Consider the following 362,404-nt stretch of genomic DNA (forward strand, 5'->3'; position numbering starts at 1 on the left):
GGGCCGATGATTCCGCCAGCTCAGCCGCCCGGCAAACCCCGCGGCTCAGCAGGCAACCCGGCGCCTCGAAACCTCACCAGCTCCGCGACCAGGCCCAACACACCCAGCCCACTCCGAGCCCCCGACCCCGCCTACCCCTTCACCCGCTCAGCCGCCAGGTCCAGCGCGCCCGCCAGGTCGTTCACCCACCCCACGTCCCGCCCGGCCAGGCTTTCCCACCCCGGCCCCGCCGGCACCACGTCGAACCCCCGCCGCCGCATGCGGCGGGCCAGTCCGTCGTCCGCCGTGGCTGCCGACATCGACCACAGGAACGTCGCCACAGGCTCGAGCTTTGCCGCGATCGCCGCCGTCGTCTCCGCCGGGACCAGCTGGCCCAGGTACACCGCCGGGATGCCGACCTCCACCATCGCCGCCCGCAGGACCTCCATCGGCAGGCTGTGCCGCTCGTCCGGGCAGCACGCCAGCAGTACCGCTCGACCCGGTGGGATGTTCGCGAACCGGGCGCTGTAGCGCTGGAGCGCCAGCGAAATCTCGCCCGTCAACGCCCACTCGGACTCGAAACACACGTCGCCGCGCAGCCAGCGGCCGCCGAGGTCGTCCAGTACCGGAACCAGGACGTCGGTCCAGGCGCGGGCCGGGCCCAGTGCGTCGAGCAGCTCGTCCAGCAACGCCGCCAAGGCCGCGAAGTCCAGGGCCTCCGCCGCCTGCTCCAGCTCTTCGATTCGGCGGGCGGGCGGGACCTCGGGGACGATGTCGTCCAGGCCCGAGAAGACCGCCGCGGCGGCTTCGCGGGCGCGCAAGCCCCGGCCGATCAGGCGCTGCATGTGCTGGAGGCGGCGGACGTCGGCGTCGGAATAGCGCCGGTGGCGGCCGTCGTCGCGCAGGGAGGGGCCGACGTCGTAGCGGGCCGCCCAGGTGCGCAGCGTCACCGGGGAGACGCCGAGCAGCTCGGCGACCTTGCCGGGCGTCCACGAGCCCCGGCCACCCACCGCGTCGACGTCCATCAACACCAACGTTCCTACACGCAGAGCCCTCGTCCGCTCTTACGGATACGGCATCGGGCGGCCGTCCGGCACCGCTTGTCCTAAACAATCCCGCCTACAGAGGCCGATTGTGACCCAGCTCACGGTTTATCCGGCACACATCCGGCGACGCCCGGTGTGGAGTCCGGGCGCCGCCGGATGCCGGACCCCCGCCGAGGGGTGACGGCGGGTCCGGCGGGGCGGTGCGTGGCATCACCGCCCCGTTCACAGGAAAGCCGCTTCGATGCAACACCGATCGATCCGGGCCGCCGCCACGTCTTCGCTCGTTCAAGTGGACAAGCTACACCCTGTATGAAACGGTTGCGAATCGAATAGCCTGAATGTGGGAGGGCGGCGGATGACCGCGACGACGACGCCGGAGGCGGCGCCGGCCGATCGGCTGGACGCGCTCGGCCGGCGGTTCCTGGCCGAAGCGCACGGTTTCGTCAGGGACCGGGCGGCCGAGCACTTCGCCGGACGCAGCGAAGGCGCGCTCGCGGAAACCGCGGTACCCGAGTTCGTCGCGGGCGGGAAGTGCCTCCGGCCCCTGTTCGCCTACGTCGGCTGGCGGTGCGGGCAGCCGGACTCCGACGCCGCGGTCCGGGCGGCCGCCGCGCTGGAGCTGCTGCACTGCTTCGCCCTGGTCCAAGACGACGTGATGGACGGCTCAGAGCTGCGGCGGGGCCGGCCCGCGCTGCACGTCCGGTTCGCCCGGTGGCACGAGGAGCAGGGCTGGGCCGGCTCGGCCACCCGGTTCGGCGAGTCCGCCGCGACGCTGTTCGGCGACCTGTTCCTGGTGTGGTCGGAGCAGCTGCTGCGCGAGAGCGGGCTGGCGCCGGCGCAGCTGGCCCGGGCCTGGCCGCACTACGACTCGATGCGGGCCGAACTCGCCGTCGGCCAGCTCGCCGACCTGGTGAACGACGCGCGGGCGCTGCCCAGCTGGGACACGCTGCTCGACGTCCTGCGCCGCAAGTCCGGCAACTACACCGTGCGGCGGCCGCTGGAGTTCGGCGCGGCGCTGGCCGGCTGCGGCCCGGAGCTGACCGCCGGGCTCTCGGAGTTCGGCGGCCTGGTGGGCGAGGCGTTCCAGCTCCGCGACGACCTGCTGGGCGTGTTCGGCGATCCGGCCGTCACCGGCAAGCCCGCCGGGCAGGACCTGCGCGACCGCAAGGCCTCCAGCGTCGTCGTGCTAGCCGCGGCGATGGCCGACCGGCGGCGGCAGGCCGACCTCGCCGAGCTGCTCGACCTCCCGGCCGTCGACGACGAAGCCGTCGAGCGCTGGCGGGAGCTGATCGTGGCCACCGGCGCGCGGGAACGCCTGGGCGAGCTGATCCGGGAACGCGCCGACAAGGCGCTCGCGGCGATCGACCCCGCGGTGGTCCCCCGGCCGGCCGCCGACCTGCTCGCCACGCTCGCGGCCCGCTGCACGGACCGCGACCGATGAGGACCGTGCCCGGCCCGGCCGACCGCGTCGTCGTCGTGGGCGCCGGCCTGGCCGGCCTCGCCGCGGCCCTGCACCTGGCCGGCCGCGGCCGGGAGGTCACCGTCCTCGAGCGCGACGCCGGCCCGGGCGGCCGCGCGGGCCGCGTCGAGCGCGACGGCTACCTCCTGGACACCGGCCCGACCGTGCTGACCATGCCCTCGATCCTGCGGGACACCTTCGCCGCGGTCGGCGCCCAGCTGACCGAGGAACTGCCGCTGACCCGGCTCGACCCGGCGTACGTCGCCCGGTTCGCCGACGGCAGCACCCTGCCGGTGCACTCCGACGCGGCCGCCATGACCGAGGCCGTCCGCGAGTTCGCCGGCCCGGCCGAAGCCGCGGGCTACACCCGCCTGCGCGCCTGGCTGACGGAGCTGTACCGCGCCGAGTTCGGCCGGTTCGTCGACGCGAACATCGACTCCCCGCTCGGCATGCTGCGGCCGGAGCTGGCCCGGCTGGTGGCCCTGGGCGGCTTCCGGCGGCTCGACGGCCAGGTCGGCCGGTTCCTCGCCGACGAGCGGCTCAAGCGGGTGTTCACCTTCCAGGCCCTCTACGCGGGCGAGTCCCCGATGCGGGCGCTCGCGCTGTACGCGGTGATCTCGTACATGGACACCGTCGGCGGGGTGTACTTCCCCACCGGCGGGATCGCCGCCCTGCCGCGCGCGCTGGCCCGCGTCGCGGCCGACGCCGGGGTCAAGTTCGAGTACGGCGACGCCGTGCACACCCTCGAGCGGCGCGGAAGCCGGGTCACCGCCGTCCGGACCGCCTCCGGGAGCCGGTACCCGTGCGACGCCGTCGTCCTCACCACCGAACTGCCCGAGAGCTACCGCCTGCTCGGCCGGCCGCCGCGCCGGCCGGTCCCGCTCCGGGCCGCGCCCTCGGCCCTGGTCGTGCACGCCGGCGGCCCCGCCGGGCCGCCGGACGTCGCCCACCACACGATCTCCTTCGGGCACGGCTGGCGCTCGACGTTCGACGAGCTCATCACGCAGGGACGGCGGATGAGCGACCCGTCGCTGCTGATCACCCGGCCGACCGCGTCCGATCCCGGGCTCGCCCCGCCCGGCCGCCAGCTCTACTCCGTGCTCGCCCCGGTACCCAACCTCGACCGCGGCCCCGCGGACTGGGCCACCGGATCGGAGGCCTACGCCGAGGAAATCCTCGACCTCGCCCGGGAGCGGCTGCTGCCGGGCTTCGAACCGGAGTTCACGCACGTGCTCGGCCCGGCCGAGTGGGCGGAGCGCGGCCTGGTCGCCGGGACGCCGTTCAGCTACGCGCACTCCTTCGCCCAGACCGGCCCGTTCCGGCCGCGGAACCTCCCGCGCGGGACGGACAACGCCGTGCTGGCCGGCGGCGCCACCGTGCCCGGTGTGGGCGTGCCGACCGTGCTGATCTCCGGCAGACTGGCCGCCGACCGGATCACCGGAGGGAACCGATGACCCGACGCGAACTCGACGCCGCCGGCATCCGCGCACCCGGGCTGCGCTCGGCCTACACGTGGTGCCGCGAACTCAACGCCCGGCACGGCCGCACGTACTTCCTCGCCACGCGGCTGCTGACCCCGGCCCAGCGGCCGGCGATCCACGCGCTCTACGGCTTCGCGCGGTGGCTCGACGACATCGTCGACGAACCGGCCGTGGACGCGACCCCGGAGTCCCTCGACGAGCGCCTGCTGGAAGTGGAGAACCGCTTCCTCGCCGACCTGAAGGCCGGCGTCAGCGACGATCCGCTGCTCACCGCCGTGATCGACACCGCGGCCCGGTACGCGCTGGCCGACGCGTACTTCCGGGCTTTCTTCACGTCGATGCGGATGGACCTGACCGTCGGCGGCTACGCCACCCGCGCCGAGCTCGACACCTACGTGCACGGCTCGGCCGAGGTGATCGGCCTGCAGGTGCTGCCGGTGCTCGGCACCGTCGCCCCGCGCGAGGAGGCCGAGCCGCGGGCCGCCGCGCTGGGCAAGGCCTTCCAGCTCACCAACTTCCTGCGTGACGTCGCCGAGGACCTGGCCCGCGGGCGGGTCTACCTGCCGGCCGACGAACTGGCCGCGCACGGCGTCGACCGCGACCGGCTGGCGTGGTGCGCCCGGCACGGCCGGGCCGACGACCGCGTCCGGGCCGCGATCCGCGCGCAGATCGCCGTCACCCGCGAGGTGTACGCCGAGGCCCGGCCGGGGATCGCCATGCTGCACCCGGTTTCCCGCCCTTGCGTGGCCACCGCGGCCACCCTGTACGGACGGATCCTCGATCGCCTCGAGGACGCCGGCCACGACGTCTTCGCCGGGCGCGCAGCGGTTTCCCGCGGGCGGCGGCTGCTGGTGGCCTGCGGCGCGGTCGCCCGCACGCAGTGGGCGCGGGCCCGCCACCCCGCGCCGGCCCTCCCGGTGGCGGTGAACTGACGTGGGCCAGCTCGAATACCTCATCGTGCTGGCGGCCTGCGTGCTGGTCACGCTGCCGCTGGAACTCGCGGGTGCGCGCGTGTACCGGCAGCCGCGGCGGCTGGCCCGCACGGTGCTGCCGGTGGCGCTGGTGTTCCTCGTGTGGGACGCGCTGGCGATCGCGGGCCGGGTGTGGGACTACGCGCCGGGCCGCGTGACCGGGATCCGCGCGCCGTTCGCCGTCCCGCTGGAGGAGGTCCTGTTCTTCGTGGTGATCCCGATCTGCGGGCTGCTGACCTACGAGGCCGTCCAGCTCACCGCCGCGGCGCTCCGGCGGCTCACCCGGAAGGAGGCGCGCCGGTGATCCCCTGGGGCTACACCGTGCCCGCGGTCGCCGCGGTGGCCGGCGTCGTGCTGGCCGAACTCCGCCTGCTGCGGACAGGCCTGTTCCGGCGCCCGGCCTACTGGTTCACGATGGCCATCGTCACCGCGTTCCAGATCCCGGTGGACGGCTGGCTGACGAAGCTGTCCGATCCGATCGTCCGCTACGCCCCCGGGCACATCACCGGCTGGCGCTTCCCGTGGGACATCCCGGTCGAGGACTTCCTCTTCGGGTTCGCGCTGGTGACGGCGGTACTGCTGGTGTGGGAACGAACCGGGCCCCGGGAGGAGCGCGCGTGAACGCGATGGCGAAGGACGGCCTGCCCCGCGGCGCGGTGCCGTCCGCGTTCGACACCGAAGCGCGGTGGTACGACCGGCTGGTCGGCGCGAACCCCGGTTACCACCACCACCTGCGGCTCTCCGCGGGCCGGCTGGCGCTGCCCGCCGGCGGGGCGGGCCTGCGGCTGCTGGACGCCGGCTGCGGCACCGGCGCGTCGACGGCCGCGCTGCTGTCGGCCGCGCCCCGCGCGGAGATCACCGCGTTCGACGCCTCCGGGGAGATGCTCGCGCGGGCCCGCGCCAAGGACTGGCCCCCGCACGTCACCTTCGTGCACACCCCGGTCGAGGAGCTCGCCGGGATCTCCGGCCCGTACGACGGGATCCTGGCGGCGTACCTGCTGCGCAACCTCACCGATCCCACCGGGCAGCTGCGGCGGCTGCGCGGGTTGCTGCGGCCCGGCGGCCGCATCGCGATCCACGAGTACTCCGTCCGGGACTCGCGCCGCGCCCGGTGGGTGTGGAACGCGGTCTGCGCGGGCGTGATCATCCCGCTCGGGAAGGCGACCACCGGCGACGCGACCCTCTACCGCCACCTGCGCCGCAGCGTCCTCGAGTTCGACGGGATCGGCGCGCTGGCCCGCCGGCTGACCGACGCCGGGTTCACCGACGTCCGGACCGCGTCGATGCCCGGCTGGCAGCGCGGCATCGTCCACACCGTCCTCGGCACCCACCCGCTGGAGCACCCGTGACGCGTCCCCTCGGCACCGACCGGCGGCTCGAGACCCGGCCGGCCCCGCCCGGCCTGCCCGACGCCGGACGGCTCGGGCGGCGGCCGGCGGCGGCCGTCATCGGGGGCGGCATCGCGGGTCTCACCGCGGCCACCGGGCTGGCCGAGCGCGGCGTCACGGTGACGCTGTTCGAGCGGGAGGAGCACCTCGGCGGCCGGGTCGGCGGCTGGGCCGACCGGCTGCCGGACGGGACGCCGGTGACGATGAGCCGGGGCTTCCACGCGTTCTTCCGCCAGTACTACAACCTGCGGTCGCTGCTGATGCGCACCGATCCCGGGCTGGACCGGCTCACCCCGCTGGCCGACTACCCGCTGCTGGACGCGCAGGGCCGCACGGACACCTTCGCCGGCCTCCCCCGGACGCCGCCGTGGAACGCGCTCGCGTTCGCCTGGCGCAGCCCGACGTTCACCGCCCGGGACCTGCTGCGCCTCAACGGACCCGGCGCCCTGCCGCTGGCGACGGTGTCGGTCCCGGACGTCTACCACCGGCTCGACGGCACCGACGCCGCGAGCTTCCTGGAGGCGATCAACTTCCCGGAAGCGGCCCGGCACCTGGCGTTCGAGGTGTTCTCCCGCAGCTTCTTCGCCGATCCCCGCGAGCTCTCCGCGGCGGAGCTGGCGACCATGTTCCACCTGTACTTCCTGGGCTCCAGCGAAGGGCTGGTGTTCGACGTGCCGGCCGAGCCGTTCCCGCAGGCGCTGTGGGATCCGCTGGCCGGTTACCTGGCCGACCGCCGGGTGACCATCCGGTCCGGCACGCCGGTGGCGTCCCTCGACCGGACGGCCGAGGGGTTCGCGGTCACCACGGCCGGGGACACCACGCCGTTCGACGCCGTCGTCCTCGCCTGTGACGTGCGCGGGCTGCAGGAGATCGTCGCCGCGTCGCCGGGTGTCGGCACGCCGGAATGGCGGGACGCCGTCGCGGGTCTGCGGACCGCACCGCCGTTCCTGGTGCGCCGGTTGTGGCTCGACCGGCCGCTCGACCCGGCCCGGCCGCCGTTCCTCGGCACCGGGAGCGTGCCGCCGCTGGACAACATCAGCCTGCTCGGCCGGTACGAGGGCGAGGCCCGGCGGTGGGCGGCCCGCACCGGCGGTTCGGTGGTCGAGCTGCACGCCTACGCCGCCGCGACCGACGACCGCGAGACGCTGGTCAAGGCGGTCGACGACCGGATGCACGCGCTCTACCCGGAAACCCTCGGCGCGCGGGTGACCGGCGCGATTTCCCTGTGGCGCGAGGACTGCCCGCTGTTCGGGCTCGGCGACTTCGCCCGCCGCCCGGCGGTGACCACCCCGGACCCGGCGCTGGCCCTGGCCGGCGACGGGGTGCGGATCGACCTGCCGGTCGCGCTGATGGAGCGCGCGGCCACCACCGGCTGGGCCGCGGCGAACGCGCTGCTCGCCGGCTGGGGCCTCGCCGGGCACCCGCTGCGCTCGGTGCCGAACCGGGGCCGGATCGGCCTGCTGAACCGGCTCGCGGCGACCAGGTCCTTCGGCGGAGGTGGGCGATGACCGACCACGAAGTCGTGATCGCCGGCGCCGGCCTGGCCGGGCTGGCCGCCGCCATCACCCTGCACCGCGCGGGCGTGCCGTGCGCCGTCCTGGAGGCCGGCGACGACGTCGGCGGGCGGGTGCGGACCGACGTCGTGGACGGGTTCCGGCTCGACCGGGGGTTCCAGATCCTCAACCCGGCCTACCCGGCGATCCGGCGCCTGGCCGACGTCGACGCCCTCGACCTCGGCCGGTTCTGGCGCGCGGTCCGGATCGCCGACGACGACCGCGTCTCCCTGCTCGGGAACCCGGTCGACACGCCCAAGGCACTGCGGGACATCGCGGCCCGGCGGTACCTGTCGGCGAAGGACCTCGCGGCGCTCGGCGCGTTGTCCGCCCGCGTCGCCGCGGGACCGGCGAAGGCGATCATCGACCGCGACGACCGCACCACGCTCGACGAGCTGCGGCGCGCCGGGGTGTCCGCCCGGGCCGTGGAAACCGTCTTCCGGCCGTTCCTCTCCGGGGTGTTCCTGGAATCCGAGCTGGCCACGTCGGCGCGGTTCTTCCAGCTGGTGTGGCGCAGTTTCCTGCGCTCGGCCCCGTCGCTGCCCGCCCTGGGCATGGGCGAGCTCCCGCGGCAGCTCGCCCGGACCCTGCCGACGACGGCCCTCCACCTGGGCACGCCGGTCGCGGAGGTCCGGCCCGGCCGGGTCCGCACCGCCGGCGGCGAGACGTGGACGGCCCGCGCGGTCGTCGTCGCCACCGACGGCTCGACGGCCGCGCGGCTCACCGGCGTCGAAGAGCCCCGGTGGAACAGCGGGACCACGTGGTACTTCGCGCCGCCGCGCTCGCCGTTGCGCGAACCCGTCATCGTGGTCGACGCGCGGGGCGGGCCGGTCACCAGCACCAGCGTGGTCAGCGAGGTGTGTCCCTCCTACGCCCCGCCGGGCGCGGCGCTGGTGAGCGCGTCGGCGCTGAGCACGCTGCCGGAAGCCGAGGTGCGCCGGGTGCTGGGCCGGATGTACCGCACGGACGCGACCCGCTGGCCCTTGGTCGGCCGGTACGAGATCACCCACGGCCTGCCGGCGATGCCGCCGCCGCACGGGATCCGCCGCCCGGTCCGGCTGGGCGACGGCCGGTACGTCTGCGGCGACCACCGGGACACGAGCTCCCTGCAGGGCGCCCTGGCGTCCGGCGCACGGGCGGCGCGGGCCGTGCTCGCCGACCTCGGCCGGACCGGCCGCGCGGACCACTGAGCCGTCCCGCACTACGACATCCGGGCGGAAGTGCGCTCCCGCCCGGCGAAAACCGCCGCGATTGCGCCCGCTTCTTCCGTCTTCCCGAGGCAACCCACAGTAATCCGGCCTCTCGGAGGAAAGTTCATGTCGCGGAAGTCCTTGTTCGTCGCGCTGACCACGGTCAGTGCCCTGCTCGCCCCGGCCGCGGTGGCGGCCGCGGCGCCGCCCGGCGTCGATCCGGCCACCGTCGACCTCACGCTCGCCGCCGGGGAGAGCACCGACGTCACCAAGCACGTCACCACCTCCGCCGTGCCGCCGAACCCCGGCCTCGTGCTGCTCGCGGACCCCGGGCAGCATGGGCAGCGCGATCGACAACGTCCGCACGAACGCCAACGCCATCACCGGGGACGTGCTGTCCGCGCAGCCGACCGCCCAGTTCGGCGTGGCCGAGTACCAAAGACTTCACCGGCTCCGTGCCCTTCGAGGTCAATCAGGCCATCACCGGCAGCACCGCCGCCGTGCAGGCCGGCATCGATCAGTGGTCGGCCGGCGGCGGCGGTGACGGGCCCGAAGCCGACCTCAACGCCCTCTACGAACTGGCCACCGGAGCCGTCAGCTACCGTGCCGACGGCACGCGCATCATCGCCTGGTTCGGCGACGCGCCGTCGCACGACCCCAGCGGCGGGCACACCCCGCCCAGACCATCGACGCGCTGAAGGCGGCGAACATCCGCGTCGTCGCGGTCAACGTCGGTGCGCTGGACGCCTACGGCCAGGCGAGCGCCATCGCCACGGCCACCGGCGGCGTGCTGCTCGACCACGTGCCGTCGAACCAGGTGTCGCAGGCCATCCTGAACGGCATCAAGTCCATCGAGGTCACGGTGGCACCGAAGGTCACCGGCTGCGACCCGCAGCTGACCCTGACCAACGCACCGGCGAGCGTCAAGGTGAACAGCGGTGATGTCGCGACGTTCACCGAGACCGTCGCCGCGGCGGCCGACGCCGCCCCGGGCACGTACCACTGCACGGTCGACTGCCAGGTCGACGGCGTGTCCCGCGGGTTCGTCGAGACGACGACGGTGCGCGTGCCCGGCCTGAGCATCGACGACGTCACGGTGACCGAAGGCTCCGGCGGCGCGCCGGTGCCGGCCACCTTCACCGTCTCGCTGCTCGGGGGCGCCGGCCCGAACCCGGTGTCGGTCCACTACGCCACCGCGAACGGCACGGCGACCGCCCCGGCCGACTACCAGGCGGCGAGCGGGGACGTGACCTTCGCGCCCGGTGAGACGAGCAAGCCGGTGACCGTGCCGGTCGACCCCGACACCGTCGACGAGCCGGACGAGACGTTCACCGTGACGCTCTCGAACCCGATCGGCGCCGGGCTGGTCGATCCCACCGGCGTCGCCACGATCGTCGACGACGACCGGGACGGCGTCTTCTCCTGCACCGGCACCGCCGCGAACGTCATCGGCATCACCGCGGCCGTGGCGAACCCGGCGAACCTGCCCTGCGCCGACGACAGCAAGACCGTCCTCGACACGACGCTGAACGCCGGCCTGATCAAGGTGCAGACGCACGCGCTGACCTCCTCGACCGACCTGTTCCCCGACGACCAGTCGGCGGCTCCGGCGGCCGGTGACCAGGCCAAGGCGTCGGCCAAGGTCGACAAGACGGTGATCAGCACGCTCGGGCTGACCATCGAGCTGGGCGTGATCCAGTCTGAGGCGGCGGCGACCTGCCGGCCGGCTCCGGGCGGGCTCGCCCCGGCCCTGACCGGCAGCTCGAACATCGCCTCGCTGAAGATCAACGGCGTTCCGGTCACGGTGGGCTCGGCGCCGCTGACCCTCGCGCTGGTCATCGGCTCGCTGAAGCTGAACGGCCAGACCATCGCCGACGGCGTCGTGAAACAGCAGGCCGTCGCGCTGGAGACCCCGCTGGCGAAGATCGTGCTGGCGGAGTCCCAGGCCGACGTGCACGGCACCGCCGCGCACCCGGCGGGCCACCCCTGCCGGCGGTGATCCGCTGAACCACCCGGGGCGGGCGGTCCCCGCCCGCCCCGGGCTCACAGCTCGTGCGCCGTGCCGGTTCCGGTGGTGACCAGCAGGGCGCTCCAGGCCGCGGCCGGGCTGATGTTGAGCAGGACCGCGCGGCCGCCGAACTCGCCGGTTTCCCGGGCGCTCGCGAGGTTGAAGAAGACGTCGTTGGGCCCGAGGTGGCCGCAGCGGGCCAGGTTTTCGAAGCACGCCTTCGCGATCGGGACGCCGAGGGCCTCCGACCAGTTGCGGAACGCGGCCGTGGACAGGTTCTGCGTGAGGTAGCAGCCGACGTCGGCCGGGCTCAGGCCGTTGCGGGCGAGGAGCCGGGCGACCAGCGCCCGCAGCCGGTTGCGGGTCTCCACGGCCAGCCGGAACGAATAGGCCGCCGGATCGGTGCACACTTCCCGCCAGCGCGCGAACTCCTCGTCGCGGTACTCGACGCGGAACAGGTCCGCGTAGGCACCGTTCGTCTCCAGCAGGATGTCGCGGATCCGGAGATTTCCCTGACGACGCAGCAGAAGCGCGCCCCCGCTGTCGCCGTTCACCGTGACGGGGTGGCGGTAGCGTCCGGGGGTCGCGGGTTTGCTCCCGTGCAGCACGAGCACGTTCGCCAGGTCCGGGTCGGCGCGCAGCAACCCGCTCGCGGCCAGCAGGGCCGGGGTGAGGGACGCGCAGCCGAGGCCGCCGACCGAAAACGCCATCGCCCGCCCGGCGCCGAGCATCGCCTGCAGCCGGGTGGCTTCCGAGCTGACCAGCGTCTGCGGGGCCCGCGGTTCCACGGTCAGGACGACGTCGACGGCGCCGGCGTCCAGGCCGGCGGCGGCCAGCGCGCGCCGGCCCGCCCGGGCGGCCAGCTCGGCCGCGGTGAGCGAGTCGTCGGCGGGCACCCGGTCGATGCCCAGGGCGGCGCAGGTGGCGCGTTCGGCTTCCGGCAGGGTGGCCAGCTCGGGCAGCTCGGCGACGGCGAGCGACGTCTCGGGCAGGTACCACGCCGACGCGGCGAGGGCGATCACGGCAGCTCGGTGAAAGCGCCCACGATCGCGTCGGCGAGCGCGTCCAGGCGGTCCTCCCCGACGCCGCCGGCCACGGCCAGCCGCAGCGCGCCGTCCCGCACCGCGCTCGTAACGACCAGCGGGAACCAGGAGGCGACCGCGCGTTTCAGGTTCACCGACAGGTCCCAGCGGGTGCGCAGCAGGCGGACGCCGGAGTCGAACGCGGAGGTGTCGCTGGGCCCGTGGAGCACCAGGACGTCCGGTTCGGGCAGGGCCCGCAGCCGCGCGGTGCCGGGCGAGTCCGGCGAGAGGTGCCGCAGCATCCCGTAGCCGACGCCGTCGTTCGGCACCGACCGCGCGCGGTCGGTGATCTCCGGCAGGCAGTCGCGGGCCGTGGTGCCCGGCGCGACCGGCAGCACCAGCGGGTGCAGGGTGGTGAACCAGCCCACCGACGGGCCGCGGCCGGCCAGCCGGAACGGGTTGGGCGTGGCCTCGCCCTCGGTCATCACGAACGCGCTCGGCGCGTCCTGCCACCGGGCCAGGCCGCACGAGACCGCGCACAGCGCCGCTTCCCGGCCCTCGGCGCCGCCGGCCGACAGCAGCGTCGCCACCGCCGGGTCGTCGAGGGTCCGGGTGGTGATGCCGTCGCCGGGCGGGCCGCCGATCGTCCCGGCCGCCGCGCCCGCCCGCAGGGTCGCCGTCCAGTAGGTCAGTTCCGCCGAGAGCTCGTCGGAGGCCGCCATGGCCCGCAGGTGCCCGGCCCACTCCCGCCACCGCGGCGGCCGCGGGGCGAGGGCCGGGGCGCGGCCCGCCGTGAGGTCGCCGAGCAGGACGTCGAGGTCGTCGAGGACGACCACGGTCGACATGTTGTCGAAGACGAAGTGGTTGACCAGCAGCACGAGCAGGCCGCCGCGGGCGCGGCCGCGGTCGTAGTGACGGACGCGGAACAGCGGCCCGCGGGCGGGGTCCATCTCCGCCTTCATCGCCTGGCAGTCGTCCGCGACGATGCCGAGCTCCTCCTCGGCGCCCAGCGGCGGGAGCACCATCGTGTCGAACACGTCCGCCACGGTCACGTCCGCGACCTCCAGGCGGGCGCCGAGCGCGTTGCGCCGCAGCCGGTAGCGCAGCGGTTCGTGCAGGGCGAGCAGGTGCCCGATCGCCGTCCGGATGGCGGCGGGGGCCACCTCGGGTGTGGTTTCCACCGTGTGCACGTCGACGAAGTCGCCGACGTCGTCGGGCATCCGGCGCAGGAAGCTGTGCATGATCGGGGTCGGCGGGATCGCGGCCGCGACCTCCGGCACCGGGGCTCCGGACGGCACTGTTGCCGGTGCCGGGCCGTCGACGACCGCGGCCCGCGCCAGCTCGGCGAGCGTGCGGCACTGCAGCAGCTGCTGCGGGGTGAAGTGGACGCCGTCCTTCGCCGCCCGGGCGGCCACCCGGACGCCGAGGACGGAATCGCCGCCGAGGTCGAAGAAGTTGTCCTTCGGCGAGACCGGGCCGCCGGTGAGCAGGTCCGCGCAGATCGCGGTGAGGACGTGCTCGGCACGGACGACCGGGTCACTGTCCACTGAGGAGGGTGTGGTCACGGCGGGCTCCCGGTGGGTGGTGGCGGGGACCGGCTCGCCGTCGACGGCCGGCAGTGCGTCGAGCGGGCGGCCGGGTTCGCGCAGCACGGCGTCGAGGAGGCCGGGCAGCAGCCGGGCGAGCGCCTCCGCCGTCCCGCGGTCGAACAGGGCCGTGGCGTACTCGAAGTAGCCGTCCATCGGCCCGTCCTGCTGGTCGATCACGCCCACGGTGAGGTCGAACTTGGCGGTGCCCGGCGCGATGCCCGCGATCGTGCCGCTCTCGGAGAACCGCGAGCAGCCGAGACCGCCCAGCTCGGCGGTGTCCTGCGGGACGTTCTGGTAGGTGTAGGCCACGTCGAACAGAGGCTGGCGGCCGGGCTCGCGCGGCCCGCACACCGCCGAGACGATCTTCTCCAGGGGGATTTCCTCGTGGTCGAGGACCTGCGCGACGGTGTCCGCGCAGCGCCGGACCAGGCCGGTGAACGACAGCGATCCCTCGACCCGGGTGCGGAACGGCGGCAGGTTGTTGAAGTAGCCCATCAGGTCGTGCGTCGCCGGGTGCGTGCGGCCGGAGGTGGCCACCGCGACGACGACGTCGGTGAAGCCTGCCCAGCGGTGCAGCAGCGCGTCGACCAGCGCGAGCATCGTGACGAACGTCGTCACGCCGTGTTCGCGGCTGAACCTGCGGGCGGCCTCGGCCGCCGGTTCGGCCACGGTGAACTCGACGAGGTCGCCGTCGAAGGTCTGGGCCGGCGGGCGCGGGCGGTCCAGCGGTAGCTGCGCGGTGGGCGGCTCGGCCAGCCGGGTGCGCCAGAACCGCAGGCCACGCTCGAGGGTCTCCCCCGTCAGCCGCTTCCGCTGCCAGGCCGCGAAGTCGGCGAACTGGAAGGGCAGGTCCGGCAGCTCGGGCGCCCGCCCGGCCAGCCGGGCCTGGTAGAGCTCGGTGAAGTCGCGGAAGAAGACGGTCGGCGACCAGCCGTCGAAGACGATGTGGTGGTAGGTCCAGAGCAGGACGTGGTCGTCGGCGGCCAGGCGCAGCAGGGTGATCCGCACCAGCGGGCCGGTGGCCAGGTCGAACGGGCGGACGGCCTCCCGGTCGGCCAGCTCGTGCGCCGCCGCGTCCCGCTCGGCTCCGGGCAGCGTGCTCAGGTCGTGCACGACGAGGTCCGGCCCGGGTTCGGCGAGCCGCACGAACGGCACGCCGTCGTCGTCCGGGATGCAGGTGCGCAGGATTTCGTGCCGGCCGACGAGGTCCCGCACCGCCCCGGCGAGCGCGGTTTCGTCCAGCGGGCCGGACAGCCGCAGGTCGTGCGGGATGTTGTAGAGCGCGGAGCCCGGGTTGAGCCGGTCCAGGTACCACAGCTGTTCCTGGCCGAACGACAGCGGCAGCGGGCCGACGCGCGGGAGCACCGGCACGGCGGAGCCGGCCCCGGACCGGCCGCCCTCGGCGCACGCCGCCTCGATGCGGGCGGCGAAGGCCCGCACGGTCGGGTGGGCGTAGAGGTCGGCGAACGTCAGCTCGACGCCGAAGTCGCGTTCCATGGTGCGCAACGCCGTGATCGCCGCGATCGACGTCCCGCCGAGGGCGAAGTAGTCCGAGGCCGGGCCGAGGCCGTCCTCGCCGAGGGCGCGGGCCCAGACCTCGGCGACCCGGCGCTCGGTGTCCACATCGGACACCACGGCCGGCGCTTCGGGCACCGGGACCTCGGCGGCCGGGGTACCCGCCGGCCGGCACCAGCAGCGGACGCTCTCCAGCGGGTACGCCGGGGCCTCGATCCGCGGCACGACCGCACCCGCGTAGTGGCGGTCCCAGTCGAGCCGGACGCCGAGCCGGTAGAGCGACGCCAGCTGCCGCAGCACGGCCCGCCGGCCGCCGCCGGCGACCAGCTCGACGCAGCCGAGCCCGGGCGCCAGGCAGCGCATCGTCCGGGACAGCACCCCGCCGGTGCCCAGTTCGACCAGCACCGCACCGTCGCGGACGAACCCGCGGACCGCCTCGGCCAGCCGGGCGGAGTCGAGCCCGGGACCGACGGCCCGGTCCGCCGCGGCCGCCAGCCCGTCCGCGAGGGACAGCTCGCCGCGGGCGATCCGCACCGACAGGTTGCCCGCGCCGGACCCGACGAGGTGCGTGTCCGGGAGGCCGAGCGACCGGGCCAGCCGGTGCAGGGCGTGCTGGACGGCGACCAGCCGCGGTCCCGGCTCGGCGGGCAGCGGGTCGTCGCCGAGGACCGGCCACGCCGCGCACAGCTCCCGCCAGACCTCGGGCTCGGCCCCGCCGTCCCCGGAGAACAGCAGCACCACCGGCGGGTCGTCGGCGACCGGGGTGTCCGGGACGGCGGCCGACCGCAGGGCCGCGGCCAGTGCCTCGGGTTCGCCGGCGACCACCGCGATGCGGAAGGGGTGGTCGTCGCGGCCGCGGTTCATCGCGTGCCCGATGGCGAGCACGCCGTGGCCGCTCTTCTCCGCGAACCCGGCGACCTGCTCGCGGTAGGCGGCGAGCGCGGCCGCCGACTTCGCCGACACCGTCACCAGGTGCTCGGTTCCGGCCGCCTCCTCGGGCACCGGGGCCGGCGGGGCCTGCTCCACGACGGCGTGCACGTTGGTGCCGGTCAGCCCGAAGGAGCTCAGGCCCGCACGGCGCGGGGCGTCTTCGCCCCACGGGCCGAAGGCCGGGTTGACCCGCACCGGGCCGCCGAAGTCGATCAGCGGGTTGGGCGTCTCGAAGTGCGCGGTCGGGTAGCGGACGCCGCGCTGCACGCTGAGCAGCACCTTGACCAGCCCGGCGACGCCGGCGGCGTTGTCCAGGTGCCCGATGTTGCCCTTGATCGAGCCGATCGCGCAGGACGGCGTCGTCACGCCGGCGTCGAGGAAGGCCTGGCGCAGGGCCTCGACCTCGACGACGTCGCCGAGCGGGGTGGCCGAGCCGTGGCACTCGACGTACCCGACGGTGGCCGGGTCGACGCCGGCGTCGTGCCAGGCCGCGGTGATCACCTCGGTCTGCGCCGCCCGGCTGGGCGCGCTCATGCTGGCCATCCGGTAGCCGTTGTGGTTGACCGCGATGCCCTTCAGCACCGCGTGCACGTGGTCGCCGTCGGCGAGCGCGGCCGCCAGCGGCTTGAGCACGACGATCCCGCCGCCTTCGCCGCCGACCGCACCGGTCGCCTTCTCGTCGAACGGGCGGCACCGGCCCTCCGGCGACTCGACGCCGCGGACCGGGACGTGCCCGGCCTCGCGGATCGGCACCGGCCGCACGCTGATGCCGCCCGCCAGGGCCAGGTCCGCGGCGCCGCTGCGGAGCAGGGCGGCGGCGTGGGCGATGGCGACCAGGCTGCCGCTGCACGCGGTGTCGAGGACGAGCGCGGGCCCGGTGAAGTCGTGCCGGTAGCTGATCCGCGCGGCCGGCGCCGCCCCGATGATGCCGAGGATCTGCTGCGGGTCCTCCTCCTCGAAGAGGTCTTCGTAGTCCGACCGCGAGCTCCCGAGCACGACCGCGGTCCGCGATCCCCGCAGCGCCTGGGGCGCGTAACAGGCGTTCTCGAGGGCTTCGTGGGCCAGCTGCAGGATCAGCCGCTGGTGCGGATCCATCCACGCGGCCTCGGCCGGCGGCACGCCGAAGAACCGGTGGTCGAACCGGTCGATCCGGTCGAGGTAGCCCATCGGCAGGTAGCCGGGCCCGGCCGGGAAGCCGTTCTCCCGCAGCCGTTCCGCGGCGGGCTGCCCGACCACGTCCCGGCCGCCGGCGAGCAGGTCGTGCACGGCGTCCAGCCCGTGGGCGCCCGGGAGCAGGGCGGCCACCCCGATGATCGCCACGTCGTCGTTGCGCACCGGCTCCGACCTCCTAGAGCTCGTAGTCCTTCGGCGGGTTGAGGCCGCGGTCCACCGCCCGGCCCAGTGCTTCGACCGTGGGGTGCTCCAGCAGCAGGGCCAGCGCCCCGACGGTGGGGTTGTCGAACAGGGCCCGCGGCGGCAGCGCGGCGCCGAAGTCCGCGCGCAGCCGGGCGGTGACGCGCAGGCACAGCAGCGAATCGCCGCCGAGGGCGAAGAAGTCGTCGTCGACACCCACCTCGTCGACGGCGAGCACCTCGGCCCAGATCCGGCTCAGCGTCCGCTCGGTCGCGGTGCGGGGCGCGAGGTAGGCGGCGTCGGCGGGGCCGGGCACCGGCGCCGGCCGCGGGCGGTCCCGGGGCGGGGCGGCCGGCCGGGCGGGTTCCCGCAGCAGGTCGGTGAGTTCGCCGGCGAGGGCCTCGGCCGTGCTCGCGTCGAACAGCGCGGGGTCGTAGCCGAGCGCCAGGGTCAGGGGTTCGTCGTCGCGTGCGCTGCCGTGGGCGACGAGGGCCAGGGGGTAGTTGGTGATCTCGACGGCGGCCAGGTCCGCGACGTGCAACCCGTGCGCGGCCAAGGCGTCCCGGTCGAAGGGGTAGTTCTCGAACACGACGATGCTGTCGAAGAGGCCGGCCGGGGCGGGCAGCCCGCTCCAGCGGCGCAGGGCGGCGAGCGAGACGTGCCCGAACCGGCGTGCCTCGGCCTGCTCGGCCTGCAGCCGCCGGAACCAGCCGGGCCGGTCCTCCGCCTCCGCGACGGTGACGCGGACCGGCACGGTGTTGACGAACATGCCGGCGATCGCGTCCACCCCGGGCAGTTCGGCCGGCCGGCCGGACACCACGGCCCCGAAGCAGACGTCCGGGTCGCCGCCGTGGCGGGCGAGCAGCCGCGCCCACGAGCCCTGCACGACGGCGTTGACGGTGAGCCGGTGGCGCCGGGCGAAGGCGGCCAGCTTCCGTGACTCCGCAACGGACAGCCGGCGTTCCACTGTGGACGTCGAGCGGGTGCGGTGGGCCCGGCCGGGCGGGCGGTCGTAGGGCAGCCGGGTCGGGGTGAGCCCGGAAAGGACCTTCCGCCAGTGGGTTTCGGCCGCGGCCGCGTCCTGGCGGGCCAGCCACGCCAGGTGGTCGGAGAAGGGGCGGCGGCGCCGGGCGGGCTGCCCGGACAGGTGCGCGAGGACGTCGGTGAGGACTTCGAAGACGCTCCAGCCGTCCAGGATGACGTGGTGGAAGGTCCACAGGGTCCGGATCCGGTCGTCGGCCAGCCGGAGGAGGGTGACGCGCATCAAGGGTGGCACGGCGGGATCCAGCCCGGCGTCGCGGTCCGCGGCGAGCACCTCGGCTTCGTCCCCGGGCCGGGATCGCCAGTCGTGCACGGTCACCGGCAGGGTGACGGCCCGGTGCACGACCTGGACCGGTTCGCGCACGCCGGTCCAGCGCACGGCGGTGCGCAGGACCGGGATTTCCTCGACGGCTTTCCGCCACGCGCGTTCCAGCGCGGCGGGGGCGCCGACGCCGGTGAGGGTGAAGCAGAGCTGCTCGAGGTAGGTGCCCGGTTCCGACAGGCTGTGGAACAGCATGCCGGCCTGCATCGGGGTGAGGGGGTAGACGTCCTCGACGTTGCGGCCGTCGCCGAGCAGCCGGTCGAGCTCCGGCTGGCTGGCGGCGGCGAGCGGGAAGTCCGAGGGGGTCCCGCCGCCGGCGGCCGGGTCGGCGCAGTGGGCGGTGATTTCGCGGAGGGCGGCGAGCACCTCGGCGGCCAGGCGGGTGACGGCCGGTTCGTCGTGGACGCCCGGGGAGTAGGTCCACTCGAACTCGAGCTCGCCCGCGGCGGTGACGGCCGCGGTGACGTCCAGCCGGGCGGTGCCGGTGCGGTGCGGGGCGCGGGTGAGCCCGATCGCGGAGGGCGCCGAGCGGAACAGCTCGCCGTCCTCCGGTGCACCGTCCCCGAGGTCGAACCGGCCCAGGTAGTTGAACGCCACCGCCGGCCGCGGCACCGGGACCGGCTTCTCCCCCAGGTACCGCAGCGCGCCGTACCCCAGGCCGCGGTCGGGCGCCGCGCGCAACGCCTCCTTCACCGCCTTGAGCACCGCGCCCCAGCCGCCGTCCCGCGGCACCTCCACCGCGCACGGGTACAGCGTCGTGAACCAGCCGACCGTCCGGGACAGGTCCACGTCGCCGAAGATCTCCTCGCGGCCGTGGCCCTCCAGCTCGAGCACGACCCGGTCGTCGCCGAGCCACCTCGCGAGCACCCGGGCGAGCGCGCTCACCAGCAGGTCGTCGATCCGGGTGCGGTACGCCGCCGGGGTCTCGCGCAGCAACGCCGCCGTCTCCCCCGCGCTGAGCCGGGCCGTGACCGCGCCCGGCCGGCGCGGGTCGCCGTCCGGGCGCGCGCCGGCGCCCTCGGACGCCCGGTGCCAGTACGGGAGCTGGGCGTCGAACGCGCCCGCGGCGGCGTGCTCGGCCAGCCGTCGCGACCAGTCGCCGAACGACGTCGTCCGGGGCGGCAGCTCCACCGGGCGGCCCGCGTGCGCTGCCCGGTAAGCCGCGCGCAGGTCGGCGAGGAGGATCCGCCACGAGACGCCGTCCACGACCAAGTGGTGGGCGGCCAGGAGCAGGCGCGAGCCGTCCAGGACCGCCGTGAACAACGCTCCGCCGTCCAGCTCGAACAGGTCCATTGTGGACACGGGACCGGCACGGAAGACCGGCACCGGGTCGGTGTATTCCTGCCGCCACTCGCCGCCGACGCGCCGGAAGCGCAGCCGGAGCGCGTCGTGGTGACCGGCCAGCGCCTCGACCGCCGTGCGCAGCGCCGCGCGGTCGACGTCCGGGCCGACCTCGGCCGACACCCACTGGCCGAAGTGCCCGGGCCGCTCGGTGATCGTCTCGAAGAACCAGTGCTGGATCGGCGACAGCGGCACCGGGCCGGACGGCCGGGGTGCCTCGCGCACCGCCGGTCCGGCCCAGACGCCGGCCGCGGCCAGCGCCGCCGGGGTCTGCCGGAGGAAGACGTCCTTCGCACTCAGGCGCAGCCCGAGCTGCCGGGCCCGCGCCACCACCTGGATGCCGAGGATCGAGTCGCCGCCCAGCTCGAAGAAGTTGTCCGCCGCCCCGACGCGCTCCACGCCCAGCACCTCGGCCCACACGCGGGTCACCAGCTCCTCGGCGGCCCCGCGCGGGGCGGTGTGGGCGCGGGCGGTCCGCGGCGCGGGCAGCGCGCGGCGGTCGATCTTGCCCTGCGGCGTCAACGGGAACCGGTCGAGCAGCACCAGCGCGCCGGGGACGAGGTGGCCCGGCAGGCTCTTGCCGAGGAACTCGCGCAGCGCGGCGGTCTCGACCGGGCGCCGGGGCACGACGTACCCGGCCAGCCGCTTGTGCCCGGGGGTGTCCTCCCGGGCCAGCACGACGGCCTCGCCGACGTCCGGGTGCCGCCGCAGCGCCGCCTCGATCTCGCCCACCTCGATCCGGAAGCCGCGGATCTTGACCTGGTCGTCGGACCGGCCGAGGAAGTCGAGCACCCAGCCGGTCCCGGCGCGCCAGCGCACGACGTCGCCGGTGCGGTAGAGCCGGGTGCCGTCCCCGAAGGGGTCGGCGACGAACCGGTCCGCGGTCAGGCCGGGCCGGTCCAGGTAGCCGCGGGCCAGTCCGCTGCCGCCGACGTACAGCTCGCCGGGCACCCCGGCCGGCACCGGGTCGAGGTGGCGGTCCAGGACCAGGCAGGTCGTCCCGGTGATCGGCCGCCCGATCGGGACCGGGCGGCCGGCGTCGCGGTCGCGGACGCGGTGGCAGGCGGTGAACGTGGTGTTCTCGGTGGGCCCGTAGCCGTTGACCAGTTCCAGGTCCGGGCACCGCCGCAGCACTCGCGCGCACTGCTGCGGCGACAGGACGTCACCGCCGGAGACCAGCCGCCGCAGCCCGGCGAACACGCCGGGGTCGGCCGCGGCCACCTCGTGGAACATCCCCGCGGTCAGCCAGAGCGAGGTGACGCCTTCGGTGCGGACGAAGGCGCCGAGGGCGTCGACCGACGGCACGTCGTCGGTGTCGACGGCCAGCCGGGCCCCGGACAGCAGCGCGCCCCAGATCTCCAGCGTCGAGGCGTCGAACGACAGCGGCGCGTACTGCGTGGCGACGTCGTCCGGGCCGAGCCGGGCGTACGGGTCGGCGCACAGCCGGGTCACCGAGCGGTGCTCGATCAGCACACCCTTCGGCCGGCCCGAGGACCCGGAGGTGTAGAGCACGCAGGCCAGGTTCCCCGGCCGGGGCCCGCGCGCCGGGGCACCACCGGGCCGGTCGGCCGCCCACCCGCCGTCCAGGGCCAGCACGGGTGTCCCGGCGGGGACGCGGTCCCGCACCGCCCGGGTGGTGAGCACGGCCGTGGCCCCGGAATCTTCCAGCAGCAACGCCAGCCGCTCGTCCGGGTAGCGCGGGTCCAGGGGGACGTAGGCGGCACCGGCCTTCAGGACGGCCAGCATCCCGACGACCGCGTCGAGGCCCCGCGGCACGCACAGGCCGATCCGGGTGTCGGGCCGGGCGCCGTGCGCGATCAGGCCGTGCGCGAGCCGGTTCGCCCGCGTGTCGAGCTCGCGGTAGGTCAGGGCCGCGCCGGCGCAGGTCACCGCGAGCGCGTCGGGGTGTTCGCGGACGCGCTCGGCGAAGACCTCGGGCACGCTCAGCCTGGGGCCGTCCGCGACCGCGCGGCCCGCGGCCAGCAGCTCGCGGCGTTGCGCCGGGGCCGGCCACGGCAGCCGCGACAGCCGCCGCCCGGGATCGTCCGCGATGCCTTCGAGCAGGGCCAGCAGGTTCTCCGCCAGCCGCCGGATCGTTTCCGCGTCGAACAGCTCGGTGCTGTAGTCGATGACGGTGCGCAGGCCGCCGTCGCGCGGCTCGAACTCCACGGTCAGGTCGAACTGCGCCGACCGCCGGGGCAGGTCGAGCTCCTCGACCGCCAGGCCGCTGAGCTCCGGTGTGGCCGACGGCGCGTTCTGCAGCACCACCATGGTGTTGACCAGCGGTGACCGGCTCGCGTCGCGGTCCGGGGCGAGCAGTTCGACCAGGCGGCCGAACGGGACGTCGTCGTGGGCCATCGCGTCGAGCACGGTCGAACGGACGTCGGTGAGGAAGGCGGCGAAGGACGGGTCGCCGTCGAGCCGGGAGCGGAGCACGACCGTGTTGACGAAGAAGCCGACCAGCCCCGCCAGTTCGTCCCAGGAGCGCCCGGCGGTGACCGTGCCGAGCGCAATGTCGCGCTGGCCGGTGTAGCGCGCGAAGAGCACCTGCGTGGCCGCGATCAGGGTCATGAACAGGGTGGCGCCGCGCTCCCGGCCGAGCTCCGCCAGCCGGGCGGTGACGGCCGGGGGCACGGTGCATCGGTGCGTCGCGCCCGCCGTCCCGCGCACCGCGGGGCGCGGCCGGTCGGTGGGCAGCTCCAGCGCCGGGACGCCGGCCAGCTGCCGCTCCCAGTAGGCGATCCGGTCGTCCAGCTCGGCGCCGGCCAGCCGTTCCCGCTGCCAGGCGGCGAAGTCGGCGTAACGCAACGGCAGCGGTGGCAGCCCGGCCGCCGTGCCGCGCACCGCGGCGGAGTACAGCCGGCCGAGCTCGTCCGCGAGCACCCCCATCGACCAGCCGTCGGTGACGATGTGGTGCAGCACCAGCACGAGCAGGTGGTGGTCCGCCCCGACCTCGAACACCGTCGCGCGGAACACCGGGCCGTGGGCGAGGTCGAAGGGGCGCTGCACCTCGGCGAGCAGCTCGCCCTCGACGTCTTCGGGGACGCGGACGTCCGGCCGGACCTCCGCGGGCGGCCCGACGACCTGGACCCCGCGGCCCCGCACGGTGGGGAACGTGGTGCGCAGGGACTCGTGGCGCTCGGCCAGGGTGGTCAGGGCGCTCGCCAGCGCGTCGGCGGACAGCGGCCCGCGCAGCCGGAACCCGGCGCTGGTGTTGTACTCCGCGCCGCCCGGGGTGAGCTGGTCGAGGAACCAGAGCCGCTGCTGGCCGGACGACAGCGGCAGCGCGGCCGCCGGCGCGGCCCGCCCCGGTGCGTGGCCGCCGTGCGCGGCGGGGATCGCCGCCGCGAGCCCGGCGACCGTGCGGTGTTCGAAAACGGCCCGGGCCGGCAACGCCGTGCCCAGGCGCCGGTTGAGCGTGCCGGCCACCCGCATCGCGAGGATCGAGTCGCCGCCGAGCTCGACGAAGCCGGCCGAGACGCCGACGTGCGGCAGGCCGAGCGCCTCCCGCCAGACGGCGGCGACCAGTTCTTCGGTGGCGTCCCGGGCAGCTTCGCCGGGCCGGTCGTCCGGCGCGGGCAGCGCGGCGCGGTCGACCTTGCCGGCGGCCGTCAACGGCAGCCCGGCCAGCTCGACGAACCGGGCGGGCACGAGGTGCTCCGGCACCCGCCGGTGCAGGAACGCCCGCAGCTCGGCCGGGGGCGGCGCCGGCGCGGTGACGGGTACGACGTAGGCGACCAGATGGTCGGTGTCGCGGCCGCCCCGCCGCGCCACGACGGCCGCGGCGGCCAGTGCGGGGTGCCCGGCCAGGACCGCCTCGGCCTCGGCCGGGTCGACGCGGATCCCGCGGATCTTGACCTGGTGGTCGGTGCGGCCGAGGAAGTCGAGGAGGCCGTCGGCCCGGCGGCGCACCCGGTCACCGGTGCGGTACATCCGCGCGCCGGGCGGCCCGGCGGGATCGGCGACGAAGGCGGCTGCGGTCGCCCCCGGCGCGCCGAGGTAGCCGCGGGCGAGGCCGTCCCCGGCGAGCCAGAGCTCCCCGGTACCGCCGGGCGGCACCGGCCGCAGCCCGGCGTCCAGCACCCGGGCCCGCGTCCCGGCGACGGGCCGCCCGAGCACGGGCGGCCCGTCCGGCACGGCCGGGCACACCAGACTGTCCACAGTGGTCTCGGTGGTGCCGTAGGCGTTGTGGACGGTGACCCCGGCGGCGATGAGCGCGGCCCCGAGCCCGGGGTCGACGGGCTCACCACCGGTGAGGACGACCCGCGGCCGCGCGGGCCCGTCGAGCAGCCCGGCGAGCAGCAGCATCCGGAGGTAGGAGGGAGTCTCGTCGAGCACATCGACCCGCGCGTCGGCCAGCGCGGCGACCGTGGCGCGCGGATCGAGCCGGGTCGGCCGGTCGAGCACGTGCAGTTCGTGGCCGGCCAGCAGCCACAGCAGCGGAACCTAGGAGGCATCGAAGGACAGCGAGGCGGTGTGGGCCACCCGCAGCCGCCGCCCGGCGGCCCGGGCGGCGGGTTCGAAGATCTGCGCCCGGTGGGCGGCGAACAGGCTGAGCAGGCCGTGGTGGGTGCCGAGCACGCCGCGGGGCCGGCCGGTCGAGCCGGAGGTGTGGAGGACGTAGGCGAGGTTGTTGGGCCGGACCCGGGGCCGGGGCGGGATCGAGCCGTCGGTGGGAGGGGTGGTGGTCACCGCACGGCCGGGCGCACGCTCGCCGCTGGTCCCGGGCGCCGCCAGCCACCCCGCGTCGCCCTCCGCAGGCGAGCCGGTCACCGCACGCCCGCCGCCGTCACCCGGCGCCGCCACGAACAGCGCTTCACACTCCGGCGGCACCTCACCCGCCAGCTCCGGCTGGGTCACCACCAGCCCGGCTCCGGCGGCGGCCAGCAGCGCGGCCCGGTGCGGTGCCGGATGCGCCGGATCCACCGGCACGTACGCCGCGCCTGCCTTGAGCACCGCGAACACCGCCACCACCAGGTCCACCCCGCGCTCCACCAGCAGCCCGACCCGGCTCTCGAGGCCCACGCCCCGGTCCGCGAGGCGAGCCGCCAGTTCGTCGCTGCGGGTGGCCAGTTCCGCGTAGCTCAGCCGGGTGCCGCCGCTGACCACCGCGGTCTCGGCGGGTGCGCGGGACACGCGGTCCGCGAGCAGATCGCCCACGCCGCTGACGGTGCCCGTCGTGGCAGTCATTCCCAGAAATCCCCAGTGTCCGATGCGCGAGTGTCCGATGCGCGGGTTCGATGCGCGGTGCCGGAACGGTTTTCCCGCGTTTCCGGCGAGCGATCGTTGGATACTTCCAGCGGCCGACCGGCAGCGGCAAGCCGCCGAACGAGGGATCGGACCGTTCTTGCCGGTGACCACAGGAGAATTGATCGTCCACAATAGACTCATATTTCGACGACCAGTGATTACGCCGTTCGGCGCCGTCGGCCGCGCCGCCGGGCGTGTTAGCTTCGGGTGGGGGAATTCGTCGAGGGAGGGTGCGTGGCCGGCCAGCAGCCCGTGGGCGCGGAACCCACTGCCGAAGCGATCCTGGCGGGACTTTCGGGTTTCTTCGCCACCGCGACGGCCGGGAACACCCCCGGCCCGGATGAAGACTACTTCGCCCTCGGGCTGGTGAACTCGCTGCTGGCCCTGGAACTGGTGGCGCACGTCGAGCGCCGGTACGGGATCGACGTCGACGTGGCGGATCTCGATCTCGACAATTTCCGGACGATGAACCGGGTCGCCGGATTCGTGCTGCGGAAACGATCGGCCGGGATTCGGTGACCACAATGGACTCCGCCGCGTTCGCGGATTCGCTGCGGCCGGACGCGGCGGACTGGGACGCCCGCGGCGCGGTTCCGGACGATGTCGTCAAAGCCTTGGCGCACGCCGGTTTCCTGGCCGCCGACCTGCCCGCCGCCGCCGGGGGCGCCGGCCTTGCACCGGCCGCGCTGGGCGAACTGTGCGCCGATATCGGTGGCGTGTGCAGTTCCCTGCGAGCCCTCGTCACGGTGCAGGGCATGGTCGCCGCGGCCGTCCTGCGCTGGGGCACCGCCGGCCAGCGGTCGCACTGGTTGCCCGCGCTCGCGCGCGGGGACGTGCTGGCCGGGTTCGCCGCCACCGAACCCGGCGCCGGGAGCGACCTGTCCGCGGTGACCACGTCCGCCGTGCGCGAGGCCGGGCGGGTGCGCGTCCGCGGGCGCAAGCTGTGGGTCACCTTCGGGCAGGTCGCGAACGTCTTCCTGGTGCTCGCCGCGGACGCGGGCCGTCCCGTCGCGGTGCTGGTCGAGGCCGATCGGCCCGGGGTGGCCGTCGAGCCGGTGCGGGGGCAGCTGGGGCTGCGCGCGGCCCGGCTCGCCCACGTCCGGTTCGACGACGTGGCCGTCCCGGCGGACAACCTGCTCGCCCCATCGGGGTTCGGGCTGTCCCACGTCGTGGCGACGGCCCTGGACCACGGGCGGTTCACCGTCGCCTGGGGCTGCGTCGGGCTGGCGGAGGCGTGCCTGCGCACCGCCGCGGGGCACGCCGCCGACCGGGTCCAGGGCGGTGTGCGGCTCGCGGACCACCAGGTTGTGCGCGCCCTGCTCGGCCGCAGCCTCGCCGACGTCACGGCCGCGCGTGCGGTGTGCGCCCGCGCGGCCGCGCTGCGCGAGCGGGGCGCCCCGGACGCCGTGGCCGGGACCGTGCTGGCGAAGTACGTGGCGGCCGGAGCCGCCGCCGGGGTCGCCGACCGGGCCGGGCAGGTCCTCGGCGCGGCCGGCTGCGCCGAAGACAGCCTGGTCGGCCGGTTCTTCCGCGACGCCAAGGTGATGCGAATCATCGAGGGTGCCGACGAAGTCGCCGAACAGCAGCTCGGCGGATACGCGTTGCGGTGGCGGCCGTGAAGACGGTCAAGTGCCTGGTCTGGGACCTCGACGACACGCTGTGGGACGGCGTCGTGCTCGAGGGCGACCGGCCGCGGCCCTTCCCCGCCGCGATCGAGGCCCTGCACACGCTGGACCGCCGGGGGATCCTGCACGCCGTGGCGGGCCGGGGCGAGCTCGCGCGCGCGGCCGGGCACCTCGCCGAACACGGCCTGACGAACCTGTTCTGCGCGTGCGAAGTCGGCTGGGGCGAGAAGTCCGCGTCGATCCGCCGGATCGCCGCGGACCTGAACATCGGCCTGGACACCATCGCCTTCGCCGACAACGACCCGGCCGAGCGCGCCGAGGTCGCCGCCGCGCTGCCGATGGTCCGCTGCTACCCCGCCGAGCGGGTCGGCGAGCTGGCGGAGCTGGCCGAGTTCCGGCCGCCGCAGGTGACCGACGAGGCCCGCCACCGCCGCCACCGGTACCTCGCCGAACGGGACCGCGCCGCGGCGGAGCGCGCGTTCCCCGGGCCGCCGTCGGAGTTCCTCGCCTCGCTCGGGTTGACGATGACCGTCCGGGCCGCCGGCGAAGCCGACTTCGCCCGCGCGCACGAGCTCACCCTCCGCACCCACCAGCTCAACACCACGGGCCGCACCCTGGACGCCGGGCAGCTGCGCGACCTGTGTGCGTCCCCGGACCACGAGGTGCTGGTCGCGGACGTGACCGACCGGTTCGGCGCGCACGGCACCGTGGGGCTCGCCGTGCTGCGCGAGGACGGTCCCGACGTCGTGCTGGAGCTGCTGCTGACGTCGTGCCGGGTGCTGAACCGCGGCATCGGCGCGGTGCTGCTCGGCCACCTGGTGCGGGACGTCCTGGCGCGCGGACGGCGGCCGGTCGCCCGGTTCGTCCCGACGGCGGCCAACCGGATCATGCTGGTGACGCTGCGGTTCGCCGGCTTCGAGCCGGGCGCGGGATCGACGCTGGTCTTCGACCCGCACCGGCCGCCGCCGGCCGCGCCCGGGCACCTGCGGATCGTCGACGGGAGAACCGGGTGAGCATCGGAGTGGTGGGCGCGGGCGTGATGGGCACCGGCGTGGCCCAGTGTTTCGCCGCGGCCGGGTACGACGTCGTCGTCGCCGACCGGGACCCTGCGGCGCTGGCCCGCGGCCCGGACCGCGTCCGCACGGGGCTGCGGATGGCGGCGCTGCTCGGCGGCGCCCGCCCGGCGCCCGGGACCGCCGGCCGCATCCGCTGGACCGGCCGGCTCGCCGACCTCGGCGGCAGCGAGTTCGTCGTGGAATGCGCCGCCGAACGCTTGCCGGTGAAGGAAACCCTGTTCGGCGAGCTGGACCGGCTGTGTCCGGCCGGGACGGTCCTGGCGTCCTGCACGTCCGCCGTCCCGATCGGCCGGCTGGCGGCGGTCACCACCCGCGCGGACCGGGTCCTCGGCACCCACTTCATGAACCCGGCCCCGCTGAAGGACACGGTCGAGGTGGTCCGCACGACGGCAACGGCCGAGGAGACCCTCCGCACCACAACGGACCTGCTGACGGCCATCGGCAAACGGGCGATCGTGGTCGCCGACGGCCCGGGTTTCGTGGCCAACCGCGTGCTGATGGCGACGATCAACGAAGCGATCGCGACGGTCGGCGACGGCATCGCCGACGCGGTGACGGTGGACGAGGTCTTCGAGAACTGCTTCGGCCACGCGATGGGCCCGCTGCGCACGGCGGACCTCATCGGGCTGGACGTCATCCTGGACACGTTGGTGGTGCTGCGGGAATGCACGGGGAACCCGATGTACCGCCCGTGCCCGCTGCTGGCGGAGCTGGTGGCCGCGGGCCGGCTCGGCCGCAAGACCGGCCGGGGCCTGCACACCTACCCGGCGGGCTAGGTCGGCATCAGCTCCAGCGTCTCGGCGGCCAAGGCGGCCGCGCCCTCCCGGAGGTCCTCATCCAGCTTGCGGAACAGCGTCTCCGCCTGGATGGCCGGCCAGTCCGCCGGCAGGTGCTCGGCCGGCAGGTGCGGGTCCCGGCGCACCACGTGCAGCCAGTCCGCATGCAGTACCAGCTGGCGTGTCAGGTCGTCCGGGAACGCCGGCTTTCCCGCGTCCCACTTATCCAGGAACTCCTGGTAGCGCGAGGCGATCGTCGCCGTGTCGAAAGCCTTGCGCACCAACGAAGCCGCCTCGGCCGGCTGGGCTTCCGTGAACACCGTGACGTGGCCGTCCAGGCCGAGCTGCTCGACGATCGCCGTGACGTCGGGGGTGCCCGGGGCGACCCACAGCCCGTTCTGCAGCAAGCCGAAACCCGCCCACGTCAGCTGGCGGCGCAGGTCGTGGCGGTCGCCTCGGCGGGTGTCCGGGAGGGAAAACCCGACCAGTGTCCAGCCGCCGTCGGCGGAGCGGTTGACCGCGCCCGTTTCCCAGATCCGCCGGCGGCCGTCCTCGAGGACCGCCGCGAGGCGCTCGCTCAGGCCGAAGTAGACCTTCCGCCCGTGCCGGTGCCGGGTCAGCAAACCCGTGCCCGCCATGCGGGTCAGCGTCGAACGGACCGCCTCTTCGGAGACGCCGACCCGCGCGAACACGTCGATCACGCTGCCCGAATAGATCGCCGCCGGGCGGCCGAGCAGGTGGATGCCCAGAAAGGTGAGCATGACGGACTTCGGGCGGGGTCCGGAGCCGGTCTCGTCGAGGTGCGCCACGAGCGTCAGCGTAACCCGGGGCGGGCCCACTTGATGTTGTGCACAATGTTGACGGCCGTCATGGCCCTGACTAACGTTGGCCCCCGTTCCGCCGTCGTCCGCCCCCGGACGAACCTGATCCCGCCGCAACGCCCCCACCGACGAGGGTGAGCCCCATGAGCACTCAGCTCCGCAGAGCGGTCGCGTCCAGCTTCCTCGGCAGCCTGATCGAGTACTACGACTTCCTCCTCTACGCCACGGCCAGCGCGGTGGTGTTCGGCAAGGTCTTCTTCGCCGACCTCGATCCGGCGCTGGCCACGGTGGCCAGCTTCGGGACGTTCACCACCGGCTACCTCGCCCGCCCGCTCGGCGGCCTGCTCTTCGGCCACTTCGGCGACCGCTTGGGCCGCAAGCGGATGCTCGTGTTGACCATGACCCTGATGGGTATCGCGAGCTTCCTCATCGGCCTGCTCCCCGGCTACGACCAGATCGGCCCGGTCGCCCCGATCGGCTTGGTCCTGCTCCGCGTCGTCCAGGGCATCGCGGTCGGCGGCGAGTGGGGTGGCGCCGTCCTGATGTCCGCCGAGCACGCACGGACGCGCCGCGGGCTGTGGGCCGGGTTCACCAACGCCGGCGCCCCGAGCGGCATGGTCGTCTCGACGCTCGTCATGTCCGCCACCGCCGGGCTCACCTCCGAGGCCGACTTCCTCGCCTGGGGCTGGCGGATCCCCTTCCTGCTCAGCATCGTCCTGCTCGCGATCGGCCTGTTCGTGCGCTCCCGCGTCGAAGAGACGCCCGCGTTCCTGGCCGCCCGCAAGGAAGAACGGCGGCGGATCCCGCTCGTCGCCGTGCTGCGGGACCACCCGCGGGTACTGCTGCTCAGCGTCGGCGTCGGGCTCGCCGCGTTCGTCGTCCAGGCCACGCTGACCACGTTCGTGCTCGCCTACGGCGTCCAGCACGGCCATCCCCGGCAGGAGGTGCTCAACGCGCTCACGCTGTCGTCCGCCTGTGCGGTGGCGGGCATTTTGCTGTGGTCGGCGCTGTCCGACCGGATCGGGCGCCGCCCGGTCGTGCTCGCGGGGGTGGTCGCCATGGCGGCGTTCGGGTTCGCGCTGTTCCCGATGGTCCGCGACGGCAGCGGCCTGCTGCTCGTGCTCGCGCTGGTGATCGGCCAGGGCGTGCTCCACCCGATGATGTACGGCCCGCTGGCCGCGCTGTATTCGGAGCTCTTCGCCACCGAAAACCGGTACACCGGCGCGTCGCTGGGCTACCAGCTCGCCGGGCTCGGCGCCGGGTTCGCCCCGCTGATCTTCGCCGAACTCCAGCGCGCCAACGGCCCGTCGACCACTCCGGTGTCCTGGACCATCGCCGCGTTCTGCCTGCTGTCCGCCGTCTGCGTGCTGGCGCTGCGGGAGACCCACCGGCGTGAGCTCACCCCGGACGCGGCCGTCCCCGCGCCCGCCCGATCGGAAGGAACCCGAGGATGACCAGGTGGCTCCGCCGCACCGGCGCGCTCTTCGCGGCGACGCTGACCGCGTTCGGCCTCACCGCGGGCGGCCCGGCGCACGCCGCCGCGCCCGCCCACTACACCGGGCAGCTGCCGGATGGTGCGAGCTGGGTGGCGGACGTGCCGCCTGACTGGAACGGCACCGTCATCCTCTACAGCCACGGCTTCGGCCCGCTCGAGGCGCGCGACGCCCCGGACGAGCCGACCGCGCAGGCCCTGCTCGCCGCCGGTTACGCCCTGGTCGGCTCGTCCTACAGCGGGCCGTCGCTGTGGGCGGTCGCCACCGCCCCGCACGACCAGTTCGCCTCGCTCGACGCACTGGTGCGGCAGATCGGCGAGCCCCGCCGCACCATCGCGTGGGGCACCTCGATGGGCGGGCTGGTCAGCGCGCTCGAAGCCGAGTCCGGCGCGCGGCGGCTCGACGGAGCCCTGACGACCTGCGGCCTGGTCGCCGGCGCGCTGAACCTGAACGACTACCAGCTCGACGGCGAGTACGCGCTCTCCCGCCTGCTCGCCCCCGCGCAGCCGGTGAAGCTCGTCCGGTACGCAAGCGCCGACGAGGCGACCGCGGCGGGCGCGTCGCTGACGAAGATCGTCGCCGACGCCCAGGGCACCGCGGCCGGCCGGGCCCGGACCGCCCTCGGTGCCGCGCTGATGAACACGCCCACCTGGCTGACCGGTGCCACCCCGCCCGGCCCCGCCGACTACTCGGGCCAGGAGCAGCAACAGCAGCTGGCGCTGACGCAGTTCGTGCTCGGCTTCGTCGTGTCCGGCCGCTACCAGGTCGAGCTCGCCGCCGGCGGCAACAGCGCGGCCAACGCGGGCACCGACTACCGCGCGCTGCTGGCCGGCAGCCCGCTGGCCCGGCAGGTGCGGGCGCTGTACCGGGCGGCGGGCCTCGACCTCGACGCCGACCTCGCCGAGCTGACCCGCCACGCGGACATCACGGCCGACCCCGGCGCCGTCGGCACGCTCGCCCGCACGTCGACGACGACCGGCCGGCTCCGCGTCCCCGAGCTCGCCATCCACACGACCGCGGACCACCTGGTCCCGGTCGAGCAGGAGAACTGGTACGCCCACCGGGTCCGCGCCGCCGGGCGGGAACCGTTGCTGCGCCAGGCTTACGTCGATGCCGCCGGGCACTGCGCGTTCCAGCCGCCGGAGACCATCGCCGCCCTGCACGCCCTCGAATCCCGCATCGAAACCGGCCACTGGCCCGACCTCCGGCCGGAGCGGCTCAACGCGGCGGCGGCCGCGCTCGGCTCGCCCGGGCGCTACCTCCGGTACCACCCGGCGCCGCTGACCGGCGCCCACCGCTGACGCAAGTGGCCGCGGTGCCCGCCACCGGCACCGCGGTCACTTGCGTCCGGGTAAATCATTCCTTGCCGAGAAGGCATTTGAAGTCAATCAGGCCCGCCCCTAGCGTGGCCGGTATGAACCTCACGATCCTCGCGGCGTCCGGCCGGACCGGACTCGCGCTCACCGGGAAAGCACTGGAGCGCGGGCACACCGTGACCGCGATCGCCCGCGATCCCGGGCGCATCGCCGTTCCCGGCACCGCCCGGCTGCACCGGGTGGCGGCCGACGTCGAAGATCCGGCGAGCCTCGCCGCCGTCATCGGGCCGGACTCGGTGGTCCTGTCCGCGCTCGGCACGGACCGGGCCGGCGTGCTGCTGGCCGGCGCGAAGGCCGTCGTCGCGGCCGGGCCGCGGCGGATCATCTGGCTCGGGGCCTACGGGACGGGCCCGTCCGCGAGCGCCGCCTCCGAGGTGCTCGCGAAGCTGCTGGGCGACCGGCTCGGCGACAAGGTCGAAGCCGACGCCACCATCCTCGCCGCCGGCGGCACGGTGTTCCACGCCGGGATGCTCGCCGACGGACCGGAAAGCCCGCGGCGGCGCACGACCGGGCTCGACGCGGCCCCGCCGTTCGACCTCTCCGCGTCGGTCAGCCGTGACACCGTGGCGGCGGCCATGCTCGACGAAGCCGAGACGCCCCGCTTCGCCGGCGCGGTGGCCGTGCCGCTGGCCGGCTAACCGGCGGTCACCTCGTCGAGGGCGGCCCGGACCTGCTCCCGGAGCCAGGCGTGCGCGGGGTCGGAGTCGTAGCGCTGGTGCCAGGTGCAGCAGACCTCCGCCGCCGGGGCCGCGGCCGGCAGCGGCCGGGTGATCAGGCCGAACGCCTCGATCAGCGGGCGCCCCAGGATTTCCGTGCAGCTGACCAATACGTCGCTGGTCGCCGCCAGCTGCAGGGCGGTGGCGACGGTCGCGACGGCCGCCACCACCTTGCGGCGCAGGCCCTCGGCGGCCAGCACGTCGTCGATCGGCGCGGTGAGCCGGCCGCGGCGGGAGACCACCACGTGCGGCGCCGCGGCGTAGGAGCGCAGGTCGAGCCCGGTGGCGCAGGGGTGACCCGGGCGCATGGCCACGACCAGCGCGTCGCGGCCGAGCACGGCCGACCGGAACTCGGGCAGGTGCGGCCGCCCGCCGCCGAGTTCGAGGTCGACCCGGCCGTTGCGCAGGTCGTCGGTGTCGCCGGAGTGCTCCGCCAGCACCCGCAGCCGCGTGCCGGGCGCCTGCGCCCGGAGCCGGGCGAGCAGCGCCGGGACGACCGACGCGGTGAGCGCGTCGTGGCACTGGATGGTGAACGTGCGGTCCAGTTCGCCGAGGTCCAGTTCGCGGGCCGGGCGCAGCACCTCGCGTGCCTGCTGCACCAGCCGGTGCACGTCCTCGCGGACCGAAAGCGCGTAGGGCGTCGGGACCATCGTGTGCCCGGTGCGGACCAGGAGGTCGTCGCCGGTCACCGCGCGCAGCCGGCCCAGGGTGCGGCTGACCGCGGGCGAGGACAGGTGCAGCCGCTCGGCCGCACCCCGAACGCTGCCCTCTTCCAGCAGGGCGTCGAGCACGGTGAGCAAGTTCAAGTCGAGTTGCACGAACGCAAGACAACCACAGGAGGAACCATGAGCCAGGACCTGCTCACCGCCACGACCGCCGCCGTCCGCGACGCCGGCGCCCGGATGCTGGCGCGCTACTCCCCCGGGTCGCGCCGGCCGGGCCTGCCGGAGGTGCTGGAGAGCCTGCACGCCAACGACGCGGCGGTCGCCGAGGTGCTGCGGCCGGCGTTGACCGGCATCCGGCCGCAGGCGCGCTGGCTCGACGACGAGCACGGATCGGGCCCGCTGCCGGCGGGTGAGTGGTGGCTGATCGACCCGGTCGGCGGCAACGTCAACGCCGTGCACGGCATGCCGGACTGGAACATCGGCGTGAGCCTCGTCCGCGACGGCCGTCCGGTGCTCGGAGTGGTCTACTTCCCGGTACCGGACGAGATGTTCACCGCCCGCGAAGGCGGCGGCGCGTTCCTCAACGGCGAACCGCTGCGGGTGTCCGCCAAGACGTCGCTGGCCGGCGCGCTGACCGGCACCGGCCAGGCGCAGCCGGGTCACGACGCCGGCCTCCTGGAGCGGATGGGCACGTCGTTCACGGCGATGGCGAAGGCCGCGCTGCACGTGCGGATCTCAGTGCCGGTGACCCAGCAGCTCGCCCAGGTCGCGGCCGGCCGGCTGGACCTGCACTGGCAGCTCGACAACGTCCGCTCGCACGCGGCGGGCGTGCTGCTGGTGCAGGAGGCGGGTGGTGTCGTGACCGGTCTCGGCGGCGAGCCGTGGGACATCGCGGGCCGGAGTTACCTGGCCGCCGCGCCCGGCGTGCACGCGGAGGCGCTGAAGGTCCTCGCCGGGATCTCCGGATCCCGGCCGGACTGAAGCCGGCGGCGAACAGGCCGGTCTCCGGCAATTCCGGCCTGTTCACCGCCGACAGCCCGGCCGATCACCCGGAAAGCATTCCGGGCCACGCGCACGGAATCAGGACAGGCCGAAAAAAGCGATGGCGACCGCGGCCATGCCGGCCGCGGGCAGGCTGTGCCCGGCGCCCTGGATGCTGTAGGCCTCCACCCGGACACTGCCGGAGCCGTCGGCGAAGCGGCGGCGGTTCCACCCGGCCTGCGGGGTGTCCGTGGACGTCGGGGTCTGGCTCAGGCCCGCGACGTTGGTCCACTGCTCGACTTCCTCCTGCAGCAGCGAATACGGCACGAGCGTGTCCGCGGTGCCGTGCCACAGCTGGACGCGCGGGCGCGGGCCGGTGTAGCCCGGGTACGCCTGCCGGACCGCGTCGCCCCACTGCTGCGGCGTCCGGTTCATGCTGCCGCCGGTGCACTTGCTGGACCAGGGCGGGAAGTCGGCCGCGCCGGAGAAGCAGTTGAAGGGCACGCCCATGAACGCCGCGCCCGCCTTGAAAACGTCCGGGTAGAGGGCGAGCAGCTCGTTCGTCATCATGCCGCCGGAGGAAGAGCCGGTGGCGAAGACGCGGTCCGGGTCGCCGCCGTAGTGCTGTTCGGCGTAGGTCACCATCGACGCGATCGACACCGGGTCGCTGCCGCCGCCGCGGTGCTTCGCCGCGTCGGACCAGGTGTCGAAGCAGTTGCCGAACCCGGCCTGCTGCTGGGCGCTGGGGTAGATGACGACGAAGCCGTACCGGCCGGCCAGGGAGGCGAACTCGCTGCCGGAGTAGAAGCCCGGGCCCGATCCCCCGCACCCGTGCATGGCGACGACGATCGCCGGGTGGGCCGGCCGGGTGTCCGGCACGTAGACGTGCATCCGCATCCCGCCCGGGTTGTTGCCGAAGCCGGTCACCTCCACCAGCGACGCGGCCGCCGCCGTCGGCGGGACGGCCACGCCGGTCACCGCGATCAGCACACTGCTCGCGAACGCCACGAACGCCGTTCTGAATCCACTCATCGGTGACCTCCGGTCGGCGATCCCCCTCGGCAGCGAGATTAGGCAGACCGGCGACGACCGTCAATGAAACACCGAATGATTGCGCAATTCAGACCAGCCGGGAAAACGAAAGTTTCGCGCCCGGCTCCGAATACGGCGAAAGACGTTCGACACTATTCTGGCGATCGCCGGCCGGATGACGAACGACTCGCCGCGCGTTAAGTTGAGCTCCGGCGAGGAGGTGGCGCATGGCCGAAGCGGACGGCGGCACGTCCGGCGTGCGGCCGGAAACCCTGCTGCTCACGCTGCTCGGCGACCACGTGCTGGACCGCGGGATCGCGGTCTCCACCGGCGGCGTCATCGCCGCCCTGGACCGGCTCGGCGTCGGTGAACACGCGACGCGGGCGACGCTGGGCCGGATGATCCGCCGCGACCTGCTCCGCACCGTCCGCCGGGGCCGCCAGGCGTTCCTCGGCCTGACCGGGCACGGCGCCGCGGTGCTGCGCGACGGGCAGCGGAAGCTCGAGGGCGACGTCGTCGACCGGCACTGGGACGGCCGGTGGACGCTGCTGACGTTCTCGGTGCCGGAAAGCCGCCGCGCGGACCGCCACGCCCTGCGCACCCGGCTCGACTGGTTCGGGTTCGGGCTGCTGCGCAGCGGCCTGTGGGTCTCGACGTCGGCCGCCGACATCGCGCCCGCCCTGGCCGAGCTCGACCTGCTCGACCACGCCGAAGTGTTCCGCGCCGAGGTGTTCATGTGGACCGACCCCGCGCGGATCGCGCGGGAGGCGTGGGACCTCCCGCAGCTCGCGGCCGGCTACGAGCAGTTCCTCGGCCGCTGGACCGGCGACGCCCACGGCGACCTCGACGAGCTGTCCCGGAGCATCCGGCTGGGCGCGGAGTGGCTCCTGCTCCTCCGCCGCGACCCGGTCCTGCCGCCGGCGCTGCTGCCGCCGGGCTGGCCGGGCACGCGCGCCGCGGCGTTGTTCCGCGGCCTGCGCCGGCGCTGGGCCCGCCCGGCGGGCAAGCTCGCCGCCGAGGTGCTCGAGTCGCTCGTCGATGACTGACGATCGGCGGTTGCCACGTTGCATGCCACGTTGCAAACTAGCCACGGCCCGATCCGTCCCCACCCCGGAGGTCACCGGTGACCGACATCGATCGACGCGACGTGCTGCGAGCCCTCACCGCGCTGGGGGTGACCGGCGTGACCGCGAGCCTGTTCGGCGGCACCGCCGCAGCGTCCGGCACGAGCCCGCTGGACCTGAAGTTCTCGATCACCGAACAGTTCCGGCCGTTCGACCTGATCGCGCCGAACTTCGTCCAGGTCGACACCGCGGCCCGGCCCGGTGCCCTGGTCGAGACCGGCGTGCGGCCGAAAGCCCCGTACGGGACGGTGACCGTCGAGGTGCTCGATGCGAGCGCGCCCGTCATCGCCGGGTTCGCCGGCCACGGGGTCTCGGTGCTCGGCACCTACGACCCGGCCGCCGGGCAGGCGGGCATCGAGATCACCACCCCGGCCGGCACGACGGTGGTCAAGACCGCGCCGGCCGACCTGCGGGCGCCGTTCGGCTTCGCCGTGGTGGTCAACGAAAACGCCGTGACGGTGCTGGCCGACCGCGGCACCGGCTGGCGGCCGCTGCTCACCGAGCGCGACCAGGTCCGCGCGCGGATCGACCTGCGCGACCCCGCGGTGCTCGGGAAGCTGGGTTACGCGTACGGCCGCCGCGGCCCGGCGCGGCTGGGCCGGGTGCGGGCCGGCTACTACGGCCAGGCCGGCGTCCGCGACCCGCACGTCGTGCAGCACGCCGACGGCCGGCCCTACATCCGCCACGGCAAGCTCTACCTGACGATGACCAACGCCGGCCTCGGGTTCTTCCAGCAGGCGCACTGGGCGGTGTGGACCCTCGACCTGGCTGACCCGGCGAAGCTGGAGCAGGTCGCAACGCTGTTCTTCGCGCGGGACGGCGTCGTGCTCGGCGACCACGCCGGCCAGATCGTCGTCGACGACGACCGGTTCATCCTGCTGATGAGCTCGTGGGGCGACTTCGACTTCAAGGGCGTGCACGTCCGGCACACCGTCACCCGCGCCGACGTGCTTTCGGGGGTGCACGTGCTGCCCACCCGGCAGCTGGCGCTGCCCACCACGGTCAGCTCGTGGGACCCGGCGCTGACGAAGATCGACGGCCGCTGGCACATCGCGTTCGTGGAAAGCCCGGCTCAGCAACCGGCCTTCGTGTTCCACCCCGCGCTCGCGGCGGCCCCGCGCGGGGCGGACTACGACCGCGGCCTGACGCTGCTGGGCGCCGACCGGTCGGTCAGCCAGACCGAAGGCACGATCCTGCAGCGCGTGGGCGGCCGGTGGTACCTGTTCGCCAGCGACGGCGACGCCCGCGAGTACCCGGTGTACGACCTGCAGCTGCGCAAGCTCGGCACGCTGAACGCGCCCTACGGCACCAACATCCCGCACCCGATGCTGGTGCGGATCGGCAACCGGTGGTGGCTGCCCACCTTCAACGGGACGCAGTACGCCGAGGACGTCCTGGGGTACGGCGGTCACGGGGACTTCATCCTGATGCAGGCGCCGCTGTGATCCAGGTCACGCCACTCCCGTGACGTCAACCTCTCCCGGTCCCTCCCCGTCCATCCGGGACGACGGAGGAGTGGGTCATGAAGGTTCTCGTCGCGGGAGCGACCGGCGTGGTCGGCGGCCGGGTGGTGCCGTTGCTGGCCGCCGCCGGGCACGACGTGCTGGCGCTGGCCCGCCCGGGCCGTGACCGGGCCCCGCTGGCGGCGGCCGGCGCGGAGGTCCTGGTGGCCGACGCGCTCGACCGCGACGGCGTCCGGGCGACGGTCCGGCGGGCGGCCCCGGACGTCGTGGTCAACCTGCTGACGGCGATCCCCGCCGAGCCCGACCCGAAGCACCTGGCCCGCGACCTGGCGCCGACCGGCCGCCTGCGCACCGAAGGCACCCGCAACCTGCTCGACGCGGCCGGGGAAGCCCGCGTGATCAGCCAGTCCCTGGCCTACGGCTACCAGCCGGACGACGGACCGGCCGCCGAGGACGACCCCCTGTGGCGGGCGGGGCCGCCCCCGCAGTTCGCCCCGGTGCTGGCGGCCCTGATCGAGCTGGAACGCCTGACGACCCGCGCGGGCGGCCTGGTGCTCCGCCTCGGTCACCTGTACGGCCCCGGAACGGCGTTCGCCGGCGACGGAGCGTTCACCCGGCAGGTGCGCGCCGGGCGGGTACCGCTCGCGGGTGGCGGAAGGGCGGTGTTTTCCTTCACCCACGCGGACGACGCGGCAGCAGCGGTCACGGCGGCCGTCGACCGCGACGCGGTGACCGGAGTGCTGAACATCGTCGACGACGAGCCCGCACCCCTGCACGACTGGCTGCCGGCTTGGGCGAGGCTGCTGGACGCCCCGGCACCGAGGAGGATCCCGGCCGCAGTGGCACGGCTGGCGGTGGGCAGCTGGGGGGTGGCGTTCCTGAACCGGTTGCGCGGCGCGGGCAACGCACGGGCCCGCCTGCGCCTGGGCTGGCGACCCCGGTTTCCTTCGGTGGCCGAGGGGTTCGCGGCGGAGTTCGGTTGCGAGCGGGCTCGCTCGCAACCGAGGTGATCAAGGCACCTTCAGCCGCCGGTCTTCCGCGCGCTCCCGCCAGAACGCGTTGCCCGCGAACCGCCGCTCCCACCCGTAGACCTCGCTCCGCACCGCGCGGTACTCCGCCGCCGCCGAGCGGACGAATTCCGCGTAAACCTCCCCGGAATCCGCGACCGCCGGCCGGATTCCAGCGCGAAAGCCGCGCCCCCGGACGAAAGCGGGTCCACCGCGAGCGCCGCGTCGCCGACCGCCATCCAGCCCGGGCCCGATGCCGGCGTCAGGCGGTGGCTCGCCGCGCTCACCACGCGAAGCCCGCCGATCGGTGTCCCGGCCGAAAGGGAGGCACTCCACGCGGCCGACGCCAGCGCCGCCGCCCAGCCGGGCTCGGTCGCCAGCCCGGCCGACGCCACCATCCGCGCGTCGGCGAAGCGGGCCAGCAACCGGCGGCCGCCCGGCAACGGGGACGCGTACCACCAGCCGTCCGGGACCGCTTCGAGGAACGTGTCGCCCGGGGGCGTTCCCGCCGGCAGGGCGAACACCCGCGCGACGCAGACCAGGCGGTCGAGACGCTCGCGGCGGGCGCCCAGGGACCGCGCGATCCGCGGCCGCCGTCCGGTCGCGTCGATGACCAGGGCCGCGCGCACCGGGGTGTCCGCGTCCACCACGAACCCGCCCGGCACCCGCCGCACGCGGCGGACCGCGATCCCGCGGCGGACGTCGGCGCCGGCTTCGACCGCCGCGTCCGCCAGCATGCCGTCGAAACGGGCGCGGTCGGTGTGCCAGCCGTGGCCGTACGGGCTGACCACGAACGACCGCTCGGCCACTTCGGGGCCGCCCCACGCGCTCGCCGTCCGGTACGACGGGACCGGCCCGGACGCCACGAACCGGTCCCACACGCCGAGGGCGCGCAGCAGCGGGTTCACCGCGGGCGGCAGGGTCTCCCCCATCCGCAGCTCGCCGTAGCCCGACCGCTCGAACAACGTCACCCCGGCGCCGGAGCGGGCCAGCTCGAGGGCGGCCACGGCGTCGGCCGGGCCACCCCCGACGACCACGACGTCACCCCTCATCGCCGACCGTCCGCCGCAGCTCGGCCACCAGGCGGCGCACCTCGCCGGAGGCGCCGGAGTCCGGCGCGGCGTCGCGGCAGAGCGCCTTCACGCACTGCAGGAACTCCTTCGGGTCCAGCCCGTACTCGCTCCACCGCCGCATCAGGCGGTCGTTGCCCGCCAGGGTGAGCAGGACGCAGCGCAGCAGCGCACACCACCGGCGGTCGTGCTCGGCCAGCGCCCCGCCGACGTCACCCGGTCCCCCGCGCGGCGGGGTGTCGCCGCCGCGCCAGACGCCGGCCCAGAGGGTGCGTTCGCGGGTGAAGAGGTGGCCGCGGGCGGTGCGGCCGCCCGCCCGGGCGCGGACCTGGTGGTCGCCGATCGTGTGCGCGACGAAGGACCCGGTGAACTCGTCGCCGTCGGGCGTCAGGGCCAGCGTGCTGACCGCGCCGCCCGGCCGGGTGATCTCCGCCCAGACGGTCTTGTCCGCGGTCAGCGGGATGCCCGAGTCGGTCAGCGCTGGCCGCCGCGCCGGTCGTAGGCCAGCACCGCGTTCCACATGCTCTCGTGGGTGGGCCGGCCGGGGTCGGCGAGCAGCCGGTCCGGCGACCGTTCTGCGAGGCGCCTGGGTCAAGGCCCCGTCCTGGGATCGGGTGGCGAGGCTCGTGCAAGCGTGTGCCGGGAGGTTGTCCGCCGGAGCCGTGCCCGGGGATGTCCGGCGGCCGGCGGATGTCCGATGGTGGCGGGAGCAGCACGCCGACCTGGTGCGCAGGCTCGAGCCGGATCCGGTGACGCGAACATCGTCGGCGGGATCTTCCGAGCAGCCCTGGGATTGATCATCGATCACCTGCGGTCCGGACCGTCGAGGGGCCGCCGACTCCGCCCACGGTAGACGCGTCCTCAATAGACAGACGCCGGCCGCCTGCGCCCGGCCGGCTTGGCCGGGCGCAGGCGGCTGCGTGCGTCAGGAAAACGATGCGATGAAATAGATGACGACGCCGATCAGGGCGAGCACCTCGGTCAGCACGAACGTCGAATACCCGATCGTCTGCAGTTTTCCCTGTGCTTCCGGCTGGCGAGCGGTTCCGGTAATGACGGCGGCGAAGATCAGGCCGACGCCGATTCCCGGGCCGATGGCGCCCAGGCCGTAGCCGATGGCCGCCAGGCCCGGGTTGATGTTGGCCGCCTGGGCCAAAACGGTGTCGTTCATGGATGTTCCCCTTCACATCGGTCCACGCGCACGCTCGCGTGGAGCAGCGGCTCGGGTGTTCTCACCGGACAAGGGATCAGGGCTGGCGAAGGCGTCGTAAACGGCGGCTGTCGTCGAAGCGGGCAGATCTCGTCGGGCCAGGGGAAGCGACCGGCCGGGATTTTCGGGAATCGAGGGGTCCGGTCAACCCAAGGATATCACGTCGAATCCCGCGCCGCCGGGAAAAACCGGGCGCGAGACGTCTTCGCGGATCCACGCCTGCGCGCTGGTCTCCTTCACGTGCACGAAGACCCGGGCGTACCGCTCCGGTCCGCTCAACGCGCTGTGGCGGATCACCTCGTCGTAGAACCACGCCGAAGCGATCAGCGCGAGACAGCCCGCCGACCGCGCCAACGCCTGCTTCACCGCCGGGGAATCCAGCAGCCGGAACGCGTGCAGGATCGCCTGGCCCGTCGCGCCGTGGGCGTCGTGGCTGACTTCGCCGGCGTGCAGCGCCAGGCGCAGCCGGATCCGGCGGGCCGCCGGGCTGTGTCCATTGTGGTCGGTCAGGGCCGCCGCGAGCGCCGGGGGCACCCGCTCGGCGAAGATCGCCTTGGGGTAGCCCGCCGGGGCCAGCACGAGGATGCCGTCGCCGAGGTCGGCGTGGTGGCAGTCGCCCCAGCCGACGCCGGAGGCGACCAGGGCGCGCTGGACCGCGTCGTACAGCCCGGCGCGGATCGCGAGCCGGTCCGCGTTGGTCCGGCGCGGGGACGAGAACCCCTCGACGTCGACGGCGAGGATCGTCCGGTGCATCGCCGTTTCGCGGGCGTGGCCGGGCCGCCGCAGCCGCCGCCACCTCCAGCGGCACCCGCCACCGACACAGTTCTGCGCCGCATCCGCTTTCGGCATCTGGCCACCTCCGCTGGGCCGGTCGTCCGAACCGATCGTGCGGCCGGCCGGTTGACACTTCGGTTGCCGGTCACTGGACAGTTCCTTGACAGCGGCGGTCCGGGCGCGGATCCGGCGTTAGGGTGCACGTCATCGCGTCCTGGCCGGCACTGGGTGACGAGGCAGCCCGATGGAGTTCCGCATCCTGGGCCCGGTCGAACTGCGGGCCGGCGACCAGCAGGTCCGCATCGAACGCGCGAAGGAGCGCTTCCTGCTCGGCGTGCTGGCGATGCACCACGGCAAGGTCGTCAGCGTCCGGACGGTGATCGACGCGCTCTGGGACGATCCGCCGAAGCAGGCGAAGAAGGATCTGCACGCCTACCTCAGCCGGCTGCGCGCGACGCTGCGCCGGGCGGGCGCCGAGGCCCGGATCCTCACGCAGGACGGTGGCTACCGGTTCGTCACGGGCGCGGACGAACTCGACTACGCCCGGTTCCAGGACCTCGTCCGGACCGCGCGCGCCGCCCGCGACGCCGGCGAGCACGACGCCGCGGCGCAGGCCCTCCGCGACGCGCTGGGCCTGTGGCGCGGCGAAGTGGTGCAGGGGCTCGCCACGCTGTGGATGGAGAACCGGCGGGAGGACCTCGAAGACCGCGAACGGCTGCCCGGTTACCAGGCCCTGTGCACGATCGAGCTCGCCCGGGGCCGGCACCAAGAGGTCCTCGACCGGCTCGGCGAAGTCGCCGAGGGGCACGAACACGACACGACGTTCGCCGCGCTGCGGCTGGCCGCGCTCGACGGCCTCGGGCGCTACGAGGACTTCGACGCCTGCTGGCGGCAGATCTACGACCGGTGCGCCCAGTCCTTCGGCACCGGGCCGCCCCGGGAGCTGCAGGACCAGCACCGCCGGCTGCTGCAGGCCCGCGACGCGCGCACCCCGGCCGACCACACCCGGACGCAAGCGGCGTTACGCGCCATCCCGCCGGCGCAGCTGCCGCCGACGGTCAGCGAGTTCGTCGGCCGGGCCGGGCCGCTCGCCGAGCTGGACCAGCGCCTGATGCGCGCGCACGTCAACGGCCCGAAGTCGACGCTCGTCGTCGTGCTCACCGGCCCGGTCGGCGTCGGGAAGACCGAGCTCGGGCTCCGCTGGGGGCACGCCACCGGAGACCGGTTCCCGCACGGGCAGCTCTACGCCGACCTGTCCGGCTACGCCGTCTCCCCCGCCCGGGCTCCGGACGGCGTCCTCGCGGAGCTGCTGGAGTCCCTCGGCGTCGCCGGGGCCGCCGTCCCGGCCTCGCCGACGCAGCGGAGCTCGCTGTTCCGCAGCATGCTGGCCGGCCGCCGGGTCCTCCTCTTCCTCGACAACGCCCGCGACTCGGACCAGGTGATCCCGCTGCTGCCGGGCAGCGCGCACGCCGTCGTGATCGTGACCAGCCGGCACCGCCTGACCGACCTCGTCAACCACCACGGCGCCTACCGGCTCGCGCTCGACCGGTTCACCGCCGCCGAGACCGCGGAGCTCCTCACCGCCCTCACGCCGGAGCCGCTGCCGCTCACCGCCGAGGCCGCGGCCCGGCTGACCGGCGGGCTGCCGCGGGCGATCCGGATCCTCGCCGACGCGCTGACCAGCGCGCCCGCGAGCCGGCCGCCCCGACCGGACGACCTGCTGCTCGCCGGCGAAGCCGACACCCGGACGCTGCTGGCGTCGATCCTGTGGTCCTACGACAGCCTCGACGCGGGCGCCGCCCGGACGTTCCGCACCCTGAGCCCGCACAGCGAGCCGGCTCTCGGCCTGGCCGCGGCGACGGCGCTGGACGGCACCGACGGCGACACCACCCGGGCCCACCTCGCCACGTTGTGCGCGGTGCACCTCATGAGCGTCCGCGACGACCGCTACACGATGGACGCGGTGACGCGCGCCGCCGGCGAGCGGCTGGCCGTCAAGGTGGATCCGGCCGACGTCCGGATGCTCGCCCAGGCCCGGCTGCTGAACTGGTTCGCCGAGTTCGCCACGAGCGTCGCCGAAACGCTGGCGCCCACGCGGCCGCGCGCCCCCGGCGAACCGGACGGGTACGCCGAGGCCGAGGAACGGCTCGAGCGCGAGCGGGCCGGCATCTGCGTGGCCGTCCGGCGCGGCGCGGCCACCCACCTCGGCCTCGTGGCCGGCCTGCTGCGCGTCCTGCGGCCGCACCTCACGATCGGCCGGAACCTGCCGGACTGGCTCGCCGCCCACGAAGCGGTCCGCGCCGCCGCGGTCGCCGCCCAGGACCGCGGCTGCGAGGCCGAAGCACACGCCGGGCTCGCGCGCCTCCACCACCTCCTCGGCGACCCCGGCGCGGCCATGGAGTCGGCCCACCTCGCGGTCACGCTGTTCCGCACGACCGCCGACCGGCGCGGAGTCGCCGAACTCCTGCTGTTCCTGGCGGCCCGTTACGGCGAGACCGGGGCGCACGAGACGGCGACCGCCCACGCGCGCGAGGCGCTGGCGATCCACGCGGACATCGACGAGCCCGCCCTGGCCGCGCGCACGCACATTCGGCTGGCGAGCGAACGGGCGCACGCCGGCGAACCGACGCTCGCCGCCGGCCACCTGACCGAGGCGGCCGAGCTGGCCGGCCGCCTGCCGGACCCCCGGCTACGCGCCCGGGCGGTGCTCCGCCTCGGCATCCTCGCCCGCCGCCGGGATCACGCCGACGCGGCGGCCGGGTACCTGCGGGAAGCCGTGGACCTCCACGCTCGCCACCCGGGCGACCACACCGAGACCGTCACGGCCCTCCTCGAACTGGCCGAAGCCGCCACCGACCGCGGCGACCATGCCGAGGCGCTGCTCCGGGCCCGCGAAACGGTCGGCCTGTGCCGCTCCCGCGCCGACCACCCACGATCGGTACGGGCACACGTCGCGATCGTCCGAGCGCTCGCCGCAACCGGACGCCAAGGCGACGCCTGGACCGAATCCCGCCGCACCCTCGACCTCATCGACGAGTTCCCCGACGCCGTCGACGACTACGTCCGCGAGCAGTTCACGAAGCTCGGCCTCTGGCCTTTGCCCGGCTAACCCGAGTTCTTCTTCCCCGCCGCCGCCGTGGCGAATGCCGGAGGGTGCCCGCGGCCATCCGGATGGGAAAGTCGACAATGAAACCTGAATAATCTTCAGACTAATAACAGACGTCTATACCACGCCGCCCATTTTCGCCCGGAACCCCACTCCGGAATGGCGTTTCCGGCGTCGAATGCCCGGCCGGCCCGCGCGCGGGCGCCGGGACTCCCCCAGACCACCGCCGGATGACGCCGGCGGGGGCCGCGGCGGCCGGCCGCGGACCGGCCGTCCGGGAGCGCAACCGGATGATCACCCTGTGCCCACGGTGCAATGACGCCGGAACGAGCCGTGCAAGGCGGACGCCGGCGCCACCCGCTCTACCTGCGTAGATCACCACCCACTGTCGGGATGCTGGCACCACCATCAATGGTGGAGCTAACACCACCATGCCGGGCAATGTCCGAATACATCCATACCCAACCCGTCCACCTGGTGAAACTACTCACGAGTTCGACGTTTCACTGGTCCGAACGGAGGTACCTAAGCCTCCGGCCCTCTGCCACTATCTCCGAAAAATACACCTTCGGGTGATCCGGTGATAAGTATCCGGGTCAGCCGAATCTGGGGGTCGATCGAAGTGCAAATCGAGCTGCTAGGCGCCTTGGAAATAAGATCGAATGGGAGAATTTACGCAATACGCGCAAAGAAAGTGCGAACTTTACTGGCGATGATGGCGCTGTCCCCGGGCCGCCCGGTGTCCTACGAGCAGCTGGCGGACGAGCTGTGGGGCCCGCGCTCGCTCGCCAACTCGCGCAACGCGCTGCAGGCGAACATCGCCCGGCTACGGCGGTTGTTCAAGCCGATCACGGACGCGAGCGGGGAAGAAATCGTCCGGACCACCTACAGCGGCTACCAGCTGGAGGTGCCCGCCGAGTCGATCGACTCGCACCGGTTCCTCGAGCTCGCGCGGCGGGGGACCACGCTGGTGGGCTCCGCGCCGCACGAAGCCGTCGGCATCCTTCGCGAGGCCCTGATGCAGTGGCGCGGGCCGGCCCTGATGGACGTCCAGGAGGGCGTGCGGTGCCGCGCCGCGGCCACGCACCTGAACGAGCGGCGGCTTGCGGTCCAGGAGGATCTGATCGCCGCCCGGCTGGCCGTCGGCGAGCAGCACGACATCGTGCCCGAACTGCGGCTGCTGACCACGGAAAACCCGGGCCGGGAACGGCTCAGCGAGCTGCTGATGCTCGCGCTCTACCGCACCGGGCAGCAAAGCGAAGCGCTGTCGGTCTTCCACCACACCAGCAAGTGGCTCGGCAACGAGCTCGGCCTTTCGCCCGGCCGGCCGCTGAGACAGCTGTACCAGGCCATCCTGGTCCAGGACTGCATGCTCGACTGACCCGCAGGGACGGCGCCTCCACCGGCCGTCCCTGCTGTCTTTCCCCACGGACTCCGCTCCGCACCGGGTCCATCCGCCTCCTTTCCTTGCGTACCTTCGTGATCGCAGGGCGTGATCATGACGCACCCGGATGACCGACCGCTGACGGCTCACCGACGCCGGTCTTCGTCAGCGTTCGGTCAGAGGGCGGTCATCTCCCCTGGCTAGTTTCCGGCGAGGCCGAAGTTCGCCCGAAAACCCAGGAGTCGTCATGACAGCGGCAGTGTCCGAGCGCAGGGAACAGATCCGCGCGATCGTCCAGGAGCACCTCGAACTCGAGGACAACGAGCTCTCCGAGACGAGCAACTTCATCGAGGACCACGAAGCCGACTCGCTCACGCTGATGGACGTGCTCGCGGCGCTGGAGAAGAAGTTCGGCGTGACGATCGACCAGGCGCAGTTCCGCCGGATGACCGATCTGAACAGCGCCTACGACGTCGTCGCGGAATCCGCCGGCTGGTAGGGGAATGGCGATGAGCGCACAGTCCACCGCACCCGGACGCCGGGTGGTGATCACCGGCTGCGGGGTGGTTTCCAGCCTCGGCACGGGTATCGACGAGTTCACCGCGGCGCTGCGCGCCGGGCGCAGCAACGTCCGGCCCATCAGCGTCTTCGACACGACCGGCTTCGAGCACAACAACGGCTGTGAGGTCATCGGCTTCGAGCCGGAACGCTGGATCGAGAACGTCGACATCGACTCGCTCGGCCGCGCCAGCCGGTTCTCCACCGCCGCCGCCCGGCTGGCCGTCGCCGACTCCGGCATCGACCTCGACGTGCTGCGCGAGGCGCGCTGCCTGCTCTCGGTCGGCACGACCGACGGCGAGTCGCACGAGCTCGACAGCATGGTGTCGCTGGAGATCGCGAACGGACCCGAAGCGATGAGCCCGCGGCTGGCCCGGCGAACGTCGGCCGGCCGGCTCGCCACCTCGATCGCCCACGAGCTGCAGCTGTCCAATGTGGAGGTCGGCAGCATCGCGACCGCCTGCTCCGCGGGCAACTACGCGATCGGCCACTCGTTCGACGCGATCCGCCTCGGGGAAGCCGACTTCGCGTTGTGCGGCGGCGCGGACGCCGTCTGCCGCAAGACGTTCACCTCCTTCTACCGGCTGCGCAGCATCGCGCCGGACTACTGCCGCCCGTTCGACAAGAACCGGCTGGGCATCCTGACCGGCGAGGGCGCCGGCATCCTGATGCTGGAGAGCCTGGAGTCGGCGATCGCCCGCGGCGCCCGGATCTACGGTGAAGTGCTCGGCTACGGCCTGTCCTGCGACGCCCACCACCCGGTGGCCCCGCACCAGGGCGGCATCGCCCGCTGCATGGAGCTGGCGCTGGAGAACGCCGGCGTCAAGCCCGCGGAGGTCGACCTGATCTCCGCGCACGGCACCGGCACCCACGCCAACGACAAGACCGAGGCCGCCGCGATCCGCGAGCTCTTCGGCGAGGACACGCCCCGCGTGGTCTCGATGAAGTCGATGCTCGGCCACTCGATGGGCGCGGCGAGCGCGCTGGCGGCCATCGGCTGCTCGGTCGCCATCACCGAGGGGTTCATCCCGCCCACGATCAACCACGTGGAGACCGACCCGGAGTGCGCCGTCGACTGCGTGCCCAACGTGGCGGTCGAGGCGGACCTGCGGATCGTGCAGAACAACGGCTGGGCGTTCGGCGGCAACAACTCGGTCGTGCTGATCGGCCGCTACGACGGCCCGCGAGAGGCAGTGGCATGAGCACCGGCACGCTGAATCCCCCGGTCATCTCCGCGTGGACGGCGATCTCGCCGTTCGGGCACGACCGCTCCTCCTTCGCCGACGGCGTCCGCACGCGGACGTCCCCGGTGTCCGCGGTGGACACCGGGCGCTGGGCGCGGGGCCCCGGCGACACCGCGGCCACCGTCCCCGGCTTCGAGCCGCGGGAGTTCCTCGGTTCGAAGGGCACCCGGGCGATGAACCGCGTCAGCGGGCTCGCCGTCGCGGCGGCGAAGCACCTGCTCGCCGACATCGGCGTCGAGCCGGGAGACGAGCGCGACGACATCGGGTTCGTGCTGGGCACCACGACCGGCAGCGTCCAGAGCATGATGGACCTGACCCGGGCGTCGCTCACCGGCGACAAGCCCGACCACGTCGAACCGGCCGCGGTCCCCGGCTGCGTGATGAACTGCGCCGCCGGGCAGGCCGCGATCTGGCACGGGCTCAAGGGTCCGAACGCGACGATCGCCGCGGGCCGGACCACCGGGCCGCACGCGCTGAACTACGCGCGGCGGCTGCTGCGGACCGGCCGGGCCACCCGGGTGCTCTGCGGCGCCGCCGAGGAGTACTCCCCCGCCCGGGCCTGGGTCGAACACCACCGCCGCGGCGGCGGCGACCCCGTGGTCATCGGCGAGGGCTGCGCGATGTTCCTGCTGGAGCCCGCCGACCTGCGGCCGCCCGGCCGCCGGGTGCTCGGCACCCTGGAGGGCTTCGAATCCCGGGTGTGCCTGGACGGCGACCTCGCCGGGACGGTCGCCGTCGCCGTGCGGGCCCTGCTGTCCTCGGCCGGGATCGCGCCCGGGCAGGTGTGGGCGGCGACCGGCAGCGGTTTCACCGGTTCCGGCGGGGAAGCCGTCGAGACGGTGGCGCTGCGGCAGTTGTTCGGGGACGCGGCCGTCGACCGGGTGCCGTCCGCGGATCTGCTCGGGGACACGGCCTCGGCGAGCGCGATGTTCCAGCTCGCCGCCGTCCTGAGCGTCGCCGAGTCCGCCGAGCGGGCCGGCGCCGACCACACGGTCGTCACCACGTGCGACGACGACGGTGCGGTGGCGTGCACGCTGCTGCGGCTCGGCGAGCCGGTCCGATGAGCGACCCGAAAGTCGCGCTCGTCAGCGGCGGTTCCCGCGGCATCGGCCGGGCGGTCGTGCTGAGCCTCGCCGGGGACGGCCACGACATCGCCTTCTGCTACCGCGCCGACGAGCAGGCCGCCGACCTGCTCACCAAGGAGGTGCACGAGCTCGGCCGCCGCGCGGTCGCGACGAAGGTCGACGTCACCGACCGCGAGGCGGCCGGGGAGTGGGTGGCCCGGACGGCCGCCGATCTCGGCACGCCGGACGCCGTGGTGACGTCGGCGGGCATCACCCGCGACGGCGCGTTCGTGACGATGACCGAGGACCGCTGGACCGACGTGCTGCGGACCAACCTCGACGGTGTCTACAACGTCTGCCAGCCGGCCGTGTTCCTGATGCTCAAGCAGCGCCGCGGCAGCGTGGTCGCGCTGTCCTCGGTGTCCGGGGTGTACGGCAACCCGACGCAGGTGAACTACTCGGCGTCCAAGAGCGGGGTCATCGGCTTCACCAAGGCGCTGGCCAAGGAGGTCGGCCGGTTCGGCATCCGGGTCAACTCGGTCGCGCCGGGCCTGATCGAGACCGACATGACCGCGCAGATGACGGACAAGGCGCGCGAGAAGCTGCGCGCGGCCGTCCCGCTGGGCCGGTTCGGCACCGCCGAGGAGGTCGCCGACCTGGTGGCCTACCTGGTGTCCGACCGCGCCGCCTACATCACCGGAAGCGTATTCGAGATCGACGGCGGCCTGGTCGTCTGAGGGGGAAGATCCACAATGGACACCGACAGCCCGAATTTCATCGCCCGGCTGAAAACGGCCGCGCTCGGCTCGGCCGAGCACCCGTTCGTCTTCCTCGGCAACTTCGAGGTCGAGGAGCTGTGGGCGGCCGACGAGCTCGGCCTGCCGCGGGTGTCCGCCGCGGGCAGCACGGCGGTGGTCAACAGCATGGACGAGTTCGCGCTGCTGCTCGGCGGCAAGGGCGACCACGTCGTGCTCAAGCACGCGCCCGACCCCGACTACCACCGCTACCTGCTCGACCTCGGCTTCGAGCTGCCGGAAGTGCACGTCGTCGCGGCACCGGATCCGGCGCGCAACGTCACCCAGGACGCGCTCGCCGACCCGGCCCTCGTCGCCGCGCTCACCGAGCTCGCCACCGACGGCGCGCACCTGCTCCCCCACGGCGCCTCGGCCGTCGAGGAAGAACTGGCCGCCCGCACCGGCGTGCCGCTGGCCACCCCGCCCGCCGCGCTCTGCAAGGCCGTCAACAGCAAGGTCTACAGCAGGCAGCTGGCCGACGAGCTCGGCCTGCGGCAGCCGCCCGGCTGGGTCTGCGACACCCCGGCCCAGCTGGCCGACGCGGTGCCGGAGGCGGCCAAGGTGCTCGCCGAGGGCGGCACGGTCGTGGTCAAGGAGGCGTTCGGCGTGTCCGGGAAGGGCATCGCCGTCGTCACGAGCGAGCAGCGGCTGCTGCGCCTGCAGCGGATGATCGAGCGCACCGCGCAGAAGGCGGGCCGCGACCGGATCGCGCTGGTCACCGAGACGTGGGTCGACAAGCATGCCGACCTGAACTACCAGTTCACGGTGGGCCGGGACGGCTCGGTGCGGTTCGACTTCGTCAAGGAGGCCATCACCGAGAACGGCGTCCACAAGGGACACCGGATGCCCGCCCGGCTCGACGAGGGCCAGCACCGGGTGATCCGCGACGCGGCGGACGCGCTGGGCGCCCGGCTGGCCCGGGACGGCTACTACGGCGTGGTCGGCGTCGACGCGCTGGTCGAACCGGACGGCGGGATCTTCCCGGTGCTGGAGATCAACGCGCGCAACAACATGTCGACCTACCAGGTGCCGCTGCAGGAGCGGTTCGTGCCCGAAGGTGCCGTCGCGATGGCGCGGCACTACCCGGTGCGCCTGACCGCTCCCCTGCCGTTCGCGCAGCTGCGTGACACGCTCGGCGACCTGCTGTTCGCCGGGTCCGGGAGCGGCCTGCTCGTCAACAACTTCGCGACGGTCAACGCCGGCGCCGGCCTCGCGGCCGCGGGCGAAGCGTTCGCCGGGCGGCTCTACGGCGTGCTCATCGGGCCGTCGGTCGAGACGCTCGACGAGCTCGACCACGAAATCACCGGGCGCCTCGCCACCCTCGCCGCCGCCTGACCCACCTGACCCACCTGACCCACCTGACCCACCTGACCCACCTGACTCGCCGGGGCAGCCCTCACTGTCGCCGGTCCCGAGCGCCCCAATGTGGCGTTCGGTGCGTCCCACGCACCGAACGCCACATTGGGTGCGCATGACGCAACCAACGCCACATTGGGTGCGTCCCACGCAACCAACGCCACATTGGGGCGCTTCGCGCGCCCGATGCCCCAGGAGGGTTTCCGCATGAGTACCAGCACGTCCGTCCCGGAGTTCGCCGTCATCTCCGGAGCGCAGGTCCACGATGTCCTCGGCGGACAGGAAAAGCTCGTCATCGACCTCATCGAGTCCGCCTACCGCCTGCACGGCGCCGGCGACACGGTGAACCCGCCGTCCTACTTCCTGCGCTTCCCCGACCGGCCGTCCTCGCGGATCATCGCGCTGCCCGCGTCGGTCGGCGGGGACATCGCGGTCGACGGGCTCAAGTGGATCTCGAGCTTCCCGGAGAACGTCGCGAGCGGGCTGCCGCGCGCGTCGGCGATCCTCGTCCTCAACGACCCGCGGACCGGCTACCCGCTGGCCTGCCTGGAAAGTTCCATCATCAGCGCCACCCGGACCGCCGCCTCGGCCGCGCTCGCCGCCGACTGGCTGACCCGGGACCGGGCGCGGCCGGCCCGGCTCGGCATCGTCGGCACCGGGCTGATCGCCCGTTACATCCACACCTACCTCGCCGCCGGCGGCTGGGCCTTCGACGACGTCGGCGTGTTCGACCTGAGCCCGGCGCACGCCGAAGGGTTCCGCGGCTACCTGACCGCGGCCGGCGAGCCGTCGGTCACCGTGCACGAGACCGCGGAGGACCTCATCCGCGGCAGCGACCTGGTCGTGTTCGCGACGGTCGCCGGGGAGCCGCACGTGCACGACCCGGCGTGGTTCGACCACAACCCGCTGGTCCTGCACGTCTCGCTGCGCGACCTGGCGCCGGAGGTCATCCTGGGCGGCACCAACGTCGTCGACGACGTCGAGCACTGCCTGAAGGCGAACACCTCGGTGCACCTGGCCGAGCAGCGCACCGGCGGCCGGGACTTCCTGTCCGGGACGCTGCACGACGTGCTGACCGGGCGGGCCGTCCTGCCGAAGGACCGGCCGCTGATCTTCTCGCCGTTCGGGCTCGGGGTGCTCGACCTCGCCGTCGGCAAGCACATCTACGACCAGCTGCACGCTTCCGGCGACCTGCGGACCGTGGACGAGTTCTTCTTCGAACTCGACCGGTACGGCAAGCGCTGAGGAGGAACCCGGCGTGCCGATCATCACCGCTCCGCAGGACTTCAACACCGACGACCTGTTCGTCGACCTCCGCCGGTTCGCCGGCCGCTCGCTCTTCCTCAAGTGCGAGGGCTTCAACTTCGCCGGGTCGATCAAGGTCAAGGCCGCCCGGTCGATGGTCGCCGCCGCCGAGCGCCACGGCGACCTCCGGCCCGGCTCGACGCTCGTGGAGAGCTCGTCCGGCAACCTCGGCGTGGCGCTGAGCCTGGTCGCCGCCAGCTCCGGCTACCGGTTCGTCTGCGTCACCGACTCGCGGTGCACGCTCGGCGCCCGGCAGCTGATGGAGACGATGGGGGCCGAGGTCCGCATCGTCACCGAGCCGCACCCGGAACACGGCCTGCTGGGCGCGAGGATCGAGCTCGTCCGGCGGCTGTGCTCCGAACGCGGGTTCGTCTGGCTCAACCAGTACGAAAACGCCGGGAACTGGCGCGCCCACTACGAAACGACCGGCCCGCAGATCGCCGGAGCCTTCCCGGACGCGTCCGTGGTCTTCATCGGGGCGGGCACCACCGGGACGCTCATGGGCTGCGCCCGGTACCTGCACGAGCACCGGCCCGGCACCCGGGTGGTCGCGATCGACACGGTCGGCTCGGTCACCTTCGGGACGCCGCCGGCCCGCCGGATGATCCCCGGGCTGGGCACCGGGATCCGGCCGCCGATGCTCGACCTCGGCCACGTCGACGACGTCGTGCACGTGGAAGAGGCGGACACCGTGCGCACCTGCCGGGCGCTCACCCGCGAGGGGTTCTGCTTCGGCGGCTCGACCGGCACGGTCGTGAGCGGCGCCCTGACGTGGCTGGCCGGGCACGAGGAAACCGGGACGGCGGTGGCGATCGCGCCGGACCTCGGCGACCGCTACCTCGACACCGTCTACCACGACCAGTGGGTGGCCGACCTCTACGGCGAGGACCTCCTCGAAGACGAGGGCCAGGTCCACGCTCTGTGATCCACCACACACGGCCTAGCACCACCGCGGATCCGGGACTCACACCCCGTGAACGAACGATCACGGTTCACTAGACTCGAACACCTGCGCGGAGAGCAACGGCCGCCTTGCCCATCGGGTCGAACGGGGACGATCGTGAAGCCATCGCTGGCCGTGCGCACCTCCTGCTGGTCCGCCGGCCACGCCAGCGCCGTCATCGCCCTCTGGCTGGTGTTCGTGGCCGTGACCGAGCTGCCGGGGTTCGCCGGCGGGCACCGGCTGGGCGACGGTTCGCTGTCGGACCCCGGCGTGGCCGCGAACTGGTGGCCGGTGGTCGCCGCGCCCATCGCGGTGCTGCTGAGCGTGCCGTTCTCCCGCCTGCTGCTGCTCGTGTCCGCGCTGTTCATCAGCGTGGTCACGACGGCGTCGGCGGCGCTGCTGGACACGGTGTCCGAGTCCGTCACGATGTCGCCGCTCACCGGCGACGCGGCGCTGCTGGTCGTCATCACGGTTTCGGTCCAGCACATGCTGTTCGCCTTCTGCCGGCGACGCGAGGCGCTGGCCGGCGGCAACGACGCGTCCCGAGCGGCCCGGATCGTCGCGAGCACGGCGGGCAACGCCGCCCTCGTCTCCGGCAGCGGCGTGGCCGCGTCACTGGCCGCGGTGGCGCTCACCGGCGCGGCCGAGCTGGTGCCGCTGGCCACCGCGGTGCTCGTGGCCGTGCTGGTGTCCACCGTCGCCGCGCTGAGCCTGCTGCCCGCGTTGAACGACCGCGTGCTCACCTCGCCGAAGGCGCTGCCCCCGCAGCCGCCCGCGCGGCTGAAGGTCGGTCACCTGCCCCGGTTCGTGCGGCCCGCGGCCATCGCGGCCGGCCTGCTCGTCCTCGGGACAGCCGCGGTGTACGGGTCCCTGCGCGTGTTTTCCCCCGGCTGCGCGGGCTGCCGGGCCCTGGCCGCCGACCTGGACGGGTGCGGGGTGGTGACGTTGCTGGTGGTGCTGGGCGTGGCCACGCTCGTCGCCTACCGGCGTCCGGTGGTGGCGCTGGCGACGTTCCTGCTGAACGGCGTCGCCGTGCTCGCCGGGCTGGGGATGCTGGTCCTGCTCGTCGACCCGCTGCCCGGCTGGGCCCCGATGGTCCTGGTGGTGGTCCTGCTCGTGCCGGCGAACCACCTGCAGGTCTACCTGCTGCACCGGCTGCGGAGCGAAACCCTGGCGGGCATGTCCCGCCGCAACACGGTGGCACACGCGTGCCGCCGGGCCTGGTCGGCATCCGGCGGCGCGCTGCTGGTGACGGTGGTGATGTGGCTGGTCTGGGGCCTGACGGAAACCGGCGGCACCCGCGAGTTCGCGTTGGCGACGGCGGCGATCCTGGTGGCCGACACCCTGGTCGTCCGGTTCCTCCTGCTCCCGCGGCTCGCGGTACTCGGAGGCCGGACGAACTGGTGGCGGATCAGGGGCCCGAAAGACGCCCGGTGACGCGAGTTCCGGCCTCGATCACGCGAGTTCCGGGCTCAATCACGCGAATTCCGGGCCCGATCACGCGAGTTCCGGCTTCGAGCTCGTGCGATGCCGCCGCCGGAACACCGGGCAGCGGCACCACTTCCGATCGCGGATCAGGAAGCCGGAGGACGCCCGGTGAGGTCGAGGAACACCTCGTCGAGCGTCGGACGTCGCAACGCGAAGTCCGTGTACTCCACGCCGGCGTCGCGCAGGGCTGCCGCCGCGGCCGCGATGCCGCCCGCCGTGTCCGGCAGCTCGACCGCGATGCTGCGCTTGCGCTCGTCGACCGATACGGCCGAAGCCGAGACGCGGGACAGGGCCGACACCGCGGGCTGGAGCCACTTCGGGTCCGCGACCGCGATCTCGAGCCGCTCCGCGCCGATCTTGCGCTTCAGCTCGTCCGCCGTTCCCTCGGCGATCACGCGGCCGTGGTCGATCACCACGATGTGGTCGGCGAGGTAGTCGGCCTCTTCGAGGTACTGCGTGGTGAGCAGCACCGTCACGCCCTCGTCGACCAGGCCGCGCACGATCCCCCACAGCGTGCTGCGGCTGGCCGGGTCGAGGCCGGTCGTCGGCTCGTCCAGGAAGAGCACCGACGGGCGGCCGATCAGGCAGGTCGCCAGGTCGAGCCGGCGCCGCATGCCGCCCGAGTACGTGCCGACCGCGCGGTCGGCCGCCGCGGTCAGGTCGAACCGCTCGAGCAGTTCGGTGGCCCGCTGCCGGGCGCCGCGCCGGCCGAGGTGCAGCAGCGTGCCGAGCAGCTGGAGGTTCTGCCGGCCGGTGAGCAGCTCGTCGACCGCGGCGTACTGGCCGACCAGGCCGATCCGGCGCTGCACCTCCTTCGCCTGCGTGGCCACGTCGAAACCCGCCACGCGGGCCGTGCCGCCGTCCGGGCGCAGCAGCGTCGCCAGGACCCGGACCGTGGTGGTCTTTCCCGCGCCGTTGGGGCCGAGCAGGCCCAGCACCGACCCCGCGGGCACCCGCAGGTCGATGCCGGCCAGGGCCTGGTGGTCGCCGAATCCCTTGCGCAGCCCGGTGACTTCGATGGCCGCTTCGCGGTCGAGCTCGCCGCTCGCCATCAGCCGGCGTCCCGCAGGCTCTTCGGGCGCAGGTCGGTCCACGTCGCTTCGACGTGGGCGAGCGCGTCCGCACGGGAACTCTCCCCCTGCGCGACCGTCCAGCCCGCCGGCACCGCGGCGAACACCGGCCACAGGCTGCGTTCTTCCTCGGCGTTGACCAGCACGAGGAACCGGCCGTTCTCATCGTCGAATGGACTCGTCACTTCACATCTCCGTGGTGTCTCGGGCGGTTTGCTGTCATGGTGTTCGGCTCGGCTGACGGCCCGCTGACCGCCACCTGACTACGCGATCGTGCGGTACTTGCGGAAGCTCAGGCCCCCGGCCAGTACCAGCGTGACGACCAGGGTGATCGCCACGACCACGCCCGGGTGCTGGGCGGGGAACCCGGTCTCGTCGACCGGGGTGCCCCACAGCCGGCGGACCGCGGTGGTCACCGAGCTGACCGGGTTCCACTCCGCGACCGGCCGCAGCCACACCGGCAGCCGGTCGGTCGACATGAAGGCGTTGGAGAGGAAGGAAAGGCCGAGCGTCGCCACCGCGCCGATGCCGTCGATCGCCTCGGGGTTGCGCAGCGAAAGGCCGAGCAGGATGCCGACCCAGATCATCGCGTAGAGGAACACGACGAGCAGGGCGAGCCCGCCCAGCAGCGGCAGGAACCCGGTGTGCACCCGGCCGCCGACGAGCAGGCCGGAGGCCACGGTGATGGCCAGGGCGATCAGGCCGACCACGAAGTCGCCGAGGGAGTGCCCGATCAGCACGGCGGGCCGGACGATCGGCAGCGAGCGGAACCGGTCGGTCAGGCCGCCGTTGAGGTCGGTGGCCACGGCGATCGCGGTGGGCGCGATGCCGGCCAGGCCGACCTGCATCAGCGCGGCCGGGAACAGGAACTCCGGGTAGCTGCCGCTGCCCGGCACGATCACCGCGTCCTTGAACACGTACCCGATCGCCAGCATGGTGATGAGCGGGTTCAGCGTGACCGCGAGCAGGCGGCCCGGGACGTTGCGCAGGTGGGTGAGGCGGCGCCCGGCGAGCGCCAGCACCTCGACCACGGCGTCGGACAACCGCCGGGAACCCGCCGGGGCAATCACACTCATTCGTCCTCCTCGGAAGAGCCGTCCAGTTCGGCGGCGACGATGCGGCCGATGGCGGCCTGGGCTTGCGGGTGCATCATGAATTCGTGCCCGCAGTCGATGCGGTGCGTCTTGATCTCGCCGTCGACGTACGGCGCCCACTGGCCCGGCCGCCCGGCGAGATCGTCCTCGGTGCGTCCCTCGGCCGCCAGGAACAGCAGCAGGCGCCCCGAGAAGCGGGCGGGCTCGTACCGGAGCGCGAGCTCGCCGTTGTTGGCCATCACGTCGAGCACCCGCGACATCCGGTCCTCGCCGATCCCGGCGAGCCGCGAGCCGCCGTGCCGCAGGACGTCGATGACCCCGGCCGCGGAAAGGCCGGTCCCGGCGAACTCGCCGGCGTCGTGGCCGAGGTGCTCGAGGAAGCTGACGAGCAGCTCGTGCCGGGTGGGCGGGGCCTGACCCGCCGCGTCGACCGGGAAGCTGTCCAGCACGGACAGCGAGCCGACCCGCTCGCCCGCTTCCTGCAGCTGCACGGCGATTTCGTGCGCCAGCAGCCCGCCGAAGGACCAGCCGAGCAGGTGGTACGGGCCCGACGGCTGGATCGCGCGGATCCGGGCGGCGTACTCCTCGGCGACGTCCTCGACGCTGACCGGCAGCTCGCCGCCGGAGCCGATGTTCGGCGACTGCAGCCCGTACATCGGGCGGCCGGGCTCGAGGTGCTGGACGAGCCCGAGGTAGGGCAGGCTCAGCCCGAGTCCCGCGTGGATGCAGAACAGCGGTTCGCGGTCGCCGTCCGGCCGGATCGGCAGCACCGGCGCGAACGGGTCGAGCACCTCGCCGCCGTCACCGTCGTCGCCGGCCCCGGCCAGCGCGGCCAGGTGCTCGACGGTCCCGTGCGTCAGGACGTCCGCCACGGTGAACCGGAGGCCGGCGTTGCGGGCCAGCGCGACCAGCCGCACCGAGAGCAGGCTGTTGCCGCCCAGGGCGAAGAAGTCCGCGTCGACGCCGACCTCGGGCAGGCCGAGCGTCTCGGCGAAGGCCAGCCGCAGGACCTCTTCGGCGCGCGTCTGCCCGTCGGCCTTGGTGCTGGGCGCGGGCAGCTTCGCGTGGTCGAGCTCGCCCGCCGCCGTCAGCGGGACGGCGTCGATGGCGACGACGGCCGAGGGCACCGCGAAGTCCGGCAGCTCCCGCGCCAGGTGCTCGCGCAGGTCCCCGGTTTCGCCGCGGGGCACGACGTAGGCGACGATCCGGTCGTCGCGGACGACGACTTCGGCCGCCGCCACGCCCGGGTGCCGCAGCAGCGCGGTCTCGACCTCGATCGGCCGGACGCCGAACCCGCGGGCCCGCACGGTGCCGGCCACCAGCTCCAGCCGGCCGTCGAGCCGGCGGCGGACCAGGTCGCCGGTGCGGTGCATCCGCGCCCCGGGCACGAACGGGTCCGCGACGAACCGCGCGGCGGTATCGCCGGGCCGGCCGGCGTAGCCGCGGGCGAGGGCCGGGCCGGCGAGCCAGAGCTCGCCGTGGGCGCCCGGCGGGACGGGCCGCAGCGTTTCGTCGAGGACGTAGGCACGGGCCGGCTGCGGCAGGGTGCCGGGTTCGGCCGGTCCGGTGAGGCTGCGGTAGTGCGAGTGGACTTCGGCGCCGGCGCGCTGGAGCCGCTCGGTGAGCGGGGCAGCCAGCGGCGGGCCGGTGACGATCAGCCGCACGCCGGCGAGGGCGTGTTCGTGCCGCGCCGCGAGGGCCCGCACCTGGTGACCGCCGGCGAACAGGACGGCGGCGAGGTCGCCTTCGAGCAGCTGCGCGAGTGCGGTGGCGTCGCCCCCGGTGAAGTGGACGGAGCAGCCGGCCGCCAGCGCGGCGAGCGTGGCGGGGACGGCATCGGGCCGCCCGGCCACGATGACGCGGCTGCCGGTCGGCATGGATTCGCGCAGGGCGGCGACCGACTCGGCGAGGGCGCGCCGGGTGAGGATCGTGCCGTCCGGCAGGTGCGCGGCCGGGTGGCCGGGAGCCGCCGGGGATCCGCCTTCGATCGCCGCCCGGCCGCTCGGCGAGCGACCGTCCCCGGAAGCCGCCGCTGCGGTGCCCGGGCCGGCGACCTCGATCACCACGCCGGGCTCCTCCGCCGGGTCGGCCAGCCGGTACGCCGCCCCCGCTTCCAGCGCCGCGAGGACGTGGACCACGCGTTCCGCCGGTGACTCCGCGGCGATCGTCACCGTCCACTCCGGACCGACCCCGGCCGCCGTCAGCTTCCGGGCCTCCGTCGTCACGCGGCGGCGCAGCTGGGCGTGACTGAGCCGGCCGTCCGCCCCGATCAGGGCCGGGCCGCGGGTGTTCCGCAGCGTGGGCAGCTCCGCCGGCTCCTCGGTGACCGGCGGCGCGAGCGGGCTCTGCCCGGCCGGGGTCTGCAGCTCGATCCGGCTCAGCGGCAGCTCCGGGTCCGCCGCCACCGCCGCCAGCAGCCGGTTGAGGCGGGTGGCGAGCAGCTCCGCCGTCTCCGGGGTGAACAGGTCCGCGCAGTACTCGATGCTGCCTTCCAGGCCGCCCTCGCCCGGGCGCTCGCCGAGCTGGAACGTCAGGTCGAACTTGAACTTCGCGCCCGTCGCCGGCAGGACCTCCGGCCGCACCCGCAGGCCGCCGATCGTGAAGCGCGGGTCCGGGACCTCGTAGTACGACAGCATGACCTGGAACAACGGCTGGCGCGCCAGGGACCGCGCCGGGCGGGCCATCTCGAGCAGCAGCTCGAACGGCAGGTCCTGGTGCGCGTACGCCTCGAGGTCGGTGTCCCGGACGCGGGCGACGAGCTCGGCGAACGTCGGGTTGCGGCCGGTGTCGGTGCGCAGCACCAGCGTGTTCACGAAGAACCCGGCGAGGTCGTTCGTCACCTCCTCCGAGCGGCCCGCGACGAGGCTGCCCAGCGGGATGTCCGTGCCCGCGCCGTGTTTGGTGAGCAGCGCGGCCACCGCCGCCTGCACCACCATGAACACGCTGGCGCCGGACCGGCGGGCCAGCGCGGTCAGGGCCTGGTGGACGGCCGGCGGCACGTCGAAGCCGACCGAGCCGCCGCGGAAGGCGGTGGCGCCCCGGCGCGGGAGGTCCGTGGGCAGCAGCAGCTCCTCGGGCACGCCGTCGAGCGCGTCGCGCCAGTACTGCCACTCCTGGTCCGCCACCTGCCGGTCGTCGAGCAGCTCGCGCTGCCAGACCGCGTAGTCGGCGTACTGCGCGGGCAGCTCCGCCCAGCCGGGTGCGGTTCCCCGCACCCGCGCGTCGTAGGCGGTGGCCAGGTCGCGAGCCAGGACGTCGACGGACCAGCCGTCACCGGCGATGTGGTGCAGGACGAGCAGCAGGACGTGCTCGTCCCCGGTGCGGTACAGGGTGGCCCGTAGCGGCCGGTCGGTGGCGAGGTCGAACGCGCGGCCCGCCTCGGCTTCGAGGGTGGCGGTGAGCTCGTCCCCGGCGACCGGCCCGGCGGCGAGCAGCGTGCCCGGAGCGGGCGGGAGCACCCGCTGGTACGGGACGCCGTCGACGTCGGGGAAGACCGTGCGGAGGATTTCGTGCCGCTCGACGACGTCGTCGAGCGCGGCCGCGAGGGCCGCCGGGTCGAGGTCGCCGCCGAGCCGCACGGCCAGCGGGATGTTGTAGCCGGCGCTTTCGAGCCGGTTGAGGAACCACATCCGGGTCTGCGCGTGGGACAGCGGGATCCGGTCCGGGCGTGCCAGCTTCCGGAAACCGGCGCCCGCCTGGCCCGCGGAGACGAGCCGGCCGGCGAGGCGGCTCACCGTGCGCGCTTCGAACAGGTCCCGGATGGACAGTTCGGCGTCCAAAGCGGACCGCACCCGGCTCACGACGGAGTTCGCCAGCAGGGAATGCCCGCCGATGACGAAGAAGTCGTCGTCGATGCCGACTTCCGGCACGCCGAGGACGCCGGCCCAGATCTCGCACAACGTGGCTTCGACCGGGGTGCGCGGACCGCGGGCCGTGCTGCCGGTGTGCTGTTCCGGGGCGGGCAGGGCCTTGCGGTCGACCTTGCCGTGCGCGGTCAGCGGGAAGCGGTCGAGGACGAGGTACGCGCCCGGGACCATGTACGCCGGCAGCTGCGCGGTCGCGTGCTCGCGCAGTTCCGCGGCGGTGACGGCACCGGAGACGTAGCCGACGAGGCGCCGCTCGTTGCCGGTGCCGTGCACGGTGACGACCGCTTCGCCGACCGCGGGGTGCGCGGCGAGGCAGGCTTCGATTTCGCCGAGTTCGATGCGGTGGCCGCGGATCTTGACCTGGAAGTCGCGCCGCTCGACGAACTCCAGCTGGCCGTCCGCGCGCATCCGGACGCGGTCGCCGGTGCGGTACATCCGCGTCCCCGGCTCGCCGAAGGGATCCGCGACGAACACCGCCGCGGTCTTGGCGGGATCGCCGACGTACCCCCGGCCGACCACCAGGCCGCCGACGAACAGCTCGCCGACCGCACCTCGCGGCACCGGGCGCAGCTCGTCACCGAGCACGTACAGCCGGGAATTCCGCACCGCGTGGCCGATCGGCACCGCCTCGGTGCCGGACCGGATCACCGCGTGCGTCACGTCGTCCGAGCACTCGGTCGGCCCGTAGGCGTTCACCAGGGGCACGTCCGGGAACCGGGCGAACCACCGCGCGCACAGGTCCGGCGGCAGCGCCTCCCCCGTCACCACGAGCCACCGCAACCCCGAGACGTCCGGCGGCCCGGCCAGGTCCCAGGAATCCAGCGCCGCCCGCAACAGCGACGGCACGACCTCCAGCACCGAAACACCCTCGGCCCGGATCAACCCGAACAACGCGTCCGGGTCCGCCGCCACGACCCGCGACACCACCCGGACCCGGCCGCCGACCAGCAGCGGCGCCAGCATCTGCCACACCGAAACGTCGAAGGTCACCGGAGCGTTCTGCACCACCACGTCCGACGCCGCCAGGCCGAGGTCTTCGACCTTCGCCAGGAGGTGGTTCACCATCCCGCGGCGGTGCACCATCGCCCCCTTCGGCCGGCCCGTCGAACCCGACGTGAAGATCACGTACCCCAGGTCCAGACCGGCGTCGCCGCGGGAAACCGGCGCCCACTCCCGGTCTTCGGCGTCGTCCAGGACCACGATCCCGGTGCCGCCGCCGGCGATTTCGGCCGCCAGGTCCTCGAAGCCCGCGCCCACCACGACGGACGTGGCGCCGGAATCCACCAGCAGCCCGGCCAGCCGGGCCACCGGCAGCGTCGGGTCGAGCGGCACGTAGGCCGACCCGGACCACAACACGCCCAGCACGGCCGTCACGAATCCGACTCCGGGGTCGGCCAGGATCCCGACCACGCCGCCGCCCAGCCGGCGGGACAGGGCACTCGCCCGGCCGGCCAGCGACGCGTAGGAAACCCCCGCGCCGCCGTCGGCCACCGCCGGCGCGTCCGGCGAGGCCAGCGCGATGTCGCAGACCCGCGACACCACGTCGGCGCCGACCGGCCCGGTGGCACCGGCACCGCGCTCCAGTTCGCCCTCCGGCACCACGTCGATCGCGCCCAGCGTCACCGAAGGATCGGCGAGCGCGGTGTCGAGCAGGTGCCGGAACATCCGGGTGACCAGGCCGATCCGGCCGGCGTCGAACGCCTCGGGGGCGTGGTCGAAGCGGAAGGCGAGCTCGCGGCCCGGGTTCACGACCAGGCTGAGCGGGTAGTGGCGGGAGTCCTCGGTGACCGCGTCGAGCACGCGCACGTCGTCACCGAGGAGCACCTCGGTGCCCTGGTCGTCGGCGGGCACGTTCTCGAACACGATGGCGGTGTCGAACAGCTCGCCGGTGCCGGCGAGGCCGGGGACGTCGTTCTGCACCTCGGCCAGGCCGACGTGCTGGTAGGCCGACATCGTGGCCTGCTGGTCGCGCAGGGAGACCAGGAGCTCGTCGAGCGTGCCCGCCGGGTCGAGGTCGGCCCGGACCGGCACGGTGTTGATGAACATCCCGACCATCGTCTCCACGCCGGGCAGCTCCGCCGGGCGCCCGGAGGTGACCGAGCCGAACACGACGTCGCGGCGGCCGGTGAGCCGGCCGACCATGATCGCCCAGCAGGCCTGCACGACGGTGTTCAGCGTCAGCTCGTGCCCGCGGGCCCACGCCACCAGCTCGGCGGTCTCGTCGCGGGTCAGCACCAGCTCGGCCGACGCCGGCACCGCCGTCAGGTGGCCGTCGAGCTCCGGCGCGACCTTCGTCGGCTCGGTGAGCCCGTCGAGGACCTCGCGCCAGGCACGCCGGGCTTCCTGCTCGTCCTGGCGGCCGAGCCAGGCGAGGTAGTTCCGGAACGGCGCCACGTCCGGCAGCGCCGCCGCCGGGCCCGCGGTGTAGAGGGTGGCGAGCTCGCGGATCAGGATCGGCACCGACCAGCCGTCGGTGGCGATGTGGTGGGCGGTCCAGAGGAACCGGTGGCGGCCCGCGGTGACCTTGATCAGGGTGAACCGGACCAGCGGCGGGTGCGCGAGGTCGAACCGGCGCTCCCGGTCCTCGGCCGCGAGCCGGCCCAGCCGTTCCTCGCGTTCGGCCTCAGGCAGCGTCGAGAGGTCGAGCTCGGTCCACGGCAGGGCGACGTCGGCGGCGATCAGCTGCACGGCGTCGCCGCCGCGGCGGTGGCGGAAATAGGCGCGCAGGGTGGCGTACCGGCGCAAGAGCGCGGCGCACGCGTCGCGCAGCGCGTCGACGTCGAGCGGGCCGGCGAGGTCCGCGGTCGCCTGCACGGTGTAGACGTCCACACCCTCCGGGTCGAACTCCGAGTGGAACAGCAGACCCTGCTGCAGCGCGGAAAGCGGCCAGGCGTCCTCGATCCGGCCGCCCTCCGGGGCCAGCTCCCGCAGCTCCTCGGCGGTCAGCTCGACCAGCGGCCCGTCGGCGACGGCGACGACCTCCGCACCCGGCTCGCGGACCGAGACCTGCTCGGCGATCGCGGCCGGCGTCCGGCGCTCGAGGATGTCGCGCGGGGTGAGCTCGATGCCCGCCGTGCGCGCCCGGCCCGCCACCTGGATGGCGCTGATGCTGTCGCCGCCGAGGGCGAAGAAGTTGTCGTCGATGTACACGCGCGGCACGGAAAGGACTTCGGCGAGGATGTCGCAGACGACGGTCTCGACGGTGTTGCGGGGACGGCGGCCGACGACCTCGGCCCGGAAGTCCGGGGCGGGCAGTGCTTCGCGGTCGACCTTGCCGTGTTCGGTCAGCGGCAGTTCGTCGAGCACGACCAGCGCCGAGGGCACCATGTAGTCCGGCAGCAGCTGCTGGGCGGTGCTGCGCACGGCACCGGCGTCGATCGGGCCTTCGCCGTCGACCCCGATGAGGTAGCCGGCGAGGCGCTTGCCGCCGTCGGCGTCGGTGAGCACGCGCACGACGGCGTCCAGGACGCCGGGCACGGACCGCAGGACGCTCTCGATCTCGCCGAGCTCGATGCGGTGGCCGCGGATCTTGACCTGGAAGTCGCGCCGCTCGACGAACTCCAGCTGGCCGTCTTCGCGCATCCGGACGCGGTCGCCGGTGCGGTACATCCGCGCGCCGCGGCCGCCGAACGGATCCGCCACGAACACCGACGCCGTCCGCGCGGGATCACCGACGTAACCCCGGCCGACGACCAGGCCGCCGACGAACAGCTCGCCGACCGAACCGGCGGGCACCGGGCGCAGCTCGTCCCCCAGCACGTACAGCCGGGAATTCCGCACCGCGTGGCCGATCGGCACCACGTCGACGGCGCCCCGGATCACCGCGTGCGTCACGTCGTCCGAGCACTCCGTCGGGCCGTAGGCGTTCACCAGCGGCACCTCGGGGAACCGTGCCGACCACCGCGCGCACAGGTCCGGCGGCAGCGCCTCCCCCGTCACGACCAGCCACCGCAGTCCCGAGACATCGACGGACCGCCCGGCCAGGTCCCAGGAGTCCAGCGCAGCCCGCAGCAGCGACGGCACGACTTCCAGCACCGAAACACCCTCGGCCCCGATCAAGCCGAACAACGCGTCCGGGTCGGCCGCGACCGCCCGGGAAACCACCCGGACCCGGCCGCCGACGAGCAGGGGCGCCAGCATCTGCCACACCGAGACGTCGAACGTCACCGGGGCGTTCTGCACCACCACGTCCGACGACCGCAGGCCGAGGTCCGCCACCTTGGCGAGCAGGTGGTTCACCATCCCCCGCCGGTGCACCATGGCCCCCTTGGGACGGCCCGTCGAACCCGACGTGAAGATGACGTAGCCCAGGTCCAGACCGGCGTCGCCGCGGGGAACCGGCGCCCATTCCCGGTCTTCGGCGTCGTCCAGCACGACGACCTCGGCACCGCCGCCGGCCGCCGCGACGACCTCGGCCGCCACCTCCTCGAACCCGGCGCCCACCACCACGGCGTTCGCGCCGGAATCGGCGAGCAGCCCGGCCAGGCGGGCCACCGGCATCCCGGCGTCCAGCGGCACGAAGGCGGCGCCCGACCACAGCACCCCCAGCACGGCCGCGACGAACCCGGCGCCCGGGTCGGCCAGCACCCCGACCACGCCGCGGGACGGGAGCCGGCGCGACAGCGCGCTCGCCCGGCCCACCAGCGACGCGTAGGAAACCCAGGCGCCGCCGTCGGCCACCGCGGGCGTTTCCGGCGAGGCCAGCGCGATGTCGCGCACCCGCGACACCACATCGGCCCCCACCTCCCCGGCGGCACCGACGCCGGAGGCCAGCAGCTCGCCGAGCTCGTCCGCCGACACGACGTCGACCGAGCCCAGCACCGCCGCGGCGTCGGCTTCGGCGAGGCGGCCGACGAAGCCGGCGAGCCGCTCCAGGTGGGCCGTGACGCCCTCGGCGTCGTAGAGGTCCGGGTTGCCGTTCAGGTGGATTTCGATGATGTCTTCGGTGACGTCGAGGACGGTCAGCGAAAGGTCGTTGGTGATCCCGGTGGACAGGTTCATCACGCGCGTGTGGCAGTCGCCGAGCCGCAGGCCGGGCTCCGGCGGCAGCACGTTGACGAACGGGCCGCCGAACGGGCGGCGCTCGTCGCTGCGCACACCGATGTCCCGGCGGATCTGGTTCACGTGGTAGCGCTGGTGCTTGAGGGTCGCGGCGAGCTCGCCCGACGCCTGGGTCAGCAGTTCGGCCACCGTCGTCTGCGGCTCGACGACCATCCGCAGCGGCAGGTAGTTCGCGACCATGCCCGGGGTCGCCCGCGAGCGGACGCCCGCGCGCGCCGCGACCGGGACGGTCAGCAGCAGGTCCTTGATGCCGGACAGCCGTTGCGTGTAGGCCGCCATCGCGGCGATGAAGAACGTCGGCAGGGTCACCTTCGCGCCCGCGGCCGCCTCGCGCACGGCCTTCGCCGTCTCCGCGGGCAGGGTCATCGTGCGGCGCAGGAAGCCGCGGGCCGGCGCCGGTTCCTTGCCGGACAGGCTGACCAGGTCGGGGGTGGTGCCGAAGTGCCGGCTCCAGAACGCCTTGTCGCGCAGCCGGTGCGGGGAATCCTGGTAGGCGAGGTCGGCGTCCAGCAGCAGCCGGAACGGCGGCAGCGCGCTGCGCCCCGGGTCCTCCCCCTTCAGCAGCGCGTTGTAGAGCTCGCCGAGACGGCGGTGGCAGATCGCCGCGCTGAAGCCGTCGCCGATCAGGTGGTGGGTGGTGAGGTACCAGAAGTGCCGCTGCGCGCCGACCTTGATCAGGGCGCCGCGGAACAGCGGGAAGTCTTCGAGGGAGAAGGGGTGGCGCATGTCTTCGTGCATCCACTCGAGCGCGGCGGCCTCCGGGTCCGCGGCCGCGGTCACGTCGGGGTAGCGGATCGGGAGCTCGGTCAGCGGCTCGATGAGCTGCCGCGGTTCGCCCTCGACCTCGACGAACCGGGCGCGGAAGCACTCGGCTTCGTCGGCCAGCGCCCGCAGCGCCGCCCGGAACACGTCGACGTCCAGCGGGCCGGTGATGTCCAGGTAGTCGGCCATCGCGTAGGCGAGGCCGCCACCGGAGAGCTGTTCGTCGTACCAGACGTCGGTCTGTGCGGTGGACAGGGGCAGGAACGCGTCGACCGCGGTCATCAGGGCACCTCGAAGAGTGTTTTGGCGTACGGGGATTCGTGTTCGGCACCGTCGAACAGCGCTTCGGGGCCGTAGTTGTCCTTCACCCACTGGTCCTGGTAGATCGTGTCCAGGTAGCGGTCACCGAGGTCGGGCGAGATCACCACCGCGGTGGCCGCGTCGTTCTCCTCCAGCCAGCCCAGCGCGCCGGCCAGCACCATGCCGGAGCCGCCTCCGAGCAGGAAGCCGCGCTGCGCGAGCCGCCGGCACGCGCGGATCGCGGCCGCCTCGTCGACCCGCACCAGGTCGTCCACCAGGGACATGTCGATGACCGGGAACCGCACGCTGGTGCGGACCGCGGTGCTGCGCCGGGCGGCCCGCGGCCCGGGGCCGACGCACTCGACGGCCACGATCCGCACCTGCGGCCGGACCTGGCGCAGGTAGCGGGCGCACCCGGTGAGGGTGCCGGCCGAACCGACGCCGACGAAGAGCACGTCGAGGTCCGGCACCGTGCGCAGGATGTCCGGGCCGGTGGAGCGGAAGTGGGCCATCCAGTTGCCCGCGTTGGCGTACTGGTCCAGCCAGGTGTAGCCGTCGTTCTCCGCGCACAGCCGGCGCACGAGCCGCAGGCCCGCGGCCGGGTCGGCGGCGACCAGCACCTCGGTGCCGAGGTTCTGCATCAGCTGGCGGGTGAGCAGCGTGCTGCGCGGGTCGGTCACGCAGACGAACCGGTACCCGCGGCTGGCCGCGACCAGGCTCAGCGCCACGCCGAGGTTGCCCGACGACATCTCCACGATGGTCGAGCCCGGCCGCAGCACACCCGCGCGCTCGGCCAGCGTCACCATTTCCAGTGCCGGCTTGAGTTTGCTCGACCGCGCGAAGTTGAAGCCTTCGCACTTCATCAGGACCGGCCGGCCCACGACGTGGCGGAGGTCGACGTACAGGTCCGTGACGTCGAACTCCTCCGGCCTCGTGATCACCTGCACGACGTACCTCCGGACGACGATTCCCCGGTGTGCGCGGCGAAGGGGTCGCCGCGCCCGACCTTTCCCGCGATCAGGCCCTGGAAGAGGATGAGCTTCTGGATGTTTCCGGCGCCTTCCATGAACTCGACCCCGCGCGCGTCCCGGACGAGCTTGTCGAGCACCGCGTGCTCCCAGCGGGCGCGCGGCCCGAAGAAGCCGCAGGCGGCGAGGGTGGCCTCTTCGGCCAGACGGCAGGCTTCGGCCTTGGCCGCCGAGGCGAGGTGGCCGCGCGAGCCGTCGGCGTCGACCTCGACGGCGGACAGGTGCACGAGGTGGCGCACGCTTTCGATGCGGTGGCCCAGCGCGGCGAGCCGGTCGCGCTCGGCGCGGTCGAGCCGGAGCCGGCCGGCGAGCACGTAGTCGTGCGCGGCCGCGGCGATGCCGACCGCGATCGCGGCGACGCCGGGCCGCAGCCGGTTGAAGGTCTGCACGCACGCCCACATCCCGCGCCGCGCGGGCGAACGGTCCCGGCCGAGCACGCGCTCGGCGGGCACCGCCACGCCGTCCAGCGTCACCTCGCAGATCCGGGCGGCGCGCAGCCCCAGGGTTTCGATCGGCTCGGCGTGGTACCCCGGGTCGTTCGTGTCGACCAGGACCGCGGTGACGCCCAGCGGGCCGGTCCCGGTCCGGGCGAACACGACGCCCAGCGCGGCTCGCGCGGCGTTGCCGACGTACTTCTTGCGGCCGTCGAGCCGGTGGCCGCCGCCGTCCGCCGGGGAAAGCGCCGTCTCCAGCGCGGAGGCGTCGGATCCCCGGCCGGGTTCGGTGAGCGCGAAGAACGTCCACGTGGGACGTTCGAGGAGCCGGCCGTAGAACCACTCCTTCTGCTCCCGGTCGGCCAGCACGTCGACGAGCACGCCGGACATCGAGGCGCCGGGGCTGGCGAGCATCAGGCCGGCGTCGCCGCGGGCGAGCTCTTCGAGCACCACCACCCGCTCGATCGCGGTCATGCCGTGGAAGCGGTGGGCACCGAGGTGCAGGCCCGCGCCGCCGTACTCTGCCGGGACGAGCATGGTGGCCAGGCAGCGGACCCCGGCCAGGTCCAGGTGCGCGCCGGCGCCGTCGGGTTCGAGGTCCAGGCCGGCGCCCGCGATGCGGAACTCCGCGCCCCACTCGCGGGCCGCGTCCCGCAGCGTCCGCAGCCGGTCGTCGAGCAGCGTCGCCGTCACGCCGCGACCTCCGGGGTGTAGGCCCCGGCGAGCAGCTCGGAGACGTCGGCGACCTCGCCGGCGCCGCCGCGGGCGAATCCGGCCGCGCCCAGCAGGCGCAACAGCGTCCGGTCCGTCTCCGTGAGCCGGTTGTGCAGATAGGACAGTGCGGCCGGGGCCGCATCCTGCGCGGTCAAGGTCGCCCGCACCTGGAGCTGGCCGGTCAGCGCCTCGGCGACGGCACCCTGGACCAGCTGACGGCGCAGCAGCGTCGTGTCCCCGCTCTGCCGGCCGCCGAGGTAGCCGAGGGCCGTGTCGAGCAGGGCGCCGGACAGGCCCAGCCGCAGCCACACCGACCCGGTCGCCAGGATCGGGTCGGTGGGGCCCGCGGGCCGGGAGGTACGGGCGAGGACCACGGCGCCGCCGGGCAGCTGCGCCGTCCGGACCACGAGCACGTCGCCGTCCACCGGCCCGGCCGGCAGGACCGCGGCACCGCCGGCACCGAACGCGGACCCGCCCGCCGGCCGCGCCGCGTGCAGCGCCGCCAGTGCCGGGGCCATCCCTTCCGCCCGCGCGATGTCGTGGCACCGCAGCCAGGTCGCCGTGATCGGCGGCGAGATCGTGGTCATCGCTCAGGCGGCCATTTCTGCCGAAACGAACCGGGCCAGCGAACCCACCGACTCGAAGTGGCTCATTTCCAGGTTCTCCGCGTCGAATTCGATGCCCAGCGCCTCTTCCAGCTGCATCAGCAGTTCCAGCACGCCGGTGGAGTCCAGGCCGGCGTCCGCCAGCCGGGTCTCCGGGCCGAGGTCGGTCACCTCCGCCTCCAGCACGGATTCGAGTGCGGCGCAGATCCCCGCGACGACGCGGTCGTCCAGGACCTCCGTCGAGTTCGCCACGGTTTCCGTCACAGTGCTCACCATTCCCTTCATCAAGACAGCAGCCATTACCCACGGGCCCGGATCCGGGCCTCGAGTTCTTTTCCGGTGGTCCGTCGGTCAGCCGGCGACGACCCGGTCCAGCAGGGCGAGGCCGCGCGCCTCGCGCCGCCGCAGACCCCGGGACGTCCGCAGCGGGTCCCAGCCCGGTTCGCGTTCCGGGAGCAGCTCGGGATTCCCCAGCGGCCCCTCCGCGAGCACCGGCTTGCCGAGGATCGTCGACGCGCACAGGGCACCCCCGGTGGCGCAGCCGACGATGCCGCCCCCGTGCAAGATGCTCTGGCCGGTCAGGTAGAGACCGTCGACCCCCGAACCGATATCGGGTCGTTGCCCGACGCGGCCCCACGTCTGCAGGCCGTACGCCGATCCGCCGGTCGAAAGCGTGTAGCGCTCCTGGGTCAGCGGCGTCGACGTCTCGACGTGCACCAGGTTCGCGCGGAACGGCCCGATCGCCGCCTCGGCCAGGTCCAGCATCTGCTCGGTCAGCCGGTCCTTGGCGCCGACGTAGGCCGGCTCCCGCCGGTACCGGGCGCCGTGCGCGGGGCCGTCCGTGAGTCCCCAGGGTGCGTACCCGGGCGGGCAGGCGGTCATGATCTGGAAGTTCGTGTGCCCCGGCGGGCACGCCGCGCCCGGCACCGGGTCCTTGAGCGAGGCGAAGGACAGGAAGGCGAACGGCAGTTCGTCGAGCCGGCCCGCCTCCACGTGCGCGTAGGCCGCGTCGACGTCCTCGTTCGGCCAGTACCAGATGTTCGCGCCGGGCAGCGGGAGTTCCTTGTCGAGCGCGACGTAGCAGACGGCCAGCGGCAGGCGCATCGTCGCTGTCTCGGCGCGGCTCACCACGGAGTCGGGCAGGTTTTCCCGGCCTTCGCACAGTTCCAGGACCGTGCGGCAGTAGTCCGCATTGGACACCACGACCGGCGCGCGGTGGACCGAGCCGTCGGTCAGCCGGACACCGGAGACGCGGCCGCGGTCGATCAGGATCCGGTCGACCCGGGTGCGGGTGAGCAGCGTGCCGCCGTGCGACTCCAGCAGCTCGACGAACGACGCGGCGATCACCTGCCCGCCGCCCTCCGGGTAGTAGGCGCCGCGGAGGTAGTCGTCGAGCATCATCGTGTGCGCGATGACGAGCGTGCTCGCCGGGGCCGAACCGTAGTTGCCGGACTGGGCGGCCAGCACCGTCCGCGCCCGGGCCGACAGGCCGCAGTGGTCGAACAGCTGCGCCAGCGTCCGGCGGCTCCAGCGCAGCATCACGGCCGGCACTTTCGCACCCGGGCCCGCCGCGAAGGCGGACTGGCGGCACGCCTGCGCGATCGCCGAGCAGATGCCGATGTACCGGGTGATGCCCTCGGCCTCCGCGGGCAGCGCGGCCCGCAGCCGGTCGGCGTAGCGGTCCCACCCGGCCGGCACGTCCACCGTGACGCTCGGCAGCACGATCCGGTCGAACCCGTCGGGGTCCATCGGGTGGAAGCGCACGCGGTCGCCGAGGCCGAGCCCGGTGAGCACCCGCGGCAGCAGGCCGTCCGGTCCGCAGTCGCCGAGGTAGTGCACCCCGACGTCGAACTGGTAGGCCCGCCGCCGCCGGAACACGTGGCTGTTGCCGCCCGCGACGTCGTGCTGTTCGAGCACGAGCACCCGCATCCCGCTGGCGACCAGGTATCCGGCGCACACGAGGCCGCCGATCCCGGATCCCACCACGATGGCGTCCCAGCGACCGGCGGCCGTCTCTTCTGTGTCCACGCCCCGACGCTATGCCGGAGCGGTGACCTCGGGCTGACCGCGCGCTGACAATCTGGGGGAGAGTCCGTCAGCGCCTCACTGGGGTACCCGGCCCGCCCGAGGTCACCTATTCAGGGGCGAGCGTCGAAGGCGACGGCCTGGTGCGCAACGTGAACCACGTCGGCGCACAGGTGGCCACCACCGTCAGCACGACGGCCAGCCCGAGTATCACAAGATATATCCACAAAGGACCGGACGGGAAGGGGCTGTCCGAGACCGCCGCGCTGAACGGCACCAGCATCGACGCGGCGACCAGGGTGCCGAGGAACACCCCGATGGCGGCCACGATCCCGGCCTCCACGGCCATCATCCGCATCACCTGCCCCCGGGTCGCCCCGATGAGCCGCTGCAGCCCGAACTCCCGCCGCCGGTCCGCCGTCGCCATCACCAGCGTGTTCACCATGGAGATCGCGGCGTAGACGAGCAGGAGCCCGACGATCAGGTAGTTGACCCAGGCGTTGCCCTGGGCCTCCGCCACGAACGCCTTCGTCAGCGCCTCGCGGCCGGCCACCTGCACGCCGTCGACGTCCCCGACCTGGCCGCGCAACGCCGTGAGCAGGTCCGCTTCCCCGGTGCCGGGTTTCGCCATGACGAGGATCCGGTCGGCCGCGCCCGCCGCCGTGTGCGGCGCCAGCGTCTCGGCCGGCACCAGCGCGGACGCGGAGGACGCCGTGGTCCGCAGCGTCGCGACGACGTCCAGGGTGACCCGGGACCCGTCGCCCAGCCGCATCACGATCTTGGCGCCGACCCCGACGCCGAGCCGCTGCGCGAGGTCCGCAGGCAGCGCGATCGTGTTCCCGTGCAGGTCGTCGAGCTTCCCGGCGGCGACGATGCTCCCCCACGCCTGCGCGATGCCGTCCGCGGTGACCCCGGTGAGGTCCACGCCGTCCTCGTCCTGCGTCGAATCCGACGGCTTTTCGTTGTACCCCTTGCTGGTCACGAACGCCGTGGCGCCGCCGACGCCGGGCGCCTGCTGCACCTTGGCGACCAGGTCCGAAGGCAGGTCCCCGGTCGCCGACGTCACCACGGCGTCGGCGAGCAGCGAGTCGGAGTACTGCTTCTCCGCCGCCGCCACCTCCGTGGTCTGGAAGTACAGCATGAAGATCGCCAGCCCGGTGGCGAGCATGATCGGCGTGACCGCGCCGGCCATCGGCATCCAGCGGGCCCGCGCGTTCAGCGAGGCCAGGTAGCCGGGCAGGCCGCCGAGCGCGTGGATCGGCCGGCGCAGCACGCCGACCAGCAGCCGGGTGAGCCCGGGGGCGAACAACGCGACCGCGGTCGCCACCAGCGTCACGGCCGGGCCGGCCGTGCTCGCCGCGAGCGGGCCGTCGACCACGGTGATCGTCAGGTAGGCCAGGGCCACCGCGCCGATCAGGCTCGACACACCCAGCCACAGCCGCGTCGGCGTCAGCCAGCGCGACGGGATCGCCGTTTCCCGCATCGCCTCGACGGGCCGGGTGCGGCCCGCGTACCGGGCGGCGACGAACGCCGCGCCCCACGCCGAGCCCAGGCCGACGACCGCGGCGGCGACGACCGGGTAGAGGCCCTGCTCGAACTTCAGCACCGGCTGGATCACGCCGAACCCGGTCAGCCGGCCGAAGAGCCAGTCGCCGAGCAGCATGCCCGGGACGATCGCCAGCGCCGTGCCCAGCGCGCCGATGATCATCGACTCGCCGGTGATCATCCGGCTCAGCTGGCGCGGGGTCGCGCCGATCGCCCGCAGCATGGCCACCTCACGGCGGCGCTGCTGCACCGAAAGGGTCAGCGTGCTTGCGACGACGAACATCGCGACCTGCGCCGCGAGGCCGCCGAACACGGCCGCGAGGATGATCAGCAGCTCCCCGTCGCCGGCCGCCCTGGCGAACTCGGCGGAGCCGCGGGCGTCGCCGGTCAGCGTCACCGCGTGCTGGTCCCGGACCGCGGCCGCGACCTGGGCGCTCACCGCGTTGACGTCGGCCCCGGGCGCGAGCTGCACCCCGAAGGCGTCGACCTGCCCGGCCGCGGACCGCAGCCCGCCGGCCTCGGCGGGTGAGAAGAACACCGCGTCGCCCGCCATCCGGCGCCCGGCGTCGGCGATCCCGGTGACCAGGTAGGAGTGGACGCCGCCGCGGACGGCGATGTCGACCTTGCCGCCGGCGTGCGCGCCGATCCGGCCGGCGGTGGCGGAGTCGAGCACCACCTCGCCTTCGCGGATCGGGGCCACGCCGTCGGTCAGCCGGTAGGGCGCCAGCTCCGCGGACACCCAGCTGTGGCCGGCCTGCGTGCCGGGCACGGACGAGCCGCCCGTGTCGGCGAGCACGTCGGCGTGGAAGGAGACGTCCGGGACCACGTGGGCGACGCCGGGCACGCCGCTGATCGTGTTCGCCAGGCCATCGTCGAGCCGGACGCGTTCGGACAGCGTCGCGGTTTCGTGGTAGGCGTCCTCGCCGTGGCCCACCGTGGGCAGGTCGTAGGACTGGTTGCCCGCCACGACGATCGGCGCGGCGGCCAGCCGCTGCGGCGGGATCACCGTCCGGATACCGGTTTCCATCAGGCCGCCGCAGGCGAGCATGACGGCGGTGCCGACGAACACCGAGACGAGGGTGGCGATGAAGCCACCGGTGCGGTAGCGCAGGGTGCGCAGGACGAGGGCCAGCATCAGCGCGTCAGCTCACTCAGCCAGGGTCCCTCCGGGGACCGTTGTTCGGTGCGGGCGACCAGGCCGGTCATCCGGCGGGCCACCTCTTCGGGGTTCGGCTGCCGCAGCTCGTCGACGACGCGGCCGTCGGCGAGGAACAGCACGCGGTCGGCGTAGGAGGCGGCGACCGGGTCGTGGGTGACCATCACGATGGTCTGCCGGGACGCGTTCTTCGATTCCCGCAGCAGGGAAAGGACTTCCTGCGCCGACCGGGTGTCCAGCGCGCCGGTCGGCTCGTCGGCGAAGATGACTTCGGGGTGCGTGACGAGTGCCCGCGCGATGGCCACCCGCTGCTGCTGACCGCCGGAGAGTTCCGCGGGCCGGTGGTGGCGCCGCTTGCCCAGCCCGACCTGCTCGATGACCCGGCCCACGAAGGCCGGGTCGGCCCGCCGGCCCGCGAGCCGCAACGGCAGCGTCACATTCTGCTCGACGTCGAGCGCGGGCAGCAGGTTGAACGCCTGGAACACGAACCCGATCCGGTCGCGGCGCAGCTTGGTCAGCTCGACCTCGCGCATCACACTGAGGTCCGTGCCACCCAGGGTGACCGTGCCGGAGGTCGGCTTGTCGAGGCCGGCCGCGCAGTGCAGCAGCGTGCTCTTGCCCGACCCCGACGGCCCCATCACGGCGGTGAACGTGCCGCGGGTGAAGCCGGCCGTCACGTTGTCGAGGGCGAGGACCTGGGCCCGGTCCTTGCCGTAGGCCTTGCGTACGGACAGCAGCCGCACGACTTCCCCCGTGTCGCCTTGCTGGTGCATCTGCGGCTCCTGACGTGGCTTTGCTTTTCTTCGATCTGGTACCGCGACCACGTTACGAAGGCCCGGGCCGATTTCCGAGGGTGCTAGGGAGCGGACTTATGCGGGGGTTAGCACTACCGCGGAGAACGTCTCCGGCTGCGCATAATGGGCGCCATGACTAGCGGAAGCCCGGTCGCCGCCATGACGCGGTCGCTGCTGCGCGACGGCGGCCTGGCGACAGTGCGCGGCGGCGCGCTCGCCGTGGTGGCGGTGACCGAACTGGTGATGTTCGTCGTCGTGGTCACCGCCGGCTCGCTGCTCGGCGTGGGCATCGGCCTCTTCGTGCTGCCCCCGGCCGTGCTGCTGATGCGGCACCTGACCAACGGCGTGCGCGTGTCGGCCGCGGCGTGGTCGGGTGTGCGGATCCCGCCGCCGTACCTGCCGGAGCCGGCGGGCGGCAGCTCGCCGCTGCGCCGCTGCCACCACCTGCTCGGCGACCGCGCGAACTGGCGGGACGTGCTGTGGCTGCTGGTCGACAGCTCCCTCGGCATCCTGCTCACCCTGACGCCGCTGCTGCTGATCCTGCACGGGCTGCGCGGGCTCGCGATGCCGTTCCTGATCGGGTCCGACGCGGCCGACTGGCTGGGCAGCTGGTACGTCGTGATCCCGGTGGACGACCAGCCGACGGCCTGGTTCGCGGCCATCCTCGGCCTGGCGCACTTCCCGCTCGCGCTGTGGAGCGCCCCCCACCTGCTCCGGCTGCACGCGCGGCTGGCGGCCACGTTGCTGTCGCCGACCGAGGTGACCCGGTTGACGAACCGCGTGCAGCACCTGTCGGAAAGCCGCGACGACGCGGTGGGTTCGCAGGCGACCGAGCTGCGCCGCATCGAGCGCGACCTGCACGACGGCGCGCAGACCCACCTCGTCGCCATGGGCATGACGCTCGACGCCGCGATGCGCGTGCTGGATTCCCACCCCGAAGCCGCACGGTCCTTGATGGACGAAGCCAAGAACAGCTCGGCGAAGGCGTTGCAGCAGCTGCGTGATCTGGTCCGCGGCATCCAGCCGCCGGTCCTGGTCGACCGCGGTATCGCCGACGCGATCCGCACCCTGGCCCTGGAAAACCCGCTGCAGATCGCGACGACGATCGACCTGCCGGGCCGGCCGTCCCTGGCGGTCGAGACGGCGGCGTACTTTTCGGTGTCCGAGGTGCTGAACAACGCGGTGAAGCACTCGGGCGCGCAGACCGGCGAAATCCACGTCCACCACGAGTTCGGCCGGCTGGTGATCAACATCAGCGACACCGGTTGCGGCGGCGCGAACACGGAGAACGGGACCGGGTTGCGGGGCATCGAAAAGCGGCTGGCCCCGCTCGACGGGTTCGTCACCATCCTCAGCCCGCTCGGCGGCCCGACGATGGTGACGATCGAGATCCCCTGCGCCCTCGAGCGCTGAGCTACCGGCGCTTCCCCCACCGCTCGTCGTCCGGTTCCCCGCCCCGCCGCACCACCTCGAGGTAGGCCCGGTCGGTGGCGAAACGGGCCGCCACTTCGGGTCCCTTCGCGACGGACCCGTGGCCGGGGATGAGGACGTCCGCCTGCCGGGCCGCCTCCTCCAGCCGGTCCAGCGCCGCCGGATAGGCGACCTCCTGCCCGTCGCGGCGCGGGTCCGGGAGCGGGATCAGGACGTCGGAAAGCATGTCGCCGACGATCAGGACGCCCCGGTCCGCGAGGAGAACGGCCGCGTGGCCGACGGCGTGGGCGTCGTGCTCGATGAGCTCGCCCGGCAGCGGTCCGCCGTCCGCGGGCAGCGGGGTGACGAGCGCGACCAGGTCGACCGGGACGTCCGGCGCGGTTTCCACCGCCATCGCCTGCGCACGCTCCCGGGCTTCGGTGGCCACCGCCGCGCAGGGGGCCGTGGCGTAGCGCGGGACGTCGCCGAAGCGGGGGTGCCAGAGCAGGTGGTCGAAGTGCGGGTGGGTCGAGAACCCGGCGACCACCGGGATCCCGAGCCGGTCGACGTCGTCGGCGAGCCGGTCCAGCTCGGCACCGGTGATGCCGGGATCGACCAGGACCAGCCCGGCCTCCCCGCGGACCACGATGCTGTTGCTCCAGACCCATTCGCTCTGCCGCACCCAAACACCGTCGGCCACCTCGTTCAGCATCGGTACACCGTGTCAGGCACTGCCGCCCCGTGCAATCACCACCGGCCGGCGCGTGTCCACGGCTTGCCCGGGCGGCGCGGGAATGGTTTACCGGTGGCGGACGGCCGCTCGCGGCGGCGAGCTTGCGGCGGCCCGCTCTGGCGATGCCGGCAGGGCCACCGCGATTTCCAGCACCGCTGGATGCGAGATCCGCGGGCCGATCGCGTGCTCGAGAGCGGGGTGGATGCCGGTGAGCAAGGCCCGGATGCGGTTTGCTGATCCGGGTCGCTTCGCCGGCCAGGTCGTCGTCGAACCCGACCAGCGCCTCCAGCTCGGCCAACGCGTCGTCACCGGCATCAACGAGCCGCAGGGACCACGAACAAGACCCCGGGAGCTCAGTGCTTCAGGTAGGCCAGCACCGCAAGCACCCGCCGGTTGGCGTCCTCGGACTGCGGCAGGTTCAGCTTCGCCAGGATGTTGTTGATGTGCTTGGAAACGGCCTTCTCCGACACCACCAGCACGCCCGCGATGTTGCTGTTGGACCGCCCCTCGGCCATCAGCTTCAGCACCTCGCGCTCCCGGGCCGTCAGGCGCTCCAGGCGGTCGTCGCGGGTGTTGTGCGTCAGGAGGCGGGTCACCACGTCCGGGTCCATCACCGTGCCGCCGACCGCGACCTGGCGGACCGCGTCGACGAACTGGTCGCCGTGGAACACGCGGTCCTTCAGCAGGTAGCCGACCGAACCCTCGCCGTCCGCGAGGAGCTCGTCGGCGTACAGGCGTTCCACGTACTGCGAAAGGACCAGCACCGGGAAGCCCTGCATCCGGCGGCGCGCTTCGATCGCCGCGCGCAGGCCCTCGTCGGTGAACGACGGCGGCAGCCGGATGTCCACGATCGCGATGTCCGGCCGCTCGCGCAGCATGGCCTCCAGCAGGTCCGGCCCGTTGTCCACCGCCGCGCAGACCTCGAATTCGTGCGCCTCCAGCAGCCGCACCAGGCCGTCCCGGAGCAGGAACTGGTCCTCGCCGATGACCACGCGCACTTGTCCGTCCCCCGCTGTCGAACCCGTTGACGACCACCATCATAGGGGCCGCTCAGGTGGGCTCGGCCACCACGCAGACACCCAGCGCGCGGTGGTGCGGGTCGTAGTCGGCCAGCACGAGCGGGCCGGCGGTGCCCTCCGCGAGCGGCGCCCACAGGCCCGTGCACGGGTACTCCGCCGGCGCGACGCCCGCGCCCGGCCAAGCCCCGGTCCGCGCGAGCCCGGGCCCGGCGACGGCGGTGCCCGGCGGCCGGAACCCGGCCACGGCGGCGGGCGCCACCCCCGGCACGGCAGCGGACCGGACCTCGCGGTCGCCGCCGGGCTCGAAGAGCAGGGCGGTGGCGGCGTCGCCGATCCGGTCCGGGACGTCGTACGGCGTGACGCCCTGGTCCATGATCAGGATCAGCACCCGCCGGAACCCGTGCCGCTGCACGTAGGAACCGGCGATCCGCAGCGCGCTGAACGGCGCCAGGGCGCCCTGCCCGGACACGGCGAACACGAGCGGCCCGCCCGGGAGCACGGCGGTGAGGTTCACCGGCGCCGACAGCCGTGGGTCGAACTCGGGCGCCGCGTGCGCGACGAGCGCGAGGTCGATCCGCTCGCCGGACAGGTGCCCGGCGAGCACCTCCCGCGCCATCTCGAGGAAGGTGTTGCCCCGCGCGTGCGTCACCCGGCTGGGCCGGAAACCGATCTCGTGCCCGCGGCTGAGGTCGGCGAAGTAGTGGTGCAGCTCGGGGACGTCGATTTCCCGGTCCCCGGGCCCGAACTCGCGCCGGACCACCAGGGCCAGGGGCAGCGGGAACGGCTGCAGCCCCGCCGGTGGCGCGGCGGACAGGGTCGTGGCGGCGGCCCGGTACATCGCCTAACGCTCCACGCCGGCGGCGGCCAGCGGGGCGAACTCGTGCAGGTGCTGGCGGCGCAGCAGGTCCGCCGGCTGGTCGCGTTCGCTGACCAGGTGCGCGCGCCCGCCGTAGACCAGCACCTCGGCCGGGTAGCCGTGGCTGAGGAACAGCACCGGGGACGCCGTCGGCCCGTAGGCACCGGACCGGGTGACGCCGATCAGGTCGCCGCTGCGCACCGGCGGCAGGGCGGCCTTCTTGGCGAGCACGTCGTTGGGCGTGCACAGCGGGCCGGTCACCTGCCAGGTTTCGGTGGCGGGCTCGTCGATCCGGTTGAGCAGCCGGACCGGGAAGTCGCGCTTGACGTAGGAGCCGATGCCGACCGCCGCCATGTGGTGGTTGGTCCCGCCGTCGGCGACGGCGAAGTTCTGCCCCATCGAGGTCTTGGTGTACCGGACGCGCACGACGTAGGTTCCGGACGTGGCGGCCAGGTACCGGCCGAGCTCCATGACCAGCCGCGTCGCCGGGTGCCGCTGCGCGAACTCGTCGATCACCGGGTTCAGCATCGAGGCCAGCACATCCCGGTCGAGGTCCCGTTCGCCGTCGAAGTACGCGACGCCGAGGCCGCCGCCGACGTCGACCATTTCCAGCGGGAACCCGATCTGCCGCGAAACGCGCTCGGCGAGGTCGAAGATGCGCCGCGTGTTCTCGACGATCGGTTCCTCGTCCAGGATCCGCGTTCCCATGTAGACCTGCACGCCCATCAGCCGCAGGTTCGGGTGCCGCTGCGCGAGCCCGGCCGACGCGAGCAGCTGCTCTTCGTCGATGCCGAACTGGCGCGGCTTGCCGCCCATGGTGAGACCCGAACCCTTGACCGCGAAACTCGGGTTCACGCGCAGCGCGACCCGGGCTTCGATCCCCCGCTCGCGCGCGAGGTCGTCGAGGAGCCGGAGTTCCCCGAACGATTCGCAGACGACGGTGTAAACGCCTTCGTCGAGGCAGGCGGCCAGTTCCGCCGCACTCTTGCCGGGGCCGAGGAAGATGATGTCGTTGCCGGCGACACCGGCCCGCCGGGCGGTGATCAGCTCGGCCATCGACGAGACCTCGGCCCGCGCGCCGTGGGCGTGCAGCAGGCCGCAGACCGAGATGTTCGGGTTGGACTTGAGGGAGTAGAAGATCTCCAGCCGGGGGTGCAGCCGTTCGCGCAGCGCGGTCAGCCGGCCGCCCAGCTCGTCGCCGTCGTAGACGAACAGCGGTGTGCCGTAACGCTCCGCGAGTTCGGTGATGCCGATACCCTGGATCTCGAACTCGACACTCATGAAGCGCTCCTCATTTCCGGAAGACCATGGCGGAAAAGGTCGACCCGAGGCCGACCGAGATCATCAAGTAGCAGGCCCCGGGCGCCAGCAGGCCCAGGCCGTTCGCGGTGTGGTAGTTGAGGAACGGGTCGGCGCAGAAGCTGTGCCCGGTCGTCCCCACGTTGTCCAGGAAGATCCGGCTGCGCGGGATGCCCAGCGCCCCGCTCGCACGCACCCACGAGATCTTGTTGACGTTGTGCGGCAACACCATGGCGATGTCGTCGACGGTCAGCCCGGCCGCCGCGACGGCCTCGAGCGCGACCTGCGCGACGGCGCCGGGGTAGATGCGCCGGAACTCCGCGGCCTGGTCGTCGTCGAGGATGACTTCGCCGCCCGGGCCGCCGAGCGTGGTGGTGGCGTAGCCGAGCATGGTGTCCTGCCCGTCGCCCGGTCCGACGAGCACCGCGGCCGTCGCCTCGCCCATGATCGCGACGTCGGGGATGACCTGCGCGGAGTGGGTGAAAGCCTTCTCCCCGGTGAGGATCAGGGCGAGCGCGTCGGGATCGCCGTCGGCGGCCAGCAGCGTGCCGCACAGGTCGACCGCGAGCAGCCCGGAGGCGCAGGCGTGGTCGGTGACGGTGAACATGGCCGCGTGCTCCAGCCCGAGCGCCGCCCGCACCCCGAGCATCGGGTTGACGGGGTACGGGCTGGCGGCCGGCATGGTCTTGGCGCGGACGACGTACCGGACGCGTTCTTCCTGCCCGGCCAGGAAATCCAGCTTACTGACCGCACCGAGCAGCATGTCCGCTTCGGGCTCGTCCGACCGGCAGACGTCAGAGAGGCCGTACATCCGCCGGAACCGCCGCAGCTGCGTGGCCGACAGCCCCAGCTCGTCCTGCAGCGATTCGATCGAGACGGTCGTGGGCACGTAAGCGGACACCGCCACCAGCGAAGTCATCGCGCCGTCAACCTCCATCGCCGGTTCTCCGAACGTGCTTGCCCGGCAAGGATTGCCGCGGACGCTGACGGTGCACTGACGACCTGCTGACCGGGCCCGGACCCCGCGGCACCGGTCTCCCGCGAGACGGCGTTCGAAGGCCGCCGTCAGGCCGGCGGCTCGCCGGACGCCTTCACCAGCAGCGCGTGCAACGTCTCCTGCTCCCCCGCGCTCAGCCGCCCCAGCAGCTCGCCGGTGACCGTGCTCGAAATCTCCTCCACCTTCCCGACTGTTGCGCGCCCCGCCTCGGTCAAGGTCAGCACGTGCCGGCGGCGGTCCTCGGTGTCGCGCTCGCGCAGCACCCAGCCGGCCGCCTCCAGCCGGTCGAGGACCTTCACCAGGTCGCTGCGGTCCAGGCCGAGGCGGTCGGCGACGTTCTGCTGGGACAACGGGCCGTATTCGCCGACGCACACCAGCACGTAGAACTCGCGCAGGGACACCCCGGAACCCGCCAGCGCCGCGTCGATGCGGCTGACGCCGCTGCGGTGCAGGTTCCCCATCAGGTACGTCGGCCAGCGCAGCAGCGCGCGGGGGCGGCCGGACGGCGACGTGGTCATGCCGGTCATCCTAGGGCAAGAACCGCGGGGTGGCACAATCGTAGGAATCCCCTACAGTATTCCTCATGAACGAAATCGCCCTCATCACCGGCGCCGGCCGGGCGCAAGGGCTGGGGTTCGCCGTCGCCCGCGAGTTCGCCACCCGCGGCCACCACGTCGTCCTCGGCGGCCGGGACCTCGGCCGGACCCGTGCGCTCGCCGGGCAGCTCGCCGCCGAAGGACTTTCCGCCGACGCCGTACAGCTCGACGTCACCCGGCAGACGGACATCGACGCCTGCGCCGGATTCCTGCGTACCCGCTTCGGCCGGCTTGACGTCCTGGTGAACAACGCCTCCACCATGCCGGACTTCACCGCGCTGTCCCTGCTCGACGCCGACCTGGCCGAGGCCCGCGCCGCCTACGAGGTCGACGTCCTCGGCGCCCTGGCGCTCGTGCAGGCGTGCCTGCCGCTGCTGCGGGCCGCACCCGGCGCGCGGATCGTCAACGTCTCCAGCGGCGCCGCCGGCCAGCTCACCGCCGGGACCGGCGGCATCCGGGCGCCCGGCCACTCGCTGGCGAAGTACGCCCTCGACGCGCTCACCGCAGCCCTCGCCGCCGAACTGCGCGAAAGCGGCATCGTGGTCACCGGGGTCGATCCGGGCTCGGTCGCCACCCACCCCGAGCGCGGCGACGACGCCGACGACCGCTCCCCCGCGGAAGCGGCCCTCGACGTCGTCGAAGCCGGTGCCGGCGCGCTCAGTGCCGGCGGCCGAGCGCCTCACGCTTGACGAACCCGATCACCCCGGTGGCGACGAACAGCACCGCGCCCACGATGATCAGCCAGAACAGGCTCTTGACGACGATGCCGAGCACGACGAGCGCGGCCCAGATTACGAGCAGGGCAACGAGGATTCCCATGGCGGTTTCCCTTCCGGACGGTCAGCACGGAGATACCCCGCGCGCGGGGCGGCTACTCCCGCCCGCTCCGGTGAGATCGCCGGACGTCACCTCCGCGGCAGCCCCTGCGGGTTGACTTCCGACGCGAGCAGCCCCTCGGACGTGAGGTTCCAGCGCTTGAGGACCTCCCCGTACTGACCGTTCTTGATGACGGTGTCGAGGGCCTGCTGCAGGGCCTTGACCAGCCCGTCGCCCTTCTTCGTCATCGCCGCGATGTCCGCCGGGATCGTGCCGCCGCCGGAGACCGTGCCGACGATCTTCGTCTTGCCGTCCACGGCCACGTGGTAGGCCGAGGTCGGGTTCGGGCCGGCGTAGGTGTCGATGCGGCCGGACTGCAGCGCGAGGTAGTAGTCCGAGGTGGTCTGGTAGTACTGGAACTTCACCGGCGCCAGCCCGGCCGCCTTGTTCGGTAGGTGGCGAAGTCGTACTGTCCTTGCGCTCCTCGGTCACGGTGATGTTCGACAACCCGGCGTCGAACTGCCGGTTTTCCACCGAGAGGACCAGGTTTTCCCACGACGACGCCCGCAGGTCGAGCTTCAGCCCGAGGACGTCGGCGACGAGCTGGGCGAGACCGGTTCGACGCCGATGACCGTTTTGTCGTCGTCGGCGCGGAACGACAGCGGCGGCGTGCCGTTGCCGGTGGTCCCGACCACCAGGGTGCCGCGGGCCCGGATGCCCGCCGGCACGAGCGCGGCGATCGCGTCGGCCTTCTGCGCGCGGACGCGGTTCTGGTTCGCGGTGATGTTCACCCCGCCGGGCCGGTCCGCCGTGGTGGCGGCCTCCGGGCTGCCGCACGCGGCGAGCGCGAAGGCCGAAGCGAGCAACAGCTTACGCAGTCTCATGGTTCTCCTGGAGCACTTTTTCGACGAAGGCGCGGGTGCGCGGATGACGGGGGTGGTCGAGGACTTCGGCGGGCGGGCCCTGCTCGACCACGCGGCCTTCGTCGAGGAAGACGACGGTGCCGGCGGCTTCGCGGGCGAACCCGAGTTCGTGCGTGACGACGACCATGGTGGTGCCCGCCGCCGCCAGTTCGCGCAGGACGTCCCGGACCTCGCCGACCAGTTCGGGGTCGAGCGCGGAGGTGGGTTCGTCGAAGAGCAGGACGTCCGGTTCGAGGGCCAGCGCCCGGGCGATGGCGACGCGCTGCTGCTGGCCACCGGAGAGCCGCCGCGGGTATTCGGCCGCCTTGTCCGCCAGGCCGACGCGGTCCAGCAGCTCGCGGGCCCGCGCTTCGGCCTCGGTCCGCGGCCGCCGTTGCGCGGAAACCGGCGCCTCGACGACGTTCTCCAGCACGGTCCGGTGCCCGAACAGGGTGAAGTTCTGGAAGACGAACCCGATCCGCGTGCGCTGCTTGAGGATCTCCCGTTCCTTGAGCTCCGGACCCGGACGGTCCCAACAGGACGGTCACCTCGCCCCGGCGCACCCGGAGGTCGACGCCGTCGAGCACGGTCAGCGCGCCGAAGCTCTTGTGGACGCCCCGGACGTCCACCATGAATTCCGCGGTCACGCCCGCCGCCGAGCCGCGCGCAGGCGCTGCAGCGGCTTCGGCGGCAGCGAGCGCTGCGTGCCGCGCCCGAAGTGGCGCTCGACGTAGTACTGCGCGACCGACAGGACGGTCGTCAGCGCGAGGTACCAGGCGGTCGCGACCAGCAGCAGCGGGATCACCCGGCCGCTGCGCGTGTAGATCACCTGGACCTGGTGGAAGAGCTCGGGCAGGGCCATCACGTAGACCCGGGAGGTCGCCTTCGGCAGGCCGACGATTTCGTTGGCCGCGGTGGGGACGATGGTGCGCATCGCCTGCGGCAGCACGATCCGGCGGAACTGCCGCCCGGCCGGGATGCCCAGCGCCGCGGCGGCTTCGCGCTGCCCGGCGTCGACCGACAGGAACCCGGCGCGCACGATTTCCGCGGCGTAGGCGCCCTGGTGCAGTACAGGATCGCCAGGTTGTACCAGAGCAGCAGCTGGAGAATGAGCGGCACCGACCGGAAGATCCACGTGCAGGTCCAGCTCACCGCGCGCAGCAGGGGATTCCGGGAAATGCGCATCAACGCCAGCACGGTCCCCAGCAGGAATCCGGCGACGACCCCGAACACCGTCAATTCCAGCGTCAGCGCGACGGCTTCCAGGATCGGTTTCCGGATGACGAACCGGGTGAACGTCGGCCAGTCGAACGCGGTGTTGGTGACGAGCGCGTGGCCGGCCATCGCGACGAGGACGGCCACCCCGGCGGGCAGCGCCTTGGAGAACCACAGCCGGGTCACCGGAACGGCGTCGACGTCGATGTGCGGCGTGTACCCCGTGGCCAGGTAGAGGGCGCGGGCCTCGGGCTGGTTCGGTCCGGTCGTCAGGTGGATCCGGGCGTACCCGCGGCGAGCCGCTTCGGCCTCGAGTTCGTCGACGACGCGGCGGGCGAGCCCGCGGCCGCGGTGGGCGCGGTGGGTCCGGATCCGCTTGAGTTCGGCGGTTTCGCCGTCGAAGCGCTGGAACGCCCCGCCGGCGACGGCGTGGCCGTCCTGCACGAGCAGCAGCAGGCCACCTTCCGGCGGCGCGAACCGTTCCACGGGGTATTCACGGAGTTCGAAGCGGACGTCGTTGAGAACGCGGTGATAACGCGGCGAATATTCGCGCGCGAGGTCGGCGGGCAATGGCCGGACCCGCGGATCAGACGGGGCGACCCAGACGGATTCGGGCATGGGAGTACCTGCTCCGGAAAAAGGGGGACGGGAAAACGCTGACGGTTCCCGACCCTATGAACCCGCGGCGTGCCGGTCAACGAGCGCTCGCCGGGTTCCGGATCCTGGACGCGCCCGCCGTCCCAGTTCTTGGGCACCGTTGCGCCCGGGGCGGCCCGGGGCGTCCACTCGGCGCACCCGCCACCGCCGAAGGGATCACCATGTCGGTCACCGACGAGCTCCTCACCCACAACGCGGACTACGCCGCGCAGTTCACCGGGCCGCTGCCGCTCCCGCCGTCCAAGCACGTCGCCGTGCTCGCCTGCATGGACGCCCGCATCGACGTCTACCGCGTGCTCGGCCTGCAGGAGGGCGAAGCCCACGTGATCCGCAACGCCGGCGGCGTCGTCACCGAGGACGAGATCCGCTCGCTGGCCATCAGCCAGCGGCTGCTCGGCACCGAGGAGATCATCCTCATCCACCACACCGACTGCGGCATGCTCACCTTCACCGACGACGACTTCAAGCGCTCGATCCAGGAGGAGACCGGCATCAAGCCGGCCTGGGCCGCCGAAGCGTTCGCCGATCTCGACGAAGACGTCCGGCAGTCCGTCGCGCGGATCCGCAACAGCCCGTTCGTGCCGAAGACGGATTCGGTGCGGGGCTTCGTCTTCGACGTCGCCACCGGGAAACTCACCGAAGTGCTTTGACGTCCGCGCCTTCGCCGAGGCGGTCGGGCGCTGACCTCAGCGCACCGGCCTCGCCCGGCGGTGGTCGCTTTCGCAGCCGGCGTGCACCGCCTGCGCCGTTCGAGTACCGGTCGTTTGCCGTTCCGCCCCACGGGTATTTTCCCAGGATGCGCCGTGAGGAGGCACGCCTGGATCTCGTGCGGCAGCCGCTGTGGGCGGCGGAGCTCGTCCGCACCGGTGAGCACCTGGTCGTCGTCGTGACCGGTGAGCTCGACATGAGCGCCCACCCCGGATTCGGGGACCGGCTGCTGGAGCTGACCGCCGGGGTCGCCGACCCGGTGGTCGACCTGAGCCGGGTCCGGCTGCTCGCCGCGGCCGGCGTCCGCCAGCTGTACCTCGTGGCCGACACCCTCGCGCGGGCCGGCCGCCGCCTGCGCGTGGTCACCGGCACCGGGCTCGCTCTGCGGGTACTGCGGGCCGCGCAGGCGACGGACGTCATCGAGACCTACGTGACGCTCACCGCGGCCGGTGGTGCCGCGCGGCCGGGTCCGCCGGTGCCCAGCGGCCTGCCGGAGCTCGAACAGCTGCGGCTCGAGGTCGCCGCGCTGCGCTCGAAGCTCGCCACCCGGCCGGCCGTCGCCCGCGCGCTCGGCGTGTTGGAGGAGCGCTACCGGCTGACCGACCTGGACGAGGCGTTCCGGCTGCTGCGGTCGGCTTCGCAGATCCACAACGTCAAGCTGGTGGTGCTCGCGAAAACCCTGGTGACACTGCCCCGCCCGCGCGGCCGCGCCTGGCTCATCGGCGCGCTGCAGCACCCGGCGCCACCGTTGAGCTTCGCCGCCGACCGCCCGGGGAGGACACCCGCCGCGGTCCTGGAGCGGCTGGTCCGGCGCGCCCTGGCGAGCACCGGGGCGACGGCGGGGTACGCGCAGCTGCCGGACGAAGCCGGCCTGCGGCTGGCCGCCCACCACGGGCTGGACAAGCAGTTCGCCGGCGCGTTCGCCCGGATCGACGGCGAGCAGTCGACGTGCACGGCCGCGCTGGCGAAGGGCGTCGCCGTGACGAGCACGGACATCGCCCTGGACCCGCTGTTCTCCCAGCCCGCCACCCGCCGCGCGCTGCTCGGCGCCGGGTTCACGACCGCGCGAAGCGTCCCGCTGACGTCGGCCGCCGCGGAGTGCGTGGGTGTACTGACCGTGTTGTCCCGGAACGCTTTCGCGGACCCGGTTCCGGAGCGGCTGGACAGGCTGTGCCGCGAAGCCGGTGCCTGGCTGCAGTGGTACCGCCACCACCAGGTGCTCACGGCCCTGCAGCACCTGCACGCCCGGGCGACCGCCGCACCACCCGGCTGACCGGACGGGCGCCGCCGGAATGCAAAGCGCCTGCAGCCACGACCCCGCCGGGCCCGGGAACCGCCCGCTCATGAACGCATCGCCGCCCGCCGAACCACCCAGCGGCGGCTGACCCCGCAACCCGCCCGGCTCGCGGGGCCGCAGCGCTCGAACCCCACGGCCCACCGCAACCCGCCCGGCTCGCCCGGCCGGACCTCAAGCGCAGCAGGTTACTCCCGCCACCGAAAACCGCGGTCCTTTGTAGACCCTCCTCAGTGCGTCTCGGTGCTGTAACCGCCGTCGATGGCGAACGTGGCGCCGGTGATGTTGCCCGCCACCCGGTCGCTCGCCAGGAAGGCCACCAGGTTCGCCACCTCCGCCGGCCGGGTGAAGCGGCCGGTCACCGCGTGGGTTGCGGCCTCCTCGGCGACCGCTCCCGGGTCCGCGCCCGTGGCCGCGGCCAGGGTTTCCGCCACGCCGCCGGTGCCGAGCCAGAGGTCCGTCGCCACCGGGCCCGGGCTGATCGCGTTGGCGCGGATGCCGCGGGGGCCGAACTCCTTCGACACCGACTTCGTGAAGCTGACCAGCGCCGCCTTCGCCGCGCTGTAGTCGATGACGCCGGGGTCCGGCAGGTGCGCGTTGACCGAGGCGATCGTGACGATGGTGCCGCGGCCCGCGGTCACCATCGTCGGCAGCACGGCCCGGGTGGCGCGGACCGCGCTCAGCAGGTTCAGCGTCACCGACCGGTTCCACTCGTCGTCGGTGACCAGCAGGAAGCCGTTCGGCCGGGGCGTCACCGCGCCGACGTTGCTGACCAGGATGTCGATCCGCCCGCGCTCGGCGAGGGCCAGCTCGGCGAGCCGGCCCGGGCCGTCCGGGGTGCCGAGGTCCACCGCCAGCGCGTCCGCTCTGCCCGCCCGGACCAGGGCCTCCAGGGCCGGTCCGGGGGTGCGCGCGCCGGCCACGACGTGCGCGCCCTCGGCGATCAGGGCTTCGGTGATGGCCAGGCCGATGCCCCGGCCGGCTCCGGTGACCACGGCGACCGCGCCGTCCAGTCCGAGGTCCACGTCAGCGGATCCCCTGCTCGTGCAGCCAGCCGAGGACGGCGCCGGCGACGTCCCGCCAGCCGCTGTCGATGGTCAGCGAGTGGCCGCGGCCCTCGAACTGCTTCAGCTCGGTCACCGCGGCCGAGTCGCGGTACTGCTTGAACGTCGAGCGGGTGACCACGTCCGGGACGGTGTGGTCCGCGGTCCCGGAGATCAGCAGCAGCGGGCCGCGGTCCGCGCGGCGGGTGTCGACCCGGGCCTGGGAGTGCAGCACGAAGTTGGCCGCCGCGGCCTGGAACAGCGGGCGGGCCGGGGACGGGATCGTCCAGCGCCGGTGCAGCTCCGCCGACTCCTCGTCGGTCAGCGCGTTGCCGAAGCCGAACCGGAACTCCTTCTCGGTCAGCGACACCGACCGGTGCAGGTTCGCCGGGTTGCCCAGCGCGGGCAGGCCGGCGCGCAGCTGGGCCAGCGGCAGCGGCAGGACGCCCTTGATCTGGGCGGGGTCGATGGCGACGCCGGCCAGGCCGATCCCCTGCCCGAGCAGCTTCTCGGTGATCAGGCCGCCGAAGGAGTGGCCGATGATCACCGGCGGCCGCGGGAGGCCGGCGATGATCGACGCGAAGTGGTCCGTCGCGTCGTCGATGCCGGTGTCCGCGACGGCCTCCGGGTTCGCCCGGGCCAGCTCGACGGTCTCGGGCTCGTGCGGCCAGCCGGGTGCGACCGGGTCGTACCCGGCCGCCCGGAAGTGTTCGATCCAGGGGTGCCACGAGGTGGCGTGCAGCCACAGACCATGGACAAACACCACGGGGGTGCCCGGGTCGGCCATCGGATCCTCCAGTTCGCGGGAGCGTTCCCCGGAAGCCAACACCAGGCCCGGCCGCCGCGTCCAAGACCTGTTGCGCGCGCATCGATAGCCGTGGTGGCATCGTCGGTGTCCGGCTCCACCCCTGCGCGCGGAAGGCATGCATGGACCTCGACCTGCGGCTGGTGCGGTACTTCGTCACCGTGGCCGACGAGCTGCACTTCGGACGCGCCGCCGCCAAGCTGTTCATCAGCCAGCCGACGCTGTCCAAGCAGATCCGCAAGCTCGAAGCCGACGTCGGCGGGCCGCTGCTGGTCCGCGACAGCCGTCACGTCGCCCTCACCCCGCGCGGCGACCGGTTCCTGCACCTCGCCCGGCAGCTGCTGGCCACCGCGGACCGGATGCTGCGCGAGCCCGCGCCGCACCACCTGCGGATGGCGCACATCTTCGAGCTGGACACGAGCCGGGTGATCGCCGACGCCTTCCACGCGGCCCACCCCGGCGTCCGGCTCGTGCAGAGCCAGCTGGACAGCGGCCGCCAGCTCACCGCGCTGCTCGAGGACCATCTGGACGTGGCGATCATCCGCGTCACGGGCGCGATGCAGGCGGCGCACCCGGCGGGGTGGCGGCACGAGCTGCTGCGCCTGGAGCCGTTCTGGCTGGTCGGCCGGCCCGGCGACCCGCACCGGACGTCGGTGTCGGTGCACGAGCGTCCGCTGGAGGTCTTCGCGGACGCCCCCGGCACGCCGCTGTACAACGTGCACGGGCGGTACCTGAGCTCGCTGGAACGGCACACCGGCCTGGCCCTGAACTGGCTGGGCAACCCGGGCACGTTCGAAACCTGCCACGCGGCGATCACCCGCGCGGCCGGGCGCGCGTACCTGCTGGAGTTCGACAGCTACGCCCGCCGCTGTTCGGCGCTGGGCCTCCCCGCCCACCGGCCGCAGGAACTGCAACCGGTCTACCCGTGGTCGGTGGCCTGGCGCGAGGGCGAGCAGCCGGAGGCCGTCGAGGCGTTCCTCGAGGTGGCGAAGGCCACCGCAGCCCGGCACCACTGGCTGCACCCCGAACGCGCCGGGACGGCGCCGCTGTGGGCACCGCCCGAGGACTTCGCGGTCGCACCGGAGCACGCTCCTGCCCCCGACGACGGCGGCCCGTAGCCTGGCGCTGGCGGCGTGGGTCCGCGCGAAGAACGAGCAGAGGAGTTCAGATGGAAGGGATCGACCCCTCGGTGCCGCCCAGTGGCACGGGGTGCGCGGACTGTGACGCCGCCGACCCGCAGGGCTGGTGGTTCCACCTCCGGCGCTGCGCCGCGTGCGGGCACATCGGCTGCTGCGACTCCTCCCCCGGCCAGCACGCCAGCGCCCACGCCGCGGCCACCGGCCACCGGGTGGTCCGCAGCTTCGAGCCCGGCGAAGAGTGGTTCTGGGACTACGACGAGCAGGCGATGTTCGCGTCCGGACCGGCCCTCGCCGAGCCGGCTCACCACCCGCTCGACCAGACCGCGCCGGGCCCGGCCGCCCGGGTCCCGGAGGACTGGGACCGGCACCTGCACCGCTGAACCGTCCCTGACCCCGGCGGCCGCGCCGATGCGGTTGAATGACCGGCGTGACGCTCGACGACTGGCTGGCTCACCTCGCTTCGGCGGCCGGCGACCGGGTCACCCTCGACCCCGCGCTCGTCGCCGGGCTCGCCGACGCGCTCGGGGTGGACGAACCCGAGCTGCTGGCGACCCTGCAGTGCCTGCTCGATTTTCACGCCGGAACCGCGACGGCGTACGAAATCCGCAGCGGGACCGGGCACGTGGACCTGGTCCCGGCGGTCGCCCGCGCCGCCGTGTTCGGGGCGATCACCACGACGGTTCTGCGGCACCTCGGGGCCGGCGCGCTGCCGGCCGGCACCCTGAGCGCGGTGGCGAGCCTGCTGTTCGCCGTGGAGCGAGCGGAACTCACCGCGAGCGAGCTCGTGGTGCACGGCGTGCTCGGCACGGCGGGCACGGCCCCGCAGGACCTGGCCACGCTCCACCGCGCCCTGCCGCCGGACGTCCGCGCCGGACTGACCGTGGCCGAGCTGGCCGACGTCGTGGCGCGCCTCGACCGCGCGGGACTGGCGCGGTGGCGCGGCGGCGAGGTCGTGCTGCGGCCGGCCGGCGGCCTGCGGACGATCCGCCTGGTGTGCCGGGAACCGGCGCCAGCGGTGGCGAGGTCCGGGCCGAAGGTGTTCATCTCGTACGCGCACGACGACGACGGGCACGAGGAGACCGTCCGGACCCTGGCGGAACTCCTGGTGCGCAACGGGATCGACGCCGACATGGACCAGTGGGCCGGGGTCGCGCGCCAGGACTGGCAGGCGTGGGCGACGAACCTCATCGCGAACGCCGACTTCGTGCTGGTCGTCGCGTCACCGGCCTACCGGCGCGCCGGCGACGGTTTCCTGCGGACGAACGACAACCGGGGCGTACAGGCCGAGTCGGCGACCATCCGCGACCTGCTGCACCGGAACCGGCACACCTACACCGCGAAGCTGCTGCCGGTGGTGCTGCCGGGCCACTCGATCGACGAGATCCCGCTGTTCCTCCAGCCCTACTGCGCCGACCGGTACCACGTCGACGAGCTCACCGACGCCGGCCTCGAAGACCTGGTGCGCGTGCTGACCGGGCAACCGCGGTACGTACGGCCCGCCCTCGGCTCGGTCCCCCGCCTGCCGCCTCGTTCCCTCCCGCCGGCGCGGCCCTGACCTGCCGGACCGACGCCGGCCCGGGCCGGCCGGACGGACGGGTGGACACGATGACCGAAGACAGGCCGTCGACCGGGCGCCCGGATGAGCGGGACCACGACGGAGCCGGCCGCGCCGCCGCCGCGCCGGGCTCATCCGCCGGCAGCCGGCCGTCCGGCTGGCCCGGGCTCACCCCTCGATGTCGGGGTGCCGGGCCGCCAGGGTCTCCGCGAGGTCCACGAGTTTGACGTTGAGGCGCTGCGACGTCCTTCTCAGCAGGTCGAACGCCTCCTCGGCGGTGATGCCCTGGCGTTGCATCAGGATGCCCTTGGCCTGGCCGATGACGTCGCGGGAGGTCACCGCGCGCCGCAGGTGCAGGCGCTCGAGGGCGGCCAGCTCGGCCGTCCGCGCGTGGGCCATGGCCAGTGAGGCGTGGGTGGCCAGCAGCAGGGCGGTGTGCCGGTCCGCGAGGTCCAGGCCGCGCACTTCGCGCGAGTAGAGGTTCAGGGCCCCGGCCACCACGCCGCCGCCGTCCCCGGGCTGCAAAGCCGTCGAAATGATCGAGCGCAGGCCCTGGCCGGCCGCGGCGGCGGTGAAGGACGGCCAGCGGTCTTCGGTGCCGAGGTCCTCGCTGACCACGTAACCGGGCCCGTCCGGCAGCGCGGCGGACAGGCACGGGCCCTCACCGCTGCGGTACTGGACCTGGTCCAGGTCGCTCGCCACCGGTGTCGTTTCGACCGGGGTGAAGAACGCGCCGTCGGCGGCCTGGAGCGTGATGCTGACCAGGTCCGCACCGGCCACGACCCGCACCGCGGCGTCGACGATGTGCCGCAGCGCGTCCGCCACCGTGGTGTCCCCCAGCAGCGTGCCGGTCAGCTCTTCGAACCCGGCGAGGGACGTTTCGAACCCGCCGGCGGGGCGGCGGCCGGCCACCGCCGCTTCGAGGTCGGCGAACCACTCGAGCCCGGCGAGGTCCAGCACCCGCGCCACCGCGCTCGCGGGCCGGGCCACGAGCCGGACGCGCTCGGCGCTTTCCAGCACGAAGGCGGCCAGCGTCCGGGCGGCTCGCGCGGACAGCAGGTCGACCTCCCGCGCGTCGAGCACGACGACGCCGGCCGACCCGGCGACGGCGGTGTGCAGGGACTGCACGACTCCGGCCGTGGCGGCCGCGTCCAGACTGCCTTCGGGCCGCAGCACGAGTGTCTCCCGCAGCGCTACCGGCTCGACGTCGAGTTCGTCCACCCTGGGCACCTCTCAGCCGTAGTCCCCCTCCGCGTACCCGGACGAGCGCGGTTCCATGCTCCGGCCGGCGAACCGCGTCAGGAGAGCCCGGTGAGCAACTTGGTCACCGTGTCGTCGGCGGCGGCCAGGCGCAGCACCTGACCGAGCCGGCACACTTCGACGGCCCGCCGGACCACCGGCGAAGGCACCAGCAGGAATCCGGTTCCGCGGTCCGCGCACTCCTCGCTGACGAGGAGCAGGGTCCGCAGCCCGGAACTGCCGCAGAACGTCACGTCGCTCAAGTCGGCGATCACCCGCGTGGTTTCCGGTAGCGCCGCGAGCAGGGCGTCGAACAGCGGATCACTGTTCGAACTGTCGATTTCCCCGCGCACGGCGACCACGGCCACCGAATCCGCGACCCGGCGCACGCTGATGCCGATTCCGGTCGAACCACCGCAGGTCACCCGCCACTGTCGCATCGAACTCACCCCTGATCATGGTTCAGTGCGGTAGGAGGGCCAAGGTAGACCGCGCAGCTCAGGCGAAGCAACCGCACGCTGCCGATTCCCGCTTTCGTGGGACGAAATGCCCGCGCGACGGCATTTGCGGTCCCTCGGGTGTGATTGACCGACCGCGGCGCTCCGGCGGACGGAAATCGGCCGCGGAAACGGCCGGCCGAGCGAAACCACGCAGGTCTTCCCGGTTGTCCGCGCGCGCCCCGGGTATGCGACCCGGATGACCGACAACCGAGATCCGTCGCTCCCGCCGGGCACCACCGTCCGGCAGTTCACCGACGAACTGGTGGGCGCCGCGCTGGCGGGCGCCTGCGACGACGTGGCGGACGCCCTGGGCGTCCTGGCCCGCGCGAACCCGGGCCGCATCCCGGCGGCGGTCGCCGGCGAGCTGGTGACCCGGTGCACCAGCGCGGTCCGCGCCCATCAGCGCACCCACGTGGACGCGCTGTTCACCGTCATGGTGGAGGACGAGCGGGGCGACCCGGCCTCGGTGGAACGCCTGCCGCGCGGACCGAGAGCGGCGCTGCGCGCGGTCCTCGCGGCCCTCAACGACGACGAGCCGAGCCGCGACATCCACGTGGCCCTGGCCACCCGCGGCACCCCGGCGGACCTGGTCGGCGTGCTCAGCCACCTGCTGGTCTGGCTGGTCGAGCTGTCCGCGCCGTCGGCCGCGGAGTTCCCGCTGCTGAGCTGCTTCGCCGACTGACGACCGCCGGTCACCCACCGCCGGGGACCGCTCCCACCGGGCCGAGCGCCGCCAGCAGATCACGAGCGCACGCCCGAGCCGCGTACACCGCCGGCCCGCGATACCCCGGACCCGCGTGCCGAGCCGGGTCGAGCAACCCCTCCGCCCGCCGCGCGGCCGCCGCCGCGTCACCCCTGCTCCCGCCGCCGGCCAGCACCCCGCACGCCCCGGCGAGTTCGGCGACCGCGTCACCCAGCGCGCCCGGCAGCCGTTCCCCCGCCTCGACCGCCGCGCGGGCGACGCGGACCAAGCTCAGGACCGCGTTGGCCTGCAGCGTCAGGTGCCTGCCACGGGCGATGGCCTCGTCGACGCTCGCCCGTGCGCGCCACCGGCGGGGCGCGACGCGGACCACCTGGCGGGCCGTTCCGCGGGCCTGATCCAGGGCCGCCAGGCGGGCGTGGATGCGCTGGCCCACCGCCAGCTCGCGATCCGCGTCCGCTTCGACCTCGCCCTCGAGCCGGAGACCGGACAGCGCGTCACGAAGCTCGGCGAACAGGTCCCGCTCGGCTCCGGCCAGCAGGCGGTGCGGGTCCGCGGGCAGCAGCAGGACCCCGATCACCACCACGACACCGCCGCCGATCAGCGCGTCGACCAGCCGTTCCGTGCCGGATCCGGGCTGGTGCAGGGCCAGGATGAGGATCGCCGACGCCGCCGTCTGGTTGACGAACATCAGCCCCTGGCCGAACGGGCCGCCGCCGAACGCCAGTGCGCCGTACACCGCGCACAGCGCCGCCAGGGCGAACGCCAGGGCACCGGTCCCGGCCACCGCCTCGACCAGCGAGCCGAGCGCGATGCCCAGCGCCACCCCGCTCATCAGCTGCACCGCGCGCTGGCCGCGCAGCACGTCGCTGGCCGACAACGAGACCGCCGCCGCGATCGGCGCGAAAAACGGCTGCGGGTGCCCGAGCAGGTCGTGGGCGACGAACCACGAGACGCTCACCGCGACCGCGGTCTGGGCCACCGCCCACCGTGCCCGCCGGAACCGGCCGGCGGCCGCCCGGGCCGCCGCGCGCAGCGTCACGATCATGCCGCGGGGTTACCCGGAACAGCGCCCGCCAAGCCCCGGGGGGTCAGCCGGGACCGGACGCGGCCAGCCGCTCCTGCACGCGGGCGTGGCGGAACTGGTAGACGCCGCCGGCCTGCCGGAGCACGCCGCGGCGGTGGGCGTCGTCGAGGAAGTGCATGAGGCGCCAGGGAAGGCGGCCGGTCGCGGCGAGCCAGACGTGGTGGACGAAGTAGTTGCCCCACGCGCGCGTCACCAGGACCGCCGGCCCGATGCCGCCGCCGAAGCACACGCCGACCACGAACGGCAGCACCGGGTTCGTCGCCGGCGGGAACACCTGGCCGCCGGCGATCGCGCCGGCGAGGCCGTAGCAGACCGCGGCGACCCCGCGGGCCATGAAGAACCCGAACAGCGCGCCCGCCAGCCCGCCCGCGAGGGCCAGCGCGAGGTCGTAGCGGCCGCCCAGCACCGGCAGGAACCGCGTCTGCGCGGTGAACGCGAACGCCATCCCGTCGAACAACCCCAGCGACACCAGGAAGAAAACGGACAACGCGATCGCGCCGGTCCGTTCGTTGCGCAGGATCGTCGCCGGGCCGGCCACGCGGCTGGCGTCGACCGGTTCCGCCAGCCACACGTGCACCGCGAACACCATGCCGAACACCAGGGCCAGGACCACGACCAGGCCGGTGGCCAGGGACCAGCCCAGGCCGAGCAGGACATCCACGACGGCGCCGATCGCGAACCGGCCGGCGAACTTCCCGGCCGCGCCGGCGAACCGGAGTTCCGTGCGCAGCGGCTCCGGCGCGCGCCCGAAGCGGTGGGTCAGGTAGGCGGCGCCGCCGAAGGACAGGCCGTAGATCGCGGCCAGTCCCGGACCCTCGTCCACCCAGCCGGTGGCGACGAAGAACAGCGCGATCAGCACGCCGATCAGCCCCGACCGGGTGCGGACGGGCACCGCCCGGTACAGCTGCCACCAGGCCAGGTCGCGGCTGCGTGCCTGCTCGAGGTGCCGGGCCAGGAAGCCGAGCCAGTGCGCCGCCTGCTCCGCGGTGTACCGCCCGGACGGGCTGGTCTCCGGGTTGCGGCCCGGCGGCTGCGGCACCTGCGCGTAGGTGTTGGGGACGAACGAATCGAGCAGCCGTCCTTCGAGGGCTCCGGCGTCTCCGGCGTCGAGCAGCTCCGCGGGATCGGCGCCGGGGCGGCCGTAGGCGATCCGCGCGAGGTCGACCATCAGCGGCGTCCGCAGCACCCGGCCCAGTGGCGCGTCCGGCTCCCGGCGCAGCCGCTCGGCCACCGGGAGCCAGTGGTCCCGGTCGGCCCCCTGCCGCGCGGAGAGGTAGGTGAGCGCTTCCCGGCGGTCGACGGGCTCGAGCCGCACCACGGTGGCGCCGCTGAGCACCGGCCCGGATGCGCGCCGGACCTGCTCGTACTCGGCCGACCGGCTGGTCAGCACCAGCGAGCGGCCCACGGCCATGGTCTGGTCCAGCGCGTCGAGCGCGGCGGCACGCAGGCCGGTCGGCATCTCGTCGAGCCCGTCCAGCACCGGGAGGACGTGGCCGCCGAGGACGAGCCGGGTGGGGGCGTCCCGGCCGTACTCCCGGGTGGTGAGCAGCGCGGGGTGGTTGGCGGCGAGCCGGCCCGCCAGCCACCGGTCGAGGTGCTCGCGCCGCGGATCCCAGGAGGCCGGTGACAGCAGGACCGGGACGGGCGCGCCCGGCGCGCGGACGCGCAGCAGCTCCAGCGTCAGCACGAGGGCCAGCACCGACTTGCCGGAACCGGGCTCGCCGAGCACGACGAGCTGCGGCACCGGCAACGCGGCGAAGGCACCGGCGATGTCGTCGAGCTCGCCCCGGCCCGGGCCCGCGGCGGCCGACCAGCGCAGCGCGATCGGCTGCGGCCGGTGCAGCGAACGCAGCTCGGCTTCGGCGCGCCACTGCCACGTGACGGCTTCGGCCAGCTCGGTGACCGCGCGGTCGAAGTGGTGCTCCGGCGGGGTTTGCGGCGCCGGCTCTTGCTCTGGTTCGGCGGCCGGCTCGCTGGGCGCGGCTTCGGTGAGGATCCGGTCGTGGAGCCGGCGCAGGTCGGGGTTCGGGTCGACGCCGAGCTCGTCGGCCAGCCGGCGGCGCAGGCCGTGGAAGAGCGTCGACGCCTCGGCGCAGCGCCCTTCTTCGGCGAGCGCGCGCATCAGGAGGAGGTGGGCCAGTTCGCGGATCGGGTGCTCACCGCAGAACTCGGTCAGCCGGCGGACGACGTCCCCCGTTTCGCCGAGCCGCAGCTGCCATCCGGCGCAGAGTCCCACGGCTTCGGCGCGCTGCTCGTCGAGCCCGGCGGCCCGGCCGGCCAGGGTGGTGGCGCGCAGGCCGTCGAGCGCCGGCCCCCGCCACAAGGCGAGCCCGGCGCGGATTTCCTCGACGGCGTCGACGAGTTTCGCCTGCCCGGCAAGCCCGCGGGCGGCCGCGACGTGCCGGCGGAACCGGAGGGCGTCGAGGTCGTCGGCGTCGGTCTGCAGCCGGTGACCGGGGCCGTCGGTGACGATCGACGCGCCGGCCTCGCCGAGCCGGCTGCGCAGCGCCGAAACGGAGTTCCGCACCTGCTTCACGGCCGTCACGGGCGGCTCGTCCTCCCAGAGCGCGTCGACCATCCGCTCGACCGGCACGACGGAGTTGGCGTTGAGCAGCAGGGCGGCGAGCGCGCGCTGCTGGCGCGGGCTGGCCAGCGCGACCCGGTCCCCGTGGGCGCGCACTTCCAGCGTCCCGAGAATCCGGAACCTCATCGCGTTCCCCCTCGCTCCCAGACGGTCGCCCCTTCCGGAACCCGCAGGTGAACCGACGCGAGGACGAAACGAGGACGGCGTCCGGAACCGCAGGGCCACGGCGAAAGAGGGGGAATGCCGGGGCGACCCGGTGGCGGGCGCGTCGTTGGGGGTCGCGCCCTCCACCGGGACCGCTCGGGGCCCGCGCGACCAGCCCAGGCCCCAGCCGAACTCCGTGCCGCCGCCGTTGGGCACCAGCATCACGATCTGCGACGCGAACAGCAGCCCCTAGAATGCCGTCACCAGCAACGCGCCCGCTTCTTCGCCACGCCGGTGCAGCCGCACGACCAGCCACACCGCGGGCCCGGCGAGCACCGCCGCCACCCCGACCGCCACCGCCACCGCCAGCGACCAGGGCGCCAGCTCCGAAGCCCGGTTGACCAGCCCGGAACATCACTGCCTCGAGCGCCACGAACGTGCGCAGGGCCCGCTGGAACACGGCGGCCGCGCACCCGGCGCCGGTGGCGTGCCGTGTCCCGGCGGGCGGCCGTGAGCGGGACTGGACAGAAGCTGGACAATCCGCCACGCGGGCCGCCGGGCCGCAATTCTTGCTGTTCAATCGGACTGATTCCGCCGGCAGAACGAGGAAACAGCTGGATGAACACCGGAGAACACCCGCGGGTCTTCATCAGTTATGCGCACGACTCGGCCGCCCACCAGGATCTCGTCCGGCAGTTTGCCACTTTCCTGCAGGCACAGCTGGGTGTCGAGGTGTTTTTCGACCAATGGGTCGACGGCCACCGGCTGGACTGGTCGCTGTGGGCCGCCCAGCACCTCACCAAGGCCGACTTCGTGCTGGCCATCGCCTCGCCCGCCTACAAACGCCGTGCCGAGGGCGACGAGGTTCCCGACGTCGGCCGGGGCTCGCAGTTCGAGGCGGCGATGATCAGGGACAACCTGACCAGGGACCTGCCGCGGGAAACCCGGCGAATTCTTCCCGTGGTCCTTCCCGGGCGGAGCGTCGCCGAGATCCCCTCGTTCCTCAACGCCCATTCCACCACCCGGTACGAGATCACGGAATTCACCCTCGAAGGAACCGCGAGCCTGCTGGCCGCGTTCACCGGCGTCCCCCGCTTCGCGCCACCGAGAATCGGCGACTGGGTCGGCGCCCGGACGGCCGGACGGCCGGCCTCGGGGGCACAGCTGCTCACCACGGTGCTCAGCCCGGTCGCCAGCACGTCGGACATCCGGTTCACCGGCGCCGAGATCGACGGGATGCACCGGGGCAGCAGCATCGTCTACCGGCCGCAGCTGTTCGCCAACGACCCCCGCGGCGTCGTCGAGTTCAACCTGAGCCGCCGGTACCGGCGGTTCGAGTCGGTCGCCGGGGTGCTCGACGACGCCGACGAGGCCGACCAGGTGGGCTACTTCCAGGTATTCCTCGACAACGTGCCCCAAGGCCAGTTCGAGGCCCGCCTCGGCAGGCCGGCCTGGATCCAGTGCGACGTCATCAACGTGCTGCGGATGAAGCTCGTCGCCTGGCGGCCCGGGATGACGCTGCACCCGCTGGCCGCCGGGGCGGCGATGGCGGTCGGCCGGTCGAACCGGCTGCCGTCGCTGGGCTGGGGCGACCCCACCCTGGTCGAATAGCGGGCAAGGGGGCCCGGCGCGAATGCGCGCCGGGCCCCCTTGCTGCTGTGCTCAGCTGGTCGTCGTCGGCGTCGGCGCCTCTCCCGGCAGGCCGAGCAGCTTCGCCTCGCCCAGGTCGAAGGCGTCACCTCCGACACCGTTGTTGCAGGTGGGGTTGGCGACCTGCCAGGACAGCCGCAGCCGCAGCACGCCGCTCAGGTCGACGTCGACGGGGGTCGCTTTGCCCAGTTCCAAGGTCACGGACTTCAGCTTGCGGCCGTCCCCGAACACCTCGAACTGCACCTTCAGGCCCGCGTCCCCGGAGTTGTCGTCCATTCCCGCCGTCGAGACGAACCGGCGGTACCCCTTCGACACGTTGTACTCGATCGCGCCTGTGTCGCGGCAGTACGAGACGCCCTTCGAAACCGTGTGCAGGTAGCTCTTCCCCGCGATGTTCCCCGGCTGGCTGTCGTTCGACCAGGAACTGCCGTTGACCGGCCGCAGGTCGGCCAGGTAGACCTCGACGGCGGACTGCGCCACGGTCAGTTTGATGTGCCCGGTCAACGCCGCACCCGCCCTCGGGTCCTGGCCGATCACCGTACCCGGGGCCGCGGTCTGCTCGATGGAGTCGACCGTCTCGATCTGGATGCCGTTGCCCAGCAGGTCCTGCGCCTCCGCCAGCTTCTTGCCGACCAGGTCGGGGGCGACGGTCGGAGCGGCCGAGGTGGTGGTCGTGGCCACTTCCGAGGACGTTGCCGCCACCGGCGGAGCCGGCGCGGCAACGGACGGGGCCGCAGCGGGCGCCGACCCGGAGCCGACGCTCAGTGCCGTGATGGTCCCGGCGACCGCCAGCACCCCGACGATCGCGAGGGGCACCAGCTTCTTCTTCCGCCGCCGGGGCGGCGGCGGGGCGACGTAGGGAGTGTCGAACACCGTGTCTCCGATCCCCGGCGGCGGCGTCGCCCCGGACTTGGTGCCGTGCCGCCCGTAGGTCGGCACCGGTGGGCGCTCCAGCCGTGGCCCGACCGGGCTGTTCGCCAGGTCCGGCACGATCGCTTCGAGCACCGCACCGATCCGGTCGGCGGCCGGGCGCAGCGCCGGGTCCACCGCGAGCAGCAGCCGCACGACCTCCCAGAGCGGATCCGGCATGTCACCCGGGCGGCCGGGCTCCTCGTCGTCGCGCCGGACGTATCCGGCGGGGAAGGGCACCACCCCGCAATAGAGCTCGTAAACCATGACACCGAGGGCGTAGAGATCCGTCGCACCGGTGGGCTCGCCACCGCCCACGATCTCCGGCGCGAGGTACTTCGACGCGCCCCGCATCGATACCTGCGGTTCCCGCGGAAGGACCCGGAACAACCCGGCGCCGACGAGCTTCGGGACCCGGACGGATCCGGAGTCGTCCATCAGGACGTTCTCCGGGCGCACGTCGCCGTGCACCGCCCCCACGCCGTGGATCGCGTGGAGGGCGGCGGCAACGCCGGCGGCGATCCGGGCGATCTCCTTCGGCAGCAGCGTCCCGGACGCGTCGAGGCGATCGCGCAGGGAACCGCCGGGCACCGCGTCCAGCACGAGCGTCACCACGTCGTCCTCGGTCAGGATGTCCTGCACCGTAACGAGGTTGCGGTCGACGAGTCCCAGCAGGACGGACTGCTCGCGCATGAAGGCGGCGCGCTCCCCGGAGAGGCCGGCCGGCAGCCGCCGGCACACGACCTCCCGGCCGGCCGGGTCCACCGCGGCCCGGATCGTCCCCCACGTGTCCCGCGCCAGTTCCGCACCGAGCCGGTACTGCCCGGCGAACTCAGGCTCCATTCTGTCCCACCCTCCATCAGGCACTCACCCATACGCACGACCTCACCCGGCGTCATGGCTCAACAGTCGGACACGACGTCACAGTCGCTACCGGCACCCGGGAATCTCCCGGTAACTGTCATGGTTCTGACCAGTTTTCCGGAGGAAAGCCGCACGGAATCCGGCGCCGGGGTGGAGTGCTGACATCACGTTTCGGGGCGCGGTGAAGCGGCCGCGTAACGACCTGGAGGACCCCGGCGACTGCCGGGATCAAAATGTTCGAACGGACGGCCGTGGAATACCGGAAGGACTTTCCGCCTGTTCATGACCCGAGGAGCAGAACATGACCATCGGACAGCAGCCGGCCGGCACCCGCCCCGCAACTCCCTACAGCCGCGCAACGCTGCGTTACTTCACCGCCATCCCGGGAATGCGAGCCCGGATCGCCTCCAGTTCGGCTTCGTCCGAAATTCCCTGGAAGTCGTAGCGCGGCGTGTACGGCGCCTCCAGTTCGCGGACCTCCGCGTCGCTCAGGACGACGTCCAGTGACGCCACCGCGTCGTCCAGCTGCTGCACCGAGCCCGCGCCGACCAGGGGGGCCGTCACCACCGGCCGGCGGTGCAGCCACGCCAGGGCGATCTGGGCCCGGCTCACGCCGCGCGCCTCCGCGAGCCGGCCGGCCGCCGCCACGATTGCGCGGTTCGAGGCTTCTTCCGCGGGTGAATACAGCATGTCGGCGAAGGCGGCGTCCGTTGTGGACCGGGCCGTCGACTTCGCGTCGTCCCAGGCGCGGGCCAGGCGGCCGCGGGCCAGGGGGCTCCAGATGATCGTGCCGACGCCTTCGTCCAGGCACAGCGGGATCATTTCGCGTTCCTCCTCGCGGGCCAGCAGGTTGTAGTGGTCCTGCATGGTCGCGAACCGCGCCCAGCCGTGCTGCTTCTGCAGGTTCAGCGCCTTCGCGAACTCCCACGCGTGCATGGACGACGCGCCGAGGTAGCGCACCTTGCCCGTCTTGACCAGGTCGCTGAGCGCTTCGAGGGTTTCCTCCAGCGGTGTCGCGTGGTCGTTGCGGTGGACCTGGTACAGGTCGATGTAGTCGGTGCCCAGGCGGCGCAGGGAATGGTCGACCTCGGTCATGATCGCCTTGCGGGACAGGCCGCGGCCGTTGGGGCCGGGCCGCATCGGGTGGCGCAGCTTGGTCGCGATCACCACGTCGTCGCGCACCGCGAAGTCCTTCAGCGCGCGGCCGAGGATCTCCTCGCTCGACCCGTTCGAGTACATGTTGGCCGTGTCGAAGAAGTTGATGCCCGCGGCCAGCGCGTGCTGGATCAGGGGCCGCGCCTGCTCCTCGCCGAGCGACCAGACGGGGTGGCCGCGGTCGGGTTCGCCGTAGCTCATCGCGCCGATCGCGATGGGCGAGACGTCCAGGCCGGTGGTGCCGAGCTTCACGTAACGCATGGAGAGCCTCCTCGGAAACTCGCGGAGGATCCTCCGCGAGTGACCGCCAAACTAGCGGAGGATTCTCCGCATGTCAAAGATGAGGCATGATCGGGCCATGACGGATGGGACGTACGGCACCCAGCGCAAGGCCGCCGCGCGCAACCGGGTCGCGATCATCGAAGCCGCCCACGAGCTGTTCGCGCAGAACCCGCTCGTGCCGCTGAGCGAGGTCGCCAAGCGCGCCGGCGTCGGCGCGGGCACGCTCTACCGCCACTTCCCCACCCGCGAAGACCTGATCCTCGCCGCCTACCAGCACGACATCGAGCGCCTGACCACCACCGCCGACGAAGTGCTGAGGCGCCACGCGTCGGCGAAGGCCGCCTTCGTCGAGTGGTTCGAGACGCTGTCCGCCTACATCCGCATCAAGCACGGCCTCGGTGACGCGCTGCACAGCGCCGCGGCCCAGGACGTGATCGACGCCGCCTGGGCCCCGACGTCGGCGGCGGTGGCGAAGCTCGTCGAGGCGTGCGTGGCCGAGGGCACGATCGCCCCCGGGCACGATCCGGCGGACATCATCATGCTGATGAGCTTCCTGTGGCGCGTCGCGAACGACGACGAAGGCGCCGCACAGGGGCGGCGCCTGATCGCCACGGTGTTTTCGGGCCTGCAGGCGCCTCCTCAGCCGGCCTGAGCCACGCGCCGGCTTCGCGCCCCCAGCCGCAGCGCGGAGACGAGGAAGAAGACGCCGCCCAGGGTCGCGTAACCCGCCAGCGCGGCAAGGGACGCACCGTCCGTTGTGGCCTGGAAGACGAAGGAAGCACCGGCCAGCACGGAAATCCCGCCGCTGAGGATCATCGGCCACTGGCCGCCGAGGCCGCGCCGGGCGACGCCCACGACGAGCTGGACGACGCCGGCGACGACGGCCCAGATCCCCCACACGCGCAGGACGGCGGGGATCCCGGACGAGGCGGCGACGGCCAGGCCGGCCGCGGCGAGCAGGCTGAGCGCGACGTTCACGTAGAGCGTCCCGGCCTTCGACGAACGGGCGTCGATCAGCGCGGCGGCCACGTCGAACAGCGGGTACAGGACCAGCAGGGCGACGCTCACCGGCCCGAGGGTCGACGCCGTGATGACCAGCAGGGCCGCCCAGACCAGGGCGAAGGCGAAGCGGACGAAGTAGAGCCGTCGCAGGGACTGGGCGATTTCGGTGTCCATGACATCTCCGGTAGATAGAACGATCTGTCTCGCTGGTGACTATGGCAGCACGGCGCCGCGGCCGTCAAGACCGACCGTTCTATCTGCTAGGCTGATCCGGGGAAGCGACCGCAAGGAGTGACTGGTGTCCGAAGCCCGAGCCCGGCTGCTCGCGTCGGCGAGCCGGCTGTTCTACACCGAGGGACTGCACTCGGTCGGCATCGACCGGGTCATCGCCGACGCCGGCGTCACCCGCGCCACGCTCTACCGGCACTTCCCCAGCAAGGACGACCTGCTGGTGGCGTACCTGTCCGCAGCCGACGAGCTCATCCGCACCCAGGTCACCGCGGCCCGGACCGAAGGCGGCGAACCGGCGGATGTCGTCCGCGCGGTGGCGGCCACGATCGCCGACGGCATCCGGTCCCCCGGCTTCCGCGGCTGCGCGTTCCTCAACGCGGCGGCCGAGTACCCGGACCCGGCCCACCCGGTGCACCAGGCGGTCCTGGCCCACCGGCAGTGGTTCCTGACCACGGTGACGGAGCTGCTCTCGGCCACCGGCGAGACGGCCCCGGAGCCGGCGGCGCAGCACTTCGTGATGCTCCGCGACGGCGCGATGGCGGCCGGGTGCCTGACCGACCCGGCGCCGATCTGCAGGACGTTCCTGCTCGGCGTGGAAGGGATCCTGCGGTACCGGGACGCCCCGGTCGCACCGAGATAGCCGCGCGGCGTCACCCCGCAGCTCAGGGCGGCGGGAACGTCGTCGGCCCCGGCTGGTAGCCCAGGTGGTCGATCGCCGCCGTGATGTCCAGGGAACGCTCGATCGCGAACTGGCTGATCACGTACCTGTTCAACCTGCCGCCCGGGAACACCCTGGCGAGTGGTGACAGCAGCGCCGCCGGAATATAGGTCGGCCGGGCCCGGATGCCCGCCGAGGCCAGGAGGCCGCGCAGCGCCCAGTCGATCGGGACCGGGTTGCTGTCCGCGATGTTGAACACGCCCGCCGCCGGGGTCGCCGCCGCCAGCAGGCAGGCGCTCGCCAGACTGCCGACCGCCGTCATGCTGACCAGGACCCGGCCGGTGCCGGGCACCAGCAGCCGGCCGCCGCGGACGTTCTCGAGCAGCCTGGGCACCAGGGTCGTGTCGCCGGGGCCGTACACCGCGTGCGGCCGCAGGATGACCGGCCGGTGGCCGACGGCCAGCACGAGGCGTTCGGCCGCCGCCTTCGCCGCCGCGTACGCGTTGAGATAGCGGCTGACCGGGGCTTCGTGCTCCTTCGCGCGCGCCGTAGGCCGGAACGGGTCGTACACGCTGGCGCTGCTCACGTGCACGATCCGGCAGTCCGGGAACGACACCAGGACGTGGTGGGTGCCGAGCAGGTTCGTCCGCCACACCTCGTCCGCGACGCCGGTGTCGGTCGCCGACGCCGCGCAGTGCACCACCGCGTCGACGTCGGGCGGGCCGGCGAGCTTGGCCGCGCCGATGTCCCACGGCCGGTAGGCCGCGCCGCCGAGGTGGCGGGCGTCCGCCACCGCGCGCCGGCCGAACGCCGTCACCTCCCAGCCCGCCGCCGTGGCGGCCCGGCAGACCGCGCCGCCGACGAACCCGGTCGCGCCGGTCACCGCCAGTCTCACGGCCGGCCCGCCGCGACCAGCTCGCGCAGGCGCCCGCGGTCCAGCTTGCGCGAGCGGCCCGAGCGCGGCAGTTCCGGCAGGACGACGATGCGGTCCGGCACGGCTTCGGCGTCGATGAGGTCCGGCAGCTCCCGGCGCAGCCGCCGGACGAGCCGGGCCGGATCGGCGTCGTCGCTGTCGGCCACCACCGCGAGCACCACCGTCTCGTCCTCGGTCACCGGATCGGGGGTCCCGACCATCGCCGCCTCCCGGACGCCGGGCAGCAGCGCGATCAGCGGCTCGTACAACCCCGGGTAGATGTTGTACGAGCCGCGGATGAGCATGTCCTTCTTGCGGCCCGTCAGGACGATCCGGCCGGCGTCGTCCAGCCGGGCCAGGTCGCCGGTGGCCAGCTCGGCCAGCGGCGGCTCCCCCAGGTAGCCGAGGCACGCGTTGGGCGCCGACACGAACAGCTCGCCGTCGCCGGCGATCCGGGCGGTCACCCCGGGCGACGGCGTCCCGAGCAGATCACCCGGGAGCCCCCGCTCGAGGTGCGCCAGCTTGTCCTCCGCGCGGGCGACGGCGAGCGGGATCGCCTCGGTCATCGCGTAGACCGACAGCACCCGCCCGGCGGGGACCGCGGCCACCGCCTGCCGCAGCACGGCCGGGGCCGCGGGCGCCGAGCCCATCACCAGGTGCCGCACGTGGTCCGGCCACCTCGGCAGCACGCCGAACACCTCGGCCAGCTGCACCGGCACCCCGTAGGCGTGGGTGACGCGCCGGGCCGCGAGGTCCCCGGCGAACCGCTTCGGCGACGGCTTCGGCAGCGACAGCCGGGCGCCGCCCAACAACGCGGGCAGGCCGGCCACGATGCCGTCGGCGTGCAGCACGTCCCCGGGCGCGAACGGCAGGTGCTCGCCCAGCATCGTCACCGCCGCGGTGAGCGACCGCAGCGAATGCACGACGCCCTTCGGCCGCGAAGTGGTGCCCGAGGTGAACACCACGAAGGCGGGCGCGTCCGGGTCCGGTTCGGTCCAGGCGCCCGGCACCCGGTCGAAGAGGTCCGTCAAGGCCGAGGAAGAGCGCGGCACCCCCGGCAGCCGGCGTCCGATGTGGACGGACCGGACACCGGCGTCGCCGATCGCCTGCCGCAGGTCCGGCACCGGCCAGCCGCGACGCCGGCAGAAGCTGCGGACCGGGCCGACCACGCTGGTGGTGAAGAACAGCGACTCCGCGACCAGCCAGCTCGGCCGGTACGCCCGCAGCCGCGCCGACACCAGGGCCGGCCCGACGGCCGTGTCCGCCGAGATGACCACCGCGCCGGCCCGCAGCAGCCCGAGGAACAGGCCGATCGCGGTGGCCGAGTTCCGGACCGCGAACAGCACGCCGTCGCCGGTCGCCAGGCCCTCGGCCCGGAGGCCGGTGCTCACTTCGAGGGCCAGGCGGCGCAGCTCCCCGAACGTCGTCGTCCGGCCGTCCGGGTCGATCACGGCCACCTCGTCCGGCCGCTGCCCGGCGGTGTCCAGGAACCGGGTCACCAGGTCGTTCATGCGCGGCTGACCTCCAGTCGGCGGTAGGCGGGGAAGAGCACGCCGGATTCGGCGCGACGGGCGGTGATCCGCAGCGGGGCGTGCTCGAACAGGGTGCCGAGCACGGCGTGGACCTCGGCCATGGCCAGCGGGTAGCCGAGGCAGAAATGCGGCCCCGCGCCGAACCACAGGTGCCGCAGCTCCGGCGGGTGCGCGCGGCCGAGGTCGAACCGGCCGTAGGCCCTGGCGCAGTTGAGGGTCGACACGACGACCCGGTCGCCGGGCCGCACCGCGACCCCGCCGATCCGCCCGGGCCGGACCGCGTTGCGCAGGATGATCGGCGCGGGCGTGATCAGCCGGGCCGTCTCGCTGATCGCCGCCGCCACCGGCCCCGGGTCGCCGGCCCGGTGCGCCGCGGCGACACCGGTCAGCTCGCCGTGGTCGTGCAGCACCGCGACCAGCCGGGGCAGCAGGCCGGCGATCGTCTCGGTGCCGGCGATCAGGAACGCCGACGCGAGCCCGCGCGCTTCGGCTTCGGTGAGCCCGAACTGGCGCATCCGGCCGACGGCGGTGTTCTCGTCGCCTTCGGCCCAGGCGAGCGACGTCGTGGCGCCGATTTCCGCGACGATGGCGCGCGCCTGGGCGATCTGCCGGTCGGTCAGGCGGAGCCGGCCCAGTTTGACCAGGCCGATGATCGCCGTCGCCTGCCCGGCCATCCGCAGGTACGCCGCGTCCCGCTCCGCCGCCGGGCCCGTGACGGTGAAGCCGACCAGCGCGCTGGTCAGCGCCCCCGCGACGATCTTGGTCGTGCGCACGACGTCCACCGGACGGCCCCGGCCCAGCGTCTCGGCCACCCGGGCCAGCGGTTCGGCGCAGACCGACTCGACCAGCCGGCCGGCGTAGGCCGGGGTGAAGAACTCCGCGAGCTTGCGCCGCATCGCCCGGTGGTCCGGGCCGTCCATGTTGACCAGCATCGACGGGCCGAAGACCGGGGTCCACAGGTCCGCCTCGGTGCCGCCGCCGCTGCGGAAGGTGCCGGTGTCGGTCAGCACCTCCCGGGCCACCGCCGCTTCGTTCACCACGACACCCAGCCCGGGGACCCGCACCACGGGGCCGCACCGCGCGAGCAGGCGGACCACCGGGTACGCCAGCGGGTGCGCGGCCAGCTGCACCCGCAGCTCGTGCGCGCCGGCCCTCATCGCACGTCCACCGTCTCGCCGCGGTAGCCGTGGCCGGTGTACCAGGCGAAGGTGTTGCGGATGCCCCACGCCTTCGTGCGCCGCTGCGACCAGTACACGACCATGTCCCGGCGCCTGCCGTAGGCGCGGGTGACGCACCGGACGCGGTTCACCAGCGTGCGGTCCTCGTGGTCCTCCTCGATGGCGGTCCGGGGATAGCCGCCGCACCGCTCGTACAGGCGCGCGGTGATGGCGGTGTTCCCGCCCGCGCACAACAGGTACGGCCCGGCGTACTGCGGCCCCCGGTTGGCGCGCTTGAACCGGGCGGCGTACCCGCCGAAGGCGACCAGGAACGCCAGCACCGCCCGCTCGGACCGGGGCACGGCGAAGTCGTCGGTGCGCGCCTTGAACCGGCCCCCGACCAGTTCCAGCCCGGAGGCGAACCCCCGCATGACGGCTTCCGTCCACTGTGGATCGACGAGGCAGTCGGCGTCGGTCCGGGCCAGGTGGGTGGCGCCGAGGCCGATGGCGTGGCGCATGCCGGTGTCGCAGGCGGCTCCGGTGCCCTTCTGCGGTTCACCGATCACCCGGACGTCCATCTCCGGGTGCGCCGCGGCGAACGTGCGCACCACCTCGGCCGTCGCGTCCGTGCTCGCGTTGTCCACCACCAGCACGGTGAAGTCCGGGTACCGCTGGGCGGCCAGCGAACGCAGCGGCCCTTCGATCCAGTTTTCCTCGTTGTACGCGGGGATGACCACCCACAGCCGTTCGCTCACGACGGCAGCTCCGCGAAGAGCACGCCGATGCTGGTGCCGCCGGCCAGCCCGATGAACGCGACCTTGTCGCCGGGGCCGCAGCGGCCCGACTCCAGCGCCAGGCTCAGCTGCAGCGGCAGGCTGCACGAGGCGACGTTGCCGTGGTCGGCGACGGTCACCACGAGCTTGTCCTCCGGCACCCCGCTGTGCTCGACGAACACCCGCAGGTGCGGCAGGCCGACCTGGTGCACGAAGAAGACCGCGAAGTCCTCCCGGCGCAGCCCGGTGCGGGCCAGCGCGGTGTCCAGCTGCGGCCGGATCCCGCGCACGACCCCGTCCATCAGCGCGCGGCCCTCGCCCCGGATGTACCCGTCGGCGACCGGGTCGCGGGAGTTCGCGCCGCCGTGCCCCGGGATCGAGCTGACGTGCCAGTTCGCCGAGTCCGCCGTGAAGTCCCGGTAGAACACGCCGGGGACGGCCGAGGACTCCAGCAGCATCGCGGCGCCGGCGTCGGACAGCGTGTAGCCGGCCAGGGACGACACGAACTGCTCGCGGTCGGTGACCGACCACCGGACCACCCGGGAGCCGGTCTCGCCCGTGCAGACCAGCACCCGCCGGTACTGCCCGCCGCGGATCAGCGATTCCGCGACCTGCATCCCGTTGAGGAAGCTGTTGCAGGCGTTCTTGACGTCGAACACCGGGCAGGTCGCGCCGAGCTTGGCCGCCACGACGTGCGCCGTGGCCGGCTCGATCAGGTCCTGGGAGGCGGACGCGAAGAGCAGCAAGTCCACTTCGGACGCGGCGAGCCCGGTCCCGGACAGCAGTTTCGCGGCCGCCGTCACGGCGAGGTCGGACGCCTGTTCGCCGTCGGCGGCCCGGTGCCGCGTCCGGATGCCGCTGAGCTTGCCGATCGCGCCCGGCCGGGGCGTGAAACCGGGGCTCTCGCGGCCGATGCGGTCCTCGATCTCCCGGTCGGCCACCAGGGCCGGGGGCAGGTGGGCGGCCACGCCGCCGATCGTCACGTGCAAGACGGAGTCCTTCCCTAGGCGCCGGTGAACGCCAACGTCACGTTGTGCCCGCCGAAGCCGAACGAGTTGCTGATCGCCGCGGTGAGCCGGACCTCGCGGGGACCGCCCGCCACCACGTCGAGACCGATCCGGTCGTCGAGCGTGGCCAGGTTGGCCGTGGGCGGTACCAGGCCGTCCCGGACGGCCAGCACGGTCGCGATCGCCTCGACCGCGCCGGAGCCGCCGAGCAGGTGGCCGAGTGCGCCCTTCGGCGCGGTGACCACCGGGCCGTCGCCGAGGACGCGCCGGATCGTGGCGCTCTCGGTCAGGTCGCCCAGCGGCGTGGACGTCGCGTGCGCGTTCACGTGACCGACGTCGCCGGCCCCGAGCCCGGCGCGGCGCAACGCGGTCGTGATGGCCGTGGCCTGGCCGGCGCCGTCCGGGTCAGGCGCCGTGATGTGGTGGGCGTCGTTGCTCATGCCCACGCCGGCGAGCCGGCCGTACGCCTTCGCGCCGCGCGCCGCGGCGAAGTCCGCGCGCTCCAGCACGACGACACCGGCGCCCTCCCCCAGCACGAACCCGTCGCGGCCGGCGTCGAACGGGCGGGAGGCCGTCTCCGGGCTCGTGTTGCGGGTGCTCATCGACCGCGCCCGCGTGAAACCCGCCATGATGGCCGGGGTGATGCAGGCGTCCGTGCCGCCCGCGGCCACGACGTCGGCCTCGCCCGCCACGATCATCCGCCACGCCCAGGCGATCGCCTCGGCCCCGGACGCGCAGGCCGACATCGGCGCGTGCACCCCGGCCCGCGCCCGGAGCGCGAGGCCGACCAGTGCGGCCGGCCCGTTGGGCATCACCATCGGGATCAGCTGCGGCGACACCGCGCGCAGCCCGCGCTCCCGCAGGGCGTCGTGCTGGGCGACGAGGGTCGTCGCGCCGCCGATCCCGGTGCCGATCACCACGCCGCACCGGTCCGGTTCGACCGTGCCGTCGGTCAGGCCGGCGTCCCGGCACGCCTGCCGGGCCGCGATGACGGCCAGCTGCTCGGCCCGGTCCATGCGCTTGAGTTCGACGTGGTCCAGTTCCCGGTCGGGCTCGACGGCCAGCCGCGCGGCGATCCGCACCGGGAACCCGTGCTCCCGCGCCCACCCGGTGTCGAGCGCCGACGCGCCGGTGCGGCCGGCCAGCAGCCCCCGCCAGGTGGCCGGCACGTCGCCGCCCAGCGGCGTGGTCGCACCCATGCCGGTGACGACGACCTCGATGTCGTTGCCGGGCAACCTGTTCACGCCGCCGCGCGCAGGTAGTCGGCGACGTCGCCGAAGGTCTGCAGCCGGTGCAGGCCGTCTTCCGGGATCGTCAGGCCGTAGCTGGTTTCGATCTCGTCGGTCAGCTCGACCATGGCCAGCGAGTCGATGTCCAGTTCCTCGCGCAGCGACAGGCCGGTCGGCGATCCGCCGTCGGACATGGCCAGCGGGTCGGTGCCGGACACCTTCCGGATCAGCTCGGCCAGGGTGCGCTCGATGTCGTCGGTCACGGGTGCCTCTCACGGGTGGGGTTGCGCGGGCCGGGCGGCCACGCCGTGCACGCTGGCAACGGCCGCTGACCGACGGCTGACGGGAGGGCGCGCACCCGGCCCGTTCCGGGGTCCGCTGTGCACCGCGCACAACCGGTTCGGGGCACCTGCCCTGGACGCCGGGGCTAGGGTCGGCGGATGCCGGGGGAACCGCACGCGTCCGGGCCGGTCATCCGCGAGGTGGCCGCCGCCGTCATCGCCGAGCTGCCGGCCTTCGCCGACCGGCTGGTCGAGCGGGGCGCCGTCGAGGAGAAGGCGTTCTACGCGCGCGGCGACTGGGTGGCGCCCGCGGACATGCGGCAGTCGTTCATGGACAACGCCCGCAGCGCGCTGGTGCTGATGCGCGACGGGCCCGGGACGCGGGCCGACTGGATCGCGGCCCCGCTGGCCACCGGCCGCCGCCGCGCCGAACAGGGCGTGCCGCTGGAGGCGGTGCTGCACCTGTTCCGGCTGGGCACCGAACTGCTGTGGGACATGCTGCTGGCCGCGGCCCGCCGCCGGTCACCGGACGAGCTGACCGAGTTCGTCGACCGCGTGATGGTGCTGTGGCAGGCGACCGACCGCGTCTCGACGGCGATGGTCGAGGGCTACCGGTCCCGTGAGATCCAGCTGCGGACGCGGGAGAACCGGCGCCGGGAGCGGCTGATCGGGGTGCTCGTCGAGGGCCGCGGCGCCGACCCCGCGGTGGCCGCGGACGCCGAGACCGGCCTGGGCCTGCCCGCGCACGGCCGGTACGTCGTGGTCCTGGTGGCCGGCGACCTGGCGGCCGAGGACACGGCCCCGGCCGCCGAACTGGCGGCGCTGGGCGTGCGGGTGGCCGTGGCCCCCTACCGGGACCGGGTCGTCTGGCTGCTGGAGCTGGGCGGCGTCACCACCGGCCGGCTGGCCACCGTGCTGACGCCGCACCTGCACCACCGCGCGGGCATGTCCGGCGAGGTCGACGGCCTGGCCGAAACCGGGATCGCCTACCGGCTGGCCGAGCTCGCCCTGCGGACCCAGCCGCCGGACGTCCCGGGGGTCGCGGTGCTCGACGACCGGCTGCCCGAGGCCCTGGTCGCCGCCAGCCCGCGGCTGGCCCAGCGGCTGGCGGCCCGGACACTGGGCCGGGTCCTGGAGCTGGAGGACGAAGAACGCGACGTCCTGCTGGAGACGTTGCGGGCGTGGTTCCGCGCCGGCCGCTCCCCCACCCGCGCCGGCGAACTGCTGTACTGCCACCGGAACACGGTGCTCAACCGGCTGCGCAAGCTGGAGCAGCTCACCGGCGCGTCCCTGGAGGACGACCGCCACCAGCTCTGCTGCCGCCTGGCCCTGATGGCCCACCGCGAAAAGCCGTGAGGCCACCTCGGGGAATCCGAGGTGGCCGCACGCACTTGCGATGGTCAGGAGGTACTGCAGCTGACGCTGGGCCAGGTCCAGTTCCCGTTGGTCATGATGGTGACACCCCAGTTGTTGCCGCTGCCGTTGGGTGTCGCGACGAGCACCTGGCTGCTCGGCCAGGTGGCGTTGATGTTCCAGGTGGTGCTGATCCGCTCGGGGCTGGGCACGTTCATCGTGACCGTCCACGACGAGGACCCGCTGACCGAGACGTTGAGGTTGTACCGGTCACCCCAGGACTGCCCGGCCGACAGTGTGGCCGTGCAACTGCCCCCGCCCGGGTTCGTGGGGGTGGTCGTCGGGGTCGTGGTGTCCGTGGGAGTGGTCGTGGGACCCGTCGGAGTGGTCGAGGTCGGACCGGGACCGGCGGCGTTGAGGGCGTTCAGCACCGAGGTGTAGGCGGCCTTCTTGTTGCCGTTGCCGTCGAACAGGAGCGGGCTTTCACTGGACCGCCACGAGTCGCTGTCCCGCACGCCCCAGACGGTGATGCCGACGCAGCGGGCGACGTTCATGCACGCCTGCGTCAGTGCCGAGTACTGCGAGGTGTTCGCGTTGGTGACGTCGACCTCGGTCAGCGCCACGTCGACGCCGAGCGCCGCGAAGCTGGAGAGCGTGGTCTGGAAGTTGCCCGGGACGGAACTGCCGCCGGTGAAGTGGGCCTGCAGGCCCACGCAGTCGATCGGCACCCCGCGGGACTTGAAGTCCTGGATCATCCGGTAGACGCCCTGGGTCTTGCCGTAGCTCCAGTTGTCGATGTTGTAGTCGTTGTAGCAGAGCTTGGTCGACGGGTCGGCGGCGCGCGCGGTCCGGAACGCGACCTCGATCCAGTCGTTGCCGGTGCTCTGCAGGTTCGACTGCCGTCGGCTGCCGTCCTCGTTGAACGCCTCGTTCACCACGTCCCAGTAGGCGAGTTTGCCCTGGTAGTGGGCCATCACCTTCTGGATGTGGTTGATCATGGCGTTGCGCAGGTTGCTGCCGCCCATGTTCTGCATCCAGCCGGGTTGCTGCGCGTGCCAGGCGAGCGTGTGCCCGCGCACCCGCGAGCCGTGGCTGACCGCCCAGTTGTAGATCTGGTCGCCCGAGGAGAAGTTGAACTGGTTCTGGTTGGGCTCCGTCGCGTCCGGCTTCATCTCGTTCTCGGGCGTCACCATGTTGAACTCGCGGGCCGCGATGGTGGTGTAGGCCGAGTTGCTGAGCCGGCTGGCGGCGATCGCCGTGCCGAAGTACCGGCCCGACTGCGCGGCCGCGGCGCCGAGCGTGCTCGCGGCGGCGTCCGCACCGGGCGCCGCCACCAGCACGGCCGCGGTCGCGGCGACGGTGGTCATCCCCGCCAGAACTCGGGTGGCCGGCAACCGCCACCACCGCCGTTGGCGGCGCGGGTCCGTCGAACTCTCTGCCATCCGTGGTCTCCTTCCAAGCTGGAAGGCCAGCACAACACGGCATTCCGGCGCAGGCAAAAAGTTTCGATCAACTTTCGAAACCGTGAAACTTACCTGGCGCCGGCCCCCGGGCCCGGGGGCGGGAGGCCGGCCGGGGACTACGTCTCCGGCCGGCCCGCCCTCAGCCGTTGCGCACGATCCGCCACCGGGTGGCGGCGGCGCCGTTGTCGGGGCCCTGCGTGGCGTACGCCCCGGCGGCGGTCGAGCCGTTCTCGATCGTCAGCAGCTTGCCGCTGTTGACGTTGCGCAGTTTCACCGTGCCGTCGCCCTGGTCGGCGACGGTCCACCGGTGGTCGGCGGTGCCGTTGTCCGACCACTGCAGGACCTGCGCGTTGTCCGCGGTCGACATGTCGCGGACCCCGAGCACCTTGCCGCTGTTGGCGTTGCGGAGCCGGACGGCGGTGCCGTCGGTGACGACTTCCCAGTTGTGGTCGGCGGTTCCGCTGTCCGACCACTGCAGCGCGCGGCCGCCGTCGGCGGTGGACATGTTCTCGATGCCCAGCACCAGCCCGCTGCCCACGTTGACCAGCCGGGACGTCGTCCCGCCGGACCCGCCGCCGGTGTTCCAGTAGACCGTGTAGTTGAAGCCCTGGGCGTCGTGGAAGGGCACCAGGTTGACCGTCGAGCCGTTGGCCTTGGCCGTGAAGGCCAGTGCCGTGCTGCTGGTGCGGGTGATCGAGCTCTGGTCGAGGGCGGGCAACGCGCCGAGCGTGCTGCTGCCGTAGTTGCCGGCCAGTACCACCGGGCCGTAGGTGATCGCCGCGACGTTCGCGTTGTCGTTGGCGGGCCGCAGAACCGCCTTCATCGGCAGCCGGACGGTGACCGCGTCGCCGGAGACCCAGGACCGGGTCAGTGTCGCGTAACTGCCGGGGCTGGCGGTCACGTTCTGCGCGACGCCGTTGACGCTGATCGTCGCCCCGGCGGCCCAGCTCGGGATCCGGATGCGCATGCCCCAGCTCCCGCTGACGTTGCCGGTGACGGTCAACGTCGTCGTGTCGCTCGCCGGGTAGGACGTGGTCTGGGTGACGGTGATGCCGCGCTGGGTCCAGTTCAGCACCGACGGCAGGAACATGTTGACGATCAGGGTCGTGTCACTGCGGAAGTAGATCGAGTCCGCCAGCTTCGTCTGGGTTTCCAGCCCGCTGCCCTGGCAGCACCAGAACGAGTTGTAGTCGGTGCTCCACGTCCCGCCGCCCCAGGCGGGGCCGACGCCGCGGCGGCCACCCGGGTTGAGCGAGCTGAAGTAGGTGATGTGCCCGTGGCTGTCGGCCGGGTTCTGCTGGCCGATCATCTGGTTGAGCAACGCCCGTTCGTAGTACTCGGCCAGGTCGGCGCGGTCCGGGTACAGCGCGAACAGTTCCCGGGTCAGCTTGAGCATGTTGTAGGTGTTGCAGCTTTCGCACGTGTCCTGGTTGAGGTACGCGGCGATGGCGTTGGGCGCGCGGAAGTGCTCGGCCTGGCTGTTGCCGCCGATGGCGTAGGTGTGCGCGCCGACGGTGATGTTCCACGCGTTGGTGGCGATGTCGCGGTAGCGGGTGGTGCCGGTGGCCTTGTACTCCCGCGCGGCGCCGATCCACTTGGGGACCTGCGTGTTGGCGTGCAGCCCGTTGAGCTGGTCCCGGTTCGCCGCGAGCGGGTCGAACACCGCGGCGTGGTCGAACCGCTGCGCGACGGTCAGCCACCGCGCGTCGCCGGTGTACTGGTAGAGGTCGGTCAGCACCGCGTTCATGCCGCCGAACTCGGTGTTCAGCACGGACTGCTGCTGGCTGTAGCTCAGTCTCGCGGTGCGCCGGTCGACCCAGCCGGCGAGGTTCAGCAGGACGTCGCGCGCCTGCGTGCTGTCGGCGTACCGCCACACGTCGAGCAGGCCGGCCAGCGTCTTGTGGATGCAGTAGTAGGGCACGTTGCCGTTCGAAAGTTTCCCGGCTTCGAGGGCGTCGAAGTCGGACTCCGGGAAGCCGGACAGGTACCCGGCGCCGAACCCGGCGGACCCGTTGTTGGCCTGGCACTTGGCCAGTTCGGCCACCATGCGCGTGGCCTTGTCCCGGCACGTGGTGTCGCCGGTGACGGCCCACAGCTGCGCCCACGCGGTCAGGAAGTGGCCCTGGACGTGGCTGCGGAACGGGAAGTTCGGCGCGTCCCAGCCGCCGTTGGTGGCCGCGCCGGCGGTGGAAAGCCGGTGGTTGGCGCGGAAGTTGTACAGCAGCCGGTCGACGTCGACGAACCGCAGGTAGTTCTGCGTCCGGTTCTGGTTGTCCAGCCACCGGCTCGCGGTCAGCCGCACCTGGCCGAGGTCGAACGGGAAGGCCGACACCCCGATCTCCGAGCGGACGGGATCGGTGGCCGCCCGGGCGAGTGCGCCGCCCAGGACGGGTCCGGCAGCCGAGGCGAGGGCGGTTGCTCCGACGGCTTGCAGCAATCGCCGCCGGGTGAAGGAGGAGTTCACCGGGGTTCTCCGTTCGTCGCTGAGAGGAGGACGCGGGTGGCACGTTAGCGCTAACATTGGCCGCTGTCACGACCCGGACGTCGGTGGGCCGGCCGTGATGCGGGTCAGGTCGGCGAACGAACCGGTCCCGGGGCCGAGGTTGCGGTCGTGGCCGGCGACGTCGAAAGTGGTGGAATTCCGCGCGCCGAAGGCCGGGACGGACGGCTTCCTGCCGTGGCCGAGCCCGAACAGCCGGACACCGGGGCGGTGGCGGGACACGCAGCGCGAGCACCTGGAGCTGTTTCGGCGGTGCTGTCCGGGGAGGCCGGCCGGCCGGGTGAGGGAGGCCGGGGATGGCACCGCGCTCGGCGCGGGTGTCGCGCCAAACGCCCGACCGGCGAGCCGAGCCGCCCGCTGCGACCAGCCCTCTCCCGGACGTCACCCTCAGCGCAGCCGCCGCCAGGCTTCGCGGCGCCGGCGCTGGGCCTCCGGGTCCGCGACCGGCGCCGCCGACAGCAGCCGCTGCGTGTACGCGTGGGCCGGGGACGTCAGCACCTCCTTCGCCGGGCCCTGCTCCACCACGTGGCCCCGGTGCATCACCGCGACGCGGTCGGCCAGCTGCTCGATCACCGCCAGGTCGTGGCTGATGAACAGGCACGCGAAGCCGAACTCGTGCCGCAGCTCGCGCAGCAGGTCCAAAATGCGGGCCTGGATCGTCACGTCCAGTGCGCTCGTCGGCTCGTCGGCCACCAGCAGGTCCGGGCGCAACGCCAGCGCGCGGGCGATGCACGCTCGCTGCCGCTGGCCGCCCGACAGCTCGTGCGGGTAACGCGCCGCCAAAGACGGCGACAGCTGCACCGCGGAAAGCAGCTCCGCCACCCGGCCGTCCACTTCAGACGAACGCACCGCGCGGTGCAGCCGCAGCGGGGTCGCGACGCTCTCCCCCACCGTCGTGCGCGGGTTCAGCGAAGACAGCGGGTCCTGGAACACCACGCCGATCCGGCGGCGCAGCGCCTTCGCCGCCCGGCCGCGGACGCGCGTGATGTCCGCGTCGCCGATGTGCACCGAGCCCGCCGTGGGCGCGAGCAGGCCGGTGACCGCGCGGGCCACCGTGCTCTTGCCCGAGCCCGACTCCCCGACCAGGCCGAGCACCTCGCCCGGCTCCACGTGCAGGTTCACCCCCGCCGCGGCGTGCACGGCCAGCGCGCGGAACCGGCCGCGGTAGGTGACCGCCAGGTCCGTCACGCGCAGCAGCGGCGCCTCGGCCGGGACGTCCGGCACCGACGCCACCGCCGGGTGCTCCGCCGCCGCGACGTGCGCCGGCCCCGCCGAGATCTCCGCGGTCACCGCGCGTTCGAGCCCGGACGTCGCCGCGCTGCTGAGCGAAACCACCGAGCCGAGCAGTTGCCGCGTGTAGTCCTCGGCCGGGGCGGTGAAAATCCGCCCGGCGTCGCCCTGCTCGACCACGCGGCCGTCGTGCATCACCACGACCCGGTCGGCGAGGTCGGCGACCACGCCCATGTCGTGCGTGATCAGCAGGATCGCCGTCCCGAGCCGCTCGCGCAGGTCCCGCAGCAGCTCGAGGATGTCCGCCTGCACGGTGACGTCCAGCGCGGTGGTCGGCTCGTCGGCGATCAGCAGCTCCGGCTCGTTCGCCACCGCCATCGCGATGACGATCCGCTGCAGCTGCCCGCCCGACAGCTCGTGCGGGTACGAGCGGAACCGCTCGCGCGGATTCGGCAGCCCGACCAGCCCGAGCAGCTCGATCGCCCGGTCCCGGGCGGCGGCGGCCGGCCCGGACCGGTGCGTCCGGATCGCCTCGAGGAGCTGGTCCCCGACGGTGAACACCGGGTTCAGCGCGCTCATCGGCTCCTGGAACACCATGCCGACCCGGCCGCCGCGGACCTCCCGCAGCTCGGCCGGTGTCATCGCGTAGAGGTCCCGCCCGGCCAGCTCCGCGCGGCCCGTGACGCGGGCCGTGGGCGGGAGCAGGCCGAGCAGCGACATCGCGGTGACCGTCTTGCCGGAGCCGGACTCCCCGACCACCGCGACGACCTCGCCCGCGCGGACCTCGTAGCCGACCCCGCGGACGGCCTCGACGTCGCCGAACGAGACCGCCACGTCGTGCAGCCGCAGGAGCCCGGCTGCGGTCACTGGACGAGCCCGAACTTGCGGTAGTCGACGTACGCCGGGAAGCGGCCGATCTGCACACCGCCCACCTGCGAGCCGTGCAGGAACGAGTTGCGGGTGTAGATCAGCGGCACGACCGGCGAGTCGGCGAGGATCTTCTTGTCCAGCGCCGCCCACTTCTTCCCGGCCTCGGCCGGGTCCACAGTGGCCTGTGCCTCGGCGATCAGCCGGTCGACGTCGCGGTTGCTGTACCGCGACTCGTTGTACCCGCCGTTGCCGATCTCGGTGGACTGGAACAGCGGCTGGATGTTCGCGTTGGCCGACGGGATGTCGGGCTGCCACGAGGTGAGCGTCAGGTCGTAGTCCGAGAGGCCCTTGGTGTCCACTTCGGACGTGTAGGTGTCGTCGTCGAGCGGCTTGATGGTGATCTTGATACCCGCGCGCGCCAGCGACGCCTGGATCGCCGCGGCCTTCTCCGGGTAGCCGTTTTCGTTGTGGGTGGCCAGGACCAGGCCCTCGAGCCCGTTCGGGAAGCCCGCTTCGGCCAGCAGCTGCTTGGCCTTCGCCACGTCACCGGACGGCGGCGCCGGGTACAGGTCGTACTGCTCGCGGCCCTGCAGGCCGGGCGTGATCAGCGTGGTGGCGACGTCGCCGGCCAGCTGGGCGCTGCCCGCGCTGGCCACCTGGTAGGCGGCCTTGTCGACGGCGTACTGGAAGGCCTGGCGCACCTTCGGGTTCGTCAGGGTGCCGCGCTGGGTGTTCAGCGACAGGTAGGCCAGCGCCCCGGATTCGGACGTCACCAGCCGGGCCTTCGCCGACGCGTTGCCCTGGATCTGGGCCAGCTGGGCCGGCGAGGCGAACGACATGCCGAAGCCGGCGCGGTCCTTGCCGGTGTCGTCGATCAGCCGCTTGGAGATGACGCTGGTGTCCTGGCCGAGCTCGAAGTCGACGGTGTCCGCGTAGGCCAGCCGCGTCTTGTCCTCGTCGCGGCTCCAGTTCGGGTTGCGCACCAGCTTCGCCGACTTGCCGCGCTGGTAGTTCTCCAGCTGGTAGGGGCCGGACGCGACCGGGTGGTCACCGTAGTTCGCTTCGGCGCCCTTGCCTTTCGGCACCGGGGAAAACGCCGGCGTGCTGGCGACCCAGTTGAAGTCGCCGTAGGCGCGCGCGAGGTGGAAGACGATCGTCTTCGCGTCCGGCGTCCGGACGGTGTCGAGTTCCTTGGCGCCGTCGAACGGGCCCTTGTACGCCAGGCCCGGCGAAAGCAGGTCCTTGTGGTAGGCCAGGCCGCCGGAGAAGGCGGGCGCGAACGAGCGCTCCAGACCCCACTTGACGTCCTCGCTCTTGATCGGCGTGCCGTCGGCGTACTTGAGGTTGTCCTTGAGGGTGAACGTCCACGTCTTGCCACCGTCGCTCGGCTGCCCGGTGTCGGTGGCCAGGTCGGGCACGATCGTGGTGTCCTTGCCCGGCGCGACGTCCCACGACGTCAGCCGCCGGTGGATCAGCCCGAGCGTGGTGACGACCAGGTTCGAGCTCTTCGCCGGGTCCCACGTGATCGAGGGCGCGTCGTTGAGCAGGAGCAGGTTCCCGCCCGGCTTGACGGAGCCGCCCTGCGTGGTGGGTGCGTCGTTCGCGCCGCACGCCGTCAGCAGCATGACGGCGGCCAGCACCCCCGCGGCGAACCGCAGCTGTTTCATCGTGTCCCCTTCAGACGAGGCGCGCACGCGGATCGAGCGCGCCGTAGCAGAGATCGACCAGGAAGTTCAGGACCGTGACCAGCAGGGCCGAGAACAGCGTCACGCCCAGCAGCACGGGCAGGTTGAGCGACGCGATCGCGTCGACGAGCAGCCGCCCGACCCCGGCCATGCCGAAGATCCGCTCGGTGATCACCGTCCCGGCCAGCAGCCCGCCGAGGTCGACGCCGAACACCGTGACCACCGGCAGCAGGACGTTGCGCAGCGCGTGCCGGCCGACGACCTTCCGCTCGGTGAGGCCCTTCGCCCGCGCGGTGCGGATGTAGTCCTCGCCGAGGGTTTCCAGCATCTGGCCGCGGGTCAGCCGCGCGTAGATCGCCGCGTGCAGGAAGGCCAGCACGAACCACGGCAGCACGAGGTGCCACGCCCACTGCGCCGGGTTCTCGGTCAGCGGCACGTACCCGGACTTCGGGACGACGTCGAGGGCGAAGGCGAAGATCGTGATGCCGATCATCCCGGCCAGGTAGGCGGGCATCGACACGCCGGCCATGGCGGCGGCCATCGTGATCCGGTCGGCGGCGGTGCCGCGCCGCAGCGCCGACAGCACGCCGAGGCCGACGCCGGCGACGATCCAGATCGCGGCCGCGCCCAGCGCCACCGAGAAGCTGACCTCGATCCGGCCGCCGATCTCGCCGAGCACGTCGACGTTGTTCTGGAAGTCCCAGCCGAAGCAGGGGGCGGTGCAGTGGATCGCCGCGCTGCCGGTGCCGAACGTGCGGCCCCCGACGATGCCGCCGAGGAAGTCCAGGAACTGCCGGTACCACGGGACGTCGTAGCCCATGAACTCCCGGGCGAGCTGCAGTCCCGCCGGGGAGCACGGGCGGCCGCACGCCATCCGCGCCGGGTCGGCGGGCAGGACGTAGAACACCACGAAAGTCACGAAGGCGACGACGAGCAGGACCAGCAGCATCCCGGCGAAGCGGGTGGCGGCGAAGCGGGCGGTGCGCATCAGGCGGTGCCTCCGGAGCGCGGGTCGAGCGCGTCGCGGATCGCGTCGCCGACGACGTTGAAGGCCAGCGTGACGAGGAACAGCAGCAGCCCGGGGAAGACCAGGTACAGCGGGTCGGTCTCGAAGAAGTCGATGGCCGCGCTGATGGTCCGGCCCCAGCTGGGGGTCGGCGGCAGGACCCCGACGCCGAGGAACGACAGCGCGGCCTCGCTGCCGATCATCGACGGGACGGTCAGGCTGGCCACCACGATGATCGGCGCCCACAGGTTGGGCAGCAGCTCCTTCGTGAACACGTGCCACGGCCCGGCGCCGGCCACCCGGGCCGCGGCGACGAAGTCGCGCTTGGCCAGGCTCAGCGCCTGGGCGCGGACGATCCGGGCCACCCGCGGCCAGCCGAAGAGCCCCAGCACGACGATCAGGGTCACCTGGCGCGGGAAGTCCACCGGCAGCACCGCGCCGAGGGCGATCATGAAGATCAGGTACGGGAACCCGAGGATGACGTCGGCGGTCCACGTCACCACGCGGTCCCACCAGCCGCCGAGGTAGCCCGCGCTGACCCCGAGCAGGACGCCGAGCACGGTGCCCAACACGGTGGCACCCAGGCCGACCAGCAGCGACGTCCGGGCCCCGTGGGCGACCAGCGCGAACAGGTCGACGCCGGTCAGCGGCTCGACGCCGAACCAGTGCGCGCCGCTCACCCCGCCCAGCGGGCCCGCGGGCAGGCCGGTCGGGCCGAGCGTGCCGATGTCCGGGGTCAGGCTCTGCCCCTCGGCCAGGACGAACAGGTCGGCCGCGGCGGCGAGCAGCACGATGACGACGACCAGGAGGGCGCAGACGGACGTCCACCGCCCGGAGCGGACGGCGCGCCACACCGCGGCGGGCAGGGAGCGCGCCGCGAGGGGCGGCAGGGCGGGGAGGGCCACAACACCTTCAAGGTTCAGCCGATCGAGTGACGATCGAGGACTTTAAGGAGTTCGCGCGTGATCGATCCACTGTCTCGCACTGTGGGACGATACTTGCTTGCGCGGTCCGTGTCATGGAGTCCGCGCACCGGCGTGCCCGGTCAGCCGCCGAACGCGCTCCGGTGGGCGGCCGCGCAGGTGTCCGGGAGGTCGTCCGGGACGACGACGCTGCCGGTGACGGTCGTGCGGGGTTCGAGCGGGATGGCGCGCACCCGGGCGGAGCGGATCTCGGCCACCTGGTCGGCGGCCAGCACCGTCCAGCTGCGGGGATCGGAGCCGACCTCGACGATCGTGTCCTGGACCATGCCCGCCCGGACCGGAGCGCCGGGCCCCGGCAGGACGCCGGCCGGCAGGTCGTGGTCGCGGGCCGTGCGCAGCGGCCCGGTGGCCAGTTCGGCCACCGCGATCCCGGCGCGGCCGGCGGCCGGGTGCCGCGCGGACACCACCGCGAACAGGGCCTCCGTCCACGCCGGCAGCACCCGCAGCCCGGGTGCCGCCCGCACGCCCCGCGCCAGCGCCAGGTCGATCTCCCCTGCCGCAGCGCGTTCAGCCGGGCGGGCAGCGGCAGGTCGACGAGCACCACGCCGAACCCCGGGGCCCGCTCGCGCAGCGCGTCGATCCCGCGTTCCAGGCGGGCGGTGAACTGCCCCGGGCCGGTCCCGATGCGCATGACACCGGCCTGCTCGCGAGCCACCACCCGGACCCGGTCGGCGGCCGCGAGGGCCGCCCGCGCCGCGTCGAGGACCTGCTGCCCCGCTGCGGTGAGCCGGACCCGGCGCGGCGACCGGTCGAACAGCCGGACGCCGAGTTCGCGTTCCAGCCGCGCGATCTGCCGGCTGACCGCCGGCTGGGCGATGTGCAGCCGCTCGGCCGCGCGGCCGAAGTGCAGCTCGTCGGCGACCATGACGAAGTACCGCAACGCCCGCAGCTCCACCGGACCTCCCCTGCGACGATGCCGCCAGGTTATCGCTGCGCGTCGATCTTGGCCCTGGTTCGCCACCGGCCGCGGTGCTGGAGTCGGGCCATGACCCTCGAATTCGGCCTGCTCGGCGCCCACCTGCGCGAGCACCAGCTGACCCCGGACAGCGCCGCGCGCCTCGAGCGGGCCGGCTACGGCACGCTCTGGCTGGACGCCTCGCCGCCGGCCGGCCTCGGCCTCGCCGAGCAGCTGCTCGACGCGTCCACCCGGCTGACCGTCGCCACGAGCGTGGTGAACGTGTGGACCGCCGACGCGGACACCGTCGCCGACTCCTACCACCGCATCGAAGCCCGGCACCCCGGCCGGTTCGTGCTCGGCGTCGGGATCGGGCACCGCGAAGCCGACCGCGGATACGCTTCGCCGTACGACACGCTCGTGTCCTATCTGGACCGGTTGGCCCAGGCGGGCGTCCCGGCCGGCCGCACGGTGATCGCCGCGCTGGGGCCGAAGATGCTGCGCCTGGCCCGTGACCGCACGGCCGGCAGCGTGCCCTGCATGGTCCCGGCCGAGCACACCCGGCGGGCGCGCGCGATCCTCGGCGCGGGCAAACTCCTGCTGCCCGGCCACTTCGCCCTCGTGGAACCGGATGCCGCACGGGCTCGCGCGACGGCCCGGTCGCAGCCGCCCGGCACCGCGCTGGGTGTCACCAGCTACGCGAACAACCTCCGGCGCCTCGGCTTCACCGACGAGGACCTCGGCGGGAGCGACCGGCTCATCGACGCGCTCGTCGCGCACGGCGACGCGGCCACCGTCGCGGCCCGGTTGCTGGCCCACCGGGACGCCGGCGCGGATCACGTCGGCGTCCACCCGCTCGGCGACGATCCGATCGGGACACTGCTCGCTGTCGCCGCCGCGGTGCGCGCCGCCGGACAGCCCGGCTGAACCCGGGGGCCGGCCGGGCGTCCAATGGAGGAGGTGTCCCCGGACGGAAGGACGTGCTGCGGGTTGTCCCTCTTGACCAGCCGGCCGCCGGGCACGGCCGAGCCCCCGGCGGTGTCACCGCCGGGGGCGCGTGGGCGCGCCCGGCGGTGGCTGTACGCGCTCGTCGTCGCCGCGCTGCTCGCGGAGATGGCGATCGCGATGCTCACCACGGCGGTCGCGCAGTCCCCGACGATCGACGAGCCGGTCTACGCGGGCACCGCGGTGGTGTACCTGGAGCAGCACAGCCTGCGGTACAACCCGGAACACCCGCCGCTGGGCAAGCTGATCATCGCGACCGGGCCGGCCTTCGCCGGCGTCCACCTCGACCCGGCGTTCACCGGCGACCAGACGCAGCTGGGCCGGCACGTGCTGTACGAATCGGGCCGGGACCCCGGGCACCTGTTGCTGCTGGCCCGGTTGCCGGTGATCGTGCTGACGCTGCTGTTCGGGCTGGTGGTCTTCGCGTTCGCCCGCGACCTGGCCGGCCCGGCCGGCGGCCTGGTGGCGCTGGGGCTGTCCGCCTTCTCCCCCGACCTCATCGCGCACGGGTCGCTGGCCACCCTGGACGTGCCGGTGGCCGGGTTCCTGGTGACGTCGGCGTGGCTGGCGTGGCGCACCCGCCGGCGTCCCACGCTGTACCTGCCCCTGACGGGACTCGCCCTCGGCGCGGCCGTCGCGACCAAGATGAGCGCCCTGGCCGCGGTTCCCGTGGTGCTGCTCCTGGTCGTGCTGCCGGCCTGGCGCGCGCCGGAAGGCCGTGTCCGGCGCCTGGCCGCCGCGGCCACTTCGGTGGCGCTGCTGGCGATCGCGGTGGTGTGGGCGTCCTACTCGGTCGTCGACCCGCAGGTGCGCTGGGTGACACCACCGGGCCTGCCGCCGTTGCGGGGCGTACGTGCGCTCGCCGCCTGGCTGCCGTTGCCGGAGCCGTACCTGGCCGGGATGCGCGTCCAGTTCGGCTTCGAAGACCAGGTGTGGACGACGTTCCTGTTCGGCACGCAGCACGCCGGGTCGCTGTGGTATTACCTGCCGGCGGCACTGCTGGTGAAGACACCGCTGGGCGCGTTGGCGTTGTGGGCGTTCGGCGCGGTGGTATTGACGGCGATCCCCCGGCTGCGCCCGGCGGCCCCTTACGTGCTGGTCCCCGCGGCGGTGCTGCTGGCGTCGGCGATGACGGGCAGCCGCGACCTCGGCGTCCGGTACGCGGTCTTCGTGCCGATGTTCCTGGCCGTCGCGGCGGGCGGCGTGGTGCTGCTGCGCCGGCGCGGGGTGCAGGTGGTGGTGGCGGGGCTGGTGGTGTTTTCGGCGGTGAGTTCCCTGCGGACGTACCCGTATTACGTGCCGTACGCGAACGAAGCATTCGGCGGCCCGGCGGCAACCCATCTGCGCCTGCACGATTCGAACGTCGACTGGGGCCAGGACCTGGGCCGGCTGGGCGAACGCCTGCGCTCGCGGTACCCCGGCGAGCGGGTGTGGCTGGTGTACAAGGGCAGCGGAGTGCCGTCGTACTACGGCATCGAGGCTTCGGACCCGCTGGCGGTGCCGCCGTCGGAGGTACGCGGCCTGCTGGTGGTATCGGATTCGGCGGCCGCCAAGGCGGACGGCCGGCTGGCGGCGCTGATCCGGGAAAGTGCGCAGATCGACGAGGTGGGCCACGCGATCACCCTCTACCGGCGGCCGTGACTGCTTCTTGTCACGGATTTGTCATGAATCGCGGCCACGGCGATTCTTTTCCCGGCTGAGCCGCGCGTCCCGGGCCATTGACCCTCCGCGAACTACCTGCGACCCTTCGTGAACGCGCTCTCGCTCTGTGGCCGGGGAAGGGGAGAGAACCGATGCCAGCCGGCACGCGCATCAGATCACTCGCGCTGGAACTGACCGGGCGTTGCCAGCTGTCCTGTGCCCACTGCTACGCGGAATCTTCGCCGCGGGGCGGGCACGGCACCATGACCGGCGCGGACTGGCGGCGGGTACTGGACGCGGCGGCCGGATCCGGCGTCGAAGCGGTGCAGTTCATCGGCGGTGAGCCGACGCTGCACCCCGAGTGCGCCGGTCTGGTCGACCACGCGCTGGCCCTGGGGATGCGCGTCGAGGTGTTCACCAACCTGGTGCGGGTCAGCCGGACCTGGTGGTCCCGCTACCTGCGCCCGGGGGTGTCCGTGGCCACGTCCTACTACACCGCCGATGCCGCGGCCCACGACGCCCTCACCGGGCTGCGGGGCAGCCACGCCCGGACGCGCGCGAACATCGCCCGGGCCGTTCGGGCGGGGGTGCGGATCCGGGTGGCGGTGGTCGGGTCCGGCGCGGTGGCGGACCGGGCGTGCGCGGATCTCGCCGCCCTCGGGGTCGAGCACGTCACCGTGGGCCGGTTCCGGGAAATCGGCCGCGGCTCCCGCGGCCCCCCGCCCTCCGGCCGCCGAACTGTGCGGTCAATGCGCCCAGGAAATGGCGGCCGTCGACCCGCTCGGCAATGTGTCGCCCTGCGTGATGGCGCGGTGGATCCGGATCGGGAACGTCCACCGGGAGCCGGTGGACGTGATTCTCGCCGGTCCGCGAATGGCGGCGATCTCCGCCCGCTTCGCCGAGCGAGGCGGCGGCAACGACTGCTCGCCGATGCCGGCGTGCTCGCCGCGAGACCAGGCCGCCGGCCCGTAGACCGGTGCTCAGCCGAGCAGCCGGCCGATCCGCGCCGCGTTCTCCCGCGCCTGCGGATCGGCATAGCCTTCGAACAGTTCGTACGCCTCTTGCCGGCAGGCCCGCGCTTCGGCGGCATCCGTCGCCGCCAAGGCCGCGCCGAGGTTGCCGAGCGCGACCGCGAGCGGCCAGCGGTCGTCCAGCTGCCGGAAGATCGTCACCGCCCGGCGGTGGAACGGAACGGCGTCCGCTGCGCGTTCCAGCCCCTGGTAGGCCTCCCCGGTGCCGTCCAGCGCCGCCGCCTCCCTGGCCCGGTCTTCGAGCGCCCGGTGCAGGGTGGTGGCGCGCTGGCAGGACACGAGCGCGTCGTTGAACAGGCCGTTGAGCCGCTGGATCCGGGCGTACTCGAGGAGCACCCAGCCCTCGTTGCGGTCCTCGTTGCGGGCCCGGGCGAGGTCGAGCGCCGTTCCGGCCGATACGAGCGCTTCTTCCCGTCCGTCTTCGGCCGAATCAGCCTGGGCGCGCGCCAGCATGACGAGCGCGACCAGTTCCCGCCGCTCATCGCCGAGTTCCCGGCTCAGCAGCAGGCTGCGAGTCGCGGTTTCGATCGCCTCGGGGTACCGCCGGGAACCGGTGTAGGCCTCGGCGAGGTTGAACAGCGCGGTCGCCTCCCGTTCGGTGTCATCGCGTTCGCGTGAAAGCACCCGGGCCGACTCCAGCTGCTCGATGGCTTCGGTGAACCGGCGCTGCATGAGGAAGAGCACGCCGAGCATGTTGACCGACAGCAATTCCCCTTCGCGGTCATCGATTTCCCGGCGGAGCCGGAGCACCTCCCGGTGCACGCGGACCGCGTCGGCCAGCCGGTGCTGGGCGGAATAGGCGCTGCCGAGCGCAAACAACGCTTCCGCTTCGGCCACGCTGTCGCCATCGCGCCGGGCGGCGCCCAGCGCCGTCTCGATCACCTGCAGCCGGTCGGCGATCGTCGCGTCCCGGGTGAAGTACGGCCGCAGCATCAGCGCCAGTTGCCAGGACACGCGGTCGAGCCCCGACTTTTCCGCGGCCTGGACGGCGGCGAGGAGGTTGGCCCACTCGGCTTCGTACCACCGGGCGCCGTCGAGGTAGGCCGGGAAACCGGGCACCGTCGAAGGGGCCGGCAGGGCGGTCGGCGGGAGGAGCCGGGCCGGTGTCCGCATGGCCGTCCCGGCCGCGTGGGCGACGTGCAGGTACCACGCGAGCACCCGGCTCAGTGCGGCGTACTGCTCTTCCAGGGAGTCCTGGTGGTGGGCGGCGTTCGTGGCGTACGCGCGCAGGAGGTCGTGGAACTCGTAGCGGTCCGGCGCGGTCTGCTCGATCAGGTGAACGCCGCAGATGGAGTCCAGCAGCCGACGTGCGTCCAGCACGGTGACGTCCGCCAGCTCGGCGGCCGCCTGGACGCTGAATTCGGGCCCGGGGTGCAGGCCGAGCAGGCGGAACATCCTGGCCGCGTCGACCGGGAGAGCCCGGTAGGACCAGGCGAACACCGCGCGCACGCCGTCCGCTTCTTCGCCGTCTTCGGCGGTCAGGGCGTCCCAGAGCCCGGATTCGTCCCGCAGGTCCTGGATGAGCTGTCCCAGCGGCATCCACGGCCGGGTCGCCGCCCGTTCGGCGGCGATCCGCAGCGCCAGCGGCAGGCAGGCGCACAGCCGGGCGAGCTCGGCGATGTCGGCGGGATCGTCCTGGGCGCGGTAGTCCGCGGTGATGGCGGTGATCAGCTCGACCGACTCCGATTCCGGGAGGACTTCGACGATGACCCGCTGGGCACCGTCGCGGGCCATGAGCCCGGCGAGCCGGTTCCGGCTGGTGACGATGACCCGGCAGCCGTCGCTGCCCGGGATGAGGGGCCGCACCTGCCCGACGCTCTCGGCGTTGTCCAGGACGACGAGGACGCGGAGGTTGGCCAGCAACGACCGGTAGAGCGTCGCCTTGGCCTCCAGGTCGGCGGGAATGCGGCCCGGGGGTACGTCCAACGCCCGGATGAACCGGTCGAGCGCCTGTTCGGCGGTGATCGGCGTGCCCGGATCGTAGCCGCGGAGGTTCACGTACAACTGGCCGTCGGGGAACTGGTCCTGGGTGCGGTGGGCCCAGCGAAGGGCCAACGCGGTTTTCCCGACTCCGGCGGTTCCGACGATCACCGTGAGGTGAGCGGCGTCCGGGCCCAAGGGGAACAGGACCCGGTCCAGCCGGCCCAGTTCGGCCGACCGATTCACGAATCCCCGGACGTCACCGAGCAATTGCCGGGGCACGTCCCGCCGGGCTGGGCCAGACCGGTGAAAATGTACGCCCCCGCTGACGTCCCGCGCCTGGACTACGTCACTGGCCGTGCCGGACAGCTCCGATCGGGTGCCATCCATCGGAACGGGTACCGCCTTGTCGGCGTTCCTGTCCGTCGGGTTCATCGCTCCTCCGCAGAATCGATGCAACCGAACCTCCACCGTAGCGCAGCACCGGACCCGGCCGGCCCCTCCGAAGCTGCCGAAATCCGGGAACCGGCGTGGCCCCACCAAAATTCCCGTCGCGGTGCTGCGACACTTTTCGATACGTTCGCCCAGCTCACCCCGCATCTCCGCGGCCGACCCGGCAGTGTCCCCGCGACAACGGTGGCCGAAACCGGCGCCACCGCTCGATTCACCCACCCGTCCGGGCAATTCGGGCACCTGATCGAGCGCAGATGATCCTTCGCGCGTGTGAAAATTTCACCCGGTTCCGTATTTCCGCCGACGGCGACCTCTGCGTTACCACCTGCTCCTTGCCACCGCTTCGAAACTGCTGCTACCGATGACGGACCAGGCCGCAGCTGACGCTGCCATCGACCTTCTGTGACGGAGATCCGATGCCCTTGCTCCTCCCCGGCCGGCGGCGGCTGACTGCCGCCGCGGTCACCGCCGCGATCGCCGCCGGTACCCTCACCGCCGCCGCTTCGGCGGGCGCCCCCGATCTGCTTCCCGTTTACCGGGACACCCACTACAGCTTCGCCGAACGCGCCGCCGATCTCGTCTCGCGCATGACCCTGCCCGAGAAGGTCCTGCAGCTGCGGACCAACAGCGCTCCCGCCATTCCGCGGCTCGGTGTCCAGCAGTACACCTACTGGAGCGAAGGGCAGCACGGCCTCAACACCCTCGGCGCCAACACCGATCACGGCACCGACACCGGCGGGGTGCACGCCACCAGCTTCCCCACCAACCTCGCGAGCACCATGTCCTGGGATCCCGACCTCCTCTACCAGGAGACCACGGCGATCTCCGACGAAGCCCGCGGCATGCTGGACAAGTCGCTGTGGGGCGTCGCGCAGAACAACATCGGGCCCGACAAGGCCGGGTACGGCTCGCTCACCTACTGGGCGCCCACCGTCAACCTCGACCGGGATCCGCGGTGGGGGCGGACCGACGAAGGGTTCGGTGAAGACCCCTTCCTGGTTGCCGAAATGGCCGGGGCGTTCGTCAACGGCTACCAGGGGCAGACCCGGTCCGGCCGGCCGATGACGCCGTACCTGAAGGTGGCCGCCACCGCCAAGCACTACGCGCTCAACGACGTCGAGAACGACCGGCACGCCGACTCCTCCGACACCACCGACGCCAACATCCGCGACTACTACACCGCGCAGTTCCGGCACCTCATCCAGGACGCGCACGTCTCCGGCCTGATGACCTCCTACAACGCCATCAACGGCACGCCCGCGCCGGCGAACACCTACACCGCGAACGCCCTCGCCCAGCGCACCTACGGTTTCGACGGCTACACCACCTCCGACTGCGGTGCCGTCGGGGACGTCTACGCGCCGGGCAGCCACGGCTGGGCGCCGCCCGGCTGGACCTCCACCACCGCCGGCGCGGCGACGCAGTGGACGAACACCGCCACCGGGCAACGGGTTTCCGGGGCCGCCGGTGGGCAGGCCTACGCCCTGCGGGCCGGCACCCAGCTCAACTGCACCGGCTCCGAAGCCACCGTGGCCAACGTCGAGGAGGCCATCAAGGCCGGGGTGCTCTCCGAAGGCGTGCTGGACAACGCCCTGGTGCACGTCTTCACCACGCGGATGCAGACCGGCGAATTCGACCCGCCGGACCGGGTCGCCTACACGCGGATCACCAAGGACCAGATCCAGAGCGCCGCGCACCACGCGCTGGCCGCCAAGGTCGCCGCGAACTCGTTGGTGCTGCTGAAGAACGACGCCGTTTCCGGTGCCGCCGCGCCGCTGCTGCCCGCCGATCCCGCGAAACTCGGCAACGTGGTCGTCGTCGGGGACCTGGCCGGGAAGGTCACCCTCGGCGGCTACTCCGGCGAACCCGCCGTCCAGGTGACCGCCGTGCAGGGCATCACCGCCGCGCTGAAGGCGGCCAACCCGGCCGCCACCGTCACCTTCGACGCGTGCGGCACCTCCACCGGCGCCACCACGGCGGCGAGCTGCTCGGCGGCCACGCAAGCCGCGCTGAAGACCGCCGACCTCGTCGTGGTGTTCGCCGGCACGGACACGAACACCGCCACCGAAGGCCGGGACCGCACCAGCATCGCCCTGCCGGGCAACTACGACTCGCTGATCGACCAGGTCAAGGCGGCCGGCAACCCCCGGACCGTGCTCGCCGTCCAGGCCGGCGGCGCCGTTTCCCTCGACCACGCCAAGGACGGCGTCCCGGCCATCGTGTTCAGCGCCTACAACGGGGAAAGCCAGGGCACCGCGCTCGCCGACGTGCTGTTCGGCAAGCAGAACCCCAGCGGGCACCTCAACTTCACCTGGTACGCCGACGACACCCAATTGCCCGCCATGAAGAACTACGGTCTCAAGCCGTCGGAGACCGGCGGGCTCGGCCGCACCTACCAGTACTTCACCGGCACCCCCGCGTACCCCTTCGGCTACGGCCTTTCCTATACGAACTTCGCCTACTCGCGCGTGCACGCCGACACCCGGAACGTCTCCGCCGACGGGCAGGTCACCGTGCACGTCGACGTGACCAACACCGGCCGCACCCCCGGCGCCACCGTCGCCCAGCTGTACGCGGCCACGGCGTTCGGCGTGCCCGGCGTGGAACTGCCCCGGCAGCGCCTGGCCGGCTTCCGGAAGACGAACGTGCTCTCCCCCGGCCAGACCCAGCACCTGGCCATCCCGGTCCGGATCGGCGACCTGGCGTTGTGGGACGAGGGAAAGCACCGCGAGGTCGTGTACGACGGCCCGTACCGGTTCGGCGTGGGCGCCGACGCCCATCACCTCGCCGGCAGCGCCACGGTGACCGTCACCGGCGCCCGCACGCCGAAGACGCGGTACGTGACCGTGCAGCCCGGCCAGGTCGTCTTCGCGCCCGGCCAGCGCCTCGACCTGACCGGCAGGAACCCGTGGATCGCCGACGACACCGGCCAGGCGGACCGGCACGTGCCGGCCGACCACGTCGTCGAGGCGGTGCGCGACGACCAGTCGTTCACCGACCTCGCGCACGCCCGGATCGGGTACCGCAGCAGCGATCCGCGGGTGGCCCAGGTCAGCCGGACCGGGCAGGTGACCATGGTGGCGCCCGGCGTCACGACCATCAGCGTCACGGTCGACGGCGTCACCGGCACCACGCCGGTGGTGGTCAAGCAGCCGTTCACGCTCGCCGCGCCCACCCAGGTGAAGGCCGGGACCACGTACCCCGTCACCACCACCCTGCCGAACCCGGCGGGCGCGCGGCCGCTGCGGGACGTGACCCTGACGCTCGACGTGCCGGCCGGCTGGACCGCGAAGGCGGCTTCGCCGTCGACCTTCCCCGTGGTTCCCGCCGGGCAGACCGTCAGCACCACCTGGGAGGTCGCCGTGCCGGCGTCGGCCCAGCCCGGCAAATTCGCCGTGTCGGCCCAGGCCACCTTCACCTCGGCCAACGGGCCGGGTGCCTCCGTGGACGCGGCCACCGTGCTGCTGCCGCACCCGCCGTACCCGTCGCTGGCCGCGGCGTACAACAACGTCGGCGTCAGCGACGACGCCAGTCCCGGCTCCGGCAACTTCGACGGCGGCAACGCCAGTTTCTCCGCGCAGGCGCTGGCCGCGGCGACGCCGAGCCTCACCCCGGGGGCCACGTTCACCCACGACGGGCTGACGTTCACCTGGCCGGACGCCCAGCCCGGCAGCCCGGACAACGTCGTGGCCGGCGGAGTCGCCGGTGGGCAGACCATCGCGCTCTCCGGCTCCGGGCAGACGTTGGGCCTGATCGGCGCCGGCGACTACGGCAGCCCGAGCGGCACCGCGACGGTGACCTACACCGACGGCACCACCGAATCCCACTCCGTCAGCTTCGCCGACTGGTGGGCCAACGCGGCGACCGGCGGCGACGTCCTCACCACCCTCCCCTACCTCAACAACAGCGGCGGACGGCTGAACCAGCAGGTGAGCCTGTACTACGCGCCGATCCCGTTGCAGCCCGGCAAAACCGTGCAGTACGTGACGCTGCCGGACGTCAGCGACGGGGCGAACATGGGCACCGCGGCGATGCACGTCTTCGCCGTCGCCATCGGCTGATCCGGGGTCAGCGGGCGCAGGTGAAGCTCGCGGCGCGGTCCGGATCACCCGCCCGGTACCGCGGCCACGCCGGAAATTCGCAGAGGGGCCGGGTGCGCTGGTGGGCCAGGTCGGTGACGACCTGGTCCGCCGGCGCCTGCCAACGGTCCACCCACCGTTCGAGGGCCGTGAGCGAGTCCCAGCCGGCCGCGAACGCCGGCGTCCCGAAGTTGGCGTGGTTGGCCCCGGGCACGACGTAGTAGCGCAGGAAGGCGTTCGTCGTCCGGGGGCCCGCCACGGCCCGCACCCGCTCGTAGTAGTCGCTCGTCGAGTACGGGGAGACCAGTTCGTCCGCGGCGCCGTGGAGCAGGATCAGCTTCCCGCCGGCGCGGGCGAAGGGGCGCAGGTCCGCGTCGTTGCGGTCCTGGACGGCGGACAGGGCGCTGATCCGGTCGAGCCACCGGCCGGGGTGGCGGGGATCGACGTCCAGCGCGTTGTGCGCCGGGTCCCGGGTGAGGAAGTACTTGACCCACTGGGCCCAGTACTGCATCCCGTAGCCGCTCGTGACCGGCATCGGGTCGGCCGGCGCGGTGGTGCCGAAGCCGAGGAACGGCGTCCGCATGTCCGCTCCCGAAAGGAACGGGAAGCCCGGGTAAGCGGTTTCACCGCTGGCGATCCGGTACGGCCACCGGAACGGCGACGACATCGCGGTCACCGCACCGATCTGCGCGTCGGACAGGCAGCCTGCCCCGGCAACCGTCCCGTCCGGACAGCGCAAGGTGCGCGGATCGAAGCGGCAGCGGGGGTTCGAGACGACCTTGTCGACGACGCCGTCCGCGCCGTCACACGCCTTGATGACGCTGTCGTAGAGGACCGTCTGCTCGGCGGGTCCGGGAAAGGCGCCGGGACGGGAGAGAACCTGGGTGAGGTAGCCCAGGTCGAGGACCTCGGCGAGGTTGTTCCACGCCGGGTAGGCCGAGATCACGCCGTCGAAGGCGGCCGGCCACCGCTGGGCGGCGACGAGCGCCTCGCGGCCGCCGGTCGACCCGCCCGCGAAGAACACTTCGGCGGGCTTCGCCGCGTAGGCGTGCCGGATGAGGAACAGGCTCGCGTCGCGGGTCTTCTTGAGCGCGTCGCCGGCGGCGAAGTTGGTCAGGGCTTCGTCGTTCAGGCCGAAGGATCCGTCCAGGGACGGCGGGGACGCCGGGTTCTGCTGGTGGCCCGAGTCGCCGGCGAAGGTCGCGTACCCGCGCGCCAGCGGCCCCGGCCGGTCGGCGGGCCCGAACGGCACGTTCGCCGTCAGGTCCGGGATCGTGCCGTCGTACCCGCCGCCGCCGAACATCAGCGCCTTGCCGTTCCACGTGCGGGGCAGCGCGACGCGCAGCTTGATCGCCGGCGCGGCCGGGTCGACGGGGAAGAGGTCGGCGTCGAGGAGGCAGTAGCGGCCCACCACGGGGTTCGACACCTCCGCCACCGCCGTGACGCGGCCGCCGGTGGTCGGCAGGCTGATCACCGGCGCCGGGATCGCCAGGCCGGCCGGCCCGGCGCACTCCGGCGCCGCCGTGGCCGCCGCGGCGGCCGGTGCGGGTGCGCTCGCGGCGAGCACCACGGCCGCCGACAGCACGAGCTTGCGGGTTCTCCTCATAGTGGCCCCTTCTCAGTGCAGGTGCGCGCCCGGGACGGCGTGCGGGTCGGCGCGGACCTCGGCGGGATTGGTCTCGGGCAGGAACCACGCGCTGGCGAAGGTGATCAGCCCCATCGCCGTGATGTAGACGGCGACCGGCCAGGTGCTCCCGGTCTGCGCGATGAGCGCGGTCATCAGGAACGGCGTGCCGCCGCTGACGACGATCGCCGACAGCTGGTAGGCCAGCGACGCACCCGAGTAGCGGACGCCGGGGGCGAAGAGCTCGCCGAGGAAGCTCGCGATCGGGCCGTAGGTGAGGCACTGGAACACGAAGCCCACCGTCACCGCGACGAAGATCAGCGGCAGGGACGCCGTGCCGACGAGCCCGAAGTACGGGAAGGCCCAGACGGCCACGCCGAGGCCGCCGATCAGGATCAGCGGCCGCCGGCCCACCTTGTCCGAAAGGTGCCCGGACCACGGGATGGTCGCGAGCATGGCCACCGAGCTGAGCAGCACGACCGCGAGGAGCGCGTTGCGCTTGAGCCCCAGCGATCCGGTGCCGTAGCTCAGCAGCCCGGAAATGCTGACGTAGAACAAGCTGTTGGTGGCCGACAGGAGCCCGCAGCCGAGCAGGATGGTGCCCCCCTTGCGCCGGACGACCTCGGCCAGCGGCGCGCGGACCACCGGCGTCGACGCTTCCCGTTGCAGGGCCCGGAATTCGGGGGTGTCCTCGACCTTGGCCTGAATGTAGAGCACGATCGCGAACATGACCACGCTGAGCAGGAACGGGATGCGCCAGCCCCAGCTGAGGAACGCGGCGTCCGGCATCAGCGCGCCGGCGGCCACGAAGACCAGGTTGGACAGGACCACGGCCACCGGAACGCTGGTCTGGCCGAAGGTCCCGGCGAACCCGCGCCGCTTCGGCCCGGCGGACTCGGTGAGCAGCAGCACGATGCCGCCCCACTGCCCGCCGGCCGCGAGCCCCTGGACGAACCGCAGGATGACCAGCAGGGTCGGTGCCAGTGCCCCGGCGGCGGCCGCACTGGGCAGGCAGCCGATGAGGAAGGTCGCCGCCCCCATCACGGCCAGGCAGGCGACGACGACCGGCTTGCGCCCGTACCGGTCCCCGAGGTGCCCGGCGAGCACGCCGCCGATCGGCCGCGCCACGAACCCCGCCCAGAAGGTGCTGAAGGCCAGGAGCGTCCCGGTCAGCGCGGTGGCGTGCGGGAAGAACACCTTGGGGAAGACCAGCGCGGCCGCGGTGCCGTAGAGGAAGAAGTCGTACCACTCGATCGAGCTGCCGACGAGGCCCGCCGCCAGCAGTTTGCGGAAGGCCCGGCGCCGGGTGGCGGACACCGCGGCGGCGGACTGCCCTTCGGGCTGGGTGAGCGGGATGGCCATGGTTGCCGCCTTCGTCGAGGAGCGCCGGCAGGTGATGGCGGTCATGGTAGGGCGCCGTTACGCTGCGACCGGAGGTGTGGACCACCCACTCCTCCGCACCGGACGGTGGGTCTTTCGCCCACCCGATGCCCCCGGAGGATCCCTTCGTGACCACTGGCTCGCCCGGCCGCCGGCAGCGTGAACTGGCGTCGTTGTACGCGACCGTCAAGTCGCTCACCGCCCTCGGCGAGCTCGACGAGGTCCTGCAGTCGATCGTCCACCACGCCCACGACCTGATCGGCACCGACTTCACCTACCTCTCGCTCGTCGGCCCGGACGGCCGGCTGTCGGCCCGCGCGTCGGACGGCACGATCTCCGCCGAGTTCCTCGCCGCGACCATCCCGGCCACGGTCGGGCTCGGCGGCAAGGTGCTGGCGTCCAAGAGCCCGCACTGGGTGCGCGACTACGCCTCCTCGACGCTCATCCAGCACGATCCGAACTTCGACCGCCTGGTCGGCACCGAGGACCTGGTGGCGCTGCTCGGGGTGCCGCTGGTCATCCGCGGCGAAGCGGTGGGCGCGCTGTTCGCCGCGGACCGCTCCGAACGTTCGTTCCAGGCCGAGGAAATCGCGCTGCTGAACGCGTTCGCCGACCACGCCGCCGTTGCTCTCGACAACGCGCGGCTCTACGAAGAAAGCCGGACCGCACTGCGGGAACTGCGGGTCGCGTACCGGAAGATCGAGCGGGCGCAGGCGATCCACGAAGTCCTGACCGGGGTCGTGCTGGGCGGCGGGACACCGGACGACGTCGCCCAGCACCTGGCCGACCAGCTCGGTGGCAGCGTCACGCTCCTCGGCCGGACGGACGTGAGCGACCTGACCGGCGCCGTCGAGGACGCCCGGCGCTCGGGCCGCTGCTCGGTGTCGGTGGCCGCGGACGGGACCACCCGCTGCGTGGCCGCGATCCAGGCCGGCGACAGCTACCTCGGTGCGCTGGTGTGGATCCCGGACGCGGCCGGCCGCCACGACGTGCCGGACGACACGGACCTGCGGACCCTCGAACGGGCCACCCACATCCTCGGCCTGCTCGTGCTCAAGGAGCGCGCCGTGGCCGAGGCCGGCGAGCGCCTCAGCGGCGAGCTGCTGACCGAGCTGATGGTCGGCAGCCCGGGGATCGGCCCGGCCCAGCGCGCCCGCACCCGCGCGCGCAACATCGACGCCGACCGCCTGGACCTGGTGCTGGTCGCGGAGTCCCCGGCGATGCCGGCGGGCGGCCTTTCCCGGCACCTGTACGACATCGCCCGCGACCGCAACGGCCTGGCCGGCGAACACCTGGGCCGGGCCACGATGATCCTGCCCGGCACCGACGCCGTCCGCACGGTGGCCGAAGTCCACACCGGACTGCGGCGCTCGCTGGGCGGTCCCGTGCTCGTCGTCGGGGAACCCGCCGCCGGCCACGACTGGGCCCGGGCCTTCGCACTGGCGGGCCGCTGCAGCGCGGTGCTGCGCGCGCTCGGGCACACCGACCTGGGCGCCACCACGCGCGAATACGCCTTGTACGCCACGGTTTTCGACCCGGAGCGGGCCGGCGAGCTCGACCGGTTCCTGGCCGGCTCGATCGGCGCACTCCTCGACTACGACGAGCGGCGCGGCACCGACCTCGTCGGCACCCTCGGCGCGTACTACGTCCACCGCGCCAACGTCGCGGCGACGGCCCGCGCGCTGCACCTGCACGTCAACACACTGCTCAAGCGGCTGGACCGGGCCGGCACCGTGCTCGGCTTCGACTGGCGCCACGAGAACGACCTCGAACTACAGCTCGGCCTCCGGCTGCACCAGCTCCGCGCGGTCACGCCCTGAGACCGCCACCGAGCCGCGCAGGGCGGCCTTCGAGATCTTGCCGGTGCCGGTCTTCGGCAGGGCGGGCACCAGGACGACTTCGTCGGGCAGCCACCACTTCGCGACCATCGGTGTGAGGTGCGCCAGCAGGTCGTCGCCGGTCGTCACGCTGCCTTCGCGCAGCACGACGTAGGCCACCGGACGTTCCATCCACCGCGGGTCCGGGCGCCCGATCACCGCCGCTTCGACGACGTCGGGGTGGGCCGTGATGGCGCTTTCCAGCTCGACCGAGGAGATCCACTCGCCGCCGGACTTGATCAGGTCCTTCATCCGGTCCACCAGCCGCAGGTAGCCCTCGGCGTCGATGGTGGCCAGGTCGCCGGTGCGCAGCCAGCCGTCGGCGGTGAAGCTGCCGCCGGCGTCCACCCGGTAGTAGCCGCCCGCCACCCAGGGGCCCGCCACCTGCAGCTCGCCCACGGCGTCGCCGTCGCGGGGCAGCTCCCGGCCGGTCTCGACGTCGGCGATCCGCACGTTGACCAGCGGCAGCGGCTGGCCCTGGGCGGCCCGCACGGCCACCTGCTCGGCCTCGCCCGCGTCCCGGTGCTGGGTGCGGGTGCCGCCGATCGCCCCGACCGGGCTGACCTCCGTCATCCCCCAGGAGTGCGTGATGGGCACGCCGATCGCCGCGCGGTAGGTCTCCGACAACGCGGGCGGGACGGCCGAGCCGCCGCCGAGCAGGAACCGCGTGGCGCTCAGGTCGTGCTCCCGCAGGCCCGGCGCCAGGCTCGTCCAGACCGTGGGGACGGCCCCGGCGACGGTGACCCGCTCGGCCGCCATCAACCGCAGCAGGTGGCCCGGGTCCGCGGACGGGCCGGGCAGGACCAGGTCCGCGCCCGCCAGCATGGCGCCGTAGGGCAGGCCCCAGGCGTTGGCGTGGAACATGGGCACGATCGGCAGCACCACGTCGCTCTCGCGTAGGCCGATGAGGCCTGCGGCCAGGGTGCCCAGGCCGTGCAGGACCGTCGACCGGTGGCTGTAGAGCACGCCCTTGGGCGGGCCGGTCGTCCCGGAGGTGTAGCAGAGCCCGGACGCGAGCTGCTCGTCCGCGAGCGTGAACGTGTCCTCGAACGAGCCGGTGAACGGCGCCGCCCCGGCGACCAGCTCGTCGTAGTCCAGGACGCGCGGGTCCGCCGGGACCGGCGTGCCGCTGCCGTCGGGCAGCACCACCCAGTACCGCACGCCCGGCAGCCGGCCGGCGCTCGGCCAGATCCGCGGCAGCAGCGCGCGATCGACGAACACGACGTCGTCCTCGGCGTGGCCGGCGATGTACTCGAGGTGCTCGGCCGGCAGCCGGATGTTGATCGAGTGCAGCACCCGCTTGGTGGCCGGCACCGCCAGGTACAGCTCGAGGTGCCGCCGGTGGTTGCTCGCGAAGGTGGCGACCCGGGCCCCGGGCGGGACGTCGAGGCCGGCCAGCGCGGTGGCGAGGCGCCGGGCCTGGCCGGTCACCTCGGCGTAGGTCAGCCGCCCCTCCCCCGCCGTGACGACTTCCTTGTGCGCGTAGAGCCGCTCGGCTCGCTCCAGGATGTGGGCGATGGTGAGCGGCCGCGGCTGCATCAACCCGTCCATGGCACCCCCTTTCCTTCCGTCGCCAGTGACTGTAGAAGCGGTCCCGCCCGCGGAGAGAGGGCGGAACCGCCCACTCGTCGGGAGCCGGCGGTGGTGATCACCTCCACGGAACCGGTCGACAACGCCGGGGTTGGGCCGAACGGACCCGTATCCCCGCCGCGGACCGGCCCTCCTGAAAAGGGTGGGGATGGACGACCCGGCGGGCGACGGGACCGAAGGGCAGGACCGGCCGGAGTTCCGCGTGCTCGGCCCGTTCGAGGTGCTGGTGCACGGCCGGCCGCTCGAGCTGGGCGGTCCCCGCATCCGCACGCTGCTCGCGCTGCTGATCGCGAACGCCGGCCGGGTGACCGGAGTGGACACCATGGCCGACGCGCTGTGGGACGTCGACGCCACGCCCGGGACGCCCCGGACGGTGCGGACCTACCTGTCGCGCGTGCGCCGCTCGCTGGCGCCGGTCGCCGCCGACCTGATCGAGACCCGCGCGGCCGGCTACGCGCTGCGGCTGGGGCCCGCGCTGCTCGACGCCCGCGAGTTCGAACGGCTGGCGACCGCCGGGCGGGCCGCGCTGGCGGCGGATCCGGTGACGGCGGCGGACCGGCTGTCCCGCGCGCTGGCGTTGTGGCGCGGTGACGCCTACGAGGACTTCGGCGGCACCGTGGCGCTGCTGGCCGAAACCCGGCGGCTGCGGGCGTTGCGGCTCGGCGCCCTCGAAGACCGCATCGACGCCGACCTCGCCACCGGCGCCGGCGAGGCGCTGATCGGCGAGCTGACGGCGTTGACCGACCGCCACCCCGGCCACGAGCGGCTGTGGGGCCAGCTGATGACGGCGCTGTACCGCGCGGGCCGCCAGGCGGACGCGCTGGACGCGTTCACGCGGGCCCGGACGCTGCTCGTCGACCGGTTCGGGCTCGACCCCTCGCCCCGCCTGGCCGGGCTGCACCGCCGGATCCTCGACAACGATCCCCGGCTGTTCCCCCCGCGCCCGGCCCGGCCGGTCGCCACCCGGCCGGCCGGCGCGGTCCGCAACGACCTCCCGGGCGACATCGCCGACTTCGCCGGCCGCGAACCCGAGCTGTCCCGGCTGCTTTCGGCCCGGGACGGCGTCACGCACCGGGCGCCGACGGCCGTGGTGATCGAGGCGATCGACGGGATGGCCGGCATCGGCAAGACGACCCTGGCCATCCACGCCGCGCACCGGCTCGCCCGGCACTACCGCGACGCCCAGCTGTTCATCGACCTGCACGGGCACACCTCCGGCCAGGCCCCGACCAGCCCGGCGGCCGCGCTGGACACGCTGCTGCGCGCCCTCGGCGTGGCCGCGGACCGGATCCCCCACGAACCGGACGCCCGCGCGGCGCTGTGGCGCGCGGAACTGGCCGGCCGCTCGATCCTCGTCGTGCTGGACAACGCCGCGGACGCCGCGCAGGTCCGGCCGCTGCTGCCGGGCAGCGCGGGTGCCCTGCTGCTGATCACCAGCAGGCGGCGGCTGGTCGGCCTGGAGGCGGCGCACACCCTGTCGCTGGACGTGCTGCCGGAGGACGCCGCGGTCGCGTTGTTCGGCGGGATCGTCGCCGACGACCGGCCCGCCGCCGAAGGCGGTGCCGTCCGCGACGTCGTCGCGCTGTGCGGGCACCTGCCGCTGGCCATCCGGATCGCGGCGGCGCGGCTGCGCACCCGGCCCGCGTGGACGGTGGCCCACCTGGCCGACCGGCTGCGCCAGGCGGGCCGGGCCCTGGCCGAGCTGTCCGCGGGCGACCGCAGCGTCGCCGCGGCGTTCGCGTTGTCCTACGGGCACCTCGACGCGGCGCAGCAGCGCATGTTCCGGCTGCTCGGCCTCAACCCGGGCCCGGACGTCGACGTCCCGGCCGCCGCGGCGCTCGCCGCGGTGCCCCCGGCCGAAGCCGAGCGGCTGCTGGAAAGCCTCGTCGACGACCACCTGCTCCAGCAGCCGGTGACCGGGCGGTTCCGCTTCCACGACCTGGTCCGCCTGCACGCGCGGACCACCGCGCTGGCCGACGAGCCGGAACCGGCCCGGACCGCGGCGCTGCGCCGGCTGGTCGCCTTCCACCTGCACACCGGCCACCGCGGCAGCCGCCTGCTCGACCAGCAGCACCCGCCGATCGACGTCGGCGAGCCACCGCCGGGCTGCGTCCCGGCCCCGCTGCCCGACGACACGGCCGCGATGACCTGGTTCGACGGCAACCACCAGTGCGTGCTCGCGGCGCGCCAAGCCGCCGAGGACGCCGGCTGGGACACCTGGGTGTGGCAGCTGGCCTGGACGCTGGACAACTTCCACTACCGCCGCGGGCACCTGCAGGCCAACATCACGTCGTGGCTGGCCGGCCTGGCCGCCGCCGAGCGGCTCGCGGACGTGGCCGTGCAGGCCCGCGCGCACCGCCGCCTCGGGCTCGTCTACGGCCCGTTCGGGCTGCCGGCCGAGGCGTTGCACCACCTGAACCGTTCGCTGGCCTTGGCCGGCGACATCGACGACACGCTGGGCCAGGCGGGCGTCCACTTCGTCCTGGCGCTGCACTGGACGCACGAGAAGGACGACGAGCGGGCGCTGGAGCACGCGACCAGCGCGCAGGAGCTGTACGGAGCACTCGAAGACGGCAAGTGGGAAGCACGCGCGTTCGCGTTGATCGGCGCGTGCCTGAGCCGGCTGGGACGCCACGAAGAGGCGCGCAGCCACGCCGAAGCCGGGCTGGCGCGCTGCCGCGAACGCAACGACGTCTACGGCCAGGCCGACGCCCTGGACAGCCTGGCCGCGATCGCCGCCGAAACCGGCGACCACGGCGAGGCCCTGGACCGGTCCAGGCGGGCTCTGTCCCTGTGGCGCCACCTGGACAACACCTACCGCCAGGCCGCGACGTTCGCCGCCACGGGCGACGCCCACCGGGCTCTGGGCCACCCGGACCAGGCGAACGAAGCGTGGCGGCAGGCCATCGACCTGTACCGGGCAGGCAACCTGCACCCGGCCGCGGACGAGGTCGAGAAGCGGGCGGCGAACTGGAGCCGGACCGGCGATGTCGGCTGAGCGCAGGGACCACTGCCATCGTGGGCTCCCTGGTTCTCCGCCCACCCGCGGCGGATCACGACGTCACCGCGAGGCCCTCCGGTTCGCTCCCGACCGGCACCGTCGCCACCACCGTGTTCGTCGCGGTGTCGATCACCGACATCGAGCCCGAGCCCGAGTTCGTGACGAAGACGTAGCTGGAGTCGGGGGCCGCCGCGACGCCTTCGGGCTGGTCCTGGACCGGGATCGGGGTGTGGCCCAGCAGCGACACCGTGTCGGAGCCGGCGTTCGCCACGTACACCTGGCCGCGCGGGGTGACCGCGACGCCCATCGGGACCTGCCCGACCGGTTGCGTCGTCATCAGCGTCGGGCCGGCCGCGCTGATCGCGTTGACGCTGTTGGCGCCGGTCGCCGCCACGTAGACCCGGTCGCCCGCCGGGCTGAGGGCGATGCCGGCCGGGAAGCGGCCGACCGGCAGCGTGGCCGCGACCTGGTCCGACGCGACGTCGATCACCGACACCGTGGCCGCGCCGTTGTTGGTCACGTACACCCGGCGCCCGTCCGGGCTGGCGGCCGGGCTGTGCGGGAACCGGCCAACCGGGATGCGCCGCACGACCGTGTTCGTCGCGGTGTCGATCACCGACACCGTGTCGGCACCGAAGTTCGTCACGTAGGCGTGTGTGCCCGCGACCGCAACACCGAACGGGTGCAGTCCGACCGGAACCGTGGCCAGCGTCGAGTAGGTCCGGGCGTCGATCACCGACACCGTGTCGGAGAGCTCGTTGGCGACGTAGACCCGGTCCCCGTCGGGCGCCGCACCCACGCCGACCGGCGACCGGCCCACCGGGATGGTCGCGACCACCTCCTGCATCCGGGTGTCGTACACGGTCACGCTGTCCGAACCGCTGTTGGCCACGAACACCTGGACCCGCGAGGGATAGGCGTGCGCCTCCGGGCAGACGGAGGCGGCCGCCAGGACCAGCACCGCCAGCACCCGGATCCGCACGGCACGCCGCCGCGAGCGCGGAATCGCGCCATTGCCGAATGACATTAGCTTCTCCAGTCGGGGCAACCCGTGTCTTGCGCAGGAAATGAAGGATCCCCGGATCTCCCGTGCGGACGCCTTCGGCGAAACCGGTCGGCGAAGCGCTTGTGGCGCGCCGTTTCCCGGGCCGCGACCACGCTAACCGACGCTTCGGCGAACCTGCCACCGGAACAAGATCATGATCGCCTTGACGAGTGACGACGATGACGGCCGGCGCCAATCCCGCGAATAAACCTTTTGAACCCGACCGGGTGGCCCCGGTGCCGGGTGGCGAACGTATGGCGCCACTGTACGGGGGGTCAATGAATTCCCCGGGTTGTTCGTCCCACTCGATAACCGGGGAGTTCAGGGGACGCTGAAAGAACGAATGACGAGGGGAAGATCGGCGCGCCCGTGGGGCGCCGGCACCTACCGAACCACACGTCGGTGATCACTCACCTGTTCGTGGGCCGACCTGACCGCCGGCGGCGGCGTCAGGGAGTGCACCCGCCGCCACCACCGGTACTGCCCGAGGCGCAGTTCGCGGTCCACGCGGTCGCCTCGGCGATCGACGCCCGGATCCGCCGCGCCCCGGCGCCGCGGACCAGGGCGGCCAAGGGGGCTTCGCGCACGTTGCCGAACGACAGCCAGCGCGACATCGGGCACGGTGTCACCGATCCGTCGGGCAGCACCGCGACGACGCCCTTCGCGCACCGGCCGCACAGCTCGCCGGTTTCGGGGCGCCGGCCCGCCGCGCCGCGGCCGAGGTGCCGCAGCCGGTCCACGGCGATCCGGCCGACGCCCATTTCCCGGAGCGTCTCCTGGGCCGCGGCCACCCGCTGACCCGGGCGGACGTCGATGATGCCCACGTTCACCGGGATGTTCCGGGCCAGTGCGGTCCTGATCGTCGCCGTGGTCCTGGCGTGGCTGCCCCGCCGGCCGACGATTTCGTCGTGCTCCGCCGGATCGTCGGAGTAGTAGCTCGTCCCCAGCTCCACCCCGGGCCGGGCCGCCGCCGCCCACATACGGGCGGACAGGCGGACGAGGTTCGACGTGATTTCCACCCGCAGGCCGGAATCCGCCGCGTGCCCGACCAGGTCCGGCAGTTCCGGGCGCAGGGTCGGCTCGCCGCCGATGAACTGGACCTTGCGCACGCCGATCGCGGCGGCCTCGTCGATGACCCGGATCCAGTCGGCGCGGGTCATCGGGCCGTGGCGGCCCGCGGGGGTGCTTTCGGCGTAGCAATGGACGCAGGTCAGCTGACATTTTCCGGTGACTTCCAGCCAAACGAGATCAACGGGGACGCTGCCGTTTCGCATCCGTTCAGTCTCGCAGTACCGGACGGGCGGCGGAAGCGGCCGGATATGCTGGGCAGCCCTGCGCGCCCCAAGGTGAGTGATGGCCCACCCTGACATCCCCGGTGACGAGCCGGTCCCGGACGGGACCCGTTCGACGCTGTCCGGCACCGCGGCCGACGTCGTCCAAGCCCGGGACATCAGCGGCGGGGTGCATTTCCACCGGCCGCCGGCCGCCGATTCCGGTGTCCCCCGGCAATTGCCCCGCGATGTCCGCGATTTCGTCAGCCGGACGGTCGAACTCGACCGGCTGGACCGGGCTCTGCTGGGCGCCGAGCCGGCCGGGCTGACCGTGGTCGTGGGCACGGCCGGCGTCGGCAAGACGGCGCTGGCGCTGCGCTGGGCCCACCGGGCGGTGAGCCGGTTCCCGGACGGGCAGTTGTACGTGAACCTCCGCGGCTACGACCCGGGCGCGCCGGTCACCGCGGAGCAGGCGCTCGACCGGTTCCTGCGCGCGCTGGCCGTGGCGCCGGGCCGGATCCCCGACGACGTCGAGGGCAAGGCCGCGCTCTACCGTTCGCTGCTGGCCGGCCGCCAGGTGCTCGTGGTCCTGGACAACGCCGCGCACATCGGGCAGGTCCGCCCGCTCCTGCCGGGAGGAGCCGCGTGCCGCACGATCGTCACCAGCCGGGACCGGCTCGAAGGGGTGCTGGCCCACGACGGGGCGCACCGCATCACCCTGGAGACCCTCCCCGAGGCCGACGCGACGACGCTGATCCGGGCGCTCACCGCGGACTACCGCAGCGGCGACGAGCCGGCCGACGTCACCGAGCTCGCCCGGTTGTGCGCGCGCCTGCCCTTGGCGTTGCGCATCGCGGCCGAGCGTGCGGCGTCCCGGCCGTGGATGCCGCTCGCCGAACTGATCGGCAACCTGCGGGACGAATCCCGTGTCTGGGACGAGCTCTCGGCCGGCACCGGCGAGGAGCACGACGGCGTCCGCGGGGTGTTCGCGTGGTCCTACCGGTCGTTCACGCCCGCGGCGGCGCGCATGTTCCGCCTGCTCGGGCTGCACCCGGCCGCCGAGTTCGGCACGTGGGTCGCCGCCGAGGCGGCGGGTCTGCCGGTGGCGACCGCCCGGGTGCTGCTCGACGCCCTCGTGGGCGCCCACATGCTGGAGCAGACCGCGGCCGGCCGCTACCAGTTCCACGACCTGCTGCGGGCCTATGCCACCGATTCCGCGCACCGCGACGAACCGTCCGGACACCGGCGGGACGCCGTGGCCCGGATCCTGGCGTGGTACCTGCACACCGCGCACCGGGTCGGCACGGACATGCGTCACTGGGGGCGGATCCTGCCGCCCGATGCCCTCCCCGCACCGGCCACCGTGCCGCAGTTCGCCGACCGTGACGCGGCCGTGGAGTGGTGCCAGCTGGAAGGTCCGAACCTGCTTGCCGCCATCCGGGCGGCGGGAAAGTCCGGACTCGACACCGTGACGTGGCAACTGGGCCTCGCGGCCGAACCGGCCATGCACCTCATGCCGGCCGACGACCGCCGTGCGGCGGTGCACGTCGCCCTCGCCGCCGCCCGTCGCGACGACGCTCGGCAGGGCGAAGGCGCACTCCTGGCGACGCTCGCCGAGATCGAGCGGACGAAGGGGCGGTTCGACGAAGCCGCGGCCCGCGCCGGGCAGGCGCTGGCCATCTTCCGCGAACTCGACGACCGGCACGGCCTGCGCATCACCCTCAACTTCCTCGGGGTCATCCTTCTGCACAGGCGGCAGTTCCGGCGGGCTGTCGACCGGTTCGAGAACCTTCGGGAATTGCAACGGGTCGAGGGGGACATCGAAGGGGAAACGGCAGCCCTGTTCAACCTCGCCGAAGCCTACGACGGAATGCGGCGGCACCGCGACGCCGTCGATGCCGCCCGCGACAGCGTGGAACTGGGCCGGGAACTGGGAAACCGGCACTTCGAGCTCGTCGGCCTGATTCTGCTCGCCCGGGCGAGCGCGAACCTCGGTGCCGTGGGCGAAGCACTCGCCGACGCCGCACGAGGTGTCGCGATCGCGCAGGAGTTGCGCGACACCCGCACCGAAGGTTGGGCGTTGCTGGACTACGGCCGGATCCAGCGCATCGCCGGCCGGTACGAAGACGCCCTCGTGTCCTACCGGCGGGCCCTCGGCATGTTCTCGGACTCGAGCGTGTCCCAGCGGCGGGCCTGGTCACTCGACGGAATCGGTGCCACGCACCGGGAGTCGGGCCGCGCCGGCGAAGCTGTGCCCTTCCACCGGCAGGCGGTGGAGGTGGCGCGGGCGGCCGAGGCCCCCAGGGTCCTGGGCCTGGTCCTCGCCAACCTCGCGGAATCACTGGCCGCGGCCGGCGCGGACGACGAAGCCGTGCCGGTCCGGTGGGAAGCGGCGAGCCTGCTCGCGCAGCTCGACGACCCGGAAGCCGTCGAACGGCTCGAGCAGATCCGGCGTGCCCTGCCCTGATCAGCACGAGGCCCGGATCACGGCCTGCGGGCGTTCACCGACCCCGCCAACCCCCAAGTCCGCAGCCGCTCCCGTGCCGACCGCATTCCCGACTGGATCAGCACGACTTCCGTCGCGCCCGCGTCGAAGTAGCGCTGCAACCCCGCCTCCACCACTCGCTCGTCCCCGACCAGCGCCAGGTCCGCCGCGTGGTCCACGCCCTCCACGTCCAGGATGCGTCGGTACGACGGGATGTCGCCGTAGTACCCGAGGTGCACCGCCGCGATCTGGCGGACCGGCTCCACCTCGTCCGTCACCACCGCCGGGACCGCCGCGATCACGCGCGGCTCCGGGCGTCCCGCGTCGGCCGCCGCCTTGGTCAGGGCCGGGACGATCTGCTCCTCCAGTGCGCGGGGGCCGGCCAGGAACGGGAGGGTTCCGTCCGCCAGCTCGCCCGCCACCCGGAGCGCCTGGGGGCCCATCGCCGCCACGACGATCGGGACGTTGCCGCCGCCCGGGACCGTGGTGGGCAGGGGTGGGCAGGCCGTCAAGGTCTCCCCGTCGAACCGGGGGCGGCGGCCGCCGAAGATGTCGCGCAGCACCGTCAGGGACTCGCGCAGGGACGTGATCGGGGGTGGGTACTCGAAGCCGAACGCCGGTTCCAGGAGGCCGCGGACGCCCAGGCCCACACCCAGGGTGAAGCGGCCGCCGGTGGCCGCCTGGGCCGTCTGGGCCTGGGCGGCCAGGTGCAGCGGGTGGCGCGGGTAGAGCGGCACCACCGCCGTGCCGACCGCGATCCCCGGGACCTCGCGCCCGGCGAGGGCGGCGAGGGTCAGGGCGTCGTGGTCGAACAGCTGGGAAAACCACACCGAACGCAGGCCGGCGCCCGCGGCTTCGCGGGTCTGGGCGAGCAGCTCCTCGACGCTGTTGGCGGCCCCGGCGAGGTCGCCGGCGGGCAGGGCGGCACCGATGGTCATGGGGTTCCTCCCGGGTCAGGCTTCTTCGGGGTAATCGGACTCGCGGCGCCACGAGATCGGGCGCGGACGCGGCAGGCGGCGGTGCCCGGCGCGGCCGGTCGACCGGGCCGCCCCTTCGGGCTGGGCACGGTCGGCCGCCAGGTCGAACTGGTTGCGCCCCAACGTGATCCGCGGCGATGCCGTGCGGTTGCCGATCGACGGCACCCCGGACGGCGGAGCGAGCGGCACCGGGTCCGCGGCGACGGCGCGGGCGCGGCCGACCCCGGCGAGGACCTGGCGGACCAGTTCGTCCCAGCTCAGGCCGCCGGCCTGCTCTCCCGCAGTCAGCGCGCGGGTGATGCGGCCGGCCGCGTCGGCGAACCGGCTTTCGCGGACCGCGAGCTCGCCGAGAGAACGTTCGAGCGCGGCCTCGGCCCGCCGGTCACCCGCCGGGACCACCGCACGCAACGCCGTTTCGCCGCTTTCACGCCAGTCCGCGTACCAGCCGCGTTCGCCGGCCAGGTCGGCCACCGCCAGCGCGAGTTCCGCGCAGTAGCGGGGTTCCCCGGCGTCGGCGGCTTGGCGCACCGCGGCCAGCAGGCCGGTGTGCTCGCGGTCGTACCAGGTGCGCGGGTCGCCGGGGCCGGCCGGCACCGGTGTCCGCGCCACGCCCTCGACGGCGACGCCCCGGGCTTGGTCGGCCAGGTGCAGCCACGCGCCGAACAACCGCCGTGACGCGGCCGCGCGGGCGGGAAGTGGTTGGGCCGCCAGCAGTTCGAGCGCGAGCAGGCGGGTGAGCGACGGCAGCCGGTAGCGGCTGCCGGCGACGTCGACGAGCCGCGCGTCGACGAGGGCCTCCAGCGCGTCGGCGGCTTCGGCCGGCCCGAGGTCCGCCAGCGCCGTCGCGGACCACCCCGGCCAGCTGCCCGCGGGCAGCAGCGCCAGCCGGGCGAACAGGTCCCGCGCCGGGGGCGGCAGCTCGCCGAGGCCGCGCCCGACGGCGTCGCGGACGCCCGCGCCGAGCCGGCCCAGCCGGTCGTCGCCGGCCCGCAGCCGGGCCACCGCCTGGGCCAGGGTGCGGCCGGGCCGTGCGGCGACGTGCGTGGCGGCGCCGGTGACGGCCAGCGGCAGCCCGCCGCACAGCTCGACCAGCTCGACCGCGTCCGACAGCTCGGCCGAGACGCGGTCCTCGCCGACGAGGGCCGAGAGCAGCTCGACACCTTCCGCGCCGTCCAGCACGTCGAGTTCGGCCACGGTTACCCCGGGCCGCGCCGCCACGCGGGCGTGGGTGGTGACGAGCAGCCGGCAGCCTCGGGCGTCCGCGACGAACGGCGTGACGCGCGAGAGGTTCGCCGCGTCCTCCAGCACGGTGAGGACCCGGCGCCCGGCGAGCACGGTGCGGTACAGCGCGGCGCGGCCGTCCAGCTCGTCGGGGATCTCCGTCGCGGGTACGCCGAGGGCGTGCAGGAACCGCGCGAGCACGCCGGCGGCGTCCTCGTCGGCGAGCCGCGCGTAGAGCACCCCGTCGGGGAACGCGGGCGCGGCGCGGTGGGCGGCTTCCGCCGCCACGGCGGACTTGCCAACACCACCGCGTCCACTGAGGACGGTGACCACCGCGGCACCGGGCCCGTCGTCGGTGAGGCCGCGCCGGAGCCCGGCCAGCAGCCGCTCCTGCCCGGTGAAGTAGGGCAGCCGCGCGGGCAGCATCCGCGGCGGCGCCCAGCCGGCCGCGGGTGCCTCGCTCGACCCGGCGAGGATGTCCTGGTGCAGCTCGCGCAGCGCGGCGCCGGGCTCCAGGCCCAGCTCGTCGACGAACCGGCGGCGCACCGCCCGGTAGGCGGCGAGGGCCTCGACCCGGCGGCCGCACCGGTGCAGCGCGGTCATCAGCTGCAGCACGAACCGTTCGCGCAGCGGGTATTCCTCGGTCAGCACGGAGATCTCGCCGACGACCTCGCGGTGCAGGCCCAGCTCGAGCTCGGCGTCGAGGCAGTCTTCGAGCACCTCCACCCGCCGCTGCGCGATGCGGACCTGGTGGGCCCGCACGACGCCGCTGTCGATGCCGGTGAGCGGTTCGCCGCGCCACAGCGCCAGTGCCTCGCGGAACGCGGCGCGGGCCTCCTCCGGCCGGCGCGCCGCGCGGCCGCGGGCCACCAAGGCTTCGAACGCGTGCAGGTCCAGTTCCCCGGGCGCGAGGTCGAGGCAGTACCCGCTGCCACGCGCGGAGATCCGCTCCCCCAGCCCGGCCTTCGCCAGCGCGCGGCGCAGGGCCGACACGCAGGTCTGGACCTGGGCGCGGGCCGTCGCGGGCGGCGCGGCGCCCCACAGCGCGTCGAGCAGCACTTCCAACGGCACCACGCGGTTGCCGTTGAGCAGCAGCAGCGCGAGCACGACCTGCTGGCGGCGGGCGGTGACCACGACCGGCTCGCGGCCGTGAACCTGCAGCAGGCCGAGGACGCGGAAGCCGGGCTCACCTTCGTTCCGGGGGTTCCGGGTGATGGAGCCCCCGGCCCGGAGCGGAGCCCCGGTTGTCACAGCGGCGCGGAGCTCGGGCGCTCCGGGTGTCGGCACGGTGGTCTGCACGGTGTTCCCTCCGGGGGTCAGACGAGGACTTCGGGCGGCGCCGGGTGCCCGAGGAAGGCGGTGGGGCTGGCGGTCAGGCCGTACGCGCCGGCCTGGAAGATCGCGATCAGGTCGCCGATCGCCGCGCCGGGCAGGGAAACCCGGTCGCCGAGCAGGTCGAGCGGGGTGCACAGGCAGCCGACCACGGTGACCGTCTCTTCGGGGCCGCCGGGCGCGGACGCCAGTTCCAGCGGGTAGTTGCGCCGGATGGCCTGGCCGAAGTTGCCGGAGGCGGCCAGCTGGTGGTGCAGGCCCCCGTCGACGACGAGGAACGTCGTGCCGCGCGAGACCTTCCGGTCGACCACGCGTGTGAGGTACACCCCGGCCTCGCCGACGAGGTAGCGGCCGAGCTCGATCACCACGCGGGCCTCGGGCAGCGCGGGCCGCAGCGAGACGTCCAGGAGTTTCGCCAGGTTCTCGCCGACCTCGTCGAGGTCCAATGCCGTGTCGCGGGCGGTGTAGGGGATGCCGAAGCCGCCGCCGAGGTTCACCGACCGCACCGGGCCGGGCGCCGACTCGGCGAGCTGCAGGACCAGGTCGACCGTCGCGCGCTGGGCTTCGCAGAGGCTTTCCGCGCGCAGGTTCTGGGAGCCGGCGAAGACGTGGAAGCCCTGGAAGTCGAGGCCCGCGGCGCCGACTTCGGCCAGCACGGCGGGGACGCGCTCGGCGTCGATGCCGAACTGCTGCGGGCCGCCGCCCAGGCGCATGCCGGACCCGCGGACGGCGAAGTCCGGGTTGACCCGCAGCGCCACGCGCGGGGTGAGGCCGAGGCGGTCGCCGGCCTCGCGCACGCGGGCCAGTTCGGTGGTGGACTCCAGTTCGACCGTGACGCCGGCGGCGACCGCGCGGGCCAGCTCGGCGGCGGTCTTGCCCGGTCCGGCGAAGCTGATCCGTCCGGGCGGGACGGTCGTGTCGAGCGCCTGCCGCAGTTCCCCGGCCGAGGCGACGTCGAGGCCGTCGACCAGGCCGCTGAGGTGGTGCAGCAACGCGGGCATCGGGTTGGCCTTGACCGCGTAGCTCAGCTCGACGCCGTCGGGCAGCGCGGCCCGCACCCGCTCGACGCGGGTGGTGACGAGCGAGCGGTCGTAGGCGAAGAAGGGGGTGGTGCCGACCCGCGCCGCGAGCCGGTCCACGGGCACGCCGCCCACGGTGAGCACACCGCCGGCGCGGCGATGCGGCGCCGCCGCGGCTTCCGTCGTGTTCGCCATCGCTTTCCTTTTCTTCGAGCACGGGGAAATAGCAACCGGGAAATGCGCCACCGGCACTTCTCCGGCGGCACGGGACCACTGAAGCAACTACCCACCCACCCGGACATGGGTAGTCCTCACCCAGATTCGGCGCCCGCCTGGGGAAGGGGGCACCCAGGTGTACCTGCCGTGTCCGGACGGTCACTCCGGTGGCATCACCCATACCGGACCGAAAGCACATTTACGCAGGTCAGCGCGATTGACCACGCCGTTCGGCGCAGTCACCCACCCCCGCTGCTCCAGGCGGGTGGCCCGCTGCCGGTGGCAGCTTCCTGCCGTCGCCTGCCTGCCACCGCCGGCCCCGGAAACACCCCTTGACGAACGGGGTGCGCAGCCCGCACGATCGGAATCCACCGGCCGCCGGGCAATTCCGGCGACAACCGTCAGCGCCACCCGCATTCCCCGATTTCCGGATCCCTTCCGACGATGGGTGAACTATGTCTTCCCTGCCTGCTCCCGGTGAGCCGATCGCGGTGGTCGGCATGTCCTGCCGGCTGCCCGGCGCCCCCGCCCCGGCGCGGCTGCGCCGGCTGCTGGCCGAGGGCCGCGAGGCCGTCGGCGAGGTCCCGCCGGGCCGGTGGACGGACGGCGACGGCGCCGGGCGCGGCGGCTTCGTGTCCGATGTGGACGGCTTCGACGCCCCCTTCTTCGGCGTCTCCCCGCGCGAGGCCGCGGCGATGGACCCGCAGCAGCGGCTGGTGCTGGAACTGGCTTGGGAAGCCTGCGAGGACGCCCGGATCGCCCCCGGCACGCTGCGTGGCAGCGGCACCGCCGTGGTGGTCGGCGCGATCGCCGTCGACTACGCGCTGCTGCACGACCGCCTCGGCGCCGGCCCGCACACGCTCACCGGCACCCACCGCAGCCTGATCGCGAACCGCGTCTCCTACCTGCTCGGCCTGCGCGGCCCGAGCCTGACCGTCGATTCGGGACAGTCGTCGTCGCTGGTGGCCGTGCACCTGGCGGCCGAGCAGCTGCGCCGCGGCACCGCGGCCGTCGCGCTCGCCGGCGGGGTCAACCTCAACCTCCTGCGAGCGGGCACCGAAACCGTGGACCGGTTCGGCGCGCTGTCCCCGCAGGGCCGCTGTCACACCTTCGACAGCCGCGCCGACGGGTACGTCCGCGGCGAGGGCGGCGGCCTGGTCGTCCTCAAGCCGCTGAGCGCGGCGCTCGCGGACGGCGACCGCGTCCACGCGGTCCTGCTGGGCGGCGCGGTCAACAACGACGGCGGCGGCGCGGGCCTCACCGTGCCGCGGGCCGAGGCGCAGACCGAGGTGATCCGGCTGGCCTGCGCCGACGCCGGAATCGCCCCGGCCGACGTCCAGTACGTCGAGCTGCACGGCACCGGCACGCCGGTCGGCGACCCGATCGAGGCCGAAGCCCTCGGCGCCGCGTTCGCCGGGGAGCGCCCGGAGCCGCTGCCGGTCGGGTCGGTGAAGACCGTCCTCGGCCACCTCGAAGGCGCCGCCGGCGTCGCCGGGCTGCTGAAAGTCCTGGTGTGCCTGCGGGAACGCCGGCTGACCCCGAGCTTGAACTTCGGCACGCCGAACCCGGCCATCCCGTTCGGGGCGCTCAACCTCGAAGTCGTGCGGGAGGCCCGGCACTGGCCGCGGCCGCAGGACCGGCTCGTCGCCGGAGTCAGCTCGTTCGGCGTCGGCGGCACCAACTGCCACCTCATCCTGGCCGAAGCGCCGCCGGTTCCCCCGCTCGAGGACGTCGCCGCCGACGACGTCCCCCTGGTGCTCTCGGCCCGCTCGGCCGCCGCCCTGCCGGCGCAGGCCCGGGCGCTCGCCGAGCACCTGGCCGAGCACCCGGATCTCGCCCACGGCGACGTCGCCCGGTCGCTGCTGCGCACCCGGGAGCTGTTCGAGCACCGCGCGGTCGTGTTCGGCGACCTCGCGTCGCTGGCCGCCGGCACGCCGTCGGAAAACGTCGTGACCGGGCGGACCGTCGACGGCGCCGACGTGCTCGTGTTCCCCGGCCAGGGTTCGCAGTGGCCGGACATGGCCCGTGCGCTGCTGCGCGACTCGCCCGTGTTCGCCCGCCGGCTGGCGGAGTGCTCGGCCGCGCTCGCGGAGTTCGTGGACTACGACCTCCTGGCGGACCTGCGCGCCGGCACCGCCGACCTCGGCCGCGTCGACGTCGTGCAGCCCGCGCTGTGGGCGGTGATGGTGTCGCTGGCGGACGTCTGGCGCGACGCGGGGCTGACGCCGTCGATCGTGGTCGGGCACTCCCAGGGCGAGATCGCCGCCGCCACCGCGATCGGCGCGCTGTCGCTGGCCGACGGCGCCCGGGTGGTCGCCCTGCGCAGCCGGGTGATCGCCGGGATGCCGCGCGGCGGCGGGATGCTGTCCGTGGGCGCGCCCGAGGACGTCGTCCGGCCGCTGCTGGCCGGCGAGGTGTCGGTGGCCGCGGTCAACGGGACGCGGTCCGTGGTGCTGTCCGGTCCGGCCGGCGCACTGGCGGCGTTGCACGCCACGCTCACCGAAGCCGGGTATCGCGCGAAGATCCTGCCGGTCGACTACGCGTCGCACTCGGCGGCCGTGGACCCGCTGCGGGAGGAGATCCTGCGGCTCCTGGCCCCGGTGCGCCCGGTGTCCGTTCCGGTCACCTTCGTCTCCGCGCTCACCGGCGAGCCCTTCGACACCGCCGGGCTCGACGCCGGGTACTGGTTCGAAAGCCTGCGTCGTCCGGTCCGGTTCGCGCAGGCGACCGCCGGGGCGCTGGCCGCCGGCGGCGCGCGGTTCGTCGAGTGCAGCCCGCACCCGGTGCTGCTCGGCAGCATCGAGGAGACGGCCGAAGCCTGCGACCGCACGGTGGCCGTCGTCGGCACGCTTCGCCGGGACGACGGCGGCCGGCTGCGGCGCAGCTTCGCCGAAGCGTTCGTCGCCGGCGCGGGCGTGCGGTGGGAGGTGCCGGGCGAGCGTCTGGTCGACTTGCCGACGTACGCCTTCCAGCGGACCCGGCACTGGCTCGGCGAAGAGGTGGCGGCCGCCCCGGTCGCCGTCGATCCGACGCAGGTCGCGAACCTCGTGCTCGCCACCGCCGCGGCCGTCCTGGGCCACGCCGACGTCGCCGGCATCGACCCCGCGTGCACGTTCAAGGACCTCGGGTTCGACTCGGTGAGCGTGGTGGAGCTGCGCACCCGGCTGCAGACGGCCACCGGGCGCAAGCTGCCGACCACGCTGTTGTTCGACTTCCCGACGCCGGCCCACCTGATCACGCACCTGCGTGCCCGGCCGGGCGACGCCCCTCGTTCGGAGGACATCGCGCCGCGGCAGGGTGACCCGATCGCGATCGTCGCGATGGGCTGCCGCTTCCCGGGCGGCATCACCTCCCCCGCCGAGCTGTGGGACCTGGTTTCGACCGGCGGCGAGGCCGTCACCGAGCTGCCCGCGAACCGCGGCTGGGACCTCGACACGCTCCTCGGCGAGGCCGGCCCCGGCTCGTGCGCCACCCGCTTCGGCGGCTTCCTGCACGACGCCGACCGGTTCGACCCGGCGTTCTTCGGCCTGAGCCCCCGCGAAGCCCTGGCGATGGACCCGCAGCAACGCGTACTGCTGGAGATCAGCCACGAGGCGATCGAGCGCGCCGGGCTCGGCTCCCTCGCGGGGACCGACACCGGGGTGTTCGTCGGCGCGATGGCCATGGACTACGGCCCCCGCCTGCACGAGCCGACCGGGCTCGTCGACGGCCACCGCCTCACCGGCACGTCCCCGAGCGTGGCGTCCGGCCGGATCGCCTACACCTACGGGCTGCGCGGGCCGGCGCTCACGATCGACACGGCGTGCTCGTCGTCGCTGGTCGCGATCCAGCTGGCCGCCGACGCGCTGCACCGCGGCGACTGCTCACTGGCCCTCGCCGGCGGCGTCACGGTGATGGCCGCGCCGGGCAACCTGGTGGACTTCACGCGTCAGAACGGCCTTTCGGCCGACGGCCGCGCCAAGGCGTTCTCCGCGGACGCCGACGGCACGGCGTTCGCCGAGGGCGCGGGCATGCTGGTGCTGGAGCGCCTGTCGGACGCCCGCCGCCACGGCCACCCGGTATTGGCCCTCCTGCGCGGCGGCGCCACCGGTTCGGACGGCGCCAGCAACGGCCTCACCGCGCCGAACGGCCAGGCGCAGCAACAGGTGATCCGCCGCGCCCTGTCCGCGGCCGGACTGTCCACTCGGGACGTGGACGTGGTCGAGGCCCACGGCACCGGAACGGCACTGGGCGACCCGATCGAGGCGCACGCGCTGCTGGCCACGTACGGCCAGGACCGCGAGACACCGCTGTGGCTGGGGTCGCTGAAGTCCAACATCGGCCACACCCAGGCCGCGGCCGGGGTCGCCGGGGTGATCAAGATGGTCGAGGCCCTGCGGCACGACACGATCCCGCGCACGCTGCACGCCGAGCTGCCGAGCCGGCACGTGGACTGGGCGAGCGGCCGGGTGGAGGTGCTGTCGGCAGCGCAGGCATGGCCGGACCACGGCCGCCCGCGGCGGGCGGCGGTGTCGAGCTTCGGCATCAGCGGGACGAACGCGCACGTGCTGCTGGAGGCGGCGCCGGCCGGGGCAGAGCACGGTCGGGCGGCCGACGGCGAAACCGCCGCGCCGGCCGGAACCCCGGTGCCCGCCCAGCCGCTGGTCTGGCCCCTCCACGCCCACACCGACACAGCCCTCCGCACCCAAGCCGCCCGGCTGCGCACCTACGCCGAAACCGCCACCGATCGCGACCTCGGCGCCACCGGTGCGGTCCTCGCGCGCCGTCGTCCCGGGGCCTGCCGCGCCGTCGTCGTCGCCGAAAACCGGGCCGAGCTGGTCGCCGCCCTGGCCGCTCTCGCCGATGGCGCCCCCCACCCCGCACTCGTCGCCGGTACCGCCGCCGGCGACACCAAGGCCGTGTTCGTCTTCCCCGGCCAGGGCGCCCAATGGCCCGGCATGGCCGCCGAACTGCTGGCCGCCGACAGCACCTTCGCGCGGCTGCTCACCGATGCCGCCGAGGCGCTGCTGCCCCACACCGGGTGGTCGGTGCTCGACGTGCTCACCGGCGCCGAGGGCGCGCCGGGCCTCGAGGGGACCGATGTCGTGCAGCCCGTGCTGTTCGCCGTCATGGTCGCCCTCGCCGGACTGTGGCAGGCCGCCGGGGTCGACCCGGCTGCGGTGGTCGGCCACTCCCAAGGCGAGCTCGCCGCGGCGGTCGTGGCCGGGGCGCTGCCGCTCGCCGACGCCGCCCGGATCATCGCCGTCCGCAGCCGGCTCCTGACCGCCGAGCTGGACGGCACCGGTGGCATCCTCGCCGTCGGCCTGCCGGTGGCGCAGGTGCGGGAGCGGCTCGCGCCGTGGGAAGGACGCCTGTGGCCGGCCGTGGACAACGGCCCCACGGGGACCGTGGTCGGCGGCGACCTGGCCGCCATCGAGGAGTTCGCGGCGGCCTGCACCGACGTCCAGATCCGCCGCACGCCGGTGGCGTACGCGGCGCACACCCCGCACGTCGAGGCGGTCCGCGACGCCCTCGTCGCCGAGATCGGCGAGCTGGCGCCCACCGACACCGCGACCACGATCTGCTCTTCGTGCACCGGCGGCTTCCTGCCGGGCTCGGAGCTGACCGCGGGCTACTGGTACCGCAACCTGGCCGAGCCGGTCCGGTTCGACGCCGCCGTCCGCGCCTTCGCCGGCTACCGGCGGCCGCTGTTCGTCGAGGTCAGCCCGCACCCCATCCTCGCCGGCGCGGTGCAGGAAATCCTGACCGACGCCGGGATCGACGGCACCGCCGTCGGCACCCTGCGCCGCGGGGAAGGCGGCCACCGGCGGTTCCTCCTCGCCCTCGCCGCGGCGCACGTCCGGGGCGCCGGCGTGGACTGGCCGCGGCTGCTCGGCCCGGTCACCCACCACCCGGACGTCCCGACCTCGGCGTTCGACCGGCAGCGCTACTGGCTCACCGACGGCGAAACCGGCCTGCTCGGCACCCCCACCCCGGTCGCCGACGGCGACGGCGTGGTCGCCACCGGCCGGCTCTCGCTCACCTCGCGGCCGTGGCTGGCCGGGCACGCCGTCCGCGGCACGGTCCTGTTCCCCGGCACCGGGTTCGCCGAGCTGGCCCTCGAAGCCGCGGCCGGCGGGAGCGTCGAGGACCTGACGCTGGAAGCCCCGCTGGCGCTGCCCGCCTCGGGCGTGGTCGAGGTCCAGGTCGGTCTCGGCGGCGCGGACGAGGACGGCCGCCGCCCGCTGACCGTCCACTCGCGACTCGGCGACGGCCCGTGGACGCGGCACGCCACCGGCGCGGTGAGCCCGGAGCAGGCACCCGTCACGCCCCAGCCCGTCTGGCCGCCCCTCGGAGCGGAGCCGGTCGACCTCGACGGCGCCTACGCGCGGCTCGCCGACCGCGGGTACGGATACGGGCCGGCGTTCCGGGGCCTGACCGCGCTGTGGCGCGACGGCGACGACCGGTACGTCGAGGTGGACCTGCCCGCCGAGGGCGAGTTCACCGCCCACCCCGCGGTGCTCGACGCCGTGCTGCACGCGCTCGTGCTCGACGGCACCGAGCTGCTGCTGCCGTTCTCCTTCGGCGGCCTGCGCATCACCGCACCCCTTCCGGGTTCGGTGCGGGCCCGGCTCTCCGGCTCGGCGACGACCGGCGTCGAAGTCACCCTCTACGACACCGCGGGCACCCCGCTCGGCGGCGTCGAGTCGCTCCTGCTGCGGCCCGCCGCCAAGACCGAAGCGACCGCGGAGCTTTACCGCGTCGAATGGACGCCGGCCCCGGTGGACGGCGGCGCCGACCGGGAGTGGACGGTGATCGGCACCGAGCTGCCGGAGGCCGTCCCGCCCGTCGTGCTGACCACCGCGCACGAGCTGCCCGCCGTGCTGGACCTCGTGCAGCGCTGGCTGCTCGACCCGCGCTGCGACGGCTCGAAACTGGTGTTCCTGCAGGACCCGGCCTCGCCCGAAGGTGCCCCGGTGTGGGGCCTGCTGCGCTCGGCGACCGCCGAGCACCCCGGCCGCTTCGCCCTCGCCGGTGCCCGCCCCGGCGCCCCGCTCGCCGCGGCGCTCGACGCCGGCGAGCCGCAGTTCGCCGTCCGTGACGGCGCGGTGCTCGTGCCCCGGCTGGCGCGCTACGCCGCCGAACCCTCCACAGTGGACTTCGGCGGCGGCACGGTCCTGGTGACCGGCGGCACCGGCGGGCTCGGCACCCTGGTGGCCGAGCGGCTGGTGACCACCCACGGCGTCCGCGACCTGCTGCTGGTCTCGCGCCGCGGTGGCGAACTCCCGGCCCGGCTGGCCGGGCTGGACGCCCGGGTCCGGGTGGTGGCGGCCGACGTCGCCGACCGCGCCGCCCTTTCCGCGGTGCTGGCCGGCGAAGCGCTCACCGGGGTCGTCCACGCGGCCGGGGTCCTCGACGACTCGACCATCACCGGGCTCACGAAGGCCCAGCTGGAAACCGTACTGCGGCCGAAGCGCGACGCCGCCTGGCTGCTGCACGAGCTCACGGCGGACCAGCCCCTCGCCGCGTTCGTGCTGTTCTCGTCGGTCGCCGGCGTGCTCGGCAACCGCGGCCAGGCGAACTACGCCGCCGCCAACGCGTCCCTCGACGCGCTGGCGGAGTACCGGGCGGCGCGCGGGCTGCCGGGCGTGTCGATCGCGTGGGGCCTGTGGGACACGGCCACCGGCATGACCGCCGCGATGACCGCCACCGACCGCACGCGGCTGACCGGCGTCCGGCCGATCACCGAGGCGCAGGGGCTGGCCGCGTTCGACGCCGCCCTCGGGCTTTCCGGCACGGTGGTGGCGTCCACTTGGGACACCGCGGCGCTGCGGTCGGCCGGCGAAATCCCCGCCGTACTGCGGAGTCTCGTGCCGGTGCGCCGCACGGTCGCCGCCGCCCCGGTCGCGAGCGGGCTGCCCGGCCGGCTCGCCGGGCTGGACCGGGAAACCGCGGCCGCGACGGTGACCGGGTTCGTCCGCACGGAGGTCGCCACCGCGCTCGGGCACCGGTCGCCGGCGTCGGTCGAGGTGGCGAAACCGTTCAGCGAGCTGGGGATCGACTCGCTGACGTCGGTGGAGCTGCGCAACCGCATCGGCGCCGGGACCGGGCTGCGGCTGCCCGCGTCCCTGCTGTTCAACCACCCGACCGTCGAGCTGCTGGCCGCGCACCTGCTCGGCGAGCTGCTCCCGCCGCCGCCGGATCCCGCGCAGCGGCTGCGCGAGACGCTCGGCGAAGTCCTGCCGGGCGCCGGCGCCGAAGACCGCGATCGGCTGGCGGAGGTGCTGCGGGAGGCCCTGGACGGGCTCGGCGCGGACGAACCGGCGCTCGACCTCGCCTCGGACGACGAGCTCTTCGCCTTCATCGACAAGCTGTGATCTTCTGCGAACGGATAGGGGTTCGATCATGACCGGCGAAGACAAGCTTCGCGACTACCTGAAGCGGGCGACGGTCGAGCTCGCGGGCGCGCGCCGCCGGCTGGCCGAGTACGAGGCGCGCGAGAGCGAGCCCATCGCCGTGATCGGCATGTCCTGCCGGTTCCCCGGCGCGCCGGACGTCGGCGCGTACTGGAAGCTCCTTCGCGAGGGCCGGGCCGCCGAGGTCGGCGACGTCCCGGACGGCCGGTTCGGCCACGTGCCCGGCACCACCGGCCGCCGCGGCGCGTTCCTGTCCGGAGTGGACGGCTGGGACGCCGGGTTCTTCGGCTACGCCCCGCAGGAGGCGCTGCGGATGGACCCGCAGCAGCGGCTGCTGATGGAGCTGGCGTGGGAGGCGATGGACGACGCGGGCACCCCGGCGCCGCGGCTGCGCGGCAGCCGCACCGGCGTGCTGCTCGGGTTTTCCGACGCGTTCCAGTACGGCCAGGTGGAGGCGGAACGCGAAGGCACCGGCGTGTACGCGGACCCGTACATGGGCCAGGGCAGCCTCGCCAGCGTCGTCGCCGGACGGCTGGCCTACCACTTCGACCTGCGCGGGCCGGCGTTCTCGCTGGACACGGCGTGTTCGTCGACGCTGGTCGCGGTGCACCTCGCGGCCCGCGCGCTGCGGGCCGGCGAGTGTGACTACGCGCTGGCGGGCGGCGGGTTCCTGGCGTTGCACCCGTTCCTGTACGTCTACAGCAGCCGCAACGCGCTGCTGTCGCCGACCGACCGCTGCCACACGTTCGACACGAGCGCGGACGGCTACATGATGGGCGAGGGCGGCGGGATGGTGGTGCTGGCCCGCCTGTCCGACGCGCTGCGCGACGGCCACCGCATCCGCGCGGTGATCCGCGGCTCGGCGGTCAACCAGGACGGCCGCAGCAACGGCCTGACGGCACCGAACCGCAGCGCCCAGGTCGACGTGATCCGCCGCGCCCTTTCCGACGCCGGCGCCGCCCCGGCCGACGTCGACTTCCTGGAGGCACACGGTTCGGGCACGCCGCTCGGCGACGAGATCGAGCTGGGCGCGCTGAGCGACGTGTTCGGCGAACGCCCGGTCTCCCGGCCGCTCACGGTCGGAGCCGTGAAGACCAACATCGGCCACACCCACACCGCGGCGGGGATCGCCGGGCTGATCAAGACGGTGCTCGTGCTGGAGAACGGCGAAGTGCCGCCGAACCTGCACATGACCGACCCGGCGGAGCAGGTGCTGGCGAACTCGGCCGTGCGGCCGTCGACCGGGCTGGCTCCCCTGCCGGAGTGCGGCCGCCCGGCGGTGGCGGGCGTGAGTTCGTTCGGCTGGTCGGGCACGAACGCCCACCTGGTGCTGGAAGCCGCGCCTTCCGAGGTGCGAGCGGAGCCTGAGGCGGTCGCCGAGCTGATCCCGGTCTCGGCCGCGTCGGCGGCCGCGCTGCGCGCGCAGCTGACGAGGCTCGGCGAGAGCACCGATGTGCCGCTGGCCGACCTCGCCCACACCCTCCGCGAAGGCCGCGCCCACCTCGACCACCGCCGGGCCGTCGTCGCCACCGGTCTCGGCGACGCCGCCCGGCAGCTCACCGCCGCCGCGCAGCGCCCCGGCGTCCACCGCAAGCCCGGGAAGCCGAAGGTCGCCTTCCTGCTCCCCGGCGTCGGGGACCAGTACCGCGGCCTGGCCACCCAGCTCTACCGCGACGAGCCCGTCTTCGCCCAGGCCATCGACGAGTGCTGCACCATCGCCGCCGGCCGGTGCGGGATCGACCTGCGGGCCGCGTTCTTCGCCGAACCGCGAGCCACCGAAGCAGCGTTCTTCGGCAGCAGCCCGGAAGACGAACTCCTCGACCGCGCCGAAGTCGCCCACCCGTTCCTCTTCGCCGTCGAGTACGCCCTCGCCCGGCTCCTCGCCGACCGCGGTGTCCAGCCGGACCTGCTCGTCGGGTACAGCCTCGGCGAGTACGTCGCCGCCTGTCTCGCCGGGGTCTTCACCCTGGCCGACGCGCTGTACGTCGTCACCGGGCGGGCCCGGCTGATCGGGCGCGCGCCCGCCGGGCGGATGCTCGCCGTCGCCGCCTCCGCCGACCAGGTCGCCGAGGCGCTCAAGGACACCAGGACGGACGTCGCCGCGCTCAACGGCCCGCAGATGACCGTCCTCAGTGGATCGCCGGAGGACGTCGAAGCGGCAGCCGGGCACCTGAAAGCCGCCGGGCTGGCCGCCCGGACCCTGCGCTCGGCGCACCCGTTCCACTCCACCCTCCTGGAACCCGCGCGCGCGGAACTGGCCGAGCTGGTCGCCTCCGTGCCCCGGCAGGCGCCGCGGATCCCGCTCGTTTCGAACACCACCGGCACCGTCCTCACCGACGACGAAGCGATCGATCCGCAGTACTGGGCCGGCCACCTCTGCCGGCCGGTGCGGTTCGCCGACGGTGTCCGGCACTGCGCGAGCGAGGACGTCGACGGCTACGTCGAGCTCGGCCCCGGCCAGACTCTGGGCGGCCTCGTCCGCCAGAACCAGCCCGACGCCCGCCCCGCCGTGTTCGGCACCCTCCCCGCGCCCTGGCCCGTCGAAAACCGGCCCGCCGAAGGCCTCGCGCTCCTGGAAACCCTCGCGCGGCTGTGGGAGCTCGGCGTCGACGTCAAGGTGGGGCAGAACGGCGGCCGCACCGTCAGCCTCCCCGGCTACCCCTTCCAGCGCACGAAGTTCTGGCCCCAGGCGACCGCCACCCACGCCGGGCCGGTCGAGGAAGCCGGCCGGCTCTACGTCCCGGTCTGGCGGCTCGACCCCACCCGGCCCACGACCGGCCCGCAGGGCTCGCTGATCACCACGAACGGCGACCTCGCCGCGCTGGCCGCGAAGGCGGGGATGACCGTCGGCACCGACCCGGCGAAGCTGCCGCAGCCGGTGCACGTCGTCCACGACGGCGGCTTCGACGAGCTCCTGCGGACCGTCCAGGCCCTGGACGGCCACGACGTCCGGCTCCTGACCGTCACCACCGGCGCGGCCGAGATCACCGGCGGCGACCTGACCGACCCGGACGCCGCCCGGGTGCACGGCCTCGGCCGCGGCGTCCGCGCCGAGTACCCCGGCCTGCGGTGGCGCGGCGTCGACGTCGAACCCGGCACCCCGGCCCAGCACCTCCTCGACGAACTCGCCCGGCCGTGGACCGGCGACCCCGCCACCGAACCGGTGCTCGCCGGCTGGCGCGGCGGACGCCGCCGGCTCCAGGAATACACCGAGATCACGCTCGACGACGTCACGCCGGACTGGGGCGGCACGCACGTGATCACCGGCGGCACCCGCGGCCTCGGCATGATCGTCGCGAAGCACCTCGCCCGCCACGGAGCCCGCCAGCTCGCCCTCGTCAGCCGCTCCGGCGAGGCGGCCCCAGCCGACCTCGCCGAGCTGCACGGAGCCGAGGTGCTGGTGCTCCGAGCCGACGCGGGCGACCCCGAGCAGCTGGCCAATGCCCTGCAGGAAGCCAAAACGCGGTTCGGCGAGCTCGACTCCGTCGTGCACGCCGCGGGCCTGCCGGGCGGCGGTCTCGCGCAGCGCCGGACCGCCGAAGACATGCACCACACGCTCGCCCCGAAGGTCGACGCGGTCCGCCCGCTCCTCGACGCCCGGCCCCGGCGCCTGGTCCTGTTCTCCTCGATCGTCACGGTCGTCGGCGGCATCGGCGAAGCCGACTACTGCGCGGCCAACAGCGTCCTCGACGCCCACGGCGCCGCACTGTCCACGGCGGACACCCAGGTGGTCACCGTCGCGTGGGGACACTGGCAGCACGACTCCTGGGCCGACGAGGCCACCGGCGAGGCCCGCCTCGCCTACCGCCGCCGCTACGGCTTCACCGCCGAAGCCGGCTGCGCCGTCCTGGACAAGCTCGCCGGTCACGGCGTCCGCGGCACGGTCGTCGCGCTGCGCCAGGACCTGCCCACGGCCCGCCGCGAGCTGGCCGCCCTCAACGACCTCGGCGGGCTGCTCGAAGCCGCGCCGGCGCCGAAATCGCGGTACCCGCGGCCGCCGTTGCGGACCGAGTACGCCGCCCCGCGCGGCGAGCTCGAGACGGACATCGCCGGCGTCTGGGGCGAATTCCTCGGCATCGACGCGGTGGGCGCGCACGACCCGTTCTTCGACCTCGGCGGCAACTCGCTGGTCGGCATGGCCATGGTGGCGGCGCTCGAGAAGCGCCTCGGCCGCCGGATCGCGCCGGCTGTGCTTTTCGGCCACCCCACCGTGGCCGCCTTCGCCGCCGCCCTGACCGACACCGACTCCGCCGCCCCGCGGGCGGCCACCACCGGATCCGCGCGGGGCCAGCGCCGCCGCCTGGCCGGCACCCGGAAATGAGGGACACCGTGACCGACACCAGCATCTCCCCCACGGACATCGCCGTGGTCGGCATGGCCGGCCGCTTCCCCGGCGCCGACGACGTCGGCGCGCTTTGGGAGACCGTGCGCGCCGGCCGCTCCGGCATCACCCGCTTCACCGACGAGGAGCTCCTGGCCGCGGGCGTCCCCGCCGACCGGCTCGGCGACCCGGCCTACGTCAAGGCGGGCGCCGTCGTGCGCGGGGTCGAGGACTTCGACGCGGGCTTCTTCGGGATCAACCCGAAGGAGGCCCAGATCCTCGACCCGCAGCACCGGCTGTTCCTGGAGCACAGCCAGCACGCGCTGGAGGACGCGGCCTGCGACCCGGCGCGGTTCGACGGCGCGATCGGCGTGTTCGCCGGCTGCGCGTGGAGCACCTACCTGACCCACAACCTCACCCCGGCCGACGCCGCGCGCGAGATGGGCGAGATCGCCCTCGCGCTCGGCAACGACAAGGACACCCTGGCCACCCGCGTGTCGCACACGCTCGGCCTGTCCGGGCCCGCGTTCAGCGTGCAGAGCGCGTGCTCGACATCGCTGGTCGCGGTGTGCGTCGCGGCGAGCAGCCTGGCGAACTTCGAATGCGACGTCGCCCTCGCCGGTGGCGTGTCGATCGGCGTCCCGCACCGCGTCGGCTACCTCTACCAGCAGGGCGGCATCGCGCCGCCGGACGGCGAGTGCCGCGCGTTCGACGCCGCGGGTCTCGGTGCCCCGCTCGGCGGCGGCGTCGGCGTGGTCGCGCTGCGCCGGCTGGAGGACGCGCTCGCCGACGGCGACCGGGTGTACGCGGTGCTGCGCGGCTGGGCGGTCAACAACGACGCCGGCCGCAAGGTCGGCTTCACCGCCCCCGGTGTCGAAGGCCAGGCCACGGTGATCGCCGAGGCGCTCGCCGCGGCCGGGCTGGAGCCCGCGGACATCGGGTACGTCGAGGCGCACGGCACGGGCACCGCGCTCGGCGACGCCGCCGAGCTCGCCGCGCTGCAGCAGGTCTTCGCGGGCCAGTCGCTGCGGATCGGCTCGGTGAAGACCAACGTCGGGCACCTCGACCGCGCCGCCGGCGTGACCAACCTGATCAAGGCTGCCCTTTCCCTGCACCACGAGGAGATCCCGCCGACACGCAACCTCGGCACGCCCAACCCGCAGCTCACCGCGGGCGACGCCGAGCTGACCGTGGTCACCGAGCGCACGCCGTGGCCGCGCACGGACACCCCCCGCCGCGCCGGCGTCAGCGCGTTCGGCATCGGCGGCACCAACGCCCACGTCGTGCTGGAGGAGGCGCCCCTTCTGGTGCCCACCGTCGCGGCGGGCCCGGAGCTGCTGGTGTGGTCGGCCCGCTCGGCCGCCGCCGCCGACGCGGCCACCGCCAACCTGGCCGCCCACCTCGAAACCTCCGGCGACGCGCTCGCCGACGTCGCCCACACGCTCCAAAGCGGACGGACGACGTTCGGGCACCGGCGGGTGCTGGTCGCCGGTTCCGCGGCCGAGGCGGCGCAAGCGCTGCGCGAGGGCGCGGTGTCCTCGTCGAGCGACGCCGGCACCGCCCGCCGCGTCGGGTTCCTGATCGCGGGCACCGGCGAGCAGTACCCGGGCCTGGCCGCCGAGCTGTACGAGACGGCGCCGGTGTTCCGGGCCGAGCTGGACCGCTGCCGCGCGCTGCTGGACCCGTCCGTGCTGGACGAGATGCTCGGCGAGCGCGAAGGCTCGGGTGGGCTGGCCGCGCTGCTGGGCCGCGCGGCCGGCACGGACCGCCCGGGCGACCGCACCGAGGTCCTGCACCCGGCGCTGTTCGCCGTCGAGTACGCGCTGGCCCAGCTCGTGCGCTCGTGGGGCGTCGAGCCGAGCGTCCTGGTCGGCTACAGCCTCGGCGAGTACGTGGCCGCGTGCCTGGCCGGGGTGCTCACCCTCGAAGACGCCCTCAAGCTGGTGGCACACCGCGCGAAGCTGATCGCCGCCCTGCCCGGCGGGGCGATGGCGGCCGTGCCGCTGCCCGCCGGCGACGTGCGCGCCCGGATCGCGGGCACGGGCCTGGACATCGCCGCGCTCAACGGCCCGCAGCTGACCGTCGTGTCCGGCACGCCGGAGGCGATCGAGGCCCTCCGCGTGTCGCTCGCCGACATCCCGTGCCGCCCCCTGGCCACCACGCACGCCTTCCACTCCCGGGAGCTCGCCGGCCTGCGCGACGAGCTGACCGCGTGGGTCGCCGCGAACGTCACCCTCTCCGCGCCCGCCATCCCCTACGTCTCGAACGTGACCGGTGAGCTGGTCACCGAGGCACCCGACGCGGCGTACTGGGCCGAGCACATGTGCGCGCCCGTCCGGTTCGACGACGCGCTGGCCACCCTGCTGGCCGACGAGGACACGGTCCTGCTGGAGCTCGGGCCGGGCCGCTCGCTGGGCGCGATGGTCCGCGGGCACCGGGCGTGCCCGCCGAAGCGCTGGGCCTCGGTGATCCCGACCCTGCCCGGCGCCGACGACCCGGTCCCCGCCACCACGGCGCTGGCCGAAGCGGCCGGACGCCTGTGGCTGGCCGGCGTCGACCTCGACTGGACCGGCGTCCGCGGCGGCCGCGACGCCCGGCGGGTGGGCCTGCCGGGGTACCCGTTCCAGCGATCGCGCTACTGGATCGACGCGCCGGGCACGGTCACCCCGGAGGTCCCGCGGCTCGCCGCCGAGCCGGACGAGCACGTCCGGCTGCTGACCCCGTCCTGGCGCCCCGCGTCCGCGCCGCCCGGTGGCACGACGGGCCGGGTGGCGATCCTGCCGGATTCTTCGGGGGTGGCGGCGGCGCTCACCGCGCTGCTCGGTGACGTGGCCGCCCCGGGCGAGGCCGACACGGTGGTCGACCTGTCGGTGCTCGACCTGGATGACGACGTGGCGGCGGTGCACGCGGTGTCCCGCACCCTCGCCACCGCAGCCGGGGACGGCTCGCGGGCGGTCCGGGTCCTGGTCGCCACCCGTGCGGGCCAGGCGGCCGGGGCCGGCCGGGTGCGCCCGGCGCAGGCGGCCGTGGCCGTGCTGCCGGTCGTCGCGAACCAGGAATACCTGAACCTGGACGCCGGCACCGTCGACCTCGACGCCACCCACACCCCCGCCGAAGCCGCTGCCGTGCTGGCCGCCGAGCTGCGCTCCCCCGGCACGCCGCTGGTGGCCTACCGCGGCGACGAGCGGCTCGTCCCCGAATACCGCCCGGCCGGACCCGCGGCCCCGCCCGCGATCCGCAAGGGCGGCAGCTACCTCATCACCGGCGGTCTGAGCGGCGTCGGGCTCACCGTCGCCGAACACCTCGTCACCCGCGGCGCCCGCCGCCTGGTGCTCGCCGGCCGCAGCGGCGGCACCGACGCCGCCGTGGCGCGGCTGCGCGCGCTGGGCGCCGACGTGCACACCCCTCGCGTGGACGTCGGCGACCCGGCCGCGGTGCGGGAGCTGCTCACCGAGCGCTTCGACGGCATCGTGCACGCGGCCGCGGACTCCGATCCGGCCGGCTTCCGCCCGCTGTCCGAAATGGACGAAGTGAGCATCGCACGGCACTTCGCCGCGAAGGTCGGGGGCGCGCGGGTACTGGGCGCGGCCCTGGCCGAGCTGCCCGCTGCGGACCGTCCCGAATGGACACTGCTGTTCTCCTCGACGTCGGCACTGCTCGGCGGAGTCACCTTCGGCAGCTACGCCGCCGCCAACGCGGCGCTGCTGGCCGAGGCCCACGGCCGTCCCGGCTGGATCGCCGCGGCCTGGGACACCTGGCCGGGCACGCTGGAGCGGCTCGACGGGCGGCTGGGTGCGTCGATGGCCCGGCACGCCATGACCCGGACGCAGGCCCTGACGGCGTTCGACCACCTCACCGCGCACGCCGGCCCGGCCGTGGTCGTGGCCGCGGGCGGGCTGGACGAGCGCCTCCCCGGCGCCGCGCCGGTGCCCGTCACCACGACGGCGGACCGGTTCCCGCGGCCCGACCTGCCCCAGCCGTACACCCCGCCGATGACGGCCACCGAACGCGGCCTCGCCGAGGTCTGGTCGGCCGTGCTGGGCGTGGAACCGGTCGGCACCCGGGACAACTTCTTCGACCTCAACGGCAACTCGCTGCTCGCCCTGCAGATGCTCGCCCTGGTCAAGGAACGCTTCGGGGTCGCGATCCCGACCGTCACGCTGTTCGAGCTGCCGACCGTCCAAGCCCTCGCCGCCACCCTCGACGAACAAGCCCCGGCGAAGGCCGTGACCCCGGCCGCGCCGGTCGTCGTCGCCGATCCGGAGGACGACGAGCTGGACCGGCACATCGCCATCGTCGGCATGGCCGGCCGGTTCCCCGGCGCGGGCACGGTCGACGAGTTCTGGCGCAACCTGTGCGACGGCGTCGAGTCGATCACCTTCTTCGGCCCCGACGAGCTGATCGCCGCCGGGGTCGACCCCGCGCAGGTCCGCGACCCGGCGTACGTGCCGGCGCGGCCGGTGCTCGACGACGTCACCGGCTTCGACGCCGCGTTCTTCGGCCTCAGCCCGCGGATGGCCGCGCTGACCGACCCGCAGCAGCGCCTGTTCCTGGAAGTTTGCTGGGAAGCTTTGGAGGGGGCGGGGTACGCGAAGCCCGGCGAACGCGGCCGGGTCGGCGTGTTCGGCGGCTGCAACCTCTCGACGTACCTGCTCGGCATCGCCGGGCAGTTCACCTCCGACGCCGACGCCAGCATCTACGAGCTGGTGATGGGCAACGACAAGGACGCGCTCACCACCACCGTGTCCTACCTGTTCGACCTGCGCGGCCCGAGCATGGCGGTGCAGACGTTCTGCTCGACGTCGCTGGTCGCGGTGCACACCGCGATGCGCAGCCTGCGGGCCGGCGACTGCGAGATGGCGCTGGCCGGCGGCGTCTCGGTCCGCGTGCCCGACCGGATCGGGCACCTGCACTCCCCCGGCGGCCAGGAGTCGCCGGACGGGCACGTGCGCACCTTCGACGCCCAGGCCCACGGCAGCATGTTCGGCGACGGCGCCACCGTCGTCGTGCTCAAGAAGCTCGGCGCGGCCCTGCGCGACGGCGACCACATCTGGTCGGTGATCCGCGGCTCGGCGATGAACAACGACGGTGCCCTCAAGGTCGGCTACACCGCGCCGAGCGTGGGCGGGCAGTCGCGGGTGATCGCCGACGCCATGGCCGACGCCCGGGTTGCGGCCGAAGACGTCGGGTACGTCGAGGCCCACGGCACCGCGACCGAGCTGGGCGACCCGATCGAGGTCGCCGCCCTGACCCGGGCATTCGGGGACACGGCCGAGAAGCAGTACTGCGCGCTGGGTTCGGTGAAGCCGAACGTCGGGCACCTCGACCGCGCCGCGGGCACGGCCGGGCTGATCAAGGCGTCCCTGGTCGTCCGCGAGGGGCTGATCCCGCCGACGCTGCACTACACCGCGCCGAACCCGGAGATCGACTTCGCGCACAGCCCGTTCCGGGTGGCCGCCGAGCTCGCGCCGTGGAACACCGACGGCGGCCGTCCCCGGATCGCCGGGCTCAACTCGCTGGGCATGGGAGGCACCAACGTGCACGTCGTCGTCGAACAGCCGCCCGACCGGCCCGCCCTGCCCCCGGGCGACCCGGACACCGAACGCCGTTACCAGGTGCTGCCGGTCTCGGCCCGCACGGCGGACGCGGCCGACGCCGCGGCCCGGCGGCTCGGCGAGCACCTGGCCGGAAATCCGGACGCACGGCTCGCCGACGTCGCGTTCACTCTGCAGGAGGGCCGCAAGACGTTCGAGCACCGGCGGGTCGTCGTGGCGTCCGATGTGGACAGCGCGGCCGCCACGCTGACCGGCGCGCCCGCCGCCCGGGTGGAGCCGGTGCAGGACCGGCCGGTGGCGTTCCTCTTCGCCGGCGTCGGCGAGCAGTACCCCGGCCTGGTCGGCGAGCTGTACCGGCGCGAGCCGGTGTTCCGCGCCCACCTCGACGAATGCCTGGAGCACCTCGACGGTGACCTCGTCACCGGGGCGCGCGGCGGCGGCCCGAGCCTGGCCGCGCTGCTGGGCCGCGCCGGGGACGAAGACCCGCGCGCCGAGCGGCTGCAGCGCACCGAACTCGCGCAGCCGCTGATGTTCGCCGTCGACTACGCCCTGGCCCGGACCCTCATGGACTGGGGGCTGCGGCCCGCCGCGATGCTCGGCTACAGCCTCGGCGAGTACGTCGCCGCCTGCCTGGCCGGCGTCCTCTCGCTGGAGGACGCCCTGGCGCTGGTCGCCAAGCGCGCGGAGCTGATCGCCGCGCTGCCGGGCGGGTCGATGGCCGCCGTCCCGCTGTCGGCCACCGAACTGAAGGCGCGCTTCGACCTCACGGATCTCGACATCGCCGCGGTGAACGGCCCGGAGCTGGTCGTGGTGGCCGGGGAGAGCACAGCGGTCGAGCGGCTCGCGCAGGACCTCCGGGGCGAAAACGTCCCGTGCCGTCCGCTGCGCACGAGCCACGCGTTCCACTCGCGGCTGCTGGCGCCGGCCGCGGCCGGGCTGACCGCGTGGATCACCGCGAACGTCACGCTCAACGCACCCGAACTGCCCTACCTGTCCAACGTCACCGGATCGCCGGCGACCGCGGACCTGGTCACGGACCCGGCGTACTGGGCCCGGCACATGTGCGAGACCGTGCGGTTCGCCGACGCGGCCACCGAACTCCTGGCCGACGAGCACCTGGCCGTCGTCGAGATCGGCCCCGGCCCGTCGCTCGGCGCGCTGCTGCGCGGGCTGAGCCCGGCGACGCGGTGGCCGATGATCACCGCCACCCTGCCCGCCGCGGACGACCCGCGGCCGGCCGACGAGGTGCTCACCGACGGCCTCGCCCGGCTGTGGCTGCTCGGCGCGACCCTCGACTGGTCGGCCTACCACGGCCGCGGCGCGGCGACACCGGTCTACCGCGGCACCGCCCCGGGCCGCGTGCCGCTGCCGACCTACCCCTTCCAGCGGCAGCGCTACTGGATCGAGGCGAAGCCGGCCACCGGGACCGCCCGGGTCGAGACACCCGCGGACGGGCCCCTGGAGGAGTTCGACCGGATCCCCCTGCTGCCGGAAGAGCAGTGGATCAGCCTGCCCACCTGGCGCCAGACCTCGGCCGCGCCCGCCGCGCCGCGGCCCGCGTCATGGCTCGTGTTCGCCCGTCCCGGCCTGGCCGAGGACGTCCTCGACGGGATCCGCCGCACCGGCGACCCGGTGACCGTGGTCCGGCCGGGCGCGGGGTACCGGCCGGGCCCGGACGCCACCGTCCGCCCCGGCGACGTCGACGACCTGCTCAAGCTCCTGCGCGACCTCAAGCGCGGCGGCACCCGCCTGGACCGGGTCGTCCACCTGTGGAACCTCGACGACGACTCCCTGCTGCTCGGCCTGCACACGCTCGTCGCGCTGGCCCGCGCCGCCGGCGAGCTGGGCCTGGGCGGCTGGACGCTCGACCTCGCCGCCACCGGCACCCAGCGCGTCCTGCACGACGGCGAGCTGCGGCCCGATGCGGCCACTCTCGTCGGCCCCAACCTGGTCATCCCGATGGAGTACCCGGGTGTGCAGACGCGGCTGATCGACGTCGACGCGGCCGCCGGCGCCGCCGCGGTGGTCGCCGAGCTGCACCGCCCGGCCCCCGGCCGCACGGTCGCGCTGCGCGGCTCGCGGCGCTGGCTGCCCGGCTACGAGGTCCTGGCACCGCAGCCGATCGAGCAGGCTCGCGAAGTCCTCCGTGACCATGGCGTCTACCTGATCACCGGCGGCCTCGGCGGGATCGGCCTGGCGATGGCCGAGCGGCTGGCCCGCGACAGCCACGCGAAACTGGTCCTGTTCGGCCGCCGCGGCCTGCCGCCGCGCGAGCGCTGGACCGGGATCGCCGACGGCACCGACGAGGTGCCCGGCACGATCCGCGACCGCGTCGCCCGCGTGCTCGAGATCGAAGCGCTGGGCGGCGAAGTGGCCGTCGTCGAAGGCGATGTCGCCGAAGAGGCGGACGTGCGGCGCGCGGTCGCCGTGGCCGTCGAGCGGTTCGGGGCGCTGCACGGCATCCTGCACACCGCGGGGGTGCCGGGCACCGGGCTGATGCAGTTCAAGGAGCCCGGCGACGCCGACCAGGTCCTCGCGCCCAAGCTGCCCGGCTCCCGGGCGCTCAGCGCGGCCACCGAAGGGCTCGACCTCGACTTCGTCGCGCTGTTCTCCTCGATCACGTCGGTCACCGGCGGTGGTCCGGGCCAGGTCGACTACTGCGCCGGCAACGCGTGGCTCGACGCCTACGCCGCTTCCCACGGCGGCCGCACGGTGTCGATCTCCTGGGGCGAGTGGACCTGGAACGCCTGGGACGAAGGGCTTTCCGGGTACGAGGAAGACATCCAGACGTACTTCCGCGAACACCGCGCCAAGTTCGGCATCGACTTCGAGCAGGGCTGGCGCACGCTGCTGCGGGCGCTGGGTTCCGGCGAACCGCACGTCGTGGTGTCCACTCAGGACCTTCCGGCGGTGACGGCCGTGGCGGCGCGGTTCAGTGTCGACGCGGTCACCTCGGCCGCGCACGGCGGCTCGACGGCCGACCGGCACCCGCGGCCCGAGCTGGTCACGCCGTTCCAGGAACCCGAAGGCGACGCCGAACGCGCCGTGGCCGAGACGTGGTGCGAACTGCTGCGCCTCGACCGCGTCGGCGCGTCGGACAACTTCTTCGAGCTCGGCGGCACGTCCCTGCTCGGCATCTCGCTGCTGGCGACGCTGCGCACCGCGTTCCCGGACGCGGAGCTGCCGCCGCACATCATCCACGAGGCCCCGACCGTCGCCGCGCTCGCGAAGATCGCCGCCGGCGGCCCGGAGATCCCCGAACCCGCTCCCGACAGCCAGGCGCAGGGACAGCTGCGCCGCTCCGGGATCAAGGCCGCGGCCGCCCGACGGCGCCGGGCCTGAAACGACAACTCCGCACAGCAGAAAGGGACAGACATGGCAGTCACGGGAGTGGTGGGCGCCGGCGTCATGGGCATCGGCGTCGCCCAGGACTTCGCCGCCGCCGGGCACGAGGTCGTGCTGGTCGACAAGGACGAGCGGATCCTCGAGCAGGCGCGGGCCGAGATCACGCGCAACTGCCGGCTCAGCCGGCTGATGGGCGGCCCCTCGCTCGACGCGGACGAGATCCTCGCCCGGATCACCACCGCGGTCGGCCTGGCCGCGCTGGACAAGACCGAGATCCTGGTCGAGAACGTCACCGAGGACTGGGCCGTCAAGGCCGCGGTGCACGCCGAGCTCGACGAGGTGTGCAGCCCGGACACGGTGATCATCGCCAACACCTCGGCCGTGCCGATCACGCGCATCGCGTCGGTCGGCAAGAACCCGGGCCGCGTCATCGGCGTGCACTTCATGAACCCGGTGCCGCAGAAGCCGGTCGTCGAGCTGATCCCCGGCTTCCACACCACGCCGGAAACCATCCTGCGCACCCGCGAGCTCCTGACCAGCATCGGCAAGCGCTGGGTCGACGTGAAGGACGCGTCGGGGTTCGTGTCCAACCGCGTGCTCATGCTGACCGTCAACGAGGCCGCCTACCTGGTGCACGAGGGCGTCGCCACCGCCGAGTCGGTCGACGAGGTGTTCCGCGGCTGCTTCGGCCACCCGATGGGCCCGCTGCAGACCGCCGACCTGATCGGTGTCGACACGATCCTCTACAGCGTCGAGGTCCTCTACGAGCACTACGCCGACTCGAAGTACCGCCCCTGCCCGCTGCTCAAGCAGATGACCGACGCCGGCCTGCACGGCCGCAAGACCGGCCGCGGCTTCTACACCTACAGCTGAACCCCGTCACCCAGAAGGAGAAAGCACCATGTCCGAGACCACCGGCGACATCCTCGCCTTCATCACCGGCCGCTTCCCGCAGGCCGAGATCACCGCGACCGAGGACATCTTCTCGCTCGGCTACATCAACTCCCTGTTCGCCATGGAGCTGGTGATGCACCTGGAGAAGGCGTTCGGCGTCACCATCCCCAACGACGAGCTGCGGATCGACAACTTCCGCACCGCGTCGGCGATGACCGAGCTGGTCGGCCGCCTGCGCCCGGCCGCGACGGTGGGCTGAGCCGTGACGGAGGTACTCACCGCGGTCCGCGCGCCCGGCCGCGTGGCCGCGCGGGCCTTCGTGGACGAGCACATCGTCCCCTTCGCCGACGCGTGGGACAAGGCCGGGCGGATCCCCGAGGACGTCCTGGACAAGATCGCCGAAGCCGGGCTGTGGGCACCGTTCCTGCCGCCCGCGCTCGGCGGCTTCGGCCTCGACATGGTCGCCCTCGGGGAAATCCACGAGGAGGTCGGCCGCGGCTGCTCGTCGGTCCGCAGCCTGCTGACCGTGCACACCATGCTTTCCTGGGCGTTGCTGCGCTTCGGCACCGAGGCGCAGCAGCACCGCTGGGGCCCGGAGCTGGCGAGCGGACGCGTCCTGGGCGCGTTCTGCCTGTCGGAGCCGGGCGCGGGCAGCGACACGGCCGCGATCACCACGACCGCTACCCCGGACGGCGACGGCTGGCGGCTCGACGGCCTCAAGAAGTGGACCACCAACGGGCAGCGTGCCGACCTGTTCCTGGTTTTCGCGAAGGGGCCGGCCAGCACGATCGCGCTGCTCGTGCCGCGCGACACGCCCGGCGTCACGGTCACCCCGATCGACGACATCCTCGGGACGCGCTCGTCGATGCTGGCGTCGGTCGGCTTCGACGGCGTCCGGCTGGGCCCGGACGCGCTGCTCGGGCCGAGCGGGTTCGCCTCCGGCATGGTCCTCACCGGCACCCTCGACCTCGGCCGCTACAGCGTCGCGGCCGGGTCGGTGGGCATCATCCAGGCGTGCGCCGACGCGTGCGCGGACTACACGACCCGGCGCACGGTCGGCGGCACGCCGTTGAAGGACCTGCCGCTGATCCAGGCGAAGCTGTCGGACATGGTCACCGACGTCCGCGCGGCCCGGCTGCTGCTGGCCGAGGCCGGCCGCCTCAAGGACCGCGGCGACTCGGCCACGATCATGGCGACCTGGGTGGCGAAGTACTTCGCGTCGGTCGCGGCCGCCCGCCACGCGTCCGAGGCCGTGCAGGTGCACGGCGCCAACGGCTGCAGCGGGGACTACCCCGTGGCCCGGTTCTACCGGGACTCGAAGGTCATGGAGATCATCGAGGGCAGCACCGAGATCCAGCGGATGACCATCGCCGCCGAGGCCTACCGGAAGCAGGTACCGTGACCAGTCTCCTCTCCCCGCCGGCCGCTGCGCTGAAGCCGGTCCAGGGCAAGATCAAGTGCGTGGTGTGGGACCTCGACAACACCGTCTGGGACGGGGTCCTCCTCGAAGACGGCGACGTCCGGCTGCGGCCGTGGGTGGTCGAGCACGTCAAGCGGCTCGACGCGATGGGCGTGCTGCACTCGGTGGCCAGCAAGAACGACCACGAGGCCGCGATGGCCAAGCTGCGCGAGTTCGGCCTGGACGAGTACTTCCTGTTCCCGCGCATCTCGTGGAACGCGAAGTCGGTGTCCATCGGCCAGATCGCGCAGAAGCTCAACCTGGGCCTCGACGCGTTCGCGTTCGTCGACGACCAGGAGTTCGAGCGGGCCGAAGTCGCCTTCGCGCTACCGGCCGTGACCACAGTGGACATCCTCGACGCCGACGAGGTGCTGCGGCGGCCGGAGTTCGCGCCGCGGTTCGTCACCGACGAGTCGGCCCAGCGGCGCGGGATGTACCTCAGCCAGCTCGCCCGCGACGACATCGAGGCGGAGTTCTCCGGTACCGGCGAGGACTTCCTGGCGAGCTTGGACCTGCGGTTCACCATCGCGCCGGCCCGGCGGGAGGACCTGCAGCGGGCGGAGGAGCTGACGGTCCGCACCAACCAGCTGAACTCGACCGGGCGGACATACTCCTACGACGAGCTCGACGCGTTGCGTTCGTCGCCGGACCACGTGCTGCTCGTCGCGTCGCTGACCGACAAGTTCGGCTCGTACGGCAAGATCGGTTTGGCGCTGCTGGAGAAGGGCGCGCCGGACTGGCGGCTGAACATGATGCTGATGTCGTGCCGCGTGATGTCCCGCGGGGTCGGCACGGTGCTGCTGGGCCACGTGATGGGCCTGGCCCGCGCGGCGGGTGCGGGGCTGCGCGCGGACTTCGTCGAGACCGGCCGCAACCGGATGATGCAGATCACGTACGCGTTCAGCGGGTTCCGCGAGGTCTCGCGGGAGGGTGCGCAGGTGGTGCTCGCCGCGGACCTGTCCGAGATCCAGGAGCCGCCGGGCTACGTGACGCTCGAGGTGGAGTCGTGACGACGGCCGTGGCGAGCCGCTGGCTGCCGTTCCCGGTGACCGCGGGCAACGTGCGGCTGTACTGCCTGCCGCACGCGGGCGGTTCGGCATCGGCGTTCCGCTCGTGGATCGGCCGCCTGCCCGGGGTGACGGTGTGCCCGCTGCAGCCGCCGGGCCGCGAAACCCGCCAGCGCGACATCCCGCACACGGCGATGGCCGCGCTGGTCGCGGACCTGGCGGACTTCGTGCTGTCTTCCGACGGCGCACCGTACGCGGTGTACGGCCACAGCCTGGGGGCGCTGGTCGGGTTCGAGCTGGTGCGGGAGATCACCCGCCGCGGCGCGCCCCTGCCGGTGCACCTGGTGGTGTCGGGCTGCCCGGCCCCGCAGTGGCTCACGCCGGACGACCCGATCGTGGCGGACATGGGCGACGCGGAGATCGTATCGCTGCTGCGCAAGCTGGGTGGGACGCCGGAGGTGTTCCTGAACGACCCGCGCGTGCTGCGCCTGATCCTGCCACCGATCCGGGCGGACCTGACGGTGAAGAACACGTACGGCTACGTGGCCGGCCCACCCCTGGATGTCCCGGTGACGGCCCTGGCCAGCACGGCCGACGTCCGCGCGAGCACGGAGTCGGTCCTGGCGTGGCGCGAGCAGACGGTCCGCCCGTTCCGCGGGCAGGTGCTGGAGGGCGGGCACTTCGCGGTGCTGGAGCAGGAAGACGTCACGCTGGCCCACCTGGCCGCGGCCCTGCGCCCCTGGACGTAGCGGCCCCTCGAACGTGGTGGGCCCGCCGCCAATACCCCTGGCGGCGGACCCATCACCCGTGCGCGGCGGTGTTCCATCCGGGAATTCCCGCGGAACAGCGCAATTTCGCACCGGATCAGCCTCCTAGATTCGGATCAGCCTGCCGAACCACGTTCGGCGCGATCCGTCCAGGGAGGAAAAATGCCGATGCACACCCACGATCGGACCGAAAGGGCCGCCAAGCCCGGGAAGACGCGACGCTGGCTCACCGCCGCCGCGGTCGCCGCCGGGGCCGTGGCCGCGCCACTGGTCCTGCCGGCCGCACCGGCTTCGGCACAGGTCAGCGGCTGCAGCAAGGGATACGTGAACGCCAACATGGCGTGGGGCACGTGCACGTCCGGCAGCGGCAGCTGGAGCCTGACCGTGCAGTGCTACTACTGGGGCGCCAACACGGCCTACGGGAACGGCCCCGGAAGCATCTACGCCACCTGCCCGAGCGCTTCCCACGTCACCAACATCATCCTGAACACGCAGGCATGAGAAGCGGTCCCGCGCGCCGCCACCCGCCGCGCGGGACCGACTCCAATGGCGGCTTCCGCCACCGAGCCGACAAGGGTAGTCAGAAAAGCGTGACACCACCGCGAAGATCCGCCGACGCACTCCGCCTTGCCCAGCGGATCGGCTGGCTGCTGCGCGCCAATCGCATTCACGCGCCGGAACCGGAATTGCGCGGATTACGGCGATTTGCCGAGAGGTGGGCGGATATCTTCCCCGGTGCACCCCCGTCGATCAGCACTTTGTCACGGTGGGAGAACAGCACCTCGCTGGTGCCCCACGCTGCTGTTCGCGGCTACGAAACCGTCCTCGGGCTTCGAGACGAATCCCTGGTCGCGATCACCGACACCGTGGCCCGGTACTACCGCGGAACGGCGGAGGCGGCACCGCGGCTCGCCCGGTGCGAGATCGCCGACGACCGCGCGGCGCGACGACTGGACACGTTGATCGACCTGGCCGTGACGGGCGGGAACGTCAGCGGGCCGGAATGGAACGAACTGACAGCGCTGCTTTGCCGGACTCCGTACGCAATCCTCAGCCCGCAACGCACCTGGGAAACGTTGTCGGAACGGCTACTGATCGAAATGGCGGTTTCCGACGGGGTGAAGTGGATGCACCGCGCCGAGGCCTACCAGCGGCTGATGGCGCACCCGGTCGGTGGCGCCGCGGCCATCGCGGCCGCGGCCTCCGCGTCCGCCGACCGGGGCGCGCAGAGCATGGTCGGCACGGTGTCGGTCTTCGATTCGACCGCGGCCCCCGCGGCCGCCGGCCTCGTGGTCGATCACCTGAATTCGCCGCTGACCGACCGGACGTTCGCCGGCGCGCTGCTGGCCTGCTTCCGCAAGGTCGGCCAGGGCCACTTCCGGAGCGGGCAGCTGGTCGTCATCTCCGATCTCCTCACCGACCTGCTGGGCGGGCCGGTCACCGCCGGCACCGCGGCATTGGCCGGGGCCATCCTGAGACAGCTGCCCCTGGGCTTGCGACAGCGTGTCCCCGCACGGATCTGGGACCTGGTCTCGACCAGGTCCCCGGCGTGGTCGGTGGCCGACGAGATCACGGCCGCGGTGGCGGCGGCGACCACCGAGGCCTGGGACGACGCCGTCCTGCGGGAGCTGGTTCGGGAATCCGTCTTCGCCGACGTCTTCGACCAGCGCCTCTACGCCCAGTTCATGATCTACAGCACGCCCTACCGGGTCCCGGTGGCGCGTGAACTGGGTGCCGCCCTGCGCCGCCGTCGGCACGACAAGGACCGGGCCGTTCCCCTGGTCGAGGCGCTGCGGGTGATCGGCGGTCCGGCCGAGCGTCGTGACATCGAGCTGCTCGTGCTGGACCAGACCCTCCCGGTGGCCATCCGGGACACCGCCGCGTCGGCCCTCGGCCACATCGGCGGGACGAGTCACAACTCCTTCTGGGCCACCGCGTTGTCCGCCACTCGCCTGCGCTACCACGCGACCGCGGGGGAATCGGAGATCTCGGTCCTCGACCGGCTGATCTACGCGATGGGCATGGCCGGCGCCGACAGCGTTCTGAGCCAGGTCCCGGCCACGCCGGACCTCCCGGCGCGGATCCGGGCCTCGGCGAGGTGGTGGCTTTCCCTTTCCCCGTGCTTCAGGCAAAGCGCACGGACGTGAAGCGAGGCGAGCTCAGGCGCCCCCTTCGGCGATCCGGGCGGCGAGCAGGCGGACCGTCGGCAGCTCCACCACCGCCGTCGCCGGGAGGTTCCAGTGGGCGGCGATGCGGACCGCGCCCGCGGAACGGCCGCCCAGTTCGAAGAAGTTGTCGTCCGCGCCGATCTCCGGGTAGCCCAGGGCCGTGGCCCAGCGGGCGGCCACCTCCTGCTCGAGGCCCGGCTCCGGCTCCACGAACGGCGTCCCCAGCGCCGGCCGCGGCCGGACCGAAACCGAAGGCTCGACGGACTCGGCGACCGGCACCGGTCGGACCAGGGGGACCCCGGCGAGCACGACCTCCGTCAGGTGGTCCGCCGCCGCCACCGCGGCCAGCACCGACGGCGAGGGGTCCGCCGCCGAAACCACCGTCGTCCACCGGCCGCGGCCCGCGAGCCGGGCGACTCGGGCCTGGGCGGCGAGTACGCGACCGGCCGCGTCCGGCCGGACGACGAGGATCCCGCGCCGCCCGGCGAGGTCCGGCACCTCGTGGTGCACCTCGGCGTCCGCCTGTCCCGCCGGCGACCACGGCTCGTGGTGCAGCCGCCACGACTGGTCGCCGCGCACCGCCAACGTGGTCTCGGGGTGCAGGATCGCCGCCAGGATCTGGTCCACCGCCGCGTCCGCGCCCACGTCCACGTGCCGCGCGGTCAGCGCCGTCAGCCCCGCGTGCGACGGCGTGGTCAAGTCGGGCCCCAGCACCCCCACCGCGCCGGACGTCAGCGTGACCATCCCGGGCCACAACCCGGCTGCCTCCGAGACGTCCCCGGGCGAGCCGCCCAGCGCGAAGCCGTGCACGACCGTTCGCGGCACCACGACCAGCGCCCGCAACAGCGCGGGCAGGTCGCCGGGCCCGACGACGAAGTCGCCGGTGTCCAGGAACGCGAAGCCGGGCCCCGGCCGCACCGTGGTCACCTCGCCGCCCGCCAGGGTGATGCGGGAGGCCAGCGCCTCGCCGATCGGGTCGGCCGCGAACACCAGCCACGGCCCCGCCGCCCGTACCCGGCGCTCGAGACCGGCCGAAGGCTGCGGGTCGAGCCGCCACGTCGGCACGTGCGCCGCCGGGCTCGGCGCCGGTTCCACCCAGAACCGCCGGCGCTGGAACGGGTACGGCGGCAGCTCCACCCGCCGGCCCTCGCCGCGGTGCAGGGCGGCCCAATCGACAGTGCAGCCCGCCAGCCACAACCGGGCCAAGGCGGAAAGGACCCACGAAGAATCCGAGCCGCTCTCGACGACGAGGGTCTCGGTGGCGCTCTCGTCCAGCCGGATCCCCAGCCGGGTCAGCCCCGCCGTCAACGCCGACAGCGCTCCGGCACGGGTGGGGGCGGGCGCGGGGCTCTCGGCCCCGGCCAGCAGGCGGTGCGCGGCCGAGGCCGTCCCGGCCCACTCCGAGCCGCTGCCCGCGACCAGGCGGAACCGCGGGTCACGGCGGCGGGTCTCGCCGTCGATCCACCGGCCCGGGTCGGCCAGCGCCGCCACGGCGTCGGGCAGATCCCGGACCACGACGGCCCGCCGCAGCGCGAAGTGGCCGCGCGAGACCTGCAGCGTGAAAGCCACGTCACCGAGGTCGAGGGACGGGTGCGAAGCCAGGTGCGCACGCAGCCGCGAGGTCACCTCGTCGAGCGCACCGGTGTCCCCGGCGGACAACGTGAGCAGGTGCGGGCCGTCCGAACCCCGGACTGCCCGGGCCGGCGGCTGCTCGAGGACGACGTGCGCGTTCGTCCCGCCGACGCCGAACGAGCTGACCCCCGCCCGGCGTGGCGTTCCGTCCGCGGGCCAGGGCACGTCGGCGGGCAGCACGGTGAACCGGTCCCCGAGGGCGGGGTTCGGCGTGCGGAACCCGGCGGTCCCCGGCAGGACGCCGTCACGCAGGTTCAGCGCCGCCCGGATGAGCGACGTGACGCCGGAAGCGCGGTCCAGGTGCCCGATGCTGGGCTTGACCGAGCTGAGCACGCACGGCGCCGCGCGGCCGGGCCCGAAGACCCGGTTCAGCGCGGCCAGCTCGATCGAGTCGCCCAGCGGCGTGCCGACGGCGTGGCACTCGACGTACCCCACCGTCTCGGGCTTGACGCCGGCCACGGCGAGCGCGGTGTCGACCACCGCAGCCTGCCCGGCGACGCCGGGAGCGGGGTAGCCGGCGCGGTCGCGGCCGTCGTTGTTGACCGCCGAGCCGAGGATCACCGCGTGCACGACGTCGCCGTCGGCGAGGGCGTCCTCCAGGCGTTTCAGGGCGACGACGGCCGCACCCGAGCCCATCACCGTGCCGTTCGCGGCGGCGTCGAGCGCCCGGACCCGGCCGTCGGGCGACAGGATGCTGCCGTCTTCGAACACGTGGCCGCCGGTCTGCGGCAGCGGCAGGGCGGCGCCGCCCGCGAGGGCCAGGTCGCACTCGTAGGTCAGCAGGCTCTGGCACGCCAGGTGCACCGCGACCAGCGACGTCGAACAGTACGTCTGCACGGTGATCGCCGGGCCGCGCAGGCCCAGCTTGTACGACACGAGCGACGTCAGCGAGTCGCGCTCCACGCCCGCCGAAAGCAGGGGCTTGCCGCCCGGCTCGGCCCCGAGGCCGGCGAGGTGGTGGGTCAGGTAGTCCGGGAACGCGCAGCCGGCGAACAGCCCGACGGGCAGGCCGGGATCGGTCGGCCGGTAGCCGGCCCGTTCCAAGGCCTCCCACGAACATTCGAGCAGCAGCCGGTGGTGCGGCTCCAGGGTCTCCGCTTCACGCGCGCTCAGCCCGAAGGCGGCGGCGTCGAACATCTCGACGCCGCCGGCCACCGGCCCCCCGATGCGGACGTGGCCCGGGGTGGCCGGGTCCACGCCCGCGGCGGCGAGCTCTTCGTCGGTCAGCTCCCGCAGGCCGGGGATCCCGGCCGCGAGGTTGCGGCGCAGCTGCTCGACGTCGGCGGCGCCGGGGAACCGCCCCGCCATCCCGACGAGCGCCACGGCCGATTCGGGTGCCGGTTCGGTCACGGCAGGTCCTTTCTCCGGGAGGTTCAGAGCAGGTGGCTGCGGCCCCAGCCGTGGGCCAGCCGGTAGGTGGCGAACGCGCCGGTGGCCACGCCGATCCCGAGCACGATCAGCCCCGGGCGCAGCATCGCCTCGGCGTTGCCCGCCATGGCCGAGCGGATCAGCGACAGCCCCCAGTAGCCCGGGGAGAACGGCGCGATCGCCTGGGCCCACGACGGCATCAGCGACACCGGCAGCAGCGAGCCGCCGAGCGAGCTGATGGTGATCGCGCCGAGGTCGACGGCGACGATCAGGTCGCCGCGGCTGCGGACCACAGTGGACAGTGCGGCGCCCATGGACAGCAGCATGAAGCCCCACAGGCACATCGCGCCGAACACCAGGCCGGGCGACACCGGGAACGGCATGCCGACGACGAGCCAGCCGTAGATGATCAGCACGCCCTGCTGGATCAGCAGCACCACGAACACCGGGAGTGCCTTGCCGATCAGCAGTTCCGCGCGGGCGGCGCGGCTGGCGCGCAGCCGGTCCCAGGTGCGCCACTCGCGTTCGACGAAGATCGCGTTGCCCACGATCGCCATGGCGAACACCGAGAACATCACCAGCTGCCCGGTGACGGCCTCGACCGCGCCGGTGCCCAGCGCCTTCACGTACAGCGGCTGGAACAGCACCATGAAGATCATCGGCGTGATCAGGTAGCTGATCAGCTGCGACGGGTCGCGCAGGCGCAGGGTCGCGTTGTACCGGACCAGGGCGCCGGCCCGGTAGAGGGAGTCAGTGCGCGTCGACATCGGTCACCGCCAGGGAGTGGTAGAGGTCGTCCAGGCTGGGGTTGCGCAGCTCGACGGACTCGACCGGCCGCTCGACCGTCGGCAGCAGCTCCAGGAGCGTGCCGGTCGGGTCGGTGGTCGAGACGGTCAGCTGCTCGCCGGCGGTGCGCACGCGGACCTCGCCGGGCAGGCCCGACAGCAGCTCGTCCGCGCCGCCGCGCGCGATCACCCGGCCTTCGGCGGCCACCGCGATGGTGGCCTGCAGGTCGGTCAGTTCGGTCAGGTAGTGGGTGGTGTAGACCACTGCGGCTCCCTCGCCTGCTCGTTGCTTGACCACGTCCAGCAGCGCCTGACGGGTCTCGGGGTCGGCACCGGCGGTCGGCTCGTCGAGCAGCAGCAGCGCCGGCCGGTGCACCAGCGCCGTCGCGGCCTGCGCCCGCCGCTGCTGGCCGCCCGAAAGCAGGCCGCAGGTGCGGTTCAGGAAGGTCTCCAGCCGCAGCGCGGCCGTGAGGTCGTCGATGGCCGAACGCAGCGCGGCCCGGCGCAGGCCGGCCAGGCGGCCGTACAGCTCCAGGTGCTCGCGCACGGTCAGCGGGCGGTAGAGCGCGATGTGCTGCGGCGAGATGCCGATGCGGCCGCGGGCGCGCGTCGGCGACTCGCCGTCGACGAGCACGGTTCCGCTGTCCGGGCGCAGCAGCCCGGACACCATCTCGACGAAGGTGGTCTTGCCGGCACCGTTGTGGCCGACCAGCCCGACGATCTCACCCGCGGCGACCTCGAGGCTGAAGCCGTCGAGGGCCTGCACTTCGTCATAGCGTTTCCGGAGGTCGATTGCTTGCAACATAGGGATCGCTCCTTGCGATTCACGGCTCTTGGACTGTCGCATGAGGACTCGGTGTGCGGTGAGCTCCCGCGGTGGCAGGAAACTGCCGTCATTCGGTGCCGGCGGGCACCGCGGTCAGCGCCTCGCGCAGCGCGACGCGGTCGAACTTGCCGTTGACCGACCGGGGCAGCTTCGGCAGCACCTCGACCCGCCGCGGCAGCATGTACGCGGGCAGCTCCTTGGCCAGCGCCCGGGAAACCGTCTCGGCGTCGCACTCCGGCGCGACCGCCAGCACGATCCGCTGCCCCAGCACGGGATCCGGCACGCCGAACGCGGCCGCCTCCCCCACCAGGCCCGTCGCGTAGGCGGCCTCTTCGACCTCGGCGGGGCTGACGCGGTAGCCCGACGTCTTGATCATCTCGTCGGACCGGCCGACGAAGTAGAGGAACCCGTCCTCGTCGCGGTAGACGGTGTCGCCCGACCACACGGCGATCTCCGGGCGCACCAGGCCGTCCGGGCCCGGCACCGGGCGGAAGCGCTCCGCCGTGCGTTCCGGGTCGTTCCAGTAGCCGAGCGCCACGAGCGCGCCGCGGTGCACCAGCTCGCCGTGCTCGCCGGGCAGGCAGGGCGAGCCGTCGGGCCGCAGCACGAGGACCTCGGCGTTCGGGATCGCCTTCCCGATCGAACCGGGACGGCGGTCCGCCTCGGCCGGGTCGAGGTAGGTGGAGCGGAATGCCTCCGTGAGGCCGTACATCAGGAACGGTTGCGCGGCCGGGAAGATCTCGCGCAGCCGCGTCAGCGTCGCGCGGGGCATGCGGCCACCGGTGTTGGCGAAGTAGCGCAGCCGCGCGGTCGCCTCGGCGGGCCAGTCCTGCGTCACCAGCTGCAGCCACAGCGGCGGCACGCACGTCAGCGCCGTGACGCCGTGGCGGGCGCAGAGCCGGACGATCTCCCTGGGCAGCAGGTAGTTCACGAGCACGACGTGCGCGCCGGCGGCAACCGCGGTGGTCAGCTGGCTGAACCCGGCGTCGAAGCTCAGGGGCAGCGCGGCGAGCACGACGTCGTCACGGGTGTGGCCGAGGTACTCCGCGACGCTCGCGGCGCCGGCGAGGAGGTTGCGGTGGGACAATACGACACCCTTGGGGCCGCCGGTGCTGCCCGAGGTGTACATGATGGCGGCCGGGTCCTGGTCGATCACGGCGCCGGGCACCGCTTCCGGTTCGGCCGCGGTCAGCGCGTCCCACTCCGGGCGGCCGAACACCACCACCGCGGTCGTCTCGGGGACCGCCTCGCGGACGGTCGCCAGGCGCTCGGCCGTCGTGAGCACGACCTTCGGGGCGCAGTCGGTGGCGACGTGCGCGATGTGCCGGGCCTTGAACAGCGGGTTCAGCGGCACCAGCACCGCCCCGGCGGCCGCGGCGGCGAACAGCGCGACGACGGTTTCCAGGCGCTTCTCGGCGTACACCGCCACCCGGTCGCCGCGGCGGACGCCGAGCCGGTGCAGGCCCTGGGCCACGCGCGCGACCTGGTCGCCGAGCTCGGCGTAGGTCAGCGTGCGGTCCTTGTACGTCAGCGCCGGGTCGCCGGGCGCGCCGCGGGTGAGGAGCGCATCGAGCCGCACCGGGGCGGCCGCGTCAGACATCGGCGGGCTCCGGGGCGACGAACTCCGCGACGGCGGCCCACAGGCTGCCCGCGGTGGCGAAGGTGTCCTCGGTGAGCAGCTCGTCCGGCAGCTCGAAGGCGAACGTCTCCTCCAGGTCGGTGACGAGCTGCACGACGCCCATCGAGTCGAGCCCGAGCGCGGCGAGGTCGTCGTCCGCGGCGATCCGGTCCCCGAGCGCGTACGGCAGGTGCGCGATCAGGATTTCCAGGAACCCTGGCGGGACGGGGAGTGTGTCAGGCATTGCGTCACCCTGTTTCGCTTTCGGCGGTCAACCGTGTCCTCCCGAGGACACCACCGGCCGGACTCACCGGGCCATCACCGCGCTCTCATCCCGCCACTGCCGGGCGAGAGCGGCGTGAGAGCCGTCCGAGAAGACCGGCTGCGACGGTGGGAAAAGGAGCAGCCCACCCCGCCTTGGAGGCACCATGTCGACGGCCACTCTTCCGCCGCCCGGGGCGTTTTCCGTACCCGAGCCCGACCCCGAAGCCGAGCTGTACCGCTACGCGGCGCGCTGCGGGCGGATCGCGTCCGTGGACACGGCCGCGGCGCACCTCGGCCTGCCCGCGGACACGGTGGCGGCGGCCGCCGCCCGGCTCGTCGAACTCCACCTGCTGCGCCCCGCCGACGGTGGCCTGGTCCCCCGCGAACCGTCGGCGGCCGCCGAACTGGCCGTGACGCCCCTGGAGCGCGCGATGTACGAGCGCCGCGAGCTGGCCGACCGCCTGCGCGAGCGCATCGACGGCATCACGCGTGCCCCGGCCGGCGCCGCGGGCGCGCTCGACCGCCTGGAGGGCGTCGCCGAGATCCGCGGCCTGGTGAAGCTGGCGGCCGAGGTCTGCCGCGACGAGCTGGTGGTGCTGCACCCGGGCGAGGCGGCCGACGACCTGGTCGACGAGCTCCTGGACGCGTGCTACTCGGTCCTGGGCGACGGCGTCGGCGTCCGGGTGGTGTGCCCCCACCGCAGCCGCGCGGGCTACGCGGCCCGGGCCCGCCTGACGCAGCTGGCCGGCCGCGGCGCCCGGATCCGCACGCTGAGCCGCGTCCCGGAGGCGGCGGTGGTCTTCGACCGTTCGCTGGCGGTGACGCTGGACGTCGCCGACCTGTCGGCCCGCCGCGTCCGCGACCAGGGCATGGTGCGCTTCCTGCTGGGCCTGTTCGACCAGCTGTGGGACGGCGCAACCCCGTTCTCGGCGGACGACCAGGGCTACAGCGGCGAAATCGCCCACGACCTGCAGCAGGCCATCGCCCGGCTGATGGCCCAGGGCCTGACGGACGAGGTCGTGGCGCGCCGCCTGGGGATGTCGGTGCGGACCTGCCGACGGCACATCGCGGCGATGCTGCAGAACCTCGACGCGGTGTCGCGGTTCCAGGCCGGGGTGCAGGCCGCTTCGCGGTTCACGCTCGCCTGATCACTCACCCGCTCGCTCCCTTGACCGCTCGCCCGCCGCGCTCGCCTGCACTTGCCTGCCCTTGCCTGCCGCGCAGCTCGCTGGCTCCGCTTGCCCGCCGCCCGCTCGCTCGCTCCGCTTGCCCGCTCGGCCGCCCAGCTCGCCGGCTCCGCCGGCCCCAGGAGCCCCCAAGCGCCCCAATGTGGCGTTGGTTGCATGCAACGCACCCAATGTGGCGTTCGGTGCATCAGATGCCCCCAATGTGGCGTTCGGTGCGTTGAACGCACCGAACGCCACATTGGGGCGCTTGGGGCCGGCCCGGCGGTCGCCGCACAGCCCGCACGAGAAGGGGCCTTCCGCTTGCGGAAGGCCCCTTCTCTCTGCCCGCCCTACCATCCGGCCGCCTCGGCGACCACGCCGTAGGTGCGGTCCAGATCCGTCATCCGGTAGATGCCGGCCTCCGGGATCCGGATGCCGTACCGGCTTTCGATCCGGGCGAGCAGCTCGATCACCACCACCGACGTGACCCCCAGATCACCCGCGAACGACGCCGCGGTGGCCACCTCGGTGGGGGGAACCGAGAACAGGTCGGCGGCCAGGGCCGCCAGTTCGTCGAACCGGGCCGGGACCGGCGCGGCACGCGAAGGCACGGCCGCGCGGCGGAACGGGCGAGGCGGGCGGGCGCAGCCCGCCGCCGCGAACGCGACCACCAGGTCGGCCTGGTGGCTCAGCGTCACCACGATCTCCTCCAGGCCCGCCTCCTCCGCGATCTCCGCCGCTCCCCCGCCCAGGGTCACCAACGGCGCTCCCCAGTCGTCGTTGGTCACCTCGATGTCACGCCAGCGGAGGCCCTGGCCGAAACCACGGCCCAGCATCTTGCACGTGGCCTCCTTGACGGAAAACCGCCCGGCCAGCCGTTCCAGGGACCGTTCGGCACCCATCCGGGCGGCCTGCTCCAGCTCCACCGGGGTGAAGACCAGCGTCCGGTACCGGGGGTGCGCCGCGACCTCCGCGAACCGCGGGATCGACATCAGGTCCACGCCGATTCTCATCCACTCCGCCCCCCGAGCAGGCTCGCCGTGGCCGCGGGGACCAGCCGCAGCGCGGCCACGTCGAGCGCGAGCAGCGAAAGCCAGCCCTCGCGCAACGGCCCGCGCGTGTGCAGCAGGACGCGGTCGCCGTCGGCGACCACCCCTTCGGCCAGCGCCGCGCAGAACGCCAGCCACGCGTCGCACGGGCCGCGGCCGGCGAACCGGTGGTCGCCCGCCAGCGCGGGTTTTCCGTCCCCGCAACCGGAAACGGCCAACGGAGAAGAACCGCGCCGCAGCCGGACGCCGACCGCCGCGAACCGCGGGTGGCCGCACGCCGCGTCGGCGAACAGCGGCTCGTCGCAAATGACCGCCGTCGCCTCGGTCCCGACCGCCCACTCCAGCAGCCCGAAGACCGCCGTGCCGCCGAGTTCGTCCAGGTGCGACAGGCCGACGTCCTCGCCTTCCCAGCCGCTGCGGTGCACCAAACCGGCCAGTGCGGCCACGTTCGGGTCGCGCAGCGGACCCGAACGCACGAAGAACAGCGGCTGCGGCACCGCGGGCGGCCCGAGCGCCGCGAGCACCTGCGCGGCGACGTCGACGTCGTCGTCCTCCGGGATCCGGACCACCAACCGGGACAACGGAATCCCGGCGGCGGCCAGCCGCTCCGGCGGCACCAGGTCGGCGGCGCCGGGCAACGACGACAGCGGCACGTATTCCTCGCGCCGGGCCGCGGCAAAGGCGATCGTGTCGATCCCCAGGTCAGGCATCGGCGTCTCCCGCCTGGTACCCGCGCGCCACGTGGAGGCGGTGGATGTTGCTGGTCCCCTCCATGAATTCGAACGCGTGCACGTCCCGCGTCCACTTCTCCAGCAGCGGATGCTCGATCAGGCCGGCCGGGCCGAGCGCGGCCGACGCCCAGTGCGCCGTCCCCACCGCCAGGCCGACCGCGCCGAGCTTCGCCGCGCTGGACAGGTAGCCGCGCTCGGGGTCGCCGTCGATCCGGGCCGCCGCTTCGTACACCAGCTCGCGGCCCGCTTCGGCGCGGGCGAGGGCGAGCTGGCCGCCGGGGGCGTTCTTGCGGTGCTCCAGCACGTACTCGACCATCGCCAGCGCGGTCCCCACCGCGGACGCGGCGATCCGGACCCGCATGTGGTTGAACGTCGTGATGGCGGCGAAGATCCCGCGCCGCGTCACCGGCAGGTGGTCGCCCAGCATGCGCCCGGCCGGGATGGCGACGTCCGAAAAGGACAGCCGGCTGATGTAGGCGCCGCGGAGGCCGATCATGTCGAGCTTCTCGCCGTGCCAGCCGGGCGCCGGGACCTCCACCAGGGCCGCGCGGATCGACAGCGCGCCGCGGCCGGTGCGGCCGAACACCACGCCGACGCTGCCGCGGGCGGCGTTGCCGACGTAGCACTTGCCGCCGGTGAGCCGCCAGCCTTCGCCGTCGCGGTCGAAGCGGGTCTCCATCGCCGTCGCGTCGTTGCCGCGGCTCTCTTCGGTCATCGCGAAGAACGACCAGCGGCGGCCGCCGTGCATCCGGGTGAAGAACCACTCCTGCTGCTCGGGCGTGCCGAGCAGCTCCACGAACACCCCGGCCAGCCCGGGTGATGGGCAGGCCAGGATGGCGCCGACGTCACCGCGGGCCAGCTCGATCAGCCCGGCGACGTTCTCCAGGCACGAGCCGCGTTCCATCGCGCGCAGCAACGGCGTCGACGGCAGCGACTCGCGGTACTGCGGTGGCGTGTCGGCCTGCCGGACCATCTCGAACACGGGCGAGCCGTAGTGCTCCTCCATCGCGTCCGGGTCGGTGTCGATGGCCAGGGCCCGCGACCGCAGGTCGACGGCCGCCTCGCGGCTCAGGTCGCGGACCGCGCGGACCCGCTCGCTCAGCTCGATCATGCCGGTTCTCCTTCCGGTTCCCGGTCCACCCAGGTGCCGGCCACCAGGGCCGAGACGTAGAGCGACCGCGCGGGTGAGGTGGCCAGGAAGCCCGAGGCGCCGAGGTGCTGGGCCACCCGCCAGCCCAGCTCGTCCAGTTCTCGGTGGACGTCGGCCACGGCGGCCGGGTGCCGCTGCGAGCGCACCTGGGCGCGCAGCCGTTCGACCGCGGCCATCACGTCGCCGATCGCGCCGGCGATCAGCTGCTTGCGGATCAGCGGTTCGTCGCCGGAGGTGCGGTTCGACAGGTGCTCGACGACGTGGTCGAGCACCGAGCGCAGCACCCCCAGCCGCACGGCCGCCAGGTGCCGGCCGAAGTCGGCCAGCTCGAGGGCGTCCCGCTCCTCGCGGGGACGGCCCGGGCAGGCGAGGAAGACGATGTCCTCCCGGTCGGCCAGGCTGTGCGTGCGCACCTCGGCGCCTTCGGGCACGGCGGCGGCGGGCACGGCCGCGTACCGGCCGGGGGCCAGCCGGTCGGCCGGGGTGGCGGGCAGGGCGCGCGCGAGTCCGGCGGCGAGGCCGTCGCTGCGTGCGGTTCGCTCGCATTCGAGCAGGCTGGTGGTCACTTCTCCTCCACGACCTCGACGATCACCGACTGGAAGTAGGCGCCCTGGCCCACGGAGACCAGGGCGCAGCGCTGTCCGGGACGCAGCCGGCCGGCCGCGTCGGCGTGCTGCAGCGCGAGCAGCGAGTCGACCCCGAAGTGGTGCCCGCGCTCGGCGACCAGCTCCAGGGGGATCCGGTCGAACGGGAACCCGGACAGGCCGCTGAAGGTGCGCCAGAACATCCGGTTGGACAGGTCCGGCAGCACCCAGTCCACATCGGACAGCGTGAGCCCGGCGGCCCGGGCCGCGGCACCGACGACCGACACCGCCTGCTCGCAGCAGACCTTGCCGAAGAGCGCGAACTCCTCCTTGGTCATCCGCAGGCTGCGGTGGAACCGTGTGTCGCGGGCGCTCGCGCCGCCGAGGTAGCGGTAGCGGGCGGGCCCCCGTCCGACCACGACCGCGGCGGCGATATCGCCCGCGACGGTCGTGCCCGGGATGTAGCGGCCGCGGTCGCTCGCGCTGCCCTGGTCGCCGCCGAGCACGAGCACCCGGTCGTCCGGCGCCGCACCGGGCCGGGCGAGGTAGCGCCGGGCCAGTTCGACCGAGCGCAGCACCGACGTGCAGTTCACGTGCGACACCCCGAAGAACGGGACGCCGGGCAGGCCGAGCGCGTCGCGCAGCCGGTCCGGGAACTGCCCGCACAGGTCCAGCTCGGCGATGAGCAGGGTGTGGCCGTAGAGCACGAGGCTCGCCGGCCCGCCGCCGAGCGCGGTCCGCCCGGCCTCGGCCAGGTGGTCCGCCATCCGTTCGCCCGGCGCGAGCACCGGGCTGTCGCGCAGGCCGTAGATGCGGCCGAACATCCGCCGCTCGAGCGGCTTGGCGCCCGACCGCACGAGCACGTCGTCGACGGCCTCGACGCGGCCGGGCAGCCGCACGGCGACCCGGGACAGCCCCGTGTCCATCAGTGCTCCCTCCCCGGCGTGAGCAGGCAGCTGCAGAACGTGCCACCCGCCGGCTCGAAGTCGGCCAGCAGCACCGGTTCTCCGAGGGGCCAGAGGCGCGCGAGGCCCGCCCACACCCCCGTGCACCACAGGTCCGGCACCGCCTCGACGCGGCTCGCGTACGGCGTGCCCGCGAGCCGCTGGGCGAGGCCCGCGCCCGCCAGGACCCGGACGCCCGGGTGCCGGTAGAGCACGTCGGCCAGGGCCAGGGTCGCCGTGTGCGGCCCGGTCCCGCCGAGCCGCACCTCCTCCAGCTCCGTCACGGCGACGTCGCCGGTGGCGCCGGCCTGCAGCAGCACCGCCGCGTCGGGGCGGTGGGTGGCCGGGTGGCCGCTGTCCCACAGCACGGCGTTCTGGTCGTACACCAGCAACGCCGCCGAAGACGCCTCGCCCAGCCGGCACATGCCGTCGAGCAGGCGCAGCGCGGTGAACGCCGCGCCCGGCCCCGGTCCGGCGACCGAGCACGGGGCCGGGTTGCCGGGCAGGCGTCCGGCGAGGTAGCAGCCGGCGACCTCGGAGTGGTACAGATCGGGCGAGTGGTAGGCGAGCACCACCGCGTCCAGCGGCGGCAGCGGGGTGCCCACGTCGGCCAGGAGGGCCTCGGTCATCTCGATGAACCCGTTGCCGGTGCGGGCCAGGAAGTCCTCCCGGTCGGCCGCGGCGCCGAAGGTGTCGACCATGAGCCGCGCCAGTTCCGGGCGCATTCCGAACACGGGCTTGGCGCGGTCGGTGAACACCCGGTGCGTGACGCCGGTCAGGTGCACCCCGGCCGGGCGCGGGAGTCCCGCGGCCCGTCCCGGCGGCGCGAGGGTTTGGAGGGACATGGCTCAGACCGCCGCAGCGGCCCTGGCGAAGGCCGACTCGATGTAGTCGGTCAGGCTGCCGACCGTGCGGAAGACCTCCGGGCCGAGCTCGTCCGGGTCGATCTCGAGGCCGATGGTGTCCTCGAGGCTCATCAGCAGCTCGATGACGCTGGTGGAGTCGAGCGCCAGGTCCTCGAACAGGCGCAGCTCCGGGGTGACGCCGCCGATCTCCTTGTTGAGCACGGCGGACAGGGCGATCTCCAGGTGGGCGACGATCTCGGTGCGGTTCATCTCGGCTCGCTTTCCGTGCTGGTGGTGCTGCTGGTGGACGGCTGGTGCAGGTGCTGCTTGCGCAGCAGGTCCTCGGGCTCGTCGCGGTCGCGGACCAGGAAGGCCGCACCCCCGCGCACGAGGACCTCGGCGGGGAACCCGTGGCTGAGGAACAGCCCGGGCGAGGCCGACGGCCCGTAGGCGCCGGAGTTCAGGACGCCGACCAGGTCGCCGGCGCGCAGGTCGGGCAGTTTCACCTGCTTGAGCAGGGTGTCGTTGGGCGTGCACAGCGGGCCGGTGACGGTCCACGGGCCCGGCTCGACGGTGTCGTCGGTGTCCTCGCCGGCGGCACGCGGGGTGAGCAGCACGGCCGGGAAGTTGCGCTTGACGAACGAGCCGATGCCGACCGCGGCCATGTGGTGGTGGGTGCCGCCGTCCGCGATCGCGAACCGCTCCCCCATGGACTCCTTGACGTACCGGACACCGAGCACGTACACCCCGGCGCGCCCGGCCAGGAACCGGCCGGACTCCATGATCAGCCGGGTGGCCGGGTGCGCCCGGTGGAACGCCTCCAGCATCGGGTTGATCTCCGCGGCCACGTCGGCGGCTTCGAGGTCGTCTTCGCCCTCGAAGTAGGCGACGCCGAGGCCGCCGCCGATGTCGACGGCTTCCAGCCGGATCCCGGTCTCCGCGACCACGCGCTCGGCCAGGTCGAGGGCGTAGCGCGTGTTCTTGCCGATGACGTCGGCGTCGAGGATGCGCGTGCCCATGTACACCTGGATGCCGGCGACGTCGGCGTGGCGGTACTCCGCCAGCCGCGGTCCGGCCGCGAGCACCTGCGCCTCGTCGATGCCGAACTGGCGGGGCTTGCCGCCCATGGTCAGCCGGGACCCGCTGATCGCGCAGGTCGGGTTGATCCGCAGCAGCACCCGCTGCTGCTTGCCGAGCTCGGCGCCGAGCCGTTCGATGTCGTCCAGCTCGGCGAAGGACTCGCAGACGATCGCGTAGACGCCCGTTTCCAGACAGGCGCGCAGTTCCTGCTCGCTTTTGCCGGGGCCGAGGAAGATGATGTCGTCCGGCCGCGCCCCGGCCTTGAGCACGGTCTGCAGCTCCACGACGGACGAAACCTCGGCCCGCGCGCCGCCGCCGTGCAGGGCGGCGAAGACGCTGATGTTCGGGTTCGCCTTGAGGGAGTAGAACACCTCGATCGCCGGGTGCAGCACCGCGCGCAGGCCGGTGATCGTGTCGTGCAGGACGTCGCCGTCGTAGACGTAGAGCGGCGTGCCGAAGCGCGCGGCCAGGTCCGGGTAGTCGATGCCGGTCATGCGTTTTCCCCTGTCATGACGCCGAGGCGGCGCTCGGCCTCGGTCCGCACGGCGAGGGCCTCCTCGGGCGAGTCCCCGACGCAGATCGCGTAAAGACGGCCGTGGAAGGAACCCTCGCCGGTGGCCGCGGCGTTGAGCGTCGCGAAGTTGTTGACGAGCACGCCGGTGTCGCCGGCGCCGGTGAAGAACAGGTCGCCGAGGGCGCTCTCGACCTCGGCGAAGGTGTGTTCGCGCTGCAGCTTCAGCGAGAAGGTCGCCGCGATGGCGTGCCGCCCCTCCGGGATGAACTTCTCGGCGATCCGGCTCTGGTAGGTCGACATGTTGAACCGGGCGTTGATCTCCAGGCACGGGTAGAGCGTCCCGTCGGCGGCGAGCATCGCGTCGACGCCGACCATCCCGAAGAACCCTTCGTCGTGCAGCGCCCGCCCGATCTTCTCGACCGCCTCGGCCAGCTCACGCGCCGCGACCGGCGGCAGCTCGACCGGGAAGCGGTGTCCCTGGTGCACGCCGTTCTTGAGCACCGCGGCCTTGACCGTCTCGAACCGGACGCCGCCGGTGCGGGAGACGACGAACTGGTAGTTGAGGTCCTGGGCGTGCTCGATCCAGGACTCGATCACGAGGTTCGCGGGCGCGTCGGCGCCGCGGCGTTCGATCAGGCGCAGCAGGCGGTTCGCGCCGCGCTCGTCCTCGACCACGACCATGCCGCGCCCGGAGACGCCGAGCGACTCCTTGACCACGACCCGGCCGCCCAGGGCCAGCTGCGCGGTGAGGGCCTCGCGCAGCTCGCCGACCGTGTGCACCACCCGGCCGGGCACCTGGCGCAGGCCGAGCGTGTCGACCAGGCCGCGGCTGAACACCTTGCCGTTGACCGCCTTGCAGATCTGCGCGGTCGAGCCGGCCAGCGGCAGCCCGGACTCCTTGGCCAGGGCCTCCTCCGACGCCGAGATGCCCAGCGGCATCAGGTAGGTGTTGCCGTCGGCCAGCTCCCGCAGCCTGTCCAGCAGCTCGGGCGAGTTCAGCGCGTCCTCGGTCACCATCGCGTCCGGGTCGTTGTGCTCGGCGATCAGCGTCGAGCCGTCGGCCGCGCCGATCCGGGCGAGGTAGCCGGCGAACGCGGGGTCCATGGGTGCCTTGAGCACCACCAGGTCGCCCTCGCCGGCGAGCAGCGCGCCCATCTCCTCCATGCGGTTGACCGTGGCCCCCGCGAACGAGATGCCGGCGCCGGGCAGCTTCGGCTCGCCCACCGCCCAGCTGCGTTCCACCTCGAAGTTGTTGACGAAGACGAACCTTGCCCCGGCGTCACCGGTGAGGTCCTTCTTCAGCCGTGCCACGAAATTCATCCCTGGTTCCCTTCTCCGATCTCGACGACGGCCGCCGCGAAGGTCGCCCCGAGGCCGGCCGAAGCCAGCAGCACGAGGTCCCCCGGATCGACCCGCCCGTCCGCGCGCACCGCCGCCAGGTTGATGAACGGGTCGGAGCTGTAGCAGTGGGCGTACTTCCCGACGTTGTCCAGGAACACGCGGTCCCGCGGCACGCCGAGCGCGCCCGAGATGCGTTTCCAGGACAGCTTGTTGACGTTGTGCGGCAGGATGGCGGCGATGTCCGCGGCCTCGACCCGGGCGTCGTCGAGGGCGTCCTGCATGACCTGGGCGAGCGCGTCCGGGTAGACGTGCTTGTACTGCAGCTGCAGGGCCTCGTCGCAGTCGATGCCGCGGTAGAACTCGCCCAGCACGGTGAGCGCGCGCCCGAGGACGCGGTCGCCGCGCGGGTCCGGGCCGAGCAGCACCGCGGCGGCGCCGTCGCCCTGGATCGTGGTGTCGCGGATCAGCCGGGCCTCGTGCATCAGCACCTTGTCGCCGGTCAGCACGAGCACCCGGTCGCCGGGGGCCGCGGTGGCCAGCAGCGACCGCGCGATGTGCAGGGCCTGGATCCCGATGACGCAGTTGAGGTGCGAGAGGCTGAACGCGGTGGCGCGGTGCAGCCGCAGCCGCGTCCGCACGTCCTCGAGGAGGCCGGGCGTGGCGACGGCGACGTGCTGCATGGTGTGCGCGTGGACCAGGAACCGGACCGAGTCGCGGTCGGTCCCGGACAGCACGCGCTCCCCCGCGCCCGCCAGCATGTCGGCGAGGTCGAGGCCCTCGGCGACGGCGACGCGGTCGAGGCCGAGGAAGCGGGTGAAGAAGCGCAGCTGGGTCGCGTCGAGGCCGAGCGGGCCGGCCAGGTCCGCGACCGGCAGGCTCGTCTCCGGCACGAACGACGCCACCCGTTCCAGGCGGGGTGCTTCGAGCAGGGACATGGTTTCCTCCTCTTCGTGCCGGCTCAGCCGCGGGCCGGCACGAGTTCGTGCGCGAGCGCGGACAGGGGGCGGGCGGTGGTGAACGGGACGAGCCCGGCCGACCAGCCGCGCTCGTGCAGGGCTTCGACCACGCGGGGCAGGCGCAGCACGCGCCCGCCCGCGCCGAGGTAGCTGCGCGCCGGGTCGACGTCGCCGAGGCCGTTGACCTCGGCCACGACCTCGGTGAGGACGCGTTCGGCGGGTGCGGTCCCGGTGCGTTCGGGTTCGGCCCGGATCCGCGGTGGTTCCGGCGGGGTGAAGCCGAGGAGCGCGGCGGCCTCGCTGACGCGCAGGTCGGTGCCCGGCTCGCGGTGCGCCTCGACGAGCCGGGCGTAGCCGCGCAGGAACTGCTCGACGGCGCCGGCGTCCATCACCGCGTCCAGGGCCTGCAGGGCCAGCGTGATGCCGTCGGCCCATTCGTAGACGCGCAGGTAGCTGTCCGAGCCGGCGTGCGCCCAGTCGACGGGGGCCGCGTTGACCGCGTACCGGTCGCGTTTGGTCCGGCAGGACCGCGGTGCGTTGTCGAGGAAGTTCAGCTCGGCGACCACGCGCACGCCCTCCTCGGCGATCAGCTCGTACACGCGGTCGTAGGGCACGTGCGCGTGCGTCATCGCCTGGCTGACGCGGGTCGCGGACTCCTTGACCACGGCCGAGAACCGCGGATCGCCGCCGAGGTCGGCGAGCACCGGCGTCGGGTAGGACAGGCACGTGACGGCGCCGCCGAAGCCGCTGGCGTCCCGCTGGCTGGTGTACATCCGGTGCGCGACCACCGGTTGCCCGGTATACGCGGCGAGCGTGACGGCATAGGCGGCCAGGTGCACGGCCGAGGGCCACACGTGCTCGCGCGCGGCGATCGTCCGGGCGGCCGACAACAGGGACGGGACGGTGAAGGAGCCGCTGTGGGCGGCCTCGGAAACCCTGCGGCGCTTCGAGAAGACGTCCGCCGGGAGCTTCTTGACGAGCTCGCGCCAGTGGCCGAGCGCGGGTTCGATGTCGGCGTCGGTGCGGCTCTCCTCGAAGCGGGCGAGGTCCACCGGCTGGTGTTCGACCGGGTCCAGCACCGCGGGCCGGCCCTCGGTGCGCGCGGCCAGGAGCTCGTCGAGCTCGGCGGCCAGGCGGTCGAGGGCGACGTCGTCGAAGGCCAGGTGGTTGAAGACCAGGTGCAGGCGCACCAGCCGGCCGCCGGTGGTGACCACGCAGGCCCGCAGGGGCCACTCGCGGGCCAGGTCGAACGGCGTACGGGTGAGGCGCGCGATGACGTCCACGGCGTCCTCCGTGGTCGCCTCGGTCACCGGCTGCGGGGCCGGCGGCTGCACGAGCTGGCGCGGCCAGGCGCGGCCGTCGGCGGCGGTGCCGGTCAGGTCGTAGACCGTGCGCAGCACTTCGTGCCGGCGCACCAGGTGCGTCAGCGCGGCGCGGACGGCCGCGACCGTGCAGCCCGCGGGCAGCGGGTAGCTGGTGCCGATGTGCGCCTCGTGCCGGGACTGCGCCGGCACCCGCAGGTACCGCAGCAGGTGGTGGTGCTGTCCCCAGCAGAGGTTCGCGCTTTTCCCCTCGGGCATCCGGGGCCTCCAACCGTGAATCGTCGTACGCCGATGGTGGGCGGTGCGCGGCGGAATGGTTAGCCCCTGGCGGTGACACGTTCTCCGTGGCACGAACATGACACCGGGCGGGCCGGAGTTTTCCTTGACCGGCAACGGTTCGTCGGTGAATCTGGGTTGGCCCCGCCGGAACGCAGGAAAGTGCGGACCGGGATCTGCGGGGGAAATCCCACCGAAGGAATGAGGAGCACCCATGTCGAAGGAAGCCTCGAAGGTCGCCAGCAAGGTCGCGTCCAAGGTCGCGTCGAAGGTCGCCGTCAAGGAGGCCGTCAAGGAGGCGTCCAAGGAGGCCTCGAAGGTCGCCGTCAAGGAGGCCTGACCTCGCGGCGGGACGGCGGCGGTCCGCACCGGACCTGTCGCCGTCCCCGCCGGAACCGGCACTTTCACGTGAAAGTGCCGGTCCGGCGGCTCCGCACCCGCCCAACGTTCGAGTCCCCGCCAGACCCACCAGCCCGGGAGGGGCCATGACCTCGATCGCGCCCGCCGCACCGCCTGCCCCCGTTCCGGCGGACCGCGGGCTGCCGCGCTGGTCGGCCCGCGCCTACGCGGACGCCGACCGGGCCGCCGTGCTCGCGCTCTTCGCCGACCCCGGCTTCTTCTTCCGCACCGAACGGCCCGCCACGCGGCCCGAGTGGGAGATCCTCGAGCTCCTCGGCGACGACACCCGCGTGCTCCGCGCCGACGGCGAACCCGTCGGCCTCTACGCCCTCGAGCACGAGGGCAGCGAGCACGGCTGCCACTACCTCCTGCACCTGCGCCTGCGGTCCGGCGCGCAGGCGCACTGGTGGCGCGACGCCTACCGCGAGATCGTGCGGGCCCTGCGGTGGCGGCACGAAGTCGTCCGGCTGTCGGTCCGGTTCCCCGAGTTCGACCCGGTGGGCCTCGCCTTCGCGCGGTCCGCAGGCCTCACCGAAGAGGGCACGCTCGCCGGCGTGACCACGCGCGATGGCCGTCGCCGCGGCACGGTCTTCTTCTCCCAGCTCTGGGCGGAGTCATGAACCTGCGCGGATACCGCGGCACCGACCGCCGGCTGCTGAGCGGGCCGTGGCTCGCCGGCGAGCTGCTCGGGCTGCCGCTCGACGACTGGCCCGCCCTCGCCGAGCCGACCGAAGTCCCGCCGCCCACCGGCGGCGACGAGGAGCTGTGCGTCACCGACGGCGCCTTCGTCCGCTACACCGACATCGACTGGGTGCACCGCCGGGCCCGCGTCGAAATCGGTGTCCACAACAGACTGTCCGACCTGGACGATCTGCTCGAAGCCGCCGTCGGGCACGGCTTCACCGGGCTGAACCTCCGGCGCCTGTACGGCTGGGTCACCACGCCCGGTACGGACGCGCTGGCCGCCGCCGGGTTCCGGCGCGAAGCGGTCGTCCCGGCCGCCACCTGGTTCGACGGCGCACCCGCCGCACGGGAGATCTGGGGGACGACCCGCCATGACTGAGCTCAGACCGCTGTCGCCCGCCGAGGCCGCGCGGGGGCTGCGCCGCGCCGGCGAGGCCGCGCGCGGGTTCCTCGGCACCGACCCGGTGACCCAGAACGACGCCCTGCTCGAGCGTGAGCTCGTCCGCCGCGAAGCCCAGGTGTACGCCGCGGGCGGCGCGCTGGTCGGCTGCGTGCCGAACCGGGCGCAGCCACGCCAGGCGTACGTCTCCAGCACGTCCGCCGGCCCGGAGCCGGTGCGCGCGCTGCTCGGGCACCTGGCCACCTACCACCGGCGGACGTCGTTCGTCGCGCTGGTCCCCGCCGACAGCGCCGCCGCCCCGTTCCTGGGGGCCGGGTTCGCGCGCACCGGCGTGCTGCCCGGCCACCGCTACGCCGGCCACGCCTTCCACGACGTGCTGGTCCTGGTGAAGGAGGAGCCATGCCGATCGTGACCGTCCGGCACTTCACCGAGGAGGACGTCCCGCTGCGCACGGAACTGCTGCGCGAAGCGCGGTTCACGGCCAACCTCACCGACTTCGCCGTCGGCTCGGACGACGACGGCCTGCAGGCGCGCCAGCTCCGCACCATCACCGAGGAGCACCGCACCAAGCGGATCTTCACCGTGTGCGGCCCGCACGACCGCGTGATGGGCTTCGCGTGGATCACCTCGATCGACTGGCGCGCGCAACGCTGCGAACTGTCCTTCGGCGTGCTCCCGCGCGACCGCGGGCTGGGCGCGCTCGCCGTCTACGCGGTGCACAAGCACCTGCGCGACGAGCTCAACATGCGGGTGATCGTCAACCAGGTCCTCACGCACAACACGATGTTCCTGTCCGCCGAGGCCCTCGAAGCCCAGCACCAGGTCCGGTGCGAGCGGGATTCCTACACCGTCGGCGAATGGCGGACGGCGTGCTACTGGACGCTGTCCGACGAGGACGTCCGCAAGCACGAAGCGTCCGCCGGCGACCGCCGCCGCGAGCTGGCCGAGCGGATCCGCGAGCGCATCGAGGCCCGGTCGTGACCGGGCGGACCGGGTACCTGCGGACGCCCGCGATCTCCGGCGACACCCTCTGGTTCGCGTGCGAGGACGACCTGTGGTCGGTACCCGCCGAGGGCGGCCGGGCGCACCGGCTGACCGCGGGCCCCGGCGAGGCCCGGCGGCCGCGGATCTCCCCGGACGGCCGGGAAATCGCCTTCGTGGGCACCGACGACGGGCCGGCCGAGGTGTACGTCATGCCGGCCGAGGGCGGCCGGCCCCGGCGGCTGACCCACCAGGCGGGCCGCTGCCTCACCGTCGGCTGGCACCCGCACACCGGCGACGTGCTCTACGCGACCGACGCCGAGCAGCCGTCCGGCTTCGGCGCGCGGCTGTTCTCGGTGCCGCCGGCCGGCGGTCCCGCGCGGCCGCTGCAGCTCGGGCCGGCCGACACGATCGCCTTCGGTGACGGCGTCGTCGTCGGCCGCAACACCGCGGATCCCGCGCGGTGGAAGCGCTATCGCGGCGGCGGCACCGGCGAGCTGTGGTACGCCGAGCACGAGTCGGGGCCGTTCACACGGCTCGTCGCGCTGCCCGGGAACGTCGCCGACCCGTGCTGGGCCGGCGGCCGCGTGCACTTCATCAGCGACCACGAGGGCATCGGCAACGTCTACTCGTGCCGGCCCGACGGCACCGACCTGCGCCGGCACACCGACCACCACGACCACTACGCGCGCGGCCTCACCACCGACGGCACCCGGCTGGTCTACACCGCGGGCGCCCGGCTGCACCTGCTGGACGAGCTCGGCGCGCGGCCGGTGGAAGTCGACCTGGGCGGCGCGGCCCCGCAGCGCGGCCGCCGGTTCGCCCCGGCGGGTGAGTACCTCGACGGCGCGCGCCTGTCCCCCGACGGCACCCGGCTCGCGGTGACCGCCCGCGGCAAGGCGTTCACCTTCGCGCACTGGTCCGGGCCGGTCCGCGGCCACGGCAGCGCCGACGGCGTCCGCTACCGGCTGCTGCGCTGGCTGGCCGGCGGGCGGCAGCTCGTCGCCGTGGCCGCCGACGAGAGCCCGGACGAGCGGATCGTGCTGATGGACGCCGAGGGCGGCGAAGACGCTCCGGTGCTGGTCGCCGGCGGCGTCGGGCACATCACCGAGCTGACCGCTTCCCCCGCGTCCGGGCTCGTCGCCTTCGCGACCAGCCGCCAGCGCGTGTGGGTCGTGGACACCGCCGACGTGCTCCCCCGGCCCCGGCTGCTCGACGCGAGCCGGCACGAGCGCATCGAGGACCTCGCGTGGTCGCCCGACGGCCGCTGGCTGGCCTACACGTTCCCGGAGTCGCCGCGCACGTCGTCGATCAAGCTCGCCGACACCGCGTCCGGGCGGACCCACCGGGTCACCGAGCCGGTGGTGCGGGACGCGCGCCCGGCGTTCGACCCGTCCGGGCGGTACCTGTACTTCCTCGGCCAGCGCGACCTCACCCCGGAGCTGGACCAGGTGCAGTTCGACGTCGGGTTCCCGTTCGGGTCCCGGCCGTACCTGGTCACGCTGCGGGACGGCGACCCGTCGCCGTTCGAGGCGCGGGTGGCCGTGCCCGGGCAGGCGCTGCCCGCCACCCGCGGCGACGGCCGGGTGGAGATCGACCTCGACGGGATTTCCCGGCGGGTCGCGGCGTTCCCGGTGCCCGAAGGCCGCTACAGCGACATCGCGGCGCTGCCCGGGCGCGTGCTGCTGCTGTCGGTGCCGTTGGCCGCGCCCGATCCGGCGCACCCGGGTTCCGGCGCCGAGGGCACGGTCTCCCTGGTGGAGCTGGCGTCGGGCCGGGTGACCGCGGACTGCCTCGGCGCGGTCGACGAGCTGGACGTGCGGGGTGACGTGGTCCTGCACCGCACCGACAGCCGGCTGCGGGTGCTGCGCGGCGACGCCGCCGGCGACCCGCCCGACGGCGAGGAGCCGGGCCCGGCCACCGGCTGGGTCGACCTCGGGCGCGTCAAGGTCCCGTTCGACCCGTCCGCGGAGTGGCGGCAGATGTTCCGCGAGGCGTGGCGGCTGCAGCGCGAAGGCTATTGGGACGCGCGGATGTCCGGCCTCGACTGGGACGCGGTGTACGACCGGTACGCGCCGCTCGCGGAGCTGGTGTCGTGCCGCGCGGAGCTGTCCGATCTGATCTGGGAGCTGCACGGCGAGCTCGGCACCTCGCACGCGTTCGAGCGCGGCGGCGAGTACCGCGCCGGGCCGGACGAGGCGCAGGGCTTCCTCGGCGTCGACTGGGACACCACCGCCGACGGCTCGCAGTGGCGGATCGCGCGGATCCTGCGCGGCGACCCGTGGAACCCGAAGGCCGGTTCGCCGTGCGCCCGCCTCGGCGCCGACATCCGCGCCGGTGACGCCGTGGTCGCGGTCAACGGGCGGCGGGTCGGCCCGCCGGGGCCCGGCGAGCTCCTGGTCGGGCAGGCCGACCGCGAGGTGGAGCTGACCGTCCGGCGAGGCGACGCCGAACACCGCGTGGTCGTGCGGGCGTGCGCGAGCGAGGCACGGGCGCGGTACCTGGACTGGGCCGAGGGCAACCGCGCGTACGTGCGGGCGGTGTCAGGTGAACGGCTGGGGTACCTGCACGTGCCGGACATGACGCGCAGCGGGTACGCCGACTTCGTCCGCGGGTTCCTCACCGAGCTCGACCGCGACGGCCTGATCGTGGACGTCCGGTTCAACACCGGCGGCCACGTGTCGCCGCTGCTGCTCGACCGGCTGGCCCGCCGCCGCACCGGCACCGAGCACGGCCGCTGGAGCGGGATGGCGCCGTACCCGACGGAGTCCCCGCGCGGCCCGATGGCGACGCTGCTCAACGAGCACACCGGGTCCGACGGCGAAATCTTCGCCCACGTCTTCCGCGCGCTCGGGCTGGGCCCGCTCATCGGACGGCGCAGCTGGGGCGGGGTGATCGCGACCTGGCCGCGGCACCGGCTGGTGGACGGCACGGTCACGACGCAGCCGGAGTTCCGCTACCGCTTCGGCGACGCGGGTGGCTCGCTGGAGAACCACGGCGTCGAGCCGGACCTGGCGGTGGTCCCGGCCCCGGACCGGCTCCTGCCGGGCGAGGACGACCAGCTCGCGGCGGCGGTCGCGCACCTGCTGGCGGAGCTGGGCACCCCGTCGGAGGAGCTGCCCGCACCCCGGGCGGCCCTGCTGCTGCCGCAGGCGCCATGACGGTCGACGTCTGGCTCGTGCCGGTCCGCCCCCGGCCGGAGTGGCTCGGGCTGCTGTCCGCGCCGGAACGCGCCCGCGCGGCCCGCCTGGCGCCTCCGGCCGGGGACGTGTTCGTGGCTTCCCGTGCGCTGCAACGCCTTTGGGGGTCTTGCGTGGCCGGTGTACCCGCCGCGGAGGTGCGGATCGACCGGACGTGCCGGCATTGCGGCGACCCCGCCCACGGCCGCCCGCGGCTGGCCGGCGCACCGTCGTTTTCGGTGTCCCACACGGAGAAGTGGCTCCTGCTGGCGGCGGCGGAGGCGGGATCGATCGGCGCGGACATCGAAGACCCGGCCACGGCGGCCGACCCGGCCGGACTGGCGGGCGTGGTGCTGTCGGCGGCGGAGTACCGCGAGTTTTCGGCGGCGGACCCGGCGGAGAGAGCGGCCAGCCTGCTGACGGCGTGGACGCGCAAGGAGGCGGCGATGAAGCTGGCCGGCCTGGGCCTCGCGGCAGCCCCGGCACGGGTGGACGTACGGGGACCGCTGGCGCGATCGGACGTGCAGGGGTGGCCGGAGGAACCGGTGCACCTGCGGCGGCTGGAGGTGGCGGGAGACCACGTGGCGGCCCTGGCGACGACGGTGCCGGTGCGGGAGGTCAGGTGGCGAGGCTTGGCGGAGCTGGAGACCCCGGCAACGGCGGGGCGGCGATGACCCGGCCCTCACCGGGCGCCGTGGTCACATCGGCGGCGGCCGCTCACCCGGGCGGGCATACCCACTCCTGCCCACCGCACCCCCCGGCAGCCGCCGGCGATGCCGGCCGCCACCCCGGCCGTACCCCCGCCCTGAGCCCGTGACCTGCCCGGATTCCGACCCACCAGGCACCGCGGGAAGGGTTTGAACCCCGGGCAATCCGGGTACTCCACCCGGCTACGCCCGCAATCTGGGTAGCGAGTACCCATGTACGCGCATCTCCCAGGATGCGAGTCTCATCGGCGTGAGCCAGACAGTCGAACGTCCCGAGCAGGCCCCCGGCGAGGCACCGGCGTGGTGGACCGCCGCCCGCCTCCCCGGCGAGACCGCCGGGACCGCCGAGACCGGCGACCGCCCCGGCTGGGCGCTGCTCACCGACGACGTCCTGGCCTCCCTCCCCGCCGAAGGTGACTGGCCCACCCCCGTCGAGGCCGACGGGGCTCACGTCTTCAAGCACGCCGTCCTCCCGTTCCTCGCCGCCACCCGGCAGCTCCTCGTGCACCGCCTCCCGGCCGCCGAACGCCTCTGGCCCGGTGTCGAGTCCTGGCTCGGCGGGCAGCTCACCGCCCTCGCCGCCCGGACCTTCGTGCTCGAACTGCACTCCGCCAAGAAGGCCGGGCTGCTGCGCGGGGCCACCGGGCGGGACCGGTTCGTCGACTTCCTGCGCCTGCTCGGCAGCCGCGGCCACCTCACCGGGGTGCTGACCCGCCACCCGCTGCTCGCCCGGCTGCTCGCCCAGACCTGCCTGCGCACCGCCGACGCCGTCGCCGAGCTGCTCACGCGGTTCGCCGCGGACCGGGACGCCCTGTGCGCCGGCCTGCTCGCCGGCAGCGCCGCCGAGCCGAGCGAACTGACGCTGGGTGCCGGTGACGTGCACTCCGGTGGGCGCGCGGTGGCCGTGCTCGGCTTCGCCGACGGACGGCGGCTCGTCTACAAGCCGCGGCCGCTCGGGCTGCTCGCCCGGTGGGGCGACCTGCTGCGCTGGTTCGCCGAAGAACGGCCCGGGCTGGCGCCGCGCCCGCTGGGCGTGCTGGCCCGCGACGGCTACGGCTGGGTCGAGTACGTCCCCGCGCGCCCGTGCGCCGACCAGGCCGGCGTCGAGCTGTTCTACCGCCGCCAGGGCGCCCTGCTCGCCCTGCTCTACGCCCTCGACGCCACCGACATGCACTGCGAAAACCTCATCGCCTCCGGTGACCAGCCGATGCTGGTCGACGTCGAGACGCTGTTCCACCCGGCGTTCACCGCGCTGACCCGCAACGGGCCCGACCCGGCCGCCGCCGCGCTGCGCCGCTCGGTCGCCCGGACCGCGCTGCTGCCCACGCTGATGCTCGGCGAGCACGGCGCCCTCGACGTCTCGGCCTTCGGCGGCGGCAACGGCGAGCCGAGCCCGGTCGAGGTGCCGCACTGGGCCGGCGCCGGGACCGACGACATGCGCCTGGCCCGCGGGCCGCTCCCCTACGCCGGCGGCTCGAACCGCCCGGTGCTCGCGGGGGCCGAGGTCGACGCCGGGATGTACCGCCAGAGCCTGCTGAGCGGGTTCCGCGCCGCCTACGAGTCCCTGGTGGACCGCCGCGCCGAGCTGCTCGGTGGCGCGCTGGACGCGTTCGCGGACGAGGAGATCCGCCTGGTCATGCGCCCGACGCAGGTCTACGCCACGCTGCTGACCGACTCGACGCACCCGGCGCACCTGACCGCGGGCGCCGCCCGGCCGGCGGCGTTCGCCTCGCTCGCCGACGACACCGGCAAGGCCCACCTGCCCGCGCTCGTGGCCCACGAGATCGCCGAGCTGTGCGCCGGCGACGTGCCGGTGTTCACCGCCGCCGCGGGTTCGGTCGACGTCACCACCGGTACCGGCGCGGTGCTGCCCGGCCTGCTCGCCGCCAGTGGCCTGGACCAGGCCCGCGCGAAGATCGCCCAGCTGTGCGCGGAGGACCTGCGCGAGCAGGAGTGGTTCGTGGAGGCCACCCTCGCCACCCGCCGGCCGGAGGTCCGCCACCGCGCGGGCGCGCCGCTGCCGGGGGCGGTCGCCGCCGTCGTGCCCGACAGCCAGCACCTGCTCGCGCTGGCCTCCGCGATCGGCGACGACCTCGTCGCCCGCGCCGCCCACGAGGACGGCCGGGCCAACTGGGTCGGCCTGGAACTCCTGGACGGCCGGCACTGGCTGGTGCTGCCGATGGGCGCCGGGCTCGCCGAGGGCTACTGCGGCACGGCGCTGTTCCTGGCCCAGCTGGGCCGGCTGACCGGCACCGCCCGGTACTCCGAGCTGGCCGCCAAGGCCGTGCGCACGCTGCCGGCGCTCGTCGAGGTCCTCGCCGAACACCCGGAGCTGGCCCGCGAAGTCGGCTCCGGCGGGTTCTTCGGCCTGGGCGGGATCTGTTACGCCGTCGCCCGCCTGGCCTCGCTCCTCGAGGACAGCACGCTCGCCGCCTGCCTGCCCGCCGCGATCGCCGCGACCGCCGCCGCCGACACGGCCGCACCCGCCGGCGTCGGCGAAGGCACCGCGGGCGCCCTCGCCGCGATGCACGCCGTGCACGCGGAAAGCGGACTGTCCGAAGCGGCCGGACTGGCCGCCATCCTCTCCCGGCGCCTCGCCGGTGCCCCGCGTCCAGCCGCCCCCGGTTTCCTGTGGGGCGCGGCGGGCGTCGACTGGGCACTCGGCCGGGGCGGCCGGACCGCGGCGGAACCGGTGTCCGGCGACCTGGGCTGGTGCTCGGGGGTCGCCGGCCGGGTCCTCGCCGCGGCCGCCGCCCGTGGCCACGCCGGGCCGCCGCCCGGCGCCGCCACGCAGACGGCGGACGCCTTCTCGGCCGCGGTGGCCGCCCGGCCGCCGTCGTCGGACCAGTCGCTCTGCCACGGCGAGCTCGGCACCTTGGAAGCACTCGTGGTGCTGGCCGGGCAGGGGCACGAACCGTCGGTCTCCGCGTTGCGGAGGGCGACCTCGCGCCTCGTGGGCGCCGTCGAAGGACACGGGCTCCAGTGCGGTACGCCGCACGGCGTAGCGAGCCCGGGCCTGCTGACCGGAACCGGGGGTATCGGTTTCGGGTTGTTGCGGGTCGGTTTTCCCGAACAGGTTCCGTCGGTTCTCCTGTTGGAGCCGTCGGGACGTCCCCAGTAATTGCCTCGGAACACCTCATCCTGGGAGTGCAGATGCGCAACGACACCAACGCCGGCGAATTCGACCCGACCGTCGCCGGTTCCGAGGTGGACAGCCCGCTCGGGGACACCGCTCCGGGTGCGGAGCCCGCCCCCAGAACGAAGATCGGTGTCCGCGCGGGGATTCTCGCCGGGCTGACCCTCGGCGTGGCGAGCGCCGCGGTGGTCACGATGGACATCAGCACCGTGGTGAGCAACCACACGCACGCGTGACGTGCTCGCGACGGCACAAAGCGTGACAACAACCCCGATGTTGCCGTCCGAACAGTGGAATCTCCACCGGAAGAACACCGAATCCGTGGCTCCGGTCTCTAAGGTTGGCGCATGCGCACCCGTGCCCCCGCTCTCGTCGGCCGAGGAACGGAGATCGAGGAGATCGAGCGGGTGTTGGACGACGCTCGCCGCTCTTCCGGATCGGCCGTGTTCGTCACGGGGGAACCCGGGATCGGCAAGACCCGGCTCGCCGCCGAAGCGGTGGGCCGCGCCCTCGACGCGGGGTTGGTGGTGCTGCGGGGACGCGGCAGCACCACCGGGCCCGCGGTGCCGTTCCGGGCGCTCACCGAAGCCCTGCTGTCCCTGGCCCGCACGGGCGGTCACGAGCTGGTCGAACAGCTCGGGCCGTACCGGTCGGTGCTGGGCAGGCTGATCCCGGACTGGGCCGCCGGCACCGACACCGCGGGCGACTCCTCGCTGGTCGTGCTCGCCGAGGCGACGCTGCGGCTCACCGGCCTGGCCGGGTCGGGCCGCGGCTGCCTCTTCGTCGTCGACGACCTCCAGGACTCCGACGTCGAAACCCTCGCCGTGGTCGAGTACCTCGCCGCCAACGTCCGCACGCAGCCCGTGGTCGTCCTGGCCACGCTGCGCGCCGAACCCTCGCCCGCGCTGGAGGCCGCCCACGCCGTCGCCCGGCGCGGCGAGGGCTTCCTGATGCCGCTGGACAGCCTCGGGCCCGCCGAGGTGCGGGAGGTGGTGGCCTCGTCCCTCGGCGCCGAGCCCGCCCAGGTGCCCGCCGACGTGGCCGAGCGCCTGTTCACCGACAGCGCGGGCAATCCCCTGGTCGTCGAGGAACTGCTGCACAGCATGGTGGCCGCGGGCGAGCTGGTGAACGGCGCGGCGGGCTGGCGGTTCACCGGGCACAGCCGCGGCGCCGTGCCCTCCACGCTCGTCACCATCATCACCCGCCGCGCGGATCGCCTCGGCGAACGCGGCAAGCAGCTGCTCGCCATCGCCGCGGTGCTCGGCCGCCGGTTCCCGCTCTCGGTGGTGCAGCGGGTGAGCGAACTGGACGACCACAGCCTGTTCGGCCACCTGCAGTCCGCCGTCGCCGCGCAGCTGCTCATCGCCGACGAACGCGGCGAAGACTGGTACGCCTTCCGCCACCCGCTCACCGCCGAAGCGCTGCTCACGCTGTTGAACCCCGCCGAACGCGTGGCGCTGTCGGCGAAGGCGGCCGACGCCGTGGTGGAGCTGCACCCCGAGCTGCCGGGCGAGCTGTGCAGCCTGGCCGCGTCGCTGCGGCTGGGCGCGGGCGACCGCTGGGCGGCCGCCGACCTGTACCGCGAGGCGGCCCGCCGCGCGCTGGCCGAGGGCGCGCCGGGGTCGGCGATCGCCGTGCTGGAACACGCGGTGAACCTGCTCGGCGACGACGCGGACCGCGGCGGCGAACAGTCCGGGCGGTACCGCGACCTGCTGGAGCTGCTGCTGTTCGCGCTGGCGGAGGCGGGGCAGTTCGACCGCGCGGTGAAGGTCGCCGGTTCGCTGCGGCCGGCCGACAGCCGGGACCGGGCGCGCCAGATCCGCGTCCACGTGCGGCTGGCGTGGGCGGCGCAGGTCGCCGGCCGCTGGGCGGAGGGCTTCGAGCAGGTCGCCGCGGCCCGGGCGCTGCTGCCCGATGGGGAGCTGGACGAGGAGGCTGTGGCGGTCGACGCGGTGGACGCGTACCTGTCGATGTCCGGCCCGGCTTCGGACCGGGTGCGCCGCAGCGAGGAGCTGGCCCGCCGCGCGGTCACCGGGGCCGAGCGGATCGGCTCCCCCGCCACGGCGTGCCAGGCGCTGTACGCGGTCGGGTTCGTCGTGCGCGAGCGGGACATGGCCGAGTCGGACGAGTGCTTCCGGCGGATGCTCGACAGCGCCGCCGAACACCGGCTGACGAACTGGCGCAACTACGCACTGGTCGGCCTGGGCGGCAACGCCTGGCTGTCCGAAGCGGACCCGTCCGGTTTGGAGACCGCCCGCGCCGAGGCGCTGCGCACCGGCGGGATCAGCCTCGCCTACAACGCGGAAGCGGTGCTGGGCCTGCATTCCGTGCTGTGCGGGAGGTTCGACGAGGCCGGGCAACGGCTCGACGCGTGCTACGCGGAGGCGTCGCGGATCAAGCTGTTCGCGGTCAGCAGGTACGTCCAGATGGCCCAGGCGGTATTGGCGGGTCACCGCGGCGACCGCCGGACGATGGAGGGCGCCCTCGCCGAGTTCCGGCGCGACGGCGGTGACACCGGCCCGGAGGCACCGCTCGCGCGCGGCCTCGCGCAGGTCTTCTGTTCCCTGCTGGAGGAGGACCGCGAGACGGCCCGCGCCGAGCTGGAGACGCTCGCGGCCGACCAGGCCCGCCAGCAGAGCACGTTCCACCTGGCCGGCACGCACGGCCTGAAGCTCCTGCTGGACGCGATCGCCGGCGACGCGAGCTGGGACGACCACCGGCGCATCGCCGCCGGAGCGGCCGGCGGGATGCGCTGGAACCGCCAGTTCGTCCTGCTGGCCGAAGCGGTGCTGCACGGCCGCGACAACGCGCCCGACGCCGCGGCGGGCGCCATGCGGCGCGCGGCGCAGGCGGCCTCCCCGTTCGGCATCGCCCGCCCGCTGGGCCTGCGCCTGGCCGCGGAACCGGCGGTCGACCACGGCTGGGGCGAACCGGCGGACTGGCTCCGCGAAGCCGAGAGCCAGTTCCACGGCGCGGACGTGATCCCGGCGGCCAGCGCGTGCCGGGCCCTGCTGCGCCGGGCCGGGGCGTCGGTGCAGCAGCGCCGCACCGGAACGGAACGGGTACCGGAGAGCCTGCGCGCGATCGGCGTGACGCTGCGCGAGTACGAGGTGTTCGAGCTGCTGGCGTTCCGGCTCAGCAACAAGGCACTGGCGGCGCGCCTGCACATCTCGCCGCGGACCGTGGAGAAGCACGTGGCGGCGTTGCTGATGAAGACGTCGGTGCGCGACCGGGCCGAGCTGGCCGTCTTCGCCGCTGAGCACTCATCGGCGTCAGAGGTCTGACCGGGGGGCCGGATCCCGCCCCCGCCGCCCCGGTGCGAGTCGGCCGCCGGACGGTGCCGAAGCCGACCACGTCGGCCTGTCCCGCTCCCGCCGCCGGCCGGAGCGGTTCGCACCGTTCCGCGCGCGGAAGGCCCCTTCGCCCCAGCCGGCACCGTGCTGGGTCAATTCGACAGCGCGCAGTCGTGGATCGTGGCGATCAGCTTGCCGTCGCGGGGCACGCGAGCGCCGGCAGCGCACCGGGGCCGTCCGTCCCGGCCGCGCCGATGAGCACCGTGCGGCCGGGCACGCGATGCAGCACCACCGGGCGGGAACCGCGGCAGGTGCGGCGGGCCCTCGGCGACCATGTCGGCCGGTGTGGTTCCCGTGGGTGACACCCGAACCGGTGCGATGATCCGCGGATCCGTTCCGCCGCCCCGGTTGCGGGGCAGTCCCGGCACGACGGAAACCGGATCCAGAACAGGAGAATCGCCATGCGACGCTTCACTGCCACGATCGGTGCCCTGGCGTTGACGACCGGAGTCCTCTTCGGAACGGCGGGCGCCGCTTCGGCTCAGACGGAATCCGTGCCGCTCCTGCGGTGCGTGGGCAGCTCGCTGGAGATGTTCGCCACCACCGGCCTCTGCGTCCTCCCGCGCAACTTCCCCATCCTGGGCGCGCCGGTCGCCTCCTGACGGTCAGCCCAGGGCGGCGTCCATCGAACGGGTGGGGATCGCGTCCAGCGCGGCCACCGTGGCGGCGTCCAGCTCGATCCCGGCCGCGGCGATGTTGGCCTCGAGGTGGGCTTCGCTCGCCGTGCCCGGGATCAGGTGGACGTTCGGGGCGTGCTGCAGCAGCCAGGCCAGGCCCACCTGCTCCGGCGAGTGGCCGAGCGCCTGCGCGGCGGCCAGCACGGCGGGTTCCCCGGTCACCTTCGGCAGGCCGGGGAACGCGCCGCCCAGCGGGAAGTACGGGACCCAGGCGATGTCCTGCGCGACGCACAGCGCGAGCATGTCCTCGTCGTCGCGGCTGACCAGGCTGTAGGCGTTCTGCACGCAAGTGATCCCGGCCGGCAGGGCGCGGCGCAGGGTGTCGGTGGTGACGCTGCTGAGCCCGATCGCGCCGAGCTTGCCCTCGTCGCGCATCGCCGTCAGCACGGCGAGCTGGTCGTCGAGGTCGACGAGCTGGTCCCCCTGGGCGAGCACGCCGGGCCGCCGGTCGGCGCGGCGCAGGTTCACCAGCGGGAGCCGGTCGAGCCCGAGCGCGCGGAGGTTGTCCTCCACGCTCGCGCGCAGCTGCGCCGGCCGCTGTGCGAGGCGGAGCGGGATCGGGGCACCGGGGTCCGGGTCGGCGCCGACCTTGCTGGCGACCAGGAAGTCGTCGCCGGCCCGGAGCGCGTCGCGGAGCACGCTGTTGACGAAGCCGTTGCCGTAGAACTGGGCGGTGTCGACGTGGTCGACGCCGAGCTCGACGGCGCGGCGCAGCAGCGCGACGGCGGCCCCGCGGTCGGCGTGCAGGCGCTCGAGCTGCATCGCCCCGAAGCCGACGCGGAAGACGGTGCGGCCGGCGAGCTCGCCGCGTTCGGTGGAAGGCATGGGTGTCCCCGTCTCGTGCGATGATGGCCAAGCGGAGGACCCTCCGCTCAACCGGACCGTAGCACAACCGGAGGTGCCTCCGCTTTGCCGTCGCCCGAACCCGGCCGGCCCGTGCGCTCCGACGCGCGCCGCAACCGGGACAAGCTCGTCGCGGTCGCGCGGGCCGCGTTCGCCGCCGCCGCCGGGACCGTCGCCCTGGAAGCCGTCGCCCGCGAGGCCGGCGTCGGGATCGGCACGCTCTACCGGCACTTCCCGACCCGGGAGGCGCTGGTCGAAGCCGTCTACGCGGCGGAACTCGACGACGTCACGGCCGGCGCCCCGGCCCTGCTCGAACGTCTCCCGCCGGAGCGGGCCCTGCGCGCGTGGATGGACCGCTACGCGGCGTTCGTGGCGACCAAACGCGGCATGGCGGACGTGTTGCGCGCCAGCGTGGCGTCCGGCCGCATCGCGACGCCGGCGACGCGGCAGCGCATCACCGCGGCGATCGGCGCGATCCTCGACGCGGGGGCGAAGGCGGGCACGCTGCGCGCCGGAACGGACCCGGAGGACGTCACGCTGCTCCTGCTGGGCGTGTTCCTGTCCACCTCGGGCGAGCAGGACCCCGGGCGGACCCGCCGGATGCTCGACCTGATCGCCGACGCGGTGCGTGCGTAGACCGGCCGGTCACCGCGCCCGCACGGGGAAGTCCGGCAGCGTCAGCGCCGTGTGTTCGGGCCGCGGCGCGCGCCGCGGTGCCGAGGAGAGCTGCCGGAGCCCGGCGTTGCGTTCCTCCAGGGCCTCCGCCGTGGCCGGGAAGAGCGTCGCCTGGCCTTCGCCGACCATCGCCTGGTTGCGCTCGACGAAGTCCCGCAACCGGCTCTCGTAAGCGGCGAAGGCTTGTTCGTGGTCCGGGATGGTGGCCAGGGCGTGGCCGAGCACGTACGCGCCCACGAGGGCGAGGCTGGTGCCCTGGCCGGTCAGGAAGGACGGCGCGTAGGCGGCGTCGCCGACGAGCGCGACGCGGCCGGCCGACCAGCGCGGCAGGTGGATCTGGCTGACCACGTCGAAGAACAGGTCGCCGGCCTCGCCCATCGCCCGCACCATGCCCGGGATTTCCCAGCCGGCGCCGGCGAAGGTGCGGGCGACCAGGTCGCGCTGGGCTTCGGGGTTCCGGAACGCCTCGATCGGCGGCTCCGGCCGGGCGAAGACCAGGAAGCCGTGCACCACCTCGCTGTCGAGGACCGCGTACAGCGCCCCGCCCTTGCCGGGCGTGGTCCAGATGACTCCTTCGCGGGACAGCCCGAAGTCGTTGGGCAGGGTGAAGCCGGCGAAGCTGTAGCCGAGGTAGTGGTGGAACTGCGCCTCGTCGCCGAAGGTCAGCCCGCGAGTGTGCGAGTGCAGGCCGTCGGCGCCGATCACCAGGTCGTAGGTCTCCTGACGGCCGCTCCGGAAGATGACGTCGACCCCGTCGTCGTGCTGCGCCAGGGTTTCGACGGTGTCGCCGAACCGGAAGTCGGCGTCGTCGCGCACCAGGTCGTAGAGCTCGTGGATCAGGTCGCCGCGGCGGACTTCGAGGTCTTCGCCGTCGACGCCGCCGATGACCACGTTCGGGTCCACCGACGCGACTTCGCGGCCGTCGGCGTCGAGGAAGGTCAGCCGCCGCGTGGAGATGTGCCGCTCCTGCAGACGCGGCAGGATCCCCATCCGCCGGACCGCGTCCAGCGCCGTGCCGCGGACGTCGATCGGGTAGCCGCCCGCCCGCAGTTCGGGCGCCTTCTCCACGACGGTGACGGCGAACCCGGCCTGCCGCAGCCAGAAGGCCAGCGCCGGGCCGGCGATGCTGGCTCCCGAGATCAGGATCTTCATGACCACTCCTTTAGCTAACTTAGGTATCTAAAATGAGGGTGCGAGAATGCCCCTTGACCACCCCCGACCCGACCGACTATATACCTAAGTTAGCTATCTAAGAGGTGTGATGGGCGACACAGAAGGCGGCGACCTGCGCTCGGTGCTGCCCCGGATCATGCAGCTGGGCAACCTGATGAACCGCAGCGGCCTCGGCGAGCGGGCGATGAAGCGCATCGGCGCCGACCTCGACCGCCCCGGGCTGTCGATCCTGCTGTCCCTGCACATGACGGGCAAGGCCCTGCGCGTCGGCGAGATCGCGGACCGCATGCAGGTGGCCGGCCCCCACGTGACAAGGCACCTGCACGTACTCGAGCGACGCCGGCTGGTCCGCGGCCTGCCCGACCCCGACGACGGCCGCGCCCGCTTGGTCGAGCTGACCCCGGAGGGCGCGGAAATCGCGGACGGCTACGTCACGACGTTGCTCGGCTGGTTCGGCGAGGCACTGGCCGGCTGGTCCCCGCAGGACCGCCGGACGTTCTACGACCTGCTGCTGCGGTTCACGGACGACTTCGCGGCCTTCCTGTCGGCATCCACCGACGAGGACTGACCCCGAAACCCCCGCAACCCCGATCCGAAACCGGCCGTGGTCACGATAAAAAAATCGGGGTGCAAAAACAACCGGAAAACCCGGCAGAAAGCCGAACACGCATCCCCATTGCCCACTAGTGGACACCCCCGGCCCCGCCGCCGAAGTTGTCCACTAGTGGGCAAACCCTTGCTGTGAACCATAAGCGCTGGTGAACATACCTGTCGTACCGGGGCGAACCACCCCCGGGCCGCGATCGGGCAACCTTCCGCAGACATCGCAAGGGGGACACCGTGACCCTGATTCTCAAGACGAAGCCCGGCGACTACTCCGCGGAGCTGCCCGCCGAATTCTCCGCGGGCGAGCTCTCCGATTACCTGAGCGCCTACTGCGCCAACCCGCTTTTCCGCAGCGCGCGATTCGAAGAACTCGAGATCGACGACGACCCCTACCGCCGGCCGGTGCGGCCCGAGGACCTCAGCTTCCTGCGGTTCGACCGCCCCTTCGGGCGCACCGACGCGTCTCGGCTGTCCGCCCTGATCGGGCACCGCATGCTGCTGAACATCCACGACACCGCCAAACCGATGTACGCGGCGGACATGACACCCGAACGCTGGGAGGAACACCGGCTGTTCTACGGCGAACGCAACCGCGTCCTGGGTGAGCTCGTGCGGCCCCTGCTGGAGGAGCACGTGTTCGGCTTCGTCCGGGAAGCCGTCGCCGAGGAGCTGGCCGACCGGCCCGAACCCGGCGTCGCGAGCCTGCGGGGCCTGCTGACCGACCTCGCCGAGCGGCGCGCCCACGCCGCCGAGGAGGTCGTCGGCCTGGTCGCCGGGGCCGGGGCCGCCGCCGAGGCCGCGAAGATGACGGCGGTGCAGCTGCTGGCCGGCACGCTCAACGCGCCGCTGCGGGTCAGCCCGCTGATGATCCCCACCTCCGGCGGCAACGGGACCGCGGCCCTGACCGGCACCCGCCGCGAGACGCACCCCGTCGACGACGTCCTCGGCGTCGTGCTGGACGCGTGTGGGTTCGGCCTCGAGCCGCACCGCTACTACCAGTACTACCTGCCGTCCACCCTGGCCGCGATGAACTACCTCGGCAGCACCGCGCGCGATCCCGGCCGGGTGTTCGAGTTCCTCGGCGCCATGTGCGTGCGCACCCTCGACTCGCTCGCGCTGATCGGCGGCCACGGCGGCCGGCTGGCCGAACTCGCCGGCACGCCCGACTCCCCGCGGGCCGAAGCCGCGCTGGCCCGCACCGCCCGCGAAACGGAGACGGCCGCGACCGTCGAAGCGATCACCCGCACCGTCCTCGAACCGCTGGCCCACCGGTTCGGGCCGCCGGCACTGGCCGCCGTCGACCGCGGCGCCCGCGAATACGCGCTGCTGCTGGACGTCCACCACGACGACCTGACCGTGCAGCTGCGCTGGATCGACAGCGCCGAGGCCTACCGGGCCAAGGCCGAACGGCTGCAGGCCGCCATCGACGAGCACCACATCCCGGTCGCCCTCGACACGTTCGTCGAGTCCTGGGAGGAGTGCTCCACCACCCACGTGCACGACGACGACCGGTTGCTGGTCATCGAAAGCGGCGAGATGGAGTTCTGGAACTGCTTCTCCGGCATGCACAAGTTCCGCGCCGGCGACAAGCTGTTCATCCCCAAGCACCGCCTGCACGGCTCGGTCGTGCTGTCCGGCGAGTGCGTCTACCACCAGCCGGTGATCACCGCGGACCTGGACCAGCGCTATGGCTGAGCCGACCGCCGGCGTGCTGCTGCCGGAGATCCCCGGCAAGCGGCTGTTCCGCGCCGACCGGGCCGAGCTGCCGCAGGACGCCCCGGCCTGGCTGGTCCGGGCCGCGGAGGTGTTCCGCACCGACGTGGGGCACGCCGAGTACCCGTGCCACTTCGGCCGCAACGCGCTGCACCTGGGCGAGCTGTTCGGCACCTGGGTCGGCGAGGACGGCGACCTGGCCGCGATGCGCGACGACCTCGTCGCCTTCCTGGACGCCACCCGGCCGTTCGCCCACCGCCGGATGGCGCTGGCCGCCTTCTTCGCCCCCGAGCCCGGCGCCGGCCACGCCGAGCACGGCCGGCGGTTCTGGACCGTGCTGCGCCGGCTGTGCGACACCGACGACCGGCCGTGGCCCGACGAAATCCCCACGGCACCGGAACACAGCCGCTGGGAGTTCTCGTTCCACGGCGTCCCGATGTTCGTGTTCGCCGCGGCCCCGACGCACGTCGCGCGCCGCAGCCGCAACCTCGGCGCCGGCCTGGTCATGCTGTTCCAGCCGCGCAACGTCTTCGCGGGCATCGAAGGCGGCAGCCCGGCCGGGATGGTCGCACGGCGCCGGATCCGCGAGCGGCTCGCGGCCTGGGACACGATCGAGCCGCACCCCTTCATGGGCAGCTACGGCGACGCGTCGAACTTCGAGTGGAAGCAGTACTACATCAGTGACGCCGACGGCGGGGCGATGTACGAGACCTGCCCGCTGAACGAGGCGGTGCCCGGCGACGCCGACCTGCACGGCTTCGTCCACCACCAGTTCGAGCAGCAGGCGGCGCGGACCCCGGCGGCGGTCGCCGTCATCGCCGGCGAAGACGTCCTCGACTACCGCACGCTCGACCGGCGCGCCAACCACCTGGCCCGCACGCTGCGCGCCGAGGGCGTCCGGCCGGAGCACCGGGTCGGCGTCGTCGCCGACCGGAGCGCCGACACCGTCGTCGCGCTGCTCGGCGTGCTCAAGGCCGGGGCGGCCTACGTCCCCGTCGATCCCGCGCTGCCCGAGGAGCGGACCGCCCTGATGCTGGACGAGTCCGGCGTCGACGTGGTCGTCGCGCCGGGCCGGCTGCTCGGCCAGATCCCGGTGGGCCCGCGCCGCCTGGTCGCGGCCGACGGTGCGGGGCAGGCGGCCGACGCGCCACCGGCCCTGGAGGCCACCCCGGACAACCTCGCCTACGTGCTCTACACGTCCGGCTCGACCGGCACGCCGAAGGGCGTCATGGTCACCCACCGGCAGCTCGCGCTGGCCACCCTCGCCCAGCGCGTGCCCGACCGGCCGTGGCCCGAGGCGTTCCTGCTGCCGATCTCGTTCTCCTTCGACGCCTCCGGCGTCGGCCTGTGGTGGACGCTGACCAGCGGCGGCGCCCTGGTCATCCCGGCCGACGGCGACCACCGCGACCCGGGCCGGCTCCGGGAGCTGATCCAGCTGTACGGGGCCACCCACCTCGACTGCACGCCCGCGCTCTACGACCTGGTCCTCGGCACCGACCCGACGCCGCTTACCAGCCTGCGCTGCGCGATCGTCGGCGGCGAAGTGCTGCCGCCGTCGCTGGCCGCCCGGCACCGCGCCCTGCTGCCGGACTGCCTGCTGGAGAACAACTACGGGCCGACCGAGGTCGCCGTCTGGGCCGTGACGCACCTGGTGCGCGACGACCGGGACCTCCCGGCCGGGCGCGTCCCGATCGGGCACGCCATCGCCGGCGCGCACGCCCACGTCCTGGACGACGAGCTCGTCCCGGTGCCCGACGGCGAGGTCGGCGAGCTTTTCCTCGGCGGCGGCAACGTCGCCCGCGGCTACCAGCTGCGGCCCGGCCTGACCGCCGGCCGCTTCCTGCCCGACCCGGCCGCGCCCGGGGCCCGGATGTACCGCACCGGCGACCTGGTCCGCCGGAGCGGCGACGGCGCCCTGGAGTTCCACGGCCGGGCGGACTCCCAGGTGAAGGTCCGCGGGCACCGCGTGGAGCTGGGCGAGGTCGAGGCCGCGCTGCGGGCCCACCCGGACGTCGCCGAGGCCGCCGCCGCGCTGCGCACCACGGCGGGCGAGCCGGTGCTGGTCGCCTACCTCAGCCTGGTTCCCGGCGGCCGGCTCTCCGACGCCGCCGTCCGCGCCCACCTCGCCCCGCGGCTGCCGGCCTCGTTCCTGCCGTCGCGGATCGTGCGGCTGGCGGCGTTGCCGCGGCACGCCAACGGAAAGCTCGACCGGACCGCCCTCCCGGACGCCGCGGAGGCCGTGCGATGAAGCTCGTGATGCTGCGCCCGGCCTTCCTCCCGGCCGACGCCGGTGCGCTGAGATCGGGGCCGGTCTCCGACGCGGTCGCCGAGCTCGGCCCGCTCGTCGCCACCCGGGCGCTGGCCGACGCCGAGCTGGCGGCCCGGCTGGCGGCCGTGCCGGTGCGGCCGGCCGGGACCAAGCTCGACCGGTCCGCGTTCACCGGCGTCCTGGCCCGCAAGGAACAGCACTTCGCCGTGCACGACGGGTTCTTCGGCGTCTTCCGCGCCTCCGACGCCGCGACCGAACTGCTCGCCCACTGCGCGCTCGTCGGCTACCGGACGATCCTGGGCGACGCCGCCCGCTGCGGCACGACCCTGACCGACGAGGAGTGGGGCCGGCTGCGGCACGGCATCGAAGCCGTCATCGCCTACGCCCTCGGCCTGCCGATCGGCGAACCGCGGCCGGCCCCGGCGCCGGCCGGGACGGCACCGCTGGACCCGCACCGGCGCTGGCGCAGCGGCCACCACGTGTTCTTCCCGCTGATCCAGGCCATCGTGCTGGGCCTGGGCTGCTTCCAGACCGCGCTCAACGCCGGCCGTCCCGGAGAAGCCGGGGAAGCGCTGGCCTTCGCGACCGCCACGATGTCCGCGTCCCGCGACGCCATGCGCTTCGCCTCCGACTTCCCGCCCGGCGACTACCGCGACGCGGTCCGGCCGGCGATGGCCCCGCCGCACCTGCCGGTCGGGCTGTCCGGCGTGATGTCCGAGGACCACGACCTGCTCATCCGCCGCTTCCGCGAACTGCGCGAGGTGTTCCCGACCCTCACCGGGCCGCTGGTCGCGCGGCGCGAGGAGTTCATCACCGCCGTCGAAGCCACCTACGACGCCCACAAGCGGGTCTGCGCCCGGTTCGACGGCGACCACGTCGTCAGCCTGCGGATGAGCGCTTCCAGCGCGGCCAAGGCCGTCGGGGTGCTGGAACAGCTCGAACGGTCCCGCCTCACCACCTTGAGGTCACTGTGACGACTCCGGAAACCCTCGCCGAGCTGCTCGTCCGCCGCGGCGCCGAGCAGCCGGGCCGCGAAGCACTGACGTTCCTGGGGGACGACGGGACCGCGACCGCCGTCACCTACGCCGAACTGGACGCCCGCGCCCGGGCCATCGCCGCGCTGCTCGTCACCACCTGCCGCGCCGGGGAGCGGGCCCTGCTGCTGTACCCGCCGGGGCTCGACTACGTCGCCGGGTTCTTCGGCTGCCTGTACGCCGGGATCATCGCGGTGCCCGCCTATCCCCCGCTCGACTCCCGGCAGGCCGCCCGGCTGACCGGGATCGCCGCGGACGCCGCACCGGCCGCCGTGCTGACCGGGGCGGCGTTCCTGGACCCGGCCCGTGCGCTGCTCGAGCCGGTGCTGCGCGAGGCCGGGGTGACGCCGGCGTGGCTCGCCACCGACACCGCCGCGGCCGTCGGCGAACCACGGCGGGTGCGGCACAACCCGGACCGGATCGCCTTTCTGCAGTACACCTCCGGCTCCACCGGGCAGCCCAAGGGTGTCGTGATCACGCACGCCAACCTGCTGCACAACTCGGCCTTCATCCGCGACCGGTTCGGTCACACTCCCGCGAGCCGCGGGGTGATCTGGCTGCCGCCGTACCACGACATGGGCCTGATCGGCGGGATCCTGCAGCCGGTGTTCGCCGGGTTCCCGGTGACGCTGCTGTCGCCGCTGAGCTTCCTGCGCGAGCCGGCGCGGTGGCTGCGCGCGGTCTCCGACTTCCGGGCGACCACCAGCGGCGGCCCGAACTTCGCCTACGACCTCGCGGTCCGCAAGACGACCCCGGAGCAGCGCGAGGCCCTGGACCTGAGCCGGTGGACGGTGGCCTTCACCGGCGCCGAGCAGGTGCGTCCGGCCACGTTGGCCGCGTTCGCCGACGCGTTCGCCGTCGCGGGGTTCCGCCGGCGCGCGTACTTCCCGTGCTACGGGCTGGCCGAGGCCACGCTCATGGTGACCGGCGTCCACTTCGACGCCGATCCCGACGTCACGGCGTTCTCGGCCGACGCGCTCGCCACCGGCCGCGCGGTACCGCCCGCCGCCGGCGCGCCCGTCCGGCAGCTGGTGTCCTGCGGGACACCACCGGCCGAGGCCGCGGTCGCGATCATCGACCCGGACTCCGGATCACCGGTCGGCGACGGGACGATCGGCGAGATCACCGTGTCGGGGCCGTCGGTCGCCGCCGGGTACTGGGGCGGGCGCGACCCGGGCGTGTTCGACGGCGGCCGGGTCCGCACCGGCGACCTGGGGTTCCGGCACGGCGGCGCGCTGTACGTCACCGGGCGGCACAAGGACCTGATCATCGTCCGCGGCCGCAACGTGGCCCCCGACGACGTCGAGCTCACGGCGGCGGCCGCGCACCCGGCGCTGCGGCCCGGCTGCGGGGCCGCGATCGCCGTCGAGGCGGACGGCGAGGAGCGGCTGGCGGTCGTGCACGAGGTGCAGGGCCCGAAACCGGTACCGCTGACCGGGATCGCGGACGCCGTGCGGGCCGCGGTGCTGGCCGAGCAGGGAGTGGCCGTGAGCCGGATCGTGCTGCTGGGCAAGGGCGGCCTGCCGAAGACGTCGAGCGGGAAGGTCCGGCGCTCGGAGTGCCGGCGGGCGCTGGCGGCCGGCGAGCTGCCGGTGCTGTTCGACGACGGCGCGGCCGTCGCCGGGCGGCTGCGCGAGTCCGCGGCGACGGTGCTGGGGCTGGCCGACCTGGACCCCGACGTGCCGCTGGCGGCCCTCGGCCTGGACTCGGTCAAGGCCGCAGAGCTCGCGGTGCGGGCGGAAGCGGCCGGCGTCCGGCTGCACCTGCCGGACCTGATGGCGGGCGCCGACCTGCGCACCCTGGCCGCCTCGGCGACGGCGGCCGAGGCCACGCCGGTCACCGGCGTCACCGACGCGCTGACCGAGGGCGAGCGCGCGATGTGGTTCCTGCACCGCCTCGCCCCGGAGTCCACGGCGTACCACATCGGCCACGCGGTCGACGTCGCCGGCCCGTTCGACGAAGACCGCTTCGCCGCCGCGCTGGAATCGGCCATCGCACGGCACGCCGCCCTGCGCACCCGGTTCGGCGTCCGCGAGGGCGAGCCGTACCGGATCGTCGGCGAGTCCTCTGTGGACTGGGCCTCGACCGACGCGGCCGGGTGGTCGCCGTCCCGGGTGGACGGTGTCATCCAGGCGATGACCGATGCGCCGTTCGACCTGGAAACCGGCCCCCTGTGGCGGATCCGGCACTGGCGTCTCGGGGCCGGCCGGCACGTGCTGGCCCTCGCCGTCCACCACATCGCCGCGGACCTGTGGTCCCTGACCGCCCTGGTCCGCGAGCTGCTCGAAGGCCGGGTGGACGCGGGCGGCGCCCCGGCCATGGCCGCCGCGGTCCGGGCCGAGCGCGGCTACCTGGCCGGCGCCGAAGCCCGGCGGGCGCTCGAACGCTGGCAGCACCGCCTGGCCGATCCCCCGGCACCGCTCGACCTGCCCACCGACCGGCCCCGGCCCGCGGTCCAGGGGTTCGGCGGCGCCCGGCAGCTGCGGGACCTGCCGGCGGAGACGGCCCGCGCGGTCGACGCGCTCGCCGCGGCGGAGCACGTCTCTCCCTACGCCGTGCTGCTCGCTGCCTACGCCTGGCTCCTGCACGCCTACACCGGCGCGTCCGACCTCGTCATCGGCGCCCCGGCGCCGGGGCGGCTGACCGGGGACACGGCCGGCGTCCTCGGGCTCGCCGTCAACGTGGTGCCGGTGCGCTGCGAGCTCAGCCCGGACGGCACGTTCCTCGACACGGTCCGGCACGTCGCCGCCCGCGTGCGGGAGGCCCTCGCCGGGCAGCGGATCCCGCTGCCGCGCCTGGTCGAGATCGCCCAGCCCGACCGGGACCCCGGCCGCAGCCCGCTGTTCCAGACGCTGTTCGCGCTGCAGCAGGCCCCGGCCGGCGACCCGCTGTCCGCGCTGCTGCTCGACGCCGGCCCGGCCGGCATCGGCGGCCTCCGGTGCACCTCGCGGCCGGTCGCGGTCACCGGCGCGCAGCTCGACGTGTCCCTGGAGGTCGTCCGCACGGCGGAAACGCTGCGCTGCGGTCTCACCTACGACACCGCGCTCTGGGACGCCGACACCGCCGCCCGGTTCACCGGGCACTTCGCCGCGCTGCTCGGCCAGGCCGTCGCGGACCCGGCGACCACCGCCGACGGGATCGACCTGCTGCTGCCCGCCGAGCGCGCCGCCGTGGAGACCGGCTGGAACGCGCCCCGCACGGCCGGATCCGGGGAGCTCGTCCACGAAGCCGTCGGCCGTCAGGACCCGCACGCCATCGCGGTCCGCGACGGCGGCCGGGCCGTCTCCTACGGCCGGCTGGCGCGCTGGAGCGACACCCTCGCCGCCCGCTTGCGCCGGCTCGGCGCGGGTCCCGAGGCCCGGGTCGGGGTCCTGGCCGGCCGCTCCGCCGAGTTCGTCGCCGCGGCCCTCGCGGTCCTCAAGGCCGGCGCGGCCTACGTGCCCCTGGACACCGAGCACCCCACCGCGCGGCTCGTGGCGCTGGCCCGCGACGCCGGTGTCGGCCTGCTCGCCGGGCCGGAACCACAGGCAGCCGACCTGGCGGACGCCATCGGACCCACAGTGTCCACTGTGGACTGGAACGAACCCGACTTCGAGCTCGATGCGCCCCGCAAGAGCGCGCGTCCGGAGAACGCCGCGTACGTCATGTACACGTCGGGTTCCACCGGCGAGCCCAAGGGGGTCTGCGTCACCCACACCGGTGTCGTCAACCTCCTCGACGCGCTGGCGTGCGAGGCGGGCGACGTCTGCGCGTGGTGGACCAGCGGCGGCTTCGACGTCTCCGTGTTCGAGATCTTCGGCGCGTTGCGCGCCGGGGCCACCGTCGACGTCGTGCCGGCCGCGGTCCGGCCGCACGCCGAGCGGTACGTCGACTGGCTCGCCGAACGCGGGATCACGCACGCCTACGTCCCGCCGTTCGCGCTGAACGCGGTGGAAACCCGGATCTCGCGGCTGTCGCTGCGCAAGCTCGTGGTGAGCGTCGAGCCGACACCCGAACCGCTGCTGCGCCGGATCGCCGCTGCGTCGCCGGGCCTGTCGGTCGTCAACGGCTACGGCCCGACCGAGGCCACGATCTTCGCGACCGTGCACGAACTCGACCCGGACGGCGCCGGGACCGGCATGGTGCCGATCGGCCGGGCGGTGCCGAACTGCCCGGTCCGGGTGCTGGACGCCGCGGGCCGCGCGGTCCCGGCCGGCGTGCCGGGCGAGCTGTTCGTCGGGGGCGCCGGCCTGGCCCGCGGCTACCTCGGCCGGCCCGCGGCCACCGCGGAGGCGTTCGTGCCGGATCCCTTCGCCGACCGGCCCGGGGCCCGGATGTACCGCACCGGGGACGTCGTGCGGTACCGGCCGGACGGGTTCCTCCGCTTCCTCGGCCGCCGTGACCAGCAGGTGAAGCTGCGCGGGGTGCGGATCGAGCCCGGCGAGGTGCAGGCCGCACTGGCGGCGCAGCCGGAAGTGGCGTCGGCGCTGGTGGTGGTGCGGCGGATCGGCGGGCAGCCGGTGCTGGTCGGGTACGTCGTCCCGGCCGGTGCCGGCGCCCCGGACCCCGCCGGGCTGCGGGCCCGCCTCCGGACCGTCCTCCCGGCGCCGATGGTGCCTTCGGCCGTGGTCGTCCTCGACGGCTGGCCGGTCACCGTCAACGGGAAGCTCGACCGCCGGGCGCTGCCGCTGCCGGAGGCCGTCCGCGGGCACGGCTTCGCACCGCCGGACGGCAACCGCGAACGCACCGTCGCGCGGATCGTCGGCCGGCTGCTCGGCGGCCGCCGCGTCGGGCGGCACGACGACTTCTTCGACCTCGGCGCGCACTCCCTGCTCGCCGCGCAGGCCGCGTTGCAGATCGGCGGGGCGCTCGGGCTCGACGTGCCCGTCGTCGCGCTGTTCAGCCACCCCACCGTCGCCGGGCTCGTCGAAGCCCTGCCCGCGGTGGCCGCGCCGGCCGCCCCGATCACCGCCCTGCCCCGCGCCCACGACGACCCCGCCGCACTGGCCGCGCGCATCGCCGCGCTGCCCGACGACGTCGTCCGGTTGCTGACCGACGAGGTGAGTGGAGCATGACCGACCTGTCCGTTCCGCGGCGCCGGCTGGCCGAGCGCCTGCACGCCGACGCCGAGCGCGGCGTCACGACGTTCCCGGCGACCGCCGCCCAGCGCCGCATCTGGCTGCTGCACCGCCTGGCGCCGCACAGCTCGCGCTACACGATGGCGGCCGCGCTGCGCCTGCACGGCGAGCTGGACGTGCCCGCGCTGCGGCGGGCGCTCTCCGCGGTCGCCGCCCGCCACGAGGCCCTGCGCACGGTTTTTCCCGCCGTGGACGGGGTTCCGGTGCAGCGCGTCCACGCCGAACCGAACCTCCGGCTGGAGGTCCGGGAACCGAACGGCGTGCCGCCGCAGGCTGCGCTGCGCCTGGCCGTCGAGGAGCCCTTCGACCTGGCCGCCGCCCCACCCGTGCGGGCGATCCTGTGGCCGGTGGCGCCCGGCGAGCACCTGCTGCTGGTCGCCGTGCACCACATCGCCGCCGACGCCTGGTCGCTGCCGATCCTGCTCACCGACCTGGCTGCGGCCTACCGCGCCGGGCCGGACGGCCGCCCGCCGCTGCCGATCCAGTGCGGCGACTACGCGGTCTGGGAAGCCGGTGCCGACGCCCGCGCGCAGGCCGACGCGGCGGCCGGGTACTGGCGCAGCGCCCTCGCCGACCCGCCCGCGCCCCTGGACCTCCCGGCCGACCACCCCCGCCCGCCGGCCGAAGCCGGGCCGGCGGCGACGCACCGCACCGAACTGCCGCCGCCGGTGACCCGGCAGCTCCGCGCCCAGGCCCGCGCCGCCCGGACCACGCTGTTCACCGTGCTGCACGCCGGGCTGGCGGCCGTCCTGCACCGCTTCACCGGGGCGGGCGACCAGATCATCGGCGTGCCGGTCTCCGGGCGCGTCCGCGCCGAGACGGCCGAGCTGGTCGGCTGCTTCGTCAACACGCTGCCGCTGCGCACCCGCTGCGCCGCCGGCACCGGCTTCGCGGCGTTGCTGGAGCAGGTCCGCGACCGCACCCGCGAAGCCCTCGCCCACCAGGCCGCGCCGCTGGAGCGCATCATCGCGGAGGCCGGCGCGAAGCGGCTTCCCGGCCGGGCGCCGCTGTTCGACGTCGGGCTGACCCTGCAACCCCGGCTCGACGTCGCCGGCCTGTTCGCCGGGCTGCGCGCCGAAGCGGTGCCGCTCGACGCCGCCGACGCGAAGTTCGACCTCGGCTGCCTGATCGAGGAGGACGGCGACACCCTGCGCGTCGCGTGGGAGTACCGCGCGGATCTGCTCGACGCCGCCACCGTCGCCTCCCTCGCCGCCTGCTTCACCGCGCTCCTGACCGGGGCGACGGCCGATCCGGCCCGGCCGCTCGGGGTGCTGCCGCTCATTCCGGACGCCGCCGAGCGCACCCCGGCGCCGTCGCCCACCGGGACCGTCGTCGACCTGTTCGCCGCCGCGGTGACCGCGAACCCGGACGCGACGGCGATCGTCGACGGCGACCGCGTCCTCGGCTACCGCGACCTGGACCGCCTGACCAACCGGATCGCCCGCGCACTGCGCGACCGCGGTGTCCGCACGGAGACCCCGGTCGGCGTGTGCCTGCCGCGGTCCGCGGACTTCGCCGTGGCCGCACTGGCCGTGCTGAAGGCCGGCGGCCACTACGTCCCGCTCGACGCCGGGCAGCCGCGCGAGCGCCTGGACCGCATGCTCGCCGACGCCGGGATCGCCCACGCGATCACCGCCTCGCCGGGACCGGAGTTCCTCGCCGCCACCGGCACGCTGCTCATCGACCGGCCCGGGGAATGGGCCGGCCGGCCCGGCACCGCGCTCGACACCCCGGTGCACCCGGACACCCTGGCCGCCCAGCTCTTCACCTCCGGCTCCACCGGCCGGCCCAAACCCGTCGCCCTGACCCACCGCGGCCTCGTCGACCTGGTCCGGCCCGGCGAGTACAGCGGCCTGGGCCCGGACCGGACGCTGCTCTGGCTGTCGTCGGTGTCCTTCGACGCCGCCACCTGGGAGATCTGGGGAACGCTGCTGCACGGCGCCCGCGGCGTGGTGCACCCCGAACGGGCCTTCACCGCCGAGGCGATCGGCACGGCTGTCCGGGCGCACGACGTCACCGCCGCCGTCATGGCCACCGCGCTGTTCCACGCCGTCGTGGACGAGGACCCGGCCGCGCTGCGCGGGCTGCGGACCGTGCTGATCGGCGGCGAAGCGCTGTCGGTGCCCCACGTCCGGCGCGCCCTGGCGGCCGCGCCCGGCCTGACCGTGGTCAACGGGTACGGCCCGGCCGAAGCCACCACCTGCGTCACCGCGTACGCCGTGTCCGAAGTGGACGACGAACTCGGCGGCCGGCCGAGTGTCCCGATCGGACGCGCGGTCAACGGCAGCCGGGTGGTGCTGCGCGACGCCGACGGTCACCCGGTGCCGCCGGGCGCGGTCGGCGAGGTGTGGCTCGGCGGCCCGGGCCTGGCCCGCGGCTACCCCGGGCACGCGGCCCTCACGGCCGAGCGGTTCGTGCCCGGGCCGGACGGCGGCCGCTGGTACCGGACCGGCGACCTGGCCCGCCGGCTCGGCGACGGCACGCTGCTCTTCCGGGGCCGCGTCGACGCGCAGGTGAAGATCCGCGGTCACCGCGTCGAGCCGGGTGAGGTCGAGGCCGTGCTCACGCGGCATCCCGCGGTCGCCGCGGCCGCGGTGGTCGCGCACCGGCTGTCCCCCACGGACAACCGGCTGGCCGCCTACGTCGTCGGCGGCGACGTCACGGACCTGCGTGCCTGGCTGGCCTCGATCCTGCCGTCCTACCTGGTCCCGGCCTCGCTGACGGCCGTGGACTCCCTCCCCCGCACGCGCAACGGCAAGGTCGACCAAGCCCGGCTGCCCGCGCCGCGGTGGGCCGAGCACGCCGGCCCGGGGCGCCCGCGCACCGGGACCGAAACCGCCGTCGCCGGGATTTGGGCGGAACTGCTGGACCTCGACCCCGCCGCGGTCGGGCCCGACGACGACTTCTTCGACCTCGGCGGCCACTCGCTGCTCGCCTCGCGCCTGGTTTCGCGGCTGGCCGCCCGGCTCGGCGCCGACGTCGGCCTGGCCGAGGTGTTCACCCGCACGACGCTCGGCGCGCTGGCGGCCGCCGTGGCGGCCGCCGGACCCGCGCCGGCGGCCGGGGCGATCGAGCCGGGCCCGCGCCCGGCACCGCTGTCCCACGCGCAGGAACGGCTGTGGTTCCTGGCGCGCCTCGAGCCGGACTCCCCCGCATACCACCTGCCGCTGACGGCCCGGATCACCGGGCCGCTGGACGTCGCCCGGCTGACCGCCGCGTGGGACGCGGTCATGGCGCGCCACGAGGCGCTGCGCTCGGTGGTCGAGGAACGCGCCGAAGGGCTGTTCGCCGTGCCCGCGGCGCCCGCCGCGTTGCAGTACGCCGACCACGCCGGCGACCTCCTGCCCGGCTTCACGCGGCGGCCGTTCGACCTGGCGCACGACGTCCCGGTCCGGGCGCTGCTGGTCCGCGTCGGCGAGCAGGAGCACGTGCTCTCCGTCGTCGTGCACCACATCGCGGCCGACGGCTGGTCGGTGGCGATCCTGGCCGACGAGCTCGGCGCGGCGTACGCCGGCCGGCCGCCGCTCGAGGCCGTCGTCCAGTACGGCGATTTCGCGCACTGGCAGCGGAACCGGCTGAGCGGCCCGGCCCTGGCCGCCCTCACCGCCTTCTGGCGCTCCACACTGGACGGTGCGCCGCTCGTCCTGGAGCTGCCGGCCGACCGCCCGCGGCCGCCGCGCCGGTCGTTCGGCGGCGCCACGATCCCGTTCGCGATCGCGCCCGGACCGGCGGCCCGGATCAGGGCGCTGGCCGCTTCGGCCGGGTGCACCGAATTCATGGTGCTGTCGGCGGCGTTCGCGGCCACGCTGTCGGCCTACAGCGGGCAGCCCGATGTCCTGTTCGGGACGCCGGTCGCCGGCCGGCCGCACCCGGACGTCGAGCGCACGGTGGGCAGCTTCGCCAACACCGTGGTGCTGCGGGCCGACCTGTCCGGCGAGCCGACCGCCCGGGAGCTGCTGGCGCGGGTGCGGCAGACGTGCCTGGCGGCGTTCGCCCACCAGGACCTGCCGTTCGAGAAGCTCGTGGAGACCCTGTCCCCGGAGCGGGACCTCTCCCGCAACCCGGTCATCCAGACCATGCTCGCGCTGAACACGGCCACCCCGCCGCACCCGGACCTGCCGGGACTGCGCGTGCAGACCCTGGACGCCGAGCTGCCGGCCGCGCGGTTCGACCTCGCGCTGTGGCTCGCCGACGGCGACGACGGCGGGATCGGCGGGTTCGCCGAGTACGACACGGCACTGTTCGACCGCGAGACCCTGTCCGCGGTGCTCGCGCACCTCACCGGCCTGCTGGCCGCGATGGCCGCCGATCCGGACGTCGTGCTCGAGACGGTCCGGACCGACGCCGCCGTCCCGGCGGCCTGGGGCGACGGATCCGCGCCACGGGACGGCGAACCGGTGCCGGCCGCGGTCGCGCGGACGGCCGCGGCCGATCCGGAACGGCCCGCGATCGCCGCCGAAGACGGCTCCGTATGGACCTACGGGCAGCTGTGGCAGGCCGCCGTGGACGTGGCCGCGCGGCTGCGGTCGGCGGGCGTCGCGCCGGGGGCCGCGGTCGGGATCTGCGCCGGGCGGTCCGCGGCGACGGTCGCCGCCCTGCTCGGGTGCGGCCTGGCCGGTGCCGCGTACGTCCCCCTGGATCCGGCGGCCCCCGAAGCCCGCCTGGCGAGGATGGCGGAGATCGCCGGTATCGCCGTCGTGCTCGCGGACGCGGAATCGGCCGGGCGCAGCACGTTCGCGCCGGTGCTGCCGGTCGACGCCGGCCCGGTTCCCGGTGCCGAACCGCCGCCGGCGCCGTCGTTCGACGGGCCCGCCTACATCCTGTTCACCTCCGGCAGCACCGGCGAGCCCAAGGGCGTCACCGTCCCGCACTCCGCGCTGACCGCGTTCCTGGCCGCGATGACCGGCCACGAGCCCGGCCTGTCCGCGCGCAGCCGGCTGGTCGCCGTCACGCCGTTCACCTTCGACATCGCCGCGCTCGAGCTCTTCGGCCCGCTCACCCGCGGCGCCTGCGTCACCCTCGCCGGGCCGGCCACCACGCACGACGGCGTCGCCCTCGCCCGGCTGCTGGAGGCCGCCGACTGCGACGTGCTCCAGGGCACCCCGGCCACCTGGCGGCTGCTCCTCGACGCCGGGTGGCGGCCCTGGCCGGGCTTCCGCGCGTTGTGCGGCGGCGAGGCCCTGCCCGCCGACCTGGCGGCCGCGCTCCGCGAGCACGGCGCCGAACTGTGGAACCTCTACGGCCCGACCGAGGCCACCGTGTGGTCCACCGTCGCGCGCGTCGGCGACGGCCCCATCGGCATCGGCCGGCCGATCCCCGGCACCACGCTGAAACTGGCGACCGCCACCGGGGCACCGGTCCCGGTCGGCGCGGTCGGCGAGATCTGGCTCTCCGGTGCGGGCGTGGCCCTCGGGTACGCCGGCCGCCCGGCCGCCACCGCCGAGCGGTTCGTCCCCGCCGACGGCGGCGAGCGGTGGTACCGCACCGGCGACCTCGCCCGCTACGACCACAGTGGACGGTTGCGGCACCTCGGGCGCGCGGACGCGCAGCTGAAGATCCGCGGTCACCGCGTCGAGCCGGCCGAGGCCGAGGCCGCCCTGACCGCGCACCCCGGCGTGCCGGCCGCGGCCGTGGTCGCCCGCGAGGGCCGGCTCGTCGGCTACTACCTGCCCGATCCGGGCTCCGGCGAGCACGTCGATCCCGCCGGGCTGAAGACCCATCTGAGCAGCCTGCTGCCCGCCTACCTGAGCCCCGACCTGCTGCTCCCGGTGCCGGAGTTTCCGGTAACCCCGCACGGGAAGCTCGACCGGGCGGCGCTGGCCGCGCGCCCGATCCGGCGCCCGGCCGCCGACGCGGGGCCCGGCCCGCGCGACGGGCTGGAGGCCGTCGTGGCCGACATCTGCTCCGACGTCCTGGGCCGTCCGCTGGCCGCCGGCGACGACTTCTTCTCCGCCGGCGGCCACTCCCTGGACGCCGCCCGCGCCGCGACCCGGCTGTCCGCCGCGCTGGGCGTCGAAATCCCGGTGCCGGCCGTGTTCGAACACCCCAGCCCGGCGGCGCTCGCCGGGTGGGCGCGGGCCCGGACCGCCGGCCCGGCCGAGCCGATCCCGGTGCTGCCCGGCGACGGCCCGTTCCCGCTGTCCTCGGCCCAGGAACGGCTGTGGTTCCTGGCCGAATACGCGCCCGAGTCCCCCGCCTACAACGTCCCGGTCGCGGCCCGCCTCACCGGGCCGCTCGACGTCCCCGCGCTGCGCCGGGCGATCGGCACCCTGGCCGCCCGGCACCCCGCGCTGCGGACGGTGTTCGGGGAGGCCGGCGGCCGCGGCACCCAGCGCCACCTGCCCGCCGCCGACGTCGCGGCGCGGATCGTCGACCTCACCGCCGTCCCGGACGCCGCGGACCGCGCGGCCGCCCTCGCCGACGCGGCCGCCACCCGGCCCTTCCGGCTGGCCGAAGGCGAACCGCCGTTCCGCGCCACGCTCATCCGGGTCTCGGCGCTCGAGCACGTGCTCGTCCTGGTCCTGCACCACATCGTCGCCGACGGCTGGTCGGTGTCGGTGCTGGCCCGCGACCTCGCCGCCGCCTACGCCGGCACCGAGCTGCCGCACCCGGCGTTGCGGCACAGCGACTACGCCGCTTGGCAACGCGGCCGCGCCGCCCGCGCGGCGGGCCAGCTGACCCGCCGCTGCGAGGAGCTCGCCGGCGCCCCGCACACCCTGGAACTGCCCGCCGACCGGCCCCGGCCGCCCGAGCGCCGGCACCGCGGCCACACCCTGCCGCTGGCCGCCGGCCCCGAATTGACCGAGCAGGTCCGCGCGCTGGCCCGCGACACCGGTGTCACCGAATTCATGGTGCTGCTGGCCGCGTTCGCCGCCACGCTGACCCGGTTCAGCGGCCAGGAGGACCTGCTGATCGGCACCCCCGCGGCCCAGCGCACCGCCCCCGGCACCGCGGACGTCGTCGGCCTGTTCGCCGAGACCCTCGTCGTGCGCGCCGGCACCGGCGGCGAGCCGACCGTGCGGGAGCTGCTGGCCCGCGTCCGCCGCGCCTGCCTGGACGCCTACGCCGCTCCCGACGTGGCGTTCGAGACCCTGGTCGACGCGATGGCCCCGCAGCGCGACCCGGCACGCAGCCCGCTGTTCCAGGTGATGATCGCGCTGAACAACGCCGCGGGCGCGCTGCCCGAACTGCCCGGCCTGGCCGTCGAACCGGTGCCGGTGCCGAACCGCACCGCCAAGTTCGACGTCGTCCTCAACCTGCTCGACACGCCCGGCGGCATCGAGGGCGGCCTGGAGTTCGACACCGACGTCTACCAGGAACCGCTGATGGCCCGGTTCGCCGAGCACTACCTGCGGACCCTGCGCGAGTTCGCCGCCGGACCCGGCCGGCCGCTGTCCGCCGTCGGCGGGCTGAGCCCGGCCGAGGAACAGACCTGGCTGCGCGACTTCAACCGCGTCCCCGCCGGCTACGACCCACAGGTCTGCCTGCACACCCTCGTCGAGGCCCAGGCGGCGGCGACTCCCGGCGCGGTGGCGGTCTCCATGGCCGCCGAGCCCGGGCAGCCCCGGCCGTCGCTCACCTACGCCGAGCTCGAAGCCTTCGCCAACCGGCTCGCCCGGCACCTCGTCCGCCGCGGGGTCCGCCCCGACGACGTCGTCGGCGTCGCCCTGCCGCGCAGCCTGGACGCGGTCGTCGCGCAGTACGCGATTCTCAAGGCCGGCGCCGGATTCCTGCCGCTCGACCCGGCGCAGCCCGCCGCGCGGCTGGCGGACATCCTCGCCGACGCCGGCGCCCGCCTGGTCGTCACCGATGCCGGCGGCGACCACGTCCTGCCGCCGGAACCCGCGCGGGTCCACCTCGACCGGGCCGGGTGGCAGACCGAAGACGCCGGGCCGCCGGCGGTGGCCGTCACCCCGGGGCACCTCGCCTACGTCGTCTACACCTCCGGGTCCACGGGCCGGCCCAAGGGCGTCCAGGTCGAACACCGCGCCATCGCCAACAACCTGCTGTGGATGCAGCAGGACTGGCCGCTGGCCGCCGCGGACCGGATGCTGCACAAGACCACCACCACCTTCGACGTCGCCGTGAAGGAGGTGTTCTGGCCCCTGCTGGCCGGCGCCGAACTGGTCCTGGCCAGGCCCGGCAGCCAGCGCGACCCCGACCACCTCGTCGAGCTGATCGCGGCCGCCGGGATCACCATCACCCACTTCGTGCCGTCCATGCTGGAACTCGCGCTGGAGGTGCTCGACGCGGCCGGCACGACGTTCCCGGCTTCGCTGCGGTACGTCATGTGCGGGGCCGAGACGCTGCCGGTCGCCACCCAGGAAGCGTTCTTCGCCCACGGTTCCGCCGACCTGCTGCACATGTACGGCCCGACCGAGACCGCGATCGCCGTCACCGGCTGGACCTGCCAGCGGGCCCAGTCCCGCGCCCGGGTGCCGCTCGGCGTGCCGATGCCGCTGGTGGAGCTGTACGTCCTGGACTCCCGCGGCCGGCCCGTGCCGCCCGGGGTCTGGGGCGAGCTGCACGTCGGCGGCTGCTCCCTCGGCCGCGGCTACCTGGGCCGGGCCGCGGAAACCGCCGCGGCGTTCGTGCCGGATCCGTTCTCGGGCCGCGAAGGCGCCCGGCTCTACCGCACCGGCGACGTCGTCCGGCACGGCCCCGACGGCCTGCTGGAGTTCCGGGGCCGCGCCGACGACCAGATCAAGATCCGCGGTTTCCGGGTCGAACTCGGCGAGATCGAGGCCGCGCTGGCCGCCGAACCGGACGTGCGCCAGGCCGCCGCTGTACTGCGCGGACGCGGCGCCGACGCCCGGCTGATCGGCTACGCCGTGCCCGCGCCGGGAACGGACCTCGACCCCGCGGACCTGCGCCGCCGGCTGCGCGCCCGGCTGCCGGACTACCTGGTCCCGGGCGACGTCGTGGTCCTGACCGCGATGCCGCTGGGCGACAACGCCAAGGTCGACCGCGCGGCCCTGCCCGATCCCACGCCGCGGCGGCGCGGCCCGGCCGCCGCACCGCGCGACGCGTTCGAGGCGGCCGTCGCCGAGGTCTGGGCCGAAATCCTCGGCACCGGCGCGGTCGGCGTCGACGACGACTTCTTCGTCCTCGGCGGCAATTCGCTGCAGGCCGCGCGCATCGCCGCCCGGCTGCGCGAGAGGTTCGGGTGCGAACTGCGGCTGCGCGACGTCTTCGTCGAGCCCACCGTCACCGGGATCGCGCGGCTGCTGCGCGAGGCCGGCCGGACCACGACCATCGCCCGGCAGCACCGCCGGGCCCGCCCTGCCCAGGCCACCCGATCCGCCCAGCCCGGGGGAAGACTGCCATGACCACCTTGCCCAGCACCGCCGCCGAGGACGTGTTCCCGCTGTCCTTCGCCCAGGAACGCATCTGGTTCCTGGACCAGCTCGACCCCGGCAGCGCCGCGTTCACCATCACCGCCGCGCTGCGCGTCCGCGGCCGGCTCGACGCCGCCGCGCTCGACCGCGCGCTGACCGCCCTCACCGACCGGCACGAGGTGCTGCGGACCCGCTTCGACCACGACGGCAAGGCGCCGGTGCAGCTCGTCGCGCCGGCGAAACCGCCGGTGCTGCGGCTGGTCGACCTCGGGGGCCTGCCGGTCGAGCGGGCGCGGGCCGCGGCCGAGGCCGTCGCGGCGCGGCAGGCGCGGTCGTCGTTCGACCTCCGCGAAGGCCCGCTGCTGCGGGCCGGGCTCGTGCGGATCGCCGACGCCGAAGGGCTCTTGCTGCTCGTGCTGCACCACACGGCCTGCGACGGCTGGTCGGCCGACCTGCTGGTCCGCGACCTGGCCGAGCTGTACCGGGCCGAGGTCCGCGGGACGGCACCGGAGCTGCCCGAGCTGCCGATCCAGTACGCCGACTTCGCCGTCTGGCAACGGGAAACCCCGGCCGAGCTGGACGAGCAGCTCGCGTACTGGACGGAGGCCCTGTCCGGCGTCCCGCGGGTGCTGGACCTGCCGGCCGACCACCCGCGGCCGGCGGAGCAGGACTTCGGCGGCGCGATGGTGTCCCGGGAGCTCGGGCCGGACCTGGCCGCGGCCCTGGTGGACGCGGCGCGGGCAGAAGGCGCAACACCGTTCATGCTGCTGCTGGCCGCCTACCAGGCCGTGCTCGCCCGGCGTTCCGGGCAACCGGCGTTCCTGGTCGGGACGCCGGTTTCGGGCCGCACCCGCCCGGAGACCGCCGACCTGCTCGGCTGCTTCATCAACATGCTGGCGCTGCCCGCCGACGTGGCCGGCGACCCGACGGCACGTGAGCTGCTGGCCCGCGTGCGCCGCACCTGCCTGGCCGGGTACGCGCACCAGGACCTGCCGTTCGAGCACCTGGTGACCGAGCTCGACCCGCCCCGCGACCTCGGCCGCGCGCCGCTGGCGCAGGTGCTGCTGGCGGTGCAGGACGGCCTGTCGGGCGAGGTCGACGTCGACGGCGCCACGCTCGTCCCGGCCCCGGTCTCCGGCGGCGTGGCCAGTTACGACCTGACGCTGGACGCCCAGCTCGCGCCGGAGGGGTTCCGGCTGAACCTGGTCTACGCCACGGCGTTGTTCGAGGCGGTGACCGCCGAGGGGATCCTCGAGGACGTCGTCGCGGTGCTCACCGCGATGGGCCGGAACCTCGGCATGCGGCTGTCGGAACTGCCGATCGGCGCGGGCCTCGCAGAGGCCGGGGTGCCGGCCGTCGAGGCCCGCCGGATGGCCGCGGAAGTGCTCGGGATCGCGTCACCCGGGCCGGTCGAGGTCACCGGCGAGCAGGCCGGCCCGGTCGCGATCTGCGTCCGCGACGACGCCCGCCGCGCCGCGGCCCGCCGCGCCGCGTGCGGGCGGGGTGCGCTCTTCCTCGAGCTGGACCCCACCGCACCGCCCGCGTACCTGGCTCGCCGGCTCGGACCGGCGACGGTTCTCGTCACCGACCGCGCGGACCTGGCGGACCTGCCGGTCCGGGTGATCACGCCGCCGGACGACGGGCCTCCCGGACCCGGTCGGCCCGGCGAAAACCGGCCGGGCCGGGACGCGCTCGTCCCGGCTCAGCTGAGCCACGGCCTGGTCTTCCCGCTGCGCGCCCTCACCGGCACGACGCCGGCCGCCGGCATCACCGACTTCACCGGCTGCCCGGCCCTCCCCGGCGCCCGCGGCGAACTCTGGCTCGGCGGCTCCGCCGAACCGCTCCACCACGTCGACGGTCCCGCCCGGACCGCCGAACTCCTCGCCCCGGCTCCCGGCGGCACCCGCCGGCTCCGCACCGGCCGGACCGCACGCCTGGCCGGCGGCCACGTCGAGCTCCTCGGCCCGCCGGACCCGGCCGAGCTCGAGGCCGTCCTGCGCGCCCACCCGGACGTCACCGCCGCGGCGGTCGTCACCACCGCGGCCGGCGAGACCGTCGCCGTGCACGTCCCCGCCGTGGTGTCCGCACTGGACACTTACCTGGCCGCCGAGCTCCCCGCCCGGCTGCGCCCCGACCGCTGCCTCGGCCTGCCCGGGCTGCCGGACACCCCCGAAGCGCTCCTCGCCGTCACCGCCCAGCGCACCAGCGGCTACGAAGGCGCCGCCCGGCCGCGCACCCATCTCGAACGGGCCATCCTCGACTGCTTCGGCACCGCCCTGGACCGCCGCGACATCGGCATCCACGACGATTTCTTCGACGCCGGTGGCACCTCGCTCACTGCGGCCCGCTTGATCGTCGCCCTGCCCGAAGCCGTCGGGATGCCGGTGCCGCTCAAGACGTTGTTCACGAACTCCACCGTCGCCGCGCTCGCCGCCGCCCTCGAAGACCCGGAGGGCCCCGGCGCCCCGGACAGCGCCATGGCCACCGCGCTGCAGGACGAACAGCTGCCCGCCGGCATCGCCCCCACCGGACCTCCGCGGCCCGCACCCCCGGACGGCCGCCTCGGCCGCGTCCTGCTCACCGGCGGCACCGGCTTCCTCGGCGGCCACATGATCGCCGAGCTCCTGCGCCACGGCGCCACGGAGGTCGTGTGCCTGGTCCGCGGCGAAGACCCCGCCGGGCGGCTGGCGGCGAACCTCGCCGGCTACGACCAGGACGACGTCGACCCGGCGAAACTGACCGTCCTGCCCGGCGACCTCACCCTGCCCCGCTTCGGGCTGGACGAAGCCGGCTTCGTGGCGCTGGCCGACCGGCTCGACGTCATCTACCACTGCGCCGCGCACATGAACTTCATCCTCCCCTACCGCGTGCTGCGCGCCCCGAACGTCGTCGGCACCACCGAACTCCTGCGGCTGGCCTGCACCGCGCGCCCGACACCGGTGCACTACGTCTCCACCATCGACATGCGGGTCGGCGACGTCCTGCCCGAGCGTCCCGGGCCGCTGGAGGCCGGCACGTCCGACGGCTACGTGCTCAGCAAGAAGACCGGCGAACACCTCGTCCTGGAAGCCGGCCGGCGCGGCCTGCCGGTCGGGGTGTACCGGCCGTGGCTGATCACCGGCGCCACCGGCACCGGCGCGGTCGGCGTGCGCGACCAGCTGGCGCTGTGCCTGGCCGGCAGCCTGATCGCCGGCCTGATGCCCGAGGACACCCCGATCCCCCTGCACGTGCTGCCGGTCGACCTGGTGTCCGCGGCGATCGTCCGGCTGTCCCGCCTCGCGCCCCGGCCGAACCCGGTGCACCAGTTCTACAACCCGCAGGTGGCGCCCATGGAGTCGATCCACGAACACCTCACCCGGACCGGGTACCGGTTCGACACCGTGCCGTACGCGCAGTGGCGGGTGCAGCTGGCCCGCCGCACGGCCGGGCGCCTGGACGGCCTGGCGGCGCTGCTGTCCATCGACGGCCCGATGACCGGCGACCCGGACGTCGTCGAGATCGGCAACACCCTGTCCGGCCTCGGCGGCGACGCTGGCTTCCCGGACATGGACGTCGACTACGTCGCCAAGACCGTCGCCTTCCTGGTCCGGCAGGGCATGGTGCCGGAGCTGACCGCGAGCGGGGTGCGGTGATGACCACCGGGCCCTGGCTGCGCCGCTCCGCGGAGCCGGCCGGTGGCGGCGACGTCCGCCTGTTCTGCCTCCCCCACGCCGGTTCCGGGCCGGCCCGCTACCTGCGCTGGGCCGGCCGGCTGCCCGGGATCGACCTGATCGGCGTCTGCCTGCCCGGCCACGAGCGCCGCGTCGCCGAGCCGCCGCTGCGCCGCGTCCCGGACATCGTCGACGCGCTCGCCGTCGCCGTCGAGCCCCACCTCGACCGGCCGTTCGCTCTGCTGGGCCACAGTTTCGGCGGCCTGCTCGCCTTCGCCCTCGCCCGCCGCCTGGAAGCCGGCGGCGCGGGACCGCGGCACGTGTTCGTCTCCGGAGCCGCACCCGGACGCTCCGCGGAGCCGCCGGTCGCCGGCCTCGGCGACGAAGCCTTCGTGGCCCACGTGCGCCGCCTCGGCGGCCTGGACCCGGACGTCCTGGCCCACCCCGACCTCGTCGACCTCGTCACCCCGGCCCTGCGGGCCGACTACGAGGCCGCCGAGGCGCACACCCCGGACCCGGCCGCGACGGTGCTCGCCCCGATCACCGCGTTCGGCGGGCTGCACGACCCCGCGGCCCCGCCGGGCGCCCTGATCGCCTGGGGGCGGCACACCACGGGCCGGTTCACCCGCGTCACCCTGCCCGGCGGCCACTTCGCCCTGTTCGACCAGGAGCACAACGTGCTCCGCACCGTCCGGACCACCCTGGCCGCGCACGCGACCAGTGCGCACCTGAAGGAGGCAGCACGGTGAGTCCCTCGAAAAGGAAACTGACGCCGCGGGGCCGGCTCGGCCTGCACTCGGCCTCGCTCGTCGGCGCGCTCGCGCTGGCCGTGGCGGTGCTGCAGGTGTCGATCGCGGGCGCCGGCACACTGCCGCCCCTGGGCGCGGCCGTCAACCCGGGCACCGGGGTGTGGGTCACCGCCAGCCAGGGCACCCCGCCGCACGACCAGAGCCTGTCCCTGCCCGGCCTGTCCGGCAGCGCCACCGTTTCGTTCGAAGCGGACGGTACCGCGCACATCGCCGCCGGCACCGACGCGGACATGTACCGGGCCCTGGGCTACACCCACGCCCGCTTCCGGCTGTTCGAAATGGACCTGGCCCGGCGCCAGGCCGAGGGCCGGCTGGCCGAGACCACCGGCGACCCGGCCGCGCTGGCCTCCGACAAGTACGAACTGGACGTCGGCCTGCAGCGCGCGGCCCAGCGCGACTGGAACGCGATGGCGGCCGGCTCTCCGGCGCGCGCGGTGCTCACCGAGTACGCGCAGGGTGTCAACGCCGCCGTCGCGCAGCTGAAGCAGGACAACGCCCTGCCGCTCTACTACAAGCTGATGGACTTCCCGGTCGAGCCGTGGACCCCGGTCGACAGCCTGGCCGTGCAGCGGCTGGAGACGCAGACGCTGTCCTTCGACCCGCTGCCGACCGCCTTCAGCTACATCGCGGGCGCCTTCGGCGAGCAGAAGTTCGAGCAGCTCTACCACGCCGTCGGGCAGAACCCGCAGTACCCGTACGACCCGGGCCCGTACCGGAAGCTGCCGTTGACACCGATCCCGGCGCGCGACGACGGTGCCCCGGCGCCGTCCGGCGGCACGGTCGGTGGCGGCGGCACGGTGCCGCAGGCGCCGGCCGGGAACGCGGCGCCGCCGGACGGGTTCGCGTTCGGCACGTCACCGCAGGCGATCGAGGCGTCGGCGCAGTTCCAGGAGCGCATCGCGCAGCTGCCGGCCAACGCCGTCCACACCATCGGCAACAGCAACGCGTGGGTGGTCTCCGGCCGGCGCACGGCGTCCGGCAAGCCGATCCTGGCCTCCGACCCGCACCTGAACCTGACCGTCCCGTCGATCTGGTACCAGGTGGAGCTCCGCTCGCCGGGCTACCAGCTGGCCGGCGTGACCGTCCCGGGGATCCCGGCCGTGCTGGGCGGCAAGAACCAGCACATCAGCTGGGGCCTGACCAACTCCCAGCGGCCGGGCACGTTCTACTACCTGGAAAAGACCGACGCGGCGCACCCCGACCAGTACTTCTGGAACGGGCAGTGGCGGCCGATGACGAAGATCGTCAACCAGATCAAGCAGCACGACGGCTCCACGGTCGAGTACCCGACCCGGATGACCGTGCACGGCCCGGTGATGACCGTCCAGGGCGTCACCGCCGCGGTGTGGTTCACCGGGACGCTGCCCAGCGACAACTTCGAAAGCATGCTGGCACTGGAGAAGGCCACCAGTTTCGACCAGTTCCACCAGGCGCTGCGCGGCTGGAACACCCCGGCGCAGAACTTCGCCTACGCCGACGACGCCGGCAACATCGGCATCGTCAACGCCGGGCTGCAGGCGCAGACGCCCGACAGCTGCCGGCCGTGGCTGCCGATGACCGGGACCGGCGAGTGCGACGTGGCGGGGAGCATCCCGTTCGAAGCGCTGCCGAGCACGTACAACCCGCCGTCCGGGTTCGCGCAGACCGCGAACCAGCGCGAAGTCGGCACCGACTACCCGTACTACTACGGCCGCGGCTACGACTTCTTCGACCAGGGCTGGCGGTCCACCGAGATCACCAAGGCGCTCACCGGCGCCACCGGCGTGACCTCGCAGCAGATGCAGGACCTGCAGATGTCCATGGTCGACGACGTGGCCCGCGCGCTGCTGCCGACGGTGCTGAAGGACCTGGAGGCCGGGTCGTGGAACCCGGTGCAGGCCCAGGCCCTGGACGCGCTCAAGAACTGGGACTACACCCTGACCGCCGACTCGGCCGCGGCCACCGTCTGGGGCCGGTTCATGGTGCTCTACGGGTACGCGGTGTGGCACCCGGTCTGGCAGCAGTACAAGATCCCGGCGCCGCCACGCGACGTGTTCACGCCGCGGACCAACGACAGCACCTACGCCGTCGACGGGCTCAACGGCCTGCTGATCAACCTGAGCATCGACGACGTCGCCAACCCGCTCTTCGCGCCGCCGGGTGCGGGCACCCGCACCGCACCGGAGGTGATGCGGAAGGCGTTCGCGGACGCGGTCGCGGACCTGCAGAGCAAGCGCGGATCCGAGGTGCGCACCTGGAAGCTGGGTGACGCCCACAAGGTGATGATCGCTTCGCTGCTGCAGTCGCCGGTGCTGGACCTGGGGCCGTACGCCTCCGGCGGCAGCGGCCGCACGATCAACTCCGTGGTCAGCGCCGCGCCGGTGCGGCACGGCAAGCCGCTCACCGGCGTGGCCGTCGGCGGCGCCAGCTGGCGCATGGTCGTCGACTGGGGCACCGGCCAGTCGGTCGGGATCTACCCCGGCGGGCAGAGCGAAAACCCGGCGTCCCCCTGGTATTCCGACCGGCTCGCCGACTGGTTCGCCGGACGCAACCGACCGATCCTCGAGGGCGAACCCGCCCTGGCCGCGACGAAGGGGCGGACATGGACACTCAATCCCTGACCGGGCAACTGCCCGGCCGGCGCACCGCGACGACGGACGCCGGCACCGCATCGAGGGACCGGGCCTGGGACCGGACCTGGGTCCGCGTCCTGGCCGTCGGCGCCGCCGGCGCCGTCCTGGACTGGGGCGGCAACCAGCTCGGCTGGTGGTGGGTCACCGTGCTCACCGGCGTCGCGGCCGCCCTGCTGCTGCGCGGCCGCGCGCTGGCGGCGTTCACCGTGGCCGTGCCGCTGCTGAGCTGGGGCGCCGAGCTGTTCCGGCTGTGGACGGCGACGGACACCACGCGGATCGCCCGCGTCACCATCGGCCTGGCCGGCGTCAGCGACGACGCCGCGTGGCTGGGTTACGTGTTCACGCTGCTGTACGCCGTACTGCTGTGCGCCGCCGGGGCCTGGGTGGCCGCGGCGGCGCGGCAGCTCGTCCGCGCGGCCCGGCGCGGGCCCACCGGAAACCCCATCGAGCAGGAGGAGACGCCCAGCGATGCCTGAAGACGACGACACCCGCGAGTACACCGTCGTGGTCAACCACGAGGAGCAGTACTCGATCTGGCCCGCCGGCCGCGAACTGCCCAGCGGCTGGACCGAGGCCGGCGTCCGCGGCCCGAAGCGCGACTGCCTGGACCACATCGAACGGGTGTGGACCGACATGCGGCCGCTGAGCCTGCGCACGGCGATGGCCGCCGCCGAAGGCCCGGGGGTGTGACCATGCTGCGCTACAGCCGGGCCTACCCGCCCGAGGCGGTCGGGGCGTTCGGGCCGGCGGCGGACTGGGTGGCCGCGCACCCCGCCCAGGGGCCGCTGTTCCTGTGGGACGACCTCAGCGTCACCGCCGACGCGTTCGCCGACGAGCCGGCCTACCGCGACGAAAGCGCGCAGTGGCACCGGTTCTGCCACGAGCAGCTCGGGTTCGCCGTGCCGGACGACCTGGGCTGAGCCGCGGTGGCGGTGGCGCACGCCCTGGGGGTGTGCGCCACCACCACCGGACCTTTTCCGGCGCCGTCCGAGGAGACCGCCGATGAGTGCTGACCACGAAACCGGCCCCGCGAACGACGTCGAGGCGCGTCCGTCGCCCTTCGCTCCCTTCCGCCGCCGGGACTTCCGGGTCCTGGTAGCCGGGCAGTCGCTGTCGACGCTCGGCGACATGGTGTACCTCGTCGCCCTGCCGTTCGTGATCCTCGGCGCCGGCTACGCGACGTCGGGGCTGAGCCTCACCCTCACCGGGTTCGGCCTGGCCCGCGTCGCCACGGCGCTGCCCGGGGGCGCGCTGGCCGACCGGTTCGGCGCCCGCGCGGTGATGCTGGGCGCCGACCTGGCCCGGTGCGCGGCGCTCACCACGCTGGCCGTCGCGGCGGCCCGCGGGACGCCCGCCCTCGGTCACCTGGTCGTCGTCGGGATCGTGCTCGGAGCCTGCGAAGGCGCCCACATCCCCGCGTACCGCTCCATCACCCCGGCCCTCGTGCCCGACGTCGAGCTGCCGGCCGCGAACTCGCTCGGCATCGCGGCCAACCTGTTCGCCAACGTGGTGGGCCCGCCGATCGGCGGCGCCCTCGTCGCCCTGGTGGCCCCGTGGCCCGCGATCGGCGTCGACGCCGCTTCGTTCGCCGTCTCCGCACTCGCCCTGCTGGCGATCCACCGGACGCCGGGGACGCCGGACCGGGCACCGGCCGGGGCTGCCGGCTCCCTGCTGGGGTTCGTGCGGTCGTCGCCCCTGTACCGGACCGTCCTGCTGATGACCGCGGTCCTCGGGGTGTCGGTCGGCGGGACGCTGGAAGTCGCGCTGCCGGTCCTCACCCGCGCCCGCCCGGACCTGGGCGCCGCGGGCTACGGCTGGCTGATGGCCGCGCTGGGGATCGGCATGCTCGGCGGCGGCGGGTCGGCCGGCGCCCTGACCCACGGCCGTCGCCAGGGCCCGATCGTGATCGCCACCCTGGCCGTCAACGGCGGCCTGCTGGCCGCGGTGCCGCACGTCGGCGGCCTGCTGCCGATGGCGGCCACGACGGCCCTGATCGGCGCGCTCGACGGGGTGCTGGCGGTCCTGGTGATGACCGCGACGCAGCGCATGCCACCGCCCCGGCTGCTGGCCCGCGCGCAGGGCCTGATCAGCATGGTCACGTTCGCCATGTTCCCGTTGTCGGTCGCGGCGGCCGGGCTGGTCCTGCACCACGGGTCCCCGGCGGCGATGTTCCACCTGACCGGCCTCGGGTTCGCGGCGGTGGCTGCGTGCGGCGTCGCGAGCCGCAGCCTGCGCCGCCTGTGACGGCGTCCCGTCAGACGAGGCCGCGCCGGGCGGCCGCCACGCCGGCCTCGAAGCGGCTCGACGCGTGCAGCCGGTCGCAAAGGGCGGTCACCCGGCGCCGGTAGGTGCGGACCGAGATGTCCAATCGGCGCGCGGCCTGTTCGTCCTTGAGGCCGGCCGACAGGCAGCGCAGGATCCGCACCTCCAGCTGGGAAAGCTGCGGCGGCACGGCACCGGACGGCGGCGCCGGCCGGGCCTGCTGGAAGGCCCAGATCGCCACGGCGAGCACGCCCGGCGCGCGCAGGACCGTCCGGTCCTGCCGTTGCGGGAAGACCACGGCGGTCGAGTCGACCACGGCCAGCCAGGTGGTCAGCCCCGGCAGTATCCGCACTTCGACGCCCGGAAGATCGGCGGCCGGCGGTCGTTCGATCTGCAGCAGCTGCCCGGACTGCGGGGATTTCCGCAACCACGACTCTTCGACCTCGAGCAGACGGCCGAGGATTTCCCGGTCGGCCCGTTCGGCACCGGCATCCGGATCGTACCGGCCCAGCACGTCGTCGACGGCGGCGTGCAGCCGCGCGGCGAGATCGGGACAGCCGGCCCGCTTGAGCGCCCACGCGGTTTCCGCCGTGGGCACGTTGGCTTTCCCCAGCATCGATTCACCCCTCCCCCAAGCCGGATCACGCGGCTCGATCCTCCCGGAGATCGCCGCCGGGTTTTCCGGAGCAGCAGAAAGCACGAACGACACAAACTGTTTCCGCGGACGGATCTTGCGGTTCGCGATAACCCCAGCCGATCGACGATCGTAACACCACCTTGGCAGGTCCCGTCGACAATTCGTCGACAGTCGTTCGACACGATCTTTGCCAGCGGGTTAATCGGGCGGCAAAAAGCCGGATGTCCGATTCGGGAAACGCGATCACCGGCCGGCCTGATCATTTCCGCCGGGCGAGTTCCCGCGCCACGTCGAGGGCGATCTCCCGCGTCCGGACCGCCAGGGGTGACTCGGTGCGCCCGGCCGGCCAGTACAGCGCCAGTTCCCGCGTGGGCGAAGGGGTCAGCTCGTGGATGTCGAGCCGGTCGTCGGCCCAGGCGTCGTGTACCTGCAACGCAAGCCACGGCAGCACCGCCCAGCCGATGCCCGCCCGCACCATCGACAGGATGGTTTCGTGGCCCGTGGTGCGGAACACGAACCGCGGCTGCGCCCCGGCGCGGGCCAGCGTCCGCTCCAGCCACCGCTGGTGGTGGGTGGGCGGCCAGGCGACCACCGGGACGTCGTCGAGCAGCTTCACCCGGACCGGGCCGGCCGGCACCGCGCCGGCCGCCGTCACCAGGAGGTACGGCTCGTCCAACAGGTCGGCGCGGTCGACGTCGCCGGCCACCGGGCCGTCGTGGAACAGCAGGTCGAGCTCGCCGATCCGCGGGTCATCCGGCGCCACGTCGGACAGCCGGATGTCGCAGCCGGGGTGCTCGTCGAGCAGCCGGCGGATGACGGCCGGCAGGATCAGGTTCGACACGCTCTGGAAGGTGCCGATGTCGATGCGGCCGTGGCCCGCCCGGAACCGGTCGACGGCGTCGGTCAGCGCGGCCGCCTTCGCCAGCAGCTCGCGGCCGTGGGCCAGCACCACCTCGCCGAGCGGTGTGATCCGGACCGGCTTCGGCCCGCCTGGCCGGTCGAAGACCGGGCCGCCGACGGCCTTCTCGAGCGCGGCGACCTGCTGGCTCACCGACGACTGGGTGTAGCCGAGCCGGGCGGCCGCCTGCCCGAAGGTGCCTTCCTCGGCGATCGCGGCGAGCGTCCTCACGTGACGCAGCTCGAAGTCGGCCATAGCGCTCGACCATAGCCCCAGCCGATCGATTCCATCGGAAATCATCGCTTTTCGTGATGTCCCAGCGGACCTAGCGTCAGAGCCATGACGACTTCGAGCACGATCGCCCGGCCGCACCTCGGGCTGCCCGCTTCGGTCTGGGCCCTGGCGGCCACGCACCTCGTCGGCCGGGCCGGCGGCGTGGTCCGGTCGTTCCTGGTGCTGTACCTGACCCAGGCACAGCACCTCTCGCCGTCGACCGCGGGCGCGGTGGTCGCGGCGGTCGGCGCCGGGGACATCGGCTCCCAGCTGCTCGGCGGCTGGCTGGGCGACCGGATCGGCCGGCGCAACACCATGCTGGCCGGGTTTCTCGGGGCTGCCGCGGCCCTGACCGCGCTCGGCTCGGCGGACACGCTGCCCGGGATCTGGGTGGCCGCCGCCGCGGCCGGCCTGACGATGGAACTGTTCCGCCCGGCCGGGTCGGCCGCGGTGGCCGATCTGCCGCCGGAGCACCGGATCCGCGCGTTCGGCTTGCTGTACTGGGCGGCCAACCTCGGCTTCTCGGTCGCCGCGGTGACGGCCGGCGTCCTGGCCGCGCACGGGTACGGCCTCCTGTTCTGGATCAACGTGGTGGCGTCGCTGGCGGCCGCGCTGATCGTCTGGCGCCGGGTTCCGGAAACCCGTCCGGCGGGACCGGCGCGGACGCGGCGGGCCCTGCTGCCCGTCGTGCTGCGGGACCGGTTGACGCTCGCGCTGCTGGCGCTCCACGTCGGCTACTTCACGCTGTTCCTGCAGACGTTCACGACGTTGCCACTGCTGATGACGGCCGGCGGGTTCGGCACCGCGACGTACGGCGCGGTGCTCGCGCTGAACGGGATCGCCGTCGTGGCCCTCCAGCCGGTGGCCGTGCGGCTGCTCGCCGGCCGGGACGGCAGCACGGTGTCGGCCGTCTCGATGCTGCTGGTCGGGCTCGGCGCGGGACTCGGCGCCGTGAGCCACGGCCCCGCCGGCTTCGCGGGTTCGGTCCTGGTCTGGACGCTGGGCCAGATCGGGATCGCCGTCCGCTTCGGCGACACCTTCACCGGCCTCGCCCCGGCCGAGCTGCGCGGCGGCTACCTGGGGCTGGCTTCGGCGACCTGGAGCGCCGGCGCGGTGCTCGGGCCGCTGGCCGGGACCGCCCTGCTCGATCTCGCCGGCGCGACCGTCCTCGGTTCGGTGTGCGCAGGGGGCGGGACCGCCCTGTTCGCCCTCCAGCGGGCGCTCGGCCCGGCCGTGCGCCGCCGCACCCGATGACCCTCTCCGCAAAGGAAGGCACCGCCCATGAGTACGTACGTGTTGATCCACGGTGCCGGCGACGCCGGCTGGTCCTGGCACCTGGTCGCCGCCGAGCTCCGCAGCCGCGGACACGACGTGGTGGCGCCGGACCTGCCCGCCGGCGACGATTCGGCCACCCTCACCGACTACGCCGACGCCGTGGTCGAAGCCGCCGGCCACCGGCCGGACCCGGTCGTCGTCGGCCACTCGTTCGGCGGATTCACCGCACCGCTGGTCGCCGACCGGCTCTCGGCCGGGCTGCTGGTCCTGGTGGCCGCCATGATCCCGGCCCCCGGCGAATCCCCGGACGACTGGGGCCGCCGCACCGGGTGCGGCGACGCCGTGCGGGCGCAGGCGGCGCGCGACGGCGGGCGCACCGGCCACGCCGACCCGTACGTCGGCTTCTACCACGACGTGCCGCGCGCCCTCGCCGAAGAAGCACTGGGCAAGGAGCGCGCCCACCCGTCACCCGCCGCGATGGCCCAGCCGTGGCCGCTCGACGCGTGGCCGGACGTCCCCACCCGGTTCGTGCTGGGCACCGAGGATCGCTGCTTCCCGCCGGAGTTCCTCCGCCGGCTGGCCGCCGAACGGCTCGGGCTCGTCGCGGACGAGATCGCCGCCGGCCACTGCGTCGCGCTCAGCCGCCCCGCGGAGCTGGCCGATCTCCTCGAGCGCTACCGGGCAGGCTAGGTTGCCCGGATGAGTCTCCTCGATGACGTGGCCGAACGCGACGGCTGGCGGTGCTGGGTGTGCGACGAACCGGTCGACCCCGGGATGTCGGTGAACGACCCGCGCGGCCCCAGCGTCGACAGCCGGACGGCGGACCGGAAGGCCAAGGTCGCCGAGCGGCTCGCGCACCGCGGGTGCAACACCCGCAAGGGCGCGGTCAAGGTGGTCATCCCCTGGCCGGACCGGCTGCACGTCGGCGAACCGGCGCCGCTGATCACCGTGGCCGGCCGGCTGGAGCGCAAGGGCGGCCGCGAGATGGTGGCCCGGTGCCCGACCGAGCGGGACGCCCGGGAAGCGGCGGACTGGCTGGTGGACCGGTTCTCCCGGCTGGTGCCCGGGCTGCCCGTCACCGCCGACGTCCAGGCGGGCGGCGGGCAGTTCCTCGTCGTCCTGGCCACCGGGCGCCGCTGAAGGGTTCCGGTGGACCGTGGCCGCCGCCGCGTGGTAGAAGTAGAACGTGTTTCACTTCTGACCACCGGTGCCGGGAGGTGCGCGGATGAGCGTCCCGACGGTGACCGGCCTGCTGCTGGCCCGCGCCGGCGACGAGCGGCCGGGCCTGCGGTTCGAGGACGAGACGTGGTCGTGGGCCGAGCACGTCCGCGCGTCGGCGCGGCAGGCGGCCGGCCTGCGGGAAGTGTTGCGCCGGGACGAACCGCCGCACGTCGGCGTGCTTTCGGACAACGTCCCGGCGTTCTCGATCCTCCTCGGCGCCTGCGCGTTCGCCGGGGCGGTGCTGGTCGGGCTCAACCCGACCCGGCGCGGGGAAGCGCTTGCCCGTGACGTCCGGCTCGCCGACTGCCAGGTCGTGCTGACCGAGCCGAAGTACCGGCCGCTGCTGGCCGGACTGGACCTCGGCGGGATCGAGGTGCGGGACCTGGGTTCGTGGCCGGCGGCAAAGGACCCGATCGACCCCGTCCCGGCGTCGGCGGACGACCTGCTCATGCTCATCTTCACCTCCGGCACCAGCGGTGACCCGAAGGCCGTGCGCTGCACGCACGGCAAGATCGCGTTCCCCGGCGCGATGCTCGCCCAGCGCTTCGGTCTGTCCACATCGGACACGGTGTACGTGACGATGCCGATGTTCCACTCCAACGCCATCATGGCCGGCTGGGCGGTCGGGCTCGCGGCGGGCGCGACCATCGCCCTGCGCCGCCGGTTCTCCGCGTCCGGCTTCCTGCCCGACGTGCGCCGGTTCGGCGCGACCTATGCCGGCTACGTGGGCAAACCACTGTCCTATGTGGTCGCCACCCCGCCGCGTCCGGACGACGCCGACAACCCCTTGCGGCTCGTCTACGGGAACGAAGGCGCGAGCGCGGACCTGAGCGCGTTCGAGAAGCGCTTCGGCTGCAAGGTCATCGACGCGTTCGGCTCGACCGAGGGCGGGGTGGGGTTCGCCCGCACCGACGACACACCGCCGGGCTCCCTCGGCCGGCCGGCCGGGGACGTGGCCATCCTGCACCCGCACACGGGCCGCCCGTGCCCGCCGGCCGAATTCACCCCCGACGGCCGCCTGGCCAACGCCGGGGAGGCCGTCGGCGAGCTGGTCAACACGGCGGGCGCCGGCTGGTTCGCCGGCTACTACCGCGACCCGGAAGCCGACGCAGAGCGCCTCCGCAACGGCCGGTTCCACACCGGCGACCTCGCCTACGCCGACGCGGCCGGTTTCTGCTACTTCGCCGGCCGGCTCGGCGACTGGCTCCGCGTCGACGGCGAGAACCTCGGAACGGCCCCGATCGAGCGCATCCTCCTGCGCCACCCGGCCATCACGGAGGCCGCCGTCTACGCGGTCCCCGACCCGGTGACGGGCGACCAGGTGATGGCCGCCATCGTCACGGCAGGGCCCGTGGACCCCACCGACTTCGGCCGCTTCCTGGCCGGCCAGGCCGATCTGGGGCCCAAGCAGGTACCCCGGTACATCCGCACGGTCGCCGAGCTGCCACGGACGTCGACGTTCAAGGTGGTCAAGCGGCAGCTGTCCGCCGAGGGTCTGGACGGCCCTGGCGTCCTGTGGGAACGCATCGGACGGGACGTCGTCTACAAGGCTGTCAAGCCCCGGCCTTGACAGGCTGCCCGCTCGCCTGCGCATGAGCCCGTCACAGGCCGTGCCGATGCACGGTCATCCGCAAAGCCATCCGAACAGCCCATATCCCTTGGAACACAACAAACCTCGGACATCCGTCACCTGACGGATGTCTACCTCCCGGCGCTCCGAGAAGCATTGCTCTACGGAGTTCGACGCTCCGGCCTCGACGACGAGGAGGAGCGATGTCGCGTGCTACCACCACCGTCTCCACGCTGGTGATCTTCGTTCTCGCCATCAACCTGCGGCCGGCCGTCACCAGCCTGGGTGCCGCCCTGCCCGACATGTCCGTCGCCGGGAGCCTGGTCGGCGCCGTGCTCGTTGCGTTGCCGCTGTGGGCGATCGGGCTCGGCGGGTGGGCGACGCCGTTCCTGTGCCGCTGGGTGGGGCCGCACCGGACCGTCACCGTCGCCCTTCTCGGGCTCGTGTTGTCGCTGGCCGGGCGGGTGCTCGGCGGCCCGGTGGAACTCCTGGTCGGGACCGCGCTCGCGTGCCTGGCCATCGCCGTGCTCGGGACCATGCTGCCGCTGCTGGCGCAGGGTTCCGCCGCCTTCACCTTCGGGCTCGGGTTCGGCAGCACGGCCGGTGCGCTGGTCACGCCCACCGCCGTCATGTCGTCGTCGTGGCGGGTCGCGCTCGGTGTCTGGGCGACCGCCGCGCTGGTGGCCCAGCAGGTGTGGCAGCGCACCCCCGGCGAGTTCGGGTCGCCGCGGGCCGCCTCCGGGGCCGCGCCCGCCGCCGCCTTGACCCTCCACTTCGGACTCATCTCGACCGTGACGTTCCTGGTCATGGGCTGGCTGCCCGGCATCCTGCGTGACGCCGGTGTCCCGCCGACGACCGCGGGCGCGTGCCTCGCGCTGTCGATGGCCATGGGGCTGCCCATGATGTGGCTGGTCCCGGGCTGGACCCGCCGCTGGCGCAACCAGACCCTGCTCGTCGTCACCCTGGCCACGCCCAACGTCATCGGCGTGACCGGCCTGCTCCTCGCCCCCGCGGCCGCGCCCTGGCTGTGGGCCATCGCCACCGGCACCGGCATGGGCGCGCTCGCGTTCGTCCTGACGACCGTTTCGCTGCGCAGCAAGGACAGCTCCCTCTCGCTGTCCGCCGTCGTCCAGGGCGTGGGGTACCTCATCGCCGGCTTCGGCGTGCTCGCCTGCGGCTGGCTGCACACGAGCACCGGCACCTGGCGGACCCCGTTGCTGCTGGTCCTGGCGGTGCTGCTCGGCCAGATGCTCAGCGGGCACCTGGCGGTTTCGCGCCGGGCGACGCCACCACTCTCCCCAGCACTCGTCGTGCGCCGTCAAGGGGACGCGCCGGAGGTCGGGGTGTGAGCCCCGGGCTCAGCCCAACGCCGACTGGTGGCGGGCCGCCTCCCGGGCGATGTCGATGCGCGAGTGCACCTCGAGCTTGGTGAGGATGTGCGACACGTGCGTGCCGACCGTGCGCGGGGACAGGTAGAGGCGGCCCGCGATCTGCGGGTTCGACAGGCCTTCCACGACGAGCGCGGCGATCCGGCTTTCGGTCGGGGTCAGGCTTTCCCAGCCCCGGGTGGCCTTCCGGTGCTTCACCGTCGGGCCACGCCGGATGCCGAACGAGCGGAACAGCGCGCGCAGCCGCGCCACGTCCCACTGCGCGTCCAGCGTCGAGTAGATGTCGATGGCGTGGGTGAAGGCGGCCCGCGCCGAACCGCGGTCTTCGGCCCGGGCTTCGGCGAAGGCGACGGCGGCCGCTTCCAGGGCCTTGGCCCGCGAGAGCGGCCGGCCCGCGTCGCGGTAGCCGTCGGCGGCCCGCAACAGCATCGTGCCGTCCCCTTCGAGCAACCCGCGGCAGTACAGGACCAGCGCGCGGCGGTGCGGCACGGCGGACTCGGCGCCGATCGCCCCCACCCGGGCCTCGATCTTCGCCGCCGCCCGCTCGTCGCCGATCGCCGCGGCCAGCCGGGCGGCGTCGCCCAGCAGGTCCTCCCCCGTGTCTTCGCCGGCCGGCACCGCGGTCAGCACGGCGAGCGCCCGCTCCGGCGCGCCGGCGTGCTCGAACGCGAAGCTGCGGGCCCGGACCAGGGGTTCCACCACCTCGTCGCCGATGTGCTCGGCGTACAGCGCCGCGGCGTCGAGGTGGCGCCGGGCCGCGGCCGTCTCCCCGCGGTGGAAGTGGATGATCGCGGCGACGCCGTGGTCGCAGCACGCCACGGCCGGGTCCTTGCGGTCGTCCGGGACGACGTCCGCCTCGGCCAGCGCGTCGTCCCACCGGCCGGCGGCCAGCAGCAGCTGCCCGAGCGCGCTCTGGGCCTGGGCCAGCCGGGCCACGCTGCCGGTGCGGTCGGCCAGTTCCCGCGCCTGGCCGGCGGCGGCGAGCGCGTCGGGGTACCGGTCGAGCGCGCCGAAGGTGACCGACTGGTTGATGCGCAGCTGCAGCGTCAGGTCGATCAGCGCGGGGTCGCCGCGGACGATGGCCATCGCGCGGTCGAACAGCGGCAGGGCTTCGGTCCACTCCCCGCGTGACATCGCGACCAGGCTCAGCACGTGCAGCGCCCACCCGGTCGCCCAGCGGTCTTCGGCCGGGCCGAGTTCTTCCAGCGCTTCGGTCGCGACCCGGTGGGCGTTGGCCATCTCGCCGACGTAGCGGTGCGTGCGGGCGATCAGCACCAGCAACCGGGCCCGGTGCCGGGCCTGCAGGCTGGGCCGGGTCAAGGCGTGTTCGAGCTCGGCGAGGTATTCGGCGGCCCGGCCGGTCCGCCCGCGGCACTGGACGACCGTCGTGTGCAGGTCCACGCGCACGTCGGCGTCGCGGACGCGATCCAGTGCGCGGCAGGCGATCCGTTCGGCCTGGGCGACGTTGCCCAGCTGGTAGTAGGCGTCGGCCAGCCGGCAGGCCAACGCACCGGTCACGGCGTCGTCGAGCGGGGTGTCCCGCACCGCCCGGCGCAGCAGCGCGACGGCGACGACCGGCGCCTGGCCGATCAGCGGCATCGCCGACTCCAGCAGCCACTGCACGGCCCACGCGGGCACCGGCACCCGGCTGTCCGTTGTGGACACCATGGGCAGCAGGTGCCGGGCCACCCGCTCGACCGGGGCCTTCGCCTCGGCCAGTGCCCAGGCCGCGTCCTGGTGCCAGGCGATCCGGACGCCCGTCGGCATCTCGTCGTACAACGCCTCGCGGATCAGCGGGTGCCGGAACTGCAGGTCGTCGCCCGCCGCCACCAGCACGCCGGCGGCGCGCGCCTCGTCGAGGGCGGGCAGCAGGCCGGCGAGCGGGGAGTTCGTCACCGTCACCAGGTCCGCGACCGAGAAGCCGACGCCCAGCAGCGCCGCGGCCCGCAGCACGCCCAGCGCCGGCTCCGAAAGGAAGCCCAGCCGGTCCGCGATCGCCTCCGGCAGCGAGTCCGGCGTGGCCGCGCCGGTCAGCTCCACGATGCCTGCGGTGTCGACGGCCAGGCGCGAGCTGCGGGCCAGCGCGTCGACCAGTTCGGTGAGGTACAACGGGTTCCCGGCCGCGCCGTCGGCCAGCCGCGCCAGGTCGGCGCCCGGTTTGCCGCCGGCCAGGGCGGCCACCAGCTCGAGCACCGCCGGTTCGGCCAGCCTGCTCAGCCGCAGCCGCTCGCCCGGCCCGACGATCCGGAACAGCGAACGCAGGTCGTCGCGGCGCGGCACCGGCCGCAGCACGCCGACGAGCAGCAGCGGGAGCTGCCGGACCGAGCGGGCGAGCCGGCTCCACACCGCCACCGTCGTGCGGTCGGCCCACTGCAGTTCGTCGACGACCAGCACGGCCGGCCCGTCCTGGCAGAGCTCGTCCACCAGCGCGATCAGCTGTTCGGCGGCCGCGGCGGCGAGGTCGGCGCCCTTGCCCGCGACGGCGCCGCCGCCCAGCAGCTCGGAAATGGCGTCACGGCGGGGATCCCGCGTGACCGGCGTGATTTCCAGCGCGTCCAGCAGCGGCAGCAGCGGCAGCGCCTGCCCGAGTTCGTCGCCGGCGCCCCAGAACACCTGGCAGCCCGCGTCGGTGGCGGCCGCGCAGGCGGCCCGGACCAGCGCCGACTTGCCGATCCCGGGTTCGCCGTCGACCAGCACGGCACGCCCCCGGCCTGCGGCGACGTCACGGATCCAGGCGACCAGCCGGGACAGTTCGCCGTCCCGGCCGACCAGCAGCTCTGTACCGTCCGTAAGCGGTCGCACACGGCGATTTTAGAAGTAAAACCTGTTCCCCAACAAGGGGCCCACCCGGTCAGGGCGGAACTTCAACCGTTAGTCGAGAGTTCCGCCCGCCGAAACATCACATTCGATAAATGCGCCGATTCGTGATCCCCGCGTTATTCGGCCGGCGGGTGCGAATCGATCACCACCGGTCCGGACCGGTCCGGAAAAGCCGGTGGTCAACCGCGCCCGGCCCGCCGAAGTCGGCTGCGGTCCGGGGCATCGGCCTCGCTTCCGGAGCCAGGGCGGCTTCACCGCCGCAGCTACGCCATTCGCCGGAGTCGCGGTCTTCGACGTTTTCGACGGGTCCGGGGCGGCGGCCTCACCGGGCACCGTAACCGAACTTCGCGCGAATACTCCGCGTGACGACCGCCGATTTGATTTTGCCGGAGCTCGCCCGGCGGATTCGTCGTCGTCCCGTTGTTTTCCGCTCCGGGCGGCGGCGACGGGCACGTTTTCCGCACTTCACCCACCGCACTCGCCGGGGCCGGGCACGCCGGGGGCGGGCCGACGCTGGTCCGGATCAGGAGCCCGACGCCGCACCCGGCGCGTCCGGCCGCGGGCCCGAATCCCCGGCACGGGCGCCCCGCCGTCCGGAATCAGTGGTGCGCCGGCATTCCGCCGCACCGATCCGCAGTCCCTGCCGATAACCGCGGAAAAGCGCCAAGATCGTGGATCAAGTATGCGTGCCTCCATTCTGGTGAAACCCGGCCTCCGGCGCACATCACGCATTGTCAAGTGCTGACGGGGTGCCTACAGTGGCCAGCTTGATGTCGGGGGGTGAATCACGCACCTTCCTTCTATTCGGTACCGACTCCCACACCTCCTTCGAGGAGCATGCCTTGTGTTTGGAATCGCCAGGAGCAGTGGCCGTGGTCGCGCTCGCCACGCGGTGCTCGCGCTCGCGGCCCTCACGGCCGCCGCGGGCTGCGGCGCTCTCGGATCGGCCGCCTCGAACCCCGCACCGGCCGGCAGCGGCCTGGAGAAAGCCACGCTGAAGATCTCGATCCTGCCCACCACCGACCTCGGCCCCTTCTGGCTGGCCCAGGACAGCGGCTACTTCCAGGCCGAGGGCCTCACCGTGGAGTCCGTCGTCGCCGCCAGCGGCCAGGCGTCGCTGGCGAAGGCGATCTCGGGTGAGGCCGACATCGCGTTTTCGACCTACCCCCCGTTCTTCACCGCGCACAGCACCGGCGCCGCCGACATGGAACTGGTCGCCGACGCGACCTCGGTCAACCCGAAATCGAATGCGATCGTCACGGTTCCGAATTCACCGGTGAAAACCATCTTCGACCTCGCCGGCCGGAAGATCGCCATCACGGCCAAGAACACCGCTTCCGACCTTCTCACGCGGTCGGTCATGCAGGACCACAACGTGGATTACGGCAAGGTGAAATGGGTGCTGATCCCGTTGCCGAACATCGCCGCGGCGCTGCAGCAGGGCGACGCCGACGCGGCGTACCTGCCGGAGCCGTACATCACGCAGGCCGCCAAGACGGCCGGCGCGATCCCGGTGGTCGACATCAACACCGGCGCGACCCAGGACTTCCCGCTGACCGGCTACGGCGCGACGAAGAAGTGGGTGCGGGAGCACCCGAAGACGCTCGCCGCGTTCCAGCGGGCGATGCAGAAGGCCACCCACGAAGCCCTGATCGACCGCGCCAAGGTCGAGCCGCTGCTGGTGCGGTTCGCCAAGATCGACGAAGACACCGCCAAGCTGCTCACCCTGCCGGGCTACGGCTCGATCCTGGACTCCCGGCGCCTGCAGCGGGTACCCGACCTGCTGCTGCAGCTCGGGGCCATCCCCTCGCCGATCGACGTGAACTCGATGATCGGACCCCAGGCCGGGAGATGACCCGCCGGTGACCCCGGCCACGCCGTGCTTGACCTTGACACTGTGACAAGGTCTTCACTGCGGGGAGGAGGTGGTCACCGTGACGCACACGACCGACACCCAGCTGGTCCGCGCACTGGGCGCCGCGAACCCGTCGACCCGGCTGCAGGCCGCGCTGGCCGTGGGCACCCGGGCCGACCCGGGGCTCGCCGGGGCGCTGGTGGCCCGGTGCGCGACCGAGCCGGACTTCTTCGTCCGCGACATGCTCACCTGGGCGCTGACCCGCCTTCCGGCGGACGTCACCGTGCCCCGGCTGGTCGCGGAACTGGCGTCCGGGTCCGCGCAGGCCCGCAGCCAGGCGCTGCACACGCTGTCCAAGATCGGCGACCGGACGGCGTGGCCGTCGATCGCCCGGGCGCTGCTGCACGACCCCGACGACGAGGTCGCGCGCAGCGCGTGGCGGGCCGCCGTCGTGCTCGCGCCGGCGGGTGAGCACGGCGGGCTGGCCGCGGACCTGGCCGGTCAGCTCGGCCGGGGCGACCGGACCGTGCAGCTGAGCCTCAGCCGGGCCCTGGTCGCGCTCGGCGACGTGGCCGGGCCGGCCCTGCAGCCGGGGCTGGTGAGCCCCGACCCGGCGGTGCGGGCGCACGCCCGTGCCACGCAACGGCTCCTGCACGACCCGGACGCCGGGTTCGACCTGGCCGTCGACGAGGCGAAGCGGATCGTCGCGCTCGGGCCCGAACGGGCCGGGAGCACGGCGTGCTGATCGGCGAGGTGGCCCGCCGGTCCGGGGTGAGCACGCGGATGCTGCGGCACTACGACTCCCTCGGGCTGGTGCGGCCGACCGGCCGGACGGTGGGCGGCTACCGCGAGTACGCCGAGGCGGACATCCGCCGGATCTTCCACGTGGAGGGGCTGCGCTCCCTGGGGATGTCGCTGCGGCAGATCGGCCAGGCGCTGGCGGATCCGGCGTTCACGCCGTCCGCGCTGGTCGACGACCTCATCCGGCGCACGGAGGACCGGCTGCAGCGGGAACAGGAACTCCTCGAGCGCCTCCGGGCGATCGACGCTTCGGAACCGGCCGGCTGGGACACCGTCCTGCACGTCGTCGAGCTCCTGCACGAGCTGGATTCACCGAGCCCGTCCCGCCGGCAGCGGGCGGCCTTGGCCCCGGTCGAGGACGTCCCGCTGCTGGCCAAGGCGGTACTGGCCGAAGCTCATCCGAACGTCGCCGGCGCCCTGCGCTGGGCCTTGGCCCGCGCGGGCGCCGACGCCGTGGCGGGCGTGGCCGCGGGCATGCACTCGGCCGACACCGAAGTCCGGCGGCGCGCGGTGCGGGCGATCGCCGAACTCCCCGGCGAGGAGGCGACGGCGATCCTCAAGGACGCCCTCGAAGACCCGGACCCGGACGTCCGGCGGAACGCGGCGCTGGCCGCGGGCCGCCGCGGCACGACCACCGCGGTACCGGCCCTGGTCGCCATGGTGGCCGAGGGCACGAACGACGTCGAGGCGGCGGAGGTCCTGGGCACGCTGGCCCAGGATCCTGTTCAGGGACAACGGATCCTGGACGCGTTGGCCGGGGAACTCGCCGCGGACGCGGCGGTGCGGCTGCGGGTGACCCAGGCCCTCGCGGAACTCCCCGGGGATCTGGCGCACGCGCTCCTGCGGCAGCTGCGCGACGACGAGGACCGGACGGTGGCGCTCCTCGCGGAGGCGCTGGACGGGCGGTCCACGCCGTGAAGGTCCTGCCGACGCGGCTCGACGCCGTGCTCGCGCTCGCCGGCGTCGGAGTTCGAGGATGGTGTCGTCGCCTCCCGCCTACTGCGGTTTGAGGATTTCCGTCGGCAGCCCGAGGTGGGCGACGATCCGCTCCACGGCGTCGCCGAGCCGCAGGAAGTCGTCGCCGAGGGGGTCGAGCACCAGGCGGCGGACCGTCGCCACGTGCGCGGGCGCCGAGGCCGCCAGGTGCGCGCGGCCGGCGTCGGTCAACGTTGCGGTCGTGAACCGCCGGCCCTGCCCGGTGCAGACCGTGCGCGTGACCCAGCCCCGGTCCTCCAGGCGCGCCACCGCGTGGGAAATCCGCGGCAGCGAGCCGTTGGCCATCTCCGCGATCTCGCTCATCCGCAGGGTTTCCCCCGGCACCGCCGACAGCCGCGCCAGGATCATGTAGCCCAGCAACGTCAGGTCGGCGTCCCGCAGCAGCTGGCTCTCCAGCGCGCCCGGCAGCGTGAGCAACACCTTCGCCAGGTTGATCCACACCCGCAGCTCGTCGTCGCCGAGCCAGCGCACGGGCTCCTCTACGCTCACGAGCTTGACTTTAACACGCAACTCAACCTACCGTTTGAGTTGAACACGCAACCCGAGGAGAAGCGATGACCACCACCGCCCAACCGGCGTCGACCACGGCCCTCCGCCTCGGCTTCGCCCTGCTGGCCGCCGCCGCGGTGAACACCGTCATCGCCCTCGGGGCGCTGGCCCTCGACGACGGCGGGATCGGCATGGGCCTGTCCCCCGCGGCCTACCTGCCGGCCACGGCCGCCGGGCTGCTGCTGGGCACCGCCGGCTGGTTCGCGCTGGCCCGCCGCGCCCGGCAGGCGCTGCGTGTGGTCGTCCCGGCGGTCCTGGTCCTGACCTGGGTCCCGGACCTGCTGCTGTTCACCGCGGGCGCCACGGCCGCCAACGTCTTCGGGTTGATGCTGATGCATCTCGTGGTGACGACGGCGCTGGTCACAGCCCTCCGCCCGACGCTGACCCCGCCAAGCCGCAGCGTGCAGGCGGTCCCGACCACCGACTAGGCCGACGACGGCGCTGGTCACAGCCCTCCGCCCGACGCTGACCCCGCCAAGCCGCAGCGTGCAGGCGGTCCCGACCACCGACTAGACCACCGAAAGCACCGTCCGCGAGCCCAGCCGGCCCTTCCCCGGCTCCCGCGTCACCTGACCGGCCGCCACCGCAGCCGTCACCGCGCCGAGAGCGTCCTCGGCGCGGTAGATCGTCTCCAGCAGCGTGAACCGCTGCAGATCCGCGACCGTGCCCGCGCCCCGCCGGTCCAATTCCGCCAGCAGGGCGCGGCGCAACGGCAGCAGCTGCGGCGTCAGCGATATGTCGACCAGCGTGCCCTCGGTGTCACGCGGGTCGCGGTAGCGGATGCCCGCGAACTCGTCCACCGCCCACAGCTCGGTCTTGAACGTCGCCAGGTGCCGGCTGTCGGCCGTGGCGAACACCAGGGCCCGCGCTGTTCCGTCCTCGGCCACCAGGTCCACCGCCGCCACGCAGCCGAGGCCCGCCGCCCGCAGCCGGTCCCGGTGGTCCGGGCCCGGCTCGGCCGTCAGCAGGACCTCGTGCGCCTTGCCGCACACCAATGACGGCGGCCAGGCGCCGGACAGGTGCGCCAGCATCGGCCCGGGCACCTCGACCTCCCGCAGCTCGCCGGCCGTCCGGACCACGAGGCCCGCCGGCGCGTCGTCCGGCGCGGGCCGGCCCACGACCACCGCCTCCAGGTGGTGGCCGCCCAGCCGGTCGGCGAACTCGCCGAAGACCCGGAAGGCGTCGGCGGCGAAGGCGCCGCACTCGACGTACGTCCCGCCGCGCTGCGACCGCAGCACGGTCGACGTCCACGCGTCGAGGTACCGCACCAGCACGTCGCGCTCGACGGAAACGTGCGGGTCAGGACGCCGGACGCGCTCGGCCACCCTTCCGGTTCTACCGCACCCGCCCCCGAACCACCAGAACCCGGCCGGGGCACACTTGCGCTCGTCGGGTGCTTTGTTCTATAACTACTACAACAGAGCAACAGGGGGTCCCGTGATCATCAGCCTCGACCTCTCCAGCGACGTGCCGATCTACCAGCAGCTGCGGGATCGCGTCGTGGAGGGCATCGCGGCGGGCACGCTGCGGGAGGGCGAGTCGCTGCCGTCCACGCGCCAGCTCGCCGCGGACTTCGGCATCAACTTCCACACGGTCAACAAGGCGTACGACCTGTTGCGGCAGCAGGGTTTCGTGCGGCTGAACCGCAAGACCGGGGCCGTCATCGGCCCCACCGCCGCCGACGCGGCGTTCGCGGCCGGCTGGTCGGCGCGGGCGCGCACACTGCTCGCGGAGGCGGTCGCCAAGGGTATGCCCGCGGACGAGGTGCTGGCGACCTGCCGCGCCCTGCTCGCGGGCTTCGAGGAACAACGAGGGGATGAAGCGTCGTGACGACGACCGGTCTGGTGGCACACCTGGTGCTGATGGTGCTGCTGGGTTACCTGGCCTGGCTGACGCCGGTGCTGTCCGCCCGCAGCGTGCGGTTCGGCGTGCGGGTTCCGGACGACCGCGTCGAAGACCCGGTGGTACGCAGGGAAACGGCCCGGTTCCGCACCGGCGTGCTGGTCGTGGCGGCGGTCGGCACACTGGCCGGCGCCGGGCTGGTCCTGACGGCCGGCATCGCCGTGCTGCCGGTCGCCGTGCTGGCGGTGCTGGTCGCCTGGTACCTGCTCTACCTCCGGGCCAACCGGGTGATCACGGCCGCGAAGCGCGAGCAGGACTGGTACGCCGGCGTCCGCCAGGGCGTCACCGTCGACACTTCCCTGCGCGACGATCCGCCCCGGTTCCCGTGGGCCTGGCTACTGCTTCCGGTGCTCGTGGTGGCCGCGACGGTCGTCGTCGGCGTGGTCCGCTACCCGGGCCTGCCGGACGTGCTGCCGGTGCACTTCTCCGGCGGCAGCGCGGACCGGTTCGCGCCGAAGTCGGTCGGCAGTGCCTTCGTGATCGTGTTCGTCCAGGCCGCGCTGACGGTGATCCTCTGCGTCGCCGGCGTGCTGGTGTTCCGCGGGCCGGCCGACGTCGACCCGGCGCGGCCGGCGGCGTCCGCGCGGGCGCACCGGAAGTTCGTGACCCGGCTGGGCACCGCCCTGATCGCGCTGGCCACGCTGGCCGACCTCGGCCTGTTCGCCGCCGCCTGGGCGATCTGGGCCGCCTCGCCGGACGCCGGTTTCCTGCTTCCGCTGACGATCGCGCCGTTCGCGGCCGGCGTGGCGATCCTCGTGGTCGTCGTGGCCCGGCGCGACCGGGACCCGGAGCCCGACGAGCACACCGGCCTGAGCCACCGCGACGACGACGGCCACTGGATCGGCGGCCTGCTCTACCGCAACGCCGACGACCCGTCGTGGTTCGTGGCCCGCCGGTTCGGCGTCGGCTGGACCGTCAACATCGGCAACCGCGTCGCGCTCGTCACCTGCCTCGGGCTGACCGCCGCGGTCGTCCTGTTCGGCATCTTCCTGCCCTACATCCTGCGCTGAACGGAGAGTTCCCATGCACAGCCTGCTCGCCGCGGCCCTGCTCGCCGCGACCGTCGTCCCCGCCGGCGACCTTCCCGCCACGGACCGGGAAATCACGTTCCAGTCCGATGGCATTGCCGCCCACGGCACGGTGCACGTGCCTGCGCACCGCCCCGGCACCCGCCTCGCCGCCGCGTTGCTCCTGCCCGGCAGCGGACCCACCGACCGCAACGGCAACCAGCCGCCCGCGCTCCGGCCGGACACCCTCGCGCTGCTGGCGGACGCCTTGGGCCGCGACGGCATCATGACGTTCCGGTTCGACAAGTACGGCAGCGGGCCGGCGCCCACCCCGCCGCCCGCCGGCAGCGATTACCACGTCTTCGTCCGCCAAGCCGATGCCGCGTACGCGACGCTGCGCGCGCAGCCGGAGACCGATCCGGCCGCCATGCTGGTGGCCGGGCACAGCGAAGGCGGGCTGAACGCGATGCTCGTCGCCACGTCGGTGTGGCCGCGCCCGGCCGGGCTGGCGCTCATCGCGCCGCAGGACGACCGGATCCTCGACATGATCGCCGCCCAGGTCGGCGCCCAGCTCGACGCCGCCCTGCCGCCGGAGCAGGCCCGCGCCCAGAAAGACCTGATCACGGCCTGGATCGCCGCCTTCCGCGCCGGCGGGCCGGCCGGCACCGACGGCATGCTGCCGTCGATCGCCGAGCTGTTCCGCACCCTCGACGCCCAGAGCGCGTTCCTGCGCAGCGACGACGCGATCTACCCGCCGGACGTGGCCCGCCGGGTCCGGCCCGGCACGCGCGTGCTGGTGACCTGCGGGACCGCCGACCCCAACGTCCCCTGCGGCACCCTGCCGCCGTTGCTGAAGGCCCTGCACGGGCCGCGCCTGGCCACCCTGCCGGGCATCGACCACCTCCTGCACCCGGCCGGCAGCCCCACCGACGGGCAGCCACTGGCCCCGCCGTTCCTCGCGGCGCTGCACCAGTGGGCGAAGCACTGGGCCGCCGGCCCCCGGTGATCGCGAGGCGGTCCGCCAACCCGGCCGGCGCCGCGGCGTCAGCGCAGTTCGCCGACGTGCAGCAGGGCGCGGACGTCCAGCTGACGCCGGACCTGGTTGCTGCGCAAAGCATCGACCACGGTCGCGGCGCCGAGCCAGGTGGCCCCGGCGTCCCGGGTGAGGTGGTGGGCGGCGTGCGCCTGACCGCCGGTTTCGATCCAGTCGTCGACGAACAGCACGCGATCGCCGCCGCCGATCAGGTTCTTGCGGAAGCCGAGGCTGAGGTGGCGGTCCTGGTAGTCGGGTGGCGTGGTCCGCCGCAGCCAGGCGTCGCTGTCACACGACGGCGCACGGTCCTTGCGGACTTCGACGAACCCGACCCGCAGGTGCAGGGCGACCAACGGCCCCAGCAGGCACCCGCGGGACTCCGGCCCGAGCACGACGGTGGGCGCCCGGTCGGCGAACAGCCCGGCCAGCGCGGGCCCCAGCTTTTCGAGCAGCTCCGGCCGCCGCCACCACCCCGTCACATCGGCGTAGTAGTGCCGGTCCGTGCGGTCTCCGCGCCAGACGAAGGCACGGCGAAGCCCGGCCTTCACCTCTTGCCGCCACGCATCTCCGGACACCGGCCCATGATCGGGCCCACGGGGTCCACGGGCAATCGGTTTAGCCCGGCCTCCGGTCTTCACTCACCGCGGCCCGAGTACTCCACTGTGGACACATCCGGCGCCGGCAGGCCCAGCAGAGCGGCAATCACCGCCAGCGTGTCCCCGCCCGCGCCCACACCGGCTCCTCCACCGGCTCGGTCCGCAGCCGAGCCGCCGATGCCTCGAGCTCGCCGTGGATCTCGATGCGGTCGCAGAATCCCGGCCACCCGTACGTGCCCACGATGATCGTCAGCTCGCCGCGGCCGTCGGCGATGTGCTGGAAGCGGAACCCGCGGGCGACCAGCGCGCGCAGGCCCTCCTCGACGGTCATCACCCGCGGTCCCGCTCGTCCGCCGCCCGCCGGGGCTTGCCGGCTGCCGGTGGGGCCGCCGCCCGGGCCGGCGCGGCTTCGGCCGGCCGGACCGGGTCCGGTGGGGTGCGGCCGGCGCGGGCGTTTTCGACCCAGCGCACGGTCATGCGCCGGCGGTGTCGCGACGACGGGACACAGGTCCTCCTCGGCTCTCTGCGGCGGACCAGCGTTCCGGGCCGGCCCGGCGGCGCGGAATCCCGCCGGACCGGAGTTTTCGGCGGATTTTCCGGTGCTGCCGCGGAAAGCCGTGATGCGCTACGGTGGCGCGTCGGTGGTGGCGTGGATCACTCGGAGCGGCGTCATGGGAACCAGCGGGGCGAAACCCGGGAGCAAACCGGAGCGGGAACGGCTCCGGCACCAGCTGCTCGCCGGCGGCAGCAGCCCGGAGCGGATCGCCGCCGAGATGGCCGGGCGCTGGCTGTTCAACCCGCGGCAGGCCTGGCGGTACACCCACGGCCTGTCCCAGACGGCGGTCGCCGCGCGGTGCAACGACCTGCTCGGCGACCCGCGTGCCCCGATGACCGGGAAACGGATCAGCGAGTACGAGGCGTGGCCGCAGCGCGGCATCCGGCCCACGATCCACGTCCTCGCCCTGCTCGCCCGGGTCTACGGCACCGTCCCCCGCGCCCTGCTGGGCGAAGACGAACTGCCGCTGCTGCCCGAGCCCGAGCGGCTCGTGCTCGACCAGCTCCCGCTCGGCGAAGCCCCGGCACCCGGCCCCGGCCCCCTCGACGCCGCCGCGGTCCGCGCCGCCGCGCACGCGTCCGGGGCGCACGCCGAACTCGCCGAGGTCACCGAGGTCGGCGCGATCACGCTCGAACAGCTGGACCACGACGTCGTCCAGCTCGCCCGCACCGCCATCCTCACCCAGCCCGCCGAGATCTTCGGCGAGCTCGTCCGCGTGCGCGATCGCGTGTTCCAGCTGCTGCGGCGGCGCGCCCACCCGGCCCAGCAGTCGCACCTCTACCTGCTCGCCGGCCAGACGTGCGGCCTGCTGGCGAGCGCCAGCATGGAGCTGGGCTGCTACGGCGCCGCCGCGGAACAGTCGCGCGCCGCCTGGGTCTACGCCGAGATCATCGGCCACAACGGGCTCAAGGCGTGGTTGCGCGGCACCCAGGCGCTCATCGCGTTCTGGTCGGGCGACCCGCACGAGGCGGCGCACCTGGCCAAGGCCGGCCGCGAACACCTGCGGCACGGCACCGGCTTCGTCCGCCTGTGCAACATCGAAAGCCGCGCCTGGGCCTACCTCGGCGACGTCCGCGAGACCCAGGCGGTGATCACGATGGGCCACCGCGCCCGGGAGCAGCCCACCGAGCCGGACGACCTGCACGACCTCGTCGGCGGCGAGTTCGGCTTCGACGAGGCCCGGCAGGCGTTCTGCAACGCGGGCGCGTGGGTCCAGGTGGGCCGGCCGGTCCTGGCGATCGAAGCGGCCGAGCGCGCCCTCCGCACCTACGCAACGGACGCCGAGCGCAACCGCCGCTACGGCGGCGAACCCTCAACCCGCCTGGAGATGACCGACGGCTACCTGGCCATCCGCGAACTCGACGCGGCGGACGACGCGCTGGAGCCGGTGATCAGCACCCCGGCCACCGCCGGCGTCGCCCACCTGTCGACCCGCCTGTCCGACATCTGCGCGACGCTGGACACGGCGCCGTACCGGAATTCGCGGGAAGCGCGGGAGCTCGCGGAGCGGATCCGCGCACACCCGGTGCTGACGAGCCGGTGACGCCGGCCGGTCACGGCCGCCGGAGCCGCCGGAGCGCGCCGGACAACCGGGCCGGGCCGGCTGCGCTCAGCCCCTGGGACGGCACTCCGGCGCCGCGAACCGGCGTTTCGAAAACCGCGATGTCGTAGCCGAAGCCGACGACCAGTGTGCCCGTGCGGCTCAGCGCCATCGCACTGATCCGGTCGGGCAAGGTCAGCGTGTCGAAGCACTCGCCGCTCTCCGGGTCCCAGACCCGGATGGTCCGGTCGTGGCTGCCGGAAACGACGACCGGACGACCGTCGAGCAGCGCCGCCGTGAGCACCGGAACCGGGCCGGTGTGCGCGGTGAACGGCCGGCCGAGCGGGCGTCCGGTGCCGATGTCCCGGACGTGCACCACGGAGTCCGCCGCCATGACAGCCAGCGGCCGCCCGGCAAGCTCGGTCACCGCGAGCGCGGTCACGGATCCGTCGTGCAGGTGGCTGACCGGGCGCTGCCCGGTCAGGTGCCAGGCCCGGACCGCATGCGCGGTGGCGGTGACGACGACGGGATGGCCGTCGAGCGCGGCCGCCGCGACCGCGGTCACCGGTTCGCCGGTGCGGCGACGGCCGACCGGGAACCCGCCGAAGACGTCCCAGGCCCACACGCCGCCCGAGCCACCGGCGAACGCGATCGGCCGGCCACGGAGGTCGGCCACGGCCAGGGTGGTCACCGGCTGGTCGTCGGCGACCGGCAGCGAGCCGATCGGCCGGTGCGTGGTGAAGTCCCAGACCTGGACGAAGGGGCCGGCCGCGGTGACGGCGACGGGCCGGTCACCGGCTTCGGCCACCGCGATGGCCGTGACCGCCGACCCGTGCCCGGTGAGCAGACGGCGGTGGTGGGCCCGTCCCGGCACGTCCCACAGGCGGAGCGAGCACGCCCCGGCCGTCATCGCGAACACCTTGTCGCCCACGCCGGCCACGCCGACGGCCGTCACCGGGCGGACGTGCCCGGTGACCGGGGCGCCGATCCGGCGCTGCCCGGCCAGGTCCCACACTTCCACGTTCCGCTCGGCGCCCACGATCACGACGCGACGGCCGTCGAGTTCGAGGGTCGTGACCGCCGAAAGCGGGGCGTGGCCGGCGTCGGTGCCGGGCTGCTGCGCCCCGACCTGGGCCCGCTCGGGCAGGTTCCACACCTCGACCGCCGGCCGGTGGTAGGAGGCGGCGGCGATCAGGTCCTCCCCGGACGCCGTCACGCTGAGCACGGGCCGCTCCGGCGTCCGCCGCCACACCGTCAGCTTCCAGAACAGCACGGCCTGGTCGACAAGGCCCGCCCGGACGGCGGACACGGACGCCGGGATGCCTTGATCGGTGCCCGCGTGGAAGAACCGGGGACCCTTCACCAGCTCCGGCACGCGCACCTGCCCGAGCCCGCGGCGCTCGGCGAGGTCCCAGACGTGGACCACCTGGTCGTCTCCCGCGGTCATCGCGACGGCACGGCCTTCGACGTCCCCGGCCGCGACGGCGAAGACCGCGCCGGTGTGGCCGGCCAGCGGCACGCCGAGCCGGCGTTGTTCGGCGAGGTCCCACAACCGCACCACCCGGTCCTCCCCGGCCGTGACCGCGACGGGACGCCCGTCGACGTCGGTGGCCGCGACGGCGAAGACCGCGCCGGTGTGGCCGACCAGCGGCACGCCGAACGGCCGGTGTCCGGCGAGGTCCCACAACCGCACCACCCGGTCCTCCCCCGCCGTGACCGCGACGGGACGCCCGTCGACGTCGGTGGCCGCGACGGCCAGGACCGCGGCGGTGTGCCCGGCCAGGGGTTCGCCGATCCGGTACTGCTGGGCCAGGTCCCACAACCGCACGTCCCGGTCGGTTCCCCCGGTGATGGCAACGGGCCGCCCGTCGACCTCCGCCGCGGCGATGGCACGGACCACCCCGGTGTGGCCGGTGAGCACCGCGATGGTGTGGGAGGGCAGGTTGTGCCCGGTGGCGTAGGCGGCTCGCCAGCCCGAGCCGTCCGCCAGCGCGTCCTGCTCCGCGGTGAGCCGATCCCGGAGGTCCCCGACACCGAGCCGGACCGCGTCGAGGGCGAGGACGCGGCAGCGGGTGACCGGACCGGCCTGCCGGTGCCGGTGGACGGAGAGTCGGTAGACCGTGGCGATCAGCTCTCCGCGATCGGTGGTGGTGCGCCCGAGGGTCGCCAGCAGCGGCCCGGGATCGGCGTTGAGGAGGTAGCCGGAATCCTCCAGCAGCCGGTCGAGGTCGTGAGCGAGTGCGGCGTGCCCGGCGAGGTGGGCGCGGGTGTAGGGGGCGGCGGCCGCCCACTGGCGGCGGCCGTCGCGCTCGGGCACGGCTTGCGTCAGCGCGGCGACGATCGCGCGTTGGGGCTCCTTGACCGCGAGGCCGGTGCGCAGGTGTTCGTCAAGAGCGTCGTGGTAGAGCCGGTAGGTGGAGTGGATCTGGTGGTCGTTGACGCGCTCCACGAGGTAATTGGCGGCGCTGTGGAACACCGTCTCCAGCTCGGCCGGGGTGTGCGCGTGGTTCGGGTGCAGCGCGTCGGCGATCGTCAGCCAGGTCCGGTCGCGCTCGCGCGGCAGGCCGCTGCCGCGGGCGAAGGCCAGGGCGGTCAGCAGCCGGCGGACCAGGGCGGCGTCGGCGCCGCAGGTGTCGAGGTAGGCGTCCATCGCCTGGCCGATGGTCTCCGGCAGGCCCTGCGTCCACGCCGGATCGCCGAGGTCCAGTGGCGCCGTGGTGGGGTGGGTCAGCCAGCGGGTGACCAGCTGGGCGATCAGGAAGTTGTAGCCGGCCTTGCGAGCCACCGCCCGCCCGATCGTGCGCAGGTCCGCTTCCGGGCGGTGCCGGTACCGGACCGGGCCGGTCTCCTCGCCGACCAGGCGGTGCTGCACGTATTCGGCGACGTCGTGGTTGCGCAGGAATTCCCGGGACTCGAGGTCGATCAGCCGGCGCCCGGCCGTCCCGAACGCGGCGAGGATCCGGGCCCGGTCACTCCCGGCCGGTGCGGTGCGCACGCCGGCCAGTACCCGGACGGCCCCGGTACCGGCCAGGCTCCGCAGCAGAGCGGCGATCTGGACGGCCTCGTCGGTGTTCGCCGCCTCTTCGACGGCGTCGGCCAGCACGGTCAGCGGCCGGTGCCCGCTTTGGTGCCGCTCCCGCGCGGCGGCCAGCAGCTCCCGCGGTGTCGCGGCCTCCACCTCGATGGTGGCCGCCAGCCGCTGCATGACGTCGTCGCGGGTCAGCCCGGCGACGTGGATGCCGATGTCGAACGCCCCGCGGCGCGGCTGCGGCGCCGTAGCGGGAACGGCGGAACCGAGCAGCGGATCCGAGGCGACGAGCAGGTGGGCCAGCAGCGCCGACTTCCCGGTCCCCGGCCCGCCCGCCACCACCAGCACCGGCGTCCCGGGTTCGTCCAGCCACTCGCCGATCGCCTGCCGGGCCGCGCTGCGCCCGGTGAAGTACCACCGGCCGGCGTCGTTCTCGACCTCCGAACCGCGCGCGCGGGGCAGCCAGTGCGTCTTCACGCTCGGATCGAGGTCCAACCGCCACCGGACCAGCCCGGCCAGCGACGGCCACCACCGGCAGAGGTACGGCACGGGCAGCAGATCCCACCGGCGGTCTTCGCGCGGAGCGACGATGCCGATCACGGCGTCCGCGTCGCGGTCGAAGACCGGTGTTCCGGTCACGCTCGCCCCTTCGTCCACCGGCCCCGGGTCGAGTTCGAACCAGCGCCCGTGCGGACCGCTCACGCCGGCCACGTGCCCGGTTAACCGGCGCACGGCGTGGCTGTCGTCCGGAAATCCGTGCATCCAGCACTCGTGACCGTCGGGAGCGGCGGGTGTGGCGAGCGGCGCGGGCGTGAGGCGCACCGAATCCGTCAGCCGCACCACAGTCACGTCCCCGGCCAGGCCGTCCGCGCCCGTCTCCGACGCGAGCACCCGGGCCCGGCGCACCAGCGGCGGGTCGGCGCAGGGGAACTCGACTTCGACCTCACCGGATGGCCCGCCCGGGAGCACGCGCGCGCAGGTGACGACGTGCCGGTCGTCCACCAGCACAGCGGCTCCCGCCGTCCCGCCGCCGGGGTGGCGCAGCCGGGCCAGCCACGGCGGGCGCTGGGCGAGGCGCGCCGCCGGGCTCGTCCGGGGGCGGGGTGCCGCCGGGGTGAGGTGCAGCCCGCCGGTGATCTGCCCGGCCTGGATGACCGTTCCCGACACCTCGCCGAAGACGGTGTTCGAAGGCGGGTCACTCCCACGCATTCCCGGCATCACCACTGTCGCGTGCTCTCGTAGGTCAGCGAGCGATGATAGAGGAAACCGCTACCGGTCCCCGGCCGCCCGCGCGGCGGGCCGCCGCGGGGAGCGGGCTTCGCTCACGGACGCCGAGCCGGCCGAGCGATCGTGCCGGCCTCGGGACCGTTCCATCCTTCTGCACCAAGACATCACATGAGTAAGCGCGAAAACCGCGAATCCCCGGGCAAAGACCGCCTCCTCACCGGCCATACATCATATGACTGCTAGGGTGAACACCCAGGCGAAGCTGTCCGAGGAGGGCCATGGCGAGGTCGTTGACCGACGAAGCGATCGACCGGATCCGGGAGTTCGTCCGGTCCGGCCGGTTCCCGGCCGGCTCCAAGCTGCCCGCGGAACACGAGCTGGCCACCGAGCTGGGCATCTCCCGCAGCCCCACCCGGGAAGCCGTGAAGGCGCTCGCGCTGGCCCGGGTGCTCGAGGTCCGCCGCGGCGACGGTACGTACGTCACCAGCCTCGCCCCGAGCCTGCTCTTGGAAGGGCTCGGCAACGCGGTGGCGCTCATGCAGGGCGGCAGCGTCCTCGAGCTGACCGAGGTGCGCCGGCTCCTGGAGCCCGCGGCGACCGGCCTGGCCGCCACCCGGATCACCGACGCCCAGCTCCGGACCGTCGGCGAGCTGCTCGACGCGATGCACGAGGCGATCGAGGACGTCGAACGCCTCACCGTGCTCGACGCCGCCTTCCACCGCGCGGTCGTCACGGCCACCGGCAACGAGACCCTCACCGCGCTCCTGGACGGCATCTCCTCGCGCACCCTGCGCGCGCGGGTCTGGCGCGGCACCGTCGAACGCGGCGCGACGCACGTGACGCTGTCGCAGCACAAGGCGATCTACGACGCCCTCGCCGACCGCGACCCCGCGGTGGCCACCGCCGCCGCGCTGATGCACGTCGACACGTCCGAACGCTGGCTGCGCGCGCACCTGGCCGACGTGCGGGAGCTCGACGGCTAACCGGAAACCAACCGGGACAGCAGATCCGCCGGCACCTCACGGCCGAAGGCATCCGCGTTCGCCCGCACTTGGGCGGCGCTCGTGGCCCCGACCAGCACCGACGTGACGGCGGGGTGCGCGGCAGCGAAAGCGAGCGCGCACGCGGCCAGGTCGTACCCCGCCGACGCGGCGACCTCCTGCATGCGCTGCGCGCGGGCCAGCAGGTCCGCCGGCGCCGGGGCGTAGTCGAACCAGGCGCCCGGCCGGGGGTCGATCAGCAGGCCGGAGTTGAACACCCCGCCCAGCACCACGTCCACCCCGCGCTCGCCGCAGAGGTCGAGCAGCCGCTCGCCACTGCGGTCGAGCAGCGTGTACCGGCCGGCCAGCAGCACCACGTCGACGTCGAGCCGCTCGACGAACCGGGCGGGCATCTCCCACTGGTTCATCCCGACGCCGATCGCGGAGACCACGCCTTCGTCGCGCAGCCGGCGCAGCTCCGGCCACGCCCGGGTCGCCGCCTCCTCCTCGTGGTCGTCGGGATCATGCAGGTAGACGACGTCGACGCGGTCGAGGCCCAGGCGCTCGAGGCTGCCCTCGATCCCCCGGCGGACGGCGTCCGCGGAGAAGTCGAAGACGCAGCCGCCGCCGGTGAGCGTCCGGCCCACCTTCGTCGACACCACGGACGAACCGAGGGGCCGCGCGCGACCGAGCCGGCGCTCGGCCAGCCCGAAGCCGTAGTAAGGCGCGGTGTCGAAGTACCGCACCCCGGCTCCGGCCGCCGCGGCGACGACCTCCGCGGCGGCCTCGTCGTCGACGTCGCCGAAGACGTTGCCCAGGCCCGCGGTGCCCAGGCCGAGCTCCGCCATCAGGTCTGCCGCTTGCCGCTGGTGATGCGGGACATCACCAGGGCGATGAGGATGATGGCGCCGTTGAGCGCGCCGATCCACTGGGCGGGCACGCCGGCCAGGGTCAGCACGTTCTGGATCATGTACAGCAGCAGGATGCCGGTGAACGCGCCGAAGAGCGTGCCGCGGCCGCCGTTCAGGCTCACGCCGCCGATGACGGCGGCGGCGAACACCGTGAAGATGTAGCCGTTGCCCTGCGCCGCGGCCACCGAGGCGAGCCGCCCGGACAGCAGCAGCCCGCCGAGCGCGGCCAGCACGCTCGCCCCGATCAGCACGAGCCACACGATCCGGTCGGTCCGGATGCCCGCGGCCTTCGCCGCGTCCTCGTTGCCGCCGATCGCGTACAGGCTGCGGCCGAACCGGGTGTAGCCGAGCAGCACGATCCCGCCGGCGAACAGCAGCACGCAGATCCAGATCGACGCCGGGATCCCGGCCCACAACGTCGTGCCGAGGTAGAGCACCGAATCGGGCAGGCCGAAGAAGGTCTGGCCGCCGGAGATCCCGGTCAGCAGGCCGCGCAGCACGATCAGCATGCCGAGGGTGACGACGAACCCGCTCAGCCCGAACCGGACGATCAGCAGGGCGTTCAGCGCCCCCACCACCACGCCGACCACCAGCACCACGGGCACGGCGGTCCACGACGGCAGCAGCCCGAGCGAATGGCCGCCACCGATCGTCAGCCAGGCCGCCACGCCCGGTGCGAGGCCGAAGGTCGATTCCAGGGAGAGGTCCATCTTGCCGACGACCAGGACCATCGTCTGGGCGAGCACCAGCAGGGCGATCTCCGACATCGTCTGCAGGATGTTGATCACGTTGTCGTACTGGAGGAACACCGGGTTCACCAGCTGGCCGACGACGGCGATCGCGATGATCCCGGGCACCAGCGCGAAGTCGCGCAGGCGGGCCAGCGCGATGCGCCGGGGCGCGGGGCCGGATCCGGTCCGTGGCGGGGCGCCCACCGCGGCGGGGCTTTCAGGCATCGAGGTCGACTCCTTCCATGGCGGCCACGACCTCGCGGTCCGGCCAGCCTGCGGGGATTTCGGTGGTGAGCCGGCCGTGCACCACGACCAGCAGCCGGTCGCACAGGCGCAGGTCGTCCAGTTCGTCCGAGGCGATCAGCACCGCGGTGCCCGCCTCGGCGGCCTCCGCGACCTTGCCGAGGAGGAACTCCTTCGACCGCACGTCGACCCCGGCGGTGGGGGTGATCAGCACGAGCAGCCGCGGGTCGCCCGCGAGCGCACGGGCCATCACGACCTTCTGCTGGTTGCCGCCGGACAGCGCGGACACCGGCAGCTCGGGGCCGGGGGTCTTCACCGCCAGCCGCGTGATCAGCGTCCCGGCGAGCCGGTCGCGCCGGCCGGACCGGACGAAGATGCCCGGACCGAGCCGGTCCATCACGCTCATCGTGGAGTTGTCCGCAATGGACATCTCCGGCACGAAACCCTGGTGGTGGCGGTCTTCCGGAACGAACCCGACGCCCGCGGCCAGCGCCGACGGGACGTCGCCGGGCCGGGGCCGGGAGCCGGAGACGAAGACCGTGCCGGAGGTGGGCTTGCGCAGCCCGGCCAGCGCCTCGGCGAGCTCGGTCTTGCCGCTGCTGCCGGATCCGGCCAGCCCGACGATCTCCCCCGGCGCGACCTCGAAGGACACGCCTTCGAAGTGCGGGGCGAGGGTCAGCTCGTCCACGCGGAACACGGGTTCCTCGCCGTGCCGGGCTGACGACGTCCGCTCCTGCACGGTGACGGCGTTCTCCCCGGTCATCGCGGCCACGAGGTCGGCCTTCGGCAGCTGCGAGACCGGCGAGGTGAGGACGTGCCGGGCGTCCCGGTACACCGTCACCGTGTCGCAGATTTCGTAGACCTCCTGCAGGTGGTGGCTGATGAACAGGAACGTGACCCCCTGGCGCTGGAGCTCGGCGATGTGCCCGAACAGCCGGGTGATCGCGGCCCCGTCGAGCTGCGCGGTCGGCTCGTCGAGGATGACGAACCGGGCGCCGAACGACAGGGCCCGCGCGATCTCGACGAACTGGCGCTGCTCCACGCTCAGCTCCCGGGCCGGCCGGTGCACGTCGACGGCCACCGACCAGCGTTCCAGGAGTTCGGCGGCCGAGCGGCGCAGGGCGGCCCAGCGGACGAACCCGCCGCGGGTCTCCTGCCGGTTGAGGAACAGGTTCTCCGCCACCGACAGCTCGGGGATGATCGTCGAGCGCTGGTACACGCACGCCACCCGGGCGCGCCAGGCGTCCCGGTCGGCCAGGGCCGGCGCCGGTTCCCCGGTCAGCCGCACGGTTCCGGCGTCCGGCTCGGTCAGTCCGGTGAGGACGGACACCAAAGTCGACTTGCCGGCTCCGTTGCGGCCGACCAGGGCGTGCGTCTGCCCGGGCAGGACGGTCAGGTCGGCGTGGTCCAGCGCGACCGTGGCGCCGTAGCGCTTGACCACCCCGTGCGCCTCGACGACCGGCACGGTGCTCATGTTGGCTCCTTCTCCGCAGCCCGTCAGCTCTTGCTGTTGCCCCACAGGGACTGGTCGTCGACCTTGACGCTGGGTACCGGCCCGAACGTGGCACCGTCCGAGGTGACCAGCGGGGCGGCCAGCTGGTCCTCCATCAGGCCGTCGCGGACCTGGATGATGGTGCTGTCGTGGTCGGTCTTGCCCGGGGCGGGCGTCTTGCCGGCGATGGCGTCCTTGACGTACTGCAGGGCGTACTTGGCGAACAGGTCCGCGGGCTGGGACACGGTCGCGTCCATCTCACCGGCCCGGATCTTGGCCAGTTCCTCGGGGATGCCGTCGTTGGACACGATGAACACGTGCTTCGGGTCGCTCGCCGGGACCGCCAGGCCACGCTGCTTGAGCAGCTGCAGCGTGCCGGACAGGGCGAAGCTGGACTGCATGTAGACGCCCTTGATGTCCGGGTTCGCCGTCAGCCGGGTCTGCAGCTTCTGGGCGGCGGTGTTGGCGTCCCAGTTGGTGGCCTCGCCGAACACCGTGATGCCCGGGAAGTTCTTCTTCATGCAGTCGTTGAAGGCCTCGGTGCGGTCGCGGCCGTTGATCGAGGCGAGGTCGCCCTGCAGCATGACGACCTTGCCCTTGCCGGCGAGCTTGGTGCCGAGGAACTGGCAGGCCTTCTCGCCGTAGGCGCGGTTGTCGGCCCGCACGACCATGTAGACGTTGCCCTGGTCGGGCCGGGTGTCGACGGACACGACCGGGATCTTCTTGCCCGCCAGCTGCTGCAGTGTCGGGATGATCGCCGCGGTGTCCTGCGGCGCCATCACCACGCCCTTGACGCCCTGGCTGATCATCGTCTGCACGTTGGCCGTCAGGTTGGCGACGTCGTTCTGCGAGTTGGTGGTCTTGAGGTCGAGCCCGAACTGCCCGGCGAACTGGGGCACGTACTTGATGTAGGCGTTCCAGAAGTCGGTGTCCGAGCGCGGGTAATCGACGCCCACGACGGTTTTGCCGCCCGAAGCGGCGGTCGAGCCGCCGCCGCTGCAGCCGGCCAGTGCGGCCGCGGTCAGGACGCCGGCGGTGACGACGGTCGCGGCGCGCAGGTGCTGGAACTTCATGACCTCTCCTCGTTGACAGGTTTCGGGCGGAGACGGAGGCCGGACATCCCGCCGTCCACGGCGAGATCGGTGCCGGTGGTGGCGCCGGAGTCCGGGCCGGCCAGGTAGCAGATCGCCGCGGCGACCTCGTCGGCGGTGACGAGCCGGCCGGTGGGCTGACGCGCGGCGAGCGCGGCCAGCTCGGCCTCGGGATCGTCGGCCTGCGAGAGCAGCCGGTCGATCCACGGGGTGTGCGCGGTGCCGGGGTTCACGCAGCACACGCGGATCCCCTCGGCCAGGTGGTCGGCGGCCATCGCGCGGGTGAGCGCGAGGACCGCCCCTTTCGTGGCGCTGTAGAGCGCTCGCTGCGGCAGGCCGGCGGTGGCCGCGATCGAGCAGGTGTTCACGATCGCCGCCGCGGGCGACTCCCTCAGGTGCGGCAGGGCCGCGCGGGTCACCCGCACCATGCCCACGACGTTGACGTCGAACACGCGGTGCCACTCGGCGTCGTCGTTGTCTTCGACGGTTCCCTGCGCGCCGATCCCGGCGTTGTTGACCAGGACGTCCAGACCGCCGAGGTGGTCCACCGCGGCGGCGACCGCGGCTCGCACCGAGTCGTCGTCCGAGACGTCGGCCCGCACGCCGGTCAACGGCTCTTCGACCTTGTCGTTCAGGTCGAGGCAGACCACGCTCGCGCCGCGCGCGGACAGCCTGAGCGCGGTCGCTAGCCCGATGCCGGACGCGCCGCCGGTCACGATCGCGCGGACGCCGTCGAACTCCCCACCGGTCACGCGACCACCACCGCGTCCCGCTGCCAGACCGGGCCGTCCGGGAACCGGTACTGCGCCACGGATTCCGCGTGCAGCCGCGCCCCCAGCCCCGGCTCCCGCGGCGCGAGGTAGCGGCCGCGCTCGATCCGCACCGGGTCGACGAAGTGCTCGTGCAGGTGGTCGACGTACTCGATGACGCGGTCGGTCTGGGTGCCGCTCACCGCGACGAAGTCGAACATCGACAGGTGCTGGACCATTTCGCACAGCCCGACCCCGCCGGCGTGCGGGCACACCGGGACGCCGAACTTCGCGGCCAGCAACAGGATCGCGATGTTCTCGGTGACCCCGGCGACCCGGCTGGCGTCGAGCTGCAGAACGTCGATCGCCTCCGCCTGCAGCAGCTGCTTGAACATCACGGCGTTGTGCGTGTGCTCGCCGGTGGCCACCTTGATCGGCGCGACCGCCCGGCGGATCGCCGCGTGGCCGAGCACGTCGTCGGGCGAGGTCGGCTCCTCGATCCAGTACGGGTCGAACTCGGCCAGCGGGCGCAGCCATTCGATGGCCTGCCCGACGCCCCACGCCTGGTTGGCGTCGATGGCGATCCGGACGTCCGGCCCGACGACGTCCCGGGCGAGCCGCAGCCGGCGGATGTCCTCTTCGATGTCGGCGCCGACCTTGAGCTTGATCTGGGTGAAGCCGTCGGCGACCGCCTCCGCCGAGAGCGCCGCCAACTTCTCCGGCGAGTACCCGAGCCAGCCGGGAGTCGTGGTGTAGGCGGGAAAACCGGACTCCAGGAGTTCGGCCTGGCGGGCCGCGCGGCCCGGTTCGGCGCGGCGGAGGATGTCGAGGGCTTCGTCGCGGGTCAGGGCGTCCTGCAGGTACCGGAAGTCGACCAGGTCGACCAGCTCCTCGGGCGGCAGTTCGGCCAGCAGCCGCCAGACCGGCTTGCCTTCGCGACGGGCCCGCAGGTCCCACGCCGCGTTGACGATCGCGGCGGCGGCCATGTGGATGGCGCCCTTGTCCGGGCCCAGCCACCGGAGCTGGCTGTCCCCGGTCAGCCGGCGGGAGAAGGCGCCGAGGTCGGCGAGCGCGTCGGCCACCGGCATCCCGGCGACCAGGGGCACGAGCGCGCGGACGGCGGCGACCTCGATGTCGTTGCCGCGGCCGACGGTGAAGGCGAGCCCGTAGCCCTCGTCGCCGTCGCTCGTGCGGATGGTCACGTACGCGGCCGAGTAGTCGGGTTCCGGGTTCATCGCGTCGGACCCGTCCAGGCTCAGCGAAGTCGGGAAGCGCACGTCCACGGCGTCGATCGCGCTGATCACTTCGGCCAACGGGGCCACCTCTCATTCGGCGCAGACAACATATGTATGGCTACGCGGTGCCCCCTGGATTGTCCAGAGTTGATCCGTAACACGGCAATAACTTGGACACTGCGTCACTGATGACTACTCAAAGCGCATTTATATATGATGTCTGCATCGAGCTTTGAACAAGACATCATATGTCTGCTACGGTCCCCGCCATGCGCTTCCAACGCCTCGGCGACGTCGGCCACGAGATCCCCGTCGTCCTCGACGAAACCGGTGCGGCGCGGGACCTGCGTGCGCTGACCGCGGACGTCGACGGCGCCTTCTTCGCCGCCGACGGCATCGCGCGGGTCCGGGCGGCGCTGCGCGAGGGCACCCTCCCGGTCTTGGACGCCCCGGGCCTGCGCGTCGGCGCCCCGGTGGCCCGGCCCGGGCTGCTGGCCTGCATCGGCCTCAACTATTCCGACCACGCGGCGGAAACCGGCGCCGAGCCACCCGCCGAGCCGGTGGTGTTCCTGAAGGCCACCACCACGATCGTCGGCCCGCACGACACCGTGCTCATCCCGCGCACCAGCACCAAGACCGACTACGAGGTCGAGCTGGCCGTGGTGCTCGGCGGCCGGGCGCGGTACCTCGCGACGCCGGAGGACGCCGACGCGGTCATCGCCGGGTACGCCGTCTCGAACGACGTCAGCGAGCGCGCCTTCCAGCACGAACGCGGCGGCCAGTGGACCAAGGGCAAGTCCTGCGAGACGTTCAACCCGCTCGGCCCGTGGCTGGTCACCCCGGACGAGCTCGGCGACCCGCACGAGCTCGGCCTGCGGCTGGCGGTCAACGGGCAGTGGAGGCAGGACGGCACCACGAAGAACATGCTGTTCGACGTCCGGCACATCGTCTGGTACCTCAGCCAGTTCATGGTGCTGGAGCCGGGTGATGTCGTGAACACCGGCACACCCGCGGGGGTGGCCTTCGGCGCCAACGACTTCCCCTATCTGTCCGAAGGGGACGAAGTGACCGTGGAGATCGACGGTCTCGGTCGTCAGCAGCACCGGATCGGCCGGGCGTGACCGGCCGGCGCGTCGACGCGCACCACCACCTGTGGCGGACCTCCGTCCGCCGCCACGCCTGGCTGGACGGCGACGGCACCGCGGCCATCCGGCGCGACTTCACCCCGGACGACCTGCGGGCGGCCGCCCTGGGTGTCGACGCGACGGTGCTCGTCCAGGTCCTGCCGGACTTCGCGGAGTCGGTCGAGTTCCTCGCGACGGCGGCCGCGGAGCCGCTCATCGCCGGCGTGGTCGGCTGGATCGACCTCACCGGCTCACCGTCGGAGGACCTCGACCGGCTGCGCTCGGCGCCGGGGGGCGAACTCCTGGCCGGCGTCCGGCACCTCGTCCAGGCCGAGCCCGATCCCCGCTGGCTGGAACGGGAAGACGTGCTGGCCGGGCTCGCGGCGGTGCGCGACGCCGGGCTGGTGTACGACCTGCTCGTGCTGCCCCACCAGCTCCCGGCGGCCACCGCGGCGGTCCGGGCGTTGCCGGACCTCACCTTCGTGCTCGACCATCTCGCCAAACCGCCGGTCGCCTCCGGCCAGCTCGAGCCCTGGGCGAGCGGGCTGGCCACGCTGGCCCGGGAACCGAACGTCGTCGCCAAGCTGTCCGGCCTGGTGACGGAAGCCGGCCGGTCCTGGCGGGTCGAGGATCTGCGGCCGTACGCGGAAACCGCGCTGACCGCGTTCGGCCCGGATCGGCTGATGCTCGGCTCCGACTGGCCGGTGTGCCTGCTCGCCGGGACGTACGCGGAAGTCATGGACGCCGCCGACAGCCTCCTGGCCGGCCTGACGCCGGCCGAACGCGACGCCGTCCGCGGCGGGACCGCGAGCCGCGTCTACGGGCTGGCGCCGTGACGGCCACCGTCCGGCTCGCGTACGGCGAGACCGGTCTCGACCTCACCATCGACCCGGCGGTCACCACCGTGGTGACGCCGGTGCACCACCCGGTCACCGAACCCGCGGACGTGCTGCTGCGCCGGGCGTTGCGGGGACCGGTCGCCGGGCCGCCGTTGCGCGAGCGGGTGCGGCCCGGGCAGACGGTCGCGATCTCGGCGTGCGACGGAACCCGGCCGCAGCCGCGTGAGCTGATGATCCCGGCGATCCTGGCCGAGCTCGACGGCATCGTCCGCCTCGAAGACGTCGTCATCCTGGTCGCCACCGGCACCCACCGCGGCAACACCGGCGCCGAGCTGCGCGCGATGTTCGGCGACGAAGTCGTCGACACCGTCCGGATCGTCAACCACGACGCCCGCGACCGCGCGAGCCTGACCTGGCTGGGGCGCCACGGCGACGACGTCCCGGTGTGGCTGAACAGCGAATGGGCGGCCGCCGACGTCCGGATCACCACCGGGTTCGTCGAACCGCACTTCTTCGCGGGCTTTTCCGGCGGCCCCAAGCTCGTCGCCCCCGGGCTGGCGGCGCTGGAGACCGTGCTGGTGCTGCACGACGCCCGCCGGATCGGGCACCCGAACGCGACCTGGGGGATCACCGAGGGCAACCCGGTGCACGACGACGTCCGCGCGATCGCCGCGGCCACCGGCGTCACCTTCGCCCTCGACGTCATCCTCAACCGCGACAAGGCGGTGATCGGGGCCTTCGGCGGCGACCTGCTCACCATGCACGCGGCGGCCGCTCGCGCCGCCCGTGACGTCGCCATGCGGCCGGTGCCGGCGCCCTTCGACGTCGTGGTGACGACCAACTCCGGCCATCCCCTGGACCAGAACCTCTACCAGGCCGTGAAAGGGATGTCGGCGGCGCACCGGATCAGCAGGCCGGGCGGGACGATCGTCTGCGCCGCGGAGTGCCGCGACGGGTTCCCCGACCACGGCTCCTACCGGGAGGTCCTCGCGTCGGCGAGTTCGCCGGCGGCGCTGCTCGCGGAGATCGCGGCGCGCGCGGTGACCGTGCCGGACCAGTGGCAGGTCCAGATCCAGGCGAAGATCCAGGACGACTGCCGGGTCGTCGTGTACACGGATTTCCTGAGCGAGGCCGAACTGGCGACGGCGCACCTGACCCGGACCGCCGACATCGCGGCCACCGTGGCCGAGGCCCTCGGCCGGGCCGGGCCGGGCGCGCGGGCGTGTGTGCTCCCGGACGGCCCGCTGACGATCCCGTACGTGCCGGCATGAGCACCGCCGATCTCGGGTTCGCACGCGTCGACCTGGACCGCGAAGACCGCCAAGGGCTCCCGGAAGTCGTTTACGGGCCGGGAAAATCTCCGGCGCAGATCGCGGCCATCGTGCGGACGCTGCTCGCGCACAACACCGGTCCGGTGCTGGTCACCCGGGTCGAGGCCGAGCCTGCCCGTGCGGTGCTGGCCGAGGTGCCCGGCGGCCGCCACTCCCCCGGCGCGCGGCTGCTGGTCTGGCGCCCGGCCGTCGCGACCGCCTTCACGGTCGCCGTGGCCGCGGCCGGGACGTCCGACGGCCCGGTCGCCGAGGAGGCCGCGGAAGTCGCCGCGGCCATCGGCCTTGCGGTGCGGTCGGTCACCGACGTGGGGGTCGCCGGGATCCACCGCCTGCTGGCCGAGCGCGACCGGCTGCGCGCGGCGGACGCGGTCATCGTGGTCGCGGGCATGGAGGGCGCGCTGGCTTCGGCTGTCGGCGGGCTGGTCGCGTGCCCGGTGATCGCCGTCCCGACGTCGACCGGCTACGGCGCGGGCCTCGAAGGCATCACGGCGCTGCTGGGGATGCACGCCTCCTGCGCGGCGGGCATCACGGTGGTCAACATCGACTCCGGGTTCGGCGCGGCGATGGCCGCCTTCCGGCTCGCCCAGGTCCTGCGGAGGCGGCGATGACGATCTGCGTGATCTCGCCGTTCACCGGCCTGGCCGGGGACATGCTGCTCGCCGCCCTCGTCGACGCCGGCGCGCCGCTGGACCGCGTCCGGTCCGCCGTCGCCGGCAGCGGGCTGACCGGGTGGGACCTGCGGGTGGAGGCCCTGCTCACCCACGGCCTGACGGCGGCCCGCGCCCTGGTCGACGTCACCGACGACGCCACCAGCCGTCCCGCGGCCGAGCTGATCGCGATGGCCGGGCGGGTCGAGCCCGCGCCGGTCGCGGACCGGGCCGTTGCCGCGCTCCGCGCGATCGCCGAAGCGGAAGGCCGGCTGCACGGGGACGCACCCGAACGCGTCCACCTGCACGAACTCGGCGGGCACGACACGCTCGTCGACGTCATCGGCGTCTGCGCCGCGCTGGCCGCCCTCGAAGTGTCCACTGTGTACTGTGGCGCACTGCCCCTCGGCACGGGCTCGGTCCGCACCGCGCACGGCCTGCTCCCCTGCCCCGCCCCCGCGACCGCGGCGCTGCTGCGCGGCGCGCGGACGGTCGGGAGCGACCTCACCGGCGAGACCGTCACCCCGACCGCGGCCGCGCTGCTGAAGGCCACCGGCGCCCGGTACGAGCCGCCGCCGGAGTTCCGGCTGCTGGCCACCGGCTACGGCGCCGGCACCCGGTCGCTGCCGGACCGGCCGAACGTCGCGGTCGTGCACCTCGGCGAGCCGGTGGACGCCGGGCACCGCACGCTCGTGGTGCTCGAAACGAATCTCGACGACGTCACCGGCGAAGTGCTCGGGCACGTCGTCGGCGAGCTCCTGGCGGCCGGCGCGCTCGACGCGTGGATCAGCCCGGTGACGATGAAGAAGGGCCGCCCGGCCCACGTCCTGCACGTGCTCGCCGCCCCGGAGCACGCCGCCCGGCTCGGCGAGCGGGTCCTCGCCGAAACCGGCAGCCTGGGGCTGCGCGAGTATCCGGTCCGCCGCACCGCGCTGGAGCGGGAGACCGAAACGGTCGACGTCCTCGGGCGGCCGGTGCGGCGCAAGCGCGGGCCGCACGGCGCGAAACCCGAGCACGACGACGTCGTGGCCGCCGCGCGCGAACTCGGCCTGCCGGCGCGGGTCGTCGCGACGATCGCCGCGGGGCGCTGATGGACGGAACCCGGCTCGTCACCCACCTCGCCGGTCTCGGCCGCCTCGCCGTGGCGTTCTCCGGCGGCGCCGACTCGGCCCTGGTGCTCGCGGCCGCCGTCCGCGCCCTCGGCCCGGCGGACGTCCTCGCGGTGACGGCGAACTCGGCCAGCCTGGCCGCGGCGGAACTGGCCGAGGCGAAGGGGATCGCGTCGGATCTGGGCGTCCGGCACCTCACCCCGCCGACCGCCGAACTGGCCGAGCCCGGCTATGCGGCCAACGGCCGCCGGCGCTGTTATTTCTGCAAGACGACCGTGCTCACGACCATCGCCGCGGTGGCCACCGCCCACGGCTTCCCGGCGCTGGCCACCGGCACGAACGCCGACGACGCCGCCGACCCGTTCCGCCCCGGCATCCACGCGGGCGACGAACTCGGCGTGCACACCCCGCTGCGGACGCTCGGTCTGTCCAAAGAGGACGTCCGCGCCCTCGCCCGGCAGTGGGGTTTCCCCTGGGCGGGCAAACCGGCCGCGCCCTGCCTGGCGAGCCGCGTCCGCTACGGCATCCCGATCACCCCGGCCACCCTGGCCCGGGTGGAACGGGCCGAATCGGCGGTGCGCACGATCCTGGCCGCCCGTGGCCGGCCCTCGCGCGACCTCCGGGTCCGCGACCTCGGCGGCACGGCCCGCATCGAGCTCGACACCGCCGTGGCCGCAGCCCTCCACGACGACCCGCGCCTGCTCGACGCCGTGCGCGCGCTCGGTTTCGCGGAGGTCACCGTCACGACATTCCGGTCGGGCGCCCTGAACGACTGACCCTCGCCGACGCCGGCTGACGCGCACGGGACCAGCGTCTCGCCCGGGCGCCACCACCTGGCCGGGTGTGATCGGCCGGGTGGCGCAATCCGTCGGTTTCCGCCCGGTTCGGTGCCCGGCGGTGTTAACTTCCGTCCGTCATCCGCGGCCCGAGCGAGGTGTGCCATCACCGTGACACCGCACATGGACAAGTTCGCCGCCTACCTGCGCATGCTGAAGGACCGCAGCGGGCAGGGCTACGAACGGCTCGGCAGGCAGGCCGGGGCCAGCGGCTCCAGCCTGCACCGGTACTGCTCCGGCAAGAGCGTGCCCGCCGACTACCGCGTGGTCCACTCCTTCGCCAAGGTCTGCGGCGCGTCCGCCGACGAGCTGCGCGAGCTGCACCAGCTGTGGGCGCTGGCCGACGCCGGCCGGGCCGAAGAGGAGGCGCCGCCGGCGGCGGAGGTCGCGCCGCCGCGGCGGCGCCGGCGCTGGTCCGTGCCGGTGGCCATCGCGTTCGTCGTCCTGCTGGCCGGTGGCCTGTTCTGGGTCACCGCCGACGGGTCCGGGGCGCCGCCCGGCCGGTACGCCGACCGGGTGCTGTTCTCCACCGCCTGCCGGCCGCCGGTGAGCATGGGCCAGCACGACGAGTGCGTCACCGAGGTGCAGAACCTGCTGGTCGCGGCGCACGGGCGGCTCGCGGTCGACGGCTCGTTCGGCCCGGAGACGCTGCGCCGGGTCACCGCGTTCCAGGTGCTGGCCGGCCTGCCCGCCCGCGGGGTCGTCGACGAGGCCACCAAAACCGCCCTGTACGACCACCGGACCAGCATGGCCGGCTGGTCGGCGGCCGTGGTCGAGCAGCGGATCCGGGCCGTGTTCACCGAGACGCCGGACACCGCGGTCGCGATCGCCCGCTGCGCGTCGTTCCTCGATCCGCTGTGGGTGCTGCCGAACACGAACGGCAGCCGCAACTGGGGCGTCTTCCAGATCTCCGACGGCCGCCTGCTGGAACTGGGCGGCACCCCGCGGCAGGCGTTCGACCCGGTCTGGAACATCGACGCGGCGCACCGCCTGTGGCGCGCGCACCGCGACTTCCACGACTGGCCGGCCTGCTCGGCGGCCCTGGCGGACCCGCAGTCGCACTGAACGCGGCCGGGCGCCGGGAACCCCCAGGTTTCCCGGCGCCCGGCCGGTGGCTCACACCGTGCCGTTCTCCCACCACCACGAGCGGCCGAGGTCGGCCCGGCTGTCCACGTGCTGGTGGTCGGTGTTGTAGGTCTCCAGGCCGGAGAACCCGCAGGTCTCGGCCTTCTGGTAGACGGTCTTGTTGGCCACGCCCGGCACGTTCAGATCGGCCGCCGTGCCGTAGAGGTGCATGCTGTCGCTGGCCCCGCCGATCTCGGCGTTGTGGGCGATGCTGCGGAACCCGGAGTTCACCGTGATCGGCTTGTTCCCGAGTTTCTTGCGCAACGCCTCCAGCTTGTACATGCAGCGGCGGGCGTTCTCCTTGGCCGCGGCCGCGCTGACCTTGCCGCCGCTGAACGTGCCGCTGTCGCGGTCGGTGAACTCGCTGAAGTCGAAGTGCACGGTGGACCCGTCGCTCTGCTCCAGCGCGTTGAGCGCGGCCTGGGTGGCCGGGCCGGCCTGGCCGTCGGCGCCGAGGCCGTAGGCCGCCTGGAACCGGCGGACCGCGGCCGCCGTGCCGGGGCCGAACTCGCCGTCGATCGAGACCCGGCTGTGGCTCGGCGAGTCGGCCGCCCAGCCCGCGACCCGGATCTGGAGTTCGGTGACGTCAGCGCCCGTGCTGCCCTGCGTCAGGGTGCGGGACCACGGGTACGCCTGAGCGGTCCCGGTCAGCAGCAGCGGGCTGACCGCGGCGGCCGCACCGAGCACCACCGCGCCGCGCAGCACCGTGCGGCGGCTCATGGGGAGAGTCATTCTCGTCCTTTCCTAACGGGGATTTCAGCGGTTGGCGAGCTGGTCGAGGTCGGCCTGGGTGCCGTTGAAGACGTCACCGGTGGCCGGCGCGGGGATGCCGTCGGGGATGGCCGCGTCGGTGTACTGCCACATCAGCCAGGTCTTCGACCCGGCCGGCAGCGCCGGCTGCGTGACGGACTGCCGGTAGTCGGCGAGCTGCATCGGATAGCCGGACAGCGCCGTGGTGCCGCCGAGGCAGGCGTCCAGGAACGACTTCTGGGTGTAGATGACCGGAGTCCGGCCGAACGCGGCCTGGACCTTGTCGAGCCACGCCTTCGCGTCGGCGACGGTGACGTACGGCGGACAGCCGCCGGAGCCGTCGTCCTTCCACTCGAGGTCGAATACGGGCGGCAGGTCACCGGCGCGCTTACCGGTGTACCCGGTGGCCTTGACGGCGGCGATGAACCGGTCGGCCTGCGCCCCGCCGGTGCCGGCCGCCGTGCCGGTGTAGAAGTGGTACGGACCCACGGCCAGCCCCGCGTTGCGGGCGGCGGGCAGGTCGGTGGCGAGGTACTCGTCGGTGGTGTTCAGGCCACGGGTGGCCTTGACGGTCGCGAACTCGACCCCGGACGCCTTCACCGCGCCCCAGTTGATCGGCGCGCCCCCGGGGTGCTGGTACTTCGCCGTGTCGACGCCGTCGATCGGGTGCCCGGCGGGCTTCGGCGGCGTGCAGTAGGCGTTCCGGCTCGACCAGTCGGCGACCTTGGCCCAGGTGGTGGGCCCGGCGACCCCGTCGGCACTGGCGTTGACGCAGTGCTGGAACTGGATCACCCGGGTGCGCGTGCCGTCCCCGAACTGCCCGTCGATCGTCAGCGGCGGGTAGTGCCCGGGCTCCATGGCGAGGTTCAGCCGGCACTGGAGTTCCTTGACGTCCGCGCCGGTGGAGCCGCTCTGCAGGGTCGGCCGGGCCGTGGAGTGACCGCACACCACGGCCGGCGCGGAGCCGGCCGTGCCCGGCGTGGCGCACTTGCGCGGCCGCGCGGCCCACGAGTTGAGCGCGGCCCAGGTGTTCGGCCCGACCTGGCCGTCCACGCTCAGCGCGGCGCACCGCTGGAACACGCGCACCCGGGCGTCGGTCGCGGCGCCGAAGGAACCGTCGGCACCGATCGGCGAGTACCGGCTCGCCTTGGTCGCCAGGTTCAGTTCGCACTGCGCCTCGACGACCGCGGCGCCGGTGGCCCCCTGCTTCAGGGTGGGCTGGGCGGTGGTGTGCCCGCAGACGGCCACGGGTTCGGCCGCGACCGCGGCTGCGGCGGGGAACACCAGCAGCACCGCGACGGCCAGAGCGAGTCTTTGCATGGCGTGAAGGCTGGCAGCGGCCGCGGTCCGGGTCGCCGCTCAGCGCCGGATTCGGGACGCCGGGACGATCCCACCGGCCGGACCAGCGGGAACGCCACCCCCGTGGGACGCCGGTGGGACGGCCGGCCTACGCCTTCGCGGCCATCCCGGTGTCCGGCACCCCGGCGTAGTCCGGCAACTCGACGCCGTTGAGGGCCCGCTCGATCAGGTCGGGCAGCCACTCGCCGTCGAGCTCGCCACCCTCCAGGCTGCGCGCGTGCAGCCGGCCGATCTCCTGGTTGGCCTCGACGAACGGGCGCATCAGCGCCTCGTACCGCGCGAACCCGGCCACCGGGTCCCACCCGGCCGCGGCCAGCTCGCCCGCCAGCAGGTAGGCACCGACCAGCGCCAGGCCGGTGCCCTGGCCGGACAACGGCGACGAGCTGAACGCCGCGTCGCCGAGCAGCGCCACCCGGCCGCTGGACCACCGGTCCATCACCACCTGCGCGACCTGGTCGAGGTAGAAGTCCGGGGTGTCGTCCAGGTGCGCGAGCAGCTGCGGGGTCAGCCAGCCGAGGTCGGCCACCCGTTCGCGCAGGAGGCGCTTCTGGGCCTCGACGTCGCGGTAGTCGATGTCGAAGCCGTCCGCGGTGAAGGAGAACATCGCCATGGCGCGGGTGGCGTCCTGGATGGGCCGCAGCAGGGCCGAGCGCCCGGGCTCGTGGTAGTCGAGCAGCCAGCGGTCCAGCCCGAACTCGTTGGGCACGCTGTAGAAGGCCATCACGTGCCCGAGGTGCCGGACGAACCGCTCACGCGGCCCGAAGACCGTCGCCCGCAGCGCCGAGTGCAGCCCGTCCGCCCCGACGACGAGGTCGAAGCGCCGCCGGTCGCCGCCCGCGAAGGTGACGTCGACACCGTCCGCGTCCTGGGTCAGCTCGGCGATCCGGTCGCCGAAGACGTACTCGACGCCGTCGCGCGTGTCGTCGTGGAGCACCCGGGACAGGTCCCCGCGCAGGATCTCGATCTCCGAGATGTAGCCGTCCCCGCCGTCATCGTCCGCGCGGAAGGTCTCCAGGATCGTCCCGTCGGCGGCCACGGTGTGTGCCCCGGCGGTCTCGGTCCGGGCCGCGCGCACCGCGGTTTCGAGCCCCATCCGCCGGATGACCTCCCTGGTCACCCCGCGCGCATCGACGGCCTGCCCACCGGGCCGCAGCCCGGCCGCCCGTTCGACCACGGTCACCTCGGCCCCCCGCCGGCGCAACCAGTGGGCCAGGGCCGGCCCCGCAATGCTCGCTCCCTGCACCAGAACCCGGATACTGTTCATCGGCTCCCCCTGCTCACCGGCCCGATCAGTGCCCGGAGCGTACCGGGCGGCGCGGGCACGGCTCAGACGGCTGGATCGGGCGCGGAAGCCTTCCCGGGGTCGCCCGAGGGGCTCGGATGGCTGCGCACCGATCTGAACGGTCTCCCGCTCGGCCTAAAGCCCCGGACCCGCGCCGGCCAGGGCGGTGTCGCGCAGCTGGCGGCGTGAGCTGATGCCCAGCTTCGTGAAGATCTTCCGCAGGTGCCATTCGACCGTGCGGGGGCTCAGGAACAGCCGGGTGCCGATCTCGGGGTTCGAGTAGCCGTCCGCGGCGAGGCGGGCGATCTGGAACTCCTGGGAGGTGAGCTCGCCGGTCGGCTCCGCGGTGCGTTTCCGCGCCGTCTCCCCGGTGGCCTGCAGCTCGCGCCGGGCCCGGTCGGCGAACGCCGCCAGCCCCATCGCCGACAGCTGCTCGTGGGCGGTGTGCAGGTGGGTGCGGGCGTCCACGCGGCGGCCCTCGCGGCGCAGCCATTCGCCGTACAGCAGGTGGGTGCGGGCGAGGTCCACCCGCAGCGTCGTCCGTTCGAGGCACTCGATCGACTCGCGATAGCTGCGGTCGGCGCCGGTGCCGGCCAGCGCGCGCACGCGGGCGTCCAGTCCCCTGGCTTCCGCGGTGCCGGCCGCCTTCGCGCGCTCGGACGACCGGGTGGCCGCGGCCAGGAGCAGGTCCTCGTCGCCGGTTCGCGACGCCGCCTCGGCCAGCTCGGCGGTGGCCAGGCCCTGGAACCCCACCACGTCGTGGTCGAACACGCGGCGGGCGGCCGCCAGCGCGGCGTCGTGGCGGCCGAGGCCGTTGTAGAGCACCGCCCGGCCGTAGTCGGCGAGGCTCACCAGCCGGAGCTGGCCGCGCGCCGACGCCTGGCGCGCGGTGTCCTCGAACAGCTCCGCCGCCTGCGCCTCCCGGCCGCGGAACGCCTCCAGCAGCATCGCGGCGTAGCCGACCGGCGCGTTGCCGGTCAGGTCGGCGATCACGCGGTCTTCCTCGGCCGAAGCCGCCGCCGCGGTGAGCTCCCCCGCGAGCAGCTCGTTGACGGCGAGGAAGTTGAGCGCGAACTGCAGCTGCACGAGCGCACCGGCGTCGCGGGCGAGCTGGACCTGACGCGCGGCGAACGCCCGCGCCGCCGCGAAGTCCGCCGCTTCGGTGGCGATCATGCCGCCCGCCCGGTTGCCCAGCAGCCAGAGCGCCCGGCCGGTGTCCTCGGCCCCGACGTCCAGGTCGCGGACCGCCGCCAACGCCTTGGCCAGCAGCGGCGCCGCGGCCTGGTGGCCGCCGGTGAACCGGGTGACCAGGGCGTCCAGCACGAGGTCGACCGCACGAGGCGGCACGGGCGCCGGGGGCGCGGCCCGGGTGGCCTCGGCCGCCGCGACGAGGCCGGCGGCGTCCCCGCCGGCCCACAGCGCCGCCGCCAGCGCCTCCAAGTACGTTTCCCGCGCCCGGTTCGCGTCGAGCGGAGTCAGCCGCTCGGCCGCGCCCAGCAGGAGGCGGGCCGCGTCGCCGCCGCGCCGCCGGTCGAACGCGATCTGCCCGCGCAGCCGCTCGGCGTCGGCGGCGCGCCCGGCGTCCGGCGGTCCGGCGGCCACGGAGTCGAGCAGGCCGAGTGCCTCGTCGAGCGCGCCGGCGTCGCGTTTGAGCGCGGCCGCCGCGAGTTCGCGGTCCACGCGCCGGGCCGGTCCGGGGGTCAGGAGTGCCGCCTGCTCGAAGAACGCGGCCGCCGCGACCAGGCCGCCGCGGGCCCGGGCCCGGTCCGCCGAGCGTTCCAGGTCGGCGGCGACGTCCTCGTCCGGGGAGACGGTCGCCTGCGCGCGGTGCCAGGCCCGGCGGTCGGGGTCGCGCTCCGGGTCGGTCACCGCCGCCAGCGCCCGGTGCACGTCCTGCCGGTCCCGGGGCGACGCCGACCGGTAGACCGCCGACCGCACCAGCGGGTGGCGGAACCGGATCCGGCGGCCGAACTCGATCAGCCCGGTCGCCTCGGCCGCGGTGGCGGGGTCGGCGCCGAGCCCGAGCTCGCCGGCCGCGCCCCAGAGCAGGGTGGCGTCGCCGAGGGGCTCGGCGGCGGCGATGAGCAGGAGCCGCCGGGTGTCGGCGGGCAGCGGTTCCAGCTGCTTGACGAAGCACTGTTCGATGCGCCCGGCCAGCGGCACGGTCCCCGACGGCCCGAAGCCGTCGGCCGCCGTCCACGCGCGGGGCAGTTCCAGCAGGGCCAGCGGGTTGCCGTGGGTTTCGGCGAGGAGCCGGTCGCGGACGCGGCCGTCCAGCGGCCCCTTGACCACCGAGGCCAGCAGCGCGTCCGCCTCGGCCTCGCCCAGGCCGCCGACCGGGAGCTCCGGCAGCCCGGCCAGGCCGGGTTCGTGGCCGCCGTCGCGCAGCGCGAAGACGACCGCGATCCGCTCGGCGAGGAGCCGGCGGGCGACGAAGGTGAGGACCACCTCGGACATCCGGTCGAGCCACTGCACGTCGTCGACCAGGCAGAGCAGCGGCTGCTCCTCGGCCACGTCGGCGAGGAGGGTCAGCACCGCCAGCCCGACCAGGAACCGGGTCGGCCGGGGCCCGGAACTCAGACCGAACGCCGTGCCGAGCGCGTCGCGCTGCGGTTCGGGGAGGCGGTCGAGCCGGTCGAGGAACGGCGCGCACAGCTGGTGCAGCCCGGCGTAGGCCATCACCTGCTCGGATTCGACGCCGGCGGCGCGCGCGACGCGGAAGTCCCGCGCCTGCGCGTCCACGTACTCCAGGAGTGCGCTCTTGCCGATCCCGGCCTCGCCGCGCAGGACGAGCACCTGCCCCCGCTCCGACCGGGCGCCGGCCAGGAGGCGATCCAGGGTGGCGCGTTCGCTGTGCCGGCCGATCAGCGCCGGCTCACGCCCCGGCATGCGCACCTCCCACGGCCGGCCGGCGACGGCGGGACGACCGTGCCGGGCGAGGCGAACGATAGCGCAGCGCCGGCCCGGCTCCGGTGGTCACGCGTCGTCGCGGGCCTCCGCGTGGCGCGCCTCGATGGCCCGGCTCCGGTAGTCACGCGCCGTCGCCGGCCCCCGCATCGCGCGCCTCGATGGCCGGCTCCGGTGGTCACGCGCCGTCGCGGGCCCCCGCGTTGCGCGCCTCGATGGCACGGGCGGTCTTCGCCAGTTCCGCGCCGAGGACCCGCCGGCCCAGCAGCCCGAGCAGGCCCCCGAGCAGCCGGCCCTTGAGGTTCTTGCCTTCCCGGACCACCACGGCGTCGACCTGGGTCGTCCCGTCCGCCAGCGGGGTGAAGGTGTAGGTGTGGCCGGAAGCGCCACCCCAGGTGTTCGAGTCGGTGGTCGTCATGACGACCCGGGCCGGATCGGACCAGTCGTAGCGCAGGCGTTCCCAGACGCCGCCGGACCCTTCGGTGACGTCGGCGTGCCCGGGTCCCTGCTCGTGCACACGCAGGTACTCGTTCGCGCTGCGCCCGAAGAGCTTCGCGCGCTCCGGGCCGAAGGCGGTCAGCCCGGCAAGGAACTGCCCCGGCGAGGCGGTGGTCAGCTGGCGCAGGTGGATCGTGGACATCTTTGCTCTTTTCCTGGTGCTGCGGGGTGGTTCAGGCGTCCTGGTGCTCGGTCATGTACCGGGCGTACCAGGCCGGCCATCCTTCGTCGTACTGCCCGGTTTCCTTCTCGTGCTCGCCGTGCGCGGCCGCGGCCCGCTTCAGGGCCTGCTCCAGCTCGTCGGCGGAGCCGTAGCCCACACCGGAGACGCGGCCGGGGAACCGGGTGGTGATTTCCTGCAACAGCCAGGTGTTGCCGTCGGGGTCGCTGAAGGAGGCGAACGACCCGTAGGTGCCGTGGTCGGGGTGCACGCCGGGGGCGAAGGCCCCGGTCTCGTCCCGGTGGAACACTTCGCTGACGGCGACGCCGTGCCCGGCCAGTTCGGCCCGGGCGGCCTCGATGTCGGCCACCACCAGGTAGCTTCCGCGCACCGATCCGGGGGCGGCATCGGTGATCCCGGTGCCGAAGTGGACCGACGCCGGCGACCCCGGCGGGGTCAGCTGGACCACGCGGGAACTGCCGAAGACGATGTCGGCGTCTTCGCGCCAGCCGAGTGTCTTGTAGAAGTGCTTGGTGCGGTCGACGTCGGTGACGGGCAGGACCACGACTTCGAGTTTCATGTCCATGATCGGCAACTCCTCGGTGTCCGGCGGCGGGGTTCGCCGCCCGACACCCAGAGTGGGCCCCCGGGGGTTCCGTTCGCCCCAGGGAGACACCCTGGTCGCTCCCGGGCCCGTGCCCTGGCGCCCGGTCAGCCGCCCCGCGCCATCGCCCCCGTGATCAGCAGGGCCAGCCCGTGTTCCAGGGCCGGCGCCAGGTCCAGGTGGAGCGCGGCCAGCGCCGGGTCCGCCTCGTACGCCGCGCGGGCGCTGGGTGACGGGCGGCAGTGGGTCCACAGCCCACCGGTCAGGATCATGGCCAGCAGGCACACGGACTTCGCTTCGCCGCCGGCTTCGGGCACGGACCGGCGGAGCAGCTCGGCCATCGTGTCCAGGCCGCCGAGGGCCGACCGCTTGAACCGCACGACGACGTCGGTGGAGACGTTGCGCTCCAGGACGGCCGCCTGCGCGCCGATCAGGTCGCACAGCACCGTGCGGCGGGCCAGCGACCGGGCCACCACGGCCGCGAACGCCTCGGCCCGCTCCCGCGCCGTGCCGCCGGGGCCGACGCCCGCGGCCAGTTCGTCGCCCACTTCGGCGAGCCAGTCCCGCAGCGCGCGGTCCAGCAGTTCGAGCAGCACGGCTTCGCGGGATTCGAAGTAGCGCAGGACATTCGACTTGGCCAGGCCGACGCGGCGGCTGAGCTCGTTGAGGCTGACCTCGGCCACCGGCATCTCGTCGAGCATCTTCAGCGCCGTGTCGAGGATCGTGCGGCGCCGCTCCTCCCGCTGCTCCGCGCTGCGCGCCCGCTGGAACGTCATGAGACCAGCGTAACGCCCGTCCGCCGAAATTGAAGACCGGCAGTCTCTTGACAACAGACCGACGGTTCCTTAGCGTCGAGGTCATAACAGACCGGCGGTCCGAAAGGGCCGTGGACCCAGGAGGACAGCCATGAGCGACAACTGGACCGAGCGCGACGTCCCGAGCCAGCACGGCCGCGTGGCCGTGATCACCGGCGCCAACACCGGCCTCGGGTTCGACACGGCGAAGGTGCTGGCCGAGCGCGGCGCGACGGTGGTGCTCGCCGTCCGCGACGTCGCCAAGGGCAAGCAGGCCGCCGCCCGGCTCGGCGCGAACGCCGACGTCACGGTGCAGGAGCTGGACCTGTCGTCGCTGGAGTCCGTCCGGTCCGCCGCGGCGGACCTGCACGCGACGCTGCCGAAGATCGATCTGCTGATCAACAACGCGGGCGTGATGTACCCGCCGCGCCAGAGCACCCGCGACGGCTTCGAGCTGCAGTTCGGCACGAACCACCTCGGGCACTTCGCGTTCACCGGCCTGCTGCTGGACCTGCTGCTGCCGGTCGAGGGCTCCCGGGTGGTGACGGTCGCCAGCATCGCCCACCGCATCCGCGCGGCCATCCACTTCGACGACCTGCAGTGGGAGAACTCCTACGACCGCGTCGCGGCGTACGGGCAGGCCAAGCTGGCCAACCTGATGTTCGCCTACGAGCTGCAGCGCCGGCTCGCCCCGCACGGCACGACGACGTCGATCGCGGCCCACCCCGGCGTGGCCCGCACGGAACTGATGCGCAACTCGCCGGCGGTGCTGCGCGCGCTCTTCCCGGTGGTGGCCCCGCTGTTCACCCAGAGCTCGGAGCGCGGCGCCCTCCCGACCCTGCGCGCGGCCACGGATCCCGCCGCGCTCGGCGGCCAGTACGACGGCCCGGCGGGCCCGGGCGGCTACCGCGGCCGCCCGCGGGTCGTCACGTCCACGCCGCAGTCCTACGACGTCTCGATCCAGCGGCGGCTCTGGGCGGTCTCGGAGGAGCTTACGGCCGTGAAGTACCCGGTCGGCTGAGCGCGCCCCCGCCTGTTCACCTCGGGTTCACCTTCCGGCCGTCTCCCGGGGCATGTTGTCCGTACCACGGCCGACCGGAAGGTGAGCGATGAGCACGCTGGACACGATGACCTCCCTCGACACCCACCTCGCCCAGCTCGAAGACCGCCTGGGCCAGGACTACACGAACCTCACCCGCACCCGCATCCACGCGATGGTCGACCGCGAACGCGCCCGGTTCGCCGGCGCCCGCATCCACGCGTTCGTCCCGATCCTGGTCGAGCGGGCGATCCGGGCGGCGCTGTCCCCCCGCTGACCTCACCCGGTTCCCATGGGCCGGCCGAGGGCCGTGCTGGTGAACAGCCGCCCGCCGAGGTGGGCCGAGACGGTGGTGTCGGGCGGGACCTCCGCCGCGAACCGCTCGGCGTCGTCGGCCGGGTGGTACCCCAGCTCACGGCCCTCCCGCAGGGAGCAGTGACCACGGCGGTTGGCCGACACGCCCCAGACGATCCGGAACCCGGGGTTCGCGGCGCTCAGGCACGCCGCGAACAGCCGGCCGGCGTCGCCCGGGGACAGCCACACGCTCAGGGCGTGCCGGTCGACCGGCCGGGCGAAGCACGAGCCGATCCGCACGCAGATGACGTCGAGCCCGAACCGGGAGTGGTAGAGGCTGCCGAGGGCCTCGACCGCCGCTTTGCTGACCCCGTAGAAGGTGTCCGGGCACGGCGGGCAGTCCGCGGGCACGGGCTGCCCGGCCGGCCGGAACCCGACGACGTGCACGGTCGAGGCCAGCACGACCCGCGCCACCCCGGCGGCGAGGGCGGCTTCCAGGACGGTGCGCGTGCCGCCGACGTTGACCGCCATGAGCCGGTCCCAGCTGTCCTCGACGGGGATGGCCGCCAGGTGGATCACCGCATCGGCACCCCGGCACGCACCGGCCATCGCGCCGGCGTCGGTCACCGAGCCGGTCACCCATTCGCCGGGGAGGTCGCGGGCCGGCGCGAGGTCCAGCAGCCGCAGGTCCCACCCGGGCCGCAGCCGGGGAACCACGATGCGCCCCACCCGGCCGGCCGCGCCGGTGATCAGCACCCGTTTCACCGGAACCTCCCCGGATCCCGCCGGCATCGCCGGTCACGGCAGCAGCTCGGGGCAGATCTCCTTCGTCCGGGCCAGCAGCTCGTCCCCGCACCGTACGGTCCAAGGTCGCCGTTGGCCGCCGATCGCGCAAGAGCTGGAGCTGGTTCAGGAAGAGAACGCGGAACATCCGCCGCGTATCGCTGTCATAGGGCGCAAAGCCGTGCTCGAGGCACCGGAACATGTCCTCGTGCTTCGCCACCGCCTTGGCCGTGGTTTCGCCGAGCACCGTCTCGACCCGCCGCCTGCCGCGCTCGTCCAAGCGGTCCCACACGGCCGGCCCGGTGATGAACGCCAGCACCTCGCCGGCGATGTGGTCGTAGTGGCCCGCGAGCGCCTCGATCGACTGCTCGTAGGGCCGGTGCGGCTCCATCAGGGGCGCGGGGGTGTGCAGCCCGGATGGCAGTTCGGCGGTCAGCCGGAAGAACCCGGACTTCGCGTCGAAGAGGCTCAACGCCAGCCCGGACCCGGTGGCGGTCAGGGCGAGCAGGACACCACCGGTCAGCTGGTCGAGCGCGGTCACCACCTTGTTCGATGCGCCGCCGGCCAGCACCCGCACGGCGTCCGCGTGGCTCAAGGCCTTCGCCATCGCCGCACCGCCACCAGGTCGTCGGACGGAGCCGGAGCGGCGTTGCGCACCACGGCCCGGATCCGGCCGCCGGGCTCACTCCCGGGCGGTGGCGTTCGCGCGGTCGATCGCCGGCATGTTCTCCTCCGCCCAGCTGCGCAGGGCCGCGAGCGGGACCTCCAGCGAGTGGCCCAGGGCCGTGAGGCGGTAGTGCACCCTCGGGGGAACCGTCGGTTCCACGCGGCGCTCGACCAGGCCGTCGCGGGTCAGGCTCCGGAGGGTCACCGACAACATTTTCTGCGAGACGCCCGGCATGCGGCGCTGCAGCTCGGCGAACCGGACCTCGTCCGGGGCGGCCTCGGCCAGGACCTTGACCGCCATCGACGTCCACTTCGTGCCGATGCGGTCCAGCAGGCTGCGGGTCGGGCAGGCCGGGTCGAAGAGGTCGCCGCGCGTGCCCTTGCGGGAGGGGGTCACCTGGAGCTCACCACCTGTCCGGGAAGTGCCGTCTTGGCCGGGCCGGGCCGGTTACCTAGCCTCATCCGGTAACCAATGGTAACCACCGAGGAGACGGCGTGCGCGAACAGCGGGTCAGGGCGAACGGCATCGACATCAACGTGGCCGTCACCGGAGACGGGCCCCCATTCCTGCTGCTGCACGGCTTCCCGCACACGTGGCGGCTGTGGACCGCGGTGATCCCGCACCTGGCCCGGCACCACCGGGTCATCGCGCCGGACCTGCGTGGCCTCGGCGCCTCCACCCGCGCGGCCGGCGGGTACGACGCCGGGACCCTCGCCGCCGACGCCGAAGCCCTCCTCGACGCCTTGGACGAACCCACGGCGACCGTCGCCGGCATCGACGCGGGCGCCCCGCCCGCGTTCCTGCTCGCCATGCGGCGGCCCACGCGCGTCCGGCGGCTCGTCCTCATGGAGTCGCTGCTCGGCGGGCTTCCGGGGGCCGAGGACTTCCGGCCGCCGTGGTGGTTCGGCTTCCACGCCGTCCCCGGCCTCGCCGAGACGGTCCTCGCCGGCCACGAGCCGGACTACATCGGCTGGTTCCTCGAGGCCGGCACCCGGGGCCGCGGCGTCCCGCCCGCGATCCGCGACCACTTCATAGCGGCCTACACCGGACGCGAAGCGCTGCGAGGCGCCTTCGAGCACTACCGGGCGATGCCGGAAAGCGCTGCCCAGCTCGCGGAAGCCACCACGACCGGCCGGCTCACCGTGCCCACGGTCGCGATCGGCGCCCACCCGGTCGGCGACGCCCTCGCACGCCAGCTGCGCCCGGTGACCGACCGGCTCACCTCCCACCTCATCGACGACTGCGGCCACATCATTCCGCTGGACCGCCCGGACGCCCTCCTGCCGTTGCTGGCCGAGGACGTCAGCCGAGCCCCTGCGACGACAGCCGGTCCTTCAGGTCGCTGATGCTCGTGAGCCCCTTCGGCTGCGCGAGGTCGGCTTTCACGATGTCGGCCAGATGAACGCGGTGCCGTGCAGGGAGTTCACCGCGCTCCTTCGGGGGCACCAGCCGCGTCGGCGGTGGTGCGCCCGTGGACCGCGGGGCGGCCGCCGTACGGGTCGGCGTCCGTCCACAGTGTCGTGGACGCGGCCGCGCGGACGACGGGCACGACCTCCGAGGCGAAGCGTTCCAGCATGGCCAGCTGCTGTTCGTGCGGGATCATCGTGGGCAGGCTGTTGCCCGGCTGGTTGAAGGAGGCGACGAGCTTTTCGTACGTCGGGCCGAACGCCTCCCGCGCCTCCTGCGTGGTTCCGGCCAGGTACAGGAATCCCGCGCCCGCACCGACGAAGGCGAACCGCGGGTCGTGGCCGTGTCCGGCGTAGTGCTTGCGGTAGTGCTCGATCAGGACGGTGTAGTTGTCCCGCGGCTGGATCGCGTTGGCGGAGAACAGCGGGTAACCCCGCTTCGCGGCCAGTTCCGCCGACGTCACCGTGGTCGCCGGACCGTGCCAGACCCGCGGCGCGCCGGCGAACGGCCGCGGCAGGCTCGTCACCGCGTCGAGCGGACCGCGGAAGCGGCCGTCCCAGGTGACGTCCTCCTCGCGCCGGAGCCGCCGCAGCAGCTCGTACTTCTCGGCGAGGGCGTCCCGCTGATCGCCGTTCCCGATGCCGAACATCGGCAGCTGGCGCAGCTCGTTGCCCTTGCCGATCACCAGCTCCAGCCGCCCGCGCGAGAGCTGGTCGACGGTGGCGTAGTCCTCCGCCACCCGCAGCGGGTCGTGGATGGACAGGACGGACGCCCCGGTCTGGATCCGCACCCGGCCGGTCGTCGCGGCGATCGCGCCGAGCAACACGGTGACCCCGCTGCTCAGGAAGGGCCCGGCGTGCCGTTCGCCGAGCGCGACGGCGTCGAACCCGAACTCCTCGGCGTGGCGCGCCGACGTGAGCGCCTGGGCGAACCGCTCATCGGTCCGGACCCGGCGGCCGGTCACCGGGTTCGTCAGGCAGGGCAGGATGTCCAGGACCCCGCCCTGCCGTTCGATCGTCCTGGCCGAAGCCGTGTTGTCCGCTGCGCAGACCAGCACCACGTGGTCCATGCCGCGCCGGGCCGCCTCCGTCAGCATCTGCCGCAGCGCCCACGTGGCCAAGCCGCGTCCCCGCGCCGACGGCCGGATGCGGTAGCCGATGTGGCCGGCGTGCCGGACGACCTCACCCGCTCCGTGCCGCAAGGCGATCCCGCCGAGCACCAGGCCGTTCTCGACGATCCACCGGTACGTGCAGCCCGCGTCCGCGGCGAGGCGGGCCACCCACGCCGAGAATTCCGCCGGGGCCGCCACCTCGTCAGTGGCCAGCAAGCCGAACCCGTCTTCGTGCGGGCCCGGACCCCACTCCGCGTGCGCGTCGAGCCAGGCCGGGTGCAGGCGTTCGTCGGGCGCGACCAAGCGGGCCACGGCGTCAGCCCGAGACGATCCGCCGGAAGGTTTCCCGTTCCTGCGGCGAAAGCGGCACCCGCGGCACGTCGGCCCCCGGCCGCGGCACCGGCACCGCCATCGCCGGCTCGAACGGCGGGACCGGCAGCACCAGGGCCCGGCCGAAACCGGTCAACGAGCGGGTGAGCACGCGAACCAGCCCCCTCATCCGACGCCGACCGTGACCGGGTGCCGGACGACCGCGCCGAACAGGTAGCCCTGGGTGTTGTACGGCGTGACGTCCGGCTGCCGCACACCCGTGATGCCGGTCGCGCGTGCTCGCAGCGTGTACGCACCCGCCGCGCGCGGGCGCCACGGGAAGTCCCACTGCAGCCGGCCGCGGTCGAGGGCGCGGCCGATCGGCTTCGCCGGCTGCCACGTCGTGCCGTCCGTGCTCACCTCCACCCGGCGGATGCGGCCGTGGCCCGACCAGGACCGGCCGCGCAGCACGTGGCGGTGGCCGGGCGCCAGGGTGGCATCCCACGGGAGCTCGAACGCGCTCTTCACCACCTGATCGGTGACCACCGCGCCCTCGGGCGGGTAGTCCGGGCCCAGCAGGCGGTAGAACTGCGTGCTCCACGGCGACACCAGCGGTGTGGCCGGCACCTCGATCCGGCCCAGCCACTTGATCGACGAAATCCCGGCCCACGACGGCACCACGAGCCGCACCGGGAAGCCGTGGTCGGGTGGCAGCGGCTGCCCGTTCATCTCGTACGCCGGCAGGACGTCCTGCAGCGCCTTGCCCACCGGCAACGGCCGGCGCACCCGGCCGAGGTTCACCCCCGCCGTCACGTAGTCCGCGTCGAGCCCCTCCGGGAGCACGTCCACCGCGTCGGCCGTTGCCCGCGCACTCGATGAACGCGGTGATCGTCTCGGACGGCAGTGCGCGCAGGTCCCGGTAGGTGAACTCGACCGGCCCGCCGCGCAGGCCGGAGCCGAACAGCCGCAACCGCCAGGTGGCCGCGTCCAGCACCGGCGTGGACGTGTGGTCGCGGACGAAGAACCGGTCGACCGGCGTCAGGTATCCCTGTCCCCGCATGGCTTCCCAGCGCGTCTCGGCGTTGCTGCCGTGGACGTCGAACAGCTCCGGCGGCAGCGGTTTCACGATCGGGCCCGCGGCCGCCGCCGCCGCGGGAGCCGCCGTCCCGGCCGCGGCCAGCGCGAGCCCCCCGGTGGCCGTCAGCCGCAGCAGGCCGCGGCGGCTCAGCCCCGGCATGCGCGCCTCCCCCGCTCGCCACTGCGCGATGCGCACCCGGTCGTAGGCGGATTCTTCGGTCAACCCCGTCATGCCGGGCATTCCCGGGATCGCGTTCCGCCGCGGCCGGCGCGTCCACCCTGCGGAACGGGACCCGGCACCGGCGTTTATTCCCGTGACCGGCGGCCGTCCCAGCAGTTGGCCACGCCCGCCCGGGACGCGGAATCCGGCGCACACTACGGACGACGCCGAGCAGGAAGGAACCGCCGGGATGCCCTCAGGAACCGGACCGCGGATCGCCGTCGCGCTGGACGGAGCGGGGTGGCACCCCGCCGCCTGGCGCGAACCCGGCGCCCGGCCCCGCGAGCTGCTCACCGCCGGCTACTGGACCGACGTGGTCCGCGAAGCCGAGGCCGGCAAGCTGGACTTCGTCACCCTCGAAGACTCGCTGGCCCTGCAGACCGTGAGCTACCTCGACCGGCCCGGCGAGCGGACCGACATCGTCCAGGGCCGCCTCGACGCCGTGCTCATCGCCGCCCGCGTCGCCCCGCTGACCTCGCACATCGGGCTCGTGCCGACCGCGGTGGTCACCCACACCGAGCCGTTCCACCTGTCGAAGGCCATCGCCACCCTCGACTACGTCAGCACCGGCCGCGCCGGCGTGCGCGTGCAGGTCGCCGGGCGCGCCGACGACAACCGGCACTTCGGGCGCCGCGAATTCGGCGAGTTCCGCCTGGAGGACTCCGCCGAGCCGGGCAAACCCAGCCCGCTGGCCGACCTCTTCGACGAGGCCGCCGACTACGTCGAGGTGCTGCGCCGGCTCTGGGACAGCTGGGAGGACGACGCCGAAATCCGCGACGTCGCCACCGGCCGGTTCGTCGACCGGGACAAGCTGCACTACATCGACTTCGAGGGCCGCTGGTTCTCGGTCAAGGGCCCGTCGATCACCCCGCGGCCGCCGCAGGGCCAGCCGCCGGTCACCGCGCTGGCCCACGCCGCCATCCCGTACCGGCTCGCCGCCCGCTCCGCCGACGTCGTCTACGTGACGCCCTTCGACCGCGCGCAGGCCGGCGCGATCGTCGCCGCCGTCCGCGACGAACAGGACCGGGCCGGGCGCGGCGCCGAAACCCTGCACGTCTTCGGTGACGTCGTCGTGTTCCTCGGCGACACCGAGCGCGCCGCGGCGGACCGCAAGGCCCGGCTCGACGACCTCGCGGGCGCGGAGTACGCGTCCGACGCGCACGTCTTCACCGGCACCCCGGCCGGGCTCGCCGACCTGCTGCTCGACTGGCACACCGCCGGGCTGTCCGGCTTCCGGCTGCGGCCGGGCGCGGTCCCGCACGACCTGACCGCCGTCACCCGCGGCCTGGTCCCCGAACTGCGCTCGCGCGGCGCCTTCCGCACCGAGTACGAGGCGGACACCCTGCGCGGCCTGCTCGGCCTCGCCCGCCCCGCCAACCGCTACGCCGGCGTCTGAGGAGGCCCGCAATGTCCCGGAAGCAGATCCACCTCGCGGCGCACTTCCCCGGCGTCAACAACACGACCGTGTGGAGCGACCCCGAAGCCGGCAGCCACATCGAGTTCAGCTCGTTCGTCAAGCTCGCGCAGACCGCCGAGCGCGCGAAGTTCGACTTCTTCTTCCTCGCCGAGGGCCTGCGCCTGCGCGAGCAGAACGGGCAGATCTACGACCTCGACGTCGTCGGCCGGCCGGACACCTTCACGGTGCTGTCCGCCCTGGCCGCGGTCACCGACCGGCTCGGCCTCGCGGGCACGATCAATTCGACGTTCAACGAGCCCTTCGAGGTGGCCCGGCAGTTCGCTTCGCTGGACCACCTCTCCGCCGGGCGCGCCGCGTGGAACGTCGTCACGTCGTGGGACGCCTTCACCGGCGAGAACTTCCGCCGGGGCGGGTTCCTCCCCCAGGACCAGCGCTACGAGCGCGCGGAGACGTTCCTGCGCACCGCCTGGGAGCTGTTCGACTCCTGGCGCGGCGACGAAATCGCCGCGGACGCCGGCCGCGGGGTGTTCCTGCGCGACCCGGAGGCGGGCGCGTTCGCCCACCACGACTCGCACTTCGACATCGAAGGCCGGTTCCCGGTGCCGCGCAGCCCCCAGGGCCGTCCGGTGATCATCCAGGCCGGCGACTCCGACGAGGGCCGCGAGTTCGCCGCGGCGACGGCCGACGCGATCTTCAGCCGCTACGGCACCCTCGAAGCCGGGCAGGCGTTCTACGCCGACGTGAAGGGCCGGCTGGCGAAGTACGGCCGCACGCCGGAGCAGCTGGTGATCCTGCCCGCGGCGACGTTCGTGCTCGGCGACACCGACGCCGACGCCCACGAGCGCGCCCACGTGGTCCGCCGTCAGCAGGTCAGCGCGCAGACCGCGATCAGGTTCCTCGAGCAGGTGTGGAACACCGACCTGTCCGGCCACGACCCCGACGGCCCGCTCCCGTCGACGGACCCGGTGGTCGGCGAGTCGACGATCGCCCCCGGCCGCGCCAGCGTCCGCATGTACCGCGACCCGGTCGCCACGGCCCGCGAGTGGCGGCAGCTGGCGGAGGCGAAGAGCCTGTCCACCCGCGACTTGATCATCGAGGTCACCGGCCGCCAGACGTTCATCGGCGCCCCGGCCACCGTGGCGGCGGCGATCGACGACCTGGTCCAGGCCGACGCGAGCGACGGGTTCATCCTCGTCCCGCACGTGACGCCCGGCGGGCTCGACGAGTTCGCCGACAAGGTGGTGCCCCTGCTGCAGGAGCGCGGCTCGTTCCGCACCGAGTACACCGGGGCGACGCTGCGCGAGCACCTGGGGATCGAGCCGCCCGGGGCGTGACGGACCGATCCGTCGCGGAGGGACAAGCACGGCGCGCGCAAAGGCAAGCCCGGTGGCGCGGGGGCTCTCATACTTCCGGTCCAGGCCGACCCAGGCGGTCCTGCGAACCAAGGAGCAGCGATGAGCCGACCGAGTCCCGCGCAGGACAGCACCGCACTCGCCGGGAACGTGCTCGGGGTGCCCGGCATCGTCTTCCTGGTGCTGGCCGCGGTCGCGCCGCTGACCGGCATGGTCGTGATCGCGGCCATCGGGATCGCCGTCGGCAACGGTGGCGGGATGGTCGCCGCCTTCATCCTGGCGACCGTCGTGCTGCTGCTGTTCGCGGTCGGCTACGCGCAGATGTCCAAGGTGCTGACCAGCGCCGGCGGCTTCTACGCCTTCGTCGTCAAGGGGCTCGGCAAGACCATGGGCCTGGTCGCCGGGTTCGTCGCCATGCTCGGCTACAACTGCTTCGTCGCCGGTGCCATCGGCACGAGCGGGTTCTTCACCGGCACCGTGCTCAAGGACGTCTTCGGGCCGGACGTCGACTGGGTCGTCTGGAGCGCAATCTCCGTCGTGCTGGTCTTCCTGCTCAGCCGGCGCGGCATCGACGTCAGCGCGAAGGTGCTCGGCGTCTCCCTGGTCCTCGAGGTGTCCATCCTGCTGATCATGGACTTCAGCGTGCTGTTCCGGCACGGCTTCTCGTTCGACGTCTTCCACCCGTCCGTGATGCTCCAGGGCGCGGGTGGGCTCGCGTTGCTGTTCGCGGCCAACGCCTTCATCGGGTTCGAAGCGACCGCCCTGTTCGGCGAGGAAGCGAAGAACCCGAAGCGGACGATCCCGCGGGCGACCTACATCGCCATCGGTTTCATCGGGGTGTTCGCCGCCTTCACCACCTGGGCCGTGGTGACGGCGATCGGGGTCGCGCAGGCCCAGGACGTCGCCACCGCCCACCTGTCCACCGGCGACCTGGTGTTCTCGGTGTCGCAGGACTACCTCGGCGGCGCGTTGACCAAGGTGATGATGCTGCTGCTCGTGGTCAGCCTGTTCGCGGCCCTGCTGGCCCTGCACAACTCGGCCACCCGCTACCTCTACGCCCTCGGCCGGGTCGGCGTCCTGCCGCGCCGGCTGGGCCGCACCCGCCCCCGCAACGGCGCACCCCAGTACGCCGCCATGGTGCAGCTGACTTTCGGTTCGGTGGTGGTACTGGTGTTCCGGCTGGCCGGCCTCGACCCGGTCGCCGACCTCACGGCCAGCATGACCGGCTTCGGCACCCTCGGCATCCTCGCCCTCCAGCTGCTCGCGGCGGTGGCGATCCTGGTCCACTTCCGACGCACCCGCGACGCCCGCCTGGTGCGGACCCTGATCGCCCCCGGCCTGGGCGCGGCGGGCCTCGGGGTGATCGTGACGCTGGCGATCGCCAACTTCCCGACGTTGGCGGGTTCCAGCAACGGCGTCGTGCCGCAGCTGCCGTGGCTGCTGCTGGCGGTCGCGGTGGCGGGGTTGCTCGTCGCCACCTGGCTGCGCACCCGCCGCCCGGCGGTGTTCCACGCACTGGACACCGACCTCGAGCGGGAACCGGCGGTGGAGGGAACCGCATAACCGGCCGGTTCCCCCGTCGACGGGATGTCGGCGCCGATCGGGTTCCGTTGGGTACCATGTCGCTCACCACGAGCAGCCGGCACCCTAGGCGAATAGACAACCGCCCCGGCAAGCTGTCCCCGTCGAGCGGAAGCCCTGCAGTCCTTTGCTCGCGGGTCAGGTGCTCGCCGCACGGCAGCCGCCCTACACGCTGAACCGGGCGACGTTGCCAGTGGATGCGCTCTACATCGAACACACCCTCGAACCGGTTGTTCATGATGATCTCGCCGATGCCCTCGATGTGGATCCGGACGCCACAGCTTTCCGGAACCAGTCGGCCGGGGAATCGGATGTGGGCGAGTACGTTCTGCGCCTCGCCCGGCTCGCCTGCCCGCTGGCCCTCGCCGCGATCAGCACCGGCGCCGGCGGCCTCCGAGGCGCGCTGGCCGTGCTCGGCGTCGCCGCCGCGACGATCGCTGCGGTGAACACACTTCTCTTCGCGAAAGCGCGTTCACGGGTTACGCTCGGGATCTTCGACAGTTACGTCAGCGCAGACCCGAGGGAGCTCACCGACGTGGTGGAGACGCACGATATCGTCCGCCCGCCTGCCGAACTGAGTGCGGCCCTCGCGGCCATCGGCAGCGCGACCGCCAGCGGCGAGCTCAGCCGCATGGGCATCCGCAGCGCGTTCATCCGCGGCCCGGTTTCGGTGACCCCCGGCGTGCGCGTGGCCGGTCCGGCGTTGACGCTGCAGTTCCTGCCCAAACGAGAGGACCTCTACCCCGTCGAGGAGTACGAGGAACCGGAGAAGCAGCTGCACCGGCACGTCATGTACCACGCGCAGCCCGGCGACATGATCGTCGTCGACGCGCGGGGTGACATGAGCAGCGGCGTGTTCGGCGAGATGATGCTGACCTACTTCAAGGGCCGCGGCGGCGCCGGCGTGGTGATCGACGGGTGCCTGCGCGACACCGGCGAGGCCAAGCGGCTCGGCCTGGGTATCTGGATCCGGGGCGCCACGCCGAACTTCCACGCCCAGACCGGCATCGTCCCCGCGGCGGTCAACGTGCCGGTGGCCTGCGGCGGCACGCTGGTCGAGCCGGGCGACATCGTCGTGGCCGACGACGACGGGGCGGTCGTGGTACCGGTCAAGCTCGCCCCCGCCCTGGTGGCGTCGGCCCAGGAACACGCGGAGTGGGAGGAGTTCTCCCGCATCCGCCTCGCCGAGGGCGGCGACCTGCGACGCTACTACCCCCTGTCGGACGAGGCCCGGCCGGAGTACGAGCGGTGGCGCGCCGAACAGGGCCGCGCCTAGCTCCACAGCCGGTCGTGGCTGGACTCCTTGTCCCAGTGGGTTGTTTCGGCGAAGAACACCGGGTCGCGCGGGTCGAGGTGGCGGCGCAGCTGCTCTTCGTCGAGGTCGCCGAAGCCCAGGCCCGGGGTGTCCGGCACCGTGATCTGGCCGTTGCGGATCAGGGGGCGGGGCAGGCCGGTGACCAGGTCGCTCCAGAACTCCACGTCGGCCGCGTGGTGTTCGAGGGCGAGGAAGTTCTCCGTGGCCGCGGCCAGGTGGACGCACGCCATCGTCGCGATCGGTGACGCCGCCAGGTGCAGCGCCATCGCGATGCCGCGCTCCTGCGCGTAGTCGCCGAGCCGCTTGGTCTCCGCGATGCCGCCCGCGGTCGCCGGGTCCGGGTGCACGATGCGGATGGCGCCGGCGTCCAGCAGCGGCCGGAAGCCCTCGAGGAGGTAGATGTCCTCGCCCGTGCACGTCGGGACGGCGACGGCCGCGGTGAGCCGGCGCCACTGGCCGGTCAGCTGCCACGGGATCAGGTCCTCGATCCAGGCCAGGGTGAACGGCTCCAGCGCACGGCCGATCCGGATGCCCGAATCGAGGGCGATGTGGCCGAAGTGGTCGGCGGCGAGCGCCACGTCGTAGCCGACGACCGACCGGACTATGTCCACATAGGACACCAGGTGGTCGATGCCCCGCGCGGTGACCTGGATGCCGGTGAACGGGTGCATGGTCGTGACGTCCGCGCGGGCCCCCGGTGGCGCGATCAGCGCGCCCGGCACGTCCCACAGCAGGTCGATGCCGACGTCCATCTTCAGCATCGTGAACCCGCGCTGCCGGCGCTCCAGCAGCCGCGCGCCCATCTCGTGCGGGTCCGGCAGGGACGGGGTGTCCGCGTAGCAGCGGATCTCGTCCCGGAACCGGCCGCCGATCAGCGCGTACGCGGGTACGCCGTACGCCTTGCCGGCCAGGTCCATCAGCGCCATCTCGACGCCGGACACCCCGCCGCCCTGCCGGCCGTGGTGCCCGAACTGCTTGATCTTGCGGAAGATCTTGTCGACGTTGCACGGGTTTTCGCCGACGAGCCTGCTCTTGAGCATCAGCGCGTAGGTGGCGCTGGCCTGGTCGCGCACCTCCCCGTACCCGGCCAGTCCCTGATTGGTGTCGATCCGGATGATCGACGAACGGAACGGCACGCCCGTCACGTTCGCCACCCGCAGGTCGGTGATGCGCAGGTCGCTCGGCCGGGACGCCGTCGCGACGTGCTCCTCGGTGATCCCGCTCATCCCTTCACGGCTCCGGCGGTGAGCCCCTCGGTCAGGAACCGCTGCCCGAACCCGTACATGAGCACGACCGGGATGCTGACCAGCAGCGAGGCCGCGGCCAGCTGCCCCTGCGGCACGACGTCGCCGAAGATCATCGACTGCATGCCGACCGGCAGGGTCTTGTTCTCGTTCTTGGTGATGAACACGAAGGCGAACAGGAACTCGTTCCACGCGTTGGTGAGGGTGAACAGCGCGACCGCGAGCAGGCCCGGCTTGGCCAGCGGCAGCACGATCCGGCGAAACGCCCCGAACCGCGTACAGCCGTCGACCAGCGCGGCTTCTTCGAGGTCGGCCGGGATCGACTTGAAGTAGCCGACGAGCAGCCACGTCGCGAACGGCAGGGTGAACGTCGGGTAGGCGAGCACCAGCGACCACAGCGAGTCGTTGAGCCCGATCCCGCTCATCAGCTGGTACAGCGGGATGAACAGCAGCGCGCCCGGCATCACGTAGGTGAGCAGGATCGTCACCGTGAAGCTCTCCGAACCCCGGAACTTCAGCCGGGCCAGCGCATAGCCCGCCAGCGCCGCGCAGACCAGGGCGATCACGGTCGACGCGACCGAAACCAGGATCGTGTTGACGTACCAGGTGCCGAACGCCCCGGTGAACAGGTTGGTGAACTGCTCGGTGGTCCACGGGGCCGGCCAGAGGTCGTCGGTGCGCGCGACGATCTGGTCGTCGGACTTGAAGGCCGTCACCGTCATCCAGTACAGCGGGGCGAGCACGAAGCTCAGCAAGCCCACGAGCGCGATCCCGCCGCCGGTACCGGTGACCACGCGGGCCGCCAGCCGGTTGCCGCGCGCGGCGAACGCGGAGACCACCCGGCCGACGACGGCCGCGAGCACCACGAACACGCCCAGTACGAGCGCGGCCTTCCACACGATGTGCGGCGACGCCCAGACCAGCACGAGCACCGAGGCCGCGACGATCACCCACGGCAGCGCCCGGCGCTGAGCGGGCGTCAGCCGCCGACGCCCCAGGTCGGCCGCGCCCGGCCGGTCGCCCCGGCGCATCATCCGCACGAGGATCACCACGAGGATGGCGATGACCGGCAGCATCACCAACGTGACCGCGGCGCCCGCGCCCAGCTGCAGCTGCTGGATGGCCTTGGAGTAGGCCACCATCACGTACGGGGCGGTGGCGTCCCCCGGGCCGCCCTGCGTCAGCAGCCAGATCAGGTCGAAGTTGTTGAACGTCCAGATCGACGACAGCAGCACCGTCACGATCATCACGGGCCGCAGCCCTGGCAGCGTGATGTGCACGAAGCGCTGCCACGGCGAGGCGCCGTCCACCATCGCCGCCTCGTGGAGATTGCTGTCGATGGCCTTGAGCCCGGCGAGGAACGTCACCGTGAAGAACGGGATGCCCTTCCAGACGTTGACCAGGATGACCGCGGGCATCGCGAGCGCGGGATCGGACAGCCATTCCGCCGGCCACTTGTCGACGAGCCCGATCGCGGCGAGGCCGGGCCCGATCCCGGACTCGGTGAGCAGGACGTTGACGCTGCCGAAGATCGGGTCGAGCAGCGACCGCCAGGTGAAGCCCGTGACGACCGTCGGGATCACCCACGGCAACAGGATGACCCCGGCGATGAGCGCTCGGCCGCGGCGCATGTGGTGCAGGATCAACGCCGCGATGAGGCCGAAGGTCACCTTGAAGATTTCGGCGTACGCGGTGAAGACGAACGAGTTGAGCACGCCCTGGTGGAACATGGCGTCGTCGACGAGTGCGGTGTAGTTGTCCAGCCCCACGAAGACCGTATCGGCGCCGTGGCGTTCCGTTGCGCTGGTGAAGATCGAGCCGACGATGGGGACCAGGATCAGGCCGGCGACCAGCACCAGCGTCGGTCCGATGAACACCGCGGCGAGACGCCAGTCGCGCCCGAGCCGCCGCTGCACCGGCGTGAGCGAGGACGACACGGCCGGCGCCGGGCCGGCCGGCGCCGGTAGTGTCCTCTTCGGACGCAGGATGGTCACTGCCGGTAGCCCTGCTGCTCGAAGATCTGCACGATCCGGGCGTGGGTCGCGGCCACGGCGTCGGCCGGCTTGGTGCCCTGGACGACCGACTGCATCATGTCGGTCAGCAGGTAGGCGGCGAGGGCGGCCTGCTCGCCGGGGCTCGGGGCCTGCGGGAACGCGTAGCCGGTCCTGGTCTTCACCGGCAGCTGCGCGCGGGTCTGCTCGCGCAGCGCGGGAAAGGCCGGGTCACCGCTCGTGTAGTACGGGTCGGCGTCCCACACCTTGCTCCACGACGGGTTGACCAGGCACGGTGCCTCTTTCGCGACCCCGAGCAGCGCGCTGCCGCCGGCCATGAACTTCGCCACCAGCTTGGCCAGGCCGGGGTTCTTCGCCCCCTTGAACACGACGAACGAGTTGGACTCACCGAAGGCGAGCGGCTGGTCGATCGCCGGGCCGGTGGCGCCGTTGAACACGTGGGTGTTGGCGTACACCGGGTTCTTCTTGGTCTTCGAGTCGGCGTAGACGCTGAACTGGTTGAGCGTCAGCCCCAGGATCTGGGCCAGCCAGTTCTCGTTGTTGCTCGAGTCGGTCCAGCTCCCGATCCCGGGTGGCAGCATCGGCGCGTACTTCGGGTTCGTGTAGATGTCGCCGATGAACGTGACGGCGGCGACGGTTTCCGGCGAGTTGAACACCACCTTCGTGCCGGTGTTGTCCGCGATCGCCCCGCCGTAGGTGTTGATGACGTTCTGGATGAAGCCGTTGGCGTCGCCGGAGCGGTTCACCGTGAGCCCCCAGCCGAAGCGCCGCTTCGCCGGGTCGGAGACCGCCAATGCGTTGTCGCGCAGCTCTTCCCACGTGTAGTGAGGCTTGAGCGGGAGCCCCTTTTCCTGGTACCAGTCCTTGCGCAGGTACATCCCGGACGCGATGAAGTGGTACGGGATCGCGAACCAGCGCCCGTCGAACACGCAGTAGTCGTTCGCCTCGGTCGCGGGATCCCCGTAGAGCGCCCGCATTTCCGTGACCACGTCGGTGACGTCGGTGAGGGCGCCGAGGTTGTGGAGCTGGCCGACGAACCGCCGGTCGCTCAGGAAGGCCAGGTCGCGGTTGGTGCCCGCCTTCACCTCGGCGTCCATCTTCGCGACCATGTCACCGGCGTCGCCGGAGACCAGGTCGTTGCGGATCGTGGTGCCGGTGGCCTGGGCGAAGACCTGCAGGGACTTGTCGAGCGCCTTGTTGGCCGCCTCCGAGTACAGCTTCTGCGACAGCATCCCCACCGACCCGCCGCGCAGCGCGGCGGCCTGGTCGAGCAGCGGCTGGGGCACCTGGACGTCGACCTGGGGCGCGGGGGCGGGGCCGCTGGCGCACCCGGCGAGGCCGAGCACGCCCAGCGCGCTCACCCCGAGGAAGGTGCGTCTCGACAGATCGGATTTCTGTTCCATGACAACTCCTCTCGCGTCCGATCGGGCGGACGCGTACCGACGGGGCGACGGTGCAACCGGCGGGACAGCGAAGCAAGCGCCGCGCTGCGGGTCGTTCATGCGCTGAGTGGTGCGGAACTGCTGGTGCGTGGGTCGAGCGCCGTCCGGGCGGGCTAACGCCGCCGGCCGGCCCGCTTGCTTCGCTGTTCCTTCTCCGAGAGGAGCGTGGAGAAGTTGTTGTTCAGGTGCCGGCGCATGGCCGCGCGGGCCGCTTCCGGATCGCGCGCCACGAGCGCCTCGTAGATCTCGGTGTGCTCGGCGGTGGCGCGGTGCAGCCCGGCCGGCGCCTCGTTGGTGACGCGCCGGCTGGCCGTGCCGAGCCAGCGCGCGGAGTACATGATCCGGTCCAGGATGCGGTTGTTCGCCGCCCGGCAGATCTCCATGTGGAATTCGTGGTCGACTTCGAGGTAGGCGTCGGGATCCGCCTCGAGCGCCGCCATCCGGTCGATCTCGTCCTTGAGCCGGCCGAGCGTTTCCCCGGTCGCGCCGGCCGCGGCCATCGCGGCCAGTTCGGGTTCGAGCAGCACCCGCGTCCGGTGCAGCTCCTGCAGGAGCTCGTCGACGATCTCCGTGGGCAGCCACTCGATCAGCAACGGGCTCAGGTAGTCCCATTCCGCGCGGGGGCGCACGACGACGCGGCGGCCCTGCGCGACGTCGACGATGTCGAGCGAGGCGAGGATCTTGAGCGTTTCCCGCGCCACGACGCGGGAGACGCCGAACTCCTGCGTGATCTCGAGTTCCGACGGCGCCCGGCCCTCGTCGATTTCGCCGCTGACGATCCGCCGGGTCAGGTGGGCGGCCACCTGCACCGGGAGGGTCCGGACCTTGACAGCGTCCGGAGACTCTTGTCTCCTTGGCATGTCATCAGCTTATCGGACAAGTTGGACGTCGCATTAGTCCGTTCATACGCACCACCCGGCGAACGGGAGAGCAATGCGGATCGTGAACGTCACGACGGCGGTGGTCGCCTACCACGGTCAGGCCACGCTGGTGCGGATCGACACCGACGAGGGCCTCAGCGGGTTCGGCGAGGCCAACCCCGACGCGGGCGCGGGCGCCGTCGTCGGGATGATCGGCGCCCTGACCCCCCTCCTGATCGGCGAGGACCCGCGCAACGTCGAGCGGTGCTGGGAGAAACTGCGGCGCAGCAACGTGTTCGCGGGCTCGCAGGGCGGGGTGTTCGTGATCGCCCTGTCCGGGATCGAACTCGCGCTGTGGGACCTCGCGGGCAAGGCCGCGGGCCAGCCGGTCCACCGCCTGCTCGGCGGCAAGTTCCGCGACCGCATCCGCCTCTACGCCGACTGCGGCGACGGCGACGATCCGGCGGGCTCGGTCGCCGGCTGCGTCGACCGGGCGCAGCGGATGGTCGCCGAGGGGTTCACCGCCTTGAAGTTCGACATCGACGACCTAGGCCACCCGGCCAAGTTCGACGCGTTCAACCACACGGTCAACACGGCCGAGCTGCGGTCGATGGTGGCGCGCGTGGCCGCCGTGCGGGAGGCGATCGGACCGGACCTCGACCTGGCCATCGACCTGCACGCCCGCTACGACGTGCCGAGCGCGTGCCGGATCTCGTGGGAGCTCGAGCCGTTCCGGCTGATGTGGCTGGAGGAGCCGCTGCCGGCGGAGAACGTCGACGCGCTGGTACGGGTGCGCGCGCAGACCCGGACCCCGATCTGCGCGGGGGAAAACCTGTACCTGCGCTGGGGATTCCGCGAGCTGCTCGAACGCGGGGCGGTGGACGTCATCGAGCCGGACGTGCCGAAGTGCGGCGGGCTGGCCGAGGCCAAGAAGATCGCCAACCTCGCGGAGCTGCACTACATCCCGTTCGCCCCGCACCTGGTGTCGACCCCGCTGGGCACGATGGCGACGTCACACCAGTGCGCGGCGATCCCCAACTTCTTCGTCCAGGAGTGGCACGCCTTGGAGGAACGAGCGGTGTGGGACAGCTACGTCCACGCCCCCGACGGAAGCGGCTCGATCGTGAAGGACGGCTACATCACGCTGCCGGACACACCCGGCATCGGGGTGGAGCTCGACATGGACGGCGTCCGGGCGCACGCGGTGGCGGGCTACGGGGTGTTCGAGTAGGGCGGCCCCGGTCGTCCGAACCGGAGCCGCCCCACGCCGGTCACCAGCCGACGGCGACCACCAGCCACTGCGGGTCTCCGTGGGAGACGAACGAGGACTGGCCGGCCACGTCGTCGTACGGGAAGCCGTACGCGAGGTGGTTGATGCCGTGGTCGTGCCAGAACTTCGCGTAGTAGTTCGCCGGGGCCGCCTGGTAGTAGCGCGCGGGATCCTGCCACTGGGACTGCGGCAGGTGGGCCGTGTGCCGGTTCAGGGCCGCGCACATGTCGGGGTTGCCGGCCAGTGAGCCCGCGCAGCCGGTGATGTTCGACGTGGGCTCGTTGACCCCCACCGACTGGGCGTAGGAGGTGAAGTAGTTCGCGTACTTGCCGCCGGCGCGGAAGTCCGGGGCGCTGCCCGGGGCCGGGATCCGGTACGGCGCGTTCACCGTCGCCAGGCCCTTGAACTCGGCCGGCACCTCGGCCTGGAACTTGGCGAACGTGGCCGAGCGGTCCTCCTGGAACGTCGGGTAGTCGTCGCCGACCTGCACGTCGTAGCCGTCGTGCGCGTGCAGCCGCATGGCCAGCTTCAGCGCGAACGCGTCGACCCGGGTGGTGTTGCCGTTGAACACGTCCGGGCCGACGGTGAACTCGATGAAGTCGGCGTACTGGCCGTTCGGCGTGCCGAGGTAGAAGTACATCCGCCCGGCCGAGTTCGCCGGCATGTCGATGTAGGGCTGCTCGGCGATCGAGTGGGTCTGGCCGCCGAAGTTCCAGTACACCTGGCTGTCCGGGTACTTGCCGTTGGTCCGGTTGAGCACCTTCACCGTGAGCACGTTCCGCGCGGCCGGGATGGTGCTCGTGTCACCCCAGAACGAGTCGGGCGGCGTGCCCGCGCCGGGCGGTGTCGTTCCGCCGCCGGTGCCGTAGACCTGGAACTCCCAGAGCGAGACGCCGTAGGGGGTGGCCCGCGCGGTCGTGGCCAACCGCACGTACCGGCCGGAACCGGTCACGTTCAGCGTCTGCGTGCCGCCGGTTCCCGTCGTCGTCTGGTACACAGTGGACCAGCTGGAACCGTTGGCGGACAACTGGATCTGGTAGGCCGTGGCGTAGGCGGCTTCCCAGCGCAGCACGACCTGGCTGACGGTGGCCGCGCCGCCCAGGTCGACCTGGAGCCACTGCGGGTCGCTGAACTGCGACGACCAGCGGGTGCCGGTGTTCCCGTCCACCGCGGCGGCCGCGGGGGTGCCGGCGTTCTCCACCGACGACGCGGTGGCGGCTTTCCCCTGGGAGATCAGCGTGTCGGCGGCGTTCGCCGACGGGACGGCGAAGCCGAGCGCGGCGACCGCGAGGGCCGTCGCCAAGGTCGTCAAGCGGGCGGCGGGTCCGCGGCGACGGCGCCGCGGCGGGGCGTTCGTGAACATGGTTCCTCCTGGCTGGGGACACGGGCGGACCCGCCGCCGGTCAGGCGACGACGGGGCCGGCTCGTCCCTGAGTGCCGGGCGGATGCCCTTGCGGGCCGGCGGGAACGATCGGTGAAAAGGTTCATACCACCGTGCCCGACCTGTCAACCCTTGACAGATCCGACCCTCCCGGCGGATCCTCGGAACCGGTTCCAGCTCGCACCTCTGCGTGGCGCCGCCACCCGCTCAGGGGCCGACTCACCAGGAGTCAGCCATGCCAACCCAGCTCGGCGGCCGCCGGGTGCCGCGCCGGCTCATTCCGAGCGCAACGTGTCCAACCGGGTCACCTGCCTCAGCAACGGCATCGTCAGCACGGTCACCAGCAGGACCGCCACCACCGTGGTCCCCGCCAGTGCGAGCAGCACCGGGACGTCGATGATCATCGGCCGGTCCGCCAGCCGCAGCATCGGCGCGGTCAGCCCGAGCCCCGCCGCGACCGCCAGCACCACGCCGACCACCACCGGGATCGCCGTCTGCCACAGCGCCCCGCGAGCCAGCACCCCGATCGGCACGCCGGCCGCGGACAGCGCGGCGAGAGGTCGCCGCCGTTCGCTGGTCTGCTCGATCGACAGCATCAGCAGGCTCATCGCGGCCACCGCCAGCACGAACAGCGACGCGGTGATCAGCACCGAGCGGAAGCTCCGCACCATCCGGTCGTCCTCGGCGCGGAAGTCGTCGAGGTAGTCGCTCTCGACGATGGTGGCGTTCCAGGCGAACGGCCGGAGGGCCCGCGCGACGTTGTCGGTCAGGGCCTGCGGATCGCCGGTGCCCGACACGTAGACCGCGACCGACGAGCCCGGGAGCGGGAGCCCGCCGAGCGCGCCCGGCGTGGCGAGCAGCCGTCCCTCGGACGTGGCCACCGGGCTGTCCTCCCGCACCACCTTGATGCCGGCGGGCAGCGTCCACTCCGGACCGTCCACCGCCCGGCCGTGGGAGAAGCTCTGCAGGTGCACCTGTCCCGCCGGCGCCGCCACCCCCGGCGACGACACGACGTAGAAGACGTCACCGTCGGCGCAGTCGCCGATGTTCGCCTCCACCCCGAGCGCCACGCAGTCGCCGACCACGCCGTAGCTCTCACCTGTCCCGGACCGGAACCCGATGGTCCGGGACAGGTGCGTCCCGGTCGCCCCGGGCACCGCCCCCGCCAGCCGGGTCACCTCCGCCTCGTGCGCGGTGTTCGTCATCACCCGCACCGGCGCCACGGCCACGCCGTCCGGGAGTGTCCAGTGCCGGCTGCCGGCGGAGAGCGAGGTGACCACCCCCTGGGTCAGGATCATGCCGGCCAGCACGACGACCAGGCCGGACACCACGCGGCTGGCCGTACCGCTGTCCAGCTGCAGCCGCCGGACCGCCAGCTGCCACGACGGCGACCCGCCGTTCAGCCGTGCCACCAGCCACTCGACCAGCCACGGCAGCAGCGTCGTGACACCCACCAGCAGGAACACGCTGCCCGCCGTGAGCACCAGCCCCGCGGTGGCGTCGCCGTCGCCCCGCTCGAAGGCCAGGGTCACGGCCAGCAGCAGCACCCCGATCGCGGTGATCGCCCAGCGCCACCACGTCCGCCGCCGCACCGGCTTGCCCTGACGGACCACGCCGAGCGGTTCCACGATCGTCCGGCGCAGCCCGAACAGCGCCGAGCCGACCGCGAGCCCGGGTACCAGCAGCACGATCACCACGACCAGCGGCCACGGCGGCACGAAGTCCTCCGGGAAGATCCGCAGGCCGAACGGCAGGATGTCCGCGACGAACGTGCGCAGCACGGCGAAGAACCCGATGCCCGCCGCGAGCCCGATACCCGCCCCGACCAGCGACTCCGCCGCCGCGACCCGCTTGACCTGCCGGGCGTCGAGCCCGATCAGCCGCAACGCGGCGAGCCGGCGTTCCCGCTGCGCCGCCCCCATCCGCGACGCGGTGGTCACGAAGATCAGCAGCGGCAGCAGCAGCACCGCCGCGATCGGCAGGACGAAGACCAGCACCGCCACCGGCTGCCCGGCTCCGGCGCCGGACCTGCCGAACGCGTAGACCACGTTGCCCTCGGTGCCTTCGGCCTGGATCTGCGCGGCGGTCACCCCGTAGTACGCGGTCAGATCGCCGGCGCCGGCAACGCCGTCCCGCGAGATCCGGCCGGCCACGTGTCCCGGCAGCTGGGCCTGCAGCGAACCGCCGCCGGCCGACGCCAGCCTCGCGGCCAGCTCCGGGGACACGAGCAGCTCGCCCGGCGCGGGCAGCCGGTCGACGCCCGGCGGCACCGGCGAGCCCGGGCCGGTCGCCGCGACCGCGGTGACCTTGACGAGGTCCTCGCCGATCGTCGGGAACCAGTTGTAGGTCAGCAGCGGCGCGACGCCCGCGCGCGGCTCGGTGACCGGCTTGATCGCCGCCGCCCGCTCCGCCTGCGCGCCGACCAGGTGCTGCACCGCCGCGGCGGGCAGCAGCACGGCGACCGCGAGCGCGATCCCGAACGCGGTCATCGCCAGGCGCAGCAGCGCCGCACCGGACATCCGGCCGCCCCCGACGGCCAGCCGGAGGCCCAGCGCCAGGTCCCGCATCATGCGGCCGGCTCCCGGTCCAGGGTGCGCCCGTCGAGCACCGTGACTTCGCGATCCGAGTAGGCGGCCACCCGCGGCTCGTGGGTCACCAGCACCACCGCGGCGTGCGACTCCCGCGCCGCCTGGGTGAGCAGCTGCATGACCTTCTCGCCGTTGAGCGAGTCGAGCGCACCGGTCGGTTCGTCGGCGAAGACCACTTTCGGTCCCGTCACCAGCGCCCGCGCCACCGCCACCCGCTGCGCCTGCCCGCCGGACACATCGCCGGGCCGGCGTTTCGCCAGCTCGCCGACCTCCAGCCGGGCGAGCCAGTCGGCCGCCCTGGCCTCGGCCTGCTTCCGCCGGGACCCGGTCAGCCGCAGCGGAAGGGCGACGTTTTCCAGGCACGACAGCTCGGGGACGAGCTGGCCGAACTGGAACACGAAGCCGAAGTCGGTGCGCCGCAGCGCACTGCGCCCCTTGTCGTCCATCCCGGCGAGGTCGGCACCGCGGTAGCTGATCGTGCCGGCGTCCGGCCGGATGATGCCGGCGAGGCAGTGCAGCAGCGTCGACTTCCCCGATCCGGACGAGCCCATGATCGCGAGCACCTCCCCCGCCGAGACGGACAGCCCCGCCCCGTCGAGCGCCCGCGTCGGGCCGAACGACTTGTGCAGTCCCCGGCCGACGAGCAACGGCGTTCCGGTCATCAGCGCACCGCCTTTCCGAGCTCGCCGAGGCGCGCGGCGGTGAGCTCCAGCCACCGCAGGTCCGCCTCGAGGTGGAAGAGCGCGTGATCGCAGATCAGCTGATCGGCGAGGTCGCCCCCGGTTTTGCGCCGGGTGAGGGCCCGCATCGCGTTCAGGTGCTCGCCGCGCTGGACCTCGAGCACGTCGGCGGCGCTGCGCCCGGACAGCAGAGCCAGCACCACCTTCGTGTAGAGCGTGTTCTGCAGGTACGGCTGCGGGCTTTCCGGCGTGCGCAGCCACGTCTCGACATCGGTGACCCCGGCGTCGGTGATCGTGTAGCGCTTGCGCTCCGGCCCTTCCCCGCTCTCGACGCCGGCGACCTCGACCATGCCGTGGCGGAGCAGCCGCGACAGCGTCGAATAGACCTGGCCGTAAGCCAGCGGGCGGTCCTGCCCGAACTGCTCGTCGTAGGCCCGTTTCAGGTCGTAACCGTGCCGCGGCCCGGCCTCGAGCAACCCGAGCAAGGTATGCGAAATCGACATCCCCTGATCCCTCCTCGACCCCGGCATCCCGGGGCTGAGGATCACTATACCAAAGGTGTATACGCAGGGTGTATACCACCGCGATATAGCAGGTTCGCGCAGGTCGGAGGGGTCCTACTTCGCGAGCAGGGTGAGCAGCCGGGCCACCTCGTCCCGGACCGCGTCCCGGCCGGGAGCCAGGTAGCGGCGAGGGTCCGTGACGGTCCCGTGCTCTCCGAGGGCCGAGCGCACCGAGGCCGTGAGCACCTGGTTCAGCCGCGTGCCGATGTTGACCTTGACGATGCCGCTCGCCACCGCCCCGCGCAGGCCCTCGTCCGGGACGCCGGAGGAGCCGTGCAGCACCAGCGGCACCGGGACGCTCCCGGCGAGCGCGGCGATCAGCGATTCGTCGAGCACCGCGCTGCGGTCGGCCATGGCGTGCGAGGAGCCGACGGCCACCGCGAGCGAGTCCACGCCCGTCGCCGCGACGAACTCGCGGGCCTCCGCCGGGTCCGTGCGGACACCGGGGGCGTGGGCGCCGTCCTTGCCGCCGATCTCGCCGAGCTCCGCCTCGACGCGGCACCCCGCCGCGTGGCAGCGTTCGACGACCGCCTTCGTCCGGGTCACGTTCTCGGCGTAGGGCAACGCCGCGGCGTCGAACATGACCGACGTGATGCCCAGGTCCAGGCCCTCCCGGATCAGCTCCTCGTCCTCGATGTGGTCGAGGTGGACCAGGACGGGCACGGTCGCGGTCTCGGCCAGCCGCAGGCAGGCGAGCGCGAACGGCGCGAGCGAACCGTGGTAGCGGACGGCGTTCTGCGAGATCTGCAGGACCACCGGGAGCCCGCAGAGCTCCGCGCCGGCCACGACGGCCTCGGCGTGCTCGATCAGGATCGCGTTGAACGCCCCGATCGCGCGCCGCTGCGCGCGCAGGTCGTCCAGCAAGGCAGCCCAGTTCATCGGATCCTTTCCACCTTCACGTCACGAATCCACCGGTCCCTGGCCGCGACGTCGATCTCGCCGGCGACCGGCCGCAGCACCGCGGCAGCCGACGTGGCGACGACGTCCGCGAGCGCGGCCGGCCAGTCCACTTCGGGCGCCGTCAGGTGCATGGCCAGCGCCGCGGCACCCGCGTCTCCGGCCCCGGCCGAATTGCCGGTGACGACTTCGGCGGGCCGGGCGCGCCAGCTGCCCTGGGCGGTGACGGCGATCGCACCCTCGGCGCCCAAGGTGGCCACCACCGCGGGTGCTCCCGCGGCCACGAGGTCCGGACCGGCGTCGGACCCGGCCAGCTCCGCCAGCTCGTCCTCGTTCGGCATCAGCACCGCGCCGCTCGCGGCGGCCTCGCGGAGGGCGGCGCCGGAGACGTCGGCGATGACCGGCACGCCCTGCCGGACGCACAGCCGGGCCAGCTTCGCCGGGACGTCGGCCTCCAGCCCCTCGGGCACGCTGCCGGAGATCACGACGGCACCGGCCGGCAGCTCGGCGCGAAGAGCGGCGAAGATATCGTCTTCCGCCGTCTCGCCGGCCGGAAAACCGTTCTCCTGCAGCATCGTCGTCCCGTCGGCCGGAGTCACCACCGCCACGGTGCGCCGCACCGCGGGCAGGGCCGGGACGAGCCGGTGCGCGAGGCCCAGCTCCGCCAGCCCGGTCCGGAACTCGTCGGGTGCCCGGGTCGTCGTCAGCGCCAGCACGAGGCTCTCGCCACCCAGTGCGCGAACCACCGCGGCGACGTTGACGCCCTTGCCGCCGGCGCGGGACCGGACGTCCGGGACCCGGGTGGTCCCGCCCGGGCGCAGCGCGTCCACCCGGTAGGTCACGTCGACGGCGGGGTTGAGGGTGACCGTGATGATCCGGCGGTTCACGGCGCCGCGCTGTCCAGGACCGGTTCGGCGGTCCGTTCCGCGCGGTACACCATCAGGGTCGAGCCGGCCAGCGCCAGCACGATGCCCGCGAGCTGGAAGCCGGTGGGTGCGGCGCCGAAGAACAACAGCGACAGGACGATGGTCAACACGGGCGCGAGCGCGTTGGTCACCGGCGCCACGATCGACGCCTTGCCGCGGCTCATCGCCATCACGAGGAACAGCGCGCCGACCGCGTTGAGCAGCTGGGTGCCCGCGGTGAGCGCGGGCGCCTGCCACGGGAAGCCCAGCGGCAGCCCGCCCGTCATCAGCACGGCGACCGGGATCAGCAGCAGCCCGCTGACGGTCATCCAGCCGAACGTCGAAGCGTCGTCCACCCCGGCGAGCGCGGCCTTGCGCATGAAGAACGCCTGGACGCCCCACGCCACACAGACGAGAACGGCCAGCGCGAGGTAGAGCCAGCCGCTGGTCCCACTGTCCCCTGTGGACACCGAGAACAGGACGACGGCGACGAGCGCGAGCAGCACGCCGGCCCACGACCACCCGCCGAGCCGTTCCCGCAACGCGACGAACGCCAGCAGCACCGTGACCGCGGGCGAAAGCGCGACGATCGGGAAGATCACGTAGGCCGGGCCGATCGTGAGGGCCTTGAACAGCAGCAGCTGCCCACCGGCACCGGTGAGCCCGATCGCCAGCCCGTACCCGGCGGCGACCCGGCCGCGGTCGAACTTCCTGCCGCGCAGGGAGAACCACGCGGGCACGAGCATGGTGAGCGCCCAGACGACGTACACCATTGGGTCGGGGTAGGCGTACAGTTTCGTGGGCAGGCTGGAAATGGCGCCCCACACACCCCAGAACACCACCAGCAGCCCCGCGTACGGGATCCACCCGCGGGTGGGCACACCTGATCCGGTCATCTCGGGCTCCTCAGTGCGGCAGGGACGCGGTCGAGTGGACTTGCTCGGCCCGCAACGGGTGTCCGTGCAGGCGCGCCGCGTAGAGCGCGGCACCGATGTGCGGTTCCAGCAGCGGTTCGCGCAGGTCGTACGCCAGGGCGAGCGCGTCGCGGAACGACGCCAGCACGTGCGCCGACCCGAACACGCCGCCGGAGTACGACAGCGGAACCCGTTGTGCGGTCTCGAACCCGAGCGCGGACCGGCCGACGTCCACGAGCAGCGCGAGCTCCCGCCCGGCTTCCCGCAGCACCCCGGTCGCGACCGCGTCGCCGGCCTCGGCGGCCCGGGTCACGACCTTGCTCAGGCCCGCGATCCGGCCGCGGTCGCCGTGCCACCGGTTCACGACGACGTCGATCGCGTCGAAGTCGACGGTGAGGCCGAGCGCCGCACGCAGCTCTTCGACGAGCGGCCCGGCGGGCAGCCGCCCGTCCACCATGCGGCTGAAGGCGTTCAGGCCCTGGATCGCAACCCAGTAGCCGGAGCCTTCGTCGCCGAAGAGCTCGCTCCAGCCTCCCCCGCGCCACTGCCTGCCGTCGTGTTCGCCGTACGCGATCGAGCCGGTGCCGGCGACGACGTTGATGCCGTCGATCGCCCCCAGCGATCCGGCCCAGCCGCAGATCATGTCGTTGCCGCAGCGGTAGTTCCGCGTCCCGAGGACCCGGGCGGGGACCGCGTCCAGCACCGGCACGTCGGCACTGATCTCCCCGTAGGCAGGCAGGCCGAAGAAGGCGTAGGTGATGTCCGAAACCGGAATGCCCGCCGCCTCGCACACTTCGCCGATCCCCTGACGCAGCAGGGGTTCCACGATCTGCATGCCTTCCATCAGGTAGTACACGCTCGCGGTCCGGGCCTCCGCGACGACCCGGCCGCCGGGATCGATCAGGCAGAACGCCGTCTTCGTCCCGCCGCCGTCGACACCGAGGAACATTTCAGCTCACCTCCGGCGCGGCGAAGCCGTGGATGACCACGCCCTGCACGACGCGGTTCACCTCCCCGTCGGGGAACGGGTTGTCCGGGGCCACGCCCAGCGCGAGCGAGCAGGCGAGCGCCGTGGTCTGCGCCGCGATGACGGCCAGTAACGCGTACCCGGCGAGGGGAAGGCCGGGGGGCGAGGGCACCGGCCACGTTCGTGCGCCGCCGAACTCGCCGGGATCGTCCCCGCCCACCACGACCACCCGCTCCGCGCCGAGGGACTGCACCAGCTCGCGCGCGATGTCGCCGTCGTAGCGCCGCGCGTGCGGATCGGTGGACCGGAAGACCACGGCGATGGTGCGTTCGTCGAGCACCGACTTCGGCCCGTGCCGGAAGCCCAGCGCGGAATCGGCGAGGCCGACCACCTCGCCCCGGGTCAGTTCGAGGCACTTGAGCGCGGCCTCCCGCGCGAGCCCGCGAAGCGGCCCGGAACCGAGGAACACCAGCCGGGCCGGCTTGGCGCCGGAAATCGCCGTCGCGTGTTCCGCGGCGCCGCCGAGCACAGTGGACCCCGCGTGCGCCAGCGCCTCGACGTCGACCTCCACGCCGAAGGCGAGCAGGGCCGCCAGTGCCATCCCGGTGAACGACGACGTCATCGCGAACCCGCGGTCGTTGACCTCGTCCGGCAGGGCCAGCACGACCGCGTTCCCGGCGCCGGACCACCGCCGCGCGAGCTGTCCTTCCGGGTCGCACGTGATCACCAGGTGCCGCAGCCCGGGCGTCAGCTCGTTCAGCAGGTCCGCCGCCGCGACGGACTCGGGGCTGTTTCCACTGCGCGCGAACGACACCAGGAGGGTCGGCCGGTCGTCCACGACCACGGCGAGCGGGTCGGCCACGATCTCCGTGGTCGCGATGGCCTCGACCGGCCGGCCGAGGTGGCGCGCGAGATCGCGGGCCACGACCTCGCCGATGAACGCCGAAGTCCCCGCACCGGTGAGCACGATCCGCCGGCCGGGCCGCCCGACCAGCTTTTCGATGTCCGGCCGGGCCCGCCGCACCGCCTCCGCCACCCGGGTCCAGGTGGCGGGCTGCTGCTCGATCTCCCGCGCGGTCCGGCTGTCGCCGGACCACCGCCCGCTGCTGTGCATAGGTGCTGCCTCCGAATTTCCGGGACGTACTCCCGGAGGTTCACCCGCTGCCGCACGAGCGGGCAAGGCCCGGTGGCCAAGTGCGCATCCGGAGTGAGCGTTTCGCCGGCTGTCGTAAGCTCGGCCCATGTCCACGCGGAAGCGGCGCACCACCCGGGCCGAACGGCTCTCGGAGCTGCTGCGCGTGCTCGCGGACACCGGCGAGCTGCACGTGGGCGAGCTCAGCGCCCGGCTCGGCGTCTCCCCCGCCACGCTCCGGCGCGATCTGGCCAAACTGGAGGAACAGCGCCTGCTGACCCGCACCCACGGCGGCGCGCGGCCCCGCGGGCGCACCAACGAAGTGCCGCCGCCCTACCGGGAAGGCCGGTCCCGGGACGCCAAACGCGCCATCGTGCGCGCGGCGATCCGCACGCTGCCGGCCGGGCCGCACGTGATCGCGCTGACCGGCGGCTCCACCACGAGCGAGCTCGCCAAGGAACTGCCCGGCCGCGCGGACCTGACGGTGGTCACGAACGCGTTGAACATCGCCATGGACCTGGCCCTGCACCCGCGGCTGAAGCTGGTCGTCGTCGGCGGTGTCGCCCGGCCCCAGTCCTACGAGCTGGTCGGCCCCTGGGCCGAGCACGTGCTGGCCTCGATCAGCGTCGGCACCGCGTTCGTCGGCGTGGACGGCATCGACGCGACGGCGGGCATCACCACCCACGACGAGAACGAGGCCCGGACCAACCGCGCCATGCTCGGCCGCGCCCAGCGGGTGGTCGTGCTGGCCGACGGCAGCAAGCTCGGCCGGACCACCCTCGCCCGCATGGGTGAAATCGAAGACGTCCACGAGGTCATCACCGACTCCTCGGCCGCGCCCGGCGCGGTCGCGGCGATCCGCCGGGCCGGAGTCCGGGTCACCGTCGTCGAGGTCGCCGCCGCCGTCGAGCGGTGAAACGCGCATCGCGAATGCGCGTTTCGTTGACCGCGGTGGCCGTCCTGCCTACCTTTCGCCGACAACAGCCCCGACGATGATGGAGCCCGGATGAAGCGTTCTCTCCCCATCCACGGCAAGCGGTTGGCTTCTTTCACGGCGGCGGGCGCGCTGGCCGTCGGCACCCTGGCCGCGGTCGCCGCGCCGGCCTCGGCGGCGGTCACCCTGCCCCCGCAGGCCGCCGGGTTCGACTACCAGATCGGCGGCGCCTATACCCCGCCGTCGGGCGTGCAGATCGTCAGCCGCGACGTCTCCGCGGCCCCGGCGAGCGGCAAGTACAACATCTGCTACCTCAACGCTTTCCAGGCCCAGAAGGGCGCGGACGGCGAGTGGCCGAGCGACCTGCTGCTCCGCGACGCGAACGGCACCAAGGTCGTCGACCCGGACTGGCAGGAAACCCTGCTCGACCTGCGGACCGCCGACAAGCGCGCCCGGGTCGCCGCCCAGGTCGGGAGCTGGATCGACACCTGCGCGTCGAAGGGGTACCAGGCGATCGAGCCGGACAACTACGACAGCTACAGCCGGTCCAGGAACCTGCTCACCACCACACACGCGCAGGAGTACATCAAGCTCCTGTCCGCCCGCGCCCACGGCAAGAACCTGGCCATCGCGCAGAAGAACACGCCCGAGCTGGCCGGCAACCGGGTCGCCAACGGCCTCGACTTCGCCGTCACCGAAGAATGCGGCGAGTACGAGGAGTGCGCCGACTACGCCGGCCCCTTCGACAACCGGGTCGTCGACGTCGAGTACACCGCTTCGGGGATGAGCAAGGGCTGCCCGGAGTGGAAGACCAAGATCAGCATGGTCCGCCGTGACCTGTACGTGGTGCCCCAGGGCACGAGCGGGTACGTCCGCAAGACCTGTTGACACAGCCGAACGCGCTCGCTTTACTGCTGTCCACGTCGGGCTCACCGACGTCAGAGGTACGCCCAGCCGGTATGTCGGTTCCACCGCGAGCCCGGACCGAGTCGCCAGGACCCCGTGGTCCGAGGCGGGGTCGTGCCCACCATCATCCGGAGTCGTGATGATGACTTTTCCGTTACCCGGCAAGACAAGCTGATGGACCGCCGCGGATTCCTGCGCGGCGCCGGCGGTCTGGCCCTCGGCGCCGCCCTCGCCGGCTGCGGCCCGGCGCGGGCCACCGGGGGCCCGGTCACGGTCGAGGTCTGGCACGGCCAGACCGACACCGGCAAGAAGGTCCTGGACGAACTCGTCGCGGACTTCCACCGCACGCACCCCGGGATCCGGATCGACCTCGGCGGCGGCGTCCTCGCCGACGCGATGCTCCAGAAGATCACCGCGGCGCTGGCGTCGGGGTCGTTCCCGGACATCGCCTACGTCTTCGGTTCGGACCTCGCCAGCGTGGCCCGCAGCCCCAGCGTCGTCGACGTCACCGGCCTCGTCGACGCCGGCCCCGGATTCCGGGCGCCGGCCCGGGAAGCGGTCACCGTCAACGGCCGCGTCCGCGCGGTCCCGGCGCTGCTCGACTCCCTGGCCGTGGTGTGCAACAAGGAACTGTTCGCCGGCGCCGGGCTCCCGCTGCCCGCGGCGGGCTGGACGTGGGCCGACTTCGTCGGCACCGCGAAGAAGCTCACCGACGCGGGCAACGGCACCTTCGGCACCGCCTGGCCCGCCACCGGCGACGAGGACACGGTGTGGCGGCTGTGGCCGATGGTGTGGGATCTCGGCGGCGACGTCATCGGCGCGGGCGGGCGCGGCATCGGGTTCGCCGGCCAGGGTGTCCGCGCCCTGGAGGCGGTTCGCGACCTCGCCGCGGCGCACGCGGTCTACCTCGACCCGAAGACCGGCAGCGAGCAGATGTACCAGGCGTTCGAGGCCGGGCACATCGGCATGGTCCCGACCGGGCCGTGGCAGCTGCCCGACATCGCCGACGCCGGGATCGACTACGCGGTCGTGCCACTGCCGAGCTTCAGCGGCCGCCCGGTCACCATCTCCGGCCCGGACACCTGGACCCTGTTCGACAACGGCGAAGACCGCGTGGCGGCGGCCCGTACTTTCCTGTCCTGGCTGGCGGATCCGGCCCAGGACGTCCGCTGGGACGACGGCGCGGGCAGCCTCCCGCTGAGCCACCGGACGCAGCAACTGCCCGCGTGGCAGGAGAAAACCGCCGCGACCCCGGGCCTGCCGGTCTTCGTCGACGCGCTGGAGAACGCCCGCGTCCGCCCGGTGCACCCGGCCTACCCCCAGGTGTCGGCGGCGCTCGGCACCGCGATCGTCTCCGTGCTGCTCGGCCGGGCAACGCCGGCCGACGCCATGCGCGACTGCGCCGCGGCCGCGAACGCCGCCCTGATCATTCCGCGATAGGGAGCCGCCATGCCCGGACTGCCCCGGCCCATCACCGTGCCAAGCCGAGGTTCCACCTCGGGCCGGGGGCTCCGCCACCCGGAACCCCCGAAAAGCTCAGTCACCCCCGCCCACCGCAGGCGACGCAGCGAAACCACGGCCGCGTGGGCCTACGTCTCCCCCGCCGTGCTCATCATCCTCGGCCTCGGCGTGGTGCCCGTGGCCTGGTCGCTCGTGCTGTCCTTCCAGGCCGACGACCTGGTGACCCCGAGCCGCTGGGTGGGCCCGGACAACTACGCCGCCCTCGCCCAGGACCCGCACTTCGCCCAGGCGGTCGGCAACACCGTGCTGTACACGGCGTTATACGTTCCGCTCAGCATTCTGTTCGGGTTCCTGGTGGCGCAGGCGCTGAACCGGCGCATCCGGCTGGCCGGCGTCTACCGGACGCTCGTGTTCGTCCCGTTCGTGCTGTCGGCGACGGCCCAGGGCGTGCTGTTCTCGTTCATCCTCGACCCGCAGTTCGGCGCGGCCAACTCGCTGCTGCACCACCTCGGCGTGTCGCCGCAGGGTTTCCTGACCGACCCGGCGCAGGCGCTGCTGGTGCTGGTCGGCATCACGTTGTGGAGCGGCACCGGGTTCTGCGTGGTGGTGTACCTGGCCGCGCTGCAGGACGTCCCGCCGTCGCTGGTCGAGGCCGCGCGGCTGGACGGCGCCGGGACGTGGCGCGTGCTCCGGCACGTGACGCTGCCCGCGGTCACCCCCGTGACGGCGTTTCTCGTGGTGTGGCAGCTGATCACGTCGCTGCAGGTGTTCGACCTGGTGTACGTGACGACCAAGGGCGGCCCGCTCGGCTCGACCACGGTCATCGTCTACTTCGTGTGGGAGCAGGCGTTCAAGAACTTCACCGCCGGCTACGGCGCGGCTTCAGCCTACGTGCTCGCGCTGGCCCTGCTGGTCGTCGTGATCGCCGTCCGCCTGCTGCGGCGGCCCGGGAAGGCGCTGCGATGACGGCCCGGCTGGAGGCGCCCGCGACCCGCGCCGCGCTGCCCGTGCTGCGCCGCCCGCGGTTGCCGTTCAATCCCTGGCACCTGCTGCTCGTGCCGCTCGCCCTGGTGTTCGCGGCGCCGCTGGTGTGGCTGCTGCTCAGCTCGGTGATGAGCAACGCCGAGATCAACCGGTTCCCGCCCGCCCTGTGGCCGTCCCATGTGGACTTTTCGGGGTACCGCTATGTCCTCGACAACGCGCTTTTCCTGCGCTGGTTCACCAATTCGCTGATCGTCTCGGCGGTGACCGTCGTGTCGAACCTGCTGTTCGGCACGCTCGCCGGGTACGCGTTCGCGCGGATGCGGTTCACCGGCTCGCGGGCGCTGCTCGCGCTGATGGTCGCGACGATGGCGATCCCGTTCCAGCTCACCATGATCCCGACGTTCCTGGTGATGAAGCGGCTCGGCCTGATCGACACCCTCGGCGCGCTGATCGTGCCGTCGCTGGTGACGCCGTTCGCGGTGTTCCTGCTGCGCCAGTTCTTCCTGTCCCTGCCCCGGGAACTCGAGGAGGCGGCGTGGATCGACGGCTGCTCGCGGTTGCGCGTGCTGTTCACCATCGTGCTCCCGCTGTCGCGGCCCGCGCTGAGCACGGTGGCCGTGCTGACGTTCCTCAGCACGTGGAACGACCTCACCTGGCCGCTGATCGCGGTCAACCACGACACGACCTACACGTTGCCGCTGGGGCTCACGACGTTCCAGGGCCAGCACCACACGAACTGGGCCGCGGTGATGGCGGGCAACGTCATCACCGTGCTGCCGGTGCTGCTGGCCTTCCTCGGCGCGCAGAAGACGTTCATCCAGTCGGTCACCTCCAGCGGGCTCAAGGGCTGACCCGCTTACCCCGGATCGGATTTCCATGACTGTCAAGATCACCTTCGTCGGCGCGGGCAGCGTCGTGTTCACCCAGGGCCTCCTGGCGGACCTGTTCGCCTACCCGGAGCTGGACGGCGTCCACGTCGCGCTGCACGACATCGACCCGGACCGGCTCGTGACCGCACTGGCCGCGGCCCACCGCATCGCGGACGTCCGGGGCGTCAAACCGGTGCTCACCGCCCACGCGGACCGCCGGGAGGCGTTGTCGGGCGCGGACTTCGTCGTGAACATGGTCCAGATCGGCATGGGGACGGCGACCCGCACCGACTTCGAGGTCCCGGAACGCCACGGCCTGCACCAGACCATCGGCGACACCCTCGGCATCGGCGGCATCTTCCGCGCCCTGCGCACCTTCCCCTTCCTGAAGGAACTCGGCCACGACATCGCCGACGTGTGCCCGGAGGCGTGGCTGCTCAACTACACGAACCCGATGGCGATGAACGTCCAGTACCTGACCGAGGCCACCGGCCTGACCAGGGTGGTCGGGCTGTGCCACTCGGTGTACTGGACGGTGCACGGGCTGGCGGCGCTGGTGGGCGTTCCGTTCGAGGAGGTCACCTACCTCGCGGCCGGCGTCAACCACCAGGCGTGGATCCTGCGGTTCGAGCACGCGGGCACGGACCTGTACCCCCGCCTGCACGAGCTGGCCGGGGCCGACCCCGAGCTTCGGCGCCGCGTCCGGTTCGACATGCTGCGCAGGCTCGGCTACTACCCGACGGAGACGAGCGAGCACTCGGCCGAGTACGTGCCGTGGTACCTGAAGCACGACACGGAAATCGACCGCCTGCGCCTCCCGATCGGCGCGTACCTCGGCATAGTCGCGGAGAACGAAGCCGAGTACGAGCAGACCCGCCGGGCCATCGCGGCCGGCGAGCCCCTGCCGGTCGAAGGCACGGGCGAGTACGCCCCGCAGATAGTCCACAGCCTGGTCACGGGCGCCCCCCGCACGGTGTACGGCAACGTGGTCAACCGCGGCCTGATCGAAAACCTCCCGTCCGGCGGCGTGGTGGAGGTCCCCTGCCTCGCGGACGCCACGGGCATCCGCCCCACCCGCATCGGCGCACTACCACCCCAGCTGGCGGCCCTGAACCGGACGTACCTGAGCGTGAACGACCTGGTCGTGCGCGCAGCCACCGAGAACAACCCCCACCACATCCGCCACGCGGCCATGACCGACCCCGCGACGGCGGCAACGTTGCCGGTGGAGCAGATCTTCGAGCTGTGCGACGACCTGGTCCAGGCCCACGGCGATCGGCTGCAGCCGGGCCTGCGAGGGGTGCTCGGCTGCTGACCTGCGCAGGTACGGAAGTCTGCCCTCGACGCTGTCCGTACGGCCCTTCCGCGGATGTGGCCGGTTGCCGATGATGCACCTCGAGCGGGTGGAGGTGGCGCGGTCGTGGAACGCATACGCGAAGGGCAGGAGCCGCCCCGCCCGCGACCGGCGATCCGGCAGCCGGTTCGTTCGCCGGAGGGCCTCCTCGGGCTTCAGCAGACGGCCGGCAACGCAGCGGTGGCGAACGTCGTTTCCCAGCTCGGCTCGGAGCAGGCGGACGTTCCCGCCGCACCCGAGCGGGCCGCCCCGCTCGCGGCCGCGGCGACTGCCGAGCCGGAGCTCCCCGAGGTGCCCGTCGTGGAGGGCGAACCGGAGCCAATCCTGCTCGCCGAACCGGTCGCCAGGTCCAGGCGGTCGACCAGGCGTCCGCCGACGCGATCGCCGGGCTCGAAGCCACCGCCGGCGAGCGCCTGGACGCCGTGTCCCGCCACTTCGCGGTCCAGCAGGCACAGCTCGACGCCGGCCGGACCACCCACGCCGTCCAGGTCGCCGCCGCAACCGCCGAGCACCGCGCGCGGGTGGCCGGCACCTCGATGGCCGGGCGGCAGCGGATCGGCGCGGTGGCTGCCCAAGCGTCGGCGGAAGCCGGCGGCCGGGTGTCGGAGATGGCGGCCGAGGTCGATCACCACGCGGCCGGGCAGGCGGCCCGGACCGTGGCCGACGCCCCGGGCCACGCCGCGGCGGCTCGACCGGCGATCGCCACCTCCGACCCGGAAGTCGCGGGTCAGCAACGGAAAGTGGCCGACGCTGTTTCCGGCAAAGCTCGGACGGAGGTCGCCGCGGCCGCCGACCGTACGGCGGCGAAGGTCCGCGAACACGGCGCGCGGATGCGCACCGAGGTGTTCGGCCCGACCGCGGACCAGGCCCGGCAGCAGATCGGAGAGCTGGCCCGCGAGTCGGACCGGGCGGTGGGCGACGGCGCGTCGGTGGCATCCGGGGAGATCGCCGGTCTCGGCGCCCAGGCGACGCGTGCCGCGGCCGACGCCTACCGGAGAGCCACCGCCGCGCTCACCGCCGGACGGGAGACCGCACGCGGCGACCTGACCACGTGGGCGACGCGAGCGAAAGACCGCGTCACGACCATCGCGGGCCGGTTGCGCACCTCCGTCGAAAACCAGGGACGAGCCCTGGCCGCGACCCGGCGCCGCCCCCACCCGGCGACCCTCGACGCCCTCCGCACGGCCGGCGGCCAGGTCGCCGACGCGATCGGGGAGACCGGACGGACCTTGCGGGACGGGCTGGAGCAGCTCGCGGACTCGCACGGTGCGGCCGGCGCCGACGTCGGCGACCGGGTCCGTCAGGGCTTCACCGCCGCCGCGACCGCCGCCACGACGGCCGCGGGCCGCGCGGAGCAGGCGTTCGACCGGCACGCCGGGCAGATCGGCGCGGAAGCCGCCGCGGATCTCACCGCCGCCCCGGACCGCACCGCCGCCGCCCTCTCCCCCCACCGGCAGAAGGGCCTCGCCGACCTGTCGGGCGCGGTCGACGAAGCCGGGACGGAGCAGCGGTCGTGGGCTTCGGACGCGCGCGGCCGCGGCGAGGACGGCGCCGACCGGATCGCCTCGGAAGCGCGGAACCTGGCCACGACCGCACCGGCCCAGCGAATCTTCGACGAGGCCATCGCCTCCATGCGGTCGTGGCTGCGCGACAAGCTCGGCGACATCGCGGGCGGCATCGCCTCGGGCCTGGTCCTGTCCCTCCCGACGTTGCTCGTCGCGGGCGCGCTCCTGCTGGCGGGCCCGGTCGGCTGGGGCGTACTGGCGGCGCTGATCGTGGTCGGTGCCGGGCTGGGCATCTACTCGCGGTTCTCCGAATACGCCGCCGACCACGGCGGGCAGGGGCCGGGCTGGGGTGAGGGCACGCTGCTGGTCCTTCTCGGCGTCGCCGACATCACCGGTATCCCCTACCTGGTGGAGGCGGGTGTCGGACGGCGGGCGTTCGCACCCCGCCCGATGACGGAGTTCGAGCGCTGGGAGCGCGGTACCCAGGGCGTGGTCAACCTTGCGCTGGTGGTGGTCGGCGGCGGCAAGAAGGTGTTCGGGGCGGGTGAGCGGATCTCGGTACCGGCCGATCCGCACCCGCCCGCGACGGGTGGTGGCGGTGCCCACCCGGTCGTCGACCCGCACGGCCCCGCGCCCGACCCGCACGGACCCACGCCCGACCCGAACGCCGGACCGGCCCGGCCCCGCGACTGCTTCGTACCGGGCACGCCGGTCGCGACGCCGTCCGGCCCGGTGACGATCGAACGGCTCGCGGTGGACGACCTCGTGCTGACGCTCGACCCCGCCACCGGACGGCCCGGGGCCCATCCGGTGGCCGCGACGCTGCGCCGGACCGTCCCGGCGGTGCTGGAGGTATCGCTGGGAACGGCGTCGGTGTCGGTCAGCCCGGAGCACCCGTTCCGCGTCGCGGACGGCAGCTGGCGGCGCGCCGGCGACCTGGAACCCGGCACCCGGCTGGTCGGTCTGACCGGCGAAGTGGTGGTCGGGGAAGTCCGGCAACGTCCCGGCGACGCCCACGAAGTCGTGAACCTGACCGTCGCGGGCGCGCACACCTACCTGGTCTCCGACGCCCAAGTGCTGGTGCACAACAAAGGTGCGGCGTTCGACCCGGTCGCGGACCTGCGCACCCAGGTCGAGTCGCTGGTCAGCCGGGTCCGCCAGGCGCGGAAAGCGGCCGAAGCCCAGCCCGCGGACACCCCGGGCCGCACCGACCGGCTCAACCGGCTGCGGCAGCTCGAGAAGGCGACCGACCAGTTGCAGAAAGAATCCAACGGGCCGGATCCCGACGTGGCCGACCTCGGCGCCTGGGCCGACCAGCTCGACAACGACCTGCACCCGATCGAGCAGGACCTGCCCCCGGCTCCGGAGCCCGGGGAGCACCTCGCCTCGCAGCCGCTCACCGACGCGGGCGCGTTCGAGGCATTGCAGCAGCGGAGGCTGTGGACGCAGATCACCGAAGCCGACCCGGGCCGCCGCTGGTCGGCCCGGCTCGCCGAAAACATGACGTCGGACGTGGCGGGTCAGACCAAGCACAAGCTCCTCGTCACCGGACGCAAAGCCGGCGCCCCGCCGGTGGAGATCGAGGTGTCGGTCATCTACGACCGCACGACCGGCCGGTTCGAGGACATGCACCTGTCCAGCGGAGCGTCCAGCCGTCAGTGATCCGGTGCGCGCCGCGCGCCGGCCGGCGCCCGCCCGGAGGTAGCCGATCGGCTACCTCCGGCGCGCGGTCCTTCCGGCGTTCCGGCGGGTCTTCCCGGGTCTCGCCGGGCGCTCCTAGGGTGGCCCCGGAGCACCGCGGAATCGCTCCGCCACCAGGTCGCCGATTCATTCGCAGGAAGGGTTCCGGGCACATGACGGAAAGCACCGTGGCCAGTTACGCCCTGACCGACGCCGAACTCACGCAATTCAACCGGGATGGCTACTTCGGCCCGTTCGACGTATACGCGCCCGATGAAATGGAATCGTCGCTGCAGGCGATCCGGCCGAAGCTCGTCGATGCCCGGCAGGGGGTCTACCACCAGGGCGAAGCGTTGTCCGGCACCACCAACCTGGCCAGCTACGACCGGCACCTCGACGTGGACTTCCTCGCCCGGCACATCGTCCGCCCCCAGCTGGTCGACCGGGTCACGAGCGTGCTCGGCGCGGACGTCCTGTGCTGGCGCAGCGAGTTCTTCCCGAAGTACCCCGGGGACGAAGGCACCGACTGGCACCAGGCCGACAACTTCGCGAACGTCGGCAAGCACCCGCAGATCGTCTGGCCGGAGGACGCCGGTTTCGGTGGGGCGCTGACGGTGTGGACGGCGTTCACCGAAGCGACCGTCGAGAACGGCTGCCTGCAGATCATCCCGGGTTCGCACAAGACGATGAACTACGACGAGAACAAAATCATCGAATACGACTCGGAGATCATCAACCGGCAGGACAAGAACGGCGTCCGGCGCGGGTTCTACGGCTACGACTACAGCCAGCTGCAGAAGGACCCGAACTGGACGCCGGACGAGTCGAAGGCGAAGTCGCTGGTCATGCGGCAAGGGCAGGCCGTGATGTTCTGGTCCACCCTGATGCACGCCTCGCACCCGCACGAGGGCAAGACCGACAAGATGCGGCTCGGCTTCACCGCGCGCTACGTGCCCACGTCGGTGCGGGTGTACCCCTACCAGAACACTCTCGCCGAGTACGGCGTCGAGGTCAGCCTGGAGAAGTTCGGCTGCGTCCTGGTGTCGGGGAAGGACGAGTTCGGGCACAACCGGTTCGTCGACCGCACGGTCAACGGCATGCCGTTCGCGCCGGTCCGATGAGCCCGCCGGATGCCGCCGTGCGGGCGGTGACCTGCTCGGCCGCGGCGCTGGCCGCGCACCGGCTGATCAACGACACCGCACGCCCGTATCCGCGCGACGCCAGCGTGCCCGAGCGGTTCGAGTTCTGGGCGGCCCGCCGGCCGGACGCGCCCGCGATCGTCCAGGGCGGCCGGGAAACCAGCTACCGCGAACTGGACCGCCGGGCCAACGGCCTCGCACACCGCCTGCGGGACGCCGGGGTCGGGGCCGGCGTCACGGTCGCGGTCTGCCTCCCGCGCTCGCCCGAGCTGCTGATCGCGCTGCTCGGGATCCTCAAGGCCGGGGGAACCTACGTCCCGCTGGACCCCGGGTGGCCGGACGAGCGGCTGCGCACGGTCGTCGCCGACGGCGGCTGCCTGCTGGTGCTCGGAGCCGGCGACGCGGACCTGCCGGCCCGGTTCCCGGGCACCCGGGTGCTGGCCGTCGGACCGGGCACGGAGGCGCGGGACACCGGCCCCGGGTACGCGGTGGAAGCGGGCGACATCGCCTGCGTCAACTTCACGTCCGGGTCCACCGGCCGTCCCAAGGGTGTGCCGATCCGCCACCGGGGCATCGTCCGGCTGGTGCACGCCGCCAGTTACGGCACGCTGGACGAGCACAGCAAGGTGCTGCAGGTGACGCCGGTGACGTTCGACATCGCCACCTGGGAGATCTGGGGCGCGCTGCTCAACGGCGGGACGTCGGTGCTGTACCCGGCCGGATTCGTGCGGCTGTCGAAGGTCGGCGAGGTGATCAAGCGCGGCGGGGTGAACATCCTGCTGCTGACCACCGCGCTGTTCAATTCGATCGTCGACGAGGCACCGGAGGCGCTGGAGACCGTCGCCACGATCACCACCGGCGGCGAGGCGCACTCCCCGCGGCACATGGCCAAGGCCGTCCGCACCTACGGCCCCGGCCGGGTGGTCAACCTGTACGGACCGACCGAATGCACCTGCATCGCCACGTCCTATCCGGTGGACGAACCGCCGGCGGCCGGCGTGCCGCTGCCGATCGGCAGGCCCATCCAGAACACCCGCGTCTACGTGCTGGACGGCGACGCGGACCGGCTCTGCGCGCCCGGCGAGACCGGGGAGCTCTGCCTGGCGGGCGACGGCCTCGCGGCCGGCTACCTCGGGATGCCGGAACTGACCGCGAAGACGTTCGTGCACCGCGACATCGACGGCGTGCCCGAACGGCTCTACCGGTCCGGTGACCGCGGCCGGCTCCTGCCCGGCGGTGACCTCGTGTTCGAGGGCCGGTGGGACGACCAGGTCAAGGTGAACGGCTTCCGGATCGAGCTCGGCGAGATCACCCACCACCTCGACACCCACCCGCAGGTCAAGCGCAGCTACGTGACCGTGCGGGACAACCGCGGCGACAAGGCCCTGGTGGCGTTCGTCGTGCCCGCGGTGCCCGGCGCCGGGTCCGGGCGGCTGCGGGAGCACCTGGCCGCGAAGCTGCCGCACTACATGGTCCCGGCGCAGATCCACCTGTGCGACACGTTCCCCCTCACCCCGAACGGCAAGATCGACGGCCGGGCCCTCCTGGCCGCGTACGCGCCGTCGGCGACTTCAGGAGTGTTCTCATGACGGAAGCCAAAACCGGCACCGAAGCCGAACTCGCGGCGATGTGGCGGGACCTGCTCGGCGTGCCCGCCGTCGGCCCGGGCGACGACTTCTTCGAGGCGGGCGGCACCTCGTTGACGGCGATCAAGCTGCTGCAGCGCGTGGAGAAGCGGTTCGGCCCCGACGCGTTGTCCCCGGACACGCTCTACGACGACCCGCGGCTGGGCAGCGTCGCCGCGGCGATCGACGAATCGGCGCGGCACGGGTGACCTCGCCGATCCGGCCCGTGCCCCTCTGCTGGGACCTGGCCGGTGACCCCGAAGCCGCGGTGGAAGCCGTCGTGCGCGCGCTGGCCCGTGCCCACCCGGCGGTGCGGCACGAGCCGGTTCCGTGGCGGCGGACGCTCCTGCGCGGCACCCCGGCCGAGCGCGAGGCCCGGCTGACCCGGCTGGCGTGGCGGCTCGTCCGTTCGCCGGGGGACGCGCCGGTCCGGATCGTGCTGGCCGGGCACGGCGACGGCCGGTGGACGCTGCTCGCCGCCGACCGCCCGGACGTGGCGGCGAGCGGCTGGGCCGAGCGGCTGCTCGGCCTGCCCCGGCCCCCGGCCGTGACCTCCTCCGGCGCGCCCGCACCGCGGCCGGCGTGGCAGCGCGATCACCCGCTGCCGCCCTCGGGCCCGGTCGCGCTCGCCGTCCCGGTCGACCCCGGGCTGCTCGACCGATTCCCGGGCAGCCGCGCGGAGGTGGTGGCGGCTTTGGCAGCGGCGCTGGTCGCGCGGTACGGGCGGTGCCGCGACGTCGTCGTGGGCGTCGCCCGCGGCGCCGGCTTCGGCGGCGCCGCGGCCCGGCCGGTGCCGGCGGCGGTCCGGCTCACCGTGGCGGCCGACCAGCCGGTGACGGAGCTGCTCTCCCGGTTCACCCGCGCGCGGCCCGACGCCGGCGTGCCCGCGCTCACCGTGGCCGTGCCGGAACCGCGGCCGCGTGCGTCCGGGCCGTTCACCCCGCGGCCGGTGCCGCGGCTCGACGGCGGCTGCGGTCTCTGGCTGACCGTCACCGACGGCGTCACCTGCTGGTTCGACGCCGGGCCGGCCGATCCCGAGCGGGTCGCGGTGTTCGGCCGGCACCTCGCCGCTCTGCTGCGGGCCGCCGAAGAACGGCGGCACCTGCCCCTGGCCCGCCTGCGGGTGCTCGGCCGCGACGAACGCGTCCGGCTGCTTCCGGGCGCCGTCCCGGCCACACCGGCCGCGCCGGTGGCCGGGCGGATCCGGCACTGGGCGCGCACCCGGCCGGACGCGGCGGCCGTGGTGTCGCCCCGGGAAACCGTGTCCTACCGGGAGCTGGCCCGCCGGGCCACCGCGCTGGCCGCCCGGTTGCACGCCGCCGGTGTCGGCCCCGACGTGCCGGTCGGACTGTGGCTGCCGCGCTCGGCCGACCTCGTCACCGCCGCCGTGGGAGTCCTGCTCGCCGGCGGCGCGCACGTGGCCCTGGACGCCGCCGAGCCGGCCGGCCGGGTCCGGGCGTTGCTCGCGCGCGCCGGTGCCGGCGTGGTGATCACCCCGGAGCTGCGGGTCGCCGTGGTGGACCCCGACGCGGTCCCCCGGCGGATCCTCCGCGGCGCACCGGGCCTGTGCTGCGTCGCGTTCACCGCGTCGGCCGACGGGGTGCCCGTCTCGCACGAGGCCGTGGCCAACGTGGCCGGGTGGTGCGAAACGGCGCTCGGCTTCGGTCCCGGCGACCGGGTCGCGCAGCTGGCGCGGACCGGCAGCGGCGCGTGGGAGCTGGAGACGTGGTCCGCCCTCGCCGCCGGCGCCACCCTCGCGATCGCCCCCGAAGGAGCCGGTTCGGCCTGGCTGGCGCGCAGTGGCACCACCGTCGCCTTCACCCCGCACCGGGTGTTGCACACCGCGTGGCCCGCGGCGGCCGCGATGCGCCTCGCCGTCGTTCACGGACGGGCGGATTCCGCCGTCCCGCAGGGGCTTCCGTTCCGCGTGTGGCAAGGGTACGGCTCACCCGAGACCGGGCTGCTGGCCACCTGCGGCGAGCTGCCGCCGGGTGCGGCCGGCGTACCGATCGGCGCGCCGCTGCCGGACGTCCGCGCCTACGTGCTCGACGAAGGCGGGGAGCCGGTCCCGCCGGGCGCGGTCGGCGAGCTCCACGTGGGCGGCGCCGGCGTGGCCCGCGGACACCTCGGGCGGCCGGGACGGCGGCGGTCGCCGTTCAGCGACGACCTCGTCGCGGGCGGGCGCCGGTACGCCACCGGCGACCTCGTGCGCCGCCTCGGCGACGGCACGCTGGAGCTGCTCGGTCACGTCGACGAGGAGATCACGTTGCGCGGCTTCCGGATCGTGCCGGGCGAGGTCGAGGCGGCGCTGCGCCGCAACGGCGTGGTCGGCGACGCGGCGGTGGTGGCCCGCGGCGACCGGCTCGTCGCCTACGTCACGCCCTCCGACGCCGACCCCGAGCAGCTGCGCCGCGACCTCGTCGGCGTCCTGCCCGCGTTCATGGTGCCCGACGCGGTCGTCCCGCTCGCCACGCTGCCGCGGACCACCCACGGCCTGCTCGACCACCGGGCGCTGGCCGTGGCCGCCGGCACCGGGCCGCTCGCCTGCTGAGGGGGACCTGTTGGCTGCACACCCGTGGTACGCGACCTTCGCTCCCCGGCCGGCCGCTCCGGTGCGGCTGTACTGCCTGCCCTGCGCGGGCGGTTCCGCCGAGATGTTCCGCCCCTGGACCGCTTTCCTGCCGCCGGAGCTCGAGCTGCGGGCGATCCGGCTGCCCGGCCGCCACGCCCGGCACCCGCGCAGCGCGTTCGCCGACTTCGACACCGCGGGCGACGGGATCGCCGAGGCGCTGGCGGCCGAGCTGCGTCCCCCGTATGTCCTCTTCGGACACAGCATGGGCGGCCTCATCGCCTACCGCATGCTGCGCGCGATCGAACGCCGCGGCCTGCCCGAGCCGGCGCTGTTCGTGGCCGCGTCCTGCCTCGTGCAGGGCATCGCGGTGGACCGGCTGCCGGACCCGGCCGGGCCGGACGAGCGGTTCCTGGACGTGCTGCGCCGCTTCGGCGGGATGCCGCCCGAGGTGCTGGCCGACGAGGAAGTCCTCGCGTTCCAGCTTCCCGTGCTGCGCGCGGACTTCCGGCTTTGCCGCTCCTACGTCTACCGCGGCGGCGAACCGCCGGTGCGGGTGCCGCTGCGGGTCATGGGTGGCACGACCGACCTCATCACCCCGCACCGGCACCTGGCCGCGTGGCGCCACCACACCCGGCGTTACCTCGGGCTGCGGGCCTTCCCCGGCGGCCACTTCTTCGTCCGCGACCAGGTCCGCGACGTCGTCGGCGCACTCGCCGTCGACGTGGCGGAGCTGGTCAGCGGATGATGTGGATGCCGATCCGGCACGGCACCGAGCGCGACTGCGCGCCGGGCAGGGCGGGGGCCGGCGGCGCGCCGTCACCGAGCACCTCCCGGATCGCGGCGGCGTGCTCGGGGTTGAGGAGGAATTCGATCCGCGCCGGATGCGGGCCCGGCCCGAGCACGATGTGAAACGAGACCTCCTGCCCGCTGCGCGGGCACACGGTCAGGAACCCGTCCACGACACCGGGGATCGCGGCGGGGCGGGCGTCGGGCAGCTCGGTCATCGGATCGGCTCCGGGAGTGTCGAACGGGTCAGGGCGGTGGTGAGCCGGGGCACGACCTCGCGCCAGTCCCCGACGATCCCGACGTCGGCGGCGTCGAACAGCGGCGCCGCCGGGTCGGTGTTGATCCCGAGCACGAAGCCCGCGCCCCGGGTGCCGCAGAGGTGGTTGAACTTGCCACTGGTGCCGATGGCGACGTAGAGCCGCGGCGCCACGCTCCGGCCGGTCACGCCGACCTGCCGCGCGCGGGGCAGCCAGCCGCGGTCGGTCACCTTGCGGGTTGCGGCCAGGTCCGCGCCCAGCACCTCCAGCAGCGGGCCGAGCAACGGGTAGTCCGCGGGCGGTACGCCGGCCCCGACGCCGACCACGGCCGAGGCCACGGCGAGCACGTCGACGTCGTCGTCGCGCTCGCGCGCCACCACCCGCACCCGCCGGCCCGGCGGCACGGGCAGGTGCGGGCCCTGGGCGGCGACGGCGACCCGCGGGTGCAGCAGCGGCAACGCACCGCCGCGCAGGGTGACCACCCGGGTCGGCGGGGCGCACGTCACCGCGGCCAGCGTGCTGCCGCTGAACGCCGGTTTCCAGCACACGAGCTCCCCGCCCGGGCCGGTTTCGACGTCGACCGCGTCCCCGGCCAGGCCGAGCCCGAGCCGGGCCGCCACCCGCGCGGCGACCTCGCGGCCCCACAGCGTCGACGGGGCCAGCAGCGCCCAGGGCCGGTGTTCGGCGCACCAGGCCGCGATGCCGGCGGCGACGTCTTCCGCCACGGTTGCGCCGTTGACCGCGACCACGGTGTCCGCGCCCCACGACCCGGCGATCGCGGGGGACAACGCGCCGGTGGCCAGAGCGGTGACCGGGCGGCTTGCGGCGGCGGCGATCCGAGCGGCCGCGCCGAGCATCGCGCGGGCGTGCCGCCCGCGGCCCGGTTCGGTGAGCACGGCGACCGCGCCCGCGGTGGTGGCCGCGACGCGGTCGGGCACCGGCGGCGCGGACGTCCCGGCCGCGCGGTCGAACGCCCCGAGCCCGGTCAGCGTCGCCACGGCCCGCTCGACCTGGGTGCCGAGGTCGCCGGGGAAGCGCAGCCGCAGCCGGGTACCCGCCATCGTGCGGGTCCGCCCGACGACGGTCCGGCTGCCGTCCTGACCCCAGGGCCCCGGGCCCAGTCCGGCGGCGCCGACGCGGGCGATCCGCTCCGCCGGGACCGCGGCCCGGGCGTCCCGGCTCGCCTTGGCCGGCGCGATGAGCCGCTCGGCGCAGCTGACCAGCGCGGGCAACGGCAGCTCGAGCTCCACCCAGCCGTCGTCGTTCTCGCAGCGGGCGCGCACCCGGCCGGCCTCGACGGCGAGCCGCCGGACGCTCGCCGCCACCGGCAGCCCGAGCAGCTCCGCGACCTGCGCCGGGGTCTGCCCGGTCTCGGCGTCCACCGAGTTGCGCCCGCAGAGCACCAGGTCGAACGGGCCGAGCCGGCGCAGCGCGGCGGTCAGCGCGCGGGCGGTGGCCAGGGTGTCGCTGCCCGCGAACGCCGGATCGGTGACCAGGACGCCGCGACCGGCACCGCAGGCGATCGCCTCGCGGAGGCAGTCTTCGGCCGCGGGCGGCCCGAGCGTGACGACCGTGCAGATGCCGCCGGAGTCCCGGGCGAGCTGGACGGCCTTGGCCACCGCGCGGCGGCAGTAGGGGTTGAGCTCCAGCTCGACGCCGGTGCGCGCGAGCCGCCCATTCCGGCCGAGGACCAGTTCTTCGGCCCGGGGCACCTGCTTGACGAGCGCGACGGTGTGCAGCGGGCGGGTCATGCGGCTCCTCCGGCGAGGCGGTACGCGCGGTTGACCGCGCTCGCGATGGCTTGCAGGGATGCGCTGAGCGTGTTGCCGTCGATCCCGGCGCCCCAGAGCGTCCGGTCGCCGACGCGGCATTCGACGTAGGCCGCGGCCTCGGCGTCGCTGCCGGTGGCGATCGCGTGCTCGACGTACCCGAGCACCTGGACCCCGATCCCGGCGACGCCGAGCGCGGCCGTGAACGCCGCGATCGGGCCGTTGCCGACGCCCTGCAGGTCCCGGGGTTCGCCGCCGACGAGGACTTCGGCGGCCATGACGCTCTTGTCCTCCTCGGTGGTCAGGGCGTGCCCGCGCAGCCGCAGCCGGTCGCCCGGCGCCGGCAGGTACTCGGCGGCGAAGATTTCCCACAGCCGCTTCGGCGAGATTTCCCCGCCCGCGTCGGTGTGCCGTTGCACGACGCGGGAAAATTCGATCTGCAGCCGCCGCGGCAGGTCGAGCCGGTGCTCGGTCTTCATGACGAACGCGACGCCGCCCTTGCCGGACTGGGAGTTCACCCGGACCACGGCCTCGTAGGTCCGCCCGACGTCCCGGGGGTCGATCGGCAGGTAGGGCATCGACCACGGCACCGGGCCGGCCGCTTCGGCCGCCGCGCGCTCGAGGCGGCCGAAGCCCTTCTTGATCGCGTCCTGGTGGGACCCGGAGAAGGACGTGTAGACCAGGTCGCCCGCGTACGGGTGCCGCTCCGGCACGGCGAGGCCGGTGCAGTGTTCGGCGACCCGGCGGACGGCGTCGATGTCGGAGAAGTCGATACCGGGGTCGATCCCCTGGCCGAAGAGGTTCAGCCCGAGCGTGACCAGGCAGACGTTGCCGGTGCGCTCGCCGTTGCCGAACAGGCAGCCCTCGACCCGGTCCGCGCCCGCCAGCAGGGCCAGCTCGGCGGCCGCGACCGCGGTACCCCGGTCGTTGTGCGGGTGCACCGACAGGCAGAGGTGCTCCCGGCGGCCGAGGTTCCGGCTCATCCACTCGATCTGGTCGGCGTAGACGTTCGGGGTGGCGCGTTCCACCGTGGCCGGCAGGTTGAGAATGATCTCGCGGCCCGGGCCCGGCTGCCAGACGTCCATCACCGCTTCGCACACCTGCGCCGCGAACTCCAGTTCGGTGTCGACGAAGACCTCCGGCGAGTACTCGTAGCCGACGTCGCAGCCGCGAAGAAACCTTTCGCTGCACCGGATCACGTGCTCGGTGCCCCGCGTGGCGAGCGCCTGGCAGCCCGCGCGGTCGAGGCCGAACACGACGTCCCGGAACAGCGGCGCGGTCGCGTTGTAGAGGTGCACGGTGGCCGCGCGTGCCCCGCGCAGGGCGCGCACGGTGCGTTCGATGAGGTCTTCGCGCGCCTGGGTGAGCACGGAAATCCGGACGTCAGCGGGAATCCGGTCCGATTCGACCAGCATGCGGACGAAGTCGAAGTCGGCCTGGCTGGCCGCGGGGAACCCGACCTCGATCTCCCGGTAGCCCATGTGCACGAGCAGGTCGAACATCCGCAGCTTGCGGTCGGGGCCCATCGGGTCGATCAGGGCCTGGTTGCCGTCGCGCAGATCGGTCGACAGCCAGCGCGGGGCGCGGTCGAGCACGCGCCCGGGCCAGCCGCGGTCCGGCAGGGGAACCGGCGGGAACGGCGAGTAGCGCCGGAAGTTGTCCATGTGTCCTCCAGTGCGGCCGGGACCCGGGGCATCGTGTGCGCCGGGTCCCGGCCTGCGCGCCCGGCTCCTCGTGGGGCCGGCGGTCAGGCGGTGATGAGCTCCTCGGCCGGCCGGCCGGAGGCGAGCAGGGCCGCGTCGAGCACGTCCCACAGCGCGGCCAGCGAGTCGAGGAAGACGTCGACGCCTTCGACGATCAGCGCTTCCGTTTCGGTGTTCAGCACCGAACCGACGGCGGCGATCGCGTTCTTCTCGTGCTGCTGCTCGGCACCGATCTCGCCCCAGTGCTCGAGCAGGTAGTGCATTTCGGCGTCCGCCAGGTCGGCGCCGTAGGTGCCCGCGTCGACCAGCGCGACCTTCTCGCCCGGGATGAGCTGGCGGTTGGAGATCATCTCCAGGGCCAGCGCGGTGCCCAGATTGCGGATCGTCGACTCGCGGTCGACCTGCTGCCGGCCGTCGAAGGCGGCTCGTGCCCGGCGGGTCTGGGCCAGCAGCCCGGTCCGCGGGTCGTAGCCCGGCAGGGCGGCCAGCAGCTCGTCGGAGAACTTCTTCAGCCCGGCTTCGACCTCTTCCTGGTCGTAGAGGTCTTCGAACACCTCGCGCCCCGCCGCGCGGTTCACGATGTGCCCGGCCATCGTGGCCAGTTCCGGCGCGTGGTTTTCTTCGCTTTCCACGATCTCCTGCAGCAGCGCGCTTTCCGCCGACAATTTGTGCATCGCCAGCGCTTCCGGGAACTTTCCGCCGGGGCGGGTCGCGTCGCAGAAGTTGCGAATCTGGTGGAACAGCGCGCCGACCGCCGCCGGCTTCGGCGGCTGCGCGGCCCAGTGGTCGAAGATCGGGTGGCGGTAGCACCGGTGGGAGCGGATGCGGGCCACGAGGTCGTCAATGGTGGTGGACATGGCTGTACTGCACCTCCGTCGTGAGAAAGGAGCGCCGAATCGGACAGCGCCGGAAATGTGCTGACGGGTCCCCCAGCGGCCGTCCCCGAGTGTTCCCGGTGTTGTCGAGAATACCCGAGAAGACCGCGCGGAGAACGCGACAGCCTTGCGAATCCGGCGCGGCGCACGGCAGAATGTTGCGTCATGGACCGGATCGATCTGGCGATCCTCGCCGAGTTGCAGGGCAATGCGCGTCTGTCCAATGCGGAGCTGGCCGAAAAGGTCGGGCTCACCCAGTCACCCTGCCTGCGGCGGGTGCGCCAGCTCGAACGCAACGGGACCATCCGCGGTTACCACGCCCGGCTTGACCACGACGCGCTCGGGTGCAGCTTCGAGGTGTTCGTGGACGTCCTGATGCGCCGGCAGGATCACGCCACGATCGCGGACTTCGAGCGCGAGCTCGCCGCCCGGCCGGAAGTGCTGGAGGCGCACCGGCTCTTCGGCGAACCCGACTACCTGCTGCGGGTCGCGGTGGCCGACATCGCCGCGTACGAACGGTTCTTCACCGAAGTGCTCTCGGCGCTGCCGGGGATCGCGAACCTGACCTCGCACCTGACGATGAAGAAGGTGAAGATCGACGCCGGGATTTCCCTGCCCGCCTCAGCGAACCCGGGCGTCCGCTGAGGACGGTGGGCCCCACGGCTGGGCCGCGCGGTAGGCGCGCAGGGCGGCGAGCGGGATCTCCGCCACCGGTGTCTGCGGTGTCCCGTCCGCCAGCAGCACGGTGTGGTCACGGGATGTGCCGCGCTCGTCGAACGCGATACCGTCGCAGACGATCGAGCGGCCGTGGCCCGGGTAGTTGGCCACGGCCACGGCCAGTTTGTTTTCGAACGCCCGGGTTCTCACCTGCCACAGCCGGTTTTCGCACAGCGGACCGGCGTTGGGCACCAGAACCAGCTCGGCGCCGGCCAGGGCGAGGGTGCCGGCCGCGTCCGGGAAGACGCGGTCGTAGCACACCAGCAGGCCGACGCGGACCGTGCGCCCGCCGGGCAGCGCGAGGTCGGCGACCGGAAACCCGTCCCCCGCCGAGAGAACCGACTCGCCCGCGAACGCGGCGAGGTGGACCTTCGCGTACCGCAGGACGACCTCGCCGGAGGAGCCGACGAGCGCGGCGGCGTTGCGCAGGCCGTCCGCGGCGACCTCCAGGTAGGTCGCCACGATCGCGAGCCCGGTTTCCGCGGCGGTGCGCGCGGTGTCCGCCAGGTACCGGTCCTGCGCCGCCGCGGCCCAGTCGCGGAACGCCGGGGAAGCGGCCTCACGGGCGTCCGGGAGCCGGTAGCCGAGGTTCCACATCTCCGGGAACACGACGATCTCGGCACCGCGCTCGGCCGCCTGCCGGGCGTACCGCCGGGCGAGCACGATGTTGTCCGGAACCATCCGCCCGCGGGCGGCTCGCTGCACCAGGGCCACCTTCACGACAGCACCCCGGCCATCCGCCGCGGGTCGGCGGCCCGGCGGAGAACCACCGCGTTCGCGACCGACTCCGCGAGCAACCCGGCGACCAGCGCGAGACAGGCGTTGGCGACCCCGGGCAGGGGCCCACCGGCGAGCACCGCGGCCACCCCGGCGAGCGCCACGGCGTGCGCGGCGACGCCGGAGAGCAGCCCGGCGGACCGTCCCTGCGCGATGATGAAGCCCCGTGATCCGGTGCGCAGCACCCACAGCACCGGGACCGCGATCGCCAGCGGCGCCCAGTGCAGGCCCAGCGTGGTCGCGTCCGCCGGGGTGCCGAGCAGGCCGCCGAGGTAGGCCCGGCCGAGCGGGCTGAGCACCACCACGGCGTACAGTGCCGCGAAACCGAGGGCCAGCACCAGGGTCAGCCGGTTCGCGTCGCGCGGGCGCCCGCCGCGGCGCAAGTGGCCGGCGACCACCGATTCCAGATCACTGGTCGGCGCGGTGAACAACGCGAGCAGGCCGTAGAGCCCCGGCCAGACGATCAACGACGGCTCGGCCAGCGCCGAGCGCGCCACCGCCATCGTCGTGATCAGCTGCGGGGCCATGTTGAGCGCGCGCGTGCTCGTCAGCGCCGCGTGCCGGCGCACCAGCGTGCCGACGCCGGCCACCGGCGCGACCGCCGGCTGCCGCAGCCGGGCGACGGCGACGCCGAGGATCGCCGTTTCGGTGGCGGCACCCAGGGTCAGCGCGATGCCGCCGACGGCCGCGCCGGCGCCCGGCAGCACCAGGACGAGCGCCCAGGAGGCGCAGCCGGACAGCACCAGGCGGCCCGAGGTGCCGACCGAGATCCCCGCCGTGCGCCGGGCCGCGATCAGCCGGCCGTGGAGGTACCGCCGCACGGCCACCGCGACCGACGCGGGCGCGAGGGCGAGCAGGCAGCCGCGCACCTGCGCGCCGATCTCGGCCGGCAGGTTCGTCGCCGCCCGCACCAGCGCGAACAGCGCGGGCACGGCGGCCAGCAGCGCCAGGACCAACGCGGTGAGGAAGCCGACGGCGAGCACGTAGCCGAAGGTGCGGCGGTTCGGCTGGTTCCCGGCGTCGCTCACGACCAGCGGGGTGAGGGCCAGCGCGGGTGAGTTGACCACGACCAGCACGGCCAGTGAGACACCGAACGCGGCCAGTCCCGCCGCGCCTCCGTCTCCACGGGCGACGGCGGCCGCAGCGACCGGGATCTCCAGGACCAGCATGGACGAGCCGAGCGCCGTCGGCAGCCAGATCCGGGCCGGCCCGCGCCGGCCGAAGTCCTCAGCGGCCATAGGTGGCGCACGCGCAACCGGGCCTGCTGGTGTAGTCGTCGAAGGTGAACGTCAGCCGTCCTGTGTCGACGTAGAGACTGCGTCCGGCCGTGGCCGCCGCCTTCGCGCCGGAGATTTCGCCGATCACCTCGTTGACCGCGATGCCCGCGAGCATGGCCACCGTCGCACCGGTCAGGCAGGCGGTCTCTTCGGCCCGCAGGATGTCCAGGCCGTGGATCCCGACGCAATCCCAGCACGGGGTGCGCCCCGGGATCATCGTGGGCCCCACGCGGGCACCGCGGTCGGTGGCGCCGATCGACGTCAGCGGAACGCCGGTGGCCATGCTGGCCTCGCTGGACCAGCGGGCGGCGTGCTCGCGCGGGCGGTCGAAGGCGTGGATGAAGAAGTCCGCGCCGTCGACCAGCTCGGCGAGGTCGTCCGCCGAGGCGACCGTGCGCTGGTGCGGGGTGAACTCGAGCCGGGAGTTCTGCCGCGCGAGGCGGCGGCGCAGCACCTCGACCTTGCGCACGCCGACGTCCTCTTCGTCGAGCGTGGCGTGCGTCGGGAGGTTGTCGAGGGCGAAGGTGTCGAAATCGACGGATTCGAGCTTGCCGATCCCGGCCGCGGCGAGCAGCCGCACCAGCGTCGTCCCGCCCGCCCCGGCACCGACCACCACGACCCGGGCGTCGGCCAGCCGCTGCTGGCCCTCGAAGCCGGTCCAGTCTTCGCGGTCGAAGAGCCGGAGGTAGTTGATCTGCCGGCTCCACCGTTCGGCGATCTCCGGCGCCAGGCCGGGTTCCGCCGCCGCGTCCTCCAGCGCGCCCGCCGCGTCCAGCGCGGCCAGCCACTTGTCCGATTCGGGGTAGCGGGCCGCCAGCTGCGCGCTGGTGGCGCTGCCGTCGAGACCCACCACGAACTCGACGATTTCGTCGGTGGGGTCCGTAACGCGAATCTTGTCCGGGCCGAGGCCGAGGAACAGGTGCGGCTCCCCCTCTCGACGGTAGACCCGGAGGAAGGGTTTGACTCGCGGGTTTCGCACGCTGATTCCTTTCGACGTCCCCGTTCCTGGATACGCTTTCCGGCCCCGCCGACCCGGTGCACGACGCGAACCGCGCACCGGGCCGGGTCTTGGCGGATCAGATCTGGTTGGCGTGCCACTCCTTGACGAGGCCCTCTTCCTCGATGCGCTCGACGGTCATGTCAGTCCACCCCCCTCCATGCCTGTTTCCCGTTTCCTGAAACGGAATCCGCCCGCAGCACCCCACGCTGGGCGGGCGGCGGCACGCCGGCTCCCGTCCGCGGTCCGGCAAAAGATCGCTGTGCCAAAGCGTTCTGCGACGACGCAAACGCTCGCTGCCCGGCTGCGACCTATGGTTTCATGGGGAAGCAGGAGAGTCCATGCGCGCCAACCAACTCACGTCATTCGTTCGGCGGGAGCCGTCCCGGCGAGCCGATCGCGAAACGTCCGGTGTGCGCGTGGCCGCTGGGGACGGGGCAACGGGTGGTGCCGGCGTCGAAGCTGTACAGGGGGGATCGGAAAGTGTACGACCAACTGGATCTCGCGTTGCTGCGGGAACTACAGCGCAACGCCCGGCAGACCAACCGCGAACTGGCGAAGGCGACGCACGTCGTGCCGTCGACCTCCCTGCAGCGCGTGCGCGCGCTGCTCGACCGCGGCGTGCTCACCGGCTTCCACGCCGCGGTGGACCTGCGGACCATCGGCCGCGGCGTCCAGGCGCTCGTGTTCGTCAAGATCCGCCCGCCTTCGCGCCGCGTGATCGACCAGTTCCGGGCGTGGATCATGGAACTGCCCGAGGTGCTGGGGGTGTTCGTCACCTCCGGCGACCACGACTTCGTCATCCACATCGCGGTCGGCGACACCGGCGACCTCTACGGCTTCGTCCTCGATCACCTGACCCAGCGCCCGGAGATCGCCGACGTCTACACGAGTGTCGTCTTCGAGCACGCGCGGGCCACCGTGGTCGAGCCGGCGTGCGAGCGGGGGCCGGTGACCGGGAAACCGCGGCCGGCTTCGACTGCCGGGAACGGGCACGCTCGCGCGAGCGAGCCGCGCTGGGGCAGCCGGCCGTGAAACTTCACCGGCCGGAACGGCGGACCGGGAGCGCGTGGGGAGAGGACAAGTGGGGGTTGTCACGGATCGTGGGCCGGCGCCGCCGTTGCCCACCGGGACCAGGGTGCTCATCGTCGAAGAGCAGGAGGTGATCCGGCGCGGCCTGCTCGCCATCACCGACGCGATCCCGGGCGTCCGCGCCGTGGCCGTGGCCGAGGTCGGCGCGGGCGACGTCGAAACCGACGTCACGCTGATCTCCACCGCGACCCTGATGAACGCGGAACAGGCCGGGGTGTCGCTGGACCGGCTGCGGCCGGTGATCGTCATCGCCTCGGCGGCGCAACCGGGCTCGCTCGAAGTCGCGACCAGCAGGCGCGCCAACGGGTACCTGCTCCAGCGCGACCTCACGGCCGGGTCGGTGCGGGACGCGCTGGCGCAGGTGCTGCACGGGCGGCTGGTGATCCCCGAGCCGATCGCGGCGTACCTGCTCGACCGCGCGCGCGGCCACGGCGTCGTCCCGCCGCCGCGCCTGGAGCACCTCAGCGCACGGGAAACCGAAGTCCTCAACATGCTTGTGACGGGCGCCAGCAACAAGGAGATCGCCCACCGGCTCGGAATATCGATCCACGGCGTGAAACGCCACGTTTCGACGCTGTTGAATCAGTTCCACTCCCCCAACCGGGTCCATCTGGTCTCGCATATCCTGCGATCCGGTGTGATATCTTCGCCTGACCCGGGGGCACGATGAGACTCGCTTCCGTGAATCGCCGAGGGGGCTGGGGGAAATGGGCGCTGCCGTCGCCGAACGGCGCAAGATCGGCATGCGCGAAGCCACCGCGATCGGGGTCGGAGGTGTCGTCGGCGCCGGCATCTTCGTCCTGAGCGGCACGGCGAGCGCGCTCGCCGGCCCCGCCGTGATCGTGGCGTTCGTGCTGGCTTTCCTGTCGTCACTCAGCCTCGCGATGTGCTTCGCGGAGCTCAGTTCCCTGCACGGAGAGTCCGGCGGCCAGTACGCCTACGCGAAACGGCACCTGCCGGGCTGGGTGGCGACGGTCGTCGGCTGGGCCAACGTCGGCGCGTGGACGTCCGGCGCCGCGTTCGTCGGCACCGGCTTCGGCGAGCACCTGCACCTGCTCGTCCCGGCGATCCCGGCGACCGCGGGTGCCGTCGTGCTGACCGCGGTGATCGTGGTGCTGAACCTCTTCGGGCTGAAGCTGTCCGGCCGCGTGCAGTTCCTGATCATGCTGGTGGAGGTGCTCTTCCTCAGCGTGTTCATCGTCATCGGCGGCAGCAACGTGCAGGCGCGCCACTTCACGCCGTTCGTCACGCACGGCTGGTACGGCATCCTCGCCGCGGCCGTCGTCGGGTTCATCGCCCTGCTGGGGTGGGACGCCGTGGTCGTGGCGGCCGAGGAGATCGACCGGCCGCAGCGCACCATCCCGCGGGCCATCTTCGCCAGCCTGGCCATCGTCTTCGTGCTGTATCTGGGCCTGCTGGTGGTGATCAACGGCGTCCTGCCGTCCGAGCAGCTCCGCGGTACGGCGACCCCGGTGGCCGACGCCGCGGCGGTGCTCCTGGGCCCCGCCGGCATCACCGCGGTCAACGTCATCATCGTGGTGGCCCTGACGGCGACGGTGAACGCGTTCGTGATCGTCATCTCGCGGGCGGCGTTCGTCCTGGCCAGGGACGACCGCATGCCCCGGGTGGTGGCGCGCCGCAACGCGCGCGGAGTCCCCTGGGTGGCCATCCTGCTCGCCGGAGCCAGCCAGATCTGCCTCACGGTGTTCGCCGACCTGGAGTTCGCGGTGGCGGCCACGGGCTTCCTGTACATGATCACCTCGGTCGGCGCGGTACTGGCGTTGTTCGCCGCCCGCCGCCGCGGCGCCGAAGCGGCGTTCCGGACCCCGCTGTACCCGGTGACACCGGCGGTCGCCCTGGTGTTGTGCTCGCTGTTCGTGATCGGCACCGGGGTGACCGGCGTCGTCGCCGGCACGGCGTGGCTGGTGGTGGGCTTGTTGAGCACCGCCCTCCTCGGACGCCGGTACCGCCGGACCGACACCCCGGCGCCGTTGGACGCCCCGCCCCGCACCTGACCGCGGCTCGGCCCCGACGACGATCGGCCCTCCGAACTCCGTGAGGTCGCTGAGGTTCACCACGACCGAACGGTCGAGCCGGTGGAGGGCAGCTCGCCGGAGCGCCTTGGCTTGCCGGCGCAATGGCGAGCGACGACGCGGCCTTGTCGGCTCGTATCCGACGGCGGAAACGACGCGCCGGCTCACCCGGAATGGCCGATGAAGCCGCGTTCCCGGTCCCGTTCGGCGGTCGTCACCGTGGTCCGCCGCATGGCCACCCGCAGCGTTGCCGGCGCCACCACGGACGTCACCACGGCCAGCAGCACCACGATGGTGTATGTCGCGTTGGTCAGCACCCCGAGCTGCAAGCCCACGCTCGCGACGACGATCTCCACGACCCCGCGCGCGTTGAGGCCCGCGCCGATGGCCAGGGATTCGGTGCGGCCGAACCGGCACAGGCGGGCGCCCGCGTAGCCGCCGGCGAACTTGGCGAGCGTCCCGACCAGGATCGTCGTGACGGCCGCGATCAGCACCGGCAGGTGAGCCAGCGCCGCGAGGTCGACCCGCATCCCCGCCGTGACGAAGTACAACGGCGCCAGCACCGAGACGACGAACGGCCGCAGCGAATCCAGCACCCGGCGCGCGGCGGTACCGGCGGAGCTGATGAGCAGCCCGCACAGGAACGCGCCGAGGATCGGCTCCATGCCCAGCGCATGAGTACCGGCCGCGGCCAGGGCGACCAGCGCGACGACGACGGTCACGCCGAGGCGGGACTCGGCCTTTTCCACCCGCCGTCCGAGGGCGAGCATCGCCAGCAGGGTCGCGGTGACCACGGCGAGCAGGACGCCGACGGACAGCAGGAGCGAGCCGGCGTCGAGGCCGGCGTGGACCACCGCCGCCGACACCACCGACAGCAGGAGCCACCCGACGACGTCGCTGACCGCCGCCGCGCCGATGATCATCTGGCCGACGTCGCGGTGCAGCAACCGCATGTCCAGCAACGTCTTGGCGATCACCGGCAGCGCGCTGACCGCGATCGCGACCCCGACGAAGAGGGCGAACACGGGCCGTCCGACGCCGGGCGCCATGAGCGCGTCCGGCAGCAGGAACCCCATCGACAGGCCGAGCCCGAGCGGCAGCACGATGCTGCCGAGGCTGACCAGTCCGACGGCCCGGCGACGCCGCCGGACGAGCTCGAGGTCGATGTGCGCGCCCGTGATCGCCACGAGCAGCAGCACCCCCACCTGCGCCACCGCGCCGGTCAGCTCCGCCTGCCCCGGATCGGGGGGCAGCAGCCAGGCCGAAACCGCCGGCAGCAGGCTGCCGAACACCGACGGCCCCAGCAGTACGCCGGCGGTGAGCTCGCCGACGAGGGCGGGCAGCCCGAACCACGCGGCGATCCGGCCGAGCAGTACCGCGCAGCCGAGCAGCACGCCGATCTGGAGCAGGAACACCAGCAATTGGTGGGCATTGATCGAAGGAGCCGTCGCCGCGGCCATGGACATGCGGAAACCCCCACTCGGACGGTGCCGTCTTCCGACGTCAACGCCCAGCCACGGTGGCACAGGAGCTCGGCGAGCGTCAATTGACCCGCGCGCGGAAGTGCCTGAAATTGCCGGTGACGGCGATATCGCAATTCATCGGAGCGGCATCGGGTCCGGTCGTCAGCCGGCATTCCCCGAAAACAAGGCCGGTGGCGAACGGGCGGCTCCCGACCCCGCTACGCCGGCCGGCCGGGTGTCCTCAGTGGAGCCAGCGGTGCGCCGGGAAGGCCGGCACCCGGCGGCCGCGGTGGCCGGTCGTCTCCACCCCCGCGACGAGGGCGTTGAGCACCGCCTCTTCCACGACCTGGGTGACCGCCTCCAGGAACGGGTCGATCCGGCCCCACGGCACGAACCGCAGCGACTCGTACTCCGCCGCGTCGCCCGGGCGGGGGAACGCGCTCGTCAGCGCGCCCGGGTTGGCGGTGCTGAAGGCCAGGAACAGGTCGCCCGAGAAGTGTGAGCCGCTGGTTCCGGTGCGGGACAGGCCGAGGGGGACGCGCCGGGCGAGGGCCGCGCACTGGCCCGGCAGGAGGGGCGCGTCGGTGCCGATCAGCACGATCACCGAGCCCGCGCCGGCGGGGGCGAGCCAGTCCGTTTCGTCCATCGGGTTGTCGGCGGCCAGCAGTGTGCCCTGGGGCCGGCCGGCGACGGTCAGCTCGGCGCGCGCTCCGAAGTTGGCCTGGACGAGCGCGCCGACGGTGTAGTCGTCGGCGCCGTAGCCGACGACCCGGGACGCGGTGCCCGTGCCGCCTTTGAAGCCGTAGCAGGTCATCCCCGTGCCGCCGCCGACGCCACCCTCGGCGACCGGGCCACCGCGGGCCGCGTCGATCGCCGCCACCGCGTGTCCGGTGTGGACGGTCGGGGCGTTGATGTCGTTGAGGTACCCGTCCCACGTCTCGGCGACCACCGGCAGCAGCCACTCGGCGGCCACGTCCGGCCGTTCGCGCACCACCCAGTCGATCACCCCGCGGTGGCACGGCCCGACCGCGTGGGTGTTGGTGATCAGCACGGGCAGTGTCAGCGCGCCGGTCTCGGCGAGCCACGCGCTGCCGGTCATCTCGCCGTTGCCGTTGAGGGAAAAGGTCCCGGCCGCGCACGGCGTCGCGAATCCCGCCCGGCCCCGCGGCAGCACCGCGGTGACGCCGGTGCGCACCGACTCCCCCTCGACCAGCGTCGTGTAGCCGACTTCGACCCCGGGGACGTCGGTGATCGCGTCGAGCGGCCCGGGCCGGCCGGGCGGCGCGATGCCCAGGTCGCGCGCCCGCGTCACGACTGCTCCGCCAACGCCGATCCGGTGGCCGTGCGCGCGAACGCCAGCATCAGCTCTTCGGCGGCCGTGCGGGTCAACGTCGGAACGGCGTGCGTGATGTGCAGGCCGTAGCCGTCTTCCAGGGCGACGAGGTTGCGCGCGATGGTCGTCGCGTCGTCGGTGAGGGTGAACTCGCCGGTCGCGGCGCCGGCTTCGAGGATGGCCGCGTAGCTGCCCACCTGCCGCTCGAACAACGCGATGTGCCGCGCCGCGTAGGCGGGATCGCGGCGCGCGATGGTCCCCAGCTCGTAGAGCAGCACGCACAGCTCGTCGCCGGGACCGGCCGGGAGGCCGCTGCGGATCATCGCGACCAGGCGCCGGCCCGGTGCCGTGCCGCCGGCGGCCGCGCGCTCGCGGGCGGTGCAGAACCGCTCCACCGCGTCGCGCTGCACCTCCTGCAGCAGCTCGGCGAGGCTCGGGAAGTAGTAGAGCACCGAGCCCGGCGTGACCCCGGCGCCGTCGGCGACGTCCCGGATCCGCAGGTTGAGCAACCCGCGTTCGACCACGGTGCGTCGTGCCACGGCGAGGAGCTCGGCCTTGCGCTCGACGGCTTTGCTGGGGCGTCCCATGCGCCCCATCTTTGAAGCGATCATCAAAGAACGCAACCGGCGAGACCCAACCGTGACGGACGCATCGCTTGACTTGCCCGGTAAAAGCGCCTTTGATCGCTGCTCATCAGTTTATTGACGAACTATCAAAGAACTAGCGCCGGGAGGTTTCCCGATGGCCGCTCCAGCTCTGCGTCGTGGACTACGCACGGTAGGCACGCTGCTCATCACGCTCTCCGCGATCAGCCCCGCCTCGAGCGTGTTCATCATCGGGCCGGGGGTGCTCGCGGGCGCCGGGACCGGCGCGTTCCTCAGCTTCCTCGGGGCCGCCGTGGTCGGCGTCTTCATGGCGTTCGTCTACGCCGAGCTCGCGTCGGCGTTCCCGCTCTCCGGCGGCGACTACGCGATCACCGCGCGCACTCTGGGCCGGCTCCCCGGGTTCGTCGTCCTCGTCCTGATGCTCGTCACGCAGACGCTGATCGTCGCGGTGATCGCCCTCGGCGTCGGCACCTACCTCGGCGTGGTGTTCCCCGGCCTGAACGGCACGGTCGCCGCGGCGGTGACCTGCGTGCTCGCCGGGGTGGTGGGGATCTTCGACATCAAGCTGAACGCCTGGGTGACGGGCGTGTTCCTCGGCGTCGAGATCCTCGCACTGGCCGTGGTCGCCGCGCTCGGCCTGTCCCGGCCCGCCCGGCCCTTCACCGACCTGCTGACCCACCCGGTCGCGGCCGGCGGCGGCCCGGCGACGGCGGGCGCCATCGCGGTCGCGACGTCGGTGGCGATCTTCGCGTACAACGGCTACGGCTCGGCGGTGTACTTCGGCGAGGAGACGAAGGACGCCGCACGCGGCATCGCCCGCGTGGTGCTGATGTCGCTCGGCATCACGGTGCTGGCGGAGCTGCTCCCGATCACGGCCGTCCTGCTCGGCGCGCCCGACCTGAACGCGCTGTTCGGCTCGGAGAACATGCTGTCGTACTTCATCGAGGCCCGCGGCGGGGGCACCTTGGACAAGGTCCTCAGCGTCGCGGTGGCCGTGGCGGTGGTGAACGCGGTGCTGGCGATCGTCCTGATCAGCGCACGCATGGCGTTCAGCACCGGCCGCGACGCCGCCTGGCCGCGCGCGGTCAACCAGGCTTTGGTGGCGGTGCACCCGAGGTTCGGCACGCCCTGGATCCCCACGATCGGCACCGGCGTCGTGGCGGCCGCGCTCTGTTTCGCGAACCCCAAGCTCCTGCTGGTGGTGACGAGCACGTCGATCGTCGTGGTGTACGCGGCGCTGTGCCTGGGCGCCATCACCGGCCGCCGGACGGGCACGACGGCGCACGCGCGCTACCGGATGCCGTGGTTCCCGGTCGCCCCGATGCTGGCCCTGATCGCCCTGGTGTACGTGGTGTACCAGAACATGCTGGACCCGGAGATCGGCCGGCCGAGCCTGCTGGTGACGGCGGCGATGATCCTCCTGGCGGTGGCGTACTACGTCCTGGTCCTGCGCCGTCGCGGCGGGTGGACCCTCGCCGAAGTGGACCCGGAACCGGCGGCGCATGCCGAATCCTGATGACCGGACGGAATGCTCTCCGGCAGGGCGGTCACGGAAGGCTGAGACCGTACGCCTGCAACGTCCCCGGCGCCGGTGAGCTCCTGGCCGGTGGTTACCGCGCTGGGCCCCTCGGCTCCCGGGTCGTAGGCGGCGTAGGAGTAGTCCGTGCCCGGGAAGCCGGCCCGCTGGGTGCTCGCGATGTGCTGGTCCTCACCGGAATCGGCCCACCAGTCGTTCGTCGCGACCCCGCAGTGCCCGGCGGTGAGCCCGGACCTGCCCCTCCCGGGGGTCGATCCGCCAGACCGTGCCGGGAATGCGGTCGGACCGGTACAGCCGATCGGTCACCGCAGCCGGCTCGGACCGGCGGAAGGGCCGCGGCTCGGCATCGGTGCTCGTCACGACCAGGTGTGCGTGGTCGTAGCAGGCGCCCGCGGTGTGGTCACCGAGGCCGTGCGTGAGCCGTTCGCCGAGCGCGGCCTGGACGTCCATGGGTTGCGCGGCGATCGCCGCGGAGTCGGGACGAGGGCGATCCCGGCGGCGAAGCCGAAGGGGCAAGTGGACATGGTCCCGGGAAAGCGGAGAATCGCCGTTCTGGCGCGTCGGCGGAATGGCCGGTCCGCGACGGACAAGCCGAGCCGGGCGGCACCGGAGCCAGTCTGTGCGAACCGGACTGCCGACGCTGCCTGTGGATCGGCTTAAGAAACCCGGGACACCCTCGCCGCCGGTGTGGTCCGGGCTGGACCATCGACCTCATGGTGGTGCTCTCCGAACGGGCCGCCGTGCGGCGGCTGCACGACCGGCTCGGCTTCGGGCCGCGGGCCGGTGAGCTGGACCGCGGGTTCGCCGAGACCCGGGACCGGCTGCTGGGTGGCGGGCCGGATGCCGGGGCGGCCGCGACGCCGATGCCCGATCCCGGGCCGCCGCCGGACGCGCCCGGCCGGGATCCGGCCGCGAAGCAGCGGGCTCGCCGGACGACGCAGGCGCAGGTGACGCAGGCCGTCGGGTGGTGGCTGGACCGGATGGTGGCCGCCGACCTCGCGTCCGTGGAACGGCTGACCTGGTTCTGGCACGGCCACTTCGCCACCGGCGAGCAGAAGGTGCGCAGCCCGCGGCTGATGCTCGCGCAGAACCGGACCCAGCGCGAGCACGCCCTCGGCAGCTTCACCGACCTGGCCCGCGCGATGGTCGTCGACCCCGCGATGCTGCTGTGGCTCGACGGCAACAGCAACAAAGCCGGCAAGCCGAACGAAAACCTCTCGCGCGAATTCATGGAGTTGTTCACCCTCGGCATCGGGCACTACACCGAGGACGACGTCCGCGAGGCCGCCCGCGCGCTCACCGGCTGGACCGCCAAGCGCGACGCCACCGGCGCGCAGCTGGTCGCCAAGCGGCACGACAACGGCGTGAAGCGGATTCTGGGCGCCAGCGCCGACTTCGACGCCGGGTCCTTTGTGGACCTCGTGCTCGGCCGCCCCGATTCGGCCGCGTTCGTCACCGGGCGGCTCTGGTCCCGGCTGGTGTCCACGACCCCGCCGCCGCCGGACACGCTCAACCGGCTCGTGGCCGCCTACGGCAGCCGCCGCGACATCGGCGCCCTGGTGCGCGCGATCACCGGCGAAGCCGCGTTCCACGACAGCGAGACGTCCCTGGTGAAGCAGCCGGTCGAATGGCTGGCCGGGCTGCTGCGCGCGCTCGGTGTCCGGCCGGGGAAGCTCGACGAGAAGGCCCGGGACCAGCTGCCGGCGGCGTTGCGCGGGATGGGCCAGGTGCCGTTCCAGCCGCCGAGCGTCGGGGGCTGGGCCGCGGGCGGGGCGTGGCTGACGACGTCGGCCGGGGTGGCGCGGCTGCACGCCGCCCAGCTGGTCGCCGCGCACGCGGATCTCGGCGTGGTGGCGAAGGCGCGGGACAAGGTCGCCGCGATCGGCGACCTGCTCGGCGTCGACGCCTGGTCGGACCGCACCCGCAACGCGCTGGCCGGGCTGGCCGGGAACGCCCGTGAACTGTCCACAGTGGCCGCTTGTGCCCCCGAATACGTAGTGAGCGGGTGACGATCGTGCAGCAGGTGAACCGTCGCAGGTTCCTCACCGCGACCGGCGTGACGGCCGCCGCGGCGCTGGCCGCGGGCGCCACGCAGGTCGACTGGGGCCGGCTGATGTCGGCCGCGCAGGAGCGCCCCCTCGATCCGGACGCCGGCGTGCTGGTCGTCGTCACCCTCTACGGCGGCAACGACGGGCTCAACACCGTCGTCCCGGCGGGCGATGCCGGCTACCGGAACGCGCGCCCGGAACTCGCGTACCGGCCCGACGAGGTCCTGGACCTGGGCGAGGGGCTGGGGCTGAACCCCGGCCTGAAGGGGTTCAAAAGCCTCTGGGACGGCGGCCGGCTCGCCGTGCTGCGCGGGGTCGGCTACCCGAAGCCGGACCACAGCCACTTCCGGTCGATGGCGATCTGGCAGACGGCGTCACCGGAGACGTCGGTGCCGACGGGCTGGCTCGGCCGCTGGCTCGACGCCACCGGCGACGACCCGCTGCGCGCGGTCTCGGTCGACCCGGTCCTGCCGCCGCTGCTCGCCGGCGAACGCACCGCCGCCGCGTCCCTGCCGGTCGGCGGCCTGAAACTGCCGGGCGGAGCGCTCGGGAAGGCGTTCGCCGGCCTCGGCTCGGCGCAGCCCGGCGAAGGGTTCTGGCAGGCCCGTGCCGCTCGTTCGGTGACCGACCTGCACCGGGCCGTGCAGACGCTCGGGAAGCCCGCGAAGGACGGGCAGAAGGCCCAGGGCGAGCTGGCCGCGCAGCTCGACGTCGTCGCCGGGCTGATCGAGGCGGGCGTGCCGACGCGGGTGTATTCGGTGTCGCTGGGCGGGTTCGACACCCACGCCGACGAGCGCGGCACCCAGCAGCGGCTGCTGACCGAACTGGACGGTGCCCTGTCGCCGTTCACGCAGCGCTTGGCGAAGACCGACCGCGGCAAGCAGGCGACGGTGCTGGTGTACTCGGAGTTCGGCCGGCGCGTGACGGCGAACGCCAGCCAGGGCACCGACCACGGCACGGCGGGACCGGTCTTCGTCCTCGGCGCCCGGGTCAAGGGCGGCTTCCACGGCGCCGAGCCCAGCCTGACCGACCTCGACAACGGCGACCTGAAGCTGACCACGGACTTCCGCGACGTCTACGCCTCGCTCGTGGAGAACGTGCTCGGCACGGACGCGGGCCGGGTCCTGCCGGGACACCGCGGGCGGCTCGACGGGTTGTTCGCCTGAGCGTCACGGCACGGACGGCAGCCCGGCCAGGCGGAACCGCGCTCCCCCGCCCGGCGCGGCTTCGCACCACAGGTCACCGCCGTGGGCCCGGGCGAACCCGCGGGCGATCGGGAGGCCCAGGCCCGACCCGGATCGGGTGCGGGCGGCGTCGAGGCGGACGAGCCGGTCGAAGATCCGTTCGCGGTCCGCGGCCGGGACGCCCGGGCCGGTATCGGTCACCGTCACGCCGTCGCCGGTGACTTCCAGGGTGAGGGTGCCCCGGCCGTCCATCGCGCGGACGGCGTTGCCGCTCAGGTTGGCGAGGATCTGGGTCAGCCGGGCCCGGTCGCCGAGCACGGTCGTGTCCGGCCCGCGCACCTCGACCGTGACCTCCGGCGCGGTCAGCCCGACCTGCTCGGCCTGCGCCGCGGCCAGCTCCCGCAGCGGCACCGGGGCCCGGTCGAGCTCGGCGCCCGCGTCGAGCCGGGCCAGGTCCAGCAGGTCGGCGACGAGCTTGCCGGCCCGCTGCGACTCGCGGACCACCAGCAGCTGCAGCCGTTCGCGCTGCTCGTGAGGTGTGTCCGGGGGCTGCTGCAGCAACGCCTCGGCCGCCGCCTGCACGCCCGCCAACGGCGTCCGCAGCTCGTGGGCCGCGTCGGCGACGAACCGCCGCGTCCGCTCTTCGGAGGCCCGGGCCGTGCCCTCCGCGCCTTCGAGCGCGTCGAGGGCGGAGTCGAACGCGGCCGCCGCGCGCCCGAGATCGGTGCCGGTCCGTTCGGGCGCGAGCCGGCCGCCACGCTCCCCGGACACGATCGAACGCGCCAGCGCGGTCATGGCGTCCAGCGGCGCGAGGGCGAACCGCACGGCCAGCAGCAGCGCGGCGGCGGCGACGGCCAGCGCGGCGACGCCGGTGGCCAGCAGCACCCACCGCAGGCTCCGCTCGGCCGCCGCGATCAGGGACTCGTCGGCGGTGAGGACCAGCTTGGCGCCGTTGATCCGCGGCGGCCCGGACAGCGTCGCGCGCACCTGCCGGATCCGGGCGTCCGCCGGCAGCGGCGCGGTGCCGAAGAACGCGCCGCCGGGCAGGGTCAACGAGCCCGTCACGCCCCGCGTTTCGACGCGCCGCACCAGGGTCTGCGGGGCCGCGTTCTGCTTGGCCAGCTGCTGCGCGAGCTGGACGCGGGTGGTGAGCACCGAGTTGACGTCCCGCTCGGCCTGCGCGCGGAACACCGCGTCCACCACCAGGCCGACGGCGACCAGCACGACCGCCAGCACCACCAGCGCGGTGACGGTGACCCGCCGGCGCAGCGACGCCGTCCGCAGGCTCACGGCTCGCCGCGCAGGACGTACCCCTGGCCGCGCACGGTGTGCAGCACGCGCGGTCCGTGCGCTTCGAGCTTGCGGCGCAGGGTGCTGACGTTGACCTCGACGAGGTTCGGCGCGGAGTCGCCGTAGCCCCACACCGCGGTGAGGACCTGGGTCTTGGACACCACCCGGTCCCGGTGCTGGGCGAAGTACACCAGCACCTTCCACTCGGTCGAGGTCAGTTCGACGTCGGTGTCGCCGTAGCGGGCGCGGCCGCCTTCGACGTCGATCACGAGGTCCCCGACCTCGACGGCCGGCCGGGTGCGTCCGGTCCGGCGCAGCACCGCGGTCACCCGCGCGACCAGTTCGGCGAGCACGAACGGCTTCACCAGGTAGTCGTCGGCCCCTTCGCCGAGCCCGCGCAGCCGGTCCTCGACGCCGTCACGCGCCGTCAGCATCACCACGCCGGCGGCCGAGGTCCGCCGGATCACCCGCAGCAGCTCGAACCCGTCCCGCCCGGGCAGCAGCACGTCGAGCACCACCAGGTCCGGCCGGGTGCGGACCAGCTCCGCCTCCAGCTCGGCGCCGTCGGGCCGCGAGCGCACCGCAAAACCCGCGTCGGCCAGCGCGGACTCGACCGGCACCCGGATCGCTTCGGCGTCCTCGATCACCAACACGCGCGGCGGCGTCGGCTCGTCCACCCCGCCAGCCTAGAGGCCGCGCGGCGGCGGGGAACACATGCGAAACGGGCACGATGCAAAGCTCGATTGGGACCCCCACAAACTCGGGTTACTTCGAGAAGTATCGATTCATACCCGATGCAAACCGGCCTGCCCGGTTGCCGCATCGATCTCCCGGTGTCACGGTCGAAAGCGGGACGACCGGGAGGAGCGGGGTGCCGATGAGTTCACTCACCACGCCGACCAAGGGCTCGAGCGCTCCTGCGCGGCGCCTGGGCGAGGCCGCGAACAACGCCGACCAGCGGTACCAGCTGGCCAAGGGTCTGCGGCACCAGATGAACAAGGTGTTCCCGACCCACTGGTCGTTCCTGCTGGGCGAGATCGCGCTCTACAGCTTCATCATCCTGCTGCTGACGGGGGTGTACCTGACGCTGTTCTTCGACCCCTCCATGCAGGAGGTCGTCTACCACGGCAGCTTCAAGAACCTGCAGGGCATGGAGATGTCGCAGGCGTTCCGCACGACGCTGGACCTCTCCTTCGACGTCCGTGGCGGGCTGTTCATGCGGCAGCTGCACCACTGGGCGGCGCTGATCTTCGTGGCGTCGATGGCCGTGCACATGCTGCGGATCTTCTTCACCGGCGCGTTCCGGCGTCCGCGTGAGGCGAACTGGGTGATCGGCGGGCTGCTGCTGATCCTGGGCTGCTTCGAAGGCTTCTTCGGTTATTCGCTGCCGGATGACCTGCTTTCGGGTACCGGGATCCGGGCGACGCTGTCGGGGATCGTGTTGTCGGTGCCGGTGGCGGGGACGTGGATCCACTGGGCGTTGTTCGGTGGGGAGTTCCCGGGGGATCAGATCATCCCGCGGTTGTACACGCTGCACATCCTGTTGCTGCCGGGCATCATGCTGGCGCTGGTGGGGGTGCACCTGGCGTTGGTGTGGTATCAGAAGCACACGCAGTTCCCGGGGGTGCGGCGCAAGGAGTCCAACGTGGTCGGGGTGCGGATCATGCCGTACTTCGCGCTCAAGGGCGGCGCGTTCTTCACCCTGGTGGTGGGGGTGCTGGCGTTGATGTCGGGGCTGTTCCAGATCAACCCGGTGTGGAACTTCGGCCCGTACAACCCGGCACAGGTCTCGGCCGGGTCCCAGCCCGACTGGTACATGG

Annotated in this window: 271 protein-coding genes and 10 pseudogenes; 138 read left to right on the forward strand and 143 right to left on the reverse strand. The window is 73.7% G+C overall.

Features of this window, described 5'->3' with window-relative positions:
* Positions 1-131 precede the first annotated feature (131 nt).
* The gene (locus C2L59_RS10335; RefSeq protein WP_103349308.1) at positions 132-1,004 is read right to left on the reverse strand and encodes a MerR family transcriptional regulator; all 873 of its coding nucleotides are present in this window, start codon (positions 1,002-1,004) and stop codon (positions 132-134) included.
* Between the two features lie 376 nt (positions 1,005-1,380).
* Between C2L59_RS10335 and C2L59_RS10340 the strand changes: the two genes are divergently transcribed.
* The 10 genes from C2L59_RS10340 to C2L59_RS48760 all read left to right on the forward strand — a co-directional run bounded on the left by C2L59_RS10340 (position 1,381) and on the right by C2L59_RS48760 (position 11,066).
* Positions 1,381-2,466, forward strand: a complete 1,086-nt coding sequence (locus C2L59_RS10340; protein WP_103349309.1) for a polyprenyl synthetase family protein — start codon at positions 1,381-1,383, stop codon at positions 2,464-2,466.
* On the forward strand, positions 2,463-3,938 hold the full coding sequence (gene crtI / locus C2L59_RS10345) for a phytoene desaturase family protein (protein ID WP_103349310.1): 1,476 nt from the start codon (positions 2,463-2,465) through the stop codon (positions 3,936-3,938). Before C2L59_RS10340 ends, crtI begins: the two co-directional genes overlap by 4 nt.
* Entirely contained in the window at positions 3,935-4,897 is a 963-nt protein-coding gene (locus C2L59_RS10350; protein WP_103349311.1) for a phytoene/squalene synthase family protein, read from the forward strand. The genes crtI and C2L59_RS10350 overlap by 4 nt, the downstream gene beginning before the upstream one ends.
* A gap of 1 nt (position 4,898) precedes the next feature.
* Positions 4,899-5,240 (forward strand): lycopene cyclase domain-containing protein, encoded by a 342-nt coding sequence (locus C2L59_RS10355; protein WP_103349312.1) that lies wholly within the window; start codon positions 4,899-4,901, stop codon positions 5,238-5,240.
* On the forward strand, positions 5,237-5,557 hold the full coding sequence (locus C2L59_RS10360; RefSeq protein WP_103349313.1) for a lycopene cyclase domain-containing protein: 321 nt from the start codon (positions 5,237-5,239) through the stop codon (positions 5,555-5,557). The genes C2L59_RS10355 and C2L59_RS10360 overlap by 4 nt, the downstream gene beginning before the upstream one ends.
* 5 nt (positions 5,558-5,562) lie before the next feature.
* Positions 5,563-6,285 carry a class I SAM-dependent methyltransferase gene (locus C2L59_RS10365; RefSeq protein ID WP_370444729.1) on the forward strand — a complete coding sequence of 241 codons (723 nt, stop codon included), beginning with the start codon at positions 5,563-5,565 and terminating at the stop codon, positions 6,283-6,285.
* Positions 6,282-7,832 carry an NAD(P)/FAD-dependent oxidoreductase gene (locus tag C2L59_RS10370; RefSeq protein WP_103349315.1) on the forward strand — a complete coding sequence of 517 codons (1,551 nt, stop codon included), beginning with the start codon at positions 6,282-6,284 and terminating at the stop codon, positions 7,830-7,832. Before C2L59_RS10365 ends, C2L59_RS10370 begins: the two co-directional genes overlap by 4 nt.
* The gene (locus tag C2L59_RS10375) at positions 7,829-9,067 is read left to right on the forward strand and encodes an NAD(P)/FAD-dependent oxidoreductase (protein ID WP_103349316.1); all 1,239 of its coding nucleotides are present in this window, start codon (positions 7,829-7,831) and stop codon (positions 9,065-9,067) included. Before C2L59_RS10370 ends, C2L59_RS10375 begins: the two co-directional genes overlap by 4 nt.
* Positions 9,068-9,522: 455 nt before the next feature.
* On the forward strand, positions 9,523-9,765 hold the full coding sequence (locus C2L59_RS48755; protein ID WP_233223389.1) for a hypothetical protein: 243 nt from the start codon (positions 9,523-9,525) through the stop codon (positions 9,763-9,765).
* A gap of 89 nt (positions 9,766-9,854) precedes the next feature.
* Complete coding sequence (locus tag C2L59_RS48760; RefSeq protein ID WP_233223390.1) at positions 9,855-11,066, forward strand: Calx-beta domain-containing protein; 1,212 nt, start codon at positions 9,855-9,857, stop codon at positions 11,064-11,066.
* A gap of 44 nt (positions 11,067-11,110) precedes the next feature.
* Here the strand turns inward: C2L59_RS48760 and C2L59_RS10385 are convergent, their stop codons facing one another.
* The 3 genes and pseudogenes from C2L59_RS10385 to C2L59_RS10395 all read right to left on the reverse strand — a co-directional run bounded on the left by C2L59_RS10385 (position 11,111) and on the right by C2L59_RS10395 (position 25,378).
* Positions 11,111-12,097 (reverse strand): 3-oxoacyl-ACP synthase, encoded by a 987-nt coding sequence (locus C2L59_RS10385; RefSeq protein ID WP_103349317.1) that lies wholly within the window; start codon positions 12,095-12,097, stop codon positions 11,111-11,113.
* Positions 12,094-17,466 (reverse strand): condensation domain-containing protein, encoded by a 5,373-nt coding sequence (locus C2L59_RS10390; RefSeq protein ID WP_103349318.1) that lies wholly within the window; start codon positions 17,464-17,466, stop codon positions 12,094-12,096. The genes C2L59_RS10385 and C2L59_RS10390 overlap by 4 nt, the downstream gene beginning before the upstream one ends.
* 13 nt (positions 17,467-17,479) lie before the next feature.
* A pseudogene (locus C2L59_RS10395) lies at positions 17,480-25,378 on the reverse strand (amino acid adenylation domain-containing protein).
* Positions 25,379-25,672: 294 nt separating this feature from the next.
* Here C2L59_RS10395 and C2L59_RS10400 point away from each other — a divergent pair.
* From C2L59_RS10400 to C2L59_RS10415, 4 genes are read left to right on the forward strand one after another with little or no spacing between them, the layout of a single operon-like run.
* Entirely contained in the window at positions 25,673-25,957 is a 285-nt protein-coding gene (locus C2L59_RS10400) for an acyl carrier protein (protein WP_103349319.1), read from the forward strand.
* A 5-nt stretch (positions 25,958-25,962) separates the two neighbouring features.
* Positions 25,963-27,057: an acyl-CoA dehydrogenase family protein gene (locus C2L59_RS10405; protein ID WP_103349320.1), complete on the forward strand. Its 1,095-nt coding sequence runs from the start codon at positions 25,963-25,965 to the stop codon at positions 27,055-27,057.
* Positions 27,054-28,076, forward strand: coding sequence for an HAD family hydrolase (locus C2L59_RS10410; RefSeq protein WP_233223391.1), 1,023 nt, complete (start codon positions 27,054-27,056; stop codon positions 28,074-28,076). Before C2L59_RS10405 ends, C2L59_RS10410 begins: the two co-directional genes overlap by 4 nt.
* Complete coding sequence (locus C2L59_RS10415; protein WP_103349322.1) at positions 28,073-28,915, forward strand: 3-hydroxyacyl-CoA dehydrogenase family protein; 843 nt, start codon at positions 28,073-28,075, stop codon at positions 28,913-28,915. The genes C2L59_RS10410 and C2L59_RS10415 overlap by 4 nt, the downstream gene beginning before the upstream one ends.
* Here the strand turns inward: C2L59_RS10415 and C2L59_RS10420 are convergent.
* The gene (locus tag C2L59_RS10420; protein ID WP_103349323.1) at positions 28,912-29,724 is read right to left on the reverse strand and encodes a PaaX family transcriptional regulator C-terminal domain-containing protein; all 813 of its coding nucleotides are present in this window, start codon (positions 29,722-29,724) and stop codon (positions 28,912-28,914) included. The genes C2L59_RS10415 and C2L59_RS10420 overlap by 4 nt on opposite strands.
* A gap of 155 nt (positions 29,725-29,879) precedes the next feature.
* Here C2L59_RS10420 and C2L59_RS10425 point away from each other — a divergent pair, with 155 nt between their 5' ends.
* The 3 genes from C2L59_RS10425 (at position 29,880) to C2L59_RS10435 (ending at position 33,243) form a co-directional block, all read left to right on the forward strand.
* The gene (locus C2L59_RS10425; RefSeq protein WP_199199002.1) at positions 29,880-31,190 is read left to right on the forward strand and encodes an MFS transporter; all 1,311 of its coding nucleotides are present in this window, start codon (positions 29,880-29,882) and stop codon (positions 31,188-31,190) included.
* Positions 31,187-32,530 carry an alpha/beta hydrolase gene (locus C2L59_RS10430; RefSeq protein WP_103349325.1) on the forward strand — a complete coding sequence of 448 codons (1,344 nt, stop codon included), beginning with the start codon at positions 31,187-31,189 and terminating at the stop codon, positions 32,528-32,530. Before C2L59_RS10425 ends, C2L59_RS10430 begins: the two co-directional genes overlap by 4 nt.
* A 113-nt stretch (positions 32,531-32,643) precedes the next feature.
* On the forward strand, positions 32,644-33,243 hold the full coding sequence (locus tag C2L59_RS10435; protein WP_199199003.1) for an NAD(P)-dependent oxidoreductase: 600 nt from the start codon (positions 32,644-32,646) through the stop codon (positions 33,241-33,243).
* Here the strand turns inward: C2L59_RS10435 and C2L59_RS10440 are convergent.
* On the reverse strand, positions 33,240-34,139 hold the full coding sequence (locus C2L59_RS10440; protein WP_103349327.1) for a LysR family transcriptional regulator: 900 nt from the start codon (positions 34,137-34,139) through the stop codon (positions 33,240-33,242). The two genes, C2L59_RS10435 and C2L59_RS10440, sit on opposite strands and share 4 nt — an antisense overlap.
* Positions 34,140-34,166: 27 nt before the next feature.
* Here C2L59_RS10440 and C2L59_RS10445 point away from each other — a divergent pair, with 27 nt between their 5' ends.
* Positions 34,167-34,967 carry an inositol monophosphatase gene (locus C2L59_RS10445; protein WP_103349328.1) on the forward strand — a complete coding sequence of 267 codons (801 nt, stop codon included), beginning with the start codon at positions 34,167-34,169 and terminating at the stop codon, positions 34,965-34,967.
* A 99-nt stretch (positions 34,968-35,066) separates the two neighbouring features.
* On the opposite strand, the gene C2L59_RS10450 is transcribed toward C2L59_RS10445, so the two are convergent.
* Complete coding sequence (locus tag C2L59_RS10450; RefSeq protein WP_199199004.1) at positions 35,067-35,999, reverse strand: PHB depolymerase family esterase; 933 nt, start codon at positions 35,997-35,999, stop codon at positions 35,067-35,069.
* 227 nt (positions 36,000-36,226) lie between these two features.
* Between C2L59_RS10450 and C2L59_RS10455 the strand changes: the two genes are divergently transcribed.
* The 3 genes from C2L59_RS10455 (at position 36,227) to C2L59_RS10465 (ending at position 39,596) form a co-directional block, all read left to right on the forward strand.
* Positions 36,227-37,045 carry a PaaX family transcriptional regulator C-terminal domain-containing protein gene (locus tag C2L59_RS10455; protein ID WP_103349330.1) on the forward strand — a complete coding sequence of 273 codons (819 nt, stop codon included), beginning with the start codon at positions 36,227-36,229 and terminating at the stop codon, positions 37,043-37,045.
* A 77-nt stretch (positions 37,046-37,122) separates the two neighbouring features.
* Positions 37,123-38,568: a hypothetical protein gene (locus C2L59_RS10460; protein WP_103349331.1), complete on the forward strand. Its 1,446-nt coding sequence runs from the start codon at positions 37,123-37,125 to the stop codon at positions 38,566-38,568.
* Positions 38,569-38,645: 77 nt separating this feature from the next.
* Entirely contained in the window at positions 38,646-39,596 is a 951-nt protein-coding gene (locus C2L59_RS10465) for an NAD(P)-dependent oxidoreductase (protein WP_103349332.1), read from the forward strand.
* An 11-nt stretch (positions 39,597-39,607) separates the two neighbouring features.
* Here C2L59_RS10465 and C2L59_RS10470 read toward each other — a convergent pair whose 3' ends face one another.
* The 4 genes from C2L59_RS10470 to C2L59_RS10485 all read right to left on the reverse strand — a co-directional run bounded on the left by C2L59_RS10470 (position 39,608) and on the right by C2L59_RS10485 (position 42,722).
* A complete protein-coding gene (locus C2L59_RS10470) occupies positions 39,608-40,645 on the reverse strand; it encodes a tryptophan 7-halogenase (RefSeq protein ID WP_103349333.1) in 1,038 nt (345 codons plus the stop codon).
* Complete coding sequence (locus C2L59_RS10475) at positions 40,635-41,183, reverse strand: hypothetical protein (protein ID WP_103349334.1); 549 nt, start codon at positions 41,181-41,183, stop codon at positions 40,635-40,637. Before C2L59_RS10475 ends, C2L59_RS10470 begins: the two co-directional genes overlap by 11 nt.
* Positions 41,184-41,588: 405 nt before the next feature.
* Complete coding sequence (locus C2L59_RS10480) at positions 41,589-41,834, reverse strand: ATP F0F1 synthase subunit C (RefSeq protein ID WP_103349335.1); 246 nt, start codon at positions 41,832-41,834, stop codon at positions 41,589-41,591.
* A gap of 183 nt (positions 41,835-42,017) precedes the next feature.
* Positions 42,018-42,722, reverse strand: coding sequence for a hypothetical protein (locus C2L59_RS10485; protein ID WP_146060304.1), 705 nt, complete (start codon positions 42,720-42,722; stop codon positions 42,018-42,020).
* Between the two features lie 169 nt (positions 42,723-42,891).
* Between C2L59_RS10485 and C2L59_RS10490 the strand changes: the two genes are divergently transcribed.
* The 10 genes from C2L59_RS10490 (at position 42,892) to C2L59_RS10535 (ending at position 55,838) form a co-directional block, all read left to right on the forward strand.
* A complete protein-coding gene (locus C2L59_RS10490; RefSeq protein WP_103349337.1) occupies positions 42,892-45,756 on the forward strand; it encodes a BTAD domain-containing putative transcriptional regulator in 2,865 nt (954 codons plus the stop codon).
* Between the two features lie 691 nt (positions 45,757-46,447).
* A complete protein-coding gene (locus C2L59_RS10495) occupies positions 46,448-47,134 on the forward strand; it encodes an AfsR/SARP family transcriptional regulator (protein ID WP_103349338.1) in 687 nt (228 codons plus the stop codon).
* A 250-nt stretch (positions 47,135-47,384) separates the two neighbouring features.
* Positions 47,385-47,636, forward strand: a complete 252-nt coding sequence (locus C2L59_RS10500; RefSeq protein WP_233223395.1) for an acyl carrier protein — start codon at positions 47,385-47,387, stop codon at positions 47,634-47,636.
* A 10-nt stretch (positions 47,637-47,646) separates the two neighbouring features.
* Complete coding sequence (locus tag C2L59_RS10505) at positions 47,647-48,897, forward strand: beta-ketoacyl synthase (RefSeq protein ID WP_199199005.1); 1,251 nt, start codon at positions 47,647-47,649, stop codon at positions 48,895-48,897.
* On the forward strand, positions 48,894-50,003 hold the full coding sequence (locus C2L59_RS10510; protein ID WP_103349340.1) for a beta-ketoacyl synthase N-terminal-like domain-containing protein: 1,110 nt from the start codon (positions 48,894-48,896) through the stop codon (positions 50,001-50,003). The genes C2L59_RS10505 and C2L59_RS10510 overlap by 4 nt, the downstream gene beginning before the upstream one ends.
* Complete coding sequence (gene fabG, locus C2L59_RS10515) at positions 50,000-50,740, forward strand: 3-oxoacyl-[acyl-carrier-protein] reductase (protein WP_103349341.1); 741 nt, start codon at positions 50,000-50,002, stop codon at positions 50,738-50,740. The genes C2L59_RS10510 and fabG overlap by 4 nt, the downstream gene beginning before the upstream one ends.
* 15 nt (positions 50,741-50,755) lie before the next feature.
* A complete protein-coding gene (locus tag C2L59_RS10520; protein WP_103349342.1) occupies positions 50,756-52,132 on the forward strand; it encodes an ATP-grasp domain-containing protein in 1,377 nt (458 codons plus the stop codon).
* Positions 52,133-52,360: 228 nt separating this feature from the next.
* Positions 52,361-53,398, forward strand: a complete 1,038-nt coding sequence (gene sbnB, locus C2L59_RS10525) for a 2,3-diaminopropionate biosynthesis protein SbnB (RefSeq protein WP_103349343.1) — start codon at positions 52,361-52,363, stop codon at positions 53,396-53,398.
* A gap of 13 nt (positions 53,399-53,411) precedes the next feature.
* Complete coding sequence (gene sbnA, locus C2L59_RS10530; RefSeq protein ID WP_103349344.1) at positions 53,412-54,383, forward strand: 2,3-diaminopropionate biosynthesis protein SbnA; 972 nt, start codon at positions 53,412-53,414, stop codon at positions 54,381-54,383.
* Between the two features lie 135 nt (positions 54,384-54,518).
* Entirely contained in the window at positions 54,519-55,838 is a 1,320-nt protein-coding gene (locus C2L59_RS10535; RefSeq protein ID WP_103349345.1) for an MMPL family transporter, read from the forward strand.
* Between the two features lie 137 nt (positions 55,839-55,975).
* On the opposite strand, the gene C2L59_RS10540 is transcribed toward C2L59_RS10535, so the two are convergent.
* The 11 genes from C2L59_RS10540 to C2L59_RS10590 form a co-directional block, all read right to left on the reverse strand.
* On the reverse strand, positions 55,976-56,941 hold the full coding sequence (locus tag C2L59_RS10540; RefSeq protein ID WP_103349346.1) for an ATP-binding cassette domain-containing protein: 966 nt from the start codon (positions 56,939-56,941) through the stop codon (positions 55,976-55,978).
* A complete protein-coding gene (locus C2L59_RS10545; RefSeq protein WP_103349347.1) occupies positions 56,941-57,144 on the reverse strand; it encodes an MbtH family protein in 204 nt (67 codons plus the stop codon). The genes C2L59_RS10540 and C2L59_RS10545 overlap by 1 nt, the downstream gene beginning before the upstream one ends.
* A gap of 78 nt (positions 57,145-57,222) precedes the next feature.
* Positions 57,223-58,035, reverse strand: coding sequence for an ABC transporter permease (locus tag C2L59_RS10550; RefSeq protein ID WP_233223396.1), 813 nt, complete (start codon positions 58,033-58,035; stop codon positions 57,223-57,225).
* A complete protein-coding gene (locus tag C2L59_RS10555) occupies positions 58,032-68,024 on the reverse strand; it encodes a non-ribosomal peptide synthetase (protein ID WP_103349349.1) in 9,993 nt (3,330 codons plus the stop codon). Before C2L59_RS10555 ends, C2L59_RS10550 begins: the two co-directional genes overlap by 4 nt.
* On the reverse strand, positions 68,024-68,989 hold the full coding sequence (locus tag C2L59_RS10560) for a pyridoxal-phosphate dependent enzyme (RefSeq protein WP_103349350.1): 966 nt from the start codon (positions 68,987-68,989) through the stop codon (positions 68,024-68,026). The genes C2L59_RS10555 and C2L59_RS10560 overlap by 1 nt, the downstream gene beginning before the upstream one ends.
* Positions 68,980-70,197, reverse strand: coding sequence for an acyl-CoA dehydrogenase family protein (locus C2L59_RS10565; RefSeq protein ID WP_103349351.1), 1,218 nt, complete (start codon positions 70,195-70,197; stop codon positions 68,980-68,982). The genes C2L59_RS10560 and C2L59_RS10565 overlap by 10 nt, the downstream gene beginning before the upstream one ends.
* Positions 70,194-70,805: a hypothetical protein gene (locus tag C2L59_RS10570; protein WP_103349352.1), complete on the reverse strand. Its 612-nt coding sequence runs from the start codon at positions 70,803-70,805 to the stop codon at positions 70,194-70,196. The genes C2L59_RS10565 and C2L59_RS10570 overlap by 4 nt, the downstream gene beginning before the upstream one ends.
* Before the next feature lie 3 nt (positions 70,806-70,808).
* Positions 70,809-71,099, reverse strand: a complete 291-nt coding sequence (locus C2L59_RS10575) for an acyl carrier protein (protein ID WP_233223397.1) — start codon at positions 71,097-71,099, stop codon at positions 70,809-70,811.
* Between the two features lie 75 nt (positions 71,100-71,174).
* Complete coding sequence (locus tag C2L59_RS10580; protein WP_103349353.1) at positions 71,175-72,851, reverse strand: NAD(P)/FAD-dependent oxidoreductase; 1,677 nt, start codon at positions 72,849-72,851, stop codon at positions 71,175-71,177.
* Positions 72,852-72,957: 106 nt separating this feature from the next.
* On the reverse strand, positions 72,958-75,528 hold the full coding sequence (locus C2L59_RS10585) for an FtsX-like permease family protein (RefSeq protein WP_103349354.1): 2,571 nt from the start codon (positions 75,526-75,528) through the stop codon (positions 72,958-72,960).
* Positions 75,528-76,322 (reverse strand): ABC transporter ATP-binding protein, encoded by a 795-nt coding sequence (locus C2L59_RS10590; RefSeq protein ID WP_103349355.1) that lies wholly within the window; start codon positions 76,320-76,322, stop codon positions 75,528-75,530. The genes C2L59_RS10585 and C2L59_RS10590 overlap by 1 nt, the downstream gene beginning before the upstream one ends.
* A gap of 153 nt (positions 76,323-76,475) precedes the next feature.
* On the opposite strand from C2L59_RS10590, the gene C2L59_RS10595 reads away from it, so the two are divergent.
* On the forward strand, positions 76,476-77,756 hold the full coding sequence (locus C2L59_RS10595; RefSeq protein ID WP_233223398.1) for a sensor histidine kinase: 1,281 nt from the start codon (positions 76,476-76,478) through the stop codon (positions 77,754-77,756).
* Position 77,757: 1 nt separating this feature from the next.
* On the opposite strand, the gene C2L59_RS10600 is transcribed toward C2L59_RS10595, so the two are convergent.
* The 7 genes and pseudogenes from C2L59_RS10600 to C2L59_RS10630 form a co-directional block, all read right to left on the reverse strand.
* The gene (locus C2L59_RS10600) at positions 77,758-78,465 is read right to left on the reverse strand and encodes an MBL fold metallo-hydrolase (protein WP_103349357.1); all 708 of its coding nucleotides are present in this window, start codon (positions 78,463-78,465) and stop codon (positions 77,758-77,760) included.
* 91 nt (positions 78,466-78,556) lie between these two features.
* Positions 78,557-78,817 (reverse strand): annotated as a pseudogene (locus tag C2L59_RS10605) (transposase); the annotation flags it as partial.
* 22 nt (positions 78,818-78,839) lie between these two features.
* Positions 78,840-79,484 carry a response regulator transcription factor gene (locus tag C2L59_RS10610; RefSeq protein WP_103349358.1) on the reverse strand — a complete coding sequence of 215 codons (645 nt, stop codon included), beginning with the start codon at positions 79,482-79,484 and terminating at the stop codon, positions 78,840-78,842.
* A gap of 52 nt (positions 79,485-79,536) precedes the next feature.
* Positions 79,537-80,343, reverse strand: coding sequence for a hypothetical protein (locus C2L59_RS10615; RefSeq protein ID WP_103349359.1), 807 nt, complete (start codon positions 80,341-80,343; stop codon positions 79,537-79,539).
* Positions 80,344-80,346: 3 nt separating this feature from the next.
* Positions 80,347-81,642, reverse strand: coding sequence for a type III PLP-dependent enzyme (locus tag C2L59_RS10620; RefSeq protein ID WP_103349360.1), 1,296 nt, complete (start codon positions 81,640-81,642; stop codon positions 80,347-80,349).
* A 10-nt stretch (positions 81,643-81,652) separates the two neighbouring features.
* Positions 81,653-82,597: a 3-oxoacyl-[acyl-carrier-protein] synthase III C-terminal domain-containing protein gene (locus C2L59_RS10625; RefSeq protein WP_233223399.1), complete on the reverse strand. Its 945-nt coding sequence runs from the start codon at positions 82,595-82,597 to the stop codon at positions 81,653-81,655.
* 128 nt (positions 82,598-82,725) lie between these two features.
* Entirely contained in the window at positions 82,726-83,175 is a 450-nt protein-coding gene (locus tag C2L59_RS10630; RefSeq protein WP_199199006.1) for a MarR family winged helix-turn-helix transcriptional regulator, read from the reverse strand.
* A gap of 65 nt (positions 83,176-83,240) precedes the next feature.
* On the opposite strand from C2L59_RS10630, the gene C2L59_RS10635 reads away from it, so the two are divergent.
* Complete coding sequence (locus tag C2L59_RS10635; RefSeq protein ID WP_103349362.1) at positions 83,241-83,942, forward strand: SDR family NAD(P)-dependent oxidoreductase; 702 nt, start codon at positions 83,241-83,243, stop codon at positions 83,940-83,942.
* Here the strand turns inward: C2L59_RS10635 and C2L59_RS10640 are convergent.
* The 7 genes and pseudogenes from C2L59_RS10640 to C2L59_RS50290 form a co-directional block, all read right to left on the reverse strand.
* Positions 83,911-84,072, reverse strand: coding sequence for a hypothetical protein (locus C2L59_RS10640; protein WP_103349363.1), 162 nt, complete (start codon positions 84,070-84,072; stop codon positions 83,911-83,913). The genes C2L59_RS10635 and C2L59_RS10640 overlap by 32 nt on opposite strands.
* Before the next feature lie 86 nt (positions 84,073-84,158).
* Positions 84,159-84,494, reverse strand: coding sequence for a transporter substrate-binding domain-containing protein (locus C2L59_RS48770; protein ID WP_233223400.1), 336 nt, complete (start codon positions 84,492-84,494; stop codon positions 84,159-84,161).
* Positions 84,495-84,597: 103 nt separating this feature from the next.
* A pseudogene (locus tag C2L59_RS48775) lies at positions 84,598-84,651 on the reverse strand (hypothetical protein); the annotation flags it as partial.
* Entirely contained in the window at positions 84,648-84,953 is a 306-nt protein-coding gene (locus tag C2L59_RS48780) for a hypothetical protein (RefSeq protein ID WP_233223401.1), read from the reverse strand. The pseudogene C2L59_RS48775 and the gene C2L59_RS48780, both read right to left, overlap by 4 nt.
* Positions 84,940-85,603: pseudogene (locus C2L59_RS10650) on the reverse strand (amino acid ABC transporter ATP-binding protein). The gene C2L59_RS48780 and the pseudogene C2L59_RS10650 overlap by 14 nt, the downstream one beginning before the upstream one ends.
* Positions 85,604-85,614: 11 nt before the next feature.
* Positions 85,615-86,315 (reverse strand): annotated as a pseudogene (locus C2L59_RS50285) (amino acid ABC transporter permease).
* A gap of 144 nt (positions 86,316-86,459) precedes the next feature.
* Positions 86,460-86,804: pseudogene (locus tag C2L59_RS50290) on the reverse strand (GNAT family N-acetyltransferase); the annotation flags it as partial.
* A 200-nt stretch (positions 86,805-87,004) separates the two neighbouring features.
* Here C2L59_RS50290 and C2L59_RS10660 point away from each other — a divergent pair.
* Positions 87,005-87,493, forward strand: coding sequence for a carbonic anhydrase (locus C2L59_RS10660; protein ID WP_103349364.1), 489 nt, complete (start codon positions 87,005-87,007; stop codon positions 87,491-87,493).
* A gap of 146 nt (positions 87,494-87,639) precedes the next feature.
* On the forward strand, positions 87,640-88,824 hold the full coding sequence (locus C2L59_RS10665) for an ANTAR domain-containing protein (RefSeq protein ID WP_146060305.1): 1,185 nt from the start codon (positions 87,640-87,642) through the stop codon (positions 88,822-88,824).
* Positions 88,825-89,075: 251 nt separating this feature from the next.
* On the opposite strand, the gene C2L59_RS10670 is transcribed toward C2L59_RS10665, so the two are convergent.
* Both C2L59_RS10670 and C2L59_RS10675 read right to left on the reverse strand, forming a co-directional pair.
* The gene (locus C2L59_RS10670) at positions 89,076-89,870 is read right to left on the reverse strand and encodes an SDR family NAD(P)-dependent oxidoreductase (protein ID WP_103349366.1); all 795 of its coding nucleotides are present in this window, start codon (positions 89,868-89,870) and stop codon (positions 89,076-89,078) included.
* Position 89,871: 1 nt separating this feature from the next.
* The gene (locus tag C2L59_RS10675; protein WP_103349367.1) at positions 89,872-90,675 is read right to left on the reverse strand and encodes an alpha/beta hydrolase; all 804 of its coding nucleotides are present in this window, start codon (positions 90,673-90,675) and stop codon (positions 89,872-89,874) included.
* A gap of 140 nt (positions 90,676-90,815) precedes the next feature.
* Here C2L59_RS10675 and C2L59_RS10680 point away from each other — a divergent pair, with 140 nt between their 5' ends.
* From C2L59_RS10680 to C2L59_RS10690, 3 genes are read left to right on the forward strand one after another with little or no spacing between them, the layout of a single operon-like run.
* Positions 90,816-91,811 carry a LysR family transcriptional regulator gene (locus tag C2L59_RS10680; RefSeq protein WP_103349368.1) on the forward strand — a complete coding sequence of 332 codons (996 nt, stop codon included), beginning with the start codon at positions 90,816-90,818 and terminating at the stop codon, positions 91,809-91,811.
* Between the two features lie 50 nt (positions 91,812-91,861).
* Positions 91,862-92,212, forward strand: coding sequence for a UBP-type zinc finger domain-containing protein (locus tag C2L59_RS10685; protein ID WP_103349369.1), 351 nt, complete (start codon positions 91,862-91,864; stop codon positions 92,210-92,212).
* 47 nt (positions 92,213-92,259) lie between these two features.
* Entirely contained in the window at positions 92,260-93,387 is a 1,128-nt protein-coding gene (locus C2L59_RS10690; RefSeq protein WP_146060306.1) for a toll/interleukin-1 receptor domain-containing protein, read from the forward strand.
* Between the two features lie 168 nt (positions 93,388-93,555).
* Here C2L59_RS10690 and C2L59_RS10695 read toward each other — a convergent pair whose 3' ends face one another.
* Positions 93,556-94,608, reverse strand: a complete 1,053-nt coding sequence (locus C2L59_RS10695) for an ANTAR domain-containing protein (RefSeq protein WP_233223403.1) — start codon at positions 94,606-94,608, stop codon at positions 93,556-93,558.
* A 77-nt stretch (positions 94,609-94,685) separates the two neighbouring features.
* Positions 94,686-95,066: an STAS domain-containing protein gene (locus C2L59_RS10700; protein ID WP_103349371.1), complete on the reverse strand. Its 381-nt coding sequence runs from the start codon at positions 95,064-95,066 to the stop codon at positions 94,686-94,688.
* A gap of 256 nt (positions 95,067-95,322) precedes the next feature.
* On the opposite strand from C2L59_RS10700, the gene C2L59_RS10705 reads away from it, so the two are divergent.
* Positions 95,323-95,808 carry a hypothetical protein gene (locus C2L59_RS10705; RefSeq protein WP_103349372.1) on the forward strand — a complete coding sequence of 162 codons (486 nt, stop codon included), beginning with the start codon at positions 95,323-95,325 and terminating at the stop codon, positions 95,806-95,808.
* Between the two features lie 10 nt (positions 95,809-95,818).
* Here C2L59_RS10705 and C2L59_RS10710 read toward each other — a convergent pair whose 3' ends face one another.
* The 3 genes and pseudogenes from C2L59_RS10710 to C2L59_RS10720 all read right to left on the reverse strand — a co-directional run.
* Positions 95,819-96,874 carry an FUSC family protein gene (locus C2L59_RS10710; protein ID WP_103349373.1) on the reverse strand — a complete coding sequence of 352 codons (1,056 nt, stop codon included), beginning with the start codon at positions 96,872-96,874 and terminating at the stop codon, positions 95,819-95,821.
* A 43-nt stretch (positions 96,875-96,917) separates the two neighbouring features.
* Complete coding sequence (locus C2L59_RS50040) at positions 96,918-99,623, reverse strand: BTAD domain-containing putative transcriptional regulator (protein WP_103349548.1); 2,706 nt, start codon at positions 99,621-99,623, stop codon at positions 96,918-96,920.
* A gap of 186 nt (positions 99,624-99,809) precedes the next feature.
* Positions 99,810-100,052 (reverse strand): annotated as a pseudogene (locus C2L59_RS10720) (hypothetical protein); the annotation flags it as partial.
* A 207-nt stretch (positions 100,053-100,259) separates the two neighbouring features.
* On the opposite strand from C2L59_RS10720, the gene C2L59_RS10725 reads away from it, so the two are divergent.
* A complete protein-coding gene (locus C2L59_RS10725) occupies positions 100,260-101,252 on the forward strand; it encodes an SEFIR domain-containing protein (RefSeq protein WP_103349374.1) in 993 nt (330 codons plus the stop codon).
* Positions 101,253-101,303: 51 nt separating this feature from the next.
* On the opposite strand, the gene C2L59_RS10730 is transcribed toward C2L59_RS10725, so the two are convergent.
* Both C2L59_RS10730 and C2L59_RS10735 read right to left on the reverse strand, forming a co-directional pair.
* Positions 101,304-103,043 (reverse strand): protein kinase, encoded by a 1,740-nt coding sequence (locus tag C2L59_RS10730; RefSeq protein WP_103349375.1) that lies wholly within the window; start codon positions 103,041-103,043, stop codon positions 101,304-101,306.
* A 387-nt stretch (positions 103,044-103,430) separates the two neighbouring features.
* Entirely contained in the window at positions 103,431-104,480 is a 1,050-nt protein-coding gene (locus C2L59_RS10735; protein ID WP_103349376.1) for an aldo/keto reductase, read from the reverse strand.
* A gap of 97 nt (positions 104,481-104,577) precedes the next feature.
* Here C2L59_RS10735 and C2L59_RS10740 point away from each other — a divergent pair, with 97 nt between their 5' ends.
* Positions 104,578-105,153 (forward strand): TetR/AcrR family transcriptional regulator, encoded by a 576-nt coding sequence (locus tag C2L59_RS10740; RefSeq protein ID WP_103349377.1) that lies wholly within the window; start codon positions 104,578-104,580, stop codon positions 105,151-105,153.
* Here C2L59_RS10740 and C2L59_RS10745 read toward each other — a convergent pair.
* Positions 105,141-105,677, reverse strand: coding sequence for a hypothetical protein (locus tag C2L59_RS10745; RefSeq protein WP_103349378.1), 537 nt, complete (start codon positions 105,675-105,677; stop codon positions 105,141-105,143). The genes C2L59_RS10740 and C2L59_RS10745 overlap by 13 nt on opposite strands.
* A gap of 124 nt (positions 105,678-105,801) precedes the next feature.
* Between C2L59_RS10745 and C2L59_RS10750 the strand changes: the two genes are divergently transcribed.
* On the forward strand, positions 105,802-106,374 hold the full coding sequence (locus tag C2L59_RS10750) for a TetR/AcrR family transcriptional regulator (protein WP_103349379.1): 573 nt from the start codon (positions 105,802-105,804) through the stop codon (positions 106,372-106,374).
* A gap of 22 nt (positions 106,375-106,396) precedes the next feature.
* On the opposite strand, the gene C2L59_RS10755 is transcribed toward C2L59_RS10750, so the two are convergent.
* Genes C2L59_RS10755 through C2L59_RS10785 form a run of 7 tightly spaced genes read right to left on the reverse strand, consistent with a single transcriptional unit; the run spans position 106,397 to position 113,266 of the window.
* Complete coding sequence (locus C2L59_RS10755; RefSeq protein ID WP_103349380.1) at positions 106,397-107,287, reverse strand: NAD(P)-dependent oxidoreductase; 891 nt, start codon at positions 107,285-107,287, stop codon at positions 106,397-106,399.
* On the reverse strand, positions 107,284-108,816 hold the full coding sequence (locus C2L59_RS10760; RefSeq protein ID WP_103349381.1) for a class I adenylate-forming enzyme family protein: 1,533 nt from the start codon (positions 108,814-108,816) through the stop codon (positions 107,284-107,286). The genes C2L59_RS10755 and C2L59_RS10760 overlap by 4 nt, the downstream gene beginning before the upstream one ends.
* Positions 108,813-109,994 carry a cytochrome P450 gene (locus C2L59_RS10765; RefSeq protein WP_103349382.1) on the reverse strand — a complete coding sequence of 394 codons (1,182 nt, stop codon included), beginning with the start codon at positions 109,992-109,994 and terminating at the stop codon, positions 108,813-108,815. The genes C2L59_RS10760 and C2L59_RS10765 overlap by 4 nt, the downstream gene beginning before the upstream one ends.
* Complete coding sequence (locus C2L59_RS10770) at positions 109,991-110,749, reverse strand: glycosyltransferase family 2 protein (RefSeq protein WP_103349383.1); 759 nt, start codon at positions 110,747-110,749, stop codon at positions 109,991-109,993. Before C2L59_RS10770 ends, C2L59_RS10765 begins: the two co-directional genes overlap by 4 nt.
* A complete protein-coding gene (locus C2L59_RS10775) occupies positions 110,746-111,750 on the reverse strand; it encodes a 3-oxoacyl-ACP synthase III family protein (protein ID WP_233223422.1) in 1,005 nt (334 codons plus the stop codon). The genes C2L59_RS10770 and C2L59_RS10775 overlap by 4 nt, the downstream gene beginning before the upstream one ends.
* Positions 111,751-111,770: 20 nt before the next feature.
* Positions 111,771-113,018 carry a beta-ketoacyl synthase gene (locus C2L59_RS10780; protein WP_255410254.1) on the reverse strand — a complete coding sequence of 416 codons (1,248 nt, stop codon included), beginning with the start codon at positions 113,016-113,018 and terminating at the stop codon, positions 111,771-111,773.
* Complete coding sequence (locus C2L59_RS10785; protein ID WP_103349385.1) at positions 113,015-113,266, reverse strand: acyl carrier protein; 252 nt, start codon at positions 113,264-113,266, stop codon at positions 113,015-113,017. The genes C2L59_RS10780 and C2L59_RS10785 overlap by 4 nt, the downstream gene beginning before the upstream one ends.
* A 177-nt stretch (positions 113,267-113,443) precedes the next feature.
* On the opposite strand from C2L59_RS10785, the gene C2L59_RS10790 reads away from it, so the two are divergent.
* Positions 113,444-114,640, forward strand: a complete 1,197-nt coding sequence (locus C2L59_RS10790) for a CdaR family transcriptional regulator (RefSeq protein WP_233223405.1) — start codon at positions 113,444-113,446, stop codon at positions 114,638-114,640.
* A 44-nt stretch (positions 114,641-114,684) separates the two neighbouring features.
* Here the strand turns inward: C2L59_RS10790 and C2L59_RS10795 are convergent, their stop codons facing one another.
* The 9 genes and pseudogenes from C2L59_RS10795 to C2L59_RS50050 all read right to left on the reverse strand — a co-directional run.
* Complete coding sequence (locus C2L59_RS10795; RefSeq protein ID WP_103349386.1) at positions 114,685-116,079, reverse strand: endo-1,4-beta-xylanase; 1,395 nt, start codon at positions 116,077-116,079, stop codon at positions 114,685-114,687.
* A 160-nt stretch (positions 116,080-116,239) separates the two neighbouring features.
* Positions 116,240-118,564, reverse strand: a complete 2,325-nt coding sequence (locus tag C2L59_RS10800) for a beta-L-arabinofuranosidase domain-containing protein (protein ID WP_103349387.1) — start codon at positions 118,562-118,564, stop codon at positions 116,240-116,242.
* A 66-nt stretch (positions 118,565-118,630) separates the two neighbouring features.
* Positions 118,631-118,822: a hypothetical protein gene (locus C2L59_RS10805; protein ID WP_103349388.1), complete on the reverse strand. Its 192-nt coding sequence runs from the start codon at positions 118,820-118,822 to the stop codon at positions 118,631-118,633.
* A 165-nt stretch (positions 118,823-118,987) separates the two neighbouring features.
* Positions 118,988-120,697, reverse strand: a complete 1,710-nt coding sequence (locus C2L59_RS10810; RefSeq protein ID WP_103349389.1) for an ABC transporter ATP-binding protein — start codon at positions 120,695-120,697, stop codon at positions 118,988-118,990.
* Positions 120,694-122,367 carry an ABC transporter substrate-binding protein gene (locus C2L59_RS10815; protein WP_103349390.1) on the reverse strand — a complete coding sequence of 558 codons (1,674 nt, stop codon included), beginning with the start codon at positions 122,365-122,367 and terminating at the stop codon, positions 120,694-120,696. Before C2L59_RS10815 ends, C2L59_RS10810 begins: the two co-directional genes overlap by 4 nt.
* 10 nt (positions 122,368-122,377) lie before the next feature.
* Positions 122,378-123,373, reverse strand: a complete 996-nt coding sequence (locus C2L59_RS10820) for an ABC transporter permease (RefSeq protein ID WP_103349391.1) — start codon at positions 123,371-123,373, stop codon at positions 122,378-122,380.
* On the reverse strand, positions 123,373-124,296 hold the full coding sequence (locus tag C2L59_RS10825; protein ID WP_103349392.1) for an ABC transporter permease: 924 nt from the start codon (positions 124,294-124,296) through the stop codon (positions 123,373-123,375). Before C2L59_RS10825 ends, C2L59_RS10820 begins: the two co-directional genes overlap by 1 nt.
* A 140-nt stretch (positions 124,297-124,436) precedes the next feature.
* The gene (locus C2L59_RS50045; RefSeq protein WP_304485934.1) at positions 124,437-124,838 is read right to left on the reverse strand and encodes a hypothetical protein; all 402 of its coding nucleotides are present in this window, start codon (positions 124,836-124,838) and stop codon (positions 124,437-124,439) included.
* 305 nt (positions 124,839-125,143) lie between these two features.
* Positions 125,144-125,239 (reverse strand): annotated as a pseudogene (locus tag C2L59_RS50050) (LysR family transcriptional regulator); the annotation flags it as partial.
* Between the two features lie 120 nt (positions 125,240-125,359).
* Between C2L59_RS50050 and C2L59_RS10835 the strand changes: the two are divergent.
* The 4 genes and pseudogenes from C2L59_RS10835 to C2L59_RS47865 all read left to right on the forward strand — a co-directional run bounded on the left by C2L59_RS10835 (position 125,360) and on the right by C2L59_RS47865 (position 128,887).
* Complete coding sequence (locus tag C2L59_RS10835; RefSeq protein ID WP_103349393.1) at positions 125,360-126,196, forward strand: TIGR03620 family F420-dependent LLM class oxidoreductase; 837 nt, start codon at positions 125,360-125,362, stop codon at positions 126,194-126,196.
* A 63-nt stretch (positions 126,197-126,259) separates the two neighbouring features.
* Positions 126,260-127,915: a phospholipid carrier-dependent glycosyltransferase gene (locus C2L59_RS10840; protein WP_233223406.1), complete on the forward strand. Its 1,656-nt coding sequence runs from the start codon at positions 126,260-126,262 to the stop codon at positions 127,913-127,915.
* Positions 127,916-128,067: 152 nt separating this feature from the next.
* Positions 128,068-128,457: pseudogene (locus C2L59_RS50295) on the forward strand (radical SAM protein); the annotation flags it as partial.
* A 220-nt stretch (positions 128,458-128,677) separates the two neighbouring features.
* On the forward strand, positions 128,678-128,887 hold the full coding sequence (locus C2L59_RS47865) for an SPASM domain-containing protein (RefSeq protein ID WP_199199007.1): 210 nt from the start codon (positions 128,678-128,680) through the stop codon (positions 128,885-128,887).
* An 8-nt stretch (positions 128,888-128,895) separates the two neighbouring features.
* Here C2L59_RS47865 and C2L59_RS10850 read toward each other — a convergent pair whose 3' ends face one another.
* The gene (locus C2L59_RS10850) at positions 128,896-131,112 is read right to left on the reverse strand and encodes a tetratricopeptide repeat protein (protein ID WP_233223407.1); all 2,217 of its coding nucleotides are present in this window, start codon (positions 131,110-131,112) and stop codon (positions 128,896-128,898) included.
* 623 nt (positions 131,113-131,735) lie between these two features.
* Here C2L59_RS10850 and C2L59_RS10855 point away from each other — a divergent pair.
* A complete protein-coding gene (locus C2L59_RS10855; protein ID WP_103349396.1) occupies positions 131,736-135,380 on the forward strand; it encodes a glycoside hydrolase family 3 C-terminal domain-containing protein in 3,645 nt (1,214 codons plus the stop codon).
* A gap of 7 nt (positions 135,381-135,387) precedes the next feature.
* Here the strand turns inward: C2L59_RS10855 and C2L59_RS10860 are convergent, their stop codons facing one another.
* Together C2L59_RS10860 and C2L59_RS10865 are read right to left on the reverse strand one after the other, a co-directional pair.
* Complete coding sequence (locus tag C2L59_RS10860) at positions 135,388-137,004, reverse strand: tannase/feruloyl esterase family alpha/beta hydrolase (protein WP_103349397.1); 1,617 nt, start codon at positions 137,002-137,004, stop codon at positions 135,388-135,390.
* 12 nt (positions 137,005-137,016) lie between these two features.
* Positions 137,017-138,429: an MFS transporter gene (locus C2L59_RS10865; RefSeq protein ID WP_233223408.1), complete on the reverse strand. Its 1,413-nt coding sequence runs from the start codon at positions 138,427-138,429 to the stop codon at positions 137,017-137,019.
* 101 nt (positions 138,430-138,530) lie between these two features.
* On the opposite strand from C2L59_RS10865, the gene C2L59_RS10870 reads away from it, so the two are divergent.
* Positions 138,531-140,222, forward strand: coding sequence for a GAF domain-containing protein (locus C2L59_RS10870; RefSeq protein WP_103349399.1), 1,692 nt, complete (start codon positions 138,531-138,533; stop codon positions 140,220-140,222).
* Here the strand turns inward: C2L59_RS10870 and C2L59_RS10875 are convergent.
* A complete protein-coding gene (locus C2L59_RS10875; RefSeq protein WP_103349400.1) occupies positions 140,175-141,830 on the reverse strand; it encodes a long-chain fatty acid--CoA ligase in 1,656 nt (551 codons plus the stop codon). The two genes, C2L59_RS10870 and C2L59_RS10875, sit on opposite strands and share 48 nt — an antisense overlap.
* 187 nt (positions 141,831-142,017) lie before the next feature.
* On the opposite strand from C2L59_RS10875, the gene C2L59_RS10880 reads away from it, so the two are divergent.
* The gene (locus C2L59_RS10880) at positions 142,018-144,867 is read left to right on the forward strand and encodes a BTAD domain-containing putative transcriptional regulator (protein WP_233223410.1); all 2,850 of its coding nucleotides are present in this window, start codon (positions 142,018-142,020) and stop codon (positions 144,865-144,867) included.
* Positions 144,868-144,922: 55 nt separating this feature from the next.
* Here C2L59_RS10880 and C2L59_RS10885 read toward each other — a convergent pair whose 3' ends face one another.
* Positions 144,923-145,897, reverse strand: coding sequence for a beta-propeller fold lactonase family protein (locus tag C2L59_RS10885; protein WP_103349402.1), 975 nt, complete (start codon positions 145,895-145,897; stop codon positions 144,923-144,925).
* Between the two features lie 467 nt (positions 145,898-146,364).
* Positions 146,365-147,189: a radical SAM protein gene (locus C2L59_RS10895; RefSeq protein WP_158263033.1), complete on the reverse strand. Its 825-nt coding sequence runs from the start codon at positions 147,187-147,189 to the stop codon at positions 146,365-146,367.
* A gap of 79 nt (positions 147,190-147,268) precedes the next feature.
* Here C2L59_RS10895 and C2L59_RS10900 point away from each other — a divergent pair, with 79 nt between their 5' ends.
* The gene (locus C2L59_RS10900; protein WP_103349403.1) at positions 147,269-149,653 is read left to right on the forward strand and encodes a tetratricopeptide repeat protein; all 2,385 of its coding nucleotides are present in this window, start codon (positions 147,269-147,271) and stop codon (positions 149,651-149,653) included.
* A gap of 17 nt (positions 149,654-149,670) precedes the next feature.
* Here C2L59_RS10900 and C2L59_RS10905 read toward each other — a convergent pair whose 3' ends face one another.
* From C2L59_RS10905 to C2L59_RS10915, 3 genes are all read right to left on the reverse strand, one after another.
* The gene (locus tag C2L59_RS10905) at positions 149,671-150,609 is read right to left on the reverse strand and encodes a TIGR03564 family F420-dependent LLM class oxidoreductase (protein ID WP_103349404.1); all 939 of its coding nucleotides are present in this window, start codon (positions 150,607-150,609) and stop codon (positions 149,671-149,673) included.
* Between the two features lie 15 nt (positions 150,610-150,624).
* A complete protein-coding gene (locus C2L59_RS10910) occupies positions 150,625-153,120 on the reverse strand; it encodes an AfsR/SARP family transcriptional regulator (RefSeq protein WP_233223411.1) in 2,496 nt (831 codons plus the stop codon).
* A 65-nt stretch (positions 153,121-153,185) separates the two neighbouring features.
* Complete coding sequence (locus tag C2L59_RS10915) at positions 153,186-154,415, reverse strand: pyridoxal-dependent decarboxylase, exosortase A system-associated (RefSeq protein ID WP_103349406.1); 1,230 nt, start codon at positions 154,413-154,415, stop codon at positions 153,186-153,188.
* 476 nt (positions 154,416-154,891) lie between these two features.
* Here C2L59_RS10915 and C2L59_RS10920 point away from each other — a divergent pair, with 476 nt between their 5' ends.
* The 10 genes from C2L59_RS10920 (at position 154,892) to C2L59_RS10965 (ending at position 182,327) form a co-directional block, all read left to right on the forward strand.
* Positions 154,892-162,793, forward strand: coding sequence for a type I polyketide synthase (locus C2L59_RS10920; protein ID WP_103349407.1), 7,902 nt, complete (start codon positions 154,892-154,894; stop codon positions 162,791-162,793).
* Positions 162,794-162,821: 28 nt separating this feature from the next.
* Positions 162,822-167,153, forward strand: coding sequence for a type I polyketide synthase (locus tag C2L59_RS10925; protein WP_103349408.1), 4,332 nt, complete (start codon positions 162,822-162,824; stop codon positions 167,151-167,153).
* Positions 167,154-167,161: 8 nt separating this feature from the next.
* On the forward strand, positions 167,162-176,050 hold the full coding sequence (locus tag C2L59_RS10930; RefSeq protein WP_199199008.1) for a type I polyketide synthase: 8,889 nt from the start codon (positions 167,162-167,164) through the stop codon (positions 176,048-176,050).
* Positions 176,051-176,083: 33 nt separating this feature from the next.
* Positions 176,084-176,926 (forward strand): 3-hydroxyacyl-CoA dehydrogenase family protein, encoded by an 843-nt coding sequence (locus C2L59_RS10935; RefSeq protein WP_103349410.1) that lies wholly within the window; start codon positions 176,084-176,086, stop codon positions 176,924-176,926.
* A gap of 28 nt (positions 176,927-176,954) precedes the next feature.
* Positions 176,955-177,206, forward strand: coding sequence for an acyl carrier protein (locus tag C2L59_RS10940; protein WP_103349411.1), 252 nt, complete (start codon positions 176,955-176,957; stop codon positions 177,204-177,206).
* A 3-nt stretch (positions 177,207-177,209) separates the two neighbouring features.
* Positions 177,210-178,349 carry an acyl-CoA dehydrogenase family protein gene (locus C2L59_RS10945; RefSeq protein ID WP_103349412.1) on the forward strand — a complete coding sequence of 380 codons (1,140 nt, stop codon included), beginning with the start codon at positions 177,210-177,212 and terminating at the stop codon, positions 178,347-178,349.
* Positions 178,346-179,416 carry an HAD family hydrolase gene (locus C2L59_RS10950; protein WP_103349413.1) on the forward strand — a complete coding sequence of 357 codons (1,071 nt, stop codon included), beginning with the start codon at positions 178,346-178,348 and terminating at the stop codon, positions 179,414-179,416. The genes C2L59_RS10945 and C2L59_RS10950 overlap by 4 nt, the downstream gene beginning before the upstream one ends.
* A complete protein-coding gene (locus C2L59_RS10955) occupies positions 179,413-180,162 on the forward strand; it encodes a thioesterase II family protein (protein WP_103349414.1) in 750 nt (249 codons plus the stop codon). Before C2L59_RS10950 ends, C2L59_RS10955 begins: the two co-directional genes overlap by 4 nt.
* 180 nt (positions 180,163-180,342) lie before the next feature.
* Complete coding sequence (locus tag C2L59_RS10960) at positions 180,343-180,681, forward strand: hypothetical protein (protein ID WP_146060308.1); 339 nt, start codon at positions 180,343-180,345, stop codon at positions 180,679-180,681.
* A gap of 287 nt (positions 180,682-180,968) precedes the next feature.
* The gene (locus C2L59_RS10965) at positions 180,969-182,327 is read left to right on the forward strand and encodes a hypothetical protein (RefSeq protein WP_146060309.1); all 1,359 of its coding nucleotides are present in this window, start codon (positions 180,969-180,971) and stop codon (positions 182,325-182,327) included.
* A gap of 12 nt (positions 182,328-182,339) precedes the next feature.
* Here C2L59_RS10965 and C2L59_RS47870 read toward each other — a convergent pair whose 3' ends face one another.
* The 5 genes from C2L59_RS47870 to C2L59_RS10990 all read right to left on the reverse strand — a co-directional run bounded on the left by C2L59_RS47870 (position 182,340) and on the right by C2L59_RS10990 (position 188,821).
* Positions 182,340-185,330, reverse strand: a complete 2,991-nt coding sequence (locus tag C2L59_RS47870; RefSeq protein WP_199199009.1) for a polyketide synthase — start codon at positions 185,328-185,330, stop codon at positions 182,340-182,342.
* 23 nt (positions 185,331-185,353) lie between these two features.
* Positions 185,354-186,115, reverse strand: coding sequence for an ABC transporter permease (locus C2L59_RS10975; protein WP_103349417.1), 762 nt, complete (start codon positions 186,113-186,115; stop codon positions 185,354-185,356).
* Entirely contained in the window at positions 186,099-186,938 is an 840-nt protein-coding gene (locus tag C2L59_RS10980) for an ABC transporter ATP-binding protein (protein WP_103349418.1), read from the reverse strand. The genes C2L59_RS10975 and C2L59_RS10980 overlap by 17 nt, the downstream gene beginning before the upstream one ends.
* A gap of 88 nt (positions 186,939-187,026) precedes the next feature.
* Entirely contained in the window at positions 187,027-188,559 is a 1,533-nt protein-coding gene (locus C2L59_RS10985; protein WP_233223412.1) for an acyl-CoA ligase (AMP-forming), exosortase A system-associated, read from the reverse strand.
* Entirely contained in the window at positions 188,552-188,821 is a 270-nt protein-coding gene (locus C2L59_RS10990) for a phosphopantetheine-binding protein (protein ID WP_103349419.1), read from the reverse strand. Before C2L59_RS10990 ends, C2L59_RS10985 begins: the two co-directional genes overlap by 8 nt.
* A gap of 184 nt (positions 188,822-189,005) precedes the next feature.
* Here C2L59_RS10990 and C2L59_RS10995 point away from each other — a divergent pair, with 184 nt between their 5' ends.
* The gene (locus tag C2L59_RS10995) at positions 189,006-189,989 is read left to right on the forward strand and encodes a helix-turn-helix transcriptional regulator (RefSeq protein ID WP_103349420.1); all 984 of its coding nucleotides are present in this window, start codon (positions 189,006-189,008) and stop codon (positions 189,987-189,989) included.
* 368 nt (positions 189,990-190,357) lie between these two features.
* Here the strand turns inward: C2L59_RS10995 and acpS are convergent, their stop codons facing one another.
* From acpS to C2L59_RS11055, 11 genes are read right to left on the reverse strand one after another with little or no spacing between them, the layout of a single operon-like run.
* Positions 190,358-191,020, reverse strand: a complete 663-nt coding sequence (acpS, locus tag C2L59_RS11005) for a holo-ACP synthase (RefSeq protein ID WP_103349422.1) — start codon at positions 191,018-191,020, stop codon at positions 190,358-190,360.
* The gene (locus C2L59_RS11010; RefSeq protein WP_103349423.1) at positions 191,017-191,766 is read right to left on the reverse strand and encodes a hypothetical protein; all 750 of its coding nucleotides are present in this window, start codon (positions 191,764-191,766) and stop codon (positions 191,017-191,019) included. Before C2L59_RS11010 ends, acpS begins: the two co-directional genes overlap by 4 nt.
* On the reverse strand, positions 191,759-192,898 hold the full coding sequence (locus tag C2L59_RS11015) for an acyl-CoA dehydrogenase family protein (protein ID WP_103349424.1): 1,140 nt from the start codon (positions 192,896-192,898) through the stop codon (positions 191,759-191,761). The genes C2L59_RS11010 and C2L59_RS11015 overlap by 8 nt, the downstream gene beginning before the upstream one ends.
* Positions 192,895-193,503 (reverse strand): acyl-CoA dehydrogenase family protein, encoded by a 609-nt coding sequence (locus C2L59_RS11020; RefSeq protein WP_199199010.1) that lies wholly within the window; start codon positions 193,501-193,503, stop codon positions 192,895-192,897. The genes C2L59_RS11015 and C2L59_RS11020 overlap by 4 nt, the downstream gene beginning before the upstream one ends.
* The gene (locus C2L59_RS11025) at positions 193,500-194,447 is read right to left on the reverse strand and encodes a 3-oxoacyl-[acyl-carrier-protein] synthase III C-terminal domain-containing protein (protein ID WP_103349425.1); all 948 of its coding nucleotides are present in this window, start codon (positions 194,445-194,447) and stop codon (positions 193,500-193,502) included. Before C2L59_RS11025 ends, C2L59_RS11020 begins: the two co-directional genes overlap by 4 nt.
* Positions 194,447-195,310 carry a hypothetical protein gene (locus C2L59_RS11030; protein WP_146060310.1) on the reverse strand — a complete coding sequence of 288 codons (864 nt, stop codon included), beginning with the start codon at positions 195,308-195,310 and terminating at the stop codon, positions 194,447-194,449. The genes C2L59_RS11025 and C2L59_RS11030 overlap by 1 nt, the downstream gene beginning before the upstream one ends.
* A 3-nt stretch (positions 195,311-195,313) precedes the next feature.
* Positions 195,314-195,580 carry an acyl carrier protein gene (locus C2L59_RS11035; protein ID WP_003100549.1) on the reverse strand — a complete coding sequence of 89 codons (267 nt, stop codon included), beginning with the start codon at positions 195,578-195,580 and terminating at the stop codon, positions 195,314-195,316.
* Complete coding sequence (locus C2L59_RS11040; protein ID WP_103349427.1) at positions 195,577-196,884, reverse strand: type III PLP-dependent enzyme; 1,308 nt, start codon at positions 196,882-196,884, stop codon at positions 195,577-195,579. Before C2L59_RS11040 ends, C2L59_RS11035 begins: the two co-directional genes overlap by 4 nt.
* Positions 196,881-198,224 carry an ATP-grasp domain-containing protein gene (locus C2L59_RS11045; RefSeq protein ID WP_103349428.1) on the reverse strand — a complete coding sequence of 448 codons (1,344 nt, stop codon included), beginning with the start codon at positions 198,222-198,224 and terminating at the stop codon, positions 196,881-196,883. The genes C2L59_RS11040 and C2L59_RS11045 overlap by 4 nt, the downstream gene beginning before the upstream one ends.
* The gene (locus C2L59_RS11050; protein ID WP_103349429.1) at positions 198,221-199,180 is read right to left on the reverse strand and encodes a ketoacyl-ACP synthase III family protein; all 960 of its coding nucleotides are present in this window, start codon (positions 199,178-199,180) and stop codon (positions 198,221-198,223) included. Before C2L59_RS11050 ends, C2L59_RS11045 begins: the two co-directional genes overlap by 4 nt.
* A gap of 23 nt (positions 199,181-199,203) precedes the next feature.
* Complete coding sequence (locus tag C2L59_RS11055; protein WP_158263035.1) at positions 199,204-200,781, reverse strand: condensation domain-containing protein; 1,578 nt, start codon at positions 200,779-200,781, stop codon at positions 199,204-199,206.
* 232 nt (positions 200,782-201,013) lie between these two features.
* On the opposite strand from C2L59_RS11055, the gene C2L59_RS49805 reads away from it, so the two are divergent.
* From C2L59_RS49805 to C2L59_RS47390, 11 genes are all read left to right on the forward strand, one after another.
* Positions 201,014-201,139: a hypothetical protein gene (locus C2L59_RS49805; RefSeq protein WP_255410255.1), complete on the forward strand. Its 126-nt coding sequence runs from the start codon at positions 201,014-201,016 to the stop codon at positions 201,137-201,139.
* Between the two features lie 145 nt (positions 201,140-201,284).
* Positions 201,285-201,818 carry a hypothetical protein gene (locus C2L59_RS11060; protein ID WP_103349431.1) on the forward strand — a complete coding sequence of 178 codons (534 nt, stop codon included), beginning with the start codon at positions 201,285-201,287 and terminating at the stop codon, positions 201,816-201,818.
* On the forward strand, positions 201,815-202,261 hold the full coding sequence (locus C2L59_RS11065) for a hypothetical protein (RefSeq protein WP_103349432.1): 447 nt from the start codon (positions 201,815-201,817) through the stop codon (positions 202,259-202,261). Before C2L59_RS11060 ends, C2L59_RS11065 begins: the two co-directional genes overlap by 4 nt.
* Entirely contained in the window at positions 202,254-202,694 is a 441-nt protein-coding gene (locus C2L59_RS11070; RefSeq protein WP_103349433.1) for a hypothetical protein, read from the forward strand. Before C2L59_RS11065 ends, C2L59_RS11070 begins: the two co-directional genes overlap by 8 nt.
* Positions 202,682-203,263 (forward strand): GNAT family N-acetyltransferase, encoded by a 582-nt coding sequence (locus C2L59_RS47875; protein WP_199199011.1) that lies wholly within the window; start codon positions 202,682-202,684, stop codon positions 203,261-203,263. Before C2L59_RS11070 ends, C2L59_RS47875 begins: the two co-directional genes overlap by 13 nt.
* Positions 203,260-206,424 (forward strand): S41 family peptidase, encoded by a 3,165-nt coding sequence (locus tag C2L59_RS50055; protein WP_199199012.1) that lies wholly within the window; start codon positions 203,260-203,262, stop codon positions 206,422-206,424. Before C2L59_RS47875 ends, C2L59_RS50055 begins: the two co-directional genes overlap by 4 nt.
* Entirely contained in the window at positions 206,421-207,116 is a 696-nt protein-coding gene (locus C2L59_RS11080; RefSeq protein ID WP_103349435.1) for a 4'-phosphopantetheinyl transferase superfamily protein, read from the forward strand. Before C2L59_RS50055 ends, C2L59_RS11080 begins: the two co-directional genes overlap by 4 nt.
* Before the next feature lie 283 nt (positions 207,117-207,399).
* Positions 207,400-210,270 (forward strand): type 2 lanthipeptide synthetase LanM family protein, encoded by a 2,871-nt coding sequence (locus C2L59_RS11085; RefSeq protein WP_103349436.1) that lies wholly within the window; start codon positions 207,400-207,402, stop codon positions 210,268-210,270.
* Positions 210,271-210,302: 32 nt separating this feature from the next.
* The gene (locus C2L59_RS11090) at positions 210,303-210,521 is read left to right on the forward strand and encodes a hypothetical protein (protein ID WP_103349437.1); all 219 of its coding nucleotides are present in this window, start codon (positions 210,303-210,305) and stop codon (positions 210,519-210,521) included.
* Positions 210,522-210,632: 111 nt separating this feature from the next.
* The gene (locus C2L59_RS11095; protein ID WP_103349438.1) at positions 210,633-213,569 is read left to right on the forward strand and encodes a LuxR family transcriptional regulator; all 2,937 of its coding nucleotides are present in this window, start codon (positions 210,633-210,635) and stop codon (positions 213,567-213,569) included.
* 470 nt (positions 213,570-214,039) lie between these two features.
* Positions 214,040-214,240, forward strand: a complete 201-nt coding sequence (locus C2L59_RS47390; RefSeq protein WP_158263036.1) for a hypothetical protein — start codon at positions 214,040-214,042, stop codon at positions 214,238-214,240.
* 3 nt (positions 214,241-214,243) lie between these two features.
* Here C2L59_RS47390 and C2L59_RS11105 read toward each other — a convergent pair whose 3' ends face one another.
* Positions 214,244-215,140, reverse strand: coding sequence for an aldo/keto reductase (locus C2L59_RS11105; RefSeq protein ID WP_103349439.1), 897 nt, complete (start codon positions 215,138-215,140; stop codon positions 214,244-214,246).
* A gap of 84 nt (positions 215,141-215,224) precedes the next feature.
* Here C2L59_RS11105 and C2L59_RS11110 point away from each other — a divergent pair, with 84 nt between their 5' ends.
* Positions 215,225-215,794, forward strand: coding sequence for a TetR/AcrR family transcriptional regulator (locus C2L59_RS11110; protein WP_103349440.1), 570 nt, complete (start codon positions 215,225-215,227; stop codon positions 215,792-215,794).
* Positions 215,795-215,803: 9 nt separating this feature from the next.
* Here C2L59_RS11110 and C2L59_RS11115 read toward each other — a convergent pair whose 3' ends face one another.
* Complete coding sequence (locus tag C2L59_RS11115) at positions 215,804-216,985, reverse strand: FAD-dependent monooxygenase (RefSeq protein WP_103349441.1); 1,182 nt, start codon at positions 216,983-216,985, stop codon at positions 215,804-215,806.
* A gap of 109 nt (positions 216,986-217,094) precedes the next feature.
* On the opposite strand from C2L59_RS11115, the gene C2L59_RS11120 reads away from it, so the two are divergent.
* The 13 genes from C2L59_RS11120 to C2L59_RS11175 all read left to right on the forward strand — a co-directional run bounded on the left by C2L59_RS11120 (position 217,095) and on the right by C2L59_RS11175 (position 246,398).
* The gene (locus C2L59_RS11120) at positions 217,095-217,574 is read left to right on the forward strand and encodes a MarR family winged helix-turn-helix transcriptional regulator (RefSeq protein WP_103349442.1); all 480 of its coding nucleotides are present in this window, start codon (positions 217,095-217,097) and stop codon (positions 217,572-217,574) included.
* A 272-nt stretch (positions 217,575-217,846) separates the two neighbouring features.
* A complete protein-coding gene (locus C2L59_RS11125; protein ID WP_103349443.1) occupies positions 217,847-219,307 on the forward strand; it encodes a hypothetical protein in 1,461 nt (486 codons plus the stop codon).
* Complete coding sequence (locus C2L59_RS11130) at positions 219,300-221,573, forward strand: amino acid adenylation domain-containing protein (RefSeq protein WP_103349444.1); 2,274 nt, start codon at positions 219,300-219,302, stop codon at positions 221,571-221,573. Before C2L59_RS11125 ends, C2L59_RS11130 begins: the two co-directional genes overlap by 8 nt.
* On the forward strand, positions 221,570-222,568 hold the full coding sequence (locus tag C2L59_RS46975) for a hypothetical protein (RefSeq protein ID WP_146060311.1): 999 nt from the start codon (positions 221,570-221,572) through the stop codon (positions 222,566-222,568). Before C2L59_RS11130 ends, C2L59_RS46975 begins: the two co-directional genes overlap by 4 nt.
* On the forward strand, positions 222,565-227,682 hold the full coding sequence (locus tag C2L59_RS11135) for a non-ribosomal peptide synthetase (RefSeq protein ID WP_146060312.1): 5,118 nt from the start codon (positions 222,565-222,567) through the stop codon (positions 227,680-227,682). The genes C2L59_RS46975 and C2L59_RS11135 overlap by 4 nt, the downstream gene beginning before the upstream one ends.
* Positions 227,679-237,074, forward strand: a complete 9,396-nt coding sequence (locus C2L59_RS11140; protein WP_103349446.1) for a non-ribosomal peptide synthetase — start codon at positions 227,679-227,681, stop codon at positions 237,072-237,074. Before C2L59_RS11135 ends, C2L59_RS11140 begins: the two co-directional genes overlap by 4 nt.
* The gene (locus C2L59_RS11145; RefSeq protein WP_103349447.1) at positions 237,071-240,715 is read left to right on the forward strand and encodes a thioester reductase domain-containing protein; all 3,645 of its coding nucleotides are present in this window, start codon (positions 237,071-237,073) and stop codon (positions 240,713-240,715) included. The genes C2L59_RS11140 and C2L59_RS11145 overlap by 4 nt, the downstream gene beginning before the upstream one ends.
* A complete protein-coding gene (locus C2L59_RS11150; RefSeq protein ID WP_103349448.1) occupies positions 240,715-241,482 on the forward strand; it encodes a thioesterase II family protein in 768 nt (255 codons plus the stop codon). The genes C2L59_RS11145 and C2L59_RS11150 overlap by 1 nt, the downstream gene beginning before the upstream one ends.
* Positions 241,479-244,142 carry a penicillin acylase family protein gene (locus C2L59_RS11155; protein WP_158263037.1) on the forward strand — a complete coding sequence of 888 codons (2,664 nt, stop codon included), beginning with the start codon at positions 241,479-241,481 and terminating at the stop codon, positions 244,140-244,142. The genes C2L59_RS11150 and C2L59_RS11155 overlap by 4 nt, the downstream gene beginning before the upstream one ends.
* Positions 244,124-244,630 carry a hypothetical protein gene (locus C2L59_RS11160; RefSeq protein WP_103349450.1) on the forward strand — a complete coding sequence of 169 codons (507 nt, stop codon included), beginning with the start codon at positions 244,124-244,126 and terminating at the stop codon, positions 244,628-244,630. Before C2L59_RS11155 ends, C2L59_RS11160 begins: the two co-directional genes overlap by 19 nt.
* Entirely contained in the window at positions 244,623-244,844 is a 222-nt protein-coding gene (locus tag C2L59_RS11165; RefSeq protein WP_103349451.1) for an MbtH family NRPS accessory protein, read from the forward strand. Before C2L59_RS11160 ends, C2L59_RS11165 begins: the two co-directional genes overlap by 8 nt.
* A gap of 2 nt (positions 244,845-244,846) precedes the next feature.
* On the forward strand, positions 244,847-245,074 hold the full coding sequence (locus C2L59_RS11170) for a hypothetical protein (RefSeq protein ID WP_146060313.1): 228 nt from the start codon (positions 244,847-244,849) through the stop codon (positions 245,072-245,074).
* Positions 245,075-245,156: 82 nt separating this feature from the next.
* Positions 245,157-246,398 carry an MFS transporter gene (locus C2L59_RS11175; RefSeq protein WP_103349453.1) on the forward strand — a complete coding sequence of 414 codons (1,242 nt, stop codon included), beginning with the start codon at positions 245,157-245,159 and terminating at the stop codon, positions 246,396-246,398.
* 10 nt (positions 246,399-246,408) lie between these two features.
* On the opposite strand, the gene C2L59_RS47880 is transcribed toward C2L59_RS11175, so the two are convergent.
* On the reverse strand, positions 246,409-247,032 hold the full coding sequence (locus tag C2L59_RS47880; protein WP_103349454.1) for a helix-turn-helix transcriptional regulator: 624 nt from the start codon (positions 247,030-247,032) through the stop codon (positions 246,409-246,411).
* 280 nt (positions 247,033-247,312) lie between these two features.
* Positions 247,313-248,206, reverse strand: coding sequence for a LysR family transcriptional regulator (locus C2L59_RS11185; RefSeq protein ID WP_103349455.1), 894 nt, complete (start codon positions 248,204-248,206; stop codon positions 247,313-247,315).
* A gap of 84 nt (positions 248,207-248,290) precedes the next feature.
* On the opposite strand from C2L59_RS11185, the gene C2L59_RS11190 reads away from it, so the two are divergent.
* From C2L59_RS11190 to C2L59_RS50060, 5 genes are all read left to right on the forward strand, one after another.
* The gene (locus C2L59_RS11190) at positions 248,291-249,478 is read left to right on the forward strand and encodes an MFS transporter (protein WP_103349456.1); all 1,188 of its coding nucleotides are present in this window, start codon (positions 248,291-248,293) and stop codon (positions 249,476-249,478) included.
* Positions 249,479-249,505: 27 nt separating this feature from the next.
* Positions 249,506-250,189 (forward strand): alpha/beta fold hydrolase, encoded by a 684-nt coding sequence (locus C2L59_RS11195; protein ID WP_103349457.1) that lies wholly within the window; start codon positions 249,506-249,508, stop codon positions 250,187-250,189.
* A gap of 9 nt (positions 250,190-250,198) precedes the next feature.
* Positions 250,199-250,639 (forward strand): hypothetical protein, encoded by a 441-nt coding sequence (locus C2L59_RS11200; protein ID WP_103349458.1) that lies wholly within the window; start codon positions 250,199-250,201, stop codon positions 250,637-250,639.
* A gap of 85 nt (positions 250,640-250,724) precedes the next feature.
* A complete protein-coding gene (locus C2L59_RS11205; protein ID WP_103349459.1) occupies positions 250,725-252,290 on the forward strand; it encodes a long-chain-fatty-acid--CoA ligase in 1,566 nt (521 codons plus the stop codon).
* Positions 252,291-252,493: 203 nt separating this feature from the next.
* Positions 252,494-253,639 (forward strand): MFS transporter, encoded by a 1,146-nt coding sequence (locus C2L59_RS50060; protein ID WP_103349460.1) that lies wholly within the window; start codon positions 252,494-252,496, stop codon positions 253,637-253,639.
* 9 nt (positions 253,640-253,648) lie between these two features.
* Here the strand turns inward: C2L59_RS50060 and C2L59_RS11215 are convergent, their stop codons facing one another.
* Positions 253,649-256,480 carry a LuxR family transcriptional regulator gene (locus C2L59_RS11215; protein ID WP_103349461.1) on the reverse strand — a complete coding sequence of 944 codons (2,832 nt, stop codon included), beginning with the start codon at positions 256,478-256,480 and terminating at the stop codon, positions 253,649-253,651.
* Between the two features lie 862 nt (positions 256,481-257,342).
* On the opposite strand from C2L59_RS11215, the gene C2L59_RS11220 reads away from it, so the two are divergent.
* The 3 genes from C2L59_RS11220 to C2L59_RS11230 all read left to right on the forward strand — a co-directional run bounded on the left by C2L59_RS11220 (position 257,343) and on the right by C2L59_RS11230 (position 260,072).
* On the forward strand, positions 257,343-258,353 hold the full coding sequence (locus tag C2L59_RS11220; protein ID WP_103349462.1) for an ABC transporter substrate-binding protein: 1,011 nt from the start codon (positions 257,343-257,345) through the stop codon (positions 258,351-258,353).
* A 70-nt stretch (positions 258,354-258,423) separates the two neighbouring features.
* Entirely contained in the window at positions 258,424-259,098 is a 675-nt protein-coding gene (locus C2L59_RS11225; protein WP_103349463.1) for a HEAT repeat domain-containing protein, read from the forward strand.
* Complete coding sequence (locus C2L59_RS11230; RefSeq protein WP_103349464.1) at positions 259,092-260,072, forward strand: HEAT repeat domain-containing protein; 981 nt, start codon at positions 259,092-259,094, stop codon at positions 260,070-260,072. Before C2L59_RS11225 ends, C2L59_RS11230 begins: the two co-directional genes overlap by 7 nt.
* Positions 260,073-260,150: 78 nt before the next feature.
* Here the strand turns inward: C2L59_RS11230 and C2L59_RS11235 are convergent, their stop codons facing one another.
* Entirely contained in the window at positions 260,151-260,639 is a 489-nt protein-coding gene (locus C2L59_RS11235) for a MarR family winged helix-turn-helix transcriptional regulator (protein WP_103349465.1), read from the reverse strand.
* A gap of 65 nt (positions 260,640-260,704) precedes the next feature.
* Here C2L59_RS11235 and C2L59_RS11240 point away from each other — a divergent pair, with 65 nt between their 5' ends.
* Positions 260,705-261,127 carry a DUF6069 family protein gene (locus tag C2L59_RS11240; protein ID WP_103349466.1) on the forward strand — a complete coding sequence of 141 codons (423 nt, stop codon included), beginning with the start codon at positions 260,705-260,707 and terminating at the stop codon, positions 261,125-261,127.
* Between the two features lie 81 nt (positions 261,128-261,208).
* Here C2L59_RS11240 and C2L59_RS11245 read toward each other — a convergent pair whose 3' ends face one another.
* Positions 261,209-262,024, reverse strand: coding sequence for a hypothetical protein (locus tag C2L59_RS11245; protein ID WP_103349467.1), 816 nt, complete (start codon positions 262,022-262,024; stop codon positions 261,209-261,211).
* Positions 262,025-262,136: 112 nt separating this feature from the next.
* On the opposite strand from C2L59_RS11245, the gene C2L59_RS11250 reads away from it, so the two are divergent.
* From C2L59_RS11250 to C2L59_RS11260, 3 genes are read left to right on the forward strand one after another with little or no spacing between them, the layout of a single operon-like run.
* Positions 262,137-262,529 carry a GntR family transcriptional regulator gene (locus C2L59_RS11250; protein ID WP_103349468.1) on the forward strand — a complete coding sequence of 131 codons (393 nt, stop codon included), beginning with the start codon at positions 262,137-262,139 and terminating at the stop codon, positions 262,527-262,529.
* Complete coding sequence (locus C2L59_RS11255; RefSeq protein ID WP_103349469.1) at positions 262,526-263,611, forward strand: DUF1648 domain-containing protein; 1,086 nt, start codon at positions 262,526-262,528, stop codon at positions 263,609-263,611. Before C2L59_RS11250 ends, C2L59_RS11255 begins: the two co-directional genes overlap by 4 nt.
* A gap of 13 nt (positions 263,612-263,624) precedes the next feature.
* Entirely contained in the window at positions 263,625-264,614 is a 990-nt protein-coding gene (locus C2L59_RS11260) for a serine aminopeptidase domain-containing protein (RefSeq protein ID WP_103349470.1), read from the forward strand.
* A gap of 38 nt (positions 264,615-264,652) precedes the next feature.
* Here the strand turns inward: C2L59_RS11260 and C2L59_RS11265 are convergent, their stop codons facing one another.
* The 3 genes from C2L59_RS11265 to C2L59_RS47395 form a co-directional block, all read right to left on the reverse strand.
* Complete coding sequence (locus tag C2L59_RS11265; protein ID WP_233223413.1) at positions 264,653-265,216, reverse strand: phosphoribosyltransferase family protein; 564 nt, start codon at positions 265,214-265,216, stop codon at positions 264,653-264,655.
* Positions 265,217-265,343: 127 nt separating this feature from the next.
* A complete protein-coding gene (locus tag C2L59_RS11270; protein ID WP_103349472.1) occupies positions 265,344-265,568 on the reverse strand; it encodes a hypothetical protein in 225 nt (74 codons plus the stop codon).
* The gene (locus C2L59_RS47395) at positions 265,568-265,714 is read right to left on the reverse strand and encodes a hypothetical protein (RefSeq protein WP_158263038.1); all 147 of its coding nucleotides are present in this window, start codon (positions 265,712-265,714) and stop codon (positions 265,568-265,570) included. Before C2L59_RS47395 ends, C2L59_RS11270 begins: the two co-directional genes overlap by 1 nt.
* 194 nt (positions 265,715-265,908) lie before the next feature.
* Between C2L59_RS47395 and C2L59_RS11275 the strand changes: the two genes are divergently transcribed.
* Positions 265,909-267,336 (forward strand): hypothetical protein, encoded by a 1,428-nt coding sequence (locus tag C2L59_RS11275; RefSeq protein WP_146060314.1) that lies wholly within the window; start codon positions 265,909-265,911, stop codon positions 267,334-267,336.
* A 10-nt stretch (positions 267,337-267,346) separates the two neighbouring features.
* Here C2L59_RS11275 and C2L59_RS11280 read toward each other — a convergent pair whose 3' ends face one another.
* Entirely contained in the window at positions 267,347-271,570 is a 4,224-nt protein-coding gene (locus C2L59_RS11280) for a WD40 repeat domain-containing protein (RefSeq protein WP_103349474.1), read from the reverse strand.
* Between the two features lie 296 nt (positions 271,571-271,866).
* On the opposite strand from C2L59_RS11280, the gene C2L59_RS11285 reads away from it, so the two are divergent.
* On the forward strand, positions 271,867-272,571 hold the full coding sequence (locus tag C2L59_RS11285) for a FadR/GntR family transcriptional regulator (protein WP_103349475.1): 705 nt from the start codon (positions 271,867-271,869) through the stop codon (positions 272,569-272,571).
* Here C2L59_RS11285 and C2L59_RS11290 read toward each other — a convergent pair.
* The 6 genes from C2L59_RS11290 to C2L59_RS11315 are packed head-to-tail and all read right to left on the reverse strand — an operon-like array spanning position 272,568 to position 279,107.
* Entirely contained in the window at positions 272,568-273,416 is an 849-nt protein-coding gene (locus tag C2L59_RS11290) for an aldo/keto reductase (protein WP_103349476.1), read from the reverse strand. The genes C2L59_RS11285 and C2L59_RS11290 overlap by 4 nt on opposite strands.
* Positions 273,416-274,435: an ABC transporter permease gene (locus C2L59_RS11295; protein WP_103349477.1), complete on the reverse strand. Its 1,020-nt coding sequence runs from the start codon at positions 274,433-274,435 to the stop codon at positions 273,416-273,418. Before C2L59_RS11295 ends, C2L59_RS11290 begins: the two co-directional genes overlap by 1 nt.
* Positions 274,428-275,927 carry a sugar ABC transporter ATP-binding protein gene (locus C2L59_RS11300; RefSeq protein ID WP_103349478.1) on the reverse strand — a complete coding sequence of 500 codons (1,500 nt, stop codon included), beginning with the start codon at positions 275,925-275,927 and terminating at the stop codon, positions 274,428-274,430. The genes C2L59_RS11295 and C2L59_RS11300 overlap by 8 nt, the downstream gene beginning before the upstream one ends.
* Positions 275,928-275,950: 23 nt before the next feature.
* On the reverse strand, positions 275,951-277,018 hold the full coding sequence (locus C2L59_RS11305) for a sugar ABC transporter substrate-binding protein (RefSeq protein WP_103349479.1): 1,068 nt from the start codon (positions 277,016-277,018) through the stop codon (positions 275,951-275,953).
* Entirely contained in the window at positions 277,015-277,788 is a 774-nt protein-coding gene (locus C2L59_RS11310) for an SDR family NAD(P)-dependent oxidoreductase (protein WP_103349480.1), read from the reverse strand. Before C2L59_RS11310 ends, C2L59_RS11305 begins: the two co-directional genes overlap by 4 nt.
* On the reverse strand, positions 277,785-279,107 hold the full coding sequence (locus C2L59_RS11315; RefSeq protein ID WP_103349481.1) for an enolase C-terminal domain-like protein: 1,323 nt from the start codon (positions 279,105-279,107) through the stop codon (positions 277,785-277,787). Before C2L59_RS11315 ends, C2L59_RS11310 begins: the two co-directional genes overlap by 4 nt.
* Before the next feature lie 182 nt (positions 279,108-279,289).
* On the opposite strand from C2L59_RS11315, the gene C2L59_RS11320 reads away from it, so the two are divergent.
* The 7 genes from C2L59_RS11320 to C2L59_RS11350 all read left to right on the forward strand — a co-directional run bounded on the left by C2L59_RS11320 (position 279,290) and on the right by C2L59_RS11350 (position 285,971).
* The gene (locus C2L59_RS11320; protein WP_103349482.1) at positions 279,290-280,141 is read left to right on the forward strand and encodes a fumarylacetoacetate hydrolase family protein; all 852 of its coding nucleotides are present in this window, start codon (positions 279,290-279,292) and stop codon (positions 280,139-280,141) included.
* The gene (locus C2L59_RS11325) at positions 280,138-280,980 is read left to right on the forward strand and encodes an amidohydrolase (protein ID WP_103349483.1); all 843 of its coding nucleotides are present in this window, start codon (positions 280,138-280,140) and stop codon (positions 280,978-280,980) included. The genes C2L59_RS11320 and C2L59_RS11325 overlap by 4 nt, the downstream gene beginning before the upstream one ends.
* Entirely contained in the window at positions 280,977-282,254 is a 1,278-nt protein-coding gene (larA, locus tag C2L59_RS11330; protein ID WP_103349484.1) for a nickel-dependent lactate racemase, read from the forward strand. The genes C2L59_RS11325 and larA overlap by 4 nt, the downstream gene beginning before the upstream one ends.
* A complete protein-coding gene (larB, locus tag C2L59_RS11335; RefSeq protein ID WP_103349485.1) occupies positions 282,251-282,922 on the forward strand; it encodes a nickel pincer cofactor biosynthesis protein LarB in 672 nt (223 codons plus the stop codon). Before larA ends, larB begins: the two co-directional genes overlap by 4 nt.
* A complete protein-coding gene (gene larC, locus C2L59_RS11340) occupies positions 282,919-284,052 on the forward strand; it encodes a nickel pincer cofactor biosynthesis protein LarC (RefSeq protein WP_103349486.1) in 1,134 nt (377 codons plus the stop codon). Before larB ends, larC begins: the two co-directional genes overlap by 4 nt.
* A complete protein-coding gene (gene larE, locus C2L59_RS11345; protein ID WP_103349487.1) occupies positions 284,052-284,846 on the forward strand; it encodes an ATP-dependent sacrificial sulfur transferase LarE in 795 nt (264 codons plus the stop codon). The genes larC and larE overlap by 1 nt, the downstream gene beginning before the upstream one ends.
* A gap of 171 nt (positions 284,847-285,017) precedes the next feature.
* Positions 285,018-285,971 (forward strand): helix-turn-helix domain-containing protein, encoded by a 954-nt coding sequence (locus C2L59_RS11350; protein WP_103349488.1) that lies wholly within the window; start codon positions 285,018-285,020, stop codon positions 285,969-285,971.
* Between the two features lie 51 nt (positions 285,972-286,022).
* On the opposite strand, the gene C2L59_RS11355 is transcribed toward C2L59_RS11350, so the two are convergent.
* From C2L59_RS11355 to C2L59_RS11385, 7 genes are all read right to left on the reverse strand, one after another.
* On the reverse strand, positions 286,023-286,763 hold the full coding sequence (locus tag C2L59_RS11355) for a D-Ala-D-Ala carboxypeptidase family metallohydrolase (protein ID WP_233223414.1): 741 nt from the start codon (positions 286,761-286,763) through the stop codon (positions 286,023-286,025).
* A gap of 24 nt (positions 286,764-286,787) precedes the next feature.
* Positions 286,788-288,101: a GH25 family lysozyme gene (locus tag C2L59_RS11360; RefSeq protein ID WP_233223415.1), complete on the reverse strand. Its 1,314-nt coding sequence runs from the start codon at positions 288,099-288,101 to the stop codon at positions 286,788-286,790.
* A gap of 127 nt (positions 288,102-288,228) precedes the next feature.
* Entirely contained in the window at positions 288,229-289,404 is a 1,176-nt protein-coding gene (locus C2L59_RS11365; protein ID WP_199199014.1) for an FAD-dependent monooxygenase, read from the reverse strand.
* 153 nt (positions 289,405-289,557) lie between these two features.
* Entirely contained in the window at positions 289,558-292,311 is a 2,754-nt protein-coding gene (locus tag C2L59_RS11370) for an AAA family ATPase (protein ID WP_103349490.1), read from the reverse strand.
* A gap of 196 nt (positions 292,312-292,507) precedes the next feature.
* A complete protein-coding gene (locus C2L59_RS11375) occupies positions 292,508-292,969 on the reverse strand; it encodes a hypothetical protein (RefSeq protein WP_103349491.1) in 462 nt (153 codons plus the stop codon).
* A 31-nt stretch (positions 292,970-293,000) separates the two neighbouring features.
* Positions 293,001-293,573 carry a VOC family protein gene (locus tag C2L59_RS11380; RefSeq protein WP_103349492.1) on the reverse strand — a complete coding sequence of 191 codons (573 nt, stop codon included), beginning with the start codon at positions 293,571-293,573 and terminating at the stop codon, positions 293,001-293,003.
* Positions 293,574-293,698: 125 nt separating this feature from the next.
* Positions 293,699-294,367, reverse strand: a complete 669-nt coding sequence (locus tag C2L59_RS11385) for a TetR/AcrR family transcriptional regulator (protein ID WP_103349493.1) — start codon at positions 294,365-294,367, stop codon at positions 293,699-293,701.
* Positions 294,368-294,497: 130 nt separating this feature from the next.
* On the opposite strand from C2L59_RS11385, the gene C2L59_RS11390 reads away from it, so the two are divergent.
* Together C2L59_RS11390 and C2L59_RS11395 are read left to right on the forward strand one after the other, a co-directional pair.
* A complete protein-coding gene (locus C2L59_RS11390; protein WP_103349494.1) occupies positions 294,498-295,406 on the forward strand; it encodes an SDR family NAD(P)-dependent oxidoreductase in 909 nt (302 codons plus the stop codon).
* An 88-nt stretch (positions 295,407-295,494) separates the two neighbouring features.
* Positions 295,495-295,701, forward strand: coding sequence for a three-helix bundle dimerization domain-containing protein (locus C2L59_RS11395; protein ID WP_103349495.1), 207 nt, complete (start codon positions 295,495-295,497; stop codon positions 295,699-295,701).
* Positions 295,702-295,703: 2 nt separating this feature from the next.
* Here C2L59_RS11395 and C2L59_RS11400 read toward each other — a convergent pair whose 3' ends face one another.
* Positions 295,704-296,510 (reverse strand): NAD(P)-dependent oxidoreductase, encoded by an 807-nt coding sequence (locus tag C2L59_RS11400; RefSeq protein ID WP_199199015.1) that lies wholly within the window; start codon positions 296,508-296,510, stop codon positions 295,704-295,706.
* A gap of 191 nt (positions 296,511-296,701) precedes the next feature.
* On the opposite strand from C2L59_RS11400, the gene C2L59_RS48805 reads away from it, so the two are divergent.
* Entirely contained in the window at positions 296,702-296,842 is a 141-nt protein-coding gene (locus C2L59_RS48805) for a hypothetical protein (RefSeq protein WP_233223416.1), read from the forward strand.
* 341 nt (positions 296,843-297,183) lie between these two features.
* Here C2L59_RS48805 and C2L59_RS11405 read toward each other — a convergent pair whose 3' ends face one another.
* Positions 297,184-297,564, reverse strand: a complete 381-nt coding sequence (locus C2L59_RS11405; protein WP_103349496.1) for a helix-turn-helix domain-containing protein — start codon at positions 297,562-297,564, stop codon at positions 297,184-297,186.
* Between the two features lie 98 nt (positions 297,565-297,662).
* Between C2L59_RS11405 and C2L59_RS11410 the strand changes: the two genes are divergently transcribed.
* Positions 297,663-298,514 carry an alpha/beta fold hydrolase gene (locus C2L59_RS11410; protein WP_103349497.1) on the forward strand — a complete coding sequence of 284 codons (852 nt, stop codon included), beginning with the start codon at positions 297,663-297,665 and terminating at the stop codon, positions 298,512-298,514.
* A gap of 77 nt (positions 298,515-298,591) precedes the next feature.
* Here the strand turns inward: C2L59_RS11410 and C2L59_RS11415 are convergent, their stop codons facing one another.
* The 3 genes and pseudogenes from C2L59_RS11415 to C2L59_RS11420 form a co-directional block, all read right to left on the reverse strand.
* Positions 298,592-299,998 carry an LLM class flavin-dependent oxidoreductase gene (locus C2L59_RS11415; RefSeq protein WP_158263039.1) on the reverse strand — a complete coding sequence of 469 codons (1,407 nt, stop codon included), beginning with the start codon at positions 299,996-299,998 and terminating at the stop codon, positions 298,592-298,594.
* Between the two features lie 4 nt (positions 299,999-300,002).
* Positions 300,003-300,185, reverse strand: a complete 183-nt coding sequence (locus C2L59_RS46985; RefSeq protein ID WP_146060315.1) for a hypothetical protein — start codon at positions 300,183-300,185, stop codon at positions 300,003-300,005.
* Positions 300,182-300,989 (reverse strand): annotated as a pseudogene (locus tag C2L59_RS11420) (molybdopterin-dependent oxidoreductase). Before C2L59_RS11420 ends, C2L59_RS46985 begins: the two are co-directional and overlap by 4 nt.
* On the opposite strand from C2L59_RS11420, the gene C2L59_RS48810 reads away from it, so the two are divergent.
* The 5 genes from C2L59_RS48810 to C2L59_RS11440 all read left to right on the forward strand — a co-directional run bounded on the left by C2L59_RS48810 (position 300,919) and on the right by C2L59_RS11440 (position 306,918).
* Complete coding sequence (locus tag C2L59_RS48810; RefSeq protein ID WP_233223424.1) at positions 300,919-301,278, forward strand: hypothetical protein; 360 nt, start codon at positions 300,919-300,921, stop codon at positions 301,276-301,278. The pseudogene C2L59_RS11420 and the gene C2L59_RS48810 overlap by 71 nt on opposite strands.
* A gap of 204 nt (positions 301,279-301,482) precedes the next feature.
* Positions 301,483-302,688 (forward strand): LLM class flavin-dependent oxidoreductase, encoded by a 1,206-nt coding sequence (locus C2L59_RS11425; RefSeq protein ID WP_103349498.1) that lies wholly within the window; start codon positions 301,483-301,485, stop codon positions 302,686-302,688.
* An 11-nt stretch (positions 302,689-302,699) separates the two neighbouring features.
* Positions 302,700-304,043 (forward strand): NtaA/DmoA family FMN-dependent monooxygenase, encoded by a 1,344-nt coding sequence (locus tag C2L59_RS11430; RefSeq protein WP_103349499.1) that lies wholly within the window; start codon positions 302,700-302,702, stop codon positions 304,041-304,043.
* A 120-nt stretch (positions 304,044-304,163) separates the two neighbouring features.
* Positions 304,164-305,624, forward strand: a complete 1,461-nt coding sequence (locus C2L59_RS11435) for an APC family permease (protein ID WP_103349500.1) — start codon at positions 304,164-304,166, stop codon at positions 305,622-305,624.
* Positions 305,625-305,955: 331 nt separating this feature from the next.
* A complete protein-coding gene (locus C2L59_RS11440; protein WP_233223417.1) occupies positions 305,956-306,918 on the forward strand; it encodes a ribonuclease activity regulator RraA in 963 nt (320 codons plus the stop codon).
* On the opposite strand, the gene C2L59_RS11445 is transcribed toward C2L59_RS11440, so the two are convergent.
* The 4 genes from C2L59_RS11445 to C2L59_RS11460 all read right to left on the reverse strand — a co-directional run bounded on the left by C2L59_RS11445 (position 306,915) and on the right by C2L59_RS11460 (position 312,515).
* The gene (locus C2L59_RS11445; RefSeq protein ID WP_103349501.1) at positions 306,915-308,183 is read right to left on the reverse strand and encodes a mandelate racemase/muconate lactonizing enzyme family protein; all 1,269 of its coding nucleotides are present in this window, start codon (positions 308,181-308,183) and stop codon (positions 306,915-306,917) included. The genes C2L59_RS11440 and C2L59_RS11445 overlap by 4 nt on opposite strands.
* Positions 308,180-310,195, reverse strand: a complete 2,016-nt coding sequence (locus tag C2L59_RS11450) for an ABC transporter permease subunit (protein WP_103349502.1) — start codon at positions 310,193-310,195, stop codon at positions 308,180-308,182. Before C2L59_RS11450 ends, C2L59_RS11445 begins: the two co-directional genes overlap by 4 nt.
* Positions 310,192-311,616, reverse strand: a complete 1,425-nt coding sequence (locus tag C2L59_RS11455; RefSeq protein WP_103349503.1) for an ABC transporter substrate-binding protein — start codon at positions 311,614-311,616, stop codon at positions 310,192-310,194. Before C2L59_RS11455 ends, C2L59_RS11450 begins: the two co-directional genes overlap by 4 nt.
* Positions 311,617-311,768: 152 nt before the next feature.
* Entirely contained in the window at positions 311,769-312,515 is a 747-nt protein-coding gene (locus C2L59_RS11460; protein WP_233223418.1) for a FadR/GntR family transcriptional regulator, read from the reverse strand.
* 73 nt (positions 312,516-312,588) lie between these two features.
* On the opposite strand from C2L59_RS11460, the gene C2L59_RS11465 reads away from it, so the two are divergent.
* A complete protein-coding gene (locus C2L59_RS11465; protein WP_103349505.1) occupies positions 312,589-313,746 on the forward strand; it encodes a mandelate racemase/muconate lactonizing enzyme family protein in 1,158 nt (385 codons plus the stop codon).
* A gap of 40 nt (positions 313,747-313,786) precedes the next feature.
* Here the strand turns inward: C2L59_RS11465 and C2L59_RS50300 are convergent, their stop codons facing one another.
* From C2L59_RS50300 to C2L59_RS11510, 9 genes are all read right to left on the reverse strand, one after another.
* Positions 313,787-315,148 (reverse strand): beta-1,3-glucanase family protein, encoded by a 1,362-nt coding sequence (locus C2L59_RS50300; protein WP_103349506.1) that lies wholly within the window; start codon positions 315,146-315,148, stop codon positions 313,787-313,789.
* 293 nt (positions 315,149-315,441) lie between these two features.
* Entirely contained in the window at positions 315,442-317,736 is a 2,295-nt protein-coding gene (locus tag C2L59_RS11475; protein WP_103349507.1) for an FtsX-like permease family protein, read from the reverse strand.
* A complete protein-coding gene (locus tag C2L59_RS11480) occupies positions 317,733-318,416 on the reverse strand; it encodes an ABC transporter ATP-binding protein (protein WP_103349508.1) in 684 nt (227 codons plus the stop codon). Before C2L59_RS11480 ends, C2L59_RS11475 begins: the two co-directional genes overlap by 4 nt.
* Positions 318,416-318,937: a PadR family transcriptional regulator gene (locus C2L59_RS11485; RefSeq protein ID WP_103349509.1), complete on the reverse strand. Its 522-nt coding sequence runs from the start codon at positions 318,935-318,937 to the stop codon at positions 318,416-318,418. Before C2L59_RS11485 ends, C2L59_RS11480 begins: the two co-directional genes overlap by 1 nt.
* 114 nt (positions 318,938-319,051) lie before the next feature.
* Entirely contained in the window at positions 319,052-319,876 is an 825-nt protein-coding gene (locus C2L59_RS11490) for a class II fructose-bisphosphate aldolase (RefSeq protein WP_103349510.1), read from the reverse strand.
* A complete protein-coding gene (locus C2L59_RS11495) occupies positions 319,873-320,781 on the reverse strand; it encodes a 1-phosphofructokinase family hexose kinase (protein WP_103349511.1) in 909 nt (302 codons plus the stop codon). The genes C2L59_RS11490 and C2L59_RS11495 overlap by 4 nt, the downstream gene beginning before the upstream one ends.
* Positions 320,778-321,695: a DMT family transporter gene (locus tag C2L59_RS11500; RefSeq protein ID WP_103349512.1), complete on the reverse strand. Its 918-nt coding sequence runs from the start codon at positions 321,693-321,695 to the stop codon at positions 320,778-320,780. The genes C2L59_RS11495 and C2L59_RS11500 overlap by 4 nt, the downstream gene beginning before the upstream one ends.
* Before the next feature lie 10 nt (positions 321,696-321,705).
* Complete coding sequence (locus C2L59_RS11505) at positions 321,706-322,662, reverse strand: N-acetylglucosamine kinase (protein ID WP_103349513.1); 957 nt, start codon at positions 322,660-322,662, stop codon at positions 321,706-321,708.
* A 1-nt stretch (position 322,663) separates the two neighbouring features.
* Positions 322,664-323,794, reverse strand: coding sequence for an SIS domain-containing protein (locus tag C2L59_RS11510; RefSeq protein WP_103349514.1), 1,131 nt, complete (start codon positions 323,792-323,794; stop codon positions 322,664-322,666).
* 127 nt (positions 323,795-323,921) lie between these two features.
* On the opposite strand from C2L59_RS11510, the gene C2L59_RS11515 reads away from it, so the two are divergent.
* The 6 genes from C2L59_RS11515 to C2L59_RS11540 all read left to right on the forward strand — a co-directional run bounded on the left by C2L59_RS11515 (position 323,922) and on the right by C2L59_RS11540 (position 330,281).
* Positions 323,922-324,728 carry a DeoR/GlpR family DNA-binding transcription regulator gene (locus C2L59_RS11515; RefSeq protein WP_103349515.1) on the forward strand — a complete coding sequence of 269 codons (807 nt, stop codon included), beginning with the start codon at positions 323,922-323,924 and terminating at the stop codon, positions 324,726-324,728.
* A 90-nt stretch (positions 324,729-324,818) separates the two neighbouring features.
* Positions 324,819-325,634: an endo alpha-1,4 polygalactosaminidase gene (locus C2L59_RS11520; protein WP_103349516.1), complete on the forward strand. Its 816-nt coding sequence runs from the start codon at positions 324,819-324,821 to the stop codon at positions 325,632-325,634.
* A 192-nt stretch (positions 325,635-325,826) separates the two neighbouring features.
* The gene (locus tag C2L59_RS11525) at positions 325,827-327,092 is read left to right on the forward strand and encodes an ABC transporter substrate-binding protein (RefSeq protein WP_199199016.1); all 1,266 of its coding nucleotides are present in this window, start codon (positions 325,827-325,829) and stop codon (positions 327,090-327,092) included.
* Between the two features lie 165 nt (positions 327,093-327,257).
* Positions 327,258-328,079 carry a carbohydrate ABC transporter permease gene (locus C2L59_RS11530; RefSeq protein ID WP_103349518.1) on the forward strand — a complete coding sequence of 274 codons (822 nt, stop codon included), beginning with the start codon at positions 327,258-327,260 and terminating at the stop codon, positions 328,077-328,079.
* Positions 328,076-328,948, forward strand: a complete 873-nt coding sequence (locus tag C2L59_RS11535; RefSeq protein WP_103349519.1) for a carbohydrate ABC transporter permease — start codon at positions 328,076-328,078, stop codon at positions 328,946-328,948. Before C2L59_RS11530 ends, C2L59_RS11535 begins: the two co-directional genes overlap by 4 nt.
* Before the next feature lie 25 nt (positions 328,949-328,973).
* Positions 328,974-330,281, forward strand: coding sequence for an alpha-glucosidase/alpha-galactosidase (locus C2L59_RS11540; RefSeq protein WP_103349520.1), 1,308 nt, complete (start codon positions 328,974-328,976; stop codon positions 330,279-330,281).
* Positions 330,282-330,475: 194 nt separating this feature from the next.
* Here the strand turns inward: C2L59_RS11540 and C2L59_RS11545 are convergent, their stop codons facing one another.
* The gene (locus C2L59_RS11545; RefSeq protein WP_146060316.1) at positions 330,476-330,754 is read right to left on the reverse strand and encodes a hypothetical protein; all 279 of its coding nucleotides are present in this window, start codon (positions 330,752-330,754) and stop codon (positions 330,476-330,478) included.
* On the opposite strand from C2L59_RS11545, the gene C2L59_RS11550 reads away from it, so the two are divergent.
* From C2L59_RS11550 to C2L59_RS11570, 6 genes are all read left to right on the forward strand, one after another.
* Positions 330,743-333,487: a Hint domain-containing protein gene (locus C2L59_RS11550; protein WP_146060317.1), complete on the forward strand. Its 2,745-nt coding sequence runs from the start codon at positions 330,743-330,745 to the stop codon at positions 333,485-333,487. The genes C2L59_RS11545 and C2L59_RS11550 overlap by 12 nt on opposite strands.
* A gap of 191 nt (positions 333,488-333,678) precedes the next feature.
* Positions 333,679-334,626, forward strand: a complete 948-nt coding sequence (locus C2L59_RS11555; protein ID WP_199199017.1) for a chlorinating enzyme — start codon at positions 333,679-333,681, stop codon at positions 334,624-334,626.
* Positions 334,623-336,233: an amino acid adenylation domain-containing protein gene (locus C2L59_RS11560; protein WP_103349523.1), complete on the forward strand. Its 1,611-nt coding sequence runs from the start codon at positions 334,623-334,625 to the stop codon at positions 336,231-336,233. The genes C2L59_RS11555 and C2L59_RS11560 overlap by 4 nt, the downstream gene beginning before the upstream one ends.
* On the forward strand, positions 336,230-336,478 hold the full coding sequence (locus tag C2L59_RS47400; protein ID WP_158263040.1) for a phosphopantetheine-binding protein: 249 nt from the start codon (positions 336,230-336,232) through the stop codon (positions 336,476-336,478). Before C2L59_RS11560 ends, C2L59_RS47400 begins: the two co-directional genes overlap by 4 nt.
* A 17-nt stretch (positions 336,479-336,495) precedes the next feature.
* Positions 336,496-338,820: an AMP-binding protein gene (locus C2L59_RS11565; protein WP_158263041.1), complete on the forward strand. Its 2,325-nt coding sequence runs from the start codon at positions 336,496-336,498 to the stop codon at positions 338,818-338,820.
* 10 nt (positions 338,821-338,830) lie between these two features.
* Positions 338,831-339,586, forward strand: coding sequence for a thioesterase II family protein (locus C2L59_RS11570; RefSeq protein ID WP_146060318.1), 756 nt, complete (start codon positions 338,831-338,833; stop codon positions 339,584-339,586).
* On the opposite strand, the gene C2L59_RS11575 is transcribed toward C2L59_RS11570, so the two are convergent.
* From C2L59_RS11575 to C2L59_RS11590, 4 genes are all read right to left on the reverse strand, one after another.
* Positions 339,576-339,845: a hypothetical protein gene (locus C2L59_RS11575; RefSeq protein ID WP_103349526.1), complete on the reverse strand. Its 270-nt coding sequence runs from the start codon at positions 339,843-339,845 to the stop codon at positions 339,576-339,578. The genes C2L59_RS11570 and C2L59_RS11575 overlap by 11 nt on opposite strands.
* Complete coding sequence (locus C2L59_RS11580) at positions 339,842-341,635, reverse strand: FAD-binding protein (RefSeq protein ID WP_158263042.1); 1,794 nt, start codon at positions 341,633-341,635, stop codon at positions 339,842-339,844. The genes C2L59_RS11575 and C2L59_RS11580 overlap by 4 nt, the downstream gene beginning before the upstream one ends.
* Positions 341,632-343,317 (reverse strand): 2-isopropylmalate synthase, encoded by a 1,686-nt coding sequence (leuA, locus tag C2L59_RS11585; RefSeq protein ID WP_103349528.1) that lies wholly within the window; start codon positions 343,315-343,317, stop codon positions 341,632-341,634. The genes C2L59_RS11580 and leuA overlap by 4 nt, the downstream gene beginning before the upstream one ends.
* Before the next feature lie 83 nt (positions 343,318-343,400).
* Positions 343,401-344,213 carry a hypothetical protein gene (locus tag C2L59_RS11590; protein WP_103349529.1) on the reverse strand — a complete coding sequence of 271 codons (813 nt, stop codon included), beginning with the start codon at positions 344,211-344,213 and terminating at the stop codon, positions 343,401-343,403.
* A gap of 183 nt (positions 344,214-344,396) precedes the next feature.
* Here C2L59_RS11590 and C2L59_RS11595 point away from each other — a divergent pair, with 183 nt between their 5' ends.
* On the forward strand, positions 344,397-344,876 hold the full coding sequence (locus C2L59_RS11595) for an Lrp/AsnC family transcriptional regulator (RefSeq protein WP_103349530.1): 480 nt from the start codon (positions 344,397-344,399) through the stop codon (positions 344,874-344,876).
* Here the strand turns inward: C2L59_RS11595 and C2L59_RS11600 are convergent.
* The 3 genes from C2L59_RS11600 to C2L59_RS11610 are packed head-to-tail and all read right to left on the reverse strand — an operon-like array spanning position 344,853 to position 347,981.
* On the reverse strand, positions 344,853-345,668 hold the full coding sequence (locus C2L59_RS11600; protein WP_103349531.1) for a carbon-nitrogen hydrolase family protein: 816 nt from the start codon (positions 345,666-345,668) through the stop codon (positions 344,853-344,855). The genes C2L59_RS11595 and C2L59_RS11600 overlap by 24 nt on opposite strands.
* On the reverse strand, positions 345,665-346,963 hold the full coding sequence (locus tag C2L59_RS11605; protein ID WP_103349532.1) for a hypothetical protein: 1,299 nt from the start codon (positions 346,961-346,963) through the stop codon (positions 345,665-345,667). The genes C2L59_RS11600 and C2L59_RS11605 overlap by 4 nt, the downstream gene beginning before the upstream one ends.
* On the reverse strand, positions 346,953-347,981 hold the full coding sequence (locus C2L59_RS11610; RefSeq protein ID WP_158263043.1) for a ThiF family adenylyltransferase: 1,029 nt from the start codon (positions 347,979-347,981) through the stop codon (positions 346,953-346,955). Before C2L59_RS11610 ends, C2L59_RS11605 begins: the two co-directional genes overlap by 11 nt.
* Before the next feature lie 501 nt (positions 347,982-348,482).
* Between C2L59_RS11610 and C2L59_RS48825 the strand changes: the two genes are divergently transcribed.
* The 3 genes from C2L59_RS48825 to C2L59_RS11625 all read left to right on the forward strand — a co-directional run bounded on the left by C2L59_RS48825 (position 348,483) and on the right by C2L59_RS11625 (position 351,106).
* Complete coding sequence (locus tag C2L59_RS48825) at positions 348,483-349,034, forward strand: Lrp/AsnC family transcriptional regulator (protein ID WP_370444728.1); 552 nt, start codon at positions 348,483-348,485, stop codon at positions 349,032-349,034.
* A gap of 103 nt (positions 349,035-349,137) precedes the next feature.
* A complete protein-coding gene (locus C2L59_RS11620) occupies positions 349,138-349,761 on the forward strand; it encodes a LuxR C-terminal-related transcriptional regulator (RefSeq protein WP_103349535.1) in 624 nt (207 codons plus the stop codon).
* Positions 349,762-349,798: 37 nt separating this feature from the next.
* Positions 349,799-351,106 carry an APC family permease gene (locus C2L59_RS11625; protein WP_103349536.1) on the forward strand — a complete coding sequence of 436 codons (1,308 nt, stop codon included), beginning with the start codon at positions 349,799-349,801 and terminating at the stop codon, positions 351,104-351,106.
* A 182-nt stretch (positions 351,107-351,288) separates the two neighbouring features.
* On the opposite strand, the gene C2L59_RS11630 is transcribed toward C2L59_RS11625, so the two are convergent.
* From C2L59_RS11630 to C2L59_RS11640, 3 genes are all read right to left on the reverse strand, one after another.
* A complete protein-coding gene (locus C2L59_RS11630) occupies positions 351,289-352,590 on the reverse strand; it encodes a cation:proton antiporter (protein ID WP_233223419.1) in 1,302 nt (433 codons plus the stop codon).
* A gap of 238 nt (positions 352,591-352,828) precedes the next feature.
* Complete coding sequence (locus C2L59_RS11635; RefSeq protein ID WP_103349537.1) at positions 352,829-353,899, reverse strand: P1 family peptidase; 1,071 nt, start codon at positions 353,897-353,899, stop codon at positions 352,829-352,831.
* Positions 353,896-354,507, reverse strand: a complete 612-nt coding sequence (locus tag C2L59_RS11640; RefSeq protein WP_103349538.1) for a TetR/AcrR family transcriptional regulator — start codon at positions 354,505-354,507, stop codon at positions 353,896-353,898. The genes C2L59_RS11635 and C2L59_RS11640 overlap by 4 nt, the downstream gene beginning before the upstream one ends.
* A gap of 154 nt (positions 354,508-354,661) precedes the next feature.
* Between C2L59_RS11640 and C2L59_RS11645 the strand changes: the two genes are divergently transcribed.
* Positions 354,662-356,041, forward strand: coding sequence for an APC family permease (locus C2L59_RS11645; protein WP_103349539.1), 1,380 nt, complete (start codon positions 354,662-354,664; stop codon positions 356,039-356,041).
* A 192-nt stretch (positions 356,042-356,233) separates the two neighbouring features.
* On the opposite strand, the gene C2L59_RS47885 is transcribed toward C2L59_RS11645, so the two are convergent.
* Positions 356,234-356,512: a hypothetical protein gene (locus C2L59_RS47885; protein ID WP_199199018.1), complete on the reverse strand. Its 279-nt coding sequence runs from the start codon at positions 356,510-356,512 to the stop codon at positions 356,234-356,236.
* Positions 356,513-356,775: 263 nt separating this feature from the next.
* On the opposite strand from C2L59_RS47885, the gene C2L59_RS11655 reads away from it, so the two are divergent.
* Both C2L59_RS11655 and C2L59_RS11660 read left to right on the forward strand, forming a co-directional pair.
* Positions 356,776-358,071: a DUF1800 family protein gene (locus C2L59_RS11655; RefSeq protein WP_103349540.1), complete on the forward strand. Its 1,296-nt coding sequence runs from the start codon at positions 356,776-356,778 to the stop codon at positions 358,069-358,071.
* Positions 358,068-359,276, forward strand: coding sequence for a DUF1501 domain-containing protein (locus tag C2L59_RS11660; protein WP_103349541.1), 1,209 nt, complete (start codon positions 358,068-358,070; stop codon positions 359,274-359,276). The genes C2L59_RS11655 and C2L59_RS11660 overlap by 4 nt, the downstream gene beginning before the upstream one ends.
* Before the next feature lie 3 nt (positions 359,277-359,279).
* Here C2L59_RS11660 and C2L59_RS11665 read toward each other — a convergent pair whose 3' ends face one another.
* Both C2L59_RS11665 and C2L59_RS11670 read right to left on the reverse strand, forming a co-directional pair.
* The gene (locus tag C2L59_RS11665) at positions 359,280-360,584 is read right to left on the reverse strand and encodes a cell wall metabolism sensor histidine kinase WalK (protein ID WP_103349542.1); all 1,305 of its coding nucleotides are present in this window, start codon (positions 360,582-360,584) and stop codon (positions 359,280-359,282) included.
* On the reverse strand, positions 360,581-361,261 hold the full coding sequence (locus tag C2L59_RS11670; protein ID WP_103349543.1) for a response regulator transcription factor: 681 nt from the start codon (positions 361,259-361,261) through the stop codon (positions 360,581-360,583). The genes C2L59_RS11665 and C2L59_RS11670 overlap by 4 nt, the downstream gene beginning before the upstream one ends.
* Positions 361,262-361,461: 200 nt before the next feature.
* Here C2L59_RS11670 and C2L59_RS11675 point away from each other — a divergent pair.
* Positions 361,462-362,404, forward strand: a 943-nt coding sequence (locus C2L59_RS11675; protein WP_146060319.1) for a cytochrome b, incomplete at its 3' end; no start/stop codon positions are given.

Source organism: Amycolatopsis sp. CA-128772 (assembly GCF_002904295.1).
Taxonomy (GTDB): domain Bacteria; phylum Actinomycetota; class Actinomycetes; order Mycobacteriales; family Pseudonocardiaceae; genus Amycolatopsis.

Coding starts and splice junctions, on each gene's coding strand:
- C2L59_RS10730 (WP_103349375.1), bottom strand. CDS start 103,043: ATGGAGCCTGAGTTCGCCGGGCAGTACCGGCTCGGTGCGGAACTGGCG.
- C2L59_RS10430 (WP_103349325.1), top strand. CDS start 31,187: ATGACCAGGTGGCTCCGCCGCACCGGCGCGCTCTTCGCGGCGACGCTG.
- C2L59_RS11120 (WP_103349442.1), top strand. CDS start 217,095: ATGGGCGACACAGAAGGCGGCGACCTGCGCTCGGTGCTGCCCCGGATC.
- C2L59_RS10835 (WP_103349393.1), top strand. CDS start 125,360: ATGACCCTCGAATTCGGCCTGCTCGGCGCCCACCTGCGCGAGCACCAG.
- larE (WP_103349487.1), top strand. CDS start 284,052: ATGGACGGAACCCGGCTCGTCACCCACCTCGCCGGTCTCGGCCGCCTC.
- C2L59_RS11140 (WP_103349446.1), top strand. CDS start 227,679: ATGACCGACCTGTCCGTTCCGCGGCGCCGGCTGGCCGAGCGCCTGCAC.
- C2L59_RS10705 (WP_103349372.1), top strand. CDS start 95,323: ATGACCGACAACCGAGATCCGTCGCTCCCGCCGGGCACCACCGTCCGG.
- C2L59_RS47395 (WP_158263038.1), bottom strand. CDS start 265,714: ATGACCGTGCGCTGGGTCGAAAACGCCCGCGCCGGCCGCACCCCACCG.
- C2L59_RS11425 (WP_103349498.1), top strand. CDS start 301,483: ATGCCCTCAGGAACCGGACCGCGGATCGCCGTCGCGCTGGACGGAGCG.
- C2L59_RS11070 (WP_103349433.1), top strand. CDS start 202,254: ATGACTGAGCTCAGACCGCTGTCGCCCGCCGAGGCCGCGCGGGGGCTG.
- C2L59_RS11605 (WP_103349532.1), bottom strand. CDS start 346,963: ATGGCCGCTGAGGACTTCGGCCGGCGCGGGCCGGCCCGGATCTGGCTG.
- C2L59_RS10685 (WP_103349369.1), top strand. CDS start 91,862: ATGGAAGGGATCGACCCCTCGGTGCCGCCCAGTGGCACGGGGTGCGCG.
- C2L59_RS10745 (WP_103349378.1), bottom strand. CDS start 105,677: ATGGACACCGAAATCGCCCAGTCCCTGCGACGGCTCTACTTCGTCCGC.
- C2L59_RS10485 (WP_146060304.1), bottom strand. CDS start 42,722: ATGCCGAAAGCGGATGCGGCGCAGAACTGTGTCGGTGGCGGGTGCCGC.
- C2L59_RS10875 (WP_103349400.1), bottom strand. CDS start 141,830: ATGGACGGGTTGATGCAGCCGCGGCCGCTCACCATCGCCCACATCCTG.
- C2L59_RS11160 (WP_103349450.1), top strand. CDS start 244,124: ATGGACACTCAATCCCTGACCGGGCAACTGCCCGGCCGGCGCACCGCG.
- C2L59_RS10455 (WP_103349330.1), top strand. CDS start 36,227: ATGGCCGAAGCGGACGGCGGCACGTCCGGCGTGCGGCCGGAAACCCTG.
- C2L59_RS11095 (WP_103349438.1), top strand. CDS start 210,633: ATGCGCACCCGTGCCCCCGCTCTCGTCGGCCGAGGAACGGAGATCGAG.
- C2L59_RS10860 (WP_103349397.1), bottom strand. CDS start 137,004: ATGAGGAGAACCCGCAAGCTCGTGCTGTCGGCGGCCGTGGTGCTCGCC.
- C2L59_RS10445 (WP_103349328.1), top strand. CDS start 34,167: ATGAGCCAGGACCTGCTCACCGCCACGACCGCCGCCGTCCGCGACGCC.
- C2L59_RS11045 (WP_103349428.1), bottom strand. CDS start 198,224: ATGAATTTCGTGGCACGGCTGAAGAAGGACCTCACCGGTGACGCCGGG.
- C2L59_RS47865 (WP_199199007.1), top strand. CDS start 128,678: ATGGCGGCCGTCGACCCGCTCGGCAATGTGTCGCCCTGCGTGATGGCG.
- larB (WP_103349485.1), top strand. CDS start 282,251: ATGAGCACCGCCGATCTCGGGTTCGCACGCGTCGACCTGGACCGCGAA.
- leuA (WP_103349528.1), bottom strand. CDS start 343,317: ATGGACAACTTCCGGCGCTACTCGCCGTTCCCGCCGGTTCCCCTGCCG.
- C2L59_RS10920 (WP_103349407.1), top strand. CDS start 154,892: ATGTCTTCCCTGCCTGCTCCCGGTGAGCCGATCGCGGTGGTCGGCATG.
- C2L59_RS11205 (WP_103349459.1), top strand. CDS start 250,725: ATGAGCGTCCCGACGGTGACCGGCCTGCTGCTGGCCCGCGCCGGCGAC.
- C2L59_RS11365 (WP_199199014.1), bottom strand. CDS start 289,404: ATGAACAGTATCCGGGTTCTGGTGCAGGGAGCGAGCATTGCGGGGCCG.
- C2L59_RS10405 (WP_103349320.1), top strand. CDS start 25,963: ATGGACTCCGCCGCGTTCGCGGATTCGCTGCGGCCGGACGCGGCGGAC.
- C2L59_RS10865 (WP_233223408.1), bottom strand. CDS start 138,429: ATGACCGCCATCACCTGCCGGCGCTCCTCGACGAAGGCGGCAACCATG.
- C2L59_RS10710 (WP_103349373.1), bottom strand. CDS start 96,874: ATGATCGTGACGCTGCGCGCGGCGGCCCGGGCGGCCGCCGGCCGGTTC.
- C2L59_RS11485 (WP_103349509.1), bottom strand. CDS start 318,937: ATGTCGATTTCGCATACCTTGCTCGGGTTGCTCGAGGCCGGGCCGCGG.
- C2L59_RS10470 (WP_103349333.1), bottom strand. CDS start 40,645: ATGAGGGGTGACGTCGTGGTCGTCGGGGGTGGCCCGGCCGACGCCGTG.
- C2L59_RS10555 (WP_103349349.1), bottom strand. CDS start 68,024: ATGACCGCGGTCGACGCGTTCCTGCCCCTGTCCACCGCACAGACCGAC.
- C2L59_RS11240 (WP_103349466.1), top strand. CDS start 260,705: ATGACCACCACCGCCCAACCGGCGTCGACCACGGCCCTCCGCCTCGGC.
- C2L59_RS10480 (WP_103349335.1), bottom strand. CDS start 41,834: ATGAACGACACCGTTTTGGCCCAGGCGGCCAACATCAACCCGGGCCTG.
- C2L59_RS50300 (WP_103349506.1), bottom strand. CDS start 315,148: ATGTTCACGAACGCCCCGCCGCGGCGCCGTCGCCGCGGACCCGCCGCC.
- C2L59_RS50060 (WP_103349460.1), top strand. CDS start 252,494: ATGTCGCGTGCTACCACCACCGTCTCCACGCTGGTGATCTTCGTTCTC.
- C2L59_RS10895 (WP_158263033.1), bottom strand. CDS start 147,189: ATGCGAAACGGCAGCGTCCCCGTTGATCTCGTTTGGCTGGAAGTCACC.
- C2L59_RS10520 (WP_103349342.1), top strand. CDS start 50,756: ATGGACACCGACAGCCCGAATTTCATCGCCCGGCTGAAAACGGCCGCG.
- C2L59_RS11655 (WP_103349540.1), top strand. CDS start 356,776: ATGGTGGTGCTCTCCGAACGGGCCGCCGTGCGGCGGCTGCACGACCGG.
- C2L59_RS10960 (WP_146060308.1), top strand. CDS start 180,343: ATGCCGATGCACACCCACGATCGGACCGAAAGGGCCGCCAAGCCCGGG.
- C2L59_RS11460 (WP_233223418.1), bottom strand. CDS start 312,515: ATGCCAAGGAGACAAGAGTCTCCGGACGCTGTCAAGGTCCGGACCCTC.
- C2L59_RS11295 (WP_103349477.1), bottom strand. CDS start 274,435: ATGCCTGAAAGCCCCGCCGCGGTGGGCGCCCCGCCACGGACCGGATCC.
- C2L59_RS11355 (WP_233223414.1), bottom strand. CDS start 286,763: ATGACTCTCCCCATGAGCCGCCGCACGGTGCTGCGCGGCGCGGTGGTG.
- C2L59_RS11275 (WP_146060314.1), top strand. CDS start 265,909: ATGGGAACCAGCGGGGCGAAACCCGGGAGCAAACCGGAGCGGGAACGG.
- C2L59_RS10880 (WP_233223410.1), top strand. CDS start 142,018: ATGGACGACCCGGCGGGCGACGGGACCGAAGGGCAGGACCGGCCGGAG.
- C2L59_RS11090 (WP_103349437.1), top strand. CDS start 210,303: ATGCGCAACGACACCAACGCCGGCGAATTCGACCCGACCGTCGCCGGT.
- C2L59_RS10465 (WP_103349332.1), top strand. CDS start 38,646: ATGAAGGTTCTCGTCGCGGGAGCGACCGGCGTGGTCGGCGGCCGGGTG.
- C2L59_RS10335 (WP_103349308.1), bottom strand. CDS start 1,004: ATGGACGTCGACGCGGTGGGTGGCCGGGGCTCGTGGACGCCCGGCAAG.
- C2L59_RS10885 (WP_103349402.1), bottom strand. CDS start 145,897: ATGTCATTCGGCAATGGCGCGATTCCGCGCTCGCGGCGGCGTGCCGTG.
- C2L59_RS10815 (WP_103349390.1), bottom strand. CDS start 122,367: ATGAAACAGCTGCGGTTCGCCGCGGGGGTGCTGGCCGCCGTCATGCTG.
- C2L59_RS11510 (WP_103349514.1), bottom strand. CDS start 323,794: ATGCACAGCAGCGGGCGGTGGTCCGGCGACAGCCGGACCGCGCGGGAG.
- C2L59_RS47875 (WP_199199011.1), top strand. CDS start 202,682: ATGCCGATCGTGACCGTCCGGCACTTCACCGAGGAGGACGTCCCGCTG.
- C2L59_RS10675 (WP_103349367.1), bottom strand. CDS start 90,675: ATGGCCGACCCGGGCACCCCCGTGGTGTTTGTCCATGGTCTGTGGCTG.
- C2L59_RS11555 (WP_199199017.1), top strand. CDS start 333,679: ATGACGGAAAGCACCGTGGCCAGTTACGCCCTGACCGACGCCGAACTC.
- C2L59_RS11105 (WP_103349439.1), bottom strand. CDS start 215,140: ATGCCTTCCACCGAACGCGGCGAGCTCGCCGGCCGCACCGTCTTCCGC.
- C2L59_RS10350 (WP_103349311.1), top strand. CDS start 3,935: ATGACCCGACGCGAACTCGACGCCGCCGGCATCCGCGCACCCGGGCTG.
- C2L59_RS11190 (WP_103349456.1), top strand. CDS start 248,291: ATGACGACTTCGAGCACGATCGCCCGGCCGCACCTCGGGCTGCCCGCT.
- C2L59_RS10995 (WP_103349420.1), top strand. CDS start 189,006: ATGTCGACGGCCACTCTTCCGCCGCCCGGGGCGTTTTCCGTACCCGAG.
- C2L59_RS11500 (WP_103349512.1), bottom strand. CDS start 321,695: ATGACCGGATCAGGTGTGCCCACCCGCGGGTGGATCCCGTACGCGGGG.
- C2L59_RS10765 (WP_103349382.1), bottom strand. CDS start 109,994: ATGAGGGCCGGCGCGCACGAGCTGCGGGTGCAGCTGGCCGCGCACCCG.
- C2L59_RS11060 (WP_103349431.1), top strand. CDS start 201,285: ATGACCTCGATCGCGCCCGCCGCACCGCCTGCCCCCGTTCCGGCGGAC.
- C2L59_RS10975 (WP_103349417.1), bottom strand. CDS start 186,115: ATGTCGACGCGCACTGACTCCCTCTACCGGGCCGGCGCCCTGGTCCGG.
- C2L59_RS10435 (WP_199199003.1), top strand. CDS start 32,644: ATGAACCTCACGATCCTCGCGGCGTCCGGCCGGACCGGACTCGCGCTC.
- C2L59_RS10725 (WP_103349374.1), top strand. CDS start 100,260: ATGAACACCGGAGAACACCCGCGGGTCTTCATCAGTTATGCGCACGAC.
- C2L59_RS11010 (WP_103349423.1), bottom strand. CDS start 191,766: ATGCCTGACCTGGGGATCGACACGATCGCCTTTGCCGCGGCCCGGCGC.
- C2L59_RS10510 (WP_103349340.1), top strand. CDS start 48,894: ATGAGCACCGGCACGCTGAATCCCCCGGTCATCTCCGCGTGGACGGCG.
- C2L59_RS11030 (WP_146060310.1), bottom strand. CDS start 195,310: ATGTCCCTCCAAACCCTCGCGCCGCCGGGACGGGCCGCGGGACTCCCG.
- C2L59_RS11320 (WP_103349482.1), top strand. CDS start 279,290: ATGCGCTTCCAACGCCTCGGCGACGTCGGCCACGAGATCCCCGTCGTC.
- C2L59_RS11080 (WP_103349435.1), top strand. CDS start 206,421: ATGACGGTCGACGTCTGGCTCGTGCCGGTCCGCCCCCGGCCGGAGTGG.
- C2L59_RS50040 (WP_103349548.1), bottom strand. CDS start 99,623: ATGAGGTTCCGGATTCTCGGGACGCTGGAAGTGCGCGCCCACGGGGAC.
- C2L59_RS11455 (WP_103349503.1), bottom strand. CDS start 311,616: ATGGAACAGAAATCCGATCTGTCGAGACGCACCTTCCTCGGGGTGAGC.
- C2L59_RS10900 (WP_103349403.1), top strand. CDS start 147,269: ATGGCCCACCCTGACATCCCCGGTGACGAGCCGGTCCCGGACGGGACC.
- C2L59_RS46985 (WP_146060315.1), bottom strand. CDS start 300,185: ATGAGGGGGCTGGTTCGCGTGCTCACCCGCTCGTTGACCGGTTTCGGC.
- C2L59_RS10990 (WP_103349419.1), bottom strand. CDS start 188,821: ATGCCTGACACACTCCCCGTCCCGCCAGGGTTCCTGGAAATCCTGATC.
- C2L59_RS11290 (WP_103349476.1), bottom strand. CDS start 273,416: ATGGCGGAGCTCGGCCTGGGCACCGCGGGCCTGGGCAACGTCTTCGGC.
- C2L59_RS11270 (WP_103349472.1), bottom strand. CDS start 265,568: ATGACCGTCGAGGAGGGCCTGCGCGCGCTGGTCGCCCGCGGGTTCCGC.
- C2L59_RS11640 (WP_103349538.1), bottom strand. CDS start 354,507: ATGGGACGCCCCAGCAAAGCCGTCGAGCGCAAGGCCGAGCTCCTCGCC.
- C2L59_RS10820 (WP_103349391.1), bottom strand. CDS start 123,373: ATGCGCACCGCCCGCTTCGCCGCCACCCGCTTCGCCGGGATGCTGCTG.
- C2L59_RS11625 (WP_103349536.1), top strand. CDS start 349,799: ATGGGCGCTGCCGTCGCCGAACGGCGCAAGATCGGCATGCGCGAAGCC.
- C2L59_RS10365 (WP_370444729.1), top strand. CDS start 5,563: ATGGCGAAGGACGGCCTGCCCCGCGGCGCGGTGCCGTCCGCGTTCGAC.
- C2L59_RS11025 (WP_103349425.1), bottom strand. CDS start 194,447: ATGGACACGGGGCTGTCCCGGGTCGCCGTGCGGCTGCCCGGCCGCGTC.
- C2L59_RS10980 (WP_103349418.1), bottom strand. CDS start 186,938: ATGTTGCAAGCAATCGACCTCCGGAAACGCTATGACGAAGTGCAGGCC.
- C2L59_RS11130 (WP_103349444.1), top strand. CDS start 219,300: ATGGCTGAGCCGACCGCCGGCGTGCTGCTGCCGGAGATCCCCGGCAAG.
- C2L59_RS46975 (WP_146060311.1), top strand. CDS start 221,570: ATGAAGCTCGTGATGCTGCGCCCGGCCTTCCTCCCGGCCGACGCCGGT.
- C2L59_RS11575 (WP_103349526.1), bottom strand. CDS start 339,845: ATGACCGAGCTGCCCGACGCCCGCCCCGCCGCGATCCCCGGTGTCGTG.
- C2L59_RS48805 (WP_233223416.1), top strand. CDS start 296,702: ATGTCCTCGTGCTTCGCCACCGCCTTGGCCGTGGTTTCGCCGAGCACC.
- larC (WP_103349486.1), top strand. CDS start 282,919: ATGACGATCTGCGTGATCTCGCCGTTCACCGGCCTGGCCGGGGACATG.
- fabG (WP_103349341.1), top strand. CDS start 50,000: ATGAGCGACCCGAAAGTCGCGCTCGTCAGCGGCGGTTCCCGCGGCATC.
- C2L59_RS11505 (WP_103349513.1), bottom strand. CDS start 322,662: ATGTTCCTCGGTGTCGACGGCGGCGGGACGAAGACGGCGTTCTGCCTG.
- C2L59_RS10625 (WP_233223399.1), bottom strand. CDS start 82,597: ATGGAGGTTGACGGCGCGATGACTTCGCTGGTGGCGGTGTCCGCTTAC.
- C2L59_RS11515 (WP_103349515.1), top strand. CDS start 323,922: ATGTCCACGCGGAAGCGGCGCACCACCCGGGCCGAACGGCTCTCGGAG.
- C2L59_RS11260 (WP_103349470.1), top strand. CDS start 263,625: ATGCACAGCCTGCTCGCCGCGGCCCTGCTCGCCGCGACCGTCGTCCCC.
- C2L59_RS11520 (WP_103349516.1), top strand. CDS start 324,819: ATGAAGCGTTCTCTCCCCATCCACGGCAAGCGGTTGGCTTCTTTCACG.
- C2L59_RS10665 (WP_146060305.1), top strand. CDS start 87,640: ATGCGCCGTGAGGAGGCACGCCTGGATCTCGTGCGGCAGCCGCTGTGG.
- C2L59_RS10340 (WP_103349309.1), top strand. CDS start 1,381: ATGACCGCGACGACGACGCCGGAGGCGGCGCCGGCCGATCGGCTGGAC.
- C2L59_RS11480 (WP_103349508.1), bottom strand. CDS start 318,416: ATGACCGGAACGCCGTTGCTCGTCGGCCGGGGACTGCACAAGTCGTTC.
- C2L59_RS10450 (WP_199199004.1), bottom strand. CDS start 35,999: ATGAGTGGATTCAGAACGGCGTTCGTGGCGTTCGCGAGCAGTGTGCTG.
- C2L59_RS11185 (WP_103349455.1), bottom strand. CDS start 248,206: ATGGCCGACTTCGAGCTGCGTCACGTGAGGACGCTCGCCGCGATCGCC.
- C2L59_RS11630 (WP_233223419.1), bottom strand. CDS start 352,590: ATGTCCATGGCCGCGGCGACGGCTCCTTCGATCAATGCCCACCAATTG.
- C2L59_RS11490 (WP_103349510.1), bottom strand. CDS start 319,876: ATGAACTGGGCTGCCTTGCTGGACGACCTGCGCGCGCAGCGGCGCGCG.
- C2L59_RS47880 (WP_103349454.1), bottom strand. CDS start 247,032: ATGCTGGGGAAAGCCAACGTGCCCACGGCGGAAACCGCGTGGGCGCTC.
- C2L59_RS10590 (WP_103349355.1), bottom strand. CDS start 76,322: ATGCACCAGCAAGGCGACACGGGGGAAGTCGTGCGGCTGCTGTCCGTA.
- C2L59_RS11435 (WP_103349500.1), top strand. CDS start 304,164: ATGAGCCGACCGAGTCCCGCGCAGGACAGCACCGCACTCGCCGGGAAC.
- C2L59_RS49805 (WP_255410255.1), top strand. CDS start 201,014: ATGTCGAAGGAAGCCTCGAAGGTCGCCAGCAAGGTCGCGTCCAAGGTC.
- C2L59_RS10500 (WP_233223395.1), top strand. CDS start 47,385: ATGACAGCGGCAGTGTCCGAGCGCAGGGAACAGATCCGCGCGATCGTC.
- C2L59_RS10985 (WP_233223412.1), bottom strand. CDS start 188,559: ATGTCTGACGCGGCCGCCCCGGTGCGGCTCGATGCGCTCCTCACCCGC.
- C2L59_RS10600 (WP_103349357.1), bottom strand. CDS start 78,465: ATGCTGAACGAGGTGGCCGACGGTGTTTGGGTGCGGCAGAGCGAATGG.
- C2L59_RS11200 (WP_103349458.1), top strand. CDS start 250,199: ATGAGTCTCCTCGATGACGTGGCCGAACGCGACGGCTGGCGGTGCTGG.
- C2L59_RS11035 (WP_003100549.1), bottom strand. CDS start 195,580: ATGAACCGCACCGAGATCGTCGCCCACCTGGAGATCGCCCTGTCCGCC.
- C2L59_RS47390 (WP_158263036.1), top strand. CDS start 214,040: ATGCGACGCTTCACTGCCACGATCGGTGCCCTGGCGTTGACGACCGGA.
- C2L59_RS11430 (WP_103349499.1), top strand. CDS start 302,700: ATGTCCCGGAAGCAGATCCACCTCGCGGCGCACTTCCCCGGCGTCAAC.
- C2L59_RS11285 (WP_103349475.1), top strand. CDS start 271,867: ATGGCGAGGTCGTTGACCGACGAAGCGATCGACCGGATCCGGGAGTTC.
- C2L59_RS11055 (WP_158263035.1), bottom strand. CDS start 200,781: ATGCCCGAGGGGAAAAGCGCGAACCTCTGCTGGGGACAGCACCACCAC.
- C2L59_RS10925 (WP_103349408.1), top strand. CDS start 162,822: ATGACCGGCGAAGACAAGCTTCGCGACTACCTGAAGCGGGCGACGGTC.
- C2L59_RS11475 (WP_103349507.1), bottom strand. CDS start 317,736: ATGATGCGGGACCTGGCGCTGGGCCTCCGGCTGGCCGTCGGGGGCGGC.
- C2L59_RS10575 (WP_233223397.1), bottom strand. CDS start 71,099: ATGGTGAGCACTGTGACGGAAACCGTGGCGAACTCGACGGAGGTCCTG.
- C2L59_RS11280 (WP_103349474.1), bottom strand. CDS start 271,570: ATGCGTGGGAGTGACCCGCCTTCGAACACCGTCTTCGGCGAGGTGTCG.
- C2L59_RS10505 (WP_199199005.1), top strand. CDS start 47,647: ATGAGCGCACAGTCCACCGCACCCGGACGCCGGGTGGTGATCACCGGC.
- sbnB (WP_103349343.1), top strand. CDS start 52,361: ATGAGTACCAGCACGTCCGTCCCGGAGTTCGCCGTCATCTCCGGAGCG.
- C2L59_RS10935 (WP_103349410.1), top strand. CDS start 176,084: ATGGCAGTCACGGGAGTGGTGGGCGCCGGCGTCATGGGCATCGGCGTC.
- C2L59_RS10740 (WP_103349377.1), top strand. CDS start 104,578: ATGACGGATGGGACGTACGGCACCCAGCGCAAGGCCGCCGCGCGCAAC.
- C2L59_RS10570 (WP_103349352.1), bottom strand. CDS start 70,805: ATGACCACGATCTCGCCGCCGATCACGGCGACCTGGCTGCGGTGCCAC.
- C2L59_RS11300 (WP_103349478.1), bottom strand. CDS start 275,927: ATGAGCACCGTGCCGGTCGTCGAGGCGCACGGGGTGGTCAAGCGCTAC.
- crtI (WP_103349310.1), top strand. CDS start 2,463: ATGAGGACCGTGCCCGGCCCGGCCGACCGCGTCGTCGTCGTGGGCGCC.
- C2L59_RS11465 (WP_103349505.1), top strand. CDS start 312,589: ATGCGGATCGTGAACGTCACGACGGCGGTGGTCGCCTACCACGGTCAG.
- C2L59_RS10585 (WP_103349354.1), bottom strand. CDS start 75,528: ATGCTGGCCCTCGTCCTGCGCACCCTGCGCTACCGCACCGGTGGCTTC.
- C2L59_RS11050 (WP_103349429.1), bottom strand. CDS start 199,180: ATGTCCCTGCTCGAAGCACCCCGCCTGGAACGGGTGGCGTCGTTCGTG.
- C2L59_RS11395 (WP_103349495.1), top strand. CDS start 295,495: ATGAGCACGCTGGACACGATGACCTCCCTCGACACCCACCTCGCCCAG.
- C2L59_RS10700 (WP_103349371.1), bottom strand. CDS start 95,066: ATGCGACAGTGGCGGGTGACCTGCGGTGGTTCGACCGGAATCGGCATC.
- C2L59_RS11370 (WP_103349490.1), bottom strand. CDS start 292,311: ATGCCGGGGCGTGAGCCGGCGCTGATCGGCCGGCACAGCGAACGCGCC.
- C2L59_RS10760 (WP_103349381.1), bottom strand. CDS start 108,816: ATGAACGACCTGGTGACCCGGTTCCTGGACACCGCCGGGCAGCGGCCG.
- C2L59_RS10940 (WP_103349411.1), top strand. CDS start 176,955: ATGTCCGAGACCACCGGCGACATCCTCGCCTTCATCACCGGCCGCTTC.
- C2L59_RS11305 (WP_103349479.1), bottom strand. CDS start 277,018: ATGAAGTTCCAGCACCTGCGCGCCGCGACCGTCGTCACCGCCGGCGTC.
- C2L59_RS11040 (WP_103349427.1), bottom strand. CDS start 196,884: ATGACCGGCATCGACTACCCGGACCTGGCCGCGCGCTTCGGCACGCCG.
- C2L59_RS11145 (WP_103349447.1), top strand. CDS start 237,071: ATGACCACCTTGCCCAGCACCGCCGCCGAGGACGTGTTCCCGCTGTCC.
- C2L59_RS10680 (WP_103349368.1), top strand. CDS start 90,816: ATGGACCTCGACCTGCGGCTGGTGCGGTACTTCGTCACCGTGGCCGAC.
- C2L59_RS11560 (WP_103349523.1), top strand. CDS start 334,623: ATGAGCCCGCCGGATGCCGCCGTGCGGGCGGTGACCTGCTCGGCCGCG.
- C2L59_RS11360 (WP_233223415.1), bottom strand. CDS start 288,101: ATGCAAAGACTCGCTCTGGCCGTCGCGGTGCTGCTGGTGTTCCCCGCC.
- C2L59_RS11150 (WP_103349448.1), top strand. CDS start 240,715: ATGACCACCGGGCCCTGGCTGCGCCGCTCCGCGGAGCCGGCCGGTGGC.
- C2L59_RS11590 (WP_103349529.1), bottom strand. CDS start 344,213: ATGTCCACCACCATTGACGACCTCGTGGCCCGCATCCGCTCCCACCGG.
- C2L59_RS11540 (WP_103349520.1), top strand. CDS start 328,974: ATGACTGTCAAGATCACCTTCGTCGGCGCGGGCAGCGTCGTGTTCACC.
- C2L59_RS11400 (WP_199199015.1), bottom strand. CDS start 296,510: ATGCCGGCGGGATCCGGGGAGGTTCCGGTGAAACGGGTGCTGATCACC.
- C2L59_RS10905 (WP_103349404.1), bottom strand. CDS start 150,609: ATGACCATCGGTGCCGCCCTGCCCGCCGGCGACCTCGCCGGGGCCGCC.
- C2L59_RS11385 (WP_103349493.1), bottom strand. CDS start 294,367: ATGACGTTCCAGCGGGCGCGCAGCGCGGAGCAGCGGGAGGAGCGGCGC.
- C2L59_RS10540 (WP_103349346.1), bottom strand. CDS start 56,941: ATGGCGAGCGGCGAGCTCGACCGCGAAGCGGCCATCGAAGTCACCGGG.
- C2L59_RS11195 (WP_103349457.1), top strand. CDS start 249,506: ATGAGTACGTACGTGTTGATCCACGGTGCCGGCGACGCCGGCTGGTCC.
- C2L59_RS11645 (WP_103349539.1), top strand. CDS start 354,662: ATGGCCGCTCCAGCTCTGCGTCGTGGACTACGCACGGTAGGCACGCTG.
- C2L59_RS11445 (WP_103349501.1), bottom strand. CDS start 308,183: ATGAGCGGGATCACCGAGGAGCACGTCGCGACGGCGTCCCGGCCGAGC.
- C2L59_RS10615 (WP_103349359.1), bottom strand. CDS start 80,343: ATGTACCGGGCCGCCGCCACGACCCTGTCCGCCGCGCCACCGGCGGGG.
- C2L59_RS11065 (WP_103349432.1), top strand. CDS start 201,815: ATGAACCTGCGCGGATACCGCGGCACCGACCGCCGGCTGCTGAGCGGG.
- C2L59_RS11175 (WP_103349453.1), top strand. CDS start 245,157: ATGAGTGCTGACCACGAAACCGGCCCCGCGAACGACGTCGAGGCGCGT.
- C2L59_RS48780 (WP_233223401.1), bottom strand. CDS start 84,953: ATGAGACTGCGTAAGCTGTTGCTCGCTTCGGCCTTCGCGCTCGCCGCG.
- C2L59_RS10915 (WP_103349406.1), bottom strand. CDS start 154,415: ATGGCGAACACGACGGAAGCCGCGGCGGCGCCGCATCGCCGCGCCGGC.
- C2L59_RS11525 (WP_199199016.1), top strand. CDS start 325,827: ATGGACCGCCGCGGATTCCTGCGCGGCGCCGGCGGTCTGGCCCTCGGC.
- C2L59_RS10790 (WP_233223405.1), top strand. CDS start 113,444: ATGCCGGGGGAACCGCACGCGTCCGGGCCGGTCATCCGCGAGGTGGCC.
- C2L59_RS10375 (WP_103349316.1), top strand. CDS start 7,829: ATGACCGACCACGAAGTCGTGATCGCCGGCGCCGGCCTGGCCGGGCTG.
- C2L59_RS11165 (WP_103349451.1), top strand. CDS start 244,623: ATGCCTGAAGACGACGACACCCGCGAGTACACCGTCGTGGTCAACCAC.
- C2L59_RS10630 (WP_199199006.1), bottom strand. CDS start 83,175: ATGACCACGTCGCCGTCCGGCCGCCCCCGCGCGCTGCTGCGCTGGCCG.
- C2L59_RS11375 (WP_103349491.1), bottom strand. CDS start 292,969: ATGTCCACGATCCACCTGCGCCAGCTGACCACCGCCTCGCCGGGGCAG.
- C2L59_RS10735 (WP_103349376.1), bottom strand. CDS start 104,480: ATGCGTTACGTGAAGCTCGGCACCACCGGCCTGGACGTCTCGCCCATC.
- C2L59_RS11535 (WP_103349519.1), top strand. CDS start 328,076: ATGACGGCCCGGCTGGAGGCGCCCGCGACCCGCGCCGCGCTGCCCGTG.
- C2L59_RS11115 (WP_103349441.1), bottom strand. CDS start 216,985: ATGAAGATCCTGATCTCGGGAGCCAGCATCGCCGGCCCGGCGCTGGCC.
- C2L59_RS11390 (WP_103349494.1), top strand. CDS start 294,498: ATGAGCGACAACTGGACCGAGCGCGACGTCCCGAGCCAGCACGGCCGC.
- acpS (WP_103349422.1), bottom strand. CDS start 191,020: ATGAGAATCGGCGTGGACCTGATGTCGATCCCGCGGTTCGCGGAGGTC.
- C2L59_RS10595 (WP_233223398.1), top strand. CDS start 76,476: ATGACTAGCGGAAGCCCGGTCGCCGCCATGACGCGGTCGCTGCTGCGC.
- C2L59_RS47885 (WP_199199018.1), bottom strand. CDS start 356,512: ATGGACGTCCAGGCCGCGCTCGGCGAACGGCTCACGCACGGCCTCGGT.
- C2L59_RS11380 (WP_103349492.1), bottom strand. CDS start 293,573: ATGGACATGAAACTCGAAGTCGTGGTCCTGCCCGTCACCGACGTCGAC.
- C2L59_RS10855 (WP_103349396.1), top strand. CDS start 131,736: ATGCCCTTGCTCCTCCCCGGCCGGCGGCGGCTGACTGCCGCCGCGGTC.
- C2L59_RS10795 (WP_103349386.1), bottom strand. CDS start 116,079: ATGGCAGAGAGTTCGACGGACCCGCGCCGCCAACGGCGGTGGTGGCGG.
- C2L59_RS10635 (WP_103349362.1), top strand. CDS start 83,241: ATGAACGAAATCGCCCTCATCACCGGCGCCGGCCGGGCGCAAGGGCTG.
- C2L59_RS11015 (WP_103349424.1), bottom strand. CDS start 192,898: ATGATCGAGCTGAGCGAGCGGGTCCGCGCGGTCCGCGACCTGAGCCGC.
- C2L59_RS11580 (WP_158263042.1), bottom strand. CDS start 341,635: ATGACCCGCCCGCTGCACACCGTCGCGCTCGTCAAGCAGGTGCCCCGG.
- C2L59_RS11170 (WP_146060313.1), top strand. CDS start 244,847: ATGCTGCGCTACAGCCGGGCCTACCCGCCCGAGGCGGTCGGGGCGTTC.
- C2L59_RS10425 (WP_199199002.1), top strand. CDS start 29,880: ATGAGCACTCAGCTCCGCAGAGCGGTCGCGTCCAGCTTCCTCGGCAGC.
- C2L59_RS47400 (WP_158263040.1), top strand. CDS start 336,230: ATGACGGAAGCCAAAACCGGCACCGAAGCCGAACTCGCGGCGATGTGG.
- C2L59_RS10640 (WP_103349363.1), bottom strand. CDS start 84,072: ATGGGAATCCTCGTTGCCCTGCTCGTAATCTGGGCCGCGCTCGTCGTG.
- C2L59_RS10550 (WP_233223396.1), bottom strand. CDS start 58,035: ATGAGTGTGATTGCCCCGGCGGGTTCCCGGCGGTTGTCCGACGCCGTG.
- C2L59_RS10620 (WP_103349360.1), bottom strand. CDS start 81,642: ATGAGTGTCGAGTTCGAGATCCAGGGTATCGGCATCACCGAACTCGCG.
- C2L59_RS10660 (WP_103349364.1), top strand. CDS start 87,005: ATGTCGGTCACCGACGAGCTCCTCACCCACAACGCGGACTACGCCGCG.
- C2L59_RS10490 (WP_103349337.1), top strand. CDS start 42,892: ATGGAGTTCCGCATCCTGGGCCCGGTCGAACTGCGGGCCGGCGACCAG.
- C2L59_RS11595 (WP_103349530.1), top strand. CDS start 344,397: ATGGACCGGATCGATCTGGCGATCCTCGCCGAGTTGCAGGGCAATGCG.